Origin of the sequence: Terrimonas rubra (assembly GCF_042686025.1) — a bacterium.
Classification (GTDB): Bacteria; Bacteroidota; Bacteroidia; order Chitinophagales; family Chitinophagaceae; genus Terrimonas; species Terrimonas rubra.
In genome coordinates this window covers 346,029-807,401 of record NZ_JBHUOZ010000001.1, presented here as the reverse complement: position 1 = coordinate 807,401, position 461,373 = coordinate 346,029, and the positions used below count along the sequence as shown (strand labels likewise).

415 protein-coding genes and 2 tRNA genes (2 of these 417 running past the window's edge) are annotated in these 461,373 nt (G+C 43.0%); 221 read left to right on the top strand and 196 right to left on the bottom strand.

The genetic code is table 11. From position 1 onward, the window contains the following. Together ACFS6H_RS03435 and ACFS6H_RS03430 are read left to right on the top strand one after the other, a co-directional pair. On the top strand, positions 1-13 hold the final stretch of the coding sequence (locus ACFS6H_RS03435) for a Crp/Fnr family transcriptional regulator (RefSeq protein ID WP_386095241.1). 563 nt of this gene lie to the left of the window's left edge; 13 of the gene's 576 nt are visible here — the last part of the coding sequence; its start codon lies beyond the left edge, outside the window; the stop codon is at positions 11-13. 70 nt (positions 14-83) lie between these two features. Beyond that, positions 84-524 carry a carboxymuconolactone decarboxylase family protein gene (locus ACFS6H_RS03430; protein WP_386095239.1) on the top strand — a complete coding sequence of 147 codons (441 nt, stop codon included), beginning with the start codon at positions 84-86 and terminating at the stop codon, positions 522-524. A 548-nt stretch (positions 525-1,072) separates the two neighbouring features. Here the strand turns inward: ACFS6H_RS03430 and ACFS6H_RS03425 are convergent. Then, positions 1,073-1,414 carry a single-stranded DNA-binding protein gene (locus ACFS6H_RS03425; protein ID WP_386095237.1) on the bottom strand — a complete coding sequence of 114 codons (342 nt, stop codon included), beginning with the start codon at positions 1,412-1,414 and terminating at the stop codon, positions 1,073-1,075. A 200-nt stretch (positions 1,415-1,614) separates the two neighbouring features. On the opposite strand from ACFS6H_RS03425, the gene ACFS6H_RS03420 reads away from it, so the two are divergent. From ACFS6H_RS03420 to pnuC, 3 genes are all read left to right on the top strand, one after another. Further along, positions 1,615-1,995: a hypothetical protein gene (locus ACFS6H_RS03420; RefSeq protein WP_386095235.1), complete on the top strand. Its 381-nt coding sequence runs from the start codon at positions 1,615-1,617 to the stop codon at positions 1,993-1,995. A gap of 92 nt (positions 1,996-2,087) precedes the next feature. Continuing rightward, positions 2,088-2,708, top strand: a complete 621-nt coding sequence (locus tag ACFS6H_RS03415) for a M23 family metallopeptidase (RefSeq protein WP_386095233.1) — start codon at positions 2,088-2,090, stop codon at positions 2,706-2,708. After that, complete coding sequence (pnuC, locus tag ACFS6H_RS03410) at positions 2,708-3,382, top strand: nicotinamide riboside transporter PnuC (RefSeq protein ID WP_386095231.1); 675 nt, start codon at positions 2,708-2,710, stop codon at positions 3,380-3,382. The genes ACFS6H_RS03415 and pnuC overlap by 1 nt, the downstream gene beginning before the upstream one ends. A 282-nt stretch (positions 3,383-3,664) precedes the next feature. Here the strand turns inward: pnuC and ACFS6H_RS03405 are convergent, their stop codons facing one another. The 6 genes from ACFS6H_RS03405 to ACFS6H_RS03380 all read right to left on the bottom strand — a co-directional run bounded on the left by ACFS6H_RS03405 (position 3,665) and on the right by ACFS6H_RS03380 (position 8,997). Continuing rightward, positions 3,665-4,399 carry a DUF4262 domain-containing protein gene (locus tag ACFS6H_RS03405; protein ID WP_386095229.1) on the bottom strand — a complete coding sequence of 245 codons (735 nt, stop codon included), beginning with the start codon at positions 4,397-4,399 and terminating at the stop codon, positions 3,665-3,667. Between the two features lie 24 nt (positions 4,400-4,423). Continuing rightward, entirely contained in the window at positions 4,424-6,628 is a 2,205-nt protein-coding gene (locus ACFS6H_RS03400) for a DNA/RNA helicase domain-containing protein (RefSeq protein ID WP_386095227.1), read from the bottom strand. After that, positions 6,625-6,954, bottom strand: coding sequence for a nucleotide pyrophosphohydrolase (locus tag ACFS6H_RS03395; protein WP_386095225.1), 330 nt, complete (start codon positions 6,952-6,954; stop codon positions 6,625-6,627). Before ACFS6H_RS03395 ends, ACFS6H_RS03400 begins: the two co-directional genes overlap by 4 nt. 312 nt (positions 6,955-7,266) lie before the next feature. Then, positions 7,267-7,686 (bottom strand): JAB domain-containing protein, encoded by a 420-nt coding sequence (locus tag ACFS6H_RS03390; RefSeq protein ID WP_386095223.1) that lies wholly within the window; start codon positions 7,684-7,686, stop codon positions 7,267-7,269. A gap of 280 nt (positions 7,687-7,966) precedes the next feature. After that, entirely contained in the window at positions 7,967-8,386 is a 420-nt protein-coding gene (locus ACFS6H_RS03385) for a hypothetical protein (protein WP_386095221.1), read from the bottom strand. A 173-nt stretch (positions 8,387-8,559) separates the two neighbouring features. Next, positions 8,560-8,997, bottom strand: coding sequence for a hypothetical protein (locus tag ACFS6H_RS03380; RefSeq protein WP_386095219.1), 438 nt, complete (start codon positions 8,995-8,997; stop codon positions 8,560-8,562). Between the two features lie 265 nt (positions 8,998-9,262). Between ACFS6H_RS03380 and ACFS6H_RS03375 the strand changes: the two genes are divergently transcribed. From ACFS6H_RS03375 to ACFS6H_RS03365, 3 genes are read left to right on the top strand one after another with little or no spacing between them, the layout of a single operon-like run. Next, positions 9,263-9,526 carry an autorepressor SdpR family transcription factor gene (locus ACFS6H_RS03375; protein ID WP_386095217.1) on the top strand — a complete coding sequence of 88 codons (264 nt, stop codon included), beginning with the start codon at positions 9,263-9,265 and terminating at the stop codon, positions 9,524-9,526. Between the two features lies 1 nt (position 9,527). Then, positions 9,528-10,193, top strand: a complete 666-nt coding sequence (locus tag ACFS6H_RS03370; protein WP_386095215.1) for an SdpI family protein — start codon at positions 9,528-9,530, stop codon at positions 10,191-10,193. A 37-nt stretch (positions 10,194-10,230) separates the two neighbouring features. Then, positions 10,231-11,655, top strand: coding sequence for an alpha/beta hydrolase family protein (locus ACFS6H_RS03365; RefSeq protein ID WP_386095214.1), 1,425 nt, complete (start codon positions 10,231-10,233; stop codon positions 11,653-11,655). Positions 11,656-13,007: 1,352 nt separating this feature from the next. Here the strand turns inward: ACFS6H_RS03365 and ACFS6H_RS03360 are convergent. From ACFS6H_RS03360 to ACFS6H_RS03350, 3 genes are all read right to left on the bottom strand, one after another. Continuing rightward, positions 13,008-13,499: a DinB family protein gene (locus tag ACFS6H_RS03360; protein WP_386095212.1), complete on the bottom strand. Its 492-nt coding sequence runs from the start codon at positions 13,497-13,499 to the stop codon at positions 13,008-13,010. An 81-nt stretch (positions 13,500-13,580) separates the two neighbouring features. After that, positions 13,581-14,576, bottom strand: coding sequence for an NAD-dependent epimerase/dehydratase family protein (locus ACFS6H_RS03355; RefSeq protein ID WP_386095210.1), 996 nt, complete (start codon positions 14,574-14,576; stop codon positions 13,581-13,583). 5 nt (positions 14,577-14,581) lie between these two features. Continuing rightward, positions 14,582-15,379: an SDR family NAD(P)-dependent oxidoreductase gene (locus ACFS6H_RS03350; RefSeq protein ID WP_386095208.1), complete on the bottom strand. Its 798-nt coding sequence runs from the start codon at positions 15,377-15,379 to the stop codon at positions 14,582-14,584. A 152-nt stretch (positions 15,380-15,531) separates the two neighbouring features. Here ACFS6H_RS03350 and ACFS6H_RS03345 point away from each other — a divergent pair, with 152 nt between their 5' ends. Together ACFS6H_RS03345 and ACFS6H_RS03340 are read left to right on the top strand one after the other, a co-directional pair. Next, positions 15,532-16,512 (top strand): TerC/Alx family metal homeostasis membrane protein, encoded by a 981-nt coding sequence (locus tag ACFS6H_RS03345; protein WP_386095206.1) that lies wholly within the window; start codon positions 15,532-15,534, stop codon positions 16,510-16,512. A 79-nt stretch (positions 16,513-16,591) separates the two neighbouring features. Beyond that, the gene (locus tag ACFS6H_RS03340; RefSeq protein WP_386095204.1) at positions 16,592-17,404 is read left to right on the top strand and encodes an amidohydrolase; all 813 of its coding nucleotides are present in this window, start codon (positions 16,592-16,594) and stop codon (positions 17,402-17,404) included. Between the two features lie 969 nt (positions 17,405-18,373). Here ACFS6H_RS03340 and ACFS6H_RS03335 read toward each other — a convergent pair. From ACFS6H_RS03335 to thiL, 3 genes are all read right to left on the bottom strand, one after another. Beyond that, positions 18,374-18,778: a DUF5367 domain-containing protein gene (locus tag ACFS6H_RS03335; protein WP_386095202.1), complete on the bottom strand. Its 405-nt coding sequence runs from the start codon at positions 18,776-18,778 to the stop codon at positions 18,374-18,376. Between the two features lie 736 nt (positions 18,779-19,514). After that, positions 19,515-21,035, bottom strand: a complete 1,521-nt coding sequence (locus ACFS6H_RS03330; protein WP_386095200.1) for a S41 family peptidase — start codon at positions 21,033-21,035, stop codon at positions 19,515-19,517. 28 nt (positions 21,036-21,063) lie between these two features. Then, entirely contained in the window at positions 21,064-22,098 is a 1,035-nt protein-coding gene (thiL, locus tag ACFS6H_RS03325; RefSeq protein ID WP_386095198.1) for a thiamine-phosphate kinase, read from the bottom strand. 390 nt (positions 22,099-22,488) lie between these two features. Between thiL and ACFS6H_RS03320 the strand changes: the two genes are divergently transcribed. Continuing rightward, on the top strand, positions 22,489-24,006 hold the full coding sequence (locus ACFS6H_RS03320) for a malate:quinone oxidoreductase (protein ID WP_386095197.1): 1,518 nt from the start codon (positions 22,489-22,491) through the stop codon (positions 24,004-24,006). An 86-nt stretch (positions 24,007-24,092) separates the two neighbouring features. On the opposite strand, the gene ACFS6H_RS03315 is transcribed toward ACFS6H_RS03320, so the two are convergent. The 7 genes from ACFS6H_RS03315 to ACFS6H_RS03285 form a co-directional block, all read right to left on the bottom strand. Continuing rightward, complete coding sequence (locus tag ACFS6H_RS03315) at positions 24,093-24,599, bottom strand: hypothetical protein (RefSeq protein WP_386095195.1); 507 nt, start codon at positions 24,597-24,599, stop codon at positions 24,093-24,095. A gap of 142 nt (positions 24,600-24,741) precedes the next feature. After that, positions 24,742-26,310, bottom strand: coding sequence for a hypothetical protein (locus ACFS6H_RS03310; RefSeq protein WP_386095193.1), 1,569 nt, complete (start codon positions 26,308-26,310; stop codon positions 24,742-24,744). 495 nt (positions 26,311-26,805) lie between these two features. Next, the gene (locus ACFS6H_RS03305; RefSeq protein WP_386095191.1) at positions 26,806-27,354 is read right to left on the bottom strand and encodes a GNAT family N-acetyltransferase; all 549 of its coding nucleotides are present in this window, start codon (positions 27,352-27,354) and stop codon (positions 26,806-26,808) included. Positions 27,355-27,466: 112 nt separating this feature from the next. Next, complete coding sequence (locus ACFS6H_RS03300; protein ID WP_386095189.1) at positions 27,467-28,195, bottom strand: response regulator transcription factor; 729 nt, start codon at positions 28,193-28,195, stop codon at positions 27,467-27,469. A gap of 33 nt (positions 28,196-28,228) precedes the next feature. After that, the gene (locus ACFS6H_RS03295; protein WP_386095187.1) at positions 28,229-29,221 is read right to left on the bottom strand and encodes a sensor histidine kinase; all 993 of its coding nucleotides are present in this window, start codon (positions 29,219-29,221) and stop codon (positions 28,229-28,231) included. A 20-nt stretch (positions 29,222-29,241) separates the two neighbouring features. Continuing rightward, complete coding sequence (locus tag ACFS6H_RS03290; RefSeq protein WP_386095185.1) at positions 29,242-29,718, bottom strand: gliding motility lipoprotein GldH; 477 nt, start codon at positions 29,716-29,718, stop codon at positions 29,242-29,244. A 242-nt stretch (positions 29,719-29,960) separates the two neighbouring features. Continuing rightward, the gene (locus ACFS6H_RS03285) at positions 29,961-30,836 is read right to left on the bottom strand and encodes a YicC/YloC family endoribonuclease (protein WP_386095183.1); all 876 of its coding nucleotides are present in this window, start codon (positions 30,834-30,836) and stop codon (positions 29,961-29,963) included. A 750-nt stretch (positions 30,837-31,586) separates the two neighbouring features. Between ACFS6H_RS03285 and ACFS6H_RS03280 the strand changes: the two genes are divergently transcribed. Beyond that, a complete protein-coding gene (locus tag ACFS6H_RS03280) occupies positions 31,587-32,534 on the top strand; it encodes a UDP-3-O-(3-hydroxymyristoyl)glucosamine N-acyltransferase (RefSeq protein ID WP_386095181.1) in 948 nt (315 codons plus the stop codon). Positions 32,535-32,619: 85 nt separating this feature from the next. Here the strand turns inward: ACFS6H_RS03280 and ACFS6H_RS03275 are convergent, their stop codons facing one another. The 5 genes from ACFS6H_RS03275 to ACFS6H_RS03255 all read right to left on the bottom strand — a co-directional run bounded on the left by ACFS6H_RS03275 (position 32,620) and on the right by ACFS6H_RS03255 (position 36,747). Continuing rightward, a complete protein-coding gene (locus ACFS6H_RS03275) occupies positions 32,620-33,693 on the bottom strand; it encodes a carboxypeptidase-like regulatory domain-containing protein (RefSeq protein WP_386095179.1) in 1,074 nt (357 codons plus the stop codon). Positions 33,694-33,760: 67 nt separating this feature from the next. Continuing rightward, entirely contained in the window at positions 33,761-34,759 is a 999-nt protein-coding gene (locus tag ACFS6H_RS03270; protein ID WP_386095177.1) for an SDR family NAD(P)-dependent oxidoreductase, read from the bottom strand. Positions 34,760-34,831: 72 nt separating this feature from the next. Beyond that, complete coding sequence (locus ACFS6H_RS03265) at positions 34,832-35,677, bottom strand: 3-hydroxyacyl-CoA dehydrogenase NAD-binding domain-containing protein (RefSeq protein ID WP_386095175.1); 846 nt, start codon at positions 35,675-35,677, stop codon at positions 34,832-34,834. 36 nt (positions 35,678-35,713) lie between these two features. Next, positions 35,714-36,172 (bottom strand): DUF6691 family protein, encoded by a 459-nt coding sequence (locus ACFS6H_RS03260; protein ID WP_386095173.1) that lies wholly within the window; start codon positions 36,170-36,172, stop codon positions 35,714-35,716. A gap of 11 nt (positions 36,173-36,183) precedes the next feature. Beyond that, on the bottom strand, positions 36,184-36,747 hold the full coding sequence (locus ACFS6H_RS03255; protein ID WP_386095171.1) for a YeeE/YedE family protein: 564 nt from the start codon (positions 36,745-36,747) through the stop codon (positions 36,184-36,186). A gap of 117 nt (positions 36,748-36,864) precedes the next feature. Here ACFS6H_RS03255 and ACFS6H_RS03250 point away from each other — a divergent pair, with 117 nt between their 5' ends. Next, positions 36,865-38,718 (top strand): endonuclease/exonuclease/phosphatase family protein, encoded by a 1,854-nt coding sequence (locus ACFS6H_RS03250; RefSeq protein WP_386095169.1) that lies wholly within the window; start codon positions 36,865-36,867, stop codon positions 38,716-38,718. 200 nt (positions 38,719-38,918) lie between these two features. After that, positions 38,919-41,765 (top strand): DNA polymerase I, encoded by a 2,847-nt coding sequence (polA, locus tag ACFS6H_RS03245; RefSeq protein ID WP_386095167.1) that lies wholly within the window; start codon positions 38,919-38,921, stop codon positions 41,763-41,765. Between the two features lie 286 nt (positions 41,766-42,051). Here the strand turns inward: polA and ACFS6H_RS03240 are convergent, their stop codons facing one another. Next, the gene (locus ACFS6H_RS03240; RefSeq protein ID WP_386095165.1) at positions 42,052-42,882 is read right to left on the bottom strand and encodes a hypothetical protein; all 831 of its coding nucleotides are present in this window, start codon (positions 42,880-42,882) and stop codon (positions 42,052-42,054) included. A gap of 122 nt (positions 42,883-43,004) precedes the next feature. Here ACFS6H_RS03240 and ACFS6H_RS03235 point away from each other — a divergent pair, with 122 nt between their 5' ends. Then, a complete protein-coding gene (locus ACFS6H_RS03235) occupies positions 43,005-45,548 on the top strand; it encodes a helix-turn-helix domain-containing protein (protein WP_386095163.1) in 2,544 nt (847 codons plus the stop codon). A gap of 51 nt (positions 45,549-45,599) precedes the next feature. Here ACFS6H_RS03235 and ACFS6H_RS03230 read toward each other — a convergent pair whose 3' ends face one another. After that, positions 45,600-46,265: a hypothetical protein gene (locus ACFS6H_RS03230; RefSeq protein WP_386095161.1), complete on the bottom strand. Its 666-nt coding sequence runs from the start codon at positions 46,263-46,265 to the stop codon at positions 45,600-45,602. A 201-nt stretch (positions 46,266-46,466) separates the two neighbouring features. Here ACFS6H_RS03230 and ACFS6H_RS03225 point away from each other — a divergent pair, with 201 nt between their 5' ends. Both ACFS6H_RS03225 and ACFS6H_RS03220 read left to right on the top strand, forming a co-directional pair. Next, positions 46,467-46,877, top strand: coding sequence for a hypothetical protein (locus tag ACFS6H_RS03225; RefSeq protein WP_386095159.1), 411 nt, complete (start codon positions 46,467-46,469; stop codon positions 46,875-46,877). 139 nt (positions 46,878-47,016) lie between these two features. Next, positions 47,017-47,667: a hypothetical protein gene (locus ACFS6H_RS03220; protein WP_386095158.1), complete on the top strand. Its 651-nt coding sequence runs from the start codon at positions 47,017-47,019 to the stop codon at positions 47,665-47,667. A gap of 265 nt (positions 47,668-47,932) precedes the next feature. Here the strand turns inward: ACFS6H_RS03220 and ACFS6H_RS03215 are convergent. Both ACFS6H_RS03215 and recQ read right to left on the bottom strand, forming a co-directional pair. Beyond that, positions 47,933-48,005: transfer RNA gene (locus tag ACFS6H_RS03215), tRNA-Phe, on the bottom strand. 227 nt (positions 48,006-48,232) lie between these two features. Continuing rightward, complete coding sequence (gene recQ / locus ACFS6H_RS03210; protein WP_386095156.1) at positions 48,233-50,503, bottom strand: DNA helicase RecQ; 2,271 nt, start codon at positions 50,501-50,503, stop codon at positions 48,233-48,235. Between the two features lie 518 nt (positions 50,504-51,021). Here recQ and ACFS6H_RS03205 point away from each other — a divergent pair. The 9 genes from ACFS6H_RS03205 to ACFS6H_RS03165 all read left to right on the top strand — a co-directional run bounded on the left by ACFS6H_RS03205 (position 51,022) and on the right by ACFS6H_RS03165 (position 61,728). Then, the gene (locus ACFS6H_RS03205) at positions 51,022-52,152 is read left to right on the top strand and encodes a sensor histidine kinase (protein ID WP_386095154.1); all 1,131 of its coding nucleotides are present in this window, start codon (positions 51,022-51,024) and stop codon (positions 52,150-52,152) included. Position 52,153: 1 nt separating this feature from the next. Then, positions 52,154-52,861 (top strand): LytR/AlgR family response regulator transcription factor, encoded by a 708-nt coding sequence (locus tag ACFS6H_RS03200; RefSeq protein ID WP_386095152.1) that lies wholly within the window; start codon positions 52,154-52,156, stop codon positions 52,859-52,861. A gap of 158 nt (positions 52,862-53,019) precedes the next feature. Continuing rightward, a complete protein-coding gene (locus tag ACFS6H_RS03195; protein ID WP_386095150.1) occupies positions 53,020-53,757 on the top strand; it encodes a dioxygenase family protein in 738 nt (245 codons plus the stop codon). A 134-nt stretch (positions 53,758-53,891) separates the two neighbouring features. Then, positions 53,892-54,410 carry a hypothetical protein gene (locus ACFS6H_RS03190; RefSeq protein ID WP_386095149.1) on the top strand — a complete coding sequence of 173 codons (519 nt, stop codon included), beginning with the start codon at positions 53,892-53,894 and terminating at the stop codon, positions 54,408-54,410. A gap of 1 nt (position 54,411) precedes the next feature. Further along, positions 54,412-55,149 (top strand): hypothetical protein, encoded by a 738-nt coding sequence (locus tag ACFS6H_RS03185; protein ID WP_386095147.1) that lies wholly within the window; start codon positions 54,412-54,414, stop codon positions 55,147-55,149. Positions 55,150-55,224: 75 nt separating this feature from the next. Beyond that, complete coding sequence (locus ACFS6H_RS03180) at positions 55,225-55,695, top strand: ribosome maturation factor RimP (RefSeq protein ID WP_386095145.1); 471 nt, start codon at positions 55,225-55,227, stop codon at positions 55,693-55,695. An 80-nt stretch (positions 55,696-55,775) separates the two neighbouring features. Then, on the top strand, positions 55,776-57,023 hold the full coding sequence (gene nusA, locus ACFS6H_RS03175) for a transcription termination factor NusA (protein ID WP_386095144.1): 1,248 nt from the start codon (positions 55,776-55,778) through the stop codon (positions 57,021-57,023). Between the two features lie 139 nt (positions 57,024-57,162). Continuing rightward, positions 57,163-60,153 (top strand): translation initiation factor IF-2, encoded by a 2,991-nt coding sequence (infB, locus tag ACFS6H_RS03170; protein ID WP_386095142.1) that lies wholly within the window; start codon positions 57,163-57,165, stop codon positions 60,151-60,153. 183 nt (positions 60,154-60,336) lie between these two features. After that, a complete protein-coding gene (locus tag ACFS6H_RS03165) occupies positions 60,337-61,728 on the top strand; it encodes a peptidylprolyl isomerase (protein WP_386095140.1) in 1,392 nt (463 codons plus the stop codon). A 76-nt stretch (positions 61,729-61,804) separates the two neighbouring features. Here the strand turns inward: ACFS6H_RS03165 and ACFS6H_RS03160 are convergent, their stop codons facing one another. Beyond that, positions 61,805-62,275 (bottom strand): Lrp/AsnC ligand binding domain-containing protein, encoded by a 471-nt coding sequence (locus ACFS6H_RS03160; protein ID WP_386095138.1) that lies wholly within the window; start codon positions 62,273-62,275, stop codon positions 61,805-61,807. 530 nt (positions 62,276-62,805) lie between these two features. Between ACFS6H_RS03160 and ACFS6H_RS03155 the strand changes: the two genes are divergently transcribed. Beyond that, positions 62,806-63,735: a DUF3078 domain-containing protein gene (locus ACFS6H_RS03155; protein ID WP_386095136.1), complete on the top strand. Its 930-nt coding sequence runs from the start codon at positions 62,806-62,808 to the stop codon at positions 63,733-63,735. A 260-nt stretch (positions 63,736-63,995) separates the two neighbouring features. On the opposite strand, the gene ACFS6H_RS03150 is transcribed toward ACFS6H_RS03155, so the two are convergent. Next, complete coding sequence (locus ACFS6H_RS03150; RefSeq protein ID WP_386095134.1) at positions 63,996-64,865, bottom strand: flavin reductase family protein; 870 nt, start codon at positions 64,863-64,865, stop codon at positions 63,996-63,998. Between the two features lie 518 nt (positions 64,866-65,383). On the opposite strand from ACFS6H_RS03150, the gene ACFS6H_RS03145 reads away from it, so the two are divergent. From ACFS6H_RS03145 to ACFS6H_RS03095, 11 genes are all read left to right on the top strand, one after another. After that, entirely contained in the window at positions 65,384-68,650 is a 3,267-nt protein-coding gene (locus tag ACFS6H_RS03145) for a SusC/RagA family TonB-linked outer membrane protein (protein WP_386095132.1), read from the top strand. A 17-nt stretch (positions 68,651-68,667) separates the two neighbouring features. Continuing rightward, complete coding sequence (locus ACFS6H_RS03140) at positions 68,668-70,470, top strand: RagB/SusD family nutrient uptake outer membrane protein (RefSeq protein WP_386095130.1); 1,803 nt, start codon at positions 68,668-68,670, stop codon at positions 70,468-70,470. A gap of 74 nt (positions 70,471-70,544) precedes the next feature. Then, on the top strand, positions 70,545-72,104 hold the full coding sequence (locus ACFS6H_RS03135; protein ID WP_386095128.1) for a DUF5123 domain-containing protein: 1,560 nt from the start codon (positions 70,545-70,547) through the stop codon (positions 72,102-72,104). A gap of 105 nt (positions 72,105-72,209) precedes the next feature. Then, entirely contained in the window at positions 72,210-73,673 is a 1,464-nt protein-coding gene (locus ACFS6H_RS03130) for a pectate lyase (protein WP_386095126.1), read from the top strand. A gap of 2 nt (positions 73,674-73,675) precedes the next feature. Then, positions 73,676-75,094, top strand: coding sequence for a pectate lyase family protein (locus ACFS6H_RS03125; protein WP_386095124.1), 1,419 nt, complete (start codon positions 73,676-73,678; stop codon positions 75,092-75,094). A 55-nt stretch (positions 75,095-75,149) separates the two neighbouring features. Beyond that, a complete protein-coding gene (locus ACFS6H_RS03120; RefSeq protein ID WP_386095122.1) occupies positions 75,150-76,478 on the top strand; it encodes a pectate lyase in 1,329 nt (442 codons plus the stop codon). Positions 76,479-76,729: 251 nt separating this feature from the next. Beyond that, the gene (locus ACFS6H_RS03115; protein WP_386095120.1) at positions 76,730-77,164 is read left to right on the top strand and encodes a hypothetical protein; all 435 of its coding nucleotides are present in this window, start codon (positions 76,730-76,732) and stop codon (positions 77,162-77,164) included. Positions 77,165-77,398: 234 nt separating this feature from the next. Next, complete coding sequence (locus tag ACFS6H_RS03110; RefSeq protein ID WP_386095118.1) at positions 77,399-78,490, top strand: efflux RND transporter periplasmic adaptor subunit; 1,092 nt, start codon at positions 77,399-77,401, stop codon at positions 78,488-78,490. A 77-nt stretch (positions 78,491-78,567) separates the two neighbouring features. After that, positions 78,568-81,726, top strand: coding sequence for an efflux RND transporter permease subunit (locus ACFS6H_RS03105; protein WP_386097221.1), 3,159 nt, complete (start codon positions 78,568-78,570; stop codon positions 81,724-81,726). A gap of 157 nt (positions 81,727-81,883) precedes the next feature. Further along, positions 81,884-83,335, top strand: a complete 1,452-nt coding sequence (locus ACFS6H_RS03100) for a TolC family protein (protein WP_386095116.1) — start codon at positions 81,884-81,886, stop codon at positions 83,333-83,335. A gap of 191 nt (positions 83,336-83,526) precedes the next feature. Continuing rightward, the gene (locus ACFS6H_RS03095; protein WP_386095114.1) at positions 83,527-84,321 is read left to right on the top strand and encodes a hypothetical protein; all 795 of its coding nucleotides are present in this window, start codon (positions 83,527-83,529) and stop codon (positions 84,319-84,321) included. A 219-nt stretch (positions 84,322-84,540) separates the two neighbouring features. Here the strand turns inward: ACFS6H_RS03095 and ACFS6H_RS03090 are convergent, their stop codons facing one another. The 7 genes from ACFS6H_RS03090 to ACFS6H_RS03060 all read right to left on the bottom strand — a co-directional run bounded on the left by ACFS6H_RS03090 (position 84,541) and on the right by ACFS6H_RS03060 (position 90,910). Next, a complete protein-coding gene (locus tag ACFS6H_RS03090) occupies positions 84,541-84,981 on the bottom strand; it encodes a DUF6438 domain-containing protein (RefSeq protein ID WP_386095112.1) in 441 nt (146 codons plus the stop codon). A 61-nt stretch (positions 84,982-85,042) separates the two neighbouring features. Next, a complete protein-coding gene (locus tag ACFS6H_RS03085) occupies positions 85,043-86,230 on the bottom strand; it encodes a hypothetical protein (protein ID WP_386095110.1) in 1,188 nt (395 codons plus the stop codon). Positions 86,231-86,283: 53 nt separating this feature from the next. Continuing rightward, a complete protein-coding gene (locus tag ACFS6H_RS03080) occupies positions 86,284-88,158 on the bottom strand; it encodes a hypothetical protein (protein ID WP_386095108.1) in 1,875 nt (624 codons plus the stop codon). A 568-nt stretch (positions 88,159-88,726) separates the two neighbouring features. Continuing rightward, positions 88,727-88,942, bottom strand: coding sequence for a hypothetical protein (locus ACFS6H_RS03075; RefSeq protein ID WP_386095106.1), 216 nt, complete (start codon positions 88,940-88,942; stop codon positions 88,727-88,729). 47 nt (positions 88,943-88,989) lie between these two features. Then, complete coding sequence (locus ACFS6H_RS03070; RefSeq protein ID WP_386095104.1) at positions 88,990-89,637, bottom strand: DUF2911 domain-containing protein; 648 nt, start codon at positions 89,635-89,637, stop codon at positions 88,990-88,992. Positions 89,638-89,646: 9 nt separating this feature from the next. Then, entirely contained in the window at positions 89,647-90,216 is a 570-nt protein-coding gene (locus ACFS6H_RS03065) for a DUF2911 domain-containing protein (protein WP_386095102.1), read from the bottom strand. Positions 90,217-90,316: 100 nt separating this feature from the next. Then, a complete protein-coding gene (locus tag ACFS6H_RS03060) occupies positions 90,317-90,910 on the bottom strand; it encodes an acyl carrier protein phosphodiesterase (protein ID WP_386095100.1) in 594 nt (197 codons plus the stop codon). A gap of 231 nt (positions 90,911-91,141) precedes the next feature. On the opposite strand from ACFS6H_RS03060, the gene ACFS6H_RS03055 reads away from it, so the two are divergent. From ACFS6H_RS03055 to ACFS6H_RS03045, 3 genes are all read left to right on the top strand, one after another. Continuing rightward, on the top strand, positions 91,142-92,680 hold the full coding sequence (locus tag ACFS6H_RS03055; protein ID WP_386095098.1) for an HAL/PAL/TAL family ammonia-lyase: 1,539 nt from the start codon (positions 91,142-91,144) through the stop codon (positions 92,678-92,680). 38 nt (positions 92,681-92,718) lie between these two features. Further along, on the top strand, positions 92,719-93,447 hold the full coding sequence (gene fabG / locus ACFS6H_RS03050) for a 3-oxoacyl-ACP reductase FabG (RefSeq protein ID WP_386095096.1): 729 nt from the start codon (positions 92,719-92,721) through the stop codon (positions 93,445-93,447). 245 nt (positions 93,448-93,692) lie between these two features. Further along, on the top strand, positions 93,693-94,148 hold the full coding sequence (locus ACFS6H_RS03045) for a hypothetical protein (RefSeq protein ID WP_386095094.1): 456 nt from the start codon (positions 93,693-93,695) through the stop codon (positions 94,146-94,148). Between the two features lie 79 nt (positions 94,149-94,227). On the opposite strand, the gene ACFS6H_RS03040 is transcribed toward ACFS6H_RS03045, so the two are convergent. Next, positions 94,228-94,914 (bottom strand): zinc metallopeptidase, encoded by a 687-nt coding sequence (locus ACFS6H_RS03040; RefSeq protein WP_386095092.1) that lies wholly within the window; start codon positions 94,912-94,914, stop codon positions 94,228-94,230. A 513-nt stretch (positions 94,915-95,427) separates the two neighbouring features. Here ACFS6H_RS03040 and radA point away from each other — a divergent pair. From radA to ACFS6H_RS03020, 4 genes are all read left to right on the top strand, one after another. Beyond that, positions 95,428-96,804 carry a DNA repair protein RadA gene (gene radA / locus ACFS6H_RS03035; protein WP_386095090.1) on the top strand — a complete coding sequence of 459 codons (1,377 nt, stop codon included), beginning with the start codon at positions 95,428-95,430 and terminating at the stop codon, positions 96,802-96,804. 63 nt (positions 96,805-96,867) lie between these two features. Further along, on the top strand, positions 96,868-97,569 hold the full coding sequence (locus ACFS6H_RS03030; RefSeq protein WP_386095088.1) for a ComF family protein: 702 nt from the start codon (positions 96,868-96,870) through the stop codon (positions 97,567-97,569). A gap of 113 nt (positions 97,570-97,682) precedes the next feature. Further along, complete coding sequence (locus tag ACFS6H_RS03025) at positions 97,683-99,065, top strand: hypothetical protein (RefSeq protein WP_386095087.1); 1,383 nt, start codon at positions 97,683-97,685, stop codon at positions 99,063-99,065. Positions 99,066-99,148: 83 nt separating this feature from the next. Next, the gene (locus ACFS6H_RS03020; RefSeq protein WP_386095085.1) at positions 99,149-99,667 is read left to right on the top strand and encodes a glutathione peroxidase; all 519 of its coding nucleotides are present in this window, start codon (positions 99,149-99,151) and stop codon (positions 99,665-99,667) included. 44 nt (positions 99,668-99,711) lie between these two features. Here the strand turns inward: ACFS6H_RS03020 and ACFS6H_RS03015 are convergent, their stop codons facing one another. Further along, positions 99,712-100,317 carry an outer membrane beta-barrel protein gene (locus tag ACFS6H_RS03015; protein ID WP_386095084.1) on the bottom strand — a complete coding sequence of 202 codons (606 nt, stop codon included), beginning with the start codon at positions 100,315-100,317 and terminating at the stop codon, positions 99,712-99,714. Positions 100,318-100,898: 581 nt separating this feature from the next. Here ACFS6H_RS03015 and ACFS6H_RS03010 point away from each other — a divergent pair. Beyond that, positions 100,899-101,591: an SIMPL domain-containing protein gene (locus tag ACFS6H_RS03010; protein ID WP_386095082.1), complete on the top strand. Its 693-nt coding sequence runs from the start codon at positions 100,899-100,901 to the stop codon at positions 101,589-101,591. 49 nt (positions 101,592-101,640) lie between these two features. On the opposite strand, the gene ACFS6H_RS03005 is transcribed toward ACFS6H_RS03010, so the two are convergent. The 3 genes from ACFS6H_RS03005 to ACFS6H_RS02995 all read right to left on the bottom strand — a co-directional run bounded on the left by ACFS6H_RS03005 (position 101,641) and on the right by ACFS6H_RS02995 (position 104,855). Next, positions 101,641-102,846, bottom strand: a complete 1,206-nt coding sequence (locus ACFS6H_RS03005) for a multidrug effflux MFS transporter (RefSeq protein WP_386095080.1) — start codon at positions 102,844-102,846, stop codon at positions 101,641-101,643. A 219-nt stretch (positions 102,847-103,065) separates the two neighbouring features. Further along, a complete protein-coding gene (locus tag ACFS6H_RS03000) occupies positions 103,066-103,680 on the bottom strand; it encodes a hypothetical protein (protein WP_386095078.1) in 615 nt (204 codons plus the stop codon). Further along, on the bottom strand, positions 103,680-104,855 hold the full coding sequence (locus ACFS6H_RS02995) for an AAA family ATPase (RefSeq protein WP_386095076.1): 1,176 nt from the start codon (positions 104,853-104,855) through the stop codon (positions 103,680-103,682). The genes ACFS6H_RS03000 and ACFS6H_RS02995 overlap by 1 nt, the downstream gene beginning before the upstream one ends. 708 nt (positions 104,856-105,563) lie before the next feature. Between ACFS6H_RS02995 and ACFS6H_RS02990 the strand changes: the two genes are divergently transcribed. The 7 genes from ACFS6H_RS02990 (at position 105,564) to ACFS6H_RS02960 (ending at position 112,129) form a co-directional block, all read left to right on the top strand. Further along, positions 105,564-106,763 carry a DNA polymerase III subunit gene (locus ACFS6H_RS02990; protein ID WP_386095074.1) on the top strand — a complete coding sequence of 400 codons (1,200 nt, stop codon included), beginning with the start codon at positions 105,564-105,566 and terminating at the stop codon, positions 106,761-106,763. A gap of 77 nt (positions 106,764-106,840) precedes the next feature. Next, positions 106,841-107,254 carry a 3-hydroxyacyl-ACP dehydratase gene (locus ACFS6H_RS02985; protein ID WP_386095072.1) on the top strand — a complete coding sequence of 138 codons (414 nt, stop codon included), beginning with the start codon at positions 106,841-106,843 and terminating at the stop codon, positions 107,252-107,254. Between the two features lie 25 nt (positions 107,255-107,279). Beyond that, positions 107,280-107,924 carry a hypothetical protein gene (locus tag ACFS6H_RS02980; protein ID WP_386095070.1) on the top strand — a complete coding sequence of 215 codons (645 nt, stop codon included), beginning with the start codon at positions 107,280-107,282 and terminating at the stop codon, positions 107,922-107,924. Further along, positions 107,924-108,343 (top strand): acyl-CoA thioesterase, encoded by a 420-nt coding sequence (locus ACFS6H_RS02975; RefSeq protein WP_386095068.1) that lies wholly within the window; start codon positions 107,924-107,926, stop codon positions 108,341-108,343. Before ACFS6H_RS02980 ends, ACFS6H_RS02975 begins: the two co-directional genes overlap by 1 nt. 39 nt (positions 108,344-108,382) lie before the next feature. After that, positions 108,383-109,522 (top strand): beta-ketoacyl synthase N-terminal-like domain-containing protein, encoded by a 1,140-nt coding sequence (locus ACFS6H_RS02970; protein ID WP_386095066.1) that lies wholly within the window; start codon positions 108,383-108,385, stop codon positions 109,520-109,522. Positions 109,523-109,733: 211 nt separating this feature from the next. After that, positions 109,734-110,810 carry a methyltransferase gene (locus ACFS6H_RS02965; protein WP_386095064.1) on the top strand — a complete coding sequence of 359 codons (1,077 nt, stop codon included), beginning with the start codon at positions 109,734-109,736 and terminating at the stop codon, positions 110,808-110,810. A 77-nt stretch (positions 110,811-110,887) separates the two neighbouring features. Beyond that, entirely contained in the window at positions 110,888-112,129 is a 1,242-nt protein-coding gene (locus tag ACFS6H_RS02960; protein WP_386095062.1) for an NAD(P)/FAD-dependent oxidoreductase, read from the top strand. Between the two features lie 69 nt (positions 112,130-112,198). On the opposite strand, the gene ACFS6H_RS02955 is transcribed toward ACFS6H_RS02960, so the two are convergent. Further along, positions 112,199-112,588: an RDD family protein gene (locus ACFS6H_RS02955; protein ID WP_386095060.1), complete on the bottom strand. Its 390-nt coding sequence runs from the start codon at positions 112,586-112,588 to the stop codon at positions 112,199-112,201. Positions 112,589-112,810: 222 nt separating this feature from the next. Between ACFS6H_RS02955 and ACFS6H_RS02950 the strand changes: the two genes are divergently transcribed. From ACFS6H_RS02950 to ACFS6H_RS02900, 11 genes are all read left to right on the top strand, one after another. Continuing rightward, positions 112,811-113,464, top strand: a complete 654-nt coding sequence (locus ACFS6H_RS02950; RefSeq protein ID WP_386095058.1) for a beta-ketoacyl synthase N-terminal-like domain-containing protein — start codon at positions 112,811-112,813, stop codon at positions 113,462-113,464. Between the two features lie 8 nt (positions 113,465-113,472). Further along, positions 113,473-113,739 carry a phosphopantetheine-binding protein gene (locus ACFS6H_RS02945; protein ID WP_386095056.1) on the top strand — a complete coding sequence of 89 codons (267 nt, stop codon included), beginning with the start codon at positions 113,473-113,475 and terminating at the stop codon, positions 113,737-113,739. A gap of 4 nt (positions 113,740-113,743) precedes the next feature. Next, positions 113,744-114,943 carry a beta-ketoacyl-[acyl-carrier-protein] synthase family protein gene (locus ACFS6H_RS02940; RefSeq protein WP_386095054.1) on the top strand — a complete coding sequence of 400 codons (1,200 nt, stop codon included), beginning with the start codon at positions 113,744-113,746 and terminating at the stop codon, positions 114,941-114,943. Between the two features lie 260 nt (positions 114,944-115,203). Beyond that, positions 115,204-116,709: an Ig-like domain-containing domain gene (locus ACFS6H_RS02935; protein WP_386095052.1), complete on the top strand. Its 1,506-nt coding sequence runs from the start codon at positions 115,204-115,206 to the stop codon at positions 116,707-116,709. A 45-nt stretch (positions 116,710-116,754) separates the two neighbouring features. Further along, positions 116,755-117,375 carry a recombination mediator RecR gene (gene recR, locus ACFS6H_RS02930; RefSeq protein ID WP_386095050.1) on the top strand — a complete coding sequence of 207 codons (621 nt, stop codon included), beginning with the start codon at positions 116,755-116,757 and terminating at the stop codon, positions 117,373-117,375. A 368-nt stretch (positions 117,376-117,743) separates the two neighbouring features. Then, entirely contained in the window at positions 117,744-118,766 is a 1,023-nt protein-coding gene (locus ACFS6H_RS02925) for a homocysteine S-methyltransferase family protein (RefSeq protein WP_386095047.1), read from the top strand. A 7-nt stretch (positions 118,767-118,773) separates the two neighbouring features. Continuing rightward, the gene (locus tag ACFS6H_RS02920; protein ID WP_386095045.1) at positions 118,774-119,859 is read left to right on the top strand and encodes a PDDEXK nuclease domain-containing protein; all 1,086 of its coding nucleotides are present in this window, start codon (positions 118,774-118,776) and stop codon (positions 119,857-119,859) included. Positions 119,860-119,874: 15 nt separating this feature from the next. Continuing rightward, a complete protein-coding gene (metH, locus tag ACFS6H_RS02915; RefSeq protein ID WP_386095043.1) occupies positions 119,875-122,565 on the top strand; it encodes a methionine synthase in 2,691 nt (896 codons plus the stop codon). A 270-nt stretch (positions 122,566-122,835) separates the two neighbouring features. Beyond that, positions 122,836-124,143: a DUF937 domain-containing protein gene (locus ACFS6H_RS02910; protein ID WP_386095041.1), complete on the top strand. Its 1,308-nt coding sequence runs from the start codon at positions 122,836-122,838 to the stop codon at positions 124,141-124,143. Between the two features lie 153 nt (positions 124,144-124,296). Further along, positions 124,297-125,184: a GLPGLI family protein gene (locus ACFS6H_RS02905; protein WP_386095039.1), complete on the top strand. Its 888-nt coding sequence runs from the start codon at positions 124,297-124,299 to the stop codon at positions 125,182-125,184. Beyond that, positions 125,181-127,835: a carboxypeptidase-like regulatory domain-containing protein gene (locus ACFS6H_RS02900; protein WP_386095037.1), complete on the top strand. Its 2,655-nt coding sequence runs from the start codon at positions 125,181-125,183 to the stop codon at positions 127,833-127,835. The genes ACFS6H_RS02905 and ACFS6H_RS02900 overlap by 4 nt, the downstream gene beginning before the upstream one ends. Here ACFS6H_RS02900 and ACFS6H_RS02895 read toward each other — a convergent pair. The 5 genes from ACFS6H_RS02895 to ACFS6H_RS02875 all read right to left on the bottom strand — a co-directional run bounded on the left by ACFS6H_RS02895 (position 127,825) and on the right by ACFS6H_RS02875 (position 132,513). Next, on the bottom strand, positions 127,825-129,090 hold the full coding sequence (locus ACFS6H_RS02895) for a M56 family metallopeptidase (RefSeq protein ID WP_386095035.1): 1,266 nt from the start codon (positions 129,088-129,090) through the stop codon (positions 127,825-127,827). The two genes, ACFS6H_RS02900 and ACFS6H_RS02895, sit on opposite strands and share 11 nt — an antisense overlap. Positions 129,091-129,095: 5 nt before the next feature. Next, positions 129,096-129,455, bottom strand: a complete 360-nt coding sequence (locus ACFS6H_RS02890; protein WP_386095033.1) for a BlaI/MecI/CopY family transcriptional regulator — start codon at positions 129,453-129,455, stop codon at positions 129,096-129,098. Between the two features lie 351 nt (positions 129,456-129,806). After that, a complete protein-coding gene (locus ACFS6H_RS02885) occupies positions 129,807-130,109 on the bottom strand; it encodes a hypothetical protein (RefSeq protein WP_386095031.1) in 303 nt (100 codons plus the stop codon). A 32-nt stretch (positions 130,110-130,141) separates the two neighbouring features. Further along, positions 130,142-130,834, bottom strand: a complete 693-nt coding sequence (locus tag ACFS6H_RS02880; protein ID WP_386095029.1) for a response regulator transcription factor — start codon at positions 130,832-130,834, stop codon at positions 130,142-130,144. Further along, positions 130,834-132,513 carry a sensor histidine kinase gene (locus ACFS6H_RS02875; protein ID WP_386095027.1) on the bottom strand — a complete coding sequence of 560 codons (1,680 nt, stop codon included), beginning with the start codon at positions 132,511-132,513 and terminating at the stop codon, positions 130,834-130,836. The genes ACFS6H_RS02880 and ACFS6H_RS02875 overlap by 1 nt, the downstream gene beginning before the upstream one ends. Before the next feature lie 212 nt (positions 132,514-132,725). On the opposite strand from ACFS6H_RS02875, the gene ACFS6H_RS02870 reads away from it, so the two are divergent. Next, entirely contained in the window at positions 132,726-133,517 is a 792-nt protein-coding gene (locus tag ACFS6H_RS02870) for a GLPGLI family protein (RefSeq protein WP_386095025.1), read from the top strand. 65 nt (positions 133,518-133,582) lie between these two features. Here ACFS6H_RS02870 and ACFS6H_RS02865 read toward each other — a convergent pair whose 3' ends face one another. After that, a complete protein-coding gene (locus tag ACFS6H_RS02865; RefSeq protein ID WP_386095023.1) occupies positions 133,583-134,221 on the bottom strand; it encodes a DsbA family protein in 639 nt (212 codons plus the stop codon). Positions 134,222-134,440: 219 nt separating this feature from the next. On the opposite strand from ACFS6H_RS02865, the gene ACFS6H_RS02860 reads away from it, so the two are divergent. The 3 genes from ACFS6H_RS02860 to ACFS6H_RS02850 all read left to right on the top strand — a co-directional run bounded on the left by ACFS6H_RS02860 (position 134,441) and on the right by ACFS6H_RS02850 (position 136,790). Further along, the gene (locus ACFS6H_RS02860) at positions 134,441-135,124 is read left to right on the top strand and encodes a hypothetical protein (RefSeq protein WP_386095021.1); all 684 of its coding nucleotides are present in this window, start codon (positions 134,441-134,443) and stop codon (positions 135,122-135,124) included. A 61-nt stretch (positions 135,125-135,185) separates the two neighbouring features. Further along, complete coding sequence (locus ACFS6H_RS02855) at positions 135,186-135,851, top strand: hypothetical protein (RefSeq protein WP_386095019.1); 666 nt, start codon at positions 135,186-135,188, stop codon at positions 135,849-135,851. A gap of 36 nt (positions 135,852-135,887) precedes the next feature. Further along, positions 135,888-136,790, top strand: coding sequence for a hypothetical protein (locus ACFS6H_RS02850; protein ID WP_386095018.1), 903 nt, complete (start codon positions 135,888-135,890; stop codon positions 136,788-136,790). A 78-nt stretch (positions 136,791-136,868) separates the two neighbouring features. Here ACFS6H_RS02850 and tnpA read toward each other — a convergent pair whose 3' ends face one another. The 5 genes from tnpA to ACFS6H_RS02825 form a co-directional block, all read right to left on the bottom strand. Beyond that, positions 136,869-137,318: an IS200/IS605 family transposase gene (gene tnpA, locus ACFS6H_RS02845; RefSeq protein ID WP_386095016.1), complete on the bottom strand. Its 450-nt coding sequence runs from the start codon at positions 137,316-137,318 to the stop codon at positions 136,869-136,871. A gap of 253 nt (positions 137,319-137,571) precedes the next feature. Further along, positions 137,572-138,462 (bottom strand): LpxL/LpxP family acyltransferase, encoded by an 891-nt coding sequence (locus tag ACFS6H_RS02840; protein ID WP_386095014.1) that lies wholly within the window; start codon positions 138,460-138,462, stop codon positions 137,572-137,574. After that, positions 138,462-138,722 (bottom strand): phosphopantetheine-binding protein, encoded by a 261-nt coding sequence (locus ACFS6H_RS02835; RefSeq protein ID WP_386095012.1) that lies wholly within the window; start codon positions 138,720-138,722, stop codon positions 138,462-138,464. The genes ACFS6H_RS02840 and ACFS6H_RS02835 overlap by 1 nt, the downstream gene beginning before the upstream one ends. 19 nt (positions 138,723-138,741) lie before the next feature. Next, positions 138,742-139,953 carry a beta-ketoacyl-[acyl-carrier-protein] synthase family protein gene (locus ACFS6H_RS02830; RefSeq protein WP_386095010.1) on the bottom strand — a complete coding sequence of 404 codons (1,212 nt, stop codon included), beginning with the start codon at positions 139,951-139,953 and terminating at the stop codon, positions 138,742-138,744. Positions 139,954-140,318: 365 nt separating this feature from the next. Further along, a complete protein-coding gene (locus tag ACFS6H_RS02825; RefSeq protein ID WP_386095008.1) occupies positions 140,319-140,975 on the bottom strand; it encodes a phosphatidylserine decarboxylase family protein in 657 nt (218 codons plus the stop codon). Positions 140,976-141,163: 188 nt separating this feature from the next. Between ACFS6H_RS02825 and ACFS6H_RS02820 the strand changes: the two genes are divergently transcribed. Further along, positions 141,164-142,210: a hypothetical protein gene (locus ACFS6H_RS02820; RefSeq protein ID WP_386095006.1), complete on the top strand. Its 1,047-nt coding sequence runs from the start codon at positions 141,164-141,166 to the stop codon at positions 142,208-142,210. Positions 142,211-142,212: 2 nt separating this feature from the next. On the opposite strand, the gene ACFS6H_RS02815 is transcribed toward ACFS6H_RS02820, so the two are convergent. Continuing rightward, positions 142,213-143,343: a glycosyltransferase gene (locus tag ACFS6H_RS02815; protein WP_386095004.1), complete on the bottom strand. Its 1,131-nt coding sequence runs from the start codon at positions 143,341-143,343 to the stop codon at positions 142,213-142,215. A gap of 92 nt (positions 143,344-143,435) precedes the next feature. Here ACFS6H_RS02815 and ACFS6H_RS02810 point away from each other — a divergent pair, with 92 nt between their 5' ends. After that, positions 143,436-143,570, top strand: coding sequence for a hypothetical protein (locus tag ACFS6H_RS02810; protein WP_386095002.1), 135 nt, complete (start codon positions 143,436-143,438; stop codon positions 143,568-143,570). 81 nt (positions 143,571-143,651) lie between these two features. Further along, the gene (locus ACFS6H_RS02805; RefSeq protein WP_386095000.1) at positions 143,652-143,894 is read left to right on the top strand and encodes a hypothetical protein; all 243 of its coding nucleotides are present in this window, start codon (positions 143,652-143,654) and stop codon (positions 143,892-143,894) included. A gap of 86 nt (positions 143,895-143,980) precedes the next feature. Here the strand turns inward: ACFS6H_RS02805 and ACFS6H_RS02800 are convergent, their stop codons facing one another. Both ACFS6H_RS02800 and ACFS6H_RS02795 read right to left on the bottom strand, forming a co-directional pair. Beyond that, entirely contained in the window at positions 143,981-144,208 is a 228-nt protein-coding gene (locus ACFS6H_RS02800) for a YtxH domain-containing protein (protein ID WP_386094998.1), read from the bottom strand. Between the two features lie 130 nt (positions 144,209-144,338). Next, positions 144,339-144,911, bottom strand: coding sequence for a hypothetical protein (locus tag ACFS6H_RS02795; protein ID WP_386094996.1), 573 nt, complete (start codon positions 144,909-144,911; stop codon positions 144,339-144,341). A gap of 97 nt (positions 144,912-145,008) precedes the next feature. Between ACFS6H_RS02795 and ruvB the strand changes: the two genes are divergently transcribed. Beyond that, the gene (ruvB, locus tag ACFS6H_RS02790; protein WP_386094994.1) at positions 145,009-146,043 is read left to right on the top strand and encodes a Holliday junction branch migration DNA helicase RuvB; all 1,035 of its coding nucleotides are present in this window, start codon (positions 145,009-145,011) and stop codon (positions 146,041-146,043) included. Between the two features lie 205 nt (positions 146,044-146,248). Further along, complete coding sequence (locus tag ACFS6H_RS02785) at positions 146,249-147,028, top strand: enoyl-CoA hydratase/isomerase family protein (protein WP_386094992.1); 780 nt, start codon at positions 146,249-146,251, stop codon at positions 147,026-147,028. A gap of 65 nt (positions 147,029-147,093) precedes the next feature. Here ACFS6H_RS02785 and ACFS6H_RS02780 read toward each other — a convergent pair whose 3' ends face one another. The 16 genes from ACFS6H_RS02780 to rpoN all read right to left on the bottom strand — a co-directional run bounded on the left by ACFS6H_RS02780 (position 147,094) and on the right by rpoN (position 162,233). Beyond that, positions 147,094-147,654: a hypothetical protein gene (locus tag ACFS6H_RS02780; protein ID WP_386094990.1), complete on the bottom strand. Its 561-nt coding sequence runs from the start codon at positions 147,652-147,654 to the stop codon at positions 147,094-147,096. A gap of 11 nt (positions 147,655-147,665) precedes the next feature. Beyond that, on the bottom strand, positions 147,666-148,244 hold the full coding sequence (locus ACFS6H_RS02775) for a M23 family metallopeptidase (RefSeq protein WP_386094988.1): 579 nt from the start codon (positions 148,242-148,244) through the stop codon (positions 147,666-147,668). Between the two features lie 48 nt (positions 148,245-148,292). Beyond that, positions 148,293-148,580: a hypothetical protein gene (locus ACFS6H_RS02770; protein WP_386094986.1), complete on the bottom strand. Its 288-nt coding sequence runs from the start codon at positions 148,578-148,580 to the stop codon at positions 148,293-148,295. A gap of 37 nt (positions 148,581-148,617) precedes the next feature. Continuing rightward, a complete protein-coding gene (locus ACFS6H_RS02765) occupies positions 148,618-148,956 on the bottom strand; it encodes a hypothetical protein (protein ID WP_386094984.1) in 339 nt (112 codons plus the stop codon). Between the two features lie 106 nt (positions 148,957-149,062). Next, entirely contained in the window at positions 149,063-149,722 is a 660-nt protein-coding gene (locus ACFS6H_RS02760; protein WP_386094982.1) for a dioxygenase family protein, read from the bottom strand. A 68-nt stretch (positions 149,723-149,790) separates the two neighbouring features. Continuing rightward, positions 149,791-150,636, bottom strand: coding sequence for a LytTR family DNA-binding domain-containing protein (locus tag ACFS6H_RS02755; protein ID WP_386094980.1), 846 nt, complete (start codon positions 150,634-150,636; stop codon positions 149,791-149,793). A gap of 129 nt (positions 150,637-150,765) precedes the next feature. Further along, positions 150,766-153,204 (bottom strand): TonB-dependent receptor domain-containing protein, encoded by a 2,439-nt coding sequence (locus tag ACFS6H_RS02750; RefSeq protein WP_386094978.1) that lies wholly within the window; start codon positions 153,202-153,204, stop codon positions 150,766-150,768. A gap of 351 nt (positions 153,205-153,555) precedes the next feature. Then, positions 153,556-154,152, bottom strand: a complete 597-nt coding sequence (locus tag ACFS6H_RS02745) for a hypothetical protein (protein ID WP_386094976.1) — start codon at positions 154,150-154,152, stop codon at positions 153,556-153,558. Positions 154,153-154,177: 25 nt separating this feature from the next. Beyond that, positions 154,178-155,626: a S41 family peptidase gene (locus tag ACFS6H_RS02740; RefSeq protein ID WP_386094974.1), complete on the bottom strand. Its 1,449-nt coding sequence runs from the start codon at positions 155,624-155,626 to the stop codon at positions 154,178-154,180. A gap of 227 nt (positions 155,627-155,853) precedes the next feature. Next, positions 155,854-156,363, bottom strand: a complete 510-nt coding sequence (locus ACFS6H_RS02735) for a YdeI/OmpD-associated family protein (protein ID WP_386094972.1) — start codon at positions 156,361-156,363, stop codon at positions 155,854-155,856. Between the two features lie 144 nt (positions 156,364-156,507). Beyond that, the gene (locus ACFS6H_RS02730; RefSeq protein ID WP_386094970.1) at positions 156,508-157,131 is read right to left on the bottom strand and encodes a hypothetical protein; all 624 of its coding nucleotides are present in this window, start codon (positions 157,129-157,131) and stop codon (positions 156,508-156,510) included. 46 nt (positions 157,132-157,177) lie between these two features. Next, positions 157,178-157,633, bottom strand: coding sequence for a hypothetical protein (locus ACFS6H_RS02725; RefSeq protein WP_386094968.1), 456 nt, complete (start codon positions 157,631-157,633; stop codon positions 157,178-157,180). Between the two features lie 242 nt (positions 157,634-157,875). After that, positions 157,876-158,613, bottom strand: a complete 738-nt coding sequence (locus ACFS6H_RS02720; protein ID WP_386094966.1) for an SDR family oxidoreductase — start codon at positions 158,611-158,613, stop codon at positions 157,876-157,878. A 149-nt stretch (positions 158,614-158,762) separates the two neighbouring features. After that, entirely contained in the window at positions 158,763-159,338 is a 576-nt protein-coding gene (locus ACFS6H_RS02715) for a Crp/Fnr family transcriptional regulator (protein ID WP_386094964.1), read from the bottom strand. Between the two features lie 151 nt (positions 159,339-159,489). Continuing rightward, positions 159,490-160,425, bottom strand: a complete 936-nt coding sequence (locus ACFS6H_RS02710; RefSeq protein WP_386094962.1) for a hypothetical protein — start codon at positions 160,423-160,425, stop codon at positions 159,490-159,492. A gap of 323 nt (positions 160,426-160,748) precedes the next feature. Next, entirely contained in the window at positions 160,749-162,233 is a 1,485-nt protein-coding gene (gene rpoN / locus ACFS6H_RS02705; protein ID WP_449343071.1) for an RNA polymerase factor sigma-54, read from the bottom strand. A 419-nt stretch (positions 162,234-162,652) separates the two neighbouring features. Between rpoN and ACFS6H_RS02700 the strand changes: the two genes are divergently transcribed. Both ACFS6H_RS02700 and ACFS6H_RS02695 read left to right on the top strand, forming a co-directional pair. Then, the gene (locus tag ACFS6H_RS02700; RefSeq protein ID WP_386094960.1) at positions 162,653-165,109 is read left to right on the top strand and encodes a bifunctional UDP-N-acetylmuramoyl-tripeptide:D-alanyl-D-alanine ligase/alanine racemase; all 2,457 of its coding nucleotides are present in this window, start codon (positions 162,653-162,655) and stop codon (positions 165,107-165,109) included. Positions 165,110-165,212: 103 nt separating this feature from the next. Beyond that, on the top strand, positions 165,213-165,929 hold the full coding sequence (locus ACFS6H_RS02695) for a hypothetical protein (protein WP_386094958.1): 717 nt from the start codon (positions 165,213-165,215) through the stop codon (positions 165,927-165,929). Between the two features lie 73 nt (positions 165,930-166,002). Here ACFS6H_RS02695 and ACFS6H_RS02690 read toward each other — a convergent pair whose 3' ends face one another. From ACFS6H_RS02690 to ACFS6H_RS02680, 3 genes are all read right to left on the bottom strand, one after another. Then, positions 166,003-166,722, bottom strand: coding sequence for a peptidylprolyl isomerase (locus ACFS6H_RS02690; RefSeq protein WP_386094956.1), 720 nt, complete (start codon positions 166,720-166,722; stop codon positions 166,003-166,005). A 9-nt stretch (positions 166,723-166,731) separates the two neighbouring features. Then, positions 166,732-167,076, bottom strand: coding sequence for a hypothetical protein (locus ACFS6H_RS02685; RefSeq protein WP_386094954.1), 345 nt, complete (start codon positions 167,074-167,076; stop codon positions 166,732-166,734). 157 nt (positions 167,077-167,233) lie between these two features. Further along, on the bottom strand, positions 167,234-167,905 hold the full coding sequence (locus ACFS6H_RS02680; RefSeq protein ID WP_386094952.1) for a DUF2461 domain-containing protein: 672 nt from the start codon (positions 167,903-167,905) through the stop codon (positions 167,234-167,236). Between the two features lie 205 nt (positions 167,906-168,110). On the opposite strand from ACFS6H_RS02680, the gene ACFS6H_RS02675 reads away from it, so the two are divergent. Then, on the top strand, positions 168,111-169,370 hold the full coding sequence (locus ACFS6H_RS02675) for a chromate transporter (RefSeq protein WP_386094950.1): 1,260 nt from the start codon (positions 168,111-168,113) through the stop codon (positions 169,368-169,370). A 222-nt stretch (positions 169,371-169,592) separates the two neighbouring features. Further along, positions 169,593-171,230: a transcription termination factor Rho gene (rho, locus tag ACFS6H_RS02670; RefSeq protein ID WP_386094948.1), complete on the top strand. Its 1,638-nt coding sequence runs from the start codon at positions 169,593-169,595 to the stop codon at positions 171,228-171,230. Positions 171,231-171,413: 183 nt separating this feature from the next. On the opposite strand, the gene ACFS6H_RS02665 is transcribed toward rho, so the two are convergent. Continuing rightward, complete coding sequence (locus ACFS6H_RS02665; protein WP_386094946.1) at positions 171,414-171,632, bottom strand: DUF4287 domain-containing protein; 219 nt, start codon at positions 171,630-171,632, stop codon at positions 171,414-171,416. A gap of 325 nt (positions 171,633-171,957) precedes the next feature. Here ACFS6H_RS02665 and ACFS6H_RS02660 point away from each other — a divergent pair, with 325 nt between their 5' ends. Then, on the top strand, positions 171,958-173,544 hold the full coding sequence (locus ACFS6H_RS02660) for an ABC-F family ATP-binding cassette domain-containing protein (RefSeq protein ID WP_386094944.1): 1,587 nt from the start codon (positions 171,958-171,960) through the stop codon (positions 173,542-173,544). A 71-nt stretch (positions 173,545-173,615) separates the two neighbouring features. Here ACFS6H_RS02660 and ACFS6H_RS02655 read toward each other — a convergent pair whose 3' ends face one another. Next, positions 173,616-174,182 carry a hypothetical protein gene (locus ACFS6H_RS02655; RefSeq protein WP_386094942.1) on the bottom strand — a complete coding sequence of 189 codons (567 nt, stop codon included), beginning with the start codon at positions 174,180-174,182 and terminating at the stop codon, positions 173,616-173,618. 132 nt (positions 174,183-174,314) lie between these two features. After that, entirely contained in the window at positions 174,315-174,560 is a 246-nt protein-coding gene (locus tag ACFS6H_RS02650) for a SymE family type I addiction module toxin (RefSeq protein WP_386094940.1), read from the bottom strand. Positions 174,561-174,703: 143 nt separating this feature from the next. On the opposite strand from ACFS6H_RS02650, the gene ACFS6H_RS02645 reads away from it, so the two are divergent. From ACFS6H_RS02645 to ACFS6H_RS02630, 4 genes are read left to right on the top strand one after another with little or no spacing between them, the layout of a single operon-like run. After that, entirely contained in the window at positions 174,704-175,144 is a 441-nt protein-coding gene (locus ACFS6H_RS02645; RefSeq protein WP_386094939.1) for a helix-turn-helix domain-containing protein, read from the top strand. Positions 175,145-175,166: 22 nt separating this feature from the next. Then, the gene (gapS4a, locus tag ACFS6H_RS02640) at positions 175,167-176,075 is read left to right on the top strand and encodes a GapS4a family protein (RefSeq protein ID WP_386094937.1); all 909 of its coding nucleotides are present in this window, start codon (positions 175,167-175,169) and stop codon (positions 176,073-176,075) included. Continuing rightward, positions 176,075-177,229, top strand: coding sequence for a GapS4b family protein (gene gapS4b, locus ACFS6H_RS02635; protein WP_386094935.1), 1,155 nt, complete (start codon positions 176,075-176,077; stop codon positions 177,227-177,229). Before gapS4a ends, gapS4b begins: the two co-directional genes overlap by 1 nt. Beyond that, a complete protein-coding gene (locus ACFS6H_RS02630; protein WP_386094933.1) occupies positions 177,226-178,272 on the top strand; it encodes a nucleoid-associated protein in 1,047 nt (348 codons plus the stop codon). The genes gapS4b and ACFS6H_RS02630 overlap by 4 nt, the downstream gene beginning before the upstream one ends. Before the next feature lie 152 nt (positions 178,273-178,424). Here the strand turns inward: ACFS6H_RS02630 and ACFS6H_RS02625 are convergent, their stop codons facing one another. The 5 genes from ACFS6H_RS02625 to ACFS6H_RS02605 all read right to left on the bottom strand — a co-directional run bounded on the left by ACFS6H_RS02625 (position 178,425) and on the right by ACFS6H_RS02605 (position 181,525). After that, on the bottom strand, positions 178,425-179,039 hold the full coding sequence (locus ACFS6H_RS02625) for a dual OB domain-containing protein (protein ID WP_386094931.1): 615 nt from the start codon (positions 179,037-179,039) through the stop codon (positions 178,425-178,427). Between the two features lie 9 nt (positions 179,040-179,048). After that, positions 179,049-179,528 carry a DUF488 family protein gene (locus ACFS6H_RS02620; protein WP_386094929.1) on the bottom strand — a complete coding sequence of 160 codons (480 nt, stop codon included), beginning with the start codon at positions 179,526-179,528 and terminating at the stop codon, positions 179,049-179,051. An 8-nt stretch (positions 179,529-179,536) separates the two neighbouring features. After that, positions 179,537-180,091: a DUF488 domain-containing protein gene (locus tag ACFS6H_RS02615; RefSeq protein ID WP_386094928.1), complete on the bottom strand. Its 555-nt coding sequence runs from the start codon at positions 180,089-180,091 to the stop codon at positions 179,537-179,539. 255 nt (positions 180,092-180,346) lie between these two features. Then, complete coding sequence (gene mce, locus ACFS6H_RS02610) at positions 180,347-180,760, bottom strand: methylmalonyl-CoA epimerase (RefSeq protein ID WP_386094926.1); 414 nt, start codon at positions 180,758-180,760, stop codon at positions 180,347-180,349. A gap of 6 nt (positions 180,761-180,766) precedes the next feature. Next, entirely contained in the window at positions 180,767-181,525 is a 759-nt protein-coding gene (locus tag ACFS6H_RS02605; protein WP_386094924.1) for a DUF2314 domain-containing protein, read from the bottom strand. Positions 181,526-181,656: 131 nt separating this feature from the next. Between ACFS6H_RS02605 and ACFS6H_RS02600 the strand changes: the two genes are divergently transcribed. The 6 genes from ACFS6H_RS02600 (at position 181,657) to ACFS6H_RS02575 (ending at position 188,135) form a co-directional block, all read left to right on the top strand. Then, entirely contained in the window at positions 181,657-182,871 is a 1,215-nt protein-coding gene (locus ACFS6H_RS02600; protein ID WP_386094922.1) for a cysteine desulfurase family protein, read from the top strand. 43 nt (positions 182,872-182,914) lie between these two features. Then, entirely contained in the window at positions 182,915-183,271 is a 357-nt protein-coding gene (locus tag ACFS6H_RS02595; protein WP_386094920.1) for a HesB/IscA family protein, read from the top strand. 322 nt (positions 183,272-183,593) lie between these two features. Further along, a complete protein-coding gene (gene mqnC, locus ACFS6H_RS02590) occupies positions 183,594-184,718 on the top strand; it encodes a cyclic dehypoxanthinyl futalosine synthase (protein ID WP_386094919.1) in 1,125 nt (374 codons plus the stop codon). A 33-nt stretch (positions 184,719-184,751) separates the two neighbouring features. After that, the gene (locus ACFS6H_RS02585) at positions 184,752-185,072 is read left to right on the top strand and encodes a DUF3817 domain-containing protein (protein ID WP_386094917.1); all 321 of its coding nucleotides are present in this window, start codon (positions 184,752-184,754) and stop codon (positions 185,070-185,072) included. A gap of 192 nt (positions 185,073-185,264) precedes the next feature. Next, positions 185,265-186,989, top strand: coding sequence for a tetratricopeptide repeat protein (locus ACFS6H_RS02580; RefSeq protein WP_386094915.1), 1,725 nt, complete (start codon positions 185,265-185,267; stop codon positions 186,987-186,989). 180 nt (positions 186,990-187,169) lie between these two features. Beyond that, on the top strand, positions 187,170-188,135 hold the full coding sequence (locus ACFS6H_RS02575) for an alpha/beta hydrolase (RefSeq protein ID WP_386094913.1): 966 nt from the start codon (positions 187,170-187,172) through the stop codon (positions 188,133-188,135). A gap of 38 nt (positions 188,136-188,173) precedes the next feature. Here the strand turns inward: ACFS6H_RS02575 and ACFS6H_RS02570 are convergent, their stop codons facing one another. The 4 genes from ACFS6H_RS02570 to ACFS6H_RS02555 form a co-directional block, all read right to left on the bottom strand. Next, complete coding sequence (locus tag ACFS6H_RS02570) at positions 188,174-188,965, bottom strand: hypothetical protein (protein WP_386094911.1); 792 nt, start codon at positions 188,963-188,965, stop codon at positions 188,174-188,176. Between the two features lie 132 nt (positions 188,966-189,097). Continuing rightward, complete coding sequence (locus ACFS6H_RS02565; protein ID WP_386094909.1) at positions 189,098-190,333, bottom strand: rhomboid family intramembrane serine protease; 1,236 nt, start codon at positions 190,331-190,333, stop codon at positions 189,098-189,100. A gap of 179 nt (positions 190,334-190,512) precedes the next feature. Beyond that, entirely contained in the window at positions 190,513-191,190 is a 678-nt protein-coding gene (locus tag ACFS6H_RS02560; RefSeq protein ID WP_386094908.1) for a hypothetical protein, read from the bottom strand. 19 nt (positions 191,191-191,209) lie between these two features. Further along, on the bottom strand, positions 191,210-192,499 hold the full coding sequence (locus tag ACFS6H_RS02555; protein WP_386094906.1) for a M20 metallopeptidase family protein: 1,290 nt from the start codon (positions 192,497-192,499) through the stop codon (positions 191,210-191,212). Positions 192,500-192,704: 205 nt separating this feature from the next. Here ACFS6H_RS02555 and obgE point away from each other — a divergent pair, with 205 nt between their 5' ends. Further along, positions 192,705-193,712 (top strand): GTPase ObgE, encoded by a 1,008-nt coding sequence (gene obgE / locus ACFS6H_RS02550; RefSeq protein ID WP_386094904.1) that lies wholly within the window; start codon positions 192,705-192,707, stop codon positions 193,710-193,712. Positions 193,713-193,823: 111 nt separating this feature from the next. On the opposite strand, the gene ACFS6H_RS02545 is transcribed toward obgE, so the two are convergent. The 6 genes from ACFS6H_RS02545 to ACFS6H_RS02520 all read right to left on the bottom strand — a co-directional run bounded on the left by ACFS6H_RS02545 (position 193,824) and on the right by ACFS6H_RS02520 (position 197,248). Further along, a complete protein-coding gene (locus ACFS6H_RS02545; protein ID WP_386094903.1) occupies positions 193,824-194,219 on the bottom strand; it encodes a hypothetical protein in 396 nt (131 codons plus the stop codon). Further along, a complete protein-coding gene (locus ACFS6H_RS02540) occupies positions 194,203-194,964 on the bottom strand; it encodes a class I SAM-dependent methyltransferase (RefSeq protein ID WP_386094901.1) in 762 nt (253 codons plus the stop codon). Before ACFS6H_RS02540 ends, ACFS6H_RS02545 begins: the two co-directional genes overlap by 17 nt. Positions 194,965-194,983: 19 nt before the next feature. Then, positions 194,984-195,736 (bottom strand): DUF2071 domain-containing protein, encoded by a 753-nt coding sequence (locus tag ACFS6H_RS02535; protein ID WP_386094899.1) that lies wholly within the window; start codon positions 195,734-195,736, stop codon positions 194,984-194,986. Continuing rightward, positions 195,733-196,128 carry a DoxX-like family protein gene (locus ACFS6H_RS02530; RefSeq protein ID WP_386094898.1) on the bottom strand — a complete coding sequence of 132 codons (396 nt, stop codon included), beginning with the start codon at positions 196,126-196,128 and terminating at the stop codon, positions 195,733-195,735. The genes ACFS6H_RS02535 and ACFS6H_RS02530 overlap by 4 nt, the downstream gene beginning before the upstream one ends. 72 nt (positions 196,129-196,200) lie before the next feature. Further along, a complete protein-coding gene (locus ACFS6H_RS02525) occupies positions 196,201-196,620 on the bottom strand; it encodes a Fur family transcriptional regulator (RefSeq protein ID WP_386094896.1) in 420 nt (139 codons plus the stop codon). A gap of 19 nt (positions 196,621-196,639) precedes the next feature. Beyond that, entirely contained in the window at positions 196,640-197,248 is a 609-nt protein-coding gene (locus tag ACFS6H_RS02520) for an SCO family protein (RefSeq protein WP_386094894.1), read from the bottom strand. 112 nt (positions 197,249-197,360) lie between these two features. Here ACFS6H_RS02520 and ACFS6H_RS02515 point away from each other — a divergent pair, with 112 nt between their 5' ends. After that, positions 197,361-197,753, top strand: coding sequence for a MerC domain-containing protein (locus tag ACFS6H_RS02515; protein ID WP_386094892.1), 393 nt, complete (start codon positions 197,361-197,363; stop codon positions 197,751-197,753). Between the two features lie 116 nt (positions 197,754-197,869). Continuing rightward, the gene (locus ACFS6H_RS02510) at positions 197,870-198,448 is read left to right on the top strand and encodes a hypothetical protein (protein WP_386094890.1); all 579 of its coding nucleotides are present in this window, start codon (positions 197,870-197,872) and stop codon (positions 198,446-198,448) included. 52 nt (positions 198,449-198,500) lie between these two features. On the opposite strand, the gene ACFS6H_RS02505 is transcribed toward ACFS6H_RS02510, so the two are convergent. Beyond that, positions 198,501-199,511, bottom strand: a complete 1,011-nt coding sequence (locus tag ACFS6H_RS02505; protein WP_386094888.1) for a fumarylacetoacetate hydrolase family protein — start codon at positions 199,509-199,511, stop codon at positions 198,501-198,503. A gap of 166 nt (positions 199,512-199,677) precedes the next feature. On the opposite strand from ACFS6H_RS02505, the gene ACFS6H_RS02500 reads away from it, so the two are divergent. The 5 genes from ACFS6H_RS02500 (at position 199,678) to ACFS6H_RS02480 (ending at position 207,062) form a co-directional block, all read left to right on the top strand. Beyond that, a complete protein-coding gene (locus tag ACFS6H_RS02500) occupies positions 199,678-200,433 on the top strand; it encodes an OmpA family protein (RefSeq protein ID WP_386094886.1) in 756 nt (251 codons plus the stop codon). 138 nt (positions 200,434-200,571) lie between these two features. Continuing rightward, positions 200,572-201,828, top strand: a complete 1,257-nt coding sequence (locus ACFS6H_RS02495) for a pyridoxal phosphate-dependent aminotransferase (protein ID WP_386094884.1) — start codon at positions 200,572-200,574, stop codon at positions 201,826-201,828. Between the two features lie 130 nt (positions 201,829-201,958). After that, entirely contained in the window at positions 201,959-202,582 is a 624-nt protein-coding gene (locus ACFS6H_RS02490) for a GyrI-like domain-containing protein (RefSeq protein ID WP_386094882.1), read from the top strand. A 192-nt stretch (positions 202,583-202,774) separates the two neighbouring features. Then, entirely contained in the window at positions 202,775-205,570 is a 2,796-nt protein-coding gene (locus ACFS6H_RS02485) for a TonB-dependent receptor (protein WP_386094880.1), read from the top strand. 28 nt (positions 205,571-205,598) lie between these two features. After that, positions 205,599-207,062 carry a hypothetical protein gene (locus tag ACFS6H_RS02480; protein ID WP_386094878.1) on the top strand — a complete coding sequence of 488 codons (1,464 nt, stop codon included), beginning with the start codon at positions 205,599-205,601 and terminating at the stop codon, positions 207,060-207,062. A gap of 556 nt (positions 207,063-207,618) precedes the next feature. Here ACFS6H_RS02480 and ACFS6H_RS02475 read toward each other — a convergent pair. The 3 genes from ACFS6H_RS02475 to ACFS6H_RS02465 form a co-directional block, all read right to left on the bottom strand. Continuing rightward, the gene (locus ACFS6H_RS02475; protein WP_386094876.1) at positions 207,619-208,275 is read right to left on the bottom strand and encodes a phosphoribosylanthranilate isomerase; all 657 of its coding nucleotides are present in this window, start codon (positions 208,273-208,275) and stop codon (positions 207,619-207,621) included. An 84-nt stretch (positions 208,276-208,359) separates the two neighbouring features. Further along, positions 208,360-209,406, bottom strand: coding sequence for a sensor histidine kinase (locus ACFS6H_RS02470; RefSeq protein ID WP_386094874.1), 1,047 nt, complete (start codon positions 209,404-209,406; stop codon positions 208,360-208,362). A gap of 293 nt (positions 209,407-209,699) precedes the next feature. Further along, positions 209,700-210,377: a response regulator transcription factor gene (locus tag ACFS6H_RS02465; RefSeq protein ID WP_386094872.1), complete on the bottom strand. Its 678-nt coding sequence runs from the start codon at positions 210,375-210,377 to the stop codon at positions 209,700-209,702. A 377-nt stretch (positions 210,378-210,754) separates the two neighbouring features. Between ACFS6H_RS02465 and ACFS6H_RS02460 the strand changes: the two genes are divergently transcribed. Both ACFS6H_RS02460 and ACFS6H_RS02455 read left to right on the top strand, forming a co-directional pair. After that, positions 210,755-212,986, top strand: a complete 2,232-nt coding sequence (locus tag ACFS6H_RS02460) for a hypothetical protein (protein ID WP_386094870.1) — start codon at positions 210,755-210,757, stop codon at positions 212,984-212,986. Positions 212,987-213,071: 85 nt separating this feature from the next. Next, positions 213,072-214,169 (top strand): DUF695 domain-containing protein, encoded by a 1,098-nt coding sequence (locus ACFS6H_RS02455; protein WP_386094868.1) that lies wholly within the window; start codon positions 213,072-213,074, stop codon positions 214,167-214,169. A 105-nt stretch (positions 214,170-214,274) separates the two neighbouring features. Here ACFS6H_RS02455 and ACFS6H_RS02450 read toward each other — a convergent pair whose 3' ends face one another. Then, positions 214,275-215,477 (bottom strand): thiolase family protein, encoded by a 1,203-nt coding sequence (locus ACFS6H_RS02450; RefSeq protein WP_386094866.1) that lies wholly within the window; start codon positions 215,475-215,477, stop codon positions 214,275-214,277. 214 nt (positions 215,478-215,691) lie between these two features. On the opposite strand from ACFS6H_RS02450, the gene rlmN reads away from it, so the two are divergent. Next, entirely contained in the window at positions 215,692-216,735 is a 1,044-nt protein-coding gene (rlmN, locus tag ACFS6H_RS02445) for a 23S rRNA (adenine(2503)-C(2))-methyltransferase RlmN (protein ID WP_386094864.1), read from the top strand. 171 nt (positions 216,736-216,906) lie between these two features. After that, positions 216,907-217,581: a hypothetical protein gene (locus ACFS6H_RS02440; protein WP_386094862.1), complete on the top strand. Its 675-nt coding sequence runs from the start codon at positions 216,907-216,909 to the stop codon at positions 217,579-217,581. A 61-nt stretch (positions 217,582-217,642) separates the two neighbouring features. Here the strand turns inward: ACFS6H_RS02440 and ACFS6H_RS02435 are convergent, their stop codons facing one another. The 4 genes from ACFS6H_RS02435 to ACFS6H_RS02420 all read right to left on the bottom strand — a co-directional run bounded on the left by ACFS6H_RS02435 (position 217,643) and on the right by ACFS6H_RS02420 (position 223,461). Beyond that, positions 217,643-218,308, bottom strand: a complete 666-nt coding sequence (locus tag ACFS6H_RS02435) for a TylF/MycF/NovP-related O-methyltransferase (protein ID WP_386094860.1) — start codon at positions 218,306-218,308, stop codon at positions 217,643-217,645. A 44-nt stretch (positions 218,309-218,352) separates the two neighbouring features. Further along, the gene (ligA, locus tag ACFS6H_RS02430; protein ID WP_386094858.1) at positions 218,353-220,458 is read right to left on the bottom strand and encodes an NAD-dependent DNA ligase LigA; all 2,106 of its coding nucleotides are present in this window, start codon (positions 220,456-220,458) and stop codon (positions 218,353-218,355) included. 100 nt (positions 220,459-220,558) lie between these two features. Further along, positions 220,559-221,311 (bottom strand): Bax inhibitor-1/YccA family protein, encoded by a 753-nt coding sequence (locus ACFS6H_RS02425; RefSeq protein WP_386094856.1) that lies wholly within the window; start codon positions 221,309-221,311, stop codon positions 220,559-220,561. Positions 221,312-221,385: 74 nt separating this feature from the next. Beyond that, complete coding sequence (locus ACFS6H_RS02420) at positions 221,386-223,461, bottom strand: M48 family metalloprotease (protein ID WP_386094854.1); 2,076 nt, start codon at positions 223,459-223,461, stop codon at positions 221,386-221,388. 324 nt (positions 223,462-223,785) lie between these two features. Between ACFS6H_RS02420 and ACFS6H_RS02415 the strand changes: the two genes are divergently transcribed. Then, a complete protein-coding gene (locus tag ACFS6H_RS02415; protein WP_386094852.1) occupies positions 223,786-224,343 on the top strand; it encodes an REP-associated tyrosine transposase in 558 nt (185 codons plus the stop codon). 239 nt (positions 224,344-224,582) lie between these two features. Here ACFS6H_RS02415 and ACFS6H_RS02410 read toward each other — a convergent pair whose 3' ends face one another. Further along, positions 224,583-225,677, bottom strand: coding sequence for an anhydro-N-acetylmuramic acid kinase (locus ACFS6H_RS02410; protein WP_386094850.1), 1,095 nt, complete (start codon positions 225,675-225,677; stop codon positions 224,583-224,585). A 148-nt stretch (positions 225,678-225,825) separates the two neighbouring features. Between ACFS6H_RS02410 and upp the strand changes: the two genes are divergently transcribed. The 4 genes from upp to ACFS6H_RS02390 all read left to right on the top strand — a co-directional run bounded on the left by upp (position 225,826) and on the right by ACFS6H_RS02390 (position 230,354). After that, positions 225,826-226,476 carry a uracil phosphoribosyltransferase gene (upp, locus tag ACFS6H_RS02405; protein ID WP_386094848.1) on the top strand — a complete coding sequence of 217 codons (651 nt, stop codon included), beginning with the start codon at positions 225,826-225,828 and terminating at the stop codon, positions 226,474-226,476. Between the two features lie 265 nt (positions 226,477-226,741). Beyond that, the gene (locus ACFS6H_RS02400; RefSeq protein ID WP_386094847.1) at positions 226,742-227,671 is read left to right on the top strand and encodes a hypothetical protein; all 930 of its coding nucleotides are present in this window, start codon (positions 226,742-226,744) and stop codon (positions 227,669-227,671) included. A 126-nt stretch (positions 227,672-227,797) separates the two neighbouring features. After that, positions 227,798-229,039, top strand: a complete 1,242-nt coding sequence (locus ACFS6H_RS02395; protein WP_386094845.1) for a M16 family metallopeptidase — start codon at positions 227,798-227,800, stop codon at positions 229,037-229,039. A 40-nt stretch (positions 229,040-229,079) separates the two neighbouring features. Further along, on the top strand, positions 229,080-230,354 hold the full coding sequence (locus tag ACFS6H_RS02390) for a M16 family metallopeptidase (RefSeq protein ID WP_386094843.1): 1,275 nt from the start codon (positions 229,080-229,082) through the stop codon (positions 230,352-230,354). Positions 230,355-230,697: 343 nt separating this feature from the next. Here the strand turns inward: ACFS6H_RS02390 and ACFS6H_RS02385 are convergent, their stop codons facing one another. Then, entirely contained in the window at positions 230,698-231,135 is a 438-nt protein-coding gene (locus ACFS6H_RS02385; RefSeq protein WP_386094841.1) for a methylglyoxal synthase, read from the bottom strand. A gap of 176 nt (positions 231,136-231,311) precedes the next feature. Between ACFS6H_RS02385 and ACFS6H_RS02380 the strand changes: the two genes are divergently transcribed. Further along, positions 231,312-232,064 (top strand): helix-turn-helix transcriptional regulator, encoded by a 753-nt coding sequence (locus ACFS6H_RS02380; protein WP_386094839.1) that lies wholly within the window; start codon positions 231,312-231,314, stop codon positions 232,062-232,064. Here the strand turns inward: ACFS6H_RS02380 and ACFS6H_RS02375 are convergent. From ACFS6H_RS02375 to ACFS6H_RS02365, 3 genes are all read right to left on the bottom strand, one after another. Then, a complete protein-coding gene (locus ACFS6H_RS02375; RefSeq protein WP_386094837.1) occupies positions 232,047-233,822 on the bottom strand; it encodes a MutS-related protein in 1,776 nt (591 codons plus the stop codon). The two genes, ACFS6H_RS02380 and ACFS6H_RS02375, sit on opposite strands and share 18 nt — an antisense overlap. A gap of 56 nt (positions 233,823-233,878) precedes the next feature. Then, positions 233,879-234,214, bottom strand: coding sequence for a 2Fe-2S iron-sulfur cluster-binding protein (locus ACFS6H_RS02370; RefSeq protein WP_386094836.1), 336 nt, complete (start codon positions 234,212-234,214; stop codon positions 233,879-233,881). 237 nt (positions 234,215-234,451) lie between these two features. Further along, on the bottom strand, positions 234,452-235,456 hold the full coding sequence (locus tag ACFS6H_RS02365; RefSeq protein ID WP_386094834.1) for an NAD(P)/FAD-dependent oxidoreductase: 1,005 nt from the start codon (positions 235,454-235,456) through the stop codon (positions 234,452-234,454). Between the two features lie 1,017 nt (positions 235,457-236,473). On the opposite strand from ACFS6H_RS02365, the gene ACFS6H_RS02360 reads away from it, so the two are divergent. Beyond that, positions 236,474-237,706 carry a helix-turn-helix transcriptional regulator gene (locus ACFS6H_RS02360; RefSeq protein WP_386094832.1) on the top strand — a complete coding sequence of 411 codons (1,233 nt, stop codon included), beginning with the start codon at positions 236,474-236,476 and terminating at the stop codon, positions 237,704-237,706. Between the two features lie 57 nt (positions 237,707-237,763). After that, positions 237,764-238,282, top strand: a complete 519-nt coding sequence (rimM, locus tag ACFS6H_RS02355; protein ID WP_386094830.1) for a ribosome maturation factor RimM — start codon at positions 237,764-237,766, stop codon at positions 238,280-238,282. 102 nt (positions 238,283-238,384) lie between these two features. Here the strand turns inward: rimM and ACFS6H_RS02350 are convergent, their stop codons facing one another. Next, on the bottom strand, positions 238,385-239,425 hold the full coding sequence (locus ACFS6H_RS02350; protein WP_386094828.1) for an NAD(P)H-dependent glycerol-3-phosphate dehydrogenase: 1,041 nt from the start codon (positions 239,423-239,425) through the stop codon (positions 238,385-238,387). A gap of 107 nt (positions 239,426-239,532) precedes the next feature. Between ACFS6H_RS02350 and ACFS6H_RS02345 the strand changes: the two genes are divergently transcribed. Next, positions 239,533-239,931 (top strand): hypothetical protein, encoded by a 399-nt coding sequence (locus ACFS6H_RS02345; RefSeq protein WP_386094826.1) that lies wholly within the window; start codon positions 239,533-239,535, stop codon positions 239,929-239,931. A 255-nt stretch (positions 239,932-240,186) separates the two neighbouring features. Here ACFS6H_RS02345 and ACFS6H_RS02340 read toward each other — a convergent pair whose 3' ends face one another. Beyond that, positions 240,187-240,633 (bottom strand): hypothetical protein, encoded by a 447-nt coding sequence (locus ACFS6H_RS02340; RefSeq protein ID WP_386094824.1) that lies wholly within the window; start codon positions 240,631-240,633, stop codon positions 240,187-240,189. A 135-nt stretch (positions 240,634-240,768) separates the two neighbouring features. Here ACFS6H_RS02340 and ACFS6H_RS02335 point away from each other — a divergent pair, with 135 nt between their 5' ends. After that, the gene (locus tag ACFS6H_RS02335) at positions 240,769-243,603 is read left to right on the top strand and encodes an alpha-amylase family glycosyl hydrolase (protein WP_386094822.1); all 2,835 of its coding nucleotides are present in this window, start codon (positions 240,769-240,771) and stop codon (positions 243,601-243,603) included. Positions 243,604-243,870: 267 nt separating this feature from the next. On the opposite strand, the gene ACFS6H_RS02330 is transcribed toward ACFS6H_RS02335, so the two are convergent. Further along, the gene (locus ACFS6H_RS02330) at positions 243,871-244,602 is read right to left on the bottom strand and encodes an LOG family protein (RefSeq protein ID WP_386094820.1); all 732 of its coding nucleotides are present in this window, start codon (positions 244,600-244,602) and stop codon (positions 243,871-243,873) included. 201 nt (positions 244,603-244,803) lie between these two features. Here ACFS6H_RS02330 and ACFS6H_RS02325 point away from each other — a divergent pair, with 201 nt between their 5' ends. The 4 genes from ACFS6H_RS02325 (at position 244,804) to ACFS6H_RS02310 (ending at position 246,690) form a co-directional block, all read left to right on the top strand. After that, the gene (locus ACFS6H_RS02325) at positions 244,804-245,568 is read left to right on the top strand and encodes an exodeoxyribonuclease III (RefSeq protein ID WP_386094818.1); all 765 of its coding nucleotides are present in this window, start codon (positions 244,804-244,806) and stop codon (positions 245,566-245,568) included. 27 nt (positions 245,569-245,595) lie between these two features. Then, positions 245,596-245,901: a DUF4286 family protein gene (locus ACFS6H_RS02320; RefSeq protein WP_386094816.1), complete on the top strand. Its 306-nt coding sequence runs from the start codon at positions 245,596-245,598 to the stop codon at positions 245,899-245,901. A 295-nt stretch (positions 245,902-246,196) separates the two neighbouring features. Continuing rightward, complete coding sequence (locus tag ACFS6H_RS02315) at positions 246,197-246,466, top strand: HU family DNA-binding protein (protein ID WP_386094814.1); 270 nt, start codon at positions 246,197-246,199, stop codon at positions 246,464-246,466. A gap of 107 nt (positions 246,467-246,573) precedes the next feature. Beyond that, a complete protein-coding gene (locus ACFS6H_RS02310; protein WP_386094812.1) occupies positions 246,574-246,690 on the top strand; it encodes a 30S ribosomal protein THX in 117 nt (38 codons plus the stop codon). Between the two features lie 196 nt (positions 246,691-246,886). Here the strand turns inward: ACFS6H_RS02310 and ACFS6H_RS02305 are convergent, their stop codons facing one another. From ACFS6H_RS02305 to ACFS6H_RS02295, 3 genes are all read right to left on the bottom strand, one after another. Continuing rightward, positions 246,887-247,402: a hypothetical protein gene (locus tag ACFS6H_RS02305; protein ID WP_386094810.1), complete on the bottom strand. Its 516-nt coding sequence runs from the start codon at positions 247,400-247,402 to the stop codon at positions 246,887-246,889. A 95-nt stretch (positions 247,403-247,497) separates the two neighbouring features. Continuing rightward, the gene (gene pdxH, locus ACFS6H_RS02300; protein WP_386094807.1) at positions 247,498-248,148 is read right to left on the bottom strand and encodes a pyridoxamine 5'-phosphate oxidase; all 651 of its coding nucleotides are present in this window, start codon (positions 248,146-248,148) and stop codon (positions 247,498-247,500) included. 116 nt (positions 248,149-248,264) lie between these two features. Continuing rightward, positions 248,265-249,722 (bottom strand): Gfo/Idh/MocA family oxidoreductase, encoded by a 1,458-nt coding sequence (locus tag ACFS6H_RS02295; protein WP_386094804.1) that lies wholly within the window; start codon positions 249,720-249,722, stop codon positions 248,265-248,267. Between the two features lie 300 nt (positions 249,723-250,022). On the opposite strand from ACFS6H_RS02295, the gene ACFS6H_RS02290 reads away from it, so the two are divergent. The 8 genes from ACFS6H_RS02290 to ACFS6H_RS02255 all read left to right on the top strand — a co-directional run bounded on the left by ACFS6H_RS02290 (position 250,023) and on the right by ACFS6H_RS02255 (position 256,535). Next, complete coding sequence (locus tag ACFS6H_RS02290) at positions 250,023-250,178, top strand: hypothetical protein (protein ID WP_386094801.1); 156 nt, start codon at positions 250,023-250,025, stop codon at positions 250,176-250,178. Between the two features lie 16 nt (positions 250,179-250,194). Continuing rightward, positions 250,195-250,482 (top strand): hypothetical protein, encoded by a 288-nt coding sequence (locus tag ACFS6H_RS02285; protein WP_386094799.1) that lies wholly within the window; start codon positions 250,195-250,197, stop codon positions 250,480-250,482. Between the two features lie 86 nt (positions 250,483-250,568). Next, positions 250,569-251,813: a DUF418 domain-containing protein gene (locus tag ACFS6H_RS02280; protein ID WP_386094796.1), complete on the top strand. Its 1,245-nt coding sequence runs from the start codon at positions 250,569-250,571 to the stop codon at positions 251,811-251,813. A 106-nt stretch (positions 251,814-251,919) separates the two neighbouring features. Continuing rightward, the gene (locus ACFS6H_RS02275) at positions 251,920-252,090 is read left to right on the top strand and encodes a hypothetical protein (protein ID WP_386094793.1); all 171 of its coding nucleotides are present in this window, start codon (positions 251,920-251,922) and stop codon (positions 252,088-252,090) included. 115 nt (positions 252,091-252,205) lie between these two features. Further along, positions 252,206-253,564, top strand: a complete 1,359-nt coding sequence (locus tag ACFS6H_RS02270; RefSeq protein ID WP_386094790.1) for a sensor histidine kinase — start codon at positions 252,206-252,208, stop codon at positions 253,562-253,564. A 3-nt stretch (positions 253,565-253,567) separates the two neighbouring features. Further along, positions 253,568-253,945 (top strand): response regulator, encoded by a 378-nt coding sequence (locus ACFS6H_RS02265; RefSeq protein WP_386094787.1) that lies wholly within the window; start codon positions 253,568-253,570, stop codon positions 253,943-253,945. Further along, complete coding sequence (locus tag ACFS6H_RS02260; RefSeq protein WP_386094784.1) at positions 253,942-254,976, top strand: response regulator; 1,035 nt, start codon at positions 253,942-253,944, stop codon at positions 254,974-254,976. The genes ACFS6H_RS02265 and ACFS6H_RS02260 overlap by 4 nt, the downstream gene beginning before the upstream one ends. 599 nt (positions 254,977-255,575) lie before the next feature. After that, on the top strand, positions 255,576-256,535 hold the full coding sequence (locus ACFS6H_RS02255; protein WP_386094781.1) for a polysaccharide deacetylase family protein: 960 nt from the start codon (positions 255,576-255,578) through the stop codon (positions 256,533-256,535). Positions 256,536-256,617: 82 nt separating this feature from the next. On the opposite strand, the gene ACFS6H_RS02250 is transcribed toward ACFS6H_RS02255, so the two are convergent. From ACFS6H_RS02250 to ACFS6H_RS02240, 3 genes are all read right to left on the bottom strand, one after another. Next, on the bottom strand, positions 256,618-259,743 hold the full coding sequence (locus tag ACFS6H_RS02250; protein ID WP_386094779.1) for a S41 family peptidase: 3,126 nt from the start codon (positions 259,741-259,743) through the stop codon (positions 256,618-256,620). A gap of 300 nt (positions 259,744-260,043) precedes the next feature. Next, positions 260,044-262,086, bottom strand: coding sequence for a PKD domain-containing protein (locus ACFS6H_RS02245; RefSeq protein ID WP_386094776.1), 2,043 nt, complete (start codon positions 262,084-262,086; stop codon positions 260,044-260,046). A gap of 117 nt (positions 262,087-262,203) precedes the next feature. Continuing rightward, on the bottom strand, positions 262,204-264,147 hold the full coding sequence (locus ACFS6H_RS02240) for an OmpA family protein (RefSeq protein WP_386094773.1): 1,944 nt from the start codon (positions 264,145-264,147) through the stop codon (positions 262,204-262,206). Between the two features lie 210 nt (positions 264,148-264,357). Here ACFS6H_RS02240 and ACFS6H_RS02235 point away from each other — a divergent pair, with 210 nt between their 5' ends. Then, the gene (locus ACFS6H_RS02235; RefSeq protein ID WP_386094770.1) at positions 264,358-264,948 is read left to right on the top strand and encodes an RNA polymerase sigma factor; all 591 of its coding nucleotides are present in this window, start codon (positions 264,358-264,360) and stop codon (positions 264,946-264,948) included. Continuing rightward, the gene (locus tag ACFS6H_RS02230) at positions 264,938-265,687 is read left to right on the top strand and encodes a tetratricopeptide repeat protein (RefSeq protein ID WP_386094767.1); all 750 of its coding nucleotides are present in this window, start codon (positions 264,938-264,940) and stop codon (positions 265,685-265,687) included. The genes ACFS6H_RS02235 and ACFS6H_RS02230 overlap by 11 nt, the downstream gene beginning before the upstream one ends. 110 nt (positions 265,688-265,797) lie before the next feature. On the opposite strand, the gene ACFS6H_RS02225 is transcribed toward ACFS6H_RS02230, so the two are convergent. Together ACFS6H_RS02225 and ACFS6H_RS02220 are read right to left on the bottom strand one after the other, a co-directional pair. After that, on the bottom strand, positions 265,798-266,484 hold the full coding sequence (locus tag ACFS6H_RS02225; RefSeq protein ID WP_386094764.1) for a DUF7832 domain-containing protein: 687 nt from the start codon (positions 266,482-266,484) through the stop codon (positions 265,798-265,800). A gap of 109 nt (positions 266,485-266,593) precedes the next feature. After that, the gene (locus tag ACFS6H_RS02220) at positions 266,594-267,148 is read right to left on the bottom strand and encodes a hypothetical protein (protein ID WP_386094761.1); all 555 of its coding nucleotides are present in this window, start codon (positions 267,146-267,148) and stop codon (positions 266,594-266,596) included. Between the two features lie 207 nt (positions 267,149-267,355). On the opposite strand from ACFS6H_RS02220, the gene ACFS6H_RS02215 reads away from it, so the two are divergent. The 4 genes from ACFS6H_RS02215 to ACFS6H_RS02200 all read left to right on the top strand — a co-directional run bounded on the left by ACFS6H_RS02215 (position 267,356) and on the right by ACFS6H_RS02200 (position 276,888). Then, the gene (locus tag ACFS6H_RS02215) at positions 267,356-273,184 is read left to right on the top strand and encodes a DUF3320 domain-containing protein (protein WP_386094759.1); all 5,829 of its coding nucleotides are present in this window, start codon (positions 267,356-267,358) and stop codon (positions 273,182-273,184) included. 442 nt (positions 273,185-273,626) lie between these two features. Continuing rightward, complete coding sequence (locus ACFS6H_RS02210) at positions 273,627-274,151, top strand: PH domain-containing protein (RefSeq protein ID WP_386094756.1); 525 nt, start codon at positions 273,627-273,629, stop codon at positions 274,149-274,151. Beyond that, a complete protein-coding gene (locus tag ACFS6H_RS02205; protein ID WP_386094753.1) occupies positions 274,138-275,613 on the top strand; it encodes a PH domain-containing protein in 1,476 nt (491 codons plus the stop codon). The genes ACFS6H_RS02210 and ACFS6H_RS02205 overlap by 14 nt, the downstream gene beginning before the upstream one ends. Before the next feature lie 156 nt (positions 275,614-275,769). Next, on the top strand, positions 275,770-276,888 hold the full coding sequence (locus tag ACFS6H_RS02200; RefSeq protein WP_386094750.1) for a T9SS type A sorting domain-containing protein: 1,119 nt from the start codon (positions 275,770-275,772) through the stop codon (positions 276,886-276,888). A gap of 218 nt (positions 276,889-277,106) precedes the next feature. Here the strand turns inward: ACFS6H_RS02200 and ACFS6H_RS02195 are convergent, their stop codons facing one another. The 8 genes from ACFS6H_RS02195 to ACFS6H_RS02160 form a co-directional block, all read right to left on the bottom strand. Beyond that, the gene (locus tag ACFS6H_RS02195) at positions 277,107-278,585 is read right to left on the bottom strand and encodes a YitT family protein (RefSeq protein ID WP_386094747.1); all 1,479 of its coding nucleotides are present in this window, start codon (positions 278,583-278,585) and stop codon (positions 277,107-277,109) included. Positions 278,586-278,605: 20 nt separating this feature from the next. Beyond that, complete coding sequence (locus ACFS6H_RS02190; RefSeq protein ID WP_386094744.1) at positions 278,606-280,948, bottom strand: adenylate/guanylate cyclase domain-containing protein; 2,343 nt, start codon at positions 280,946-280,948, stop codon at positions 278,606-278,608. 267 nt (positions 280,949-281,215) lie between these two features. Then, positions 281,216-285,853: a family 10 glycosylhydrolase gene (locus ACFS6H_RS02185; RefSeq protein WP_386094741.1), complete on the bottom strand. Its 4,638-nt coding sequence runs from the start codon at positions 285,851-285,853 to the stop codon at positions 281,216-281,218. Positions 285,854-286,214: 361 nt separating this feature from the next. Beyond that, complete coding sequence (locus tag ACFS6H_RS02180) at positions 286,215-287,168, bottom strand: aldo/keto reductase (protein WP_386094738.1); 954 nt, start codon at positions 287,166-287,168, stop codon at positions 286,215-286,217. Between the two features lie 442 nt (positions 287,169-287,610). Continuing rightward, entirely contained in the window at positions 287,611-288,315 is a 705-nt protein-coding gene (locus ACFS6H_RS02175; RefSeq protein ID WP_386094735.1) for an SAM-dependent methyltransferase, read from the bottom strand. 83 nt (positions 288,316-288,398) lie between these two features. After that, positions 288,399-288,947 carry a hypothetical protein gene (locus ACFS6H_RS02170; RefSeq protein WP_386094732.1) on the bottom strand — a complete coding sequence of 183 codons (549 nt, stop codon included), beginning with the start codon at positions 288,945-288,947 and terminating at the stop codon, positions 288,399-288,401. Between the two features lie 128 nt (positions 288,948-289,075). Next, complete coding sequence (locus tag ACFS6H_RS02165; protein WP_386094729.1) at positions 289,076-289,825, bottom strand: EI24 domain-containing protein; 750 nt, start codon at positions 289,823-289,825, stop codon at positions 289,076-289,078. 160 nt (positions 289,826-289,985) lie between these two features. Then, complete coding sequence (locus ACFS6H_RS02160) at positions 289,986-291,299, bottom strand: cation:dicarboxylate symporter family transporter (protein WP_386094726.1); 1,314 nt, start codon at positions 291,297-291,299, stop codon at positions 289,986-289,988. 156 nt (positions 291,300-291,455) lie between these two features. Here ACFS6H_RS02160 and ACFS6H_RS02155 point away from each other — a divergent pair, with 156 nt between their 5' ends. Both ACFS6H_RS02155 and ACFS6H_RS02150 read left to right on the top strand, forming a co-directional pair. Then, on the top strand, positions 291,456-292,001 hold the full coding sequence (locus ACFS6H_RS02155) for a hypothetical protein (protein ID WP_386094722.1): 546 nt from the start codon (positions 291,456-291,458) through the stop codon (positions 291,999-292,001). A 5-nt stretch (positions 292,002-292,006) separates the two neighbouring features. Then, a complete protein-coding gene (locus ACFS6H_RS02150) occupies positions 292,007-292,771 on the top strand; it encodes a DUF6498-containing protein (protein WP_386094719.1) in 765 nt (254 codons plus the stop codon). Between the two features lie 2 nt (positions 292,772-292,773). Here ACFS6H_RS02150 and dinB read toward each other — a convergent pair whose 3' ends face one another. Next, entirely contained in the window at positions 292,774-293,943 is a 1,170-nt protein-coding gene (gene dinB / locus ACFS6H_RS02145) for a DNA polymerase IV (protein WP_386094716.1), read from the bottom strand. A gap of 730 nt (positions 293,944-294,673) precedes the next feature. Between dinB and ACFS6H_RS02140 the strand changes: the two genes are divergently transcribed. Next, entirely contained in the window at positions 294,674-295,156 is a 483-nt protein-coding gene (locus ACFS6H_RS02140) for a hypothetical protein (RefSeq protein ID WP_386094713.1), read from the top strand. 66 nt (positions 295,157-295,222) lie between these two features. Here the strand turns inward: ACFS6H_RS02140 and ACFS6H_RS02135 are convergent, their stop codons facing one another. After that, positions 295,223-296,305: a hypothetical protein gene (locus ACFS6H_RS02135; protein ID WP_386094711.1), complete on the bottom strand. Its 1,083-nt coding sequence runs from the start codon at positions 296,303-296,305 to the stop codon at positions 295,223-295,225. 572 nt (positions 296,306-296,877) lie between these two features. Between ACFS6H_RS02135 and ACFS6H_RS02130 the strand changes: the two genes are divergently transcribed. Next, complete coding sequence (locus tag ACFS6H_RS02130; protein ID WP_386094708.1) at positions 296,878-298,119, top strand: Shedu immune nuclease family protein; 1,242 nt, start codon at positions 296,878-296,880, stop codon at positions 298,117-298,119. A gap of 103 nt (positions 298,120-298,222) precedes the next feature. Here ACFS6H_RS02130 and ACFS6H_RS02125 read toward each other — a convergent pair whose 3' ends face one another. The 9 genes from ACFS6H_RS02125 to ACFS6H_RS02085 all read right to left on the bottom strand — a co-directional run bounded on the left by ACFS6H_RS02125 (position 298,223) and on the right by ACFS6H_RS02085 (position 307,137). Then, positions 298,223-299,623: a KAP family P-loop NTPase fold protein gene (locus ACFS6H_RS02125; protein ID WP_386094705.1), complete on the bottom strand. Its 1,401-nt coding sequence runs from the start codon at positions 299,621-299,623 to the stop codon at positions 298,223-298,225. 170 nt (positions 299,624-299,793) lie between these two features. Continuing rightward, positions 299,794-300,222, bottom strand: a complete 429-nt coding sequence (locus ACFS6H_RS02120; RefSeq protein WP_386094702.1) for a helix-turn-helix domain-containing protein — start codon at positions 300,220-300,222, stop codon at positions 299,794-299,796. Between the two features lie 208 nt (positions 300,223-300,430). Further along, complete coding sequence (locus tag ACFS6H_RS02115) at positions 300,431-301,000, bottom strand: four helix bundle suffix domain-containing protein (RefSeq protein ID WP_386094699.1); 570 nt, start codon at positions 300,998-301,000, stop codon at positions 300,431-300,433. A gap of 287 nt (positions 301,001-301,287) precedes the next feature. Beyond that, positions 301,288-302,733 carry a hypothetical protein gene (locus ACFS6H_RS02110; RefSeq protein ID WP_386094696.1) on the bottom strand — a complete coding sequence of 482 codons (1,446 nt, stop codon included), beginning with the start codon at positions 302,731-302,733 and terminating at the stop codon, positions 301,288-301,290. A gap of 89 nt (positions 302,734-302,822) precedes the next feature. Beyond that, entirely contained in the window at positions 302,823-303,356 is a 534-nt protein-coding gene (locus tag ACFS6H_RS02105; RefSeq protein ID WP_386094693.1) for a hypothetical protein, read from the bottom strand. Between the two features lie 148 nt (positions 303,357-303,504). Continuing rightward, entirely contained in the window at positions 303,505-304,266 is a 762-nt protein-coding gene (locus ACFS6H_RS02100) for a 3-keto-disaccharide hydrolase (protein ID WP_386094690.1), read from the bottom strand. 51 nt (positions 304,267-304,317) lie between these two features. Continuing rightward, complete coding sequence (locus ACFS6H_RS02095) at positions 304,318-304,713, bottom strand: c-type cytochrome (protein WP_386094687.1); 396 nt, start codon at positions 304,711-304,713, stop codon at positions 304,318-304,320. Between the two features lie 173 nt (positions 304,714-304,886). Further along, positions 304,887-305,939 (bottom strand): sugar phosphate isomerase/epimerase family protein, encoded by a 1,053-nt coding sequence (locus ACFS6H_RS02090; protein WP_386094684.1) that lies wholly within the window; start codon positions 305,937-305,939, stop codon positions 304,887-304,889. Positions 305,940-305,979: 40 nt separating this feature from the next. Continuing rightward, positions 305,980-307,137 (bottom strand): Gfo/Idh/MocA family protein, encoded by a 1,158-nt coding sequence (locus tag ACFS6H_RS02085; protein ID WP_386094681.1) that lies wholly within the window; start codon positions 307,135-307,137, stop codon positions 305,980-305,982. 218 nt (positions 307,138-307,355) lie between these two features. Here ACFS6H_RS02085 and ACFS6H_RS02080 point away from each other — a divergent pair, with 218 nt between their 5' ends. From ACFS6H_RS02080 to ACFS6H_RS02055, 6 genes are all read left to right on the top strand, one after another. After that, positions 307,356-308,591: a nucleoside permease gene (locus ACFS6H_RS02080; protein ID WP_386094678.1), complete on the top strand. Its 1,236-nt coding sequence runs from the start codon at positions 307,356-307,358 to the stop codon at positions 308,589-308,591. A 234-nt stretch (positions 308,592-308,825) separates the two neighbouring features. Then, positions 308,826-309,725, top strand: coding sequence for a hydroxypyruvate isomerase family protein (locus ACFS6H_RS02075; RefSeq protein ID WP_386094675.1), 900 nt, complete (start codon positions 308,826-308,828; stop codon positions 309,723-309,725). Between the two features lie 344 nt (positions 309,726-310,069). Beyond that, entirely contained in the window at positions 310,070-311,746 is a 1,677-nt protein-coding gene (locus ACFS6H_RS02070; RefSeq protein WP_386094672.1) for a GMC oxidoreductase, read from the top strand. A gap of 11 nt (positions 311,747-311,757) precedes the next feature. Further along, positions 311,758-312,378 (top strand): gluconate 2-dehydrogenase subunit 3 family protein, encoded by a 621-nt coding sequence (locus ACFS6H_RS02065; RefSeq protein ID WP_386094669.1) that lies wholly within the window; start codon positions 311,758-311,760, stop codon positions 312,376-312,378. 143 nt (positions 312,379-312,521) lie between these two features. After that, complete coding sequence (locus ACFS6H_RS02060) at positions 312,522-313,394, top strand: sugar phosphate isomerase/epimerase family protein (RefSeq protein ID WP_386094666.1); 873 nt, start codon at positions 312,522-312,524, stop codon at positions 313,392-313,394. Positions 313,395-313,588: 194 nt separating this feature from the next. Beyond that, a complete protein-coding gene (locus tag ACFS6H_RS02055; RefSeq protein ID WP_386094663.1) occupies positions 313,589-314,905 on the top strand; it encodes a serine hydrolase domain-containing protein in 1,317 nt (438 codons plus the stop codon). 16 nt (positions 314,906-314,921) lie between these two features. Here ACFS6H_RS02055 and ACFS6H_RS02050 read toward each other — a convergent pair whose 3' ends face one another. Then, positions 314,922-315,836, bottom strand: coding sequence for a phosphatidate cytidylyltransferase (locus ACFS6H_RS02050; RefSeq protein ID WP_386094660.1), 915 nt, complete (start codon positions 315,834-315,836; stop codon positions 314,922-314,924). Between the two features lie 22 nt (positions 315,837-315,858). After that, entirely contained in the window at positions 315,859-316,785 is a 927-nt protein-coding gene (locus ACFS6H_RS02045) for a CPBP family glutamic-type intramembrane protease (RefSeq protein WP_386094657.1), read from the bottom strand. Positions 316,786-316,890: 105 nt separating this feature from the next. On the opposite strand from ACFS6H_RS02045, the gene dusB reads away from it, so the two are divergent. Then, on the top strand, positions 316,891-317,931 hold the full coding sequence (gene dusB / locus ACFS6H_RS02040) for a tRNA dihydrouridine synthase DusB (RefSeq protein WP_386097217.1): 1,041 nt from the start codon (positions 316,891-316,893) through the stop codon (positions 317,929-317,931). A gap of 144 nt (positions 317,932-318,075) precedes the next feature. On the opposite strand, the gene ACFS6H_RS02035 is transcribed toward dusB, so the two are convergent. From ACFS6H_RS02035 to hemH, 8 genes are all read right to left on the bottom strand, one after another. Further along, positions 318,076-319,155, bottom strand: a complete 1,080-nt coding sequence (locus tag ACFS6H_RS02035; RefSeq protein WP_386094654.1) for a 3-oxoacyl-ACP synthase III family protein — start codon at positions 319,153-319,155, stop codon at positions 318,076-318,078. 20 nt (positions 319,156-319,175) lie between these two features. Further along, on the bottom strand, positions 319,176-319,625 hold the full coding sequence (locus ACFS6H_RS02030) for a cold-shock protein (protein ID WP_386094651.1): 450 nt from the start codon (positions 319,623-319,625) through the stop codon (positions 319,176-319,178). 37 nt (positions 319,626-319,662) lie between these two features. Then, positions 319,663-319,920: a hypothetical protein gene (locus ACFS6H_RS02025; RefSeq protein ID WP_386094648.1), complete on the bottom strand. Its 258-nt coding sequence runs from the start codon at positions 319,918-319,920 to the stop codon at positions 319,663-319,665. Between the two features lie 95 nt (positions 319,921-320,015). Then, a complete protein-coding gene (locus ACFS6H_RS02020) occupies positions 320,016-320,285 on the bottom strand; it encodes an RNA recognition motif domain-containing protein (protein ID WP_386094646.1) in 270 nt (89 codons plus the stop codon). Between the two features lie 344 nt (positions 320,286-320,629). Beyond that, positions 320,630-321,472: a ChaN family lipoprotein gene (locus ACFS6H_RS02015; protein WP_386094643.1), complete on the bottom strand. Its 843-nt coding sequence runs from the start codon at positions 321,470-321,472 to the stop codon at positions 320,630-320,632. Positions 321,473-321,481: 9 nt separating this feature from the next. After that, positions 321,482-322,510 (bottom strand): PDDEXK nuclease domain-containing protein, encoded by a 1,029-nt coding sequence (locus ACFS6H_RS02010; RefSeq protein WP_386094640.1) that lies wholly within the window; start codon positions 322,508-322,510, stop codon positions 321,482-321,484. A gap of 83 nt (positions 322,511-322,593) precedes the next feature. Beyond that, complete coding sequence (locus tag ACFS6H_RS02005; RefSeq protein ID WP_386094637.1) at positions 322,594-323,139, bottom strand: CopD family protein; 546 nt, start codon at positions 323,137-323,139, stop codon at positions 322,594-322,596. 16 nt (positions 323,140-323,155) lie between these two features. Then, positions 323,156-324,205, bottom strand: coding sequence for a ferrochelatase (hemH, locus tag ACFS6H_RS02000; protein ID WP_386094635.1), 1,050 nt, complete (start codon positions 324,203-324,205; stop codon positions 323,156-323,158). 315 nt (positions 324,206-324,520) lie between these two features. Here hemH and hemA point away from each other — a divergent pair, with 315 nt between their 5' ends. The 10 genes from hemA to hemL all read left to right on the top strand — a co-directional run bounded on the left by hemA (position 324,521) and on the right by hemL (position 333,425). Further along, complete coding sequence (gene hemA / locus ACFS6H_RS01995) at positions 324,521-325,741, top strand: glutamyl-tRNA reductase (RefSeq protein ID WP_386094632.1); 1,221 nt, start codon at positions 324,521-324,523, stop codon at positions 325,739-325,741. A 5-nt stretch (positions 325,742-325,746) separates the two neighbouring features. Continuing rightward, positions 325,747-326,682 (top strand): hydroxymethylbilane synthase, encoded by a 936-nt coding sequence (gene hemC / locus ACFS6H_RS01990; RefSeq protein ID WP_386094629.1) that lies wholly within the window; start codon positions 325,747-325,749, stop codon positions 326,680-326,682. Then, entirely contained in the window at positions 326,682-327,383 is a 702-nt protein-coding gene (locus ACFS6H_RS01985; RefSeq protein WP_386094626.1) for a uroporphyrinogen-III synthase, read from the top strand. The genes hemC and ACFS6H_RS01985 overlap by 1 nt, the downstream gene beginning before the upstream one ends. A 61-nt stretch (positions 327,384-327,444) precedes the next feature. Continuing rightward, on the top strand, positions 327,445-328,485 hold the full coding sequence (hemE, locus tag ACFS6H_RS01980; RefSeq protein ID WP_386094623.1) for a uroporphyrinogen decarboxylase: 1,041 nt from the start codon (positions 327,445-327,447) through the stop codon (positions 328,483-328,485). Positions 328,486-328,657: 172 nt separating this feature from the next. Continuing rightward, on the top strand, positions 328,658-329,614 hold the full coding sequence (hemF, locus tag ACFS6H_RS01975; protein WP_386094620.1) for an oxygen-dependent coproporphyrinogen oxidase: 957 nt from the start codon (positions 328,658-328,660) through the stop codon (positions 329,612-329,614). 66 nt (positions 329,615-329,680) lie between these two features. Further along, positions 329,681-330,043, top strand: a complete 363-nt coding sequence (locus ACFS6H_RS01970) for a four helix bundle protein (RefSeq protein WP_386094617.1) — start codon at positions 329,681-329,683, stop codon at positions 330,041-330,043. Positions 330,044-330,078: 35 nt separating this feature from the next. Next, complete coding sequence (gene hemB / locus ACFS6H_RS01965; protein ID WP_386094614.1) at positions 330,079-331,053, top strand: porphobilinogen synthase; 975 nt, start codon at positions 330,079-330,081, stop codon at positions 331,051-331,053. A 130-nt stretch (positions 331,054-331,183) separates the two neighbouring features. Continuing rightward, on the top strand, positions 331,184-331,546 hold the full coding sequence (locus tag ACFS6H_RS01960) for a four helix bundle protein (protein WP_386094612.1): 363 nt from the start codon (positions 331,184-331,186) through the stop codon (positions 331,544-331,546). Positions 331,547-331,577: 31 nt separating this feature from the next. Next, complete coding sequence (locus ACFS6H_RS01955; protein ID WP_386094609.1) at positions 331,578-332,105, top strand: STM3941 family protein; 528 nt, start codon at positions 331,578-331,580, stop codon at positions 332,103-332,105. 30 nt (positions 332,106-332,135) lie between these two features. Continuing rightward, complete coding sequence (gene hemL / locus ACFS6H_RS01950) at positions 332,136-333,425, top strand: glutamate-1-semialdehyde 2,1-aminomutase (RefSeq protein WP_386094606.1); 1,290 nt, start codon at positions 332,136-332,138, stop codon at positions 333,423-333,425. Between the two features lie 129 nt (positions 333,426-333,554). Here hemL and ACFS6H_RS01945 read toward each other — a convergent pair whose 3' ends face one another. The 5 genes from ACFS6H_RS01945 to ACFS6H_RS01925 all read right to left on the bottom strand — a co-directional run bounded on the left by ACFS6H_RS01945 (position 333,555) and on the right by ACFS6H_RS01925 (position 335,645). Next, the gene (locus ACFS6H_RS01945) at positions 333,555-333,788 is read right to left on the bottom strand and encodes a DUF2798 domain-containing protein (RefSeq protein ID WP_386094603.1); all 234 of its coding nucleotides are present in this window, start codon (positions 333,786-333,788) and stop codon (positions 333,555-333,557) included. A 91-nt stretch (positions 333,789-333,879) separates the two neighbouring features. After that, entirely contained in the window at positions 333,880-334,296 is a 417-nt protein-coding gene (locus ACFS6H_RS01940; RefSeq protein ID WP_386094600.1) for a hypothetical protein, read from the bottom strand. Between the two features lie 139 nt (positions 334,297-334,435). Further along, the gene (locus ACFS6H_RS01935; protein ID WP_386094597.1) at positions 334,436-334,771 is read right to left on the bottom strand and encodes a DUF3630 family protein; all 336 of its coding nucleotides are present in this window, start codon (positions 334,769-334,771) and stop codon (positions 334,436-334,438) included. 83 nt (positions 334,772-334,854) lie between these two features. Continuing rightward, the gene (locus ACFS6H_RS01930; protein WP_386094594.1) at positions 334,855-335,046 is read right to left on the bottom strand and encodes a hypothetical protein; all 192 of its coding nucleotides are present in this window, start codon (positions 335,044-335,046) and stop codon (positions 334,855-334,857) included. An 86-nt stretch (positions 335,047-335,132) separates the two neighbouring features. After that, entirely contained in the window at positions 335,133-335,645 is a 513-nt protein-coding gene (locus tag ACFS6H_RS01925; RefSeq protein ID WP_386094591.1) for a gamma carbonic anhydrase family protein, read from the bottom strand. 115 nt (positions 335,646-335,760) lie between these two features. Between ACFS6H_RS01925 and ACFS6H_RS01920 the strand changes: the two genes are divergently transcribed. The 11 genes from ACFS6H_RS01920 to atpA all read left to right on the top strand — a co-directional run bounded on the left by ACFS6H_RS01920 (position 335,761) and on the right by atpA (position 349,202). Next, a complete protein-coding gene (locus ACFS6H_RS01920; RefSeq protein ID WP_386094589.1) occupies positions 335,761-336,939 on the top strand; it encodes an aspartate aminotransferase family protein in 1,179 nt (392 codons plus the stop codon). A 255-nt stretch (positions 336,940-337,194) separates the two neighbouring features. Then, positions 337,195-338,910, top strand: a complete 1,716-nt coding sequence (locus ACFS6H_RS01915; protein ID WP_386094586.1) for a phytoene desaturase family protein — start codon at positions 337,195-337,197, stop codon at positions 338,908-338,910. Positions 338,911-338,999: 89 nt separating this feature from the next. Then, complete coding sequence (locus ACFS6H_RS01910) at positions 339,000-340,778, top strand: ABC transporter ATP-binding protein (protein ID WP_386094583.1); 1,779 nt, start codon at positions 339,000-339,002, stop codon at positions 340,776-340,778. A gap of 94 nt (positions 340,779-340,872) precedes the next feature. Next, positions 340,873-341,100 carry a hypothetical protein gene (locus ACFS6H_RS01905; protein WP_386094580.1) on the top strand — a complete coding sequence of 76 codons (228 nt, stop codon included), beginning with the start codon at positions 340,873-340,875 and terminating at the stop codon, positions 341,098-341,100. Positions 341,101-341,112: 12 nt separating this feature from the next. Beyond that, complete coding sequence (locus ACFS6H_RS01900; RefSeq protein WP_386094577.1) at positions 341,113-341,316, top strand: hypothetical protein; 204 nt, start codon at positions 341,113-341,115, stop codon at positions 341,314-341,316. Positions 341,317-341,520: 204 nt separating this feature from the next. Next, positions 341,521-342,546, top strand: a complete 1,026-nt coding sequence (gene atpB, locus ACFS6H_RS01895) for a F0F1 ATP synthase subunit A (protein ID WP_386094575.1) — start codon at positions 341,521-341,523, stop codon at positions 342,544-342,546. Positions 342,547-342,658: 112 nt separating this feature from the next. Next, positions 342,659-342,910 carry an ATP synthase F0 subunit C gene (locus ACFS6H_RS01890; RefSeq protein ID WP_386094572.1) on the top strand — a complete coding sequence of 84 codons (252 nt, stop codon included), beginning with the start codon at positions 342,659-342,661 and terminating at the stop codon, positions 342,908-342,910. A 97-nt stretch (positions 342,911-343,007) separates the two neighbouring features. Then, positions 343,008-343,502, top strand: a complete 495-nt coding sequence (gene atpF / locus ACFS6H_RS01885) for a F0F1 ATP synthase subunit B (RefSeq protein ID WP_386094569.1) — start codon at positions 343,008-343,010, stop codon at positions 343,500-343,502. Positions 343,503-343,559: 57 nt separating this feature from the next. Further along, positions 343,560-344,123, top strand: coding sequence for an ATP synthase F1 subunit delta (gene atpH, locus ACFS6H_RS01880; RefSeq protein WP_386094566.1), 564 nt, complete (start codon positions 343,560-343,562; stop codon positions 344,121-344,123). Between the two features lie 177 nt (positions 344,124-344,300). Next, positions 344,301-347,399: a M43 family zinc metalloprotease gene (locus tag ACFS6H_RS01875; RefSeq protein ID WP_386094563.1), complete on the top strand. Its 3,099-nt coding sequence runs from the start codon at positions 344,301-344,303 to the stop codon at positions 347,397-347,399. A 225-nt stretch (positions 347,400-347,624) separates the two neighbouring features. Further along, positions 347,625-349,202, top strand: a complete 1,578-nt coding sequence (gene atpA / locus ACFS6H_RS01870; RefSeq protein WP_386094560.1) for a F0F1 ATP synthase subunit alpha — start codon at positions 347,625-347,627, stop codon at positions 349,200-349,202. Between the two features lie 183 nt (positions 349,203-349,385). On the opposite strand, the gene ACFS6H_RS01865 is transcribed toward atpA, so the two are convergent. The 7 genes from ACFS6H_RS01865 to ACFS6H_RS01835 all read right to left on the bottom strand — a co-directional run bounded on the left by ACFS6H_RS01865 (position 349,386) and on the right by ACFS6H_RS01835 (position 356,076). Next, on the bottom strand, positions 349,386-349,970 hold the full coding sequence (locus tag ACFS6H_RS01865) for a hypothetical protein (protein WP_386094557.1): 585 nt from the start codon (positions 349,968-349,970) through the stop codon (positions 349,386-349,388). Positions 349,971-350,024: 54 nt separating this feature from the next. Next, on the bottom strand, positions 350,025-351,053 hold the full coding sequence (locus ACFS6H_RS01860) for a beta-ketoacyl synthase chain length factor (protein WP_386094554.1): 1,029 nt from the start codon (positions 351,051-351,053) through the stop codon (positions 350,025-350,027). A 54-nt stretch (positions 351,054-351,107) separates the two neighbouring features. Then, complete coding sequence (locus ACFS6H_RS01855) at positions 351,108-352,112, bottom strand: bestrophin family protein (protein WP_386094551.1); 1,005 nt, start codon at positions 352,110-352,112, stop codon at positions 351,108-351,110. A 1-nt stretch (position 352,113) separates the two neighbouring features. Next, positions 352,114-353,727 (bottom strand): Na+/H+ antiporter, encoded by a 1,614-nt coding sequence (locus ACFS6H_RS01850; RefSeq protein ID WP_386094548.1) that lies wholly within the window; start codon positions 353,725-353,727, stop codon positions 352,114-352,116. Between the two features lie 115 nt (positions 353,728-353,842). Beyond that, a complete protein-coding gene (locus tag ACFS6H_RS01845) occupies positions 353,843-354,193 on the bottom strand; it encodes a DUF1801 domain-containing protein (protein WP_386094545.1) in 351 nt (116 codons plus the stop codon). 23 nt (positions 354,194-354,216) lie between these two features. After that, positions 354,217-355,293 carry a 1,2-phenylacetyl-CoA epoxidase subunit PaaE gene (paaE, locus tag ACFS6H_RS01840; protein WP_386094542.1) on the bottom strand — a complete coding sequence of 359 codons (1,077 nt, stop codon included), beginning with the start codon at positions 355,291-355,293 and terminating at the stop codon, positions 354,217-354,219. A gap of 183 nt (positions 355,294-355,476) precedes the next feature. Continuing rightward, positions 355,477-356,076 (bottom strand): TetR/AcrR family transcriptional regulator, encoded by a 600-nt coding sequence (locus ACFS6H_RS01835; protein WP_386094539.1) that lies wholly within the window; start codon positions 356,074-356,076, stop codon positions 355,477-355,479. A gap of 213 nt (positions 356,077-356,289) precedes the next feature. Here ACFS6H_RS01835 and ACFS6H_RS01830 point away from each other — a divergent pair, with 213 nt between their 5' ends. The 15 genes from ACFS6H_RS01830 to ACFS6H_RS01760 all read left to right on the top strand — a co-directional run bounded on the left by ACFS6H_RS01830 (position 356,290) and on the right by ACFS6H_RS01760 (position 372,558). Further along, a complete protein-coding gene (locus ACFS6H_RS01830) occupies positions 356,290-357,213 on the top strand; it encodes a PfkB family carbohydrate kinase (protein WP_386094536.1) in 924 nt (307 codons plus the stop codon). A gap of 442 nt (positions 357,214-357,655) precedes the next feature. Continuing rightward, positions 357,656-357,907 carry a DUF4834 family protein gene (locus tag ACFS6H_RS01825; RefSeq protein ID WP_386094533.1) on the top strand — a complete coding sequence of 84 codons (252 nt, stop codon included), beginning with the start codon at positions 357,656-357,658 and terminating at the stop codon, positions 357,905-357,907. A gap of 55 nt (positions 357,908-357,962) precedes the next feature. Further along, positions 357,963-358,036 (top strand) — tRNA-Ile (locus ACFS6H_RS01820). A gap of 176 nt (positions 358,037-358,212) precedes the next feature. After that, positions 358,213-358,935 carry an outer membrane beta-barrel protein gene (locus tag ACFS6H_RS01815; RefSeq protein WP_386094530.1) on the top strand — a complete coding sequence of 241 codons (723 nt, stop codon included), beginning with the start codon at positions 358,213-358,215 and terminating at the stop codon, positions 358,933-358,935. Between the two features lie 286 nt (positions 358,936-359,221). Further along, positions 359,222-359,932, top strand: a complete 711-nt coding sequence (locus ACFS6H_RS01810) for a LytR/AlgR family response regulator transcription factor (protein WP_386094527.1) — start codon at positions 359,222-359,224, stop codon at positions 359,930-359,932. A 21-nt stretch (positions 359,933-359,953) separates the two neighbouring features. After that, complete coding sequence (locus ACFS6H_RS01805) at positions 359,954-362,143, top strand: ATP-binding protein (RefSeq protein WP_386094524.1); 2,190 nt, start codon at positions 359,954-359,956, stop codon at positions 362,141-362,143. A gap of 39 nt (positions 362,144-362,182) precedes the next feature. Beyond that, positions 362,183-362,605, top strand: coding sequence for a hypothetical protein (locus ACFS6H_RS01800; protein WP_386094521.1), 423 nt, complete (start codon positions 362,183-362,185; stop codon positions 362,603-362,605). Between the two features lie 125 nt (positions 362,606-362,730). Then, entirely contained in the window at positions 362,731-363,576 is an 846-nt protein-coding gene (locus tag ACFS6H_RS01795) for a hypothetical protein (RefSeq protein WP_386094519.1), read from the top strand. Positions 363,577-364,233: 657 nt separating this feature from the next. Next, positions 364,234-365,004 (top strand): hypothetical protein, encoded by a 771-nt coding sequence (locus tag ACFS6H_RS01790; protein ID WP_386094516.1) that lies wholly within the window; start codon positions 364,234-364,236, stop codon positions 365,002-365,004. A 237-nt stretch (positions 365,005-365,241) separates the two neighbouring features. Continuing rightward, positions 365,242-367,350 carry a TonB-dependent receptor plug domain-containing protein gene (locus ACFS6H_RS01785; protein WP_386094513.1) on the top strand — a complete coding sequence of 703 codons (2,109 nt, stop codon included), beginning with the start codon at positions 365,242-365,244 and terminating at the stop codon, positions 367,348-367,350. A 32-nt stretch (positions 367,351-367,382) separates the two neighbouring features. Further along, positions 367,383-368,444, top strand: a complete 1,062-nt coding sequence (locus ACFS6H_RS01780; protein WP_386094510.1) for an HmuY family protein — start codon at positions 367,383-367,385, stop codon at positions 368,442-368,444. Between the two features lie 225 nt (positions 368,445-368,669). After that, the gene (locus ACFS6H_RS01775) at positions 368,670-369,545 is read left to right on the top strand and encodes a heme/hemin ABC transporter substrate-binding protein (protein ID WP_386094508.1); all 876 of its coding nucleotides are present in this window, start codon (positions 368,670-368,672) and stop codon (positions 369,543-369,545) included. A 21-nt stretch (positions 369,546-369,566) separates the two neighbouring features. Next, on the top strand, positions 369,567-370,616 hold the full coding sequence (locus ACFS6H_RS01770) for a FecCD family ABC transporter permease (protein ID WP_386094506.1): 1,050 nt from the start codon (positions 369,567-369,569) through the stop codon (positions 370,614-370,616). 100 nt (positions 370,617-370,716) lie between these two features. Next, entirely contained in the window at positions 370,717-371,493 is a 777-nt protein-coding gene (locus ACFS6H_RS01765) for a heme ABC transporter ATP-binding protein (RefSeq protein ID WP_386094503.1), read from the top strand. A gap of 33 nt (positions 371,494-371,526) precedes the next feature. After that, positions 371,527-372,558: a hemin-degrading factor gene (locus tag ACFS6H_RS01760; protein WP_386094500.1), complete on the top strand. Its 1,032-nt coding sequence runs from the start codon at positions 371,527-371,529 to the stop codon at positions 372,556-372,558. Between the two features lie 68 nt (positions 372,559-372,626). On the opposite strand, the gene ACFS6H_RS01755 is transcribed toward ACFS6H_RS01760, so the two are convergent. The 3 genes from ACFS6H_RS01755 to ACFS6H_RS01745 are packed head-to-tail and all read right to left on the bottom strand — an operon-like array spanning position 372,627 to position 376,036. Further along, positions 372,627-374,216, bottom strand: a complete 1,590-nt coding sequence (locus tag ACFS6H_RS01755; protein WP_386094497.1) for a S8 family serine peptidase — start codon at positions 374,214-374,216, stop codon at positions 372,627-372,629. A gap of 42 nt (positions 374,217-374,258) precedes the next feature. Further along, complete coding sequence (locus ACFS6H_RS01750; RefSeq protein ID WP_386094494.1) at positions 374,259-374,867, bottom strand: alpha-ketoglutarate-dependent dioxygenase AlkB family protein; 609 nt, start codon at positions 374,865-374,867, stop codon at positions 374,259-374,261. Between the two features lie 20 nt (positions 374,868-374,887). After that, the gene (locus ACFS6H_RS01745; protein ID WP_386094491.1) at positions 374,888-376,036 is read right to left on the bottom strand and encodes a serine hydrolase domain-containing protein; all 1,149 of its coding nucleotides are present in this window, start codon (positions 376,034-376,036) and stop codon (positions 374,888-374,890) included. Between the two features lie 108 nt (positions 376,037-376,144). Here ACFS6H_RS01745 and ACFS6H_RS01740 point away from each other — a divergent pair, with 108 nt between their 5' ends. Continuing rightward, positions 376,145-376,831 (top strand): TIGR02117 family protein, encoded by a 687-nt coding sequence (locus ACFS6H_RS01740; RefSeq protein ID WP_386094488.1) that lies wholly within the window; start codon positions 376,145-376,147, stop codon positions 376,829-376,831. 7 nt (positions 376,832-376,838) lie between these two features. On the opposite strand, the gene ACFS6H_RS01735 is transcribed toward ACFS6H_RS01740, so the two are convergent. Continuing rightward, positions 376,839-377,207, bottom strand: a complete 369-nt coding sequence (locus ACFS6H_RS01735) for a DMT family protein (protein ID WP_386094485.1) — start codon at positions 377,205-377,207, stop codon at positions 376,839-376,841. Between the two features lie 200 nt (positions 377,208-377,407). Between ACFS6H_RS01735 and ACFS6H_RS01730 the strand changes: the two genes are divergently transcribed. Both ACFS6H_RS01730 and ACFS6H_RS01725 read left to right on the top strand, forming a co-directional pair. After that, entirely contained in the window at positions 377,408-377,800 is a 393-nt protein-coding gene (locus ACFS6H_RS01730) for a group III truncated hemoglobin (protein ID WP_386094482.1), read from the top strand. Between the two features lie 7 nt (positions 377,801-377,807). Then, entirely contained in the window at positions 377,808-378,245 is a 438-nt protein-coding gene (locus ACFS6H_RS01725; RefSeq protein ID WP_386094479.1) for an RrF2 family transcriptional regulator, read from the top strand. Between the two features lies 1 nt (position 378,246). Here the strand turns inward: ACFS6H_RS01725 and ACFS6H_RS01720 are convergent, their stop codons facing one another. The 9 genes from ACFS6H_RS01720 to ACFS6H_RS01680 form a co-directional block, all read right to left on the bottom strand. Next, the gene (locus ACFS6H_RS01720) at positions 378,247-379,389 is read right to left on the bottom strand and encodes a formimidoylglutamase (RefSeq protein ID WP_386094476.1); all 1,143 of its coding nucleotides are present in this window, start codon (positions 379,387-379,389) and stop codon (positions 378,247-378,249) included. 249 nt (positions 379,390-379,638) lie between these two features. Beyond that, the gene (locus tag ACFS6H_RS01715; RefSeq protein ID WP_386094473.1) at positions 379,639-380,274 is read right to left on the bottom strand and encodes a peroxiredoxin; all 636 of its coding nucleotides are present in this window, start codon (positions 380,272-380,274) and stop codon (positions 379,639-379,641) included. 124 nt (positions 380,275-380,398) lie between these two features. After that, complete coding sequence (locus tag ACFS6H_RS01710) at positions 380,399-380,812, bottom strand: RrF2 family transcriptional regulator (RefSeq protein WP_386094470.1); 414 nt, start codon at positions 380,810-380,812, stop codon at positions 380,399-380,401. A 4-nt stretch (positions 380,813-380,816) separates the two neighbouring features. Then, positions 380,817-381,212 (bottom strand): OsmC family protein, encoded by a 396-nt coding sequence (locus ACFS6H_RS01705; protein WP_386094467.1) that lies wholly within the window; start codon positions 381,210-381,212, stop codon positions 380,817-380,819. Between the two features lie 122 nt (positions 381,213-381,334). Continuing rightward, positions 381,335-382,324, bottom strand: coding sequence for a cation diffusion facilitator family transporter (locus ACFS6H_RS01700; protein ID WP_386094464.1), 990 nt, complete (start codon positions 382,322-382,324; stop codon positions 381,335-381,337). Positions 382,325-382,370: 46 nt separating this feature from the next. Further along, on the bottom strand, positions 382,371-383,144 hold the full coding sequence (locus ACFS6H_RS01695; protein WP_386094461.1) for a M949_RS01915 family surface polysaccharide biosynthesis protein: 774 nt from the start codon (positions 383,142-383,144) through the stop codon (positions 382,371-382,373). 104 nt (positions 383,145-383,248) lie between these two features. After that, positions 383,249-384,013 (bottom strand): superoxide dismutase, encoded by a 765-nt coding sequence (locus ACFS6H_RS01690; RefSeq protein ID WP_386094458.1) that lies wholly within the window; start codon positions 384,011-384,013, stop codon positions 383,249-383,251. 141 nt (positions 384,014-384,154) lie between these two features. After that, positions 384,155-385,888 carry an LptF/LptG family permease gene (locus ACFS6H_RS01685; RefSeq protein WP_386094455.1) on the bottom strand — a complete coding sequence of 578 codons (1,734 nt, stop codon included), beginning with the start codon at positions 385,886-385,888 and terminating at the stop codon, positions 384,155-384,157. 220 nt (positions 385,889-386,108) lie between these two features. Then, on the bottom strand, positions 386,109-386,486 hold the full coding sequence (locus ACFS6H_RS01680; protein ID WP_386094452.1) for an START-like domain-containing protein: 378 nt from the start codon (positions 386,484-386,486) through the stop codon (positions 386,109-386,111). A 355-nt stretch (positions 386,487-386,841) separates the two neighbouring features. Here ACFS6H_RS01680 and ACFS6H_RS01675 point away from each other — a divergent pair, with 355 nt between their 5' ends. The 6 genes from ACFS6H_RS01675 to ACFS6H_RS01650 all read left to right on the top strand — a co-directional run bounded on the left by ACFS6H_RS01675 (position 386,842) and on the right by ACFS6H_RS01650 (position 393,697). Next, positions 386,842-387,711, top strand: coding sequence for a sigma-70 family RNA polymerase sigma factor (locus ACFS6H_RS01675; RefSeq protein ID WP_386094449.1), 870 nt, complete (start codon positions 386,842-386,844; stop codon positions 387,709-387,711). Between the two features lie 339 nt (positions 387,712-388,050). Beyond that, positions 388,051-389,016 carry a pseudouridine synthase gene (locus ACFS6H_RS01670; RefSeq protein ID WP_386094447.1) on the top strand — a complete coding sequence of 322 codons (966 nt, stop codon included), beginning with the start codon at positions 388,051-388,053 and terminating at the stop codon, positions 389,014-389,016. A gap of 70 nt (positions 389,017-389,086) precedes the next feature. Next, positions 389,087-389,629 (top strand): CAP domain-containing protein, encoded by a 543-nt coding sequence (locus ACFS6H_RS01665; RefSeq protein ID WP_386094444.1) that lies wholly within the window; start codon positions 389,087-389,089, stop codon positions 389,627-389,629. A 175-nt stretch (positions 389,630-389,804) separates the two neighbouring features. Next, positions 389,805-390,533, top strand: a complete 729-nt coding sequence (locus ACFS6H_RS01660) for an RluA family pseudouridine synthase (RefSeq protein ID WP_386094441.1) — start codon at positions 389,805-389,807, stop codon at positions 390,531-390,533. A 37-nt stretch (positions 390,534-390,570) separates the two neighbouring features. After that, positions 390,571-391,743 carry an OmpA family protein gene (locus ACFS6H_RS01655; protein ID WP_386094438.1) on the top strand — a complete coding sequence of 391 codons (1,173 nt, stop codon included), beginning with the start codon at positions 390,571-390,573 and terminating at the stop codon, positions 391,741-391,743. A gap of 31 nt (positions 391,744-391,774) precedes the next feature. After that, positions 391,775-393,697, top strand: a complete 1,923-nt coding sequence (locus ACFS6H_RS01650; RefSeq protein WP_386094435.1) for a RecQ family ATP-dependent DNA helicase — start codon at positions 391,775-391,777, stop codon at positions 393,695-393,697. A 3-nt stretch (positions 393,698-393,700) separates the two neighbouring features. Here the strand turns inward: ACFS6H_RS01650 and ACFS6H_RS01645 are convergent, their stop codons facing one another. Next, complete coding sequence (locus tag ACFS6H_RS01645; protein WP_386094432.1) at positions 393,701-395,173, bottom strand: D-alanyl-D-alanine carboxypeptidase/D-alanyl-D-alanine-endopeptidase; 1,473 nt, start codon at positions 395,171-395,173, stop codon at positions 393,701-393,703. 10 nt (positions 395,174-395,183) lie between these two features. Next, positions 395,184-396,212 carry a Gfo/Idh/MocA family oxidoreductase gene (locus tag ACFS6H_RS01640; RefSeq protein WP_386094429.1) on the bottom strand — a complete coding sequence of 343 codons (1,029 nt, stop codon included), beginning with the start codon at positions 396,210-396,212 and terminating at the stop codon, positions 395,184-395,186. A 169-nt stretch (positions 396,213-396,381) separates the two neighbouring features. Here ACFS6H_RS01640 and ACFS6H_RS01635 point away from each other — a divergent pair, with 169 nt between their 5' ends. From ACFS6H_RS01635 to ACFS6H_RS01610, 6 genes are all read left to right on the top strand, one after another. Further along, positions 396,382-396,720, top strand: a complete 339-nt coding sequence (locus tag ACFS6H_RS01635; protein WP_386094426.1) for a hypothetical protein — start codon at positions 396,382-396,384, stop codon at positions 396,718-396,720. 74 nt (positions 396,721-396,794) lie between these two features. Further along, complete coding sequence (locus ACFS6H_RS01630; RefSeq protein WP_386094424.1) at positions 396,795-397,124, top strand: heavy-metal-associated domain-containing protein; 330 nt, start codon at positions 396,795-396,797, stop codon at positions 397,122-397,124. A gap of 126 nt (positions 397,125-397,250) precedes the next feature. Next, positions 397,251-399,485: a TonB-dependent receptor gene (locus tag ACFS6H_RS01625; RefSeq protein ID WP_386094421.1), complete on the top strand. Its 2,235-nt coding sequence runs from the start codon at positions 397,251-397,253 to the stop codon at positions 399,483-399,485. A gap of 152 nt (positions 399,486-399,637) precedes the next feature. After that, positions 399,638-399,985 (top strand): bleomycin resistance protein, encoded by a 348-nt coding sequence (locus ACFS6H_RS01620; RefSeq protein WP_386094419.1) that lies wholly within the window; start codon positions 399,638-399,640, stop codon positions 399,983-399,985. A 104-nt stretch (positions 399,986-400,089) separates the two neighbouring features. Further along, positions 400,090-403,497, top strand: a complete 3,408-nt coding sequence (gene ileS / locus ACFS6H_RS01615) for an isoleucine--tRNA ligase (protein ID WP_386094416.1) — start codon at positions 400,090-400,092, stop codon at positions 403,495-403,497. A 5-nt stretch (positions 403,498-403,502) separates the two neighbouring features. Next, a complete protein-coding gene (locus tag ACFS6H_RS01610) occupies positions 403,503-404,471 on the top strand; it encodes a TraR/DksA family transcriptional regulator (protein WP_386094413.1) in 969 nt (322 codons plus the stop codon). A gap of 82 nt (positions 404,472-404,553) precedes the next feature. On the opposite strand, the gene ACFS6H_RS01605 is transcribed toward ACFS6H_RS01610, so the two are convergent. The 3 genes from ACFS6H_RS01605 to ACFS6H_RS01595 form a co-directional block, all read right to left on the bottom strand. Continuing rightward, positions 404,554-405,060 (bottom strand): lipocalin family protein, encoded by a 507-nt coding sequence (locus ACFS6H_RS01605; protein ID WP_386094411.1) that lies wholly within the window; start codon positions 405,058-405,060, stop codon positions 404,554-404,556. A 338-nt stretch (positions 405,061-405,398) separates the two neighbouring features. Beyond that, a complete protein-coding gene (locus ACFS6H_RS01600) occupies positions 405,399-406,484 on the bottom strand; it encodes a YARHG domain-containing protein (protein WP_386094408.1) in 1,086 nt (361 codons plus the stop codon). A gap of 65 nt (positions 406,485-406,549) precedes the next feature. Next, the gene (locus ACFS6H_RS01595; protein WP_386094405.1) at positions 406,550-407,203 is read right to left on the bottom strand and encodes an NAD(P)H-dependent oxidoreductase; all 654 of its coding nucleotides are present in this window, start codon (positions 407,201-407,203) and stop codon (positions 406,550-406,552) included. Between the two features lie 98 nt (positions 407,204-407,301). Here ACFS6H_RS01595 and ACFS6H_RS01590 point away from each other — a divergent pair, with 98 nt between their 5' ends. Next, entirely contained in the window at positions 407,302-407,676 is a 375-nt protein-coding gene (locus tag ACFS6H_RS01590; protein WP_386094403.1) for a winged helix-turn-helix transcriptional regulator, read from the top strand. Between the two features lie 205 nt (positions 407,677-407,881). Here the strand turns inward: ACFS6H_RS01590 and pheS are convergent, their stop codons facing one another. After that, on the bottom strand, positions 407,882-408,913 hold the full coding sequence (gene pheS / locus ACFS6H_RS01585) for a phenylalanine--tRNA ligase subunit alpha (protein WP_386094400.1): 1,032 nt from the start codon (positions 408,911-408,913) through the stop codon (positions 407,882-407,884). A 270-nt stretch (positions 408,914-409,183) separates the two neighbouring features. Here pheS and ACFS6H_RS01580 point away from each other — a divergent pair, with 270 nt between their 5' ends. Next, positions 409,184-410,356 carry a trans-sulfuration enzyme family protein gene (locus ACFS6H_RS01580; protein ID WP_386094397.1) on the top strand — a complete coding sequence of 391 codons (1,173 nt, stop codon included), beginning with the start codon at positions 409,184-409,186 and terminating at the stop codon, positions 410,354-410,356. Between the two features lie 65 nt (positions 410,357-410,421). On the opposite strand, the gene ACFS6H_RS01575 is transcribed toward ACFS6H_RS01580, so the two are convergent. After that, positions 410,422-412,578, bottom strand: coding sequence for a heavy metal translocating P-type ATPase (locus tag ACFS6H_RS01575; RefSeq protein WP_386094395.1), 2,157 nt, complete (start codon positions 412,576-412,578; stop codon positions 410,422-410,424). A gap of 156 nt (positions 412,579-412,734) precedes the next feature. Between ACFS6H_RS01575 and tsaE the strand changes: the two genes are divergently transcribed. The 3 genes from tsaE to ACFS6H_RS01560 all read left to right on the top strand — a co-directional run bounded on the left by tsaE (position 412,735) and on the right by ACFS6H_RS01560 (position 415,530). Beyond that, complete coding sequence (tsaE, locus tag ACFS6H_RS01570) at positions 412,735-413,160, top strand: tRNA (adenosine(37)-N6)-threonylcarbamoyltransferase complex ATPase subunit type 1 TsaE (RefSeq protein ID WP_386094392.1); 426 nt, start codon at positions 412,735-412,737, stop codon at positions 413,158-413,160. A gap of 47 nt (positions 413,161-413,207) precedes the next feature. Next, on the top strand, positions 413,208-414,422 hold the full coding sequence (locus tag ACFS6H_RS01565; protein ID WP_386094389.1) for an alanine dehydrogenase: 1,215 nt from the start codon (positions 413,208-413,210) through the stop codon (positions 414,420-414,422). Positions 414,423-414,897: 475 nt separating this feature from the next. After that, entirely contained in the window at positions 414,898-415,530 is a 633-nt protein-coding gene (locus ACFS6H_RS01560) for a hypothetical protein (protein ID WP_386094386.1), read from the top strand. A 37-nt stretch (positions 415,531-415,567) separates the two neighbouring features. Here ACFS6H_RS01560 and ispF read toward each other — a convergent pair whose 3' ends face one another. Beyond that, entirely contained in the window at positions 415,568-416,047 is a 480-nt protein-coding gene (ispF, locus tag ACFS6H_RS01555) for a 2-C-methyl-D-erythritol 2,4-cyclodiphosphate synthase (protein WP_386094383.1), read from the bottom strand. Positions 416,048-416,203: 156 nt separating this feature from the next. Beyond that, a complete protein-coding gene (gene porV / locus ACFS6H_RS01550; protein WP_386094380.1) occupies positions 416,204-417,355 on the bottom strand; it encodes a type IX secretion system outer membrane channel protein PorV in 1,152 nt (383 codons plus the stop codon). A 423-nt stretch (positions 417,356-417,778) separates the two neighbouring features. Between porV and ACFS6H_RS01545 the strand changes: the two genes are divergently transcribed. The 5 genes from ACFS6H_RS01545 (at position 417,779) to ACFS6H_RS01525 (ending at position 422,869) form a co-directional block, all read left to right on the top strand. Beyond that, positions 417,779-419,326: an SUMF1/EgtB/PvdO family nonheme iron enzyme gene (locus tag ACFS6H_RS01545; protein WP_386094377.1), complete on the top strand. Its 1,548-nt coding sequence runs from the start codon at positions 417,779-417,781 to the stop codon at positions 419,324-419,326. Between the two features lie 242 nt (positions 419,327-419,568). Next, on the top strand, positions 419,569-420,054 hold the full coding sequence (locus ACFS6H_RS01540; protein WP_386094374.1) for an RNA polymerase sigma factor: 486 nt from the start codon (positions 419,569-419,571) through the stop codon (positions 420,052-420,054). 37 nt (positions 420,055-420,091) lie between these two features. After that, positions 420,092-421,246 (top strand): hypothetical protein, encoded by a 1,155-nt coding sequence (locus ACFS6H_RS01535; RefSeq protein WP_386094371.1) that lies wholly within the window; start codon positions 420,092-420,094, stop codon positions 421,244-421,246. A 26-nt stretch (positions 421,247-421,272) separates the two neighbouring features. Beyond that, positions 421,273-422,112, top strand: coding sequence for an outer membrane beta-barrel protein (locus ACFS6H_RS01530; RefSeq protein WP_386094368.1), 840 nt, complete (start codon positions 421,273-421,275; stop codon positions 422,110-422,112). Between the two features lie 178 nt (positions 422,113-422,290). Beyond that, positions 422,291-422,869 carry a L,D-transpeptidase family protein gene (locus tag ACFS6H_RS01525; protein WP_386094365.1) on the top strand — a complete coding sequence of 193 codons (579 nt, stop codon included), beginning with the start codon at positions 422,291-422,293 and terminating at the stop codon, positions 422,867-422,869. Here the strand turns inward: ACFS6H_RS01525 and ACFS6H_RS01520 are convergent, their stop codons facing one another. After that, a complete protein-coding gene (locus tag ACFS6H_RS01520; protein ID WP_386094362.1) occupies positions 422,870-425,182 on the bottom strand; it encodes a WG repeat-containing protein in 2,313 nt (770 codons plus the stop codon). 196 nt (positions 425,183-425,378) lie between these two features. Here ACFS6H_RS01520 and ACFS6H_RS01515 point away from each other — a divergent pair, with 196 nt between their 5' ends. The 6 genes from ACFS6H_RS01515 to ACFS6H_RS01490 all read left to right on the top strand — a co-directional run bounded on the left by ACFS6H_RS01515 (position 425,379) and on the right by ACFS6H_RS01490 (position 432,335). Continuing rightward, positions 425,379-426,743 (top strand): dipeptidase, encoded by a 1,365-nt coding sequence (locus ACFS6H_RS01515; protein WP_386094359.1) that lies wholly within the window; start codon positions 425,379-425,381, stop codon positions 426,741-426,743. A gap of 316 nt (positions 426,744-427,059) precedes the next feature. Beyond that, positions 427,060-427,899: a M57 family metalloprotease gene (locus ACFS6H_RS01510; RefSeq protein ID WP_386094357.1), complete on the top strand. Its 840-nt coding sequence runs from the start codon at positions 427,060-427,062 to the stop codon at positions 427,897-427,899. 83 nt (positions 427,900-427,982) lie between these two features. After that, on the top strand, positions 427,983-430,844 hold the full coding sequence (locus tag ACFS6H_RS01505) for a S8 family peptidase (protein ID WP_386094354.1): 2,862 nt from the start codon (positions 427,983-427,985) through the stop codon (positions 430,842-430,844). Between the two features lie 106 nt (positions 430,845-430,950). Further along, entirely contained in the window at positions 430,951-431,343 is a 393-nt protein-coding gene (locus ACFS6H_RS01500) for an RNA-binding S4 domain-containing protein (RefSeq protein WP_386094351.1), read from the top strand. A gap of 65 nt (positions 431,344-431,408) precedes the next feature. Beyond that, positions 431,409-431,948, top strand: coding sequence for a hypothetical protein (locus ACFS6H_RS01495; RefSeq protein WP_386094348.1), 540 nt, complete (start codon positions 431,409-431,411; stop codon positions 431,946-431,948). A gap of 54 nt (positions 431,949-432,002) precedes the next feature. After that, positions 432,003-432,335 (top strand): zinc-ribbon domain-containing protein, encoded by a 333-nt coding sequence (locus ACFS6H_RS01490; protein ID WP_386094345.1) that lies wholly within the window; start codon positions 432,003-432,005, stop codon positions 432,333-432,335. A 107-nt stretch (positions 432,336-432,442) separates the two neighbouring features. Here the strand turns inward: ACFS6H_RS01490 and ACFS6H_RS01485 are convergent, their stop codons facing one another. After that, the gene (locus ACFS6H_RS01485) at positions 432,443-432,877 is read right to left on the bottom strand and encodes a hypothetical protein (RefSeq protein WP_386094342.1); all 435 of its coding nucleotides are present in this window, start codon (positions 432,875-432,877) and stop codon (positions 432,443-432,445) included. Between the two features lie 305 nt (positions 432,878-433,182). On the opposite strand from ACFS6H_RS01485, the gene ACFS6H_RS01480 reads away from it, so the two are divergent. The 10 genes from ACFS6H_RS01480 (at position 433,183) to argH (ending at position 442,408) form a co-directional block, all read left to right on the top strand. Further along, positions 433,183-433,893, top strand: coding sequence for a GNAT family N-acetyltransferase (locus ACFS6H_RS01480; protein ID WP_386094339.1), 711 nt, complete (start codon positions 433,183-433,185; stop codon positions 433,891-433,893). Positions 433,894-433,908: 15 nt separating this feature from the next. Further along, a complete protein-coding gene (gene argG / locus ACFS6H_RS01475) occupies positions 433,909-435,120 on the top strand; it encodes an argininosuccinate synthase (RefSeq protein WP_386094336.1) in 1,212 nt (403 codons plus the stop codon). 202 nt (positions 435,121-435,322) lie between these two features. Further along, on the top strand, positions 435,323-436,327 hold the full coding sequence (gene argC, locus ACFS6H_RS01470) for an N-acetyl-gamma-glutamyl-phosphate reductase (protein ID WP_386094333.1): 1,005 nt from the start codon (positions 435,323-435,325) through the stop codon (positions 436,325-436,327). Between the two features lie 34 nt (positions 436,328-436,361). Next, positions 436,362-436,718 (top strand): four helix bundle protein, encoded by a 357-nt coding sequence (locus ACFS6H_RS01465; protein WP_386094330.1) that lies wholly within the window; start codon positions 436,362-436,364, stop codon positions 436,716-436,718. Between the two features lie 55 nt (positions 436,719-436,773). Next, complete coding sequence (locus ACFS6H_RS01460; protein ID WP_386094328.1) at positions 436,774-437,916, top strand: aspartate aminotransferase family protein; 1,143 nt, start codon at positions 436,774-436,776, stop codon at positions 437,914-437,916. A gap of 51 nt (positions 437,917-437,967) precedes the next feature. Next, positions 437,968-438,126, top strand: coding sequence for a four helix bundle protein (locus ACFS6H_RS01455; protein ID WP_386097215.1), 159 nt, complete (start codon positions 437,968-437,970; stop codon positions 438,124-438,126). Between the two features lie 83 nt (positions 438,127-438,209). Continuing rightward, positions 438,210-439,181, top strand: a complete 972-nt coding sequence (locus tag ACFS6H_RS01450) for an acetylornithine carbamoyltransferase (RefSeq protein ID WP_386094325.1) — start codon at positions 438,210-438,212, stop codon at positions 439,179-439,181. Positions 439,182-439,188: 7 nt separating this feature from the next. After that, complete coding sequence (gene argB, locus ACFS6H_RS01445; RefSeq protein ID WP_386094322.1) at positions 439,189-439,971, top strand: acetylglutamate kinase; 783 nt, start codon at positions 439,189-439,191, stop codon at positions 439,969-439,971. Next, positions 439,968-441,080, top strand: coding sequence for a M20 family metallo-hydrolase (locus tag ACFS6H_RS01440; protein WP_386094319.1), 1,113 nt, complete (start codon positions 439,968-439,970; stop codon positions 441,078-441,080). The genes argB and ACFS6H_RS01440 overlap by 4 nt, the downstream gene beginning before the upstream one ends. After that, entirely contained in the window at positions 441,077-442,408 is a 1,332-nt protein-coding gene (gene argH / locus ACFS6H_RS01435) for an argininosuccinate lyase (protein ID WP_386094316.1), read from the top strand. The genes ACFS6H_RS01440 and argH overlap by 4 nt, the downstream gene beginning before the upstream one ends. A 183-nt stretch (positions 442,409-442,591) precedes the next feature. Here argH and ACFS6H_RS01430 read toward each other — a convergent pair whose 3' ends face one another. The 10 genes from ACFS6H_RS01430 to ACFS6H_RS01385 all read right to left on the bottom strand — a co-directional run bounded on the left by ACFS6H_RS01430 (position 442,592) and on the right by ACFS6H_RS01385 (position 452,470). Next, complete coding sequence (locus tag ACFS6H_RS01430; protein ID WP_386094313.1) at positions 442,592-443,269, bottom strand: hypothetical protein; 678 nt, start codon at positions 443,267-443,269, stop codon at positions 442,592-442,594. Positions 443,270-443,489: 220 nt separating this feature from the next. Further along, a complete protein-coding gene (locus ACFS6H_RS01425; RefSeq protein WP_386094311.1) occupies positions 443,490-446,735 on the bottom strand; it encodes a S41 family peptidase in 3,246 nt (1,081 codons plus the stop codon). Positions 446,736-447,071: 336 nt separating this feature from the next. Then, the gene (locus ACFS6H_RS01420; RefSeq protein WP_386094308.1) at positions 447,072-447,353 is read right to left on the bottom strand and encodes a hypothetical protein; all 282 of its coding nucleotides are present in this window, start codon (positions 447,351-447,353) and stop codon (positions 447,072-447,074) included. 45 nt (positions 447,354-447,398) lie between these two features. Beyond that, positions 447,399-448,109 carry a DUF1266 domain-containing protein gene (locus tag ACFS6H_RS01415; RefSeq protein WP_386094306.1) on the bottom strand — a complete coding sequence of 237 codons (711 nt, stop codon included), beginning with the start codon at positions 448,107-448,109 and terminating at the stop codon, positions 447,399-447,401. 9 nt (positions 448,110-448,118) lie between these two features. Continuing rightward, on the bottom strand, positions 448,119-448,838 hold the full coding sequence (locus ACFS6H_RS01410) for a hypothetical protein (RefSeq protein WP_386094303.1): 720 nt from the start codon (positions 448,836-448,838) through the stop codon (positions 448,119-448,121). A 77-nt stretch (positions 448,839-448,915) separates the two neighbouring features. Continuing rightward, positions 448,916-449,407 (bottom strand): hypothetical protein, encoded by a 492-nt coding sequence (locus ACFS6H_RS01405; RefSeq protein WP_386094300.1) that lies wholly within the window; start codon positions 449,405-449,407, stop codon positions 448,916-448,918. A gap of 161 nt (positions 449,408-449,568) precedes the next feature. Beyond that, complete coding sequence (locus ACFS6H_RS01400) at positions 449,569-450,198, bottom strand: alpha/beta hydrolase (RefSeq protein WP_386094297.1); 630 nt, start codon at positions 450,196-450,198, stop codon at positions 449,569-449,571. 98 nt (positions 450,199-450,296) lie between these two features. Further along, complete coding sequence (locus tag ACFS6H_RS01395) at positions 450,297-451,238, bottom strand: ring-cleaving dioxygenase (RefSeq protein WP_386094294.1); 942 nt, start codon at positions 451,236-451,238, stop codon at positions 450,297-450,299. 83 nt (positions 451,239-451,321) lie between these two features. After that, complete coding sequence (locus ACFS6H_RS01390; protein ID WP_386094290.1) at positions 451,322-451,879, bottom strand: DinB family protein; 558 nt, start codon at positions 451,877-451,879, stop codon at positions 451,322-451,324. A gap of 54 nt (positions 451,880-451,933) precedes the next feature. Then, positions 451,934-452,470: a Crp/Fnr family transcriptional regulator gene (locus ACFS6H_RS01385; RefSeq protein WP_386094287.1), complete on the bottom strand. Its 537-nt coding sequence runs from the start codon at positions 452,468-452,470 to the stop codon at positions 451,934-451,936. Between the two features lie 145 nt (positions 452,471-452,615). On the opposite strand from ACFS6H_RS01385, the gene ACFS6H_RS01380 reads away from it, so the two are divergent. Next, positions 452,616-455,450, top strand: coding sequence for a CHAT domain-containing protein (locus tag ACFS6H_RS01380; RefSeq protein WP_386094284.1), 2,835 nt, complete (start codon positions 452,616-452,618; stop codon positions 455,448-455,450). On the opposite strand, the gene hemW is transcribed toward ACFS6H_RS01380, so the two are convergent. After that, the gene (gene hemW, locus ACFS6H_RS01375; protein ID WP_386097213.1) at positions 455,428-456,555 is read right to left on the bottom strand and encodes a radical SAM family heme chaperone HemW; all 1,128 of its coding nucleotides are present in this window, start codon (positions 456,553-456,555) and stop codon (positions 455,428-455,430) included. The genes ACFS6H_RS01380 and hemW overlap by 23 nt on opposite strands. Positions 456,556-456,942: 387 nt before the next feature. Here hemW and ACFS6H_RS01370 point away from each other — a divergent pair, with 387 nt between their 5' ends. The 4 genes from ACFS6H_RS01370 to ACFS6H_RS01355 form a co-directional block, all read left to right on the top strand. After that, positions 456,943-458,664: a POTRA domain-containing protein gene (locus ACFS6H_RS01370; protein WP_386094281.1), complete on the top strand. Its 1,722-nt coding sequence runs from the start codon at positions 456,943-456,945 to the stop codon at positions 458,662-458,664. A gap of 68 nt (positions 458,665-458,732) precedes the next feature. Next, a complete protein-coding gene (locus ACFS6H_RS01365) occupies positions 458,733-459,656 on the top strand; it encodes a DUF4271 domain-containing protein (protein WP_386094279.1) in 924 nt (307 codons plus the stop codon). Positions 459,657-459,667: 11 nt separating this feature from the next. Then, complete coding sequence (locus ACFS6H_RS01360; RefSeq protein WP_386094276.1) at positions 459,668-460,489, top strand: uroporphyrinogen-III synthase; 822 nt, start codon at positions 459,668-459,670, stop codon at positions 460,487-460,489. A 407-nt stretch (positions 460,490-460,896) separates the two neighbouring features. After that, a protein-coding gene (locus ACFS6H_RS01355; RefSeq protein ID WP_386094275.1) for a thioredoxin domain-containing protein crosses the window boundary here: on the top strand, positions 460,897-461,373 show its beginning. The gene runs 1,608 nt beyond the window's last position; 477 of the gene's 2,085 nt are visible here — the first part of the coding sequence; the start codon lies at positions 460,897-460,899; the stop codon falls past the right edge of the window.

Sequence of the window (461,373 nt, the reverse complement as noted above, 5' to 3'; positions counted from 1 at the left end):
AAAGCGTTCTTAAACCAGTTTAAGATTTTTATATAGTACTTAACGGAGTTTTGTGTTATTAAAGCAAGTATAAAAATTACAATATGGAAACAAGATTAAACATCCAGGAATTAGAACCACAGGCTTATAAAGCCATGTATGCATTGGAAGCATTTTTAGCCGGCAGCCAGTTAAGCAAAACGCATAAGGAATTATTAAAAATAAGGGCTTCGCAGATCAACGGTTGTGCTTTTTGTATTGATATGCACACTAAAGATGCGCTGAAGCAGGGCGAGACCACCCAGCGTATTTTTTTACTCAATGCCTGGCGCGAAACCGACCTGTTTACCGAAGAGGAAAAAGTGGTACTGGCCATTGCCGAAGAAATAACCCTCATCCACCAGCATGGTTTATCTGACGAAACCTATGCCAAAGCGCAACAATTTTTTAATGCAAACTATATTGCACAACTCATCATGGCGGTAGCCACCATTAATGCCTGGAACCGTATTGCTATCAGCTCACGTACGGCGGTACCCCTGTAAAATGTTGAACTACGGAGTATCACAAGGTTTTTTATTTGAAACGACCCGTCACCCCGACGCAGGAGGGGGCTCCCGGATAAACAGGAAAACTTTGTTTAAAAGGAGTGAGTGGTGCCACAAAGTATCATAGAGTTTTTTCACCAAGTAACACGGAGTTTATCACTTGAAACAACCCATCACCTCAACGCAGCAGGAGTCTCCCGGATAAACAAAAAGCCATGTTTAAAAAGAGGTAGTGTTGTATCACAGTGTAACACAGAGGCTTTTCACAAAGTAACACGGAGTTCATCATTTGAAAGGGTTCGTCACCCCGACGCAGGAGGGGTCTTCCGGATAAACATAAAACTAATGTCTAAAAAGGAGCAGGCTGGTACCACAGAGTATTACCAAGGTTTTTCACAGCGTAACACGGAGTATTGATCTATGTCAAACAAACCCGCCCGTCTCCCTCGCCGCAGGCGAGGTGTACCTAGTCCCATACAACCAGCAATTAAAAAATAAAAAAGCCGCTACACAACCGTGCAGCGGCTTTGGTGTTCATCAGGTGGTTATGCAACTTTCGGCCCTATCAGTAATAACTCATTCACCAGTATTTCCGATATATACTTCTTCGTGCCATCCTTATCTGTGTAACTGCGGTTAAGCAACTTGCCTTCAATGGCTACTTCCTTGCCTTTGTCCAAATACTTCTCTACACGGTCGGCAATTTTGCCCCAGGCCACCAGGCGGTGCCACTGGGTTTCGGTTACTTTCTCACCCTGAGCATTGCGGTAAATTTCGTTGGTGGCCATGCTGAAAGTGGCTACTTTTTTACCGCCGTCGGTATTTTTCACTTCGGGCTTGCCGCCTAAATGTCCGATCAGCTGAACTTTGTTTTTTAAACTGTACATAATGGTTAAAATTGTGTTGCCAGAGCAACGGTTAATATGTATTTCAACCGGCCGGTTCAACCCCGGCCGACAACACAAAGATGTACTGCGCCAATACCCTGAACCGGAGATTAAATGTTTGTATTCGTTTATAGTCGTGTATAAACGGTTACAATCGGGTAACTTTTTGTATCTTTTTGCTAGTTAACCAATCACCACCTATGCTAACACAATCCACCACCGCTTGCCGGCAGTGCGGCAAAACGGTAAAAGGCCGTACCGACAAACGTTTTTGCGACGATTACTGCCGCAGCGCCTTTAACAACCAGTTAAAAACCCGGCTCAGCAAAACCGTAAAAGCGGTCAATGCCGTCCTGCTGAAGAACCGTAAAATACTGGAAGCTTTTCTGCCACCCGGTGGCGATACCATTAAAACCACCCGCGATAAACTGCTGGGCCAGGGTTTTAGCTTTACCTACCATACGCACAGCTACCTTACCAAAACCGGTAAAAACTATGTGTACTGTTACGAGTATGGTTACTTATCGTTGGATAACAACTGGTTACTGCTGGTTCGCCGGCAGGAAGAGGCTGCCGGTTAAGCACTTAGCCGCCATGCCTGGCCCCATAAGCTTTAACCTAAATACCACATTTGTCCCATGGCCTGCTGTAATAATCTTGTTATTTTTATAACATGAAGTGGTTGGCCCTTATACTAAGCCTGTCTGTTATCGCCATATCCTGCAGCGTAAGCACCAGCCCGCAGCGGGCCACATTCCGGCAGTTGCAAAGCGGTAAACTAAAGGAGGATACCAGTTATGTGTACGCCCTGCCTTTTGCGTCCGGCAAAACCTACCGGGTAATACAGGGCTACTACTCGCGCCTTACGCATAAAGAAAGGGCGGCTATCGATTTTAATATGCAGGTAGGTACCCGCGTTTATGCCGCCCGGGGTGGGGTGGTTACCCGGGTAAAAAAGGATGGCAGCCGGGGCGGACTTAAATCCAAATACCGTTCGGAGGGTAACCTTATTATTATCGATCATGAGGATGGTACCCGTGCCGGCTACTGGCACTTGCAATACAACGGGGCTTTTGTTAACGTGGGCGATACCGTAAAACAGGGCCAGCTCATAGGCCTTAGCGGCAATACGGGGTATACGGCCATGCCGCATTTACACTTCTTGGTATGGCAGCGTACGGCGGAGGGGCGCTGGCAGCAAATAGGCACCCGCTTTAAAACTGCGCAGGGTGATGTATATTTAAGGCCGTATAAACGTTACAAAAACCCCTTTATCAACCCCAATCAACCATAGTGAGCGTACTGTTATTCAGCCTTGCCGATTTTTTTTCCAGCTTTGTTGTTAATATAAAAAACGCCACGCTGTTAGAATATATAGCCGTTATTTCGGGCATTGCCAGTGTATGGCTTAACCAGCGCGAAAATGTATGGGTATACCCTACGGGCCTGATAGGTACGGTTATTTATACCTGGCTCAGCTTTACATACCACCTGCCCGGCGAGGCCGCGGTAAACTTTTACTATACGGTTATGAGCATATATGGCTGGTGGCTCTGGCTTAAAAAAGACGACCGGCAGCAAACCGTACTGCATATTACTTTTAGCAACCGCCGCATGTGGCTATACCAGTTGCTGTTCTTTGGCGTTTGTTACACCGCCATCTTCCTTAGTTTACTGTACTTAAAGCCTTTGTTCTTTGAAGGGGCCATTCCCTGGGCCGATGCCCTGGCCTCGGCCAGCGCCTTTACCGGCATGTGGCTCATGACCCAAAAAAAGGTAGAAAGCTGGTACTGGTGGATCCTTACCGACTTTGTATCCATCCCCCTCTACGGCGTAAAAGGCCTGGCCCTCACCGGTGTGTACTATTTTATACTCTTTATCATGGCTATTGCGGGGCTGCGTGCCTGGCAAAAACGTGCCCGCCAGCAACGGTTTACATTGGTAGATGATTTACTTAAAACAAACTAAATATTACTCATTAACAACAGTTGCAATCTAAAAAACGGATCAGGCCCGTTATAACTGTCGACTTATAACTTACTACTTACAACTTCCTAAACCTCATTACCAAATTTCCAAATCACCAAATTATCTAATTAGCTCTGGGGCTTTCGGCTGCAGTACTACTATCATCACCAGTCCGCCGCCCGTCTGCAATACCCCCGGCTTTAAGGCCGCGGGCATTTCCGCCTAAGCGGCGCAGCCTTTGGGCTGTGGAATATAGCCGGGCTTTTAATCCCTGTAGTTTGTTTATTCTTCTTCCGGAGCATCTTCAATTACCCATTCATCATCCTTAGTTTGTCTATAGGCATTTTGTCCATACTCCAGGGTAAACAGTTCGTTCACGCTGGGATCAAGTTTAACGATACTCTCCAGGCTTACGATCATAGTATTGCCCAGGTCGGGGTTAGCGCTGGGATGAAACTGCCAGTCGCCATCTACGTCATGGTATACATATAAAATGGGGTCTCCGTCAAAAGCTTCCCTTGTAGTAAATACAGCCAGGTTGCGCTTTTCGTAAAACTTAAAATCGGTATTACGGTCCAGCAAAGGTTGTTTCAGTTTCCAGTCGGGGTTAAAACCTTCTTCCCAGGGGAAAAGCTGTTGTTTATCGGGCCATACGAGTTGTTGTACGGGGAAATCAAAATTATTGTAATACCAGCTTGCATAGCCAACATAATGGGGGTAATAATCCTTATCTACTGGCAGCAGTTGTATTGTATAACCTTCTAAAAAACCACTATACAGGGTATTGTCTTGCAATGTCTGCCCTTCTTTTATTAAATCACAGGCATGGTTAATCAGACTGTGCGCTACATTGGTAGGTAGGCCAAAGCAAATAATTTCCGGCTGTCCAAACTTTTCATACAGCCCTATACTGTATACAAAACCGGGTAAATAATCTGACTCCTCAATTAAGATGACGTGGCAACCATATTGAGCTATGTTGTTTACAATCAGCTGCCTGCTTTCGGTGTCATTCATGTAAAGAGCATTAATTTTTGTATATTATTCCAGAATCTTTTTAAAAATACCAATCACCTTTAATGAAAGCAATGTATCACTATCCAGTTCAATAGCTTTATAACCACTATTGCTTGACTCTGGTTTTAATGTAATAGATTCATGCTGCCAACCTTCTTCGGTAATCTTTTTAGTGCTTTGGTATTGTTTTACAGTATAGCCCGAGCCAAAATCTTTATCCTGAATATCAGTACTTTCAGCTAACACAATCTGGCCTTCTCTTGTTCCGCCTTCATAGTACTTAAACAGGCAGTAAGAACCATTTGGAATTTTAAGGTTCATCGATTCTCCTTCTACCTTACATACGAAGTACTTTTCTTTATCTTTTAAATCTTCAGTAAGTTCAATCCATTGCAGGTGTTCATGTTGTTGATTCTCGCTGAAGTTACCGGCAGCAGCATAGATATCCATTAAAGGTACGGCCCGGTTATTAGACCTTGCTTCACTTATTGTCAATACTTTAAGCTTGGGAGTAGACTGATAGGCTGGAATATACTGTTTAAGATACTTACGTAACGCAGGATCACATGCATATACAAATGTGCCACGAATGCCACGATGCATCATGTTTTTATAAATGTTGAGAATGTACCGCTTTAGCTTTTCCGGGTTATTAATCCCGTTTTTTCCATTTTTATCATAATAATGTTTAGGATCAATCTCAATTGATTCTGTAACAGGATTATACCTGATTTCGCGACCAAATATAACGCCACTATAATTGAGATCGTAACCCATAGTTGTGTGTACACAACCAATTTCGTTGCTTGCGGTGGGGCTATGTATCCAATCTTCATCCACATTATTCCATTGAAATTGCAAACCCTCTATTTCAATGTCCATAAGGTGTTTTTTATCTTTTTCCTTACTCACCCAGGGCCAGGCAAAGCCCGCTATCATGCGGCATAACTTGTATTCAGACTCACGCACTACTAATAAATCTTTCATGTCCTGCAGGCGATCAAAAACAAGCAACTCATACTCCTTTACAGCATATTTTTCCTGTTTCAATCTTTTTTGATCCAGTACTTCTTCAACAAACCGTATATAATCTTTACCGCCCATTACCCGCATTTGTGAATGTAGTTCCAGGTTAATGGTACCGGGTTTCTTTATCAGTTCAGTAAAACGCTCTTCATCAATATCGGAGGGTCTTACGGATTGATTAGCGTCATAAAAAAAGATTTGATTATGACTATTCGCTAATATCCAATCCAATTCAGTGCCCTCTTCGCCTAATCCCAGTTTTTCATTAGCGGCCATAAAAGCCCCCATCCAGCTGATATTGCGGTATTGTCTTAATCGATGCGCTTCATCTACTATCAGTAAATCGTATTTGCGACCCAAATTAAAAGTCTCCGTTGGCTTTATCACCATTGTACTGCTTAAGCCTGGTATTTTGCTAAAAACATTTTTTAATGTTTTTCTTAACGATTTCATGGCTACTACCAGGCCAATTGTAGCAGTGGGATATTTTTGCTGGAAAGCCTTTATATATCGTACTTCTTCCAAGGTGTCATTATCTACATCCGTATCATCGTCAAATTTCACATTAGACTTTAACAACTTAACCAGGTAAGTTGCTAATATTGTTTTACCGGTACCGGCGCCACCTTGAACAAAAATTTTATTGCTTTGTCCACTTGTGAGTCCCTTCATTATCTCTAATACAGAAAGGTATTGATCTTCATTAAGGGATTTATAAGGAGAGTATTTAAAAACCTGTGAATTGGCAATTTCTTCTAACGATCTGTCAACAATCTTATGCTGTCTTAATTGTGCCCAAATTTCTTTAAAAATATCCTGGTAATGGGTTTTTTCATAATATTGATGGTTTAATAATCCGTAATTACCATTTTGTAACTCAAAACTGCCTTCTGCCGAAACATATTGTATCAAACTGGATTCTATATCCAATGTGGCCGATTTATTAAACCGCTCACTTCCTATGATAGAGATTTCATTTAGATTATTGCTTTTTTCAGGATTGGCTAAATGGCTTTTAATACGGGCCAGAGCATTGGCCGATTCACCAATATAGCCAATTTTCCTACTACCGTTTTGTATAAAATAAACAACTGGCCATTGGTTAGATACCCAGTGGTTCTGTTCCAATTCTTTTAAACCGTCCCTGTTAAAAGGGTATGGAGTGGAAATGTCAATTAATACCTTGCTCTGGGACGTACTCATAGCTCGTTATATTTCTTCGCAGTGCCTTTGGCTTTATCTACCGGGTACTTTTCACCGTTTTTTTTAATTTTATCTAATACAATCTGCTTAACATCAAATCCATATTTATTGGCCAGTAATAAAGCAAATGCCAGTATATCGGCCAGTTCTTCCTTTACCTTATCTACGTTTGCTTCAGTTGCGCTTTTCCATAGGTATAGTTCCAGTAATTCCCCCGCCTCTACATTAATTGCCAGGGCAAGATCCTTAGGGTTGTGAAACTGGTCCCAATCCCGTTCGTTCCGAAACTGTACCAACTCCTGTATTAACGTTTCTATATCGCTCATAATGTACACTGTATTACAGTGCTAAATTTACTACAATTGCTTAATAATATAGGTAAATACATATATAAATGGGTTATAACGGGCTTCAATGAAGTATAAGTATTTAGGCAAAAGGGGTTATAATTTCTCCCTGTTTATAGAAAAGATTATGTAGTATAACTATAAATGTGTTGTTTAAAAATGCAAAAGCCACAACGTACTACAATTGTTGCGGCCTTGCTTGTTATTTAATGTGTGGTTATATTTTTCGAATATCAACCAGCTTCAACCCCGTCACCTGCTTTATCTCAGATTCATCCATACCCTTAGCCTTTAGTTTTTTGCAATAGTCAAAGCCTTTTCATGCTCAATCCTCTTAGCTTCCATCTTCTGCTTCCATTCCTGTACTTCCAGCTGGTCTTTTTCAATAATACGCCAGGTATCCGAGGCGCGTAGCTGGTCCATAATGCCCAGCTGGTCAAAGGAAATATGGTCGTTTTCGGCTATAATAATATGGTCCAGCACCTGTACATTAATAATTTCGCCCACTTTAATAATACGGTCGGTTAAAGCTTTATCGGCAGTGGAGGGCAGCATTTGCCCGCTGGGGTGGTTATGCACCAGCACCAGCTTTAAGGCCAGTTTGTAAATGGCCATGCGAAAAACATCGGGTGGGTTGGCGCTTACCCGGTTCTGGCGGCCCAGGTCTATCAGTTCAATAAACAGTATTTTATTGGCCTGGTTAAGGCCCACTACCCAAAAATGCTACTGGCTGCGGCCCAGGCGGTTTTCCCGTTTTAGTATTTGCTGCATAATGGCGGCAATACTTTCGGCATTCCTGGCTTCCATTTTCTTTTGTGCTTCGGTTAGTTTTACGTTCATAGGTTAAAATTAAGGAGTAAAACCAAATAGTATATAGTATTACGTTATTCCACAATATATCTGTCACACTCTTTCAGTTTCGGCCAGCTCTAAGGAAAAATATAAGTGCTAAGCTAAAAACAGGATGTTCTTCAGGTTTATAAGGAATATTTTAAACTTTTAAGGCACAAGAATAAAAGTCGTCACAGTCCAGTGCTAATAATTGATCATTATTGTAGTACTGTTTTGCTTCAATTACATATACCTCTTTAAGATTAGTCTTTCCGTTTACCCAATTCAGATAGGGTGTTAAGTGTTTTGCAATTGATAGAGCTTTGGTATTTTCTTTTGGCACTACAATAAAAACTAATTTGCCTTTTTTTTCATTTTGTAAAAAATGAGCGGCTTTCATCATTCCTCCTACATAAGTTTTACGACTGGAAGTATTTTCTGACTCTAAAATGATATATTCATTATTTCTTTTTAGCACGTAGTCTGGTTTATATCCGGGCTCAAGCTCCTGACCATTATAAAGCATTTTAAAATCTTGAAAAGAATGCTGCAAACTTTTAAATAATTTATCGGGAATCATGGTAATGGTTTTTTATGCACGTTATTAGTTTAAGATACGATTATCTTGGCTTTTTCAAGAATACCTCTCCCTCTATACACAAAAAAAGCCCCCCGATTAGACAAACGGGGGGGTAAATCACACATGAGAAAATATATAAAACACTAAAATTGCTTATTTTATTGTGGCAATAATTATGCCTTTACTTTTTTGCTGTGTTTGGTCCAGTCTTTACCATTATCCGATTTTAAAACAATTTTGCTGTCTGCATCTTCAATGGTAATATAATAAGCCAGTCCGTCAGCGTTGTTTACTTCAAACAGGTTGCTTACCCAGTAGTTGCCATAATCGTTACGCAGGCTGCTTTGTAATTTAATAGGCAGGTTTAACAGGGTTACATAACGGGTAGTACCCATCAGCTCGCCATTGTTATTGTAAAAAGCGTAGTAAGAAATATCGTTGTAGTTAAATGATACCTTGCTCACATCGTTGGTAATGGTCCACTGTACATTGGTAGCGTGGTTAAAATCGGCTTTAAAAGCTTCCAGCACACGGCTGTTTACATTGGTTTCGCTGGCTTTGGCGCCAAAGGAAATAATGGTCAGGGCTAATACATAAATAATTTTTTTCATGATCGGTAAGTTTTATAATTAATAATTTGTTTGTGTTTGTGAATGTTTAACGATGCAAAACTATTAAAGGTTACAGCCCGTGTCAAGTAAATTTTGACCAACGGACAGCCATGTTAAACAACCTTAACATAGGCTAATAAAGGCTTTCCACTCATCCTGCATAAAGTCCTTTTATACCACTCCTAACTAAAAACGGACAGTTTTATTAGGAAAAACGGACACTTATTTAGATATTTATCTAAATAACTAATTATAAAAAATATCCATGAACAGTGTTTTTAAAGCGCTGAACGATGCTACCCGGAGAGAGATCCTGGAGTTATTGCAAAGGCAGGACCTTTCCGCCGGCGAAATAGTGGAGCATTTTAATTTATCCTGGCCCAGTGTGTCACATCATTTGGATATTTTAAAGCAGGCCGGCCTGGTAACATCAAAGAAAGAAGGGCAATACGTGTATTATTCTTTAAACACCACCGTGGTTGATGAAATACTGAAGTGGTTGTTACAATTTAAAACCAAAAAGAAGTAATATGAACAAACTGGTAAAACTACTTATCTGGCCGGTGTTTATAGCACCCCTGGTTTACCTGGCCTTTGCCTGGAGCAAACTGCCGGCCACTGTTCCCCTGCATTTTAACTTTAACGGCCAGCCCGACCGCTACGGTAGCAAATACGAATTATTATTGCCCGTAGGCATTATGGTAGTGGTAAGCATCGGCGTATATTATTTATTAAACAACCTGCACCGTATTGATCCTAAAAAAAGCTATACCGAGGAGAACCGTGGCCGTATGCAAAGGCTTGCATTGGGTTTAACCCTGTTTATGTCGGCCCTGGGCTGTTATATTGTACAATCATCCGTGGATGGGATGATCAATATGCCCGGTAATTATATAGTAGCCCTCCTGGGTTTACTTTTTGCCTTCCTGGGTAACTATATGTACACCATCAAGCCTAACTATTTTGCTGGTTTTCGCATGCCATGGACGCTGAATGACAATGAAAACTGGCGGCTCACGCATAAACTGGCAGGCGTGCTCTGGTTTGCCGGTGGTTTATTAATAGCCCTGCTGGCCCTGGTATTACCCGCCAGGTTTGCCATGGGCGCTTTTATAACTGTTACCCTGATCATTACGTTAATACCGGCTGTTTATTCCTACCGCCTTTACGCCAATAAAAAGAAACAGGCTTCATAGTCCAACCATATTGTAAACAATTAAACCCTGGTGACACATGAAAAAATTATTATTAACCACTTTCATCATCCTAACCACCCTTGCTGCGGCCCTGGCCCAAAGCCCTTTTACCGGCACCTGGGCGGGCAAACTGGAAGTAGGCGTATCGCTGCGGCTGGTATTTCATGTAAAAGCGGCCGGTGATGGTACTTATACCGGCACTATGGATAGTCCCGACCAGTCGGCCTTTGGCATACCCTGCGATAAAGTAACCGTAACCGGTAATACCATTGCCGCCACCCTGGCCAATGGGGCCATTAATTATACCGGCACCCTGGAGAATGATACTACCATTAAGGGAACATTTACCCAGGGGCAGTCAGTTCCCCTTACCCTGGTAAAACAAACCAGCCCCGGTACAATAAAAAAGCTGAACCGCCCGCAAACACCAAAACCACCTTTTACCTATACCAGCGAGGATATCAGTTATAGCAATAAAGATAAAAGCATCAGTTACGGCGCTACCATTACCATCCCAACAGGTAAAGGCCCTTTTCCGGCCGCCCTTATTATTTCCGGCAGTGGCGCCCAAACCCGCGATTTTGATTTTGCCGACCATAAGTTTTATGCCGTACTGGCCGATGCGTTGACCAGGGCCGGTTATATCGTACTACGGGTAGATGATCGTGGCACTGGCAAAACCACCGGCAGTTTTGCCAACGCTACCACCAAAGATTTTGCGGATGATGCCAGCGCCGGCATTGATTATTTATTAAGCCGTCCCGAAGTAAATAAAAAGAAACTGGGCCTGATAGGCCATAGCGAAGGGGGTATTGTTGCGCCTATGGTCGCCGCCAACCGTAAGGATATTGATTTTGTAATATTACTGGCCGCACCCGGTGTACCCGTACCCGACCTGATGGTACAACAAAACCGGGCTATATTAAGCCAGCAGGGCATGAACGAACAAAACCTGGAAGCCTACCTGCAATTATACAAAGCCCTGTTACTGGATGGTGTAAACAATGCGAAGTTAGAGGATGCACTCACTGCCGGCAAGAAAAGCATGCAGCAGTGGCTGGCCAAAACCGATCCTGCCATTGTAAGCAGCATGGGGTATAACCAGGCCGAGGCACAGGAAAAAATGGTGAGCAGCCTGGTACAAAGTTTTGCCACCTCCTGGGGTAAATATTTTTTCGGTTACAACCCCGTACCCAACCTGGAAAAGTTACACAGTAAAGTACTGGCATTAAACGGCAGTGCCGATATACAGGTAGACGCTACCGCCAACCTGGCCGCCATACAAAAGGCCCTGGCCAAAAGCAAGGCAAAAAATGTATCGGTAAAAACCATCCCGGGTGTAAACCACCTGTTCCAGACCTGTAAAACCTGTACACTGAATGAATATGGCGAACTGGAAGAAACTTTTTCACCGGTTGCATTAAAAGAAATAATTGATTGGTTAAATAAATCGGTGAAATAGTTAAGCGTAATAAATTTGTATTAAATGGCTCGTTTTGTACGGGCCATTTTTTATTTGATCCTCAATAAGATTCAACCAGCTAAAAAATTTAACCTCATTACAAGCTCCGTCACCTCGACCATCGGGAGAGGTCTCCTCGGTTATAGGGCTTTCATACTGTTTCATGAACCATTTTTGTTCCAGCAATAAAACAAACATGCGACCCCGCCGGGGTCGAAAATTGCTTTTCATGGATGAATCTATTAATATGGGATGCCGCTGGCATCCGTTAATGCCAGTGGGACGATGGCTCCTGTCTCACGAACCATATTATTGTGGACATTTTTGGTATTGGCCTTTCATTTCAATGAATGTTTTATGATCATTACAGATTCATCACCTAGACCATCGGGAGAGGTCTCCTGCAAGAATATGATTTTTATACCATGGTTTGTACCTCACAAACTAATTTGCTCAGCTAATGAAATGAACATGCGACCCCGCTGGGGTCGTAAATATATTATCTGGATGTGTCTATAAATATTTGATGCCGCTGGCATCCATTCATGCCAGTAGGGCGATGGTTCCTGTCTCACGAACCATATTATTGTGACATTTTTGTTATTGGCCTTTCATTTCAATGAATGTATTATGATCGTCACAGGTTCCGTCACCTCGACCATCGGGAGAGGTCTCCTGCACGAATGTGATTTTTATACCATGGTTTGTACCTCACAAACTAATTTGCTCAGCTAATGAAATTAACATGCGACCCCGCTGGGGTCGTAAATATATTATCTGGATGTGTCTATAAATATTTGATGCCGCTGGCATCCGTTCATGCCAGTAGGGCGATGGTTCCTGTCTCACGAACCATATTATTGTGGACATTTTTGGTATTGACATTTCATTACAATGAACGTATTATGATCGTCACAGGTTCCGTCACCTCGGCCATCCGGAGAAATACCCAGCATTAAAACGGCTCCCGAACCCTGTCTTATAATCATAAGAATAAGATTTACCGGGTATTATCTAAATAACACACTAACCACAAAAACAAACAACACACAAAACCAATTTCCATTATCCCATAGGGATAACATATTAATAGCATTCAACAGGAAAACAGGAATTACGACCCCGGCGGGGTCGCATATTTATTAATATCCATAAACAGTTAATAAATCACGATTGTCTACATCACAAAAGCCATCATCTATATATAATACCAACCATTTCCAAAACCATATTCATAATCTCACATCACACTATGAACCATTAACCATGAACTATTAACTCGTCAAAAAACACAACAGGTATGACCGACATCATCCTGAAATCAATCATACCTGTTATGTATTACCAAACAATTAACGTTCCCAGAATGGCGGCGGCTCAATGCCTAAACTGCGCAGGTATACATAACCCTGGCCACGATGGTGTATTTCGTTATCAATATTGTAGAATAATAACCAGTAAACAGGACCTTCCCACATACCAAAAGCTACTTCAATATCCTGGAAACGGCTGGCCTCAATTTTAGGCCACAGGTTATTGATATCCCTGGTGTTTTTATCCCATATTTCCAGTAATGCCGCTTTGGTGGTGGGCTGGTTTTCTTTCTTATAAATATCTATCTCCTCCATCTTTTCCCATTTGCGGTTAATAATACCGTTTAAAGAAGGAACACCCATACCTAACAGTTCAATGGCCATCTGGGCAAAGGGACGCATGCCGCCAATGCTGTAGGTAAATAATTTATCGTCGGGAAAAGCTTCAATTACCCTACGGGTAAGCGAACGGTGGCCTTGCCAGTGTTTTAACAGGTCCTCGGGACTGATTACAAATGATGCAGTACTCATAAAAATTGTTTTTGTTTTATTTGATACATCAAAGTAAAAACCGCTTAGTGACCACCCTGTGTCAGGGGTGTCAAAACTTTTTTAAATTAATCCGTTTTCCTGGTACCAGCGGATGGTATCCTGTAATATCCGGCGGGTAGGGGTGTACTGAATACCCAGCTGACGTTCGCTTTTTTTACCGGAATAATAATTATCCAGTTTCATTAAAAAGGTCATGGTGCGGTTAAAGGTCATGGGCCTGCGGAACAGGGTTTGTATAAGCGAGCCTATATTACCGGCAACACTTAGCGCAAAGCCCGGCACGGGGAGTAATAGTTTTTTATGGCCGGCGGTATCGGTTAACAGGCGGAAGAACTCTTTATAGCTCAGGTTATCACCGGCCAGTAAATAACAGCCGCCATGTTGCGGTAAGCTTAAGCTATTAATAACAGCTTTACATACATCCTGTACATGCACAAAACTTTTACCTCCGGGCGGATACAATAATAGCTTTTTACGCAGACCATATAATACCAGTTGTCCCGAGCTGGGTTGCCAGTCATCCGGACCTAAAATAAATGCCGGGTTAATAATAACAGCGGGCAGTTTATTTCTTTCCACCTGCTCCAATATATATTGCTGCGCCAGGTATTTGGTAATAATATAACCCGATCCGGATTGAAACATGGTAAAACCATTGAGCTCGGTACCGGGATCGCTTTTTTTACCAGGGTTAAAAGCACCGGCCGTACTGATAAATACCAGTTTTTGAATGCCATGCTCCAGGCAGGCTTCGGCTACATACCGGGTGGCCGTGATATTGATCTGTTCATATTGTTCGTAAGTAATACCAAACTGCGATGTAATACTGGCCGCATGCACCACATAAGTACAACCCTCCACTGCTTTGCTTACATCACCGGGCTTATCTATTTGTCCGTAAAAAAAATCAACCGCCAGCCCGGCCAGGTTTTTTATATTGGCATTGGGTCGTACCAGTGCACGCACAGTATAACCCTGCTGTAACAGGCTGCGTACGATATGCGAGCCTAAAAAACCATTGGCCCCGGTTACCAATACCTTGTTATTATTACTCATGCCTGTTATAATTGCTGGATTTCTTTTTTTACGGTTTTAGATATGAGGCCGATCTTGGTTTTGGTAGGCAAAAACCTGGTAAGGTAATAATTGAACCGGTTGAACCTGCCCGGTACAATAATGCTTTTACCTGCCAGGGTTTTATTAATGGCCATATTGGCAATATAATCGGTGGATTTTAAACCCAGCGTTGCTTTAAGTCCCTGTTTGATCAAGCGGCCCGAGGTATCGGAATTGGTCATAATAGGCCCGGGGTATACCACACTTACCTGTACACCCAGTTCTGCCAGTTCGTATTGCAAGCCCAGCGAAAAGGAGGCAATAAAAGCCTTTGATGCCGGGTATACCGTTTTATAGGCTATAGGTGTAAAAGCGGCAATGCTGGCTATATTAATGATATAACTTTTACTGTTGACCGTTAAAGACGGCAAGAGTAATTTGGTCATTAAAGTAGTGCAGCGCACATTCAGCAATAATATTTTATCAATAGCTTCCAGTGAGGAGCTTACAAAGGAAGCGGTGCCGCCAATACCCACATTATTTATTAAAAAATCAACGGCATAGTTAGCGGCAATATCCTGTACCTGGTTTTTTAAAGCCGTTTCGTCGGTAAGATCAAATAAATATACCTGTACATCTACCGGGTAAATGGCCATAATATCATCGGCTATGGCCTGTGCAGGTGAACCCGGCAGGGCGATCATGATCACATTATGCCCCCTTTGCGCACAAGCCAGTACAAAAGCTTTGCCCAGGCCCGAGCTGGCGCCGGTAATAACGGTATATTTTTTTTCCTTGTGCATAAGGTTAAACTGCTGTAAATATCCTACTTATTATTTACAGTTTACGGAGCAGGATGTTAAATATGGCCTGGTGCTAATAAACCCAAACAGGGGCTTAAAACGGGTTGCTATCGCGGTTCTGATTATCTTTGTCTTTAATTATTTAAAACCACATGACACCCCAGCAAATTACCTATCTCGTTTTTGGTATCATACTCGTTTTGGCACTGGTACTGGATCTTGGCCTCTTAAGCAAAAAAAACCAGAAGGTAACCATCAAACAGGCACTGTACCAAACCATTTTTTGGGTGGGCCTGGCACTGGCTTTTTGCGTGTTCCTGTGGTTTGAGGATGGCCGTAAGCCCGCACTGGAATACCTGAGCGCCTACCTGATGGAGTGGAGCCTGAGTGTGGATAATATCTTTGTCTTTATCCTTATTTTCTCCGCCTTTGGCGTAAAGGAGCAAAACTATGGACGGGTACTGCTCATCGGTATTTTAATGGCCATTGTATTCCGTATCATCTTTATTACGGTGGGCGTGGCCCTCGTCGAAAAATTCCATTGGTTACTTTATGTATTTGGTGTGTTCCTGGTATATACGGGTTATAAAATGTTCCAGTCAAAAGAGGAGGATGAGTTCGATCCGCAGCAAAGCCCGGTATATAAATTCATTAAACGTATACTGCCGCTGGTGCCGCACGATGGCAATGGTAAGTTCAGTGTAATAGAAAATGGTAAAAAACACTTTACCACTTTATTTGTGGTGGTGATCATGCTGGCAGCTATCGACCTGGTTTTTGCCCTGGACTCTATTCCCGCGGTAATGGGTATTGTTGATACCAAGACCGAAGGCTACCAGGAAACAGCCCGTTTGGTGATCTATACCTCCAATATTTTTGCGGTACTGGGTTTACGTTCGCTATTCTTCCTGTTACGTGGCGCCGTAAACAAATTCGAATACCTGCCCAAGGGCATTGCCATTGTACTGGTATTTATTGGTATAAAAATGCTGACGGAACATTGGTTAAGCATGGTTATGAGTAAAAACCAGCAGGTGTTTTTATCACTGGGTGTGATACTGGCCTGTATTGCGGGTTCTATATTTTACTCTATGAGTAAATCAAAAACCGCTGAAAACGCGGAACAGCACTAGTAAATCTTAGATCTCAGATCTGAGATTTAAGATCTGGCATTACCAAATTTCCAAATCATCTCATTATCTGATTAAAACCATGTCTTCTTTAACCATCACCACCATACAAACCGGCTTACACTGGGAAAATAAAACGGCTAATCTGCAGATGCTGACCGAAAAGATCAACAGCATCAGCAACTACACCGAGGTGGTAGTATTGCCCGAAATGTTCAATACGGGTTTTAGTATGCAGCCCATAAAGCTGGCTGAAACCATGGACGGCCCGGCGGTTGAATGGATGAAAACCACGGCAGCGGCTAAAAAAGTGGTACTCACGGGTAGTTTAATGATAGCAGAAGAAGGTCATTATTATAACCGCCTTATCTGGATGTTACCCAATGGCCAGTATGGTTTTTACAATAAACGCCACCTGTTTGCCTTTGGCCAGGAGGATCAGCATTTTAGTGCCGGTGATAAGCGCCTGATCACCTCGGTAAAAGGCTGGCGTATCAATGTACAGGTTTGTTATGACCTGCGTTTCCCGGTATGGGCACGTCAGCATATTACCCATGACAATAACAACCAGTCTAATCCTGAATACGATCTTTTATTATACGTGGCCAACTGGCCCGAACGCCGCAACCACGCCTGGAAAACCCTGTTACAGGCACGTGCCATCGAGAACCAGAGTTTTGTGGTAGGCGTGAACCGGGTAGGCAATGATGGCAATAATATTTACCATAGCGGGGACAGCATGATCATTGATCCTATGGGCGGTGTGTTATATCACAAGGAGCACACAGAAGATATCTTTACCATAACCCTCAATAAAGACACCCTCACTGAAGCCCGTTCTAAATTCCCTTTCTGGAAAGATGCGGATGAGTTTATGTTGCTGAAGGATCATTAAGGTTACGTCATGCCGAGCTGAGGAGGCATCTCCGGTTGTAAGGTTATACTATGTTTTGACGAGACCGTTCCCTTTGGTCGAGGTGACGGAGCTTGTAATGATCATAAAACATCGTTGAAATTAAATATCCATAACAATATGGTTCGTGAGACACGAACCAAGGCCCCAGACGACAAACATGAACGGATGCCAGCGGCACCCCATATTTATAGACATATCCATGAAAAGTAATTTCCGACCCCAGCGGGGTCGCATATTTGTTTTATTGATGAATAAAATGGTTCATGCGACAAGGTGCGAAAACCATATTGACACAGGAGATCTCTCCCTTTGGTCGAGGTGACGGAGCTTGTAATGATCATAAAACGTGGTTGAAATTAAATATCCATAACAATATGGTTCGTGAAACGCGAACCAAGGCCCCAGACGACAAACATGAACGGATGCCAGCGGCACCCCATATTTATAGACATATCCATGAAAAGTAATTTCCGACCCCAGCGGGGTCGCATATTTGTTTTATTGATCGAATAAAATGGTTCATGCGACAAGGTGCGAAAACCATATTGACACAGGAGATCTCTCCCTTTGGCCGAGGTGACGGAGCTTGTAATGATCATAAAACGTGGTTGAAATTAAATATCCATAACAATATGGTTCGTGAAACGCGAACCAAGGCCCCGGCCCGACAAACATGAGCGGATGCCATCGGCATCCAAGATTTATAGATCCATTCATGTAAATAAATTTTCGACCCCAGCGGGGTCGCATGTTTGTTTTATTGATCGAATAAAATGGTTCATGTGACAGGGCGAGAAACCCATTTTGATACAGGAGACCTCTCCCTTTGGTCGCGGTGATGGTTAACACAAAAGCCGTGGTTCGTTTCTCACGAACCATCCATATTACGTTATTACAGTATCAGGAGGCATCTCCTCCTTTTGAGGTCAGCCTATATTTTTATCATAATCAACTTTTAGCCGCTTCTTTTTTTCTCAAAAGACCGGAGAGTAAAACAACAGCATATGCAAACATTAACCAGGAGGCAAAAGTTTTACTATAGATTTCAGGCATATTGGGAAATGTTTTTTCAAAAAACTGAATACATAGTGTATCCAGTAACATTCCTGGTAAGACCATAATGGCTGCAGATTTTATGCTTTCAAGATTGTTTAACTTAAATTTATTAAAGACCGTGGTGGAAAGAATACCTAACGCGGGTATCAGCAGGATATATAAAAAGACCATTACCAAAGCATTGTCAACAATAAAAAAATATTGCCCCGCCATCCGGAATAATATAGTAGCTGACAACCATACCAAAAAGCCAACAATAAAACTAACCAGCGGGTAATTCTCCTTACGCATTTTCATTATTTATAATAAATCGTTCACTATAATTTACACCTGAGTCCTTGGGCTCAAAGCTACTCATTGCAGGAGATAAAAAGTAAAAAAGCATTTCTTGGTGAGTTGTTTTTTATAAAGGAATGCTTCACGAATCGTAAACCATGAATACGTTAGGTCATAGCGATATTTGAAGACATTTCCTGCCTGTAGAATTATTTTGTGCTTTAATGAGACCTCTCCCTTTGATCGAAGTGACGAAGCACTATTGGGCAATGGGCCGAGCCTTGGTTCGTGTCTCACGAACCATCTTTAAACTTTGGTCAGACACAATCATTGCTAAGAAGTTATGCAACAATATTTGCCGTTTAATATACGACCCCGCTGGGGTCGAAAGATTATGTACGTTAAGTTTATTATTAATCTTAGATGCCTCTGGCATCTGTTTAATTTACCAGGCCAATTCCGGTCTTGATTCCCGGCAAACCTTAACTATTGAACTCCTGGAACATTGAACCTTTTGAACCTCTCCTGTTGGTCGTGTTGACTGACTCCTGTAATAGTGACAAACCCCGGTAACCGCCATGTCTCAACTATTGAACTCCTGGAACATTGAACCTTTGAACCTTTCCTGTTGGTCGGGGTGACTAACTCCTATAATAATGACAAACCCGGTAACCGCCATATCTCAACTTTTGAACTTTTGGAACATTGAACTTTTTGAACTTTCATGACCCATGAACGATCAACTATGAACTACTCCCTACTTCTTCTCCCGCTGATGTATCAGCCTTAACGCCGCTTCCAGCTTATAATCGCTGCCGCGTTTAATGGCTTTGGAGCTGGGGCCAACATACACTTCGGGTTGCACCCCATGGCCGTCATGCGGAATATTTTTATCAATTACCAGGCGGAAGCGGGGTAAACGGAACCGTACTTTGGTATTGGGCAGGGTAACATCGGGTATCAGCCAGGCCGTATTGCCATAGGCTCCGCCGCCTGTTTCTTCGCCAATAATAGTAACGTTATCCTGTGGTTTTACTGTGCCGGCAAATAAGGTGGTGGCGGAGAAGGAATAACCGCCGGTAAGCACATATACCTGGCCATCAAAATGATATTTTTTAATGGGCTTGTTCTTATGTTTTTCAAAATACCGGAAATGGTACTGACCGTTTTTTTTACGGGCATAAAACAACATAAAGACCTTATTGGGAAAATAATTTTCAATATACCGGCCATACTTGTTTTTACGGGTAATGGCGTACAGGGAGTCAGCTATTACAAAAGGTTTATCGGCAATATAACGGGTAAGGGTAGTGGAATTGTTTACATTACCACCGCCATTGGTCCTTACATCAATAATTAAATTAGTAATCCCTTGTTTGTGCAATGTTTTAAATGATCTTTTAAAAAACCTCTTCAGGCCATGACCCTTGCTGAAAGTGTTGACTTCCATCACGGCCGTTTTACTCAGCGTATCTATCTTTAATACCCGCATACGATTCAGGCGTACGGTTTTATCAGGTGCAGGCTTCGGTGCAGGAGTAGCCCTTCGGGTACTGCTGTCGCGGGTTGCAGGCCGGCGCAAGGAAGAGTCTTTACGAGGATAGAACAAGGGTAGCATATACTCCTTGCTGTTGCCCAGGCTGTCAATATACTGTACCTGGTAATAAGGGGCAAAGCCGTACAACATGGTGTACAGGCTGCCAAATGTACCACGGCCACTTAATATCTGGGCTTTATGCGTGGCATTATAACCATCAGTGGATATATAGTTGAAAAGGGTATCGGTAAGCTGTTTTACGCTTTTACCATCGAGTGCTGTAATAACAGTACCTCGTTTCAGTACCGAATCGTTACGGTGCAGGTTCTCAGCCACCACCATACTATCGCCCCATATTTTTACTGCCAGCGGAAAAGTTCTTTCTGCTTTCAGGGTATCTGTATACCGGCTATACTTTTTAGAGGGCCTTACGGTAGTATGACCGCAGTTGATCTTGGCGGTTACATACATCAGTATCTTCCTGAAATCCGCCTCGGTCAATGAGTCATTAATTTGCTGACGGCCTTTGTCAAAATAATAATCCATGCTGTCTTTAGGCGTATACCAGTATAAACTGGGATGCGCTTCTTCCAGGGTTTCGCGGTACACCGCATAATCTTTTTGTAACTGCTCGGGCGAATATTTCTTTTGCGGGTTATAGGAGACTTTATTAACGGCACAGCCTGTTAATGCCCATAGGGCACCCAGGAGTACAGCTATTTTTGTATTTGTATTAAGCACCGGTGGCGTTTACGGCGAAAGATACCTATTATTTTAACGGGTTCCAACCCTGTGCGGTAATAGCATGTTTGCCGCCGCCCTTGGTAATAATATGACTGCCCTGTTCCGGCTCGGTCATGTAACCTATCACGCTGATCTGTTCGTTCAGTACAATTTTATCATAATCCGACTGCGACAGGGTGAACAACAGTTCATAATCCTCGCCACCGCTGAGGGCACAGGCAGTAGGGTCTATTTCAAACTTAAAGGCAGCCGTTTTCATGGCTTCCTCTACCGGCAGTTTATCCTCGTACACCACGCAGCCCAGGTTACTGTTCTTGCAAATATGTAAGATCTCGGAACTGAGTCCGTCGCTGATATCCATCATGCTGGTAGGCAGGATCTCTTTTTCAGTAAAAAAATCAACAATATCCTTTCGTGCTTCAGGTTTTAATAAACGGCCTATTACATAGGTTTCATTCTCCAGGTCGGGCTGTACACCGGGGCTTTCCATGAAAATGCGTTTCTCCCGCTCCAGGAACAAGAGGCCCACATAGGCTGCACCCAGGTCGCCGCTTACGCAAAGCAGGTCGCCTTTTTGGGCGGTACTGCGTTTTACAAATTTATCAGGGCTTACTTCACCTATGGCTGTTACCGATATCACAAAACCTCTTTGCGAAGTAGTGGTATCACCGCCGATCAGGTCCACCTGGTAACGGTTACAAGCCGCATACACACCTTCATAAAACTCATCCAGGGCTTCCAGGCTAAAACGGTTGCTGATGCCCAGGCTCATGGTGATCTGGGTAGGTACCGCATTCATCGCGTAAATATCGCTCAGGTTAACAATCACCGATTTGTAACCCAGGTGTTTCAGCGGGGTATAAGCAAGGTCAAAATGCACGCCTTCCAGCAGCAGATCGGTACTCACCACGGTCTGTTTGCCAAAATGATCTATCACAGCGCCATCATCACCCACACCCAGAATGGTGGAAGCATTATGTATCTCAACGTTCTTGGTCAGGTGGTCAATTAATCCAAACTCGCCCAGGGACGATATTTCCGTTCTTGCTTGTTCGCTCATGGTATAAATTAAGGTGCAAAATTACAGCTTATTTCTTGTTTACCGGCTGTATAGCCCTGATTGATCGTTCTATTTGCGCCTGCCCCGACGAGCTGTGCCGAACTCGGGGACGCTCCGTTCAGCTGCACCAACCCTGTTCGGCAGTAATGGGCTACAGGCAGGTAAAAAACAGTTGCCGGCGGTACAAAAGCCATTATAGATCAACGCCTTTCGATTGCGTAAAAATTAACGTCAGCTTAGTATCATTTTTTACAAAAACTTTTGTTTGCCAACATCCTGTCGTAATTTTGCACTCCATTGAAGGGGCTCCGGGATATCATGTTTCCGGCGTCTTTGGTCCACAGTTTATGCTAACGATTACCTTGCCGGTAACAGATTAAATAATGATGTATGCGTAATGCGGTTAGCAACAGCGCATCTCCTGATGTTGTATTGATTGGCGCCGGAATTATGAGTGCCACTTTGGGAGTGCTGTTAAAAGAATTGAATCCCGACCTGACGATCGAGGTTTTGGAAAGGCTGGACAGCGTGGCTCTGGAAAGCTCCGATGCATGGAACAATGCAGGCACAGGCCACTCGGCTTTTTGTGAGTTGAATTATACCCCCGAAAAAGAAGACGGCACCGTAAACGTACAAAAAGCGATCAAGATCGCTGAACAGTTCGAAGCGTCCAGGGAATTCTGGAGTTACCTGCTGGAGCAGGGGCATATCCGTCATGCAGCCGAATTTATCAGGGCTGTACCGCATATCAGCTTTGTATGGGGCGAAAAAAATGTAGACTATTTATTTAAACGCTACGAAGCCCTGGTACAAAATCACCTGTTCGGGGGTATGCAAATATCCACCGACAAAAATGAGCTGGCCGAATGGATGCCACTGGTAATGGATGGCCGTGATGAGAACGAAAAAGTAGCCGCCACCAATATGGCCATTGGTACCGATGTAAACTTTGGCGCCTTAACCCGCAAATTGTTCCGTTATTTATTTGATAAGCCCGGTATAACTTTTCACCTGGCGCATGAAGTACGTAACCTGGCCAAACAGGACGACGGCAGCTGGACCATCACCGTTAAAAACCTGACCACCGATAAAAAACGTAAGATCAATACCCGTTTTATTTTCATTGGCGCCGGCGGCGGCTCCTTACCCCTGTTGGAAAAATCGGGCATACCCGAAAGCAAAGGCTTTGGTGGTTTCCCGGTAAGCGGCCAGTGGCTGGTTTGTAATAACCCGGAAATAGTAGCGCGGCACGAAGCCAAAGTATACGGCAAAGCATCCGTAGGAGCACCACCCATGAGCGTACCGCATTTGGATACCCGCGTTATTGATGGCAAAAAAGCCCTGTTATTCGGACCGTATGCAGGCTTTTCCACTAAATTTTTAAAAAACGGGTCTTACTGGGACCTGCCTTCTTCCATCAAGCTTAGTAATATTAAGCCCATGGTGATGGCCGGTGTACATAATATTCCGCTCACCAAATACTTAATAGAACAGGTAAGCCAATCAGCAAAGGACAGGCTGGCGGCGCTGCAGGAATATATGCCTCTTGCCCGTTTGGAAGACTGGGACCTTGAAACAGCAGGACAGCGGGTACAGGTAATTAAAAAAGATGAGAAAGAGGGTGGTGTACTGGAGTTTGGTACCGAAGTGGTAAGTGCAGCCGATGGCAGTATCGCCGCTTTACTGGGTGCCTCGCCCGGCGCTTCTACAGCTGTGGCCATTATGCTGGAACTGTTACAACGTTGTTTTCCGCAGGAGTTGAAAACGGCAGCGTGGCAGGAAAAATTAAGCGAAATGATCCCCTCCTATAACCAGTCCCTGTCAAAAGATGCGGAGTTGTGTCACCAATCGCGCCAGCGTACCGCACAGGTATTAGGCCTGGTAAATGAAGAGCTGGCTGCACATTAATGATACAATAGCAATAGCTACTTGTTATAATAGTATAAAAAAAGAGGAACCATGGTTCCTCTTTTTATTTTATGCTGTGCAGTATTTTATTTTACCGCAACAGAACTAAAAAACTTGTCTTTATTGGTAACAGCCACCGGTGTAGGTACGCTGCTGGTCAGTACATACAGTATTTCACCTACGAAAACGGCTTTCATGAACAGCTTATTCTTTTTCTCACCATCTTCGGCTTCAAAAATATAAGTGGTATAATTACCCCAGGGAACTATTTCTGTTTTAGTGAAAGTAAAACCGGCTAACTGGCCTTCAAACTGGCCTTTCAGCATATCATGAAACTCCTGGGTAGGGGCCTGCTCTGCAATTGTCGCCGAATCCATACCAAAAGCACCCAGGTCGGTAAAGGTTACCACGTAAGATACACTGTCGGCGTCTTTATACTTAAAAATATTTACACCCATCATTTCTTCCTGCTGGGGTTTAGCAGGGAAAGCAACAGTAAACTTTTTATCAATATCCTGTTTTACCCATTCTGTTTGTGCAAATGCACTCAAACCAACCAGGGCAACAAATAACGTAACAAAAAACTTTTTCATGCTAATTCTTCTTTTAGGGTGTTAAAATAGGTTATAATGACGCAATAAAAAAATCAGGAACTGCTTATACATTATTCACCGCCCGATAAACCATCAGGCCAGCTACAGGAACACAAACCGTTCCAAAAAAACATATCTGCCCTTACTTAGCTTTTTGATAACGTCTTTTTTTACTTTTCAGGTACTTGGTATGGATGATCTCGCTCATGGGCTTCTGTTGCACTTTGCTTTCCAGCCAGGAAATAATATCCAGGTAGGCAAAAGCACGGGTCTCAAAACGGTTGCCTTCCAGGTGTTTTACTTTCTCCAGGAATTTCTCCAATTCCGGGCGCTGCTGGTGTTTGGTGAACTTAAAGGAGTTGCGGAAAAACTTGAACATCTCTTCTTCTATCATGGTCAGGTTCTCCATTTTGGACATATACCGGTATACCGAGCGGGTCAGGTGGTCCATCAAATCCATATTGCCCAGTTCAAAATGTGCCAGCAGGTGTAATAAACGGGCATAACACTGCAGGTCCGAGCGGAGGCCGGCATGTTCATTAATAATGGTTTGCAGGTAATCGATACAGGTGCTGTAATCGCCGCTGCCAAAATAAAGCGTGGCAATTTTATAATTCACCACCATGATCCGGTGTTTATCCAGGAACAGGCTGTATTCTTCCATTTTTTCGTTAATGCCGGGTACCAGTTTCAGGCCTTCTTTAAAAGTGCCGGTTATATTATGGAAGTTGATCCTGGCACTGGCAATGTACACAAAGGACTGTACCTTAAAGTTTTCGCTTTGCTGTACCCTTTTGGTTTCAGCAAATTTTTCAAAACGTTTCAGGTCAATTTCAAACTTCTCGTAATTGCGCAGGTCAAAATGGGCATTCAACAGGTTATGCAGGCCTTTAATGTAGTGCCCGGTCTCTACCCTTTGCAGATCGGGCTGTTCCAGGTAAAGATCCACCCATTTTTGGGTGTACTTATAATACAATATAAAATCCTGGCGTATAAAGGCCGACCAGGTATAGATCTGGTATAAATAAAGCCTTTCGTAGAAGCCGGTTTCTTTATCGGCTCCTTTGGGCAGGTTATCTTTTAAAAAGTCTTTTACCAGTTGCTCGTCCTTTTCGTTACGGGCATGACCATGCTGGATATAGAACCCATAGATCTGCAGGGCAACATCGGATAACCTGGAGATCATGTCCAGCTTGCGGTTTACCTCGTTGGCTTCCACCGACAATTCAATGGTGCGGCTGCCATAGTTACCCGTAACGTGCAGGGTTTCAATGCGTTTCTCCAGGGCAATGATCTGGGGCAGGAAGAAATACTTCTGGTTGGTATGGGCCAGCTCCTTGGCCTTATCAATTACCCGCAGGCTTTGGATGAATAAGCCTTTTTTATATAAAATATGGGCATTGTCAAAAAGCTCATTTAACTGAAGATCAAGGCTATCGGCACTTTTTAACAGGCGCAGGCTGCTGAGTATTTGTTTGTATAAATGGGTTTTAAGGTTGGCCAGCTGGGGTTTGGTTACCCCGGACAGGCGTTTCATCAATAAACGCTCGTCATAATCTTCCATACGGTCCAGGGCATCAAATACCTGTACGATCTTAAGGTTCTCTTTTGCCGAACTTCTGTTGATATAAAGCTTAAAATGTCGTTTTTCCGCTTTTTCGAGGGAGTGGATTAATTGAAATAATATGTCCGTAGAACGGTTGGGCATCATAAAGAAATTAAAGTGAAATACAGTACCAGCAACGATTTGAGGGCAAATGTAACTGGTTTGCCGTAAATAAAAGAGGTTTAACTTGTTTTTGAAACAGTTAAATCTCATATTACTTTTACATCAGAAACAACGATAGAAGGTTTTCAGATAGCAAGCAATCGTTAAAAGGCAAAGCGTGTTAGAGGTCGAAAGAAGTAAAACCAGTTTGTTTCGCGGATTAAAACCCCGCTATTAAGTTCTACTACGAAGATTTTTCATATGGCAAGCAATCGTTAGAGGTCAGTCCGTTTCTACGGAAGGGCCTTTTTTTATGCCCTAAAGGCTCGCTAAAATAATACTTTTTTTATAATTCGTTAACATTTAGGAAAAAATTATTGCCGATCATACCGATAATCTGCCTAATCTGCTGAAAATCATATAGCATTATTATCCCGCCTGCAGCTATCCTGCTGTAAGCCAACTTTTTAAACAAAACCCCGTAATCGGCGAGCTTTTTTATACGCCTGCCGTTTGTTGCCGGTAAGTATCCTTATCCAGTTCATACCAGTTGTGCAGCACACCATCCAGCATAAAAGTTTCTGTCAACTGCATACCCACTTTAATTAATACCTGGTTGGAGCCTTTATTGGCACAATCGGCCATAGCGGTTATTTTGTCCAGCTGTAACTGGTCAAAGCCATAAGCCAGGCTGCCTCTTGCCGTTTCAGTAGCTACGCCCTTGCCCCAATGCTGTTGCAGCAGCCGGTAACCCAGGTCGTACACATTTACCTGGTTATTATAAGGCGTTTCCAGTTTTTTAAGACCGGCCCAGCCCATAAACTCATCTGTTACCTTATCAATAATGGCCAGGCGGCCCACACCCAGGCGGGCATATTGATCCTGTATGGAACGGATAATGGCATCAACCTCTTCAATTGATTGTATAGGGTTGTTGCCCAGGTATTGGTGTACCTCAGGATCTGAATCGAGCCGGAACATATCGTGACGGTCGCTTAATTCAAGTTGACGGGCAATAAATCGTGGGGTTTCAAAAATGAGGGTCATGGCACATAAAGATAGAAGGTATAGGGCAAAAGGTAAAAGGTAGCGTGTATAGGGGTACGTGTTTACAATCATGCAGACTTATCATTAAAGCTTATACCCGAACCCTACACCTTTACTCCATATACTTATAACCTACGCCACGTACCGAATGAAAGAATTTAGGATTGCGGCTGTCGGCTTCGAAGTATTTGCGGAAGTTTAAAATAAAGTTATCGATGGTGCGGGTAGTAGGATACACATTATAACCCCAAACGGATTGTAATATTTTTTCGCGGGGCACTACTTCATTCTTGTTCTCAATGAGCAGTTTTAAGAGCATGGTCTCCTTTTTACTCAGCTGTATTTTACCGCCGGTAAAAGTAGTGGCTTCCTGGGCTTTAAAATCAACCAGGTTATTGCCAAAAGTATAACTGTTACCCAGGGTTGATTTATCCTGTAGTTTTTTATTCTTATTGATCAGCTTGTTTACACGCAGCAATAACTCCTCCAGGTTAAAGGGTTTGGTGAGGTAATCGTCGGCGCCTTTTTTTAATCCCAGTACTTTATCAGCACTGCTGTTTTTGGCGCTTAGTATCAGTATAGGCACTTCATTATTGCTGATGCGTATGGTTTCGGCCACGGTAATACCATCCACTTCGGGTATCATCACATCCAGTACAATCAGGTCAAAGTATTCTCCCTGCACGGTCTGTAATGCAGCCGATCCGTCGTAAGCAGAGGTAACGTTATAACCTTCCAGTTCCAGGTTTAGTTTTAATGCCTCGTGCAGGTTCTGTTCGTCTTCTACCAGTAAAATAGATGGTTTGTTATCGTCGCTCATGGTACTAAAAGTTCTTTGCAATGAAAGTTTGAAATTATTAACGGGGCTTATGTACTAACCCGGAAAATTAACTACAAAGCTACTCCCGTTTGGACTATGATTTGTCACCGAAATGTCCGCATTATGATATTGTGCGATCCTGGTACAAAGATACAACCCTAAACCCGTGCCCTGCGCTTTGCGGGTGTTTTCGTTGCCGATACGGTAAAACTTTTCAAAAATATTTTGTTTTTCCTCGTCGGGAATGCCGGGCCCTTCATCGCTGATGGTCAATTGCTTTAAACCGCCGTTCTGCTGCAGGCTGGCAGTAATAGCGCCGGTTTTGGGTGAATATTTCACCGCGTTCTCCAGCAGGTTATTAATGAGCAGTTGTAATAACAGGGGGTCACCGATCACATCTATATCATCCTGTACCTGTTGTACCCATTTACGGTCGGGAAAACGCTTTTCAAAACCGGCCAGGCAATCTTTTAACAGGTCCGACAGGTCCAGCTCTTCATTCGCATTTTTATAGCCGTCGCCTTCCAGCTGCGAGGATAACAGGATATTGTTGGTCAGAAAATTTAAACGCGAGGTTTCTTCCAGCGCCGTATTGATGAGTTTTTTTTGTTTCTCGGGGTCCAGCTGATACCTCTGTAGTGTTTCTAAATTAAGGCGGGTAATGGCAATAGGCGTTTTCAGTTCATGGGTTACCGCCATCATAAAATTCTGTTGCTGTATCTGCCATTTGATCTGGCGGCGTACCGAACGAAAGATAAAAATACCCGTAATAACGATAAGCGCTAAGAAAAAAAGTCCTTCGCTCAGGTGCATGGCCGTTTTTTTACGGCGCTCCTGCTGAATGGCTTTCAGTTCATATAAATAAACAATAGGGGCCGAAGTGCTGTCAACTGTGGCGTTTAACTGTTTGTATTTAAAATCGGCCAGGGAGTCGCTCTGTCTTTCCAGTGAAATAAACCACCAAACCAGGGCGGCTACAATATAGGTTAACATCATCCAGTAAATGATGGTAGCCCGTTTTAATTTTCTTTTGCTGTTATCAACCATGTGTTTGCAGCATGCGGGTATTACATGCCAGTTTTTTCAATGCGTATGCCGGCATCTAATACATGCTTCAGCGGGTCTTCACGCATTATTTGTTCCAGCTTAAATTCATAATCGCCGGCTTTCAGTAATATGGGGTCACCCAGTTTTATCATGTGACTGTAAATATCGTCCATACCCTGGCCCAGCCAGCCCTTTTCGTTAGTAGCTAACAACAGATCCTGCTGAATGTTTACGGCGCTATCCTGTTGCGGACCTTTTGCCCAAACATTAACATATATATTGTTGTAATTGTATTGTTGCGTATGGCGTAATACAACATATAACTGGTAGGGAACGGTGGTGTCCTTAATCGTAAACTTAAACGAGGGTATGAAATTGCTTTTCCATTCCTGCTTTGGCATGGTAGCCCACTTTTCGTATAAATCAACAGTTTGACACGATGTTAAACAAACGGCCAGTAATGCCAGTCCTGATAAAACGGGTAAATATTTTTTCAACGTGGTAATTGTTTATTGCAAAAGTATAACGGGCAGTTTAATTGTTTACTTTTTTTACGTCCCGGCCAATAATTTTAATGCCGGCTGCGGTTTTTCATGGCATCCCGGTTGCGCAGCGCCCCGGCAATAATGTTAGGGGCGGAAACCTCTTCACTCCTGAATGCTGTATCAAAATACCCGACAACTTATGGCTAAGTACTTATTGACAGATACTCATACTATAATCACCAGCTAACAGGGTATTACAGTACATTTAATATCTGCTCCTTGGCTTTCTCCAGTTCATCCTTCATCATCACCACCATTTTCTGAATGGCCGAGTCGTAAGCTTTGGAGCCGGTGGTATTTATTTCGCGGCCCACCTCCTGTAATACAAAGGATAACTTTTTGCCTTTGCTGTCGTCGGCTTCCTGCAAAATGGTTTTGAAATAACTGCAATGGTTCAGTAAACGCACCTGCTCTTCGCTGATATCAATTTTTTCAATGTAATAGATCAGTTCCTGCTCCAGCCTGTTTTCGTCGTAGTTCTCTTTACCTACTCTTTCTTCCAGGATCTTTACAATGCCGTCTCTTATTTTCTTTTGACGTAGCGGCTCGAGTTTAATGATCTCCTGCTGCCAGTGTTCAATATTAGTGATACGGGTAAGCAGGTCGTTTTCCAGGGAAGCGCCTTCGTTTAAGCGGTGGTTATTGATATTATCGATAGCGGTACTGATCACGGTTTGTAATTGTGCCCACTCCTCATCGGTAAGGGTTTCGCTGCTGGGGGTAATTACTTCCGGCATTTTGATCAGGGTGCTCAGTATCTGTGATGTGTCCAGGTTGAGGGTGGCAGCCAGGTCGGCCAGCGGCTGATAGTAGGCTTTGGCCAGGCTGGTATTAATGGTAACCGGTTTTGCGGTGCCGGTATCTTTTAAACTGATGGTACAATCTACCGTGCCGCGTAAAAGATTTTCTGATAACAAACGGCGGATGTCAAATTCAAATGGTTTTAAAATGGCCGGCATTTTTAAGGACAGGTCAAATTGTTTTCCGTTTAAAGATTTGATGTCCACTAAAAATGTTTTATCTCCTATGGACTGTTCGTGCCTGCCAAAGCCGGTCATTGATTTTAACATACGTAAGGTAGTTTTTGTAAAGATAATGTATAGCTTGGTTTAGCAATCATATTCTGTTTGTTGTTTGGCGGGCTTTACACAGGTCTTTATACCCAAGCTCCGGCGACGGCCGCCTGGCATATAGTATCATATACAATGATAAGGGTTAGGTTTTATGAAACTATAATACCGGGTTTACTAAAAGAGCATCATCCTGAAAGATGGTGATAAGTATAGAGTTGCCATATTGAAAACATGGAATAGTAATAACAAAAAATCCTCTCAGAAAACTGAGAGGATTATTATATAGATGGGTTAGTAAGTACAGGGAAATAAATTTCCCTACACAATATTAAATATAATTTCTTCTATCTAAAAAATATTTTCAAACTATTTTATTCACATTTTATGGAAAGGTGTGGATAAGGCCGGCCGTAAAAACCGTTAAAAACGCATAGCTTTTATAACCTGCTGTAAACAATGTATAAGCAATAACTATTACAACAGTTATAAACCAATACGCTGAAACATTGATGAAATAAGGGTTGTATGAGATGATGTTTTGTGAAGGCATAGTATGATGTAAGTTTTTTATACCGGTAATTGTATGTCAGGGTTTGTATTTATCCACCTGTCGGGTAGGGTAAAAACAGGCAAAATTTTTTTTTATAAAACCGGGTGTTTTTAACAGCTTCCCGGAAAAATAGATGAATAAAACATGTACATCGACGTTGCTATGCCTATTAACTTTGCCGGATAAATTATAACACTATGCAATTTGATAAACCGGTTTCGCTTGCATTTATAGGAGAGTTGATTGGTGCTACCGTGCACGGTAATACTACCGCATTTGCAAAAGGAATAAATGAAATACATAAAGTAGAAGAAGGTGACCTGGTGTTTGTCGACCATCCCAAATATTATGACACCTGTTTAAAATCGGCTGCCAGTTTTATTATAATTAATAAACAGGTAGATATACCGGAAGGCAAGGCCATATTGGTGGTAGATGAACCCTTTGAAGCGTATTTGAAAATTGTAGAACACTACCGTCCATTTTTACCATCGACCAAACCGGTGAGTGATACGGCTGTAATTGGCGAGGGCACAGTGATCATGCCCAATGCATTTATAGGTAACCATGTGCAGATCGGTACCAACTGTATCATACATCCCGGGGTAACTATTCTGGATTATTGCGTACTGGGTAATGATGTAGTGATACAGGCCGGCACTGTTATTGGCAGCGATGCCTTTTACTACAATAAAAAAACCAACCGCGATATTCACTATAAAAAAATGAAAAGTTGCGGCCGTGTGGTGATTGAGGATGGTGTGGAAATAGGAGCAGGCTGTACCATTGACCGGGGCGTAACTGCCGATACTTTAATAGGTGCCGGCACTAAAATGGATAATATGGTACATATTGGCCATGATACTACTGTAGGTAAAAACTGTTTGTTTGCTGCCCAGGTAGGTATTGCCGGTGCCTGTGTAATTGAGGATGAAGTAATACTGTGGGGACAGGTAGGGGTAAGCAAAACACTTACTATTGGCAAAGGGGCCGTAATTAATGCGCAGAGCGGCGTACCATCTGATGTTGCCGGCGGTAAAGTATATTTTGGCACACCCATTATGGAAGCCAAAGAAAAAATGAAAGAGCTGGTTTGGGTAAAACGTATCCCGGAATTATGGAGTAAAGTGGTGGATAAAAAGTAAACGGCTGCATAAAACAAAAAGCCTTTGTATACTGCACACCTATTGGCCGGCGCAGGATACAAAGGCTTTTTAATAAAAATAAATTTTAAGGCAGGTAGTCGTAAGGCAACTGGTCCGCTATATTCTTCCAGCTCCAATATCCCTGGTTGATCCAGTTTTTTTGTTCGTAATAATACCCGTTCTGTTTAATCAAAAGTGGTTCTAAAATATCTACATAGGAAACCTGCACTCCTACATCCTTCGGTAATTTAAATTGTTCTAAATAACTGTTTTCGGGTACGGCTTTAATATAAGTGATGCTGGCTTTTTGCGGGTAAAATAATTCCACCTCATCCAGCGAATCCACCACCTCGTAATATTTTGTATCCAGGGGTTTCAGCAATAACAAGAACCGGGTTTTATCAGTTTCGTCCAGCAGGCTTACATTAAAGCCCGACTCTTTTAACGTACTGTCGTATACCGACCGCAGAAAGTGCATGCGTGAGCCGAAATAAGCTTTTTCGCGGTTGGCCTTCCAGTTCATAGCCTGGCTCACCGTACCCAATTTCTCCGTATAAAAACAGGTGCCGCGGTAAGAGCTGATATTGGTTTTATAATGGTACACAAATGAATCCAGTTTGTATTGCAGGTCGTAGCCCAGGGCCTCGTTGTTTATAACAAGCGGCTCGGTGGCCAGTACTTTCAGCTTATCGGTACGGCGGTAATAAAAGAAACGTACTACATCCTTGTTCATAATAGTACAGTTAGCTGCAAACGGCGTGGAGCCAATAAACTGGCTGATGAAAAAATCGCCATACTTTTCCCAGCCGTCCATTACTTCGTTACTGCTTTGTATCACCACTTCATCCATGGCTTTATCCTGTTTTAATAAAGCAATTTCCAGGGTAATGTTTTTATTGTCGGTAATAGCAATGGTTTTATGCTCGTAACCGGTGAAAGAAAAGATAAGATCGTAACCGCCGGATTTTAAGGTTAATGAAAATTGTCCTTCTTTGGTAGAGGTGGTGCCGAGCGTTGTGTTTTGTGCAAACACGCTGGCGCCAGGCAGGGGTTCGCGGGTAAGAGAGTCAACAATTTTACCGGTAATGGTAATTTGCGAAAGGGCAGGCGTGGCTATACAACAAGCCGCTAATAAACCTAACAGGAATAGTTTGTTCATAGAAAACGATTAGTGATAAAGATACTATAAATAAAATAACCGGGCAGCGTTGCCAGAGTATGGCGGGTTATACTTTACCGGCTGCCAGCTGCAGGTATTTTTTACCGGCACGGGCAATTGATTCGGCTAAAGGTGTAAAATTAAAACCGGGTAATGCGTTTAAGATTTTACTGTTGGTAAAGCTGGTATTGCTTTGGGCCACACGGGCGCTTTCCCTGGTAAGAAAAGCCTTACCACCGGTAAGTTTTGCCTTTAACCAGGCCATACGCCAGGCCAGGCCGGCAATAAAGGGAGTAGCTTCTTTATGCGGAGGTTTTTTACCAAGGGCTTGTGCAATAGTATCTAACAGCTGCTTAAAAGTCCAGTTATCACCGTTCACAATATAACGTTGTTCAGTAATATCCGATTCCATTAACAGGATAGCAGCTTTGGCTACATCTTCCACATCTACAAAGCCGTTCATGCCTTTGCTGTACCAGGGAAACTCTTTGTATACATTTTTAAAGATGGCGCTGCTGCCGGTATTCCAGTCGCCGAAGCCCAGTATGGTGGATGGGTTTAGAATCACCGCGTCAAGCCCTTCAGCCATGCCGCGCCAAACTTCCATCTCGGCCTTGTTTTTACTTTTGGCGTAGCTGGTGGTGAGTTTATTTTCTTCCCATTTTTTTTCTTCACTTACTGTTTCGCCATGTAATGTGCGGCCCAGTGCTGCTACTGAACTGATATAGACCAGTTTTTTTACATTGCTGTCCAATGCCATATTCACTACATTGGCCGTTCCCTCTACATTGATCTTCATCATACGCTGTTTATCCTTTTTGGCAAAGGATACCACTGCGGCGCTGTGAATGATATAGTCAACCTCCTCCATGGCTTCCTGTAAGGATACCACATCCAGTATATCCCCATCGATCCATTGTACTTTTTCCAGTAAATGCGGTTGAATATGTGTTGGAAGATTGGCTGAGCGGCGCAGTGCTTTAACGGCATACCCCTTCTCCAATAACTGAAGTAAAATATAACCGCCTAAAAAACCGGTCCCGCCTGTTACAAGTACAGTTGCCAAAAATTGAGGGTGTTGATTTATTAAAACTGCCGCGAAGATAGTTCAACTTACCTGTCCCCCCTTGCTAAATTATTAATAGTTGTAATAACCCTTACCGGATTTACGACCCAGCTCCCCTTTTTTCACTTTTTCCTCCTGTATATAGGATGGTTTCAGGCGTTCGGGTTGCTGCAGTTGTTCGTATACCGAGCAGCTTACAGCGTAATTAATATCGTTGCCGATCAGGTCCATTAATGCAAAGGGTCCCATTTTAAAGCCGGTGCTTTCCATCAGTTCATCTATTTGTGCAAAATCGGCCAGCCCTTCTTCGGCCAGTCGTAGGGCCTCGATATAATAGGGGCGGGCCACACGGTTCACAATAAACCCGGGAGAGTCCTTACAAACTACCGGTGTTTTTTGCATGGTGTTTACCAGCGCTTCCATTTGGGTAATGGTTGCTGTCGTATTGAATTCTGTTTTCACTACTTCCACCAGTTTCATTAAAGGAGCTGGGTTGAAAAAATGTAAACCCACTACACGCTCCGGGTGACTTATTTGTGCGGCCAGCCGGGTGATGGATAAGGAGGAAGTGTTGGAAGCGAAAATAGTTTCGGGGGTATTGATACCGGCTAACTGGTTAAAAAGCGATAGTTTCACTTCCATTTTTTCTACGATAGCTTCAATAAATACTTCGGCAATACATTGGTTGATATCTGTTATATACCTTAGCCGGCCGATGGTTTGTTGTTGCTGGTCCGGAGTGATCTTTTCTTTTGACACCAGTTTTTGCAGGCTGCCTTCTATACCAGCTTTTGCCTTTTGCAGCATATCCGCATTTACATCGTACAATAAGGTGGTAAAGCCCGCTGTTGCGGCTACCTGGGCAATGCCGCTACCCATGGTGCCGGCACCGCAAACACAAATAGTCTGTATAGTCATATAGCCTGTATTGCTGCAAATATATTGTACTGCCTGTTAATGGGGCAGGCTGTCTTTAAAACGTCCGTATACCCAGGTACCTGCAATTGCGCTTAACAAAGTAACAATGATAACGGTAGCGCCGGTGCCTATCTGGGCAAACAATGGTCCGGGGCAGGCGCCGGTAATGGCCCAGCCAAAACCAAATAATACCCCGCCATAGATATTTCCTTTGGTGAATTGTTTTTTGGAGAAGGTGACCGGTTCGCCATCTATGGTTTTAATGTTGAACTTTTTGATTAACCATACCGATAACATGCCTACGGCAATGGCGCTGCCGATAATGCCATACATGTGAAAGGATTGCAGGCGGAACATTTCCTGTATACGAAACCAGCTGATGATCTCGGCCTTAACGAAAACAATACCGAATAAAATGCCCACGACCATGTATTTGATCTGCCCGTACCATTTAGTGGATGGTGTGGTTGTATTTTCCTGAATAGAGTGCTGCATGTTCTTGTTTTTTATAAAGCCAGTATATAAGGTAAAATAAGATTGGCCATGATAAAACCTCCGGCCATAAAACAGATCGTAGCCACCAGTGAGGGCCATTGCAAAGTGGATAAACCCATGATGGCATGACCACTGGTACAGCCCCCGGCATAACGAGTGCCAAAGCCCACTAAAAAACCACCCACCACCATCATGATCAATCCCCTGATCGTTAATAGGGCCGGCCAGTTCATAATATCTGCAGGAACCAGGTGTTTGTAATTGGTAATGCCATAACCGGCCAGTTCAGTGGATAGTTTGGGGTTTACCACAACAGGGTCGGGGTTGGCCAGTAAGGTACTGGCAATAATACCCCCTAAAAAAATACCCAATACAAAGAACAGGTTCCAGGCTTCCTTTTTCCAGTCGTAAGTAAAAAAAGGAATTTTTGCCGGTAGGCAGGCCGCACAGATATGGCGCAGGGATGAGCTGATGCCAAAGGATTTATTACCCAGTAATAACAACACCGGCACTGTAAGACCAATAAGCGGACCGGCGATATACCAGGGCCAGGGCTGGTTGATAAATAGTAACATGCTGAAAATTATTTGTGACACAAAATTATGCAATCGTATTTGCAAAATTGTTTAGCAAGTGAACGGCACGGGTTATTTAGGTTTACCTTGAACCCTTATCCAGCCTTCGACTATATTATGATAAAAAAATTGCTTTGCCCTTTATTATTGATCACTTGTTTACTGACAAAAGCCCAGACCGGCCCCGCACCTGCCGCTTATTTTAATTTTAATAAAACACTTGTTGCAACCGGTAAGGAAACGATAAAGCCGGTAATTACCGGGAAGCCGGCGTACGCTAAAAGTTTTGCCGGTAGCAGTTTGCAACTGAATGCGCAAACAGTACAGGCTTTTGAACTGGAAAAAACGGTGTTGCCTTTTACGACAGCGCAGGATTACAGCATCCAGTTCTGGATAAAAACAACAGTGCCGGCCGCTTATACCATGCCGCTGCTGGGCCAGAAAGCCATTACCAACACCGGTTTAGCGGAACAAAAAAAGCCGGGCTGGTTGTTTTATGTTTCGGAGGGTACCTGGGCTTTTAATATAGGCACGGGGAGGCGCAGGATAACCCATGAAAGAGAGAACGGACATATTATGCCGTTGAACGATGGCAAATGGCACCAGCTGACCATGACCTATGACAGTAAAACTGCACAACTAAAACTATTTTACGATGGTGATATAAAGGCGCAATACTTTATTGGCGATTCCGTGGGCTTTCACCTGCAAGACGCCATGCCGCTGGTAATAGGCAGCAAAACGTTTAAGCAACCGGATACGCTTATTCAAAGTGCCATACGGGAAGGTGCGGTTAATTTACAAAGACTAACAGATGCTTTTACGGCATTGGGTGCGGGAATAGCTGCGGATAATGACTATGCTGTATTAGTAAGTGATCCCCAACAGTTGTACAGCGATTATATAAAAAAAGCATCGCCGGAGATGGGTGCAGATGCACTGGCCGCTAAACTGAAAGCGACAGATTTTGAGACTATCAATAAAATAAGATCAGCACTGATGCGTAATCCTTATACTGTGCACCAGGTAATTGATTTTGTAGAGGTAGCGCCGGTGACAAAGTTTTATCGTTTACAAAACGGACACATTGTTATTAATGATACGGCCGTGCAAAAACATATTGTCAACCGCAGGTTGCAGGCGCCTGATTTTGAAATAGATGAACTGAAGATATGGAACAGCGCCATTAGTGAGGCGGACGTACAGGCTGGTTGGGTAAAATATTTTAGCAGCAAAAAAACATCGCTTGCCAATAATGTAAAAACTATTACAGTTGCCAACTGGAATATCTGGCATGGAGGTAAACATGCTACTATAGCCAAAGACGGCTATGATTCCCGCAAACGTATTGTGGAGATGATACAAAAAGAAAATGCGGATGTGGTAATGTTACAGGAAACCTATTCATCAGGAGAGTTTATTGCAGCCGAGCTGGGTTATTATTATGCGGCCAGTGCCGACTGGGATTATTTAAACCAGGGGTCTAATATTTCTGTGTTGAGCCGGTATCCTATCCGTTCGGTACATGTGCCGCCCGGCGCACCTTTTATGAACCTGGGAGCAAGAATAGCGGTTAGTAAAACACAGGAAATATATATCATGTCCAACTGGTATGGTATGAACCAGTTTAACCAGGTGTATGATTTTCACCAGCAGCGTTTTGAAACAAGCGATAGTATACCGGTAATATTTGCTGGTGATTTTAATGCCGTGCCGTTTATGGATGGCGGTAAGGATAATCCCGCGTCGGTGAAACTAACGGGAGCGGGCTTTACCGATGCCTACCGGCAGGTATATCCCGATGTTAAAAAATACCCGGGTTATTCGCATATTATTGGTGAAAGAATTGACCAGTTGTATTATAAAGGCCGGGCATTGCAGTTACAGGATTTTAAACTGATCACCACCTGGCCGGGAGGTTATCCCTCTGACCATGGATTGATGATTGCCCGGTTTGGATGGAACCCATGACGGGAAGTGTGCCGGGCTTTTTGTTACAGCCGAAGGGCTGCCCTGCTTAGGCGGAAATACTGGCGGCCTGATAGCCGGCAGATTGCAGCCGGGCGGGGAACTGCTGCCGGGATTTGTTACCAGGCCGGGAGCCCATCATAAAAAAAGATAATGCGCTAATCGCATTTTGCCAGCCCTGCCAACAAACTTAACTTAGCGGCATGGATAAAAGACTTTTTTTACTGGATGCCTATGCCTTAGTATTCAGGGCTTATTATGCGTTGATCCGCAGCCCGCGATTGACCAGCAAGGGAAAGAATACCAATGCGCAATTTGGTTTTACCAATGCCCTGGTGGAGTTGCTGAACAAACAGAAGCCCTCGCATATGGCCGTGTGTTTTGATACCGCCGCACCCACAGAAAGACATACTGATTTTGCCGATTATAAAGCCAACCGCCAGGAAACCCCTGAGGATATTAAACTGGCTGTTCCGGATATCATCCGCATTATTGAGGGCTTTAATATTCCGGTGATAGCTGTGGATGGTTATGAAGCCGATGACGTGATTGGCGCACTAAGTGTGAAAGCCGAAGCGGAAGGGTATGATGTATATATGGTAACACCGGATAAGGACTATGGCCAGCTGGTAACGGAGAAAGTAAAAATTTATAAACCGGCTTACCAGGGTGGCGATGTAGAGATCATGGGCCCGGCTGAAGTATGTGCTAAATGGAATATTAAAAGAGTATCGCAGGTAATAGATATACTGGGACTGATGGGTGATGCCGTGGATAATATTCCCGGTATTAAAGGCGTAGGTGAAAAAACGGCCGCGAAATTATTAGCAGAATATGATACGCTGGAAAATATACTGGACAATGCGGATAATATAAAAGGATCGATGGGCGAGAAGATCCGTAATGGCAAGGCCGATGCGATCATGTCCAAAAAACTGGCCACCATTATCACCAATGTACCGGTGGAGTTTCATGAAGAGAATTTTTGTGTGAAGGAATGGAATAAAGAAGCATTGAAAGAAGTGTTTGGCGAACTGGAGTTCAGAACCCTGGCCAAAAGATTACTGGGCGAAGAACTGGCAGGCGCTGCACCCGTAACGGGTAAGGCCAATACCGGCGATAAACCCTCTGAAACCAAAGCGCCACAAGCTGTACAGACCGACCTGTTTGGGAATATTGTTGAACAACCTGTGGTGGTAAGCGAAACTATTGAACAGACAGTAAGCAATTTTAAAACCGTTCATACGGTGCCGCACAATTATATAGCGGTAACAACACCCGAAGCCATTGCGGAGATGGTACAACACCTGGAACAGTTTAAGGAAATTTGTTTTGATACGGAAACAACAGGCATTGATGCCAATGAGGCCGAACTGGTGGGCCTGAGTTTTGCGGTTACTCCCGGTGAAGCTTACTATGTACCCTGCAGCGCCAACAGGGAGGAGGTTTTACAATTACTATCGCTGTTACAGCCCTTGTTTGACAACCCCGCCATTACCTGGATAGGACAAAATATTAAATACGACCTGCTGATTTTAAAATGGTACAATGTGGCCATAGCCGGGCAGTTTTTTGATACCATGCTGGCGCATTATGTAATTGACCCCGATGGTAAACGAAGCATGGATGACCTGAGCGAAAAATACCTGCAATACGAACCCATACATATTGAAGAGCTGATTGGTAAAAAAGGAAAAGGCCAGGGTACCATGCGTGATGTGGAGCTGGAAAAAATAAAAGACTATGCAGCCGAAGATGCGGATATTACCCTGCAGTTAAAACATGCCTTTACGCCACTGTTGCTGGAAAATGAAGTGCAGGAAGTGTTTGAAAAAGTGGAGAACCCATTAATGCCGGTATTGACCGATATGGAGTTTGAAGGCATCAGGATTGATGAAGCGTTTTTAAAAGATTACTCCGGTGTGCTGGAAGCCGATGCCAAAGCTGCGGAAGAAAGTGTGTACAAACAGGCCGGCGTACGGTTCAACCTGGCATCGCCCAAACAATTGGGTGAAGTATTATTTGAAAAGCTGCAATTAGATCCCAAGGCTAAAAAAACAAAAACAGGCCAGTATGCCACCGGTGAGGATGTATTGCTGAAGCTGGCGAATAATAACCCGATCGTTAATGATATTCTTACGTTCAGGGAACTGACCAAGTTAAAATCCACCTATGTGGATGCATTGCCTTTGCTGGTAAACAGTAAAACCGGCAGGGTGCATACTACTTACGGACAGGCCGTGGCGGTTACCGGCAGGCTGGCCAGTAATAATCCCAACCTGCAGAACATACCGGTGCGTACCGAGAGAGGCAAGGAAATACGTAAGGCCTTTATTCCCCGCGATGAAAAACATATTTTATTATCGGCCGACTATTCACAGATAGAACTGCGTATTGTAGCTGCCATCAGCGGCGATCCGAATATGTGTGCAGCCTTTAAATCGGGTACCGATATCCATACCGCCACCGCTGCAAAAGTGTACAATGTTGCAGAGGGTGATGTAACCAAGGAAATGCGCTACAAGGCCAAGAGTGTGAATTTTGGTATTATTTATGGCCAGGGCGCTTTTGGCCTTGCCGATAATTTGGGCATCAGCCGTACCGAAGCAAAAGATATCATTGATAACTATAAAAAACAATTTGCCGGCATACAAAAGTATATGGATGATACTATCAACTTTGCCCGCGAATTTGGCTATGTACAAACCTTAATGGGCCGTAAACGCTGGCTGCGTGATATTAACTCCGGCAACTTTACTGTGCGTGGCTTTGCCGAGCGAAACGCCATTAACAGTCCTATACAGGGTACTGCGGCCGATATGATCAAACTGGCTATGATAAAAGTACATGCGGCTATTAAGGAGAATGGCTTTAAAAGCAAGATGATATTACAGGTGCATGACGAGCTGGTATTTGATGTATTACAGGAAGAGCTGGACGATATAAAACCGGTGATCATTAATGCCATGCAGGCGGCCATGATATTGCCTAATGAAGTGCCCATTATTGCCGAAGCCGGTGTGGGTCATAACTGGCTGGAAGCGCACTAAGAAAAATTTCCTGACATTATATTACCGTCCTTTATTGGCCCGCTGGCGTAAAGGACGGTTTTTTATTTATATACCCGGCGGCATTGCAACCGGCATCGTCCCTTGCGTCGCACACTTGTGCACCAGTAACTTTACGCAGCATTACGCAATAATTATTATAAAAAACATGGCTCTATATGCAGCATACACTGTCACAAAAAACTCTCCCCCTAAAATCTAAAATCTAAAATCTAAAATCTAAAATCTAAAATCTAAAATCTAAAATCTAAAATCTAAAATCTAAAATCTAAAATCCCGTCACCAGCAGGTTCCTCGCGGCCTTCACACTGCACTTTTGAAAAGCAGCATAAGCAGCTGCTGCTCTGGATCGGATGCTTTCATTATCCTCTTTATTTATATATCCCGTTAAGGCATCGTGAATGGTATACGCTTCAGGACTCATAAGGCCGGTGGTCCAGACCAGTGGATTTACATGAGCCTCTTTCAGGTGTGGGGTGAAGAAACGTTTGCTATAACAGGCCAGTATCATAACATCTCTCTTGATGCCATCTGTATTTTTATAAGTTTCGTCAAGTGTAAAATCCATTAAGCCATCATGACCAATATACGCTACCAGGCCAGCGTTACTGGCAATGCCGACTGTTTTTGTTCCTATATTGATGGTGTCTTTTGTTTTACCACAGCTATTGTTTAAAAACTGTTGTGTACACTCTTTAATATTCCGGCCATCATAAGCATCTGCTACCAGGTAATACTTTTGGGATACATGTTTAAATACCAGACGTTCGAGAACCGGGCCTTCTTTCTTTTCTGTGCGGATCAATTGCCAGGACCTGCTTTTTTTAAAATAGGTTTTAATACCATAACCACAGCCCCAGTATAAGTTATTGGCAGGGTCCTGGCCATTGCCAATTTTAGCAGGCACCGGCACTATTCCCTGGTACTTGTTATCGCAAAGCGCCACTAATATATGGATGGTCTTAAAACTGGTATCGAACGAAGTTGGTGTAGCATCCGGCGCAGGCTGGTCCGAAGCCTTGACCAACTGTTTATCAGCAGAACGGGCGTTACAACCGGTAAATAGCAGGCTGCAACAGATAAAATACAGTAATCTCATATATCAGTAATGATTATAATCAAGCAGATACATATAACGGGATTTTCCATAAAACAATAGTCGTAAATTATTGTTTTCTTTGTCGTTTATTACACAATCACCACACGGATACTTCAATCATTATGTCAGGATTTACCCCCGATAGTAACAATAAACTTTTTTTCCTGGCTGCACAGATGGTGAACCACAGTGACCGGCATATTTTTTTAACAGGGAAGGCAGGAACGGGCAAGACCACTTTTTTAAAGTACATTAAAAATAATACGCACAAACAAATGGCCATTGTAGCGCCTACGGGTGTGGCAGCCATTAATGCAGGCGGGGTAACCATGCATTCCTTTTTTCAATTGCCGGTAGCGCCCTTTATCCCCGATGATAACCCCTTTGGTATGCGCCAGGATGGTGATAACAGTACCAACCAGCTACAACTGTTGAGTACGTTGAAAATGAACGGCGAAAAGAAAAAGATCATCCGTGAGCTGGAACTGCTGGTGATTGATGAAGTGAGTATGGTACGCTGTGATACCCTGGATGCCATTGATGCCGTGATGCGCCATATACGCCGGAACTATTTACAGGCTTTTGGCGGGGTGCAGGTTTTATTTATCGGCGACCTGTTCCAGTTACCGCCGGTTACGCCTGCACATGACTGGCGTATCCTGAACCAGTTTTATGAAGGCCCCTATTTTTTTAACAGCCGGGTACTGGAGCGCAACAAACCGGTTTGCATCGAACTCATCAAGATATACCGGCAACAGGAAGAAAGATTTATTGAGTTGTTAAACCAGGTGCGTAACAACCGGCTGGATGCAACAGGGCTGGCCTTACTGAATGAACGGTTAGATCCTGATTTTAATCCGCCTAAAGAAGAAGGTTATATACGCCTGGTTACCCGTAATGCCAAAGTAGATACCATTAATGCTGCCGAGCTGGAACAACTGGAAGGACGTACCTACAGTTTCCCGGCCGAGATAAAAGGTGACTTCAGTGATAAAGCCTTTCCTGCCGATGAAACATTAAAACTGAAGATAGGGGCCCAGGTCATGTTCATTAAAAACGACCTGGATATAGCCAAACGGTATTTTAACGGCAAGATAGGCCGGGTGGTAAATGTAAAAAATGATGCGATATACGTACAATGTGATAATGATGCTGATGAAATAGAAGTAAAGACCACCACCTGGGATAATATACGCTACACGCTTGATGCAACAACCAGGCAACTGAAAGAAGAAGTAGTGGGTTCGTTTACCCAATACCCGCTGCGCCTGGCCTGGGCCATTACCGTGCACAAAAGCCAGGGCCTCACGTTTGAAAAAGCCATTATTGACGCCGGTGATGCATTTGAAAAAGGACAGGTGTATGTATCGCTGAGCCGTTGTACCACGCTGGAAGGGTTGAAACTGCATACCATGATCCGCAATCAATCCTTGTTCAGCGATAGCAGGGTGATCGCTTTTTCCGAACAGAACCTGCCACCGGAAAAACTTAGCGTGGTTTTTTCTCAGGCAGAACATGACTATACTTTAAGACAAATACAACAACTTTTTGAATATACAGCGGTACAGGCCCAGGTAAAGGAACTGGGCGCTTATTTACAGGAGCATGCAAGCTCGTTTAATGAAGAAGCTTTCGGATGGCAGCAAAAACTGCAGGAACTTATTGATGCGGTGCAGGATGTGGCAGCGAAATTCCAGGCACAACTGCAACAATTGTTTGTGCAGTTAACCCAGCAGGAGCTGATGGAGAAGATCAATGAAAGGGTAATAGCCGCGATCAGCAAATACTTTGCAGGACATAATGGCCAGTTGCTGCAACAGATCAGGGAAACGCCGGTGGTAACGGACAGCCGGATGAAAGCTGCCGATACCAATGAAATGCTGAAGGAACTGTTCATTGCCATCGATTCCAAACAATATATCATGGAAGGGCTTACTGCCGGCTGGAACAGTGAGTTATACAGCGAACGCAGGAAAAACTATATCGTTACACGCTTTGGCGTAAATGTGTATGCCGCCGGTAACAATGCAGCTAAACTACCGGATAGCCCGCACCCGCAACTCTACAGCCAGTTAAAAACACTGAGGGATAAGATCTGCCGCCAGAAAGATATACCGGTTTACCTGGTAGCCTCATCGGTTACATTAGATGAAATGGCCCGTTACCTGCCATTGACCGAAGACGATTTAATGCGTATTACCGGCTTTGGCCCTAAAAGGGTGGAACAATATGGCGATGAATTTTTGCAGGTGATACAGGCTTATTGTGATGCAAAAGCACTGCATTCACTGGTGGATACTATACCCGCAGCAGGTAAAAAGAAAACCACAAAGTCAGCAGCTAAGCAGGAAAAAGATAAACCCGTTAAAATAAATACCAAACAGGTGAGTTTTGACCTGTTTAAGCAGGGCAAGGATATTATCACTATTGCCCAGGAACGCAATATGGCCATCAGTACTATTGAAGGTCACCTGGCACATTATATACAACTGGGTGATATTGATATACTGGAAGTAATGGACCAAGAAAAATTATCATTGATACAGCCACATCTTGAAAACTACACGGAAACAGCTGCCGGGCCTATCAAAGAAAAACTGGGCAACCAGGTAAGCTTTGGTGAAATAAGGCTGGCAATGGCCTGGAAGAACAGGGAGGTTAATTAGTTGATTTGATAATTTGGTAATGTGCTGATGTAGTGAATATGTGTGATAAGATCATTCTTCATCGGTGGCCTTTACTGGTTGCGAGAATACTAACGATCTGCTTGTAATACTTTTGTTATATGATTGATCTGTCAGGGTGAATGTAACCTCATAATCACCGGCGTTCTTAAAATAAAATGCACCGGAGCACATGCCGTGGCCCACTCTTACCTGTCCGTTTTCAATGGGAAGTACATAGGTCGTTACACTGCCGGAACGGAGGCTCTTTACAGTTGTCCTCACATATAATGTAGAACTATCTAACCCCGAAACATTAAAATACACCCAGGAAGCAGGGCCGCATCCGTATGATACAAGCGTCTTTTTTGTTTCTGTAATCATGTAATTAAAAGCAGACACATCGGTTGTGACATTCCTCTTTACGGTGATAGGACCGCTTATCCAGTTTCTGCTCTTTTCATTTAAAAATTTTGGCGGAAAGGCTTTATTGTTAAGATCTTCTATATATAATCTATACTCTTCTTTTTCTGAAAGGATGGTGTCTGGCCTTAATATAACCTGGGTAAGCTGGTAATCACCGCTTAATACTTCCAGCACCGTCAGCTTTATTGTAGTTTGACCTGATTTTAAACTTACCGGGTGTCGTTTGTTTAACCCCTCTGCTATATATTGATCGGAGCTATAGAACTCAACAATGATGATACCGTCTTTTGCCAATACGGTTTTTGTGTGTAAGCCAATTCCGGAGGCCCCGCATTTGGCGCTGCTTATAAACGGTATGGCGATGAGTATAACGATAAAAAGAAAATGCCGGGTGTTCATTTTATTGATTTTATATGACTACAGGCAGGATGTATAAAACGGGGTAATTACATAAATGTGCAACGGTTTTACAAAACCGTTTGTCAGGCTTAAATTATGCTTAAAAATATATTGTCCATCTTGTTAGTAATCGGGTTAATTACCGGATGCCGTAAGGACTTTGAATATGCAAGAGGTCCCATTGCTAACAGTATTGTGGGAAAATGGGCGTTCACCGAATATTTCATGAGTCCTGGTGATGCCGGAAATTGGTATAAAGCCAAACCCAGAGGGCGGGTTATACATTTTAAAGCGGATGGTTCATTTTCGGCTACAAGGGAGGGCTTTAAACAGTTTACAAAATATGAACTGCTAAATACCGGAAAGATCAGGTTATCCGCAGCTGATTCCGGTAATACCATGTTACTGGTTTTTTCTATTGATACAAATAATGCATGGTTATTTACTTATCCGGGCGAATCTATTTGCATTGAGGGTTGTTCGGATAAGTACAGGCTTGTGAAATAACCGGGTAAGTGAAAGGGTTCTATGTTGGGTAAAAACTTATGGCATTATTTTAGTTATTGCCTATGGTCTCTTCTAATAATAAGCCAGGGATGGTTTAATGTTGTTATGATTTAATTCGGTACTATTAAAACTCAAAAAAATGCGAAAACTTTTGCTGATGGCTTTGGTAAGCCTTACGCTTTTCTCCTGCTCCAAAAACGATAAAACAGATAGTGGCGACAATCCAAGAATAGTGTTGATCCCCGGCTTCGGCAATAGCGGGGGAGAAATACCCGGTACTGCTTTTAGTCTTCCTTCGGGTATCCAGCTCCAGGGGAGTATTACCGGGGAGAGTATGTCGCCTGTTTGTACCACCCTTGGCTTCGGCTCGTTGGTAGATGTATACCTGGAACTTAAGAACACGACAGCGGCAGAGATCAAGGTAACCTTTCCGGCAGGCCTTACACTTTACGCCGCCAGTGCAAGTGACCAAAACGGCTTTGTGGCACAAAACTATGATGTTACTATAGCAGCAGGGGCTGTTTGTATTGTAAAACTAAATGCGTATTGTATTAATTCATCAAGATCAGGTTCCAGCTCCAGCTCCCGTTATACCTGGGGACCAGTTTGTAATGCACCGGCAATCGTATACTTTTTAAAACTCTTAAAGGATAAAGACCTCAGTAAAGATGAGGACAGCCAGGTGCAGCCATCTTTATGGATGATCAGCGATACGGAAACAGACCCGGTGTCATCTAAACAGATCTGGGATATTGTGAGGGAGAATATTGCGGCCATTCCAAACAGGTAAAAACGATACACAATGGGTTCATGGCAGACAAATGGGAGAAGGTAAATATAAAGCACATTATTTACTGAACAGTCATTGATAACTATCCGACCCGTTTGTTTTTATATAACGTATAGACAGATAAGTGAATTATTGAAGCGGCCTGGTATGTGGCCGCTTTAATATTTATATACAAACACTAAAGTTCAGGCTGATTGTTGAGCGTTATTGTATCCAAGAAAAAAGCGGCTACAACTTTTACGTTATAACCGCTTGATTCTGTTTGTGGTGTGGGCCGGGATCGAACCGGCGACACAAGGATTTTCAGTCCTTTGCTCTACCGACTGAGCTACCGCACCTTTTGGTTGTTTTCCCCAGGTTGAAAGACTAGTTTCAAATCAGGGGGGCAAAAATAAAGGTTTTTACCATATAAAAAGCAATTGTTCAGAAGTTTATTTTTTAAAGCGAAAGGCTAAACGCTTAAAGCAAAAAGCCTTAAGCACTAAACGGCTGGTTTATATAAAATAAAAAACCCGGCAAAGCCGGGTCCTGTTTATATTTTTATTTTTTCATTGTTAGTTATCCCTTACATCCCGTACTCGCTCAAAAATTTGATCCGCATGATCTTTAACTGCTCCCAGTTAAAATCGTAATCCGATAACTCCTCCTGGGCTATTTGTAAGGATGATGTTTCGCAACTTTTAAAGTATTCAATGATCTCTGCCTGCTCTTCCTCGTCCAGCATTTCATCAATGGCGTAGGCCAGGTTAAGCTTGGTGCCGCTGGCGGCAATGGTCTCCATCTCTTCCAGCATCTCATCCATACGCCAGCCCTTGTTCTTGGCAATGGTTTCCAGCGATACTTTTTTATCGGTGTTCTGGATAATGTATACTTTATTACCGCTTTTGTTCACCACGCTCTTCATCACAAAATCATCCGGCTTCACAATATTATTATCTTCTACATATTGCGCAATCAGCTCAACAAAGGGCTTTCCATACCGGATGGCCTTACCCTTACTTACGCCCTGGCATTTTTCCAGGTCGGTAACATTGGTCGGGTACATAGTAGCCATATCCTGTAAGGATGTTTCCAGGAAAATAACAAAAGGAGGCAGGTTCTTCTTCTTGGCTTCTTTCTGACGCAATTCCTTCAGCATCTCGAACAACTTTTCATCAGTAGCCGCGCCTTCACCGCCGGTCTCCATCACTTCCTCATCATCGGCATTGGCCTCTTTATATAAGTTGTTTAATACAATGGTAAAGGATTTTGGCTTCTTCAGGTACGCCTCACCTTTCTTGGTGATTTTTAAAACACCATACTCCACAATATCCTTGGCCAGTAAGCCTTCCAGTAACATCTGGCGGATAAGCGAATTCCAGAAATGATTATCCCGGTCGTTACCGCTGGCAAAAGCCTGTATACCCTCGTGGCGGAACATCTGTATCTGCGGCGTAAGTTTTCCGCTGATAATATTGATCACATAATCCGTGGCAAAACGCTGGTCCAGCTCATCGATCGCTTTCAATACGATCAATGTTTCTTTTTCCACTTCCAGTTTTTCCTTAGGGTGTTTACAGTTATCGCACTGGCCGCAGTTCTCCTGCTCATACACTTCGCCAAAATAACTCATCAATACCTTGCGGCGGCAAACACCGGTTTCGGCATAGGAAACGGTTTCGTTGATCAGTTGGGCGCCCACTTCACGTTCGCTCAGCGGCTTGTCACGCATCAGGTGTTCCAGCTTGCTAACATCCTTGTGCGAGTAATATAAAATACATTTTCCTTCCAGTCCGTCACGGCCGGCACGGCCGGTTTCCTGGTAATAGTTCTCAATTGATTTGGGAATATTATAGTGTATTACAAAACGGATATCCGGCTTGTCAATACCCATACCAAAAGCAATAGTGGCACAGATCACTTGTACATCCTCGCTTAAAAACTTATCCTGCCTGTCAGCACGTATCTTACTATCCAGCCCGGCGTGGTAAGCCACCGCCTTAATACCGTTGGCTTCCAGGATAGCAGCCAGTTCTTCGGTGGTTTTGCGGTTCAACGTATAAATAATACCGCTTTTTTTACCCATACTTTTTATGAACCGTACAATATTTTCATCGGTCTGGTTCTTTTTTATCTTGGGTAGTATCTCGTAATATAAATTGGTACGGTTAAACGAGGAGATAAAGATATTAGGAGCATTCAAGCCGAGGTTCTTTACAATATCGCTTTGTACTTTAGGGGTAGCAGTAGCAGTTAGGGCTATCACGGCTACATCGGGGTTGATCTGGGTCATCATCTCCCTTAAACGGCGGTATTCCGGCCTGAAATCATGACCCCATTCCGATATACAGTGCGCTTCGTCTACTGCAAAAAACGATATCTTCAGATCGGCAAAAAACTCCAGGTTCTCCTGTTTGGTCAGGGTTTCCGGCGCTACATATAAAATTTTTGTTTTACCGCTTAACAGGTCGTCATGTACTTCCTTGGTCTCTTTTTTATTAAGGGTACTGTTTAAAAAGTGGGCAATACTGTCATTGCTGCTGTAGCCACGTACCAGGTCTACCTGGTTCTTCATTAATGCGATAAGGGGGGACACTACAATGGCAACGCCTTCACTGATCAGCGCCGGCAACTGGTAACACAAACTCTTACCGCCACCCGTTGGCATGATCACAAAAGTATCCTTACCCGACAATAATGATTCTATCGATTTTTCCTGCGTGCCCTTAAATTTAGTAAACCCAAAGTGTTCCTGTAACGATTGGTGAAGGTCAAACTTCTTAACTTTCGCAGTGGTTTCTTTCTTTACTGTTGCGGTTTTTTTCACCGCCGTTTTTTTTGCTGTAGATGTAGCCATTACTCTAAAATTTCACTCACACCTGAATAAGTGTTAGCATATTAAGGTACTCATTTTTCGTAATATGTTACTAATAAATGGCGCCAAAAATCTGCCGCTTAAAATATTAGTAATTGAAAAACAAATACTTATACCTTTATATACTTTGTAATCGGGTAGAACAAAACCCAAATCCTTCCGAGGGGTCCTTCTTCACGGTTCTTGTGGATATAAAAGTGGATAGCAAATTTAAGCAACCCAAACGGTTAAATAATACTTAAATCGTTAAAATAAAACCAACTTATAAACACTAACGGGGGTTAGCTTTTGGTACTATACATTATTTTCAAAGGTATAGGGCATAAGGTGTAGGATATAAGGTTTGACTGACATTGTACATGCCTGATACCTTAAACCCTATACCTTCAACCTTCCAGCCATGGGAGGGTAGCCGGGCCGGTCTATACAAAAAACAAATTCATCGATAGTTACCGAATCATTAAGTATTCAGTATATTACTTTACAGTAAACTCTATAGAATGCGGGTAAAACTGGTCCAGGTTATCAGTCATATAACAGGCTGGGTTTTCTTTTTTTCACTCATCTTCATCTTCCTGTCCAATACACCGTCAGGCCAGGCCGGCTTTACACAGAGGTTGTTCTCTGCCCCCTTTCTTATTTTCAGTCTTACCTATATTATACTGTTTTACCTGAACAATTACCTGCTGGTACCCCGGCTCTACCTGCCAAAAAAATATCTCTTGTATTCAGGCAGTTTAATAGCCTTATTCTTTATCGTGTATACTATCTCACCATTTGACGGGCTTATGCGGCAAAGGCAGGGTATGCAACAAAACTTTATGCCCGGCATGCCCCTGCCTATGGACCCCGGTCACAAGCCCCCTCCCGGGGAAGGAAATGAAAAATTTCCGCCGCCAGGTGGTAACAGGCCCCCAATGGGTCAGCCCCGCAAAAACACCGATATCAATAGCATTATTCTTTTTATAACGGTTATTGCCATCAGTACAGCTATACCGGTAATAAAACAATGGCGGGTGACCGAAAAAAGAGCCCTGTTGGCCGAGGCACAGAAAGCCACTGCCGAATTATACATGCTAAAATCGCAGGTAAACCCCCATTTCCTGTTCAATACCTTAAACAATATTTACTCGCTGGCCGTTACCCATAGTCCGCATACGGCTTCCAGTATTATGAAGCTGTCCAAAATGATGCGTTACCTCACCGATGAAGTGGGCGAGGATTTTGTAAGCCTGGATGATGAACTGGAATGTATACACGACTTTATTGACCTGCAAAAACTGCGTATCAGTAATACCGATGTTGATTTTACCGTGAATGGCGATACCGCTACCCGGCAAATAGCCCCATTATTGTTAATGACATTTGTAGAAAATGCATTTAAATATGGTATCAGCAGCCATAGCCACTCATTTATCCGTATAGTGCTGACTATAACCGCAGGTAAGCTGGAGTTTTATTGCAGTAATAAAATACACGCAGGCAAAACCAAAACACTGCCCGATCGGGAGGGTACGGGTATTGCCAATGTAAAGCAACGTTTGCAACTATTATACCCCGGTAAACATCAGCTTATGATTAATACGGCCGATAATAATTTTATTGTACAACTAATCATTCAACTATCCTGATATGCCTATAACCTGCATTGCAATTGATGATGAACCACCTGCACTATTGCTGCTGTCACAATATATAGCGCAGTTTAACCAACTGCAACTGGTACATACTTTCAGCGATGCCATATCCGGGAGCGAGTACCTGCGTAATAACCCGGTTGACCTGTTGTTTATTGATATTAATATGCCCGATATCACGGGACTTGACCTGGTAAAATCACTGGAAAAAAAGCCCATGATCGTGTTTACAACGGCCTATAAAAAATTTGCACTGGAAGGTTTTGAGCTTGATGCTATTGATTACCTGTTAAAACCCGTAAGCCCGGAACGTTTTGCCAAAGCCGTGAACAAGGCGGTGGAATACCACCAGTTTAAAAATCAAACAGCACGCCTGTCTTACGAAAATCTCTTTGTTTATTCGGAATATAAGATGGTAAAAATTACTGCCGCCGATATTGTTTACATTGAAAGCCTGGAAGACTATATCCGCATTCATTTAAAAAATGATACCCGGATCATGACATTAATGACCATGAAAAAAGTACTGGATAGCTTACCGCCGGACAAATTCAGCCGTATTCATCGCAGCTATATTGTGGCCAATGAAGCAGTAAAAACAATCCACAATCGCAAAGCCACATTGAGCAACGAAAAAGAATTACCCATCAGCGAATCCTATCTTGATTTTATTGATAACTGGCGCCGGCAAACCCAACGGTAACCGCTTTTCTCTTAACGTTTCTTTAAACAATACCGGCCTGAAACCCTTGCCTGGCAATACATCCGGGCCATTCGTCGGTTCATAAGTATCGTTCGTCCATTATAGTTGCATGAGGCTAAAAACTATGCAACCTTAGGGATAAGAAAAAACGAAAACTTATGGAACAGTCAAGAAAAAAATTCCTGAAAAACTTTTTTATCGGTGCAGCTACGGTGCCTGCCATCCTGGAAGCCTGTAAAAAAGCGGATGTAACCGAAACAAGCAGTACTGGTTCGGGTTCCGGCTCTGGATCCTGCACCGTGTCGCCTACTGAAACAGCAGGTCCTTTTCCGACCATTACCCCCTCATCACTGGCAAGGTCAGATATTCGAGACGACAGGACCGGCGTGGCCATGAGCATTGCTCTTACCATTAAAAACATTAATAACAGCTGTGCAGCGCTGGCAGGCGCTATTGTAGATATCTGGCATTGCGATAAGGATGGCAACTATTCGGAATATGGTGGTACAGGCATGCAAAGCACCAACTATACATCGGTACATTTTCTTCGGGGCCGGCAGGTAACAGACAGTAACGGACTCGTAAGTTTTACCTCTATCTTTCCTGGTTGGTACACAGGTCGCGCCACCCATATACATGTGCATATTTACAATGCGTCAGGCCGCTCCGTGCTTATTACACAAATAGCTTTTCCCGAGGGTAGTGGTACTGCTGTAGCAACGGTTAACGGCAGTGGCGGTGTCAACTATGGCTACACAAAAGGGCTTTCAGGTTATACCTATAATGCCAGTGATAGTGTTTTCAGTGATGACAGAACGGGTGTCGAGATAGCAACAGTTACCGGAAGTTTATCTGCAGGATATGCCCTTACGCATACTATTAATGTATCAGCCTGAAATAATAGCGGAATAATGTCGGTTAGGGTGAAGGTATAAGCTGTAAGGTATAGGGTATAAGGGATAAGGTATAAGGGGTGGCGCTAGGTATAATATTATATGCCCCGGGGAACAGTCCGCAAACAATGCTAAATATGAATGAAACAAAAGGGCCGGCCATCAAACTTTGTTACCGGAAAATAATCACGAATACCAGCCAGGATGACTGGGCAAAACTGGTTTGGGAGAGCACTTATACCGAACTGCAACTGCAAAAACAGTTGTATGATCAGCAGGATAAATATAACCGTTTTGCGGACCTGCTGCATCATTATCCCGCTGCAGAAAAACTGCACTACCTGGTAAGCACGGCGGTAACGGGCTATGTTAAACAGCTGAGCGGCATTGTTCCGGATATAACCGATGTTTTGGGAAAACGGGTGATACCTTTTAGTCAATATCGTTTTGAAATTATTAATTCCAGCAGCATTAACAAAAATGAACACAGTGTGGCCATTAGTTTTTACAGCGAACCCCTGCAATTACACCAGGTCATTGGCGATCACCTGGTAGTATCGCCGGTTGATGGTGTGACAGATGAATACGGTTATCTGGCCGTTTTTACCATCAGGTTACAGCCATTTTTAAGTATTGCTTACCTAAAACCAGCATAATATGATCAGTCAAACACAGGCACAGCTTATTTTAGATGAGCGAAGGATTATTTGTGAAACGACTACCAGTCGTAAACGGATCAGTTTATCTCAAGAAAACAGGCTGCAAACGGGTATAAACGGGTATAACAGCATTACAGGTTTTGAGGAAATAATGCTGGCGGGAGCGGCGGCAGAAATCATACAATTAAACAACCGGTTCACCTACCTGGTATTACCCACAGAAGGCGCTGTAAACTGCATTACTATCGTGGATCAAACAACGGTTACGGCAGGCCAGGCCTGTGTTATCAGTGCAGGAAATACCAGCGAACTGGTGCTGGAGAACCCTTTTAAAGATTACCTGGTAAGCGTTTTGGTTATTACGGTGGTAAACTCCAACCCGGCAGATATGGCTGGTGTATACACCTACAGTGATGTAAATAAGCATATGGATACCCTGGTCCCGGTTTTGCCGGATCCCGGCCAATACAATAAAAACATACTGGCTGTGGCCCTGGGTTTGTTTGCGGGCCGGGGTGAAGCTATTTATGCACCTGTACAAAATATACCAACTGCCACAACCGTTTTTGTACTGCAGGGGGCTTTTGAAGTGGATGGCCGGTTATTACACCAGGGCGATACTTTAGTGGTTTGGGATGCGCTTCATATGGAAATGGAAGCGCTGAGCAACCGGGCCATGCTGCTGTTACTGGAAACACGGCTTACAAAATTCACTGCAACACATTATTTATATTAAAATAATACGTACATTTGCAGCGGAAAAAGATAGTAAGAAGGGAACAGCGGATGTTCCCTTCTTTTATTACCGGATATGAACAACGAAACTATTATAAGCACAGTCACGCAAAAACTGGAAGCGATCATCCAGGATAATCCTACGGTTTTTTTAGTAGACATTAAGATAAAACCCACCAATAATATCAAGGTATTTGTGGATGGTGACAATGGTGTAGGTATAGACCGGCTGGTATCTTATAACAGGCAGTTATACAAGCAGTTAGAGGAAATGGCAATTTTCCCGGAGGGTGATTTTTCCCTGGAAGTATCTTCTCCCGGACTTAGCGAACCCTTAAAACTGCACCGCCAGTATGTGAAAAACACCGGCCGGTTTGTGGAAGTGGTTTTACTGGACGGAACACAGGTGGAAGGTAAATTGCTAACGGTTACCGGGGAAGAAATAACACTGGAAGAGGAAAAAGGCAAAGGGAAAAAGAAGGAAACAGTTCAACATATTATAGCATTTTCAAATATAAAGACAACAAAAATTCAAATTAAATTTTAACCAGCTTGGGCACTGGACGGCAGCACAACTAAAAATAGTGTTACATCGTCAAAAGCCCGTAGCTTGCTAAAGCAAATATTATGGCAAGTATTAACTTAATTGAAGCTTTCCAGGATTTTAAAGACGCGGAAAACATTGACAGACCTACCATGATGAAGGTTGTAGAAGATGTATTTAAAACACTTTTACGCAAAAAATACGGTAGCGATGAAAACTTTGACGTAATCGTAAATGCCGAGAAAGGCGACTTGGAGATCGTACGTCACCGCCTTATTGTAGAGGATGGACAGGTAGAAGACCCCCTGGCGCAGGTTGGTTATAAAGAAGCCATTAAAATTGAACCTGACTTTGAAGTGGGTGAGGAACTTTATGAAGAAATTGACCTTTACGACTTTGGTCGCAGGGCCATTTTAGCAGCCAAACAAACATTTGCCAGCCGTATTGGTGACCTGAAGAAAAATGTACTGGCTAAAAAATACGAAACCCGTATTGGCGAGATCATTAGCGCTGAAGTTTACCAGGTTTGGAAAAAAGAAATATTATTAATAGACGAAGAGGGCAATGAGTTAATTTTGCCCAAGAGCGAGCAAATACCACAGGACTATTTCAAAAAAGGAGAAAATACCCGTGCGGTTGTAAAACGTGTAGACCTGAAGAACAATAACCCCGTGATCATTTTATCCCGTACTGCGCCTGAGTTTTTGGCTAAATTATTGGAGATAGAGGTACCGGAAATATTCGACGGTTTAATTGTTATTAAGAAAATAGTTCGTGATCCGGGTGAAAGGGCAAAAGTGGCGGTAGAGTCTTACGATGACCGTATTGATCCGGTAGGCGCCTGCGTAGGTATGAAAGGTAGCCGTATACATGGTATTGTACGTGAACTGAAGAACGAGAATATTGACGTGATCAACTACACCAGTAATAACCAACTGCTGATACAAAGGGCGTTAACCCCTGCAAAAATCACCAGCATGGATATTAACCAGGAAGCTAAACGTGCAAGCGTTTACCTGAAACCTGACCAGGTATCACTGGCTATCGGCCGCCGTGGTGTGAACATTAAACTGGCCAGCGAACTGACCGGGTATGAACTGGACGTGTTCCGTGACAATGAAGGAGAAGAGGAGGAGTACGACGTTGACCTGGCGGAATTCAGTGATGAGATAGAAACCTGGGTAATTGAAGAGCTGAAACGCATAGGATGCGATACAGCGAAAAGCGTACTGAATCTTACCAATGAAGAACTGGAGCGTCGTACCGACCTTGAGGTTGAGACCATCCAGGAAGTAAGAAGAGTATTACAAGCAGAATTTGATAGCGAGTAAGCCTTACCCCTAAGGGGCTTACACGTCACATAAAACAGTTATTTGCATAAAGACAGGGATGTATGAAATACGTTACCTGTTGTTTGCGGAAAAGCTGAAAAAAACTAAAACCCATAAGGGAATTAGGGATAAAAATTATATGTCAGAAATACCAACATTAAGATTAATGGCTGCGGCCAAAGAGTTCAACATCGGGAAAGAAACGTTGGTGGACTACCTGGTCGACAAGGGCTTTAATAAGGATGACTTAAAGCCAACCTCAAAACTTACCGAGGACATGTACCTTGCTTTGCAGGCAGGCTTTCAGAGTGATAAGGCTGCCAAAGAAAAAAGCGACAGGGTAGACCTGCCCAAAGGTGCCATATCAGCCGAGCCCAAGAAGAAAAAAGAAGAGGCCGAGCTGGTTTTTAAAAAGAAAGAAAAGCCCGCAGCGCCGGTTGTTGAAGAGAAAGCAGCACCCGAACAGCCTGTTGTGGAAGATAAAACCGAGCAACCTAAAGCGGAAACACCTGCACCTGCTGCAGAGGTTACACCTGTGGTGGCCGAGCCTCAGCCCAAAGCGGAGCCGGAGGCAAAAGAAGAAACCGCGCCGGAAGTAACAAAAGTTACGGCACCGGAAATAGCGGTTCCTAAAGTATTGGACAAAATAGATCTTGCGAGCATTGACTCTTCTACAAGACCTAAAAAGCCGATCAAGAAAAAAGATGCTGAGGTAACCGATAAAACGGAACAGCCTGAGCCTGAAGTGGTAAAAGAGAAACCGGCGGTAACGGCTCCTGTACAGGAGAAAGCCCCGGAAGTAACACCTGCCAAAGAAGAGCAACAACCTGTTGCTGAAGACAAAGCAGCACCTGAAGTAATTGAAAATATTAAAGCGGAGAAACTGGAAGGCCCCAAGATCCTGGGTAAAATTGAACTTCCGGTGGATAGTGATACCCGTCCGAAAAAAGACGAGAAGCGTAAGCGTAAACGTATCCCTATCGAGAAAAAAGATGCCGGCCAGGGTGCTAACACGCAAAACCGTGGCGGCCAGGGCGGACAGCAAGGCGGCGGCTTTAACCGCGGCGGTCAGGGCGGTCAGCAGGGTGGCTTTAACCGTGGTGGTCAGCAAGGCGGCTTTAACCGCGGTGGCCAGCAGGGCGGCGGCTTTAACCGTGGCGGACAAGGACAGGGCGGTAACCGTCGTGCACCGCAACGCCGTGAGGATAAACTGATTGACGAAAAAGAAATACAGGATAAGATCCGTGAAACACAGGCCAAGCTTTCGGGCGGCGGTAATAAAGGTGGCCGTGGATTGAAAGCCAAATTACGTCGTGAAAAACGCCAGGAAGCCGAAGCGGCAGAAGGAATGGCAGAAGATGGTAAACTGCAGGTGACCGAGTTTATCAGTGTTAGTGAATTAGCTAACCTGATGGACGTAAACTTTGCCGAGGTAATTGGCAAATGTATGAGCCTGGGTATCATGGTATCCATTAACCAGCGTTTGGATGCGGAAGTAATTGAACTGGTGGCCAGCGAGTTTGGTTTTGATATCGAGTTTATTGATATGGAAAAACAAGCTGAACTGGAAGAGGATGATGAAGATGGCGATGACCAGAACCAATCAGCCCGTTCACCGATCGTTACTATCATGGGTCACGTTGACCACGGTAAAACATCGTTACTGGACTATATCCGTAATGCCAATGTGGTATCGGGTGAGGCCGGTGGTATTACCCAGCACATTGGTGCCTACCAGGTAACGGCTTCCAATGGTAAAAAAATCACTTTCCTGGATACACCGGGTCACGAAGCCTTTACGGCCATGCGTGCCCGTGGTGCCAAGATAACGGATATTGCGGTGATCGTAATTGCTGCGGACGACGCGGTGATGCCCCAGACAAAAGAGGCCATCAGCCACGCACAGGCGGCAGGCGTACCTATGATCTTTGCTATTAACAAAATAGATAAAGAAGGCGCCAACTCACAGAAAATTTACGAACAACTTTCCGGTATGAACATACTGGTAGAGGAGTGGGGTGGTAAATTCCAGAGCCAGGAGATCAGTGCCAAGAAAGGGTTGAATATTGACCTGTTATTGGAGAAGATATTGCTGGAAGCTGAAATTTTAGACCTTAAAGCAAATGCAGATAAATTAGCCAACGGTACCATTATTGAGGCAACCCTGGATAAAGGCCGTGGTTATGTAGCCACTGTACTGGTACAGAATGGTACTTTACAGCAGGGCGACCTGGTGGTGAGCGGACAGTATTTCGGACGTGTGAAAGCGATGTTCAACGAGCGTAACGAAAAAGCTGAAAAAGCAGGTCCTTCGGCACCGGCAGTAGTACTGGGCTTAAACGGTGCGCCACAAGCGGGTGAGAAGTTTAAGGTATATGCGGATGAGGCAGAAGCGAAAGAAGTAGCGTACAAACGCGGCCAGATATTACGTGAGCAGGGTATGCGTACCAAAAAACACATTACGCTTGATGAGATCGGTCGTCGTCTGGCACTGGGTAACTTTAAAGAGCTGAATGTAATTATTAAAGGTGACGTGGACGGATCGGTTGAGGCCCTGAGCGATAGCTTACAGAAATTGAGTACCGAGGAGATCGTTGTAAATGTGATCCTGAAATCGGTAGGTGCCATCAGTGAGAACGACGTAACCTTGGCAAGCGCTTCGGATGCTATTATCATTGCCTTTAACGTAAGGGCCAACCTGCAGGCTTCCCGCCTGGCAGAACAGGAAGGCATCGAGATCAAACAATACTCTATTATCTATAACGCCATTAACGATGTGAAGGCGGCAATGGAAGGTTTATTAGAGCCTAAAATTGAAGAGAAAGAGGTGGCGACCGTTGAGATACGGGAAGTGTACAAGTTTGACAAAGCCACTGTTGCCGGTTGTTATGTACAGGAAGGTAAAATTAAACGCGACGCCAAAATACGTTTGTACCGCGATGGCGTGTTGATTTACCCGCGTACAGAGGGTGGATTTGCCGAACTGGGTAGCCTGAAACGTTATAAAGACGATGTAAAAGAGGTAGCCAATAATACCGAGTGCGGTTTGACCATTAAAAACTTTGCAGACCTGCAGGTAGGTGATACCATTGTTGCGATTGAAGAAGAAGAAGTAAAACGGACGCTGTAAAAGGCTGAGGGCGGAAAGCTAAAAGCCTAAAGCTTAAAGCAAAAAGCCTGAACCGGTGTGATATAGGCGACAATAAATTAATAACAGCGATTGGTAGACCCGGAAGGGCTGCTCATCAAACTTTTGTTAAATACAACTTCCCTTTTGGCTAAAAACTAAAGGGAAGTTTTACATTTGAGAACTATGCAAAGTATAAAAAAACTAGCTTTTGCTTTTGGGTTGCTTACTGCTACTGGTTTTGCAGCACAGGCACAGGGTACGGGCATGAAAGTAATTGCCGATAAAATAATCGCTGTTGTAGGCGATAAAATTATCCTGCGTTCAGATATTTACAACTCCATTGATGATGCAAAACGCCAGGGCCAGGAAGTTCCGCCCAATGCCAGTTGTATGATGATGGAGCAGGCGGTAATACAAAAAGTATTGATGCTGCAGGCCCAGAAAGACTCCTTACCGGTTTCTGATGAGGATGTGGAGGCCGAGCTGAACCAAAGGATACGTTACTATGTAAACCAGTTAGGTAGCGAGCAGGCCCTGGTGGAAATGGCCGGCAAATCCATATACCAGATCAAGGACGATGCCCGTGAGTCGGTAAGAGAAAGAAAGCTGGCCGAAGCCATGCAGCGTAAGATTGTTGAGAACGTGCGCATTACCCCCCAGGAAGTAAATGCATTTTTTGATAAAATTCCGAAAGACAGTTTACCATATTTTGAGAGTGAGTTGGAAATAGGGCAGATCATTTCCTACCCCAAAGCATCCAGCGACCTGGAAGATTATATTGCCTCGGAAATGCAGAACTACAAACGCCAGATTGAAAGCGGGCGTATAACGTTTGAAGCATTGGCGAAGAAAGTATCAGAAGACCCCGGCAGCCGTGACCGTGGCGGTATGTACGAGATTGACCGTAACGATAAGGGTATGTGGGACCCCGTTTTCCTGCAAACCTCCTTCCGCTTAAAAAGTGGTGAAATATCTGCACCGGTAAAAAGTAACCGTTTTGGTTTCTTTTTAATACAGATGGTAGAGCGTAAAGGTGATAAGGCGGTGATCAGGATGATACTGAGAACACCACCCATTACCGATGAAGAAGTACGTTTATCAACCAATAAATTAGATTCGGTACGTAACCTGATCGTGGCCGATAAAATTACCTTTAACGATGCGGCAGCAAAGAACAGTGATGACGAATCTGTAAAATTCAATGGTCCCTTTGTTTTAAGTAACCGTGACGGATCGCCTTATGTGCGCATTGATGAACTGGATAAGGAGATGGTGAACACGATCAGTAAAATGAAAGTGGGTGAAATAACCAAACCTATCGCCTTTACCAATGAGCAAGGTAAAAAAGGGGTACGTCTGGTATACTTAAAATCCCGGTCTAACCCGCATATCATGAACATACAGGACGATTACAGTAAGATATCGACCGAGGCTTTGGAGGAAAAGAAAGGGTTAACCCTGGATAAATGGCTGAAAGCTAAAGTACCTACTTACTATATTATGATAGATAAGGAAACTGCAGGTGAGTGTACCGGTTTACAAAAATTCAACAGTACCGAGAAAGCAGGGTTTTAATGAACCCCTGATAATAAATAAAAAAGGCAATCAATACTGATTGCCTTTTTTATTGCCATGAAGTTAAGCCGGCTGATCAACTGCCTACTACTTTTACATTACGCACAAAACTCTCCTCGAGTGATATAAAAGTTTCGGTACGTTCTATACCTTTAATTTTTTGCAGCTGGTCGTGCAGTACATACCGTAACTGCGAAATATCCTTGCATACAATTTCGGCAAACATGCTATAGTTGCCGGTGGTATAGTTCAGGCGTACGATCTCCGGGATCTTCTGTAGCTCACGGGCCACCGAATCATAGAGGGAGCTTTCTTTTAAATAAATACCAATAAATGCAATGACATCATAACCGAGCATTTTTAGATCGGCATTTAAACGGGTGCCTTTTACAATACCCGCTTCTTCCAGCTTTTTAATGCGTACGTGAATGGTACCGCCCGATACGTAAAGCTTTTTACCCAGGTCGGCATAGGAAACCTCGGCATTCTCCATCATGTGCTGGATGATCTGCAGATCCAGTTTATCTAAATTCAGTTTTACCGCCATTTTATCGTGTTGATTTTATATTTATCTAACTAAATTACAACAAATTTGAATAATTTCTATATTTTATAAAAAAACATTAAATAATTTGGAACGAAAATGCTATTTGTTATATATTTGTGCTGTTGAAGTTCTTTAGCAAACAAATTTTATCAGGGGTTAACAGCAAAATACAATATTATTCCTGTTAACAGCCTGTTTACACTGTGGGGTGATGAAATTTTTTGGCAGACATGCCCTCTTGTCTCGGGGGTGGGGATAACGGAATAAACGTAGCATAGAGCCGTTGAGGTAGCAATACTTTAACGACCAGGGTCGACCACTGAACTTTGTGCTATAGCTAACCGCCTCGTGGAGGTTCGACCCCTCCCCCTACAGCTTTTTTTCTCATGTGACGATTTCTTGCCTGTATGTATCTACGTACAGGTATTTTTTTGCCCCATTCATCGTCTCCAGCGGCAATTTTACCTATTAAATGGCCTCCTTCCGTATAATCGTGCTTACCTTTGGCAGCAAATTAATTATTTGAACCAATGAAGTACCTCTTTTTTTTATTCGCCGCTTGTGCAACCATCACTGTATCGGCGCAGGACCAGACTGTAAAAAACCTAAGATCATCTACAGAACGTAATATTGCCAAAGATGCCAGCGATACCACCGCTAAAAAATGGAAAAAGGGTGGCTTGTATGGTATTAATATCTCGCAGGGCTCATTGAATAACTGGGCTGCGGGCGGTGACGATTTCTCCCTTTCGGTGAACTCTGTATTAAGCCTGTTTGCTTTTTATAAAAACGGTAAACATAACTGGGATAATACCCTGGATTTTAACCTGGGTTATGTAAACACTACCAGCCTGGGCAGCCGTAAAAATGATGACCGTTTTGACATATTATCCAAGTATGGATATGAAATAGCGCCTAAATTAAATATTGCCGGCCTGGTTAACTTCCGCACCCAGTTTTTTGACGGCTTTACTTATGATGGTGATAATAACAAAACATTTTCTTCTACCTTTTTATCGCCCGGTTACCTGTTAACCAGTGTGGGTTTGGATTATAAACCTGTAGAAGGGTTGAGCATTTTTGTTTCGCCTATTACCTCGCGCTGGATATTTGTAATGGATGATACCTTATCGGCCAAAGGCCTGTACGGGGTGGACTCCAGCAAGCACAGTGCCAATGAAATAGGTGCATTTGCGTCTATCAGTTATATTAAGGACATCAATAAAATTTTATCCTACAAAGGCCGCCTGGACCTGTTTTCCAATTATAAGAAAAATCCACAGAATGTGGACCTGACTATGTCGAATGTATTGAATATTAAATTATCAAAAGTATTATCGGCTACTTATAGCCTCGACCTGATTTATGATGATGATGTGCGATTATTTGGTAAGAATAAAACATCGGCCGGACTACAGGTCAAATCATTGATAGGGATAGGATTGTTATTGAAGTTTTAGGCAGGCATGGTTTGTAACGTTAATGGTTAATAGTTATCGGTTAATAGTATTTGTTCTCTCGTTAATCAGGGGCTGTCGGCTATAGTACATCAATCGGCAGCAGTTCCCGTCTTTGGTAGTAGTACGCAACCTGCCCACAGGGCTCAGCGGCAAGCGTAGCTACTACTGTCAGCCGGGCAGCCTTTGAACAATAAAATTATAACTCAACTAACTGCAAAAGGTCCGGCTTAGCCGGACCTTTTGCAGTTTTAAATAGGCCATCAATTAGTGGCCAGCAATATTTGCCAGGCTTCCTGTACTTTATTTTGCTGTAATAATTGCTGTGCATACAGGTGCAGCTCCTTTTCCATTTCATCGGGGCTGATGCTGTAGTACTGTATGATCTGTTTTAAATGATCGTCGTGAAAAGTGGCATCAATAACCGGTATTTCATGCACATTGGCCAGCTGACCCAGGTTGTTGCCTGTAAGAATTTTGCTGTTGCGGATAGCAGGAGGTAATACATCTACTCCTATGCCCAATTGGGTATTGGGTTTGGCTACGGTAAACAGGTTATCGGCACTTACCCGGCAATACCAGTCGCCACCCAGGCGGGCTACATGGTTTATTTTTCTTTGGTCAATTTTCTGGTGTTCATCCAGCAGCTCATCGGCAATATGCATGACCAGTACTTCACAAATGACCAGGTTGCCGGCGCCGCCTTCTTCGCCCAGTGGTTTTATCTCTATCACCTTACACTCCAGTTGTACCTGGCTTTCCTTTACCAGCGGCGGTTTAACGCTGCTAGCAGGTATAGGCGTAAAACCAGATTTGATAAACTCGTTGATGCCTGCAGGGTATTCGCAACTGGCCAGTGACATTTGCTGTACCATGGGATAGGTAACAATATTGATGACCACTTCCGGTACTTCCTGTACATTATGCAGGGTGTGTTTGTTAGTGCCGTTACGCACCCGCCTTGACGGGGAAAAGATGACAATGGGTGGCTGCGAGGAGAACATGTTAAAGAAACTGAACGGACTAAGGTTCACTTCACCCTGTGCGTTGATGGTGCTGGCAAAAGCAATAGGCCGGGGAGCAATAACGTGTTGTAGGTAATACTGTCTTTCAACAGTAGTTAAACTGTTCATGAGTAGCTGCATAGGCCAAAAGTAGCAACAAACTGATGAGTAAAAAAAGTAAAACAGGTGAAGCCGGGTTCAACAGCCGAAGGGCTGCACCGCTTAGGCGGAAATACTGCCACCGTTTTAAACGGGGGCAGATTGCAGCTGGGCGGTGAACGGTAGCTGACCGGAGTTACTGCTGCCGAAAGCCCCAAAAATTAAAATACCCAACACCACAATTGACGGTTCAGGACGGTGCAGGATGACTAACTAATTGGATTACAGGCTCAACGACAACGATGTCGGGAACGTTTGCGTAAATAAAACTATCCTGTACTGTCGGCTTTGTTAGAAAATGTACATAGACTTGTTAAGCCATTTGTTGTTAAAAATTGCTTGTCATGTATTTTAAAAGACATACCTGTTTGCCTGTTTTTATTTGCTCCGGGCATTTTTTACTACTAAATCTGGCTATAGAACTAAGACTGTCGGACTTTGAAATTTGATTTCATTTTTATAACACTACAAAATTTAAAAACTGCTGTATGAAAAAAGTACTGTTAGTGTGTTTTTGGTTGATGTGCAGTAATATGCTGTTGCTTGCCCAGAACAAAACGGTGAGTGGCACAGTGACCGAAGAAGACGGAACACCATTGGCCGGCGTAACTGTTACCCTGGAAGGGGGTACAAAAACATCGGTAACAACAAACAAGGATGGTAAGTTTAGTATTCAGGTACCCACTACAGGTGAACAAAAGCTGGTATTATCCCATGCCGGCTTTGTACCCAAAACCATTAATACCGGTGAAAGCCCGATAACAGTGGCCTTACAAAAAGAGTTACAGTCGCTGGATGATGTGGTAGTAATTGGCTATCAGACCGTAAAACGCAGAGACCTTGTTAACTCTGTATCGTCTATCAGCGCTAAGGACATTAAAGATATTCCGATTAATTCCACAGCTGAAGCATTAACAGGCCGTCTTGCAGGTGTACAGATTACGATGTCAGAAGGATCGCCGGATGCAGAAGCGACTATCCGTGTACGTGGAGGAGGCTCCATTACCCAAGATAATTCGCCTTTATACATTGTGGACGGAATACAGGTTGAGAATGCTTTGAATGTTTTGGCCCCACAGGATATACAAAATATTGACGTGCTAAAAGATGCATCAGCAACAGCGATTTATGGTGCGCGTGGTGCAAATGGCGTAGTTATCATTACAACAAAAGCGGGCCGTAATATGAAGCCGGTAGTAACTTATAATGCGTTAGCCGGTACCAGGCGTTTGGCCAATAAACTGGATGTAATGAAGCCCTATGATTTTGTAATGTATCAATACGAACGTACAAGAAGCAGCCAGGCAGACAGAGATGGCTTTTTGAACACTTATGGTACGTACGATGATATTGAACTGTATAAGGACGCCCCGTTTGTAGACTGGCAGGCGTTAAATCTTGGCCGGAATGCTATGATGCAAACCCATAATGTTAGTTTAACAGGGGGGAGCGCTACTACAAAATATAATGCGAGCCTTACATCTAATAAAGAAGACGGCGTAATGCGTAATTCTGACTTTGACCGTAAACTGGTAAGTCTAAAACTTGACCAAACTATTAATGATAAAGCAAAAGCAGGTGTAGCCGTTCGTTATAATTACACAAATGTTAGGGGTGCTGGAACTTCTAATGCCGGATCATCCAGTTTAAACCAGCTACGGCAGAGTATTAAAAACAGGCCAATTTTAATGAATGATGCCAATGTATTGGATTATGACCCCGATTATGCTGATGCAACTAATGCCAATAGTTTATCATTGGTTAACCCTTTGTTATTGAATGACGCTACTTATAGAAGGAGATTGAATACTACCCTTAACCTGAGTGGTTATGTATCATATGACTTTAATAAGTATGTATCTTTTAAAACCACTTTAGGGGTTGATTTGTATAATACACGCCAGGAGTCATTTGATGATACATTAACGTCTAATGCCCGTTCCAATTTTGAGATGCCAATAGCGGGAATTAAGACGGCGAGTACAACCTCTATCAATAACTCAAATGTACTGACGTTTACCATGAATAAGTCGGGTACTAATTTTAGTAAACGCAACGACCTTGATGTAATACTGGGGCATGAACTTTATCAAACAACCATCAGGGCTAATGAAACAGTAGTAAAGTATTTCCCCGTAGGCGTGACTGCTAAACAGGCTTTAAGTAATATGGGTATGGCGCAAACACCTGTAGGCGGCCTGCAGCCTTTACCTACTTCAAATGAATTACAGGCAAAACTGGTATCATTCTTTGGACGTATTAATTATACGTTTGATAAAAAGTATATGTTAATGCTTACGGTAAGGAGTGATGGTTCTTCCAAATTTGCCGAGCAAAATCGCTGGGGTTATTTTCCCTCTGGCTCATTTGCCTGGCGTTTATCAGAAGAGGATTTTATTAAAAACCTTTCCCCGGCCATTAGTGATCTGAAATTTCGTGTGAGTTACGGGCAGGCGGGCAATAACAGGATCGACGACTTTTTATATTTAACGCAATATGTAAGTAACCCGTCAGTATCTGCTATTAATGCTTTTTATAGCTTGAATAACGGTATAATTCCTCCGTTTTACTCACCGGAACTGGCCAATGAAAATTTAAAATGGGAAACAACCATTTCACAAAACATAGGCTTTGATATCAGTTTATGGCGTAACCGTTTTAGTTTATCGGCCGATTATTATCATAATAAAACTCGTGATTTATTGGTCGATGTTACTGTGCCGTCCTCGTCTGGATATACAACGCAGGTACAAAACGTTGGATCGACTTATAATAGGGGATTCGAGTTCCAGCTTTCCGGTGCTCCTATTTCCAAAAAGGATTTTTCCTGGAACAGCTCATTAAATGTTTCATTTAATAAAAATAAAATTACAAGTCTTGGCGCTTATCAAAACTCTTTCCTGTTTTCATCTGGCTGGGGAGGGGGTAACCAACCATCTGATTTTCTGGTACGGGTAGGTCAACCGGTTGGTGTTATCTGGGGCCTGGTTACAGATGGCTATTATAAAGTAGAAGATTTTGATTACAGTGGTGGTGTATATACTTTAAAACCAGGCATTCCTTCAAACCAGGGTATTACCTCAGTAGCGCCCCGGCCCGGCTCATTAAAGTTTAAAGATATTTCTGGACAGGGCCCTGATGGTAAACCTGATGGGAAACCAGATGGTGTTGTTGACGATTTGGATAGGACTATAATCGGAAATACCCAACCCAAATTTTTTGGCGGATGGAACCATCAGTTAACCTATAAAAATTTTGACCTGAGTGTGTTCCTTAATTTCCAGTTTGGCAACGATGTATATAATGCCAACAAACTGGAATTTACCAGTGGTTATACTCCTAACTCAAACCTACTGGCAATGATGAATGACAGATGGCGAAATGTAGATGCCCAGGGCCAGGTGGTTACCGATCCTACTCAGTTAGAGGCCATGAATGCCAATGCTAAACTATGGAGTCCACTAACAACAGCTAGCTCTTTTTATGTCCATTCCTGGGCGGTGGAGGATGGTTCTTTCCTTAGGGTTAACAATGTAACATTAGGATACACTTTACCACGAAATTGGTTAAACCGGGTAAAAGTAAAAAGCCTTAGGGTTTATGGAACCGTAAATAACTTAGCTATAATTACTAATTATACCGGTTACGATCCGGAAGTAAATACCCGCAGAGGTACTCCGCTTACACCGGGTGTCGATTATTCGGCTTACCCCCGAAGCCGGGCGTTTATAGTTGGCGCAAACCTTAGTTTTTAATTTTTAAAAGTACAGTAATGATAAAGCAATCATATAAGAACAAATTATTAACAACGGTTACGACGGTTATACTGCTGACTGGTTTAGCCGGATGTAAAAAGTACTTAAGTATAGATCCGGTATCCTCTTTTGGTCCTGATTATGTATATGGTTCTGTCAGCAATGCTGAAAGTGCTGTATTAGGTGCTTATGCCTGTTTGGGTGGAGACCAGGGATATGGCATTCGTTTAAGCATGTATTATACTTACGATAATGATGAAATGATGGGGCAGGAAGGTGCTGCGGATAATGAACGCCGTGATATTGCCCACTATAATACACAGCCCAGCAATACCCAGCTGGCGAACCCCTTTAACCAGCTTTACAGGGGTATTGAAAGAGCTAATCAAAGTATTTATTTTATTCCGCAAATGAGTTTGTATTCGTCAGGCACAGCTAATGAGCAGTCCCGGTTGAAAGGGCTGTATGCAGAGGCATTGGTATTAAGGGCCCAGTTTTATTTTGAACTCATCAGGAACTGGGGAGATTTACCGGCACATTTTTTACCCTCAAGCGTTGACAAGGATTTATTTAAAACCCAAACGGACAGGGATACTATTTACAACCGTATATTAAACGATTTGGCCGAAGCATCAGCTTTGCTGCCATGGCGAAAAAGTGCAGGCTATAGTAATGAACGTATAACACAGGGCGCTGCAAGAGCCTTGCGTGCACGTATTGCCCTTTTTCGTGGTGGCTATTCATTAAGGTCTGAAACAAGTAGTTATGGCCCCGTAATGGCCCGACCTGCAGACTATAAGAATTATTACCAGATAGCAAAGGACGAGTGCGCCATTATTATGCAGCAAAGTAGCGAACATAATTTAAATCCAAGTTTTCAATCGGTATTTAAAGACGCTTTAAATAAATATTTAGAAGAACCCAATGGGGAGGTTTTATGGGAAGTGGGCATGGCCGGAGGTTCAACTAATTTTGGGGACAGTAAATTAGGTTATTACAATGGCCCCCGGTATACAGGCACGGCCAGCCAGGGAAATTCAGCGCTTACTGTATTACCCACCTATTTTTACCTGTTTGATTCAACAGATACACGGCGCGATGTAACCTGCACTTATTATAACATTAATGCTTCCCTGCAATTGGTGGCAAGGGTAATGTCGGATATGGTAGATGGTAAATTCAGAAGAGACTGGAATCCTATTACTACATCGGCGGCACAATATTTTGGCGTTAACTGGCCTGTAATCCGTTTTTCAGATGTGTTATTGATGTTTGCAGAAGCCGAGAATGAGCTGAATAGTAGTCCGACTCCGGCAGCCATTGCTGCATTTGAAAAAGTAAGGACCAGGGGGTATGGCGGCGATGCTTCAAAAATAGGTACAACACCTGCTACTTATACTGCATTTTTTGAAGCCATCATGAAAGAAAGATCATTGGAGTTCGGTGGCGAGGGAATTAGAAAGTACGATTTGATCAGATGGAATAAATTAGGAGAAAAACTAAACCTTGTAAAGACCCAGTTAGCTGCGATTGTTGCCAACCAGGCACCTTATGACCAGCTCCCTAAAAATATGTATTACCTTCCTAATCAATCCATGTCTACAGGCATGGTATGGGGTAATTCGTTTTATAAGCCTACACCTGCAACAGCGCCAACCGGTTATTCAACGCTGGCATGGTTAGGCGGTAGTGGCATTACCAATAAGATAATTGGCTCATTTGCCCGGTCGTTTGAACCCAATATGAGAGAGTTGTTTCCTTTTCCTCAGGCAGCAATAGATGCGAATCCTAATTTGAGACAAAACCGTTATAAACCATAAATAAAACTTTTATAATGCGTACACAAATATTTCAGCGAGTTTGGTTAGCAGCAATGCTGATAACAATAATATCCATGACATTTATTGCCTGTAAAAAAGCCGAAGAGCCGGGAATATTTACTCCCTCAAGAGTATTTACGCCTGCAACCATTACTGCTACAGGTGGTGAAACAAGCGCTTCCATTACCTGGAAGGCATCTAACTTTTCAAACGGCCGTAATGTTACCTATACAGTTGAGATAAGTACAACTGCAGACTTCAGCACCCCAGTTCTTTTTACAAAAGTTGTGGCCGATTCAACAAAGCTGATAGTAACAGATAATGATCTGGCGATAAAAACTCCTTTTTATGCACGTGTAAAAGGTAATGCCACGGCGCAATCGGCTGAATCGGCAGGCTGGGCTTACACCAAAGATCCGTTTACCATTACAGGGGAGCAATTGTTTTTACCGGTAGATCCGGCAACAGTATTAGCAACTACAGCTATTCTCTCCTGGAGACATTCTGACGGACTAACCAAAATTACAGTTAGGCCTACTGCGGGCGGCACAACCCTTGAGTTCCCGCTAACACCCGCGGATATTACTGCCGGTAAAAAAGAAGTAACAGGCTTAACCGCAGTTACTGCTTATACGGCCGAGTTGTTCAAGGGTACAGCCAATAAAGGCTCTATTTCCTTTACAACTAATCCGCAAAGGCCCACCGGACCCAATGTAACAGTGGTGGCAAGCGGAACAGATTTAAAAGCATTGCTCGAAACATCAGTGCCGGGTGCCGTGTTTATTTTACAACAAAACGGTGTTTACGATATAAGTGCAGAAGCTGTGCTGCCCAATAATGCAGCATTTACGATATGGGGTGATATTGGACCTAACAGACCGGTATTGGTTGCCAATACTATTAAACTACCCACTAATACAGGTGTCATCCGTTTTGAAAACTTAGATATAACGGGCTATCCGAGTAACGATCCGTTACAAGCAAAAAGGGCGTATATATTTAACCAAAGTACAGCGACAGAAACGGCAGAAATCAGTTTTGAAAATTGCATTATCAGAAACCTGGCAAATACCCCTGTTCGTCTCCAGGGCGCTACTGTAATGAATATTGGAAAAATTGCCGTTAATAATTGTATTGTATACGATATCAGCGCCACTCAAACTTATGCATTTATTAATACAAACGCTACTGTAGCTAGGATCAATAATATTATTATTACTAACAGTACATTTTATAACGTTAGAGTAGGTTTAGTTTTACACAACCAGCTTCCAGGTGTTTCGCTCAATGTAAGTAATTGTACTATTAATGATATTTCTGATGATACAAGAGCATTGATTGATTATAATGCGCAATCAGCAGGAACCTTCATATTTCTTAATAATATTGTGGGGAAGGTTAAAAGTACTGCTAACACTGCCAGGGGTATAAGAATAGGAGGTGTGAGTGTTACCGTGTCTTCCGATAATTACATTACGAGTGATTATACGGTATCAACTAACCCGATAGGGGGTGTTTCTACATACAGCGGTACAAGTACCGCATTATTCGAAAATCCGAGCGGAGGTGTTTTTCGATTTAAAGATGCAAATTTTGCAGGCCGTAGTACTGCCGGCGACCCCCGGTGGAGATAATACCTAATAATGATAACGGCTGGTTGAATAATTAAATTCAGTCAGCCGTTTTTTTATCATGCCATGTCATGCTCCTTTTTTGACATTTAAAAATGTTTATAAACGATGAATACTTTTATCCGTAACCATAGCTTTTTTTTATTTGCCGTAACTATTTTGGCCTGTTCTAAATCCGGTTCTTCCGGTGGTGCAACACCGGACCCTGAGCCAACAGGGCCAACACCGGTACAGGAAACAGCCATTGCTTTTCCGGGAGCAGAAGGCTATGGTAAAATAACTACCGGCGGCCGTGGCGGCAGGGTAATTAAAGTAACCAATCTCAATGATTCAGGTCCCGGTAGTTTAAGAGCAGCCCTTACTGAATCGGGTAAAAGGATCATCGTATTTGAAGTATCAGGTAATATCATATTACAGTCCAGGTTACAGCTCGGGAACGGCGATGTAACCATTGCCGGACAAACAGCTCCCGGTGATGGCATCTGTATACAGAACTATGAACTGAATATTGCCGCCGATAATGTGATCATCCGGTATATGCGTTTTCGTATGGGCGACCTGGCTAAAAACGAACAGGACGCCGTATGGGGCCGGTATAACCAGCAGCTTATACTGGATCATTGTTCCATGAGCTGGTCCATTGATGAATGCGCTTCCTTTTATGCCAACAAGAACTTTACCATGCAATGGTGCATTTTATCGGAGAGTCTTAATAAATCGGTTCATGAAAAAGACGATCATGGTTATGGAGCTATCTGGGGTGGTTCGGCAGCAACTTTCCATCATAATCTTTTGGCTCATCATAATAGCCGTAATCCACGCTTTGACGGCGGTCATCGTTCAGGTACCGGCACCAGTCCTTTTGGTATTGATAAGGTAGACTACCGGAATAATGTGATCTATAACTGGATGGGCAATAGCGCCTATGGTGGTGAGAACGGTGAGTATAATATGGTAAACAACTACTACAAACCCGGACCGGCCACACCGGCCAGCAGGAATAAACGTATTATGCAGGTATCCATAGATGCCAGCACAGTAACGTATGGACCTGGCTACGGAACATTTTATATTGCAGGTAATTATGTACACGGTAATGCGACTGTTACTGCCAATAACTGGTCCGGCGGTGTTGACTACGCCTCCGGTGTAACACAAACCATGGTGCAAAAACATGTGGCTTTTACCAGCGAAGCGCTTACTGCTCACACCGCGCAACAGGCTTATGATGCGGTGTTATTATATGGCGGCGCCAGTTTTAAACGTGATGCAGTGGATACACGTATTTGCAATGAAGTAAAAAACGGGACAGCTACTTATAACGGCTCTAAAACAGGTTTTAAAGGTATTATTGATTCGCAGACAGATGTGGGAAGCTGGCCGGTATTGCAATCCTTAAACGCTTTCAAAGATACTGACGGTGATGGCATGCCGGACGACTGGGAAATAGCGAATAAACTGGACCCCAACAAGGCGAATGCGAATGGCAGGGATTTAAGTACGGGTTATGATAATATAGAAGTGTATATCAACAGCCTGGTAAAACAGATAACGGATAATCAAAACAAATAACATTGTATACAAAAGTGCTTGCCCCCGTATTATTCGCAATATTGATTGTTGCGAATAATGTAAATGCCCAGGCTGTTACAGATGCATTTCCGGGAGCAGAGGGCTTTGGCCGGTATACTACCGGTGGCCGTGGCGGCCGGGTGATAAAAGTGACCAACCTGAACGATGCCGGCGAGGGCAGCCTGCGGGCCGCGGTAGAAGCCAAAGGTGCAAGGATAGTGGTGTTTGAAGTGTCGGGCAATATTGAACTGCGATCCAGGCTTTACTTTTTACATGACAGTATTACGGTGGCCGGGCAAACCGCTCCGGGTGATGGTATTACCGTAACTCATTACCCGGTGCTGGTAAAGGCCAACAATGTTATTATCCGGTTCATGCGCTTTCGTATGGGTGATGCGGCAAAACAAGAAGGCGACCCCATCGGCGGCACACTACAGAAAAACATACTGGTAGATCATTGCTCTGTAAGCTGGAGTACGGATGAATGTTTATCTTTTTACAACAACGACTCTCTCACGGTACAATGGTGTATCATATCGGAGAGCCTGCGGGCTTCGGTACATTTTAAAGGTGCACATGGTTATGGCGCTATCTGGGGTGGAAAATATGCAAGCTTTCACCATAACCTGCTGGCCCATCATGACAGCCGTAATCCGCGCCTGGGTGAAAGAGCGGGCAGTGCTTATGCCCTTACTGACCTCACTGATATGCGCAACAATGTTATTTACAACTGGGGACATAACAGTACTTATGGCGCCGAAGCCATGAATGTGAATATTGTCAATAACTATTATAAGCCCGGTCCTGCTTCTATCAATCGCGACAGGATATTCTCTCCCGATAAAAATAAATTTCCGGATAAGGAAGTGTACAATACCTGGGGTAAGTTTTATATCGATGGTAACGTAGTGGAAGGCAGTGATGCTTCTACAAAGGACAATTGGGGTAATGGTGTATACAAACATTTTCACAGCAGTTATGGTACTGTTACCGACAGTGAAAGAGTGCATATGCGGATGAAAGCCCCGCACAATATCAATAACAATACGGTTACCTACCCGGCAAAAAAAGCTTACGAACAGGTGCTTCAGTATGCAGGGGCCAGCTACCGGAGAGATGTGGTAGACAAACGCATTGTGGAAGAAACACGCACTGGTACTTTTTCAACAAAAGGCTCCAGGGGAAGTAAAAACGGCATCATTGATTCGCACCTGGACGCCGGCGGGTGGCCTGTATTACAATCGGCGCCGGCCTTAAAAGACACGGATGGTGATGGCATGCCGGATGAATGGGAAATAAAAAATAAACTGGATCCTTTTAAAGCCAATGCCAACGGGAGAGACCTGAGCGACGTCTATGATAATATTGAAGTGTATATAAACGGCTTAGTGAAAGAGATAATGGCTAAACAGGTATTATAAATGAACCGCTAATAAGTTGCAGGCTTTAAGTAATAAGTTAACAAGAAACACAAACATGAAAAATATTTTAATAAAAACAGGAGCGGCCTGTTTATTTACCATGATGAATATGACCGGTATAGCGCAGCAAACAGTTGCTTTTCCCGGGGCGGAGGGTTTTGGTAAGTACACCACCGGTGGCCGTGGCGGCAAAGTAATTAAAGTAACCAACTTAAATGATGATGGTCCGGGTAGTCTGCGTGCAGCCATTACAACAAAAGGCCCACGCATTGTTGTTTTTGATGTTTCCGGTACCATTGAACTAAAATCAAGACTGGTGATCAAAAACAACGATATCACCATTGCAGGACAAACCGCTCCGGGTGATGGTATCTGTATCCGTGGTTATAATACCAATATAGGTGCGGATAATGTGATTATCCGTTACCTGCGCTTTCGCCTGGGTGCAGAAAATAAACAGGAGGATGATGCACTGAACGGCACTAATCATAAAGGCATTATCATCGATCATTGTTCCATGACCTGGTCGGTTGACGAATGTGCTTCTTTTTACCGTAACAGGGAGTTTACCTTACAATGGAGCCTGATTGCACAAAGCCTGAATAATTCGGTACATACCAAGGGTAATCATGGTTATGGCGGTATATGGGGTGGGGAAGGCGCCAGCTTTCATCATAATCTTATTGCCAGCAATACCAGTCGTAACCCGCGTTTCAGCGGATCATCCACTACGGTGAACCCGGAAGGAGAGCTGGTGGATTTCAGGAACAATGTCATTTTTAACTGGGCGGGCAACAGTGTGTACGGCGGTGAAAAAGGCAGGTACAATATGGTGAACAACTACTATATACCCGGCCCTGCAACGGTTTCAAAAAATGTAAAAGCACGCATTGTAAATCCCAGCGCACCCTATGGTCAATTTTTTGTTGCCGGTAACTATATGGATGGTTCTGCCGAAGTAACGGCTGATAACTGGAAGGGCGTACACTGCGAACACCCCGATTCGGTAAAAGTAAATAAGGCATTTGAAGTAGTAGCGATCAGTGATCAATCTGCCAAAGAAGCGTATCAGCAGGTATTGGCATCGGCAGGTGCATCACTGCGCCGGGATGCTGTAGACAACGGGATCGTCAATGATGTAAAAAGACGCCGCAGTACTGATGGTGTAAAACAAAATGGTATTATCGATACTCCTGAACAGGTGGGCGGCTGGCCGGTTTTAACATCCTTATCGGCCGAAAAAGATACGGACGGTGATGGCATGCCGGATGCATGGGAAATAAAGCATGGCTTAAACCCTGATGATGCAGGTGATGCTGTAAAATATACTTTACAAAAAGCATATACTAATATTGAAGTGTATATCAACAGTATTGTTAAATAAATGATAATAAATAACAATTGTATTATTATAAAAGGCTGCATTTGCGGCCTTTTATATTATGATACCTGCAATATTGCAGCGCATTAATAAAACACTGGGTTCATTTGAATATATAACAGGGCTTATCACTAACAAGCGTTCCCGGTTTTATCGGCCGTATGCTGTATATTTGCGAAGGTTAAGTTTTATTATTAGTATTTATTGCATGGCGGTTCGGCTGCCGATGCTTTTTCTAAACCAAACTGTATTTGATGTTACTACAAGTTGCTCAAAAGTGTAAAAAAGCAGCTACTGTTTTTTTACTTTTTAGCTTACTGAATATTATAACATTTATACCCGGTAGCCACTTACCGGACGCTGAATTAGTGGAGGCCGGCTCCGTGGCCCATGCTTCGTTCGGAGATGAAGAAGAAGTGGGGCTTTCTACCATTCTTGAATTTATACTGGAAGATATTGTTGGCCTGGAAGACAGTCTACCTGATGCAGAAAAGCCTGAAGTGGTCGATCACTACATCAGCGCCAAGCTAAGAAACACTTCTTCCCCCCTCCCGGTTTTTTTATCCAACAATCAAGAGCCCGAATTCAGGCAGCCTGTTATTGCACACCAGACTTTCAACTTTACCGGTGCAGAAAACCTGCCGCATTTACAACACCACAACTTTGTGTTCCGCCTTACTCCTTTTTGATATCCTGTTTACAGTTACCTACAACTGTTATTCATCTTTTATTTAACCGTTTGATACAGGAACCCGCTGTTCCTGTGTAACAACTATTTGCTGTTCATTACTATGGGTTTTGCTGTTGCATAACCGGTAATGAGCGGTTAAATGGTAAAGGAATTATTTTATCATTAACACATAAGACAAGGGCTTGTGCGGAGAGCTCATTATTTATCACCACCTATTTATAAATTATACATCATGAAAGGATATCTGTACGTTATGTTATGGGCCGTTGCAGCCGGTTGTTCGGCTAAGGGAAGCAGCGAAGAAAAAGTAAAACCGGTAGCGTTACCGGTGATGGAAGTTGTGGTAAAGGATACAACACTCCATTTAGATTATGTAAGCAGTATTGAAGCCGTAAAAAATGTAGAGATCAGGACCCGTGTACAAGGCTTCATAAAAAAAATATTTGTTGATGAAGGGGCCGAGGTAAAAAAAGGGCAACCGCTTTTTCAACTCGATGATAAAGAACTGGCCATTGTTGTAGCCAAAGCAAAAGCCAGTTATAAAAATGCAGTAGCGGAAGCAAAGACCATTGAAGTGGAACTGGAAAGGGTAAAAACTTTACTGGATAAAAAAGTGATCTCGGCCACAGAACTGGATATGACCCAGGCCAAATTAAAAGCGGCACAGGCAAAAATTGAAGTGGCAGCTTCCGAACAACATGATGCCGAAGCAAAACTCTCCTATACTTTTATTCGTTCACCTTTCGATGGTATTATCGACCGCATACCCCTGAAAGCCGGCAGCCTGGTGAGTGAAGGAACCTTGCTCACCACTATCTCGGATAATAAAGATGTGTATGCCTATTTTACGGTGTCTGAAAACGATTACCTTAATTATAAAAAACAATCACCTGACAGTATCAATAACCATGTTAGCTTATTACTCTCCGATGGCAGTGAATATGAACATACAGGAAAAATTGAAACGGTGGATGGGGAGTTTGATGAAATGACCGGCTCTATTGCTTTCAGGGCCCGCTTCCCCAATCCTGCCAGGTTATTACGCCACGGGGCTACCGGTAAAGTGAGGTTAACGGAGCCGGCAAAAGAAGCGCTGATCATTCCTCAAAAATCGGTGTTTGAAGTACAGGACAAAAATTATGTGTTTGTATTGGATGAAGAGAATAATACAAGAATGCAAAATATCATTCCGCAAACCCGCCTCGCCGATTACTATATTATCAAAGGGGGTTTAAAAACCGGCGATAAGATAGTGTACGAAGGCATACAAAATGTAAAAGAGGGTATACGTGTACAACCCTTAATGGTCAACGACAATTTATAAACTTTTATTACCAGGAGCCAAATGGGCTGCATGTGCAAATCATGCGGCAGGTTATTTTATTTTTCAATATTAACGATATGGTTGAAACTTTTATCAGGAGACCGGTATTGTCTCTTGTCATTTCCATTATTATAACATTAGTAGGGGTACTGGCTTTATTCTCCCTGCCGGTTACTCAATTTCCGGATATTGTACCGCCATCAGTAACTGTTACCGCACGTTATACCGGCGCCAATGCACAGGTTTGTACCGATGCTGTTGCTACACCTTTGGAAAGAGCTATCAATGGTGTGCCCGGTATGACTTACATGAACACGGTAACCAGTAATAACGGTACTACGCTTATCTCTATTTCCTTTAAGGTGGGCACTGATCCTGACCAGGCAGCCGTGAACGTACAGAACCGGGTAACCACCGTGCTGGATGAACTTCCGGAAGAAGTGATCAAGGCCGGTGTGGTAACGGAGAAAGAGGTGAACAGTATGTTACTGTACCTCAACATCGTAAGTAAGGATACATCCATGGACGAACAGTTCATCTTCAACTTTGTTGACATCAATGTACTTAAAGAGCTGAAGCGTATTGACGGGGTAGGCTTTGCCGAGATCATGGGAGCTAAAGATTATGCCATGCGGGTATGGTTAAGGCCCGACCGTATGCTGGCCTATAATGTATCGGTAGATGAAGTGATCGCCGCATTACGTAACCAGAATGTAGAAGCCGCTCCCGGTAAAACCGGTGAAAGCTCCGGTAAAGAAAAAAATGTATTGGAATATGTGTTGCGTTACACCGGTAAATTTTCGGAGCCCAAAGAATATGAGAACATTGTATTACGTGCCGATGCCGAAGGCTCCATGTTGCGGCTGAAAGATATTGCTGATGTGGAATTCGGTGCTCTGAGTTACAGCATGGAATCCAAAACCGATGGCCAGCCTTCCGCTTCTATTATGATCAAGCAACGTCCGGGCTCCAATGCAAGAGATGTTATTGCCAATATCAAAGAACGTATGGCAGAGATCAAGGAATCATCCTTTGTTCCCGGTATGGACTACAATTTTGCCTATGATGTTTCCCGGTTTTTAGATGCTTCTATCAGCGAGGTACTGCGTACCTTAATTGAAGCCTTTATCCTGGTGTTCATCGTGGTATTTATTTTCCTGCAGGATTTCCGTTCCACCTTAATTCCCGCCCTGGCCGTACCGGTGGCCCTGGTAGGCACACTGGCTTTTATGATGATGATGGGTTTCTCCATTAACCTGCTTACTTTATTTGCATTAGTACTGGCCATTGGTATAGTAGTGGATAATGCCATTGTGGTAGTAGAGGCCGTGCATGTAAAAATGACGGAGGAAGGATTGAATGCCATGGATGCCACCATTGCAGCCATGAAAGAAATTACCGGGGCCATTATCGCTATTACCCTGGTAATGTCGGCAGTATTTGTACCCGTTGCTTTCTTATCCGGACCGGTAGGTGTATTCTACCGCCAGTTCTCTTTAACACTGGCTATCTCCATTGTTATTTCCGGCGTAAATGCCTTAACGCTTACACCGGCCTTATGTGCCATCATGTTAAAGCATAATCATCCCGGTAAAAAGAAAACTTTATTGCAACGTTTCTTTGGCGGCTTTAATAAAGTGTACGATAAAACACAAAATAAATACCAGGGTTTTATCACCCGTATTGCAGGGCGCAGGGTAGTAACACTGGCCATACTGGCTTTCTTCTTCCTGACAACCTGGGGTATCAGCGCCGTCCTCCCTTCGGGTTTTATTCCTACCGAGGACCAGGGCGTTATTTACGCTAATGTAACTACACCTCCGGGCTCAACAGTAGAACGTACGGGTGAAGTATTGGACGAAATACAGCGTATTGCACAGCAACACAAAGCTGTTGAAAACATTTCCACCTTATCAGGTTATAGTTTAATTACCGAAGTATCCGGCGCCTCTTATGGTATGGGCATGATCAATATGAAACCCTGGGATGAAAGAAAAGAATCGGTAAATGACCTGATAAAAGTATTGGAAGAAAAAACAAAACATATCAAAGATGCGACCATTGAATTTTTACCCCCACCTACTGTTCCGGGATTTGGTAACTCCAGTGGCTTTGAATTACGCCTGCTGGATAAAACCGGCAGCGGTGATCTGCAGCGAACCCAGCAGGTAGCGCAGGAGCTGATAGCCGCTACTTTAAAAACCGGGGTAGTAGGCAGTGCTTTCACCGGCTTTAATCCCAATTTTCCGCAATACATGATCCATGTTGACCAGGAGATGGCGGCTAAAAAAGGCGTAACGGTGGATAATGCCATGAATACCCTGCAAACACTACTGGGCAGTTACTATGCAACCAACTTCATCCGTTTTGGCCAGATGTATAAAGTAATGGTACAGGCATATCCCGAATACCGTGGCAAACCCGAAGATGTATTGAAGCTGTATGTAAAGAACGATAAGGGAGAAATGGTAGCGTATAATACATTCATCCGCATGGAACGGGTGTTTGGCCCCGAACAGCTTACCCGGTATAATATGTACACTTCGGCACTCATCAATGGCGATGCTGCTGCGGGTAAAAGTAGCGGCGATGCTATACAGGCAGTTGAAAAAGCCGCTAAAGAAGTATTACCCCGTGGTTTTGATTATGAGTGGTCGGGTATGACGCGTGAGCAGATACTCTCCGGTAACCAGGCCATGTACATCTTTGCCATCTGTTTGTTATTTGTATACCTGATACTGGCGGCACAATATGAAAGCTTCTTATTGCCCCTGCCGGTTATTCTTTCCTTACCCACCGGTATATTCGGTTCCTTCCTGGCATTAAAACTGGCGGGGCTTGAAAACAATATCTATGCACAGGTAGCCCTGGTAATGCTGATTGGCTTGTTAGGCAAAAATGCAATCCTAATAGTAGAGTTTGCCATACAGCGCCAGAAAGCCGGCATTAGTGTATTAAAGGCCGCCGTAGAGGGAGCGGCTTCCCGGTTACGTCCTATATTAATGACCTCCTTTGCATTCATTGCCGGCTTAATTCCACTATGTATTGCCTCCGGCGCGGGTGCATTGGGCAACCGTTCTATTGGTATGGCTGCGGTAGGTGGCATGCTGCTGGGTACCGTGTTCGGCATTATACTTATACCCGGTTTATATGTACTGTTTGCAGGTATAGAAGAAAGAAAAAAACTAAGGAAGACCAGGAGCAAACTAACCACAGAACAAACATCCACCAATTAAATGTTCGTTAACAGATACTATCGTTTTTATGATACCGGCTGTAGTAACACAGGGCATCGTCCCTTGCGTCGCACACTGCAACTGTATACCATTATGCAGCATACGGGACAGCCATATCCATAAAGTATAACAACAGTGATCAATAATTATTTTTATCATGACATCAAAAAAACATCTTTTACTATACGTCTTTATACCGGCTGCTGCTTTTGTGTTAATACAGGGTTGTATGCCGGCTAAACCGCTGGCCGATTCTAAACCCGTAACTGTTCCGGAAAACTATACCGTTAACAGTGACAGCGCCACCATTGCAACCATACCCTGGCGACAGTTTTTTAAAGACAGGACACTGGTGGGCTTAATTGATACAGCCCTGCGTAACAACCTTAACCTGCAAAACACTTTACATCGTATATCCGTTGCCCGCGCTAACCTGCTGCAGGCAAAAGGACTCAGCCTGCCATCGGTGGAAGGTTTTGTATCAGCCGCGGCGGATAAATATGGCAAATACACCATGACGGGTGTGGGGAATTTTGATACCAATCTTTCGCCTAATGTTAACGACGATCAAAAAGTAACTACCAGTCCTACACAGGACTATTTCCTGGGTATAAAAAGTACCTGGGAAATAGATATATGGGGTAAACTGAAAGCCCGTAAAACCGAAGCGGCCAACCGGCTGCTGGCCACAGAAATGGGCCGGCAATGGGTGGTAACACAACTGGTGGCCGAGGTGGCGGGTCAGTATTATGAACTATTGGCCCTGGATAAAAAACTGGAGATCATTAAACGCAATATCCGTTTGCAGGAACAGGGTGTAGAGATCGTAAAGGCACAAATGGAAGGCGGACGTGCCACTTCACTGGCGGTACAGCAGTTTAATGCCCAGTTATTACAAACAAAGGGCCTGCAGCTGGAAACTGAACTGGATATTATTAAACTGGAAAACCAGGTGAATCTGTTATTGGGAAAATTTCCCGGACAAATTCCAAGAGGGGATTCTATTAACAGGCAGCCGGTACCGGACATCGTTCAGGCCGGCATCCCTTCACAACTGTTAACGCAGCGGCCTGATATCCGCGAAGCTGAACTGCTACTCGAAGCTTCCAAAGCCAATACCACGGCAGTACGCAAGGCCTTCCTGCCTTCACTGGTACTAACGCCTTACCTGGCTTTCAGCGCCTTTAAATTACCCCTGTTATTTGCGGATGGTTCACTTACCTATGGTTTACTGGGCGGATTAACACAACCCATATTTAACCGTAACCAGTTAAAGAGCAATTTTAATATTGCTACGGCTGAACAGCAGATAGCGTTTAACAACTACCAGCAAAATATATTACAGGCTTTCCGGGAAGTGATGAGCAGCTTACAATCTATTGAGCAGTACCGTAAAATTATAACGGTTAACCAGGATGAGGTACAAACCCTATCCGATGCAGTGATAACTTCCAACGACCTGTACAAAAGTGGTTATGCTTCTTACCTGGAAGTGATCACGGCACAGAAGGGTGTACTGGATGCGGAGCTCAACAAAACCTTATCACAAAAAGAAATGCAGCTGTCTTTATTAAACCTGTACCGTTCATTGGGTGGAGGCTGGCAGTAAGGCTGTTGTAAAAGCAGGAAATATATAGTATAAAGAAATTTGTCATAAGGCCGGCTTTAGCCGGCCTTGTCATTATGGTATACACTTACTCCCGGTATTATTGGCATAAATAATGTAAGCAATTAACGAACTTAGCGCTTATAAATACGTAGGCGCCAGCCCATGGATAAAATAATACTAAAACCGGTAAAATGAAAAAGATACTTGCTATAGCTAATACTATTGCGTTATTACTCACTATTGCCATTAACTATATTTCCAATTCCGGTTTATTGAACGGGAATACCATGAAAACTGTTTCCGATAAATATGCCAACTATTTTACGCCGGCGGGTTATGCTTTTTCCATCTGGGGACTTATTTATCTCGGGCTTTTGGGCTTTGTTATTTATACGGCTGCCGGTTTAAATAAAGAACAGCAGGGAGGTCCGGTACTATTGCAGGTTAAATGGTGGTTTGTGGTTTCCTGCCTGGCCAATTCGTTATGGGTAGTAGCATGGTTATACGATCATATCGGCTTGTCGGTGTTTTTAATGGCAGTTATTTTTATTTCTCTTTTTAATATAATCATCCGTACCGGTGCGGTTGTGGAGCGTGCCTCCCTTAAAAAATACCTGCTTGTTTTTGCACCCTTCTCTTTATACTTTGGCTGGATCTCGGTAGCTTTTATCGCTAATATGGCTGCTTATCTTACTGCTACAGGTTGGGACGGCTGGGGCATTTCGCCTATTAACTGGACCGTTATCATGATAGCGGTTGCCGGCCTGGTAAATATTTTTGTTATCTGGACCAGGAACCTCTATTTATTTGGGGCGGTAGGCATCTGGGCGATACTGGCCATAGCAGCTTCCAATGAAGTAAGTTTAATTATAAACACCTGTTATGTGGTTGCGGTAGTATTGGCCATTGTTATCATTATCAGGCTGCTGGCAGCAGGAAATAAAAAGAATAATTCACCCATTATACAAGGGCATAACCGGGTTTAGCTTAAACCATATTTTTCCATTAAAGGCTGACTTTTCTCAAGCTAATAAGTAAGTACCAACTCTTTATCTGATGCTGTTACATGTTTGGCAATGTCCGGGTTGTTAAATGATACAGTACGTTTATTTAATAAGGCAGGATTTATTTTGTGCAGGGATATAAAAATTCAGCAAGGGCTTTTATTACCGGCACATTACCCCATATACTTAAAACCGGTCATTTTATTTCCAGTCCTGTGTTTCCCTCAAAGAAAAAATAAAACCGTACAGTTCTTGTAAAGCCCGGGGGCCAGCAGGACCGTAATCATCAATGGTTTTTGTTGTCCCTCCGGGAAAACTGACTTTTATTTGATAGGAAGGCATATCAGTAGCCTGTGTGGCATAAGTGTCGGGCAAGCTGTTAAGATCGGCTTTGGCAATAAAGTACTTCAGGCTGTCGAACTGTGCAGGTTTAATAACGGTGGTAAAAGTTCCTTCACGGTCATTAAACATACCTGCTACATAGGTTGAGGCGCCGGTTTCATTAATGGTTATACTAAACTGGGGGCAGGTTCCTTCACAAAGGCCGGCTGAAAACTCCACTTCACGAAAATCGCCGGAAGGCATAAAGCAACCACAACCAGATAGCAACAGCAGGTAAAGTATAAAACTATAAAACGTCATAATACTTTTCTTTATAGATACTAAATACTACTTTTTACATAAACAGATCAATAAATAATGATCAGGGTCTGATGATCTGTGTTTCGCCTTTGGTATCTACCAGCTCAACAATAAAATGCTTTCTTTTAAAAACAGCCATGGCGGTGCTAATTAATTCCTGTTCTGTTTTAAACTCCAGTATATCTACCGGTATCACCATATTATTGATATCGGCTTCTGTAAAATAGATTTTGGCTATCAGCGGGTAAGATAACTGTATAATATCCCTGTTAATAAAATAGGGTATTTTATCGTTTTCAAAAACCCATCCCGGCCGGTTATGTATATACTTTGTCGGCGGGGTATATAAAAGCGCATCTACCTTTTTATCATCCAGTTGTTTATTAAAAGGCTCGCCCTTTTTATTTACCAGTATGGCATACTGCCTGCTATCGGCCAGTTTATAATAGGGATGATAGAACTGCGGCGCAGACCGTTCTGTGAGGAGTGTCTGATCAATCGTGTAAGGATCAATACCCGTAAGTTCTTTTAGCTTTGCTGCCATAGGTGTTGCCCAATTGGGTATAGGCGCTTCGCCAATATGCGAAAAACCGCAATACACAATCACTTTGGCAGTAGGAATACTGTCCAGCAGCCTGGCCAGGTTAAGAGCCTGCCCGGTTTCTCTTGTCTGCTGGTTGCCGCCGGATGCATGTTCATAGGGATAAAGCGTATACCCCAGCTGATTGGCCTCCCGCATCAGGTTGCCAAACTGGGGCTCCATGGTATAATAACCGGAGTTAAGATTAGGGTATTTGCTGTTTTCTGTAAAGCCGGCCCGGGTAGAAAAAGTTTCGGCTGCAAAAAAATGATATCCCGCTTCTTTTAGTTCTGCCAACAACGAAGTAACAAAAACCCGGTGACGGGGATTATAGTGCGCTTCGTTAAAAATAAGCACCCGGTGCTCCTTTGCTTTTTTCAGGATGAACTTTTTAGCATCGGTCGCTTTATACTCCTTTACAAAACCGGCGCTGTCTTCCTTGGAAATAGTTTTTTTATACGATCTCGGCTTGTCCCATTCCTGCAATGCTTCTTTATACAGACCAATAAAAGACAGGTCCGATGAAGTAACACCACCCCGCCAGGAGGCAGAATCTGATTTTATTTTTCCATAAATAGTGGAAGAGAATTTATAAGGGAATGGGTCTTTAACCTGTGCGGATAAACCAGATGTAAAAAAAAGAAATGTAATAATGGCTATTGTTCGCATATCAATTTTTTATTAATACTTTTTGTCTTCTTTTGCGAGACTAAATCTAAGATTTATCTTATACATTCTGAACAGTATATATCTCTCAGGTCATCAGATTCGAGCAATTGCATGCTTGCGCCCCCCATGTTGGTAGACTTAAAAAGCGCACAAAATCTTTCTTTATTAAGATTAACTGCATTTAATGTGGCTTTCCAGAATTCATCAGTATCATACATGTCCGGACGGAAAAACAAAAGATTTAAGTAGTAAAATAATAAATCTTCATTAACATTTATATCAGCAATCTTAGGCTCAACAATATCCTGTGCCCATCCTTGCTGGGAATAATAAGAATAGTATTTCGCAAGGGATAAAATATCCTCATCGCTGGCAGATAAATTAGCGTATCTTTTTTTAATTTCATTTAATGACGAATCTTTTCCGGCATAATTGAAGGCCTGCATTTGGTCTTCGCTTTTAAGGATATAATAATTTACCTTCATCCTTTCTGAAAGAACAAAAGAAATGCCTTGATTTTGTAGCTTTTCAATTTCTTTTAATAACACATACTTTGAGGTGGAATCACCCCCGTACTGCCACATAAAAAAACGTAGTGCACAAATATTATAATTTAGCCTGCCATTATCCGGATCAATCTTTTTCAGTTCTATAAAATTTTCAAAAGCTTCATATTCGTCCGTAGCCTTTAACATGTATTTATACACCTCCCGGTCATTTAAAACCGGAGAATATACTTTTGATTTTGGGATTTCAATTGTATTAATATAAGAAAGAGGAAGCTTGTTATCTGAAATTCTATTTGCTATTTCTTTTTGTAAATTTTGCGCTTTCCGGATATCCCGTACTGAAATAGCTTTTTGAAATTCGTTTAAAATACCGGATGAGGGCTCATTATAATAAGGAGACTTTTTTTCTACATATAAAACTGCCGTGACCTTTCTTTGGCTAGCCAGCATAGGTTCGAAGTCTGACAATATCTTTTTATCTAATAACTGCTTTTTAATTTCAAATTTTGAGAGAAATTCAAAATCCTCAAACTTTGTATTCCTTATAGAACGAAAAAAATCTATCCAGTTTTCCGCTGTTATTATACTAATACGATTTAATGTAGGATCGATTTTTTTTAAAGCGGTTACCATACTTTCTGCCCGCTTGGACATTAATGTTTTATTAATAGACTCTGTTCCTTCTACGGAAGAGTAAGCCCTCAATTCAACTTTTTTGATTCTTGAAGAAGTGATTCTTATAGAATCGAAATATTTTTTTAAATAATCCGGGTTAAAGGATGAGCTTCCTTTCGAAAAAGGGATTTCGATCTTTATTTTTTCTGTATAGGTAAAAAAATCTTCTTTGTTGCCTGCAAAGCTTACTGCCTCACTAATAAGAGAATCTGTAAAGAGCCCCATGGGTAAAAGCTGCCACGTGCTTCTGGGGATATCAACAAAGTTGGTGTAAAAACAAATGGACGAGCCATTTAAAATTACCATGTTGCCTTCCAGCTCCTTACCTTTCAAGTGGACTGGTATCGTTCCTATTTTTGAATAAATACCGCCTTCAATTAATCCTTTATTATTCGCCAGTAACGCATTTTTATATATGCCGGAAGTAAATACACCTTTAGGCAGGGTTTGCGGGAGGGATGCGTTTGGCTTACAGATATACCGGTCCTTGGTTACAATATCAACAGCTACGCCATAGGTATTATTCTTAAAAATCTTTTCAAACCAATCTTTATTGTTCATGGAAAAATAAATTTCCCCATCCTCATTAATGTGAATGCCAAACAATATTTCTTTAGGCCTATTACTGATGGTTGATTGACAGGATGCACAGTTGTTATCAGCTCTGCCATCTTTAAAATTTGTTTGTGAAAAAACAAATGTTGCTGCGAAACAAAAAGTAATAATGAGTAAAGTTCTTTTCATTTTAGTGCCAGTGTTTTTCTGTTAAGGTAAAAGCGCCCATATTTAACCGGCAGCCTGGACTTTGGGCCGGGTTTTGATTCTGTTTATATAAAGTTGTATTACGGTTGGCTGGTGTAATATTCAAGGTCCTGTTTTATTTTTCCGGGTCAGCTTACTTATTTGAATGTCCTTGATAATCTTCAGCTACCAGGTTCTTAAATATACAAACGGTTTTAAAAACTTCAGCATATACCGGAAATTAATATAATTGTGTTGAAGAAAGCATCAATGCTCAAAGGCTGCCCGATGCGCAGGGTTTAGTGCGGAGTGCAACGAAGCACCGCAGCGATAGCGGAGCCCGTAGCAGCGGGAACAGTAGCTGATAAGGGTTACCGCAGCTGAAAGCCCCGGAGAAGTAGTTAGCTTTAAGTAATAAGTAATAAGTTATAAGCTGGCTACGCCAATGAGATAATTGGGTAATTTGAAAAATTGGTAATGAGGGTGGCGTTTTTAATTTGTAAGTAGGAAAGTAAAAACATCGGGGATGGACCAGCCACTATGAACCATTAACAATGAACCATGAACTCCTCTACGCTTTCTGGTTCCTGTACCATTTATACGCAATAATGCCAATGATCAGTAAGGGCACAAAAGCCAGGTAAATAATACCGCCGTTCATGCCGCTGGCAGGGCCTTCGCCCAATTGCTGGGCCGTTTTTGTACAAATAGAACACTGCGACCAGCCGTTAACGGAAAAGCCAAGAAATAAACAAAGGGTTGCTACGTATGGTATCCTAATCCTCATGATCGCCGAATTTGGCGCAAAGTTACGAAACTACGGGCAAGGAAAACCTATAATTGTATGGGTAATGTAGCCATATAAGTATCCCAGCTTATCTGCAGCTCGGCATTCTTTTCCACCGGCTCAAACTCCATAGTAAAATACTCCTCGTAAGTATGGTTATCAATTACAGGAACGGTAAACTTATATACATCTTTGGCCCTGTTCTGTTTCAGGCCCCAGGTATCCACATTACTGTTTAATATCAGTTCCCAGTTACCTTGCTCGGGAATACAGTACATAATATAACGGCCGGCCTGTACCTGTTGCCCCAGGATATTTACATTTTTATAAAAAGTGATCTCTGTGGCTTCATTGGCACCTAAACGCCAGGGTTCGTTGTATTTTATCAGGTCTTTGAACAATTTACGTCCGCTTAAATGGGGACGGCTGTAAATAACCCGCATAACGGGGCTGATGGCGCTGTCGGTACTGATCTTTAACACCGGGAAATTAACCGGGAAATAGCTCATATCCATCGGTGAAATATCCACCGGGGAATAATTATTGGGAGCGCCGTTAACCGGCGGGGGATCAGGTTTTTTAAAATAATCAGGTTGCGTAACAGGCGTGTTCGCCTGGTCTTTTTTATGGTTATTACAGGCAACAAGTATGGTAATGGTAAATAATAAACAGCAGTTAACCAGTTGTTTTAGCATAAGGGCATTTTATATTTTAATGGGTAGTTTGGCCATATAATTATCCCAGGCCACCACAAAGTTTATTTGCTGTGCGTTGTTTTCAAAGTACATACTTAACAGCTCTACCGTTTCGCTGGTAGGTATGGCCGGTACCTGCATCCGCACCACATCCTTTTGGGCATCGTATTTAAAAGCTCCCCAGCAATCTGTTTCGGAATTAATGATAAAGGTCCAGTTGTTTTCCTGTACAATGGCATAAACGGTATAACGTCCTTTCGGCACTTTTTTACCATTGATGGTCACATCCTTATAAAACTCTATTTCAGTAGCCTCATTGGCACCCATGCGCCATACTTTACCATACTCCACAATACCGCCATAAATAGTACGCTTTTCTTTCGCCGGGCGGCTGTAGACCACACGGGCTACGGGACCATCTTTGGCCTTGTCCTGTATTTTTAATAAGGGATAAGCGGAAGGGTAATAACTCACATCCAGGGGCGAACGGTCGGGAGCAGGTATGGCCGATTGGCCCATAACGGCGTTAAACACCGGGAAAGCTGCCAGTAGCAGCAAAAAACCACGAATAAAAACCATAGCACAAAAATAAATAAAGGAGGTTCTGGAAATTTATTTATTACATGAACGTTTTTCGGACCATTTTGTTACGTACCGGCCTGTAAATAAGTTATTTATTTCAGGATGCCGGTAATAAGCCCTGTTGTTCCAGCACAAAAGCTTTCACATCGGCCCAAAAAACCTGGTATAAACTCCGTAAAGCCTCATAATTGTTCTGTAATATGACTACCCCCGGGGCACTATCGTTTAAATAGGCCGACCGCCTTACCAGGCCTGCCATACTTTTACTAATGCCCTCAATAGTTCGGTAGTTGTACAGCCAGTTATGGGTACGCATATAAGGTAACATGCCGGCAAACTCCATGGGCAAATACGCATAATGCTTCTGCAGGGTGGTATAGGTTTGCTGAGCAAAACCGGCCAGGGATTCATCAGTGAACTCGTTGGGATCCGCGGCCAGGAAATGATCATACACCACATCAATAAAAGCCCCGCTGTACAAACGGTAAACCGGGCGGAAAAAGGCCTTGGCCTCCCGGGTCACAGGATGTTCATCAGTAAACTGGTCGATCTGGCGGTGCAATACAATGCCCTCGCGGATACCCGGGGGATAATCGTACTGTTGTTTCCCCTTCACAAAATCACTGATCATATTGCCTACCAGTAAACCGGGCTGACCAAAAGATAAATACGCATGGGCCAAAAAATTCATACAGGTATTTGATAAAAATGATGCCGGAACCTGGTTTTTATGCTCATTTCCTGATTTTGACAAAAGAATAGCACCACCTGACCCGGACTAATGGTAAGATACTAATTAATATGCGTAGGTTGCAATGCAAACAATTGTTAGCGCCAGGCATGGCGGGGAGTAATAAATTTTTTAAGATACCCTTATTATTTTGTTCTTTTGCGCCTTGTGTTCTTTAAATAGCAAAAATACATGGTACAGTTAGGTACTGAGCGGGTTACGCTCAATGATTTTATAGCAGCATTGCAGGGCAGTGCAATACAGTTGCCCAAAGCGGCCACTGATAAGGTAGCGGCAAGTCACGATTTTTTGAAAGATTTTGCCGGGCAGAAGCTGATCTACGGTATCAATACCGGCTTTGGCCCCATGGCACAATATAAGATCAACCAGAAAGATATTTTACAATTACAATACAACCTTATTCGCAGCCATAGCAGCGGCAGTGGTAATATTATGACACCACAGCTGGCCAAAGCCGTGATGATCGCCCGTTTGAACAGCCTGTTACAAGGCTATTCAGGGGTGCATCCCGAACTTACACAGTTACTGGCCGATATGATCAACAAGGATGTGATCGCCTGCATATTTGAACACGGCGGGGTAGGGGCCAGCGGCGACCTGGTACAACTGGCGCACCTGGGCCTGGGTTTAATAGGTGAGGGAGAATTATGGTATGAAGGCAGCCTGCAACCGGCAGCGGAAGTGTTTAAAAAAGCCGGCTTAACACCCTTGTCCATTCATATACGTGAAGGACTGGCCATTATTAATGGTACTTCGGCCATGACAGGCATTGGTTTACTGAATATACACCGGGCTAAAAAACTATTGGACTGGTCCCTGATCTTATCAGCACTTACCAATGAATTGATGGAAGCCTATAACGACCATTATTCTGTAGAGCTGAACCAGGTAAAACATCATATTGGCCAGAACAAAATTGCCGCCATGTTCCGCCAGGTGCTGGAGGGCAGTAAACTGATCCGCAGCCGGTCGGAACATTTATACAACCCCGACAATATTAAACACGATGTATTTGAGGATAAGGTACAGGAATACTACTCCCTGCGTTGTGTAACCCAGGTACTGGGGCCGGTATATGATACGCTGGCACATGCGGAAGAAACGGTGATCAACGAGCTGAACTCGGCTAATGATAACCCGATAGTGGATGTGGCCAATAACAATATCTTCCATGGTGGTAACTTTCACGGCGACTATGTATCGCTGGAAATGGATAAGGTAAAAATTGCCATTACCAAACTATCCATGTTAAGCGAAAGGCAACTGAACTACCTGCTGAATAGTAAACTTAACTTAAAATTCCCCCCATTTGTAAACCTGGGCGTGTTTGGTTTAAATTTTGGTATGCAGGGTGTACAGTTCACCGCTACCTCAACCGTTGCGGAGAACCAGACCTTGTCGTTCCCTATGTATGTGCACAGTATACCTAACAATAACGACAACCAGGATATTGTGAGTATGGGCACCAATGCGGCATTAATTACTAAAAAAGTAATTGATAACAGCTTTGAAGTACTGGCCATACAGGCCATGTCCTTAATGCAGGCAGTGGACTATATTAAATACCAGGACAGGCTGGCGCCTGCTACCCGTACGGTGTATGATGCCATCAGGTCTTTTTTCCCCGTGTTTGTAGAGGATACGCCAAAATATAAAGACATACAGGCGGTAAAAAACTACCTGGAACAAAATATGCCTGTTAACTTTTAACGGGCACGACAAACATTAACCGGCAATAAAATTTTTATATGAACGCTGCATTGGTAACAGGAGGATCACGGGGTATTGGCCGTGCTATATGTATTACATTGGCAAAGCAGGGCTATTATGTACTGGTCAACTATAAAGGTAATGAGGAGGCAGCGGCCGAAACCCTGGCCATCATTATGAGTAATGGCGGTGCCGGGCAAACCCTGCAGTTTGATGTAGCCGACAAAGCACAGGTGGAGCAGGTTTTAGGTGGGTGGATGGAAGCCAATGAAGATAAAAAAATTGAAGTGTTGGTGAACAATGCCGGTATTAAGGATGATGTATTATTAATGTGGATGAAGGATGAGCAGTGGGATAATGTAGTGAACACCGGCCTTGGCGGTTTCTTTTATGTTACCCGTTTGGTGGTGAACAGTATGCTGCGCCAGCGTTATGGCCGTATCATCAATGTGGTATCCCTGTCCGGTTTAAAAGGTATGCCCGGGCAAACCAACTATTCCGCAGCCAAGGGTGGTATTATTGCTGCCACAAAAGCGCTGGCACAGGAGGTGGGTAAACGTAACATTACGGTTAACGCGGTGGCCCCCGGTTTTATTAAAACCGATATGACAGCCGATATTGATGAAGGACAATTTAAAGCTTTGATACCCGCTAACCGTTTTGGTACCCCCGAAGAAGTGGCCCATGCCGTAAACTTCCTGGCTGCCAAAGAAGCCGGCTATATTACCGGCCATGTGTTATCGGTTAACGGTGGTTTATACACCTAGTATTACAGACAGCTGCATCTATACCGGGTATAGTATAATTATGTTACAGGCAGCAGTAATGCTATCAGCTTCCGTTGCAATTAAGTAATTGTTCGCAATTCTTTCTTTCACGGAAAGAAAGAATGAGAGCCACACTTCAGCGTCCGGTTCTCTTATCAGCAGGTATAGGTCCTGCTTACCACTTATTAGAAACATTGACCCCCTGGCACTTTTGAACCTTTGAAACCTTCGATCCCTATTCTTTCATGCTTTACCCCATCAATATAAAAAAATACAAAACCCTTTTCATCTTCATCCTGATCGCCAATATAGTGCTGATCACGGTTCCGTTTGTATTGGTAAAAATGGGGTATGTATTTTTTCCCGCTTATAAGGGTAGCAAACTGGTCAGTTATAGTTTAATTGGTTTACTGATTACAGGCACATTATTGCTGCAGGTAAAATACCAGCGGAAGAAGTTAATACAAATAGCCTGGATGCCTTTCTTTGATGCAAGGATAAAACTATATAATAAACTTTTTACTATCCGGATGTACTGGCACTTGGTTTCCTGTATAGTAACGGCAATCATTATTATTGTAACACTGGATACTTATTTTTTTTATTATGGTATCCTGGATGTGGTCATGGCATTTATGTATTACCCACGCCTGGCTTTATTTCAAAGAGAATTAAGAGAGGAGAATATTGTACTGGTATAAAAGAAAAATCCCCCGGTTTGAACTGGTATCATCACCAACAAAACGGGGGATTTATATTCTTTATTACTGTCGCCAAGGGTTAATCCCTCCTCGACATGTATAACATAATATATTGTATCAGGGTAACTACGGCGGCTAATGCAGCAACCACATAAGTAGTAGCAGCCCATTTCAACGCGTCTTTAGCCTGGGGGTATTCTGTACTCGTCGTTACATTGGTGGTATTTAACCAGGCAAGGGCTCTCTTACTGGCATCAAACTCAACTGGTAAGGTAACCAGGGTAAATAAAACGGTTACCGACATTAAAATTATACCGATCAGTAATACGGTGGTATTACCGGACGCAGCCATAATTACACCGGCTAATAATACCCAGTTTACCAGCATAGAACTAAATTGTACCGCCGGTACCAGTTTACTGCGCATCATCAGTGGTCCGTAAGCAGTAGCATGTTGTACGGCGTGGCCACACTCATGCGCAGCTACGGCTGCAGCCGATACGCTGGTACCGCTGTATACTTCAGGGCTCAGGTTCACGGTTTTATTGGCGGGATTATAGTGGTCAGTTAAAAAACCATCTACCGAGGTCACTTTTACATCGTAAATTCCGTTTTCGCGCAGCATTTTTTCTGCTATCTCTTTGCCACTCATACCGTTAGCCAAACGAACTTTACTGTATTTAGTAAACTTACTTTTTAGCACCATCGATACTAACATGCTGATTCCGACAAAAATCAGCGAAACAATCATAATTGCTGGTGTCATGTGATCTTAGTTTTTGTTATTTGTAGTCAATTACTTATATCAAATTTACAACCAAAAACGCAAAATGAATTCGTTGCGCCTTTTTGTCAGTTTGTGTATAAAATATTTTTACACTATGTAAGTGCAAGATACAACTAATTTTTTATATTTTGTTGATTTATAATTATATATATGTTTTTTATATACTGACAAAATTGCCATAATTATACCCTTCCGGTGCTGAAAGTTATTCACAGGAGCAAAAAATTATTTTGAATTGTGGCTTAGAATTGTAACTTAGTGCTAGAATTTAATGGGTTAGTAAGTAAAGGGGTCGGTCGTAAGATGGGCCCCTTTTACTATTCTGTATAAGACAGGATTTGAATCGTTGTTTTACTATACCTGCTCTTCTTCTTTCCTCCTTTTTCAGTTTTTTATTTCACAGACCATTGTGTTTGCAAAAATTGTTACCACACCATTGGTTTTTGTACAGCTGTTTCAATAAGTGATAACAGCAAACATTATCTTTAGCCCATGAGTAAAGTTAAGAAAGCATTCTTTTGTCAGCAGTGCGGTTATGAAAGTGTAAAGTGGGTTGGGCAATGTCCGTCATGCGGACAATGGAACAGCTTTGTGGAAGAACTGGTACAAAAAGATAACGGTAAAACAAAAGCAGACTGGAATAATTACGACGGCGAAAAAAAAGCAAATAAAACGATAGCACTGGACGAAGTAACAACCGGCGAGGAAGTAAGGATCATTACTCCCGATGTGGAACTGAACCGTGTACTGGGCGGGGGCATTGTAGCCGGTAGTATTGTACTGGTAGCGGGTGAACCGGGCATTGGTAAATCAACCCTCTTCTTACAAAACGGGCTACAGTTAAGCAATACACGCGTATTATATGTAAGTGGTGAGGAAAGCGCCCAACAAATAAAAATGCGGGCCGAACGTATCAAAGGCAATAACCCCGACTTTTATTTACTTACCGAAACCTCTACGCAAACCATCTTCCAGGAAATAAAAAAATTAAAGCCACAGCTGGTTATTGTCGATTCTATTCAAACCCTGCAAACTCCTTTTATAGAATCCTCGGCCGGCAGTATTTCACAGATACGGGAGTGTGCCGGCGAGTTTCAGCGCTTTGCCAAAGAAACCAACACACCGGTATTTTTAATTGGTCATATTACCAAGGATGGTAATATAGCTGGTCCCAAAATACTGGAACATATGGTGGATACCGTATTGCAATTTGAAGGTGACCGGCATTACGCGTACCGCATTTTACGCACTTTAAAAAACAGGTTTGGCAGTACAGCCGAATTGGGCATTTACGAAATGAATGCCGATGGCATGCGGCCGGTAACCAACCCCAGCGAAATACTCATTACCCAAAAGGAAGAACAGTTAAGTGGTATTGCCATTGCAGCTACTTTGGAAGGTGTGCGTCCTTTACTGATTGAAGTGCAGGCCCTGGTTACCCAATCGGTATATGGTACGCCGCAGCGTACGGTCAGCGGTTTTGACCTGCGCAGGTTACAACTATTGTTAGCTGTGCTGGAAAAAAGGGGCGGGTTTCATTTTGGTGTAAAAGATGTATTCTTAAATATTGCCGGCGGTTTAAAAATTGAAGACCCGTCTATTGACCTGGCCGTTCTGTGTGCTTTATTATCCTCCTACGAGGATGTACCCCTGCCGCCACAGGTATGTTTTGCGGGCGAAGTGGGATTGAGCGGCGAAATAAGGGCAGTAAACCGTATTGACCAGCGCATTGCCGAAGCAGAAAAACTGGGCTTTGAAAAAATCATTGTATCCAGGTACAACCAAAAATCCATCAGCAAACAAAAATTCAACATCGAGATCATTACCATGGGTCGGGTAGAGGAAGTATACAGTTACCTGTTTAACTGATTATCCGTTTAATACGGCTATATGGAGTAAGTATGTTGTAACTTAATGGTTAAAGCTAACCTTATGTTAGGGCTGACTGCTGTTACGGCTGCTGTAAAACAATTATTCTTCCCGCATGTCTGTGCAGGTTGCGCCGGTGAGCACCTGGGCAATGATTCGCAGATATGCCCGGCTTGCCTGCAGGCATTACACCCGACCCTTTTTTCCCGTTATGCCAACAACCCGGTAGAGAAAAAATTTACCGGCAGGGTGCCGGTGCAAACAGCAACCGCACAATTTTACTTTTCCAAATCATCGGTACTGCAGCAACTGGTATTTAATTTTAAATATGCAGGTAACATGGCACTGGGTATACAACTGGGACGTAGTATGGGGCATGGCCTGCAACAGGCTCAGCGGTTTACCGGCATTGACCTGTTATTACCCGTACCCCTGGCTCCCCGTAAACTGCGAAAAAGAGGGTTCAATCAATCCGCCGTTCTTTGTAACGGCATCAGCGAAATAACCGGCTGGCCGGTAGTGGAAACCGGTGTACAAAGGCTTAGGGCCAATACCACCCAAACCCGCAAGGACAGGGTACAACGCTGGGAAAATGTATCGGGTATATTTGGTGTGTCCAACCAGCAGTTGCTGCAAAACAAACATGTGTTACTGGTGGATGACGTAATTACCACCGGCGCCACCCTGGAAGCCTGTGCCCAAACCCTGCTTGCTGTAAAGGGCCTCCAACTCAGCATTGCCACTTTATGTTATGTACCGGGCTAGCGCGTGAATTCATAATTCATCATTCGTCACTCCCGGGTCGTTGTTCATAGCATTTAGCTTTTTGCTTTCAGCTTTCGGCTTTCGCTTATAGCTTTTCCGTAATTTTGAACCGTATGAAAAAAGCGTTGGGTTTTTGTTTACTGGCCTTTGTATTATTAACTGCCTGCAGTAAAAACTCCTTCATTACCTCACCCGATGCAAAACTTTCCACCTCCGTTGATACCTTAAAATTTGATACCGTATTTACCACCGTAGGCTCGGTAACCAAACTGTTTAAAGTATTCAATGATAATAACCAGAAGCTTCGCCTGAACAGTATTGCGCTGGCGGGAGGTACAGCTTCTCCTTTTAAGATCAATATTAATGGTACTGCCGCTACCCAGGTAAACAATATTGAGCTGGAAGCCAACGACAGCCTGTATGTATTTGTACAGGTAAACATCAATCCCGAAACCGGCAACCTGCCCTTTGTGGTAAGTGACAGTATTGAAATAAATTATAACGGCAATACCCGTAAGGTACAGTTACAGGCCTGGGGACAGAATGCCCACTTTATGAGGGACAGGGAAGTAGCCAGTAACGAAACCTGGAACAATGACCTGCCCTATGTGATACTGGGTTATCTCTATGTACATCCGCAAACACAGCTCACCATTAATAAAGGAACAAGGGTTTATTTTCATGCCGATGCGCCGGCCATTATTGATGGTACTTTGCAGGTGAACGGCGATGTGGATACGGCTGACCGCGTTTATTTCCAGGGCGACCGGTTAGATGAGCCCTATAATATTTATCCGGCTGCATGGCCCGGCATTTACTTTCGCAGCAGCAGTATCAATAACCGGATCACGTACGGCGTAGTTAATAATGCGCACCAGGCACTTGCACTGGAAGGGCCGGCAACAAATGGTAACCCCAAGCTCGTATTACAGCAAACCGTGGTACACAATGCCTACGATGCGGGCATACTGGCGGTTAATTCCAGTGTACAGGCGGTCAACAGTCTTATTACCAATTCGGGACGAAATATTGTATTGTCAGCCGGCGGTAATTACCAGTTCACACATTGTACCGTAGCCAGTTACGGCAACAACTTTGTGCAGCATAATAACCCGGTACTGCAGCTTTCCAATAGCGATGGCGTAAACCATGCGGCCTTACAGGCTGTTTTTACCAACTGTATCTTCTGGGGCGAAGGCGGGGTGATGGAAAACGAGGTTCTGGCCACCAAAAACAATGCGGCGGCTTTCAATGTACAATTCAACAATGTATTGTGGAAGATGAAAACCGTGCCTGCCGAAGTGAGTACAACAGGGAATATTATTACACAGAAACCGGAATTTGATTCCATTAATACCTCCCGCCAGTTCTATAATTTCAGGCTAAAAAATATTTCCCCGGCCATTGGCAGCGGGTCTGCGGGCACAATTATTGATCTGGATGGAAAGACGAGGGGAGGTCTGCAAACAGATTTAGGTTGTTTTGAAAAACAATAATGGCAGTTTGTTGTTATCGGCTGTATAGCCCTGGCATCAAAGACCATCATCATTTTTTATTTAACTTTTTAAACATAAAACAAATGAAAACTTTATTCATTGCGCTGTTTTTAATGGTTGCTGTTGGCAACAAATCCATTTACGATTTTAAGGCCCCCGGACTGAGCGGCGGCGAAATAAACCTGGCCGATTATAAGGGTAAAAAAATATTGATTGTTAACACCGCTTCCAAATGCGGCTTAACGCCCCAGTACGAAGAACTGGAAAAACTATACCAGCAGCATAAGGACAAACTGGTAATTATAGGCTTCCCGGCCAATAACTTCATGGGCCAGGAGCCAAGTAGCAACGAGACCATTGCCGAGTTCTGCAAGAAGAACTACGGGGTAACCTTCCCTATGGCAAAAAAAGTATCGGTTAAAGGAAAAGATATTGACCCCTTATTTAAGTACCTGGTAGAGCAGGCCGAAGCCAAAGGCATTAAAGACCCCATCAGCTGGAATTTTACCAAATTCCTGGTGAATGAAAAAGGGGAACTGGAAACAGTGTTTAGTCCTAAAACAAAACCTTTGAGTGAAGAGGTGCTGAAGTATTTGAATTAATACGATGGCTTACTATAATATACTAATTAAAGCGTTTTAATTTTTTAAAACGCTTTTTTATTGCGTTGTTCAAAAACCTTGTAACGTAAACTTAATTGTACGCTTCTGACAAACAGTTCATGAGCCGGGCCTTGTTTGCCGGACAACAGATCCGTAAAGCCGAATAAATAATCACCGGCTATCTGCCATTTAGGACTAAGGTCTATTCCCGCCGATCCGCTTAACCCCGCATTTACATAATTGAAACTTTTTTGAAAGTTGACCAGTACGTTCATATAAGCTCCTATGGCTCCGTAAAGCCCCATGTTTTTAAACAGGTTACTCCTTAATCCGATATTCGGGGAGAGTTGCAGATATATTGGCCGGCTGTTTTTTTGTCTGCCTGCATCTTCATAAAACCGGTCGTACTTAACCGGCAACATAACCAATTGTGCTGCTCCGCTGAAAAACCCGGGTTTTGTTTTTTGGTACTGCTGGTAATTAATGCCCAGTTGAAACCCCGGATTAAATTCCCTAACATAATTATGTATGCCTGCACCTTCTTTTTTAAAACTGCTGATATTAGCCCCTCCGGAAATATATAATTTTTTTTGAGCTGCAAGATTTGTAACAATGATCATCATGCTTACAGTTAACAATAATTTATTCATAATAATATGGACATTTATTATATACACGCTGCTGCTTTCATTTTTTTTATTTCATATAATATTAATAAACCTGGCACACCTGGCGCAAGTCTTCTGAAAGACGACTTGTGTCAACAATAAATCAACCCTGATTATATCAGGGTATAGCAAAGATTAGCTCCAGCCTGTTCTGATTAACCTGAGCAAGCAAATATTCCGAAGGAAGACTTGTGCCCTAAAAATCTGCCCTGATTATATCAGGGATATAACGAAACTATTACAAACAAAGAATATTATCATACAACTACAAAAACAGTCTAAAGAAAACTGTATTCACTCTTCAATACCAAACAGGAAGATCAAGCGAACGACCCACAACAATACTGTTGGCATAAGCCACAGGTACATCCGGCAACAGGATAGCTTGTGCCAAAATCGTTATTATAGCCTCATTCCCTTTAACAATACTTTATAAATAATCAATGAGTTATGATTGTGTAATAAAAAAAATAAACACATCTATACAGCGAGACCTGATTAGCGCAAGCGTTAACATTGCAGCAGAAAGGGAATATTTTTGAACAGATTAAAATTATTAAAACATGAAAAAGTTATTCAGCCTATTATTATTGTTACCCTTCTTTGCCGTAGCACAAAATTCTGCTCAGTCAGAAGTAGATGGTACACCTCATATTGAAGTAACCGGTACTGCGGAAAAGGAAATAGCACCGGATGAGATTTCTATCCGCATTGTATTACAGGAAACGGCCGAAAAAAACAGGACAACCATCAAAGAGCTGGAAGAAGCGCTGAAAGCGAAACTGAAAGCCAGTGGTATTGAGTTGAATAAACTGGTATTACAGAATGCCAATGCGAGTTATGAAAAAATATCCCGTAAAAACAAAGATGTGATTAACCAGAAAGAATATATCTTAAAAGTGAACAGTGCCGAACAGGCTTATAAGGCCTTTGCCATTTTTGATGAAATACAGATCAAGGATGCCCGTATTGTAGAGCTGAGCCACTCTAAAATTGAGGAGTACAGACAGGAAGTAAAACTAATGGCGGTAAAAGCGGCCAAACAAAAAGCTACTAATATGTTAGCGGCTATTGGTGAAAGTATTGACAAGCCATTAGTGATCCGTGAGATGGATGAGACTTATATGGTATACAGGGCGAACATGGTGTCTAATATTGCGCCAAGTGCTGATTATATAAATGAAGGAGAGGATTTCCTGGAAATAAAACCGATCAAATTACAGTATAAAGTATTTACGCGCTTTAAGATCAAATAAAAAAACGGAGCTTAGCTCCGTTTTTTTATTTATAACAGGCCGTGTTGTATTATTCTGATTTACTAAAATCCAATGCAGGGGCTAACCTTAAAAGAATAACGCACAGAAAAGCCAGCACAAAAATGGTAATGAACAGGGTATTGGGCGTATCACCCTGGAATGCACCGATGGCAGCTGCAACCAAAGCGCCGGCCCCCATACGTAAAGCGCCGCCTAATGCAGAAGCTACTCCCGCATTGTGTTTAAAAGGTGATAGAGATGCAGCCATCACATTCGGATTAATAAAGCCGGTTAAAAAAAGAATAGAAAAGATACCGGCTACCAATACCCGGTAATCAACCGTTGGCATCGTTAATAAAACAGCTAACAATACGGTGATGATAACACATAATACCCGTGTAGCAATAGCAGCGATCTTTAAAAAATAAACCTTTTTGGTTGCCAGTCCGTTTAAAGAACTACCGGTAATAAGCCCGGTCGCATTAATGGCGAATATGACAGAAAAAGTAGCTTTATCCAGCCCGTAGAATGTTTGAAAAACAAAGGACGAAGAAGTGATATAGGCAAACAGGATGGCCATGGACAGGCTGCCGGTAATGGTGTATAATAAAAAAGTACGGTTTTTTAATACGGTCCAATAGTTTTGCCGCACTTCGCTGATACGCAGTTTACCGGTGCTGATAAACCGGTTGGTTTCGGGCAGAAAGAAATAAATGAGTAAACTGACAAGGGTGGCAAATGCCGCCAGGAAAAGAAAAATAAAGGACCAGTCCGCTTTTTCCAGTAACATACTGCCGATACTGGGTGCAATTAAAGGCGCTACCCCCATCACCAGCATGATCAGCGAAAAGGCTTTGGCCATTCTTTCTTTCTCATACACATCACTGATAATGGCATTAGAGGCTACCATACCCACACAGCCGCCCAGGGCCTGTAAAAAACGCATGGCGATCATGCTATCGATGGTTTGCGAAAAAGCGCAACCCAGCGCGGCCAGTATATAAATGAGCAAGCCGGCCAGCAGCGGTTTTTTACGGCCGTATTTATCTACCACCGGCCCATAAATGAGCTGTCCTATGGAAATGCCGATAAAGTAGGAGGTAAGGGTAAAAGCTACCTGGTGTTCATCGGTACCCATGGCTGCCGCGATCTGGCTAAAGCCGGGCAGGTACATATCAATAGAAAAAGGACCGAGAGCCGCCAGTATACCTAAAAGTATGATCAGGAAGGTTTTGTTGATCTGTATTGTTTTCATAATGAGAAAAGCAAAAGTAGGCGTAATCGCCTGCTTTTGCCTGGAAATACTTTAAAGTGAGTTTTGTGCAGGTACAACAGTTTTGAGGGAAATTGGTTGGGGTGGGCTCAATCAAAATTTTATTATTTACTTGATAAGGAACTATATAAGAGATTTGGAGCTTATTGCTGCTAAACTAATACATGATTTTTTTATTTTGTACGATACCTTTGTGCGGAATTACGGATTAAAATTCTTTAAACGTTGAATTGCTTTCCCTAAACTATAAGAATTAGCCGCCGCATTTTGAATATTCCATTTTTTTTCAATGAACGGTAGTAATGCTGTATTATATGCAGGCCCCTTACCAGCACCTTTTTTTGGAGTCAAGTCTTCTTTTAGCCTATCATTTGTCGAATGAGAAGCTATATTCATCATCATATAAAGGCTAGGCTTAAATGGGAAAGTAATTTCTGAAATATCCTTTTTATTATCAAGTACTTTGGGTTCAGGAATAAGATTAATATCAACTGAAAGCCAGTCGGAAAAACCTTTTCGATCTGCCATTAACCATGTTTCAGCCTCTTCCTGTGCTATTCGAAAAAGAAGTTCATTACTTATATTGTCTGACCCGAACCATTTTCTAATCAGTGCAGGCGGACAGGTAAAAGTGTCTAAGTCCGTTAATAAAAATGTGGGACTTCCTAGTTTATTATACTTTGGTGCTAAAGTCTGTATTTGCCCACCTCTTGCAGGTAATCGATTTTTGATAATTATGTCAGTTCTGTACTCTCTTAATAGGCGTTCAATTATAGATTGTGTAACAGGATCTTCGCCAACAATATCAATTTCCATTATGCAGGATCTTTTAATTCCAAAATTTGTTGAATGCTGACAGGAGCAACTTTGGGTATAACGGCTTCCGCTATAGTAAACCCAGCATCTAAATATCTTTTTACATCTTGAATATCCATGGCTCTTCTTATTTGAGTTCCTTCTTTAGTTGGAAGTAGTACTAAAGTTTCTTCACCGCCGATTCCCGCACTACTTAAAATGTCATAGCTATGGGTAGAAATAATAACTTGTCGTACTCGACCTTTTCTTCTCTGAAGATTAAATATAAACTCAGGTAATTGTTTAACAATTGCCGAATGGAGATATAGTTCAGGTTCTTCCAATAAGATTGTTTCTTGTCCATCCAATAGCGCCCACATAAACCCAATTAAGCGGAGTGTTCCATCAGAAAATTGCGATTCTTGTTGTTTTGCTCCCTTTGCCCTCCAATGTTCATAAGTTGCCTCTAAATGAGGCACTCCACTTCTATCTTTTACAAAATCAATATTGGATAGTTGTGGTACAGCCAATTGAAGAACCTCATTTATCCTTCTTAAAAAAGAGTCTCGTGTCCTTTTATTTGTTTTGTCCATTCTGTCTAAAAGATTTCTACCATAAAAGTCTTCTTTATTCACTGCGAGTAAGTATGAATCAGAATCTCTAATCAATTGTGGTACAATATGTAAGTATTGAGTATCTTGAAAAAAATGATAAACCTCTCTAAATGACTGATTTGAATTTGGTTGCTCTAATAAAGTAAATTTTAAAGTCTCAGGATCTTCATCAGAATTTGCAGCCTTACGATGAGCAACAATTTTACCATTTAAATCAGTTACTTTTTCTTCTTCGATTGAGGCTTGTTTCGCAAAAATTCCTCCACCGGAATGTTTAAAAGATAAATAATACTTCCATAATACCTTTTTCGATTTATCATTTTCAGACATGTGAATTTCTATTGCAACATCAGATCGCTTTCTTGCCGCTAGACACCGAATTTTAGAAACTCCACCCCGTTGTTCTACAGCGAACTGCAGTCCACCAGCTTGCTTTACAATGTCTCTCATGAAGCGAATGACATCAAGAAAATTTGATTTTCCAGAAGCATTTGCTCCGACAACAAAAACTCTATCGGTAAGTCCAACATCCACATTTTGAAAATTTTTCCAATTAGTTAATTTTATTTTACTTATTATCATGTTAAATGTTGTGAAAATGTTATTAAAAAGGAGAGCTTAAAACCCCACAAATAACGATTAAATATAAACAAAAAATGAAAATATATTCTATTGTTTATCTATGCTCAGGTAGCTCAATACCTATACATATAGTAATGTGGGTGAGTAGATATTCGTCGCTCTGATTACTCAAAATTGAATTTTGTGTGGGAACATAATTAAATTAATTAAGGTTGTCATCTTCGAAACCCTTTGTAAGGTTTCCGGAAACCGGAATTATTGACATTTTTCTTTATCTGCAGTGTGTAATTCGATAAGATCGTTTACCGCAACTGTCAATTTGCACTTTAATAGTTTCAGTTTAGCTATATAAAAGCTCGTTTTTGAATAATAGTAAGATGTGTTAGTGTTCGGAAAGCTATTGTTGCTAGTATATATGTTGCATATAACATTAACACTATTGTATATAATAATTATATAAGATCAGCGTTTTGGTGATACTCTTTATAATACTGCGATTTATTACATCATAAGCACAAAAGCCCAAAGGCTGCCCGATTGCAGCGGCACCCCGTACGCAGTAACGGGGTATAGCGGAAAGCGGGGACTGCGGCTGATAGTAGTACTATAGCTGACAGCCCCAGGCAAAAAACGGAGTATTGACAGTTTGCCGCCTTCTGTATGTATCCGGCAATAAAATCAGTAAGCACATCCTTATCTTTGCCCTTCATGCAATTTAAAGATATTATTGGCCAGCCGGTATTGAAAAATGAGCTTCCTGAGTTAATGCAGGAGAACAGGCTGGCCCATGCCTTATTGTTTTTAGGAAAGGAGGGCTCGGGCGCTCTGGGTTTGGCCCTGGCACTGGCACAATACGTGGTTTGCGAAAAAGTAAATGGTGTGACGGTGAGTGCCGGCCCGTCCTTATTTGGTGACGAACCAGAACCGGCGGCTGCCGATAAAACGGATAGCTGCGGCACCTGCCCGGCCTGCCTTAAAGCCGCGCAACTGGTACACCCGGATATTCATTTTGCCTACCCGGTGGTTACCAAAAAACCTGGTACACCACCCTTAAGCACCGATTATATTACAGAGTGGCGGGAATTTGTTACAGCCTATCCGTATGGCAATGTATACGACTGGCTGCAGTTTATTGGCGCCGAAAATAAACAGGGTAATATCACTGCCCATGAGTGTAACGAAATTATCCGCAAACTGAGCCTTAAAAGTTTTGAGAGCGAGTATAAAATACTCATTATGTGGATGCCCGAATACCTGGGTAATGAAGGCAATAAATTGCTGAAGCTGATAGAGGAGCCACCACCAAATACACTTTTCATTTTAGTGGCAGAGAATGAAGCAGCCATTTTACAAACCATCCTGAGCCGCTGCCAGCTGGTAAAAGTGCCCATGCTGGAGATGGTGGATATTGAAAATGCCCTGGTAACCCGCCATAAAACCGAGCCCCTGGTCGCCCGCCAGGTAGCCAATATAAGCGAGGGCAATTACCGCGAAGCCCTGCACATGGTACAACATGCCGATGAGGATTGGCAGGACCTGCTGCGGGAATGGCTGAACGCTATACTTAAAAACGGCCCCGTAGCACAGGTAAAATGGGTGGATGAGATCAGCAAGGCTGGCCGTGAAAAGCAAAAACAGTTTTTACGTTATTTTAATCATTTGCTGGAACTGGGCCTGCGCCTGCGGGTATTGGCCGAAGCGGGACAAACCGTAGCAGCCAGCGATAATGAAAGGGATTTTGCCCTGCGCCTGAATAAAATTACCGGCATTGAACAGCAGGAAGCCATTATTGAAGAACTGGATAAAGCCGCTTATTATATTGAACGGAATGCCAATGGTAAAATGCTGTTTCATGCGCTTACCATTAAGTTATACCATATCATTAAAGATAAAGTAGTGATGGAGTAATACCACAAAACGGTAATTTTTTTAAGATAAACAGAACGGCTTAGCAAACTATATAAACCCTTCGTACATTTGTTGCTGTGGCTCTAACCAATAATATATTAAGCATTATTCCGCAGCGGGCGCCTTTTATCATGATCGATGCCCTGGAAACCTGTACACCGGAAAATGCAAGTACCTCTTTTACGGTACGCCCCGATAATATTTTTATTGAGAATGGTATTTTACAGGAAGCGGCGCTGGTGGAAAATATAGCCCAGACCGCCGCGGCACATATGGGTTATACCTGCCAGCAGGAAAACAAGCCCGTGCCCGTTGGGTTTATCGGCGCTGTACAAAACCTGGTTATACATGCCCTGCCGGCCGTAAATGATGAATTACATACCGAAATTGTAATAAAAAACCAGGTATTTAACGCCACTATTATTGCGGGTACCATTGTATTGAACGGCAAACCCATTGCCGGCTGCGAAATGAAAATTTTTATATCATAAACCTAATAATAAAAACTCACCACTTATGAAGCGCATGATAATGCTGGTACTGTTGGCTGCCATTACCGGTTTTGCTGCAAATGCACAGGCCCAGTTAAAAGAGGTATTTGCCAATAAGGAAACGCCCCTGTTCTACTATGGTATTGATTTTACCAATATAAAAGTAATTGACGATGCCGCTATCAATGCCGAAGATGTGGTGAGCCGCCAGTTTAACGGGATTAATGATGTGGTGGTGAACGAACCTAAAAAGTATACTATAGCAGAGGCTTTCCGCAAAAGCCAGGTAGATCATGACCTGAGCTTTGTAAGCGAACGCAACAAAACGGTTGATCCTAAAAAATTAAACAGTACTACTGCCTCCGATTTTGAACGTTTAACGCAAAAGGATATTGAAGCTACCGTGGCCAAATTAAAAACCGGCACTAATACCGGTGTAGGATTAGTACTGGTAGCCGAAGCTTTAAGCAAGGGGAAAAAAGCCATGGCCGTATGGGTTACTTTTATTGACAGTAAAACCAAAAAGGTATTATACACGGAAAGAGTGGAAGCCAAAATGAGCACAGCTTTCAGCCTGCGTAACCAGTGGGCCTCCTGTATCAAGAACCTGATAGATGATATTGATAAGAAGAAATTTAAAGAGTGGAAGAAAAAATTTGCAGCTGAATAATGCCCAAAACACTTACAACACGCACTGAAATACTGATCCGGTTTAACGAGGCTGACCCTTTGGGTATTGTATGGCATGGCCACTATATCCGTTATTTTGAAGATGCCCGCGAAGCTTTTGGTAAAGAGCATAACCTGGGCTATATGCACTTTTTTAAGCAGGGGGTGGTTATTCCTATTGTACATGTGGAATGTAACTATAAAAAATCGGTCAGGTTTGGCGAAACCATCTGGGCCGAAGCCACTTTTATTCCCACCGATGCGGCAAAAATTAAATTTGAATATGTGCTGTACAATGCGGCCAACCAGGTAGTAGCTACCGGCAGTACTGTACAGGTTTTTTTAGATAAGGAAACACAGAGTTTACAACTGGTGAACCCGCCTTTTTTTGAAGCGTGGAAAGCTGGCCTGGGATTATAAAAACAATAAAACAGTACCTTGTACGGGCAATACAACAGCATGCAACCAGTGTATATTACAGGAACGAATATTATTACTCCCATTGCCTCCACAACCGCAGCAAATTTTGACCTGCTGGCGCAAAATGTTTCAGGGGTACAGCAACACCATGATGAAGATTTACTGCCGGTGCCGTTTTATGCTTCCCTGTTCAGTAAAAAACCGGACAGTATTACGCAAGCGGATAAGGTTACCCGGTTTGAGCAATTATTGATAGACTCTGTTGCCGATGCGGTGAAACAGGCGGATATTGATACCACAGCTGCTGACACGGCACTCATCATTAGTACAACCAAAGGCAATATCAGTTTAATAGAAGGGGTGCAAAACCCGGACCCGTCATTACAGCAGCGTGTAGCGTTACACCGTTCTGCTAACATTGTACAACAGCATTTTGGCTTTATACATACACCTGTGGTGGTATCGCATGCCTGTATTTCGGGCCTGGTGGCACTGATCACGGGTATGCGGCTGATACAGGCCGGCAAATACCGGCAGGTGGTGGTAACCGGTGCGGATATTATCACACAATTTGTGTTATCCGGCTTTCATTCCTTCATGGCCATCAGCGATCAGCCCTGTCAACCCTTTGATGCCAACCGTAAAGGTATTAACCTGGGCGAAGGAGCGGCTACTATTATTCTGTCGGCCGGGCCTAAAGCAGAACAAACAGCGGTACAGCTGATGGGCGGTGCGGTAAGTAACGATGCCAATCATATTTCGGGCCCCTCACGTACCGGGGCCGAATTATACCAGGCTATCAGCGAAGCCATGCAACAGGCGGGTGTCAGTGCCGGCGATATTGATTTTATATCGGCCCATGGTACCGCTACCCGTTATAACGACGATATGGAAAGCAAGGCCATTACCCTGGCCAACCTGCAGCAAAAGCCGGTGAACAGCCTGAAAGGTTACTATGGCCATACCCTGGGTGCTGCGGGTTTAATTGAAACAGCAATAACGGTGGACTCCCTGCTGCAAAATAAAATTATTGGTACGAGGGGCTTTGAACAACCCGGGACTGCTGAAAATATTAATGTTTGCAGTACATTGCAGCCCGGATTATACAAAACAGCTTTAAAAACGGCTTCCGGTTTTGGCGGTTGTAACGCGGCAATTGTGATTCAAAAAAGTAATTAATTTTTTTGATACCGGCCGTTGTGCTCCGGTCAGCATTGGTTGCGCCTGCCCCGACGAGGCTTTCAAATGCTTTTGGAAGGCGGAACTCGGGGTCGCACACTTGTACTGCATAACGTTAATGAACAGGCAATAGCTGTACAATAAGCAGGTTTGTATTATATCATTAAACACTCAACATTAAATATCCCCAGGCGGGAACGAGCTATTTAACATGAAATTTTTTACTAAAGACAACCGCAGTGCGTTAGAGGCAAAACATATTGCCCAGTTTATAGCATTTGGTCCCGTGGTATTCCAGGTGGCCAAAGTAATGCGTGATAAAGGCATTTTAAAACTGATTGAAGATAAAACCGCGGGTGGGGGTATCAACTTACAGGATATTGCCAGCCAGACCGGCATACAGGAGTATGGTGTAAGGGTATTGCTGGAATCGTCTTTAGGTATTGGCCTGGTGGTGGTAAGTGAGGATGGTAACTACAGTCTTACCAAAACAGGCTACTTTATCCTGCACGATCCGCTGACCATTGTGAACATGGATTTTATTCATGATGTAAACTATAAAGGCCTGTTTCACCTGGATAAAGCCATTGAAACCGGTAAGCCGGAAGGGTTAAAAGAACTAGGCGACTGGCCTACGGTGTACGAAGGTTTATCCAAACTACCGCCGCATATACAAAAAAGCTGGTTTGCCTTTGACCACTTTTTCTCTGATATCGCTTTTCCTGAAGTATTAAAAAATGTATACAAATACGGTGTAAAAAATATGCTGGAAATTGGTGGTAACACGGGCAAATGGGCCGTTGCCAGCACCAGTTATAACCCCGATGTACATATTACCATTATGGACCTGCCCGGCCAGGCCAGCATGGCTGAAAAAAAGGTAAAAGAACTGGGCCTGGAAAACAGGGTGTCTTTCTTTCCTAACAATGTACTGGATGAAACCAAAGCTTTTCCTAAAGGGTTTGACAGTGTGTGGATGAGCCAGTTCCTGGATTGTTTTTCCGAAGCGGAAATTGTGTCCATCATGAAACGTTGTGGCGAAGCCATTACGGATGATGGCTATATTTTTATCCTGGAAGCCTTCTGGGATACCCAGCGTTTTGAAACAGCCGCTTTCTGTTTACAGCAAACATCCATCTATTTTACTGCGGTAGCCAACGGCAACAGCCAGATGTATGACAGCCGCGTGTTTATCAAAAGCATTAAAGAAGCCGGTTTTGACATAGTAGAGCAGGTGGATGGCATTGGATTAAGTCATACGCTGCTGGTATGCAAAAAAGTTGGTTAACAGGCCTTGGCTTCAGTCACGGCGGAGATGATAAATAAAAACTAAAGGCCCATTTCAGCGGGTTTGGGAGATAAAATATGGAACAGGTAGACGTATTGGTAATTGGCGCCGGTCCTTCAGGAACCGTTGCTGCCTCTATTGTACACCAGGCCGGGTACAAGGTAAAGATTGTGGAAAAACTGCAATTTCCCCGTTTTGTAATTGGCGAAAGCCTGTTGCCGCGTTGCATGGAAGCGCTGGAAGAGGCAAAGTTTTTAGATGCCATTAAAAAGCAGGGCTACCAGGAAAAATATGGTGCCAAGTTTGAAAAAAAAGGTAAAATATGCGATTACGCCTTTGCCAATAAATTTTCAGAGGGTTGGTCATGGACCTGGCAGGTACCCCGTGCCAGCTTTGATAAAGTATTGGCCGATACGGTGGCTGAGATGGGTGTAGAAGTGGTTTACGAAACCACGGTTACCGCCATTACCTTTAACACGGACGGCAGTTCGGTAACCACCATTGAAGATAAAAACGGGGTGGAAAGTAAAATAGCCGCCCGATTTATTATTGATGGCAGCGGTTATGGCCGGGTAATACCCAAGCTGTTTAACCTGGAAAAACAATCCAACCTGCCGCCGCGTAAAGCTTTGTTTGCGCATACCGTTGATAAAAAACGTTCGATGGATGATGAACCCAACCGTATTACCATTGTGGTGCATGAAAAAGGTGTATGGATATGGATCATTCCTTTCTCTGACGGCATTACCTCTTTAGGTTATGTAGGTGATGTGGAATTTTTTGAAAGAACACCCGGCACTACACCGGAAGAGCAGTACCGTAACCTGATAGCATCCCAGCCTTATATTGCCGAACGGATGAAGGATGTGGAGCTGGTATTTGAACCCCGCACCTTACAAGCCTGGTCGGCTACTACCGATAAATTTTATGGTGATGGCTTTGTGTTAACCGGTAATGTGACCGAATTCCTGGATCCTGTATTTTCAAGCGGTGTAACCCTGGCTACGGTGAGCAGCCAGCTGGCCGGTAAATTGGTAGTACGTAAATTAAAAGGTGAAGCTGTTGACTGGAATGCCGAGTACATGGATATTATGACCCGGGGCGTGGATGTGTTCCGCAGTTATGTAATGGCCTGGTACGAAGGCACCCTGGATACAATTTTCTTTGCCGATAACCAGGATCCCCTGGTGAACAGGCAAATATGTTCCGTACTGGCAGGTTATGTATGGGACCTGGAAAACCCTTACGTGAAAAACCACAAGACCATTTTAAAGAAACTGGCAAGAACGATAGAACTGAGAGATATGATAGAAGATTAAAAAAAAGCGGCCTCAGGCCGCTTTTTTTTAATACCAGAATATGATTGAATAAAACGTTAACTGGTAACCTCATAGCTTGATCATTACACTGCCAACAGCCATATCATGTATGGCCCTGCGTTTGGGATTGCCGGTAATGGTTAAAAAAGAAATCCAGCCTAAAGCCACTTTTACTACATAACGTACCAAAGCCTGTAAAAACCCAATTCTTTTAGTACTATTTTCAGTTTGTTTTACCCTGATCCCTTTCATATAATTACCCAGCGTGGCCCCGAGTGTAGTGGCTAAAGGTTCATAAACAAGCCATATACTTACAAACAAAACTATCCTGAGCCAATCAGGCGGATTGTCCATTTTATCTAAGATACCGGCAATAACAAACATTAAACCCACAATGAAGAGGGTGTCAATAAAAGTGGACTGGATCCGGTCCGATAAGGGTGGGTAAGTTTCTGTCATACAATTTTTAGTTATTTAAAATGATGGGTGGTAAAATGGAATAGTTCCGGGAGCTCATCTTCTGTTAAAAAAGACTGTCAAATTAATGAGATTGTTCGCTTGTAACGAAACTGTTACCTGGTGTACAAAACAGGTAGTAAAAGACCGTAATTTCATGATGGTGGCAGTTGGTGGAGGCTACAAGATACATTTTTTCAAGGTTTCTTCGCTATAACTAAACCTTTGCCTACTTTTGACGACTTTATTAAAATAACCCCGATCAGCTCAGGATATTACCATATAAACGCTGCTGTAGTAGTGAACAATAACCGGATTGTAAAAAACGGAGTCCAGGTGCTGGAAACTGATCCCGGTACGGCAGCCTCCTTTTTAGATACGGCCTACCGCGAACTGGCTATGGATTATCCGAAGTTCTTTAAAATGGATAAGCTGAGCAAACTGGGTATGCTGGCTGCCGATGTACTGTTGCGGGATAGCGGACTTCCGGGGAATTATGCTCCTGAAAAAACAGGGATTGTACTGGCCAATGCCAATGCCAGCCTGGATGCGGATGTAAAATATATGGAATCGGTAAGGGCTATTCCCAGTCCGGCGCTTTTTGTGTACACCCTGCCCAATATCGTGATTGGTGAAATAAGCATCCGTTACGGTTTTAAAGGCGAAAATGCTTTTTTTATTCAGCCTGCATTTGATGCCGAATGGTTGTATTTTTACACGCAGGACCTGTTACAGCACAAACACCTGGATGCCTGTATCTGTGGCTGGGCCGACATAATAGGGGAGGAATATAAAGCCGCCTTTTTCCTGGTGGAGAAAAAGGCAGCCGCTGAGGCACAGCCTTTCACCACTGAAACAATTAAACAAGTTTATAGTTAAATAGTATTATGGAACAATTAATGCACACGCTAAAAGAGCAGCTGATCAAACAATTAAACCTGAACGATAAAAAACCGGAGGATATTGGTAACGATGATCCCTTGTTCGTAGAAGGTTTGGGTTTGGATTCTATTGATGCGCTGGAACTGATCGTGTTATTACAACAGGAATATAAAATAAAACTGGCCAGTGCCGAAGAAGGACAAACCGTTTTCCGTTCTATCCGCACCATGGCTCAATACATCACCGATCGCCAGGCCCAGGCCGCATCCTAAATATATGGCGGGTACTGTTTTTATAGCGGGTTTGGGCGTTATTTCGGCCATTGGTAACAATGTGGCTGCTAATATGGCTTCCCTGCTGGCCGGTGAGGCCGGTATGGGTACTATGCGCTACCTGCAATCGGCACATAAGGATAAATTGCCTGTGACCGAAGTAAAACACAGTAACGAAGAACTGGCCAAACTGGCCGGTTTACCTGCACATATCAGCCGCACGGCATTGTTAAGTACCATTGCGGCACAGGAGGCTGTACAAAATGCCGCCATTCCGAAATGGGAACAATGGCGTACCGGCTTTATCAGTGCCAACAGTGTGGGCGGTATGGATAAAACCGAGGATTTTTTCATACAATACCTGCAAAACCCTAAATCGGGCCGTTTACGTGATGTGGTCAACCACGAATGTGGCGCCATTACCGAGATCACTGCCGATAAACTGGGCATTAAACACCATATCAGCACCATCAGCACCGCCTGCTCCTCTTCGGCTAACAGCATTTTTTTAGCAGCCAGGCTTATCCGCCAGGATAAACTGGATATTGTAGTAGCCGGTGGTGTAGACGCACTTACCCGATTTACCCTCAACGGGTTTAATACTTTAATGATACTGGACCAGCAGTTTTGTCAGCCTTTTGATGAAAACCGCCGGGGCTTAAACCTGGGTGAAGGGGCCGGTTATGTAGTTTTGGTATCCGAGAAAGTAGCGGCTACCCTGGCCAAAGTACCCGAAGTGCATTTATCGGGCTGGGCCAATGCCAACGATGCGTATCACCAGACAGCCTCCTCACCCGATGGCGTAGGCTCCTACCTGGCTATGCAAAAAGCCCTTGCCAAAAGTGGCTTGCAGCCGGCAGATATTGACTACATAAATCTTCACGGTACAGGTACACAGAATAATGACAGTGCGGAGGGAACGGCCATCAGTAAACTATTCCAGGCCCCTTACCCCGCCATGAGCTCTACCAAAAGCTTTACTGGTCATACCTTAGGCGCCAGCGGCGCTATTGAAGCTGTATACGCTGTTTTAGCCATACAACATGGCGTTATCTTCCCGAACCTGCGGTTTCAAACACAGATAGTTAACCAGCCTTTTGCACCGGTAACTACCCTGCAACACCAAACAGTGAACCATGTTATGTCCAACTCCTTTGGCTTTGGCGGTAACTGCAGCTCGCTTATCTTCTCAAAAATTCAGTAATTATTTGTGAGCCGGCTGCAGTGCTGCTGGCATCGTTCCTTGCGTCGCACACTTCAGCTGTACCAATACTAATGAACCAAAAGCAGAAAGCGTAAAGCTGAATGCTTCCATAAACATTCAACTTTAAACGCAAAACCTTAAACCCTCCCGGCTGTTTTTGCTAAAATTTATCTAATCCCCGCTTTAAGCTGCGTCATTCCGTCCAAAGGTTATAAGTTTGCAACCTGATGCGTTACCAACGGTTTATTTTCCCGGTTTTAGTGGCTGCAATTCTCATTACCCTGGCAATGGGTGGTGTTGGCTGCGCCAATATTGTTCCGCCCGAAGGCGGGGCAAAAGATACTTTAGCTCCGCGTTTACTGCGGGTTACCCCCGATGATGATACCCGGAACTTTGATGCTAAAAAGATCGTTTTTTCCTTTGACGAATATGTTGACCTGGTAGAGAACGGCCAGAAAATGGAAGTATCACCATTACCCAAATCACCGCCCCGCATTGGCCGTAAATTAAGGACTGTAACCATTAACTTAAGGGACACCCTGGAGGCCAACACTACTTATTCCATTAATTTAAAAGGCGTAGTGAAAGATGTGAATGAGGGCAATGAGATGGAAGACATGATCTATGTTTTTTCCACCGGCGCTACCATTGACAGCATGGAACTTTCGGGTAACGTGATCATGGCCGAAGATGGAAAAGTTGATTCAACCCTTACCGTGATACTGCACAGGAACGGCGAAGACTCCGCTGTAGTAAAGGAAAAACCACGTTATGCTACCCGTGTAGATCGTAACGGGCACTTTCATTTTCAATACCTGCAGCCCGGCACTTACTATATTTATGCTCTAAAAAATGAAGGTTCCAGTTATAGATATACAAGCGTCAAACAGGCTTTTGCTTTTGGCAGCGCACCGGTAGTGTTACAGGGAGCTGCGGAGCCTATACAGTTGTATGCCTACACCACTGTTGAGCCGGAAAGGGCCGGACCTAAAACCGCTCCCAAACGTGCCCCGGCAGACCGGCGTTTAAAATACAAGACCAATGCCGGTGGCTCAGCCAAACAGGATCTGCTCACCCGGTTTAGCTTTACTTTTGAAACACCTTTGAGAAGCTTTGACAGTACCGGCATTAAGTTTTATACCGATACACTGTTTACACCTATTACCAGTGGCTTTAACTGGTCATTGGACAGTACCGGAAAAATATTAAGTTTTAATTATCCATGGGTGCAGGATACCTTGTATCATTTTATCATGGATACCACCTTTGCGGTTGACACTCTTGGTTTTAAACTATTACGCAACGATACCATCAGCTTTAAGACCATGGCTAAGCTGGAATACGGTGAATTAAGCATCCGGTTTAAAAACCTGGAACTCAACGAAAACCCCGTCATATTTTTTGTACAGGGTAACGAAGTAAAATACCGTTTCCCGCTTACTGGCCCGGTTTTTACACAAGCCTTGTTTATTCCCGGTGACTATGAACTGCGGTTGTTAAAGGATAAAAACAAAAACGGCATCTGGGATCCCGGCGATTTCTGGGGCTCAAAAGAGCAGCCGGAGCTGGTAAGGCCGATCGGGAAGAAAGTAATTGTGCGGGCCAACTGGCAAAATGAGACCGAAATTGATATTAATGCCCCTGTGGTGAACGAGAACGATAACAGGAATAATGGCCGTCAGCCGGTGAATAACAATAATAGCCAGCCACCAGCCCGCCAGCCCAAAACAACAGCTACCCAGCAGGAAGCAGTATTGGAAAAATAGTGTTGCAGCGCACTGCAAAACCGTATTCAAACTTATCTTTGCAGGATGCAATTTTCCTCGGTGTTATTAGAAAATGCGGTGAACGAATTTGCCAAACTGCCCGGTATTGGTAAAAAAACTGCCCTGCGTTTAGTGCTGCATTTATTAAAGCAGGATAACGGCTCTGTACTACATTTCAGCGACAGCATTGCCAAAATGCGTAGTGAGATCAAGTTCTGTAACCGTTGTTTCAACGTAGCCGATGGTGATATCTGCAGCATTTGTGCCAACAGTTTACGTAAGCAGGATATTATCTGCGTGGTAGAAAGTATACGCGATGTAATAGCCATCGAAAGTACCCAGCAGTTCAGCGGTACCTATCATGTTTTGGGAGGTATTATTTCACCGCTGGATGGTATTGGCCCCGACCAGTTGCATATTGAAGCCCTGGTAAACCGGGTAGAAAAAGAACAAACGGCCGAACTGATCTTTGCCCTGAACCCCAATATACAGGGCGATACAACCATCTACTATATTCAAAAGAAGCTCCAACCTTATGCGGTTAATATTACTACTATTGCCCGGGGTATTGCTTTTGGCGGTGAACTGGAATATGCCGACGAAATGACCCTGGCCCGCAGCCTGCAGAACCGGCTACCGGTTGAAAAATACGTAAGTCACCGGTAAGATAATGGTATAGGCCTGAAGGTATAAGGTATGAGGTTTGCTATCTGTAAATCCATTAGCTTACTACACTACCGGGCAATCCCTTTGTAAATACAGAAAAAGTGTTAATTTTGCACCTCACAGGCGGATTTGTTTATTGTTCGGCCTTTTCTTAACAGAACTAATAAACGTGCAAAAAGCTTCACAGAAGGTTTCCAAACGTTTATTCCCTACTTTTTTGTTAGTAACGGGCTGTGCGCTATACAAATGTATATGCCGGTGACCCGGAAATTATATCCTGCTGAATAGCCTTGTTGCAGTACAAGTGTGCGACGCAACAACAGCCGGGCCAGCGTACTGCAGCCGGTAACAAAAATAAAATTAGTACTATGAGTATAAGAGATGAACTGCAAAAACGGATACTAATTATTGACGGTGCCATGGGTACCATGATACAACGTTACAAACTAACGGAGGCCGATTACCGTGGCGAGCGCTTTAAGGACTGGCATACCGATGTAAAGGGTAATAATGACCTGCTGAGTATTACACAACCCCAGATCATTACGGCTATTCATAAACAATACCTGGATGCGGGAGCGGATATTATTGAAACCAATACCTTCAGTGCTACCAGCATTGCCATGGCCGATTATGATATGCAGGCACTGGCGTATGAATTAAATGTGGCATCGGTACAATGCGCCAGAGAAGCCATTAAACAATCAGGCAAAACAGCCTGGGTAGCGGGCGCTATCGGGCCTTTAAATAAAACCTTATCTATATCACCGGATGTAAATAACCCTGGTTTTCGCGGGGTAACTTTTGATGAAGTGGTAGCAGCCTATTATGAGCAGATCAGCGGTTTGATAACTGCCGGTGCGGATATACTGCTGATCGAGACCATTTTTGATACCCTGAATGCCAAGGGTGCCATTTTTGCCATTAAAAAATACTTCAGGGATAATGCCAATAACCCAGCTGTACCCAAACTTGGACCGGGTGGTGTGGAGATCATGATCAGTGGTACTATCACCGATGCATCGGGCCGTACCTTAAGCGGACAGACCCTGGAGGCTTTTTATACTTCGGTATCGCATGCCAACCCTTTAAGTGTAGGCCTGAACTGTGCACTGGGTGCAAAGGAAATGCGTCCGTATATCGCTGAGCTGTCACAACTGGCCGGTTGTTATGTATCGGCCTATCCCAATGCCGGTTTACCGAATGCCATGGGTGAGTATGATGAAGACCCTGCCGATACCGGGCACTTTTTGGAAGACTGGGCCAGCGAAGGATTTGTAAATATTGTGGGCGGTTGTTGCGGTACTACACCTGACCATATTAAACATATTGCCGATAAAGTAAAAACAATTGTACCACGCCAAATACCTGTTTTAGAAACAGTATTGTAATTGCCGTATGGGTAAGCTAACCATCATATCGCTGTCAAATAGTATTAAAAATTTAGTGCAACAATCGCAAAGACAGTTGTACCAGGCTATTAATACTACATTGGTGGAAACCTATTTTCATGTAGGGCGTATGATAGTAGAGCATGAACAACAGGGGCATAAAAAAGCAACCTATGCCGCGGGAACATTAAAAAGTTTATCGACCCGTTTAACCAAAGCATTAGGGAAAGGTTTTTCGGTAGATAACCTTGAAAATATGCGCCAGTTTTATATCAGTTATCAGCAACAGTATGAAACGTATTTACATAAACAAACAAAATCCGAGACAGCGTCTCGGAAATTACAGGCCGGCAAAACAAGAAATGTAAAATCCGAGACACTGTCTCGGAAATCTCCTTTTGTTTTAACATGGTCGCATTATTTAGTATTACGCCGTATTGAAGATATTAATGAAAGAAAGTTTTACGAGATTGAAGCATTTAATGAAAACTGGAGTGTAAGGGAGTTACAGCGGCAGTACGATAGTGCCTTATATGAAAGATTGGTATTAAGCAGGAATAAAAAGAAAGTAAAAGAACTCAGTACAAAAGGTCATGTTGTGTTGTCTCCGTCAGATGCTGTAAAAGACCCGTACATACTCGAGTTTTTACAGTTGCAGGAGGAGGAAGCCTATTCGGAAAGTGATTTTGAAAATGCAATTATAAGACAACTGGAAAAATTTTTAAAAGAACTGGGGAAAGGCTTCTTATTTGTTGACCGGCAAAAAAGAATAAAAATAGATGATGAGGATTATAAAGTTGATCTGGTTTTTTATCATCGCCTTTTACGTTGTTTTGTTTTAATTGATTTAAAAATAGGAACGCTGAAACACCAGGATCTGGGACAGTTACAGATGTATGTGAATTATTTTGACCAGGAAATAAAATCGGAAGAGGAAAACAAAACGATCGGTATTATTCTTTGTAAAAACAAAAAAGAAAATATCATTAAATATACATTGGGTAACAACAAACAAATATTTGCGAGTAAGTACAAAATGTTTTTCCCGGAAAAACAAGTGCTTAACTTATTGAATAATTATAAAAATATTTAACGCTTTCATTTATACATGAGCAACATAACACATATTAAACCTTACCTGCGTCTTTCGGGATTGGAGCCACTGGTAATACGCCCCGAAACAAATTTTGTGAACGTGGGCGAGCGGACCAATGTAACCGGGAGTAAAAAGTTTGCCCGGCTGATCCGTGAAAACAAATACGAAGAGGCATTAAGCGTTGCCCGCCAGCAGGTGGAAAGCGGTGCCCAGGTCATTGATATTAACATGGACGATGCCCTGCTGGACGGGGTACAGGCAATGACCACTTTTGTAAACCTGATACAGAGTGAGCCGGATATTGCCAAAGTGCCGCTGATGATTGACTCCTCAAAATTTGAGATCATTGAAGCCGGTTTAAAATGTGTGCAGGGTAAATGTATTGTAAACTCCATTTCCATGAAAGAGGGAGAGGAGAAGTTTATTGAACAGGCTATTATTTGCCAGAGTTACGGAGCAGCTGTTATTGTAATGGCTTTTGACGAAGTAGGCCAGGCTGATACCGAAGACCGTAAAGTAGAGATATGCCACCGGGCTTATAAAATACTGACCGAGAAAGTTGGGTTTAAAGGCCAGGATATCATTTTTGACCCTAATATTTTTGCGGTAGCCACCGGTTTGGAAGAACATAATAATTACGGTGTTGATTTTATTAACGCTACCCGCCGGATAAAAGAATTAATGCCTTTAACCGGCGTAAGCGGGGGGGTAAGTAACCTTTCTTTTTCTTTCCGTGGTAACGAGCCGGTAAGGGAAGCCATGCATTCCGTGTTTTTGTATTATGCTATTAAGGCTGGTATGAACATGGGTATTGTAAATGCCGGGCAGTTGGTGGTATACGATGAAATTGAGCCGCAGTTGCGTGAGTTATGTGAAGATGTGATACTGAATCGTAACAATGAAAATAACGAAGCCACAGAAAAGCTGATCGCCTTTGCCGAAACAGTAAAAGCAAAAGGTAAGGTGGAGGTGAAGAATGAAGTATGGCGTACGAATAGCGTGGAAGAGCGCCTGAAACATGCACTGGTAAATGGTATTACCGATTATATTGATGCGGATACAGAAGAAGCCAGGTTAAAATATGCCAAACCGCTGGAAGTAATAGAAGGTCCGTTGATGGATGGTATGGGTGTAGTGGGTGATTTATTTGGTGCCGGTAAAATGTTTTTACCCCAGGTGGTGAAAAGCGCACGGGTAATGAAAAAATCGGTAGCTTATTTATTCCCTTTTATTGAAGAGGAGAAAAAAAATAACCCGCAATTAGGCAATGGCAATGTAAAACGTATTTTACTGGCAACGGTAAAAGGTGATGTACATGATATTGGAAAGAATATTGTTGGTGTGGTATTAGGTTGTAATGGTTATGATATTATTGACCTGGGGGTAATGGTGCCTACCGATAAGATACTGGATACGGCGCAGAAAGAAGGTGCCGATATTATTGGCCTGAGTGGTCTGATCACTCCATCTTTAGATGAAATGGTGAATGTGGCCCATGAAATGAAGCGAAGGGGTATGACCCAGCCATTACTGATTGGCGGGGCAACTACTTCACGTATGCATACGGCAGTAAAAATTGCACCTCAGTATGGCAACGGGGTAGTGCATGTACTGGATGCCAGCCGTAGTGTGACGGTTGCCGGGTCTTTGTTAAGCAGCCAGAAGGGCGATTTTTTGAGCAAGACACAAACGGAATATGATAAACTGAAGTTTGATTTTGAGAATAAAAAATCGGTAAAGGAATACCTGAGCTTCAGTGATGCACAAAACAATAAAGTAAAAATTGACTGGCAAAATTATACCCCGCCGGCACCTACATTTGAAGGCACCACACAGTTTATTAATTATGACCTGGCGGAGTTAAGGAACTATATTGACTGGAAGCCGTTTTTCATTTCCTGGGAATTACATGGCAACTTTCCGCAGATACTGACCGACGAAGTGGTGGGTACGGAAGCTACCAAGCTGTACAATGATGCCAATAAGTTAATTGATCAGATCATTGCTGAAAAATGGTTAACGGCGCAGGGTGTTATTGGTTTTTGGAAAGCCAATACCATCGATCCGGATACCATAGCGGTAACAACCGATAATGGTAAGGTGCACCTGGAATCATTACGCCAGCAGATAAAGAAAGCCGCCGGTCAGCCTAACTTATCCCTGTCCGACTTTATTGCACCCGTTGAGACCGGCCTGCAGGATTACCTGGGCGCTTTCTCCGTTACCATACATGGTATAGAACCGCATATAAAGAAATTTGAAGCCGCCCTGGATGATTATAACAAGATCATGTTACAGGCCCTGGCCGATCGTTTTGCAGAAGCTTTTGCCGAATGTTTACATGAACGTACGCGGAAAGAATTCTGGGCATATATTAAAGATGAACAGTTAAGTAACGAAGACCTGATAAAAGAAAAATATCAGGGTATTCGCCCGGCGCCGGGCTACCCGGCTTGTCCCGACCATACCGAAAAGTATAAACTGTTTCATTTACTGGGCGGCGAAGAAGCGACAGGTATACACCTGACGGAGTCGCTGGCTATGTTCCCGGCTTCCTCCGTTTGTGGATGGTATTTCAGTCACCCCCAAAGCCAGTACTTTGGTATTGGTAAGGTGCAGCCCGACCAGTTTGAAAATTATGTACAACGGAAGGGTATGAACAAAGAGGAGATGGAAAGGTGGCTGCGTCCTGTATTAGAATAAAACCAGGATTTACTACCCGGCAAAATAATTAAAAAGCTTACCCTAAGGGTAGGCTTTTTTTATGCCTGTTGGGCCGAAAACCGGGAAAAAGGCGTAATTTTTTGGGCGATAAAAAAAGCAGGTTAAGCGCTTAGTTATCATCACTTAACAAAAACCTATTATTAGATAGGCCTTTTCCTGTTTAACTTTGGTAACATTCTTGCTTACAGGTAGTATATAATAGCTGTTGAAAAACTACTGTAAAAACACTTAAAACAAAACCAATTAATTATGTCATTCAATCTGCTTGATGTAGTAAAATCACATCTGACACCTGACCTGGTTACCAAGCTGAGCAATATGCTGGGCGAAAATGAAAATGGTATTAAAAAGGCTATTTCGGCTGTATTGCCATTAATACTGGGTGGTTTATCAACCAAGGCCGCAACAAGTGAACAAAGCGCTGCAGAGGTTTTTAACCTGTCGCGTGAAGCCGGTAACAGCGGCGTTTTAAACAACGTGTCGGACCTGTTGGGTAATTCCGACCTGCTAACCAAGGCCAATAGCTGGTTACAATCTATTTTTGGTGACAAGGCCCATGGGATCATTGAAACCATAGCAGGGTTTGCGGGCATAAAAACTTCATCGGCATCTTCTATATTAAACGTAGCTACGCCTGCTACCTTGGGTGCACTGGGCAATCATATACAGACAAATGGTTTAAACAGCGAAGAATTTGCCGGTTTATTGGCATCGCAAAAGACCAATATTCTGGCAGCTATACCCGGTAACATCAGCAGTTTACTGGGTTTTGCCGGCATCAGTACGCCTGGTGTAAGCATTCCGGCCGCGCCTGTAACTGCACATAGCAGCGGGCATGGCCATGCAACACATGATGTACATGCGGTAAATGAAACAGGAGGGTTAAAATGGCTGTTACCGCTTTTAATTTTAATAGGCCTGGGTTTACTGGCCTGGTATTTTGCCGGTGACGGCTGTGGTAGAAAATCGGCCGATACCCATAGTGATACATTAAGTAATGTAGGAACGGTAAAAGATAATGAAGGCCAGGTAACGGTTATTAAAGGCCAGCTGGATACTTTAGGTAATTATATTTATGATGTAGGCGCTGACAGGACGATTACCTTAAGCGATAGTACCGTTTTACATGTAGGGGAGAACAGTACAGAAGCGAAACTGTTTGAATTTTTAAACAGCAATAACAAAACCGTAGACACAGTAGATAAAACAAAAGAATGGTATACATTGGACAGGGTATATTTTGAAACCGGTAAATCGGTATTGACACCGGCATCGCAGCAACAGATCAAAAATATTGCGGCCATTTTAAAAATGTTCCCCAATGCACAGGTTAAGTTTGGCGGTTATACGGATAATACCGGTGCTGCTGATGTAAACACCCGTATCTCCGGTGAAAGGGCTAAAGTAGCATTACAGGAAACCGTAAAAGCGGGTATAGCAGCTGACAGGCTGGCCTCGGAAGGATATGGTCCTTTACACCCGGTTTGTGCCCCTAACGATACCCCTGAGTGTAAAGCACAGAACAGGAGGGTTGATATACGGGTTACTAAAAAATAATAAGAACACCGTCCAAAACAAAGGAGCTGCACCCCGGTGCGGCTTTTTTGTTGCTCATCAGTAAGGGATAAGGAGCTATATAAATAAATATACAGTATTTCGTATATCTACGAATATTCGTATATTTATGAAATAATCGTAAAAATGAAACGTATGCTCAAACAAATTTTAACCCTTACTGCACTGCTAACCTATGTTATTGTTAAGGCCCAAACACCTGAGCCCCTGGTGGCCAAAGTAGCTTATTCGTTTATACATATTATTGATAAGCAAAAGCCGGACACGCTTCATAAAGAAGAACTGGTATTACGTATAGGTAAAACCAGCACTTATTATGGTACCTATCCTTTTTCGGCCGTAATAGAACCAAGGGAAGCAACGCCCCCGCCACCCTCAGGAGGAGGTGCTACCAGGGTATATACCGGCAGGCCCATGGCTGTTGTAAGCGACTGGGGTGTTACCACGTGGTACCTGGCGCAAAACCCTGCTGAAAAAAAATTAACCCGGTACGAGTCGGTTGGCTTAGCCGGTTATGAAGTGGAAGAAAAGTTTCCCGTGATCAACTGGAAGGTAACAGAAGTGACCAAAACACTGGGTGGTTATACCTGCCAGCAGGCTACAGGCAGCTATGCGGGAAGAAATTATACGGCATGGTTTACCAGCGACCTTCCCTTTTCGGTAGGCCCCTGGAAATTAAACGGCTTACCGGGTGTAATACTGGAAGCTTATGATGACAAACAAGAGGTTTTTTTCCTGTTTAAACAAATTGCCCTGGCCCAGCCCAAAGAGCTTACCTGTAATGAAAGCTCCAAGCCCATGGTAAAAGTAAAAAGTGAAGCTGTTGATAAGGCTAAAAAAGCATTTGATGATAATCCCTCAGGTATTGTGCAGGCGCAGTCAGGTGTAAGCGGCGATGTTTCCGTTCGGTTCAGGGATAACCGTGGTCAGTTTCATTCAGGCGATGCTGTAGCAAAATTACTGGAGGACAAAAAGAAGAAAGAAAAACTGGTATTACAAAACGCCCTGGAATTGTCAAAATGAAAAGACTAGCCGGCCTCTTTATTATATGTTTATATTTTAGTAATGGTATACTGGCACAAACGGTATTACAGGGCACTGTAAAAGATGAGAAGGAATTGCCCGTTAAGGGAGCGAATGTGTTACTTACTACCCCTAAGGGCCTGGTGGTACAGTTTGGCCATACCAATACCAATGGGCAGTATACTATCACTATTCCAGCCAATGCCAAAGATAGCCTTGTAATAACGGTAAAACATATCAGTTATATAACAGAACACCAGCCTGTGGTAAACAACAGGCTGGTGTATGATTTCCTGTTAAAAGAATCGGTTCAGTCGCTGAACGAGGTTACGGTGATGCAAAGACCTGTTACCCAGAAAGGTGATACGATACGTTATAACGTAGCTTTTTTTGCACAGGAGCAGGACAGGACCATACAGGATGTAATGAAACGGATGCCGGGTATTGATATAGCGGAAGATGGTACCATATCGTATAACGGAAAGAAGATCGGTAATTTGTACACGGGTGGTGATGACCTGATGAACGGCCGCTATGGCGCTGCTACCAAAGTGATTACAAAGGAGATGATAGAGACAATAGAGATCATCCTGAATCATCAGCCTATTCAGGTATTAAGGAATAAAAGTACCACGGATAATATAGGCCTGAACCTTGTACTAAAAAACGAGAACAGCTGGAAACTGACCGGCCTGGGAATGGCCGGCGCCGGTTTACCGGCATTGTACACGGCCAATATGAATACGGTGATGCTGAATAAAAAAGTAAAGACACTCAACAGCGTAAAAGTAAATAATACGGGTGAGGATTACCGCAATGAAATAGCCCGGCTGGCATTGCCCCGTAATACGGAAACACCGACCCTGTCAGAAATATTATCATCAGGTACGGCCGGTGACCCCGATCTGCCTCGGCGAAATTATTATATCAACCGGTCGGGCCTGGCCAATATCAACTACCTGATAAAAAATAAAAATGCCATACAGTTCCGGACCAATATACAGGCGTTTATAGATAAACAGGAGGTTAATTATTATAACCAGACACAGTTGTTTACAGCATCTGATACTATCGGGTATTTTGAACGGTTATTGATGACAAGGAAGCCATGGATACTGAACGGAAGTTTTAATATTCAGGCGAACAAAGAGAAGTATTACCTGAACAACCAGACCAGTGCTGAGTTAAGCGCTACCAGGGAGTATAGTTCGCTGGTTACACAGTCCGCAGGCCTGGGCCAGCAATTATCGGGCAGGCAATTTGCCTTTGGTAATGAACTACATTTTATACCGGCATTAAAGACCAACGGTATTATGGAGTTTACCTGGAACCTGAATTATGGCCGGCGTCCGCAAAGGTTATGGATAGATGATGGCTTACATGCAGAACTGTTAAATGAAAACATGCCCTACCAGGCAATGGAACAGGCGGCCGGGATAACCGTTTTACAAAACCATGTACAGGCCGGCTATCTTTTTAATAAAAAAAGGTTCCGGCAGCAATATAAATTGATACTGCTGCAGGAAAACAGGCAACTGGACAGTGACCTGGCTTTACAGCAGGACAATGGTAGCTGGAACAGGTACAAGGGTGATGCAGGAAATAACCTTGTATGGAACAGGTACAGGGGCATTATAAGTACGGATTACAGCTGGGTAAAAGCCAATCAATATGAAATAGGTATCAGTATCCCCGTAACTATACAGTCAATTCGCTATAAGCAGCGGGAATATGCTTTATCAGAAAGCTATAACCGTTTTTGGGTGAACCCTGCCATTAGTTATAAATGGTATATTAATGCACAGGAAACCTTTACTGCATCTTACAGTTATAAAAACAGTTTATCTGACATACATACGGTATACCGCGGTGTTATACTAACCAATTACCGTTCGCTACAGGCAAACAATGCACCCTTACAGGAGCGCTCGGGACACACTGCCGGTATAGGCTATAATTTCCAGCGTACTTTGCAGATGTTGTTTTTAAACGGCGGCCTTTCTTTTACAAAAGAGAACATCAACACCTTGCTGGCAACGGAAATTACCAGTGATATAAAGCGAAATATTTTACTGGCGATACCTAATACCCGTAGCAGCTGGCAATTGTATGCAGGAGGCAGTAAATATTTATATTTTTTAAAAGCCACGCTTTCGCTGAAGAACAATTACAGTATTACCAGGATGCAGCAATATATTAACGAGGAGCTGATCCCGGTAAAATTTCATTCCGTTAACAGTTCGCTTTCGCTGGATAAGAAACTGTTTAACAGGATAAGTATTAACTATGCGGGTAATTATACCTATAGTTTTATGAAGCAGGGTATAAAGAACGGAAACAATAACAATATGCAAAGACTGGATCAGCACCTGAATACCAGCTTTACGGTGATGAAGGGACTATTGTTCCAGTTCCAGCTACGGAATATTTACAGCAGGAGCAGCGATAATACAGCCGTGAATTATTGGTTTGCCGATACAAAACTGCGTTATCCCGTAAAGAAATGGAAAGCAGATTTAGAACTGGACTGTACCAATATTGCCAATATTAACAGTTATGAATTGTTAAGGGTGGATGCCAGTTATTCGTCGCTGAGTCATTATGATATAAGGGGCCGGATGCTGCTGTTAAAATGTACGTTTAATTTTTAGGAGGTATTGGGAAACCCTGCACTACTTTTACCTGGTTATCGGGCTGCTGTTTTCCGTTAGCTGCGCCCTGAACGGGTAATTCAACTCCCTCAACTTTTACAGTACTTACTTTTTTAGGTGAAGCATAACCCGTTACAATAACTTCTGCAGTTTGCATGGAAACGGGTTTTGTATTGTTTTGTATGTTAGCAGTGAGAGAGGAAGCAGCGGGAGCGTGAACATCGACCACCTGACGGTTGCCTGCCTCACCGGCCACCTGTAATGGCTTGAATGTGTAGAGCGTGTTTTTTTTCTTATTACCTGAACCCTGGCTTGTGGCAGTTTCAACAACCGGTTCATTTTCTTTTACTGCATTTTCTTGAGTGGTGGTGGTAATTGTTTCGGGTGTGATGCCCAGAACATCTTCGGCAAAGTCGTGTACAGGTTTATTCAGCAATAATAAGAGTCCGGATAAAACGGGTATTACGGAATAGGACAACAACCTGCTACTGGATGTTTTTTCCGTGTTCATCTGGATGATACGTTTTTTAAGATCGGCAATGGTAAAGCTGTTTTGTACGGTGAAAGCAGGCGTGATACAGGTAGTATTCAGCAAATGGTATTGATATTCTTTAGGCATTACCCCGTTTTTAAGTACCTGGCTGTCCGTAGCATATTCCAGGTTTTCTTTCACGGCTTTTCTCATTAACCAGGCAGCCGGGTTAAACCAGTTGATCAGCAGGAGTATTTCCACTAATAAAATATCCAGGGTGTGTTTGTGTTTAACATGTATCTGCTCGTGCAGCAATACAATATTCAGTTGTTCGTGGCTGTGCAGCTGTGGATTAATATAAATGTAGGGGCCAAAGGAAAAAGGACTGATCTGGTCTTTTACCACACGTATATAACCGGTTTCTTTGGCCGGTACCGACTGGCGATGCAGGTTGTACAGGGAGTAGAACTGGAAGAATAACCGGAGAGCGAAGGCCAGGAGGCCGGTGATCCAGATAAGGGTTACATAATACCAGGGACTCGTACCCGTTGTTTGCGGCTCTACCAATACGCCGGGTATAATATCGGGCAGGGCAGCCAGTTGTACAGGACTAAAAAAACTGATATCGATAAAAGGAAATAATAAAGTAAATATGATGGCGAATAACAGGTATACCCTGTTAATGCGGTAAAAAGTTACTTTACGTAATAACAACCAGTAAAACAATGTAAATACAATGATCGCGAGGTTGGCTTTCAGTAATAGTAGTCCCAGTTTTTCCATGACGGCTATTTTTCTTTTTCAATCAGTTTGATAATATCTTTTAACTCTTCCGCAGATATTTTTTTATCCCTGGCAAAATAAGTTACCAGCTCTTTATAAGAACTTTGAAAGAAATTGCTTACCACGCCTTTCATATACCTTTTGCGGTAGTCGGCCTGTTTGATAATGGGGGAGTAACGGTAGGCATTGGCAAATTTTTCACTTTTAACATAACCCTTTTTCTCCAGGTTTTTTACAACCGATGCCAGGGTGGTATAAGGTATTTCTGTGTTTTCCATGGCCTGCAAAAAATCTTTTACAAAGCCGGGGCCGGTTTTCCAGATGGCAATCATTGCTTCCTCTTCACTTGCCGAGAGTTTCTCCATTTATTATAGGTTTTCGTAAATATACGAAATTTCGGAATATAGAAGATATATTAGCTCACCTGGAACCATAATTATATCCCACAGTGGTAAAGGAATGAATACAGCGCATTAGGCTGTTTTTTCTATAAGTGTAGAATGTTCAACCCCTTCCTGTAACTCTGTGAAAATCCGCTGTGCAATTCTTGGTGGCTGGTCATTATTAGTGCTGAATAACCATAAAAAGCTGAAAGGCTGCCCGATGGCAGCGGCACCCCGCTGAAGGTGTGTGCAGGGCAGGAATGGTGGCGGAGTACAGCGAACAGCGGGAACTGTAGCCGATGAGTGAACGGGACGATGATAGCCCCAAAAACATTAAAGCTTTATAAACCGTGTAAAAAGGCCCACATATTTTTCTGTTTTGCCCGGAACAACAACGGTGGCGGGCTGGCCATCAGCTGTTTGCTGTGGTATTTGCCTGGCCTCGTAATAGGTTACATTGTAAATAGAGTAAAATTTATAATCAACCCTTTGTATGATGGGCGGTGATTTGGGTTCAGCGGTTTTGCTGAAATAGGTTTTAAAACTTTCCATACCTGGATTGGTAACCCAGGCTACCACAACGATTACCAGGATGAAAATGATGAGGGTGCCTTTTGACCGGGTCATTGGTTTCATAAACTGCAGATAACTTTAGGTGAAGGTAGGCACTAAGGCATTACAAACCTATACCCGATTCCTTTAATGGTTATAATTTCCAATGAGTGGTCTTCTTTTAAAAAACTCCGCAGTTTGGTGATGTATACATCGAGGTTACGGCTGTTGAAAAAAGAGTCGTTGCCCCATAAAAGATTTAAAATATCCCTGCGGTCGATAATGGCATCGCGGTGCTGGTACAGTAGTTTTAACAACTCACTTTCGCGATAGGACAGTTTTCTTTCTTCGTTGTTATGGCTTAAAGTTTGTCTTTTAATATTAAACTGGTAACTGCCCAATGATACGGCATCCTGGGGTGGCGCAGCAGGTGTGCCCGTTTTTATTTTCAGTGCATTTTGTATGCGTACGATAAGCTCCTCCATACTGAAGGGTTTGCGGATATAGTCGTTGCCGCCGGCATTAAAACCTTTCAGTACATCCTCGGTTTGCACCTTGGCGGTTAAAAAAATAATGGGAATGTCTTCATTTACGTCCCTGATCTCATCGGCAATGGCAAAGCCGTCCTTGTTAGGTAACATAACATCGAGTACACAGATATCGGGTTGTACTTTTTGAAAGAGTGCAAAGGCTTTGGCGCCATCATCTTCCATATGTACTTCAAAGCCGCGGCTTTCCAGGCTTTCCTTCACAATTTTTCCTAAAAACGTTTCGTCTTCTATGTACAGTACTTTAACTGGCTGTGTCATTACGCTGAAAATTTGGGTAATTGGATACTAAAGGTAGTACCCTCGCCCGGTTTTGAAAAAACTTCTATGGAGCCGCCGTGTTTTTGTACTACCTGCCATACATAACTTAGCCCCAGGCCGTACCCTTTTGCCGTATGCACATCGCCATGCGGTACCCTGAAAAATTTGTCAAAAATCTTACCGGTATATTCGGATGGGATGCCGATACCGTTATCTGTAACCTGGAGACGTACACCCTGCTCGTCGGCCCGGATATTTACATTCACCACCGGTTTGCCGGTACTGTATTTTAAGGCATTGTCCAGTAAGTTGTATACCACGCTTAACAGGTGCATTTTATCGCCTTTCACAATAGCATTTCCGGTAACTTCCAACTGGCATACGGCTTTCTTTTTTTCAATCTGCAGGCGCATGGAACTGATCACTTCCTGTGTTATCTCCCGCAGGTCTACCGGTGATTGCTGCAATTCTATTTCCCGGTTTTCAAACATGGAGAGTTTTAAAACCTTGTCTACCAGCAGGGACAGGCGGCTTAACTCCTGTTTGGAAATATCGATATATTCTTTGGCCCTTTCCGGGTTGTTGAGTGCATTAAAATTGCTCAGGGCTTCCATGGCAACCCCTACGGTGGCAATAGGTGTTTTTAGTTCGTGGGTTATATTGCTGATGAATTCGTTTTTAATATCGGTAAGGCGTTTTTGTTTTTGCCAGTTACGGTATAATAACCAGAATGAAAAAACGGTAACACCTACCAGGAGTATAGAGAATAATATGGGTAGTTTTATATTGTTAAGCAGGTAGCCGGTATTATTGCCCAGTTGTAATTTGTACATGTTTTGATCGGTGGTTCCTGAGAACGGAGTAATTTTTTTTGCCGGCAGGCTATCGGTGCTGTCAGTACGGCTTACGTTGAAATCGACAGGAATTTTTTCCTGAACCAACAGTTTCGTAAATGATTTATGTATTACCGTATCATTCAGCAGGTCCTTAAACAGGGAGTCCAGTGTAAAGGATATCTGCCTGGGTTCTACATAGGTAGTAACGGGAGGCTTATTGTCACTGGTTTTTTTCCAGGTAGTGCTGACACTTATATTGGCTACATCGCCTTTTACAGGAGGTTTTGATTTTGGCTTTTTAGCATTACTATCTTTTCTAAGGGAAAAAAGTTTCAGGGAATCTAAAACGCGGAAAGCCAGTGCCCCGGCGGAGTCCTTTAAACTTTTACGCCTGTCCACCACAATTTTCTGAATTTTATCAGGTGACAGGGAATCAAAAAATGATTTGTCCATTGAGTTGAATGTAATATTATCACTATGGAACGTAATGACAATATTACCTGGTACGGGTACACTGTCCTGTTGTTTGGTCTGGTGCTGTAATGCCGCTGCCACCCGGGCGATCCTGATATCTTTTTCAGCAGGTTGGGGACGGGTCCTGGTCACCTGGTTTACATTGACCTTTTTTTTCTGGGTGGAGTCCTTCACCAATCTGAAAGGTATACGGGCCTGGAGGGCTGAGTCCTGCATGGCGCGGACCATTTCGTTGAAGAGGCCGTTGGTTTTTACGGTAAGAGCCTGCCGTTCCCGGTTATAGGTGTCTTTTAACCAGTAGACCTGGAAGCCTGTCACCAGTGCAAGAGCCAGAGCCACTAATATTTTATACCAATGTGATGCTTTCATTTTTTGAAGGAGTTGCTTTTTATAACCCGTACTTACCTGCTCCCGGTATAAAGCTGACTGAAAATACAATTAATGTTTTATTACCGGGATACAAAAATATGCCGCCCTTACTGCGCTGCAAGTTCTTTTAACCTTTATTAACCTAAAAGCAAGGTGTGTTAACCCAGCAGTTAACCGCTTACTAATAGCTTTGGTGCAAATAATTTATGTATATGATACGACATTTACTGGCAACAGGTGCTGCCACAATTTTAGCTGCCGTGAGCATGGCCCAAACCAAAGCGGGTTTAGTACAATACGAAATGATAACCCAGTTACAGGGGCAAATACAGATACAGGGCCTGCCTGAGGGGGTAGAATTACCCAAAAGCCGGACCAGCTATTTTGAACTGAGGTTTGGCAATAACCAATCGCTATGGCAGGTAGCCGAACAGGCCCCTGAGCCGGAAATGAGTACGGGTAGCGTACAATTCCGTACTGTTAACATGGGTGGCGGCGATGTAGTATTTACCGATTTTAATACCAAATTAAAAACAGAGAAAAGAGAATTGTTTGATAAAACATTCATTGTGGAAGACAGTATCAGGATCATGAACTGGAAAATGACCGGTGAAACCAGGACCATTCTGGGTTATCCTGCTATGAAAGCTACTACATCGCGTATTGCCAAGAGCTTTAAAACAACCATGGTAGATGGTAAAATTGAAAGAGCCGAGAGTGTAGATACTTTACCGATAGTGGCCTGGTTTACCACCGCGATCCCGGTAGCTGCCGGCCCCAACCCTTATGAAGGACAATTGCCCGGCCTGATCCTGGAGCTGGACAATGGCAATGGCCGCATTGTATATAAAGCTACTTCGGTATCTGATAAAGTAAAACTGGATACCATTAAACCCCCAAAAGGCAAGAAAAAACATACGACTGCCGAATATGAGGCGGAAAGGAAGAAAGTGATGGATGAAATGCAGAAGAATGGTGGCCTGCGTTTTGGCAGAACCAGTTAAAAGATAAATGGATTTTAAAAGAGCCCCTTTTGAATAGCAAAAGGGGCTCTTTTTTATAACTGTTATTAAAGTTCCAGAACCTGTTTAAAGCGCTGGTCCATGGTCTCGTAATCGGTATAACCATTGCCCAACATATAAAACTTATTATCGTTTGCCTGTAATAATACAGCGGGAAAGCCCCGTACCTGTAGCTGGCGGCACATTTCAAACTCCTCTTCGGCCAGCTTTTTATATTCAGGGCTTTTTAGTTTAGTATAAAACTCTTCCGGGTGGATGGTATATTTTTCCAGTAAATGACGATAGGCCTCATCATCGTCCAGGTCGCGGCCTTCAAAGTTTAATGCATATTGCAGGTCGGCGGCAAATGCTACCTGGTTATCGGGGTAGTAATCTTTAAACACAGATAAGGCTATGGCCGGTTTAAGCGAGTTGAGGTACCAGTCGCTTTTATCGGGGTTGTTGATATGCCACAAAAAATCTTCACCAAACTTTACACCAGTCCTTTCTTCTACCGTAGGGTATGCCTCTTTAATGTAACTGGCTATGGCGCTGATAGGTTTTACATGCTCTCCTACGATCATGCCGCCGCTTAATACCTCAAAATAAAAATGCTCCTTATAGGTCTCGCTCAGTTTTTTCATTACCCCGCTGAAGCCGTAACACCAGCCGCAATAGGCGTCGTAACAGTAATATATTGTCTTCATGATAGTATTACAATTTTAAAAGGGCAAAGTTCATAAGGTTTGGGGAGATAAACAAGGGGTGGGAAGAAGGCCCAAAGCTTAATGCTGAAAGCTAAAAGCGTACAATGCTCCACTTATTACGTACAACTTAAAGCACCATTGATCATAATTTAACTTTTGGGTTTTAGAATTGGTTTTATATTTAGGTATTAACAGAAACCTTTAATAAACGATCAATAGATGAAACGGTTATTATTTTTTATACCGGTTATTTTCGCCGGTACATTTATACAGTCGCAAACGGGTAAGCTCCAATATACTTTGACAGACACCATACATTTAAAATCGGCGAATGTAGGAATGCAACCGGCATTGTTTAAAGGGAAGAAATCGGTAAAAGTATATGACGCCGCACCAGGCGCCGATACAGAATTAAGAATAGCAAAACTAAGCGATACCGCCTTCCATAACGGCACCATTGAAGTGGAGCTGGCAGGTGAGCCGATGAAGAACAGCGGTGAAGGTGCCAGGGGCTTTGTAGGCATAGCTTTCAGGGTAGATAAAGCAAACGAAAAATTTGAATGTTTTTACCTGCGTCCCACAAACGGCCGGGCCGATGACCAGGTACGCCGCAATCATTCAACCCAATATATTTCCTTCCCCGAATTTCCCTGGTACAAGCTTAGAAAAGAATTTCCGGAGAAATATGAAAGCTATGTTGACCTGGAACCGGGTAAGTGGACAAAAGTAAAAATAGAAGTAGAGGGCAATACGGCAAAATTATTTGTGCATGATGCGGCTCAGCCTGTATTGATCGTTTCGGATCTGAAACATGGTGAAGGTTTACGGGGAAGCATTGGTTTATGGGTAGGGCCGGGAACGGAGGCTCATTTCAGGAATCTTATTGTTAGTAAAAAAGATTAAAACCGCTGTTGCCGCAACTAACTGAGCTATCATAGCACTTTATTGGCTGAACCGGGATATAATGAATAAACTGCTTCTTATTTTAGTCTGCTTTCTTTTTTCATGTGGGAATAATAGCGGGAAACTGCCTGTTAAGAAGCAGGACGCCCTAGGCCAGGCAAAGCTCGATACAAACCGGCAGAGCGCTTTTAACTGGAGTTGGGAGCGGTCCGGCGAAAAAATTATACTACCGCTGTGGGTCACAAGGTATATAAGTAAGGGGCAGGAGCCAATGGATACTTTTTCCGGTGATATCAATATTGATGGTATACAGGATATTGTGTTAGTGACCAGAACAATCGGTGAAGACACTATGCCCTTTTCACGAGAGTATTTACCCAGAGAACTCTTGGTGTTCTCAGGAAAACGAGATGGGTTTCAAAAATTCCTGTTTAAAAATACCAAAGCGCTACCTTGCAGAACCTGTTGCGGCATGTCTGACCCCTATGGCGGTATGACGGCAAAAAAAGGACAGATCATCGTTAATGAATACTGTGGCAGTAACACGAAGCAGGTTTCGGAATACAGGTTCGGATATGATGTAAAAAAGCGTGATTGGCTGTTGGATACAATTGTGACAGAGTCCTATGCTTTTTACTATGAGCAATACCGGCTTGATACAACCACACAAAAAGATTTTGGACTCAAATCGCTGAGAAATTTTTCGTTATATAATGATGAAGAATAAATTAATTTAAACATATTAGGGATATAAAAACTAACAATGTCAACAAGCCTAATCAACAATATTATAACTAAGAAGGGTGAAAATGTTTTCCAGGTCCGTCTGTTAAAAGAAGATGGAGTAGGCCTTTTAACCACTCAAACAGATGAAAACTACCTTATTCTCGACAGCCTGGATTATTGGTACGACCTGATACAAAACGAATATCCTAAAAAGAAAAAATGTTCCTGTAAAAACGAATGGTTCACCGTTCAGTTTGAATATATACCCCGGGAAGGCACCACCGATTTCAGGGAAATAAACATTATTACTACCTGTAGTGATTGTGGCAAAACAACTACCGCCATGACCATCGATATTGATTATTCACCAACGGAAGAACTATTTACCACACCACTGCATTATTGTGAACGGCCTAATATTAAATATAAATACAGTGAATTGACGGGTTTTTGGTCTGGCAATGATTTAAAAGCGGTGTTGTCCTTTTTCTTTCATGACCTGGGCTTAACTGCCTGGTGCTGGTATTTTAAAACGGCGGATAACCGGCGGTATTTCGATAAAGTAACTTACGACAGGGCAATAGAAATAATAACGGCAGGTCATCGCTACCTGAATTTTTATTTTACAAGAAATAATATTAATACTGATGATGTGAAGAAACTGGAAGATGAGCAGGGAATTTATATCCAACAGGGTATCTGGCGGAGAAATGAGATCATACAACTCTCAGCGCCTTATTCGATGAGCGGGGCCGGGTTGTTATATTATATTCACTATTGTAACCAGTGGCTGGATAAGGGTGAGGTAAAGGATAAATCAGAAACCTTTGAAGCAGATACCAAAAAAATGAAAGCCTGGCTTGCTGCAAAATTTATCAGCAAACGCGGCAAAGATTGTTTTGATGGGGAGGCAGCTTATAAGAAATTTAAAAATAATTAATCGGGTGAGGTATTCATAGCCCGCGGTTTAAACCGCGGGCTATGAATTTAATAAATCAAAACAATGGTTTTAACCATTTCAACGTTCAGTATCTTCATCGGGATTAAACCCGTATAGCTTTAAAAAAGCCTGATACTCCTGTGTGAAATTTTTCTCCTGGTGATGGGCTTTCTGATTCTTTATATATTCATACACCCTTTCAACTGAGGATTCAGAAACAGAAAATGATGCATACCCCGTTTGCCAGGCAAATTTCTCCGGTATCAGATCAGCCTGGTTAATAAAATGCGAACTACTCCCTTTAATTTGTTTGATGATATCAGCAATTGATTTTTGAACATTCAATAAAAACAAACAATGAATATGGTCGGGCATGCCATTGATGATTTTTACCAGGCAGCCCAGTTCGGTCAATTGTGTTGATATGAATGAATAAACTTTTTGTTCAACCCGCAGGTTGATCAATGGCATCCTGTTTTTGGTAGCCCAGACAGCATGGATCCAGACTTTGTTAAATGAGTGTGGCATGGTTAGCAGGTTTGGTGGTTAAAAACCATTAAAATGGTTATGGTGAGATTCATTCACCATAGCTCACGGTTTAAACCGTGAGCTATGGTCGTATATAAATTTACATGCTTTAAATGATTTCTCCGGAAAGGAGCAGGACTACATATCTACTTGTTATTGAATATATGTTACCGGAGTACAATAAATAATATAGAGGGAGAAAAAACCTGGCTTATATCCGGACACCATTCAATACCAGTATTAATGCAATATTTTAGGACTTCTCTGTCCAGAATGCGTAATAATTATACCACTGCGCGGGATAGGCTTTTACTTTCTCTTCCATGGCCGAAGCAAAATCGCCTAGCATGGTTTGTACTGATTCGTTTTTCGGAAGGGTATAATAGGTTTGCGGAGGCGTAGCAAAAAAATGATAATGTGTGCCGGTTTCCTTTAAGGCAAATACAAAACTAACCGGTACCTGCAGGCGTGATGAAAGAACAAAGGGGCCTGCGGGGAAAGGGGCTTCAGCACCTAAAAAAGGAATGCTGATACTTTTATTACCGGCTACAAAACGGTCGGCATGCATACAGACAAACTCGTTCTTCTCCAGCGCTTCGTTGATCTGGTAAATATGGGAGAGATCGTTTTTAATTACAATGATCTGTGCATTGCGTTGGCCGGTAACACCGCTCAGATAATCCTTTATCTTTTCATACTCCCCATCATACATCACAATATTAATGGGCGTGTTAATGCGTTTAAGCAGGTGGCCGGCAATTTCCCAGTTGCCCACATGGGCGCTTAATAATAAACCACCCTTACCGGCTGCGGCCATCTGGTGCAGGTGTTCTTCGCCATCAAAATTAAAAGTGAACCGGTTGGGGATGCCGCTCATCATTACAATACGGTCAATAATGGTTTGACCAAACTGGTAATAATTACGGTACAGTAAACGCAATGATTTTAAAAAGGAGAATCCCAGGCGTTGACGCAGGTAATACCAGATATGCCCGGATGATCTCCAGGAAAACAAAAAATAATACCCGGCTACAAAACGTAATAAAAAATAGGCAGGTTGTACACCGGCCTTACGTAAAATGCCTACAAAAATGCGGTAACCAAGGCGGGTGCCTTTAGACTTTCCCTGCCATGTTTGCGACATCAGGCAGGCACTTTTGCATTAACACGTGAGATAATGTAGTTGTAAAAATCCTGGAAGGTGACAATATTGGTAAAGTCCTCCGGTTTTACTTTAAAGGAAAAGTTGTTCTCAATAACAACAACAAGGTCTATATAGTCAAGGCTATCCAGCTCAACCACTTGTTTCAGGTTAGCCTCAGGCTCAATCTGTGCAGGGTCAGTTTCAAACTCCTCAACCAGGAAATCATTGATTATCCCGATAATTTCTTCGTTACTTTTCATAAATAGTTTAAGGCGGCAGTTACCATTTTTTTACAATCAGGCTCGAGTTGGTGCCCCCGAACCCAAAAGAGTTCGACAAAAATACATTTATATTAGCTTCGGTGGTAGCTTTTATGATATTCAATTTTGCACTATCCTCATCCGGGTGCTCAAAATTGATATTGGGGGCAATAAAATTGTGCTGCATCATCAGGCAGCTGTACACAATTTCGCTGGCGCCCGCCATCCAGCATTCGTGTCCGGTCATGGATTTGGTAGAACTGATGGGGGTAGTACCAAATACATTATACAAAGCCTTGGCCTCGCTGGCATCGCCTGCAGGGGTGCTGGTAGCGTGGGCATTAATATAATCAATGGCCGCAGCATCAATATTGGCATCATTCAGGGCCATACGCAGCGATTTTTCAGGCCCGCTGACAGTTGGATTGGAAATATGCTCCCCGTTCGACGAAAACCCATACCCAATAACCTCTGCAATGATATGAGCGCCACGCTGTTGTGCCGATTCCAGGCTTTCCAGTATAACCGTAGCAGCGCCTCCGCTGGGAATCAGGCCGTCCCGGTCCCGGTCAAAGGGGCGTGAGGCTTTCTCCGGCTCGTCTTCCCTAACCGAAAAAGCTCCCAGGGCGTCAAAAGATCCCATGGATAAATGATTGATCTCCTGGGCTCCGCCGGTTATCACACAATCCTGCATCCCCGTTTTAATCAACATATAACCCAGGCCAATAGCATGTGAGCCGCTGGCGCAGGCCGCACTAACTGTCAGGTTAATGCCTTTCAGCTTAAAAATGGTGGCCAGGTTCATGGTAACAGTGGAATTCAGGGTCTGGAAAACCGCTGCCGATCCCAGTAGGGTCGTATCTTTTTTCTCCCGTATCACGTCGGTTGATTCTATAACCGGTTTGGCCGAGCTATCGTTGCCGTATATAATACCAGGTTGTAGTTTTTCTATTAAATCCGCATCAATACCTGCCTGCTGCAGGGCCTCTACTGTGGCTACATAAGCATACTCGCCCTGTTCAGGCAACATAATACGGGCCCGCCTGTCCAGCACACCTTTTAAGGTAGGTCTTTCCACATAACCGGTCAATCCCGATCTGTAGCCAAACTCCTTGCGTACAGGGTCTAAAATGATCCCCGATTTGCCCTGGTACAATGAATCCTTCACCTCTTCAAGGTTTTTACCGATACAAGAATAAATCCCCAAGCCTGTTATAACAACTCTTTTCATCGTGCGGTAGTTCTAAATAATATTTATATCGGTGGCTTGTCTCAGCAGCCGGTTAATTATTTGGTCGAAATTGAAAATAGAATAATTTTTTTAAAAAAGAAAATTACAATTTACCGGTGCAGGGGGAAGTATAAACCTTTGTGAATAGTTTAATAAAAACTTTTGTTAACCGGGTATAATAGCCAGGTAGCGGGAGCTTTACAACAGTGCCGGCAATTTTTTTTGAAACCGGCGTCCCGGCCCTGATGAGGCTTTGGTTGTGTCACTCACTGCATCGTCCGGTAATGCTAATCAACAGTGCCCGGCACCTAAAGTATTAGCCTTCTTACTTAAAACCTATTACTTATAACTTACAACTATCTTAACTACCACTCTGCAATTACCGTAACACCACCTTTGGGTTTATCTCCAATATTTACTTTGATCTTGGCATCCAGGGGCAGGAGCAGGTCAACACGGGAGCCGAATTTAATAAAGCCCATCTCGTCATTCTGGTTTACCTGTTGTCCGGGTTGTACATAATTTACAATACGTTTGGCCAGGGCACCGGCAATCTGTTTGGTCAGTACCTCTTTATTGCCTTTGCGGTATACTACGGTATGGCGTTCATTTTCGGTAGATGATTTAGGGTGCCAGGCTACCAGGTATTTGCCTTTATGGTATTTACTGTGTACCACTTCACCGGTAACCGGGTTACGGTTAACGTGTACATTCAGGGGACTCATAAAAATAGATACCTGTATCCGGCGGTCAGGAAAGTATTCATCGGCCTGTACTTCCTCAATCACCACTACCTTACCATCACAGGGGGCAATAATGGCATTCTCGTTAAAAGTGTACTGCCTTTTGGGTATACGGAAAAATGATATGATAAACAGGAACAATCCTAAAGTAACAATAAAGATAAGGGAGCTGATAACCGGGCTGCTAAAGCTTAAAAAATAAAAAGAGATCAGGTTGGCTACAGCAAAAAAAATGGCTGCAATGGCAATAGAGGCGGTACCTTCTTTGTGTATGGTCATTATTGAATAATTAGGCTGCAAATATAACATTGTCGCTGTTAAAATCAACTATACCTGTGCATTGTACAGCTTATAAAACAGTTTAATGACAGTCCTTCATAAATAATACAGGTGTAACGGGTCAGGCATGAAATAAATAATACCTTTACACCGTTTAAAGGCGTAATAACCAATATCATCTGTTTTTCATGAAAAGCTTCCTGTTAATATTCTTACTTATCGGCACCACCCTGGTTGCAGGCGCCCAGCAGACAGGTTTAAATGGTATCTGGACCGGTACACTCACCAACGACAGCACCACTACCCGGAAAGATCAGTCTTTTGAACTGGCACTTACCCAATATGCAAACAAAGTATATGGCTATGCCCATACCCAGTTTATTGTAAACGATACCCTGTATTATATTATGAAAAGGGTAAAGGGTACTATTAAGGATAGTATTTGCGAGGTAAAGGATGATGAGATATTATCTTACAACTTCAGGGGTAAACTGGACAAAGGCATTGTGACCAGCTATTTTTTTCAACTTAATAAAGCCGACAGCAGCTGGCAGTTAAACGGCACCTGGAAGACCAATAAAACAAAAAAATTCTATGCGATCACTGGCCAGATGAGCCTGACCCCGGCTAAAGACCAGCAGCAGGCAAAAATCACCGCACATCTGGAGGAGTTGAACCTCACCAAGAACCTCCCCTTTTTAACAGCAAACAAACCTGTTACTGCGGCTGGCCCAAAAACGGTGGAGCAAAAAAAATCCGGCCAAGCCCAACCAGCCATGTCGCCTGTTAGCACGGCAAAAAACGAAAAAACGGTACCAGAAACACCGGAAAACAAGATGCCGGGCGGGGCCATAGTACCCGGGTTGTCAACCAAACAAAAAATCGGTCAACGGAGTATTGGCAGCACCCATACTGTTTACTTTTCGGCCGATAGCCTGCAACTGGCTTTATATGACAATGGCGAGATCGATGGCGATACCGTGAGTGTGCAGCTGAACGGGGAAGTGATTTTTGATAAAAGCTGTTTAAAGTCAACAGCCTTACGCAAAACCATCCATATAAGTCCCGGGACAGACGAAACCACGCTGATTTTATTTGCCGAAAACCTGGGTAAATACCCGCCTAATACGGGCTTGCTGGTGGTGTACGAGGGTGATAAACGTACCCAGATCCATTTTAGTGCCGATCTGCAACAGAACGCTGCGGTAATATTTAAACGAACGCCTGGTAAATAAGACTACTCCTTATTACCTGAAAGGGTTTTAACAAAACCGGCTACTATCTCTTTATATAAAGGCACTGCAGGTAATCTTTGATAATTAAAGGTAGCGGCAGCTACCAGTGCCTCTTCCAGGTTAAACTGTTGCTGGGTATAACATAATGCCAGCTGTTTTTTTACAAGGTATTCGGCCAGGTATTCCTGCTCCGTTTGACCTGGTGTAGGTATTAAAATGCTTTTTTGCCCGGCAGCCATAATGTCCATCACGGTACTATAGCCTGTACGGCTGATCACCATACCTGCTGCACAAAGCGCCTGGTTATAAGCTGCAGTATCCAGGTGGTTATGTATAACAATATGCGGGGGTGCCGGTGGCAGTTTCACATTACCGGGAAGACCTCTTACTACTATAGCCATGCCCTGGTAGTTCCCTAGTTGTGTTAAGATACTTTTTTCCAGCAGGCTGCGTTGCGGCTCAGGCCCGGATAAGGAAACAAACAGGTGTCCTGGTGCTTTACCCGTTTCCAGGGGCTTTAACCTGGATAAGATGCCGATATAACTGACAGGTATACGCGGCATTTTTACCGGGTGTGATAAAACACCCGCCAGGTTTATGGTTCCCGGCATATCCGGTACCCAACAAGCAGAAAAGCGGTCAATAAAACGGTAGTTTATCTTTTGAACCAGTTTTTGCGCCCATTTTACCGGTGTTTGAATGGCCAGTTGGTGGGTGATAAAAATACTGGGAATGAACGGATGCCAGAGGCCAAAACGGTTATCACTGATCACGGCATCAAAACCATGCTCTTTTGCCTGTTGCAGCAGCCAGTCATGTTCGTAGCGGATAGTTTTTCTGATCCTCCCCAGCTGTGTAGCCAGTTTCCAGGTAAGCCCGGCCGCTGTTTTGCTGTAACGGATATTATAACCGGCCAGGTACAAAAAAGGGTTGTTGGGAAACTCCTGTTGTAATAATTCTTTTTGCTGCTCATTGCCGGCAAAAAATACGGTTACACCCAATTCTACCAGGCTATGCGCCAGGGGTATACAGCGTGTGGTATGGCCTAAACCCCAGTCCAAAGGAGCGATCAGCACCTTCCATTTGCGGGTATTATCGGGTAAATCCCTGTTATTTGGGGTAATTTTTTCCAATTTTAAGCTGCTGTATAATAAAATGTCAGTAAAATAGTTTTAACTTAGAATAAGCGAAGATAAGTAGCCAATTTTTTGATAAAAGATGTAAAATGAAAATATCCAGAGTAAACTTGTTAATTGTATTATTGGTAGCCATGATTGCCGTTTCATCCTGTAGTAAAAACTACTACTCGGGCAATGGTGGCCGTAAAAGTAAAAATTGCGGTTGTCCCGCTGTAAGATAGAATAACGATTGCAGGTATAAACCAGGTAGTTGACCTGTTTATACTTACTGATAGTATGGTTAAGGATTAAATCGCATTGCTATGAGCTTGCCAAACAGAGAATTGATTGTATTGTTAAACCAGGCACAACTTTCCAGCCAGGCACTGGCACAGGAAGTGGAAGGTTTACATGCCATATTGGCCCATTTGGAGAACAGCCAGGTATTTTATAATGCCCATGAATTAGTGGACAGGGATTATATAACTAACCGAGTGAAGAAAATTAAAAAGGCCGTGCAGTTTGTTGAACTGAAACCCTTCCGGTTTTTAATCAACAAAAATTAACCTATAAAAAATAGTGTTTAACGATAAAAGCCCGTGTTGTACAACACGGGCTTTTTTTAATTGCTGTAAACCATAGTTTGCTACGGTTATCGCATCGTTGCCTTGGCCTTATCTGCAAAATCTTCTGCACCTTCGGCAACATCTTCTACAGCTTCATCAAACTTATGCACTAAGTCATCTACCAAATCGTTAAACTTATCTTTCAGATCACGGCCCTGGTCCGCGATTTTTCTTCTTGTTTCTGATCCTTTGTCAGGCGCAAATAAAATACCTAAAACAACGCCTACTGCCAGTCCGGTAAGTAATTTGTTCATAGTGTAATATTTTGGGGGTTTATAATTCCTCTTTACACTATTAATATAAATAATTATGCCAAATAAAGCAAGCGAAATCTAAAATCCGGGTCTTCAGCGGTTTATAACCAGCTTTTTATGATAAATATCATCAATCGGTCCAGCCCCAGGGCTTATGGTTAAAGGTAACCGGCTTTTCCAGGTTAAAACTTACCGTAAATACCCGGTCGCTGCCGATGCGTCGTAAATTATAGGTGAAGGTTTTATCCTCAATGGTCATCCACCATACATTACCACAGGCATAAGGAATTAAGCTGCAGGTTTGCTGATCGGCCGGAAACACCTGCATACCCGCCGCACCGGTATTACTGGCTGTACCACCATACATGGTAATACTATCCGGGCTACCGTCCTGATGACGGTGATCATGCTTTAAGGTCAGTTTTTCCTGCTGGTGGGTTAATATCCAGGTGCGTGATTTATTTTCACCAACATAAAAAGGTATCTTAATTACACCGGTCTTGCAATCCAATACCTGCATCACCAGCTTTTGGCCGGTAAAGCCATCTCCTTCACGTCCGCCGGCAGTGATAGTGCCTTCGTAACTTTTACCACAAAGTTTTTCCAGCCGGCTCCAGAATTGTTGTACACCTGTGGCAGACTGTGCTGTGAGGCTGTTACCTGCCAGCGTTAATAGCAAACAAAAAAATAAGATACATTTCATGCGCCTGTTATTTTCTTAATATTCAAAAGTTTTATCAACCTCCATGGCAATATACTAAAACATAGGGTAAGCCTTTGTATCTTGCAGTATATACACTATGAGTAATCCTAACTTAAATAACGATAAATCAAAACTCAGTTCAGCCGACTCCGATTTTGAGAACAGCATCCGGCCGGCAGCTATAAAGGAATTTGCCGGACAGCCACAGATCATCGAGAACCTGACCATCTTTATCAAGGCAGCCAAGATACGTGGCGAGGCCCTGGACCATGTATTGTTTCATGGCCCTCCCGGTTTAGGTAAAACCACCTTATCGCGTATTGTGGCCAATGAAATGGGCGTGAACATTAAAGAGACCAGTGGCCCGGTAATAGAAAAACCCGGTGACCTGGCGGGATTGCTGACCAGCCTGGAGCCTAATGATGTGTTGTTTATTGATGAGATACACCGCTTAAGTACCGTAGTGGAAGAGTACCTGTATGCGGCCATGGAGGATTACCGTATTGATATTATGATCGACAGCGGCCCCAATGCACGCAGTGTGCAGCTGGCACTCAGTCCCTTTACCTTAATTGGCGCCACTACCCGTAGCGGATTATTGACTGCACCTTTACTTTCCCGTTTTGCCATCAAATCAAGGCTGGAATATTATTCATTAGATACGTTGCAAAAGATAGTATTACGTGCAGCCGGTATTTTAAATGTTACCATTGATAAAGCTGCCGCCAGGGAAATTGCCGGCCGCAGCCGTGCCACCCCACGTATTGCGAATGGATTGTTACGCCGTGTACGCGATTTTGCACAGGTATTGAATGATGGTATCATAGATGTAGGTATTACGCAGCATGCCTTAAAAGCATTGAATGTGGATGAGTATGGCCTGGATGATATGGATAACCGGATATTAGCATCCATTATTGAAAAGTTCAAAGGCGGGCCGGTGGGGTTAACCACCATTGCCACATCAGTAGGTGAGGAAGCGGGTACTATTGAGGAAGTGTACGAACCTTTTTTAATACAGGAAGGGTTTTTGCAACGTACACCAAGAGGACGTGAAGCCACAGAAAAAGCTTATAAACATTTAGGCAAACAAAAGCCGGGCGCATTACCGGGGCAGGGACAGTTCTGGTAAGCAGATCCATTGAATAATGAATGATGAATGATGAATTGTTGATTGCTAATTGCCCATTGTCACTTGTTCATTAAAGGTTGATAAAGGAACAGAACGATGCAGTGTGCGACGCAACGAAGCTGATAAGCATTACTACAGCCGGGAACAAAAAAATCTGTATACTACTATCTGTATACTAAAATCTATATACTAAATACCTTAAAAGATGTACACTTCATTGCTTGTTACAACAGAAAACAATATTTGTGTTATTACCATTAATCGCCCGGATAAACTGAACGCGTTAAATAAAACGGTGATTGAAGAGTTAAGTGCGGCTATTGATAAAGTAAATACCAACAGCGATATCAAAGCGGCTATTATTACCGGTGCAGGCCCAAAGGCTTTTGTGGCCGGGGCTGATATCAGTGAGTTTGCCAGCCTGGATGCGGCAGGTGGTGAAGCGCTGGCACGCAGGGGCCAGGAGATGGTGTTTTCAAAAATTGAGAACAGCAGTAAACCAATTGTTGCCGCTGTAAATGGCTTTGCGTTGGGAGGAGGTTGCGAACTGGCGATGGCCTGTCATTTCCGTTTGGCGGCTGATAATGCCCGGTTCGGACAGCCAGAAGTAAACCTGGGTTTGTTGCCAGGTTATGGTGGTACCCAGCGCCTGGTACAATTAGTGGGTAAAGGAAGAGCTATCGAGTTACTGATCACCGGCAATATGATCGATGCGGCAACGGCACAGCAATATGGATTAGTGAATCATGTGACCACTGCTGATGAATTATTGAATAAAACCAAAGAAGTACTGACCCTCATCAATACCAAAGCGCCTTTAGCAGTGGCGGGTTGTATTGAGGCGGCCAATGCGGTGTATAATGAAAGTGTAGATGGTTATGAAGTGGAAATAAAAAGCTTTGGTAAACTCATTGCTACTGCCGATGCCAAAGAAGGCGCTGCCGCCTTTTTGGAAAAAAGGAAAGCAGTTTTTACAGGGAAATAATAAACACGATAAAAATAAAAGGCCGGGATAAAACTATCCCGGCCTTTGTTATGAATATAAAACGCTTAATTTATTTTTTGTAAGCTACCATCTTTAAACAGGAAATTCGTAGCCTTTTTGGTGGTGCTACCATCGGCATCGGTGGTGGTTACAATACTCAACCGGTTATCTTTAATGGTTGAGTTTACCTGCATAAAATACTCCACTACATCGGCATAATACACCTGCTCAAACTGTTTAAGGCGATTGTTTTTTACATGAACCAGGTAAGCACTCATCTCGGTTTCGCCATCAAGCGCTACTATAATGATCTGCTCCGTATCTGTATGCCAGAGGGTGTCAATAATTTTAACAGCAGCATCATTGTTACGGTTAATATCTTCAATATCGGTTAATGACAATGATGTTATGGTACTATCTGCCAGTTTTTTAGCCTTTTTTACTTTTTGTTCATAATAGGCTTCATTGATGGTGAGATCTTTTAAACCGGCGATGGTATCTTTTGGTTTTTCCGGAGCAGTGGCGGAATCTTTGGAAGGGTTGTTGTTCACTGTTGGTTGGGGGCTGTTATTATTACAACTCATAATGGTTAAACAGCTAACCGCAATAAAGAATACTTTAAACATAGTTTTTAGTTTTACAGGGCTTTATAAGTTCTGCCGGGCCTGATATATCTTACTCCCTTTTTAGTACGAAACCGGACCAGTATATTTTTATTGTTCTTGTCAAATACCTGGAAATGCAGGTGTGGAAAGGCGCTGTAACCGGTATTGCCGGAAAGGCCGATCACCTGTCCCCGGGTAACCGAATCATTCAGGTTTACAAAAATACTATTGTATTGCAAATGCCAGTAATGTGCGGTGCTGCCGTCCTCATGTTCGATAATGATATAATTGCCGTCGGATAAATTTTCGGGCTTCAGGCCTCCTTTATTGCTGTCACTGCGCAGGGCTGTTACTTTACCACCTCTTGCTGCTGCAATTTTGCTGCCTGTTTTCATTTTAAAATCATAGGATAGTTCTCCCTGGTGACTGAAGGAACTATTGGCGCCCTGTACAAAAAAGTGTTTTGTTTTAGCGGCATAGGGTAAGGCATAAATATAACTGGTATCGTCAGCGATCCGGCCGCTTTTTAAACTCCTTACTTCACTGGTTGACAATTGCGCACTGGCATACAACTGTACAAACAATGTTATGGCAGGGAGTATATACTTCACCGGCTTATTTTAAGTTTAAAGCTACAAAAAATAGCGGAGCAGTAAGCTTTAATCAATACCGGGAATAAGACCACTTAAAAGCATCATGCCGAATAGCGAAAGTATTACCACGATACCTGTAGCAATAGCAAAGCTCAGCAGGAAGATGGCTGTTCGTTTCCGGGGCCTTGGTTGTTTTGGTATGGCACCATTCACATCAGCAGCAATAGTGCTGCCGGTTAAAAATCCATTGATAACAGCGGTAAAAAATAAAATGCCCACAAACAAAGCGAAAGCTATAAAAGGAAATAATAACAGGCTTCCCACTATTGCGGCCTGTAAAAAATGTACGGTCATAGAAAATCATTTTACGGTTTAATCAAAAACAAGGGCATTAATTCCATAATGTGCCATCCAGGCCTAAAACAATACCCAGCCATACACCCACGATGTATACCACTACGCTGATACTGATGGTAAACAGGCGGTTCCAGCCATTACACTTACGGCAGGTATCCATAAAGTGATAAAAAAGACCACCCATGGCACCGGCCAGGGGTACAATAAAGAGCGGCCGGAGCATCCAGTATTTTGACCAGTCCTTATCTATACTGTAGGGCATCATGAGGAATAAGCCAATCACTATAAAAGCCGGTATAGCACCTGCCAAAGCGCGGCGGGTGATTTTTGAAGGGTTTAATAATTCCGCCCAGAAAATGTGCTGTGTTTTCATTCGCCTGATTTTTATAAATAAAAAGTACTTTGAAATACAAAGTAAAATAAAATTAATTAACCCGTAAAATAATTTTTACAGGTTAACCAGGTAAAAGCCGCAGGTCTTATTCTTTCCGGTAATCAGGTATATTCAAGCCCAATACAATATCGCGCCGGCAAACCTGTACGCCATCCTGTAAAACAGTTTGTACCACACCATTGCCTGCACGGTTTTCCTGCGGGTATCTTTTTAAGTAAGGCGCCAGCAGGCTATCGTCCGTAAAATTCAGATCGTCGGAATAATATTCATTGGCCACATCCGGCTCCCTGATGGAATAATGAATATGCGCGGGTAATACATCGTTGGGGTAGGGAGCCGGCCGTATGGTATAAATAGTGTATTCACCTTTTTCATTGGTTTTTACCCAGCCACGCAGGTGACCATGTATTTTTGCTTTTGGGTCCATTCCCGGTTTGGGTGAGTAATACCCGTCATTATCGGTTTGCCAGTAGTAAATGATCACGCCGGGTGCAGGAGTCTTCCCATCCTGCTGAAAAACGGTGCCGTTCACGATCAGCCTTTGTCCTTTTTCAAACCAGCCCTCACTTGTGTCAGTGGCATCTACCTGTTTCGGCATGCCGGTGTACATTAACTCGCAGCCATCGCAACCGCCGCCTACAGGTTTATTTGAACGGGTGGCGGGACTTTGATTTTGGGTGCGGCTGTTACAGCTTATCAACAGGCAAAAGGCCAGTAACAGTTTACATACGATCAATTGCTTCATCTTTTTTTATTTCAAAATTGATGGTGTAACCGCCTGTTTTACAAATAAAATACGCTTACACGATGGTTTTACCCGGTAACCCGTTGAGGCGTATCAAAAATGGCTTTGAATGCAGGTGCATAATGCCGGCTTAACCGCAACTGTATGCCGGTGGAAAGGGTAAGGTCATAATCGCCGTTCAGCCTCGATTTATAAGCCACCACCTCCCGCACATTCACTATACAGGACCGGTGGATGCGTACAAATTGGGTATTGTCCAGTTTTTTCTCCAGTTGTTTCAGGGTGTCGGTATGTACGAATTTTTGCGTGGCCTGGTAAATATGGATATAGGGTGAACTGGCAGTGATGTATATTACTTCATCCGTTTTAACAATTACACGATTGCCTTTGCCGGTAGTAACCGTAAGGGTATGCACAAAATTTTGTGCGGTAGTTAAAACAGGTGCAGGCACGGTAATAACCGGTGTGGTTTGCGATTGCTGTACGAAAAAGCGGTTGATAAAGGGAATAACGGTATATCCCAAAGCCAAAACAATAAAATACTGTGGCAGGCCAAAGCCCAGGGTTTGTATATAGGAGAATGTATGCGGGAAAAAAACAGCGGATAATAACCAAACCAATGCCGGGTACACTAAAAGATGAATAATGATAAATGCCGGTATGGTGAGTATATGCAGGCCCTTATGTTTAAGTAACCTGGTTACACGGAGTTGTACATGCAGCAAGGGTATGAATAATAACCAGAAGGAGCTGAAGAGCAATGATTCAGAAAAATAAAAACCGCTCTGGCGAAACCCTGCTTCCGCATAATCCATGATAATGGTAACGCCGGCCAGCATTACTACAAGGGCGCTCAGGATGCCGGTTGATCTTTTGATTGTTAACGGTAAACGGCCAAAAACTAAATGAGTCATAAGGTTGTGTTTTATGATAGCATTGTTCAATAAAGTTACCATTTATCGAGCTGACAGGCACATGCTCTTAAAAAGAACAGGCGACCGTTACCGGCCGCCTGCTTTGCTACTAAGAATATATTGAATTAGCTATTGGGCATTTACCCTTTGTTTCTCCGTATCTGACCCTCCTGATTTCCTGGCGGCCAGTGATTTACCTTTATTGAAACGGTAGCTGAAAGCAATGCTCAGTACACGGCTGTCGAGGTAACTTAACCAGTTAGCCCTGGAATTGGCAATATTGCGAATATCACCGCCCGGCTGGTTGGTATAAAACATATCGCTCAGGTTGAGTTTAACCGTGCCCTTGCCCTTCCATATCTTTTGGGCTATGCCGGCACGCATTTGCCAAACCGGGATGGTAAGGAACTGGGCAACCAGTACCCTAGTCTGGTACGAACCGCTTAACTCGGCGCTAAGGTTTTTGGTAATAGTAAACTGGTTGGTTGGGCCCACATACCAGTAAAAACGGCTTTCATCCAAAATCTGCCCGTAAATAACCGATTTAAAGCCCAGGCTTTTCAACTCGGTATACAATTGTAAGGTCCACCATTTGGTGATAGGGAAAGTGCCGTTTACACTAATACCATAGGCGATCTGTTTGCCGAAATTACCGGGGCGGCTATAATAAATAGTACCACGCTGCTCATTGGTTTCCTGTATCAGGTTATTGGTAATGCTGTATTCCAGTGAAGTGGTCAGCATGTTTTTATACGTATGGGATAGTTCAAAATTATAGGAGAAGGTAGGCTCCAGGAAAGGGTTACCACCGTAATAAGTATACCGGTCCATGGGATAACTAAAAGGATTCATATCCTGGTAGTTCGGGCGGTCGATCCTGCGGCCAAAAGAAAAACTAAGCTGGTGGGTATTGGTGCTGTCAAAACGGTATAAGGCATAGAGGGTAGGGAACAGGCTGGCATAATTACGGGTAAAGGCCGAATCCTGTTTTTCCGGGTTACCAAACTGGTGCCCTTTAATATCGGTATGTTCAAAACGAAGACCGGCCTGCAAGGATAACTTTGTCCAGTCTTTTGAATAATTAACATAAGCTGCATTGATCAGCTCTTTATACTGGAACCTGTTGGAAAAATCATAATTGGGTGTATGTACATTATTTTCCACATCAAAAAAGTCGGCAATATTATCGGTATTCACATAACTGGCCTTATAACCGGCACCGCCTTTACCACCGCCTTTAAATGGTTTGGTATAATCCAGTTTGGCAGTTTTAATATTCAGATCGGCCGGTAAGGAAGAATACAATATGGTTTTCTCCTGCAATACATGATCGGGTGTAAAGATGGAGTTGGTCAGATTCTGTGTTTGTTTGGCGTTGTATTGTATATAGTCAAAGTTTGCTGATATCTCTTCGCCCTGTTTGTTGATCTTATAGGCATAGTTCAGGTTTACACTACCGTTGGTCCATTTACGTTTGGTGGGGTTACTGGCTTCCACCAGGCTGGTCACATTATCGTTATTGTCCAGCACTTTGGCATTATTGGTAAGCGGGGTAGAAGCGGGGTTGATAAAACCTGATAGTACCACACCCAGGGTTGTTTTATCAGTGAGGTAATAATCCATACCCAGGTTCATGTTCCTGCCTTTGAACTGGCGTTTGATATAGGAGTTCTGTGTAAAGCCGGAATTGTAGGAGCCGTTATTGTTGTAATAATAGCGGTTGATGGTCAGGTCCTGGTAAGTATTGTTTTCGTTGATGCTGATATTGGTGAAGAGGTTTATTTTATTAATACGGTAGTTCAGGTTAAAGCTGTTATTGGTGCGCATATATTTGCCTTGACCGTAACTAAGATTGATGCCGCCGTTGATACCTACGGCTTTATTTTTCTTTAACCTGATATTGATGACACCGGCATTCCCCGCAGCATCATACCTGGCAGGCGGATTGGTCATGATCTCAATAACATCAATAGAGCCAGAAGGCAGGGAACGTAAATAACCGGCCAGGTCGGCAGCAGATAAATAAGTTGGTTTATCATCAACAATCACCAGTACCCCGCTCTTGCCTTTTAAAGAAATATTGCCATCGGCATCCACCAGTATACCCGGTGATTTTTCCAATACCTCCAGGGCATTTGTGCCGGCATTGGTTATGAGGGCATCAGGGTTGATCACGGTGCGGTCGATTTTTCTTTCTACAAAAGGTTTGCGTGATGTTACGCTTACTTCGCCCAAGGCCTGTACATCTTTCTGTAAAATGATCCCGGGCAGTTGTACCTGGGGTTGCTCATTGGTAAGATGGATAACACTGCTGTAATATTTCTGGTAACCTAGCGGCGAAATACTCACCAGGTATGCACCGGTCTTCAACAGTTCAAACTCAAAACGACCGGTAGAGTCAATAAAACTGGTTTTAATAAATGCCGAATCTTTGGCAGCCAGTAAAGTGGCTACAGCGCCATCCAGTTCGGCCCGGGAAAAATTAGAGATGTTGCCGGTTATTTTACCGGTCTGGGCCTGGGTCATAAAGGCCGTGAAAAGAAAGGCAGTCAGGAAAAAGAGTCGCATAAAGTTGGTTTGTGAAAAACAATAATACAGTTTTTATATATTGTAATAATCACACATGTGTGCTATATTGATGAGCGGTAAAAACAAGCCCTGTTTTTGCTGAAACCCTTGCCACCACTGTATCAAAAGCGGACACTATGTTAACGGATTGTGAAAGAACTATGAAAGGAAATAATGGTTATTATGTAGCCAACAGCAGTAATTGAATGCATCGTCCCTTGCGTCGCACACTTGTACAGTATATCCCTGATCGGCATTAGGGCGGTAAGGAATTATAGTAACATGCTTAACATCGCCAAAGGCGATAGAATAAAGATTCGAAACTATAAGTTTCGAATAACGGTGTATGAACTATTTGTTGAAATACTGCTTATCCTTAAGCCTAAGTATATTATTACCTTTTAGTTCTAATAAAATACTATAGTCTTCATAATAATGTAGTCCTACAAGGCCCGTCCCATTATTTGCAATAGTTGTTTCTGTTATAATAAATCCGTTATCAAGTTCTATAAATCCTTTTTCACTCTCATCCTCATACCAAAGAAAATCGACAATTTTTCTGTTTTGAATGTATTTTAATTTATTTTCCTGGTACTCAATTTTGTAAGGGAGGTAATCTTTTATAGTTAATTTTTGCCCTAATAATCTTTTTATTCTTCCTAATAATGATCGCTTCTGTTGCAGATAACCAACGGCGATTGTTTCAATTGATTTATTGTCTTTGTTGACATAGTAAAGGGGAATGTCTGATAAATCTTCGAATAAGCTTTTGGCTGCAGGGGTTAAGCCTTTAATATACACATAGGTACTCTCTCCAAATGGAATGTCGATTACGATTGTATTGTCGAGTTCTATGAAACATTCGCCCTTGTCCAGTCCGCCCTGTTCAAGGTTAATAATGGAGTAAATATTTGTGATGGTCTTACCAACTAATTCTTCTATCCGCATAATATAGATCTTATTCGAATTGATTTTATGGTGTAAACTCCTTATCCTCTAAAACCGAAACCACATATTTCAACCATTGTGCATCCGGAATACTCCTGTCCATAAAATAATCAGGCTGTACGCCGATGCCGTCAATGGCCATACCGGGAATACGGAAGCTTTTGGAGAGGCAGTACCCCAGTTCAAACTTCTGGTCTGGCGATTTTACAAAATGCATATTGGAAATATCCAGCACACCAAAAGTTGATTCGCCGAAGATTTTTACTTTTTTACTTTGTTTGGCAGCCAGCAAAAATTGTTCATCGGTACTGCCATTGTTTTTATTGGCAATAATGGCCACCTGGGCAGGGTTAGGAAATACAGTATCCATTTTTTCAATATCCACATACCTGCCTTTTTTTAAGTGTACAAATTTACCCAGGTTCTCATTCAGCAATTTCAGGATGGCATGAACTTCCTGCCTGTTTTTTTCGGACAGGTTGGGAATTTCCAGGTAGGCTTCCATTCTTTTATTATTCAGCGGGGTAGATAAAAACTCCATATCCACAATACGTATCGGGTTGGTGTACAGCAAGGGAATGATATTATCGAAACTCACATCATCGCCACCGGTACCATTGCGGATATCGATCACCAGGTTTTTCCTGCTTTTGATAAGGGATGAAAATTCCCTGATCACACTATCAATAAAAGGTTTCTGCGCGCCACCAAATGAAGGTATCCTGAATAGCAGGGTTTGATCAGAAAGCTCCTGTATAAAAGGCTTGTCGGCGGTCATGGCCTTTACATACAATTGTATATCCTCATCTTCGGGATAAACGGGATAAACTCTTTGCAGTGTAATAGCGGGGGTCAGTCGGATCATATTTTTGCTTAGCCATTCTACTTTGCTGAAGTTGATGGGTGAAAAATCCCCCATGTAATAAGTACCGGTATTATCATCCTTCATTTCCATTTTCACCTGCTGGTATTTCCAGGATGGATTACCCGATTCAAGGATCACGCCTTTATAACCTTTATTTTGTTTAACAATACCAATGCTATAAGCGCCTGTTTTCCAGATGCCGGTAAATAACCCGCTGGTGTCAGTAACATGCATATTGCGCAATTGCGCTTCCGTTACCGGCAGTACAGGCCATTTGGTGATATTGGCCGACTGTGCGGGACCATTGCCCAGGGCCGAAATACCCAGATGCCCTTTCCTGAAAAACTTGAGCCATTCATTTAATACATCAGCACATTTATACTTGTCTTTGATGGGTTTTACTTTGGCTGTAAAAAGAGTATTGTGTTTGGCATACAGGTCTTTCCCTTTTTGTTCCAGCGCATATTGAAAGCCGGCATCATTTTTTTCAAAAGTTTCCTTTACCCATTTAAAAGTTTCGGTACAGTTACAGTCTGCCTGGGCGTATAAATTGTCAACTGTTTGCAGTAGGGAACCACATAATACCAGACCTGCGAAAAGGGACTTCATAAAGAGGGTGTTTATATTAAATAAAAAAATATATATAAATATTATGGCGGAAATGCCAGGGGTTAAAGATAGGAAGCTAATAAGAAATATGCATATTGTGGAAATGAAATGCTATTAATGAGATGTTTTTGGATTGAGGATGAGACGGGATCGCCACAGGCGATAGCATAAAGATTCGAAACTATAAGTTTCGAATAGCAGCATAGTAGCATAACAGCACAGAATGTTTATTCAGTGCGTTTTGGTAATTGCCGGCCAATAAACCGTTCATTTCCTAACAGGAACTGTATGGCCTGGGTTGTATTTTTCTCCAGGCTTTGCTGCGTTTTTAACATGGCGAGGTAGCGGATAATTTCTTTTTGCAGAGAAGGGGCCAGTGTTTTAAACACCGCATTAGCCTCCTTATTGGCCTTCAATGCTTTTACAAACAGTGGCGGAGGGGTGATATCACGGCTTTCATCATCAAAGGAAATGCTGATGTCTATGATCTCCCCGATCCGTTTAGGAGAATTTTTGAGCATGGTCGTATTAATATAAAGCCGCCATGCATTATCATATCTTACCAGTGTCTGCCGGTAAGCTTTGTTGTTTACCATGCCTTTTACCGGGATGCTCCCTTTCTCTTTGCCAGCCTGTTTGAATATTTTTTCAAGTATTGTATCCGGTACAAATACAAAGGGGTTGATACCTATGATATTTATTTCGGCTTTAAATGGTAATGGTTTGTTTAATTCCATTGCGGTATTATGAACCGAAAATTTACTAAATAAAAATCAGTAATTGCCAAACACGATAGAATAATTATTCAGTACAACAAGTTTCAAATATCAAGTTATCAAATAACAACATGTAGATACTTTTTTTATTGTCCTTATATGCCATTATTGCCAAAACTTCCACCACCTCTTTTTAGTTTTCGTTTTATCAATTATTAATGTAGAATTTGAATCTTTTGTCAAATCTATAGAAATAGAACCTTCTGAATCGACAACCCATAACGTTGAGTGCGCAATATTAATATTGTTTAAATTTAAAAAAGTATCAATTTGTTGATGTAAAAAAGTGCTTTTCGCTTTTTCCCAGTTTTGCTTTATCAGTTCCTCGGTCTCATCCTCAAAATAAAAATCGAATTTAGTTTTATAGTTCTGGGTTTGTGTTTGTTGGTTTAATCTATCGATTAGTTTTTGATCAGACAATGTGCCAAGAAATTGTTGCATAACGTTTTTTGGATCATCTAAAGTAACTCTTGGAACTGGAATTATACTAGGATCATCATTTTCAATCTTTTTCATCCTCTCAACAAGCGTGTTTGTCTGGGTTTTTGAATAATTAGTTGTTACATTGCCGGCAATATTCATTTCTTCGTCAAGCATAAAATAGTCAACGGCCATGATAGAGAAAAACTCTCTATCATGTTTGTCATAGTAAAAAAATTCGGTCAAACTACCAGTCGGCTGCTCAAAGCCAATTACTAACCAGTTTAATATTTCAGTAGAAGGAGTCATTTGTAATTTTATGTGATTTGTAAGGGTTACCTATTGTTGGCTTTGTCTAGTCAGAAGAAGAGCCATAAACGAGCACTATTTTATGATTGCCCGTAAACAAAACGTAACAATAGTCCCAAAAGACGGAATAACCCGGTAGACCATCCAGATATGGGTAAGCAAAATATGTTGTCTGTTTGTTTATTAATTGCCGGATATAGTCTATATAAGCTTGCTGTAGTGTTTTAAGTTTTAGTTCTTTTTTTCGGGTTAGTGTGAGTCCGGCTCCTTTATCACCGCGAAAGTTTAATTTATCAATAATATCATTAAATAACTCCTCTTTATTTAATGGCGATAAGGAATACTGGTCCGGGTTGCTATTTGGGTATTTCGTTTTAAATGAGTGTACGAAATCGCTAGTACCCTCTCCATTAAATATATCAATTCCAAGGCACACCTGAAAGTTGTGGCCATACATTAATTTTTCTATTTGTTTTATTATATTGTAAATACTTGCAGTCACTGGGTATAATAATTGTGTTTAACAGGCCTTCACCACACTGAACACCTTTTATAAGGCCAGTATTTACTTACAAGATAAAGAATGATATTGAAAAGATAGGGTGGTAAATAATGAGGGCTTTAGCTGTTAGAGACTTTGTTCGTCGATGAGTGTGATCGCCAAAGGCAATAGAATAAGCATTCGAAACTAAAAGTTTCGAATAGCGGAGTTCCGGATGGCAAGTTTTGAATAACCGGCTAATCTTACAATCCTTTTTTCATTATTTTTTCAGCGAGTTTAGGTGAAAACCGGTTGATCAGTTTAAGCAGTTTTGTTTTCCCTATATAACTTTCAAATTTATCAGAGCTGAAGTTGCGGAAGAATTCATCGGTTAATTGTTCAGGGGATATTTTAGACTTGCCTCTTCCTGCGGTCATAGGAGTATCAATTAATGCAGGAATGATCTCAAAAACTTTTGTATTGGTATTTTCTAACTGGTAACGAAGTGTTTTAGTAAAACTGTGGAGTGCCGATTTTGTGGCGCAATAGACGGGAGCCGATTTTTTGGGAGCTATAAAAAGCCCGCTGCTTATATTTACAACGGCACTGTTTTTATTTTTTAGCAATAAGGGTAAAAAAAGCCCTGTGAGCTTTAAAGGTGTTACGAGGTTAACCGAAATTTCATAGTCAATTTTATACATAAGGTCCGGTTCATCGGTAAAAGAATAATTGTATTGCACCGCGGCATTATTCACCAGGATATTCAGGCCCGGATGTTTTTGTTCAACAAATGAAACCAGTTGTTCAATTATGTTCTTGTCTGTTAAATCGCCTGCAAAGGTGATCATATCCGGGAATTCATTTTTTATTTGTTCCAGTTTCGTTTGATCTCTCCCGGTAATAATGACCGTGTTTTTATAATATAAAAACCGTTTTGCCAATGCTAGTCCAATGCCCGATGAGCCGCCTGTAATTAAAACGGTGTTACCTGAAGTGGTCATAGTTTTTTGTATTAATAAGTTTGTTACCTGTTTATATGGCGCCAGGTATACAACACGGTTACTACAAACCGGCTTTTACCTGGTAACATGGTAATAAGGCAAAATTGCAAACCGGCTCGCCATTTTCCATTTACATAGGTTGATAAATACTATTTACCGGAAAGCTTTTTCCTGATACGGCTTAATTGCGTAGGGGTTACGCCCAGGTAGGAGGCAATATGGTATTGAGGGATTTGTTGTTCCAGCTGCGGAAAGGTATCTTTAAATATCTGGTAACGTTTATCGGCATCCAGTAATACGATCTCAATTTCCCGCTGTTCTTTCTGAACAAAAAACTGTTCGGCTAAAACCCTTGCTCCACGTTCAATGTCAGGACAAGTGGGGAATAAATTCTGTATATCTGCAAACTTTGCAACCTGTATGGTACAACTGGTAAGTGCCTCTTGAAATATCTGGTTGGGCCTGCCGGTGATAAGTGAAGCGTAGCCACCGATAAAACAGGGGTTAACAAAAAAATGTTTGTTGTATTCAACCGCTTCATTGTTCCTGTAAAACGCCCGCATAATACCCCTTTCCAGGAAGCCGATCTCTTTTGCTATTTGCCCTTCCTTAATAAAATACTCACCTTTTTCCAGCTTTTTGGATGTAAACAAGGCCGAAAAGCGGGACCAGCTTTTGGCTGAAACCGGTGTGAGGGTATTAAAAAAAGCTTTTAAGTCGGTCATTTTATCTTTATGCTAAGTTTATAGCAGAGGTGTTAAAGTTCGGGCATGTTGTCGGGATAATCAATAGGGGTAGAAAAGGGTAGTTAAATAATAATAGGATCGCCATAGGCGATAGAATAAAGATTCGAAACTATAAGTTTCGAATAGCTGATTATATGCATTCGTTTCTCACCCTGATCTTATACGTTTCTAGTTTTTCCTTTAATGCTAACCAGGTGTTATCTCTTAAGGTTCCGGCAGGATAAAGTTTGTTTCTAAAGTCTTTTGTAATTACTCTTAAGCAATTAGGCATTTTCCCCTGCGTTTCAAATACAATTTCTTTTATATCAGTTATGTGATAAGCTTTTTTAGTCCAGAAGAAGTTATGGTTTCTGACTACAAAAAAGCGGTCAGAAACCTGAAAGTAATGCATAAGCCGGTAATGTACTAAAAACCAAAATATTGAAATAATGAATGCCAGGCCAGCTGACCCCGTCCGTTTACTGCTCACCAGCATATATGTGAGGTATCCAATGAAACCCCAAAGGGACAGGCCTCTCAGAGATGTAAAAACAGCTCCTTTGTAAGTTTCAAAGTACTCATAGGATAAAGAGCTTGTATCTGTTGGGCTTACGGCTAACTCAACAAAATTCTTTTTATCTATTACAACTTGTTTAAGAAATGATTTTATTTCCCAGGAATTGGAATACATTTCGTCGAAAATGTATTTTGTTTCTCCATTCTTAAAAGTCAGTGTCGCTGCTTCCATTGGGAATGCAATCAGATATTTAAACGGACGTTTCCCTGTTAACTTAAGATCCTTAATATCATTAAGAGAATAGACCTGGTCATTGAATTTGATAAAATCATTATCTACAGTAATTGTCGGTGCATTTTTAGCATAACGATACAAACTATAACCAGCGAAAGCATAACAGGCCAGGCTGAACAAAGGCATTAAATTTTCTGGAATTTTTAATGTTCCTTTATCAAGTTGATTATAGTAAACAAGAAGCAATAGAGTGGCTATTGCTAAAAAGAATAGTGTTGCTGCAATTATGGAGAAATAGAACTTAACAATATGTCTTTTGGAAATGATGGTGGTCATGAAATTAAAAGCAACACATACATTGTATGTATTATGTGCACTGCAAGATAAAAAATAATATTAACCAATACCCTGATTGTTAATAGTGCTGCGTTTTTCCTCTTGCCGAAAGGCTGCCGGATGCGCAGGGTTTAGTGCGTAACGCAGTGAAGCACCGCAGCCCGCAGCAGCCGGAACTGCAGCTGATAAGGATTACTGTAGCTCACAGCCCCAATTAGTAAGTAGATAGTAGTATATAGATTTTAGTATACAGGGTAAGCCGGTTAACCAATAACAATTAACCATTAACTACCACCGGCTTTTAGCTTTAACCTTTCAGCCTATCACAGCTCCTTCCTCAACCTGGCCACCGGTATATTCAATTGTTCCCGGTATTTAGCCACGGTACGGCGGGCAATATTGTAACCTTTTTCCTGTAGTAATTCGGTCAGGCGTTCGTCGCTCAGGGGGCGTTTTTTGCTTTCGGCTTCTATCAGGTCGCTCAGGATCTTTTTTACCTCGCGGGTAGAAACCTCTTCGCCGCTTTCGGTACTCAGTGATTCACTGAAGAAGAATTTTAACCGGTAGGTGCCAAACTCAGTTTGTACAAACTTACTGCTGGCCACACGGCTTACGGTAGAAATATCCAGGTTGGTTTTTTCGGCAATATCTTTCAGGATCATCGGGCGCAGGTTGGTCTCATCACCGGTAATAAAAAAGTCATGTTGGTGGTCCATGATGGCTTCCATGGTGCTTAACAAAGTATGTTGCCTTTGTTTAATGGCATCAATGAACCATTTGGCGGCATCAATTTTTTGTTTGATGAACAGTACTGCTTCTTTCTGGCGTTTATCTTTTTTGGCGCCACGGTCATACTCCTTCATCATATCGCGGTAGCCTTCACTGATACGTAGCTCCGGTGCATTACGGCCATTAAGGGTCAGCTCCAGGCGGCTGCCGTTGTTCTGTATAAAAAAGTCGGGAACAATATAACTTTCAGCCTTGTTCACCTCGGCCAGGTTGCCACCCGGCTTGGGGTTCAGCTTGATGATCTGTTGCATTACATCTTTCAGCTCCCGTTCTGTAAGGCCCAGGCCCCGTTGGATTTTTTCGTAATGCTTTTTGGTAAACTCGTCAAAGTATTTTTCAATGGCCAGGATAGCGGTATCAACATCTTTGCCTTCGGCTTTCTGGCGGTATAACTGTAATAATAAACATTCCGGCAGATCGCGGGCGGCTACACCCGCGGGGTCAAACTGCTGGATTAAATGTATAATACCTTCTACCTCCTGAACGGTGGCAACGATATTCTGGCGAAAGGCCAGGTCATCTACAATGGCCGATGTTTCGCGGCGCAGGTAACCATCCTCATCCAGGCTGCCGATCAGGTGTTCCGCTATTTTTTTCTGGGTTTCCTCCAGGCTAAGCATGCCTAACTGGAGGTATAAAGATTCGTAAAAGGTGGTCTCTGTTTTAAAAGGGAGTTGTTTGCCGTCATCCTCTTCGGGATAATTATCGTCGCGGGTACGGTAATCGCCTATTTCATCATCGCCTTCATGTACATATTCGCTCACATCCACGCTGTCATAATCTTCCGTGCTGCCATCCGCATCCTCATACTCATCGGCCTGCTCTGCAAACTCATCTCTCATTTCATCACTGTCATCGTGGGCGGCTTCATCCAGTTCCAGGGCGGGGTTTTCTTCCAGTTCCTCTTTAATTCTTTCTTCTAAATTGGCGGTAGGCACCTGCAACAGTTTCATCAGCTGTATCTGCTGCGGCGATAGCTTTTGTAAAAACTTCTGTTGTAATGATTGACTTAATGCCATTATCAGGAAGAGGGGTTTGTTTTAAAACGGTAAAATACAAAAAATTGCTCCTTCTATCAAAAATTAGGCCGTAAAATTACAAATAAAAAAATAAAATGAAATATGAAGCCAATTTTTATCTTTTTTATACTAAAAAGCTTGTTTTTTTCAATTATTTTTATTATGTAAGATATTTATTATCAATAAAATGTTTGAATAATTGTGTATAACCTTTGCAAAAATTTATTTTTTTAAAAATGTTTATAAAAAATGAGGCGAATCAAGCCAACTGGCTGTTTGTAGCATGACAGGCAGGTGTTTATGGGCGCTTATTCATTGACTAAAAGCCAGTTGCGGCACCGCTGTTTTACAGAAGTTTCTATCGCTGGGCTGCCACCACTAAACCATATGCCAATACATTTGCATTAATATTTACCACATTGACTTACTCATTACCCGATATCTGTTCCATTATTGGTGCTACCGCAAGTAGTGTCAGCGCTGCCATTATTACGGAAATAAGCTGGGACAGCCGCCGTATTATTACACCCGCCGGTACTTTGTTTTTTGCCCTGCATGGCGCCAGGCGCGATGGCAGGCAGTTTATTGCACAATTATACCAGCAGGGCGTTCGCAGTTTTGTGACCAGCGAGCCTGGCCTGGACACATTATATTCCGGCGCTGTTTTTTTACGGGTAACGGATCCTTTACAGGCTTTACAACAGTTAGCGGCTTATCACCGCAGCCGCTTTTCTTTACCCGTTATTGGTATTACGGGCAGCAATGGCAAAACCATTGTAAAGGAGTGGTTGTACCAACTGCTGCATTCACGGTATAATATTGTACGCAGTCCCAGGAGTTATAACTCGCAGATAGGCGTGCCGGTGAGCGTATGGCAGATAGAGCCGCAGCACAACCTGGCTATTTTTGAAGCCGGTATTTCGCAGCCCGGTGAAATGGAGAAGCTGCAGGCAATTATACAACCTACTATTGGTGTGCTTACCAATATTGGTGAAGCCCATAGCGCCGGCTTTATTAACCGGCAGCAAAAGCTGGATGAAAAGCTATTGTTATTTAAAGAAGCGGGGATCATTATTTACTGTAACGATAACGATGCGGTTGACCAGGCGGTACGTAAACTGCCCAATGCCCGTTTAAGCTGGGGGCATAATCCGGAAGCGGATATACTGGTGGTACAAAGCACGGCCAGCACCACCCAAACCCATATACAGTTATTGTATAAAGAACAACCTGTTGAGTTCAGTATTTATTTTACCGATGAAGCAGCCATTGAAAATGCCATTACCTGTGCTGCCGTATTGCTGGCCCTGGGTTGTGAGCCGGTTTTTATACAGGAACATATGTTGTTGTTGCAGCCGGTAAATATGCGGCTGGAGCTTAAAAAAGGCATTAACAACTGTGTACTCATCAATGACAGTTACAGCGCCGATATCAATTCCCTGCAAAATGCCCTGCAATTTTTATCGCAGCAAAGCAGTAGCCTGACCAAAACGGCTATACTTTCCGATTTTATCCAGGCTGCCACCGATGATAGTACGTTGTACGGGCAAATATTACAGGCCCTTCAGGAGAACGGGGTGCAGAAGCTTATTGGCATCGGCCCGGCCATTAGCCAGGCTTTACAGCAACGGTCTGCAAACCAGGGAATGGAATTGCAGTTGTATTCTTCTACCGAAAGTTTTATCCACCAGTTCAGGCCCTCGCAGTTCAAGGATGAAGCTATACTGGTCAAGGGGGCACGGATATTTGGTTTTGAACAACTGGTACCCCTGCTGGAACAGAAAGCCCACCAGACCGTACTGGAGATAAACCTGAATGCACTGATCAGCAATGTAAAACAGTACCAGCAACAGTTGCGGCCAGATACTAAAATAATGGCCATGGTAAAAGCCTTTGCCTATGGCAGCGGTGGCGCCGAAATTGCCGGCATCTTACAATTTCATAAAGTGGATTACCTGGGTGTGGCCTATGCCGATGAAGGCGTGGAGCTGCGTAAAGCGGGCATTACCCTGCCTATTATGGTAATGAACCCCGAGCCGGCCGCTTTTGAAAATATTATTACCTATAACCTGGAACCTGATATGTTCTCCCCGGAAATATTCCGGGCCTTCAGCGCTTTTGTAGCGCAGGAGGGGCTACAGCATTACCCGGTACATATAGAAATAGAAACGGGCATGAACCGCCTTGGCTTTTTGCCGGAACAATGGAAGGAACTGGCTATGCAATTAAGCCAAAGCTCCCTGTTAAAAGTTCAATCGGTGTTCTCGCACCTGGCAGCCAGCGAGGATGCGCAGGAAGATGCATACACATTTGCCCAGTTTGAAAAATACAACCAGGCAGTAGGGGTTTTACAGCAATACCTGCACTATCCTTTTATCAAACATATCGCCAATACATCCGCTATTGGCCGCTTACCACAATTACAGCTGGATATGGTGCGCCTGGGCATAGGTATGTACGGTGTGGGTAATATACCAGGCTTACAGCAGGTAGCTACTTTAAAAACAACAGTAGCGCAGGTAAAAACGCTGGAAGCGGGGGAAACAGTGAGCTATAACCGCCGGGGCGTTTTGCAGCGCACTTCCAAAATAGCTACCGTACGTATTGGTTATGCCGATGGCTATAACCGTAAATTAGGCTATGGCAACGCATATGTATTGGTGCATGGACAACAAGCCCCGGTAGTCGGCACAGTATGCATGGATATGACCATGGTAGATGTAACCGGTATTGCCGACGTGAACACCGGCGATGAAGTGGTTATTTTTGGCAAAGACCTGCCTATACAACAACTGGCCACCTGGGCGGGTACTATTCCCTATGAGATCATGACCGGTATATCGCAAAGAGTGAAACGGGTGTATTTTGAAGAATAGAGGTTAATTAGCTAATTTGATAATGTGCTGATATGCTAATGAAGGTATATTCAATTGTTTGTAATATATTTAAGGAGGGAGAGGTGAATTAAATATTTAGCCAATGAATATTTTTCAAAAAGCGTCAAGGTTTATCATCAGGAAAACATTTGCATTTTCGGTTCAATTAATCAGGTTTAGTAACAGCAGCAAAAGGGCTGATCTTAAGTTGGATGAGTTGCGAAACAGCCCTGTCGGAACGCTGGGTTATGATGTGGCAAAGTGTTTAGATAATAACAACCTGAAGTTTGTACCACATTTTGAAAGTCACGATCTCAAACATGTAATACTGGAATACAAAATGACCCCGGCAGATGAAATAAAGCTACAGGCTTTTATGCTGGGTAACGGCAATTATACACTGCCTTGTTTTGCTATTTTAACCTTTGGTATTATTTTATTACCTGATGAGTGGATGACATTTTATAATGAATATAAAAAAGGGAGGAAGGCAATACCTATTTCTTCCTGGACAATAGATGAACTGGCCAATACAAAGACAGATTTTTTACGTAATCAACTGTATATTAATTCAAGGTATATAAACAACAATCAAACATTCAGTATGAAAACTTTTGTAAAGTATTTTACCTTTGCTTCTGTAGTTGCCGGTATATTAGGCATGATCTTTTGCCTACCGTTTTTGTTTTCTGCAGACATTGCTGATCTGGTAGGAGCCGGGTTTCCTTTTATAGGCGGTTCTATATTAACGGTAGGCGGATTACTTGTGTTGTCTAACCTGGTCAGGAAAAATGTAAGTGAAGTAAAAACTGAAGTATAATCTCAATTCATAATTCAGCATTCATCATTCTCAATTCTCAAATCTGAAATCTACACTCCCAAATCTGAATTCTCTACTTCTTCCTCTTCACCAGCTTCGCCCTGATGATCACCACATCCTCCAACGGACGATCCCTGTCCTTGCCTTTACTGGTGGGAGTGGCGGCAATGCTGTCAACAATATCCAGGCCGCTTACTACTTCGCCAAAAACGGTATAAGTGCGGTCTAAGTGAGGGGTACCGCCGATGGTCTTATATACTTCGCGCTGGTCGGCAGGAATTTTAAAGCCTTTCAAGCGGTTGGTTTGTAAAGAATCCAGGCCGCCATCGGTAAACTTTTTACCCTGTACAATATAAAACTGGCTGCCGCTGCTGGCGCGGGCCGGGTTAACATCATCGCCTTCGCGGGCTGCGGCCAGTACACCTTTTTTATGAAAGAGGTTAGGGCGTAGTTCTGCGGGTATAACATAATCAGGACCACCTTCGCCCAGTGCTTTGCCGGCTGGTGCCGCTTTGCTGTCGGGATCGCCGGCCTGTATCATAAAATTATTGATCACCCGGTGAAATAATACCCCGTCATAATAATGCGCTTTTACCAGGCGTAAAAAATTATCGCGGTGTAAAGGCGTTTCGTTGGATAAACGTAATACAATAGTACCCTTGTTGGTTACCAGAGCAATATCACGTTTAAGGTCCTTGCGTTTTAATTTGGTCTTGTTTTGAGCGTTTACTGCCACACTGCAAAAGCATACCAGGCCAAGGAATAAAAATTTCAACAAAAAACGATGGGGCATAAGTAGGGGTTATTCACCATGCTCTGCAAAATAGAGCAGTACATGGTCCTTTAAAAAATTTTCCTGTTCAATGGGGTTCATTACCGGCATGGGCTTTAATTGTTTAAAGTGCGGCCAGCCATCTTTATCGGTTCCTTCCTGTTCGTAATAACCACTGGGGGTAAGCAGTTTACATACCGCCACATGCATCAGGTCCTGCTTTTGTTCTTTGGAGAACTTTTCTTTTATATCACCGAACTCCTGTATACCAATTAAAAATAAAATGGTTTCCATATCGGGCTTTTTACCGAAACGTTCCACCAGTTTGGCTTCCAAAGCCCACCATCTTGTCTGAAGATCATCTTGTACTTGCATGATGCAAAATTAGTAGTTCGTGGTTAAAAGTTCATAGTTAATGGTCCATCGTTAATAGTTAACGCCAAATGCAGAATTATGAATGCTGAATGATGAATGTCACATTCCCTACTACTAATTGCCAATTCTCAATTGTCCCTTGTCCATTGTCAACTGCTTACGCTTCCAGCGCCTCATTCAAAAAATTAATCAGCGGCTGTATGGTCTCAAAAGCCTGTACCGTTTGTTTCAGCAGGCCTTTGTCGGTAAGTTCTTTATCGCTGATATTGGTCATGGTAATAAAACTTTTTAGTTTCAGGTATTCAGCGGCGGGGTTATCCGCTTCATAACCTTTGGGCACCCGGCTCAGCGCAATACCTTCTTCTTCAGACAGGCCACCGTAAATAGTTTTAAAGTTTTTTGCGTTCAGTATTTTCTGAAAATCCTTCAGGTTATAATCGATCTCCTGGCGCACTTTCTGGAGGTCGGCGGGCATAGGCTGCCATACACCACCCCCGATAAAACTATTGTTGCCCGGCTCCAGGTGAAAATAATAACCGGCCAGTACCGATTTTTTACCGCCCTTGTTCAGGCTTACGGCCAGGTTACGTTTGTAGGGTGTTTTATCCTTGGAAAAACGAATATCACGGTTGATCCGGAAGATGCATTCACGGGCAGTCAGGCTGGCAATATTGGCGTCTTTTTTACCAAATACTTTTATTACTTCATCGGTAAACTGAAGGAAATCGGTCTTAGCGGCGTCATAACGATGGCGGTTCTCATCAAACCAGGGTTTGTTATTGTGTTTTTGCAGGTCTTTTAAAAACTGTAATGTGGCAGGTTGTAGCATAATCGGGTATAATAAAAAGAAATAAAATAATTGTTGTTACCAAAAATACAACAGTTATCCGGGCTATAAAGCGGTGCAGAAGACAGATTTTTTTTATTTTGCCCTGCAAATAGTTTTCTTTTACGGAATATTAGCGCAACAGCGCCCCTCAAGCCGCCGTTAACCAGCAGACTGCCGGTTTATTTTTTGTATTTTATTGCATGATATGCCTGATAGTAATTTTAGTTTTTTAAAAAATGTTTTGCTGCATAGCTTAACTGCCTACGGTGGTCCGCAGGCACATTTTGCTATGATGATGAAAACATTTGTAAAGCAAAAAAACTATATTACCGAAAACGAGTTGCTGGAGTATAATGCGCTGTGCCAGTTATTACCCGGTGCTTCCTCTACACAGATCATTGCTTTGGTAGGCTACAAACGTGGCGGCCTGCCACTTGCTATACTCACGTTAATGATATGGGTGCTGCCGGCCAGTATTTTTATGGGGGCTTTATCCTTTCTGTTGCACATGATTGATAAACGGGATATTGAGACCGACCTGTTTAAATTCATTGCACCCATGGCCGTAGGTTTTTTATTATTCTCCTGTTTAAAAACATTCCCGCTGGCTATAAAAAACGGCGTCAGCTGGATCATTATGATACTGGCTTCGGCCATTACTTACTTCTTCTTTCAATCGCCCTTTGTATTCCCGGCTTTAATAGTAGCAGGTGGCATTACCACCAATATCACCAATAAACGTAAGCCTGAGATCATTGCCGAGCGCAGGAAGATACAATGGAATAACCTCTGGTTGTTCATTGCCATTTTTGTGGTGGCGGGTGTGTTGAGTGAAACGGCCAGGCGGCAAAACTGGGAGTATCGCAAACCCATCAACCTGTTTGAAAGTAATTACCGTATGGGCAGCCTGGTATTTGGCGGCGGCCAGGTATTAATGCCCATGATGATGGAGCAATACAGTATACGCCCCGAAGCGGTAAGGCACCGTAACCCCGATGTAATACAGATTGATAAAGCCGATATGTACACCGGCATGGGACTGGTAAGGGCTATGCCCGGCCCTGTTTTCTCCATTGCTTCCTTCACCGGCGGTATGGCTCTGCGTGATATGGGTAACACACCTACGCAGCGGGGTATTATGCAGGCTGTGGGCTGCGCTATTGCTACCGTGGGTATTTTTTTACCCAGCTTTTTGCTGGTGCTTTTCTTCTTCCCCATCTGGAATAATTTAAAAAAATATACAGTCATACACCGCTCGCTGGAGGGCATTAATGCGGCGGTACTGGGCATCATGATCGGTTCTACTTTTTATATGATGAAGGATATATCCATTACCGATGCCAATGTTTTAAGTGTGCTTAACCTGGGGGTGATTGTTGGCACCAGCCTGCTGCTTTTTTTTAGCCGTATACCGGCGCCGGTAATTGTATTGGTTTGCCTGGGCCTGGGTTACTGGTGGATATAAGCCGCTATGGGCAACCGGTTCACTGTCAACCTGTTTTCCAAAATATTTTTTGTTTTTACAAAAAAAGTGTATTCTTGCAGTAGGAAAAGCGGCTGATAACTATTGTTTCCCTCGTTATAGCTCATCAGAAACCTGCCGTTTCCTTCAAAAAATTTCAATCAATTTTATTTTCTCAGATTTATTCCCTTCATTTTGAATTGTTTTTAACTTCAAGACTATTGTATGTATGACATTTCGCAATTGAACGATATGATCGTTCCTGAATTGCTCGACATTGCTGAGCAATTGAAAATCCCTAATCCTAAGAAACTGGACAAACAAGAGCTGGTGTACAAAATTTTAGATAGCCAGGCTGCTTCCGACGCAAAAACTGCGGCCCCGGAAGACAAAGGCAAACGTAAACGAATTGCTAAAGTTTCTACCTCCACCGGTACTACCGAAGAAGCCATTATCGAAAACACAGGCGAAGAAAAACCTGCTGAGAAAAAAACAGCTCCTGCCAAAAGAACACCGATAAAAAAAGCCAGGAAAAAAGCAGAGTCAGCCGAAGAGGAAACAACCCCTGAAAAAGCTACCCCGGAAACGGCACCCGTAACAAGAACACCCCAGGAAATACAGGCCGCATTTATACAGGAAGCATTTGCCGCTGCTGAAGCCCAGGCCGAAGAACAACAGGCACCTGCGGCTCCTACAAGACCAGCATTCCAGAGAAGAGAACAACAACAACCCAGTTTTAATATAGAATTTGACGGTATTATTCTTTCCGAAGGTGTATTAGAAATGATGCCCGACGGATATGGATTTTTACGCTCATCCGATTATAACTACTTATCATCACCCGATGATGTGTATGTATCACCCTCACAAATAAAATTATTCGGTTTAAAAACCGGTGATACGGTGCAGGGTAGCGTACGTCCGCCGAAAGAAGGTGAAAAGTATTTCGCTTTACTGAAAGTGGATTTTATCAATGGTAAAAGCCCTGAAGAAGTAAGGGACCGTGTACCATTTGATTACCTGACCCCGCTTTTCCCTTTCGAAAAATTAAACCTGTTTACCCAGCCCAGCGATTACTCTACCCGTATTATGGACCTGTTTACCCCTATTGGTAAAGGCCAGCGTGGATTGATTGTAGCACAGCCCAAAACTGGTAAAACCATGTTGTTAAAAGCAGTAGCCAACGCTATTGCTACTAACCACCCTGAGTGTTACTTGATGGTAGTACTGGTTGATGAACGCCCGGAAGAGGTGACCGATATGGAACGCAGTGTAAAGGCCGAGGTAATTGCCTCTACCTTTGATGAGCCTGCTGAGAAACACGTGAAAGTATCCACCATTGCTTTGCAAAAAGCAAAACGTTTGGTGGAGTGCGGTCACGATGTAATTATCCTGTTAGACTCTATTACCCGTTTGGCCCGTGCACACAATACTGTAGCGCCTGCATCGGGTAAGGTATTATCGGGTGGTGTGGAAGCCAACGCCATGCAAAAGCCCAAACAATTTTTTGGTGCAGCCCGTAAAATTGAAAATGGCGGATCCTTAACCATTATTGCAACAGCATTAGTAGATACCGGCAGTAAAATGGACGAGGTGATCTTTGAAGAATTTAAAGGTACCGGCAATATGGAGTTACAGCTGGATCGCCGTTTAGCCAATAAACGTATGTATCCTGCTATCGACCTTACTTCATCTTCTACCCGTCGTGACGACCTGTTACTGGACAGGGATGTATTACAGCGTATGAACTTACTGCGTGTTTACTTAACCGATATGAATACGGAAGAAGCCATGCGTGAACTACTGAACCGCATGAAAGGAACCAAGAGCAATGAAGAGTTTTTGGCCAGTATGAACCGGTAAAAAATTAATGATTTATACTATTGAAGCCATCGTGAATACGGTGGCTTTTTTATTGCTGTTGAGTTTTATGAATGGACAATTGACAAGTGACAATGGACAAATGAGAATTGACAGTTGACAATTAGGAATGGGCAATAGAGGATTTGTTATTCATAATTCATCATTCATAACTCATCATTCTTCTCAGGAGGTTTTTCCTTTAAACGTGGCATAAATAGCCATAGCATGCCCGTGTCCCAGTTCAAACTCTTCTTTAAGCCAGTTGGTAACTTCTGTGGCCTTGGTTTTGGGATTCAGTTCGCCTTTAACTATAAATCCTTTTTTCTCGGCCAGCTTTTTAAAATCAGCAGGCGTTTTCCCGGTTTTGGCTTTGATGTTATCAATATAGGCTTGAAACGACATGATAGGGTTGTTTTATAAACAATTTAATAAAAAAATACTATCAATGGACAAGTGGCAAATGACAGTTGACAATTAGCAATGGGCAATTGGCGATAGGCAACGAGCCATTCAAAATTCATAACTCATCATTCAAAATTCTTCACTCCCCACAAATCGTTAACACTAAACTTATAACTTACTACTCACAACTTATTACATAAAATACTACCTTTGCATTCTTCAACAAACAAATAAAAAGAGCATGTAGGATTTAATTTCTTTCTGATGGACATAGTCACCGGCTGATCACAGAGCCGCTATTGTTAACTTCTAAAAGAAATTTGTCATGCTTTTATTGCAGCACATTTCCTATACACATCCTGATAAAGAGTTGTTATTCAGCAACCTGAACTTATCCGTAGCCACAAAAGATAAAATGGCCCTTATTGGTAATAATGGTGCGGGCAAATCGGTTTTACTTAAAATTATGGCGGGTAAACTAATGCCCTCATCCGGCAAGGTAATAACGGAAGCAGCGCCTTATTATATACCCCAGTTGATGGGCCAGTACAATGGTATTACCATTGGCGAAGCGCTGCAGGTGCAGGATAAAATACAGGCTTTGCAGGCTATTATGGCCGGTGATACTAGCGAAGAAAATTTTACCCGCTTAAATGATGGCTGGACCATTGAAGAACGTTGTACCGAAGCACTGGAATACTGGCAGCTACCCGGCATGGCGCTGGATACACCCCTGGCTTTATTAAGCGGCGGGCAAAAAACAAAAGTATTCCTGGCGGGTATCATGATACACCAGCCGGAATTTGTATTGCTGGATGAGCCCAGTAACCACCTGGACGATGCGGCCCGGCAACTGCTGTATAACTTTATACAACACTATACCGGCACTTTGCTGGTGGTGAGCCATGACCGGTATTTATTGAACCTGCTGGATAGTGTGTGCGAATTGAGTAAAAAAGGCCTCACTCTCTATGGCGGTAACTATGCTTTTTACGAGGAGCAGAAACGTATTGGTATGCAGGCTTTGCTGAATGATGTACAGGCCAGCGAAAAAGCCCTGCGTAAGGCAAAGGAGAAGGAGCGGGAAACCATGGAGCGCCAGCAAAAACTTGATGCCCGTGGTAAAAAAAAGCAGGAGAAAGCCGGTGTGCCCACCATTATGATGAACACCCTGCGCAACAGTGCCGAAAAAAGTACGGCTAAAAGCAAACAGGTACATGCCGAAAAAAAGGAGGGCCTGCAAACGCAATTGCAACAGCTGCGCGATGAACTGCCGGAGGCCGATAAAATGAAATTTAATTTTGATAATGCCGCTTTGCACAAGGGTAAGGAACTGCTCACCGCCACTGGCATTAACTACCAATACGGCGAACAATGCGTATGGCCGCAACCATTAAGCATACAATTAATAAGCGGCGACAGGGTAGCCCTAAAAGGTGGTAATGGTTCCGGCAAAACCACCCTTATTAAGCTAATACTGGGGCAGCTGCAAGCGGCCACGGGCAAGCTGGTACAGCATATAAATGGCAGCGTGTATATTGACCAGGACTATTCCCTGCTGCACTACCACCTGTCGGTTTACCAGCAGGCGCAGCAGTTTAACCATACCGGCTTGCAGGAGCATGAAATTAAAATAAGGCTCAACCGGTTTTTATTTGGAAAGGACTTTTGGGACCGGCCCTGCAGCGCTCTTAGCGGGGGCGAGAGGATGCGGTTAACCCTTTGTTGCCTGGCTATACTGAACAAGGCGCCGGACATGATAGTGCTGGATGAGCCTACCAATAACCTGGATCTGCAGAATATTGATATACTCACGCAGGCCATCAGCGATTACCAGGGCACTTTACTGGTGGTATCGCACGATCAGTACTTTTTGGAGCAATTGCAGCTGAACAAGGAGATAAGGCTGTGAGTAAGGATGATATACAACAAGCGGGCCTTACTGTAGTAAAGCCCGCTTGTCATTATGGAGTAGCTAATGTATTAATCGGCTAAAAACTCAAAAGTATCAAAGATAGATCTGGCGGCAGCCCTGTTCTCTTCAAACTTCTTTTCGGCGGCCAGGTAGGTTACCGTGTATACCTTGCCTTTGTAAATGGCTTTAAAGCTATCGGTTAAAAAAACCTCTTTGCCCTGGGTTATCTTGCCTTTGATGATCCACCATTCCACGCCTTTTATTTTTTCAAACTTCGATTCTTCAATGGTAAAAGAAACCTTGTCGGTATTCTGCGATTTGGCCATCTTGGTTTCTACCTCCGATAGTTTTTTAATATCGTGTTTCTCGTAACCCTCGGCCAGTTTGGTAATTTCAATCTTTATCATGGAGGGTTTGAACAGGGATGAGCCGGGGCCGTTGATGCATAACTCGGCCTGTTCCATGCGGTTGATCTTCCACTTGACGGGGTAGGTGATCATAAAAATTTTATCGGAGGAAATATGGGTTTTGGTTTCCTGTGCCAGGGCTTTGCTTAAGGGAGCAAAAAATACGGCGCAGAGAAATACAAAAAGGGGCAGGGTCCTGTTAAAGGACGGGGCGGCAGAAAAGTTCATGTGTTGGTGGATTTGGTAAAATGATTATTAACACAATAAAATTAGCGGGCGGCTGCCATAAAACAAACTTTATTTTTTAATTATATATGAAATTTTTCAAATGGTTACGAGGGCTGCCGCCCCGGCCTGTAGTTACTTGTTTAACCCCGTTTCCTCCCCGGCCGGGCTAATCTCCAGCCGGCCATGGTTACAGGTAATAATAACGGCCTGCCCGGGCCGGAAGCCGTACTGCTGCAGCCATTTGCCGCTAAGCAGCAGGCTGGGGTACACAACATTATACTGGCGGTATACATGGGGGCCGCCACGGGCAAAACTTTTGCCCTGTACGGTAACGCGGCGGGTTTGGGTGGTTAGCCAGGTAGTTTCGGGTATTTGCATACGGTGGTGTTTTTAATAGCCCAAAGCAACGCTGCCGTATTGCTGTAACCTACTTTTTTGGTTTGTTATTTACGTACAGGCTGTTTGTATTTTACCTATCTTTAAGTAGCTGCCATGCCGCACATTAACTAAATTTGCCTCTTATGACAACACTCAACACTATGCCAACAAACAGTAAAATACACGAAGGCCGCAACGTAAAACGTTTCAGGGAAATGCTGGGCATTAAACAGGATGCCCTGGCCTACGAGCTGGGCGAGGACTGGAACCAGCAAAAGATCTCCCTGCTGGAACAAAAAGAAACCATCGATGCTCCCCTGCTGAAACGCGTGGCCGATATTATGAAACTGCCCGTAGATGCTTTTAAAAATATGACGGATGAGCAGGCTGTGAATATTATTTCTAATACCGTTACTAATAATGATAATGCAATAATGCATTCGTTGTATAATCACTATCCAACTTTTAATCCTATTGATAAAGTTGTTCAGCTTTATGATGAAAAGATTGCGTTGTATGAAAGAATGCTGAAGGAAAAAGACGAGATGATGGCCCGACTGGAGAAGTTGATAAAAATAAATTGAAAAACGATAACTGCACGAAAATATGGGAGAATTTTCAAAACGTATAGGTGAAGTTGGAGAAGAAATTGTTGTTGATTTTCTTACTCTAATTGGTTGGCATAACCCAGTTAGAAACTTTGATATTCCAAGTATTGATCCTGAAAAACATGAGAAAAGCACTCATGGTATTGATGCCTATTTTCATTATAAAAGCCCCGTGATATCAAGAACACTTGAAAATATTTTAATTTCAGTTAAATATAGTAAGGATAAATATCCTAATGCACCTGTAGAAAAGTTTAAGTCATATTATCGTGATATAGGAATGGCAGTTGAGTCTTTCAAGAAATCTGAAATAAGAACAAGAAACATCAACAGTCGTTCTAATATTGAAACGACTTTTGATAGAGGTGTGATATTTTGGCTAAATAATGTGAATGATGATTCGGTTGATTTATTAGAAAAATTATCAAAACTAGAAGCCCCTAAAGACTACAACCACGATGGCGTCTTTCTTGTGGATAATAAGAAAATAGAGTTTTTTTTCTCAGCCATAGAGTATGTAAAACGTAAATTCCCCGGGAAGGAAGTCGAATTTACATATTTTAGCACAGGATTAAACAACGATAATGAAACACCAAAAAACGGGAAAATAATGCCAGTGCAGTATTTAGGCTCTAATATTTTACCTATGAGAGTTCAAGACAGCGCTGATAAAAATACTTTAATCCTTGTTTCGAGAGAAAAATTTGAAGAAGAAGAACTGATTAAATTAATCGGCTTAGCCAAAAATATTACTGCAAATTATCAATCTAATACAATAATTGCTTTCCCTGATTATAACCGGGTACAACATGAGCAACTTGTGGATAATGCGAAGCTAATAGTTGAAGAGGCGTCTTTTACAAATACTCTTTCCGTAGAAAACTATAATCCTAATTTTAGAAATTAATGGAAAAGATAAATGAGAACATTAATAGATTTCTTCCTTTTGGAGATTCTTTGAGGGCGATTTTGCAACATGATTCGATAAAAGATAGAGAAAGAAGGCAACTTCTGAGGATGAAAGGTGTCTTTGTTAATAATTGTGATGAGGATAGCTCCTTCCCTATTTTAACTACTTCATTATTAAGCCCTAACGAATTCGAGTTTCTGAAAGAAAGATTCCAGGCAAAAGAAGACAGAGAAAAAACTATCACAAGAACATTAGAGTGGGAAACAGATAAAACTCTGATCGCCGCTGTACCGGATAATTTTAATATTCAGGAAATAATTAAAACGAACTTCCCTAAGTATAAAGTAATAGGAAACCCAAATTTCACAATGGTTGATAATAATCCAAACAAAGTATGTTTGGATTTTAAGTGTGAGACAAATAACTATAGCAAGCCGTGGTTTAGAGGTAAAAGTGAATTCAAAGGAAAAGTCACATTTGAAAAAATTACGTCGATAGACAACAAAGTGCAATTACAAATTATTCATACCTCCCCCGAAACAACTGATATAGCTGAAAAAGTTTCGAAACATTTGGAAAGATATTTTAAAGCAAATAATTATATGAATCCTAAAAAAGAGATTCAACGAATTCTTTACAGAGATTTTACGAATGAGGAAAGGATTCAGTTTTTATTAAGCATGACCGAAGGTAATGATGTTTTTACATATACAAGAGCTACCTTTTTAGATATTGGCCCAGACCCTTCAGAAGCGCTACACGAAGATATCAGATGGCTCGAATTAGCAAAAGTTCGAGAATTAAATATAAATGGGGAAAAGTTGCATGAGCTTCCTTTTCTAAAGGAAAAGGATTTGCATAAGTATATGGAATTGTCCGAAATGGAAATTATTTATGATTTTCAGTTGCCTTCAATCGAAGGTAACTGTACTATTAGATTTGGCTTTTTAGGTTACGATTTTAAAAAGCGAATTGGGAGTATAGAATTTGTTGTAGATATTCCTAAAATTCAACCAAAAGATCAATATTCAGCTGTTCCTTTTTCATCGATTAAAACTCAACTTTTTAGAGAGTTTGAGAAATTCAAAACTGAAAAATACGAATGGTGTAAACTTCAAAATCTAAAAACTCAATATACTCCGACCTCATGACCAGTTTAGACTTCACACAAGTTAAAATTCAGAATTTAATAACTCATCATATTGGAAATAAACTTAGAGATGAGAGTGTTTTACTTTCGAATGAACCCACAGACTTATCAACTGATACAAAAGATTTTTTACTAAAGTACTTTTTATTGCCTATCAAAACCGATGAATTCTTTTGTTTTTCACATCCCGTAAAATTAGAATTGAATGGTGTTTTTTCTGTTGTCGAAGAGATTTTTTCAAGCCCTACAAAATTTATTCAGAACTCACAAGATATTGCTAAACTACTTTATGATCAATCTTTACATCCAAAAATAAAGGAAGGAGAGTTGAATATTGTGTTGTTCTCAAATGTTGTTTTGGACGACCAAATAATTGATGCCATTGGTATTTTTAAATCAGAAACTAATGTTCCTTTTTTGAAGATGAAAAACCGAGAATCGAAATTCATTATTAATCACGAATATGGATTTGATATTAAAGGGATAGATAAGGGTTGTATTATTTTTAACACTGATCCAAAAAAAGGCTATAGAGTATTAATCATTGACAATGCGAGCAAATCGGCAGAGGCACAATATTGGAGAGATGATTTTTTGAAAATAAAACCTATTGCAAATGAATTTCATCAAACTAATCAATTTTTGGGAATCGCCAAGCAATTTGTAACTAAAAAACTTGATGAGGATTTTGAAGTAAGTAAGGCGGATAAAATCGATTTACTTAATCGCTCTGTTGATTATTTTAAAACGCATGATACCTTCGACAAACAAGAGTTTGAGACGGAAGTTTTTCACCACTCAAATATTATTAAATCTTTCAGGCAGTTTGATGAAGCTTACCGGCAAGAAAATGAAGTTGATTTGTCAGACAACTTTGAGATATCCACACAAGCAGTAAAAAAGCAGGCAAGAGTTTTTAAAAATGTGTTGAAGCTTGACAAAAATTTTCATATCTACATACATGGAAGTAGGGAGCTTATTGAACAGGGGGTTGATGAAAGTGGCCGAAAGTATTATAAAATCTATTACGATAATGAAACCTAATTTGTGTTGATAGGTGAGTGATAGCAGCGAATAGCAATGCCGAGGGAATAATTTGAATATTGTTACCTAAAGGAATAATGATTAACTTGACTTGTATTATATAAGATTTTCATGCCTCCTTTTCACGGTTTATCTGCAACGTATAATAATTCTTAACGGTCATACCATCCAGATAATTGAAGCGGACATCTTAATTCTGTTGTCCCCATCTGATCCCACCATCGTGCCAGCGATACGCGTATAAGTGTGCCTGCTGGTATTATTTTAACGGCATCGTCATAACCAATATATGGTATGTTATACCATGTGTCATTTGAGTTACAGCTATATCTTGTTTTTTTATAATAAATGTTTTTTCTTAGAGTCTGGTTGGGGATCCAAAAACCTACACTTTGTGTAGGTATGTCAGCTTTGTTAATATATCCACTTCCATTATCTGTCCATTGTAATTTGCCGTCAAACAACTCTTCAGGACTACCCTCCCAAACAGGAACACCCATATTTCGAATGAAATCTAGCATACGTACTTGTAATGGTTCAACCAAGTCGTATGATTGAACTATTACATCTTCAATATGTGGAGGGTCTATCTTGGATTTTGAAGTAAACTTCATGTTGTAAATAAAGCCAGGACTAAGATCGGTGTTTTCGGGCGGATAGTTGCCATTGTTCATGATAAGGCGTATGCTTTTCCCTTCAAGCGTAAGGCCTCCTACGCAGCATTGACCGTGGTGCATACGGGTTTTGGAAACAATAAGAACATTCATGGTGTGGTTTTATAAATGGTTAATATGGTAGTAGTAGGTATTGTGCAACTTTTCGGCTACAATAGATCGATGGCATGCCTCTGAATGTTCTTCTACACAAAAGAGTGCTATTCTATGCGCACCTTCTCTGTAAAGAGACTCCAAAAAGTTATCAAAGTCGAAGTTTTTCAGAATACGATTTTTATATTCTATTATAAAAACCTTTCCTAATTCTTTCCTTTGCGTTTTAAGCTCACCTTTTTCAAGATCAATTTGTTTTTGAAGTTCGCGAATCGCAGTTGTTGGTGCCAGTGTGTCGATATAACCGTATTTGATATTAAGTTCTTTAAGCCTATGTTGTAGCCGATTACTGTTTACAAACGCATATTGAGACCCCCGTACCCCTCTTCGCTGCCTTATATCCAGAAAGGTATCAATGCGGTTTTGAACCAGCTTATTAAAAAACTCGCTTTCCGAGCAATTGTAAACTCCAATTGTAAAGAATTCCATGGCAAAGGCTATAGGTAGGCCTTCCGTGATTTGCCGCTTATTTGATTACCAAATAGATCAAAATCCGAAAGGCCCTTGTTTAACTCATTAATAATTGTTGCCTGATCTTTTAATCGACCATTTTCATCAATATGTTTGAGCTGAATATGCTGTTTGCTTAATTCTTGTCCAATGAGTTTTGAGCGGTGGCATTCGCAAGGCTTGCTTTCACTACACATGATGACAGTTGCGAGATTTTTACTATACGCCGTTTTTAATCTATTAATGCCTTGTAAAAAGAAGTCCTTAGCTTTTACCTTTGTATAATCAACTTTTCCTTCATCATCGTAACAAGTGGGGTCTTCTGGCCTTCCTCCCAATGAATCACCCATATATACATAGGTAATATTATGGGATTCCAAGAAAAGTTTTAAGTGATTTTGGTTGTATTGTGGATTGTATTTTGAGTATGGTTGCGAACGAACATCAATCAAATATTGGACATTAAATTCCTGTAGCAACAGAAGAAAGTCTTCACTTTTCCTGGCCCCATGCCCAATACTGTATAATGGCTGCTTTTCCACAATTCAAATTTACATATTTATGCAGAAATGTAAAAATTATGAAATTTTGTTTTTGGGCTTATTATGTTAAATGTTTGCGTGAGGGATAGCAGCGGATACCCCGGTGAGGCCATTGTGCGATGGTCCCGAATGCTTTCGGGATTCCGGAGTAACAGCGAATAGCCCGGCCGCGGGTATGGGGCTGTTGTATTTTTACCAAAAGGCATGGTGATTAACCTGCCCCATACCCGGGGGCACGTCATAAATAATTATATATTATTGAGCAGCCGGCTTTTCCATACAAAGCTCAATTAAAACCCCATTAGTGTTTTTAGGGTGTAAAAAACAAACCAGTTTATTATCGGCCCCTTGTTTGGGGGTTTCGTTTAATAAGGTAAAGCCGGCGGCTGCCAGGCGTTTCATTTCGGCATCAATATCCGCTACCGCAAAAGCAATATGGTGTATGCCTTCGCCTTTTTTTTCAATGAATTTGGCAATTACGCCATCGGGGCTTGCGCTTTCCAGCAGTTCAATTTTATTGGGGCCGGCGTTAAAAAAAGCGGTGTTCACATTTTCGGCAGCTACCAGCTCGGTTTTATAACAGGGCGTGTTTAATAATTGCTCGTACAGGGGTATGGCCGCCTCCAGCGATTTTACGGCAATGCCAATATGTTCTATTTTATCCATCATCGGGCTTTAGTTTTGCAGCAAAGGTAACAGGTGTTGCCAGTTTAACTGGCGGGCAAAATCAAGCGCGGTTTTGCCACTGCCGGTGCGGGCATTTTTATCGGCCCCATGTTGCAGTAATAAAGCCACGGAGGTTTTATTGCCGGCAATGGTTTCGTTATGCAACAGGGTATAACCCTGCTCATCGGCATTGCTGATCTCGGCCGGGTGTTGTTGTAAAAATTCAAGAAACTTTTCTTCCATGTTTTTGCTCATGGGGTGCTCCTCCAGGTTTTGGGGTTCGGTTAACTGGTTGCGCACTACATATACGGCCCCGTTATCGGGGAATTGCAGGCCCCAGGCTGTATCATGTTCCTCTCTTTCTTCATCATCCATCTGCGCCCGCATTACCTGCAGGGTATAACCGCCATAGGGCTGGCCTTCGCAGATGATTAACCAGTCGCTTATCTGGTTTAGCGGCACGGCCACTTCATCACCCTCCTCTATATTGGTTAACTCGTTAGGGCTATTGATGAGTACACCGCTGATGGTATCGCCATCAAAGTTGATATCGTTTACCCACATATGCTCTACCAGTGGCTCCTCCTCACCGGGTATTTGTTGCATAAAAGCCACTTTAACCGCGGCCATATCCAGGGCGGGTATAATACGGCGGTATTCCCAGGATAGCTCACGCCAGAAGTATTTAAAATTGTCCTGTGCATCTTTATAAGCGGCCAGCATGGCTGCATCATCGCCGGGGGCAAAAAAGCTTATTGAATCTGTCATAATTAATGGTGTTTAAAGTTTAAAGTTGGGGACGCGTTCAGCATTCAGCATTCAGCATTCAGCTTAAAACTTTAAGTGCCGTAAGGTAAACCTTTTGGTTTAGTTTTGTGTTGCAATTACCTTAACATAACATGGCGCCATTACCGGTTTATATGGATTATAATGCTACCACACCCTGTGATGAAAGGGTGCTGGCTGCTATGTTGCCTTTTTTTACCCAACATTATGGCAATGCGGCCAGTAAACACCACAGTTTTGGCTGGAGTGCCCAGGCCGCGGTAGATATAGCCCGGCAGCAGGTAGCCACTTTAGTAGGTGCTACTGACAAAGAAATAGTATTTACCTCGGGTGCCACAGAAGCCGTTAACCTGGCCATTAAAGGGGTAGCCGAGTTATATGCCATAAAGGGCAACCATATTATTACCACGGCGGTAGAGCATAGTGCGGTACTGGATACCTGCCGCTACCTGGAAAAGAAAGGAATAGAAGTTACCTACTTACCGGTGGATGCCAGCGGGCAGATAAATGTACAGGAGCTGGAAGCGGCCATACGCCCCACTACCATTTTAATTGCCGCCATGTATGCCAATAATGAAACGGGCACCATCTTCCCCGTTAAAACCATCGGCGCTATAGCCAAACAACATAGTGTATTGTTTTTTACCGATGCTACACAGGCCGTGGGCAAATTACCTATTGATGTAGTAGCGGAGGATATTGACCTGCTGGCCCTGTCGGCCCATAAATTATACGGCCCCAAAGGCGTAGGCGCTTTATACATACGCCGCCGCAACCCGCGGGTACAGTTACAGGCCCAGCTACAGGGCGGTGGCCACGAACAGGGCTGGCGCAGCGGCACCCTGAATGTACCGGGTATTGTGGGGTTGGGCAAGGCCTGCAGCCTGGCAGCCGAGAGTATGCAAGCCGAAAACGAAAGGCTGATTTTATTGCGTAACAGGCTGGAACAGGGGCTTTTAGCCCTGCCCGAAACTTATGTGAATGGCGATAAACAAAATCGTTTGTCACATGTTAGTAATATTAGCTTCCGTTATGTGCCGAACCAGGCCCTGATTACGGGTGTAACCAAACATATTGCGGTATCTTCGGGCTCGGCCTGTGCCAGCGCTTCGGGGCAACCCTCGCACGTGTTACTGGCCATGGGGCGGGGTAATCAGATAGCCCGTAGCTCACTACGGTTTAGCCTGGGCCGGTTTACTACCGAAGAAGAGGTAAACACCGTGATAGAGCTGGTAACGGCAACGGTAAATACTATACGAAGCCAGGATATGGTATGGCAGTTGGCACAAAAAGATGAATTGCCGGATGCTGCCGATTGGAAACTTTAAACAAAACGAATGAAACCCGGTATATCCGGATAAATATAGAAACATGACCACTGCAACATTGGATAATGCCATTTATGTAAGCGATAAAGCAAAAGAGCGTGTATTAAGCCTGATGGCCGAAAAGAACCAGACTATTGAAGAAGGTTATTTTTTACGTGTAAGCGTAGTAGGCGGCGGCTGCTCGGGCCTGAGCTATAAAATGGATTTTGATAAGGAGAATAAACCTACCGACCAGGTGTTTGAACACAACGGCATTAAGGTAGTAACCGATTTAAAAAGCTTTTTATACCTGGTAAATACCACCCTGGAGTTTTCGGACGGCCTGAACGGTAAAGGATTTTTCTTTAACAACCCCAATGCCAGCCGTACCTGTGCGTGCGGAGAGAGTTTCGCAGTGTAGGGAAGTTCAAGGGTTTAAAAGTTCAAAGGTTCAAAGGTTGAAGAACGTTTAAGGTTTTATGTTTAAAGTTTAAAGTGGGAGACGGGTTAAGCGTTTAGCTTTCAGCAAACAAAGTTCAAGGGTTCAAAAGTTCAAAGGTTCAAGTGTTGACAACGTCTAAGGTTTTATGTTTAAGGTTTAAAGTGGGGGACGGGTTAAGCGTTTAGCCTTCTGCTTTTGGCTTTCAGCTTTCTGCCTTTATCCTTCCTCCTTCATCCTTTCACCTTTTCCCCTCCACCTTTCCCCTTATAATCGTACCTTTGCACCCATTTTATGCATGCAAATGAATTTAGAAAATTTATATAAAAAAGCTGCTGCCTTTGAGTTTTTAACGGTGGAAGAAGGGGTTTATTTATACCACCATGCCCCGCTTACCGACCTGATGCTGATTGCCGATGAATTGCGCAAGCAACAGGTGCCCCACGGTAAAGTAACCTGGCAGATTGATCGCAATGTAAACACCACCAATGTGTGTATTGCCAACTGCAAGTTTTGTAATTTCTTCCGCATTCCCGGTCATAAGGACGCCTATATCACCGATATGTCGGTGTACCGCAAAAAGATTGAAGAAACATTAAAGTATGGCGGTGACCAGCTGTTATTACAGGGCGGCCACCACCCCGACCTGGGCCTGCAGTTTTATGTGGATACTTTTAAACAGATAAAGGCCGAGTTTCCCGATATACGTTTACATGCTTTGGGCCCGCCCGAAGTAGCGCACATAGTAAAATTAGAGAAGAGTACCCATCATGAAGTGCTGGCTGCCTTACAGGCTGCGGGCATGGATAGTTTACCCGGTGCCGGCGCGGAGATATTGATTGACAGGGTGCGCCGCCTGATATCCAAAGGCAAATGCGGCTCGCAGGAATGGCTGGATATTATGCACGAAGCGCATAAGCTGAATATTACTACTTCGGCCACCATGATGTTTGGCCATGTAGAGACCATTGAAGAACGTTTTGAGCACCTGGTAAAAATAAGAGAGGTACAAAGCCGCAAGCCTGAACATGCCAAAGGCTTTTTGGCCTTTATTGCCTGGACCTTCCAGGATGTTGATACTTTACTTACGCGTATACGTGGTGTACACAACCTGACCACCGCCGATGAATATATACGCATGGTAGCGCTTTGCCGTATCATGTTACCCAATATTAAAAACATACAGGCTTCCTGGTTAACGGTGGGCAAGCAAACGGCACAGATGTGTTTGCATAGCGGCGCTAACGATTTTGGCAGCATTATGATTGAGGAGAATGTGGTAAGCGCTGCCGGTGCACCACACCGCTTTACCTATAAAACCATACAGGATGCCATAAGGGAAGCGGGCTTTGAGCCGCAGCTGCGCAACCAGCAGTACGAGTGGCGCGAGATACCGGAGACTATCCAGGAGCAGGTGGTTGATTATTAAGACTAATTTTTATTTACTACTTATAGTTTTGCAATGAATCCGAACAGTTTATTTGCCTGGTTTAGAAAGATAGCATGGATAGAAGGGGTATCGTATTTATTACTGGTGTTAATAGCCATGCCTTTAAAATACTGGTTCGATCAGCCGCAATGGGTACGCATCATCGGCTCGGCACACGGCGCTTTGTTTGTGGCTTTTATTATACTGGCCCTGCTGGTGATGGTAAAGTATAAACGGAGTATAGTATGGGGTATTAAAGCATTTATATCCTCCTTATTACCCTTTGGTACTTTTTACATGGAAAAATTCTGGAAAAAGGAAGAGGCAGAATTTGTGGCCAAACAGGCGCAATAAATAATAATGAACGAATAAAAGAAAAGGGAGGCATGGCCTCCTTTTTTTGTGAACAGAAACTATCATTACAGTACGGTTACGTTATAAAATATATACATGCAATGACCGTAGCTGGTTATGGGGAGAAATGCTGCTTATAAAAACGTTTAATTAAGCGGCAAGCTTTATTTTTGTTATACACCCGAACTATCTATGCTTCGAAACCCGCCTGTAAAATGGTATACCCCTGCCTTATGCCTGTTGTTTATAATAATGACAAGCCGGTTAAGTGCCCAGTACGATTTCTTTTTACATAAAACCTATCCCGAAAAAGTAGCCATCATCGATACTTTTTATGCCCGGGTAATATGGCTTAGTGATACGGCAAAATCATTGGCAGAAATGCAGGCATTGATTGATTTTGGTAAAAAACATAAAGACCGGGAGCTGGAGCTGGAAGGGGAATTAATGCGGGCTTATTATTATACCAGCCGTAGGTTTCCGGGTGTGACGGAGGACGCCTGTATGGAGCGGCTGAAAACCATTGCTGCCAAAGGGCGGAAAGAAGGCTACCTGCATATTGAAGCCCGGGCGCTGCGGGTAATGGCCGAGTTTTCGTGGCGGTGGATGGGCAATTACGAACAGGCTTTTGATTACTACCTGCAGTTAAATGACCGCATTGCCACCAGCACACCGCAGGAGTTTCCCAATATGGCGGAATATTATTACCTGATAGGAGAGCCTTATTTCTTTTTTAAAGATTATGCCAAAACCATACAGTTTATGCATAAGGCCCTCACCATACCCGAAACTGCTTTTAACTGGAAAGCCCGTTGGTCCGCCTACAATACCCTGGGGCTTTGTTACCAGCGGCTCCAGCAGCTCGACTCTTCCGATTTTTATTTTCATAAAGCATTGAACTCCGGCTTTATTACACCGCAGGCTATACAATATACTATTGCGCAGGGTAATATTGCCCAGAACTATTATACAAAAGGACAATACACTGAAGCCATGCCGCTGGTAAAGGCCGACTTTGATAACGCGGTGCTGCATAAAGATTATCCCCTGGCCGGTAATGCTGCCCTCTTGCTGGCTAATATTGCTATTAAAACAAAGAACAGCCAGGCTGCCCAACAATGGTTGCAGGCAGCCAATATTAATATTAACCTGTGCGAAAGACCTTACGAAATAAAACCATCCTACTACCGCACTACCAGTAACTGGCATACCCTTAATAACGATCCTATATTGGCTAAACTATACCTGGATTCCTCCATTATAGCCAAAGACTCGGTGGATAAAGTATTAAATGCCGTTTTCCTGGCAAGGGCCGAACAAAAAGCCTACCGGCAAAAGCTACAGGCCGAGCAGGAAAAACTCAGCTTACTGAATAAAGTAAAGAACACGCAACTGTTCACGGCCATTGTCATTATCTTTTTTGTATTGATCATAGCCGGGCTGATCTATTACACACAAAAGAAAAAACGCCTGGCACACCAGCTGGTAACGGATGCGTTGTTGCATACCAAAGAGCAGGAACTGGAAAATGCCCGGTTAAAACTGCAAAACTTCACCAATATTATTTCGGAGAAAAACTCGCTGATAGCAACCCTTACTTCCCAGGAGGCAAACAGCCAGATCATTGAACAGTTACAGCAAACGGCCATATTAACGGAGAAGGACTGGTTACAATTTAAGCAGGCATTTGAAAAGGTTTATCCAAAGTATATTCAAACCGTATCGGCCATGATACCGGGTATCACCCCATCTGAAATACGGTTAATGGTACTGAGTAAATTAAAACTATCGCGTGTGGAGATGGCGAATACGCTGGGCATCTCTCCGCAATCCATCAAAGTTACCTGGCACCGCCTGCGTAAAAAGATCAGTTCTGATGAGGATATTCAGCTGGAGGAGTTTGCTAATTCTATATAAAACAGCATAGGTTTTTTGTTTGCCGGCTGTATCACGCTGACCCGGCAGTTGTTGCGTCGCACACTTCAGCGTCCGGTTCGCTGTTCAGCCATTAGGCAATATATCGTTGGTATTCAAATCGTTAATTTCATTTTGTAAATATGGAGTAGTTTTTGTGTAACTACGTACAAAGCTTGCATTATGAAAAATACCATTCAAAAAACGACTGCCCTTTTTATTGTTATCGTTCTGCTGATAACAGCCTGTAAAAAAGATAATAACGATACAACACCCATCAAAGAAGATTACACCATAGCCAAACAGGAACTGGATATATCTTATGGTGCTGACGCCGCACAACGTTATGATGTTTATTTTCCTGAAGGTTATACGGATCAAACACCCGTAGTTTTTGTTATTCATGGCGGCGGCTTTATTGCCGGTAATAAAGAAGGCTTTACCGGTGTTGCCAAATTGTATGCGCAAAGGGGTTATGTTACAGTCAATATCAACCACCGTCTGGTTGATGCCAGCGGCATTGACCAGGTGCCCATTGTACATAAACTTTCGGCCATTAAAGTGCAGGACCAGGTGAATGATATGGCTGCTGTGGTGGAAAGTTATAAACAGAAAAGTTCAGGCTGGGGCAGTGGTACGGCTAAAATGTATATGGCCGGCCATAGTGCAGGTGCAACCTTAGCCATGTTATATGTGCAGGGTACAAAAAATACCAATGGCCAGGTAAGGGCGTCCGGTAATTTTGGCGGCTTAACTACCTTAACCGTGCCCGATACTTTTTATACCAATCCACCGGTACATGAATACTGGCCGGCATTAAAAGAACTGATCTATCGCCTTACAGGCGCTGAGTTAACCAAAGAAAATGCGTTGTATTTGATGGCTATATCACCCGACTGGGTATCTACAGCGAACCCGCCCGGCAGGCCCAATATAACCGTTATGCCAGCTTCGAATGACGATGACCTGAATTTTGCGCCCTTCTTCAGCACGGTGAATGAATCAGAAAAATACCATAACCAGTTAAGAGGACGAAACGTATTAAGTGAACGTATTATGATGAATACCGATCATGGCTTTGGCAACCACCCCGATGACTGGCGTAAAGCTGTGAATTATACGGTAGCGTTTTTCAAAAGGGTAAATTAAACGGCTAACTATTTTATCCGGGAATTTAATACCCGTTACTAATAACAGCTAAAACTGCGTTGTACAATACTGTTGGCGGTTACTTCCATAATACGGGAGTTCCAGTTATCGCAGGTTGGGTACTTGGGGTCACCCATCATATACCCGGGCAGGTCAACAAATAACCTGTCACCTACGGTAAAGGCCGAAATAATATAATTATCTACAAACGAAGGTGTGTACACCACACTGTTACCATTGTACAGGAAAACGGCATTGGGAAACTTTGCCAGTTTTACAGTAAGCTCACCAGCTTTAAAGGAGAAGAGTTTAAAAGATCTGTTCTGTAAAATATCCCTTGTCTCCTGTTCAATCTGGGCTTTATATTCCTGGCTGTTCTTGTCTACTACGGTGGCTTTGAATTTTTTTTCCAGGCTGTTACTGTCAACCAGCATTTGTGCAAAGGCTTCAATTTCGGCTTTATCGGTAATACTGTCTTCGCTTATAAACTGTATATCGGTAGAAACAGGGTTTAAAATAACGGTGTACATACCATACATGGGCGGTGGTGCAGCCTGCAGGGGTGTAATGGTATAAGTGGCAAATTCCTCCCTTACCTGTTTAGTGGTGCCGGTGGTAGAATTGAATATCTTTTTTTCATTATGGTCCAGTATATATACCGGGATATTTGCGGGGTGTTTACCGGCCAGTCCGAATTTGGGTGCAATGGCTTTATTGATAACGGTAAAGCTCATTGCCGGGGCTGACGCACCGGTAGCTGCTTTGGGTTTGGTTTGTGCGAAAGCTGAAATACTGTAAATAAAAAAGAGGACGGGTAAAAAACACTTCATATTCAGATTTTGAATAATTAAGATACATAAAAAAACGGTTGTATGAAATTTTGAAGAGTTATGATTATGTAATACTATTCACAAATAACAAATACCGGTTTTGTTTGTGACTTATTGCGATTTAAATTTTCTTTATGCTGATACTTCCCCCTTCTTTTTGTAAAAAACGAACAAGGTCATCATTACTCCGGCAAAAAAACCAGCAATGAGACCACCAATATGTGCAGCATTATCAGTATTACCCTTAAGGCCAGCTATTAAACTATACCCGATGAAAATAAGAATTGTTACAATCATACTGGCATTAACGTTTTGGTGTTCTTTCTTTACTAAAACCAATAAAGCTAAAAAGAAACCGTAAAGTCCAAATATAGCGCCAGAGGCACCCACGCTTACAACGTTGGTATGCCACCATAAGCTCGTCAGACTCGCACAGATTCCAGTAAAAAGGTATAACAGTAAAAATTTTTTGTGACCAAGTATTGGTTCTACAAACAATGATATTAGTATAAATCCTAGAGCATTCATTAACAAGTGTATTATACCCGCATGTATAAATAGACTGGTAACTAGTCGCCAATATTCGTTTTTGCCGATTGTCAGAAGTCTTATGTTGCCTCCCCAGTTTACCATATCAATTACCTGCGGTTTATAGATACTGACTCCTGAGATTAACATAGCTATGAATATCAATATATTCATATAAAGAATTATTGTCGAAATAAAGTTTTGTTTACCAGGGAGTAAAGTGGCAAATAAACCAGTCCTAGATTTTCTGGCACTTTTCTCTCTATTAAATAAAACAGATCTATAAGAACGATTGACGGAAACAGGAAAAGCAGGAACGGTATTTTGTACCCGTTTAATGATATTATCATTTGCTTTTACGATTCGTATAAGCTGTTTACCTTCTTCGCTGATCTCTATTTTAAGCGGGTCTCCGATCTCAAACCTGTCAAAATCATGACGTGGTAAATAAAGTTTCCTCAAATAACTGTCTCCGAGTTGAAGACGATATTTGTCTTTATGAAAAATCGGATTTTTCTTCTTCGCAATTACCGAGGTTATTATTATTCTTTTTACATCTGTTTGACAGGCTCTAACAGCTTTGTGCAATTTTTTAAAGTAGCTGGTTAACAAGGGGATTAAGAAAATAGTACCAAAAAAAAGCAGCGCTTTTCCATAGGTCATATTTTCAATCAAAGGTTTTTGATTAGACTTTCCGGGAAGAAAAGGGGCCACCAACCAAATTAAAGCAAAAATAATAAGCTCTAACTGGAAGTCTTTTTTTTGATTTTTTAGATTTTGGAATAACCTCTTTTTATCAGTTTCTGTTTGTAAAGAAAGAAGATGGATATCTGTAATCATGAAGACCGAATTCTCAGTATTATTTTTTATTGCAGCTTGTCCGGACTAAATTAATAAAAAATAATTATCCCGTCCTAACCTTGTCCATACTCATGCCTGTTAGTAAATGATAGGCTATAAATTGATAAAAAATAAATGGTAGATTAATGCTGCAGCAGAGGTTGTACAGGCTCTGCTGTCTAAAGACCTGCAATCTGTTTATTGTATGCCGCATTCAATCTTTCAATGGTTTGAAGATACAAAACAGTATTTGAATCTTTTATCCAGTTATAACTGCCCAATATTTCAACCTCCATGGCATGCTGCATCTTTTGTATAAAAAAGTTTGGGATCCAGCAATACAGTTTGGTATTGGTAATATAAAACCAGGTATCAATGGGAGGAATGTCCGACTCATCAATAAAGCCGTTTGATATTGCGCAAGGGGCGCCGTCATGTGTGGTGACATCTATTTCAAATTCGAGTATTTCACCCAGCTGATGCATGTTTTTAAAATAGATAAAGCCATCCTTTTTATACGCTAAGGCATCCTTGAGTAAGGCTGCATAATTGAAAGGTAGGTTAGGTGTTTGTGCAAACTCCGGCGTATCACCTTCATACCGGTAAAATGGCCTTCCTTCATAAACCGGGTTGTTGGAACGAAGTATGGTTGAATAGTTGACCTTTGTTATATCATCAATCCCCGCAATTACTTTTTCTGTCCAGTTAATGGTGCGGACAAGGTTGGCATAAAACTCACTGGAAAAATAATAGTCCCGGTTATATAAACTTGCATAGTCCCCGGACTTGATTTTCGGGGCTGTAACTGGTTTTTTTTCGTTAAAAAGACCTGTTATGTATTGAAAGACACGTTTCATAAAAATAAAAAGAGGGGATTTATTTTTTCTTTAATCTTTCGAATAGTAAGGATGCAAAACTTTTAACGCCTGTTTTAATACAGTCTTCATCTACTTTAAAACCCGGACTATGATTCAATGCATTGATTCCTTTTGCAGCATTAGAGCCTCCGAGGAAGAAATAAACGCCCGGTATTTTTTGCTGGAAATAAGCAAAATCATCATTAAAAAACGGCACCTGGCCATAATCGGCGGCAACGGCATTTTTACCATAAATGTTTTGTAAGGTAGTAATGGCAGCAGCCGTTAATTTTTTATCGTTGATAATGGTTGGGTTTTCCTGTATAAAAGAAACGTCCAGCAACTGGTCTTTATTATTACCGGCTATTATTACCTGTTTCACTGTAGGAATAATACCAGGCAGGTTAGCGGCATTGGTTTCGTACAGGTAAGCTTCCAGGAATAAACTGTCATTCTTTGTATAGGTGGTAAAGGATTCGTCCATGATCAGGTAATCCTTAAAAGTAGTATTAGGATTTGTTAACCCGGTTTTAGGATCACGGATATTTTGTATTTCCCAGGGCCTGCTGCCGGCAGTGGAACGGGAAAGGGTGCTATGAATTTTTTTGGTCAGTGCTTTTGCTTCCTCTTTGGATAATTCATTTTTTAACAGGATGCGTATTCGTTTTTGGTAGGCAAACATCTCACCGGGTTTTACCATTATTTCTCCCACCGGCAGGGCCGTTACATGTAAACCATATATCTCGTCCGGTTTAATGTCGTCAAACAGGCCTTTGACGATCATGTTTTTGGCTCCTTTGAATGTTTCTTCCTCCGGCTGAAAAATAAAATAGACCGTTCCCGGTAATTCTTTTTTGTTTTTGGCCAGCACTTCAGCGATGCCCAGCGCAATGGTCATATGTATATCGTGCCCGCAACCATGCTGCACTCCTTTGATGGTTGATCTAAAGTCCACTTCATCAGGAAAGTCGGTGGGCAGTGCATCCATATCGGCCCGCCAGGCAATTTTTTTACCTTTTTTACCGCCGTGTAAAACGCCCACCACGCTGTGGCCATACAGGTCCGTTTTTACTTCCAGTCCCAGGCCGGTCAAATATTGTATAATCGTTTCCCGGGTTAGTTTTTCCTTGCCCGCCAGTTCGGGCTTTTCATGAAATCCTCTTCGGAGCATCACCAGTTTATCAGTTATTTTATCCGTTTCTGACTGGATGAATGTATGGGTAAGGGGCGTTGTTTGCTTTTGTTGTGCATTTAAAAGGGTATGTTGACTGGAAAAAAGCAGTAATAGGGCCAGTAAAATGACTTGCATTCAAAATCTTTGATGGGTATAACGGTTCATCCCGGCGTTTTGTTACTCACATCACCGAGATAACCTTCCTTTAACAAATAACGATTAACAGAGAGGGTATAAGGGATAAGGTGCAGGGTTTAAGGAATAGGGTATGAGGTATAAGGTGTATACTTAGAGCCGGTTTCCGCCCTAAACCAGCTATATTTGCACTTTATTTCGAGATATGGAAAAAAGCAACTTTGTTGACCAGATACGTATTTTTTGCCGCAGCGGACATGGTGGAGCGGGCAGCCGGCACTTTATGCGCAACAAGTTTACCGCTTTAGGTGGCCCGGATGGGGGCGACGGAGGTCGTGGTGCACATATTATTTTAAAGGGTAACCGCAACCTGTGGACCCTGCTGCACCTGCGTTATTTTAAAAATGTTATTGCCGAAGATGGCGAAGGCGGAAGCGGCAACAATAAAACCGGCCGCTTTGGTAAGGATGTGATCATTGAAGTACCACTGGGTACCATTGCTATAGACGAAGAAACCGGCGTACAGGAAGTGGAGATACTGGAAGATGGCCAGGAAGTGATCTGGATACCGGGTGGTAAGGGTGGTTTGGGCAATGCGCATTTTGCCACACCTACCAACCAGGCGCCCGAATATGCACAACCGGGGCTGCCGGGTATAGAAGCTACTAAAATACTGGAACTAAAAGTGTTGGCCGATGTGGGCCTGGTGGGTTTTCCCAATGCCGGCAAGTCAACCCTGTTATCGGTTATTACCGCCGCTAAACCCAAAATTGCCAACTACGCTTTTACCACCATTACCCCTAACCTGGGTATTGTGGCTTACCGCGATGAGCAAAGCTTTTGTATAGCCGACTTACCCGGTATTATTGAAGGTGCGGCTGAAGGTAAAGGGCTGGGGCATCGTTTTTTACGTCATATTGAACGTAACCCCGTGCTATTGTTTTTAATACCCGCCGATAGTGCCGACCATAAAAAAGAGTTTGCTATTTTAGTGAACGAGTTAGAAAAGTATAATCCTGAATTGTTGCATAAACAGTTTGTGATCGCTGTCAGTAAAAGTGATATGCTGGATGAAGAGTTAATGCAGGCCATTAAACAGGAGTTACCGGCCAATATTCCCCATATTTTCATTTCATCGGTAACCAATAAAGGCTTAACCGAATTAAAAGATTTGTTGTGGAAAGCGCTGAATACAACGGAGACGGAGGGTTAAGGTTGTTGTTTTAGTTTTATAGTACAGGCTGCAGCTCCCTGATAGGACTGAACTTGCGACGCTCCGTTCAACAGCAGTAATGCTATGAATCATAAGGCGCCTTTTTTCCTCTTATAATAAAGCCGTAATAAAAAAAACAGTACTGAGGTACACCCACAGTATCGAGAAAAGGATATGCATGGCGGTTTCGAACTTCTTCCCTTTCCATAATTTACTGGAATAGCCAAAGAACTGGATATACAAACGTATAGCCCAGAAAATACCGAGCCCTAAAGCAATGGTTTTACCCAGTCTGGTATGCACCAGGTCAAAAGAAGAGGTGAAACAAAGCAACCCCATTAAAAATAACATCAGGGCAATAAAGAAGGTATGTATCACCATCATCTGTTTATTTACCAGGCTTAGTGAACTTAGTTCTTCCTTCCATTTAAAATAGCCTGGGAAAACCAGGTGTATACATGCTAACAGCATTAATAAAGGACCAATTATTTTATAATGTATTTCCATGTGCTTGCAATATAAAGGTGGTGATAAATGGCGTTGTCTTTATTTCCTGTTGTACAACCAGACCGGCCCTGGCAAAGGTATTTAACCAGGTTTTTTTAGCATGAAAATGCAGGAAGCCAATAGTATAGGCGAAAAAATTGTACCTGTCCCGTAAGTGTTCGGTAACGTATATATGACCGGATGGAGTTGTAACCCGTTTCAGTTCTTTAAAAAATGCTATTCTTTCGGCCTCGTTCCTTATTTCATGTGCCGATAGTACCGCAACTGTTTTATCAAAATGATTATCTGGAAAGGGCAGGTGGTTTGTGCTAACCGGAATGGTACCAGGGTCGGGCGGATAAGCCTTCCTTGCTCTTTTAATAGATACCTCTGTATGGCGAACCGGGTTATAAAAATCACAAATGGTAATTTGGGCCTTAGGATATTTTGCCGCAATAAGGGCGCTGGTTTCATCAAAGCCGGCATTAACGGTTAAGATACGCGCCCGGTCATTTGTTAGGTCATTATCCAGCCAGCTCAACCTGTATAAACCTGACCGGTCATATATATAAAAGGAGATGGCCAGAGAAATGACGATTGTAAGAACAGCTACCGCTATGGCCCATATCCCAATTTGTTGCAGTAAAAAAGGGAGGTAGGTTTTGATAAGAAAAAAAGCAAGAACTGCAACTATAGCCAGCATATAAAAATGCCAGTTAAAGCGGATAATATTGGTAACACCCTGGTATTTTGTTCTATTGGTCACAGACAATTTTAATAATGGTTTATTTGGTGCCAAAGCGGTGTTGCAGGTCTTCCGGCCGGCCTTTTTTCCAATAATAAGGAATATTCCTGATCTCGAAAGCATTGGCCAATACGGCGCCCTCCAGGTGTAAACTATCCAGGAAGGTAAAGTGAAAATCTTTGATGTTGATAGGCTGGGGCTGCCAGTTTTCACGTACCCCTTCAATGATCAGTATTTTTTTATCTGCCTGGTTATAGGTAAAAGTAAAAGGCAGGGGACCCGCAAAGCGGCGGGCTTCTTTCCAGTCGGCAAAAGGCGAATGTGGCGGTAGCGGAACAGCTTCACCAGGCTCCTCAATTGTAACAGCGAATTGTGACTGCCTGGATTGAATGGTGCGTATACCCTTTGACATACCCTGTTCAATATCAGTAGTAGTATAGTTATAATGAGTAAAAATATTACCGAAAAATTCCATCTTCTTCTTATCGGTCTCCGATTTAATAATATAAAGGCCTCTCAGTCTTTTACCGGCATTAGTAGTATAACGCACAAAAATGCGGTAACCTATCAGGAAAAAATCATTACCCATAAACCGGGGGAATCCCTTAGGCCTCAGCCCCGAGGTTTGTACCATGGCAATGGCAATAAAGGCCCATTTATCCTGGAAGGTATCGAGCTCCAGGCATTCCGGTATAAGGGGTTGCAATTGTTCTTTGGGAACAGCAAATGTCAACACTACAGAGCTCTTAAAAAATGCTTCCACGGCAAAGGGGTGAGATTTTAAAAACTTCATACAGGGTTGTTTGGGGTTATATGCTTTTCAGCAAAAAAATGGTTGTAATACACGACTACGATGAATACAAGTGCAAATAAGATATTTAAACGGCCCCATAAAAGCAGGTCCGGAGCCAGTACAAACTCAATAATATTCATCAGGGCTACCACGGTTATTTGTACAACAGTGTTTAACTTTTGTTTATACCTGCTGATGATCCACAGGGCCATCAGTATTTCGGAGCAACCTATCAGTATGGTTAAAAGGGGAGCGTATTCAGGGCCCAGTATCCTGGCTACGATCTGTTCGTGCCTTGGTACCAGGTGCAAAACTTTACAGAATAAACCGTTGATCAGCCAGACGGCTGCAATCAGGTAAGTAAGATGGGTATGTTTTACAGTAGGTGTCAACGGTTATAAAATGTCCTGTGGTTTATACTTACATGAGGCACTCCTCCACACAAACAATAGCTACATCCCGGCTTATTTCCTGCATTTTTTACAAATGCCTTTTGCTACTACTTCTATATGATTGGTACTGTAACCCTGGGGCAGCTTTAGCTCAGGGGTTACCACATTATCCAGGCAAAAGGTCTGGGCACATTTATCGCAGATAAAATGTACATGGTGATCGTGGTGATGGCCCTGGGAACAATTATCCTTACAGAGGGCATATAACACGGCATTATCAGCGGTGGGAATGGTATGGATAATGCCTTTTTCCGAAAAAGTCTGCAATGTGCGGTATACGGTTACACGGTCAAACTTCTCACCGGCTTTTTTTTCAATATCGCTATGAGATAAAGCGCCATCCTGGTTCAGGAAAAGCGTAAGGATCTTTTCCCGGCTGGCGGTAACACTAAGGCTGTTACGTTTTAATATGGTTGTTATTTCCTCTTTCATAGCTAACCCTATAACAAGTTTAAGGCTTTAAAAGTTTTTTGGCATCGGCTATTAACTTATTCACTTCCGATTTTTTTAAACCGTCGTATATCTTGCGCACATTACCTTCTTTATCAACCAGGGCAAAAAACTGGGAATGAATAAAATCGTCCTCGATGCTGCCCAGTGGATTTTTTCCGTCGTCAATGGTATAACTCAGGCGGGCCATATTGTACAGACTGTCCTTACGGCCGGTTAAAAAGATCCATTTATTGGTGTCAACCTGCATCGAATCGGCATAACGTTTCATGCGGGGTACCGAATCCACCTCGGGCTGGCAGGTATGCGATAAAATTAAAAAATCGGGTTCGTTCTTTAACTCCTCGTATACCAGTTTCATATTGTTATTCATAATGGGGCAGATACCCTGGCAGGTAGTGAAGAAATACTCCACGGCCTGTACTTTACCCTTTACATCGTTATTGGTCACCACTTTACCATCCTGGTTGGTAAAGGCAAAGGGTCTTACGGTACTGATGGGCGGGAACTCCTTGGTATTAAATTCGGGGACCAGGCTTACTACTAAAAAATAAAAGCCCACAGCTAAAGCGGCAAAAAAGCCGAGGTATAACAAACTCTTCTTGGACATACCTGAAATTTGCTGCAAAGGTACGACCCATGCAGTCAATTAGGTAGCAAAAAAAGAATTAAATGGTTAAATTTTGCAACATTGTTGCTTTTATTTACCTTTGCTGTCCTTTATGAATTTTAAGATCAATTGGGACGCGTTGGGGATTACGGCTTCTATAGCCTGTGCGATACATTGTGCATTGCTACCCTTGTTTTTAAGCAGCTTACCACTGTTTGGTATTAACATTATTCACAACTTTTGGTTCGAAGCAGGCATGGTATTGCTGGCCTTTATTATCGGGGCTTATTCGCTGTACCATGGTTACAAAGGCCATCACCATAAAATATTACCGGTAGTATTATTTGTGCTGGGTATGGCAGCTTTATGTGCCAAACTTTTCTTTGCGCATCATGAAAACTGGTTGTTAATTCCGGCCGTTGGGTTTATTGTATCGGCCCACTTTTTAAACTACCGTTTATGCCGTGGCCATAACCATGCGCATGCTGATGACTGTGATCATTAGTTTTTTCTTTATTGTACAGGGTTATATTGTTGTTTATCTGGTAAAACTGTCGTTTGTCGATTGACCATTGATGGGCGTTAGCCTATGTTTTTATTTTGGGTATAAAATAAAAATATATGAAAACGACGACCTGCACCCGGATGTTCACCTTAACCCTGCTAGCCATCGTGCTGGTTGGTTTTGGCAGCTGTAAAAAAGACAAGAAAAGCCGTCCCGAAAATTTTTTAAACTCCTACCTTGAACAGTCAGGGTTTAACCAGAAAGTGACTGACCAGGCAGTACATTCGGAATTCGGCCTGTTTTTTAATGTCCTGAAGGCCGGTGTTATTCAAAAAGTATATGTTAAAATACCTAAGGTACAGAATGATGTTCGCGTTACTATCTGGGAAGTGGCTGCCAATAAGGTTTTGTATAGCCAGGTGGTAAATGTAAGCACGGCTAATGCCGTCTTTAGTTCGGATGTGACAGGCTTGTCCCTGCAGCCGGGTATAGAATATGCCATTACCATTAATACACTTTCCTTTTACCAACGGAGAAAGAATGATAACAGCAATGTCACATACCCGTACACCTGTGGTAATATAAAAATATTGAACTATAAATGGGGAGGAGGCGGATCACGTGTCATACCATCCAACATCGAAAGAGGTTATTATGGTGGTGATATGTCCTTCGATTTCTTACCCAATGATTAGTCAGGATAATGTAAGTTATAAATGAAAAAGGAACCCGATGGTTCCTTTTTTGCTATATTGTTTTCTTCTGTTCCAAAATGCTCCAGCTGGTTTCTTCGGCAATGATCGTATTATTCAGCGTACCCAGGTTATCAATCTCCATCTCTACCACATCATTGGGCTGCAGCCATTGTTCGGGGTAATTGGGATCGTTTAACTTGCCTGTACCGTTTAATTCCAAAAAGCAACCGGTGCCTACGGTGCCGCTGCCAATTACATCGCCCGGGTAAAGGGTTACACCATAAGATGCACGTTCAATAATTTCAGCAAAGGTCCAGTCCATATCACCCACATTACCACGGCTCACTTCCACACCATTTACTTTACAGGTCATGGTCAGGTTCCAGCTGCGGCCGGTATGGTTGGCTTTGGCCGGTATTTCAAACTGCTCCAGCTCGTCCAGTGTTACCAGCCAGGGGCCGATAACGGTGGCAAAATCTTTACCCTTGGCCGGCCCCAGGTTCAATAACATCTCTTCCATCTGTAAACGGCGGGCGCTCATATCGTTCATGATCATCAGGCCGCCGATATATTCATCAGCTTGTTCGGCAGGAATATTACGGCCTTGTTTGCAAATAACAATGGCTGCTTCCAGTTCAAAATCCAGCTTTTCAAAATGATCGGGCATGCACAATATTTCACCCGGTCCCTGTATGGTATGATGGTTGGTAAAATAAAAAATGGGGTACTGGTCAAACTCGGCAATCATGTCAACCTTGCGGTTACGACGCGCAGCAGCCACATGCTGGCGAAAGGCATAACCATCGCGGCAGCTGGTTGGGAAGGGCACGGGGGCCAGTAATTGTAACTCATTTACCGGAACACCGGAGCCTGTACCACGCCTGCCATCCAATATCATCTGTACACCGGCTTTGGCAACGGGGTATACATTGTCCCAGTACATTAAAAACATATTCATGGAATTGGGCATGTCAGGGTGCAGTACATCCATATCATATACCAGGCCATTGACTAGAACACCTAATTGTTCACTTCCTTCTTTTATGTACGAAACTATTTTCATGAAATGAGTATTTTTCTACGGTAATACAATCGGGCTGCAATTTATACCAAATGCTTTAGAATGCCGTCATAAGTTTGTGATATATGCCGGTGAAAGCTGTGCAGGTTTGTGTATTTTTATACGGCAAAAAGGACCTCTTAAATTATTCAGGTAATACCCATATCACATGAAAGCGATCACTTTATTTTTCAGCCTGGCAGCAGCGACGGTAGTACAGGCACAGGCCGATACCACCATCCATGTATATTTTGACAACAATGTTTTTACGCTTACACCGGAACAGCAAACTACCCTGGCAGCTTATAAGGCTCATACCGTTTGTGTGATCAGCTTTAAAGGATATGCCGATACGGTAGGCAGTACGCAGAATAATAAAATACTGGCACAAAGGAGAGTAGCAACAGTGGCCGCTATTTTTGAAGATGTAGCCAACTGCAGTACCGGTAACCAGCTGGCAGCAGGCGAAACAACCGGCTTTGGTACTGCATTAGAGGATAACCGGAAAGTAGAGATCAAACTGCGCCTGCAACCTGCAGATAAAACAAACAGTACTCCCGCCATTATCAAAACCATCAATAATTTTACGATCCGTTTTTTACCTGACAGGGCCGAGATCGACCCGGCTTCGGCACCATACCTGGACCAGTTATTCAATGAGCTGAATACTTTCCCCGATGCCCGCTTTGAAATAGTAGGTCATATTAACCTGCAGGGTAAAAAAATAGTTGGCCCCAACGATAAATTTTACAAACTGTCACAGGCAAGGGCTAAACTGATCGCCGATCTCTTACAGCAAAAAGGTATACCGGCCAGCCGCCTGCAACATAAGGGTGTAGGTAATAGTCAGCCGCTTCATCCAAACCCCGTTAACCAGCAGCAACAAAGAGAGAACATGCGGGTGGAAATTAAAGTGTTACAGTAAAATAAACTGCCGGGTTAAACGGTATAACAAGTTTTTATACGGCAAAGTATTTTGTTTGGGTTATTTTTGCGGGCTGTACACCATACATTTATTCATACTTGCCATTGCATTGTCAATGCATGAAAAACATTTTTGTTCATGAAACTTTCGCATTTATCGGAAACACTGATCGGCTCTGAAATTGTTAAACTGGGTGGAGAAATAAAAGAAAAAATAAGACAGGGGCATAAGATATACAATTTTACTATCGGTGATTTTGATCCGGCCATATTTCCCATACCACAGCAACTGGAAGATGATATTGTAGAAGCTTATCGCCAGCACCTGACCAATTATCCCCTGGCAGAAGGTAACCTGGACCTGCGGGAATCGATCGCAGCCTTTACCCAACAAACAGCGGGATTACAATATGGACTGGATGAGATATTGGTAGCTTCCGGTGGACGTCCCCTGATATATGCCGTGTTCCGTGCTGTTTGCGATGAGGATGATAGTGTTTTATACGCCGTGCCCAGCTGGAATAATAACCACTATACGCATTTTGTAAAAGGAAAACATATTGTGATAGAAGCGGGTGAGGCCAATAACTTTATGCCCACTGCCGAAGATATTGCACCGCATATACAGGAGATCAGCCTGCTGGCCCTGTGTTCTCCGCAAAATCCAACTGGTACTACTTTCCGTAAGGAAGCGTTAGCAGCCATCTGCGACCTGGTAATAGCAGAAAACAACCGCCGTGGTGCAGATGAGAAAAAGTTATACCTGTTATATGACCAGATGTATGGCCAGCTTACTTATGGCGATATACAACACCATGATCCCGTATCCTTAAGGCCGGAGATGAAACCTTACACCATTTATATTGATGCCATCAGTAAAGTATTTGCGGCTACAGGTGTACGGGTGGGCTGGAGCCTGGGACCTGCCCGGGTAATTGCCAAAATGAAAGCCATTCTTACACATATCGGCGCCTGGGCACCTATGGCAGAGCAAAAGGCCACGGCTAAATTTTTAAAGAACCAGCCTGCTATTGATGCATTCCTGCAGCATTTTAAAGCCGAAACAGAATACCGTTTAAGAACGATATATGATGGTTTTATAGCCATGCAGCAAAAAGGATTACCGGTAACGGCCATTGCTCCCGAAGCGGCCATTTATTTAACGGTAAAAATTGACCTGGCCGGTAAAACAACAGCGGAAGGAACCGTTTTACAAACTCAGGCGGATGTAACCAGCTATATTTTAGATGAAGCCAAAATAGCCCTTGTACCTTTTTCTGCCTTTGGAGCGGCTAAAACAAGTGCCTGGTACAGGCTAAGTATTGGTACCTGTAAAAAGGAAGAAATACCGGCCATGCTGCAATCTTTACAATCGGCGGTAGAAAAACTACAATAAGATCAATTATAGTGTATTGACATTAAAACCTGTCCGGGATAAACCCGGGGGCTTGTTATGTCTGTATCAGGTCTGCATACTATTATCTTAATACTATATTCTGTTATCTTCATACTATATACCGCATACCATGGAAAAACTTGACCTGACTAAAAAGTACAAAACCTACTTCACGGCAAAAACAAAACCTGAAATAGTGGAGATAGGACCGGCACAATATCTCAGTATAGCCGGTAACGGTGATCCTTCCGGTGAGGCATTTGCTGCCCGTATTGAAGCGCTTTACTCAACGGCTTATACACTAAAGTTTGCCTGTAAAGCAAAAGGTAATGACTTTGTAGTATCCAAACTGGAAGGGCTCTGGTGGTATGATGAAAACAAATATACCGGTAAAAACATGTCCAATGCTTCAGTCGATATTCCCCGGAGTGAATGGGAATACAGGTTACTGATCCGCCTTCCCGATTTTGTAACAGAAAGCAACCTGGAAACGTCTAAAGAAACAGTGATAGCTAAAAAGAACAACCCGCTGGTGCGTGAAATAGGTTTGTATACCATGAACGAGGGTAAATGTGTACAGATGTTACATATTGGTCCTTTTGCAACCGAGCCGGAAACCTTACAACAGATCATGGCTTTTACAACAGCCAATAAACTGGGCAGGAACGGCCTGCACCACGAAATATATTTATCCGACTTCCGGAAAACGGCACCGGAAAAACTGAAAACGATCTTACGGGAGCCGGTGAAATAGTAAAAGTGACTGCTTCTGTCAGCTTTTTTTAAAATAAATAAGTGCCACCCTCTAAAATATTGCTTCCTAAACTGTTCAATCTTAAACCACTGTCCCTTGTTAACATTGCGGTAACATTGCGGTCATAATTGCTTAACCTGTGGTTAACATTGCAGTAATTTTCTACCAGCAATTTTGCCGCAAATTACTGCTATGCAATTTTGGCTTCGTTCCGCATTTAGCTTCTTACTTATTTTAATGGTTAGTGCCTTAACAGCACAAAACATACGATTAACCGGTAAAGTATTGGGCGATAAAAATGATCCGTTGGTAGGTGTAAACATAAAAGTGGCCGCTGCGGGTAAAACCGTATTAACCAATGTAGAAGGCCGCTATACATTTGAACTGGCTGCCGGTAAAAAATATGAAATTGAGTTTTCAGCTGTTGGTTATGAAACCAAGATCATCTCCGATGTAGAGGTAAAAGCCGGCCAGGTAAATGAGTTAGATGTGGTGATGACCGTACAGTCAAAAGAACTGGAAGGAGTGGTGGTGAGTTCAAAAAGAACAGGCGCCCGTATGGAAACCGTATCCTCTACTATTGCCTTTCAAAAAAACACCAATACCGTTGCTTCGGTAATCTCTTCAGAAAGTATCCGCCGTTCACCGGACAGGAATACCGGTGAGGTGTTGAAACGTACGCCCGGCGCCAGTTTACAGGATGGCAAATTCCTGGTAGTGCGTGGTTTGGCCGACCGTTATAATGCTGCCATGTTAAATGGTATATTATTAACCAGTACAGAGCCTGACAGGAAAGCATTTTCTTTTGATATGATCCCGTCGGCCATGATCGATAATATCATTATCAACAAAGCTTTTGTTCCTGAATATCCGGGTGAATGGGCCGGTGGCCTGATACAGGTAAATACAAAAGACATTCCCACGCAAAACTTTTTAAATGTACAGATAGGTACCGGTTTTAATACCCAAACAACCGGCAAGGATTTTTACAAAGCGAAAGGCGGTAAACTGGATTGGTTAGGATGGGATGACGGAACAAGAGGATTGCCTTCCAGTTATACGACCAAATCAGCGTTTGACCTGCTGACAAGAGCCGAAAAAACACAGATCGGTAAAGACCTGCAGAATGACTGGGCACCAGGACGGGTGAACGGTCAGCCTAACTACTCTTTCCAGGCCAACGGAGGATTTACCGGAAAATTATTCGGCAAAAAAATCGGCGGCTCACTGGGTATTAATTACAACCGTAATAACCGGTTCATAGATATTATTAACAGGTACCAGACAATTGGCGGTGCCGGTTTTGACCTGGAGTATGATTATAAAGATGGCCGGTATAATGAAGAAACAACAGTTGGTGGTTTGGCCAGCCTGTCAATCCAGTTAAACCCCTTAAACAAAATCTCTTTTAAAACCATCGCCAATATCAACACCAACAACTATGTAACTACCAGGGAGGGTGTAAGCATCGCAATGCATGCAGATGTAAAAGATGGTTTGGAAATTACTTTTAAACAAAACACATTCTTTACCTCGCAGCTGATGGGTGAACACTCACTGGCCAAAGCTTTAAAGTTTAAATGGTATGGCGCCTTTAATATTTTAGATGCTTATAGTCCTGATCAGCGCCGTGGCTTGTATACCAGGCCTACCGGAACCAATGATGCTTACCAGTTTTTAATGGGTAATACTTTAACCCAGGAAAGTGGTAGCCGTGTATTCCAGAATTTAAGTGACTATATCTATACAGCCGGTGGTGATTTAAACTACAGCTTTAAAGCTTTCGGGTATAATCAATCGGTTAAAGGTGGTTATATGCTGCAGGTAAAAGACCGCCTGTTCGATGCGCAGTTATTCGCTCATTATCTTCCCCGCGATAATCCGGCATTAAGACAATTACCGATCGATCAGTTATTTGCTCCCGGAAACTTTGGAGATGGTTCAGAAACCAGCAACCTGATCGCCTTTGACGCCATTAAGAACAGGAACTTCCGCTATATGGCAAACACCATTCTGAATGCCGGTTTTTTACAATTTGACAACCAGTTTGCCAAAAACCTGCGTGTGGTTTGGGGTGCAAGAATTGAAAGCTATGATCAGTTGATCGGCAGTGTTAAAAAATGGGATGACAGGCATGCACATTCAAAAGTAATTGATGTATTACCAGGCTTCAACGCTACTTATAAAGTAAACAACCTTACCAATATCCGTTTAACCGGTTCGCAAACAGTGGTTCGTCCCGAGTTCAGGGAGTTGGCTCCGTTAAACCTGTACGACTTTGAAGTGAATGCCGGTGTATCGGGTAACCCCGACCTGGTAAGGACAAAGATCACTAACCTGGATCTGCGGTATGAGTTATATCCAAGAGCAGGTGAGGTATTTACGGCCGGTGTTTTTTACAAATTCTTTGATAAGCCTATTGAACAATACTTACTGGGTATTGGTAGCGCCTACAGCTACAGAAACCCTAAACAGGCAAAAGCTTTTGGTGTGGAAGTGGAGTTCAGGAAAAAACTTGACTTCATCAACGGCCTCTCTAATTTCACTTTCCAGTCTAACGCTGCCTATATCTACAGCCGCGTAAAGGATGAGAACCTGAGAATTGACAGACCCCTGCAAGGTCAGTCTCCCTACTTATTGAACCTCGGTTTATTGTACGATTCAGAAAAACACGGGTTAAATGCAACTTTATTGTTTAACCAGATCGGTAAACGCTTATACCTGGTAGGTGATGTGAACATTGCCAACAGTGGTGTACCCGAAGTATGGGAAGCTCCGCGTCCGGTATTGGATTTCCAGATCGGTAAAAAAGTACTGAACAAGAAAGGCGAGTTAAGGTTTATGGTCAGCGATATTTTAAACCAGCGCCAATACTTCTATCAAAATGCCGACAGCAATACCAGCTTACAGAAAGATAAAGATCAGTACAGGTATGTAAGAAAATTTGGTACCACTTTCAGCTTAACATTTAACTATTCCATTTTATAATAACACAAGCAAAAAACAAAACAAGTATATGAAAAAGTACATCTTTTATCTAACTGCATTAGTAGCAATAAGTACTACAGCCTGTAGGAAAATTGAAACAGATGGCGAACCGATCATTATAGAAATACCCGGCAATGGCAACGGCGGAACAACCGGCAAACGCGTGGAATTAAAAGGTTTTATTGAAAAAGACACAACATTAAAAGCAATTGACAATAATATCATTACCGGAAAAGTGTACATACGCAAGGGCGCTACCTTAACTATTGAAAAAGGTGCTACCGTAAAAGGTACTTATACCGGAAGTGATGTAGCGGCTTTAATCATCAACAGGGGTGCTAAAATTATTGCACAAGGTACAGCCGATGAACCCATTGTATTTACTTCAGCTTCTTCTACACCTATTTCAGGTGACTGGGGTGGTATTGTAATATGCGGTAAAGCGGCTAATAATGGTAATGCCAATGGTGTACAGGGCTTGTACGTACCGGAAGGGGGCATTCATAACTTTACTACCGGCGACGGTGTATCCGGTTCAGGCGATGCTGAAGTGCCAACTCCTGTTAACAATGATAACTCAGGTATTTTAAGCTATGTGCGTATTGAATATGCGGGTTATGCTTTCCAGCCTAACCAGGAGATCAACAGCTTAACCATGGCTTCGGTTGGCAGCGGAACACAAATTGACCATATCCAGGTTACTTACGCTAAAGATGACGCGTTTGAGTGGTTTGGCGGTACAGTTAACTGTAAATACTTAATTGCTTACAAAACACAGGATGATGATTTTGACAGCGATTACGGCTTTAGCGGAAGCGTACAGTTTGGCCTGATCATTCGTGACTCTTCTATTGCTGACGTTTCAAAATCAGAAGCTTTTGAAAGCGATAACAACGCTAACGGTGATAACCTTACTCCTCAAACCAGCGCTGTTTTCTCTAATATCACGGCTTTCGGTCCGCAGGCCACTTTAAACAATGTGGGTAGCTCTAACTATCATGGTGCGGCGGTACAGATCAGGAGAAACTCTTCTATCTCTATCTTTAACTCGGCTTTTGTAGGCTGGGCTACAGGTATCTCTGTTGAAAACGATAAAGGAACTACCGATAAAAATATCCAGGATGGCAAACTGCAGTTAAGCGGTATTGTATTAGCGGGTTGCAAAAAACCTTTAAACCTGGTAACCAGTGCAGCCAGCGTATATACTCAGGCTACATTTGAAGCATGGTTCAACACTGCTGCCAAACAAAACAAGATCCTGACTACGGTTGATGATATCCGTTATACCCGTCCTTTCGATTATTTAAACCCCGATTGGCAGCCTTTTGGTAACTCTGCTTTAGTAATTGCCAGTGCTTCCAACAACTATTTTGATGATCCTATCATCAAGGCCCGTCCTTTCATTACCAAGGTTGATTTCCTGGGTGGTATTGCCCCTTCAGGTGCTGATGCAAACTGGTATAAAGGCTGGACCAAATTCAACAATAACTAATCGTTTCACACATACATACAATGTCAAAGGGCCGGTTTTCCGGCCCTTTTGTTATAATAAATAATATTGCGCTAACAAATAGGTAACAATCGTTGTGCAATTTTACGATAGCTCTTTACTTATTCAGTCGTTCCAACTGTCGGTGGTATCTCTTATCAGCGGCAGTTTTCTCATGCAGTTGGCCATCCCAAAGAAACCTATCCAATCCTTTAGCAAACGCAGTTTTATACTTTGTATAACCTAAGTGTTTGGTACAAGGGCCTGTATTTTTGGGGTGGTTTTTTTTATGTTATCAGTTGTAGCTCCCTGTTCTGCATACTTGCGTCGCACACTTCAGCTGCAGTAATACTATTGAGCTGGTACAGTATTGCCAATATTTTCTGCACCTTTTAAGCATAGTGCCTTTTGATCGCGGGCATTATTTTTAAAGGACTTTCATTTTTACAAAATACGGCGATAAGTTACCGGCCTGGTGGTTAAACTAGGAGCTATTACCAGGTCTTATGCCGAAAGCACAACCTGAATGTAAGCTGGGGTAACTAATATGCCCCGCGTTTTAGCTATTGATAGCTGCAAAGAATGCCTGTAGCTTTTCTTTGTCCAGTTTCCCGCTGGTTCTTACACCACTGCACAGGTCAATGCCAAATGGCTGTACTTTGTCAATAGCCTGCCTTACATTCTCCTTATTCAGGCCGCCGGCAAGGTATAGGGGTATATCAATGGATTCGCGTATAGTACGGCTCAGGTCCCAGTTATGCGTCCGGCCGGTACCACCCAATTCTTTTACCGCCAGGTTGGGATTGCCGCTATCCAGTAAAATGGCATCTACATGTTTTGATACTTCTATAGCTTCGGTAACGGAGCGCTCATCTGTTACATGAATAACCTGCACCAGTTTTACAGCAGGCAGCTCCCGGCGTAATGTATCATATTGCCGTTCGGCCAGCGCATCTACGATCTGGATAACAGAAGCATGTACTTTTTTATAGTGGCTGATAATGGCTGCAGGATCGGTTTCGCTGGTGAGTAAAAAAGTTGCCACGGGCGGCGGTACGGTCTTTACAATAGTGCTGATCAGCTCATCGCTGATAACACCGGGACCGCTGGGCATATGCCCCACCAGGCCCAATGCTGCAGCACCACATTCAACGGCCATCCTGGCTTCTTCCACACTGCTGATACAGCATATTTTTACCCTGGGTATTGTTATCATGCCCCAAATATAAGCCGGTATAAGAACAGTTTTATAATCTGGGGTAAAGTAGTGAGAACATCTTATACGTGATTGTAGTGGCTGCTATGGCCTTACATCCAGGGTAAAACCAATGGTGGTGCCCACACCTTCGCGGCTGCGCACATGGATGGTCTGGCCGTGGGCCTCGATAATATGTTTACAGATAGCCAGTCCTAAACCACTGCCGGTTACATCCATGCTGCGGCCACTATCCGTACGGTAGAAACGTTCAAAGATGCGGGGCAGGTTTTTTTCGGCAATGCCGGTGCCGTCATCACTTATTTCAACGAGTACATGTTTATCATCGGTATTGTACATGCTGGCAGTGATAGTGCCGTTTTCTTTACCATACTTAATGGAGTTTTCAAACAGGTTCAACAGTACCTGCCTGACCTTCTCCTTATCGCCATACACCTGCAGGGGCATTTCGCAGCCTTTTTTAATGCTGTATTTAATGTTTTTTGGTTTGGCCACAATCGCAATGCTGTCAAATGTATCTTTTACCAGGTCCTGGATAATAAAACTTTGTTTTACCAGGGCCAGTTCACCGCGTTCCAGGCGGGATATTTCGTCCAGGTCATTTAACAGGTTGGTTAAACGCGTAACATTGGCTGCCGTTTGTTCCAGGAATTTTTTATTAACGTTGGCATCATTCAAAGCGCCATCAAGTAAAGTGTCCACATAACCCTGTATGGCAAATACCGGGGTTTTAAACTCGTGGGAAAGGTTTTGTAAAAACTCTTTGCGGAATTGTTCGTTAGCCCTTAATAATTCTATCTCCTGTTTGTTGGCATTGGCCCAGGCTTCAACATCGGCCTGTACCTCGCCGATACTTTTTTGGGGCAGGATGTATTTGTAATAGGTCTCCTCTCTTTTGGTGGCCTTGGTCTGGTAAATAAATTTGTAAATGAGCTTTATTTTACGGTAAATAAAACGTTCCAGCACAAAGGATATTAAAAAGTAGCTGCAGATAAATACCGTAAGGAATGACCCGAGTACATAGGCCCAGTTACGTTCAATAACAGCAATAAAAATACTGATAGGGATGGCGAGTATCAAGGCGGTGAATATAGATAGTTGCCGGGGCGATAAATTTTTGATAAAAACCATACCTGCAAGTTAGAGATTGTTTGTGGTAGATAGTGAGATGTCAATAGTGAATAGTGAATGGTCAGTGGTCAATAGTGAATGGTGAATAGTCAATGGTGAGCGAAGTATATCTATACAAATGTATGCAAAATGCTGAATAGCCATACGGGACGATGCAGTGAGTGACCCCGAGTTCCGTTTTACTTGTCGGGGCAGGCACAACTACAGCTGATAGTAGTAATGCGGCCGGTTATATAATAATTACCCCATACTTGTGAGGGGCATGAGGTAATTATAGTTATTTAAAATACGGATTACAGGTCAAATTTATAACCTACCCCTTTTACTGTAGTGATACAGTCAATACCCAGCTTCTGGCGTATTTTGCGGATATGTACATCAATGGTACGGTCGCCTACAATTACCTCGTTACCCCAGATAGCATTGAGTATCTCGTTACGTAAAAACACACGGCCGGGTTTAAGTGCCAGTAAGTACAGCAGCTCAAATTCTTTTTTCGCCAATACTACCTCGGTATCATTGATGAAAACAATAAAACGTTCGGGATCTATTACCATGTCGCCGATCTTCAGCACACGGTTATCGGGCTTGGGTGCCCTGCGGAATAAGGCATTGATGCGGCTGATAAACACTTTAGGGCTCACAGGCTTGCTTACATAATCATCGGCTCCTGTTTCCAGGCCCTTTACCTGGGTGGCTTCATCGCTAAGTGCGGTCAGGAACATGATCGGCGTTTCTTTAAAAGCCTCCTGTGAACGCAGGAGCTCACAAACTTCCACACCGGTTTTGCGGGGCATCATTACATCCAGCACTATCAGGTCAGGCTGGTTTTTCCTGGCTTTTTCCAAAGCATCATCACCGTCCTTTGCGGTAACTACATCGTAACCCTCTTGTACCAGGTTGTATTTTAAAATCTCGATAATATCCGGTTCGTCGTCGGCAATTAATACCTTGCGCCCAAAATTTTCCATGCAGCGAAATTTAGTGCAAACCTACCCCCATTTTGCAGCATAGTGAAATATACTGTGGTCATTAACACAGACTTAATGATAAGTTAATATCAACGCACCTGCGTGAAACCGGTAATTTTTTCACGAACCTGCAGCAACTGCCGTAAACAGGCTTTTATAGTAACAAGTTGAGTATTAATTTATTCTAATATTTGATAGTCAACCGGTTATATATTATTTGGCATAATATTTACTGGAATAAGCTACTATAATTGTCAAACAATACATATGTCTGACTGTTAATGGGTTACCCCCACTATTGGTGTGCAACTGAAAGGGGTGTAATTTTGTCTTTATCAGGCAGTTCAGTTTTTCGCGGCTGCCGTACAAAAAAAACTATGATGCTAACAATTTTTACTAAAAAAACCAAGGCGCTGGGTGTGATGCTGATGGCGGTGGGTGCTGTTTACGGGCAAACATCCTTTAATGATTCTATAGCCAAGGTTCCTATTTTCAGGCAGGGATTTCATGACCGTGTAAACAAACAGCAGGAGATGATCGATCTGCTGGACACCAAGAATGACAAATTTTTAAATGCATCGAAAGACCCTGAAAGGGATTTTTTAATCAGCCGGGCTTTATTCAATGGCGTTAACCAGATTAAAAATTATATTGAAATAACACCGGCACTGCCCAAAGACCAGGACAAAAAAAGAGCGCTGGTGAGCCTGGAGTCCTTACTTAAAAACTATATCAGTTACTATAAAAAACAAACCTTTAATGTTTTTTATACACCCTTACTCGTAGATAATTACAGGCTGGCTTTGGATAAGGTTATCCATGATCAGTCTATTGATTCCATTATACAGGTATCGCCTTATGATGTGGCCAACCTGATCTACAACTCTATTTCCAACGATTATCCTATCGCCAAATCGGCCAAAAACGTATTGATCTTAAAATATTGTAAGCTCAATCCTGACAAAACCTTTTTTACCTTAAGAAATAATCCTGAAGTACCGTTTGCTGATAGCCTGATCAGGGTAGTAGGTAAGAAGTACCCGCAACAATTATATGATTATGCCCAGGCCAATAATACACTGGGTTATAAAATAAGGAATATTGTTGATGATGATTTTATTAAGGCCGTAGTAAAAATGTCGCAAAGCCGGAGCGGCCAGTTATACTTTCCTTTTTTAACCAATATTGTAAACGGCAAGCTGACCATTGATGATGTGGACGCGGCGACCAAAGACTCAGTAAAATATTTCCGTTTACTGGTGAATACCCAGATGGATTATGTATCGCGTATGATACATGAAAAAGATACGGCCCTGGCTTTCCGCGAACTGACGAAGATGCTGGAGAAGAAAGCAAAGGATGTTTTTGTAAATACCATTAATGGTCTGCATAATGAAAACGATAATGTACGTTTCCGCTGTCTGCAAAACCTGACGGCAGAAGAGTTGTACTATGTTGCCGTATTGACCAATGGTTTAATTTATACCTCCAGTTATACCAGCGGCGTTTACCCCTTAATGATGAAGAAGGCGAATAACCGTGGTGATTCTTTACTGGCCCGCCTGAACTTTGACCATTACCGCCGTTTTATCAGTCAGGCAGCTGCCTATAACAAACTGGGAAACTTCCTGGGCTCTTTCCCCAATAAGGACGATTCACATAAACTGATGCAGGCTTTTGTGAATAACCTGGAGAACAGTGATGGCCTGGAAGATGGGGTGGATGTAGCCGACTCTTATGCCAGTATTACGGAAACATTAAAGCCTATTGCCGATGAAATGCTGGTAAATGTAAAAATGAATTACGACCGGAATGTGAGTGCCAATAATAAACGTGGCATGGCTATTTACAATATTTTATACCAGTTATTCCTCTCGGCCGATAGTACCAAAAAGGTTGACCTGACGAAAGAGTTAGGTATACCTCCGGTATATACCATGCCTAACAGTTCGCTGGTAAATGATAAAGGTGAGGTGATCATGCAGGTTTTCTTTTACGGCGACCAGGACGGCAAGAATATCTTTAACGGTTTCCAGAATATGTTTGCCCCTGCTAACTGGTCAATAGACCGCAGCAACAGTCAATGGATCACCATTAAATCAACAAAGGGTAAACCGGTGATCATTTATGCGAACCGGCCACTGCCGGAGGAAACGGGTGAAGATGATAAGGCCCAGCAGGCCCTGAATGAATATTTAGAGACCAATAATATCCGTACTACGGTAACCATACACCGCGGTCACAGCTATTATGCCGAGTCAACCATCGCCTATATGGCTCCTTCATCCCGTATTGTTTTTATGGGATCCTGCGGCGGCTTTAACCTCATCAATAAAATTTTAGATAAATCCCCGGATGCACATATTATTGCCTCTAAACAGATTGGTAAAACCATGATTAATAAACCTTTTTTTGATCTGTTAACCGAGGATGTAAGAGCCGGGAAAAGTATAGACTGGCTGGAATTTTGGAAAAGATTTGAAGCAAGGGCTAAAATTGACGGGTTTGAAGATTATATACCACCTTACAAAAACCTGGGCGCTATTTTTATCAAAGCCTATAAAATATCGATGGGTGAGGATGATGGTGATGAATCACGTGCGTTTTAATGTTCAGGAATTAAGGCAGGAAACTTAAACTATTATATACGCTGTGGCAACACGGCGTATTTTTTTAAACTGATAAGCTGTAACCATGAGTTTTTTAAAAAACATTTTTAAGAAGAAGGAAGAAGTACCTGTTGTTGCCAGCTATGCAACGTTCTGGGCCTGGTTTGAAAAAAATGCCCCCGCATTTTACCAGGCGGTAAAAGGCGGGCGGGAAAGTATTGAAAAAGATTTTTTTGAAAAACTGACACCCAGGCTGGATGAGTTAAGGGAAGAACTGTTTTTTGTTACCGGTATGTACAATGATACAACCGCAGAACTGATCGTTACAGCTGATGGCCGGGCAAAAAATATTGTTTTTGCGGAGGAGCTGATGCAGGCTGCCCCACAATTGCCTAACTGGCGGTTTACGGCCCTGAAGCCTGCCATGCCTATTGAACATGTGAATATCAGCATGAATGGCTATGATTTTACTGCCGAAAATATTTTCTTTTATGCGAATGAGCTGCCGGCTTATCCCGATGAAATAGATATTACGATTGTACATGATGATTATACAGCAGAGAATAAAAATGAGATATCGGGCGGTGTATACCTGTTCCTGGATAATTACCTGGGTGAACTTGATTTTCTCGAGAATATAGACCACCTGGATTTTGCCACCAGGCAGGATGCCAAACAGGAGCTGATCCCTATTGGTAAACTAAAGGACTTTTTAATATGGCGTCAAAAGGAGTTTGTGGAGAAGTATGCGGGCATGCGGCACCAGACACAAAATGATAACTACTCAGTAATGGAAGGCCAGCTGCAAAGCGGCAATAAATTACTGGCGGTCATCAATACCGACCTGTTGAACTGGGATAGTAAGGCCTCGCATCCCTGGATGGCCATCCTGGTCATCAAATACAAAGGGGGAGAGAACGGGTTTCCCAATGCGGATGATTATGAAGAACTGAACGTTATTGAAGACAGGTTGATGCAGCAGCTGGTGGATGCCGACGGCTACCTGAACATCGGGCGTCAAACCGCCAATAACGAAAGAGAGATATTCTTTGCCTGTAAAGACTTCAGAAAACCTGTCCGGTTATTTGATGAAGTGAAACAACAGTATAAAGACCGGTTTGAGGTGGAAATTGAAATATTTAAGGATAAATACTGGCAGTCGGTGGAAAGGTTTAATAATTAACAAATGACAATGGATAGTTTACAATGGACAATTGGCAATAAGCAATATTGAGTGATGAATGAAAACCGGTTTCATTCATCACTCAATATTCATCATTCTTACAATCTACAAGGAAAGATTTTCATAAATAACTGCAGCACCTTGGCCCACACCTACACACATAGTAGCTAAACCATAACGTGCTTTGCGGCGTTGAAGTTCGTATAATAAAGTGGTGGAGATACGTACACCGCTGCAACCCAGAGGGTGACCAATGGCAATGGCGCCACCGTTTACATTTACTTTATCAGGATTGATGTTTAAGTCACGTATACAGGCGATAGACTGGGCGGCAAAAGCTTCGTTCAGTTCAAACAGGTCAATATCCTCTATTTTTAAACCGGCACGCTGTAAGGCTTTTTGTGTAGCCGGTATGGGACCAATACCCATAATGGCAGGATCTACACCGGCAACAGCCATCGCCACTATCCTTGCCATAGGTTTTAACCGGTATTTTTCTACAGCCGATTGACTGGCCAGTAACATGGCGGCAGCACCATCATTAATACCGGCGGCATTACCGGCGGTTACAGTACCGTCTTTTATAAAAGCAGGTTTTAGCGCGGCTAATTTTTCAATAGTTGTCTGACGGGGATGTTCGTCCGTATCCACTACCTGTGTATCACCTTTGGCGCCGGTAATGGTAACGGGGCAAATTTCCTTTGGCCACTTGCCGGCTTTGTGCGCTTCCATATATTTCAGCTGCGAATTATAGGCAAAAATGTCCTGGTCTTCGCGGCTTATATTCCATTGCTTCGCTACATTTTCAGCGGTTTCGCCCATACTGTAAGGATGGTATTGTTCAGCCAGTTTTTTATTAATAAAACGCCAGCCCAGGGTAGTGTCGAATGTTTCCTGTGTGCGTTGAAATGCCTGTGTGGGTTTGGCCGTAACAAAAGGGGCCCGGCTCATGCTTTCTACGCCGGCGGCGATAACCAGTTCGGCATCACCACATTTAACCTGGCGGGCTGCATCCATAATGGCCTGTAAGCCCGATGCGCATAAGCGGTTCACGGTATTACCAGCCACGGTTACGGGCAAACCGGCCAGCAGGGCGGCCATGCGGGCTACATTGCGGTTATCCTCCCCCGATTGGTTGGCGGCACCGGCAATAATATCTTCAATCGCATTTACATCAATACTTTCCTGGCGTTGCACTATTTCCTTTATCACGGTAGCTAACAGGTCATCGGGGCGTACACTGCTTAAAACACCGCCATAACGTCCAATGGCAGTACGGGTACAGTCTACAACAAAAGCATCTTGCATAGTAATCGTTATTTGTAATGTACAAAGATAGGCAGATAGAGAAGGATGTATGATTTGTTGATTTGCGATTTAAGATTTATGATTTGAGGAATGATGAATTATAAATGAGTGAATTGCTCATTATCAATTACTTATTGTCCATTGTTACTTGTCAATTGTCCATTGTTGTTGTTACGGTTCATAATACTCACACCGCTGTTGTATCTTTGCAGTTATGAAAAGCGGGAAGCAAAATATCAGGCATTTTACTTTGCCTGAGCTGGAGGTTTATTTTGAGGAGTTGGGCGAGAAGAAGTTTCGCGCTAAACAGGTGTATGAATGGATATGGACCAAACAGGTGCATAGCATAGAGGAAATGACCAACCTGAGCAAAGAGCTTCGCCAGAAACTGAATGATAATTTTACTTTACCCGCCTTAGTGATCAACAGTACCCAGTATTCGGCTGACGGTACGGTTAAATCGAGCTTTAAGACCTTTGACGGTCACTTGGTGGAAGGGGTGCTGATCCCGACTGAAAACAGGGTAACGGCCTGTGTGTCATCACAGATCGGCTGTTCGCTGAGTTGTAAGTTTTGTGCTACGGGCTATATTGACCGGAAAAGGAACCTTGATTTTGATGAGATCTATGACCAGGTAGTACTGATCAACAGGCAAAGCGAAAAGATATATGGAAAAAAGCTGACCAATATCGTATTCATGGGTATGGGTGAGCCCTTGCTGAATTATAAAAACGTATTGAAGTCTATTGAGCGGATCACAGCCCCGGACGGTTTAGGTATGAGTCCCAGGCGGATCACGGTGTCCACCGCGGGTGTAGCCAAGATGATCCGGCAATTAGGTGATGATAAAGTGAAATTTAAACTGGCTTTGTCCCTGCATGCGGCCAATGATACCAAGCGTCACGATATTATGCCGATCAATGACAGTAATAATATCAAATCGCTGATCGAAGCCCTGAACTATTTTTATAAACAGACCAAGAACGAGATTACTTTCGAGTATATTTTATTTAATAACCTGAATGACAGTATCCAGGATGCGGACGAGCTCACAAAAATATACCGCCAGGTTCCTGCTGACCTGGTAAATATTATAGAGTACAATCCCATTGAGTTTGCCCAGTTTGCCAAGCCTGATGAAGATAAGGTAGCGGTATTTATGAAACACCTGGAAAAGAACCGGGTAAATGCGCACTTACGACGCAGCCGCGGTAAGGATATTGATGCGGCTTGCGGCCAGTTGGCCAATAAAAACTAAATGTTAAGCTTTTTAACTACGGCACCCGCTTATCCGCTGTTTCAGCCTTTAACAATTTGTTGGTAATAGCCGTTAAACCCCGGCTTCCTGTTGCGGTCTTATAACTGTTCATATAATTATAAACAGGGTGTTAAGCCTTTGCTTGCAACAGACACCACAAATAAGTTTACCATGAAGAAATTATCATTCGTAGCAATCATTGCATTGGCTGTATCATTAAGCGCATCAGCACAGGAAGTACCTAACCGTCCCCGTGGCGAATACAGGGCCAAACACCGCACCGGCGCGGCAGCTTATGGCAAAGACCTGAACCTGACTGAAGATCAGAAAGCTAAGTTTAAATCATTAAACGAAGCCCAGCGTAATGAACTGGCGGCTTTACAAAAACAGGACAATATATCCGTAAAGGAAAGCCGTGAAAAGCGCACCGCCATTATGGATTCGTATAAAACTAAACGTGATGCAATTTTAACCAGCGAGCAGAAAGCAATGGTAGAAAAGAAGCAGGCGGAACGTACAGCGGCTCCCCGTAAAAGAGCTGAGCAGGGCGCAGCGAGAATGGAACAGGAGCTGAACCTTACGCCTGAACAAAAAACAAAACTGCAGGAAAGCAGGAAAATGAATGGTGAAAAAGTAAAAGCCATCCGTGATAACCAGGCATTGACTGCAGAGCAAAAGAAAGCGGAGTTGCAAAAAGTAAGAGAAGAACAACAGGCTTCCATGAAGTCTATCCTGACAACCGAGCAGTACAATAAAATGGAATCGCAAAAAGCGCAGTTTAAAAAAGGCGAACACAAAAGAAGTAAAGGGCCAAGAGGCGGGAAAAAAGTGGCGCAGACAGTGTAAGTAGCTAGTGGTGTTTTTTTGAAATAAAAAACGGCCTTCGCTTTGCGGAGGCCGTTTGCTTTTATTTTGTTATAACAACAGTACCCCATTCGTCACTCACCGGCACATAACCGATCTGGTGTTGCGCACAATATTCCCGCACCGCCTGTTTGGCACCGCCATAGTGTTTATTATTATAATCGTGGATAAAAATATAACCGCCTTTGCTTAACCTGGGGTAAAAATAAACCAGTCCCTGGTAAATAGGTTCATAGAGATCGGCATCCAGGGAAACAAAACAAAATTTTTCTTCCAGGCCGTTTAAAGAAGCCGGGAATCGTCCCTGTTTAATGATACAATTATTTTTATTGACCATTTTGCTTAAGACCAGTTCGGTAGAAGTGTTGCTGAAATCCTGGTTGCCTTCTCCAAAGTTCTTGGCCTGTTCAATGGCTGTATCGTTTTTATCAAAGCCCTCAAAAGTATCAAAGAGGTAAAGCTTTCGGTCAGGAAAAGCCTGGTTGATATATTTGGCAAAATCGCCACGGTATACACCCACTTCTGCCGTTTCACCCGGCACTTTATTTTCGATGATCTCACGAACGGCCAGTTCAAACGTGCTGATGCGGATATAATTACCGGTCTGCGGCACGGGCAGTTTACGTTCATCCGTTAAGGCCGCCATTTTATAGTCAACAATCACTTTGCCGTTTAGTAAGGAACGGAGGAATGAAAAATATTTTTTCACTTGGTTGTTTTATGTAGAATAACCTGGTTTAAAAAGGCCCGAAGCTAAACATTTGCGATCAGGGCTAAAAATTCTGCTTCGGAAATTATATTCACCGTATTGATCTTTTTTGCTTTCTCCAGTTTGCTGCCGGCATCTTCACCCACTACCAGGTAATTGAGTTTAGCGCTTACGCCGCTTAATAATTTACCCCCTTTTGCTTCGGCCATAGCTTCTGCGTCGCTACGTTTTAAAGTAGGCAGGGTGCCGGTAAATAAAAATGTTTTACCGCTTAAGCCCCCGCTAACAGGCGCGGAACGCTTATCGTTCACCATGTTTAACCCCAGTGTTTCCAGTTCTTTGAGCATGGCAATATTATCGGCATTGCTGAAAAAATGGACGATGCTACCTGCTACTTTAGGGCCAATATCTTCCAGGGTAAGCAACTGTTCCTGTGTGTACTGTTGCAGGTCCAGCAAATGACTAACCGTATTGGCCAGGGTTTTGGCGGTTGTTTCGCCTACAAAGCGGATGCCCAGGCCAAATATCAGGCGGTGTAAAGGTTGGGATTTAGAAGCCAGGATGGCCTGCTGCATATTTTCAATGGAACGTTTGCCAAACCCTTCCCAGTTGCCGATCACGTTAAAATCAAGGTTATAAATACCGGGAATATCTTTCAGTAAGCCGGCCGCATTGAACTTGCGTACATTGGCCTCACCAAAACCACGGATATCCATAGCATCTTTGCTCACAAAATGTATGATACGTTCCACTACCTGTGCAGGACATTCAATATTTACACAGCGCCACACTGCTTCTTCCTGTTCCTTAAATAATTGTCCGCTGCAAACGGGGCAAAGTTGCGGAAACACTACGGGTGTTTCATTACCGGTACGCACTTCGGCCAGTGATTTTACAATATAGGGAATTACATCACCGGCACGTTCTACCAGCACGCTGTCGCCGATCATCAGGTCTTTTTCACGGATCACTTCTTCATTGAACAGGGAGATGGATGATACGGTTACGCCGCCAATTGGTACGGGTTGTATTTTAGCCACAGGTGTAATAGCCCCTGTACGGCCAACCTGGAAAGTTACTTCCAGCAGTTTACTGGTGGCCTGGCGGGCTTTAAATTTATAGGCAATGGCCCAGCGCGGGTGGTGGGAGGTCATACCCATTTTCTCCTGCAGGGGCACATCATTTACTTTAATCACCATACCGTCTATTTCATAGGGCAGGGTATCTCTTTTTTCTTCAAAAGCATGGCAGTAATCAATAACCTCGTGTATACTGTCAAAAACTTTTTTTTCTTTTTGCGGGCTCCGGAAACCCAGGTCCCACAATAGTTCCAGCGAACCGCTATGCGTGGTTAACTGTGGTGGTACGGTTGCGCCGTCCAGTAAGGTAAAATCGCTGATATGGTATACAAATACTTCCAGGTGACGTTTTTTAATTTCACGGGAATCTTTTACCCGTAAAGTGCCGGAAGCGGCATTACGCGGGTTAGCCAGCGGCGCCAGGCCCTGGGCTACAATTTGCTCGTTGTATTTCTGAAAATTGTTTTTATTGATGAGCGCTTCGCCTCTTATCTCTACCTGCTGCAGGCCATATTGCGAAAATTTTGCGGATAGGGGAATGCTGGGTATCTGCTTCATGTTGGTGGTGATCTCATCACCTTCCACACCGTTGCCACGGGTAGCGCCGCGTACCAGCATATCATTTTCATAGATCAGGGAAATACTGCCGCCGTCAAACTTTGGTTCCACGCAATAACTGATGTTGGCAGCACCACTTAATTCCTTTGCTTTGCGGTCAAAGTCCAGCAGGTCATCGGCATTGTAGGAGTTGTCCAGCGATAACATGGGTACCAGGTGCACGGCCGTAGGAAACTCGTTGGTCAGCCCTTTTGCCACACGTTGCGTAGGCGAAGTGGGGGTAATGCTTTCGGGGTGAGCCAGCTCTAACTGCTCCAGCGTTTTAAATAACTGGTCATATTCAAAATCGGCCAGCAGCGGATCGTTTTCAATATAATACCGGTATTCATGAAAACGTAATACATCCCGCAGGGATTCAATATCGGTAAGGGCAATAGCAGCATGCTGTTGCAGGTGATCCAGTAAGGTTTTGGTGGTATGCTGTAGCTGTAGGGTCTGCTCTTTGGTAAACATAAGTGTTGCGGTTAAAGCTGTAAAGTTAAGGGCGGCCCGGATGAACGCCAATAAAAAAGCCCGTCGTATGACGGGCTTTTTTATTGGAATATTTTAAAAATTAATCTCTTTGCAGTTTGGACAACAAACGTAATATTTCCAGGTATAACCATACAATAGTTACCAGTAAACCGAAGGCACAATACCATTCCATGTATTTAGCGGCTTTTAATTCCACTCCTTTTTCAATGGTATCAAAATTCAGTAACAGGTTAAAGGCTGCCAGACCCACTACTAATATACTGAAGCCAATACCCAGTGGTGTGGCTGCATTGGTGAAAGAACCAATGGGAGAACCCATGGCCAGGAAAGTAATCCACTGAATTAAATAAAAAATAGCGATTGCTGCAGTAGCAATGGTAATAACCATTCTGAAACGACCGGTTACTTTAATAATACGGTAACGGTATATCAGGAACATCACCAGGGTTACTAATAATGTAAGGGCTACAGCCTGCATGGGTAAACCAGGGTAAGCATTATTGTACATGGCCGAAATGGCACCAACAAATAAACCTTCCAATATAGCATAGGCAGGGGCCAGGTAGTTTGACCATTGTTTTTTAAAAGCCATAACGAGTGCCAGACCCAAACCACCAAAAACGCCAACCAGCAGGTAAGGCATCATATCTTCACCACGGTTAGCCTGGCTCCAGCTGAATAAGGTAGATAAGATCATTAAACCCATCAAAATGCCAAATTTATTAAGGGTGCCGTTAACGGTCATCTCGTTACCGGTGGTCATACCTTCAAAAATGGTACCCTGGAAGCTTTTTTCCTGTAAGGTGGGGTTGCTTGATTTTAAAATTGACATAGTGTTTTATTTGGGCTTAAAGATAATGTGCTGACGGTAAAGTTCCAAACCGGCCGTTGTGCTGCAGGTTAATATCAGGCAGGTATATAGGCATTTGTTCTTACCTGGAGTTGCTCCTGGTAGTCCAATAGTTGTTTTTTTAACAAAAAATGTGTTTTTGCGGAAAGATGGGCATAGTCATTAATAGCGGTAAATAATACTTTTAAGTTTTCCTCGTAGTAAACATCCCCGGCAAAATAAACCAGTTGTTTTGAAAGATAGGATTCAAAGTTTTTCCTGACTTCTTCATTGATCTCGGTCTGGATAACCTCTGTTGCTAACAGTGAACTGACCAGTTCTTTAAACTTAAGTTCATCAGCTTCAAGCTGTGAAAAATTAGCCGTTATCTGCTCAACAGGCAAGGAATGACTAATAAACTGCAGGTTTTGGTGAAGTGTTGAACAATGCTGGTAGGACGCTTCAAAAGACTTATCGTATTCAAAAAATTGTGTGTATAACGTGATCAACCGGTTGCTGTTATTGGTACTTTTTTCCAGGTGGTGGAAATAATTAAAAATATGCAGATCGTTTGTTTTTAACTGTTCGTTTACCGCATCAATTTCAGTTTTCAGTTCCTGCTGTAATATTGTTGCATGTTTTTTCTTGTATTTCCTGCCATCATAGTCAAAAGTGGTTATATCTACATTTTTGCCGGCTATTTGCGTAAGCGTGTCAAAGTCGTTTTGCAGCGAAATGGCATCATAAACCATATTTATTTTATCAGGAGAGAATAAATACTCAAATGGCATCGGTGCTTCGGCTATGTTAACTGTTGTGCTGTCAAAATAAACCGGTGATTTATTATCATAGTAACCATTATATATGGCCGAAAAGGTATTGTTTTTGAAGTTTTGGTTAAACTGTTCAATAAAATTTTCGAGTGTATTCGTCTTTACTTCTCCCTGGTAAGTCACCTGGCTGAATATTTTTTGGCTCAGTGTCTGCTGCAGTGTTTCAATATTGGTGAAAAACCGGTTTGCCGGAGTATTATCAACCGGTATATCATTATTGCCGAGCAACTCCAGGCGTTTTACCCGGTCTTCTGTGCTTGGGTGTGAAGCCCATTGATCTTTAATGACCAGTTTGGATTTGTTATACCTGTTTAAGTCTTCAATTGTTACAACAGGCAAATCATTTACAATAGCTACTTTACTGTCTTTTGCAAAAAAATGCATCACGTAGGTTTGCTCTTTATAAATATTGGCGCTTTGCATATTGTTTACTACCTGTTCGTCGTAAAATCTTAATACGGCATTGAAAGCATGGTCGGCAAGCGATAGCCGGAGTAAGGAGCTTTTTAATGGTTGATAACCGGTTACGCCGGCGGCTATCTCGTCGGCATGGAATTCCATTTCCCTGGACAGTCCCATGTATCTTTTATTTACAATCGCGTAAAGTTTTTTTAATATCCATTGAACAAATGCGATGATGCGGACCGCTATTATGGTAAAGATGGAGAAGTAGCCGGTGATGCTGGCCCACTTTTGTACAATTTTACCGTAGGAGTCATTATCGTAAAGCATATTAAAAATAACATGATTTACATTGTAAACATAACTGCCTACTTTCATGGTACGCTGTGAAAAATGGCCAAACTCATGTGCCAGGATGGCTTTTAGTTCAGCACTTGTAACACTGTTTACCATACCAATACCTATTTGCAGGTTTTTTTTAACCGGTAAAATCATACTCCAAAAACTGGAGTCATAAAAAACGGCTGCATTGACATCGGAAGACAGGTATACCTTTTTGGGGAAATGAGTGCCTACTTCTTCCACTATATCATTAATTAACCGGAACAGTGCCGGTTCATCCTCTTGTTTTATTTCGTACAGGTGTAACCGGTCTGTTTTATGGGATGTAAAAATGAATTTAACAAGGAATATCAGTACAAGCACTCCCAGGCTGGCCAAACCCATACCCAGGATAATGGTTAACAGGCCAGGGTTATTAATAATTAATGCAAACCCGCTGTAAACACACAATGCGGTGAGACCTGTGGCCAGGGCCAGTAAAATGAGATAAGTGATAATAAAAATGACAATAGCAGCAATTGCTTTATTAGCCTGTTTTTTAAATGCGGGGCTCAGGGTGGCAACTGGTTTCGGCATGTGGATGATTCGTTGGTGTAAATTATAAAAATAGTTATGGGAACAAGATAGAAAAAATATAGAATAAATATAACAGGGTATTACACTGTTGTATTGGGTGCTTACCACTTATAGCGATATAGTTATTCGAAACTTGTAGTTTCGAATGATTATTCTATTGCCTTTGGCAATCTCGGGCATACGGCAGTTGCAGGTTTAAATTATAGCTATTCAGCTATTCGCAACCTATAGTTTCGAATGCTTATTTTATTGCTTTTGGCAAAAAAAACCTGAAAAACGATGTATATTTAAATAACCTAACCACCATTCAAAACACCATTTACCATGAGCTATGAATTTGCCGACGGATACAGGATCCGGGACCAGGCAGCCACCCATTTTCTCACTTTTACTATCATTAGCTGGATAGATATCTTTAGCAGGCAGGTTTACCGGGATATTATTGTGGATAGTTTCCGGTATTGCCAGCAACATAAAGGATTGCAAATAGGAGCCTGGGTCATGATGAGTAATCATATACATACCATATGGACGGCAAAAAATAATAACCTGAGCGATGTAATAAGGGATTTTAAAACGTTTACCAGTAAAGCCATAACGGCTGCCGTTGAAGCCACAACTGAAAGCAGGAAAGAGTGGCTGCTATACCTTTTTCGCTTTCAGGCAAAACGTACCAATGCCAATGATGAGTTCAAGGTTTGGACAGGTAATAACCACCCGGAAGAAATATACAGCGATCATTTTTTAAGAAGTAAAATCAATTACATTCATGAAAACCCTGTGAGGGCAGGTTTGGTAAAGGACCCCGGACATTACCTGTATAGCAGTGCGATGGATTATGAGGGCAAGAAGGGATTGGTTAAGATTGATTTTTTAATTTAGGAGTTATCGCCGGAGGCGATAGAATAGAGATTCGAAACTACAAGTTTCGAATTGCACTTTTTCAATCTCTCAATTATTTAAGTAGCTATTATGTCCAAAGGCTGCCGGATTGCAGCGGCATACCGACCACCGGGAGGTATACAGCGGAAAGCCGGAACAATAGCCGATCAGGGCACTGCAGCTGACAGCCCCGCCAATACATTATCAAATTACCACATGACCAAATCATCAAATGAGCCTTACTCTTCCTGGCCCATCCAGAAAGCACCGCCAACACTATCCCGTGCGGCACCTGTAACCGATGATAGTACATTACTCTCCTCGCGCCAGCGTAATACACCCATCAGGGCCATTACCAGGGCTTCCTTGTATTGCACCAGCAGGGAGTCAGGCACTACCACTTCAATATGATGCGGGGCCAGGTGCTCCTGTAATAAGCCGGTTAAAAACACATTGAAAGCGCCACCGCCGGTTACCAGCAGTTTTTTGCTTTCCTGCCCGGTTTGCAGGTTTAAGGCAATAATATTTTTAGCTATTTGTATGGCAATATGCTGCGTATAGGTATGGAGGGCATCGGCATTGGCAATGCCGGCTGCTTTTATTAAAGGATATACCGTATCGGTACCAAAACTATTGGCCAGCGATTTAGGATAGGGCTGTGCATAATAATCCAGCTGGTTCAGCTCATCTAAAAGGTTAGCGTTTAACATACCACTGGCTGCTATATTACCCCTGTCATCATACTCATAACCGGCTTCATTGGCCAGCATATTCAATACCCGGTTGGCAGGGCATACATCATAAGCGATCATGCCTGCAGCTTTCTGGCTGATATTGGCAATGCCGCCGATATTTAAAAAATAGGCATAATCGTTAAACAATAATTTTTCACCAATAGGCACTACCGGTGCGCCCTGGCCGCCAAATGCCACATCCAGCGCCCGCAGATCGGTTACCACGGGTAATTGTGTGGCGGCTGCAATAGCGGCGCCATCCCCTAACTGGGCGGTCATGCGTTTGGCAGGAATATGAAAAGTTGTATGCCCGTGCGAAGCTACCAGCCCTACTTTATAGGCCAGTCCTTTTTCGCTGATAAAGCGGTTCACCTGGCTGCCGATATAATGCCCGTACTCGGCATGTAATAACTGGTAATCCAGCGCCGAAAGCGAAACGGCCTGTTGTAATTTATTGGCCCATTCCGTGTTATAGGCATAACATACCGCCTCTTTGATCTCGTAGCTCCATTTGCCGCCGTTTTCGTGTATTTCGGCAAAAACAATATCTAATCCGTCCAGGGAACTGCCACTCATTACACCAATTGCTCTATATAACATACGAAGAATGTTGATTTTTAACTTTTACAGTTTAGATTTGCCAAAAGTAGGCAAGAAAATCAGAGAATCAGCCAGTTCATCAGAAAACCTGGGTTTGGTTAAAAGGTAATTACCGTTCTCTCACCGGCTTCTTTAAAAAATAATACAGATGGTTATTAACTTAAGCGAACAACATAGTTTGGTAAGCAATTGGGTAAGTGAACTGCGTAATGTAGATATACAGGGCGATCGTATGCGCTTTCGCCGTAACCTGGAGCGTATCGGCGAAGTGGCCGCTTATGAAATAAGCAAGGTATTACCCTTTGTTGAGCAGGAAGTACAAACGCCCATGGGTACTTCGCTGAGCAAATTAATTGCCAATCAACCGGTGCTGGCTACTATATTAAGAGCCGGTTTGCCCCTGCACCAGGGTCTGCTGAATTATTTTGACAAGGCAGATAATGCATTTATTTCGGCTTACCGCAAACACAATAAAGACGGCAGCTTTGAAATAAGCCTCGATTATATTTCCTGCCCCGAGCTGGAGAACCGGGTGATCATTGTATCCGACCCCATGCTGGCCACAGGTTCTTCCCTGGTAAAAACTATCAGTTACCTGCGTAACGAAGGCCACCCGAAAGAAATACATATTGTAGCGGCTATTGCCTGCACGGTGGGTATTGAATATGTAAAACGCGAAGAGCCTTCCGTAACCATCTGGTGTGGCGATATTGATGATGAGCTGACTGCCAAGGGTTATATTGTACCCGGGCTGGGCGATGCCGGCGACCTGGCATTTGGCGAAAAAGTACAGATGTAGATCGATCAGATAATTTCCAGGGCGTGTCCCCGGCAACTACTTTCCCAGGCGTATAATACATGCGGGGCCGGGCTGTTATGGGGTCCGCTGCGCTCCCGTGCTGCGGCTATGCCTGCGCACCGCCCCGTTTTGCGGGGCGCCCGCCACATCCCTCACGCAGATCAGTTATTAATGATAAGTTTGGTTTTAAAAATGTTAAACCGGGGTTTTCGTAGGTTGTTCACTACAATTCCTGTTTAAATTACAGGCATAAACTGCCAACTGCATGAAAATTATTTTTAGTTTACTGACTATTATTTTTTGCAGCAACCTGCCTGCACAAAACCTTACCGGTGTATGGATACAGGAGTTTGGAGGGGAGAATGCCCGCCTGGTCATTGCTAAAATTGACGGTCATTATATCGGTTATACCTACGACGAAGGCGGGGGCAGTTTTTGCAAGGCTAATTTTACCGGCAATTTCGATAGCAGCCGGCAAAAGTTAAAAGGTATTAATACCAGTTTTATTGATAAAGGATTTATGCATACACTATCGCGTTATAACCTTAATTACGAAAAAGGACGGGATGGTGCCGAATACCTGAAGGGTAACCTTTTCCCTAAAGGAGTAGGCATGATGGTACTGAGTTTCGGCATGCCTAAGTTTATACGGTATAAAAAATTAACTGATGTTGTAACGGATACCACAGAACTGATGCAGGCCAAAATAACCGCTTTACAAAACGATTCATTAATAACGGCCAATACCTTTCAAAACAGGCCGGTGGCTGTAACAGATACCGCCATTACAGTAAAGACAATAATTGACACCCCGGTTCCGGCTGCTATTATGCAGGCCAAAACCGAGCGCAGGGCAGATACCTTAACCACCATCCGTACTGCTGCAGAAACCATTACCATTAAAATAATGGATAACGGGGTGGTAGATGGCGATACCATCAGCATTTTATACAATGGCAAAATACTGGTGAGCAACCTGGGGGTAAAACTGGAGCCCGCTGTGTTTACACTGGATATTGCAGCGGATAATAGTGTACATGAAATTACCATGATTGCCCATAACCTGGGCTCTATACCGCCTAATACCGCCCTGGTAATAATTGAGGCAGATGATAAAACCTACCGTTTCACAGCTTCTACCGATCTGCAGCGGAACAGTGTTTTACTGGTATTACACGATAAAGACAAACCGTAAATAAAATTTTGCTTTATTGTTGGCCTAAATTCTTCCATCTTTGCAGACCGGCAAAAGCGCAGAACAATTCCTGTCTTTTGTTGTTGATATTTTTTACCATCAATTTTAGTATTTATATATCCAGGCATGATACATTTTGAACGATTTACATTAGATAACGGGTTGAAAGTAATTGTACACGAGGATAACTCCACGCCTATGGCAGTGGTAAACATCATGTACAATGTAGGCGCCCGTGACGAGGACCCGGAAAAAACAGGCTTTGCACATTTATTTGAACATTTAATGTTCGGCGGCTCGGTTAATATTGAAGACTATGACGAGCCCCTGCAAATGGCCGGCGGTGAGAACAACGCCTATACCACCAACGATCTTACCAACTACTATATCCAATTGCCTTCACAAAACCTGGAAACGGCCTTCTGGCTGGAGAGCGACAGGATGTTATCACTGGCTTTCAGCGAAAAAAGCCTGGAAGTACAACGTAAGGTAGTGACCGAAGAGTTTAAGGAGCACTATATCAACAAGCCTTACGGCGATGTATGGGAAAAACTGCGTAACCTGGCTTTTACCACGCACCCCTATAAATGGCAAACCATTGGTAAGGAACTGTCGCATATTGAAAATGCACAGCTACAGGATGTAAAAGACTTTTTTGCCAAATATTATACGCCTGTAAATGCTATTATGGTGGTAGCGGGGAATATTACCGTGCCGCAGGTAAAAGCACTGGCCGAAGAATGGTTTGGCGATATACCTTCAGGCACGCCTTACCATAGAAATTTACCACAGGAGCCCAAACAGACCAGTGCCCGCAGGCTGGAAGTAAAAGCCGATGTACCGGTTAATGCATTTTATAAAGTATGGCATATGCCCGAAAGGCTGGATCCTGCTTATCATGCCATTGACCTGCTGACCGATATTTTAGGCGGTGGTGCATCCAGCCGCCTGCACCAGGCCCTGGTAAAGGAGCAACAGTTGTTTACCAATATTGATTGTTACCATTTTGGACATAGCGATGCCGGCCTGGCCGTTATTAGCGGACGCCTGGTGAACGGTGTAACCTTTGAAGTGGCAGAAGCTGCAGTAGAGCTGATACTGGACAAAGTGCGCACGCAAAAGATTGATGAAAAGGAACTGGAAAAAGTAAAGAATAAAACGGAAAGCCTCATGGCCTTTGAAGATATGAGCGTGATGAGCCGTGCCAATAGCCTGGCCTATTACGAGTTGTTGGGCGATGCCGGTTTAATGAACCAGGAACTGGGTAAATATGCCGCGGTAACCAGCGCCGACCTGTTACAACAGGCACAGACCATTTTTACGCAGGACAACAGCAGTACCCTGTACTATATTGCCGAGCCTAAATAACCACCCCGTTTTTAAAACATACAAGAATAAAATATTTACAATGCCCGATAGAAGTGTTGCCCCGAAGATTGTTGATGCTATTGACTTTGAGCTGCAGTTAAAGCCTTACGAAAAATTAGTTTTAAAAAATGGTGTGGAAGTGTACACCATTAATGCCGGTGCCGAAGATGTGCTGCAACTGGAATGTGTTTTTTATGCCGGCAACTGGATGGAGGAACAGCCTTTAGTGGCCGCTACCGCCAATTATTTATTAAAAAGCGGTACCACCAAACACAATGCCTTCCGCCTGAATGAATATATTGATTATTACGGTGCATTTTTAAACAGGGCCTGTTATAACGAAACGGCTACGCTTACGTTAAGCACGCTGACCAAACACCTGCCCCAGTTATTACCGGTAGTAAAAGACATACTCACCGATGCGCAAATGCCGGATACGGAACTGGACCTGTACAAACAAACCATGAAACAGCGTTTGCAGGTAAACCTTAAAAAGAGCGATTTTGTAGCCGGACGTTTAATAGATACCTATCTTTTTGGTGAGCAGCATCCCTACGGACGTTTTACCCGTGAAGAAAGTTTTGATCAGCTGGACCGGGATACCTTATTAAAATTTTATAAAAAATATTACCAGCAGGGTAAACTGATACTGTTTGTTGCCGGCCGTCTGCCTGCTAACCTGGAGCAGTTGTTAAACGATTGTTTCGGCGACCTGCAGGTGCAGCCTGTAACGGTTTCTCCTATTACCATTCAACCCGCAACAGAAAAAAAATACCGTATCAATAACGATGCAAACAGTGTGCAGGGCTCCGTTCGCCTGGCCAGGCCTTTCCCTAACCGTAAAGATCCTGACTTTACACCGGCACAGGTATTGAACACTGTATTCGGAGGCTTCTTCGGTTCCCGTTTAATGAGCAATATACGCGAGGAAAAAGGGTATACTTATGGCATTGGCAGTTATTTGATGAACCATTTACAGCAAAATGCCTGGATGATCAGTACAGAGGCTGGAAAAGATGTTTGCGAAGCAACAATTACAGAAGTGTATAAGGAAATGCAATTGTTGCGGGAAGAACTGGTGGATGATGAAGAATTATTACTGGTAAAAAATTACCTGCTTGGCTCTATACTCGGCGACCTGGATGGCCCTTTCCAGATCATCGGCCGCTGGAAAAATGTAGTGCTGCATGGCCTGGAGCATGATTACTTTCAAAAATCCATTCAAACCATTAAAAGTATAACACCCGAACAGTTGCGTGAGCTGGCGAATAAATACTTACAACCTAAAGATTTTTATGAACTGGTAGTGGTGTAATGTTAGCCATTACTCATGTTTCAATATTTAGTTATCATGGCTCGTATTTTACGGGCCATGATTGTTTAGTGGCCGATCGTTGGTTCGTGAGACACGAACCATGGCTCAAAGTATAACACCCGAACAGTTGCGTGAGCTGGCGAATAAATACTTACAACCTAAAGATTTTTATGAACTTGTAGTGGTGTAATGTTAGCCATTACTCATATTTCAATATTTAGTTATCATGGCTCGTATTTTACGGGCCATGATTGTTTAGTGGCCGGTCGTTGGTTCGTGAGACACGAACCATGACACTGATTCTATTTCAATTTCCAAATTAACTCATTTCCAAATCATCACATTATTTCAGTCTCCTGTTAATATAACTGCTATAATCGTTCAGCACCGGCTGGTAGCTGGTGTACATCAACGGTGAGGTAAGTAAAAAATCGGCCGATGCGCGGTTGCAGGCGGTAGGTATATTCCAGGTAGCGGCTACCCGTAACAGGGCTTTAATATCCGGGTCGTGTGGCTGGGCTTCCATGGGGTCCCAGAAAAATATCAGTACATCAATACGTCCTTCGGCGATGCCTGCACCGATTTGCTGATCACCACCCAGCGGACCGCTTAAAAAACGGGTAACCGGCTGGTCTAATGCACCTTCCAGTAAGGTACCGGTAGTGCCTGTGGCGTACAGTTCATGTTTGGTGAGTGCAGTTTTATTATATACGGCCCATTGAATCAGTTCATCCTTCATATTATCGTGCGCTACCAGGGCCACACGTTTTTTACTATCCATTGTACGGGCTGTTAACATATAAAAGTTTTGTTGCTAAGATAAGATATTCGAATTGACAATGGACAGTTGACAATTGACAATGCGCTATTCTTTCCGTTGATCATTTATTATCCGGGAACTCCATCATTCGCCATTCATCATTTGGAATTTGTACTTTTGATCTATTACTCTTCGCTATGGAACAAAACGATACCAAACGCCTGTCAAGGTTAACCGCCATATTAACCCTGCTGCAAACAAAAAGCCTGTTGACCTCAACGGAGCTGGCTAAAAAATTCGGGGTAAGTATCCGTACTATTTATCGTGATATCCGGGCGCTGGAAAGTTCCGGTGTGCCCATATTGACCGAAGAAGGTAAAGGCTATTCTTTAATGGAAGGGTATAAAGTGCCGCCGGTGATGTTTACGGAGGCCGAAGCCAATGCCCTGATCACGGCGGAAAAACTGGTGTTGCGTAACAAAGACGAATCTTTTGTAAAAAACTATTCCGATGCCATCAATAAAATAAAATCGGTACTGCGTTATAATACACAGAACAAGGTAAACTTTTTATCGTCGCGTATCTCCTTCTGGCGTGATCCCAACCAGGGCTCCACCAATTATTTATCAACCATACAGGTGGCGCTGACCGATTACCGGTTGGTAAAGATACAATACACCACACCGGATAAAAATGAGTGTACAGAAAGGCTGATTGAGCCTTTTGCCCTGTATAATACCAAGGAGAACTGGGTGTTGATCGCCTGGTGCCGCCTGCGCAAGGATTACCGGGAGTTCAGGCTGGACCGCATATCGCAGTTAATAACCCAGGATGAAACCTTTAAACCCCATGCATTGACCCTAAGCGAGTATTATACGCAGCGTATGGAGGGGCATGAAAAATACAATGAGTGGTTACAACGCACTAACAGCCTAGTCAATAACGCCTAATTTTTTCATGAGGAAGGATGCGCTGAGTTTGGTACAAACACCCTGTTTCAGTTTATAATCGAACAAGAGTTCATCGTTCACAATCTCCGATTCAAAACAATTGTTGCTGATATAACCCGGGTACTCCTGTATCAGGTCGGCCACTACCACATCGTGGGTGGCAATAATACCGCAGGCCTGCATACGCTGCAGTTTGCGTATTAAGCCAATGGTACCGTTGCGTTTGTCGTTACTGTTGGTGCCACGCAATATTTCATCTAACAATATAAAGGTCTTATTACCGGCCTCTAAATGCGCTATGATAGTTTCCAGTCTTTTTAACTCGGCGTAAAAGAAGGATTCGCTGTCCTGCAGGGAGTCGGTAATGCGCATGCTCACATACACATCGTAAGGATAAAATACAAAGCGTGTGGCACATACCATGCTGCCGCTGCGGGCCAGTAACAGGTTAACACCCAGGGTGCGCAAAAAAGTACTCTTGCCTGACATGTTAGATCCGGTCAATATCATAAACTTTTCACCGGCAAAGGAAACGCTGTTGGTCACTCTTTTTTCTTTACGTATCAGCAGGTGGCCCATATTATCGGCACTCAGGGTTTCGGTAGCGCTTAGTTCCGGTGTACAAAAATCAGGGTTGTTATGGGCAAGGTTGGCAAAACTGTTCAGGGCTTCCATATCACCCAGCAATTGCAGCCAGTCAAAAATTTTATTGCCGTTCTGTTCCTTCCATCTTTCCAGTTTGTATAAAACGTGTACATGAAATTGTACAATACCGTTCAATAAAATACTTACCAGTAAGTTCACTACTGTTTCTAAATAATTGAACAGGCTGGCCAGTGTGCCGATAGATTTTGAGGCTGTGCCCTGCTGGGTGGTAATGCGTTGCTGCCAGGCCTGTAATAAAGGCGATTCAAATTTTTCCTGCTCGATCAGCTTTAACTGCCCGGCATATTGCTGCAGCAATTTGTTTACTGAAGTAGACACGGATAAATGCGCTGCTATCTTACGGCCAAAGGCAAAGGAGATGATGAGGTTAACAACAAAGAGTACATAAAACAGGTCGGCGCCCTTATCATTGCCGGTAACAAAATAATATACCAGGCTGCCTACTGTTACCAGGGGGAAAAGCAGGAGGCTGTAATAAAGCGCTTTGTTGGTAAAGCCTACGGGAGATTGTATCCACGCTTTCAGGTCACGCAATTCCTTATCCTTTGTTTCGTGCATGCTGCCGTAGGCCTGCAGGTGTTGCCTGAATTCGATCTTGCCGCTTAACTCGGCAATAGCTTCCTGGCGTTGTTTAATGGCCGTAGTATCGGGGTGTAACAGGTTTTGTGCCAGTGCATCGCGGCCAAAAGCGGTGCTGCAGCGGTTGAGGTAGGCGTAGAGGCCTCGTTCGCCAAAAATATCCAGGTCGTAAGAATAGGGGTGGTGCGGATTGGCATATTCACCACCGCTTGCGTACATGGATGGTTCGCCGGAAAGAAAAGCTATTTCATCTTTATTAATACGCACAAGTGCCTTGTAAAAAGCAGTAATGCCTTCCAGTTTATCGTATAAGCGTACAATGAGCAGGAAGGCAATAAAAAAAACAACGGTGCCTGCAATGAACAGCGTATCGCCCGTTCGCATGCTTTTATACCCGCAATAAATAAAAGCGGCAAATAAAAACAGGCGTACAAAACTAAGTGCTCGTAAACGTTGGTTGAGTGTGCGGGCTTTTGCAGTATAGTTTTCCAGTAAGGACGTGTATGGGCTCAAAACAAAATCTTTTAATAAATAATTACTGCAATATAGTATGCAAACAGCATGCTGCCTTACAGTTCATCATCGCTTTCGTCCATTAAGCGAAAAACAGCCCCGTTCAATTCCTCGCTAATCTTCAGCTGGCAGGCCAGCCTGCTTTCCGGTGTAAGATCGGGCAGGGTGTCCAGCATATCATATTCAGCATCGCCAATGGCGGGGAGGTTATCAAAACCCTGCAATACCTGTACATGGCAGGTGGCACATAAGGCCATGCCGCCGCAGGTAGCCAGTATATTGTATTCGCTGGCCTTTAATGCTTCCATCAGGCTCAGACCCATATCATCGGGTATTTCTATTTCTTTCCGCTCACCATGTTTGTTCTCTACTGTAAAGGCAATGATATTCATGTTCGTGTATGCAGTTTGAAGCTGCAAATTACGCTAAATGAATAATAGTTCATGGTTAATGGCTGATAGTTCATAGGGAGTGAAGAATTATGAATGTTGAATTATGAATGATAAATTGGAGAAGTAATGAGTGTTCAATAGCATTCCTGCAGTTGAAGCGTGCGACGCAACGGCAGCAGATAAGCGTGATGAAGCTGGTAATATAATAAAAAACCCCTCATGATGAGGGGCTGTATGTTAGAATGCGTTTACTCCGTTTACGGTAGTGTATTTAAAGCTTAAGCGCTGATCGGGGAATACATGTTTAAAGGCGCTTTGCATCATAATGGCACCTTCATGAAAGCCGCAAAGTATCAGCTTCAGTTTACCGGTATAGGTATTGATATCTCCAATGGCATAGATACCTTCTACATTAGTGCTGTAGTCGGTGGTATCTACCGCAATCTGTGATTTATCAATTTGTAAGCCCCACTCGGCAATAGGTCCCAGTTTTGGACTTAACCCGAACAGGGGTATCAGGTGATCGGCTGCTACCACGCTGGCTGCGCCTTCGGTGGAGGTAATATGTACTTCTTTCAACTGGCCGTTACCGTCAATTTTGGTGATATTTGATTTCAGTACCAGGTCTATCTTGCCTTCCTTGGCCATTTCAAACACTTTTTCTGCACTATCGGGGGCTCCTCTGAAGGTTTCGCCACGGTGTACCAGGGTAACCCTTTCGGCTACATCGGATAAAAAGATGGTCCAGTCCAGGGCGCTGTCGCCACCGCCGGCCAGTACAATTTTTTTATTACGGAAATGTTCAGGATTTTTTACCATATAGGCTACACCTTTGCCTTCAAACTCCTCCAGTTTTTCAATGGCCGGTTTACGGGGTTCAAAGCTGCCTAAGCCTGCGGCAATAACAATTACCTTACAATGTATTTCGGTTCCCTCGTTGGTGCGCAGGATGAAGGACTTATCCTCCTGGCGGTTTACAGTTTCCACTCTTTCACCCAATGTAAAACTGGGTTTAAAAGGTTCTATCTGTTTCATCAGGTTATCTACCAGTTCCTGTGCGTTGATAGAAGGAAAGCCGGGTATATCGTAAATAGGTTTTTGCGGGTAAATCTCAGAAAGCTGGCCACCGATCTGGGGCAAGGCGTCTACCAGGTGGCAGCGCATTTTTAATAAACCTGCTTCAAATACGGCAAAAAGACCCACAGGGCCTGCTCCGATTATGCAAATATCTGTTTGTATCATAACGTATGAATGGCCGGGGCCATAATTAAAAAAGTAAAAGGTAGTGGCTTATCAATGTTGGTTTACAGTGCGTAGGCCGGTTTAACGATGTTACAGCGGGTGGCAAAACAATTGACCGGCTGTATGGGTTAATTTTTGCGCAAAGAAAATAATTTTTTGCTTCTTATCCGCACTTATGGTAAGAAACCGGCCCGGCAATACATAGATAAAAGGGGTATAAGGGCGGTACAACTAACAAAACGGCGACTTAAACAATTGTTTATTAACCCGATAGGCGGGCACATACCCGAAAAAACTTTTGCAACTGCTAACAAAAGCAAAACCAGGCATGGCCCATTAAGTTTATCGTTTTTAAACAAGCAATGCAAAACTAACAATATACCTAACTGATTGTTGGCCAAAGCGGGAAACATTTTTACGGTTTTGGAAAAGATAACAATGCGTTCATAAATACCATGTGCTGAGTAAAAAAAAGTCGTGTTGTAGAAACAACACGACTTGAATTTTAGAATCCCAATGTTACTGTTCTAAAAGATTGGATGAGCTGAAAATTTTCCACCGGCCTTTACGCCTGTATGGTATAGTGTAATACTAATAAACGTTAGTGTTTGGATTGCGACAGCGATATTTAGCTCCCCTGAGCAATGACAACACAAGTATCCTCCTTTTTTACAGGAAATAACCAAAACTATGGGGTAGTTTATGGGTAGTGGGGGTAAATATATCGGGTAGGTAGCGGGTAGGTAGGCCCGCCTGTATTGGGTTTCATCGAATTTCAGGTTGTTTGGGAGTAGTGCAATTATGTCATTCGCCGCGCAAAAAACAAGCCGTAAAAAGGGTGGAAAATTTAATATTATACATTTGATTTATATATAAATAAAACTAATCGTCGAACAAAAGTCGGTTTTGAGGAGTTTTTTAGCACATATTTTGAAATAGATTATATGATAACGGGACGGGTATTTTAGACGAGAGCGTTATTTTTGTTATCCGAAAAAGCAAAGTCCTCTACATTTTATGATCTATTTTCTGCACAGGTACCTCCTTTTCCTGATCCTTTTTTGTACGGGTACCGGTATGTATGCACAAACTGTTATAGCCCGGCAACTGGAAACGGAGGTGAACGAATTGAATAATGCTTCCAAATACGAGGAGGCCATTAAACTGGTGAACGATTTTATCGATAATCCCAAAAACGACGAATATAACCGCTACTACGCTTATAAGTACAAAGCACATACCTATAAAAGACTATTCAACTACCCAGAAGTATACAATAACCTTGACCTGGCCCTGGAGGCGGGAACCAAAACAAAACATAAGGATTCGGTGATCGCCTCCATTGAGGCCGAAAGAGCTTTTACCTTATTTGAGGAACAGTTGTTTGATGAGGCCCGCAAAAAGATGGATGCGTTGAAAAGCAATGGCTATGCTTACCTGCATGAAAGTGATAAGGCTTATATCATTATCCAGGAAGGATATTTTTTAATGAAAGACAAGCATTTCAGCCAGGCCGAAAACTACTATAATGAGGCGGAGAAATTATTATTTAAGGTATCTCCACGCAATACGCCGGTGGTATATGGTAAGTTTATTGATTTATACGGCATTACCGGGGATACGGTGAAACAGCAGGCTTATTTTAAAAAAGGTATTGCCGCGGCCGATGAACATGGCATATTGAAATATAAATTATACCTGTACGAGATCATGGCACATTATGCCCGTGTGAATGAACGGTATACCTATGCCGCTTTGTTACAGGATTCAATTAATAATATTGCTACCATTTACAATGCAAAACTATATAATGGCCGCCTGAGCCTGCTGGAGAAGGAGATGGACAGGCAAAAGGCCGACCTGGAAAAAGGGTATAATTATAAGCTGATCATTTTTCTCATTATCCTGACGGTTGTATTACTGGCCTTTGTTTTTTTACTCTTCAAATACAACCGCGTAAGCGTGGAAAAGAACCGTTTGTTACAGGCCGAGTATGATAAAATGAATACTGAACTGATCCGCCTGACACAGGAAATGCATAAAAAAGATGATGCGGCGGACAAATGGGAGAAATACAGTTTATCGGATCGCCAAAAAGAAATACTGGCCCTTTTACAGGCGGGTAAAAGCAATAAAGAAATAGCGGCTGAATTGTTCATTTCCGAAAACACGGTGAAGTTCCACATTAAAACCTTGTACGAAAAACTGAATATTGTCCGTCGTACCGATATTGCCAAAATGCATAACTAAGTACTACCTGTACCCGTTTGCGGAAAGCGACTTACCTTTGCGGGGCAAAAAAAGATTATGGCAGGGTATTATAAAATTGGTAAACTGGTGGCCGCACACGGATTAACGGGTGAGCTGGTACTGAAACATGAGCTGGGAAAGAAGAATGCTTTAAAAGGCGTGACCACCATTTTTATTGCAGATAAAAAGGATGGCTTTTTACCCTGGTTTGTAGAAGGCGCTGTGGCTAAAACTGCCGATGAAATATATTTGAAACTGGAAACCATTAACGACCGCGAAACAGCCCGCAAGCTTACACAGAAAGAAGTATGGTTACCGGAGGAGGATTTTAAAAAATCTGCCTCCAGCTCTTCTCCCGCTATGTTACTGGGTTATACCATTATTGATAACGGCAATGCTTTGGGCGAAATACTGGAGGTAATTGAACAGCCGCATCAATTGCTTTGCCGCCTGGAAATAAAGGGCAAGGAAGTATTGATACCCCTGCACCAGGAATCCTTAACACAAATAAATCATAAGAAAAAGCAGGTAATGGTGGAATTGCCCGATGGTCTGCTGGATATTTACCTGGGGTAAAGTAAAGATGTAAAAATAAAAACGGCTTATCGTTGACCGCTCGTTTTTTAATTTTTAATTCCCCTGCTTTAAGCTTTGAGCATTCGGCTTTAAGCTTTATCCCTACACCAACACTTCTTCAATCAGCTTAAAACCTTTTGCTGCCGTGGTTTTTTGCCATACAATTTCATAAATGGTATTGGCAATGGGTATTTCGGCGCCGATGGTCTCATTAATATTGTGGATACATTTACTGGCATGGTATCCTTCGGCCACCATATTCAGTTCCAGCTGAGCGGCCTGCACGGAGTAGCCTTTTCCCAGCATATTACCAAAGGAACGGTTACGGCTGTAGAGTGAATAGCAGGTTACCAGCAGATCACCTAAATAAACGGATGCGGCGTAACTCGGCATTTTGATATGGGTAACAGGATCTTCTTCGGTATGTTCGCCCACCACGATATGCTGGGCACCGAATTTTTTAAGAAAGCCCGCCATTTCATCGGCGCAGTTGGCAATAAATACGCTTAAAAAATTATCGCCGTAATCCAGGCCTTTTGCGATACCGGTACCTAAGGCATAAATGTTCTTTAATACGGCAGCATACTGTACACCCAGTATATCCTGGTTTACCACGGTGCGTATATAATCAACCGAAAAATAACCGGCAATGGTATGGGCGGTTTCCATGTCGTAACCCGATATGGTGAGGTAGGACAGCTTCTCAGCTGCTACTTCCTCCGCATGGCAGGGGCCTAAAATGGCAAAGTAGTTTTGTAAAGGAAAATTATAATAACGGTGTAAATAATCGTTCAGTAAAATATCATGACCGGGCACCAGGCCTTTAATGGCCGAAATGATCTTTTTATTTTCCAGGTCTGCAGGGGTTAATAATTCCAGGCAGCCGGCCACATAAGCCGAAGGAACGCCTAATACCAATACATCGGACTGCTGTACTACGGTTTTAATATCCGAAGACAGGGTTACCTGTTGCATGTTGAAGTTTACCGAGGGCAGGTAGTGTGGGTTATGCCCTTTTTGCTGCATGAGTGCAATGTTCTCCTCGTTACGCATCCACCAGTTAATAGGGTGGCCGCTGTCAGTCAAAATTTTTGCCAATGCAGTAGACCAGCTACCGCTGCCAATAATGCCAAGCTTAATCATTACAACTGGTTTGTTCCGCCGCAAAAATAACCTTTTAACCGTCAATAGAAATTCTTTGTTTACAATTTCTGTTGGCATTGTTATTGAATGGGTGTAGAAAAAAAACTATGAGTAACACAAGTAAAAACATTCATGAAAGTGCAGCAGATGCCGCAGCAAAAATGAACGCGGCCGCCGCGGATGCCAATGAAAAAGCGTCATCGGCCTTTGATAAAATAAAAGATAAAGCCGAGGATATCTGGGATTCGGTGGAAGACAAAGCCGAAGATTTCTGGGAAAAGATCCAGGCCAAAACGGGCTGGACCGATGAGAAGATAGATGCCCTGAAAGCAAAATCGGAAAATGCCTGGAAGGATTTAAAAGCCGAAGTAAGTACCTGGGATGATGAGGCCAAAGAAAAATGGAATGAGTTTAAAGTGAAGGCTTCAGGTTTTTGGGCAAGGATGAAAGATAAGTTTGATGGTGACGATAACGATGATAAAAAAGAGAAACCTGAAACGGCCTAAAAGTATTGATTGATGGTAGCTAAAGCAGTTGTGTTTGTAAAAGACCGGCTGCTTTTTTTTGTACTTTGGTATGCCAAGATTCTTACACATGTATAACAATTTTCAACATAGTGCAACCGGAGCTGTTGTCAGGTTTTGCGTCACCTCGACGCAGGAGAGGTCTCCCCGTCGTTACTAACCTGACTGTAAAAGACACCTCCGGCTGTCGGCATGACATATACATTGTTTAATTTTACTGTTATAAGAAGAATGATACTATACAGATGTTTTATTAGCAGTTGTTGTAACAGGGGGTGCCGGCTTTACACCATATTGTTTTACCAGTACTAAATACAAACCTCCGGCAATACTACCTGCAACACCATACCACGCATCTGTTATGTCCCTTGTGTTAAGTACAGGAATAAATAATTCATAAATGACATTTACTACCATTACTGTTAACGCCAGGAATAACAGGGGTTTGATGCCAACGCCCATTAATATCCATATATAACCCACCACGATTATTAATAACATGCTGATGGAAAAGTTGGATACATGCAAATAAAATTCCGGTAAAAAGTCATTTAAATAATCCAGGCGGATGGAGGTCTTTTTCCGGCCCAGGATCAGGAAGATATTAAGCCCCAGCATCAGTAAATAGGTAAGGGTAGTGATAACCCCGGGGACGTATTTCATTTTATCCTGCATCGTAGTCATACTAAGTATAATGATGCTTAAAGATAAGGGTAAGGTCTTACCGGCATACATTTTTAGCTTAAATGTGTACTTTATACATATTAATTACGTATCTTACTATCCTAACGATTTAATAACCTTCAACATTTCCTTGCTATGAGAAATTTTTTTACCCCTTTACGGGTGTTGCAGGCTTGCCTCCTGTTTATTGTCACCCTCTTATTTATTACGCCGGTATCGGCACAAAAAGTTAAAAAAGTAGTGCTCCAGGCTTTCTGGTGGGATTACTGGAACAGTAATTTCCCGGCATCATGGGCCAATTATCTTACTGAAATGGCGCCCCGTTTGAAAAGTATGGGCATTGATGCCGTATGGATACCCCCCAGTTATAAGAACGGTGGTGTGAACTCGGTGGGTTATTCCCCTTTTGATCATTACGACCTGGGTGATAAATATCAAAAACCCGATAGTTACTGGACCGGCCAGGGCAGGGCCACTACCACCCGTGTAGGTACAAAAGATGAGTTGTTACGTATGATAGCCGTACTACATGCCAACGGTATTGAAGTGATACAGGATATTGTATTGAACCATGTGGACAATGCCGGTTCGGGTACAGGAAACGGCGGCCAGGATACTGAAGGCACTTACTCCATGGCTACCAACAGCGGTTATAAAAATTTCAGGTATGTAAGTTATGCCACACCGGCCGGTGATGAAAGTACCACGGATTACTGGAGCCGCTCCGGCCGCTGGTCAAAGAACTATCAGAATTTTCACCCGCATGTAAACCATAATTCCGTTTCAGATGCTATGACCTCCTCCTACTGGGGGCCGGATATTTGTTTTGGCAGCGATTGCCCGGTAGGTACATCCGGCTCTTACCTGATCAACGGGGCCTGTACCGTAACCGGTGGTTATGGTGTAAGCAGTAATATAACCGGTTACAACCCCACACAGGCTTCCGGTTATATGCGTAATCAATCACGTGACTGGATCATGTGGTTCAAAAAACAAACCGGTGTGGATGGTTTTAGATGGGATGCCGTAAAACATTTTGATATACATACCCAGCAGGACCTGAGTTATAACCTGAAGTATAATTTACCGGCTTTTGCCAAAGGTGGTGATGAAATGATAAATGTAGGTGAGTTTGTAGGTGGTAAAGGAGAGCTGGACCGTTATACCGACCATGTGTACCAGGCCAATAGCGGCAATAATTTTTTAATGGGCACTTTTGATTTTGGATTAAGGGCCTATGATGGCGATGGCGCTATTAAAGCCATGACCGATGGCGGTGGCTTTTATGATATGTGGAAGCTGGCCGGGGCACAACAAAGCTGGCGTTATACCGACCAGGGTGGTAAACGTATACACCGTACCATGCCTTTTGTAAACAACCATGATACTTACCGCCCTACGGTTGATGGCAGCGGTAATATTACCGGCTGGAATACCGGCAGTGAGTTGTCGCCGCATATTGAACCGGGTAATAGCAGGCTGCCTTTATCTTATGCTGTTATTATGAGTGTGGATGGTAACCCGCAGTTGTTTTTTGAAGATGTGTTTAATATTTACAGCACGGGTAAAAGGTTTTCGCATTTACCTACCAGCACTACTGACCTGCCTGTGAATGCTGCCATTAATAAAATTATATGGGCACACCAGGTATTGGGTTTTAAAGAGGGTGATTTTAAAGTACGTTCCGCTGATGCATCGGCTTACTGGCCCAGTGGTAACAGTGCCAACGATTTGTTGATTGTGGAGCGCAGCGGTAAGGCGTTGATTGGTATGAACGACCGGGGCGATAGCGGTGGCTGGCAACAGGCCTGGGTAGACAGTGATTTTCCCGTGGGTACGGTATTGAAAGATTACAGCGGCGCCAACGGTACCAGTACCTATACCGTTCCATCTGATAAAAGAGTGCTGGTAAATACACCGCCGGTAGTGCCGGGCAGTGGCTGGTATGGTTATAGCATATGGGCGCCGGTGGGTTTTGATAATGCGGTGTACACCCCTTCACGCAGTGCGCAAACCACGCAGGAGTGGGAAATGGCCAACGACCTTGGCGATAGCCATTGCTCATCATTAGGATATGGCGGCGCTTTACCAGCCAACAGTACCAACCAGCGTGTGGCCGGTAAAATTTTTGCCGCAGCGGGTCAAACGGTAACCTATAAAATATTCCCGGAAGTAGATGGGGTGAATGTAACCGGTTTATTATCGGACCTGGATGGTATTACATTAGCCACCGGTAATGGCGCTACTACGGCGGCATCGCCATTGACCATTACGTACACACCGGGCGCTGATACCTGGATAGTGGTGAAAGTGCGTCATACCAATAACACACAGGCGGCGCAAAAATTATGGTGTAATGTAAGTTATACAGCGCCGCAGGTCGTGAACACAAGGTTAAGTACCAGTAGTCCCGCATTACGGGTAAGTATCTGGACCGGAAACGGCGGCAACAGTAATATGACGGATTGCCGGAACTGGGAGGAAGGTAAACTGCCGGACAGTTTAACCAGTGTGCGGGTACCGGCTAATGCAGGTGTTATGCCGGTGGCCAATGCGGCCATGGCCTGCAAGGACCTTTGGGTAGAAACGGGAGCCACTTTAACCAGGAACGGCCTCTTATCTGTTGTTGGCAGTGTTAGCGGTGGTGGTACAGTGATCAGTACAGAGGAGATGAACGGGATAGTTATGACGAACAGGGAAGCCGGTTTAAACCGGCAGGAAATAGCGATCACTGCTTTTCCTAATCCCTTTACCGATGACCTTAAGCTGAGCAGTAATATAGCTATTACGGAACCGGTGATCGCACAGGTATACGATGCCCGCGGCAGGGCGGTGGTGAGCTACCGCGGCAGTTTTGCACAGGTGAGTAACAGCATGAGATCGTGGTTTAAAACGCAGGCGCCTGGCATGTACCTGTTACAGTTAAAAACCGGTACATATAACGAGACCATTAAACTGTTGAAGAAATAATATCCAATCCATAATAATAATACGGGGGCAAAGGGGCTCCCGTTTTTTATTTGTAACAACCGGGGAAGGAGAACAGATGAATTATGTACTGCTGCTGAAGGGCTGCCCGACTGGCAGTAGTAGCTGCAATGTTACTGGTTGGAATAGGGAATGGTATGCTGACATTGCACTACTACAGAAGGCGGGAACAATAGCTGACAGCTGTATTGCCGTACAAAGCCCCAAAAAAAACGTCATCTTTTCAAAAGATGACGCTGGTGTATAAGTTTATCTTTTTTCAAAAAACAACAATCTTCTTTTACGCGGTTTAACCTGGTAATTTGTTTTTACATAGTGCCGTATATGGTCCATCGCTTCATCAAAGTCGTCGGTCAGCAATACCAAATTCATATCCTCGGGTGAGATGGTGCCACGTTTAGCCATATCTTCCATGGTATCCCATAGTTGTTTATAAAACTCTTTGCCAAATAAAACAATGGGGAACTGTGTGATGGTTTTTGTTTGCACCAGGGTAAGGGTTTCAAAAAACTCATCCATAGTGCCAAAGCCGCCGGGCATGATAATGAAGGCATAGGAGTATTTAACCAGCAATACCTTACGGACAAAAAAATGTTCGAAGGTGATAGACTTATGAATATAAGGATTGACGTGTTGCTCAAAAGGCAGTAATATATTGCAGCCTACAGACTGGCCGCCGTTTTCAAAAGCACCACGGTTGGCCGCTTCCATAATGCCGGGACCACCGCCGGTTAGGGTAGTAAAACCCATGCCGGCAATGCGTTTGCCAAATTCAACTGCCTGTTTGTAATAAGGGTGATCTTCTTTAAACCTGGCCGAGCCGAATACCGTAATACAGGGGCCGACAAAGTGTAAGGTACGGAACCCTTTTATAAATTGTTTAAACACACGGAATGCAAAACTTAACTCGTAACCTCTGCTTTTGGGCCCATCTAAATACACATGTTCTTTCGCCGGAATGATCCTTTCGTTCTCTTGCATAGTACTATTTTAGTAAACGATAAAAATATAACATTTCAAAAGAAAATAGAGGGTTATACCCAATATTTTCCGTGATAAACAGGCATGATTTACCGGGCTGTGACCCGGGCTGAACGATAACATAACAGCACAACATATTTTAATGAAATTTGGTTTGAAAGCCATGAAATTATCCTGTACTTTTAAGGCCAAACTTTTATTATGCGTATTATAAGTTATAATGTGAACGGTATACGTGCTGCCATTAAAAAAGGTTTTATTGACTGGCTGCAAACCAACCCGGCCGATATTATTTGTATACAGGAAACCAAGGCGGCCCAGCAGGATGTGGATGTAACGGCTATTGCCGAATTAGGTTATGATAGTTACTGGTATAGTGCCCAAAAGAAAGGGTATAGCGGCGTGGCCGTGTTCACCAAAATAAAACCCGATAATATAGTATTTGGTACCGGCCATAAAGTAAGTGATGATGAGGGCAGGGTGATACAACTGGATTTTGGAGATATAAGGGTGGTGAACGCTTATTTCCCCAGTGGTACATCGGGCGATGAACGCCAGACCTTTAAATACGAATGGCTGGCAGAGTTTCATACTTATTTAAAACAGCTGCAGAAGAAACATCCTAAAATTATTTTGTGCGGTGATTATAATATTGCGCATAACGAAATTGATATTCACGACCCCAAGGGAAATAAAAAGTCTTCGGGGTTTCTGCCGGAGGAAAGAGCCTGGATGACGGATTTTTTGGGCGCAGGATGGATAGATACTTTCAGGGTGTTTCACCAGGAGCCGCACCGTTACAGCTGGTGGAGCCAGCGTTTTCCATCGGTACGTTTAAATAATAAAGGCTGGCGTATTGATTATATTACGGCAACGGAACCTTTACGTAACCGCTTAAAGGATGCGGAGATATACCCGGATGTAAAACACTCGGATCACTGCCCGGTTTATTTAGAGTTAAGTTAATTAAGTACAGGACGATAAAAAAGGAATATGATTGTATATAATGTGACCACCAAGGTTGATCATAGTATAGCGGTATTATGGCTTAACTGGATGAAACAGGAGCATATACCCGAGATAATTGCCACGGGTTGTTTTACCCATGCTACTATTTTACACATGATTGAAACGGATGAAACGGACGGGCTTACCTATGCTGTACAATATCATGCGGAGAGTAAGGCCCTATATAACCGGTATATTAAAGATTTTGCTACGGCGCTGAGTAATAAAGCCACATCCAAATGGGGCAATAAATACATTGCTTTCAGATCGGTTTTACAGATTGTGAATTGATTGTGCATAATAATATATTTTATTTTGCTATGTCAAATACAACCTTATATTTCGCTGGAATGCTTGCCAGCAGTACGTTTCAGGTAGGTACAGGCTGTAATGCAGTGTTGGCAAGGGTTTTAATATTCAAGGGGATTTTTACGAAGTAATATTTGAACAGCGGTTTTTTATATAATGCTTGCCTGTTGCGGTTTTGAGCGGTATAAGTGCATAAAATAAAAATGAAATATTTTTTTGTTGCTATTAAAAACCTTCTAAATTTGTTTTTGTTACTAAAACATAAAACAATAATATCATGAACAAAGCTGATTTGATCGCTAAACTTGCTGATGATGCAGGAATTACAAAAACGCAGGCTAACGCAGCATTAGATTCTTTTGTGGAAGCAGTTACAAAAACTTTGAAAGGTGGTGGTAAAGTTACTTTAGTTGGTTTCGGTACTTTCTCTGTATCAAAAAGAGCTGCCCGTAACGGTCGTAATCCTCAAACTGGCGCAGTTATCAAAATCAAAGCACGTAAAGTGGCTAAATTTAAAGCAGGTAAAGAATTGTCTGCAAAAATCTAACTTTTGTCAGTTTTTTCATAAAAGCCCCAATACTCTTGGTATCGGGGCTTTTTTTACGGTAAAAAATGTACCTTTGCGGTATTCTTGATCATTAATTAAAAGTATTTATGGGACGCGGAGATAAAAAAACTGCAAAAGGTAAAAGATTTAAGGGCTCATTTGGTAAGTCACGCCCTGCTAAAGTTGTAAAAGCAAAAGCTGCAACTGCCGAAAAAAAGGCCTAAGTTTTTTATAACTGAACTTTGTGAACCTGCCTGCACCATGGTGCTGCGCAGGTTTTTGGTTTTATTAAAGCGGAAAGCTTAAAGCTGAAGGCCTAAAGCCTAATGCTTTAAGCTTTTAAGTTGCCAGGCGCTCAATCAACCAGCTACCATCGATTTTTGACTGTACCAACTGAGCTCTCCTGTTTCTCTGCTTTTATCAATTTTCCTTCAGTTCGTAGATTATGCTGTTTTGAGGATAACGGGTAGAGTAAATGACAGTTAATGTATCTCCAATTCGGTATTTATTTTCTTTGTCTGTTTCACTGAATGTTGAAAAACTGGTTCCATCAACAATATAGTTGCACCTCAATAACCATTTTGGATTTTTTTTATCGTCATCATACCATTTTTTATAAACGATACCTTTTGTCATTTGTCCATGCAATGCGAGGTCATTTTCCTTTTTAAATTGCTGGAAGAAAACATAAGATAGAAGAAAAATTGCAATAGAAGCAGCAGTGATTCCACGCCTAACAAGTTTTGGATGAACATCACGAACATTAAATGAAAATTGTAATAATAGCAAGTATAAAACAACAGGTTGAGCAAAAACTATGATAACCAATGGGATATAGGCTAAGCTACCCCGGGAATAAACAATTTTATCGGTTGTGCCAACAAAACACAATAAAAGAAATAGTCCTATGTATAGGGAAATGAGAAGTTTTCGCATTAAGATGGTTAATTATGAGTGTAAAGGAATTGGTGCTACCGAACTGAACTCCTCATTTTCAACGTTGCTCACAAAATAAGTTAAAGCTTAAATAATTAAGGGGCCAGGCGTTCAATCAACCAGCTGCCATCAGTTTGCAGGCTGTATTGCAGGCGGTCGTGCAGGCGCGAAGGGCGGCCCTGCCAGAACTCCACGGTAACCGGCTTTACAATATAACCACCCCAATGCTCCGGGCGGGTTACCATAGTGGGGTTGTTTTTCGCACCCTCTTCCATCTGTTGGTAGGCCGTTTCTAAAACCCTGCGGTTGGGAATAACGGTGCTCTGGGCCGAGATATTGGCGCCGATCTGGCTGCCAACAGGCCGTGAATAGAAATATTCATTACTGTCTGCCTCGCTGGTTTTACTTACCAGGCCGGTAATACGCACCTGGCGCTCCAGCTCCTTCCAGAAGAAAACCAGGCAGGCTTTGGGGTTTTCTGCTAATTGCTGTCCTTTAAAACTATTGTAGTTGGTATAAAAGGTAAATCCATCCGGGGTTACATTTTTTAGCAACACTATCCTGGCGGCCGGTACACCATCGGCCGAAGCAGTGGCCAGGGTCATGGCATTTACTTCACTTAACTCTGCCTTGATGGCTTCGTTCCACCATATACCAAACTGTTCAATAGGATTGCTTTTTACATCAGTTTCCAGTAAGGTTTTTTTGCTGTAGTTAAGGCGGATATTGGCAATGGACTCGTTCATAACAGATGATTTGTACAAAGGTAAAATATGCTGTACGAAATACAGACATGATGTTGGTCATAAAAAAAACGCCATAACTGATGTTATGGCGTTAAGAATAATTCATCCTGTTAATATTATTGTCCTAACTGGTTGCTTTTACCTTTTTGAATTTTACGTACCTGTGTAGTACCACCGCCGTCCAGGGTCAGGTTCACCGGCTTATTGGTTTTCCAGGCACCACGGGTAAAGTCGGGAATATCCACTGTTTTGGATCTTTTCTTTACAGAGGTAACGCTTAACGCAAAGATAGAGCTCCAGCTGGCCGCGTCATATACATCCTGGTCAAGTGGTAAGCCATTGCGTAAACAGTCGATCAGGCGCCAGTCCATGATAAAGTCCATACCGCCATGGCCGCCTACTTCCTTGGCTATTTCACCGATATGTTTAACAATAGGTGGTGTATACTTTTTCTCCAGCTCATCAAATTCCTCTTTTTTCAGCCAGCTGTGACCAAATGCTATACGTGCCGGGCCGGGGTATTTTTGTGCCACGCCTTTGGTGCCGCTTAACAGGTGTAAACGGGAGTAAGGACGTATGGTAGACACATCATGTTGTATCATCATGGTTTTACCCAGGTCGGTACGGATGATGGTAGTATTCATATTACCGCGGTATGGCTTGTCGGTATACTCGGCAAAGAAACTATCACTGGCGGCTCTTTCTCTGGCCATATTGTTCAGTACAAAATCGTTGGAGCTCATACTAACCAGGTGGTCCATTTTATCGCCACGGTTAATATTTAAACACTGGGCAATGGGTCCCAGGCCGTGCGTAGGGTAAAGGTTACCGTTACGTTTAAAGTTTTCTTTTAAACGCCACATATCAGCATAGGCGTTTTTATTAAATAACCAGTCCTTGCTCAGATCGTGGATATAAGCGCCTTCGGCATGTACCAGTTCGCCAAACATTCCCTGGCGGGCCATGTTAAGGGTTAATAATTCAAAGAAATCGTAACAGCAGTTCTCCAGCATCATACAATGTTTCCTGGTTTTCTCTGAAGTTTCTACCAGTTCCCAGCACTGATCGATAGTAAGGCCGGCATTCACTTCTACGGCAGCATGTTTATCGTTACGCATGGCCGCTAAACAAATAGGAGTGTGTAACTCCCATGGTGTTACATTATATACCAGGTCAATATCGTTGCTTTCGCATAATGCTTTCCATCCGTCTTCGCCGCTGTATTCTTTTGCTTTGGGACGGCCCAGTCTTTCCAGTGTTTTTTGTGCTTTGGCTACACGGTCAGGGTATTTATCACAAAGAGAAACGATCTCTACCCCGTCAATATAAGCCAGGCGTTCTACTGCGCCGGAACCACGCATACCCAGGCCCACAATCCCTACACGTACCACATTCAGTTTGGGTGCGGCATAACCACACATATTAAAGCGTTGTTTCTTTTTTTGCAGTTCAACACTTCTTTCAAACTCTTCTTCAGTAATAGTAAGGCTGTTGGAAAAGGCAGGAACACCGGTAGCAAGCATACCACCACCAATGGCCAACCCTCTCAAAAATTTTCTGCGATCAGTACCCATAGCGTAGTTTATTTTTTATTTGTCGCAATATCCTTAATAATACCGTAACATATTGTCAAATGCAAAATTTGGACAAACGTTTGAACGCCTGTTTTTTGAAAATAATTAAGATAAATGAAGCTTTTTAAGGAGAAAGAAGAAGTTGAAGCAGCGTGTTTTTACTCACCGGCAAATACGCAAACGTTTTACAAGTGAAAGTGAGTGGTTAATGGTTCAAGGTTAATAGTTCAGGATACCGAACAATATGTGGCGCAGTATTTTGTACACTGCTGACTTTCCAAATTCCGGACTTTCTAACTTATGGCAGGGTTTTTCAGTTACGGCGGATATGGCAGTGACCCTGCCAGCGACCATGTATTTCATTCTACCACCTGTAGGTGGGCGGCTTTTAAAAAACATCCTACTATTAATTACCGGTTGGAATTAAAAGAAAAAAGAAGAACTTTAAAGAATTAAACCTGACCTTCTGCTTATGAAAAGGAAAAGCCCAATGGCTTACATTATTGTATGCTGCCTGTTGCTGTTACGTAGTACAGTACAGGCACAGGTGTCTTATCCCGGCGTATCTGTTGCCCTTACAAAAGATAATAAAGTAATACCTACTAAAGACCATGGTACAGGGTCTGTTGTTACACAATTACTGGTGAATGAACATCCCGGTTTTTGTATCGTATTCCATAATAAAGTTAGTTTTCATGAACCGGAAGAAGTGATCCATCATATCCGGTTTTATGCCCCTCAACCCGTGCAGCCATCGTAACTGTTTTGGATGCTTTTAAACTCATTTTATCGAAATAAATTCACCATAACAATAACCTGTTTAAACAATAACATCAACCCAATACAATGTCGCCATTACAACCAATTGCATCCCGGGAAAGGGAAATATTCATGGATGTCTTAAGAGGCTTTGCTATCCTGGGCATATTCATTGCCAACCTGAATGGCTTTTCATGGTATTTTCCTGAATCCGGGAATACGGGTCCCTGGTTGCTTCCCGAGGCAGACCATGTCATGTCCTTCCTGCATCATGTATTTATTGAGGGAAAGTTTTACACCATTTTTAGCCTGCTTTTTGGCTGGGGTATTGCTTTACAGCTAAAAAGAGCAGCAATGAAAAACGTCAATGCAGTACCGTTAGTAAAAAGAAGATTGACCTGGATGCTGTTGCTGGGTGCTGTACATTTAATAATATGGCCCGGTGATATTGTTTTCTTTTACGCCTTACTGGGATTTATTTTATTGCCCATGCGCAGGTTTTCGGACAAAACATTGGTGATAACTGGTGTAATACTGATTCTTTCACCCATTGCCATTTATGCGGCTAAATCGTACTGGACCATATTAAACGCCCCGGCAGGTCTTATGTTTGAAACGGGCACAAAAGTGATGAAAAATATGAACGGGGTGACTATTCAAACAGATGCGGAAATAGCCGCTTACCTGAAAACTGCCAGTTGGTGGGAGGTATTTAAGGTAAATGTGTCCGGCTTTTTTTACCGTTATGGTTATTTGTTTTTTGTCAGCAGGGTGCCGAAAGTGCTGGGTGTTTTCCTCATCGGGTTTGCTCTTGGCCGCTCCGGCTTTTATAACAATATTAAGCAACATAAAAAGACGCTGTATATTATTATTGCGACGGGCCTGGTGATAGGCCTGCCGGCTAATTATATGCTTGCCCGTTATATGTCTTACTATATGGATGATTACTGGCAATTGAACATAAAAGGGCTTTTTCAAACCATTGCTTATGCGTTAGGGGTGGTACCCCTGGCGTTTACTTATGTCGCCATATTTATGCTCTTATTTCAAAAAAAGAGAGCAGCAGGTATTTTGTCCGTATTGGCGCCGGTGGGAAAAATGGCTTTTAGTAACTACCTCCTGCAAAGCTTTATCGGAAGTTTTGTATTCCTTGACGCCGGACTGGGTTATATAGGCGAGGTAGGTCCGGTGTATTATACCGTTTTTGGTGTGCTGGTATTTATTGGCCAGGTGTTATTAAGCCATTGGTGGCTTACTTACTTTAATTACGGACCGGTTGAATACCTGTGGCGGAGCGCTACCTATAAAAAATGGCAGCCTTTTAAAAAATAACGGCAACAGGCATCACCCCGACAAAACAGTATGAGACGCAGCTTTTTGAATAGTGCAATTAATAACTAAAATGAACCCAACATGATAAACAAATACCTTTTTTGCCATGGTTGCGCTGATGACCGTTATCGCGGGTAGGGCACAAACCTATACTACCAATGTAACGGTAGCCGATGTAGAAAAACAAAAACTGTTAACCGGCCAGGCAGTTATCATCACCAATGATATTATTACCAAAGTTGAACCGGGAAAGGCATTGGTTCTGGCCCGGGCCTGAGTTGCGAAACTGTAAAACGCAGGGAAGAGCGTTAAAAGTGGAAAGTATTGAAAGGGAATTTACACGGTTTATTATTACTTTGCCGGTATAATTCCTTTACCAACAGGCATGTACTATGGTTTTACATACAATACTGGTTATTATTCTATTATTTAACCTCCGAAAACAGACTAAGGGCAAGAGTGAGCTGGAGCAATGGGACCGGCTTATTACCGCCGGTATTGCGCTGAGTGCCGGTTTATTTGTGCTCAGCACCGTATGGCACCGTGCAGAGGGACTGCTGATCGTACTCAGTTATGCTTTAACGGCAACAGTGGTATACACGGTATATACCAATGCACTGTTCTCATCCTGGCGGCCACTCATCAATGCCTTTCTGCCGTTGATAGCGCTGAATTTTGTGGAAGATATGCTGTCGTTAATTGACAGGGAATTTTATAAATCCTGGCGTAATTACCTGGAAGGGGCGGAGTTGCTGGCGCTTATCTGGATGGTGGCCATGCTGATCACTAATAACAAGCAACGCAAAGCCCTGGAGAAAGAACGGCGGATTAATGAAGAAAAAGAAAAGGAATACCGGATATCCGAACAGCTAAAAGCACAATTGGAAGTGCAGGTACAGGAACGTACGGCCGAAATCACCCGCCAGAAAGAAGCATTGCAAAAAACCCTTCATGAACTGGAAGCTACACAAAGCCAGTTGATACATGCCGAAAAAATGGCCAGCCTGGGTGAGCTGACTGCCGGCATTGCGCATGAGATACAAAACCCGCTCAATTTTGTGAACAACTTTTCCGAGATCAATGCAGAACTTTTGGCTGAAATGAAAGTAGCTATTGACAACGGGGATTACGAAGAGGTAAAGGCTCTGGCCAATGACGTGGCGGATAATGAACAGAAAATAAATTTACATGGTAAAAGGGCGGACAGTATTGTAAAAGGTATGTTGCAACATAGCCGTGCCAGCACGGGGCAGAAAGAACTCACGGATATCAATGCCCTTTGCGATGAATGCCTGCGCCTTTCCTACCATGGCCTGCGGGCAAAGGATAAAACCTTTAACGCCGGCTTTGAAACAAAATTTGATGAGCAGTTGCCTAAAATAAATGTATTACCCCAGGAAGTTGGCAGGGTAATATTAAACCTTTGTAATAATGCTTTTTATGCTACCAATGCCAAAAAGCAAACGGCCGGCAGCGATTACAAGCCCGTAGTAACTATTGAAACCAGCTCCCGGCCTGATAAAAGTATTGAGATAAAAGTAAAAGATAACGGTGCCGGCATCCCTGCGTCTGTTATCGATAAAATATTTCAGCCCTTTTTTACCACCAAGCCAACCGGGCAGGGTACGGGCCTGGGACTGAGTATGAGTTACGATATCATTACCAATGCGCATCAGGGTAGTTTACAGGTACAATCACAGGAAAATACAGGTACTACATTCATCATTACCCTGCCAAATACAAATTCTTAAAACATGAACATATTGGTTGTAGACGACGAAAGAGATGTACAGACTTTATTTGAACAAAGGTTTCGTAAAGAGATAAGGAATAAGGAACTTAATTTTGCATTTGCTTTTTCAGGGGAGGAAGCGCTGGATTATCTTAACCGGCACGATCATGAAGCGGTACTTATTTTATCGGATATTAATATGCCCGGTATGAGCGGGCTGGAACTGCTGGACCGTATCAAGAAAAAATATGCTACCCCTCCGCCACGGGTCATGATGATTACCGCTTACGGCGACGCAGAAAGTTTTAATACCGCCAAAGCGCTGGGCGCCGACGATTTTTTGACCAAGCCCGTTGATTTTATTGCCCTGAAGGACAAACTTAAAAATATTGAAGCATGACCAAGATCTTAGTGGCCGACGATGAGGCAGACCTGGAAGTACTGATCAGGCAAAAATTTCGGAAGAAAATAAGAGAACAGCAATACGAGTTTGTATTTGCCAGCAATGGTAATGATGCCCTGGATAAAATTCAGCAGCACCCCGATATTGATATACTGTTAAGTGATATTAATATGCCGGAGATGGATGGGCTGACCCTGCTGAGTAAATTGAATGAATCCAACTCCCTCATCAAATCGGTGATCGTATCGGCTTATGGCGATATGGAGAATATCCGTACAGCCATGAACCGTGGCGCCTTTGACTTTATTACCAAGCCCATCAATTTTGAAGACCTGTCGCTGACCGTGGAAAAGACCCTGGCGCATGTATTACAGGTAAAAGAAACCCTGAAAGCCATTAAGGAAAACAATATCCTTAAAATGTACGTGGATGAAACGGTGCTTAAATTCATGGGCGGCCGGGAATTTGAATCGGCTTTAATGGCTAATGAAACCATTGAGGCAACGGTGGTATTCATTGATATCTGCAGCTTTACGGCCATCAGTGAAACCGAATCACCGGATACAGTGGTAAAGCTGCTGAACAGTTATTTTGATGTAATGGTGAAGGAGATCATTGCCCAGGGTGGTTATATCGATAAATTTATTGGCGATGCGGTAATGGCTGTGTTCCGCGGCGACTATCACCTGGACAGGGCCATTGAAGCCAGCCTGGCCGTAAGGGCCAAAGTATCCGGCTTGCCGGTGTCAGGCACGGCTTTCTCACCCAAGGTTTCCATTGGTATTAACAGCGGCGAAATGATCTCCGGTAATATTGGCTCGGTGAATTTAAAACGGCTTGATTACACGGTTATCGGGGATGTGGTGAATACCGCGCAAAGGCTGCAGGCTACGGCCAAAGAAAACGAGATCATTATTAACGAAACCGCCTACCAAAAGGTAAAGGACTCCTTCAATTGCCAAAAGGCCGGGGAGGTAGCATTAAAAAATAAAACAGGGTTAACCAATATCTATAAGGTAATGGATTAAACCGCTAATTAGTTTTTGGGGTTTGTCGGCAACCGTACATCCCTCATCGTCCCTTGCGTCGCACACTTCGGCTGTATATCGTTAATCAGCACGGTGCCTCGCAAGGGATTTTTGTTTCTTTCAAGCCGGGTCTCCTGCGGGAGACCCGGCGTAAAATGAGCTGCGTTTTCCGTCATGCCGACGCAGGAGGCACCTCCAGCCCATGTAGGTTTGTTATTATTCAGGAGACCTCTCCTTCGTCGGGGTGACGGTGATTATTACCGGGGTAACCTTGTTATCTCCCGGCTGCTTTTGATGCCAGCGGCATCATATATTTATAACACCCTACCGTCAATGAATCCCGACCCCAGCGGGGTCGCATATAAATGTGCTAATAGCTAAAAGAAAAGGACCCATTGCAAGATACCCGGCAGTAAAAAACTGCTGCACAAAGAACCGAACGATGAAGAGTGCGACGCAACTACTGCTGACCGGTGGTACTACAGCCGGCAACAAAAAACTTATGGAACAATGGTAAAGGATTTAAACAATTTTTAACCAAAGCAATTTTAAGGAGCTGTGCCGGCATATTAATTTCACATAAAATTTACCTCCAGCACATGAGCACCAATCACGACGAGCCTCCGGCCGCAAAGTATTACCACTACCTTTGTTTATTAACTTTTGTTGTTTTTGTATCCTGCGATAGTACCCCTAAAACGATCGTGGAGTCCACAACAGGTACATCCAAAACGGACACAGCTGTGGCCACTGCCCCGGCTGCTGAAAAGAAAAAGCCGAAAAAGAAAATTTATCTCACTTTTGATGATGGCCCCAACAAGGGCACGGACAATGTATTGAATATTGTAAAAGAAGAGAACATACCGGTGACCTTCTTCCTGGTAGGAGCGCATGCTTTTGGCAGTAAGGCCCAGCAGGTTACCTGGGATAGTTTACAGGCCAGCAAACTGGTGGAACTTTGTAACCATAGTTTTACCCATGCCTGGTATAACAGTTATAACAAATTTTACAGCTTACCCGATTCGGTGGTAAGCGATTTTCATAAGACCACTAACCGGTTACAATTAAAAAATGGTATTGGCCGTACGCCGGGCCGCAATATATGGCGGGTAGACAGTATACAGTTTACGGACAATGCCAAAACCAAAGCTGCTGCCGACTCCCTGTATAATGCAGGTTATGATATGCTGGGCTGGGACCTTGAATGGCATTTTAATCCCAAAACCATGCGGGCCATTAAATCGGGCGATGACCTGGCCAACCAGATCGACAGCCTGTTGCTGAAAAATAAAACCAAACAACCGGGCAACCTGGTATTACTGGCGCATGACCAGGTGTATAAAAATGCCGAAGACTCCTTACAACTGCACCAGCTGATCAGGCGGTTAAAGGCAAACAGTGAGTATGAATTTGCGGTAGCGAGTAACTATCCCGGGGTAAAGAAAAAATCAATAACGGACAGTATGCTGAGACGGAACATGTCAAAGTCGGATAGTTTAAGAAAGAACAACACTATCAATAAGGATACAAACCGGGTGGTGAAACCGGCTATCGGTTAATAAAACATCATCAGGTTATGATATAAAAAGGATCGGGGTTGGCAAAGCCAACCCCGATCCTTTTTATACATCCATAAAGCAATTACTTCAACTGCTTCAATATCTCTTCTATGGCCCTGTCCAGTTGCGGATCGCGGCCTGTCAGTTTATCCTCAAAACTGTTCAACACTTTTATATCGGGTTCCACACCGGTCATCTCCAGGTCTTTTCCGTCCAGTGTATAGCAACCCCATGAGGGCATTCTTACCGAAGAGCCGTCCACCAGGCCAACGCCACTGGTAAAAATGATCCAGCGGTAAGTACCGTTACCAATGATCTTACCCAGCTTCAGCGCTTTAAATCCCTGCGAGGTCATCTCCGCATCACTCAGTGATTGTTCATTGATCAGTAATATAATGGGCTTATCAGCCGGTGCAAAATTCGATTGGGTGCTCAGTTTACCTTCACGGTATTTCCAGTTCAGGTAATTCTTCTGCGATAAGAATTTCAGTACTTCATCGTGTACATTACCGCCGGTATTATAACGCAGGTCAAATATCAGGGCATCTTTCCCGTTCAGCTCATTGGTCATATCAATAATAAACTGTTCCAGTTCGCCCTGGCCCATGTTTTTCATATACCCGTAAGCAATGCGGTTCTTACTTTTTTCATTTACCCTTTTCTGGTTATTGTCCACCCACTCGTCATACAAATTACCAAACAGGCTTGACTGCGGATGCACTTTTACCACAACCGGTTTGCTTTTGCGGTCAAAGGTCAATTCCAGCTCCTGGTCCTGCGAAGGTTTGGTGAAATAAAAGTTACGGTCGGTGTTTTTATCAACGGTAATATTATTCACTTTCGTCAGCACATCACCGGGCTGTACATCAATCTCCTTTTTATCGGCCGCGGAACGGGCCACTACTCTTTTAACCAGGTAGGGATTATCATTGTCAAACAGGATACCGGTTTCCATGGTGCTGTTGCTGAGTGCAATGGCTTCATCGCTGCCAAAAGTACCAAAGCCCTGGTGCGAGGAGTTTAATTCACCCAGCATATCATTCAGCAATACGCGCAGGTCGGAACGGTTATTCAGGTAAGGAATAAACTGCTGGTAGTACTTTTTGGTTTTGGCCCAGTCCAGCCCGTGAAATTTTTCATCATAATAATTCTCTTCCATCTGTGCCCAGGCTTCTTCAAACATTTGTGCAAACTCGCTGGCCAGGTTTCTGCGGAAGGTAAAATTGATGTTGATAGGGTCTATTTTATTGGCATCCAGGTTCAGTTTATTAACTGCCCCGCCGGATAATGCATATAGTTTATCATTTACATCTACAATGGAACCAACAAAACTGTTATCGGTACCATTTATTTTTTCTGTTTTATTATCCTCAAAAGGCTCAATCACGGTTTTCCACAGGGCTGTTTTGCCTTCGGCATGATTGCTGGCGTATAATACCTGTGTTTTATCGCCTTTCTGGTAAACATAGGTGAGGTTTTGTGCGCCAAACGAGGGGCTTACCTGCTCAATGCGTTCCAATATTTTATCGGTATCAATCGTAATATTCTTTACTGCAACTTCCGGTTTTTTGTCTTTTTTGGCCGTGTCTTTCTTCTCCTCGGCAAACAGGGCATCGTATTTATCTTTACGGTAAGGGGCATCAAATTTTTCCAGCGCTATACGGTAAACTTTGGCATTGGGCATACCAAACGGGTAGGAGGGTTTTAAACGCTGCGAGGTAAAGTAAATATATTTACCATCGGGTGACCAGATGGGTCCGGCTTCAGTTATACCTGTATTGGTCAGGTTGGTGGTTTTATTGTCTTTTATATGGTGAACAAAAATATCCTGCTCAAAATTCCTAAAAGCGGTAAATATAATATACTCATCGTTGGGAGAGAATCCCGGTGTACTTCCCTGGAAACCCCATAGTTCATCTTTAGCAATTGTTTTAACGGCAAAGGTCTTCAGGTCCATCAGTTTTACTTCATCACGACCGGAAAGAAAAACAGCCTGCTCTCTTTTTTTGTTGAAAACTATACCGCGGTTATTCTTCGCATCTTTGGTCAGCTGTTTTAAAGCTGCCGAGCCATCAGCAGTAATAGTAAACCAGTTGGTATAACCGTTAAAGGTCTGGCTAAACAAAAGCGTTTTATTATCGGCCAGCCATTTTACCTGTACCGCTCTTTCTACACTGCCTTTATCTACCTGCTGTACAAACTTGCCTTCAATATCACTTACAAACAATTCGCCGCGGGAAATAAAAGCAATCTTTTTGGCATCGGGCGAAATATCAAAATTGCTGATATTCCTGCCTATGCTATAGTCTTTGTCTTTTGGTAAAGTGTTATTACGGTTAATCACAATATTCAGCTTATTAGCCTTATTACCTGCTACATCATATAGCCACAGCTGGTACTCCTTCTCAAAAACAATTTTACCGCCATTGGCATTAACTACGGGTGTTTTTAATGAGGTGGGAAATTTGGTCAGCCCCTTCTTTTTACCGTTCTCAAAAGTGTAGAGGTTGTACTCCCCGTTTGCCTCATCCGACAAAAAGTAGATATTGCCCTGTTTGTCAATGGTGGTGGCAAAATCCTTTCCTTCCCAGGTAGTATACACTTTATGTTTTTTAGTGGCAAACTGGTAGGATTGTATCTCGGGGTTAAAAGGACCTTTGTATCGTTTACGTTGTGCCTGATTGGCGCTTTCCCAGGTATCACTGAAAAATATTTCGCCATTGGGATGGGCTACCAGGTTATGGTCGTACTGGAAAAAATATTCACCAAAAACGCGTTTGGGTGTGCCGCCTGTGGCTGCTACGGTAAAACCATGGTTCTGTCCCAGGCGGTTGCTGTTAAAATAAACTTCTTTGCTGTCCCAGCTCCAGCCGGTCACTTCATCGTTACCACTGTGGTAAGTAACCTGTTTTATATCACCCCCGTTCACGGGCATAATATACACATCGGCATTACCATACTGCCTGCCGGTGAAAGCTATCCATTTACCATCAGGCGATACCCTGGGGCTGGTTTCATAGCCCTGCATGGCAGTAATGCGGCTGGCCTGTCCATCGGCCACGGCAGCCTTCCACAGGTCGCCCTCAAAACTAAAGATCACGGTTTGCCCGTCCGGGGTAAGGCAGGGGTTAGATAAAAAATAAGTCCCTGTCTGGGCCATGACCGGTACTCCGGCAAGTAAAAGCAAAGCGAAAACTATTTTATTCATACACGGTTTATTTTAAGCTATGAATGTACAAGTAAACCTTGTAAAATGGGAATAAGCAACCGGTAATTTGGATGAATGGAGGAAGGACGGTTTAAAGTTTAAGGTTTAATGTTTAAAGTTAGGGGAGGTTCAAGACGTTCAAAGGTTCAAAAAGTTCAAATGTTCAAGAGGTTCAAAGGTTGGGGTTCGTATTGTTTCGTGATTTACTATTAACGATTAACCTTTAACCAATAACTGGAATACAGATCTCAGATCTGACTTCTGACCTCTCAAATCTCTCTTCCAAATCCTAAATCCGCCCTACAGTTTCCACGTTGCATAAATAAAAAACCTTGAATAAGGCTGCTGCAGGTAATACAGGTAACGAAGGCCTATTGACGGACCTGAACGTACCCTGCCCAGGTAAACACCACCTATAAAAGCGGGTTGTATATTGGCAAAGGACTGTTTTTGCGTGCTGACCAGAGAATCAAAGCGGATATTGGCCGTGCCATTCACTCCTTCCAGCACATAATCATAATGCTGGCGGGTGCTGCCGCTTACCAGGTAGGAAGCCATAATGCCCGTTTCCGCTCCTATATAATTATTGAAGCTGTAGCGCACCAGCCCGGCAATATCATTGTATAAAGCATGCACCTGTACTTCGTTGCGTTGTTCCAGCACCCGGTAATCGCGGCCATTGTACAAAATGTAACTGCTGGTGGGTTTACTTTCGGTACTGGTAAACGATTGTTGCGGTTGGTAACGTAAAAAAAACTCGCCCTGCAAATAAGGTTTATAGGATGAGTACACCGACAGGCTTGCACCCAATACCGCCTGGTGTTTGCCCTGTATTTTTTTTACGTTTTGTGATAATGCTTTATCTGCGCTCAGGTTATTGGTATAATAACCCGCAATAATGCCCGGCGATAAACCTGGTGCAAAGCGGGTACGTGAAACATTGGTAATAATGGGCGGGTTCTTGTCAAATATAATGGCGGTGCGGCCTTCGAATGATTTTTTAGGTACCCGCTGAATAAAGTTAGCTTCAAACTGTACAAAACCCTTGGTGCTGTCAGTATCATTTACACCATCCTGGGTAGTGCCGGGCAGGTAAATATTTTTAAAAATAAAAAAGGCTGTGTCCTTACGGATAATGGTATCCAGGCAACTGCGGCCGGGAGCAGCAACGGCACAGGGCGGGCATTCGGGGTATTGGTTAATCACCCGCAGGGTGGCCGGGTTAATATAAGGCGGTATCTGTGTTTGCAGTTCAATGCGCCTGGCCGGACCTTTACCCGTATTTTGAAAATGAACCGTGTATTTCATTTTCCTGTTCTTACTCACCCAGCGATAGTTCAGCAGGTTGCGGCTGGCCTTCATTTTATTGGGGTCATGCGAGGCAACGATCTGCATCTCCAGGTCGGTGATCTCTGCACCCAGGGTGGGATCGTCTGGAATAAAAACCGCTGTCACTACTACGGTGGCGTTGGTGTCTTTGATCATCTCCGGGGTGGTTTGTAATTGAAAGAACATATTATTGGCTTCTCCTGCCAGGGAAGCTACTTTCCATACTTTAATATTCTTAAACAGGCTGATCTTTTCCTTAAGCAAATTGGTAAAGGTCTCATCACGTTTGTAAGTACCACTCTCCTCCGGTATTTCTCCCGATGGTCCGTGAAAAGCCATCAGTTGCCAGTCCGGTTCATATACCATCCTACTTTCGGCCACTGCTACCAGTTCTTTTTCTTCAGCCGTTTTTTCATTGGCGTACCGGCGCACATCGGTCAGGGCAAAATTGTCCGATTTAAATTCCTTTTCATTGAAAAACAACGCCAGTGTACCTTTGAGTGAGTCAGCTGCGGTAAGGCCGCTGTCAAACTTATAACCCAGTACACAAACCATATCTTCACCGGGTTTGGGGTCGGCATTGTTACGGATGAATAATTGCTGGTTCTCAGTAAAATAATTTTTAGGATTTACCGAGGCAAGGGCTGATTTTTTGGATTTGCTTCCCCGCACCGGCCTTGATTTTACAGGCGGACGTTTACCATCATCATAATGGTTGGTGGCAATCAAACGGACTTCGTATTCAGCATTGTTTAAAAAACTATGTGTCGGCTCTTTCTCAAAGGAAAAACTGCCATCCCCAAATTCCCAGAAATAAGTATAAAAAGGTTCCGGGGCGCCGGCTATTTGTAGTAAGGGGCGGAGAAATGACGAAAACTTTAATCCATCTTCCGTCGGGGTTACAATAATACTGTCAGTAGTGGCTGTGCTGTCAGCAACCGGTTTTTTGGTTTGCGCCGAGGCGGTTAAACCGGTAAATAATAATGCCCAGCCTATGGTAAACAGTTTCGTCATGGTTGTTCAATTTTGGTCCTGCCCTTGCAAACGAGTAGAAAGTTAATCAATGTTTTGTTAATTCAAAAGCCGGTTGCACGCAGGCAACCGGCAAAATGTATCACAGGGTTTATGGTTTTAGTTATTTTTAAGCACTTTGATCTCTGTTCTCCGGTTAATAGCATGCTCTTCTTCGCTGCAATTAGTGCCATCAGCACAACTGTTTAATAACCTGCTTTCACCATAACCTTTGGCTACCAGTCGTTTTTTGGCAATGCCTTTCTTCACCAGGTAGTTAATGGCCGATTGGGCACGTTTTTGCGAAAGGCTTTGGTTATACGCTGCCGAACCACGGCTGTCGGTATGCGATGATAACTCTATTTCCAGCTCCGGGTTATCGTTCATGGTGTTTACCAGGCGGTCCAGTATCAGGGCGGCTTCCGGCGTAATATCAGCTTTGTTCAGCGGGTAAAGAATGTTCTTTAGTTCAAACTGGTTACCGGCCGATAATTCATCAATACCTAATAACAGGGTGGTGTACAGGGTCTTGCTCCTGTCCAGGCCTTTGGTAGTAACGGTTTCACTGTTGCTGAAAAATCCTTTTTCATTGGCTACTACGGTATAATCGGTGCCCTGTTCCAGTTGGTAAATAAACTTGCCGCCGGCATCGGATACCTGGTGTGTTACACCGGCATTGAATACATTGGTGAGGGATGTATTGATGCCCGATAAATTACTTTTATCCTTCTTGTTCACGGTAGTGCCGATCAACGTAAAGCGGGGATCATCGTGTAACAACTCTTTAAAAATGTTTTTTGCTTCCTGTTCAAAATCGGTGGTGGTAATATCAACACTGTTGGTGGCAATATTATTTTTGCTGCCTTTAATGGTGTAATTACCGGGCGATACGGCTGTAATTTTTTCCAGCTGACCGTTCTGATCGGTTAGGCCGGTGGTATAATAGGCACCGTCTTTTAATACCTGTACCTGTACACCACCCAGGGCTAAACCGGTCTGTTTGTCTTTCACTACAATGACCACATCTTTAGCAACGGCTTTAACAACAGGTGCGGGTGTTGGGGCAACGGCCTCCGGTACCGGTTCTTTTACCGGTGCGGGTTTAGGTGTTTTGGTATTTTTATGCAGGAATACTTTAATGCCGGCATTGGCACTAAAATTACTGATGGTGTTGGAGCTGTAGTTATTGGTAAAGCTGTACCTACCCTGGTAAGCCGGGCCGGTGGGCTGGGTCTGGTATACATAACTGCCCTGGTCGCTGCTGAAAGCGGTCATCTCAGGCGAAGGAATATACCAGTAGCTACCACTGATATGTGCGGCAATTGTCGGGGTAATAAAATACTCTACCGAGGCAGTGGCCCTCGCCATAAAATGTATCACCCGTTTATCCGTTATGATACCGGTCACATTACCCGATGCGGTATTAAAGGTCTTGGTTGTACCGCCAAAATTCACATAATCGGCGCTGGCGGTCACATCGTAATTATTGCCCCCGGCATCCTGGTACAATTCGGTTTCCTTTATCATATCGGTTCTGCCGTTAACCACGTAATAACCAAACTGTGTATAGCCCACGCCGGCCTGGGCCTGCAATAAACCTTTCCACCGGCCCTTGCCTAACCAGTACTCAGGGCCTAACAAAAAATAATAGCTGTCCAGGTCCTCGTATTCAAATTGGGCATGCTGCGCTTTTCCAAACTGCAGGTCCTGCGGCTGTACATCAAAACCCGCTGTCAGCGGCGGCACAATACCGGCCGTTACACTATCGTACATCTGGCGGCGGTTCACATAATGGGTTTCAAACTTTTTAGGGTCACGTTGTAATAACAGGTAACCCAGTGAGCCGCCAATGCCCCAGCTATTCTTTTTATAACCAATATTCAGTTCGGCAAAACGGCCGTCCTTTAAATGCCAGGCTTTGTTATCGTTGTTGGCTTTATTTTTAAACAGGTAACCGCCCTGGGCGCCAACATAAAAATTACCTTTTGCATAATCGCTCTGCTGGCCACGGCTAACAATGGCAAATAATAAAAACAAGGCCAATAAACTGTTTACTTTTTTCATAACTCAACGTTTTAGTGTTTAAATAAGGTTACCGGCTGTATTGCTGCTATCAGCACCTGTTGTGTCACTCACTTGTACTGTAGTAATCCTGTTCAGCATCCCGGTAAACCCATCACCCTATGTATATATCATCCCGCTGATTATTTTGTTACCCCCTGCGGACAATATTTTCTCAGTTAATTTGTCAAATCGTTATAACTTCCTGTTTCAATGAGCAATAACCCCCTTACACCGCATATTGATAACCATATCCTGCAAGGTTTGCTGGCACACGACAGTGCCACTATTAATGGTATTTACAGCCGGTTATCCGGAAAAATAAAAGCCTATGTTGTCAATAATAATGGCAGCGAAGAGGAAGCCGGCGATATTTTTCAGGAAACCATCATTGATATTTTTAAACAGGCCCAGGCCGGTAAACTGGTACTCACCTGTCCCTTTGATAGCTTCTTTATACTGGTAGCTAAAAGGAAATGGCTGAATGTGTTAAAAAAAACTTACAAAAAACAGGTAACAAACAGCGAGGACTTGTTATTACATAAGGCAGATGAGAGTTACGAGCTGGCCGAAACGGTAGCCTTACAGGCAGCTAAGGAACAATTATATAAAACACAATTGTTACAGCTTTCCGACCGGTGCCAGGAGATCATTAAGGCAACACTACAGGCAAAACCTCAGGAAGAAGTGGCCACGGCCCTGGGTGTTACCTATAATTATCTGCGTAAGAAAAAATCCGAATGTCTTGACCAGTTAGTAAACAATATTCGCGGGGTATCACATACTTTATATCATGACAATTAACAGCAATACCATCATATTATACCTGAAAGGGGCTTTGGATAATACCGAAAAAGCCGCCTTTGAAACAGCCCTGCAGCAGGATGCAGACCTGCAGGAGCAGGTAGAAGTTTGCCGTAACCTCCTGGCTTTTGAAGAGCAGGAGACTGCCACCGGCGAATCGGTAGCCGCCTTAAAAAATACATTGGCCAATATTCATCCGCAATACTTTAAACAGGCAGCGGATGAAAAAAAGGAGGCTAAGGTAATTGGCATGCAAAGCTGGAAAAAATGGGTCATGAGCGCCGCGGCCGCTGTCATCATCATTGTTGCAGGTTACAGTATTTTTTATACCGGCGACAATTTAATGGATACCTACGGGCATATTGATACGGTAGGACTGGTAGAAAGAGGCAGTGATGCTACTGATGAAACCAGGCTGGTAAAAGCCATCCAGGACCAGGATTATAAAACCGCCTTACCCCTGGCTAAAACATTAACCACTCAACAACCGGACCGGCCTTTATACCAGTTTTATTATGGCGCTGCATTATTACATACTAAAAATTACCAGGAGAGTGTGAGTCCTTTACAGCAGGCAATAGCGGCCAAAGCTTTATTTAGCGATAAAGCAGCTATTTTACTGGCACTGGCTTACCATAAACTGGACGATAAAGCATCGGCTATAGCTTTGTTAAACAATATACCAGAGGGCTCGGAAGAATATGCCAATGCTCAGGAATTGTTGAAAAAAATAAGATAGAGATTAATGAATCATAAAATACGTTAGTATTGTGTAAATGTCGTTTCCCCCAAAATTATAATTACCTCATTATTGACAGATCTTTAACTCTATGTTGCCAATAGATATGTCTACCAGTATTTCCAAAAAGGCCTTTGGATATCCTGGTTTTTCCACTCGGTAAATCTTTTATCTAAGACTGGTTTTAATTTTTCGAAGTTCTCCCAGGTATCCGGTACGTGATACATGGTTGGTAAGTCATTAGATAAAACAGCGTCATAATCATTTAAATATTGTCCTTTCGAAAAGTCAAAATAGTATAAGGCAAACCTATTTCCTAATTCGCTTACATCTTCAAGCAATAAAACTCCGTCGCAATTACGCTCAAAAATCTGTGAGCCTGTTAGCTCTTTCTTAGCAAAAGCTTCTATTTCTTCTTCGTGGACATTGGTAAACTCTTCACTCATAAGACCATTAGCTATAAGCCACCCTATAAACATTCCAGTATGTACATGACCTTGAAAGTAGTTAAGCTCTACCGGAAAATCTCCTCCATAATGCCATTTTGCCTTATCATATACATCAGTTGAATTCTCAAATGTTTCTTTAAATTCAGTAACCTTAAATCCATCTTTTAAATTTTCGGCAATTAATTCATTATATTTTTTAATTGCGGAAGCGTTATCACCGCATCCAATAAAATATTTGCCCATAAAATTGTAAAATATACCTTGGACAATATCAACGCCAAAGCCATCAACGGTTGCTCTGAAATGATGCGTTTGACCTTCTTCTATTTTTGTGAGATATGTTGTCATAAAATTGAGTGCAATATTTAAATATACTGAAATTGAAAACCTTTCTTGTCACTGAGCCCTGGGCCTTTGATCATATCTTATATTTCTGTTATAATGGTAGCTTTATTTTTTAACTGGCAATACCGGCTTTTTTAAGGTGCAACCCTTTAAGCTGGTTGTCTTCAATTATTTTTTTAAAGTGACCGGTGCAATAATAAAAATTGATAATCTTTTTATCACGGAATAAATGATTGCCGGTTATTGCTGCTTTATCAAAATTAATGTTATCACTTTTCAGCATATCCATAGATTGTTTATAATCTAAGCCGGTAAAATTGATTGCTGCTACAATGGTGAGTACATTTATGAATGAAAACTCCTCATCCAGCGAAACAATCTTTACGGGCAGAAATTCAATAGCCAAACCTGCAAAAAGTTTATTGTATTTTGATTTTACGATCAGGATATTTCCATAACAGCGCAGATCAAAATCAGCCAACTTAGATCTGTCACTCTTTTTTTCAGTACTTAGTGTTGCTACATGTTCAAGCAAATCGAATTGGGGCGTGATCCAGGCCTTGCTTAATTCCTGCCCTTTAAAATCATGAAACTGTGTAATGGTTGGCGCATCAATTCCGGTAATATTCTTATAATGATGGTCATTATTGAGTTTGTAGATCTCCATTTCTGTTATTTTAATCAGGTGTTTAGTTTGCCTGGCTCCGGTAAACGGCTAAAGCCATAGTAATCAAATATACATAAGTTTAAATACCGGTTTTATTGGTCAGGCATATCCGGGATACTGTTTAAAAACCAGGGATGTTAAACATTTTCCACCAGGGGCAGGACATCCATTTTTATTGTACATTTAAACATTTTAATCACTGATGTTATGATGCCCGGTGCCGCGTTAGTTATCCATAAACAGGTCTTCCCATTTTTAAATATCTCCCTATATCTTAATAATATTCCGTTAATACGTGAACTCACGCTGGAAAATACTAGCAATCAATTGTTGGGAAACCTGCAGTTGCGTATTGCGGCCAATATCCCCTGTATAGAAAGTTTTACTTACGATATAGCCGGCATCCCTGCGGGTAAGGATATCAAAATCCCTTTGGAACAATTAAAAGTGAACCGCGATTTTTTAAGCCGTTTATCCGAAACGGAAAAAGCGATGATCTCTATAACTGTATGGCAAAACGAAACAAAACTGGCTGCAGAAGATATTACTATTGCTGTGCATCCGCTGGAATACTTTGGCGGCTTCCAGGTATTGCCCGAGCTGATCGCGGCCTATGTGACACCTAATCACTCTTATGTATACGCCATCAAAAATAAAGCGGTCGATATTTTATTAAAACAAAACCTGCAAACGGCTTTTGAAGGCTATCAAAGTAACAGCCCGGAAAGGGTATTACAATTAATGTCGGCTATTTACTCCGCCATTCAAAGCGAAGAGATCGTATACAGTGCCCTGGCACCGGGTTATGAAGAAACCGGGCAGCGGTTAAGACTGCTGGATACTATCCGCAAGGAAAAATTTGCCAACTGTATTGACCTTAGTTTATTGTTTGCGGCCTGCCTGGAAGCGGTGGACCTGAACCCTGTTTTAATTATTGTGCAGGGTCATGCTTTTGTAGGCTGCTGGTTACACAACGATAAATTTACCGAAACAGTGAACGATGATAAAACCGCCATTACCAAACGCCTGAGCAAGGGCATTCATGAAATGGCGGCAATAGAAGCCACCAGTGTCTGCAAAGGCAATAAGACATCTTTTACACAGGCCCTATACAGTGGCGAAGCACAACTGGTGGAAAGTGAAAATTTCCTGTTGTCGGTAGATATTAAAAGAGCCCGCACAGCCCGCATCCGCCCCCTGCCATTATTAACGGATAATACAGCCGGCCTGTCAACCGAAGATATACTGGGTAAGGAAACGCATATATTGCCGGAAACGGATTTTAATATCGGCACCGTGTATACCGATGAGTTATTACAACACAAACAAACCCTCACCAAACAGAAATTATGGGAGCGTAAACTACTCGATCTCTCATTGCGGAATAACCTGCTCAACCTGCGCATGACCCGTAATATGTTACAGTTGGCCGATATTGATATCAGTCACCTGGAAGATACACTCAGTGAAGGGAAGACTTTTACGATCATACCCAACCCCGCAGCAGAACTGTTAAGAAAGTATAACCTGTTCACCCAGCCTTTGCATCATTCATCACCTTTATACCAGCTGGCCAACGAAGAACTGAAAGCGAACTGCCTGCTCACACATTATCATCCGCAGGACCTGGATACAATATTGACCTATATGCACCGTAGTGCCAAACAGGCTATTGAAGAAAATGGTTCCAGTACCTTGTTCCTGGCAGTAGGGCTGTTAAAATGGTACGATATTAAGACACCCGATCAGCCCCGGTTTGCGCCGGTTTTACTGGTGCCGGTGGAGTTGAACCGCCGTTCGGTGAACAGTCGCTTTACGTTGAAAAGCCGGGAAGAGGAAGTGATGATCAATATTACTTTACTGGAGTTCCTGCGGCAGGAATACCAGTTAAACCTGGGCGGACTGGAACAATTACCTTATGATGAAAAAGGTGTGGATGTGGCCAAGGTAATGGGCATGTTACGCCGGGCGGTGATGCAGTTAAAAGGCTGGGATGTAGAGGAACAACTTGTATTAGGCAATTTTTCTTTTAATAAACTTATACTGTGGAAGGACCTGGTGGATCACCAGGATGCATTACTGGAAAGTGATATGGTGCGGAGCCTGGTAGCGGGTAAGCCGGTTTTTGATGTGGGCGATGAAACAATGGCCCATACTGATTTTGATGCCATCGGCGCTGCTTCGCTGACCCTACCTATCGCTACCGATGTATCACAGATGGAGGCGGTACTCACTGCACAAACAGGCCGGAGCTATATTTTACATGGCCCTCCGGGTACCGGTAAATCGCAGACCATCACCAATATGATCGCCGATGCCTTATACCGGGGTAAAAAGGTATTATTTGTTGCGGCTAAAAAAGCGGCCCTGGATGTAGTGCATAAACGGCTGGAACAAATAGGACTGGCGCCTTTTGCCCTGGAACTGCATTCCAATAAATCCAAAAAATCGGATGTGCTGGCACAACTGGCAAAAACCCTGGAAACAGCCAAACTTACCAGTACGGTTGACTTTGAACAGGAAGCCCGGCGGCTGGATGCTGCCAAAAAACAGATCAGCGATTATGTAAATCTGCTGCACCGGCAACAACACTGGGGACGGAGTCTTTATGACAGTATTACGGCTTTGGAACAATACAGGTCGCTGGCTGTTAAACCGCAACCTATACCTACACATGTCATAAAAGCATTGGATAAACAACTGTGGCAACAGTGGGAAGACTGGGTGCCGGTATATCAATCCATTGCCGGCCTGGTCATTCATCCAAAGGAAAACCCGCTGGCCTTCCTGCAGGTAAAACAATATACGGCTACCCTGCAGGAAACAATCGGGGCACAGGTACAACAGTTATTAATAGCACTGCCCGGTTACCAGCAAGCGGTTATGGCGTTGGCAGCAGCGATACATTTTCCTTTTGCATTGCAAACGAAAACAAGCCAGGAACAATTTGTGGCCATGGTACAGGCTTTTAAAAACCTGCCGGATATGCCACTCACCCTGGTACAATATTTAGCAGATAAGGATAATTATGAAGTTTATGAAGACTGGCACCGTCATTTTAAAAATTACCTGCAGGCATTTAAAAATATAACCGCTGATTATAGCCGCGATATTTTATCTGCAGATATCACTACACTCGACAGGCAATGGAAACAGGCAGAACAATCCTGGTTTTTACCCAAATGGTGGAACAAACGCAGTATAAAAAAACAACTTTCCCTGTATAAACATACGCCGGTGAACAATGATGCGGCAGTCTTACAGTTCTTTAGCCTGTACCGGCAACTGCGGGAGGAGCAGGCCACGCTGCAACAGGACCGGTATACTACCGTACAAAGGGCATTAAAAAATTTATATAAGGAAGAGCAGACGGATATAACGGATATTGACCTGAAAGCCACCATGGTGCAGCGCATTGCCGCCATGATGTTACCTTTTGGCCGTCCGGCACTGCAACAATGGATAAACGAACTTCAACAACAACAGTTGTTTTACACCGGTGATGTGAAAGGCTTGCAACCCGCTTTATGGCAAGCGTTGCTGGATAAAGCCCTGCATACCGGCCAGGTACTGCAACAATACCAGGTATTAACAGGCGCAACGATACCTGCAGGTGAAAACTGGCTGCCTGATACAGAAAAATTCCTGGAACAACTGCAACAGCACTTACCCCGCTTAAAGGACTGGATGAATTATGTGCAGCAAACAAATGCAGGTAAAGCTTTACAACTGGACTGGCTGATCCATGCGTTTGAAACGGGAGAATGCACAGCTGCAGCTATTACTGACTGTTACCATTACAGTGTGCACACAGCTACAGCGCAGTATGTGATAGAAGCACATGAATCGCTAAGTCTCTTCAATGCCGGCCTTTTTGAAAGTAAAATTGAACAGTATAAAAAAATAGCCAAAGAGTTCCAGCAACTCACCATTCAGACCCTGCGTATGAAACTGGCGGCACAATTGCCTAATACAACCGTTGATGCCATGCAGAGTTCAGAACCCGGTATTTTACAAAGGGCCATACGTAACCGTGGCCGGGGAATGAGCATCCGCCGTTTGTTTGACCAGTTACCCACCTTATTACCCAGGCTGGCGCCCTGTATGCTCATGAGTCCTATATCAGTAGCACAATACTTTGATGTGAATACCGATCATTTTGACCTGGTTATTTTTGACGAAGCCTCCCAGTTACCCACCTGTGAAGCGGTAAGTGCCCTGGCGCGTGCTAAACAGGCTGTGATCGTGGGCGACCCCAAACAGATGCCGCCTACTTCCTTCTTCAGCACCAATAAAACAGACGAAGAAGATGCGGAGATAGAAGACCTGGAAAGTATACTGGACGATTGTTTATCACTCTCTATTCCCTCTAAATACCTGCTGCGGCATTATCGCAGTAAACACGAAAGTTTAATTGCCTTCAGTAATGCCAGCTACTACGAAAACAAATTACTTACCTTCCCTTCGGCCGATGACCTGAACCGTAAAGTGCAGTACCATCATGTACCCGGGCATTATGATAAAGGAAAAACCCGCACCAATAGTTTTGAAGCCGATGCTATTGTACAATATATAAGGGCGCATTACAGCGATCCGGCAAAACGGGTCTATAGTTTGGGTGTGGTAACTTTCAGCCAAACCCAGCAAAACCTGGTAGAAGATAAATTACTGGCCCTGTATAGTAAGGATGCACAACTGGAACAATGGGCTAATGAAGCTACGGAACCACTCTTTATTAAAAACCTGGAAAATGTGCAAGGTGATGAAAGGGATAATATTCTTTTCTCTGTGGGCTATGCCCCGGACCAGGAAGGTAAAATGACCATGAACTTTGGTCCGCTTAACCGCAATGGTGGCTGGCGCCGTTTAAATGTAGCAGTGACCCGTGCAAGGTATGAAATGCATGTGTTTGCCACACTGGTTGCAGACCAGATAGACCTGAACCGTACAGCAGCCGAAGGTGTTGCAGGGTTAAAAGCATTTTTACAATTTGCCCAAAACGGTCACCTGGCTTTACCGGCACAGGATGTTCAGATAGATAATCACCAGCTGTCACAGGCTATTGGTCAGCGTTTGCAGGAACAGGGTTTGCAGGTACAATGCGATATCGGCACTTCCGGCTTTAAGATCGATATAGGGGTGGTACATCCGCAGAAAGAAAAGCAATATATACTGGGTATTTTAATTGATGGGCCTTACTACTACAATGCCCGTACGGCCAACGACCGGGAAATGGTTATGCCCGGGGTATTAAAAGCATTGGGCTGGAACCTGCACCGTATCTGGACCATGGACTGGTATGAAAACAGCGATAAGATCGTTGACGGCATAGTGAGCAAAGTGCAACAGTTGGTACAGCAACCAGCACTAGTTACAGGGACCGGGATACAGGAACCGGCAGAAGAGGATAGTGCCGGGTTCCCGGCTTTTACGGCAGTAACCGAAGCAGTACCCCTGGTGCCTGTAAAAAAACAAAAACCTTACCTGGCCCATACGCTCAGTAAAATACCTGGTGCCGGTAACGATGCTATCTATGAAGCGCAGTACCGGCAACGCCTCGTGCAGCAGGTACAAATGCTGGTAGCCATGGAAGCGCCGATCAGTAAAAACTGGTTGTACAGGAAAATATTACAGGCATGGAATATCAGTCGTGTAGGAACAAAACTGGAAGCCTACCTGCAGGAGATCATTACCGAAATGGACCTTACAACAACCCGGCACCATCAACCTTTTTACTGGACTGCACCTGTGGCCGAGATGGATCATTATCGCAGTAATGAAACGGAAAAACGTAACATAGAAGATATTGCTCCCGAAGAGATCATCGTAGCGCTGGAAGAAGTAGTGGCTTACAATCTCAGCATTGATGAGGAAGAACTGGTACGGTATCTCTGTCGCAGTTTTGGTTTTAGCAAAGTGGGCAAGCAAATAGACAGTTTGTTGCGCTATGCCATTGATATGGCAGAAAAAGATGGTAAAATTATAAGGGAAGATGGTCGGGTAAAGATCAGTGAAGCATCGCATCATAAAGTTTAAGGGGTAAGGGTAAAGCAAAAAGCTAAAAGCTGAAAGCGGTGAAAGGTGTTTGCGGGATTACGTCATGCCGACGCAGGAGGCGTGACTACTTTGTGTCACTCCGTGCAAACCCTTTGTGAACCTTTGTGATACTAAACTTTCTTGCCAGGAGACCTTTCCTTCGTTCGCCCAGTAACGTCATGCGACGCAGGAGGCATCTCATCCTAATGAATACGCTATGCTGTTGAAGGATACCTCTCCTTCGTCGATGTGACAGCAAGCTTATCAGGTATCCCATCGGGATACCATATTTATAGCTTATGAATAAAAAAGCAACCACGACCCCGGAGGGGTCGAATGTTTATTTAAGCTAATCTATACCACCACCCAACCGCAAATATTCACCAATAACCGTTGCACCAGTATAAACATTTACAAACATGATTAATTAGTATTTTAGCATATGCCATTTTCAAATCTCAGTATCGATGTTAATACATTGCCCCGGCAGGAGGAGCTGGAACTTCAGCCTGTATCGCCAAAATTTAAAGCCGTACAGTGGTGGAACTGGTCTGTTTTATGGATAATTATAGCCGCTTTATTTACCGGCTTTCTTTTTTTGCCTAAAGTAAAACTAAGCGTTACTGCCATTATTATTGTCAGTGGCAGTTTATTGCTGCTGGCTGTAATACATAAAATTGCCCAACTGCTCAGCTTCCGTTTCCGCGCCTTTGCTGTAAGAGAACATGATATTGTTTACCAGCAGGGCTGGCTGATCAGAAAAAAAGAATTCTGCCCCTTTAGCCGGATCCAGCATTGCAGCGTAAACGCCGGCATTTTTGAACGTAAATATGGCTTAGCTACCCTGGAAGTATTTACGGCCGGTAGTAGCGGCGCCGATATAGCCATAAAAGGACTTACCGCAGAACAGGCCACCCTGTTAAAGGAAATGATCATCAAAAACGCAGGGCAGGATGACAACATTTAACTGGGACCAGCCGCAACGCCAGCCCGGCAAGGCGCTGATCTACGTGTTTTATAAAACACTGCTGACCGCTATCAAGATCTTCATTCCTTTTTTACTCACCATCTTATTCAAGGATAGTAAAAAACAGGGCAATGTATGGGAATACACGGCCGTTTTTATTCCTGTACTGGCGCTGGTAGTGGCCGTGATCAGTTATCGGTTTTTCCGTTTTTATATCAATGAGTTGAAACAACTGGTGGTACAAAAAGGCATTTTTACCCGTAAACAGGTGGTATTACCGCTGGAGCGGGTACAGGCTGTAAACGTGCAACAGCAATGGTTACACCGTTTAACCAACCTGGCCGAAGTTACTTTTGATTCACCGGGTACCAGCAGCGAAGAAGTGAAAATAACCCTTACCCTGCAACAGGCCAATGCGTTAAAAGAGTATATCTTCCTGCAAAAAAACAACCCTGAGCAGCCTGTTGTAACGGCAGCAGAAAAGGTAATACCTGAACCGGTAAAAAGCTACCGATTATACGACCTTGATCCTTTGTCATTGATCAGGCTGGGGCTAACGGCCAACCATATTGAAACCTTTCTTATTACACTCACATTCGGCTACTCTTTATTACAGAATATTAAAAGCGCATCGGATGATTATTACAATAAAAGCATGGACCTGGTATCGGGCTATATGGTATACCAATCGGCATTGGGTGTATTTTTAGTGGTATTACTGGTACTGGCTTTATCGGTTATTATTTCGTTTTTCCGTATTGTACTAAAATATGCCAACTTTAATATTGCGGCCGTGGGTAACCGGTTCCAGATACGCACGGGTTTAATTAATACCAAAGAAGTGCTGGTGCCTTTTTCCAAAATACAATACATCAGCTGGCGGGCCAACTGGCTGCGTACCAAAACAAAACTATATGTACTGCAGTTCCATAATATTGGCCAGCTGCAGTTAAAAGAAGCACAAAAGGTTTTGATCCCCTTAACCCGGCTGGAGTTTTTACCACAGCTGCTGGCAAACTATCATCCTTTACTTTCAGCCGATGGCCCTGCTATACGGGTTCATAAAAGTTATATATCGAGGATGTATATCCTGGTACTGTTGCCTTTGCTGGCAGTGGTGCTGGGCATTGCCTGGTTTTACCCGTTCTTTTACTGGGGTTTATTGGTGGTGGTGTATAATGCCGGCAGTATTTACTTGTTTCAGCAAAAATTCCGCATGCGTTTTAATGAAGAGGTGATACATATCCAAAAAGGCAGTTATGGTAGTGAGGACCTGTTATTGTTATGGCATAAAATCCAGACGGTAACGGTACAGCAAAGCCTCTACCAGCGTAAAGCCGGCCTGGCTTCGGTTAAACTGGGAACTGCAGGAGGTTCAGTAACTATTCCATATATCCCGCTGGAAACGGCCAACCAGGTAGCCAATTTTGCTTTATATAAAACGGCAACAGAAAAGTGGTAATAATATATTGTTTTATTATTATGTATATAATTCTTACCCCTTTATAGCACAATTGTGTTTCTACGTGCATTTTTTCCTCTTTTTGTTAGTAAAAATTCCTTTTAGAAAAAGTATTCAAATTTGATTGAATTAAATTTGCAAAAAATTTAATATATAATGAATTTGAAAGTTACTCAGTTACGAAAAACAATCGGTTTAGTTCTTTTATCGGCAGTTAGTTTACAGGCAGGCGCTCAAAATTTAATCGTAAATCCAAGCGCTGAGTCGGCTATCGCCAGCCCCTGGGTAGTGGCAAATGCTATTTCGGCCTGTGCCGGTGGCACCCAGTGGAGAATGGTACAGGGCCAAAGCGGTTACCCTAATGCACAACATGGTTCATACTTTTTTCAGACTGGTTGCGGTGGTACTATCGGCAACAGTTACGAATTATACCAGGATATTAATATGAGCAGCCGGATAACCCCCATTGATGCCAATGCACTCACCGTTAACTTTTCGGGTTATATGCAGTCCTACAACCAGAGCCCGGTTGACGAAACAAGAATGATAGTGGAATTCCGTTCGGCGGGAGGTACAGTTCTCGATTCTTATGATACCGGCGTAAGAAGTGTGGTATCCGTTTGGACCCAGTATGCTAATACCCGTACCGCACCGGTGGGAACCCGTACCATCCGCATCCGCTTAATTGGTATTGCCCGTAACGGTAACGCCTTGGATGCTTATTTTGACAATCTTTCTTTAACCGTATCTACTACCTTACCCGTAACCCTGCAAAACTTTACAGCAACAGCGCAGCAGGAATCGGTAAAACTGGCCTGGACTACCAGCAGCGAAACAAATAACAAAGGCTTTTCCATTGAACGCTCTAACAATGGCCAGAACTGGAATAATATTGGTTTTGTAGCAGCGCAAACAGGTATTGCTGGTGATAAAACATATAGCTTTACTGATAATGCACCTGTAGCCGGTAATAACTATTACCGTTTAAAACAGGAGGATCTGGACGGTGTGTACACTTATTCAGGCATTCAAACGGTACAGTTCTCCGGTAAAGCCAGATCATTCATATTCCCTAACCCCGTGCAGGAAACACTTAATTTCTCCACCGGTATGATCAGCCCTAAAGTAAAAGTGATGAACACCGAAGGTAAAGTGATACTTATACATACCGGCACACAACGCCAGGTAAATGTAAGCCAGCTGGTAACAGGCATCTATTACCTAGTACTGGAAGATGGTACCCGGAAAGAAGTATTAAAGTTCATGAAACAATAATATTGTGTTACAGCCCTCACCAAATGCCCTTCTGTATGGAAGGGCATTTTTATTTTGGCGTTCCCTGCGGGCCGGGCTGTACGCTATATCTTTTGCCCCTGCTGCCAGCCCCCACACTGCAAAAGGATGCCGCTTCCATCCCTAACGCGTTATACAAAATAACCGGGTAATAAAAAAGGTGGCCTGCGCCACCTTGTATAAGTTAGATATGTAAATGATCAGTGTTTTACAATCTCTTTCACTATACCTCCCTGCGGTTCCCTTACGGTCTGGGTAAAAATAAAAGCCTTGGGATCAATGGCATGTACAATATTCTTTAGCTTTCTCACTTCCAGGCGGGTAACAATGGTAAAAATAATATCCACGTCGGCGCTCTGTTCAAAGGATTCTTTCATAAAACCTCTTTCACCTTTATACACGGTAATACCACGGTTTAAAGTAAGTACCAGTTCTCTTTTAATGGCCTCACTATTGCCCGATACAATGGTTACGCCGGTATAAGCTTCAATACCTTCTATCACATACTTGGTCATCTGGCTGGCCACCAGGTAAGTAAGTATGGCGTACAGGGCCGTCTCAATTTTCATAAAAGCCGCTGCAATAATAAAGATCAGGATATTCATTCCCAGGATGATCTCGGTAATACTAAAACTGCTCTTCTTCAGGGTAAGCAGGGCAAATACTTCCATACCATCAAAAGTGCCGCCGCCACGCATGGAAAGGCCAATGCCAATACCCAGGAAAAAACCACCGAACATAGCCACTAACAGCTTATCATGCGTTAACTCGGGAAAAGGTAAAAAATGCATGGTAAAAGCGATCAGTATAATGGTAAGGCTGCTGCGGATGGCAAAATGTTTGCCCACTTTAAAGTATGAAAGTATGATAAAGGGAATATTCAGTAATAATAAAAGCAGGCCCAGGTTCCAGCCTTTTACTTCATATAATAACAGCGATAAACCGGTTACGCCACCATCTAAAAAATGATTGGGTACCAGGAAACTCTTTAAACCAAAACTGGCACAAAGCACACTCAGTATTAAATAAATAACATCCGATACACTGAACATGGGACCTTTATGGGAACTGTGAGTAGCTGACATAGCGGGTTGCTTTCCTTTTTGCAGGTTTAGTTTTACAATAGCCAGGTTTTCCTGTTTCTTTTTACTGCGTTTTTCAATGGCGGTGCGGGTAAAATAACGGTGGTTTTCCAGAAATTTTTCCTGGAATACATTCCAGTCTTCTTCAGAGCCTATCAGTCCCGATGCGGTCATCTCCCTGTACAAACGGTTACCGGTAATAAAAAAATCATCACGGCCCAGGTAATCCAGGTCGGCATCGGCCAGTATTTGTTCCAGTTTATTTTGGGGTGACTGTGGTATCCTGGTGGCCATGATCATGCCTTTGATGGCATCTACCTGCTCCTGTGTGTACTGGTACTGCGGCAAATACTCCTGGGCCAGCTCGCAGGATCTTATTTCATGGTCTTTGGCCCCATATAAAAAACCGGAATCATGGAAAAGGGCGGCTGTCTGCAGCAATACCAGCTCTTCTGCACTTACGTTTTCGGCTTCTCCAATTTCCGTAGCCACGGCTATCACATCATTTACATGCGACAGGTTATGATAAGCAAGATGATCCGGCAGCTCTTTACCGAGCTTATCCAGGATAACCGCTTTAATGGCACTGTATTGCATAATTTATATTGGAGATAAAATTAGTTCTGCTTCGAATGTACAAAATACATTTCCATTTCACCTTTTCCTTTGGTACTGATCTTCCCGCGGGAAGTAAAATGAAACTGTTCTTTTACCAGCTGGTAGGTAGTATCGGAAATATTTACCTTACCTACTTCGCTGTTTTGTTCCATCCTGGCGGCCGTATTTACGGTGTCGCCCCAAATATCGTAAGCAAATTTCTTTACACCTACTATTCCGGCAATAACATTGCCCGAGTTAATACCAATCCTGATATCAAGGGCCGTAGGGCTCACGGCTTTTCTTTTTTCAATAAAGCCGGCAATGTCCAGCGCCGCATTCACTGCATTGGCCGCGTGTTGCGGGTTGGAGCTGGGTAAACCGCTTACCGCCAGGTAAGCATCACCAATGGTCTTTATTTTTTCCAGCCCGTACTGTTCAATAATTTTATCAAAAGCGGTAAAGCAAATATTTAACTCGTTCAGCAGGGCCTGTACGCCAATTTTTTCGGCATTGGCGGTAAAGTTTACAAAGTCGGTAAACAACACGGTCACTTCTTCATGTAAACGGGCGGCGGTTTGGCCGTTGGCTTTCAACTCTTCCGCTACTTCATAAGGCAGTATATTCAGCAACAGGTCATCGGATTTTTGTTTCTCAATGGCAATTCTTTTATTATCCTTCTTCTTTTGCAGGTAGGACCAAATGGCTACGGCAAATAATACCAGGGCCAGTAAGCCGCCTATAATGGACATGTTACGGATATTACGCGTACGGCTCAGTTCGGCTGCAGCCACTGCATCTTTCTTTTCCTGGTTGATCCGCGCAATTTCTTTTTCCTGCTCAAACTTTAAGGTAATGGCCTGTTGCTCCTGTTCATACCGGCTCTCAATATCCCTGCGCTTCAGCTCTTCCTCCAATAGCAGTCTTTTTCTTTCTTCCTCCGATTTGGCTGCCGCCTGTTTTTTTTCAAACTCAAAACGCAGGGCTTTCAGTTCTATTTCTTTTTGCAGTTGCAGTCTTTTGGTTTCCTCTTCCAGCATTACCCGGTTTCTTTCTTTCACCAGTTCCAGCTCCGCTTCCTTATTGGAAAAATCTCTCAGTTTTTCTGTACCGTAAATACTATCCCTGAGTTCAATAGCTTTATTGTAATAGTCGTAAGCCTTATTATAATTGCCCAGTAATTTATTGGCGGTTGCCAGTACCCGGTAATTATGCAGTATCAGGTTGGGGTTTACCAGGTCCTGTTGGGTCAGTACCTTTTCAAAGTTATCGGTTACCTGTTGGGTAATATCTTCCAGGTCCTTTTTGTAATGTGCGGTCTGGTTTGTACTGTCCGCTGTTAAGCGGCTAAGCCGGATGGTCCATAAAAAAGAGGTATGGTACAGGTAGGAGTCGTGTTTGGCATCAATCAGGTCTATCGCGTTTAAAATAAGCTCTTCCGCTTTTTTATAATTTTTTTGTTCAAAGGCAATGGCCGATAAGGGGTTCAGTATATTGGAAATATTTTCTGTATCATTAACCGACCGGTAATATTGCAGCGCTTTTTCCAGGTAGGCTGTGGCCGAATCGGGTTTACCGGCATTTACATAAGCAGTGCCAATGGCCATCTGTGAAATGGCCACATTCGCATCGTCTTTTTTGCGCAGAAAAAATTCCTTACTTTTCTGAAACGCTGCTATACATTTATCGGATTGCCCGGTAATACGGTACAGGTTAGCCATTTGCTGGTAAGCATGGCCTGTAAGATCGGGGTAGTGCTTTTCTACAAAATCAATGTATTCGGTATTAATGTTGAGGGCATTGCCATATTGCTGCCGTACAATATAAGCATGGCTGACACCCTGGTAAGCGGTGGTGATAAAAGCAGGATTTATTTTTTTGCCCTCCTTGCCGTAATTGATATTGCGGGTATAATAGGTAACTGATCTGTCATACTGCTTTTGCCTGTAGGCCAGTGAGCCCAATGCATTGTTTAACTGTGACCTGCCCTCAATATCATCGCTTTGTTCATAAAAGGCGGCGGCCAGTTCCAGCGAATTTTCTGCTGCTGCATAATCACTTATATAAGCATAGAGTGTACCGAGCGATAACCGGACTTTTGCCACCGATTTTTTATCGTTAAGCTGTTCATAAATTGCCAGTGATCTTTTACCATAGTAAATAGAACTATCGGCCACGGTTTTTTTGATAAAATAATTGGCTATATCCCGGTATAATTCAGCTTTGCTCCTGATATCGTTGGTGCCGGCAATAACAGCTCTTAAAGAATCAGGCGTGGAGGGTGATTGTGCCCGGGTAGACGAATGATAACCGCAGATTAATAAAAATAAAAGGACGAACCTTTGTGATAGTTGCATTTTCATGTGAGATGGCGCAAAAATAATACTATTTACAGTTAGCCGGGGCATAGTATTAGCGGGGTAACCAACTGTTAACAGGCAAACGCCTTGTTACTGCAGCCGGGTGGCTGCCCGATGGTAATGAAAAGCCCGCTGAAGGCTGGCGGGCAGGGCTGTGGCGGACTTGTAATGTACAGCGGGGACTGCAGCTGAAGGTTGTTACCACAGCCGACAGCCCATAAAAAAGCCATGCTTATCATAAGCATGGCTTTTACAGTAAAGCGGGCTGGTCTATAATTTAACCACTTTTACCACCGTGGTTTTTTTGTTGGCAAACGTAACTTTTACCTGGTACACGCCCGGTGCCAGTGCCGGTGCTTCAATACGATGCACACTTTGACCGGTAAGCTGTTCCGTTAACATGGTTTGACCGGCCAGGTTAATTACCTGGATGGTGGTTGCATTTTGCAGGTTGTACACGGTAAAGCCCGTGGTGAACGGATTAGGCGCTACCAGCACATTTTCGTAATTGTTGCCATAACGTACCGTTACAATATTGGAATAAGTAATAGTGCCATTGCTGCTCACCATTCTTATACGGTAGTGGTACACACCAATGGTGTTCAGCACATCCACATCCCTGTATTGTAAAGGATCGGTACTGTTGCCTGCCGCGGCTACCGATGTGAGGCGTTTAAAGTTTACACTGTCGGTACTGCGCTCAATAGCAAAATAACTGCTGTTGGTTTCGCTCAGGGTGCTCCAGTCAAGGTTGGATACATTACCGTTCAGTACTACATTCAGTTGTAAACCTACTACCGGTAAGCTATAGGTAACACCATTGCTTACGGCACTTTCGTTATTGTTTTTATCAACCGATGATACTACATAGTAGTTACCCAAACCGCCACCTACCGGTAATGGTATGTGTACTTTGGTGTTGTTGGTAATGGCGTAAATATGTTTGCTGTTATTGGCCTGGCTAAGCGCCTGGGCTGCATTGGCAAAACGGTATACCACGTATTTTTTAGCCAGGTCGCCATCAGCGGCCGCTTCCGGTGCATTCCAGTACAATGTGTCTTTGGCAATGTTTGCACCCGATGGCGGGTTAGGGCAGATGGTCTCTTTCCAGTTCAGTATTGGGTTTAAGGCCTTATACTGGTAATGGTTGTTTTGTAACAGGGTTTTAATGTTTTTAACATTGCCCATCAGTTGTTTGTTGCTGAATAGGATCTGGCCTTTGATCTGCTCACGGCTGGCCGCTTTGTTCAGGCTTATCTGGTTCTCAATTTCTGTACCGGCCCAGTTATTATCATCGGCCATTTTATATAAAGCCAGTCCGGGATAAATAAAGCGGTTGTACAGTACACCCTGGTCGTTCCACCATTGTGATAAGGCGGCATAATCCTGGGCGCCGGTTATTTTCCAGTACAGCTGTGGTGCTATATAATCTACTTTACCGGCCTGCAACCAGGCAATAGGATCGCAGTAGATGGAGCTGAAGGAAGACGTACCGGTAATACCGGCCGGAGTACCGCTTTTCCAGATACCAAAAGGACTAACCCCGAAGATTACGTTACGGGAATTATTGTTGTTGATATACTGTATGGTATCATATACCTGTGCGATCAGGCGGTTGATATTATCGCGGCGCCAGTCGTTGATATTGGTAATATTACCGGGGTTATAAGTGGTATAAGTGGCATCATCCTGCCCGGTCATACCGGCATAAGGATAGAAGTAATCATCAAAATGAATACCATCCACATTATAACGGCCGGCAATATCTGCCACCACATCGGTAATATATTTTCTTACCTGTGGTATGCCGGGGTTCAGCATGGTAATGGTGCCGGAAACAAAGGTCCAGTCGGGGTGCTGACTGGCCACGTGGCCCGATGCTAAAGCAGGTGTGCTTTGTTTGGCACGGAAGGGGTTGATCCAGGCATGTAATTCCATACCACGGGCATGTGCTCCGTCAATGGCAAACTGTAAAGGATCCCACAGCGGGTTAGGAGCCGTGCCCTGTGCATTGGTTAACCAGTATGACCATGGTTCATAATTGGATGCATATAAAGCATCGGCCTCCGGACGTACCTGTAAGAACACGGTATTGATGTTGGTAGCCTGTAAACTATCCAGGATTTTTACCAGCTCGGCCTGTTGCTGTGCGGTGGTAAGGGTCCTGCTCGATGGCCAGTCGATATTGGATACCGAAGATACCCATGAGCCGCGCAGTTCACGCTTAGGACGGTTAGGATCAGGCTCAGCTTCCTGCGAGCCGCAGGTACTGGTAACCGTAATGGTTACGGTAGCAATATTGGATAACTGCCCGTTTTTATTTTTCATTTGGTAGCTGAACTGGTCGGTACCGGTAAAGCCCGCATTGGATACATAAATAATATAACCGTTAGGACTAATGGTAGCCGTACCGCTTAATGGTTCGGTAGTAATAGCAATAGATGCTGTATCAATAGCTACACCATACTTAATATCGTTGTTTAAAATACTGATATGCTGGGCAATGCCTGACTGTGCACCTGCATTATCGTCTATAGCCAATGGTGGTGTAGTGGGATAAGGGGCGGCAAAATAATCCAGCGCTTTATCCATAAAACTGGTGATACTGGTTTGCGCAGCTGTTTCTAAAGTAAAGGACAGGAAGATAACCGTACCGGGAGTAGTGGTTTTAAAAATTCCTTTATAACCCACACCACCGCGACGGTTGGCAATAGCATAGTTTAAAATATTAACGCCGCCATTGGTGGCTTCAATCGCATCGGGGAAATCCTCGGGGTAAGTAATGCCAAAAGGTATATTTAAGCCTTCAAACATAGTACCCGCAATGCCGGTAGCCGGGGTATAGTTGGCAGCACCATCTGCTACATAGGTCGATCTTAAATAGGTAGTGGCAAACTCCGCATCATAGGTGGCCGAGGCAGGGCGGCTTACGTTATAGGCGATCTCCGAGCCGGAGATCAGTATTTTGCCACCATTATCCAAATAGTTTTTAATAGCATTTTTCTCGGCAGTGGAAAATACTTCTTCCACGCTCGATTCGTCACCTACATACCATACCACAATATCATAATCACGCAGGTTCACTGCGCCTGTTTCCACCACTTCATTGGCTACACTGTTTATTTGTAGAGCCTCGTTATCACGCAGGGCCCTGAAATACATGGTGCTGAAAATATGGCTGCCGCCGGTATAGGAACCATTGGGTCTGTCATAACCATCCACTATGAGCACTTTTTGCCCCGTAGTGCCCGAAGAACGGGAGTAAGCATCGGAAGGCGGGCTTTCCATAATGGGGTTAACCTGGTTGTTTACAATAGCCGTAATACGGAAATGATGCACATTACCGGTAGGTGGTACAATAAATTGTGAAGGCTGCAGGGTAACGGATGTAGTATTGGCGGTTAAAGTAGTTTCGTTTGCTGCCAGCGCCCAGGTTGTTGCCGCATCGTTGGTAGCATAATATAAACGGTAACCTACCAGACCAAAATCGTTGCTTTTTAACCAGCTGGCAGTAACCTGTGTACTGTTGGGTTGCGACATTACTGTTTGTAATACCGGCCTGTTTAAAGTAGTAACCGGTGTGGCTGCCGCTATTTTATTTAATAAAACGGTCCATCTTTCGGGTGTTAAATTGGGGCAGTCGGTAGAGCGTATATCGCTGTGACCATAAATACCTTTTTCTCCATCGGTTACACGCCTGGTACGGGGTATGCCCCAGCGGTCACATACATTGGCTGCTAAACGGGCGGCCGAGTTTAACATAGGTTCGCTGTCCCACATAGCTAAATTGGTAGCCAGTACTTCGTGCTCCACACCAATACCTTCCTGGTTGTATAAATTCACACCCTGCGAAAAAGCCCGGCTTGATTCGGCTACCACCTGGCTTACTACGCCATCAGTATTACGTATTACATAGTGAGCACTTACACTGGAACTGCAATCCTTAAACCAGTTAATGGCGCCCTGGTAGGTGCCGGTAGCCACATAATGTATAAAATAAAAATTAACCACGCTGGGGTTGGTACGGGCACCATAGTTACAGGTAGTAAAATTGTAAACGGCTAAAGGGTAATCCAGCCTGAACTCCCTGGAGGCGCTGGGCGGATTGTTTACCGGTGTTTCAGGAGCCGGGAACATAACTGACTGCTCCAGCTGGTAACCGGCCGGGGGTATATTAATAATTTCCTGCCACAGGGTAACGGTTTTGCTGCCATGGGTAATAACATCGTAAATGCGAACGGCCAGTTCGTGCTGTAACTTTTCATCGGTAAGGCCGGTAAGCTTTTTCATGGCATCAAACCAATCGGTAGGGTTGCTGCTGGCCGGCTTCCCCTGCTGGTACTTGGCCAACAGTGCTGCTGCAGCACGTATATTGGTGCGGGCATTGGTTTTAATGGCATCGGCCGTCGTATTCAGTAAGGCCGCTGCCTCGCTTATCTGTTGTACAAACTGGTTCTCTATTATTCCCATCACACCCCATGATCCGTACATGGACGAGGATACCTGGGCCCAGTTACTCTGCACCTGGGCGGTGGCATGCAGCAGGCTTACCGGTACATTAAATTCGGCGGCAGCCTGTGTAAAATATTTTTGTAAGGTGGCCACATTGGGATGGGGTCTGTTTAAAAACTCAATCAACTGGTCGCTGCCATGGTCGTGCCCGTAATCGTCATTAGCGGGGTAATCAGCAGGGTTATGAGATAACTTGGAGCTTAAATACGGCGTCATATCGCGTTGTAAAAAAACATCACCATTGGCATGGGTTATTTTTTTAATAGGGCTCCGTACATACTTTTTTGCTAAGGAATACAGCGAATCGTCGGTCTGGAATCTTGACGGCTGCTGGCTAAAAGCAATTGAACATAAAAACAATAACAAACAGGTTACGAGTGTAAAACGTAATCTCATAGCAAAGTGTTGGGTTTATAAAAGGGAAAAATAACGTGATGAATATACGCCTAAAAGTGCAGATTTGTGAATGTATTTTACGCATATACTTGCATAAACCTGCATTTCGTTGATTTTTTATGCTTGCGTATATCGTTTTTTGGCGGAAAATCAGGCTGTATCTGTCATCAGGTTTGGGGCTTTCGGCTGCAATGCAATACCCGGCTGTAGTCCACCGCCCGGCTGCAATCTGCCCCGCTTGTGGCGGTGCAGGATTTACGCCTAAGCGGTGCAGCCCTTCGGCTATAGTACCATTGGCATCTTTAGACGGACACAAAAAACCGGGCACAGGGCCCGGTTCAGCTATAAAATAGAGGGCTGATTATTTACTTGCTGTATCTAATAACTGCAGGTCCTGCTGATCCAGTTGTAAGCTGGTAGCGGCAATTAAAGTATCGAGTTGTGTTTTGCTGGTGGCGCTGGCAATGGGTGCGCCAATATTCGGCTGGGCCAGTAACCAGGCCAATGCCACCGATGCCGGTGTACTGTTGTGTTTGGCGGCAACCGTATCCAGCGCTTTCAATACGCCTAAACCTTTTTCGTTCAGGTATTTTTTGGCGCCCTGGCCACGTACACTTTTTCCCAGGTCGGCTTCCGAACGGTACTTACCGGTTAAAAAGCCAGCGGCTAATGACCAGTAAGGAAAAACTGTCAGGCCATGTTCGGCTACCACGGGTGCATAATCAGTTTCATAAGCCGTACGCTCTACTAAATTATAATGCGGTTGTAAAGCCTGGTATTTGGGCAAGCCGTTTTGTTCGGCCAGTGCCAGTGATGTCTTCAGTCTTTCCACCGGTACATTGGAGGCGGCTATATACCTTACTTTACCGGCTTTTATCAGTTTATCATAAGCTGCCAGGGTTTCTTCCACGGGCACTGTGCCATCATCAATATGGGTATAGTACAGGTCAATATGATCGGTTTGTAAATTTTTTAAAGACTGTTCGGCCTGTTGGATAATATAATCCGCTTTCAGGCCTTTGCGGCCATCACCATGGTCCCAGCCCACTTTGGTAGCAATAACTACTTTATCACGGTTGCCACGGGCCTTGGTCCATTTGCCAATAATAGTTTCCGATTCGCCGCCTTTATTGCCGGGCACCCAAACCGAATAAGTATCTGCCGTGTCAATAAAATTAAAACCGGCTGCTGTAAATGCGTCCAGTATTTCAAATGATTGTGCTTCGTTCAATGTCCAGCCAAAAACATTGCCGCCTAAATTAACAGGCGCTACAGCCAGGTCGCTGCTGCCAATGTTGATTTTTTGTATTGCCATAATCTTGTAAATAGTGTTGGTGAATAAGATAATGATAACAACGGGAGTTACCGGATTGTTGGCAACAGCCGTTAAATAGGTATGGTTGTGCTAGTTTTTACCCGCAGAGTGCGCAGAGCAAATGCACGCAGATTTTCGCTGAACAGGTTTTGGTCAGCGAAGATTTGTACAGCGAGTACGTTTTATGCTAGCTGATTGCTGGAGGTGTAAAAGAATACAGCTTTTACTATTAAAACCCGCAGAGGATGCAGAGAAAAGGCACGCAGATTTTCGCTGAACAGAGTTTGGTCAGCGAAAATCTGTACAGCAAGTACGTTTTATGATAGCTGATTGCTTTAGTGAAATAGCGCTAAGGGTATAAAAGAATAAATCTTTTAACGATCAAAATTTGATCCCCGTAAATCCGCGGAACAAATCCCCGTAAATCTGCGGGCAAAAAACTTTAACCACCTGCATACAATAAAAAAATAGCCGGCTGTTTATGCATATCCGGTGGCTGCTGTTTCCATTGGGCAATGGTTTTGGTCTTTACCCATTCGTCAGGTCCGGTTAAATTAACCGCCACGCATAACTGTGTGCCGGGCTGTGCCGTTTTAAGAATAGTTTCCAGTAACTGGTTATTGCGGTAAGGGGTTTCAATAAAAATCTGGGTGCAGTTCTTTTTGCGGGAGTATTCTTCCAGCTCTTTCAGCTGTTTCATACGCTGCCCGTTATCAATAGGCAGGTAACCCACAAACTGGAATTGCTGACCGTTCATGCCACTGGCCATTAAAGCGAGTAAGATGGAACTGGGGCCGGTCAAAGGTTTTACGGTGGCCTGTGCCTGCTGGGCCACACCAATCAATATTTGCCCGGGATCGGCCACACCGGGGCAGCCTGCTTCGCTTACAATGCCGATGGTCTTGTTTTGTTTCAGGGCATTTTTAAAATGGCTGATAACCTCGGCTTCTGCCTTGTGGATGGTATGCCATTCATAATTATCAATGACCATGCTGCTCCACAACTGTTTAAAATAACGGCGGGCACTGCGTTCGTTCTCCACAAAAAAAACGTCGCACTGCTGTATGGCCTGTGTTACATAAGCGGGTACGGCCTGCAGGCCTTCTTCATGTAAAAAACAGGGAATTAAATATACGGTTGCTGCCATGCTGTAAAGAAACGAAAAACTATGGTATGTAGCCGGCAAACTACTGCGAATAAAAAAGGCCGCTAAAGCGGCCCTTTTTAAAATTATAATCCTACGTTTAACAGGTAAGTTACCCTTGCCCGGCATTGCAGGGTGGTGGTGGTTTTACGTTTGCCGCTATAGGTAAACTTATAACCGAAGGTATTGCCTTTTAAATAATCTTTCAGGTCCACACCGGCGGTAATGGGTAACTCCACACTGTACGGTTGTGTGGGCGATGTGGTAATAGCCGCATAAGTGGTATAACCGGGTTTGTTATCCGATTCAATGGCCAGCGACAGGTTGTTCAAGGCGGTAAAGTTATCATCAGGCGCACTGGTGGCAGAAGTGGTTATTACACATGATTGCACTTTGGCCGATTTAATATTCTCCACGCCCAGTTCGCTGTTCTCCGCTTTAATAACTGCATCCAGCTCATTGGCTATATTAGCCTGGATATCGGTATAAGTAACAGCTGTTTCGTTGATAGGGTCAATTTCAAAATCAATGTTAACGCTGGTGGTTACATTCACCTTGATCAGGTCTTTTACTTTGTCGCAGCCGGTAAATAAAAGGGTAAGAGCTAATGCACAAGCCGTAAGGATAGGTTTCATGAGTGGTAAGGGTTTAAAAGTTTAGGCCGCAAAGCTATTGCCTGGCGGGTATATTTTATAATAATACAGGGGTAATTATGGGGTAAGAACGAGAATATCCCTGGGATTATTACTGTACAAGAGAAAAATCAATCATTCCTTACCTCGTGTATGGTAAGGGTAGCAGCAACAATGGCATAAGCCGGGGCAAAAATAATGACCAGGTGCATCAGGTAAAAAATAATACCGTTACCTACAGCCAGGCCTTTGTGCAGGCTGATGAATTTATTGCTTTGTTTGCGGGTAAAGCCGTCCTGGCGGGCCATGCTGTAGTCCAGCATGGAAAAACCATAATAGTAGCATTCGATCAGTAAGGCAATTACGGGGGTGATCCAGCCAATAACCGGCACCAGGGCCAGTACCAGCAGTCCCAGTAAATACATCAGCTGGCGGGGTAAATTGCGTAAAGCGGTTCTGATGCCTTTCAAACAATCTGCTTTAAAGGTAGCGGCATTCCACTCGTATGTACGGCCTTTAATAATACTCTCAATTTTTTCGCTGAGTATGGTAAACACCGGCGAGCCAATAATGAGAATAATGTATTTGAAGAGGGCAATACAGAGCAGCATGAGTAAAAGACGTAATACCAAACCGCCCATTACAAATAAAAAGCTTAAAAATGTATTGTGCTCATTTTGTAACCAGGCTTCAATACCCAGTTTATTGCTCAGCAGGGTAATAGCATCATTGGCATAACCCCAGAAAAAATACATGCCGGTAATAACCAGTGCCGCGTACAGGATGCCGGGTATAAGTACCCAGTTCCAAAGCTTATACTGCTTTAAAAACTGGTGCGCCTTACTATAGGCCTGGAACGCTATAATAATTTCTTTTAACAAACGGGGCTACTAAGTGGGTAAAAGTAAGGGTTATCAACTAAAAATAAGAAGTCTTTCGTATAAAAATATTGCCAAATTTTAATGTATACATTCAATAACTGTTCAAACAAAAGCCGGCAACAGCCGCAAATTATATACCGTTGTCACAGTTACCGGTATATTATTGATCCAGGTTATCTTTAATAATATCCTCGGAATCCTGTACATTATTAAATGCCAGTTCCATCTTTTGCCGGTCAAATTCTTTTTCATTATTGGCGAGCCAGATAGTGGCTACGCCATTGCCGATAAAATTGGTGATGGCCCGGGCTTCGGACATAAACCGGTCCACGCCCAGTAATAAGGCCAACCCTTCAATGGGTATTACCTTAATGGCCGTTAAGGTACTGGCCAGCACTACAAAACCGCTGCCGGTAACACCTGCAGCCCCCTTGGAGGTTAACATTAAAATGCCGATGATGCTGGCAATTTGCCCCCAGGTTAAAGTAACATCATATACCTGTGCTAAAAATATCATGCACATGGACAGGTAAATGGTAGTGCCATCCAGGTTAAAGGAATACCCCGTGGGCACTACCAGGCCTACAACCGGCTTGCTGCAACCCATGCGTTCCAGTTTTTCCATCAGGTTGGGCAGGGCAGCTTCGGAGGAGGAAGTGCCCAATACAATCAACAGTTCTTCACGAATGTATTTTAAAAACCGCCAAAGACTGATATTATAGTGTTTCAGGATGAGCCACAGTACCAGGAAAATAAAAATGGCCATGGTGGCATATACTGTCAGCATGAGTTTACCCAATGGTAATAAAGTGGCAATGCCGTATTTGCTGATGGTATAAGCCATGCCACCAAAAGCACCGATGGGGGCCAGTAACATTACGCGGTGCAGGTATTTAAAAACGTATTTGGATATTTTCTGTAGCACGGGTATGATCCTGTCCTTTTTTTGATAACCATTCAACAACACACCACAAACCAATGCGGCCAGTAATACCTGTAACGTAGAATTCTCTTTAAAAAATTGCCACCAGCTGAAAGCTTTTTCCGCATTGGTGTATTGACTGATATCGCCACCGGCTACCGCTGAAGTGTTTACCCCATGCCCGGGCTGTATGAGTAAAGCAACGGCAACACCAATGATTAAAGCAAAAGTGGTCACTACCTCAAAGTACAATAAGGCCTTGGCACCTACCCGGCCCACTTTCTTCAGGTTACCCATACTTACTATGCCCAGGGTAATGGTGAGGAAAATAATGGGATTGATAAAGAGTTTAACAATGCTGATAAAACCACTACCCAGGAATTCGCTGACCGTGTTCTTAATATTCATCTGCTGCCCCAGCAAATGAAAACTATAGCTTTTTTCAAAAATTTTATGTTGTGCCCAATGAGGTGCATAATGTCCTACCAGCACACCGGCGGTAATAGCCACCAGCACCCAAAAGGTAAGATTGGTCAGTATTTTTTTTAGCATGCAATTTTTTGTGACTTCTAATTTAACTGATTAAAACAATTCGTGAAGGTTTATTTATGAACGTAAATACCCGTAACAGGGTATCGGTGGCAGCAAAAGGTTTTGTTTCTTGCAGCAACAGTAATTACGCTAACAATCTTTATTTAAACCAGCAATATGAAAAAGATAACAGTAGTTTTATTCAGCCTCGTATTATTCTCCTGCGGCAGCGGCGATATGAAAGTACCCGATCCGCCAAAAGATATAAATACTGTAAAAACAGCTATTAAAGGCAAGACCTTTACAGCAGATAAAACCGGTTTTTTTGGCGTGCTTACCGTAAATGATAAACAGGAAGTAAGCTGGATCGATCCCGCAAAAGAACCCGAGAAATATGCCAAGGAAGCAGCGGAGGAACTGAACGGTAAATTCAGCTTATCCTTTGTCAATGATACGGCGGTGAATATTGTATCCAAAGAAGTAACCACTACCGGTACTTATGTGGTGGATGATGCGGTAGGTGAATATGATAAAGGCATGGCCGGCATTAAATTAAGGTTGAGTTATGTAGATACCACCATGAGCTTTGGCTTTGGTGATAGTTCACCGATGACCATGACCTACACCTATTTTGTAAAAGGGGCTCATGATAAGGAGCTGTTGTTACAAATGCCCAGGGAGATCAACCGCCGCCCGCTAATTGTATTATTAAAGGCAAAATAATTCTCATGTACAGCGGGCAACAAGCTACAGGCATCAGACAAATGTTATTACCCACAAAAGCCAATGCGTTTTTATGGGTAAACGCCCTGTGCATGTTGTTTGGTTTGTTGTTTTTGCACTGGAGTCCGGCAGCCGTTTTAACGGCTTATTTTTTCGAGACCATCATTATCGGCTTGCTGCATGTGGTAAAAATGCTGGCGGTATTATGGTGGGGTAAGGATCAGCCGGCATTACCGGCGGGTAAAAACAATTCCCGTCCCGGCTTCCTGGTACCCTTTTTCGGGGTACACTATTTCTTCTTTGTATTTGTACAATCGGTATTTATGTTTTTGCTGTTGCAGGGCGAAGTGCCGGGTATTAAAGAGCCTTTCCAGGTACTGCACAATTACCGCGTATTATTACAAAACAGCGATACCCAACAGGCGGTTGCCCTTATAGCTTTTACCAACCTGATACTTGTATTGCGCCAGTTCTTTTTACCCGGTAAATACCGTACGGCTACGGTACAGGCACTTTTTCTGCAGCCCTATGTACGTATTTTTATACAGCAATTAGTGGTCATACTCTCCGGCTTTTTCATATTCCTTCCCGGCGCTGTAATTGCCGCGGTACTATTAATACTCATCAGGCTGGGGATTGACCTGGTATTATTTGCTGTTACTAACCGGAAAGAAAAGCGGGAGGAGTTGGTAAATGCTTTAACCCGTGAACAGGAGGGGGAAGTACAGGCCAAAACCAGGGAAGCACTACGTAATATGCCGGATGAATAAATTTATTTTTCCTTCGGCTTGTTTTTTACGGTCACCGCTTTTTTAACGGCCTTGCTACCAAACTTATCTTTAATATCGTCCACGGCCTTGTACAGGTTTAACTTCTGCGCATTGTTATTAAACAATTCCATCTGTATGGTAAAGGGTATCAGCTGGCTAAGCCTTACACCTAATAAACGGATAGGCCTTCCTTTCTCGTAGGCACGGGTAAAAATATCCTTGGCTTTTTTTATCAGCAGGTCATCCAGCGAGGTATAACTGATGGTTTCCTGGCGGGTGATGGTCTCAAAATCGTTATACCTTATTTTCACAGCAATACAGCCGCTCAGTTTTTCATCGCTGCGCAGGTCGTACGCTACTTTCTCGGTAAGCCTTACCAGCTGGCTGTATAATTCTTCCATATTGGTAAGGTTTTCATGAAAAGTATTTTCGCGGCTCATACTCTTCTGGTCCCAGTCGGTTACAATTTCGGCGCTGCCGATGCCGTTGGCCTTATTCCATAATGATCTGCCCCAGGAGCCTATTTTACTTTCCAGCACTTCTACCGGTGTCAGCGCAATATCCTTCATGGTAAACAGGTTCATCTTCTTTAACGTAATACTGGTTTGGGCGCCTACCCCGTTTATTTTATCAATACTCAGGGGCCATAAAAACTCCTTCTCCTTACCCGGCGGCACCTGTAAAAATCCATTGGGCTTGGCCTCGTTGGTAGCAATTTTGCTGATGAACTTGGCGGTGGACAGACCGCAGGAAATAGGCAGGCCTGTTTCTTTGATAATGGTATTGCGCAGGTCCTGCGTGTATTTGGTAACGCCAAAAAACTTATCCATGCCGGTAAGGTCGCAATAGAACTCATCAATGGAAGCTTTTTCAAACAGCGGTACTTTTTCGGCAATAATATCGGTTACCCAGCGGGAATATTTGCTGTACTCGCTGCCCTGACCACGCAATACAATGGCCTGCGGGCATAACTGCATGGCCTTGCGCATGGGCATAGCGGAATGCACCCCAAACTTACGGGCTTCGTAGCTGCAGGTAGATACCACGCCTCTTTCGGCTGATCCGCCCACGATCACGGGCTTACCTTTCAGGCTGGGATCCAGCAATATTTCCACGGCTACAAAAAACGAATCCAGGTCAAAATGAACAATATGTTTTACCGGTGTTTGCAAGGTGTAAAATTACCTTAATTACAGGAGCAATGTATAAATATGTATAAAAAGGTGGACGTGTAAAACTTGGCCGAACCAGGTGCTTTGCGGTCATATAAAACAACGATTCATATTGTTTACCAAATAGGCTTACCGGCCTGGATAAAATTAACATGCGACCCCGCCGGGGTCGAAAAATTGTTTAATCATTGTGGCTATAAACCTATGATGCCGATGGCATCAGGATGCCCCGTTTTAGTGAATGACAGGAAGTTTTATGGTACCGGTTTTTACTAATGGGTGACGGAACTTTCCCCGGAAAAAAACGTCACCTCGACGCAGGAGAGGTCTCCTGCAATAGTATACCACTTTCATTAGCAGCAGATGTCTCCTTCGTCGGCATGACGTTACGGGGTAAAGCTTTCCGCTTTCAGCCTTCAGCTTTTTGCTCCTTCTACCTTATGCCTTCAACCTTTTATCTTATAAGAGACTTTCCCAGGCAACACATCGTCACCTCGACGCAGGAGAGGTTTCATTCACTGGCATACCACTTTCATCAGCAAGAGATGCCTCCTTCGTCGGCATGACGTTACGGAGTAAAGCTTTCCGCTTTCCAGCCTTCAGCTTTTTGCTCCTTGTACCTTATGCCTTCAACCTTACACCTTATAACGGGACGTTCCCTCGAAAAAAGATTTTCAAAAAGCTTTCCGCTTTCAGCCTTCAGCTTTCCGCTTCCCTAAATAAATTATATTTGATCATGCAATTGGAGTGGATAAAAACCGGCATTGGTCCCATAAAAGACCTGATTACTTTTTTAAACAAGGAGAGTAAGACCAGTGATGTGATTACCCGGCAGCTGATAAGGGAGCTGCGGGATAACCTGAACATTTTTTACAATGCCTATAAAAACAATGTATCGGCCGATATTATTATTGATATGCTCAGCAATAAAGCCTACCAGGATGCCATTGATAAAAACTACAAATTTAAAAAACTGCGGGTGGGCGATATAGAGCCCTACCATGTGCTGGACGAACGCAACCGGCGTTACGTGGGCTGGAATGCCGATAAACTGATGGATAAGATTGATGAAAAAATTGTGGAGCTGAAAAACCTGAAGCAGATGAATGGCAACAGTGTAGCACAGGTTAAAAACAATGTGGCCTTAATGATCAGCAACCTGTTTTACCGTATTAAACTGCTGGTCGATTTTATACGGTCAGATATGAAATAAAAAAAGAAGAGTTGCCAAAAGGCAACTCTTGTCGTGTGTGTATGTGAGCCCCCGTCTAGAAGTAAATTATTTAGTGTTCAGTTGGTTGATCAGGCTTAACAAACCACTCTCTGACACTTCGGTCATATTAAAATCTACCCCGAAGAAATTGGCGCCTGGTGCCGGTGTGCCGATGGTTACATCTTTCATTTCGGCATAAAACTTATCGTTTTTACTGCTGATGGCGAGGAAAGTTCCTTCTTGTCCAACGGGTATACTGTTCTGGTAACTCAGGAAACCATCTTTACCTGGTGCGGCATTCAGTATGCCTACGGTAAAGCGGATAAGCGTATTGGTTGTTTTTGTTTTAAAAAACAGCATGCTGGGTTTCATATAGCTGTTAATATTTTCATTGCTTTCGGAGTTAAAGCCGTCGCCAAAATAGCCAAGTACGGTGGTTTTGGGGCGTGGATCGTTGTACAGGGCATCGCAGTTACGCCATTGGCCCAGTGCATCTATAGGGAAAGTGCTTTGTGTGGGTGTGGCAGCGCCCAGGCCGTTTATCTGCTCCCATTGCAGGGTAGTAGCCATAAACACTTGTTGGGTTACGGTGGTAGGCTGGTTTAAATGGTTATGGCCATTCATTACATACTCCTGTATCTGGTCGGGTTCTACACCGTTCCACATGGGTATTTCTCTTTGCTGGCCGGTAGCGCCGTTGCCTACGGGCATTACTACCATAATGGGTTTATCGTTCAGGGCTAAAACGGTATCGTTAATGGTGGCATCTACCCTTATTTCACCAAAGGATTCCAGCATGGCACCGCCTGTGGTAATGGTAGGTTTATTGCCCAGCAGCATATCGCTGGGTTTAAAAATATCCAGCACTTTTATTTTTACATTACCGCTGGCAACCAGGTTGCCGTTCAGTTTTTTAAAGGCGCCGGCCGGTATGGTTAGCTTGCTACCTTTGCTGGTAGTAATTACACCACCGGTAGCGGCATCTACTGTAAAGGTTTCGGCACTGCGCTGGTATTTTTCAAAAAACTCGGTCAGTTTCTTTCCATCTTTTTGTTTGGGTAAAACGGCATCGGCGCCTTTTTTACAACCGGTAATGCCGGCGGCAATAAATAAGGTTAGGGCGGCGGCAAAAAATACATTCTTTTTCATATTGATTGATTTTGTGTTACAAATGCGTTGCATGTAACTATATCAACCAACTGTTTTTTTTGTTACCCCTGTTGGTGAAATATTTTTTTAGGCGGGCCGCCAAAGAAAAAAAATGAGTGTTACGATACTGAAAATCAATTATTTAATTTTTTTTCTTTGCCGCCGGGCTTTCCGCTATTACTCCGGCCCAGCCCCGTCACACAGACCCTCACCGGGTAGCCGCCGCAATCCCTGCCCGATTTATTCTCCTTGCGGCTGATACAATAAATACTGAATGCAATAATTCCTGGCCGGTATATTTTCATTTGGGGACATACAATGGATATAAGGATACAATAATTCTTGTTGCAAATATTAATTAATTAAAATATCTTAGCTAAGCACAACCACCAATTGTACAACGTAACTCCATTAACGAACTATTAAACTAATACTAATTGCTGCTCATTAGTTAACGTAATTAATTTTTTTATAATTCTATAACAATTACTACTATCTGATTAGTAATAGTTCTTTGTGTGTAGCAATTATACTTTGTTTTAGCGGCGGTTTTTATAAAAACAACATTTTTAATGAAGCATATTCAACCATCTACAGAAAATCAATTTTCGGAAGATCAAGGGAAAGAAGTATTTTATTTCTATGGTGAAGATCGTAATCCTGTTCATAAAGCAAAAGAGATTTATAAGAAAGAAAAAATAATTATAGTTTATCCATATTCATTAAATCGCTCGACAGGGCAAGTGACACCAAAAAAAATCAAAAAAATTGAATTTAGAGGGTGGTCGACTCTTGAGGCAGTACCAAATGATTTCAAAAAAACTTTAGGTTATGGATTCAGAACAAAAAGAATTAAAAGCTTTTTGCAATTAATCTATTCAAGATTTAGAGAAGTAGAGAATATTATTTTTGGCATAAACATACAAAATAGGTTTGCAAAAAAGACTATTACATTGAATTGGGGCGATGTGGAAAAAATATTAAAAAATATTTATAAAGAGTTTTTGATTGTCGATAGTAATAGAAAACTTTTAATTACCAATGAACTTTCAAGACTTACAACTAAGATTGCACCAATAGAAAAGAAACTAACAGCAGGTGAACTTGAACAATATCTAAGTAAATTTGGTTCATTCGAAAAAATTACACCTAGAGATGTAGAAACACTTGCAAAAGTTTTTGAAAAACTTCCATCTGGTAAAATTATTACCACTTCACACTTCATAAAGACCAAAGAAAAACTAGATATAGTTTATTTAGAAGATGTTATTGAGAAGTTCAAAAAGTTACTAACAGTTACAAATGATAATGAAGAGCAATGGCAGATTTTTTTTGAAAAATACTCTTGGGTTCTTACTCATCTGTTCCCATATCAAGTTATCTTAAAAAAAGGAAAAGCATATGTCGGTGGTAAAACTATCGAAAACGCTGAAGGACGCGTAGTGGATTTTCTTTTTGCAAGCAATTTAAGTGATAATTTTGCCCTTTTAGAAATTAAAACACATAATAAGGAACTACTAAAGCCGACTGCATACCGAAAACCAGATGTGTTCGCTTGGGCTGATGAATTATCGGGTGGTTTAAATCAATGTTTAGATCAAAAACATACATTTCTTAAGGACTTTGGAAAAGAAAATCCCTCATACGACCCTAAAGCAATTTTAGTTATTGGATTAAAATCTAAACTTAACAGTAATCAAACAAAATGTTTTGAATTATTGAGGGCAAATCAAAAGAACGTTGATATAGTGACTTTCGATGAATTATTAAAAAAACTAGAAGGATTGCATAAAGTAGTCACTGGTAAAGTATAGTAAGACATTACCGATAATCTGCATTAACTATTAGTCGGCTTTAAAGAATGATATTGTTAGTTTTTGCTGTCACTAAAGACACGGCCTAGACTACTGACGATAATTAATCGAACATATCACCCATTTCAATAAGTTCAAATATTCGGGTTAAGTTATTTTTTTGATTTTCTGATATGCTTTTAATTAACTCCCAACATTGATTGTCCGGCAGTTTACTAATCTTTGAGTTAAAGAGAATTTCAACTTCGTTTAGCTTTTCGTTATATTTAAATAGTTTGTCATTATTAGTTGCCTTGGTAAACTCATGATATGCAACCCCTAATGTGAACTCCAGAAGAGAAAGAGGGTGCTTATATTGACTTCTAGTTCTTGTTTCAAAATTAAATTCAAGAAGAAAGTGTTCCTGATATGATTCAAACGATATTGTCTTATCTCTAAGCCCCTTAAAAAATACCGGATTAAAGAATTTTAAAAAAGTTAGGAATGTAAAGAAATTAGTATTTATTATTTGGTTTGGCTCTAATAAACTTAATGAAATTGTTAAATGAGCAAAGAACCTTTCTTGCTGGCGTAGCGTTAATTTGCCTATGTTATTATGCATTAATATTTCTACTATTAAATGCATTGTTCTATGGGTGTCGTCAGGTCGGTGAAATCCTTTTTGGGAAATTATTTCATAAATTTTATAATGCTCTAATAAGAATTGATAATAAACGTTAAATTCTGGTTCTGGTAAAGAATATTCAATATCAATAAATCTTTTTAAATAATCTTCTGTATCAATATTATCACTACCATAATACCCTTTGATTGCATTACTTAATTGAATCTTATCGATTGACAAAACAAAAATTATATTAGGAATTGTAAAAAGATGTTTGATTTGTTCTAGAACGAGAACTGCATAATCTGGCCTACACCTATCTAGTTCATCGATAAAAATGACTAAAGGTTTTTCATTTGAAAGCTCAGTTACAAACGATGTAAGATCTTCTCTAAATGTGGCTATTGCTTTTTTCCTGTCTAAATAAGCATCAACTTCATTTTTAAAAACGTCGCCAGCTCCTTTAGAAACTGCTTCTGCAATTTCTGAAGTCGTTTTATCGCCAATAAACTTTCCGAATACCCCTTTTATAAGTGCGGGCAGTGCTGATTTTACAATTATAGCAGCACTTTTAATTAGATTATGAATTTTTTTAGAATCTTTCTTGCCGAACAGTTCTATGAACTCTCCTATAAAAATATTTAAAGGGTTGGTTTCGTTATCTTGCTCCCATGCATTAAAATATATAGTTGGAAAGAAATCTAGCTCTAGTTTTCTTTGTAACATTTGAATAAATGTTGTCTTACCTGTACCCCATTTGTTATTTAACGCTAACACAAAACCAGAAGGATAGCTTTCAATTAATTTAACGATAATGTTAGCATATTTTTGTCTGCTAAGCTTGCAATTTAAAAATGGATTATTGTTATCTACATCTATTTTGGGGCTTTTAATATTCATATTTTCTTTTTATATAAAAGATGAAATTTAAGTTTTATTGTAAAGTAATAAATCGTTTTTAATGTAACATTGGGGACTGATTTTATTAAAGTATATGTTGTTTTTGTTGTGATCTGATAAGTACGTTAAAAGGTCGCAAAGCGACCTTTTCTTTAATATTTTGTATCGTACTATTTTCTTTCTATAAATTTCTCCAGTCTAGCCATTATTTCATCCTTTTCCTTCAACATTCTTTCATACAAAGCCATTTTCTGTTCATGGAGCTGCATTAGTTTCTCTACATTGTTATTATTAAAGGTTGGGTTGTAATTAATCAAACCTTGGGTATCGTGAAATGTGTTAGATATAATATTCACCGCCTGGTCATCAGTCATATTCTTAAAGGCATCTACGGGGAGGTTCATAATATCGGCTACACGTTTAAGCAGGGGAGGATCAATAATTTCTTTTTGTTCCAGCAGGGATATCTTTTGTTGATTCCAGTCATCGCCCAGGTCGGCAGCAAGTACTTCCTGTTTTATACCCAGCATTTCGCGGAAACGTTTTATGTTGCGGCCTTCGTGTATATTATTTTTTGGCATGGCGTTTTGTGTTGTCATGGGGCAAATTTAATTGTTTACCGGCAAAAGGTGTTTACCTAAAGATACATAAAATACAAAGATAAGCCCCGCCCGCGGCAACAGGCCGGCGTTAGCCGGGGTAGGGTAAAAACCAATTGCTGTAGGCCGTGTAATACATGTAAATTATAGCTTATAAGTTGGGGTTGCCAGAGTACATGTTCTACACCTGCCGGGTAGTAGTTTGTTGCTATTTATTATTTCTTTTATTCAGCCTGGCCCTGGTCATCCGCTCTCTTAAACCGCCTTCATTAATAAAAGCAATTTCCAGTGCCTTTATTTGTTTGCCCAGTATATAAGAGGTAACGTTAACCAGGCAGCGTAAAAAGTTGGCGCTGATCTCGGGGTTTTCATGCTCTATGGCTTTTTGATAGGTTTGATAAGTGGCATTGGGTACCTGGTTTAATTCATCAAATCTTATGGAGTAGGGATGGGTACGGGACCATTGTTCCAGTTTGTGTATGCGCAGGTAGTCTTCATAATCAATCATCAGTTCTTCCAGGCTGGCACGGGCTACATTGGTGAGTTTAATTTCGGTTTCCTTGGAGGTGGCGGAGGCCATACTGGCTTCGGCAATATTCTGTTTACCTGATCGGGCGGCCTGTACCATCTGATCAATGGTGCGGTCGTACTTGCGGAAAAAACGGTTACAAAAAAACACGGTGCCATCGTAAATAATTTCGGCTTTCTGGTAACTGATCAAACTGCGGTACCCACCATGTTTGGGTATAAAGCCACCGGCTTCGTTGGCGTTGCTCATAAGTATGGGTGTTAAGGTTAACGGTATTGTTACTAAGTTACAAAAAATTAAGGTTCAGGTGTGCGGTGGTTCTGCCGGGTCATACGGTCTCCCGTTTTGTAGACCGGGGGACCCGGCAGACAAGCCACGCTAAAGAAACGACTGCCGCATCATACGATGCTGATTAGCGAACCGAACGATGAACGGAGCGTCGCAACGAGGGATGATTAGTATTACTGCAGCCGGTAAAATAAAAAAGCGCTTACCATACCTGGCAAACGCTTTATGAATAGTCATAGTTGTTGAAATTAATTCAAACGCATCAGCAAAAAATCGCCGCTAACATTATGGGCTTCGCTTGATTTACACTGGCTGTCAAAATCGAGACCATTGTAATACAGGGTGCCGGAGAAACTGCCCTCTACCTCGGTCATGCGGCCGGCGCCAAATTTGGTAAAGCTGGTATTAATGGCTGCACATTTATAGGTGGACGTACAGTTGTTTTGTGCATTACGGCTGCGCACCACATAGTTGTTCTGGTAACCGATGCCATTGCTGGCGGGCATAAACACCATTTCATCGGCCTGGCCGCTGGTATTGTTAAAACAGTTGAGGCTGTAACTGCCGCTGGTTGTTTTTTTAATGTTGATGGTAAAGCTATTGGTAAGGTTGGAGTTGGCATAGTAACCGGCCGCAATCTGCAAAAAGCCTTCATCGGTTACACCACAGTTCACCATCTGGAAATTATTATTATCGGCGGGTAACACACCACCCACACCATATTCGGTATAAAAATATTCGCCGCCATCTACTTTCAGGCGCAGGTAATAAGGACTGCCGATGATGGTTACTTCCGATACCAGCATATAATTGGTATTGGGCAGGTTGCGTTTACGGGCCACCATATTTACACTCAGGCTTACCTTGGCCGGGTTGGGTACTGTGCCGGGCGCCTTGTATACCGCATGCAGGTTGCCGGGTTCAATGCTGCCAAAGCGGCCGCCTGAAGTAGCGCCGTTCACCATCCACTCCTTAATATTAAAACTCAGGAATTGCTGTGTGGCCAACAGTATCTGTTGCTCCTCGGTTACTTTGGTATTGGGGCCAAATTTTACAGGCGATAAAGGCACCAGCAGGTCATCCCTGTTTTCGTCGGTTTCTAAAAAGCCGGTAATGCTCAGGTTGAGCGTTTCATTCACTTTTACCGTGGCGCGGGCCGGTGTTAAGGTAAGATCCATAAAACGGCCGATGGTCCAGTCGCTGAAATGGGTGGTTTCCACCGTAATGGTTTTAGTGGCTTTATCAACCACACTGTTTTTAATGCCTGACCAGGTGCCATCATTGTTCTGGGTATTGATCCATAAAAAATCTTCCACAGCAGTACCAAGATCAGCATCGGTATAATGAAAACGCAGTGTGATAGGTTTAGAGAAGGTAACGCCTTCGGGTAATAAACGGTAACCGGTACTTAACCCTAAGGGTGCCAGGTTGCTGATGGGTTGTATAGATACCGTGGTAGCGCTGCTGAAAGCCCCGGCAGGGATGATAAGGTCCAGCTTGCCATCGGCTGAGGTAATAGTGGTAGCCGATGCATTAACCGGGTAACTGGTGGCGCTGCCCAGTGGTGTGCCTTTTTCGGTAACAACGGGTGTGGCATTTTCAAAGGGGTTGGTATTATCATCGCCCAGGCCCTTTTTGCAGGACGAAAAGATAAGGATGGCGGCCAATACGGTTAATAGTTGTAAGGGTTTCATGTGGTAGAGCGTTTTAATGAAGGCCAAAACTAACTACCTGTGTTACCGCCGGCAATCCTGCAAAAAGGGGATATTTGAGCAATATTATTTTATGGCCTTATACCCAGTAAACTGCACAACTGCTGGTAGGGCATGGCTTTTAATTCCGATTCGGTATAGGTCTGGTTATTAATATCGGCCCGGGCCTCGGCATTGGCTACCCGGCCGTTAATAAGGGTAGAGGCGGGGATAACAAATATTCGGAACTTACGGAAGGTAACGCTGCCGGCATAAGGACCGCCGGCCGGGTTATGTAAAAATACCCTGTAGGTGTAGGTAGTGGGATTTGCCTGGAAAAACAGGCCCCTGGTTACATACGAGTTAGTAGACCCATTGCCTGGAATATTATACCAGGCCGATTCGGCTTCAGCGGATGGATTATAATAGGCCAGCACCACGCTGCTGTCTACCTTGCCTTGGCTGATGGATAATGGGTAGTCGGTAGAGCCGGTAAATGTTTTGGAATCAAAATTATACAAGGTTACATTGGCATTGCCCGCCGGGCCGGTATCGCCTTTTTTAGAACAGCTGGTACTTACAGCGATGGCCGTGAACAGGAGGGCAGCTACAAATAAAGTTTTCATGTGCATTTGTTTTTGTTTACAATGATTGAAGCCAAAGCTACATCACTGTTATGCCTGCTAACATGCACAATCGACCAATAACGTGCTTACTCGACAAACAGCATTGAATATAAAAAAACCGCTGCAGAGCAACGGCTTTTTAAGTTTATTATAATTTCCTGATCTTGATATTACGGTACCAGACCTTATCGCCATGGTCCTGCAGGCTTATCTTACCTTCGCGGTAAGTACCAAACCCCGGCATATCCTTGAACTTGCTGCCGGCAATTAGTTTTCTCCAGTTGTCATCCCATAAATGGGTAGACACTACGTTCACCCCGTTCAGGTAAAAATCAAGCTTGCCCTTTACCGATTTTATTTCGGCATGGTTCCATTCCAGCGCGGGTTTTACGGGCTCGCTGCTGCTGGCAATTAAATCATACAGGTCGCCTGCACGGTGTTTATGTATTTTGGCATCGCTGTGGCGTTCATTATCCAGCACCTGCATCTCCGGGCCGGTCTGCCAGCCCCAGCGGTATTTGGTCGTATCCTCATGAATATAAAAGATAACACCGCTGTTACCGCCTTTATCTACTTTCCAGTCGTATTGTAAATGAAAATCGCCGAAAGCCTGGTCAGTAACAATATCACCGCCGGTGGCAATCTGCCAGTCATCTTTTTTAGCGCCCGCATCCAGGAAAATGCTACTGTCCTTTACGATCCAGGCCGTACCTACGGCACCACCGCCATACTTATGCCAGCCTTTATAGGATTTGCCGTCAAACAACAACAGCCAGCCTTCTTTTTTTTCCTGCTGGCTGAGTGTATTATGGACCGTTTTTTTCATGGTCGATTGCTGGGCTTTGTTTTGGGTACAGGCAGTTAAACAAAATGCTGCCAGTAACCCGATACCTAATTTTTTTGCGAACATGTTTTATAATTAAATAATGAACAATTGAAAATTAAAGCAGTTGAACTGCATTTATTTTTTCAGTAATAAAATATAATCCACAATAGCTTCGGCATTTTCAGTTGTCATGGAACTGTGTTTGGTCATTTGTACCGTGCCCCAGATGCCGGTGCTGCCATTGATGATACGCTGTGCCACGGCCTTTTTTTCTTCTGGCGTAGCATTGGCATATTTGGCGGCTATTTCGCGGTAGCTTGGCCCCATGAATTTATTATCCACCTGGTGACAGGTAACGCAATCGTCCTGTGCCACCAGCGATAAACCTTTCTGGTAAACGGGGTTATCGGATAAAGAAGGTTCACTGGTTTTAGCTGCGGCTTCTTTTTCTTTCGGCTTACTATCGCTGCCACCGCAGGCAATAAGGGCAATGAGGATTACTAAACTACTACCTACAATTAACTTTTTCATGATTTCAATGCAAGGATCTTATTTGATAAAATGTGGGTTTATGAAAGGTTCAAAGGTTCAAAAGTTCAATGTTCAATTGTTCAAAGGTTTTGTTGTTCTGCTATTAACCATGAACCATTAACGATGAACTACTCCCTCAAAGATACTCGGTTTATGTGGATGATACACATCCTTTACAGGCCCAGTATTTTGCGGTTAAAGTTTTCGTCGGTATCTACTGCTGCAAAATCGTCAAAAGCCTTTTCGGTTACACGGATGATATGGTTATTAATAAAGGCTGCACCTTCTCTGGCCCCGTCCTCCGGGTGTTTAATGCAGCATTCCCATTCCATTACGGCCCAGCCATCGTAGCCATACTGCGTTAGCTTACTGAATATTCTTTTAAAATCCACCTGGCCATCACCGGGACTGCGGTACCTGCCAGCACGGTTCAACCAGCTTTGGTAGCCGCCAAAAGTGCCCTGTTTACCGGTAGGGTTAAACTCGGCATCCTTCACATGAAAGGCTTTGATGCGCTCGTGGTAAAAATCAATATACTGTATATAATCTAACTGTTGCAGTACAAAATGTGAGGGGTCGTATAATAAACAGGCACGGGGATGATTGTCTACTTCTTGTAGAAACATCTCGTAGGTTTCGCCGTCAAACAGGTCTTCACCGGGATGTATTTCGTAACAAACATTCACCCCGCACTCGTCAAAATAATTTAAGATGGGCAGCCAGCGGTTGGCCAGTTCTTTAAAGCCCGCCTCTACTAAGCCAGCCGGACGCTGCGGCCAGGGGTGAAAAGTATGCCATAACAATGAGCCGCTGAAAGTGGCATGGGCCGTGAGTCCCAGGTTTTGCGATGCTTTGGCCGCATATTTTAATTGTTGTATGGCCCATTGGGTACGTGCTGCCGGGTTCTTTTTTACTTCTGCTGGTGCAAAAGCATCAAACAGGTCATCATAAGCGGGGTGAACAGCCACCAACTGTCCCTGTAAATGCGTTGACAGTTCGCTGATCTGTAAACCCTGCTCCAGTATCAGGCCTTTAATATCATCGGCATAGGTTTTACTTTCGGCCGCCTGCTGCAGGTTAAAAATATTGGGATCATTGGTAGGTATCTGCACGGCTTTAAAACCAAGATCAGCTGCCCATTTACAAATACCGGTTAAGGTATTAAAAGGGGCTTTATCACCTAAAAACTGTGCTAAAAAAATACCGGGACCTTTTATTGTTTGCATACTGTTGAATTAAAAATGGAGAACTAAAACTTTGTTTGATTTATGGTGCAAAAGGCAGCCATTTAATATCCGACCGGCCGCTTTCAATGACCGTGTCAATAAACTGCATGCCTCTTATACCATCGGTAATGCCGGGGTAATCCAGCCACTCCGGTTGCGGTGTAATGCCCGCCAGGCGTGCCTGTAAGCTCAGGGCAAAATTGCGGTACAGGTTGGCAAATGCTTCTAAGTACCCTTCCGGGTGCCCTGCCGGTACACGGGTATTGTGTTGTGCAAAACTGCTTACATACCCACCACCGGTGCGTAATTTTTGCGCAGGCTGGTCAGGCCATTTTAAAAATAAGGTATTACAGTCTTCCTGCTTCCATTCCAGTCCGCCTTTATCGCCGTATACCTGTATGGTCACATTATTCTCTTCACCGGCTGCTACCTGGGTAGCCAGTAACAGGCCGCTGGCGCCGTTGTTAAACTTTAATAATACAGCGCCATCATCATCCAGTTGCCGGTTAGGCACTACTATATTAATATCGGCACATAATTTAGTTACCTGTAAGCCGCTGATATATTCGGCCAGGTTAAAAGCATGCGAACCTATATCGCCCATGGCACCAGCCTTACCGCTTTTACCAGGGTCGGTACGCCAGGATGCCTGTTTATTATCACCACCTTCCAGGTAATCGGATAACCATCCCTGCGGATAGTATACATGCACTTTGCGAATGGTGCCCAGTTTGCCCTGCAATACCTGCTGGCGTGCTTCCTTTATCATGGGGTAACCGGTATAGGTATGGGTCAAACAAAACAACAGGCCGGTATCCTGTACCAGTAGCTGTAACTTTTTGGCTTCGTCCATATTTAATACCAGGGGTTTATCCATTACCACATGAAAGCCGTTTTCCAGCGCCAGTGCAGCCGGTGCATAATGCATATGGTTAGGTGTAACAATGCTTACAAACTGCATGCGTTCATCAGCGGGTAATGTTTTCTCCGTGTTGATCATTTCTTCAAAACTGCCATACACTCTTTCCGGTGCCAGGCCCAAACTATCGCCCGTTAGTTTCGATTTATCGGCATTGCTGCTGAAGGCGCCGCAAACCAGTTCTATTTCTCCGTCAAGGTTGGCCGCCATGCGGTGTACTGCGCCAATAAAGGATCCCGGCCCGCCGCCTACCATACCCATACGTAACTTTTGCTTCATGATATTTTACAATTTTTATAATGAACCCTGCAATGATAAAGATATTGTGATACAAATTGCGAAAGGAATACTGATAAAAAAGTATTTAAAAAGGTTAAAATAATGGTACCCTTTTTATGCAATCGTTTTTTTAGCAATAAAAATAGGTCATACAATTGTAATGTAAAACCAAAACATTAAATTTAGACTTTCTAACGATTAAGGCCACAAATAAAATTATGAAGTCATCCACTCGTTTCCAGTTATCCTTTATGATGTTTATCGAATTTTTTATTTGGGGTAGCTGGTTTGTTACGTTAGGCCCGTTTTTAGCCTCCAACTTTCCCGATGCCGATGGTGGCGCCGTAGCGAAAGTATTCTCCACACAATCATGGGGGGCTATTCTTGCGCCGTTTATTATTGGTTTAATTGCCGACAGGTATATTAATGCCGAACGTATTTTAGGCATACTGCACTTACTGGGTGCTTTTCTTATGTACCAGATGTATAATGCCGAAAGTATCAGTGTGTTTTATCCTTATGTACTGGGTTATATGATCCTGTTCATGCCTACCATCGCATTGGTTAACTCGGTTTCGTTTAACCAGATGAAGGACCCGGAAAAAGAATTCTCCATCATCCGTATGCTGGGTACTGTGGGCTGGATCGTAGCTGGTTTAATTATCAGTTATGTTTTCTTCTGGGATTCACCGGAGAGCACAGCGGCCGGACAGTTAAAAAATACATTCCTGATGGCGGGTATCGCTTCATTGATACTGGGCCTGTACAGCTTTACCTTGCCTAAAACACCACCGAAACATAAGGACGGAAAATCGGCTTCCATTAAAGAAATATTAGGTCTTGACGCATTGAAATTGCTGGCCAACCGCAACTTTGCCATCTTCTTTGTAGCCTCTATTCTTATCTGTATTCCGCTGGCTTTTTATTACCAGAATGCCAGTGCTTATCTGCTGAATATCGGCGTACCAAAGCCCGCCGGTAAAATGGCGATCGGGCAGATGTCCGAAGTGATATTCCTGATATTATTACCCCTGTTCTTTAAAAAATACGGCTTCAAAAAAACGATCCTGGCGGGCATGCTGGCCTGGTGTTTACGGTACCTGTTATTTGCCTACGGTAATGCCGGTGAACTGAGCTTTATGATCATACTGGGTATTGCCTTACACGGTATCTGTTACGATTTCTTTTTTGTGTCCGGTTATATTTATACCGAAACAAAAGCCGGCGAAAAATACAAAAGCGCTGCACAGGGCCTGGTAACACTGGCCACTTATGGTGTGGGCATGTTAATTGGTTTTGAAGTGGCGGGCTTAATAAGTGATACCTATAAAACGGCTGAAGGCGCATTTGACTGGAAAATGATCTGGATCATTCCTTCCTGTATTGCTTTAGCTGTATTTTTATTGTTCGCTGTTCTGTTTAAAGATGAAAAGAAATTAACAGCGGTGAAATAAGTTTTAGGTGATCAGCTGCAGGGCCCTGAATCATCGTCCCTTGCGTCGCACACTTGTACTGTATATCGCTGGGCAACAGAAGAAAGACAGGAAGACGGAAAGTCAGAAAGACCGAAACTTGGAAGGAAGGAAAGAAACCACTGACGATCTATACGATTAACAAATAACCATTAACCTTTAACGTATAACGGCACCTATGAACCATGAACATTTAAAGAGGAACTATACTAAAATATGAGCAATCATTTAAGCAGGAGAAAAGCTATTCAACAACTATCGGCAGGAGCGCTGGCTGTAGGCCTGGCCCCGGTAGCGCAGGCTATGAGTAATCCGACGAATATGGAAATATCAAACGCGTTAAAAGGTAATATCAATCATTCTGTTTGTTACTGGACCCTCAGCTCCATGCCCCTGGAGGAGCTGTGTATACAATTAAAGAAATGGGGCGTTAAAGCAGTCGATCTTTTAACCCCATCTGAATTTGCCACCGCCAAAAAACATGGCATTGAATGTTCCATGTGTTATACCGCCGGGAAAGTAAGTTTAACCGAGGGCTGGAATAACCCGGCCAACCACGAGTGGCTGATAAAAGATTTTACCGAAGCCATACCCGTAGTAGCTGCGGCAGGTTATAAAAACCTGATCTGTTTCAGTGGTAACCGTAATGGCATGGACGATGTAACCGGTTTAAAAAACTGTGTTACCGGCTTAAAAAAGATCATGCCCCTGGCCGAAAAACATGGCGTGATCATCCAGATGGAGCTGTTCAACAGCCGGGTAGATCATAAAGATTATATGTGCGATAAAAGTGAATGGGGCATAGAGCTTTGTAAACAACTGGGTTCTGATAATTTTAAACTGCTGTTTGATATTTATCATATGCAGATCAATGAAGGCGATATTATCCGTAGCATTAAAAACAATCACCAGTATTTTGGTCACTACCATACCGCCGGTGTGCCCGGCCGTAACGAGATAGATGAAACACAGGAGCTGTATTACCCGGCTATCATGCGTGCCATTGTTGCTACCGGTTATAAGGGTTATGTTGCCCAGGAATTTATTTCCAAAGGCAAGGACAATGCGGCTAAGCTGGATGCTGTCCACAAAGCGATTAAGATATGTGATGTGTGAGGGAGTAATTTGGTAATTTGATGATTTGGAAATTTGGTAATGTTATTCTTCACAGGATGTCATTATAAAAAATGCTTGAAAAATAAATAAGCACAAAGCTTAAAGCAGAAAGCCGAAAGCAATGCTAATTTGGTAGTCAGGTAACTTGGAAGTTTGATAATACATGCTTGAAAAATGATAAGCTTTATGCTTTTAGCATTCAGCGTTTTGCTTGAAATGGCCGGACGTGAATAAGCTTTTCGCTTTCAGCCTTCTGCTTTCAGTCTGTACAAAATATGCTTGAATAGTTTTAAACAATAATTAAAAAAAACTCTCTTCAAAGGGAGCTTTTAAAAACGATCCACATGGCAGATAATCAGTATGATGCAATTGTAATTGGCTCAGGTATCAGCGGTGGCTGGGCCGCCAAAGAGCTTTGTGAAAAAGGCCTGAAGGTAATTATGCTTGAACGCGGCAGGAACATAGAACATAAAAAGGACTATGTAAATGCCAACAAGGAGAACTGGGAGTTTGAGCACCGTAATAACCGTACCCAGGAAATGATCAAAGAACACCCGGTATTAAAACGTGACTATCCTTTAAGTGAGGAAGTGTATGGTATGTGGGCAAACGATAAGGACTGTCCTTATACCGAAACAAAACCTTTCTCCTGGTTCAGGGGGTACCATGTAGGTGGCCGTTCCTTATTATGGGGCCGCCAGAGTTACCGTTTTAATAAATGGGATTTTGAAGCTAACGCCAAAGAAGGCATTGCGATCGACTGGCCCATCCGTTATGATGATATTGCTCCCTGGTATAGCTATGCCGAAAGATTTGCAGGTATACAGGGCAGTAAAGAAGGCCTGGAAGTATTGCCTGATGGTGATTTTATGCCGGCGATGGAGATGAATATTGTAGAGAAAGATCTGGCCGCAAGAATAAAAAAACATTACAACAATACCCGTCACATGTTTATTGGCCGTAGCGCCAATCTTACGCAGCCGCATCACGACCGGGTAAATTGCCAATACCGCAACCGTTGCTGGCGTGGTTGTCCGTTTGGTGCTTATTTCAGCACTCAATCGGCTACTTTACCGGCGGCAATGGCCACGGGTAATCTAACCCTGCGTCCATTCTCTATTGTAACTAAAATTTTATACGATAAGGATACCAAGAAAGCGACCGGTGTGGAAATACTGGATGCAGAGACCAACCAGACCTACGAATACAAATCTAAAATAGTATTCGTGTGTGCTTCCTCCTTCAACTCAACCTGGGTGTTAATGAACTCAGCAACCGATATCTGGCCTGATGGTTTGGGTAGTTCAAGCGGTGAGCTGGGACACAATGTAATGGACCATCATTTCCGTTGTGGTGCCAGCGGCCAGGTAGAAGGTTACGAAGATTTCAGGGTGTATGGCCGCAGACCAACGGGTATTTATATCCCAAGGTTCCGTAATATTTATAACGATAAGCGTGATTACCTGCGTGGTTTTGGTTACCAGGGTGGTGCGGGTCGTGGTCGTGGAGCCGAAGTGGCGGAGATGACCATTGGTGCAGCGTTAAAGGAATCACTGACCGAAATGGGATCATGGACCATGGGTATGACCGCTTTTGGCGAGGTATTACCTTATCATGAAAACATGATCAAGCTGAATAAAGATAAAAAAGACAAATGGGGCTTGCCGGTACTGGACATGAACGTGGAGATAAAAGAGAATGAAAAGAAGATGCGTATCGACATGGTGAATGATGCCAAAGAAATACTGGAGGCCGCCGGGGTTAAAAATGTAGGCACCTGGGATGATAACTATGAGTTTGGTATGGGTATACATGAAATGGGTACGGCACGTATGGGCCGCGATCCAAAAACTTCGGTGTTGAATGGTAACAACCAGGTTTGGGATGCCAAGAATGTATTTGTAACCGACGGGGCCTGTATGACTTCGGCCTCCTGTGTTAATCCCTCTTTAACCTATATGGCATTAACCGCACGTGCTGCTGATTTTGCCGTAAACGAACTGAAAAAAGGTAACTTATAAACTAAACAACAATGAAGCGTAGAGAATTAATAAAATTGGTGGGCTTAATAACCGGTGGCAGCATGATCGGCGGCCAGTTCTTCCTGAGCGGCTGTAATGCCGGTGGAAAAGCAGCTGGTGGCGCTTTTAATGAAGCCAATATGGCTTTGCTGAACGAGATCGGCGAAACCATTATCCCCACTACCAATACTCCCGGCGCTAAGGCGGCCAATGTAGCGGAGTTTATGCGTATACTGGTGACCGATTGTTATACGCAGGCCGAACAGGAAGCATTTATCAAAGGTATTTCCGAGATTGATGTGGTGAGCAATAAAATGCATAAAAATGATTTTATAAAATGTACACCCGAGCAGCGTCACGAAATACTGGTAAGCCTGGAAAAAGAGGCCAAAGAGTATAACCAGAAAGTATGGGAGGCGGATAAGCCGGAGCGTGAAAAATTCAAGGCGGAAAAACGTCCTTACAATTTTGTGCCTTCGCCCAAACATTATTACAGCATGATGCGCCAGATGAGTATAGCCGGCTATTTTAATTCGGAGATCGGCGCCAAACAGGCATTGGAGTACTTACCGGTGCCGGGTAAATACGATGGCGCATATCCGTATAAAAAAGGAGACAAAGCGTTTTATTGATAAAGCCGAACGCAGAAAGCTTAATGCTGAAAGCTTGAGAGACTTTTAAGTAAACGAACTCAGCATTCGGCATTAGGCACTGGGCACTGGGCTTTTCATCATTCATCATTCATCATTCAACATTCATAATTCTTCATTCTCTCATGTCCTATAACAGACGCGATTTTATAAAACTGGGTGTACAATCTGCTGCTGCAGTTGCCCTGCTACAAATGGGGTGCAACAGCGCAGGTAGTGCCACCGGATCGGGAAAACATATTGAACAATTCGGATTGCAACTATACACTTTACGTGATGATATGCCCAAAGACCCTAAAGCTGTTTTAAAACAGGTAGCCGGCTTTGGTTATAAACAGATTGAAAGTTATGAAGGTGGCCAGGGAATGTTCTGGGGTATGGGTCACAAAGGCTTTAAACAATACATGGACGAGTTGGGTATGACAATCGTATCCTCTCACTGTGATATGAACAGGGACTTTGAACGCAAAGCTGCTGAAGCAGCTGAAATAGGTATGAAGTACCTGGTATGTCCCTACCTGGGTAAACAAAAAAGCCTGGACGATTATAAACGGTATGCCGATACCTTTAACCAAAAGGGGGAAATATGCCGTAAGAACGGCATCCGGTTTGCCTATCATAACCACGATTACTCCTTTGAAAAAATGGACGGGCAGTATCCGCAGAAGATTATGATGGATATGACCAATAAGGAGACCGTTGATTACGAGATGGATATTTACTGGGTGGTGGCTGCCGGCGAAGATGTTCAAAGCTGGTTAGGCAACTATAAAAACCGGTTCCGCCTTAGTCATATTAAGGACCGTGCAAAAAATGCCACAGGCGGCGATGCCTCTGTGAATTTGGGTACCGGTAGTATTGACTTCAGTAAAGTACTCAGATCGGCCATTGATAATGGCATGCAATATTTTATTGTAGAACAGGAGAAATACGAAGGCACAACGCCGCTGGAAGCAGTAAAAGCCAATGCTGCTTATATGAAAGGGTTAAAAGTATAACCTGCTCCGTTTAATACTAACCATGAATATAAAATAAAGCGCATCAATACCCATTGATGCGCTTTTGCATTCAGGTAGAAAGCAATGAACTGCACTTGACAGGAAAATAGCGGCAGCAGCTGTAACCGTATACAAATTATCTGCGTCAAAAGATGCAGGTTGTAAAATGTATTACAACCTGTAAAATAATAATGATGATGTACCGGATAGTGTTTGTATTAGGTCTGTTAGTTAGCATGGTTGCCACCGCACAGGTAATAAACGCTCCGCAACTGGACGCCTATTTCAAAGTATTGGCCGAAAACGATAAGTTTATGGGTAATGTGCTGATCAGCGCCAATGGTAAAAATATTTACCAGTACCAGGCAGGCAAGGCTGATATAAGTACTCAAGCCAGGCTAACAGATTCCAGCAGGTTCAGGATAGGGTCAGTGTCTAAAACCTATACCGCTGTTTTAATATTAAAGGCCGTTGAAGAAAAAAAGCTGTCACTGGAACAGCCCATTGATAAATACTTTCCCAACCTGGTTAATGCCCGGAAAATTACTATCCGGCAATTATTAAATCACCATAGCGGTATAAAGAACTTTACCAATGCGGATGACTTTGGCGAATGGACCATGCAGGCCAGGACCGGCGATGAACTCCTGGCAAGAATAGCAGCCGGCGGCAGTGATTTTGAACCGGGTACCAAAGGCGAATACAGTAATTCCAACTATGTATTACTATCCCTGGTTTTACAACAACTGTATCAAAAACCTTATGATGATATTTTAAAGGAAAAGATCATTATGCCCCTCGGTTTAAAAAATACCGGCTACGGACCCGCTGCAGCTGCCGGCACATTCAATGCAAACGGCTATATTTATAAAACTGGCTGGGAATTAAAAAATCTCACCCCGCTATCTATCCCGCTGGGAGCCGGTGCTATTGTAACGACTGCTGCAGACCTGTCGGTTTTTATTCAGGCGCTGTTTAATGGCAGGATCATCAATGCACAATCCCTGGAAGCAATGATGACGGAAACCGGCGGTTATGGCCTGGGATTATTTAAACAAACCATCCACGGCGCAACAGCATATACACATAGTGGTGTTATCGACGGTTTTTATAGCTTCTTCTATTATTTCCCCGAAGCAAAGCTGGTGTATGTATTTACCGCTAATGGCAGAAACTATGACCTGGCGAAAGTAAATGAAACAGTATTCAAGGCTATCTTTCAGCAACCTTTTGACATTCCTTCTTTCAATGCCTATAAGGTAACAAATGCCATGCTGAAGGTTTATGAAGGTGAGTATACCAGCGAACAGGCGCCACTGGTTATTACCATCAGCAGTAAGGATGATCAGTTACTGGCGCACCCGGTAGGGCAGCAGGTATTTACTATGGAGGCTGTGAGTGCACATCATTTTATCCATGAAGCAACCGGTGTAAGCCTGGAGTTTAAACCGGCTGAAAAACAAATGATATTAAAACAGGGCTCGCAGACCTTACTCTTTACCAGGAAATAATAAAACGATACGGGGATTACAAAAATAAGCGGACAAATATCCATACACAGGGCACCGCTATCAGCAATGAATCAAAGCGGTCAAGAAAGCCGCCATGCCCGGGCATCATCGTGCCACTGTCTTTCACCCCGGCCATGCGTTTTAGTTTTGATTCCAGTAAATCACCGCTGGTGCCTGCTACAGCGGCAATGGAAGCAATAGTGATCAGTACAGGATATAAATTATTCAGCTGGTCATTATAAAATAAAGCCGGAAATAATAAACCGATAGTGGCCACGGCCAGTATGGCGCCGCCAATAGTACCTTCCCAGGTTTTTTTAGGCGATATTTTGGAGAAAGGGGTTTTACCAATAAAGGAACCCACAATATAAGCCATGGTATCATTTACCCAGATGCTTAATAAAATGGTAAGGGGGAGAAAGAATGCAGGTGACTGCCAGTAACCTTCTTCGGTAATAACATAAATTGGTTTATACAGGTCTAATAACAATCCTATGTTTACCGATAAATATAATAGTCCCAAAGCTGCAGAAAGATAGGCTTTCAGGTGAATCACTTTTTGTTGAAAAGTGCCCACCATCGTTAATAAAGTGCCGGCTATCAGGAGTATAAAATGTACGTTGACGTAATAACCAAAAAGGCCAAACTTCTTGTAGATAATATGAGTATCTGTAAGCCAACTGCTAAGAATAGGTACATATAACATGATGGCAAACCCCAGAAGAAAGAAGCCCAACTTCAGGTTCAGGTCAATCTCGGTCTTGAATATTTTTTCAATTAAACGCAGGTATTCCCGCCAGCCGCCGACATGTACAATGGTAAATAGTAATAAAAAGCTCCAGTAGCTATATAAAAAACCTGCAGCCATAATGGCGGCAAAACTTAAACCATAAATTGCCCTCGTTGTAAATACCGACCAGTTCATTGCCATGGGAAGAACGTTAAAATAAAATTTAAAAATCTAACAGATCTGATTGCTGTTTCGGCTGTTCGGGCCTGGCTTTTTGTAATAATATAAATAATATCACGATTGCAGGAATAGCCAGTAAGCCCCAATAACTTCCCTCTGTTTCATTTAAAGCGGCAGTAAGATCCTTACCGGAGGTTTTATAATAGTATAAAGCCGTCAGCGCAATGGCATTATTAATAAAGTGGGCCAGTACCGCCAGCCATAAACGACCGGTATAATGGTAAATAGCGCCCAACACAATACCTAAGAACAAACGGGATAAAAAGCCAAAGCCGGACAGGTGCACTACGCTGAAAATAAGACTCACTACAATAATGGCCAGCCAGGGATTACGGGTACTGCGGCTTAAAAAGTTCTGGAATACGCCCCGGAACAGGGCTTCCTCACATAAGGCCGGTAAAAATGCCATCACTACCAGGGAAAATAAATAATCGCTGAAACTATTCAGGCCTATAATGCCGGCAACCTGTTGGTTGTACTTGGTTTCCAGGGTAGTGAAATAATTTGTCCAGCTTGCGGGCAGGGGCAGTTGATGGCTTAAATAGCCCAGGCTACCGGAAACGGCCAGTCCCAGCAGCATAATACCAATTACCAGACCTAGTTGTTTTACAGTGCCTTGCGCCGGTGTAAAGCCCATTAAGCGGGCCGGGTACCGGTTTAACATGGCTGCGGTAGTAAAAGCCGGTAACAGGAAACCTACCACCGCCATAATGCTCTGAATGATCTTGGCGCTGCCGGAATAAGCGGGATTTAACATATCCTCGGCAAAACTGGACATACCCCGGCCGGTAAGCAGGGGCCAGATAGATACAGCCAGCATGCTGGCCAGGAAAGTACCCGCAATGGTGAAACAAATGGCCATAAAAAAGCCTGCCGTATAAGATATTCCTTTGCTGCCGCTATCGTTCATAATGGTATTAAAAAATAAGTGTGTAAATTTGCAGGCACAAAAATAGGGCAATGTACTGTAGGTGCAGGCACAAATACATGTATGGTACAGGCCCGGGATAATTTTATGGTTAAAATTGGCAATATTTCTTTACCGGAATTTCCGTTGTTGTTAGCACCAATGGAAGATGTGAGCGACCCGCCTTTTCGTGCCGTATGTAAGGACAATGGCGCCGACATGATGTATACCGAATTCATTAGCAGTGAAGGACTTATACGTGATGCGATCAAAAGTCGCCGTAAACTGGACATCTTTGAATATGAGCGTCCTGTAGGCATCCAGATCTTTGGCGGCGACGAGGACAGCCTGGCCATGGCTGCTAAAATTGTAGAAGTGACCAATCCGGATCTGCTGGATATCAACTTCGGCTGCCCCGTTAAAAAAGTGGCCTGCCGTGGCGCCGGTGCCGGTGTTTTAAAGGATATTGACCTGATGGTACGTCTCACTTCGGCCGTGGTAAAAAGTACCAGCCTGCCTGTAACGGTAAAAACCCGCCTGGGCTGGGATGATGAAACCAAGAATATTGAAGAAGTGGCCGAACGCCTGCAGGATGTAGGCATTAAGGCCCTGGCTATTCATGGCCGTACCCGTACCCAGATGTACAAGGGCGAAGCCGACTGGACTCTCATCGGTAAAGTAAAAAACAACCCCCGCATACAGATCCCCATTTTTGGTAATGGTGATATTGACAGCCCCGAAAAAGCGGTGGAATATAAAAACCGTTATGGCATTGATGGTATCATGATCGGTCGTGCGGCTATTGGTTATCCCTGGATATTCCGCGAGATCAAACATTTTATGGAAACAGGTGAGCACCATGCGCCACCAACCATTGAAGAACGTATTGCAGTAGTACGTAAACACTTAAAGTTGAGTGTGCAGTGGAAAAACGATGTGGTGGGCATCAACGAAATGCGCCGTCATTATGCCAACTATTTAAAAGGCTTACCTAATATTAAAGAATACCGCAACCGACTGGTAACTATTAAAACCGAAGCGGAGATCAACGACGTGCTGGATGAAATAGCTGTAAAATACCAGGGCTACGAAATTGATAAAACCCCTATTGAACTGATCAACTACCACGAAAAATGCCCGGTGGATTAGGAGATTGTAAGTTTTACGTAATAAGTGATAGGTTTGAAACTTCTGCTATGCCCGCTATGCGAAACTTGTAGTTTCGCATAAATATGCTATCGCCTTTGGCGATAAAAACACAAACAAATTACGGCATATCTGAATGAGCAGTTGTCAATACCGGTAACAAACAGCATTGATATTCATGCCGGCACCTACCGATGCAAAAAGAATGACATCATCTTTTACCAGGTTGTGATCAGGTAAAAGGCCCTTTATCACCAGGTCATATAAAGTAGGTATGGTGGCAACGGAGCTGTTGCCCAGCTTGCCAATACTCAGTGGCATGATATGGGTGGGAGGGGTGCTGATCCCGTATAATTCATAAAAACGTTTAATAATGCCCTCATCCATTTTTTCATTTGCCTGGTGAATAAACACTTTTTTCAATGCAAGAATATCCACCCCGGCTTTATCCAGGCATTCTTTCATAGCCAGCGGGACATGTTGCATGGCGAATTCGTATACTTTCCGCCCTTTCATCTTTAAATACTTATCCTGTTCCTTAAGTTTTGGCGAAAAACTTTTATCCAGATAGATATAGTTTATATCGGACACGCTGTAGCTTTTAGCCGCTACGGCCAGGATACCAGCCGCTGAGTCATTTTCCGCGGGCACACATTCCACCATAGAGGTCCCGGCGCCATCAGCATAAATCATACTGTCGCGGTCGGCGGGATCATACACCCTGGATAGAATTTCGGCTCCTATCACCAGGCCTTTACGGGCCATACCGGCCTGGCAGAATGCCTGCGCTATGATCAAACCCTGTACCCATCCGGGACAGCCAAAAATAATATCAAAGGAAACACAGGAGGGATTGGCAATATGGAGCAGGTGTTTTACCTGGTTAGCCAGTGAGGGCACCATTTCTGTTTGAGCCCCACCGGTTTTTACATTGCCGAAATTATGGGCGACAATTATAAAATCAATTGACTCGGGATCAACTCCGCTGTCGTCAATAGCTTTTTGGGCGGCCATCGCAGCAATATCAGCCGTGTGTAATTCTGGGGAAGCATAACGGCGTTCTGTGATACCCGTTATGTTTTTGAGATTATCAATGATCGCTTCTGGTGTTTTATCAACAAGTTGCTGGTGCTCGTTATAAAAGGTAGCTGACAAAAAATCTTCGTTCGTTTGTATGCGTTCCGGAATATAAGAGCCGGTGCCTGTTATAATAAGTCTTTGCATCATGAATTAGCCATAGTAGCTGATTATTTTATTTTAACAACATTGATAGCGCTTAACCCGCGGGCGCCGCTTTCAACATCAAATTGTACTTTATCCGTTTCGGCTACTTGTTCCGTTAGGTTATTAACATGAAGAAAGATCCTTTCACCGCTTACTGCATCGGTAATAAACCCAAATCCTTTGACAGTATTAAAAAATGTAATAGTACCGGTTCTTACTACATATTCCATCGGTACTTGCTTGGGTGTACTGATGATCATATCTTCACTGTTGATCACCTTACGTTTACGTGGGTCAGGAGGTGTGTTGGTGAAATTTCCGTTTTCATCAATATACACCATCATATCTTCCAGTGTTTTTTCTTTCTTAGGCGCTGCTTTGCGCTGTTCCATCTTTTCAGCCTTAGCTTGTCGTTGTTTTCTTTTCTTTTGTTCTTTTTCTTTTTTGTTAAAGGTTTCTTTGGGTTTAGCCACTATTAATTGTTTTGAATGAATGATTATGCTGACTTTATCATGGTTTTATTACTTCCATCCTGGTAATATCAACACCATTAAATATCCTGGAAAAGTTTTCATCACCGCTTTCCATGTAGGAGGGCAGGTGCAGTTCGCTTACAATACGCCACAGGTTTTTACGTTGTAACTCCTCACTGTCTTTTGTATTTAAAAACAATCCTTTCAGGCTCGGACGTGATCTGAAACTTATCTGGACAAGATCATTTTTAATATTCTTTTTGGCATTAAAGGCTTGAATTTCTTCGCTGGTCATATGATAAATTTAAAATTAGGGGCAAAGGGTTATTGTTTTATAGTAACTATAAAACCTGGAAATCACTTTGGATGGAATAGGAGTGCTGTTTAGAATTACCAATTGTTCCGTGGGTCCCGTTTTGCTTTTTCCCGCGCTACCGATACCGAAATTTGCCTGCCTTGTACTTCTTTGTTATTTAAATTTTCGATGGCATGATTAGCTTCATCATCAATATCCATTTCAACAAAAGCAAAACCACGGCTTTGACCGGTTTGCCTGTCGGTGATGATTTTCAGTGAACTGACTGTTCCGTATTCGGAAAAAAGTTGTTGCAAGTCGTTTTCGCTAGTGTTAAAACTCAGGTTCGACACATACATATTCATATAAGAATAGTTTAAAAATGAAAAATGTTTGTGACGAAAAACTTTTGCAAGGAGCAAAGAAAAGATGAACTTTTACATAGAGAAGAGAAGCGTAAAGATTGATGCTAGTCTGAACTGAATACCGTAAACTCTCCCATCACTGACTAAAGATAGCCTATTATGGGCAGATACCCAAACTTATTTGTGTTTCAACCAGTCAATAAGATGGAGATTGCTCATCAATAAACAGTAAAAATGCAGCCTTTTATTATAGGTATATGAAAGGTTTGCTATATGAAACTTGTAGTTTCAAATGGATATGTTATTGCCTTTGGCGAAGTGTTGTATTGTCAGCAATAGATTCATCATTCTTTTTCTGTGATCACTACAAAGTCTGCAATCGCTGCCAGTGCTTCTTTGGTCATAGCATCGGCAATGGGCTTGGGTACACACGTTACATTTTTGATCACCAGTTTTTTATTGCGGCGTTGTAACTGTTCAATAGTGCCCAATTTATCATCACTGTGAAAGCGTCCGCAAAGATGGTATACCAGGTCTTTCTTATGTTTCTTCCGGTATTGATGAATGCTGTAACTCATGGAAGCATCCCACAGGTTTTGGCTATGGTAAATACTGGGGCGACCATGCCCGGCCATCAGGTCCCAGAACTTTTTGGCATAAGCACCGTCTAAAGTATCATAAGGTAATTGGGGTAACCACTGTTTGGCTTCTTTTGAAAGACTGTCCAGGCTTTGCATGCCCCGGCGGGCTACCAGGTTTACATAACGACGGGGAGCATTGGCGGCTATTACTGCAAGCGATTGCTCCTTGGCGTATTCAACCAAAGGACGGTAATCCTGGTAATTACCCCATGCACGGGCATCTTTGATCATTTGTGCTTCGGTAATAAAACCCTGCAGATAATCGTTCAGGGGTGTCTGGCAATCAGTCTCAAACATTTCCATGCTTAGTGCCAGCTGATTTCCTTTTACCTGGTGTAATGCTTTAAACAATTCGTGTTGTAATACATGTGCCATGCTATCGTTATGTTCTTCACCTACAAAAACCACATGTGCTGTACTTAACTCGGCGGCCATATCTGCTACGCTTACGGGTTGCATGATGCCGGAGCGGTAAGCTGTAAATTTTTGGGCAAACGATAATTGGCTTGCCAGGACGGCTAATACAAGGATGAATATTTTCCGCATGTTGTATGCTTAATTTATTGCTGTTTCTAAAAGTTTGATCAAGGTTTCTTTGCTTGGCAGTACTGTTAAATACTTACTGGCAAAGATTTGCTTATTGTTTTCAGGCAAAGTGAATTCTACCACCGCTTCACTCTTGTTTTGACAAAGTATAATACCGATGGTTTTATTTTCCTCTGCTAATTTTATTTTCCTGTCATAGTAATTTACATACATCTGCATTTGACCGATATCCTGGTGTTTAAGTTCCCCTACTTTTAAATCGATCAGCACAAAGCAACGGAGTATCCTATTATAAAATACCAGATCAATCCTGAAATGTTTGTCGTCAAAACTAATCCTGTCCTGCCTTGCAACAAATGTAAATCCGCTTCCTAATTCAAGTAGGAAGTGCTCCAGCTTATCAATTAACTTCTCCTCCAGGTCGTTTTCCGAAAAGGCCGATAATTCGGGAAGCCCGATAAATTCTAAAATGTAGGGATCTTTAATGGCATCCCGTGGTTCTTCAATAATTTGACCTTCCCTGGCTAGTGTAAGAGTTTCTTTCTTGTTTTTGCCTAACGCAAGCCTTGTGAATAAAGCTGTGTCATATTGACGGTTTAGTTCCCGCAGGCTCCAGTTGTTTTTTAAAGATTCAACTTCATAGAATTGACGTTCATGAATATCGTCGATCCGCATTAATTTCAGGTAATGAGACCAGCTCAATTTGAATTCGTCAGACACTGTCTGACTTTTGTGTAAGTCTGGTAATTGATCCGACTGCTTAGAATAGATAAGGTAAAATTGCCTCATCTGTTTTAGATTGGTTGCGGAAAATCCTTTTCCAAACTTTTTAATCAATTTAACTGAAAGACTGGATAGGAGCTTTGTACCATAACCGGCCCGTTCCTTGCCCATTTGTTCTTCTTCTACGATCATTTTGCCAATTTCAAAGTATGTTAATACCATTGTATGATTTACGGTATGAACAACTTTTTGCCTGGCCGCATTTAATAGAGCAGTAATTCTATCTATTAAGATATTAGTAGAAGAGGTCGACATTATTTTATCATGCTTATTAAGGCTGGCCTACAAATATAAGGCTTATCCTGGTTGACGGTTTATATGACAAAAAGCTATAATAGTTAAGCGCGTTTCTGCCTTACTATCTTATAAATTTTAATAGCGCTCATTAACAATACCACAAAGCCCACCAGACCCAATATGCCCCAGATAGCACTCATGTTTTGTTTGACCGTTACAAGCATAACAATAGCTACAAGAAAAATGGTAGCCACCTCGTTCCAGATGCGTAACTGCTGTGATGTATATTTAAACTCTCCGCGTAGTTGTTGCTTTAAAATAAAATGCAGGGTATGATGGTAAACATATAACAGCAATACAAATAATAATTTGATATGCAGCCAGGTATGCATTTTAAAAGTGCTGGCCCATGGTCCGTAAAACATCACCCATAAACCCATGATTAAAGTAATAATGGCCGAGGGCCAGGTAATGCCGTACCATAGCCGTTTTAACATGACCGAAAATTGCTTGCGTAAGATCTCTCTGGCAGGTGAGGGCTGCTCACCGGCTTCAGTATTATAAATGAGTAAACGGGGCATGTAAAATAACCCGGCAAACCAGGTTACAATAAAAATGATATGTAAGGCTTTTAAATATAAATACATGCTTTCAATTGCTTACTTAACCGGCCTGGATGGCTGCCGGCTTTGTTATTGCGGCTATATTGCCAATGGCATTTACCCAGGTAGGGTTGGTATTCATACAGGGAATAAAAGTATATGACTCACCGCCTGCTGCTATAAAACTTTCTTTACCGCCAATAGCCAGCTCTTCCAGGGTTTCCAGGCAATCGCTTACAAATGCCGGGCTCACGATCAGTAATTTTTTAATGCCTTCACCGGGCATGGCTTCCAGGCGTTTGTCGGTAAATGGTTCCAGCCAGCCCTTACCTAAACGGGACTGGAAAGAAACACTGTACTTATTGGCAGGTATCCTCAGTGCCTCTGTTAACAGCCTGGTCGTTTCATATACCTCGTACCGGTAGCAGTTCTGGTGTTGGGAAACAGGGCAGGATTCGGAACAGGGTTTACCTACACTGTTAGGAATGTTCTCCTGGTCACACTGGTGTAAATGCCTGGCCGGTATGCCATGATAGCTGAATAACAAATGATCATACTCCTGTTGTAAGTAGGGCCTCATGGCATCGGCCATTGCCTGTATATATTCAGGATGATTAAAGAACTGGGGAACCACGGTTAATGTAAACTTATACCTGGACCTGTTTTCCTCGTACTCTTTTTTTACGTATTCCACAGCAGTTTCATAACTGCTCATGGCATAATGCGGGTACAGGGGAAATAAGATTACCTCGTCAAGGTCCGGAGCCTGTTGCAATAATTTTTCAAACGCCACTTTGGGGTGCGGGTTGCCATAACGCATGGTTATTTCAATGGGCATATCATGTAGCTCCTTTAATGCTGCCTGTAATTGTTTGGTCAGCACAATCAATGGGGAGCCTTCTTTGGTCCAGATGGTCTGGTAGGCGTGCGCCGATTTTGGTGCACGGAAAGGTGTAATAATGCCTTTAACCAATAAAAAACGGGCCAGCCAGGGTTTATCGATCACCCTCGGGTCCATTAAAAATTCGTTGAGATAACGGCGAACATCTTTTACGGAAGTAGAATCGGGAGACCCCAGGTTCATTAACAAAAGGGCTTTCTTTTTTTGCATGCTGCAAAAGTAGTTGAAAGTCTTAAAGGTTTGTATGACAAAAGTTCAAAAGTTGACAGAAGAAAATCATATTCACTACTGATTGCGGACGGCTGATCAGGGATATGGGGCTCCGGTGTGCGACGCAAGGAACGATGATAGCAGCACTGTAGCCGGTAACATAAAAACATAAGGCCCAAAGCCTGATTTTGCTCATGTTTTTTTGTATCCCGTGCATGATTATCATACAATTACATAGTGTGTGACAGTATTATGACTTTTGAGAAGTATTTCGGTTTTACATTTGCGGACTTTATGCTTTCGGACCCACATATTATGTCCACGGAAATCCTGAACCGCTTTTGTATTGCCGGTATCAACTACCATGCTGCCGATACAAAAGTGCGTGGTGCTTTTTCTGTTAATAAGGATGTATTTCACCAGATCGCAGCAAAAGCAAAAGAGCAGAACTTACGCAGCGTTTTTGTCCTGTCTACCTGTAACCGCACAGAAATATATGGCTTTGCCGAATCGGTAATGCACCTGGTACGTTTGTTAACGGAGTATACCCGGGGTTCGCAGGATGAGTTCCTGGAACATGCCTACCTGAAATCGGGCAATGATGCGGTGGAACATTTATACAATGTGGCATCGGGTATTGATTCGCAGATTTTGGGCGATTATGAAATACTGGGTCAGCTGAAACTGGCGATCAGTGAATCGGAAAAAATAGGCATGATCGGCCCGATCATGAACCGTACCATCAATTTTGCCATCCAGGCCTCCAAACGCGTAAAAACGGAAACAGCTTTAAGCAGCGGTACCGTATCGGTATCGTATGCAGCTATAGAGTTGCTGAAAGATATTCCAGGTATAGCCGGGAAGAAAGTACTGGTGGTTGGCGCCGGTAAATTTGGCAGCAACGTATGTAAAAACCTGGTGAACTATATACCCGGTATACAGGTAACCATTACCAACCGCACTGCCGAAAATGCACGCCAGCTGGCCGAAACAGCCGGTATACAATATATTGATTACGACCTGCTGCCGGCTACAGTAAACAGCAGCGATGTGGTGATCGTATGTACCAATGCAACACAACCTACCATTGTAAAGGAATATTTTACAACCGGTGGGCAGAAAATGGTACTCGACCTGTCGGTACCGATGAACGTACACAGCGGGGTAAGAACCTTATCCCATGTACATGTTATTGATGTGGATGAAATATCCACCACTATTTTAGATAAAACATTCAGTAAACGCAAGGGCGAAATTCCAAAAGCCAAAGCCATCTTGCAGCAATATAAAGTTGATTTTTACAATTGGCTGAACGACTATCGTTATTCGTTGCATATAAAAAATTGGAAAGATAAATTGCAGGAACTAGCTGAACTGCATCCCGGATTTTGCGAAATGGCCACAGATAACACTTTGCTGTACGATGACAGAAAAGTGCAAAAGGCGGTAAGCCGCTTAGCTGTAAATTTGCGTACAAACCAGGAAAAAGGATGTCAGTTTATCAATGCTATAAACGACTACCTGCAAATGTCTTAACAATAATGACCCAAACAGCAATACGGATAGGAACAAGAGATAGTAAGCTCGCTTTATGGCAGGCCGAAACCGTGAGTAACTTACTACAGCAGGCCGGTTACACTACTCAATTAGTACCGGTAAAAAGTGAAGGCGATATTAACCTCACTACTCCCTTATACGAAATGGGGGTTCAGGGCATTTTTACCCGCAGCCTGGACATAGCCTTATTAAATAACCAGATAGATATAGCCGTACATTCCATGAAGGATGTGCCTACACAACTACCCGGGGGTATTGTACAGGCCGCGGTTTTATCAAGGGGTAATGAAAAAGACCTGCTTGTTTTGCATCCGGGTAAAACCAGTATTACACCGGCATTATTAGCGGAGCCAAATACAGCACTCACCATTACTATTGCTACCAGCTCTATCCGCCGTAAAGCACAATGGCAGCACCGTTATCCTCAAACCACTTTTGAAAACCTCAGGGGTAATGTACATACCCGGATGGAAAAATTAAAGAACAGCAACTGGGATGCCGCCATTTTTGCCGCTGCAGGCCTGGAACGTGTGGGCCTGCGACCAGCCAGTGCTATTGAAATTGACTGGATGTTGCCGGCCCCGGCACAAGGTGCTATTATGATAGTGGGCCGTGAAAATGACAGCCGGGTATTAGAGGCCTGCGCACCTTTAAATGATACTGTTACGGCTTTATGTACCCAATTGGAAAAAGACTTTTTACGTACCCTGATGGGAGGTTGTACTACCCCTATCAGTGCCCTGGCACAAATACAAAACGGGCAACTGCATTTTACCGGTAGTTTACTTTCGGTAGACGGATCACAGAAAATACAGGTGGAAAAACAATTACCCGTTGAACAAGCGATGCAACTGGGTGTTATAGCAGCAAATGAAATATTGCAAAATGGCGGTGAAGCCATTGTTGCGTCAATGAAATAATGGCAAATAACGAAATTAAAATATTATCTACCAGCGCCCTGCCCCAGTCTTTAGTGCAGGAAGCGGCCATGGAAAATATTTCCATTACGGCCCAGGCTTTCATTAATATTGAACCGGTAGACTCTATCGAAGTACAGCAGGAAATTGAAACGGCTTTACTACAATCGGCTTACGTAATATTCACCAGCCAGCATGCGGTAGAAATTATTGCTGCCGAACTGGATGGCCATCAACCTGACTGGCGTATTTACTGTATTGCCAACAAAACGGCTAAACTGGTTGAAAAATACTTTGGTAAAGAAAGTATTGCAGGTACGGCAGCCTATGCCGAAGACCTGGCCGATAAGATCATTGAGGATGGAGAGGCAGAAGAATTGATTTTTTTCACCGGCAACAAACACCTCCCTACCTTAATGGATAAACTGGATGAGGAAGGATTATATGTGCAGGAAATTATCGTGTACCAGAATACGCCGGCCTCTGTTACAGTAGATGGCCGTTTTCATGGTATACTGTTCTTTAGTCCTTCAGCAGCAGAAAGTTTTTTTGCGGCCAATAAAATATCCCGGGCTACTGTACTTTTTGCAACAGGGCAAACCACTGCCAATGCCTTACAGAGAATAAGCACCAATCCCGTTATTATGGCCGAACAAACGGGTAAGGAAGAAATGATACAAACAGTAATGGACTATTACAGATAATATTGAAAAAGATAAATTGTACCGCTCTCTATTTTTTACTTTTTAATTTTTACTTGATACCATGTCAGCTTTAAAGAACGATTTACTATTACGCACCCTGAATAATGAAACAGTTGAACGTCCTCCGGTATGGATGATGCGCCAGGCAGGCAGGTATTTACCCGAATACCGCGCCATTCGTGATAAATATGGTTTTTTTGAACGTTGCCAAACCCCTGAGCTGGCTTGTGAGATCACCCTGCAGCCCGTGGATATCATCGGTGTGGATGCGGCTATCTTATTCTCCGATATTCTGGTAGTCCCCCAGGCTATGGGCCTGGAAGTGCAGCTGATCGAACAGGTGGGTCCTTTATTGCCACAACCTATCAAAAACAGCAATGACCTCGGTCGTGTACAGGTGCCTGATGTAAACGAAACCCTGCAATATGTATTTGATGCCATTGCACTGATAAAAAAAGAATTAAACGGGCGTGTACCGTTGATCGGTTTTGCCGGGGCTCCCTGGACCATTCTTTGCTATATGGTACAAGGCAAAGGCAGTAAAACCTTTGATGAGGCCAAAGCCTTCTGTTACCAGCAACCTGCTGTAGCACAACAATTATTACAAATGATCACCGATACAACCATTGCTTATCTCAAAGGCCAGGTGAAAGCCGGTGCCGATACCCTGCAGTTGTTTGACAGCTGGGGCGGCTTATTAAGCAAAGGCGATTTTGCCCGCTGGTCCTTACCTTATATCAACCAGATTGTGGCAGCTTTAAAGGACGAGGTACCCGTGATTGTATTTGCCAAAGGTGCCTGGCATTCATTGGGCGAAATGGCCGCAACAGGTGCAAAAGGCCTGGGTATTGACTGGTGTATTGATGCGCCAATGGCCCGCAAATTTGCCGGTGATAATATTACCCTGCAGGGCAACTTTGATCCTGCCAAACTATTGTCGCCTGCGGCAGTCATAAAACAGGAAGTAAAAGAAATGTTACAGGCTTTTGGTAAACAAAACTATATCGCTAACCTGGGTCATGGTATATTACCGCATGTGCCGGTTGATAATGCCCGCGCATTTGTAGATACGGTGAAAGAGTTTGACTGGACAGGGATTTAATTTTTTGTTACCGGCTGTAGTAACACGGATCATCGTCCCTTGCGACGCTCCGTTTAACAACATATCGCTGATCAGCATGGTGCGAAAGAATTAGTCAATCTCATTAGTACAACTGATACACATCAGGATTCATGCCTGTAAAACAAAAGAAGTTTGCATAAAACTTTTTTATATGAACGCAACTGTAATCAATATGGAAACCGATACACTTATCAAAGAACAATGGATTAGCTTTATCCACGACCTGCAAAATAAAATTTGCCAGGCACTGGAACAGGCAGATGGCGGCGCCACTTTCCAGGAAGATAAATGGGAACGTGAAGGCGGTGGCGGTGGTAAAACCAGGGTGATAGCCAACGGAAATGTTTTTGAAAAAGGCGGAGTGAATACTTCCGTGGTTTTTGGTAAAGTAACACCGGCCATGCAGGCACAGTTAAAAACACCTGCTACCATTGGTAACGGCTCCTGGTTTGCCTGCGGTTTAAGCCTGGTCATACATCCAAAAAGTCCTTTAGTACCTACTGTACATTGTAACTACCGCATGTTTGAACTGTATCACGAGGACGGCTCTTTAGCGGACAGATGGTTTGGCGGTGGTACCGACTTAACCCCTTATTACCTGGTGGAGGAAGATGCCGTACATTTTCATAAAACCTATAAAAATATCTGCGACGATTATGGCACCGACCTCTTCGTTAATTTCAAAAAAGAATGTGATGATTACTTTGTAAACCATCATCGCAATGGCGAACGTCGTGGTATTGGCGGTATCTTTTACGATCACCAGCGTCCCGATGGAAAAAGAGATGTTGACTTTTGGGTAAATTTTGCCAAAAGCTGTGGCTATGGATTCATTGACGCTTATATTCCCATTGTTGAAAAAAACAAAAACCTGGCTTACACGCCGGAACAAAAATACTGGCAGGAGATCCGTCGCGGCCGTTACGTAGAGTTCAACCTGGTACATGACCGCGGCACCATCTTTGGCCTTAAAACCAATGGCCGCACCGAAAGCATTTTAATGAGCTTACCGGCAACCGTCCGCTTCGATTATAACTACCAGCCACAACCGGGAAGTGAAGAGGATAAATTGTTGCAGGCTTGTTTGAAACCAAAAAACTGGGTTTAATCTGTGATCTCAGATTTTTAGATCTAAGATATAAAATACCGAACTTTGAAGTGTAATCGCTAACCTATGGATAGAATAACACTTCAGGAAAGAACAAAACTGTTTCATATTGGCGTAATTCAATTATGTAACCTGCTTCCAAAAAACGCGGCAGGCTTTGAATTAGCCAAACAATTAATTAGATCAGCAGGCTCGGTGGGCGCTAACTATCGTGCTACAAAACGGGCAAAATCCAACAATGATTTTGTCAATAAGATGAAAATAATTGTAGAGGAAGCTGATGAATCTTTATATTGGTTAGAAATAATCAATGATACGAAGATGATACAAACAGATGAGTTACAGCAACTACTAAAGGAGGCTAATGAGCTTACCGCAATCTTCGTATCATCTTTAAAAACTTTGAGTCAAACTAAACAAAGATCTTAGATCACACTTCTTAGATCTTAGATTAAAACAATTGTATGTTCCTTCAACGTCGCAACCGCATTCTCCGTCAATCCCCGGCCATTCGCAACATGGTAGCTGAAACCGTATTAACCCCGGCTAATTTAATTGCGCCGCTGTTTATTGACGAAGGCGAAAATGTGAAATACGAGATACCCTCCTTGAAAGGCTATTACCGCATGAGTATTGATAACACTTTGCAGGAGGTACAGGAGCTCTGGAGCCTGGGCGTGCAATGTGTACTGTTATTTGTAAAGGCAAAAGATGAAACAAAAGATAATACAGGCCAGGAAGCATGGAATGAGCATGGTTTAATGCAGCGGGCCATTAAAGCTATAAAAGCGGCTATACCTGAAATGGTGGTAATGACTGATGTGGCTTTAGACCCTTATTCCATTTACGGTCATGACGGTATTGTAAAGGATGGCGAAATTGTAAACGATGAAACGGTAGAAGCCCTGGTGAAAATGAGTGTGAGCCATGCCGCTGCCGGCGCCGATTTTGTAGCACCCAGCGATATGATGGATGGCCGTATTGGCGCTATCAGGAAAGCATTGGAGCAAAACAACTATACCAAAGTAGGTATCATGAGCTATAGTGCAAAATACGCCTCCTGTTTCTATGGTCCTTTTCGTGATGCACTGGACAGCGCTCCCGGCTTTGGCGATAAAAAGACCTACCAGATGAACTATGCCAACCGTATTGAGGCCATTAAAGAAACACAGATGGATATTGAAGAAGGGGCGGATATAGTGATGGTAAAACCTGCCATGGTCTACCTGGATATTATACGGGAAATAAAAAATACCGTTACAGTGCCGGTGAGCGCCTATCATGTGAGCGGTGAATATGCCATGATAAAAGCAGCTGCCGCTAATGGCTGGTTAGATGAGGATAAAGCAGTGCTGGAATGTCTGACCTCCATCAAACGTGCGGGAGCTGATTTAATAGCAACTTATTATGCGAAGCATGCGGCGAAGTTGTTAAAGTGAATGGTCGATAGTGAATCGTCAATAGTGAATAGTCAATAACGTTTGTTATTTGAAAGAGCGTTTTGGTAGGTTTATAATAATATTGAAAGTAGCTATTTTCGTGTTTTAAGAACACCTAAATTAACTACCTATGTTTTTAACATTAAAACACCAAAATCTTGAAGTATATAAAGCTTCAAGATTCTTTCTTAACACATGTTATCGCATTTCAGGTTTTTTACCAAACGACGAAAAATTTGCTATGACTTCACAAATCAGGCGAGCAGCTTTGTCAGTGCATTTGAATATTGCGGAGGGTGCTTCAAGAAAATCTGAAAACGAAAGAAAAAGATTTTATGAAATAGCCAGAGGCTCATTAATTGAAGTTGATACAGCACTTGAAGTAGCTGTTGATTTAGAATATTTAAAAAATGTAGATTTGACAGATTTAGAAACCTCAATAATCAATTGCTTCAAATTACTAAGCGGCTTAATTAATTATCGGAAATCATAAATTGACTATTCACTATTCACTATTCACAAAAATGACCCCTGCAACAACCATAGCGCTAAGCAAAACAAAACTGATAAGGAATACCCTGTTTACACTTTTATTCTTTATTGCAGGATTATTGTTTATTATCAAGCCATTCTGGTTTATCAGGAGTGACGATTCTTTGATAATTGTTATTATTGGTTACATTCTTCTTGTTTTGGCAGGCCTGGGATTACTGGTTTACCTTATAAAACTATCCGATAAAAAGCCGGCGCTCATTATTGATGAAGAAGGCATAACAGATAATTCCAGTGGTGTTGCCGCCGGTAAAATACTATGGTCCGATATAAAAAAGATAAGTGTTGAGTGGGTTTCCGGCCAGCAGTTGATTATGGTAGAAGTAAAAAATCCGCAACTATATATCAAAGCCCAGAAAAACCCGTTAAAAAAGAGTATGATGACGCTTAACTACAGCTTATATAAAACACCTATTCATATAACTACCATAGGCATGAATGTGAAATTTGAGGATTTGTATAAAGCGGTGGAAAACGGATTTCAAAATTATAAGCGTTAGTTTGCAACCCATCAATAAAGTTTTAATAGTATGAACACGAGCAACAGCATTGCCTTATTTGAAAGAGCGAATAAAAGTATTCCCGGTGGCGTTAACTCGCCGGTAAGGGCTTTTAAAAGTGTGGGCGGCACACCGTTATTTATTACACACGCCAAAGGCGCCTACCTGTATGATGCCGATGGTAACCAATATATAGACTATATCAATAGCTGGGGGCCTATGATCTTGGGCCATGCGTATGAACCGGTGGTAAAAGCCATACAGGAAAAAGCGGCTTTATCTACCTCCTTTGGGGCACCCACTGAACTGGAAATTGAAATGGCCGAACTGATCAAAAGCATGGCGCCAAATGTCGATCTTATCCGTATGGTAAACAGCGGCACCGAAGCCTGTATGAGCGCTATCCGGCTGGCCCGTGGATATACCGGGCGTAACAAGTTTATAAAATTCGAAGGCTGTTACCATGGCCATGCCGATAGCTTTTTGGTAAAAGCCGGTAGCGGGGTAGCCACTTTTAACATACAAACTGTCCCGGGTGTTACCAGCGGGGTGAGTCACGATACACTAACCTGTGCGTTTAACGATATACAGGCGGTGGAGACACTGGTTCAACAAAATCCTGGTGAAATAGCGGCCATTATTATTGAACCCGTTGCCGGTAATATGGGCTGTATTCCCCCGCAGCCGGGCTTTTTGCAGGCTTTGCGCAGCCTTTGCGATAAAGAAGGTATCGTTTTGATATTTGATGAAGTGATGACCGGCTTCCGCCTGGCTTCGGGAGGTGCACAACAATACCTGGGTGTTGATGCCGACCTGGTAACTTATGGAAAAATTATTGGGGCCGGCATGCCCGTAGGTGCATTTGGCGGAAAAAAAGAGATCATGGAGCATATCGCTCCGTTAGGCAACGTTTACCAGGCAGGTACATTAAGTGGTAATCCCCTGGCCATGATAGCCGGTTATACCTTATTGCAGGAGCTGAAACAATCTCCGGCTATTTACGAAAGCATTGAAAAAAAATCGGCCTACCTGCACCAGGGACTGGAAAAGGTGTTAAAGGCTTCCGGCATTCCCTATATCATCAACCGCGTGGGAAGTATGATCAGTGTACATTTCAGTGAAAAACCGGTCAACAACTTTGCGGATGCGGCAGCGGCTAATAATACCTTATTCAATAAATACTTCCATTACATGTTATCGCAGGGTATTTACCTGCCGCCATCGGCTTTTGAAACATGGTTTATCAGTAATGCAGTTAGTGATGCGGACCTGGATAAAACCATTGCTGCGACGGAGAGCTTTTTAAAACAGGCAGTATAAACGGCAAGCTTGTTTGTGCCCGCAGATAACGCGGATTGGTTACGCAGATTTTCACTGATTAAAACATTATCTGCGAAAATCTGCGTTGTTTTTCCTCTGCGAAGATCTGCGGGACAAATCAAAACATTCCTATTCCTTAGTCGATCGTGAAGCAACCCGTTCTGCCAGTTTCCTGGCCCGGGGAATAATCAGGAAGGCGGCAATATAGGCCACCGGCATCATCACCGTCCAGGCTTTTAAAAACTTGAAAAACCAATCTTCTCCAAAACCATAATTACGGATAAGTCCTACAAAAGCCATGATAAAACTCATGGGCACCACTATAAAAAGGGTATTGATATACTTAAAATACTTGGGGTTCATGTATGCACTTACTTTTTTTAAATCTGTACCCTGTAACAATTAAGCGGCCGGAAAGTTGGGTGGATACAGTTTCGTAAGCCTGTTTATTTTATCACCGGTGCGCAAGCCGTCGGCTCAGTATATCATTAATAATGCCGGGTAGCTGTTCTTCCAGGTCGGCAATGCCGGCATAAATAACCTGGTAATCACTGATGCCGGCTACCGTTGTAGAATGGCTCGCCTGTTGATGCCGTAAATAAATAAGGGGTTTATTTTTCGCTTTTGCATAACCGGCTTCAACACCAATGCCAATACCTTTAACCGAGGTTTCTGCAATTAAAAAATCGCAATGGTCAATTTCCTCCAGGGCAGTCGCCATCATATACTTTTCCTGCTCTGGGGTAAACTTATATTTATCAACAAAAACTAACGGGGTAATTTTAAAACGCTCCAGGCAATTATTAATAACAGTTATTACCTGGGACAGGCTGCTTCTTTTGTCAAAACTTACACTGATATAGGCCTTCATACATAGCTGTTTGCTTTACCAATATACACTTTAATGGGTAACCGGGTATTGCGTTTGTATTAGCAAATAACAATAACCTGTTATAACAACAGGCTATTGTTTAACAAGTTAAAAAAACAATCAAAAAATGCAGGTAATACTATGCCATGGAATTTTGAAGTTGAACCTTCTTGTCGGCTTTGCCCTGTAATTTATGCAACAGGTATTCCACGGTCTTATTATCTTTTTCCGTAGCCTTCTCCATATTGGCCGGAAAAATGGAAATACCATGGTACACATTATATTGCAAACGCAACTGGTGACCTTTATATTTAAAATCCCAGTTAGCGCCGTCAAAATCGTCCTGTTTCTGATGGAACTTAATACTTAAATTTTTGTGTAACAGATGAGCGGCTTGCTGAAAAGCAAGCAAACTGCCGGATTCATGTAGTACGGCTTCGGTGCATCCAAGATCGTAACGTAGGGTGAAATTCATAAAAAAACATTTTAGATGGGGTTAATGGCTTACAATATGTATAGAGTGAAAAAACGGTGCCAAAGCTGCACGATAACAATTAATTAACCTCTGAAACGGGCTTTGCGGGCTTTTTTGGATTCCTTGGCATTCAGGTCGCCGGCGGCTAATCTTTCGGCGCCAATATTACGGCCGTCAGTAGGGCAGCCCTTCCCCTTATTGCGAAAAAGGGAACAGCCTGATAACAATACCAGGCAACAGACAAGGGGTAATATGAAGAAAGCAGATTTTTTCACGGGTACTTGTGCTAAAAGCTTAACGAAGCTACTAAGAATAAATTGTACCTGCAAGTACCCGGGGCTAAAATGGGCTAAAACAACGCTTATTTGAACCAACCGGCATATTTAATGTAATTATCAGCTATGCGGTTGATCTCGCCGTGGATCAGTTCCTGCGAAATATCCTTTACTTTTTTGGCAGGCACACCGGCGTAAATACTGCCGGCCTCACAAACGGTGTTCTCAAGCACCACCGCCCCGGCAGCAATAATGGTATTGCTGTGCACCACTACATTATCCATTACAATGGCGCCCATGCCTATCAATACATTATCATGTACAGTACAACCGTGCACAATGGCATTATGACCAATGGATACATTATTGCCAATGGTAGTACCATACTTCTGGTAGGTACAGTGGATACAAGCGCCATCCTGTACATTTACCTTATTGCCCAGCTTAATAAAATTAACATCACCACGTACTACGGTATTAAACCAGAATGAACATTGGTCACCCGCCACCACATCGCCTACAATGGTAGCATTGGGAGCTATAAAATTATCGGCGCCAAACTGGGGACTCTTATCATTAACAGGCAAAATAACGGGCATACAGCATTTATTTAAACCTGCAAGATAACACAAAGCGGCGGCTTCATTAGCACATCAGCACATTATCAAATTGGTTGCCTTATTTATATTTCCTTCCTTTGCAAAAACAGGAATAGTGAACCAGCGACAGTTATTTTTACAACATGTAGGACAAACATCCCCAGAACCCCTGGCATTGGAAATTACCAAAGCCGAAGGTGCTTTACTTTTTAATGCCGATGGTAAAGAATACATCGACCTTATCGGGGGCATCAGCGTGGCGAATGTTGGGCACCGCCACCCGAAAGTATTGGCGGCCATACAACAACAGCTGGATGCCTATATGCATATTATGGTCTATGGCGAACTGGTGCAAACGCCCCAGGTACAATATGCAAAACTGCTCACCCAATACCTGCCTGCCAGCCTCAATAACGTTTATTTTACCAATTCAGGTGCCGAAGCCATTGAAGGAGCCATGAAGCTGAGTAAGCGCTATACAGGAAGGCCAAAAATTATAGCCTGCAATTTTTCCTATCATGGCTCTACACAGGGAGCTTTAAGTTTACTGGGCGATGAATACTGGCGCAGTGCCTACAGGCCTTTGCTGCCGGGTATTACCCATGTTAACTACAATACACAGGAAGCTATTGATGCTGTTGATACACAAACGGCCTGCATTATAATAGAAACCATACAGGCAGAAGGTGGCGTAAAACCGCCAAAGGCCGAATGGTTACAAGCCCTGCGAAAAAAATGTACCGAAACAGGAACCTTATTGGTATTAGATGAAGTGCAGGCCGGTTTTGGGCGTACCGGTAAATTATGGGGCTTCGAAAATTTTGATATTGTTCCCGATATACTGGTGCTGGGTAAGGCCCTGGGTGGCGGCATGCCATTGGGCGCTTTTGTGGCCGATAAAACTATTATGGATAGCTTCACCCTTAACCCCGTATTAGGTCATATTACAACTTTTGGTGGCCACCCGGTTTGTTGTGCGGCGGGTATGGCCGCTATGCAGGCCTTACTGGAAGAAAACTTAATAGCGCAGGTCCACGAAAAGGCACAGCTCTTTATTTCTTTATTACAACATCCCGGTATAGTAGCGGTACACCAGTACGGTTTGTGGCTGGCTGTTGAGTTTGATAGTTTTACCACCAACAAAAAAATAATTGATGCCTGTATTGAGCAGGGTGTGTTCTCTGACTGGTTTCTATTTGCTGCCAATTGTCTACGTATATCACCACCCCTGGTTATTACCCGGGAGCAAATTAAAAAAGCCTGTGCGGTCATCCTGGAGGCTATTGATAAATAAAAAGGTATAATGGGGTGTCCCCGTTTTTTTCCTGCTGACAATCGGTACGGCTCGCAACTCGCCTTTAACATGCATACGGAAAAAACGGGGCCGGGCTGTCCGCTGTATCTTTTGCCCTGCGCTGCAGGCTATCCTTCGCAAAAGGATGCCGCTTCCATCCCTCACCCGGTCCGTTTATCCGCTGCAGCCATATACCGGCAAAAAATTATGCACGAAAGCTAAAACTCTACCAACTGTTTTGTAATTTACCAGCATATGAAACAACTGGAAGCATCTTACGATGTGGTAATTATTGGTGCAGGTGTGGGCGGCTTAACGGCTGCTGCCCTGTTAAGTAAGGCCGGTCTTTCAGTTTGTGTATTGGAGAAAGAGCCGCATGCCGGCGGTTACCTGGCCGGCTTCCGGCGTAAGGATTTTATTTTTGATACGGCCATTCACTGGTTAAACCAATATGGTCCCACGGGCATTGTTACCAAACTCTTTGATGCTATTGGTACCGACCATCCCACTGCGGTTACCCAGCAATGCATCAGGCGGTATAAGGGCAGGGATTTCAATTATCTGCTCACCAATGATCCCGATCAGTTACGCGACACCCTCATACAGGACTTTCCCCATGATCGCAAAGGGATCATGAAATTTTTTGCCAAAGCAAAAAGGGTGGGCTGGTCGCTTACCCGGCTCAACAGTATTTTTAAAGCCGATGATGTATTGACCTTTAAACAAAAACTATTAAGCAAGATCCAGTTACTGCGTATTATTTTCCCTTTTATCCCCTTGGTAGGTTACAGTGGTGAAAAGGGTGTAAAACGAGGATTAAAACATTACTTCAAAGACGAGCGGCTGCATAAAATGTTCGCCTCCGAAACCGAGATCATTGGTTGTATGGTACCCATTGGCTGGTCCTATGCCCACGACTTTCAAAGTCCGCCCAGGGGTGGCGGCCAGGTAATACCTGAATGGTTGCAATATGTAGTTAACCATTACAATAACCAGGTATTTACCCATTGTGCTGTAAAACAGGTATTGATTGAAGACCAAACGGTAAAAGGAGTAGCTTTTAACCATCGAGGTAAGGACCATATAGTGCATAGCAAATATGTTATTGCCGCCTGCGATATTGAAACTTTATACGAACACATGCTGCCGGTTCATGCCGTATCACAAAAGCTGAAAAACAAATTAAAGAACGCCCAGCTGTATAGTTCCTCCGTAACGATATCCATTGCTTTGGATTGTACGGCGGAATCCCTGGGTTTTGGGGAGGAACTGGTGCATCTGGTAGATGAAAGTATTCCCTTTAATGAACATCATAATGGTAATCCCCATACGTCGGAGATCAGTATACTGGCGCCCTCTGTGCGGGATAAATCCATGGCCCCGCAAGGTTGTGGTACCCTTACCTTATTCATGCCGGCCTATATGAATTATCAAAATGACTGGCTTACCACCCGTGATGAAAACGGGAATATTATCCGCGGTGAGGCTTACAAACAATTAAAACAGGAGATAGCAAAAATTATCATTGAACGGATAGATAAACACCTGACTCCGGGCCTTTGCGAACATATTTTATTTTACGATGTGGCCACGCCGGTTACTCATTGGCGTTATACGGGCAATAAAAACGGCACCATGATGGGGGCCAAACCCGGCAAGCAAAACATGCAGAACAATATTGCGCATTACCAGACCCCGGTTAAAAACCTGTTGCTGGGCGGTCATTGGGCTGAGCTGGGCGGTGGTGTACCTATTGCGGTAAAAGCCGGGTTTAATGCGGCCTTGCTGGTAATGAAAAAAGAAAACCAGGCAGCCTTCAGCAACCTGTGTAAGTATATAGACGGTAAAATATGTATTACCCGTTTGCAGCAGCAACCCTGTTTTAAACCTTATAATAATTCCTGGGTACAAAAACCTACCCCGGCAGAAAAAAAGCAACAGGCGGCAACTGTTATTCCTTCCGGGGTTTAAACAAAAGTTATTTTAAAGTAATGTTGCGGGTTAATTGGGGTATGCCTGCCAAATGCTACGTATATTTGCCGGCTCTAAATAACAACTGATTGTCCGGAGCTAAGAAAAAAACATTTGATATCACTCACCTGAGAAGGGTTTTTGGATATGCCGCGCCATATAAACGCAAGTTCTACACTTCGGTTATTATGGCTATTATGCTGGCCCTCATTACACCTGTTCGTCCTTACCTGATACAGCTTACGGTTGATAAATATATTACCAATGGGGTAGTGAATATGGTGATCTATATTACCATTATTCAGATAGGGCTGTTATTACTGGAAACGGCGATGCGGTTTCTTTTCTCCTTTACCACTGCCTGGCTGGGGCAAGCCGTGGTAAAAGATATACGGGTTGCCACTTACAAAAAAGTATTGAACCTGAACCTGCGTCAGTTTGATACTACGCCCATCGGCACACTCACTACCCGTACCATTAATGATATTGAATCGATCAACGATATTTTTGCTGACGGACTGGTACCTATCATTACCGACCTGTTGTCTATTGTATGTGTGCTGGGTTATATGTTCTGGGTTGACTGGCAACTTACCCTGATAGCGCTGATCCCTTTTCCCATTATCATTATCGGCACCTACTACTTCCGGAAAAGCATTAATAAATCCTTTTTAAAAGTACGTAACGCCGTAGCCGCTTTAAACAGCTTTGTACAGGAACATTTAACGGGTATGCAGGTGGTGCAGGCATTTGCCATAGAAAACACGGAGTTTAAAAAATTTGATACCATTAACAAGGAGCACCGCAATGCCAATATCAAGGGGATCCTGGCCTATTCCATCTTTTTCCCGCTGATAGAAATTGTACTGGCTTTGTCCACGGCCTTACTGGTATGGTGGCTGGCGGGTGAGTCGTTAAGGCTCAATCAAAACCAGCAGGGTACCATGGTGGCTTTTATCCTGTGCTTAAACCTGCTGTTCAGGCCTTTACGTTTTATTGCCGATAAATTCAATGTACTGCAGATGGGCATTATTGCCAGCGAAAGGGTATTTAAAGTACTGGATAACCCGGATGTAACTACCGACGATGAAAATATGGTGACCGATCTGCCGGCAAGACTTACAGGGAGTATAGATTTTAAAAACGTGTCGTTTGAATATGTAGCCGGTAATAAAGTACTGGATAATGTATCTTTTGCCGTTAAGCCCGGCGAAACCGTGGCTATTGTGGGGCATACCGGCAGCGGCAAAACCACTATCATCAGTTTGCTGAACCGCTTATACGCTATCAATGAAGGGGAAATTGCTATTGATGATACCAATATCAACCGTTACCCGCTGCAATACCTGCGCAGGAATATTGCCGTGGTATTGCAGGACGTATTCCTGTTTTCCGGTTCGGTAATGGATAATATTACCCTGCGTGACCCGCAGATTACCAGGGAGCAGGTAATAGAAGCCGCCAAACATATTAATATGCACGATTTTATTATGCAGTTGCCCGGCGGCTACGATTTCGAGGTAAAAGAAAGAGGCAGTACTTTATCATTAGGCCAACGCCAGTTACTGTCTTTTATCCGGGCCATTTTATACAACCCTTCCATATTAATATTAGACGAAGCCACTTCCTCCATCGACACAGAAAGTGAGTTACTGATACAAAACGCCATTGATACATTGGTAAAAGGACGTACTTCTATTGTAATAGCGCACCGCTTATCCACTATCCGTAAGGCCGACAAGATCATTGTATTAGACCGTGGCCAGGTGGTGGAAACGGGTAATCACCGGGAATTATTGCGGGAAAACGGTTTTTATGCCCGCCTGTACGAAACCCAGTTTGAAAAGCAGGAGCAGGAAGTGAATTAGAAGCTAAGTCCTGTGGCTGTATTGTTCTCAAAACAGCCTGCCTCATTAAGAGACTATTTTTCTTTTTCGGTCTAAAAAATCGTAAATTGCAGGTATGAAAAGCTTTTGGACACTTACGGAAGATGAGCAAAAAGAGCTTGAACAAAGTTTTGTTCAGGAGCCTGATGCTTTTTACGAAAAGGCCGAAAATGATCAATTGACAGAAGCTTTAAACCGTTCCTACACCGAAAGATTTCTGGTAATGACCCGCCTGATGAAAATGAACAGGATGTTTGCCAAAGCAAAAATCACCTTCAATAATCAATCCGCTAATAATCATTAATAATGGACATTTTTGACCAGAAGTTGCTGCAACTTTGGCGAAACCTTGCTGCTGGCAATGACCAATATCGCCGAACTGGAAGGCGTTAAAGTTCCTTTTTTACATGTTAACCAACTGATTGCCAATAAGAAAGCAGTTAACCGGCCTAAAGACCAGGTAGATGTATTATACCTGGAACGTATTAAAACGATACTGGATAAACGTGCAGATAAATAATATGTTCCGGCTTCCGGCATCAGGATAACTGTTTAAAGATGTTCCGTACTGCCTGATATCCAATTAACTCCGATTTTTTCCCAAAATCAAAACCTTAAATCATTGTTTTGACGGCTAGGTCCTTATCTTTGCGCCAAATTTCAGGCAGGTATGACAGCAGGACGACTTAAATCCTTTTCTATAGCGGCTTTCAGCTTATTTTGCATGCTAATTTCATTTACGGCAAAAGCTGGCGGCGGCGGCGAAGAGGGCGGAAAATTTGACGCAGGTAAAGCAATGTTAGATCACATTGCCGATGCCCATGAGTTTCATTTCTTTTCTGTAGGCGATTTTCACGCTACTTTACCCTTACCTGTTATTTTATACTCTCCACAACGCGGACTGAGTGTTTTCATGTCTTCCAAATTCCACCATGGTCACGAGGATTACAATGGCTACCGCATGGTAGGTCATGATATTGTGGCGGTAAACGAAGCCGGTGCTATTGATGAAACCGTAACGGTTTTGGATTTTTCTATCACCAAAAACGTAGCCCAGATGTTACTGGCGCTGGTGGTACTGTTCTTCCTGTTAAAAGCGGTTGCGGGTAAATACAAAACCGGCCAGGGTGTAACTTCTGCCCCCAAAGGTTTTCAAAATGCTATTGAGCCGGTGGTTATGTTTGTGCGTGACGATATTGCCAAACCCAACCTGCACCACAAAGCGGGTAAATACTTACCCTATTTATTAACCTTATTCTTCTTCATCCTGATCAATAACATCTTTGGTTTATTACCCGGCGCGGCTAACGTAACCGGTAATATTGCCTTTACCCTGGTATTAGGTTTAATATCACTGGTGGTTATTTTATTCAGCACCAACAAACATTTCTGGGGTCACGTATTCTGGTTCCCCGGCGTACCGGTACCGGTTAAAATATTAATGTTACCGGTGGAGTTAATGGGTGTATTTACCAAGCCTTTTGCCCTCATCGTGCGTCTGTTCGCCAACATGACTGCAGGTCACATTATTATACTGAGTTTCATTAGTTTAATATTCATTTTTGCGGAGATGAGCAAAGGGGCCGGTTTGGGTTTTGCTCCTTTATCTATAGCTTTTGCGGTATTTATTTATGTAATTGAGGTGTTGGTGGCCTTTATCCAGGCTTACATCTTCACCAATCTTACAGCCGTATTTATCAGCCAGGCTATTGGTGATCATCATTACGAAGAGGACGTTGTAGCGCACTAGTAGCGTATCAACCAATTGAACAATAAAATAATTGTATAGTATCTGTATACTATTTCTCGATACTAGATACTGAATATTTAAGCGTTTTTTTATCATAATTAAAATCTGAATCATGGATTTAATGAACATCCTGTTAGAGGTTTCTGGTAGCTGGTCTCACTTCGGTGGAGCTATCGGTGCAGGTTTAGCTGCAATCGGTGCCGGTTTTGGTATTGGCCAAATTGGTAAAGGTGCAACTGATGCTATCTCTCGTCAGCCAGAAGCTGCTAACGACATCCGTGGTGCTATGATCTTAACTGCAGCCTTCGTAGAGGGTGTTGCACTGTTTGCGGTAATTGCCGGTTTACTGGCTGTACTGAAATAATCATAGTACAACAAACTTAGTGCTGTACCCAAGGCACAGGGCGGAGGGTACAGTTCTTTTTACAACAACAAAGCAAAACGATACTAATTTATATTTTATGGGTTTATTAACTCCTTCACTCGGTTATTTTGTTTGGGCATTGGTTGCCTTTATTATTGTATTTCTTTTATTAAAAAAGTTTGCCTGGAAACCCATTCTGAAATCACTGAATGAAAGGGAAACCAATATCAGCAATGCCATTGCATCTGCTGAAAAGGTAAAGGCTGAAATGGCCCAGCTGCAAAACGAAAATGAGGCTTTATTAGCCAAAGCCCGTGAGGAAAGAGGACAGTTACTGAAAGAAGCCCGTGATATGAAAGATAAGATCATTAACGAGGCTAAAGAACAGGCTAAAGTAGAAGCCAATAAGATCATTGCTGAAGCGCAGGCTGCTATACAGGCCCAGAAAATGGCTGCACTGACTGATGTGAAGAACCAGGTAGGTAAACTGGTAATTGAGGTGAGTGAAAAAGTATTAAGAAAACAACTGAGCGGCGAAAGTGCACAGGAAGCACATATTCAAGGCCTGGTTGATACCTTGAAACTGAACTAATGTAAACCTGGGGTTAACCAGGTTAATTACCGCTGTACTTTTAATTTTTACTTTTTTATGCGTAATCCACGCCTTGCTACAAGATATGCCAAATCATTAGTTGACCTTGCTGTTGAACAGGGCCAGCTGGAACAAATTTATACAGATATGCAATGGTTACAAGCTGTTTGCAAAAGCAGCCGTGACTTTGTTAATTTGTTACGTAGCCCCATTATCAAGGCCGACAAAAAAAATAAAATTGTTGATGCCGTTATCGGGCAGAATGTTTCTCCTTTAAGTAAAGCTTTCATTACTTTATTAATTAATAAAGGCCGTGAGAAAAACTTACAGGAAGTAGCCGGTGCTGTTATTACACAATACAAAGCGAAAAAAGGCATTCAAACGGTTACCCTTACCACTGCTATCCCTGTAAGCGAAGCTACCAAACAGGCTATAGTGAGTAAAATGCAAGCGTCCGGCGATTACAAACAGGTTGACCTGGAATCAGTGGTTGACGATTCTATTATCGGAGGTTTTGTATTAAAAGCAGGCGATAAATTAATTGACGCCAGCATTGCTTATGACTTAAAAGCAATTGCCCGCCAGTTTGAGAATAACGACTTTATTTATAAAGTGAAATAAGCAAGATATACAGTATTTAAACGGCCTTGTGTGATAAACACAAGGCCGTTTTGTTTTTATGACTTTTATCATAAAACAGTTTTTGAAACAGACAAAAACTGATCTGTCAAACCATATTTTACATTTTTTTAACATAATATTGGTAAAAATTACCAACCTCAACCAACTTACTTCAACATGAGAACACTTCTAAAACCGGCCATTTTTATACTGGTCAATTTTTGTTGTTTTTCTTCTTCCCTATGGGCGCAGCAGCTCACATCGTTGCCCTTACAGGAAAACGTTGTAAAATGTTATACCGTTGAAAACCTGGCAAGCGAAAGGGCAGGTAAGCCGGGAGCAGAAACAGACGCCCAGTTTGAAGCCTGGTTAAACCGGGCCATTAGTGAACGGAAAAGATTAAACCAGGGCAGCAGGGTAATGGCCGATTACACCATACCGGTTGTTTTTCATATTATACACAATGGTGAAGCAGTAGGTACCAACCCTAACGTAAGTAATGCATCCATTATACAACAGCTTTACCAGATTAATAAAGATTTTGCCAATGCAGCAGGCAGTACGTATAGTGTAGCGCAAAATACCGGGATACAATTTAAACTGGCCGAGAAAGACCCGTCAGGAGTTATGCTCACCGAACCGGGCGTAGACAGGATTAACAGGAATACGCCTCCGGGTGGAGGGGCCGCATGGACTGATTATACAACAGCAAACTCCGGCGCTGGCTGGTTAAATACCTATATTAATTCCACGGTAAAACCTGCCAGTATCTGGGATCCTGAACGGTATATGAATATCTGGGTTATCCCACGCATAACTGCCAGTGGTGTAACCGGTATATTGTTAGGCTATGCTACTTTTCCCAATGCCACGGCTTCGGGATTAAGCGGACTGGATAATGCGGAAACAAATAATACTGCGGGAGTAGTAATATATACGCCTACTGTTGGCAGTATGATACAGCCTTATGGTGCATGCGGCTCCACTGTATCATATGGAAGAGGCCGGACACTTACACATGAAATAGGCCATTTTTTGGGCTTACGTCATATATGGGGCGATAGCAATTGTGGTACTGACTATTGCGATGATACCCCTGTACACCGTACCGATAATGCCGGCAAGCCAACGCATCCTAAACCTAATACTTGCGGAACAGCCGATGAAATGTTTGAAAACTACATGGATTATGTGGATGATGATGTGATGAACACTTTTACACAGAACCAGACCGACAGGATACAAGCCGTAATGGCAAACTGCCCCCGGAGAAAAGATTTAAGCGGTTCAACAGCCGGTGTGGTAGAACCGGTTGCGGCCAACAGGTTATATTTTGCAAACTGCGCACCGGCATTAACCATTACAGAAACGGCCAATGCCGGTACCTATCCCAGGTACAAGGAAATTAAACTGCGTGTTGAAGCGGAGTATAAAGCAACAGGCGCCGCTACCGTTAACTTTAATGTGGGAGGCACCGCTACCAATAACTATCACTACCAGGTAATGCCCGCATCTGTAAATTTTGCTGCCGGAGATATTTATAAAGATATTACCGTAAGAATATTGGATAATGCTGCGGTAGAAGCTAACCGCACCATCGTATTAACTTACGCAATAACCGGTTCCGGCATTACTGCCGGGGCAACAGCGCAAACACAACAAATCACTATCCAGGATGATGACCTGGCAAATTTGAGTAATAACCGGATTACTTTAATAGATCAGAATTTTGATGTGAATTTGGCAGGATGGAATATCTTGTCCTCGGGAGGCATGCCTAATCAGTGGACGGTTGGTAGTAACGGTGATGCGGGAGGTACTGGTAATGCAGCTTTTGTTTCTAACTCCACTGGATCTCCCTACTTAAATCAATACACTAAAACTACTACCGGTATAGCAGTATTAAGGTCACCGCTTATTACACCTACAGGTTATAGCGATATCAGGGTTAGCTTTAAGTACAGGGTATGGGGTGAAGTAGTAGGTACTACCGCATACGATTATGGTGCACTGAATTATGCCACTGCCGCTGCTGCCACAACATTCTATACTGTGCCGGGCACAGGCGCATATGGCGGAACAACGGGTGTTGTATCGGGCACACCGGATGTGCTATTGTCCAATACAGCGGTGGTTAATACCCCTTTTCATTTAGGTTTTTTATGGCGCAACGATAATGCGGATGGTAATGACCCCGCCCTTAATGTAGATGATGTACTGGTAACCGCCCTGGGAACCCAGGTAGAAACAGTTGTATCGGCCTCACATGCTTATGATGTCCGTACCGGCATGGTTAATCACCTGAGAAATAGTGCGGATAATAAAATTATTGCCAGCATTGAAAACCTGTCGCAAAATGTAAATGCTGTCACGGCCTCCATTACCCAGGCCGGCAATGGTACTACCAGCCTGGTTACTAGCGGTGGCAGTTACCTGCGCAGCAATAAAGTAGTACAATTGTCGCCTTCCAGTGCCAATACCAGTGCTACTTATAAAACAACTTTATATTATACTACCGCCGAACTGGCTGGCTGGGGTAGTATTACTAATCTTAAAATATTAAAAGTTAAAGACGGTGTAAACCTGGCCGGAGTAATTACTGCGGCCGATGCGCAACTGGTAACAGCTGTTGTCACCGACTCAAGGGCTGATAAAGGCTATGCCTCATTTGCCGGCGACTTTACCGGTGGTTTCTCCCAGTTTATGCTTGTATCGGCCAATACTGTTTTGCCAGTAAACCTGCTGACATTTACTGCCACTGCTCAAAAAAGTGTAATTGCGCTTAAATGGACTACCCAGGAAGAGGTGAACAATAAAGGCTTTGCCATAGAACGCAGTAAAGACGGTATTACATACGAAAATATTGGCTGGTTAGCGGGCAACGGAAACAGTAACGCCACACACCATTACGATTTTACTGATAATTATATACAGCCGGGTATTGTATACCATTACCGTTTGCGCCAGACCGATTTTGACAACCGGGAAAAATTATCGGTGGTAAGAAGTGCCAAACTGGAAACGAGCCCAGTAAAACTGTTGCTGGCGCCTAACCCCGTAACAAATGGCAAAATATCACTGTTTATTTCCGGTATACAGAATAATGTTACCGTAAAAATGTACAATACACAGGGCCAGCTGGTAAAAACCTGGAACAATGTGAACGCTTTTGACCGCCAGGCAAGTTTAAGCCTGCAGGGGGTGAATGCTGGTACCTACCTGATTTCCATACAATTGGATGACAAAATATGGACTGAAAAGTTACTGGTTCAGTAATTACTGCCCCTAAAAAATAATTTGTTATAAAGACCCCGATATTTAGGGGTCTTTTTTTGTTTTACCGTCACCGATATACTACTTTTGCACCCGAAAAAACAACGTCGGTTTTGGAGGTTTGCTGAACAGCATTACCGGACGATGGACGGAGCGTCGCAACTGCAGTTTCCTCAGGGCACTACAGCCGGTCTCCTAAAAATTAAACATCAATTAAATTTTAACTATATGCCAGAAATAAAGCCAGATGAAATATCGGCCATACTGCGCCAGCAATTGAGCAATTTTAACGCCAATGCCGACCTGGAAGAGGTTGGTACCGTTTTACAGATAGGTGACGGTATTGCCCGTGTTTATGGATTGAACAACGTAAGTTATGGTGAGCTGGTGGAGTTTGAAAATGGTGTACGTGCCATTGCTTTGAACCTTGAGGAAGACAATGTAGGTGTGGTATTGATGGGTGAGAGCAAAGGTGTAAAAGAAGGTGCCCAAGTGCGCCGTACCAACCAGATCGCCTCTATTAAAGTAGGTGAAGGTATGGTGGGTCGTGTGGTAAACACATTGGGTGAGCCTATTGATGGTAAAGGCCCTATCACCGGTGAGCGTTACGAAATGCCCCTGGAGCGTAAAGCACCCGGTGTAATTTTCCGTGAGCCTGTAAAAGAGCCGTTACAAACCGGTATCAAAGCGATTGATGCCATGATCCCTATCGGCCGCGGCCAGCGTGAGCTGATCATTGGTGACCGCCAGACCGGTAAAACGGCTATTGCGGTAGATACCATCATTAACCAGAAAGAATTTTTCAAAGCAGGTCAGCCTGTTTACTGTATATATGTAGCGATCGGACAAAAAGCATCTACCATTGCCGGTGTAATGAAAACACTGGAAGACAATGGCGCTATGGAGTACACTACTATTGTAGCGGCTTCAGCTTCTGACCCTGCTCCTTTACAGTTCTATGCACCATTTGCCGGTGCGGCCATCGGTGAGTTCTTCCGTGATACCGGCCGTCCCGCTTTAATTATTTATGATGACCTTTCCAAACAAGCCGTGGCTTACCGTGAGGTGTCATTATTATTAAAACGTCCTCCGGGCCGTGAAGCTTACCCTGGTGACGTATTCTACTTACACAGCCGTTTACTGGAGCGTGCCGCTAAAGTGATCAACAATGACGAGATTGTTAAGAACATGAACGACTTACCAGAGTCTATCAAACACCTGGTAAAAGGTGGTGGTTCTTTAACAGCCTTACCAATTATTGAAACACAGGCGGGTGACGTATCTGCATACATTCCTACCAACGTAATCTCTATTACCGACGGACAGATCTTCCTGGAGTCTAACTTATTCTTATCAGGTATCCGTCCTGCGATCAACGTAGGTATCTCTGTAAGCCGTGTGGGTGGTAATGCACAGATCAAATCGATGAAGAAAGTAGCTGGTACCTTAAAACTTGACCAGGCTTTATACCGCGAGTTAGAGGCTTTCTCTAAATTTGGTGGTGACCTGGATGCGGCTACTAAAAACGTAATTGATAAAGGTGCCCGTAACGTGGAATTATTAAAACAACCACAATACTCACCATTCAGCGTAGAAAAACAGGTGGCTGTTATTTACCTGGGTACAAATGGTTTAATTAAAGAAGTTGCGGTAAGTAAAGTAAAACAGTTTGAAGAGCATTTCTTAATGGAAATGGAAAATCAACTGCCTGATGTATTAGCGCAATTTAAAAAAGGTGATCTGCCTGAAGCTGGTCTTAAGAAAATGGTTGACCTGGCTAAAAGCATCATCCCCCAGTACAAATAATCACAAGCTTATTGTATACAAAGTCCCTGCTTATTGCGGGGACTTTTTTTATGGCACCGGCTGTAGTTCCCTGATGGGGCTGCGGTTGCGACGCTCCGTTCAGCTGTATATCCCTGAGGGCTGGGCCGCAGGAATAAAAAAAGAGAGCTGTTTGCTCTCTTTTTAAAAATACATCTGAGGGGTTTATTTTACTTTTTTACCAATCTCTTTCCCTGCTTTAGCGTAAGCTTCGGCAATACGTACACCGGTATCAAAATCATAACCACCGAATTGTGCGCCAGGCGATTTGGTAATAGTTAACTTGGCCAATACTTTGCCGGGATTTGCTGTTTCAACGATGGTTACTTCCCCGTTGATCTCGGCATTTTTACGCATAACACCAATGTTAAACCCCGGCTCAATAAAAGTTGTGTGAAAGATCAAAGTGTATTTGGCTTTGTCAGAAACAGTAGCCTTGCTGTACTCAGTGAAAAGTTCGGTGAATTTTGGCTCAAATCTTCCTTCCCTGTCTGAAATCCATGATTCAGCCCATTTATCACCTTTACCGGCTTCTTTTTTATTATACTCTTCTTTTTTCTTGGCAATATATTCTGCCTCATCTTTAAACTTGCCTACAGCAAGATCGTTATAGGTGAATTCAAGTTTGTATTCTGTAACGCCTTTTACTGCATCGAGACTCCCCTCTGTTACTTTAATTTTTTGAGCGTTGGCAGTGAAAGCAAAAGCTCCGGACAGGAGCAGCAATCCCAGTGACTTTACTAGTTTCATGGTTTAGTTTTTAAGGTTTAATTTTTGGGTGACTTTAATTTTTATGAAAAGTAATCATTTTTTTGAAATCCAGATAATACTATGCTGCTCTCCTTTATAACAATTGTAAAGAATAATATTTTCGTAACCCTTTTGGGTTACAGGGGCTGTGAGCAAGTGTGAAGGAGCAGGGTGATTAAGCAACTCTATGGCCAGCCAAAGCCCGAAGGCGGAGGCGCTGGGATATTCTCCGCTTAAATGTTTAAAGCGGGCAACGGGGGTGCCGGGAGGCATCAGGTTGCGGGCAGTATGGTAAAAGGGGAGCAAACGGCTGTCACCGTTCTCGCCGGTAATAATCAGATCGGGTTGAATAGCATTGGTGTTAAGAAAACCGACTATAAAATCAGTAACGGCAGTATTGCTGCTGCTGTGCAACATGTTCACCGCCTTTATACGGCCCAGCGCATTTGCAGGCTGCTGGTTTACCAGGAACATGGCCGTGCCCTCGCCGGCTATACTGCCGGGTGTGCGGCTTTCATATAACGCGGTATTGGCTACGGTTTCTTTTTTGTACCAGCCAGCCAGGAAATCAATATTGAAATTATAATCCGAAATTTCGTCCACCCCGCCGAGTAGGTACGACTCCGAAGCATTTTCACCACATAATAACAAAGCATCCAGCAGGGCATTTTCAAAAGCCAGACCGCGGTGTACATGGGTAATATTGTAACACCTGTTCCGGCTCATCAGGCCTAAATGGCCGGCAATGGCATTGGGTGTGCTTTGTACAAAATTGCCTGGGGCCAGTATACCCTCTTCATAATCTATGATCTGGTTCAGGAATTTAATACAATCTTCCATACCGCCATTGGCTGTACCCAGTATAATACCGGCCAGCTGCGGATGTTTTTGTATAATAGGCAGCGCAGCACCGATACCCATGCGTACGGCTTTACCCATACGGCGTAAAAGACCCGGTGGAATACCGGTATATGCCGGCTCAATGGCGTGTAGTTGATTATTAACGCTTGGCTGCAGGTTGCCCGATAACAGGTCATCAAAACCAGGCTGCGGCGAAATACAAATATGTTCGTGTATGTACAATATTAATTTTTACAGGGGTACTTGCTCACAGAGCAAAAGCCATACCCTTTTGGTTTACATTAAAATATTGTTGGAGGCCACAATGGGCGCCGGTATATTTTCCTCATCCAACATTTCCCTCAGGTCTATCTCGATGGTCCGGCTCATGGAAGTAATGGGTATATCGTTAGCGCTGCCTTCAAAAGGATTTTCGGTGCTTTCGCCCACCTGCTCCAGGGAGGTAAAAACCCAACCTACTATTACGGTAAACGGCACGGTTAACCATACTCCGTATTGGCCCAGTTTAGCAAATTCGTTTAACAAGCCAAAGGGCAACAAAATTACCAATAATAAAATAAAGAAAATATTAATACTGGCGAATTGCCTGGGGTAGGGATAGTTTTTTATTCTTTCGCTGCGGCCCTGGTGATCATACATTTCCTTTAACAGGTTTTCCATTTCCACATAACGCAATGTATCCAGCTGGCCGTTTTCATTTAAGGTGCGTAATTGTTTTGATTGTAAGGCGATCAGCTGTGTGGCCCTGTTCTTTTTGCTCATAATATAGGCGAGTTCACCGGCGGATAACAGGGGTTCCATTGATTTGTCCAGTTGGCTCACCCATTCATCCACCGTATAATAAGCCAGGTATTCGCGGTTATACTTTTTGGTCTTTACATTTTCCCAGCTCCGGCTTTCTCTTAACTGGAAACGTAAAGCCGTTAACCAGGCTATATGCCGGTATACCAGTTCGCGGTGCAGTTTTTTTTCCTCCGTAGTATCATCATGTCTCACAAAATCCTTCACCATCATGCCCCAGGCCCTGCTGCTGTTTACAATGCCGCCCCAGATGGTGCGGGCCTCCCAGGTACGGTTATAGGATTGGGTGTTTTTAAAGCCGGCAATAAAGGCGGCTGCGGTACCAATGAAAGCAATGGTTACCCATGGTATAGCTATCCAGTGCCAGTTGGCAAACTCGTATAACAGTACCGGTATAGTGGCCATAACGGCTAACCAGTATATTTTATGCCTGGTCCATAATATAAAATGTTTAAGGCTGTAACGGGCACCTGTGTTCATACTAATGTGTTTTTAAATGGTTAGTGGTCAGTTCTTCCAGGTCCAATAAATACTCCTGCCGGCGTATTTCCTCGTCGCTGAAATGTTTTTCTTTCCGCAGCTTGTATAATTCATCCCTTTTTACCAGGATAATATCATGCATAATGGCCTGCAGTTTTTGTTGCTCTTCCGGGGCAATCTCATCATAATTCAGTTCCTCTAACTGTTGTTCCAGGCGGGAAATATCATTGTTTACATCCTGCATCAGTTGCTGGGCAATAGTAACATAGGCTTCGTCCCTGCTGTATTTTTCTTCCAGCTTTTTTAAAGTAGCCTGTTTTAAGCGCAGCTGAATGCCGGCATATTCTTCGCCTTCTTTACCGGTTTTTTCAAAGTCTTTGATGTTTAACCATTTTACCAGGAAGGGCAGGGTAATACCCTGGAATACCAGGGTAACAAAAATGACAATAAAGGTGATCAGTAAAATAAGGTTACGGTGGGGGAAGGCCTCGCCGCTATCCATTAATAAAGGAATAGATAGGGCTGTTGCCAGCGATACTACGCCCCGCATGCCGGCCCAACCCACTAACAAGGGGCCTTTCCAAGTAGGGTTAACATTATCCATCCGGTTCTTTTGTCCCAGCCATTTGGGTATATAAGCCACCGGTAATATCCATAATATACGTATGGCAATGACAACTGCACTGATAATAAGACCATATTGTATAGCATCAATAATGGCATATTCGCCCAGGCCTGAAATAATATCGGGTAATTCCAGTCCTATTAAAATAAACACCAGCACGTTTAATACAAAAACCAGGGTGGTCCAAACGCCTAACATATTCATACGCGTGGCGCCGTTGTCAAATATTTTATGTGAGCGATAGGAGATAAATAACCCACCGCTTACAACAGCCAGTACACCGGAAAAATGAAACTCCTCCGCCACCAGGTACATGATGTAGGGGGTCATTACGGTTAAAGTGGCATCAACGGCCGGTATGCTGGGTAGCATACGGTGCAGTCTAAAAATGGCGATGGCTATAATTACACCAGTAACAATACCCATACCTGCTACAATAAAAAAATCACCTACGGCTTCGCCCACCGAAAAACTGCCGGTAACCACGGCAGCCAGGGCAAAACGGAAAACGATGAGTGAAGAAGCGTCGTTAATTAAGCTTTCACCTTCCAGGATAGTAGAGATAGCTTTGGGCACTTTCAGGTTTTTTAAAACCGTATTGGCTGCCACCGCATCGGGCGGGGAAATAATACCGCCTAATAAAAAGCCCATGGCCAGGGTAAAGCCGGGAATAAGCGCCTGTGAAACAAAAGCCACTACCAGTGATGTGATCAATACTAAACCAAAAGCCAGCATGGAGATGACACGACGCCATTTCCAGAAATCGTTCCAGGAAGTGTACCAGGCCGCTTCATATAAAAGCGGCGGTAAAAACACTAAAAAAATAAGCTCGGGGTTTAAATGTACCTTGGGTAGACCGGGGATAAAACTGATGATAAGACCGGCCACCACCAGGAAAATAGGGTAGGCTATTTTGATTTTTTGTGCCAATACGGCCAGCATTAACGATGAAAACAACAACGTTAACACAATAATAAGTGCGTGGTGCATTTCTTGTGCTGGTTTACTTTATAGCAATTTGAGCAAAGAAAACGAGAAAATAAACAATTGCGTAAAAATGTTTATGCGTTTATAGGGAAAGGTATAGTCCTGTGATGAAAAACCACTACAGTTTATAAAAGGCAATGGCCTCATTTAAAAGTTGTTTTACAGTGGTAAGGGGAATATCAGCCAGCGGATCCATTAAGAATATTTTTGCACGGACCCTTTTTTCCTGCAGTAAGGCCGGGTGCTGCATACGATGGCCATCCATAAAGCTGATATAGGGCTGGTGGTTGAACTTTTTATGGGTCCAGAAATAACAAAAAAGCCTGCCATTTATAGTAAAAAATGGCAGGCCGTATTTAATGCTTAATTGTAATTGCGGAATATGTTGCTGAACAATATGTTTTAATGCTAACAAAAAGCTTTTATTAGGCTCGGTTAAATCATTAAAAAAATCGTCAACCTGTTTCACATGCAGTGTGGTTGTGTCAGTAATTATTTAACATCAAAATCAACCACTACACGTGGTGTGGTGGGGTAGCTCTGGCAGGTAAGCACAAAGCCTTTTTCTACATCATCATCTTCCAGGCCCCAGTTCTCATCCATATTCACTTCTCCTTCTCTCACCAGGGCTTTACAGGAGCAGCATACGCCACCGCGACAGCCATAAGGCAGGTCAAGTCCCTTATCCAGGGCGGCATCTAAAATAGTTTCGTCGTAAGGCAGTTCAAAATCAAAACTACGGCCATCCAGTTTAATGGTCACCAGGCTGGCATTGCTGTTTACCGGCGCGACCACTACTTTTTTATCCTCGCCCGATTTGTTGGAAACAGGGGTGGTAAATAATTCTAAATGTATTTTATGGTGATCGATACCCTGGCCTTCCAGGTAGCTTTTAGCACCAAAGGTCAGGCCTTCAGGGCCGCAAAGGAAAATTTCATCCATCCCCGCATAGTTTACCAGGCGGTTCAGCGCTTCCATTTTTTCGGTATCAATACGGCCATTGTGAATGGGGGTGTCCACCGTTTCACGGCTTAGTACATGTATAATACTTAGACGGTTGATGTATTTGTTCTTCAGTGCCTCCAGCTCGTCAAAAAACATGATGGAGTTACGGGTACGGTTACCATATACCAGGGTAAAATGGCTTTCGGGCTCTACCTGTAAGGTTGTTTTAATAATAGAAAGTATGGGGGTAATACCACTGCCCGCACAAATGGCCAGGTATTTCTTTTTTTGACTGTTGCTGAGTTCAGTATAAAATTTACCGGCGGGAGACAGCACTTCCAGTACATCACCCACCTGTAAGTCGTTATTGGCGTATTGTGAGAACAGGCCACCCTCAATTTGTTTAACAGCTACACGCCATTCATTGTCCAGCGGACTGGTGCATAAGGAATAGGTACGGCGCAGCTCCTGCCCGTTAATGGTTTTTTTTATAGTGAGGTTTTGCCCTTGTATAAACTTAAAATCGGTTACTAATTGTTCAGGTACTTCAAAAACAATGGTTACACATTCCGGGGTTTCTTTGCGTAACTCTTTAACTTTTAACGGATGAAAATGAATGGACATTTTTTGTATTCGTAATGTTTACTTTTAAAAAATAGCAGGTAGTTAAGGAGGTATTAATTAGTAATTTAAAATTAGGAATTAATAATTCAATTGCGAACGCTTGCCAGATGCCGATCATTGTTCATGCAGCACAAGTGTGCGACGCAACGAACGATGATAAGGATTACTGCAGCCGGTTACACCTTATTTATTATCGCTGTTACGAAGGCCGTCAATTAACAAACGGATCATATTGTTCTCCAGCTCCTCGGCCGAAATTTTAGCCTTACTGCGATGCCAGCTTTCAATACCACTGATAGCGTGTAACATGATGAGCACGGAGGTGGAAGCATCGATATTGGCAATTTGTTTTTTATTGATGCCGTCCTGGATAATGGCAGCAATACGTTTGCGGTAATTGCGGCGTTGTGCCTGCATATTAGACAGGTAAGGCTCTTCCAGGTGACGCCACTCACGGTCGGCCACATGCACCTCTTCAAAATTCTCAATCATCTGTTTAATATGAAAACGTAAAAGGGTCTCTACTTTTTTGATGGCGTGATCGTGGTTACTATCGATCTCTTCAATATGCGTATGGAAACGGTTGGCAACATCGAAGCAGATGGTTTCCAGTATTTCGTTCTTGGAACGAATATGGTTATACAGGCTGGCAGCTTCAATACCTACAGCTTCGGCAAGGTCACGCATAGACGTGGCAGCAAATCCTTTCTCACGAAACATGGCAGCAGCCTTTAAAAGAATCAGGTCTTTTTTTCCGGCTTTTTTACGTTGAGGCTTATTCATAGGCCAAAGATAAATGAATTTGACAGTTTGAAAATCCTGAATTTTAAGGGCCTGGGCCCGGTTTCAGGGCTTATAATGCCCGGGTTACTATACAAATCATCAAATTTTTTGTAGGTTTGCACGCCGCAATCAAAACAGGTGTTTACAGCCCTTATTACTATTGCTGCACCTTTTGGTATTCTCAAATCAATTTAAGTACATAAACAACAACACATGTCAGTTATTTCTGTAGGCACCATGGCCTTTGATGCTATTGAAACTCCTTTTGGTAAAACCGATCAGATCGTGGGAGGTTCGGCCACTTATGTAGCCTATGCAGCCAGCAATTTTGTAAAACCGGTACAACAGGTATCCATTGTAGGTTTCGACTTTCCGAAAGAGGAGATGGAAGAATTGAAAAGCCGTGGGGTTTTACTGGATGGTGTGGAAGTAATTGAAGATAAAAAATCGTTTTTCTGGAGCGGCCGTTACCACGAGGATATGAACAGCCGTGACACCCTGGTAACCGACCTGAACGTACTGGCCGATTTTAACCCTGTTATCCCTGAATCATACCAGGGAGCGGAGTTTTTAATGCTGGGCAACCTGGTGCCTGCGGTACAGTTAAGCGTGATTAAACAGCTGACTACCCGCCCCAAACTGATTGTAATGGACACCATGAACTTCTGGATGGAAGTGGCTATGCCTGACCTGGAAGAGACCCTGAAACATGTTGACCTGTTAATGGTAAATGATGCCGAAGCCCGCCAGCTGACCGGCCAGTTTTCGCTGGTTAAAGCGGCCAAAAGCATCTTGAAAATGGGGCCTAAGTACCTGATCATTAAAAAAGGTGAGCACGGCGCCCTGTTGTTTAACGAGAATGAAGTGTTTTATGCGCCGGCCCTGCCGCTGGAGGACGTGTTTGACCCTACTGGCGCAGGCGATACTTTTGCCGGTGGTTTTATAGGTCACCTGGCTAAAACAGGCGATATTTCCTTTGAAAACATGAAACGTGCCATCATTGTTGGTTCTGCAATGGCCAGCTTTTGCGTAGAGAAATTTGGTCCTACCCGTTTAAAAGAAGTGACCAAGGCCGATATTGACAGGCGTATCCAGCAGTTCAAGGAACTGATCAATTTTGAAATAGAATTAGTATAGTAGTATAAGCTAAATGTGTAAAGCTGAATGCTTAAGGCCTCTGGAGGTTTTAAGTGTTCAGCTTTTTTATTGGATGATAGTTAATAGTTATTCGTTAATTGTTATTAGTTAATGGTAAGAGAGGGGGAGTACTGTCTCCCACCTTTTTAACATTCCAGCCTTTGTGTTATTGGTTAATGGTTATTCGTTAATTGTAGGAACAAGGAAAATGACACCCTAACATTGAACCTCTTGAACTTTTGAACTTATTGAACTCCTGCCCCCAACCTTAAACCTTAGACCTTAAACTTTAAACTCCCTCCCACTTATTAAAGCTTTATTAAAATCCGTCACTGCCGAACAATTAAATGATAAATGGCGTTATAAACCCTTATAACTATTGTATTTTTGACCTGTATTTGATATTAAGTCTGATACCTTATACTTAAATACTTTACCTGTTATGCTGAAAGTTATACTATACGCCTTACTTGCCTGGTTTTTATATAACCTGATATTTAAATTTATCATACCCATTTATCGTGCTTCCCGCACCATGAAAAAACAGTTTGCGCAGATGCAGCAGCAGTTTCAGCAACAACAGCAAACGCATGAAAGCATGAACCAGGGCCGTTTTACCCAAACCAAACAGGCTCAAAACCCTCCTCCCCAGAAACATTCTGACGATTATATAGAATTTGAGGAGATTAAATAAGGCTATTTAATCCAGATTATATATTTTTGCGGCCGCACAGCGCAGTTGCACTGTAGGACCCTTAGCTCAGACGGTTAGAGCATCTGACTCATAATCAGAGGGTCGCTGGTTCGATCCCAGCAGGGTCCACTACAAAAACGCCCCGGAAAACGGGGCTTTTTTATAACGCTAAATAGTTTAATAGGGGCTGATTTCCTGTCTTTTACATGCATTTGACGCCTGATGGTATAGATTTTAGCATAAAAAGACGGGTTTAACCTTTTATTAACCGCATTGAAAATACATTTGCCCATTACTACACATTTATGAAAAAAATATTCTTAATTGCTCTCAGTGCCTTCTTTTTTACAGCTGTATCGGCACAGGACTCAACTACTGCAAGAGAAGGGGTTTTAAAAAAGGCCGGTAAAGCCAATGATCATTTAATGCTGCAGTTCGGTTATACCGGTTGGTCAGGTATTCCTGATACCATTAGTACCAAAGGTTTCCCCCGTACCTTCAACGCCTATTTTATGCTGGATTTTCCTTTTAAATCAGCAAAAAAATTCAGTGCAGCCATTGGTGCAGGTGTAGCGTATGATAATATGTATTTTGATAAAACTTTTGTGGATATAAAAGGTACAACTGAAAACCTGCGTTTTATTAACCAGGCAGATACCAATAATTTTAAAAAACATAAGGTAGGTACTATTTACCTGGAAGCTCCTATTGAACTGCGTTTTGTAGCGGATCCAGATAACAGTGACCGCAGCTGGAAAGGCGCCATCGGTATTAAAGCCGGATGGTTGGCCAAAGCATTTACCCGCAGCCGTACTTTACAAACAAGGGCCGGAGGCGTTATTAATGACTATACCGTAAAAGAAATGCAGAAACGTTACTTCAATACTACCCGTATTTCGGCAACGGCCCGGGTAGGATGGGGACATTTTTCTTTATTCGGCTCTTTCCAGTTGACCAACCTCTTCAAGGATGGTGTGGCGCCTGAGATCCGACCTTACACTGTTGGTTTGACCTTAAGCGGCTTATAACGTATTAATCACTGTATTATATAGAATGGAAACCCGCATACCATGCGGGTTTTTTTTATACCTGGTATGGTGTGTTCATCGCCGGCATACCTATAATAATTGGCGATGAGGCAGTAAGTTTCACATACGATGAATCGTTTTTTAACTGAAATGACATATAAAAAGGATAAAAGAGGTTGACATTGGTCAATAATTTATTACTTTCATTCTTATACAAATAACACCAGGAAAAGTATGATGACCTGTAATACAAATTGCAGGATCTGCTTTTTTGAAAATGACGACTATGAAAGAAAACAGTTTACCATCCTGCATAATAGTTGATGATAACAAAATAGCCCGGCTGATGCTGCGGCAATTACTGGAAAAATCGGGTTCACTGAATATTGTTGGTGAATACGAGGACGCCATCAGTGCCAAAAAAGGTTTGGAGACCATAACCACCGATATCCTGTTTTTAGATGTGGAGATGCCGGGTATGACAGGATTGGAATTACTTAAATTATTACCGGTAAAGCCCTTAACCATTCTTACCACTGCCAAACAGGGTTATGCTGTGGAAGCGTTTGAAATGAATGTGGTGGATTACCTGGTAAAACCTTTTACCATGGGCCGCTTGCTCCTGGCCGTGGAACGGGCACTGGAGCTGCTGAAAAGCCAGGATACACAATTGGGCCAGGTTTCTACCGATTTTATGTTCATCAAGGAAAGTAAGGTGATACGCAAGCTGAACCTGAATGATATTATGTGGATGGAGGCCAAGGGAGATTATGTGAAAGTGCATGTATTAGGCAAGAACCATATTATTCATTCCAGTTTACGGGCCCTGGAAGACCGGCTGCCGGCACAACAGTTTATCAGGGTGCATCGCAGTTATATTATTGCCTTTAATAAAATAGATTATATAGAGGATATGGTGGTCCATATTCATGATGCCGCCATACCGGTATCAGATAGTTACAGGGAGCAGTTACTGACCAAGCTAAACCTTTTATAAAAGGTTGTACTTTTAATATTCATGAAACGGTTTTTTAAACTTTTCTTTCCTATAGTAATACTGGCGTTGGCACTGATGGTGCTGATATTTATTACCCAGTTGTTTACCAACCAGGCCAACCGTGCTTTACGCTACGGTAATCTGAAAGCGGTGGAGACTTTCCGTATCAATAACCGTATTACAGAGCTGGCCAACCTGGCTTTTGACCTGGAAAAGAAGCTCAGTTCGCATAACCTTACGATTGACAGTGCCCGGTTTAACAAACTGAATGATTCGCTCACCATACTGGGTTATAACAGTAGTGCATTGGCTAAGGCGGCTGCCACACCTGAAACCAAGGTGTTCCTGAACAATATGAACAGTTTTATTGACAGGCAGGTGGAACTTTCCCTTTCTATCCTAACACAAAGCCTGCAGGCTTCCCGGTTAAACAGCAGGCGTTCACTGATAGACTCGCTGCGTAAAATGCAGCTGAGCGATGAAATTTATGTTAACTGCCTGGAAGTACAGAAAAGGCTGGACAGTGAGCTGGAGAATACTTTGCGTGACAATAATGCCCAGGCCAGTAACCTGTCCTTATTTAACAGGCTGCTGGCCATTGCGGCCATTATTGCCATACTGGTAATGACAACCATTATTATTCGACGGCATTCGAAACAGCTGCAGCTTATCAGTGATTTTAAGGCGGCACAAAGGGCGGCATTACGGTCTACAGAAGTGAAGGACCAGTTCCTGGCCAATATGAGCCATGAGTTACGCACCCCTTTAAACGCGTTGATAGGCTTTGGCCGTTTGTTATCGCAAACACCTTTGAATGAAACCCAGAAACAATATGCAAATGTGATCAGTTCGTCCAGTAACAACCTGTTGAATATAGTAAACGATGTACTGGACTTTTCAAAAATAGAGGCCGGCAAACTGCGTATAGAAAAAAGAGTATTCAACATTAAACAGTTGCTGCAGGATGTGGCCCTGATGTTCTCCGCTTCTTTTAAGGAAAAAGGAATTGTATACCAGAGTAACGTGGATGAAAAGATCCCCGAGTTTATAAAAACCGATGCCGAACGTTTAAAACAGATATTGATCAACCTGATAGGCAATGCCTTAAAATTTACAGATAAGGGTACGGTAACCCTGGGCGTATCTGTTGTATGGGATAATGATACGGAGCGGCTAATGAAACTTGGTTTTAGTGTAAGTGATACCGGAAGCGGTATACCGGTGGATAAAACGGAATCTATCTTTAAACGTTTTGAGCAGCTGGAACATGCTACCACGCGCCAGCACGGAGGTACCGGCCTGGGGTTAACCATTGTAAAAAGCCTGGTAAGCCTGCTGGGTGGTAATGTATCGGTTTACAGTGAAATGGGTAAGGGCTCCGTTTTCTCTTTTTCTATCCTGGCAGATAAACTGACGCCGGAGGAACACGAGCACGTAAACCTGAATGAAGGAAACGAATATACTCAAGCACTGGCTGATCTGTCGGGTTATAAACTGCTGGCAGTAGAAGATAATAAGACCAACCAGTTGTTACTGAGCCATATATTAAAGAAATACAAAGCAAATGTGCAATATGCCGAAAATGGTGAACAGGCCCTGCAGGTATTACAACAACAGTCATTTGACCTGGTGTTAATGGATATCCAGATGCCGGTGATGGACGGCTACGTAGCCATAGGTCATGTGCGTAATGATATGTTATTGGACGTGCCGGTAATTGCCATGACCGCCTATGTTTCCGCCGACGAAAAGAACAAATGCCTGCAAAACGGCTTTAACGGCTACCTGGCTAAACCGTTGGAAGAGTATACATTAATAACCGAGATACAGAAATTCCTGGAGCCGGAAAATAAGGACCTGGCTGCCGGAACAACAAATGAGGAGGAAGAGGATTATTTTCTTAACCTGGTAGGCGGGGATATGGAAACCGCCAAAACTTTTATCAATGAAATGCTCACCCAGTGGGAAGTAGATAAGAAGACCATGGAAATGATCTACAAAGAGAAAGAGTTTCATTTATTAAAGCCTGTTTTACACAGCCTGAGATCAACCTTTTCTCCCCTGGGCGCATCTCATCCTATATATAATACTATTTCACAGATAGATAAGCATTTTGCCAGTGGCAATTTAAACGGCGGAGAGCTAAAAACATTTATAAGAACCATTGAAGGGTACAACAAAGACTTAATAAAAACGTATCTTCGTGATTGATTAGTAAAGCTGGCGTATAAACGGCAGTGATTTCAGACTATGAGTAAAAAAGGCACTAAAACATTATTCCCCGATAAGTCCGCAGGAGATTACCCTGCACTTATTCTTTTGTGGGCGGGTGCTTTTGTTATTTTTCTTATCATGATCGCTTTATGGTATAAAGAAGGCGACGATGCTATTTCCCTGAATGTAAAACACCGCAATACGGAAACCCGTAACAACACTGCCGAAGATGGCATATTTGTGGACGAGTTGTTACTGTCTGCGAATGACCTGAGCATTTCGGGGCGAAAGGAGTTGATCAATACATTATTAACCAATAATAATGAATACGATACGGTAAGCTCAAATACTTTTGCGGGCAGGGATAAATTATATAAAAAATTATACGAACAGCAGGTAAAAAATACCAGCCAAAGCCGCAGGGGCGGAGGGGGTATTGATATCCGTCCTGTTCCCTGATAGAGTCATATTCCGACTGAAAAGCCACATCAAAATCTAAACCATTTTAAAAAGAAGATATGACTAAATGCATATGGTCACTTATCTGTCTGTTTGTGTTGGTATCATGTGGAACCCAAAAGCGAATGGCAGCGGCAAAAAGATCTCTGGATACGTATAATCAAAGTAAGGCAGCAGAATTAAGCCGTTTAGACAGTTTAAAACAACTGGTTAACCAGAAAGAGCAAAGAGGCCACCTGGAAGATACATTAAGTGATCAGTCGGAAATATTGATTAAACGTTTACAGGAAACAATTGAAGCAGAAGCAAAAGGGGCTGAGTATATTGCTCAAACCCTTACGGATAAAAAGACTTTCAGAAAAGCGTATAAAAGTGAAATAAGGGCCAGGCTTATTGAGCTGGACACTTTTAATAACCGCTCAGGCAAACGGGAGCAGGTATACCAGATGCTGACCGATGCCATTAATATTACCAGCTATAACCTCTTTAGCCTGGCCGCTTTTTTTGATCCGGGGGTATATCGTGTGGCGCCCGAAAATACGGACAAGGTAGAAAAGCTGTTTAGCCCGGTAATTGATTCCATTGCCAGGTTTTCCAATAAGTACAAAAATATTCCCCATAAAGCCGTCATTGTTTTACTTGGCTATGCCGATGAACAGGCTATTCCGGAGGGAACCGGTTTACACAAAACATTGGTGGAAATATTAAAGGATCCGGCGGCGAGTCAACAACTGTTAAATAAGCAGTTATCGGAGTTCAGGGCTAAGGAGCTGCTTAGAAATCTCAAGTTTTTAATGACCCGTAATGCAGGCCGGTTTACCAATTACAACAATTTAAAGATCGGGTATGTAGCCAACGGTCGGGGTGAGGAATATCCCTTTGCCCATATTACCGATTACCGGCCCGATGATGACCGCCGCCGGATCGTATTGTGTTACTGGCTGATCCTGCCGGATATCAAAGAGAATTAATCACTCAACGTTAAAAAGGTGCAATTAGGCGAAACATATTCATTAACCGGCGAAATATAAAAAAACGGTCCTGTTTCTTTATTTTCTTTGTGTCGGTTTAGAGGGCTTAAAGTCTGGGCTAAGAAACTTTTCTAAGTATCCTGGCCCATTCTTTTTTTATATATCTGCCATCATTACCTCCCTTCCTCAAATTACCTTACAACTTTCAGGCTTTATTAAATAATCCGGGTATTGTTCCCGTGTTTTTGCAGCGTTTTTATATCCTGTTTTTTAACAGAAAGAACGAACGGCACTTTTCAGCGAATAAAAAAGCAAATTGGGCGAAATAAGAAAACAGGGGTTAAAATACTTGCTTTCTTTGTGTCGGTTTAGAGGGCTTAAAGTCTGGGCTAAGAAACTTTTCTAAGTATCATAGCCCATTCTTTTTTATGACAGGCTTGCCTCTGCTCTTAAGCGTATTACAACTATTGTTATAGTTAATGCTGAAGATAACCTGTCATATAAAAGATAATAATTATTCTGAGTGATCCGGCGAACAAAAAAGCCGGTTTATCGAAAATGCAACCTTAGTCAGCTTTAACAGGCGTTACTTTGTTTATGTTTTTAAGGCAGGAGTTGAGAAGGACAAGGAGCTTTTTAACTAATTAAAAGAAAACAATGATTACGACATCAACATTATCCGAACTTGAGTATCACGATAAGGTTGATATACATTTAATCATTCAGCATCAATCGTTCTTTGTAAATGCGGCGGCGGATCTGTTCCAGGAAGAGCCAAAAGCTGTTCAGTTGCTGATCAGTACAGTTGAAAGCTTATTTATCTCCGGTCTGAACTATTATCATACTATCCATACCGGCAAAACGGATGTATTTATCATGGCCAAAAATTTTGGCAGGGTAAAAATATCGCCTAACATGGTGGAGAACATGGAAAATGGTTATTTGCTGATGAAGGGTGGGGGTGCTTTAACGGAAATTTTCGGCAATAAATTAGGGCAGGCCTTAAACTACCTGGTAAAAAGATCAGGTGTAAAAGCGTCCACGGCCTATACCTATACCTGCCTGTATGCAACGGTGGTATTAAAATCGCTGGGCGAGCAGGCAACTGTTTCCGGGATGTCGGCAGGAGTCTTTATTAATTACCTGGCTACTTCAAAACTGGGGGTGAGCCCGCAGGAGATGAGCACCTTACTGGAGGATAATACTGGGGCTGTAATGCCTGAAATAGAAAGAGAGCTGTATATGTCCGGCGAAACCGGTAAAGAGACAAACAGTAATGAGTTCGTAAGAACTGTGTTCTCTTTTGTATTGCTTATTGTATTGGCTATATCACTGTATTTTATATATAAGAACAGAAATTTTGAACCTAAGACCAGTTTACCAAGTAGTATACAGCAGGTAAAACTAATTGGTATTTCAGCTACTTAAGTTCGTTACCCGTTGATTACCCGTTTCTAATTCGTACCGTTCTATAAATATTACACCTATCAATAACGTCTTAATTCTGGTCGTTGCTAACCTGGGCCGTATCTGTACGATACGGCCTTTTTCTTTTACTCCACTTTGTCACGCTATTGTCATGTTCCCGAATGCGTAAATGCATTTCCTAATTGCGATAATTTGCCGGTTATTAATGTGTGACTTTTGCAGCCAGATAAAGTCACTATGAGCAAGTTTACCAGGGAAAATATTGTAAGTAAATGGTTTGTAATAAATTATAATAAACCCAGCCGGTCAAAGGCATTGTTGTTTGCCTTAACCGTTTTTGCGATATCAGGAATCAATGCGCAGGAAGATACTACGGGTAAAAAACTGGAAGAAGTGGTGGTGACGGGGCAGTATAGGCCACAGTCGTTAAAGAATTCGGTATACAACGTAAAAGTGATACCGCAGGAACGTATCCGCTTAAGAAATGCGAATAATGTACAACAAATATTAAGTACAGAACTTGGATTCAGGCTGGTTAATGATAATACATTAGGCACCACTGATGTGCAGATGATGGGCATGTCGGGCAGGAGCATTAAAATATTACTGGACGGGGTTCCCATTGTTGATAGAAATGATGTAAGAGAGAGCCTGGGTCAGATTGATGTAAATACTATTGAAAAAATTGAAATTGTTGAAGGGCCTATGTCTGTATCGTATGGTACAGATGCGCTGGCGGGTGTAATTAATATTATTACTAAAAAAGGAAAAGGGGATAACCTGAGCGTTACTGCAAAGGTACATGAGGAGACTGCGGCTGATGAATATTATCCTTTTAGTTACCAGGGCCTGCACCAGCAAAACCTGGGCGTAAACTGGCAGAAAAAAGCCTGGAATGTCAGCGCTGGTTTAACACATATTGACTTTAATGGTTATGGTGGCGATGATTTCGGACGTGCTAAAAGCTGGAAACCCAAAGAGCAATACCTGGGCCATATAAGATTAGGGTATCGTACAGAAAAACTGAATGTATATTATCGTATAGACGGATTAGATGAAACCATTACCAGCCGTGGGGCAATCAGCCAGGCTTACACAGTTTTTGATCAGCGATACTTCAGCAAACGCTTGATGCATCAGTTACAGGGTGAGTGGTTTGCCAATGACCGCCTGCAGATCAACAGTATTTTATCTTATACGGATTACAGCAGGAGGACCCGGAGCACAAAAAGCGATTTTATAGCTGGTACTACCGTATTGACGACTGAAGACGGTCACCAGGATACCGCCAAATTTAATACAGGCGTTTTCAGAACTACTGTTCAATACAGAATTTCTGATAAAGTGAGCCTGCAACCCGGCATAGATATTAACCGGGATGAAGCCAGCGGGCAAAGAATTTTAGGTAATCCTGTGATTATGGATTATGCTTTCTTTGTTTCTTCCGAAATAAAACCAACAGCTGCTATTAATATAAGACCAGGATTACGGTTCATCAAAAACTCAAAATATGATGCGCCGCCTGTAATTCCTTCATTAAACGGAAGATGGGCTATCACTGATGATTTGAATGTAAGAGTTGGGTATGCTTATGGTTTCCGCTCACCTGCGTTAAGAGAACTATACTTCAATTTTATTGATGCCAACCACAGTATTATCGGGAACCCCAATTTAAAAGCCGAGACTTCCAATAGTATGAACGCCTCATTTAACTGGTCAGCAGTTAAAAAACGTGACTTTACTTATACCGCGGTGTTGGGCGGATTCTATAATCAATTTAAAAACCTGATCGATTATGGGTTTGATGCCAATAACCCCACTGTTACCACATTAATTAATGTGACTGAACATAAAACAACGGGAGTGACCCTGGAAAATACTTTTACCTACCAGCATCTTCGTGCTACATTAGGTGCTTCTTACATCGGACGTTATAATTTATATTCTGATGATCCCACCTACAAACAGGAGAACATGCCCAGTTTTGTATGGACACCGGAGGTGAACAGTAATATCACCTACACCTGGGAAAAGATAAACACACAATTTGCCTTGTTCTATAAATTCACTGGTAAACGTCCGGCCTATCAATTAGCCACTATAAATGGACAGACAAATGCAGTGTTGACAGAGATCGGTGCTTTTCATTTAGCAGATTTTACGGTGAGTAAAAATCTATTTAAACTCTTTACACTGGGAGCAGGAGTTAAAAATATTTTTGACGTTACCACCTTAACCAATACCTCTACAGATTCGGGTGGGGGACATAGTACAGGTGGACCGGTGCCGATGAGCTACGGACGTTCCTATTTTGTTTCACTTGCTTTTCAATGGAATAAGAAATAAACTTTTTAAAAAATAAACTAAAAAAGACCATTATGTTGCGTTTTCAAAAATTGTCAGCTATCCTTTGTTTAGCTGCTTTATTTACAGCATGTAAAAAAGATAAAGATCCTGTTATTGTAATTCCTCCATCCAGTGGGTCACAATTACAATTAAATGGTGGAGCCGGCGGTGCGAGTGCAAAAAATTCGGTTTTTGTTGATTTTAGTGCAGATAAACAAGATTCTGTTGCAAGGGCTAGTTGGGATTTAGGTTTTTATGGTGGCAGTGAGTTTCGTGTAAAAATTAATAATACAACAAGCGCAGCTGTTAAGGTATTAGAAAAAACGGATTTAGGCGCAGTAGTGGCAGCCGATACTGCGGGTTTAACATTGGCCATTAGCCAATCTTCGCCTTCCGCATCACATTACAATAGCATTGATGCTTTAAATGGTTCGTTAACCGGTACTGTAATACCAGAAGTTTCTGCAACCGCATCAAACAATAAAGTAATTATTATTAACAGGGGCACTGGCGGCGGAATAGCTGCACGTGCATGGATCAAGGCTAAAATAACAAGGAATGGAAATGGTTATACTTTACAGTATGGTGAGTTAAATGCTACCACTTTTCAAACTGTGAATATCACAAAAAATTCAGACTATTCGTTTCAGTTAGTATCTTTTGATAATGGTGTGATAGCTACTGGTGAACCAGAAAAAAGCAAATGGGACTTTGTATGGACCTACTCTGTGTATGAAACAAATTTTGGCGGAACAATAGTACCGTACAATTTTTCTGATTTAATATTTATTAATAAGCTTGGTGGCGTTACTGCAGCGCTTGTATTAAACTCAACTGTGAGCTACGATGCTTATTCAGCCAGTAACATAGCTACTACAACTTTTTCCAGTGACTATAATGTAATTGGACATAAGTGGAGAGTAACTTCACCTTCTGCTGAATTTCCAGGTGCACCGGTAGGTGTTTTAACTGACAGGTTTTTTGTTATTAAAGATGCAGCAGGTAATGTGTACAAATTAAAATTCTTAAACTTCCACGCCAGTGATGGTGGAGAAAGAGGAAAGCCAAGAATTGAGTATAAACTGGTTAAATAATCGACACTTTATTGGAAAAACCGCCCTGGAGGCGGTTTTTCCTTTTTGCGTAAATCCCTTTTCCCTTTCCGTAACCCCTTTTACCATAATTGTCATTGCTTTGTCATGGCAGGCAGAGGGCCTCTGGGTTTATACTTCCATAATGCTGAATAGCGGGCAGAACGATGCAGTGAGTGACACAACTAAAGCTAATAGTAGTAATACGGCCCATAACAAAAAACTAAAATGAAAAATAATAAATACCTCTTCTTTATATTGATGATCGTGATGGCTGTTACGGCCTGTAATACGGCTGATAAGCAATCATCCATCAATACGGAAAAAATCGTTTCACTGGACGGGACCTTAACCGAAATTTTATGTGAGCTGGGCTATGAAAAGAATATTGTAGGGGTGGATGTAACCAGCAGCTACCCCGAATCAATGAACAAACTGCCCAAAGCCGGGCATAACCGGAATGTAAATGCCGAAGCGGTGATCGCCATGCAGCCAACCGTGGTAATTGCCCTGGAGCAGGGTATGAAACCCGAAGTGGCCGAACAGTTTAAAACAGCCGGCATACCCGTTGTATTATTACACCGCGAGTATAGCTTACAAGGCACCAGGGACCTGGTAAAAGCCCTGGCGGACACCTTGGGTAAACCGGAAGAAGCGGCAAGAATAACCCAACAGATCGATACCGACCTGGCAGCATTGCCCAAGTATGATACCGTGAACAAGCCCAAAGTATTATTTATTTATGCCCGCGGGGCCGGCACCATGAGTGTTGCGGGTACGGCTACTGCACCCAATACAATGATTAACCTGGCCGGGGGTATTAATGCAGCCGCCGAAGTGGACGGCTTTAAACCTTTTACTGCGGAAGCCGTTGTGCGGGAGAACCCTGATGTGATCCTGTTTTTTGATAGTGGCCTGGAAAGCCTGGGTGGAGCCGAAGGATTGTTAACAGTACCCGGTATTGCGAGTACCAATGCCGGTAAAAATAAAAAGTTCATTACCATGGATGGCCAGTACCTGGCGGGCTTAAGCCCGCGTATGGGAAAAGCGGTGGTTGACCTGGCAGCACTGATTCATGATAAACCGGCAACCGGAACCAAATAAATTTTGTTGTAGTTATTTATTATGCGTCCACCGGTTTTAATTACCATATTAACAGTGCTGTTACTGGTTGCCATTGTTCTGGCATCGGGTATTGGCGCTTTGGGCATACCTCCCGGTAAAGTATTGTCCATTATCCTGCACCAGTTAGGTATGGCAGGCGATGCAAACTTTACACAACAACAGGAGGCCGTGATCATGGCCATACGTTTGCCCAGGGTGTTCTTTGCCATATTAATCGGGGCTACCTTATCGGTATGCGGAGCAGCTATGCAGGGCTTATTCCGTAATCCGCTGGCCGACCCGGGACTGGTAGGCATCAGCAGCGGGGCCGCTATGGCAGCAGTTATTGCCATTGTATTAAGCACAACCTTGTTTGCCGGCTTACAAAGCCAGCTGGGATTATATGCATTGAGCATTTTTACTTTTGGTGGTGCTTTTATAACCGCGATGGCCGTATACCGTTTATCGCAGGCCGGCGGTAAAACCATTGTAAGTACCATGTTACTGGCAGGTATTGCCATTAGTGCCTTAACCAGCTCGGTAACGGGTTTTATTACCTTAAGTGCCAGTGATGCACAATTGCGCACCATCACGTTCTGGACATTGGGTAGCCTGGGTGGCGCTAACTGGACAAATTTATTAGCCATACTGCCTTTCTCGCTACTGTGTATTGTGTGTTTACCACTGATGTCAAAATCATTGAATGCCTTTACATTGGGAGAGACCAGCGCCCTGCATTTAGGCATACGGGTAGAACGATTAAAACTGAAAGTAATACTGTTAACGGCTTTAGGCGTAGGAGCCTGTGTAAGTGTGAGCGGGGTGATAGGATTTGTAGGCTTAGTGATACCACATATTGTAAGAAAGCTGATAGGCCCCGAACATAAAAACCTGTTCATTGCATCGGCTTTACTGGGTGCTTTGTTATTGCTGGTAGCCGACCTTTTATGTCGTACCATCATAGCACCGGTAGAAATACCCATTGGCATTGTGACAGCATTTATCGGCGCACCGTTCTTTTTGTATTTATTATTAAAGGAGCGTAATAAGGCGTTTATGTTAGATAAGTAGGAGGGAAGGGTTCAATAGTTCCAAAGATTCAAATGTTCAACGTTGGGTTATTGTTCTTTCGGTCTTTTATCACTAACAAATAACAAGTAACAAATAACTTTTGCTAAAAGTAAACAACATATCAGTAATCCATAATAAACGGCATTTGTTGCAGGATGTTTCTTTTCATGCAAATGCAGGCGAGTTATTGGTGGTGCTGGGCTCCAACGGGGCAGGCAAGAGCAGTTTGTTGAAATGTATCAGTAAGGAGTGGACACCACAGCAGGGCGATGTGAGCTGGAATAATATTTCGTTATCCAAATGGACAGATAAATCGCTGGCCAAAGTAAGGGCGGTGTTAACGCAGAATTACCAGATAAGTTTGCCCTTTGGTGTAGAGGAGATTGTAATGATGGGACGTTACCCGCATTTTAAAAACAGCCCGAGCGAGCTGGACAGGCATACCGTGCAGCAATGTTTACGTTATACCGGCATTGAGCATTTACAGGGCAGGAACTACCTCACACTGAGCGGCGGTGAGCAGCAAAGGGTGCAGATAGCCCGTATACTGGCACAGTTGTGGGATGGAGATGCCAATAATAAACTGATGTTACTGGACGAGCCCGTGAGTGCATTAGACATACAGTACCAGCACAGTGTAATGCAACTGGCCAAGAAGCTGACCTTGCGGGGCTTTACCGTGGTGGCGGTATTACATGACCTGAACCTGGCTTTACAATATGCCGATAAAGTGCTGATGTTAAAACAGGGGAAACAAATTGCATTTGGCGACCTGAGTGTGTTGAACGAACATCATATCAGGGAAGTGTACGAGGTGGATACGGAAATTATCCAGCATCCCGATTCCAGGCGCAAACTGGTGGTGGTAAAAATGTAGACGCTTAAAATATAAAAAGTCAAAATTGAAAATATGGAAACAACTTTAAGTTCCTTAAAGGAGAAATACGAAGCAGCCAGGGTAGAGAACCCCAAGGCCCGTATCAGGGATATTGCCCGCCTGTTAGGCAGCAGCGAAGCACAGTTGCTGGCCACCGGCATTGGTGAAACTGTTACGTTGCTGGAAGGCGATTTCCGCGAGTTTTTAAAAGAAGTAAATACCATGGGGCGTGTAATGGCGCTTACCCGCAATGATGATTGTGTACACGAACGTAAAGGGGTGTACAACAATGTATCTTTTGATAGCCCGCATGTTGGCCTGGTATTAGACCCGGATATTGACCTGCGTTTATTTATGATGGGTTGGAAGTATGGCTTTGCGGTGAATGAGAACGACCGTTTCAGTTTCCAGTTTTTTGATAAAAGCGGTGAGGCGGTACATAAAATTTATTTAACTGACGACAGCAATAAAGAAGCTTACGAAGCTTTAAAAGCAAAATATACAGCTGCTGACCAGCAACTGGAAATTACCACGGAAGCTTATCCTCCCACACCTGCCGAAAAACCTGACAGTGAAATTGATGTGGCCGGTTTCCAGGAAGGCTGGAGGAATATTACCGACACGCACCAGTTTTTTGGTATACTGAAAAAATTTGGTGTAAGCCGTACACAGGGTTTACGCCTGGCGCCCGAAGGCTTTGTACAGGAAGTAAGTAACGAAGCGGTAGAAACGGTGTTACAGAAAGCATCGGAGACAAAAGCGCCGATCATGATATTTGTAGGCAACCGTGGTTGTATCCAGATTCACACCGGTGAAGTGAACAGGCTGGTAAGAACAGGCCCATGGTTCAATGTGTTAGATCCTGATCTGAATGTACACTTACGTACCGAAGCAATTGCTAAGACCTACGTGGTTAAAAAGCCGAGCGAAGCCGGTATTGTTACCGCTCTGGAAGTATTTGATAAAAACGGTGAATTAATTATTCAGTTATTTGGTAAGCGTAAACCCGGTATTCCTGAACTGGAAAGCTGGAGAGAAGTAGTGAAAACAGTAGCTGATTTTTAATTAGCTGATGTATAAAATAAAAAGGGAGTGTTTTGATTAACACTCCCTTTTTATTGTCCTTTTTTGTTTTATTTATACTCCATGGCCAGTTTAACTGCCGCAGCGGCATTCACTACTTTACCACTCTCGCATAATTCACTTAAACTTATTTTTTCGGTTTTACTACCAGGCTTGTTTACTTTCTCCGGTATGGATTGCCCGGACTTTTTAAGAATATCGGCTATTTCAGCGGCTGTAAGTTTTGGGAAATAGGAACGCAGTAAGGCCGCTACACCGGCTACCACCGGGCTGGCCAGGCTGGTGCCATCAGCTGTTTGGGTGCCATCGCCGGCAATAGCACAATGGATGTATACGCCGGGAGCAAAGAGGTCAACTGTTTTTTTTCCATAATTGCTGAAATCAGCTACCCAGTTGCCCGTGCTGGGATCGGCACTGGCCCCTACATTTAAAAAATTAGGGAACCGGGTATTATTAATGGCAAAAGCGCTTGGGTAATTCATATCATTATCCGTATTGGTGGTATCATTACCGGAGCCATGTACCAACAGCACATCCTTTGACAAGGCATAGGCAATGGCTTCATCTGTCCAGCGTTTATCCGGGGAAATATATTTGCCAAAGCTCATATTGATCACTTTGGCGCCATGATCAACTGCGTAGCGTATGGATAACGCCACATCTTTGTCAAACTCATCCTTGCCCAATATACCCCGTATCATCATGATCTGTACATTATCGGCAATGCCATCAATGCCTTTACCATTATTACGTACAGCCCCGATAACACTGCTTACACTGGTACCATGGTAACCGCTATGGGTAGTAAGATTATGATTGCCATAATGTGTTTTGGTTATATCGTAACCATTGTCATTTAATAAGCTATCACGAAAAGGAGTGGGTGGTACTGTTTTCTTGTTCAGGTCGTCTTCCGTTTCCTGTTTAAACTGCCCGTAGTCTTTTATAAAAGCGGCATTGGAGAAATCCTGGTTATTAAAAATATTGCGCCAAAGGGCTATAAGCTGTTGATTGTTCTTGTCTATTTTAAGGCTATCAAGGTCGGTCCGGTTAAAAATATCTTTCTTCAGCAGCCATTTTAATTCGTCATTGGTTTTACTGATAATATCCCAGTTGGCCCTGATAATATCAATATTCTTTGCCGCTTCTTTATAAGCGTCCTCTATTTTTTTAGTGGCCCGTTGCCATTCGCTGAACTGCCATTGCAGGCTATCGGGGATATTCTTTTTTGTTTTGTTCTCAAATTGTTGTTTAAAGCGGTGATAGGTGCGGTAAATATCGCTTACACTAACGGCCAGGTTTTCGCCATTGGCAGCGCCCAGGTAATTCCAGCCATAATAGTCGTCTACAAGGCCATTGCCATCATCATCAATACCATTATTCGGTATTTCTTTAGGATTCTTCCATAATACGGGTAACAGGTCGGGCTGCAGGGTATCAATGCCGCTGTCAATTACCGCAACAATTACCGGTTCGCTTTTTTTACCTTTTAATAATTCATAAGCCTGGTTCAGGCTAATGCCCATATAGCCATCTTTTTTATAATCCAGGTAATGCCAGTCCTTTATTTGGGGTTTTACCGTTTGGGCAGTGCTAAAAAGAGGAGCGAATAAAAAAAGTCCGAGCCAGTATTTCAACATAGTTATCATGTTTGCTACAGGTATAAAAATAGGGAATAGCGGTTATTGTATAATAGTGCGGAACGTTAAATTAATACGTGCAGTACCTATGCGGGTACTGGGCGGTAAGCGGTGCAGCCAGTGGGTTTGGGTGCGGCCCTTCATTACCAGCAGGCTGCCATGTTCCAGTAATACGGAAACGGTTTCACCGCTTTGTTTGTGTTTAAATGCAAATTTTCTTTCGGCGCCAAAACTTAAAGAGCCGATGGCGCCATCCTTCTTCAGATCCTTTTCCCCATCGCTATGCCAGGCCATGCCTTCACTTCCGTTATGGTACAGGTTCAATAAACAGGAATTGTATTGTTCGCCGGAATGCTGTTCGGCGGCCTGTTTCAGCGCCAATAAAGTATCAGTCCAGGGTAATGCCTGTTTGGTTATTTTGGAGTAGGTATAGGAAAAAGGTTTATCGCCATACCAGGCTACCTTACGTTTGGTGATAATTTTTTTACCGAAGATAATGGCTTCATCGGGCTGCCAGTCAATGCCTGTTAAAAGAGCATTATAATAAGCCTGTGCTGCCGCTGCGTCAAAAATTTTACCGTAATAATTTACAATGCCATCATGTGGTAAAAGGTTAAGCCCGGCATCATATTCAGCTGGAAAAAGTGTCATTGGCTTTATTGAAAATCAGTTTATGGATTAAGTATAAAATAACGATATAAGGCTTGTAAGCTTTCTTTTAACAACCCGTTCATACCATCGGTATCTTCCAGCTTGCAGCCATTGGTAATGACCACAAATCCATATTTCTTTTTGGGGTTAAAAAACATGGCACTGTACAAACCATAGGCAGAACCGGTATGCCCGGTAAGTGTTACACCCGGTACTACTTTACTGGTATTTACCTCTAAAGCCAACCCGTAACTGTTATCGGCTGCAAAGGGTGTTTGCATTTGCCCGGAACTTTTTTTACTGATGATACGTTGTTTACCCAGCTTGCCCCTGTTCATATGCATCATCATATACCGGGCCAGGTCATGTGCAGAGATCTTTACCCCGCCTGTGGGTGAAAATACAGGCGTACTGTAGCCCATAATATATTTAGCCAGCTCTTCCCGGCGGGGATGATAAGCGTTTTCAGCTGCCACAAAAATATTACTGTCCTTATTGTATTCGTATAAGGTGGCAAAGCGGCGGTTGTCCAGCGAATCATTACAATAACCGCCGTATAACCCTAGGGGGTTAAAAATATGTTGTACAATATAATTGTCAAATCTTTGGCCCGAAACTCTTTCAATGATGGTGCCGGCCAGGTTAAAGTTGAGGTTACAATATTGATAGGTACTGCCCGGTTCATAATCATTAAAGCTTTTTGCCCATTCAGGATTTTTATCCGCCTGTAAAATATCGAGTGTAAAATATCCTTGTTTATCGTTCAGGCTGCTGCGGTGGGCCAGTAACATTTTAAGGGTGATCACCTTATCCGGGAATTTGGGATTGCGTACAGTAAAGCCTAACAGTTCACTGATATCCTGCTGTAAGGAAAGTTTGCCGGCTTCCACCAGTTGCATGATACCGGTAGCCGTGAATGATTTGGAGATAGAGGCAATACGGAAAATGTGATCAGTGGTCAACGGTGTTTTGTTTTGCAGGTTGCTATAGCCGAACGAATGGTTATAGACCAGTTTATTATTTTTGACAACAGCAACCGATATACCTACCGCCTGGAACCGTTGCATGATGCTGTCGATGGATTTTTCTACCGGGTGCTGCGCAGATAATGATTTACTGTTCGTAAATACAATTGTAACCAGCAGCAATAGTGTATACCATACTTTCATTATAAGCTTATTTGGATTGTTAAATTTACCTACTTTATCTACATCCCGCCATCACAGGGGTTACTTTTGATGAAATAAAGTATTCATATAGGAACATTAACCTTTATTATGCTAAAGAAAATTATCCGTATTACGTTAAAGACCCTGGGCATCATCATCGGCATATTAGCATTATATGCATTGGCCGCCTGGCTGATCCCCTATATTCCGGTTAATAAAAAAGCAAGGCTGGAAGGGCCGGACGAAGTAACTATTTATATTAAAAGCAACGGGGTACATACGGATATTGTGGTGCCGGTTAAAACAGCTCAATTTGACTGGACAAAGTACATTAAATATGAGCATACGGATGATAAAGACAGCACCATGGCTTATGTAGGCATTGGCTGGGGTGATAAAGGGTTTTACCTGCAAACGCCCCAGTGGTCTGATTTAAAATTCAGTACGGCTTTTAAAGCCATGTTTTATTTAAGCACTTCGGCCTTACATGCCACTTTTTACCCGCAGATAAATGAAGGTGAAAATTGTAAAGCTATACAGATAAGTTACCAGCAATATGAAGCCCTGAATAAATTTTTAGTGAACAGTTTTGACCTGGATGCCGGTGGCAATACCGTTCATATACCCAGTGTAAATGATGGCTATGGCAGCACCGATGCTTTTTACGAAGCTAAAGGACGTTATAGTTTGTTTTACAGTTGTAATACCTGGGCCAATAATGCTTTAAAGGCTGCAGAACAGAAAGCCTGTTTATGGACAGTGACGGATAAGGGGATTTTTTATCAGTATAAATAACTGCAACTCATTTTTTGAACATAAAATAAACGGCCGCTACCAGTAATACAAAAGCAATGATATGGTTTACCCGGAAAGTCTCTGTTTTAAAGAAGAGCAGGGTAAACACGGCAAATACCACCAGGGTAATAACTTCCTGTATCACTTTTAGTTGTAAGAGGGAAAACGGCCCCCCGTTACCATTATAGCCCATCTTATTGGCCGGCACCTGGAAGATATACTCAAAAAGGGCAATTCCCCAGCTAATGAGGATAATGGCAAACAGTCCCAGTTTGCTGAACCATTTCCATTCGGCAAATTTTAAGTGGCCATACCAGGCCAGGGTCATAAAAGTGTTGGAAAGAATTAATAATGCGATGGTGTAAAAGCCTTTCATACGTGTATAATTGTAATACAATATTACTGCATCGGCATTTGTTATTACAAAAATATTCTATAATCCTTCTTACTGTTTTTACCAGGGTTCCTTGTGTGTGCGGCTGGCTAAATGTTGGCAGTGATGAGTCTAAAATAATAAAGGATAAAAATATCCTTTATTATTTTGTTGTGTATCTTTGTATGGTAAAAGCAGGGATTATGGCAGTAAAGACAGATATCACCAACATTCACCATATCAAGATACTGGTAGACAGTTTTTACCAACAGGTGCAGCAGGATGAATTATTAGGCCCCATTTTTTTGGGTGCCATAAAAGACTGGCCCCATCACCTGGATAAGATGTACCGGTTCTGGCAAACGGTACTGCTGGATGAGCATACTTATGCAGGTAGTCCCTTTCCGCCGCATGCCAACATGCCTATTAACGAAACACATTTTAACCGCTGGCTGCAGCTCTTTCATGCCGCGGTGGATGAATTATTTACAGGTAAAACGGCGGATGAAGCCAAATGGCGGTCCGGAAAAATGGCAGCCATGTTCCAACATAAAATTGCTTTTTACCGGGGCACAAATATGTATCCTCTACAATAGTATCCTTATGGGCCTATTTTCCAAAACATGCGAGTATGGTATACGTGCGGTATTTTACATTGCACAACGTTCACATGCCGGGTATAAATGCGGGATAAAAGAAATTGCTGAACAGGTTAACTCACCGGAAGCATTTTTAGCCAAGATATTGCAACAACTCAGCAAAGCTGGTTTAATACTATCGGCCAAAGGGCCAAATGGTGGTTTTTATTTCGATGAAAAGGGATTGCAACAACCCCTGTCAGCTATTGTAAACGCTATTGACGGTAATGATATTTTTACAGGTTGTGCCATGGGCCTGCAACAATGTTCGGGGCATAATCCCTGCCCTTTACATAACGAGTTTAAAAAAATACGTACACAGATCACCAGTATGATGCATACAACCACCATTGGTAAGTTTAATGCTCAATTACTAAAAGGGCAGCTGCGTTTAGATAAATAGTTTATCCTTCCCGCTCCTGGGCTCTTAACCAGCGCTCGGGTATTTCGTTACTGCTGGCCAGTAAATAATCTTTGTAACTGCAGGCAATGAATTGTTTATTGGGGAGTTGTACCCACCAGCGGCCGGTGCGTTTGCTTTGTAAAAATATAGTCTCCACTTCGGCAAACACCGTATGAAATTCGTTAAAGGATTCCCTCTCTTCCAGTACTGCTTCCCGTTTTGCCCTGGTACGTCCATCAATATAATACCATAACATATGGGCAATTTGTTTGGCGGTTAATTCATTATTATCCAGGCGCGGGTTGTAACCGTAAATACCAATAGAGTTAACCGAGGGGCTCATACCTGCATATTGCATCAGTATACAGCTTTCCTCTCCGGTAAAACCATTGGGGGTAATAATATTGGCCGGGGCATAGGCATTGGCAATGGCCGATACATCAAAGGAGAATAAATGACTGTTCCGTATTACGGGCTCCATTTCATCAATTGCCTCTTTTACATGTCCTACGCGGAAGCAGTCAAAACGGAGCTTATCCATGGTTTCCAGCATACGCGGGTGAACATAATAACTCTGGAAGCCTATATGGTTATAGTGACGTAAAAAATTAGGTTCGCCGGTCAGCATGCGCATCAGGAAATTATCATGCGGGTAGGCCGATTCCATATCCAGGTCAATCAGGGCATCCACGCAGGCGGCTTCTACCAGTTGCTGGTTCTGTACATAGGCCTGGTATTGTGCCAGGGTAAGATCGTGTGAGCCACCCAGTATAATTACTCTTTTACCATCGTTGATGAGTGCGTTCACCACTGTTTTTAAAGCGGCATAAGTATCGGTAATAGATGATCCGGGTTTTATATCCCCCACATCGGCCAGGTGAATATCGGGGTGCCAGTAAAATAACTGGTAAAACTGTTTACGTATCAATTCCGGAGCGTTGCTCGGGGCACCCATTACGCCGGCTCCGCGTTGTTCACCACAACCTACAATTACCAGCTGGGGATCGTCCAGGTCAGGAAAATTATCTTCCTCGTAGGCAACAACCAGTTTACCCAATTGTCCCTCACGGTATCCTTCATCGTTGGTGATCTGCTGCAGGTTCACCGGCACTAAAAAATCGGCAATATGTAGATGGTCAGACATGCCGGCAAAGATAGGAAGGGGAGTGTTAATTTGGGAATTAGTTAATTTGGAAATTTGGTAATGGGGTTATAAAACAGGATGGTGCATCAGGGCACAAAAAGAAGAATTGTACTGGACAACAGATAGTAACAGTAACATTAACTATATGTGTCCAGGTATGAGAAGAAGGCATGAAAAAAGAGACACAACTAATGAAGGGGAACAAAGATCTTAGATCCCAGATCTGGGATCTAAGATCTTTGTAATGTTTTACAGATCGGGTTGCGGTGTATAACGCAGGTATGGTTTTACCACTTTCACTCCTTTCGGGAATTTCTGGATCGCATCTTCAGTGCTTACAGCAGGTACAACGATCACATCTTCACCATGTTTCCAGTCAGCAGGTGTAGCTACACTGTGATTGGCGGTTAACTGTAAAGAATCAATTACACGTAATACCTCTACAAAATTACGACCGGTAGAAGCGGGGTAAGTGATGATCAGTTTAACTGCTTTATCAGGCCCGATGATAAATAAGGAGCGCACGGTAGCTGTAGCCGATGCATTCGGGTGTATCATATCATACAGGGTGGCCACATTACGGTCGGCATCTGCTATAATGGGGAAATTAACGGTAGTATTCTGTGTTTCGTTAATATCATTTACCCAGCCCTGGTGTTTATCCAGTGGGTCAACACTAACGGCCAGTACTTTTACATTACGTTTGGCAAACTCTTCACCTAATTGTGCGGTGCGTCCCAGCTCGGTGGTACATACCGGTGTATAATCGGCAGGGTGCGAAAATAATACACCCCAGCTATTGCCTAAATATTCATGAAAATCAACTTCACCAATGGTGGTCTGGGCTTTAAAATTGGGAGCCGTATCCCCTAAGCGTAGCGACATAGTTTAACTTTTTTAGATAGACAAATCTAACCCTTTTATAATACCCTACCAAAAAAGTAGACTAAAAAGGCGAACTTTAACTATAACGGTTGTTTGTATAAAAAAATAAAGGGGGGATCGGGAATTACTCGTGTTCGCTCAGGTCCTTCAGCGTACGGTTCTCTACAATCTGCAGGGTGGCATCACGCACTTCCACCATCATATCGTGTAAGTAACAGTGTTTTTCGTTGCAGTTTTTACAACGCTCATAAAAGTACAGGCTAACGCAGGGTAACATGGCAATAGGGCCGTTCACCAGCCTGATGATGGTGGCTACTTTTATTTTTTCGGGTCTTTGTTTTAAAAAATAACCGCCGCCTTTACCTTTTTTACTATCCAGGATATCAGCTTTCTTCAATTCCAGTAAAATATTCTCTAAAAACTTCAGGGGAATTTTTTTCTTTTTGGCAATATCCGATATCAATACCGGGCCGTCGTTAAACTTCTCGGTTAAATAGGCCAGTGCCTTAAAAGCGTATTGCGATTTTTTTGATAGCATGTTGTTACGGTAATAACACTAATGTATAACGAATTGTTGAATTTTTCTGCAGCATAGCCGCTACGCCGCAATATTTATTTAACGATAACTCAATGGCTTTACGCACTTTATCTTCATTTTCGGCAGCGGTATGCAGTCGGTACTCCACCTCAATATCTTTAAAAACCTTAGGATGCTCCTCGGTTTGCTCGGTATTTACTTTAATACTGAGGCCTGAAAAAGGCACCCGCATTTTCTCTAAAATATCCACCACATCAATACCCGAACAGCCGGCCAGTCCTGATAATAACAGGGATTTAGGCCCGGGCCCTTCCTTTTTATCACCGTCAATCCTGAACGTATTTCCTTCAAACGTACTGTCAAAAACATGGTTATTGATCCAAACTGTTTCCGTTGTCATCCTTTTTATTTTAAACGATATTTTATAGTCTTCAGCATTCAGCAATCAGCATTCAGCATTCAGACTTTAGCTTTTCGCTTTCCGCTTCCACCTCCTCCAAATACAATAATACGTTTTATTCATTAGCCCGGCAAACGGTGTTTTTTGTTCACCAGTATATTATCCACGGTCCATTCAATACGCCTGACGAAGGGTTGCTGCCTTACGTTGCAATCGGCTTTCTGACAAAGCTGGCATTGAAAGGGCAGGCAGGCGTCGGAATGAATGAATAATTCCACTGAATCGCCGAAACGCTGGCGTACAATGGCAGAGAGTATATCAATTTCCTCGTGTGCTTCGTTCAGGTTGTAATACCAGGGCAGGGTTACATGACAGTCAATATGTAAAATACTGCCGTACTTAATTACCCTTAAATTATGGAGGTCTACCCAGTTATCCGATCTTTTTTCGTTCAGTAAGGTTACCATTTTTTCCAGTAACTGTTCATCCGCTTCATCCATAATGCCGGCAATGGATTTGCGTAAAATGGAATAGCCGGTAAATAAGATCCAGCTACCAAAAATCATGGCTACTACACTATCTATCCAGGTATAACCGGTAAAGTATAACAGTATAAGTCCCACAATGATGCCGATGGTTGAAACGGTATCACTTTGCAGGTGTTTACCGCTGGCGATCAGTGCCAGGGAGTTATTGCGTTTACCGGTTTTAATACAATACCAGCCCATAGCAAAATTAATGATGGCGGTAAGGCTGATAAGCCAGATACCGGTATCCAGCCTGCTGAGCGGTACGGGGTAAAGTAACTGGTGAACAGACTGGTATAAAATAACCATCCCGGCAACGCCTATTAAAGTGCCTTCAAAAGCGGCCGATAAAAACTCGGCCTTGCCATGCCCGTAAGGGTGATCCTTATCACGGGGTTTGGCGGCCACATATAAACTGTATAGCCCTATAAAGCCTGCAGCCACATTCACAATACTTTCCATGGCATCCGTAAGCACGGCTACCGACCTGGTGAGGTACCAGGCAATAAATTTTGTTACCAGTAATACAACCGATACTACAGCAACCAACTGCTGAACCCTGATATTTTCTTTTGAGGCTTGCAATGGACGGCAATTTATAATAAAACTTTCTTTTATACTGTAAAGAGTGTTATTCCCCTTCACCAAAAGTTTCAATAGCTTTTTTTAACCATAAATCCCTGGCAAATACCAGGAATGCCGGCGGGGCGGCTCTAAAATCCTTTTCGTTTTCATAACGGCCATCCAGTTGCAGCAGCCTTCCGTATTCACTGTCAGCTTTTGGCAAAGTTTCCAGGTTTACGTTGGCAGGTGTAACTGTAAAGCTATCTTCGGTATTCAGCTTTACCCACATATTGCCGCGCAGGGCATACTTTACACTATCCTGGTGCATGATCAGTTTCATATAGGCCGGCGACACATCACCGCGGCAGGCAACTTTATACAGTAAACTGGTTTCGGCAATGCCATTCCCATCCAGGTCGGTAATATGTACGCTGTCAATATAATTACAGGCAACATCCACAGGGCAATCCTCCACACTGTCGTGCATTTGCCAGCGCAACTGGTAGCCTGCCGGTTGTTTTACATAATGAAAAGCGTGTAAGGATGCCGATGCACCCTCTTCCTCACCGGCTTTAGTGCTATAGGCAGGTGCAACCTGTGAAGTGATCAGTAAATGCTCACCCAGTGAGTCCTGCCATTGCCAGGCCTGGTATAATTTACCTTTAAACTTAATAGCAGGGGGCAGGCTTGCGGAGTCTACCGGTTGAATATGAAAACGGGCAACAGGGTCGGTTTCGGCATTCAGCGGGTCTGCATTGCCAGCTTGTTGATCGGCTGCATTATTACAGGCAAATAACCCGGTTATTACTGCGCTCAACAGGTACAGGTAAACTGTTTTCATGTAAAATGTTTAGTATCGTACGAAACGAAAATCATAACCCACGGCCAGCCGTGGGTTATGAAGTATAAAAATTAAATTGTTATTTGTAAGAACCTGTCAGCGAACTACCCTAATACAGCCTGGTAACGTTCGGCCACATAATCCCAGTTTACTACCGACCACCAGGCATCAATATAATCGGGACGTTTATTCTGGTAACGTAAATAATAAGCATGTTCCCATACATCCAGTCCCAGCAGGGGTACGCCTTTTATTTCACTTGCATCCATTAAAGGATTATCCTGGTTGGGTGTCGATCCTATTTTCAGTTCCTTGCTGCCATCTACATATAACCATGCCCAGCCGCTGCCGAACCTGTTTTTACCGGCATCGGTCAGCTGGTTTTTAAAAGCATCAAAAGAATTGAACTGCTGTTCAATCGCGGTTAATAATTTACCACCTGCTTTGCCGCTACCCGTAGGGGATAAGGATTTCCAGAAAAGCTCATGGTTATAATGTCCGCCTGCGTTATTACGCATTTTGGTGGAGTATTTTGACACTTTTGAAAGAACCGTTTCCAGGCTTGTTTTGGCATCCACACCTTCACTGGCTACAGCTTCTCCCAATGCTTTTGCATATGCTGCGGCGTGTTTGGTATAGTGAATTTCCATGGTGGCGCTATCAATGGCTTTTTCCAAAGCATTGTAAGCATAAGGGAGTGGTGTTTGTGTAAAGCCTGTTGTAAGAATGGCGGCATTATTGCCGGCTGTATTGTTGTTACATGAACTTAGAAAAGAGCCAAGGGCTGCCGAACCTACCGATAATGCTACTCCTGCCTTTAATGATGTATTGATAAAATTTCTGCGTGTGTGAAGGGGGTTATTTTCCATCTTTCGGTTTTTAAAACGTTAAGGATTCAATATATATGATGTGGAAAGAACTGATTACCTGCTATATTTCAAAGGTAAGCATATTCACAAAGTATGCCAGTTTATATATTCATTGTTTCGCACAAAAGAACCACTGAAATTTTACTTCCTGCTCATGGCCGCCCTCAATTTCCTGGAAAGGCGCTGGTAAAACTCTTTATTGAATAACTGGGAGTCGTGCAGGGCCTTATAGGTTAAAAATATACCTATGGGTACCAGTACAAATGTAGCCAGCCAAACACCTAAGAAGGGTGTTAATGAGCCTTCTTTGGCCAGTTTTTCGCCCATACTGTTGGTAAAGAAAAATATCATGAAGAAAATGATGGCAATCACCAGCGGTGTTCCTAAGCCACCCTTACGGATGATGGAACCCAGCGGCGCCCCGATCAGGAATAGTACCAGGCAGGATAATGACAGGGTGATCTTTTTATGCCACTCAATTTTATGACGGCGTAATATTCTTTCCTTGTCTTTATAATTGGCCAGCGATGATTCCAGGTTTGTCCTTAATGAATTTACCTGGCTGAGTGCCCGGTTGTTGGAGTTTATTTTGGCTGAGTCAGGTAATAGTTTATAAAAAGCGGAAAGCTTTGCTTCCTCAGCCGCAGCGGTGGAATCCGCTATTCTTTTCGCTGCCAGGGCCAGGCTATCCTGTTTTAACTGGTTGCTGTCTTTTGTAGTAACATTCGCCGGGGGATCCATCGGTTTTTGTTTACCGGCAGTATCTGCTTTTTGTGCAACCGTTTTTTTCTTTATGGTATCCGCTTTTGCCTTCTGTTTATCAATACTGTCCTTTTTATGTATACTGTCTGTTCTATGCAGGCTGTCTTTCCTGTGTAAGCTATCTTTTATGGCCAGGCTGTCCCGTTTAAAAAAGCCAAAATCGGTGCTGTCCTTAAAGTTATAGTTGGCTTTGCTGTGCATACTGTCCAGGTAAATGGCCAGTGGCAGGTACCGGTAAGTTTCGCGGGTTAAATTCTCTTTCAGGCCGCTGTTCTCTTTTTTTATGGAGTCTATGGCCACATTTAACTGCCGCATGGTGAACATCTTTTCATTCCCCTTATTTGTACTGTCGGAAGAAAGGCTTAAGATGAAAGTGCTCAGGTCAAATATCTTTTTATACTCCTTAAAGCCCATACGGATATACTCCGTTTCCGCTTTGGCGCCATAGCGGTCGCCTCTTTCTTCGTAACGGATACCATTTTTTAAATTGAACTCCAGCAGGCGGCTGTTCTCGCTGTTGGTCTTCATCACACCGCTTTCGGCTACAATAAAATTATCCTGTAAAGAGTTGGAGCTTTCGTAAATAATAATATCCTGTATAATACTGTCGTTAGCTTCTTTTTTACCTACTTTAATAGCAAAGCCGGGAATTTTATCGTAAAAAACGCCTTCTTTCAGGTTAAAGGCGGGCTTGGCATGCACAATATCCGATAAAAGGGTTCTTGATTTTAATGTGGCAACCGGTATTACATTATTGGAAAAAGCGAAGGCCAGTATACTGATCAGTACGGTAACAATAAACAGGGGCTGCATAAAGCGCAACAGCGAAATACCGGCCGATTTAATCGCTACCAGCTCAAATGTTTCACCCAGGTTACCAAATGTCATGAGGGAGGATAACAGGATGGCCAGCGGCAGGGCCAGGGGAACCAGTACGGCGCATTGGTACCAGATAAACTTAAAGATAATAGTGGCATCCAGGCCTTTACCTACAAAATCGTCGATCCACAGCCAGAAAAACTGCATCACCAATACCAGCACCGTAATAAAGAAAGTGGCGATAAAGGGGCCGATGAAGGCTTTTACAATAAGTTTATCTAGTTTTTTAAACACCGCGTAGATTAGTTAATGGATGCAAAATTAAGGCTTTACAGAACGGCGTTACCTGTTGAGGGGCGACAGATATGATATTTTAACACAAAAACCCGAAAAGCATGACCGGCAGGGAAGTATTTGCAGCAATTTTCTAAAAAATCACCCTGTTAACACTAACAGGGTGATCCGGGGGTAAAGAGCCATTATAGCCGCAGGGCTAAGGGCCTTACCTGATATTTTAATTGCCTAAGCGGTGGAACAGGTCTTTTACCTGGTAGTCCCACAACTGGCTTTGGTCTTTGATCTCTCTTTTCTCGGCAAAATCCTTCACTACCAGTATCGTCTGGTTGGTGATCTCAGATTTATCTATGCTGAATTCAAAATATTCATCTTCCGGGCCATCCAGCCAGCGAAAACGGATAAATTTATCCTGTTCGCTTTCCAGTACTTCAGCCTGCTGGAAGGTACCATTCCAGCCAAAGTAAAAAATATGGTCACGTTCGTCAACTTTATCGGCAAACCACTCGCCTAAACCGGCGGGGGTTGATAAAAACTCATACAAAATGGCAGGTGAGCATCTAACCGGGAACTCTAAAGTATATAATTGCTTACTCATTTTTATTTAACCTGAACTTGCTATTCAAGGCCTGCAATAATAAATAAATTAAACTTGTTTCAAAATATTTTTTTACTATTTCTCGCTTTTTTAAAAAAAATAATTTCCGGCCGGATATACTATAATTATAATTTAAACGTTTACCTGTTGTAGTTTTTTTGGTTTTTATTAACAAATACCTTAAATTGCTATGTACTTCAACGTTTTACGAATCAAATTTTAAAACCAGAAGCGCTTTAACCTTAACCGATTGACTAACTCCACGCTGTAACGCTACCTGTTATTTACATCCAAAACAAGCTGAATATCCTTTATTTAATACCATTGTAAAACCAATATCTATTCACCTATGAGTATGCGACAGCTGAAGATCACGAAGTCGATAACGAACCGTGAATCTCAAAGTTTAGAAAAGTATCTTCAGGAGATAGGCAAAGTTGAGCTTATCAGTCCCGAAGAGGAAGTACGTTTAGCCGTACTGATCAAGCAAGGCGACCAGCGTTCCCTTGACCGTTTAACCAAAGCCAATCTCCGCTTTGTGGTTTCAGTAGCCAAACAATACCAGAACCAGGGACTTTCCTTACCCGACCTCATTAATGAGGGTAACCTGGGTTTAATTAAGGCTGCCCAGCGTTTTGATGAAACCCGTGGTTTCAAGTTTATTTCCTACGCCGTTTGGTGGATCAGGCAGAGTATTTTACAGGCACTGGCCGAACAGGCCCGTATTGTACGTTTACCTTTAAACAAAGTAGGGCTGACCAACCGTATTCAAAAGGCTTTTTCCACCCTGGAGCAGCAGTTTGAAAGAGAGCCATCAGCTGAGGAACTGGCCGAGTTACTGGAGATGGACCTGGAAGAAGTAACTTCTACCCTGGGTATCAATGCCCGCCATGTTAGTATGGATACTCCTATCGCTGATGGTGAGGACGGTACTTTGCTGGACCTGCTGGAAAATCCTAATGCCGAACGTACCGATGAGGACCTGGCACATAACCAGTCTTTAAAAACAGAGATCGACCGTAGCCTGAAAACCTTGACCGACAGGCAGAAAGAAGTGATCTGTTACTTTTTCGGTATTGGCGTAGATCACCCGATGACGCTGGAAGATATCGGCGAAAAATTTAACCTTACCCGCGAACGTGTAAGACAAATTAAAGACAAAGCAATCACCAAATTACGTACAACCGAAAGGTGCAACGTGTTACGAACTTATTTAGGCGCATGATATAATTTATACTCTACATTTTTTAAGTCTGTTATAACTAAGCGGTTCCGGGGCAACCTGGGCCGCTTCTTTTTTTTAGTTCAAAAGGTTTAAGGTTTAAAGTTTAAGGTTGTCATGTATATCGGAGAGTCTGTTTTCTATTCGCTCATCAACAGGTGCGGAAAGCTTAAAGCAAAAAGCTGAAGCAAAAACCGGATGCTTAACGCTGAAAGCGTCACGTAATGTAACATTAAACCTCAAACCTTAAACTTTAAACTCTTTGAAACCCTTGAACCTTTTGAACTTTAAGTCCTATCTTTGCACTTCATCTACTGTTGCAAAACAGCAAACTACTACAACATGAAAAAGAGTACAGCAGGGCAATTTGCAAAATTTGCCAAAAAGAAAAGTAATGCCGCTATAAAAGAGGGCTTTAAACAGGAAAAAAGAGCCTACAAAAAAGAAAGGGCCGCTTTCTTTGAACAGCAAAAAGCCGAGCAACGTGCGAAAACGGGGCAACCGATTGTTTCAAAAACAGGAAAAGGAAAAGCCAAAGAGACTGTAATTACCAATCCGGTAAATATTGAACGTGCCATTACCGATGATAAAATGCCTTTGAACAAATTCATTGCGCATGCCGGTGTATGCGGTCGCCGCGAAGCTGCCGAAATGGTTAAGCAGGGACTGGTAAAAGTGAATAAAACCGTTATCAATGAGCCGGGGTTTAAAGTATCGCATGCCGATGAAGTGAGTGTGAACGGCAAAAGGGTGTACCTGGCTAAAAACCTGGTATATATCCTGCTGAACAAACCTAAAGATTATATTACCACCACCAGCGATCCGCAAAAACGTAAAACCGTTTTGGATATTATCGGTAAAGCTACCCCGGAAAGAGTGTATCCTGTTGGCAGACTGGACAGGAATACCAGTGGGGTATTATTGTTGACCAATGATGGGGAGCTGTCGCAAAAGCTTACACACCCCAGCAACCAGATAAAAAAGGTATACCATGTAACCTTGAATAAGCCCCTGGAGAAAGGACATTTTGAGCAGATACTGAAAGGGGTGGTGCTGGAAGACGGCCCGGCAAATGTAGACGTACTGGCTTATGCCGATATAAAAGATAAAACCCAGATAGGGGTGGAGATACATAGCGGCCGTAACCGTATTGTGCGCCGTATTTTTGAATCATTGGGCTACGATGTAAAAAACCTGGACAGGGTAGTATTTGCAGGGCTTACCAAGAAAAATGTGGAAAGAGGTAAGTACCGGTTTTTAACGGAAAAAGAAGTACGCGACCTGAAGTATTTTAAAAAAGGTAAATAATCATTCAGCATATAATGACCACCGTATGAAGGGTATTCGTAATTTCCTTTTTTTGCTTGTAAGCTTTTTTGTGACAAGTTCGTTTTGCTTTAAAAGTGATATTGTCATTGATAAAAATGAGGCCAAAAATGCTTACCAGTTCTTACAGGAAATCAGGGCTAATCCTGCCAGGTTTCATAAAGAACTGCAATTAGAAAAAGATATAAAAGTGTCACCCGTTAAACTGGTGTGGAATGATACGCTGGCCCGTGTTGCAGCCGAAAAAGCTTATGATATGGCAAAACGTGATTATTTCGATCATGTAGATCCGGAGGGCTTTGGTATTAACTATCACATCAACAAAAGCGGTTATACCCTGAATCCTGATTGGGTAAAAAACAAGGCGGATAACGCTTTTGAATCCATTACATCAAATTATTTTACAGGAAAAGAAGCTATCAAAGCCCTTATCATCGATGAAGGTGTACCCTCTTTAGGTCACAGAAATCATTTGCTTGGGTTAAACGCATGGAATGCCTCCCTGAAAGATATAGGTATCGGTTTTGTTAAACGGGAGTCAGGTAGTAAATACCAGACTTATGTATGTGTTATCATTGCCAAACATAACTGGTAATACATTGGTTCAATGCCAGGTTCCTGTCTCACGAACCCGCTTTGTTTACAACTGGTAACGGCCGTGATCATGTATGTAATTGCTGAACAGCGTTACTACAGTACAAGTGTGCGACGCAACAGCAGTTGATGGTTGCTATGCAGCCCGCTAAATAATTATTTATTATTGTTTTAGAATGAAGTTAAGTCAACATATAATTTTTGAGAACGATGACCTGGTAGTGATCAATAAACCTTCGGGTCTTTTGTCCATACCGGACAGGGAAGGGAAAGAACAATCGCTGAAAGCCTTATTACAGCAGGCTTACGGACAGATTTTTACGGTACACCGTTTGGATAAGGACACCAGCGGCGTGATCATATTTGCGAAAAATGAAGCAGCGCATAAATTCTTATCGCAGCAGTTTGAGGACCGTCAAACAGAAAAGCTGTATAACGGAATAGTGATTGGCGAACCGGCACCGGAAGAAGGTTCGGTAGATGCACCCATTGCCCCGCACCCTGTAAAGTTGGGCATGATGACCATACACCGCAGCGGTAAAGCTGCTTTAACCGATTATAAAGTGCTGGATAGTTTCGGTACTTATTCCTGGATGGAGTTCAGGATACATACCGGCCGCACCCACCAGATACGTATTCATATGAAAGAGATCGGTTACCCGCTGGTGGCCGATGAGTTATATGGCGACGGGAAACCGATCCTGCTGTCGGCTTTAAAACCCAAGTTTAAATTATCGAAATATGCCGAGGAGCAGCCTATACTGGGTCGCCTGGCCTTACATGCAGCCAGTCTGAGTATTATACTACCGGGCAATATAAAGCAGACATTTGTTGCCGAAGCGCCCAAGGATATGCGTGCTACGCTGCAGCAGCTGGAAAAAATAAAACAGAAGAAAAAACGTTAAGGAATATCAGCCTCTTTTTGTTGTTTAATTTTTTACCTTGTATCCTATTAAAACTTCTTACAAATATTATTGCTGCCTTTTCATTAGCTGGTTAAGTGTAAGTATCGGCTATGCCCAGACCAACCTGTTATTGAACGGGGGCTTTGAGGATATTAATACCTGTACGGAGTATGAGTCTGAGTGTGGTGTGGAAGGCTGGTTTTACCTGCGGGATGTAAAAGCCCAGATGTATTCGCAGGAAGAAGGAACGCTTAACCTGGGGAGCAACTCCTACGCTATTTTTTATGACTGGATAGATCATACCGGCTTTTCGCCTATTATAGGCACCATGCTTCCCTGTAATTTAAAAAAAGGAAATAAGTATACTTTCAGTGGTTTGCTGAGTGCCAAATTAAATCCTAAACTGGTATTTGTACCGGGCGTGGTAACCGGTGAATATTACTATGTACCCAACAGGCCTTTTGCTAAAACCATGAAACCGGATTCTATTTTACAATTGACACCGGTGCCGGACTCCCGCTTTTACAAATTTGAATACAGTTTTATTGCTACAGGCAATGAGGCTTATTTAACCTTTGGTGCTTTTGTGCGGGAAGATGCGATAACCGGTAAGCGGATGGTGAATAAGAAGGAGACGATAGAAATGGTGATGGATAATTTTGCATTAACCCCTGCTGATCCTGCCGAAGGCGTTTGTACCGCTTTTGCGCAACAGAAAAAAGCGATCTACAGTTACAATTACCGGCATAAACTACTGGATAATACCTTGTATGCAAAAGGCAAACTACCCGTTGTATTCAGCGGAGAGGCTGCAGAACTGACGGCTACTGCCATTATTCCGGAGACTGTACCGCTTACCGATACGTTGCGCCTGGGCGATGTATTGTTTGACTTTAACAAGGCTGTTTTAAAGCCCGAAGCTGAAACCGTATTAGCTGAGTTTTTTACCAAAACAGATATTGAAAATATTGACAGTATATTAGTACAAGGGCATACAGATTCGGTAGGAACGGAAGAAAGGAACAATGAATTAAGCCTGCAGCGAAGTACGGCTGTAATCCGTTGGTTACAACAACTGAATATTGTGGGGGCCAATAGCATAAAAGCCCAGGCATTTGGTAAATCCCGGCCGGTAGCCACTAATACCACTACGGAAGGCAGGGCGGCAAACCGCCGAGTGGAAATAATAATTTTCCGTCGCGGGTTATAACAATTTGTCGTATCATGCGACAGGTTTACACATGATCTCACCAACAACAATACTACAGCAATATTGGGGCTTTGGCCAGTTCAGGCCTATGCAGCAGGATATTATTGAAGCCGTACTGGCCAATAAAGATACCCTGGCTTTAATGCCTACAGGTGGTGGCAAATCTTTGTGTTACCAGGTGCCTGCATTGTGCCGGCCGGGCGTTTGCCTGGTCATATCGCCCCTGATCGCTTTGATGAAAGACCAGGTGGAGAACCTGCGTAAAAAAAACATTACCGCTTTTGCCATACATACGGGTATGAACCGCCGGGAGGTGGAGAAGGTTTTACAAACTGCCGGTAACAGCAATTGTAAATTTTTATATGTATCGCCGGAAAGGCTGGAAACAAGGCTGTTCCTGGAATACCTGCCCGCCCTGGCTGTTAACCTGATAGCGGTTGATGAAGCGCATTGTATATCACAATGGGGTTATGATTTCAGGCCTCCTTATTTACGTATTGCCAAACTGCGGGAAGAACTGCCGAATGTGCCGGTACTGGCTTTAACGGCCTCGGCTACACCGGATGTTCAACAGGATATTTGTGACAGCTTACAATGGGCAGACGTTAAACCTGCATCGTGGGCGGTGTTTAAACAATCCTTTGAGAGGGCCAACTTATCCTACAGTGTTTTTGATGAATCGGTGTTTATTCCCAGGATCGCTGATATATTGAGTAAAGTGCCCGGTACGGCGATTGTATATTGCCGTACCCGTAAACAGACCCGTGATATAGCCGAACAACTGCGTTTATTACAGGTGCCTGCCGATTATTACCATGCCGGGTTAACACAGGAACAAAGACATGCCCGGCAGGAAGCCTGGATCAATAATAAGGTAAAAGTAATTGTTTGTACCAATGCCTTTGGTATGGGCATTGATAAGCCCGATGTAAGACTGGTAATACATGCCGGGGTACCTGATTGCCTGGAAAATTATTACCAGGAAGCAGGTCGTGCCGGGCGTGATGGTAAAAAATCCTATGCCGTATTGCTGACGAATAATAAGGAAACAGACCAGTTGCTGGCTATGCCCGATATCCGTTACCCGTTATGGCAGGATATTCAGCAGGTATACCAAAGCCTGGTGAATTACTTACAGGTGCCTTCGGGTGGCGGTAAGGATGAGAGCTATGATTTTAATATCGGGGAGTTTACCAAAAAATTCAACCTGCATCCGCACAATACTTTTTATGCTTTGCAGGCCATACAAAGTGATGGCTGGTTCATGTTAAGTGAGTCGGTATTTAAACCTTCCACTGTCGCTTTTAATTGTACCAAACAATACCTGTATGCATTTGAAGAAAAATACCCGCAGCTGGAGCCGGTGATCAAAGCTTTATTGCGGGCCTATGAGGGCATTTTTGATAAGCCGGTGAATATTGCAGAAAAAACAATTGCCTACTTGTTACGCAGCACGCCGGAAGCCGTTAAAGAGCAGCTTTTGCAATTACAGGCACATAAAATAATACAGTACGAACCGCAGAAAGAAGAGCCACAGGTGTATTGGCTGCGCAACCGGGTGCCTGTAGCAGAATTTAAAATGGATATGCAGGCCTATGATAAACGAAAAAAAGTATTTACCGCACGTATTGAACAGATGATTGCTTTTGTACAGAGCACCACTGTTTGCCGGGCAAAAATGATCGGTAATTACTTTGGCGATAATAAGATAAACGATTGCGGTATTTGTGATGTTTGCCTGGCTAAAAAACAAACACCGCTGGATGGTGTTCTTTTCCGGGAGATCGAAAAAGCCATCCTGGAAATACTTGCTACGGAAGCCATAAGCCCGGAAGCACTGGTACAGCAATTAAGGAACAGGAATAAAACACATGTTAACGAAGTGTTGCGTTTCCTGCTTTCCGAAAACATGATCAGCCAGGATAAGGATGGTAAACTGGCCAGGGAAAAATAATATTTAGTACTGTTCCCTGATATTCTTTAAAAATGCTTCCACACTGCGGCGAACATGCACAGCTGAGGTCTGGTGGTTATTGACCAGCACCGAGAATACCAGTTCCTTACCACTTTTAGTATAAATAAAACCACTCAGGGCCACCACACCGGATAAAGTACCCGTTTTAGCATAGAGGTAGGGCGTTGCCGCATCATTATAATAACTGCTCAAAGTACCTTTTCCGCCAGCGGGGAAAATAGTTTTGATGCGTTCCATACCAAACTCCTCTTTCATCTTGGACAGGATATGAACAAAATCCTGTGGCGTAAAAAGATTATATCTACTTAGGCCCGAACCATCGGCCCAGGCGGGTTTATGGGGCAGGTTTTTAAAATCGGTCTTTAAAATAGTGTCAATTATTTTACGCGAATCCATTTTGTCCAATAAGGCAAAGCTGGTCATGAGCAAGGTTTGTTCGGCATAAAAATTATCACTGCGGTACATCATGCGTTGCAGCAGGCTGTCGGTAGGTTGTGAGTGGATGGGTTGCCACTTCTTTATAGTCACGTGACTTATATCTGCATCTTTTGAATCAAGTTCATAGTAGTCTTTTCTTTCAGTCGAAAAGAGAAAATGAGCAAAAGGGATTGACAAGGTATCTTCCAAAAAACTATTTACTGTTCCCCAATAATCAGTGCTAAAAGGCATCTCGGCGCCACTAAATGGCTTTTCACTACTTCTTGTTTGGAAAATATTATCATTAATTTTTCGGGTAAGGGATAGTTTGGGTAAAGTGTCTGTTTGCCAATTTTTAAACGTAGGAAGATTATTATTTAATATTTTATTAAAAAAGTTACTTCCCGTTTCAAATAAAACCAATTTAGGTTGATAAGGGTAGTTGCTATCAACAATTACCCTTTTACCAACAGGAACCAGTTTTATGTTCAATACATTTCCAAAAACCGGGAATACATTTCTCTCGGCCATATAGTACTCCTGGTAATCATTCCAGCTCCAGCCATTCCCCCAGCGTTCTACATTCGAGCCATCAAAATAAAATGTGGCAGGTTTTTTTTGTTGCACAGTAAAAGTATTCCTTAAAAAATCGAATACAGGCTGTTGTTTAAAATCAGGATGTAAAAATGTAGGGTCACCGGTTGGCCGGATGGCTACAAATCTATCCTTATATCCCTTTTCTTCCGGTATGCCATATAATAGTCCGGTAAGGCTATCGCCTAAATACTTCATACCCAGATAACAGGTAGGTATCTTGGTATTACTGGCAGGAACAAAATACTTATCGCCCTGGTAATTATACAGGTACTGTCTGGTAGCAGGATCATAAATGCTGATGCCGATATGTGCCGTAGCTAAAGCACTGTCCTGTAACAGACGGTTACCGGTGTGCCCGCTGACCTTTTTTTGTGTGGAACAGGCTTGTAATAAAAAAAGACCAAGCACTATGCCGGCGAGTAATATTTTGTTGCTTACCATTCCTGTTATTTTATAGTACGATCCTTTTACCTGTTCTGTCGCTCTCCAGTGCCGCATCAATAATGGTCATGCTTTTAATAGCATCGGCAGCGGGCACAGGATTAGGGGCTACACCGGTTAATGCGGCATATACATCGTTATAAAAATTCATGTAGTTGCCTGATTTACTGGTAAAGCTTTGTTCACCGTTTGCGGCAGTATATAAAAAACCATCGGACTGTTGAGGCGATGCGCACCAGTCCTCCTGCGTGGGTATGGCTCCCGCTGCTAATGCTTCTTCCTGCATATCGGTGCGTTGCTGGTAATACGAACCGGTTGAACCATGTAATATATAAGCCGGTGTGGCTTTATAGGTGAGCATGCTGGATTTGATACGCACAACAAAGCCGTCATAATAACACAATACCTCAAAATAATCATTGGCCACTACGCCGCTGCGGATGGTGCGCACATCTGCATAAACGGCGCTGGGCATATTAAACAATTGAATAGCCTGGTCAATCAGGTGGGCACCCAGGTCGTGTAATGTACCCGCACCTAAAAAGCCCCCTTCTTTGTGTAATTTGCCGGCGGGCTCGGGGCGGTAGCGGTCAAACTTTAATTCCACTTCTTTCATATCACCAATGACACCATTGGTTACTATTGCTTTTACTGCGGCATAATCGCCATCATAGCGGCGGTTCTGGTAAACGGTCAGTAATAGTCCTTTTTCCTGGGCCAGCTTGTCCAGTTGTTTTGCTTCAGCGGCATCAATCGTAAAAGGTTTTTCCACTACTACATGTTTACCTGCGTTCAATGCTTTTTGTGCATACTCAAAATGTGTTTGCACGGGTGTGTTTACCACTACCAGTTCAATGGCTGTATTGGCCAGCATTTCCTCAAACGAGCGGTACAAAATGCTATCCGGGTACCTTTCCCGCGAATCGTTTTTATGCCGTTCTACTATCCCGGTGAGTTCAAAAGAAGGATGCTCCTGTATAAAGGGGGCGTGAAAAATTTTCCCGCTCATGCCAAATGAGGCAATACCTGTTTTTATCATGATAATATTTTAAATAATAGTTGGTCAAAGTCCTAAAGTTATTTGAAAAAAACGGGTTATGATGGGGTAGATGGTAAGTAAGTGACGATAGTCCTGTTTTAGTACAGCAAATTCCGGTTACGGGTAGTGATTGGAAATCTTACTTAAATGGTTATTTTTACAACCGGTAATGAAATTGATCGTTTTCATAGCAGCCTTTTTTATGTTATTCCTGGTCCTGAAGCCCGGTATAACCGCTATGGCAGCCACATCTGCACCAAGTTGTTGCGGTGGTGTTTGTATGCCCGGTGAAGAAAATGAAGAACGGGAGTTGCCGGGAAAAGAAAACAGGCAAAATACCTGTAACCCCTTTCAGGCCTGCTGCGCTTTTGTTTCGCTTTGCGAGAACAGGCAGTTCGACCTGCCCGCCCGGCCTGAACCGGCGGCTGCACAAACCTTCAGTACTTATCAGGCTTCTTTTATATTCAGGTATAGTTCGGACTTCTGGCAACCTCCACGCGTAGTTTAATATACATCTCCGTCTTGTTATCAATATAAACTTGATAACCTCCTTCTATTTATTAAACTATAAAATCATTTCAAATGAAACCGGTTAAACTATTAGCGTTGGCAGTAGCCTTATTCTTTATTTCCCATACAGCATTCTCGCAAACTACCGATACAAAACAATTGAAATCAGCCACCATCAAAGTAAAAGGTGTTACCTGTTCCGGAGATCTTAAAACCATTGCCGGTAACGTGGAAAAACTGGAAGGCGTGGCCAGCTGTGTGGCCGAAAAGCCAGGTGCTACTACAAAATTTGAGGTAAAGTTTAACCCCGCGCTGGTAACCGAAAAGCAGATATATGCTGCTATTGAAGGTACAGAAGGTTGCAAAGACCCTAAAGACAGGCCTTACAAGGTTAAACCCTAAACTTTATTACAAAGGCAGGTAATACTGCCTGGTTACAGCATCGTATAACCGTTCCGGCTTTGCCATGAACGGCTATGACCGCTGTGCAAACAGCAGGGACGGTTGTACGGGCTATAAATTTTTTCAATGAAACGAATTGTATGCATTGCCGGTTTCTTGTGGCCTGTATTGTTACAGGCACAAATAATATCCGGCAAAGTAACCAACGATAAACATGAGCCACTGGCCGGAGCCAATATATATTGGTTAGGTAATACCCATAACAGTGTTACCAACGAGGAAGGTATGTTCGGCATTACCTTGCCCGCCACGGGCGCCAATCACAGGTTGGTGGCCAGTTATGCAGGGTATGAGCCGGATACTATTACAATCTCCGCTCAAAGTTTTGTAGTGTTTGAGCTGAAAGAAAAACAAAAATTAAAGGAGGTAGTGGTCAATGCCGGTAAGGAAGGGATCTTAATGTCCAACCGTAGTGCTGTTAAAACTGAACAGATCACACAGGTGGAACTGCGAAAATCCGCCTGCTGCGACCTGGCAGGATGTTTTGAAACCCAGTTAACGGTTCAGCCGCAAACCACCAATATTATCACCAACTCCAAAGAGTTAAGAATACTGGGTTTGTCCGGCGTATATAACCAGGTACTGATAGACGGCCTGCCCATGATACAGGGGCTATCCTATACCTATGGCATCAGCAGTATACCCGGTACTTTGGTGGAGAATATTTATGTGGCCAAGGGCGCCAACAGCGTGATGCAGGGTTATGAAAGTATCAGCGGACAGATTAATGTTGAAACAAAAAAGCCGGATAATACTGATAAGCTGTTACTGAATGTATACATGAACAGCTTTATGGAAAAACACCTCAATGTGAACTATATGTTCCGGGTGGGTAAATGGAGTAACCTGACGGTTTTTCAAACTGTTCAGCCGGCTAACCGTACAGATGGTGATAAGGACGGGTTCCTGGACCTGCCCCTGTTAACACGTTATATGTTATCCACTAAATGGAAATATGGTAACGAGAAGGAGTGGGGCTGGCACAGCACTATCGGTCTGCGTTATTTGCAGGAGCAGCGTATCGGCGGGCAAACCGGTTTTAATGCCGGTCGTGATAAAGGCAGTAACACGGTTTACGGGCAGGCTGTACAGATCAATCAACCGGAAATAACCTTCAAAGCCGGTTATCGTTTTGATGATAAGCAGCATATCGTTTTACAGGTGTCCTCTTTCCACCATGACCAGGATACTTATTTTGGCACCCTGGGGTATAAAGCCCGCCAGACCAATGTATATACCAATATACAGCATGAGTTGAACTATGGTAACCACGATGTAAAATCAGGAATCAGTTACCGGCACCTGGCACTGAGAGAGGATATCCGTTTTACGGAAACGGTGCCGGGCAGAACTTATGCCGGTTTGTATAAACGAACAGAAAACATACCCTGCCTGTTCAGTGAGAATACCATGCGCTTTTTCAATAATAAACTTACCTGGATCGCCGGTGTAAGAGGTGATTTTCATAACAGTGCGGGCTTCATGTTTACGCCCCGCACCCTGGTTAAATATGATTTTAGTCCCAATACCGTAGTACGTGCCAATATAGGCACGGGCTGGCGAACAGTGAATCTTTTCAGCGAAAATATCAATCTCCTGGCCAGTTCCAGGGATATTATTTTTACCGAGCCTTTAAACCCCGAAAAAGCCCTGAATACGGGTATCAACTTTACACAGAAGTTCAAAACCCTGCAGGATAATTTTTCGGGTACCCTGAGTATAGACTTTTATCATACCCGTTTTCAAAACCAGGTTTTTCCTGATTATGATACGGATCCGACAAAAGCATATATCGGCAACTTTACGGGAAAGAGCATCAGCAATGGTTTCCAGGCCGAGTTATTGTTGAACATCTGGCAACGTTTTGCTCTTAAAACGGGTTATACTTACCTCGATGTATTCCAGGAGCATAACGGGATGAAAAAGCCCCTGCCTTTTAACCCCAGGCACAAAGTGTTAAGTACCATCAGTTACAATACGCTGAACAATAAGTTTCATGCCGACGTAAATGTACACTGGTATGGTGAACAGCGTTTACCGGATACAGAAGCCAATCCACCGCAGTACCGGCGTCCGGCTTATTCAAAGCCCTATACCACCATTAATGCCCAGGTGACTTATAACTTTAAGAAAGTGGAAGTATATGCCGGCTGTGAAAATATTTTCAACTACCGGCAACACCAGCCCATTATCAGTTGGCAGGATCCTTTCGGTCCTTATTTTGATACTTCCTCGGTATGGGGGCCTACCAGGGGCAGGGAAGGGTATATTGGGGTGCGGTTTATTATTCCTAAAAAGTAAAACCGTTTTTATAGAAGTTACGACCCCTGACCGGGGTCGTATTTTTTATATCCCTCAGTAGTATCGCTGCTGCTGCGAAGTACTGACATTCATCATACCATTAACGATGAACCATTAACCAGTAACAACAATTATCTTTATCAATAAAAAACATGCATGAAATCCTGGCCATCGTGCCCCAGCTCCCTTCTGTTGATTTTGAGGCCACCAAGGCTTTTTACACCCAAAACCTGGGGTTTACGCTGGAAAATGAATACCCCGACCTGCTCATTTTTACCATCAACGGCCAGGAACTTCATTTTTGGAAATGTAATGAACGGCATATTGCAGAAAACAGCAGTGTGTATATCCGGGTACAGGATATTGATGCCCTGCATGAACGGTACAAAGCCTGGGTACACCCCCATGCCGGCCTGGCCGATAAACCCTGGGGTATGCGGGAGTTTTATGTGCTGGACGATAGCGGCAACCTGCTGCGGTTTGGCTGCCCGATAGGCTGAAAAACACCCCTGTACAGGCCCCGTAAACGACCCGTTTTACGATTTTAAAATTGCCTGATAAAATTGTACCTTTGCACACCTTAAAACAAGGCTGGAAAAGGACTATGGCAAATAAATACAAAGAATATTCGGTACTGAACTTACCTGCTATGGAGCAGGAACAGTTGGCTACATGGACGGAAGACAAAAGTTTTGAAAAAAGTGTGACTGTCAGAGAAGGCGCTATTCCCTTTGTGTTTTACGAAGGGCCGCCCAGTGCGAACGGTATGCCCGGTATTCACCACGTTATTTCCCGTACTTTAAAGGACCTGGTTTGCCGGTATAAAACCATGCAGGGCTTCCAGGTAAAACGTAAAGGCGGCTGGGATACGCATGGTCTGCCTATTGAATTAGGCGTGGAGAAAGAACTGGGTATAACCAAAGAGGATATCGGTAAAAAAATCACGGTAGAAGAATACAACCAGAAATGCCGCGAAGCGGTGTTGCGTTATAAAGACAAATGGGATGATATTACCCGTAAAATGGGTTATTGGGTGGACCTGAACGATCCCTATATCACTTTCAAGAACGAATACATTGAAACCCTTTGGTGGTTGCTGAGCGAACTGTATAAAAAAGGATTGTTATACGAAAGTGTAAGCATACAGCCCTATTCTCCTGCTGCCGGTACCGGCCTTAGCTCACATGAGTTAAACCAGCCCGGCACTTACAAGGATGTTAAGGATACCAGTGCCGTGGCCATGTTTAAGGCGGTACAGGATAATAAATCGCAGTTTTTATTTAATGCGGCTAACGGAGAGGAACTGTTCTTCATGGCCTGGACCACCACGCCCTGGACCTTACCCAGTAACCTGGGTTTAACGGTTGGGCCTAATATTGAGTATGTACTGGTTAAAACATTTAACCCGTACCTGCATAATTCCGTGAACGTGGTATTGGCTAAGCCTTTGTTAGGCAGATTCTTTAAACCGGAAGGTGAGAACGGTGATTTTGACAGCTATACTGCCGAAACAAAATTATTGCCCTGGAAAATATTAGCTGAGTTCAAAGGCAGTGACCTGGAAGGCCTGCATTATGAGCAGTTATTACCCTACGAGGCTAACTCTTTAGCAGCCATACATGAAATTACCCCGGGAGCGGAGCCATTCCGCATTATGGCGGATAGTTTTGTAACCACTGAAGATGGTACCGGCATCGTACATACCGCACCTGCTTTTGGTGCAGATGACTATAAAGTGGGTAAGAAATACAATATTGGTATTTTAACCCTGGTAGATAAACAAGGTAAGTTCCTGGAAGGCCTGGGTGAGTTCAGCAGCCGTTATGTGAAAAATTACAAGGACGATGCGAATTATGTTGACGTGAATGTGGACATAGCCGTAAAACTGAAGAAAGAGAACCGCGCCTTTAAAGTAGAAAAATACGAGCACAACTACCCGCATTGCTGGCGTACAGATAAACCCATCCTGTATTACCCGCTGGAAGCCTGGTTTATTAAAACAACCGCTATCCGCGAAAGAATGGTGGAGCTGAACAAAACCATTAACTGGAAACCCAAAAGTACCGGCGAAGGCCGTTTTGGTAACTGGCTGGAGAATATGGTAGACTGGAACCTGAGCCGCAGCCGTTTCTGGGGTACGCCTTTACCTATCTGGAAATCGGTAGATGAGAACGGTGCCTATATTGACGAGAAAGACGGCGGTGAACAAATATGTATTGCTACCATTGCCCAGTTGAACGAAGAGATCAAAAAAGCAAGTGATATACTGGGTGGTGATGTGAACAAAAACTATTTACACGAGGGCATACTGGACCTGCACAAACCTTATGTGGATGATATAGTACTGGTAAGCCCAACAGGCAAACCCATGAAACGCGTGCCCGACCTGATTGACGTATGGTTTGACAGCGGCGCTATGCCTTATGCACAATGGGGACTGGATTACGAGAAACTGAAAGCCGGTGATCCCAAGCCTTTCAATAATAATTTTGACGGGGCTTTTCCTGCCGACTTTATTTGCGAAGGGGTTGACCAGACCCGCGGCTGGTTTTATACCCTGCATGCCATAGCTTCCCTGGTATTTGACTCGGTTGCCTTTAAAAATGTGGTGAGTAACGGCCTGGTGCTGGATAAGAACGGCAACAAGATGAGTAAACGCCTGGGTAACGTGGTAGATCCCTTTGCCACCATTGAAAAATATGGCGCAGACGCTACCCGCTGGTACCTCATCACCAATGCATCGCCCTGGGATAACCTGAAATTTGATATTGAGGGTATAAAGGAAGTGCAGCGTAAATTCTTTGGTACCTTATATAATACCTACCAGTTTTTTGCCCTGTATGCCAATGTAGACGGCTTTTCTTTTAAAGAAGCCTATGTGCCGGTAAAAGAACGCCCCGAAATTGACCAATGGATATTATCGAGCCTGAATACCCTGGTAAAAAGGGTAACTACGGCCATGGACGATTTTGAGCCTACGCAGGCCGGCCGTTTCATCGAGGACTTTGTGGATGAACATTTAAGCAACTGGTATGTTAGATTATGCAGAAGACGTTTCTGGAAAGGGGAGTATGAGCATGATAAAATATGTGCCTACCAGACTTTATATGAGTGTTTAGAAACCATTGTACGTTTGATCGCCCCTACGGCACCATTCTTCAGTGATACTATTTTCCGCAACTTAAACGCTGTTACACAACGCTTTAGCGAGCAATCGGTACACCATGTGCTGTACCCGGTCGCCGATGAAGCGGTTATTGACGCCGGCCTCGAGGAGAGAATGCAGCTGGCACAGGATGCATCTTCACTGATACTGTCCTTACGGAAAAAGGTGAACATTAAAGTAAGACAACCTTTGCAAAAAGTGCTGATCCCGGTGTTGAGCAGCCAGATGAAACAGCACTTGCAGCAGGTGGAGGATATTATTAAATCGGAAGTGAATGTGAAGGAAGTGGAATACCTGAGCGATACTGATGGCTTCATCAGTAAAAAAATAAAGCCAAACTTTGTGGCCCTGGGTAAAAAACTGGGTGCCAAAATGAAGGCAGTATCCACAGCTTTATCACAATTTGGGCAACAGGAGATCACCCAATTTGAAAAAGAAGGAAAATATAGTTTGTTAATTGATAACGAACCCGTAATATTACAGATAAACGAAGTTGAAATAAGCAGTGAGGATATTCCGGGCTGGACAGTAGCCAATAAAGGAAGCCTGACCGTGGCATTGGACATTAACATTACACCGGAATTAGAACAGGAAGGGAACGCAAGGGAATTTGTCAACCGCATTCAGAAAATAAGGAAAGACAGCAATTTTGATCTTACCGACAGGATAGTGGTAAAAGTAAGTGGTGCCGATGAGCTGAAAACTTCACTAACATTGTTTAAAGAGTATATTTGCGCCGAAGTTTTGGCCGATGAGCTGGAATTTGTGGCTGAAATAAACGAGGGTATCGATATTGAGGTGAATGATACCACATTCAAAACGATTGTTTTAAAAAAAGAAGGCTAATTTGTATGGCAACTAAGAAAAAACCTGCAGTAAAAAAACCGGCCGCAAAACCTGTGGCCAAAAAGGCCGCAAAGCCTGCTCCCAAAAAAGCAGCAAAACCGGTAGCTAAACCAGCCCCCAAAAAGGCAGCGGCAAAACCCGCTCCTAAAAAAGCGGCGCCTGCAAAGCCTGCTCCTAAAAAAGCGGCGAAACCGGTAGCTAAACCAGCCCCTAAAAAGGCAGCGGCCAAACCCGCTCCTAAAAAAGCGGCACCTGCAAAGCCTGCTCCTAAAAAAGTAGCGGCCAAACCAGCGCCCAAGCCTGCTGTAAAAGCAGCACCTGCACCAAAAGTTGCTGAAAAGCCAGCGCCTAAACCGGTAGCAAAACCGGCTGAGCCAGTAGCAAAAAAAGCAGCAGCGCCGGCAAAAAAAGAAGCCCCCAAACAACCCGAACACGAATTCCAGTCTTTGGTTTCGGTAAAACCACAGCCAAAGCAGGTGCTTAAAAAAGCACCCCCTAAACCCGCCAAAGTTGTGATCCCGAAAATTGCAACAAAAAGTGCGGTTAAATATGAACCCGAATTTACAAAATCAGTATTAGACCCCATGCAGGAACAATCAGGACTTATTATTCGTTACTCGGACGCGGATTTAGCCGAGTTTAAAGAAATTATCATGCGTAAGTTAGATGCCGCTAAAAAAGAGCTGGCATACCTCCAGGGCCTGATTACCCGTCGTGATGAAGGTGGTGATATGGACGAGGCCCGTTATATGACCATGGAAGACGGCAGTGTGAGTATGGAACGTGAGCAGCTTAGCCAGATGGCCAGCCGCCAGATCACTTTCATTGATCACCTGGAAAAAGCCCTGATGCGTATTGAAAACAAAACCTATGGTATTTGCCGTGTAACCGGTAAGTTAATTGACAAAGCCCGTCTACGTGCGGTGCCGCATGCTACTTTAAGCATTGAGGCCAAACAGGGCATGAACAAGTAATGAACTTATTACCCTATAGTCAAAAGCGTTTAACCCCGGGTTAAACGCTTTTGTTTTTAGTATATGTTTCTTACATATCACTTTACTGATCATGCACCACCCATAATAACCGGTTAATATCAAAGCCATTGGCCGTTGCTATTTTCAGGTACCTGTCCCTGATAGCCTCGTACATATTGGGCTGGCGGCACAGGAGCCACAAATAATCGTGGTTGCGGCCGCAGACAAGGGCATGGGTATAGGCATCGTCAATGGCTAAAACATTATAGCCGTCGTAGAAAGGCCCGAAGAAAGATACCTTCAGCATGCCTGTGTTTTTCTCTTTTACAAACACGGCCTTCCCTTCCGATTTTTTATAGGTATTGGTTTTATAATTATAGCCCCTGTTCACCACTTTTATACTGCCATCTTTATTCAGGGAATAGGTAGCGGTGGTATTGTTCAGGTTTTTTTCATACTTAAAATCAATGCGGGCCACTTCGTACCAGGTACCCAGGTATTTTTTTACATTAAAATTTTCAACGGCTTTTACCCCAGCGGGGATAGTTTGTTTCTTAAACAGGGAGGTAAGGGTACTGATAATTGACATAAGAGGGCTTTTTACATGATACAATGATAGCGCTTGCGCTTCTATACCATAACCAAAAACAATACCGTAAAAAAAATGGCACTTACACGAAGGGAAGTTGTTGCTAAGCAGTTGTAAAAGAGGTTTGTATATAACAATATCAGGATCGCCAGCGTTCGGTTCCCTGATTGGGCTTTAGTTGCGACGCTCCGTTCAGCGGTAGGAATGCTATTGGGCCTTTTGAAGTGTACTGAACATACATAATATTTGCAGAAACAGGTTGGATTTTTTATCAGGAAATTCTTCAGGATCAGCAATATGGATTGTTTGATAAAAGTATTTTTAATAAGCCCTGTTTTTTATTTCCATTTTTCTATCCATTTCTTTTCACCATCTGTAAGAATTTCTATGTTGGGCTCATAGTTGGGATTGGGGATATACCAATCCATGTTTTTATAAAAAGCATTCAGCTCCTGGTTTTGAAAAACATAACCCCGCCTGGCAAAGGGCAGGTTTTTTAAAACCTTTCTTTGAAGATCATTTTGAGGAGCATGTATATTGTCTTCCTGGTAGTAAGAGAAAGGGAGGTATGCCAGGTCCTCAAATCCTAAAACATTTTGCGCATACAAAAACAGGTCACCATTGATCTTGAAATTCTTTTTTTGAAAGACCAGGTTGCCTTTTTGCAGGTGAAACTTTAACGCATCCTGTTCAATGAATGAATTTTTACTGCCTTTAATGTCTTCGGTTTTCCCGATGCCGTTAATCAGCCATTCATTGGCTGTTTTAAAGAAGGACTTATTAATGGAGAAGGTTTCAAATTCCCCAACATCAACGATCAGCGTAAAATCGTCTATTTGTTTATTGGCCCAGCGATTGGCAGCCGTTAAAACATATTCAAAATTATAATTGTAATCAATAGAGCCTGACAGGTCATAGTTATACGTGTGTTTAATGATATTGATGCCTTTTTTGAAATTGGCTTCAAAATGGTACACATAGTAAAAGTCGACATTATTGCCACTTTTGCTCCCTTCAAATTTGGCCAGGTCTAAGGATTTTATTTTTCCGTTTTTATTATACATGGAGTCTGCAACATAGGCCACATTATATTTCAGGATGGCGTTATTCAATTCCACCGTAAAATCCCTCATATACGGGTGGTGCCCGTTTTTCGGTGCACCATCTACATCTCCTTCCGGTGAAAAAGCCTCAAACCCAACCGTCACTTTTTTTGCTTCCTTTGGATTAAAGAACTCATAATAAACGGTTACCTCTATAAACTGGTTCCTGATCTTTTTTAGGGTTAGTATTTCTTTTTTAACGCTGATATCCGTTTCGGTAATAGGGATGAGCTGGTTGCCTTTTGCAAAGAAAGCGCCATCATTGGCGAAGATGGAATAGTTTATGAGGATAAGGAATAGTATAAATAGGGGTCTTGTCATTTGTATCGGTTTCATAAAATATCTGCTAATGTTGATGAGTACCGGGGTTATTAGCTGGGATGCTTTTAATTCAGTATTTTTTCTTTATCAATATTTTTCAATCTTTGCGCCCAATTGTCCAGGACTGTTTTCCGTTGTTCCTGCGATAAACGCTCAACCGAATATACTACTTCTGGTTTCAAAACCGAAAATCCCAGGAATTCAAATATCCCACGGCTTATGGGGAACAGTATTGAATGAATGTCTCCATACTTGTCATGTACATAATTTTTTTCAGGCCCGCCAGTTGTTATAGCAAGCATTGCTTTTTTGCCGACTGAATAGCCAGTATTAAAAATTTTTCCATTGTCATAAAATTTGCCCATAGAAAAAATCTTATCTGTCCATCCTTTTAAGATAGCGGGAACAGAAAACCAGTATAACGGGAATTGCCAGATCATCACGTCACACCATTCTACTTTTTCTTGCTCAGCTGAAATTTCAACTGAAAATGTGTTGTCCAGTGAAGCATAAAGCTCTTCTTCCTGCTGTTTAAAATATTCCGGATTTTTTAATATCGTGAAGTTCTCTTTTCCGCTGACCGCATCAAAATTCATTTTGTATAAGTCGGAAATTTTCACTTCGTGGCCTTCTTTTGCTAAAGTTTTTATTGCTGTTTGAAACATGGCTGCATTGAAACTCTTTTCTTCCGGATGTGCGAATACAATAAGTATTTTCATAATTGTTATTTTATACTATAATAATTTTAGCTACAAAACTATTTTTAGTATATTTCATATACAATAACTATCAGGTTTGATAGGTTAAAAAGAGTAAAATGAAAATAGAATGTTTAAGTGATTATGTTGCCTTTAAGGATAAGAAATATCCTTGTACAGTCAGCCTGACAATGGATTTAATAGGAGGGAAATGGAAGGCCGTAATTCTTTATCATTTGAGGAGTGGAGCAAAACGATATAATGAATTACACAAAGAAAACCCTGCTATAACAGAAATGACATTGAGTTTACAATTGAAACAATTAGAAAAAGATGGATTAGTTTCAAGAAGGGTTTTTGGGAAAAAACCGCCTGTTAAGGTTGTTTATAACCTGACTGATTTTGGAAGATCATTCATCCCTCTTTTGGAAGTAATTACAGCGTTGGGTAATAAAATAGCTATGGAGAAGGGTAAGTTTATACATCTTAGATAAACAGGTTATCTAAAATATAATTTTTGTAAAGCTCAAGGGCTGCCCGATTGGAGCGAAAAGCCCGCAGGCCCGACGCAGGGGGGCGAGGACTTGCAGCGAAAAGCGGGAACTACGGCTGATAAGAGAACAGAACGATGAGAGCCCCCAATAAAAAAGGATGACCGAAGCCATCCTTTGTAAAAATATAGTTGATCCGTTAGCGTCGTCAGATAGCGCTGCTGAACTGCTGTAAAAAGCGCAGGTCATTCTCGCTGAACAAACGGATATCGTTGATACCATACTTGAGCATAGCCGGCCTTTCAATACCCATACCAAAAGCAAAGCCGGTGTATTTATTAGGATCTATTTTACAGTTGAGCAATACATTGGGGTGTACCATGCCGCAACCTAAAATTTCTACCCAGCCGGTTTTTTTACAGATATTACAGCCTTCGCCGCCGCAGATAAAACAGCTTACATCCATTTCGGCGCTGGGCTCGGTAAAGGGGAAGTAAGAAGGGCGGAAACGCACTTTTACATCCTTACCATACATTTCTTTTACAAAGAAGTACAGGGTCTGTTTCAGGTCGGCAAAGGAAACATTCTCATCGATATACAAACCTTCCACCTGGTGAAAGAAACAATGGCTGCGGGCGCTCACGGTTTCATTACGGTACACACGGCCCGGCATTAACATACGGATAGGCAGTTTGCCTTTTTCCATCTCGCGTATCTGTACACTGCTGGTATGGGTACGCAATACCCAGTCGGGGTTTTGCTGAATGTAAAAAGTATCCTGCATATCACGGGCAGGGTGGTGGGCCGGCAGGTTGAGTGCGCCAAAGTTATGCCAGTCATCTTCAATCTCTGGTCCTTCCGCTACGGCAAAGCCCAGGCGCTGGAAGATAGATACAATGCGGTTACGCATCAGGGTAATGGGGTGACGGCCGCCCATGGGTACAGGGTCGCCGGGCAGGCTGAGATCGATACCCGCAGCCGCGCCGGTTGTTGCCGGGGTGATGGCCTGTTGCAGGGTTTCGAAAGTGGCTTCGGCAAATTGTTTAAACTCGTTTAACAATAAGCCGGCTTCCTTTTTCTGTTCGGCCGGAACGTTTTTCATTTCGCCCATGATGGCCTTTACAATACCCTTGGTACCCAGGTATTTAATACGGAAATCCTCTAGCTCCTGCGCCGTGGTGGCCGCATAAGCGGTCATTTCCTGTTTATAAGCGTCAATTTGTTGTAACAGTTGCTGCATAAGGGCGCAAAGATAAGTTTTAAAAGCAAAGAGGCAAGGTTGAAAAGTTTAAAGGTTCAAAAGTTCAAAGGTTCAAATAGTTTAAAGTTTAAGGTTTTAGGTTTAATGTTAAGTTACATGCCGCTTTCAGCTTTCAGCTTTCAGCTTTCAGCCTTCAGCCTTCAGCCTTCAGCCTTCAGCTCATCCAAAGTTTAATTCTCAAATTAACTAATTTTCAAATTGTTCCCCCTGCTTATCTTTGCACTCCTTTATTTAAAGCCTTTTATTATCATGGCACAACATCCCCGCACGCAGGCCATACGCCTGCAGACTGAACGTACCGCACAGAAAGAACATGCGACGCCCTTGTTTTTAACCAGCAGTTTTGTATACGACAAGGCCGAAGACATGGCCGCCGCTTTTGAAGATGATACCCTGGATGTAAATATTTACAGTCGTTTTAAAAACCCGACCGTAGATGAGTTTGTGAATAAAATTGTACAACTGGAAGGAGCCGAGGATGGCGTGGCCACCGCTACGGGTATGGCTGCCGTATTTGCCTCCTTTATGACCTTTTTAAGCGCCGGCGATCATGTGATCTCCGCATCGGCGGTATTTGGCAGTACACACTCCATATTGACAAAGTACTTACCTAAATGGGGTATTACACACAGCTATTTCGACATGACCAAACCCGAAGAAATAGAAGCGCTGATCACCCCCCGGACCAAAATGTTATACCTGGAAACGCCCAGCAACCCGGGCCTGGACATTATTGACCTGCAACTGGTAGGTGATATCTGCCGCAAGCATAATATACTGTTTGTGGTGGACAATTGTTTTGCCACCCCGGCCGTGCAGCAGCCGATTAAATATGGTGCGCACCTGGTATTACATTCTGCCACCAAGTTTATTGACGGCCAGGGACGTGTACTGGGCGGTGTGATCGTTGGTCCCAAAGACCTGGTATACCAGCTGTATTTATTCATCCGCAATACCGGGCCGTCCTTAAGCGCCTTTAACGCCTGGACCTTATCGAAAAGTTTAGAGACCTTATTTATACGCATGGATGCCCATGCTGCCAATGCCCTGGCCCTGGCCAGACACCTGGAAGGACATGAAAAAGTAAGCCGGGTAAAATACCCCTTCCTGCCTTCACATCCGCAGCATGCCATTGCTGTAAAACAAATGAGTAATGGTGGTGGTATTGTAAGTTTTGAACTAAAAGGTGGTATTGACAGCGGCCGTAAGTTTTTAAATGCCTTACAAATGCTGAGCATGACCAATAACCTGGGCGACAGCCGCAGTATTGCCTCGCACCCGGCCAGCACCACGCATTCCAAATTAAGTGAAGCAGAGAGACAGTCCGTAGGTATTACACCCGGCCTGATCCGTATATCGGTAGGCCTGGAGCATATTGATGATATTATTGCGGATATTGAGCAGGCTTTGCAACAGTCGTAATAACAAATGAACAGCATAAAAAAAACGGTTAGCATCAGCTAACCGTTTTTTTATTTAAAAGAATATTACTTCACTTTTTTTACAAATAACCGGGCGCTGTTAATAGCCAGCACCACATCGCTGAGGGCCATGATCAAAGCCCCGTAGGTTGGACCATACACACCCAGTAAGCCAAAAGCCGCAACCGGGATGGCTACAATATTGTAGGAGAAAGCCCAGAACAGGTTCTCTTTGATAGTGATATAGGTATGCCTGCCAAGTCCCAATGCCATGGGCAGGTTTTTTAAACCATTGTTCATTAATACCACCGAGGCAGTCTGCAAGGCTACCTGCGAAGAGTCGCTCATGGAAACCCCGATAGTGGCTTTGGCCAGGGCCGGTGCATCGTTAATGCCATCACCCACCATTACGGTAGGCGTATGGGCGCTTTGCTCGGTGATATAGGCCAGTTTTTGTTCCGGTGTCTGTTCGGCAATAACGGTATCAATACCTACCTGCCCGGCCAGTTCACCGGCTTTCTGTTGCCTGTCGCCGCTCAGTAAAATGGTTTTAATGCCCTTGCCTTGTAAATAACTGACCACTTCTTTGGCTTCGGGTCGCAGTTCGTCTCTTACATCTATCCAGCCCAGTAATTCATTATTCTTTATAATGTAAACATTATGGCTGTCATCAGTTGTAAGTTTCGCTGCCGCCTTCCAGGAGCCGGCCATATAGGTATTACCTTCCATATCCTGTGCCTGCATGCCCAGGCCTTTTATCTCCTCTATCTTTTGCCAGCGGATGGGTGTACCTGCCTTCCATTCACGGGCAATGGTTTTGGCAATGGGGTGGTTGGAATATTTTTCAATGGAGAAGGCAATGTTTTTAAACATTTCTTCGGTTATATTACCGGTTACCTGCCAGCCGGATAAAGCAAAATCGCCGGTGGTAAGCGTACCTGTTTTATCAAACACTACCTGTTTAATATTTTTAAACAGCTCCAGGCTTTTGGCATTGCGGAACAATATACCATTACGGGTGCCGCGTCCCAGGCCCACAGCAATGGCGGCCGGTGTGGCCAGGCCCATGGCACAGGGGCAGGCAATGACCAGTACGGCAATGGCATTCATTAAAGCCGGGGCCAGTTCTTTTAAATAGATCCAGTTCCCAATAAAAGTAAGGGCGGCTATACCTAATACAGTGGGTACAAAAATGGCGCTGATACGGTCGGCCATTTGCTGAACCGGCGGTTTTTCGCCCTGTGCCTGTTTTACCAGGTTAAGTATATTGGATAAAACTGTTTCGTTGCCAGCGGCTGTTACCTGTGCCCTTACGGTGCCTTCCAGCACCAGGCTGCCGCCTACCAGTATATCTTTTGCTTTTTTATGAATGGGTTCGCTTTCGCCGGTCAGCAGGGCTTCGCTTACCTGTACATCACCCCAGAGTATCTTACAGTCTGCGGGAACCTGTTCGCCGTTTTTTATCAGTACAAGGTCGCCTACCCGCAGGCTATCACTGTCTACCGGGAATATTTGCTCCTCGTATTTATCGTCAAAAGCGATCATATTCGCCGTTACTTTCTGCGATTTTACCAGGGCGTTCAGTGATCTCTGGGTAGATTGTACCGTGTTATCTTCCATATAATTACCCAGGAATACCAGGGTAATGATGGTAGCGGCCGTTTCGTAATACATATAACCGGCGCCCAGGTTAAATAAAGTACCTGCCAGGCTGTACACAAAGGCTGCGGTAGCGCCAATGGCGATCAGTACATTCATATTGGGAATGCCGTTGCGGATACTTTTCCAGGCGCTGGGGCCATAAAAACTCATACCGATAATGAATACCGGTAAACAAAGCGCCAGCTGTACCCAGGGGTTCATTAAAAAATGAATATGTACACCGGGTATCATGTGTAACATAAGCACCAGGGTAAAAGGCAGGCAGATCCAGAAGCGGCGTAAATGGGTCCATTTGCTTTTGGGATGGTCATGACCCGCATGCGGATCGCCGGTGCCGGATAAAACGGTATAACCCAGGCCGTGGAGGTCCTTTGTTAACTGCTGTTCATCCATATTACCGGCTGCGTCAAATATCACATCGCCGGTAGCATAATTTACTTTTACGTTCTTATGCCCTTTTTTTTCCAAGTACTTATTAATGGTGAGGGCACAGTTGGCGCAATCCATTCCTTCTACCTTCCATTCTATTTTTTTGTTATGTGCTGTTGCTGTATCTGGCATAATATTGATTCGTTATGGTATAACAATAGGCGGCTTGTATTGGTTTACGGTATCAATACCGTTTGATAGTACAAAGTTACTTCAATTAAAAACGGCTTATTTACCATGCAGGGAATAATAAAGCAACAACGTTGCTATTAAAGCTATTTTTGCAGTATGATTTTTGAATTTACGTTGCAAAACATTCAACAGGCGGCAGCGCAATTCTGGAGCCTGGCCGGCGATGCCAAAATATTTGCTTTTCATGCACCCATGGGCACGGGTAAAACCACTTTTATACAACAACTGTGTATAGCCAAGGGAGTACAGTCGGTGGTAAGCAGTCCCACCTTTTCTATTATTAACGAATATGTGTACGATTGTAACGGCACCAAAAGGGCCATTTTTCATATGGACCTGTACCGTTTGCGTGATGAAGCCGAAGCCATACAGGCCGGGGTAGAAGATACCCTGTACAGCGGTTATATCTGCCTGGTGGAGTGGCCCGAAAAAGCGCCGGCATTATTTCCGCCCGGTACGGTACATGTTCATCTTGAACGTATAAATGCGGATACCTGCCGGTGCAGCATAACGCAGAATTAAGTAATTTTGGTGAGCAATGCTAATGGTTGCTATTGTTAAACTACTACATGAGTCAGCACAAACCGCTAATAAGCACTTCGTTTAGTTACGAAACCCTGGAAGAAACTTTAGATATTAAGCCTAAAGCCGAAGGCATGATGATAGGCATTCCCAAAGAAATAGCCTTCCAGGAAAACCGCATAGCCTTAACCCCCGATGCGGTAAGTGTACTGGTGAGCAACGGCCACCAGGTAATGATAGAGCATAATGCAGGTGATGCCTCCCATTTCAGGGATAAGGATTACAGTGAAGCAGGCGCCAAAATTGTATACGACCGTGCCGAAGTATTTAAAGCGCCCATACTGGTAAAAAGCGCCCCGGTTATTGAAGATGACCTGCCGCTTTTACAATACAACCAGGTAATTATTTCCCCTATTCATTTATCCGTTTTAAAGACCGAGATACTGGCCAGTATGATGGAAAAACGCATCACGGCCATTTCTTTTGAAAACCTGATGGATGAAACAGAGTCTTACCCCATTGTACGCAGCATGAGTGAGATAGCCGGCAGTGCGGTAATGCTCATCGCGGCGCAATACCTTAGCTCGGCCAACCATGGCAAGGGTGTTTTACTGGGTGGTATATCCGGCATTGCCCCTACAAAGGTTATTATCATTGGCGCCGGTACCGTAGGTGAATATGCCGCCCGTGCGGCCCTGGCATTGGGCGCTTCGGTAAAAGTGTTTGACAATAGTGTATCCCGTTTAAAACGTTTACAAAACAATATAGGCCAGCGTATGTGGACTTCTGTAATAGAACCACGCCTGCTGGCCAAACAATTAAAAACCTGTGAAGTGGCGGTGGGCGCTTTGGGTTCGCATACAGGCCGTACGCCCATGGTGGTTACCGAGGAGATGGTGAGCAATATGCGTCCCGGCTCAGTGATACTGGATGTAAGCATTGACCGCGGCGGTTGTTTTGAAACTTCGGAGATCACGAGTCACGAACACCCTATTTTTATGAAATACGGGGTAATACATTATTGTGTGCCCAATATTCCCTCCGGCTTTGCCCGTACTGCTTCGCAGGCCATCAGTAATGTACTGATGCCTTTGATACTGGAAGCAGGGGAAGAAGGCGGCTTTGAAAAACTGGTCTGGCATAAACTGCATTTGCGCAGCGGCATCTATTTATTCAAAGGGGCATTGACCAATTTTTATTTAAGCCAGCGTTTCGATTTAAAATACACCGACCTCAACCTGCTCATTGCCAGCAGGCGGTAAATTGCAGTAATATCTGGGGCTGTCAGCAACAGTAATTGCATCAGCAGCAGTTCGCCGCCCGGCTGCAATACTTTATGTCCGGCTGCTATGGCTATGCTGCACATAAAGTATTTCCGCCTAAGCGGCGCAGCCTTTCAGCTGTAATACTACATTCAAACTTTTTATTACTTTGATAAATTACAGCTATCTTTAAAATAACCAATAAGTAATGACCGTTTTATATTATAATTTAAATGTAATTGTATAAAAGGCATTATTGTATTTTTAGGATTTTTCATAATTTTACAAACAAATTATAATTTATGAGTAACAATCAAAAACGTCTTTTATCTGACTTGGCAAAGCAGATTAAAGCTGAACCCAAAAAAAGGTCTCAGGTTGTTATCTCTTTGAAGTCGGCTAAAATCTTGACAAAGAACGAAAATCTCACCAGCCATTATTCCAACTTAAGCAAAGTTGTTTCCGCTTCTAAATAATGTACAACAGTAGACCAAATCTAATTATTGGTTTTCATGGATGTGATGAATCAATACGTAATCACCTTGTGCAAAACCCAAATTCAGTTAAAAAAAGCCAGGAAACATTTGACTGGCTGGGTCATGGTTTTTATGTTTGGGAGAATAACTATGAAAGGGCATTGAAATGGGCGAAGGATAAAAAGAAAAGAGGAGGGTTGACTAAACCGGCAGTATTGGGTGTAGTTTTGCAATTAAATCATTGTCTTGACTTTACTGATTCAGCATTCATTGATATTATTTCAGCATACTATGCTTTAATGAAGGATGATTTTGCCTTCTTGCAAAAAGAATTGCCTCAAAATAAGAATCTAGCCAATGACAAACATCATGATCTGATTTTACGCGAGTTAGACTGTGCTGTAATCGAATATATGCATCAAAAAATGGCAGAAAAAATTCAGAATGATATTGATGCTCATGGAAATAGTGCATTACAATATTTTGATACGACAAGAGGAATTTTTACTGAAGGAGGACCGGCGTTTGAAGGCGCAGGCATTCAATCCAAAAATCATATTCAGATATGTATTCGTAATCTAAATTGTATCAAAGGTTTTTTTATCCCCCGGGATGAAGTAAAATTTCCATAATTAACTTAATCTATACTAACCTCAGGAAACAGAACTATTATACTTTCTCCAGTAATACCGTAGCATAGGCCACCAAACCTTCTTCACGGCCCACAAAACCCATTTTTTCGGTAGTAGTGGCTTTAATGGATACATCTTTAATCGTTACACCGGCAATACCGGCAATGGTTTCCTGCATGGCCGGCACATGGGGTTTAATTTTGGGTGCTTCCAGGCATAGGGATGAATCAATGTTCACTACTTTATAACCTTCTGCATGTATCAGTTCAATTGTTTTACGCAGTAATATTTTGCTGTCAATATCTTTAAACTCGTTGCTGGTATCGGGGAAATGCACACCAATATCACCCAGGGCCAGTGCGCCTAATAAAGCATCGCAGATGGCATGTAATAACACGTCTGCATCACTGTGTCCCAGTGCGCCTTTATGATGGGGGATTTTTACCCCACCGATCCACAGATCGCGGCCTGCTACTAACTGGTGAAAATCGATACCTGAACCTATACGAAATGACATAGTGCTTACTATTTTATAATGGAAATATTTATGCTGTTATCTGATGCGGGAGCCTGTTGCGCAAATATACAGCCCGGTGACGGTTATATATTTTAAACTGCCTGTAAATAAAAAAGCCCCTTTGCAGGGGCTTTACTTGTATAAGAACTTTACAAATTAATCTGCATTGTTGCCAAAATCAAACGCTACCGATAAACGGATCGTGTTTGACAGCGGGATCCTGGTGACACCGCTTCCTGTTGGAGCCAGGTAAGAGAAGTTGATACCGAAGATATTGTATTTTAAACCCAGGCCGGCAGTGAAATAGCGACGGTTACCTTTGGTTTTATCTTCGTAGAAATAACCGGCACGTAAGGCAAACTGGTTGTTATACCAGTATTCGGCACCGGCAGAAAGCTGGAACTCTCTCATTTCTTCGCCAAAACCACCCGGGGCATCACCAAATGAACTGAACCAGCTGCCTACAACCGCTTTGCTTCTGTAATCGTTTAAAGCGTTAGGGTCGCTCAGGTTTTCGGGAGGAGTAGGTACTAATAATTTATTAGCGTCTATACCGAAAGTGATCTTGTTTTTATCGTCGAAGTTTTTAGTATAAGTAGCACCCAGGCCCAAGTTGGCAGGGATATAGTCTCTTGCATCGGCATTGTCGGTATAGGCTATTTTGGTACCCAGGTTGCTTAACTGTGCGCCAAAGGCAAAACCATTACCGGCTTCGTTCTTGTTATCGTAAAATAAGCCGATATCACCCGCAATAGCGCTACCTACTTTATAGGTATAACCGCCTGAGCCTACACCGGCAGCCAGGTCGGAGTTAATATAACGTAAGCTAACACCCAGGCCTAATTTAGAAGATAAACGACGGGAGTAGCCCAGATCGATACCAAACTCACGGGGACGGCCGCTGCCAATATTATTGGAGTTATCATCCGTGAACTGGATATCACCTAAATTAAAGTAACGGAAGCCCAGATTCAGTGCCGAGTTTTCATCAATTTTATAAAAACCGGAAAGAGATGCCAGGTAAACATCGTTTACAATATCTTTTAACCAGGGAGAATAAGTGGCCACCAGGCCGCCTTTTGACTCGTTAAAGGCTACTTTACCAATATTCCAGAAACCTGCAGATGCATCGGGGGAAGTGGCAAGGCCAATATCACCCATACCGCTGGAGCGGGCATCAGGGGCCACACGTAAAAACGGAACAGCAGTGGTCACTACATTGATCCGGTTGTTTTGCGCGTAAGCTGACAGGGAAAAAGCAGAAGCAAAGAATAGAGCAGCAGTTAGTTTTAAGGATCTTGATCTCATTAGCTAGTATTTAAATGATTGGTTGCAAATATAAATATATATAAAAATGCTTTATAACAAGAATAGTATTAAAATAAAAACTTTTAAAACAAGTTGGCCAAACCGCCAAGGGTTTACTGCAAAAAATGGCAACGGCAATTAATTGTTTTATTGCCCTAAGGAACGCCTGTTGATACTATTTATTGTTTACCTGATGAATAAAATTGATTTTTTTTATCCCCGCCACTAACACATTGCAGGTTAATGCGTAAGAAACAGGTAAATAGTATAAAAACAGCTAAAAAAAAGTAGTTTTCCGCTTAGTAGTTTTTGACAAAGTGTATATATTCGCAGGCCGTCCGGTGAATATTTTGGCGGCTAACGCAATAATTATGTTTAACTGAGCGTTAACTTTATCCAATTCGTAGGCTTATGCAATACATTATGAACGTGAAAAACTTAGTAATCCTTTTATCCTTCAGCGTGCTCGCTGTTTCCTGTAACAGGAACAAAAGCGGCAAATCCAGCGTAACCGGCTGGAACTACAACGACAAAAACATGGGCGGTTTCCAGGTAGCCAAAGCTACTGACCAGAAAACCGGTCCCGGATTAGTATTCGTAGAAGGCGGTACCTTTACCATGGGTCAGACAGAAGAAGATGTAATGGGCGACTGGAATAATATTCCCCGTCGTGTATCTGTTCCTTCTTTTTATATTGACCGTACAGAGGTGGCCAACGTACACTACCGCGAATACCTATACTGGTTAAACAAAGTATTTGACCCTACCGACCCGCAAAACCTGCCCATTGTAGAAGGTGCTTTACCCGATACATTGTCCTGGAGAAGCGAGTTGAGTTATAACGAGCCGATGGTAGAATACTACCTGCGTCACCCGGGCTTTAACTACTACCCTGTAGTGGGTGTAAGCTGGAAACAGGCCAATGATTTCTGTTTATGGCGCAGTGACCGTGTGAACGAAGGTATTTTATTACAAAAAGGCTTTGTTAACAAACAATCTTTAAATGGTCAGCAGGGCGCTGATAACTTTACCACCAAATCTTACTTATTAGGCGTAGGCTACCAGCCACCGCCAGGTAAAGGCGCTACTTCTAAAAAGAACCCTTTAAAAACCCCTCAGGGTCAGCCACGTACCAATGTTACCATGGAAGACGGTTTATTATTACCTGATTACCGTTTACCTTTTGAAGCGGAGTGGGAATATGCCGCTTACGGCCTGATAGATCAGAATCCCCGCACCAGCACTAAGAAAAAACGTGGTGAGGAACTGGTACAGAACAGGCAGGTTTACCCCTGGTCGCAAAACCCCAATGGTTTGCGTGATGTAAGACATGGCAGCTGGCAAGGTCAGTTTTTAGCCAACTTTAAACGTGGATCGGGTGATAATGCGGGTGTTGCCGGTGGTTTAAATGACAATGCCTTTTATACTGCTGATGTAAAATCATTCTATCCCAATGCTTTTGGTCTGTATAATATGGCCGGTAATGTGAACGAATGGGTACATGATGTATTCCGTCCTTTATCAACACTTGATTTTGACGATATGCCTGCACCTACCCGTGGTAACAAATTCCAGACTATTGTAAAAGACCCAAGCACCGGCGAAGCAATGGTGAACGATACAACCGGTCGTGTGGTAATGCGTGATGTAACAGATGAGGAAAGCAAAAACCGCCGTAACTACCAGCGTGGTAACGTAATTAACTACCTGGATGGTGATACTGCTTCACAGGCCTCCTATGGTTATGGTACTACAACCCTGGTAAGCGACCACTCCCGTGTGTACAAAGGTGGTAGCTGGAACGACCGTGCTTACTGGCTGTCGCCCGGAACACGCCGTTTCCTGGAAGAAGACCAGGCCCTGAGCACACTTGGTTTCCGTTGTGCCATGAACAGCATGGGCGGAGCCGCTAACGGTAAAGGAACCCGTAAAACCGGTAACCAGTTCCCTACCAAACGCTCTAAAAGATAATTGAACTGTTTTTATATAAAGCCCCTCACCACGAGGGGCTTTTTTATTACCGGGACCTGGAGTGGCGGCAAAAGCAAAAAGGTTATATTTTTATTGAAAATCAAATAGTTATATTTGATGGGTTAAAAAAGGGACTTAAAAAGTAAAAAAACTGCTTCCCGGTGTAACAAAAAAGTTCCACTGTACGTAATACTTTTAAATAACAATTGATGGGTAAATTTGCCCGGTATTAGTAACAGCTTATGACAGAGAAGGACTATAACGAATGTGTAACACAATATGCCGACAACGTGTACAGGTTTATTTTAAAGAACCTGCGCCACGAAGAGGATGCAAAAGATGTGGTACAGACAGCGTTTGAGAAATTATGGATACACAGGGAGGAGATAGATGCTGCCAAGAGTAAATCGTATTTATTTACCGTGGCCTACCACCAGATGATCGATCATATAAGGAAAGTAAAGCGGGTATCATTACAGGAAGAATTTAAAGAAAATGCCATGGTACAGCAGGGAACACAGAACAACCTTAAAAAAGTACTGGAGCAGGCCTTAAGCAAACTAAGTGAAACCCAAAGGTCTTTGATCTTATTAAAAGACTACGAAGGATATAGTTACGAAGAGATCGGGAAGATTACCGGATTAAGTGACAGCCAGGTGAAGGTTTACCTGCACAGGGCCAGGGTACAGATGAAAGAATACCTGGTAAAAGTGGAAAACCTGATATAGCTAAACCCAAACAAAACACAATTAAGTAAAACGCCTCATGAACAATATAAACCGAAATAATTACGAAGAATTTTTTATCCTGCACCTGGATAATGAGCTTAACGCTGAGCAGCAGCAGGCGTTGACGCTTTTTCTTCAACAAAACCCGGACCTGCAGGCCGAACTGGATCTTTTGTCCGGTACCAAGCTGAGTGTAGATGAAACAGTGGTGTTCCCGGATAAAGCATTATTATTTGCAGGTAGTTTATTGCAGCAAACAGCAGAAGGACAGGTATCGGCACAGGACAGCGAAATAATTATGTACCTGGATGCAGAGCTGACGGAGAACGATAAAAAAGCTTTTGAACAAAAACTTGCCGGGGATACCGTATTCCAGCAGCAGGTAGCTTTGTTTGCCAAAACCAAATTACAGGCCTCAGCAGCTGAAGTGTTTCCTGATAAAACATTGTTATATAAAGAAGAAGAGAACAAACGCAGGATTGTACCGATGTACTGGTTGCGTATGGGTGTGGCAGCAGCTGTATTACTTACCCTGGGTGTAGGAGGCTTTAAATGGCTGAATAACCCGGTGAAAAAAACAGAGAATGGTGGCATGGCAGTTACTACAATAACTGATACCAAAGCTACCACCCCGGTAACGCTGGTAGTAACCGAAGAAACGAACCAGGCAGACAATAAAGGCGATGAGCAGGAACCGGCAGAAACACCTGTTAAAGAAAACAGCGTAATACAACAGTCGCAACTACCTGCCAATACCGTTGGTTATGCCGCTCATAAAAATACAGGTAATAGCAATGTAGCTGTAACTAATCAGCCTGCAGCTACGTTATTACAAACAGTAGTAACAAACAGTAACGGAAGTAATAACCTGCCATCAGGGGATAAAAATCCCAATATAAACGGGATGAACAATGCCGCTGTTGAAAATGGTATAGCAGAAATTAAACCCATCAATACTACTGGTAATAATACAATAGCGCCCCAGGTTAAAAATAATAACCAGCCGGCGTTCGCTTCCAACAGCCAGCACGTATTTGATGAGGTGGTAGAAATAGAAGAGCCGGAGAATAAGAAAAACAAACTTCGTGGCTTTTTACGCAAAGTAACCCGCAATTTTCAAAAGCAAACCAGTATTGACATGACAAATGGTGACGATCAGTTGTTGGTGGCCGGTTTTGCCTTCAAAATGTAATCCATAAAATTTCAAACAACTTAACGATGAAAAGAATATTATTATTATGTGCAACTGTATGCACATTACTAAGCAGTTATGCCCAAACCGATACCTTACCTAAAAAAGATCTTCCGCTGGGTGGTGAGAACGATACCCTGATCGTAGGCGGCATGGTGATCATCCGTGGTAATGATGCCGAAGCAAAAATGTTACGTAAAAAAATGTACAAACCTAAAAACATCACTACTAACTGGTTTGTACTGGACCTTGGTTTTTCCAACTTTGTTGACAATACACAATACGGCGTAGGTACCGCAGCCAATGCCTATGCACCCGGCAGTAATGAAGACTGGTTTAAAACAAAATTCGGTAACTCCATTAATGTAAACATCTGGCTGGCCATGCAAAAAGTAAACCTGGTTAAGCACTATGTAAACTTAAAATATGCAGCAGGCCTTGAATTAAATAATTACCGGTTTAAATCACCCATTGTTTATAAAAAAATCACCGGTACCAATACAGGCAGTCCGGTGGTAGAACTGGATGATGTAAGAAACTTTAAGAAAAGCAGGCTTTCGGCTGATTATATTACCGTGCCTTTGATGTTGAACTTCAACTTTACCCCGCATAACGAACGTGAATTTGGCTTTAGTGCAGGTGTGAGCGCCAGTGTATTATACAACTCCCGCCACGTGATCAAAACTTCTGAAGACGGTAAACAAAAAGTAAAGGATGATTTTGACCTGAACCGCTGGAAGCTGTCTTATGTAGGCGAATTATCACTGGGCTTTATCAAATTTTACGGATCATACGCCTTTAAAAGCATGTACAACAAAGGCCTGGATATGACCCCTTATACACTGGGTGTAAGGTTCAGTTACTAAACGCTTGATCTCACGCAATAATGTTATTAAATAGTCATCCCGCCGGAGTTTTCCGGCGGGATTTTTCATGTTGAAAAAGAGCGGGAAATAATATCTTGCAAATACATCGTTAAAAAAATATTAATAGATACTACCCGTATCTTTCCTGACGTTAGTGATGACGCTGATAGATTATAACATGAAGAGTTTAGCCCTTTTATTTACCACATTTATTGGAGCCAGTGTTTGTGTTACTACCTCGGGTACGCACAAATATACCAGTGCAGAACGAACAGTGAAAAGGTATGCAAGCTCCCTGCCTGCCGCGGGACCTACCGGGGCCATTAATATTGTGATTGACAAGTCGGATTATGAACTGACCGTGTATGATGAAAAAGGCTGGTATGCTACTTACCCGGTAGTGTTTGGCAACAATAGCCTGGCCGATAAAAAAATGGAAGGGGATAAAAATACACCCGAAGGAACTTTTACGATCAATGCAAAAAGGGTGCACGAAAAATGGTGCAGGTTTTTAGCCATTGATTATCCTACGGCAGAGAGCTACGAAAAATTTAAACAAAGAAAAGCCAGCGGGCAAATACCCGCCGATGCCAAAATTGGCGGCAGCATTGGTATTCATGGCGTATGGCCCAGGGAGGATTTTGTTATTGATAAGTATAAAAACTGGACCCTGGGCTGTATTTCCATGAAAAACGCCGAAGTAACAGAGTTATATAATTTTACCAAGGTTGGTACCAGGGTGGTTATCCGTAAATAATTATTTTAAAGCATATACCCGGGAACCTGCGGCCTTAACACCCAGCATCATGTTTTTATAAACATTGCTCAGGGATTCAAACTCAAAAGGTAATAACAGCTTACCTGCCTTGTTCACCACTCCCCATTTTTTATCAGATGCTACGTGTGCATAACCGTCTTTAAAGGGCTGTACATTATCGTACCGGAAAGCAATCACCGTTTTATTCTGGAGATCCACGGCGCCTATTTTTTTTTCTTTTTCTACCCAGGACAAACCTTCTGAGGGTAAATAAGTATAGGTATACTCCAAAGGAATAATCACTTTTCCACTATAATCAATAATCCCCATTTTATCTCCTTTTTTAACCTGTGCGTACCCGTTCTGAGGTGCGCCGGCTTCTGTATAGGTATTGTTGTCAACCCGTTCTCCCTTTTTATTAATCAGGTAAAAATCATTGCCGTTTGCCACCATGCAAATGCCTTGGGAGAAAGAAGAAATATTAGTGTATTGGGCCGGGATGATCATTTCCCCTGATTTATTAATTACGCCCCATTTACCACCGGTTTTTACGCAGCCCAAACCATCACTGAAATTTCTTGCCTCTTCATAATACTGCTGGTTAATGGCTTTGCCTCCGGTGTCAATGAACATGTAACGTCCTGCATTATTTTTGATCCAGATGATTCCTTCTGTGCAATCACCCGCATCTGCAGCCGGTACCTGGAAAACCTCTATGCCTTTTTTATTAATAAAAGCCAAGTTGGCTGTGCCGGCTACCTGTACCCTGGCCAGGCCTTCGGAGTACAGGCCTTTTAAATTTTTGAATGAAGCCGATTTTTTAATCACGTTGAACTGCTTATCTACCAAACTGGCTTCTGTATCATACATGGATGCCTGCACAATGGCAAGCCCGGCCGAAAACTGGCTTAATGTGTAGTAATTTTTACTGCTTAATCTTTTACCGGTATAATCGTAATAATCATAATAACCATTTTTTTTACCGATAAAGGTACCGTCATCCGTAAAATTATACATTTCATCCAGGTCCAGCGGTATGGTTTTGTCATTGACAAGGTTATAAAGGGCAATAGATTTGTTGTAACTGATCTTAATGGAGTCTTCTGCCAGGTGCAACGTGGTATAGGCATCTTGTATATTGGGCTGGGCAATAGTTTGTAACAATTTTTTGTTGTAATCAAACACTTCTACCTCATTTGCATGCACCAGTATGACCCGTTTTTTCCCCATGATCACTTTATTGGCCAGGAAGGAAGGGAAAATAACCTGTCCTTTTGGATTGATGATAGTATTGTTAACGCCTTTTTTAACGTGAAAAAAACCATCCCTGGAAGCGTTGATGAATTGTTTTTCCGGCTTTATCAGCCACTGGCCTTTAAGAGTGAGTACCCCGCTGGCGGTATCGTTGCTGAAGATGATATTGTCTTTGGTATAGGTAGGATAATGGGTTGCCAGAAAGCTGGTAAACTCCTTACCTGTGCTGTCAACAATACCGTATTTACTGTTTTTGGTATACACAAATGTCCCCCCGGCATTCCGGGTGGTAATATAGTCATAGCGTGCCGGTACGACCATTACGCCCTTTGTATTGACCACGCCATACATATTGCGGTTATACAGGCCGTTCTTTTGTGTTACGGTGGCATAACCCTTTGTAAACTTCTGTGCCTGCTGGAAGGCCGGCTTTATGGCCCATTCATTTTTTTTATTAATATAACCATACAGTGTATCCGTGCTTAATTTGACAAACGCAAGGCCGTTACTGAAAACGCCGGCATATTGATAGGTGGGAGGTATCACTACTTCGTTTTTTGTATTGATAAAACCCACGTTGCCGCCCTTTGAAAAGGCCATAAGACCTTCTCCGCATTGTCCTAAACTGCGATATTCAACAGGTATTACCAATTTGCCCGAAGCATTTATGGCGCCGTATAGTTTTACAGTATAGGAAGAATCCTTACTCACCACGGCCAGGCCTTCGGAGAAGAAGGAGATGCTTTTATAATCAGGTTCCGTAACCGGTTGCCGGGTGGCGGCATTATACAAACTCATCCTGTTCACCGAGTTTTCGGTTACAAACAATTTATCCTGCCCGCTGTAGGTAATAGCTAAATAGGAGACCGGCAAAATGATATTACCGGTTTTTTCCTCTTTTAAGCCATAGTAGGAAATGGTTCTTCCGGCACCGGTGCTGCGACTTTCATAAATAATGGTATACCCGTTGTCATACTTTACACCCGTCATTACCTGGCTCCTGGCCAGCTGGCAGGTTTGTGCTGCAACACCAATAAGCAAAAGAAGAAGCTGTTTCATACCCATATCGTTTACTGTAATTATGCGGCTAAAGTAGCCGATTTACATACGGCAGGGTATCAGTGCCAGCGGGTATATTAGGCTGTGACCGGCCCAGGCATGGTAAGCAAAATGCTACAATTAACGTTCGGTAGTAACTGTAAAAACGCTGTATCTTCGCAGCCTATCTTTTTACATTTTCAAACCAGTAAATACTATGTCACAAGATTGGAAACAATACCAGGAAGCAAATAAGGAACGTTTTTTAAATGAAATGCTGGACCTGTTACGCATTCCCTCCATCAGTGCAAAATCGGAGTATAAAAACGATATGCAGCGTTGTGCTGATGCGGTTAAAGACAGCCTGCTGGCTGCCGGAGCCGATAAGGCGGAGGTAATGGCTACAGATGGGCACCCGGTGGTATATGGCGAAAAAATAATTGACCCGGCAAAACCAACCGTACTGGTATACGGTCACTATGATGTACAACCCGTAGAGCCGCTGGAACTATGGCATAACGATCCCTTTGATCCGACCATTAAAGATGGTAAAGTATTTGCCCGCGGCAGCGCCGATGACAAAGGCCAGTTTTATATGCATGTAAAAGCCCTGGAAACCCTGGTAAAGACCAATACCATGACCACGAATATTAAGTTTTTAATTGAGGGGGAAGAGGAAGTGGGCTCGCCTAACCTGGGCAAATTTGTAGCGGCCAATAAAGAATTACTGAAAGCCGATGTGATCCTGATCAGCGACAGTTCCCTCTTAAGCATGGAGAACCCTTCACTTGACACCGGTGTACGTGGTTTAAGTTATATAGAGATTGAGGTGACCGGCGCTAACCGTGACCTGCACAGTGGTACCTATGGCGGTGCGGTAGCCAACCCTATTACCATCCTGGCCAAAATGATCGCCAGCTGTCATGACGAAAACAACCATATTACCATTCCCGGTTTTTATGATGATGTAGTAGTGGCCAGTGAGGAAGAGAGGGCCCTGATCAATAAGGCGCCTTATGATGAGCAGGAATACAAAGATGAATTGGGTGTAAAAGAATTGTGGGGTGAAAAAGGCTATTCTACTTATGAGCGTACCGGCATCCGTCCTACACTGGAAGTAAACGGCATCTGGGGTGGGTATACCGGCGAAGGGGCCAAAACAGTATTGCCTTCTAAAGCTTATGCCAAGGTTTCGGCCAGGTTAGTGCCTAATCAAAGCTCTGAAAAGATCACAGAAAAACTATTAAACTATTTCCGCACTATTGCTCCGGCCAGTGTGGAGGTAAAGGCTGAATTACACCACGGTGGTGAGCCTTATATGACACCCATTGACAGCAAGGGCTACCAGGCTGCTTCCAAAGCGCTGGAAACCACCTTTGGTAAAACGCCGATACCGGTGCGTGGCGGCGGCAGTATTCCAATCTGTTCTTTATTGGAGAAAGAACTGGGCATCAAGATCGTTTTCATGGGCTTTGGTTTAGATAATGACAACCTGCACAGTCCTAATGAAAAGTATAATATTGAGAACTATTATAAAGGCATAGAAACCATTCCTTATTTCCATAAGTTCTTTGCTGAATAAGCATATTTACTGCTTCTTCAGAAAACCCTGAACATTTCCTGCTGCTTACCAAGAGTTGTAGCGAAAGCTGTTCAGGGTTTTGTTTTATAACCCTGGGAGTAAAGACATCCTTCAGCCTGTCTCGTTCATGTGATAAAAGTCAATAGGGATAAGGTTTTCGTAAAATTACCAAACTAACAATCGTAAGTATTACTTTACGGACAAAGTACAAATAACAAATTTTAACAAAAAATTATAATACCGAAAAAGTTTACAATTTTTTCATACTAGGTTTAATGTGCTAATAATTCACTCTTCATTAAAAACACATGAGATCATGAAAAAAACTGTTTTCCTTTCTGTATCCTGTTGCTTACTCACCGTAGCAATGATGAGTTGTAAAAAATCCGTAAAAAACGCTTTAGACTCCCATGAGTTAAGCCCCGATGAGACCGCCCTGGTGGTGTCGGCAGGCTTTAACGGTAACTGGGCTGAGAAAACTGCGGATGGAAATTATTTAATTGAAGGAGATATCTTATTGACGTCTTCGCAATTAAAAGAAATGGCCGGTGCAGGCTCATCGCACGAGGTGATTGTTGCCAACGAGGAGCATTACCGTACTACCAACGTGGTGAGTACCCCCAGTTCAGGCCAAAGGACCATTACTGTCCGTTTAGGCTCAGGCTTCCCTACCTATTTTTCTACAGGTCTTGACCAGGCATTAGCCCGGTACAATAACCTTAACTTAAAGATCAGGTTTGTAAGGGTAACCAGTGGTGGTAATATTGTTATTACCAGTGCCAACCTGGGTACCACATCCACCGGTGGTTGTATACTGGGCCAGGCTTCAGGTTTTCCATCAGGGGGTAACCCGGCCAGCGGCTTTACTTTAAGCAACAGCAGCTGTGCTTTGGCTTATTTAAATACGGCTAACAGGGCCGATGAGGTAATTGCCCATGAAATTGGCCATTGCATCGGTTTCCGCCATACCGATTACATGAACCGTTCCAGCTGCGGACAAAATCAGAATGAGGGCTCAGCCGGTATAGGTGCAGTGCATATACCCGGTACCCCAACTACTGTAACAGGCAGCTATAACTCATGGATGATGGCATGTACCAATAATAACCCCGCCTTCAGTTCCAGCGATGCTACTGCTTTGAATTATGTTTATTAAACGATAATTTCATAAGAGGTTGTCTCATTATTGGAGACAACCTCTTGTTATTTGAAAAACCGTATAAAAGCGGTAAATAGTATATGGTTAGGATAAATACCATACTTAAGTTTTGTTCCATTATACCTGCTGTGTTTGTAAGCTTTTGTGCTTTTGGTCAACACGCGGGCAAACCTGACCTGTTTGAAAACTATGCTAATAAAAAGCTGACCGGGTACAATCCATCTAATCCTTATTACATCATCTCCACCAAAGAAAAAAAATTAGAACCTGCACATATCGTACGATGGCTGGATGAGCAGACGGCTATCGTAAAAATTGACCAGGCAGACGAGTATCACCGGCTGGAAAAGAACGGGCAGATCAAAACGGCCAATAATGACTGGAAACTATCGCCCGGATTAACCATACCTGATAATAATGTACAGTTGGTGTATAATATCGGTACTTATAATATGCCTGAACTTTTGTCCGCATTAGAAGCGTACAAACCACGGCTAAAGATCATGAGTATGGATAAAGCTTCTGCATCTGTTCGTATAACCCATGTAACGGGTGCTGTTTTAAAAGAGGTATTGGCTTTACCGGAAGTGGTATTTGTTGACCGCCAGGAAAAGCCGGCGACTGAGATCGCTATTATCGGCTATAACAGGGGTGTTAATGTGCTCAGCACACTCGATTACGATATTCCCTGTGCAAACGGCAGGGGTATAACGGTAGGGGTGAAGGAACAGGCAATGGAAGAAGCTGATCTTGACCTGTATAAAAGGGTATTGCCTTCACCCATTGCCGCCAGTACAAAAACAAACCATGCTACCGTCATCGCTTCTATCATAGGTGGCGCAGGAAACAGCTTTTATGACGGAAGAGGTATTGCCCATGCCTGTACTTTTTTTCCGAGTTCCTTTGATGCTCTTTTTCCTGATGACCCCGCCATACTTCAATCGCAGAAAGTAAATATTCAAAATCATTCCTACGGTACAATTATACAACCGTTTTACGGTGCAGAAGCCCTGAGTTATGATGCGCAAACCTGGGATAACAAGAACATGCTGCATGTTTTTTCATCCGGGAATAAGGGACGTGAATCTGCCGCCAACGGACCTTACGCCGGTATTACCGGTTTTGGCAACCTTACCGGGAATTTTAAGATGGCTAAAAATATTATTACGGTAGGCGCCATTGATAATATGGGAAATATTATTGCCGAAAGTTCGGCCGGCCCGGCTTATGATGGCAGGCTGCTACCGCAGTTAGTAGCGCTTGGCCCTAACGGTACTTCAGATGCGGCCGCTATGGTGAGTGGCACTGCAGCAGTAATGCAACAGGTTTATGCCGATAGTAATGATAATGCAATAGCCCCTGCTGCATTAATTAAAGCAATTTTATACAATACAGCAACGGATCTGCATCATACGGGAATTGATTTTAAAACCGGCTACGGTTCATTAAATGCCTATAAAGCGGTAAGGGCGATGCAGCAAAAAAAATATGATGGCGGTGTTATTTCGCAGGGCCAGGTATGGACCAGGCCCATTACTATACCTGCGGCAACAGCACAGGCGAAAATTACACTGGCCTGGACCGATACCGCAACAATGCTAAATAATAACGGGAAAGCACTCATGAATGACCTGGACCTTGAACTGGTGGAAGTGACCAGTGGCACCGTGTATAAGCCCTGGGTGCTGAATGTGGCGGCACATGCCGATTCATTGAACAAGCCTGCCGCTAGAAAAAGAGACTCCCTCAATACGGCAGAACAAATAAGCATAGCGTTACCTAGCGCCGGTAATTACCTGTTAAAGGTTTATGGAACAACTGTTGTTAACGGAAACATAGCTTTTAGCCTGGCCATTAATACGGATACGCTTAATAGCTTTGCCTTTACAAGCCCGCAACATAGTTCGGAGGTTAACCGGTATGAAACGCCCGATATTTTTATCCGCTGGAAAACATTTGTTGCCGATGCAAATGAAAAGGGCAACCTGTATATCAGTTATAATAACGGCATGGCCTGGCAGCTGATAGGGGCAGACCTGTCGCTTGATAGTTACCAATACCAATGGACCATCAAGGATACCAATAGCCGGGCTGTTTTAAAGATGGAAACGGCTTTCGGGCATTTCCTGTCAAAAGAGTTTGTTGTTACAAAAACCCTTCAGCCATTCCCCGATTTTATTTGTGAGGACTCCCTAAGGCTTAGCTGGAATAAACATATTTATGCCGAAGCGTATAAAATATTTGCTTTAACAGATGGCCCCTATCTGCAACATCTGTTTACAACGAGTGATAGCTTTATCGTTATTAACCGCTTGCAATATCCGTTTAAAGTATTTGCCGTGGAGCCGGTGTTAAGCAACGGTATCCCGGCATCGAGAAGTATTGCTTTTGATATTGATTTCCAGGGGGTGAAATGTTTTTATCAAAACCTGTATCATGAATTGCAGGATGAGAACATTGTGAAGCTGCATCTTAATATCAGCTCACCCGCTTATACCGATAGTGTTTTTTTTGAACAGGTGGATAAACAAGGGGCCTTGGTGAAAACACTCCCCGGTCAAAAGGCCACCGCTGGTTTTTCGTATCACCAGGTAGTTGAAAAACCAGGGGGAGGGGAGAGTTACTGGCGTGCAAAATTAAAAATGAAAGCCGGCGGTTATGTGTATACAGAAGTGATTACCATATCTACTTCCGGTACACAGCATATTTTATTTTATCCTAACCCGGTAAACCGGTCCGGCACTTTAAAATATTTATTGAAACAAGGTGCACCTTTTGATAGTTATTTATACCTGTATGATATTACCGGGAGGCTTGTGAAACAATACCGTCCCATCCCTTCATCCATTAACCCGGCTGACCTGGCTTCGGGATTGCTGATGTATAAACTGTTTAACCGTTCCGGCCAATTACTGGATAGCGGTAAGCTGCTGGTACAATAAGGGAGAGCATATAAAACCCTACAGGTATCGGCGCTGGGTTGTGTAGTTGTTTATGCCATTATAAATGTACAAGTTTGGTTAACTTTGTACTGTTTATTTACAGCATATGGCAGAGAAAGAAAAACTACGGTTAGATAAATATTTGTGGAGTATCCGGTTGTTTAAAACCCGTTCGGCGGCGGCAGCAGCCTGCGATGCCAATAAGGTAAAGTTTAATGATGCTCCCGCAAAAGCGGCACGTACCGTGCAGGTGGGTGATGAATACGAGGTGAAGACCGAAGCCAAGCGCTGGCGCATTAAAGTAACCGGCTTATTGCATACCCGCCAGGCTTACAGTGAGGCGATCAAATACTACGAAGATATTACCCCGCCTGAGGAGCTGGAGCGCATCCAGTTCCAGGCTGCCAGTTTCCATACCGGCAAACGCTTAAGCAAAATTGGCCGCCCTACTAAAAAAGAAAGAAGGGACCTGGATGATTTTATGGGTGATGATGAGTAAGGTGATTTCCTTCCGAATATATCCAGATCAATAAAACACCATACCTGATATTAAACTGCTAATCATTGAAAACAAACCTGCAGCTCATTCAAGCGTTTGAAATACTATTTAAACCATATGAGCAGGAAAAAGTAAATATAGATTCCCTGCAACAACGCATTAGTATAAAAAACGAAGATGCAAGCTGGAAAATGCTGGGCATAGTAGCTGCCTTTAGCTTTTGTATGATGTTGTTAGCTGCATGGGGGCGAGGGATGCAGTTATCCTGGGGTTTTGTAATCTATGCTTTTGTCCCGGGCATCTTAATCATTCTTTTGGTAAAATACTGGAATACACAATTACAAACCATCGACCTGTTTAACCAATGTGTTATTCAGCATAACCGGCTCTTATTATTTTTTAACAGGAAAGTCATTCGTTTTTCCGATGTACGGGAAGTAGTAGTGGAAAAACAATATTTAAATGGCTTGTTTACCACTTATGCCATTGTATTAAAAACAAAGCAGGGCATGATAGACCGGCAGATTTTTATAACCGGGAAAAACGAAGCCTTTACACAGGAGTTGGCGCAATGGTGCAGGGAGGCAATATTTACTACTGCGTAATGGATAAATGATAGTTGAAAGATAAGGCGTAAATTGGACTAATTTTTATTCAGGATGTTATTATTAAACGGCACAGCAACCATTAATTTAGGCACTGATACTATTTTAAACAGATGTCCTGCCTGCGAAGCAGATAAGGAAGTGGATATATTAGTAACCAGTAATTATTTTCATGTTTATTATATCCCGTTTTGGCCTAAGTCCAAAGAGGTAACCTTGATTTGTAAGAGTTGCGGGCTGAAACGTATTGACCTGCCTTTTTCAGACCGGTATGTCAGGAATTACCATGAAATAAAAGACAATTACAAACATCCGGCGTACCTGTATCTTGGTGCCATTATCCTGACAATACTTATTGTATCGCTGGTTATTTCCATTATAAAATAAACCGGTATACTTACCTGTTCACCGGTGTTACTACAGCTGAAGTGTGCGACGCAACAAAAGTCCTTTCAGGGGAGGAACGATGGTAACCCAATAAACATCACCATCCATTAAGGCAAACTGCCCCTTTCAATATCACGCATACCAATAATACTGTCCACGATATAACGGGTATTGCCACGCCAGGGCAGCACGCCGTTATACTCTTTGTAATGCAGGTCAAAATACTTACCGCTGTTCATCTTCAGTATCTCAAACACTTTAGGGTCTTTAATGGAAAACTCAAACTCGTTACTTTGAATAGCACCGGCCGTTTTACTGCGAATACCCTCCTGGATCAGCTTGCCTTCATAGGTCTTAAAAATCTGCCCTTTCTTTACGGCAAAGTTCAGGTAGCCCGATTTTACCCCGTCGCTGGTATAAGGGTAATAGAACTTCCAGTAGATATAACCGGACAGTACCAGTACTAAAAAAATAACAAACGTTAGCAGTATTTTCTTGAATCCGCTCATCCTTGATTTGCCGGTTGTTGGTATGCTTTCCATGGTAAAATATTTATAACAAAAAATTTATCGCAATTACTCAATTTTGTTTATACATTTGTACCCGAAATTACAGTTTGTTTAAAACATAATGAGCAATATTCTTACACATACCAAACAAGTTGCGTTTCACGCAGCCATCACAACGGGAGTTTATGCCGTTGGGTATGATGTATTTATGTATTGTCGTCCCCAATGCCGACGCATTTCCTGACAGGACGAACCATTTACCCAGGTCCCTGTCAGTGAAAAATCTCCGAAAACTTATCAGGACTGGTAATCCCTACTATCTTTAATTCTTTTTCACAGTGGATAATCAAGCAATCGTTGTTCGGGTTGCTAACCCCGATGACAAAATATTTGCTACCATCATCACCGATGAAATGGCTTCCTCTGCCGCAGCCCGTGGTACAGGCATAGCCAAACGTTCGCCGGAATATGTTGCTACCAAGATGGACGAAGGCAAGGCCGTAATTGCTTTTACCGATAAAGGCGATTGGGTGGGCTTTTGTTATATTGAAACCTGGAGCCATGAGCAATATGTGGCTAACTCGGGTTTGATTGTAGCGCCACAGTACCGTAAAACGGGTGTAGCCAAGCGTATCAAAGAAAAAATATTTGAGCTAAGCCGTAAAAAATACCCCAATGCTAAGATATTCGGGTTAACTACGGGGCTGGCAGTGATGAAGATCAACAGCGACCTGGGTTACGAGCCGGTTACCTATTCGGAACTGACACAGGACGAAGCTTTCTGGGCCGGTTGTAAAAGCTGTGTGAACTACCAGATACTGATGAGCAAGGAACGGAAGAACTGTATGTGCACCGCTATGCTGTACGATCCTAAAGATCATTACGAGCCGGAAGAAACAAAAGCTTATTTCGAGGAAAACAAAAAGATCTTCGAACGCCTGCTGCGCTTTAAACAATGGAAATTGTTAAAGCCTTTCCGTAAAAAAGAAAACAAGCCGGGTACCGGCAGTAAACTAAAATCATTATTACATTTCGTTTTCAATTTTTAATTTTCTTAATCTGACATGAGCAAAAAAATTGTTTTAGGGTTTAGTGGTGGTTTAGATACGTCTTACTGTGTTAAATATTTTACAGAGGAATTAGGTTACGAGGTACATAGCATCATTGTAAACACCGGTGGTTTTTCGGCCGAAGAGTTACAGCAGATTGAAAAACATGCCTATCGCCTGGGTGTAAAAACCCATAAAACGGTAGATGCCGTTAAAAGTTATTACGACAGCATTATTAAGTTCCTTATTTACGGGAACGTGCTGAAAAACAATACTTACCCTTTAAGTGTATCGGCCGAGCGTTTGAGCCAGGCCCTGCATATTGCTTCCTATGCCGAGGAAATAGGCGCTGATGCGGTGGCTCATGGCAGTACCGGCGCGGGTAACGACCAGGTTCGTTTTGATATGGTCTTCCATATTATGATCCCCGGTGTAGAGATCATTACACCGATCCGCGACCTGAAACTGAGCCGTGAGGAAGAGATCGCCTACCTGCAAAGCAAGGGCGTGGATATGAATTTTGAAAAAGCCGCATACTCCATCAACAAAGGTTTATGGGGCACCAGCGTGGGTGGCAGGGAAACCCTTTCTTCAAAAGGTATTTTACCTGAGGAAGCCTGGCCTACCCAGGTAACCAAAACTGAAGCGGAGGAAGTAAAACTTAATTTTGAAAAAGGCGAGCTGGTAGGCGTGAACAACAAACCTTTCGATCATCCCTCCAAAGCCATTCAATACCTGCAAACACTGGCCGGTCCCTTTGGTATTGGCCGCGACATACATATCGGCGATACCATCATTGGTATCAAAGGCCGTGTAGGCTTTGAAGCCGCTGCCCCCATGGTTATTTTAAAAGCACACCATGCACTGGAAAAACATGTGCTTACCAAATGGCAGCTTAACTGGAAAGACCAGCTGGCGCAGTTTTACGGCAACTGGTTACACGAAGGCCAGATACTGGACCCTATTATGCGTGATATTGAAAACTTCCTGGAAAGCAGCCAGCGTAATGTAACGGGCGCGGTATATGTGCAGTTACTGCCTTACCGTTTCCAGGTAATTGGTATTGAAAGTCCGTACGACCTCATGAACAGCAAATTTGGTAAATACGGTGAAATGAATACCGGCTTTACCGGTGATGATGTAAAAGGCTTCAGCCGCATTTTTGGTAATCAAACCATGATGTATCATCTTGTAAAAGAGGAAAACGATAAAAAAGAACGACGATAGTTTTGGTTTGTCGGCAGCATAGCCCTGATCGGGCCGCTGTTGCGACGCTCCGTTCATCGTTCCGTTCGCTTTTCAACATAAAGCTAAAAGCCTAAGGCAAAAAGCTGAAAGCAGGGAACATAACGGCTTTCAGCTTTTTGCTTTTTTATTACAAATAGCTTTCAGCTTTGAGCTTTATGCTCTCAGCTTTAAAAAATAAATCATGAGTACAAAAAATATACAGGTAGGCATCATCGGTGGCGCTGGCTATACCGGCGGCGAACTGATCAGGCTGCTGATCCATCATCCGCAGGTAACCGTAAATTTTATCCATAGCCGCAGCCAGGCCGGTAAGCCCGTGGCCAATACCCACCAGGATCTTTTAGGCGATACCGACCTGCAGTTCACCGATGACCTGTCGGCATTGACCAACGGTTCTATTGACGTATTGTTCCTTTGCCTGGGGCACGGTGAATCCAAAAAGTTTGTTGCCGAAAATACTATTCACGATAATATTAAAATCATTGACCTGGCCAATGATTTTCGTTTACAGGCCAATGCCGTTGCCGGTAACCGTACCTTTGTATATGGATTACCCGAACTGAATAAAGCGGCTATACAACAGGCGCAGAACATAGCTAATCCCGGTTGTTTTGCCACGGCCATACAGGTGGGCTTACTGCCTTTAGCACAAGCGGGCTTATTGGGCGAAGTATATACAACTGGTATTACCGGCTCTACCGGGGCTGGCCAAAGCTTATCGGCTACTTCACATTTCAGCTGGCGCGCCAATAATATACAGGCCTATAAAACATTAACGCACCAGCATCTGGGAGAAATTGTACAATCTATCAGCCAGTTAAATGGTGCAGCAGAAACCAGGGGCGGTATCAACTTTGTTCCCTGGCGCGGCGATTTTACCCGTGGTATCTTCATTAGCTCGCAACTAAACAGCGACCTGAGTTTACCGGAACTGCAAACCTTGTACAAAGAGTTTTATGCGGATGCTGCCTTCACACATATCTCTGACGAACCTATTTTCTTAAAACAGGTGGTCAATACCAATAAAGCCATCATCCAGTTAGAAAAAGTAGGCACCAAACTGGTGGTCCACTCCGCCATTGATAATTTACTCAAAGGCGCCAGTGGCCAGGCAGTGCAGAATATGAATTTGATGTTTGGTGTGGAAGAGAGAACGGGGCTGGGGTTGAAGCCGGGAGGATTTTAGGAAGTAATAAGTTGTAAGTTATAAGTATTAAGTTATGCAAAACTATAAAGATTTAAAAGTTTGGGTAAAGGCTCATGAGTTTGCACTTAGTGTTTATACTGTTACACAAAACTTTCCTAAAGAAGAGGTATATGGTTTAACGAGTCAATTGCGAAGAGCAGCTGTAGCTATTGCAGCAAATATTGCAGAAGGGTGTGGTAAAAAAACACAATCTGATTTCGCCAATTTTTTAAATATCTCTTTGGGTTCTGCCAATGAATCCGATTATTACATCTTACTGGCTAAAGACCTTTCTTATATAAAACCAGACAACTTTTTAAGTTTATCCGCACATATTAATGAAATAAAAGCAATGCTAATCAACTTGATTACCAAAGTCCGACAAGGTTAATCAGTTTAAACGGATTTAAAACTTATTACTTAAAACTTATTACTTATTACATATCATGAATCTATTCGACGTTTACCCCATCAACGACATCGCCATAACCAAAGCTTCCGGCTCAAGAGTATGGGATGATAAAGGACAGGAGTATTTAGATCTTTACGGCGGGCATGCTGTTATCAGTATCGGGCATACGCACCCGCATTGGGTAAAAAGAATTGAAGAGCAACTGGAAAAAATTGCTTTTTACTCTAACTCGGTACGTATTCCCTTGCAAACTGAATTGGCAGAGAAACTTGGGAAAATATCCGGTAAGGATGATTACCAGCTGTTTCTTTGTAACAGTGGTGCTGAGGCTAATGAAAATGCCCTGAAACTGGCCTCTTTTCATAATGGACGTAAAAAAGTAGTAGCCTTCAATAAAGCTTTTCATGGCCGTACCTCACTGGCGGTGGCGGTAACGGATAATAAAAACTATGTGGCCCCGGTGAACGAAACGGATAATGTGACCTTCCTGCCTTTTAATGATGAAGCGGCGCTGGAAGCACATTTTGCTGCGAATGGTAATGAAATATCATCGGTGATCATTGAGGGTATCCAGGGTGTAGGCGGTATCAATGTAGCCACGGAAAGTTTTTTACAAAAGATCAGGAGTTTATGTGATCAGTACGGTGCTGTATATATTGCGGATAGTGTACAATGTGGTTATGGCCGTACGGGTAAATTCTTCAGTCACGATTATGCGGGGGTAAATGCCGATATCTACAGCATGGCCAAAGGTATTGGTAATGGTTTTCCGCTGGCGGCAATCATTGTGGCGCCGCATATTAAACCTAAACACTTCCAGTTAGGCACTACATTTGGGGGCAACCATGTTGCCTGCGCTGCGGCACTGGCAGTATTGGAGGTAATGGAAAAAGAACAATTAATTAATAATGCCCATGAAACAGGCGACTACCTTGCAGGGGAGTTAAAAAAGATTGGTGATATTGAGAATGTGCGTGGCCGGGGTCTGATGATAGGTTTTGATGTACCTGATGCGATAAAGGACCTGAAGAAAAACTTACTGTGGAAGCATAAGATATTCACCGGCGAGGCCAAACCTAATGCTATCCGTTTATTGCCTTCATTAGCATTGACCAAAGCTGATGCTGATATATTTTTGGAAGCAGTAAAACAGGAAATTACGGCTTTAAAAGGGTGATAGATGATGAATAATGCACAAGGCCAAATGCTGAATGCTTAAGGCAGGTTCCTGGACATAGCATTAGGATCTGTTCACGAATTAGAGTATGCTTGTTTGCTGGCCTTAGATTTGGATTTTATAACAAAAGAGAGGGAAGCTAAATTAGATATTCACTTAAATGAAGTAAAAGCAAAACTTATAAACCTGATAAAAAGTATCAGACGATAATTATGGTATAACATATAATGCGAAATTTAATGGTTAAGGGTTCTTAGCATTAAGCATTCCGCATTATGCATTAAGCAAAAAGAATGAAAAATTTTATTTCTGTTCATGATGTAAACAATATTGATGCCCTGGTGCAGCAGGCATTGGCTTACAAAGCAAATCCCTTTATTGATAAGGCACTGGGCCAGGGTAAACGTATTGGCTGTTTGTTTTTAAACCCAAGTATGCGTACCCGTTTAAGTACACAGATCGCTGCGCAGAACCTGGGCATGGAAGCCATTGTATTTAATGTAGGCAGTGAGGGCTGGGCTTTGGAGTTTGAAGAAGAGGCCATCATGAGCGGGAATACCGTAGAACACGTGAAAGATGCGGCCCCTATATTCGGTAAATACTTTGATATACTGGCCATACGGACCTTCCCTTCCTTAAAAAACAGGGAGGATGATTACAGTGAGTTGTATATTAAACAGTTCATCAAATATGCCGGTATACCGGTAGTGAGCCTGGAGAGCGCCACGCTGCATCCGTTGCAAAGCTTAACGGATATTATCACAATCCAGGAACAGTTAAAACAAACACCGATTACGGGCCGCAAACCCAAAATTGTATTGAGCTGGGCGCCGCATGTAAAGCCCTTACCGCAATGCGTGGCCAATAGTTTTGCCCAATGGGTAAACGCCTGGGGACAGGCCGATTTTGTGATCACTCACCCCGAAGATTATGAGCTGAGTGAAGAATTTACCAAAGGCGCTACCATTACAACCAACCAGGATGAAGCGCTGGCCGGTGCCGATTTTGTGTATGTAAAAAACTGGAGCACGTTTAAGGATTATGGTAAAATATACGAGAGTGACCCTAAATGGATGCTGGTAAATGATAAACTGAAACATACCAATAATGCCAAAGTAATGCATTGTCTGCCTGTGCGCAGAAATGTAGAACTGAGCGATGAAATACTGGATGGTCCTAACAGCCTGGTAACACAGGAAGCATCCAACAGGGTTTGGGCAGCACAAGCCGTATTAAATGAATTGCTGAGGGCCAACACTAAGTAAGATTGATATGGATAAATTAACAATTGTTAAAATAGGTGGCAATATCATTGATGATGAGCAAAAGCTGAAAGATTTTATTAAAAGCTTTTCCGGGATCAGTGGTAAAAAGATATTGATCCATGGTGGTGGTAAACTGGCCACCCGGCTGGCTGAAACCATGGGTGTAGAACAACAAATGGTTGATGGCAGGAGGATCACGGATGCCGAAACCCTGAAGATCGTTACCATGGTGTATGCCGGTTATATTAATAAAAATATTGTAGCAGCATTACAGGCCAATGGATGTAATGCTATAGGTTTATCAGGCGCTGATGGTAACGCCATTGCAGCGCATAAACGTACACATGCCAGTATTGATTATGGTTTTGTAGGCGATGTGGATGCGGTGAATGTTACCCTGGTTCATGCGTTACTGCAACAGGAACTGGCGATTGTTTTTGCACCCATTACCCATGATAATAACGGCTTGCTGTTAAATACCAATGCCGATACTATTGCCCAGGAAATAGCCAAAGGCATGAGCGGTACTTATGATGTATCACTGATATACAGCTTTGAAAAGGCCGGGGTGTTACTGGATGCCAATGATGATAGTACCGTTATCAATGAAATTAACCCGGCTTATTATTCCGAATTAAAAACAACGGGAAAGATATTTGCCGGCATGCTGCCGAAGCTGGACAATGCCTTTGCAGCTATTAACAGCGGGGTAAAAAAAGTGATCATCGGTAAGGCGGAACAATTACCTTTATTAACGGAAGGTAAGGCCGGAACAACCATTATTGCATGATGCAGGATATAAACATATTACAACAGGAAGCAATTGCATTATTGCAGCAATTGATCGCTACACCGTCTTTCAGCAGGGAAGAGGATAAAACGGCGGATATTATTTTTAATTACCTGCAACAGAAAGGTATAGCCGCGCAACGCATCAATAATAATGTTTTTGCGGTTAACCAATATTTTGACGCGTCAAAGCCTGTAGTATTGTTGAACTCACACCATGATACTGTAAAACCCAATCCCCAATACACCAAAGATCCTTTTGCTCCCATTATTGATGAGGGTAAATTATATGGTTTAGGCAGTAATGACGCCGGCGGTTGCCTGGTGTCATTAATCGCCGCCTTCTGTTTTTTCTATGGACAGCAAGGTCTGGCTTATAATATAGTATTGGCTGCCACGGCTGAGGAAGAAATATCCGGCACGGGTGGTGTGGAGTTGTTATTGCAGCACCCGGATTTTTTAAGTGCAACGGGGCAGGCAGCAGAAAATGCTTATCATAACTGGACGGCCATTGTTGGCGAACCTACTTTGCTGCAGATGGCAGTAGCGGAAAGGGGATTAATGGTGCTGGACTGTACCAGTCATGGTAAAGCCGGGCATGCGGCCAGGGGTGAGGGGGAGAATGCCATTTATAAAGCGATAAAAGATATTCAGTGGTTTAACGGCTTTACTTTTGATAAAGTGTCTGATCTGCTGGGTCCTTCCCGCATGAATGTTACGGTTATTGAAACGGAAAACAAGCAGCACAATGTAGTACCTGCTGTTTGTAAGTTTGTGGTAGATACCCGCATTAATGAACTGTATAGTTTTGAAGAAGCACTGGCCATTATCAGGGCCAATGTGGATTGCGAGATAAAACCCCGCAGTACCCGCTTACGGTCTACCAGTATTGCGCTGGACCATCCGCTGGTAAAAGCAGGATTGGAGATGAATAAAACCTATTATGGTTCACCCACCACTTCTGATAAAGCCTTAATGTCTTTCCAGGCATTGAAAATGGGCCCCGGCGATTCGGCCAGGAGCCATACCGCCGATGAATTTATTTTTATTGAAGAGATACACCAGGGTGTGCGTGATTATATCACCATCCTACAAAAAATATGTAAATGAAACTCTGGCAAAAAGATACTGCCTCGTTAAAGGAAGTAGAAAACTTTACCGTTGGCCTTGACCGTGAAATGGATATGTACCTGGCTGCTTTTGATGTACAGGGCTCACTGGCACATACGGCCATGCTGGAAACAATCGGCCTGCTGACAAAAGAAGAACTGGGGCAAATACATGCGGCTTTGAAAGATATTTACCAGACCATTATTGACGGTAAGTTTCAATTACAGGATGATGTGGAGGATATTCATTCGCAGGTTGAGTTATTACTGACACAAAAATTAGGCGATGCGGGTAAAAAAATCCATAGCGCCCGCAGCCGTAACGACCAGGTACTGGTAGATGTAAAACTGTTTTTACGCAGCGAACTGGAAAGTCTTGTAAAAGCTGTACAGGAATTCTTTATACTGTTACAAACACAGAGCGAAAAATACAAGGACCATTTGCTACCGGGTTATACCCATTTACAAATTGCCATGCCATCCTCCTTTGGGTTATGGTTTGGCGCTTATGCCGAAGGGCTGGTAGATGATGTGCATACGATCAAAGCTGCTTACGAAGTGGTAAATAAAAACCCTTTGGGTTCTGCCGCAGGGTATGGTTCTTCATTCCCCATTAACCGTACACTGACAACACAATTACTGGGCTTTGCCGACCTGAATTATAACGTGGTATATGCGCAAATGGGCCGTGGCAAGGCTGAGCGTATTGTAGCACAGGCTATGGCCAATGTGGCTGATACTTTATCCAGGTTAAGCATGGACATGTGTTTGTACCTGAACCAGAACTTTGATTTCATCAGCTTTCCGCCGGAGCTGACAACGGGTAGCAGTATTATGCCGCATAAAAAAAATCCCGATGTTTTTGAACTGATTCGCAGTCATTGTAACCGTATCAAGGCCTTGCCCAATGAAATAAGCATGATGACCACCAACCTGCCTTCAGGTTATCACCGTGATCTGCAGTTGTTGAAAGAACATTTATTCCCCGCTTTTGCTACGTTGAAAAACTGCCTGCAGATGGCCGGGCTAATGCTGAACAATATTTCCATCAAAGACAATATACTTACCGACGAAAAATACAGGTACCTGTTCAGTGTGGAGGAAGTGAACAAGCTGGTATTACAGGGCCTGCCTTTCCGTGATGCCTATAAAAAAGTGGGGCTGGATATTGAGGCCGGTAAATTTACCTACGATACCCATGTACAGCATACCCATGAAGGCAGTATTGGTAATTTAGGCACGGCTGCTGTAAAAGAACAGATGGATAAGGTGGTTAACAGTTTTCCTTTTGAAGAAGTGAATGCAGCTATCGCCTTGTTGTTAAAATAATTTTGGTTGGGGCTACAGCGCTACTTTAAAAAGTCTTTAGTGGAGAAGTGAGGGATACATATAACATAACGGGTAAAGATGTTGTCGAGCTGATTAATGTTTAATGAGCTGTCGGAATCAACAAAACGAGGTAGCGTTGCCACTAGGTATTAAAAATGGTAATATATTTTTGTTTCGTGGTGATTAATTATTAGCCAGGGTAATCAGGCGAAATATAAACCACAAAATTGACAGTATACTTACAGCAATGATGATCATGCCATTTTTCCTGGTGTTTGGATTATAATAAGAAATCCTTGTTCCGTTTTTTAATGTTTTACTGGCACCATACAAAAACAAACCAACAATAAGCCCCCCAATTGAAAAATAAGGATAGGGTCGTATAAAAGATACAGCTAGTATGATATAGACTAAAAGCAGGTAAAAAGGTTTTGCCGGCTGTGGTACAATGGCCGCCGCTTCCTCCTCTAATACATTGGTTAATTGTTTATCATAAGGAATGCCCCGTTTAACTAATATTTCTAAAGCAACATAATAATTCAGATCGCCCCATTCGCTTTTATGGTTAACCACATCAAGTACCTGCTCATCCGAAAAATCATATAAATAATAATCTTTTCCAACGGTAGCGGCAATATTTTTATACAATGACTCTACTATTTCATTTGCCCGGGTAAAATCCGAGGGCAGGAGCTTTATGTAATGTTCCGGCATCGGTTGTTCACCAATAAAATTCCTGTCCAGTAATTGTGGCGGGCTTTCTATTTCATAAGCAATATGATGTAGGGCCAGTTCTTCGCCTATCTTTTCCGCTTCTTCAATGTTGCTTAAGCTTTTAAATACAATGGGCTTGTCGGACATATGGCTGGTACGTTTTAACTGGTTTTGATTGTGTAGGTAAGATACACTCTTTTACATAAAAAAAGCACTCAACAACGTGAGTGCTTTTTAATGAACCTGGTATGTAATGTACCGCTTGTATAAAACGGGTACTTGTCATGTGCTGAATAGTATTACCGGACGATGCAGTGTGCGACGCAACGGCTGTAAAATAGTAGTACTATAGCCTGGCTCATACTATTTATCTTTTTTCCGCAGCGGGCCTGGCCGGAATAGTATAGGCATTTGTTTTCAGGAGTTTTTTAATCTCTTCTATCGCCCTGTTCAGCTGAACATCCACTCCTTTGGACATAGCACCCAGGTCTTCCACCACTTCAATATCCGGCTCCACACCATGGCCTTCCCTGAACCAGGTACCATCGGGGTTATACATACGGAATGTTGGTACGGTAACACTGCCACCATCTACAAATGAAGGCGTACCGCTGATGCCGATCAAACCTCCCCAGGTCCTGGTACCGATCAACGGCCCAAGGCCTCTTTTCTTAAAGTAATCGGGGAATGCATCACCGCCCGAACCGCTCCAGCCATTCACCAGCATTACTTTAGGACCGAAATGTCCTGCAGGCGGCCAGTTCCAGGCTTCACCGTCACGGGTAGCCCAGAATGCCAGTGGTTTGCGCTCCAGCATTTCAATAAACCGGTCGGGTATCTGGCCACCGTCATTAAAACGTTCATCAATGATCAGGGCTTTTTTATCCATCTGCGCATTGAACATACGCATCAGTTCGTTCTGGCCATCAACACCGGTGCTGGGTACATATACATAACCTACTTCACCATTGGTAGCTTTGTCAACATACGCACGCATAGATTCTATCCAGGCAAGGTTACGTAAACGGTACTCACTGGAAAGTGTTTTAACCGTGGCTGTTTTTGCACCGGTAAAGCTTGGCGTGGTATTGTAAGTCAGCTCAATGGTGCGGTTGGCTAAACCGGAAAATGCTTCGTAAGGTTCTGTTGCCGTGGTTAAGGGAACGCCATTCACCGCTAAAATATAATTGCCTTCTTCAATACCGATACCGGATTGACTTAAAGACGATTTTACTTCATTATCCCAGCCGGCGCCTTTGATAATTTTACTGATCTTATAATAATTGCCATCGGCAGCCCAGTCAACACCTAAATAACCTACCGATCGGTTGTTACCTCTTTCTTCAGGTCCTTCATTGTTATAGGTATGAGAGGCATTCAGTTCGCCGATCAGCTCACCTAACAGGAAGCTCAGGTCTTCACGGCTTACCGCATCTTCCAGTAATTTATTGTACTTCACTTTTACTTTATTCCAGTCAACACCATGAAGGTTTTTGTCGTAGAAATAATCTCTTTCAAAACGCCAGGCATCATCCATTATTTGTTTCCATTCCTTCCTGGGATCAATAGTAGCTGATAATTCACTGGTGCGTAATGGATCTTCCATTTTAGCACCTTCGCCGGGGTTAATAATACCAAACTCACCCATTTTATTTACCAGTAATTTTTTACCGTTGGCGCTCAGTTCATAAAAGAAAATACCGGGAGCAATGGTCTTTTCGGTTTTGCTCTCAATATCATAGAATTTTAAACTGGTCATGCCACCGCTTTCACCCCTGTTAGGACTGCGTAAAAACAGTATTTTACCTTCAACGGAAGCCAGGCGGCCAATATTACCCGGTGCAGGTGATAATAATTCTAACCTGCTTTCAAAATTATCGAAGTCGATACCACTGGCAGGTTTGGTTTCTTTTTTCGCAGTGGCCGTATCTTTTTTCTCTGCTTTTTTAGCTTCTTCCGCAGTAACAGCAACGGTATCATTGGAGGGTTTTAACAGGGCCGGTACATCTTTTCTAAGGGCAATAGCCGCCAGTTTGGTAGAGTTGTTATATACAAAGGTATTATCAAAATCACCATAAGTGGGGCTGAACACCTGGTTGGTGGTCAGGAATAAGTATTTACCTTTTACATCAAAAACCGGGTTGGCACAACTATAAAAACCGCTGGTTACCTGTTTGGTTGTTTTACCCTCCACATCGTAAATAAATACGGCGGTATGGGTATTGGGTATATCGCGGCTATAGGCCATCCATTTGCTGTCGGGTGACCAGCTTGCCCTGAAGTTCTCACAGGTACCATAGTTGATAAAGCGGTACAACTGGTCAACTTTATTTACCGAACTTTTTTCCACATCGGCAACATATATCTTACCATCATTATCAATAAAGCTTATTTTTTTACTGTCGGGCGACCAGTATAAATTATGTTTATACCCGGGCCCCAGGTTGGTGATCTTTTTAGCAGCAGCGTCGGATGTCATGTCTTTTACATACAGTTCGTATTCACCTGTAGCATCGGACCAGTAAGCAATGGAGCGGCCATTAGGCGCCCAGGCCGGGTAACGCTCAGCCACACCTGAAGTAGCGGTAAGTGTTTTAATAAAACCATCTTTGGCAGGAACGGAGAACAGGTCACCCCGGGCTTCTACCAATACCCTGTTACCATCGGGACTGATGCTCAGGTTCTCTAAAAAATTTGCCACAGACTCCGTTCGGGGTTTTAGGCCAGACAGGTCGGTAACAATATTTATTTTAACGGTTTTATCGGTTTTGCTGTTGATATCGTAAATATGCAGGTCAGCGCCTTTCTGGAATACGATCTCGCCATCGCCTAAAGAAGGAAAGCTGATATCTTCATCTTTATAATTGGTCAGTTGGGTTACTTTACCCGAAGCTACATGGTAGCTCCACAGGTTCATCTTTTCCTCTTTACCATGATTGGCTACATAATAAATGTTTTCGCCGTACCACATGGGGAATTCCTGGCCATTATATTTATCTGCAGCGATCTTTTTCGATTGGTTATTCTTCAGGTCGTAAATATGAATGCCGCTCTGCATACCACCCTGGTATCTTTTCCAGGTACGGGTGGCTTGTGATAAAAATACAACCGCCATCTGGTTACCATCGTTATTAAATGATCCATATTCGGCATATTCGAAAGGCATTTTGGTAACCGGGCCACCGGTTGCTTTTACCTGGTAAAACTGGCTGAACCTGGCTTTACCGCTGTTACGACCCGAAGCAAATACAACTGATTTACCGTCGGTGGTCCAGTCAATAACCCGGTCAGAGGCACCATGCGATGTTAACCGTACCGGTATTCCGCCTGATACAGGCATTACATATACATCAATATTACCATCATAATTGCCGGAAAAAGCAATGCTTTTGCCATCGGGCGAAAACTTGGCATAACGCTCTTCACCTTTAGGTGTGGTTAAACGGGTAGCCGTACCACCGGTTTTGGGTACTATCCAGATATCATTGGCATAGGTAAACACTATGCTGGTTTTAGAAACATCGGGATAGCGTAACAAATTGGCATTGATCTGTGCCATAGCAGTGCCGCTGGAAAAAAGGAGGCAGGCGGCAATGATTCTTTTGATTCGCATATTATTGGTTTGATTTTAAAATTTTATGGTCGCAAGTTTAGAGTTAAAAACGGATAATGAATGGTAGCGAAATGTTAATTTACGAAAATGTTCGTAAATAATTGGATTCACAGGACGATGATAAGTACGTAAAGGTGGTGAAAAATTAATTATGGCAAATGTTTTATACGATATATCCATAAGTTATTATGACGAACGGTAAAACGCATAGAAACACAATTAAGTTACAATATCTTATAAATAAGTGGTCCAATAAATGGTACCAGGGGCAACAAAAAAACACTTACGGGGTAAGTGTTTTAAGCTATTCAGCCGTATATACGGTGTAGGGTTTACTTATTTAATACATTTTTTTACGGCTTCCTGCATAATGGCTTTTACCTCATCCTGCTGCATGCGGGAGGCCTCTTTGTAATTATACCGTTCTTCAATTATTTCACCAGAGCAGCGGCAAAGTGTGGTGATAAGAGAGGAGTCGGGCTGTACACCACGTTCCGTCATTGTTTTCCGGGCCGACGTAATACAGTCACGCATATACTCCACCCTTTCCTTTTGCGACCAGTTGGTTTTTCCCTGTTTGTTATTTTTACTGCCACAGGCAACCAACAGTATAACCATTAAAACAATGCAGCACTTAATCGTTTTCAGCAGCATAATATCTGTTTAAAGCGGGTGATGTATCCAGGGGCTTTTTTTATCGGTTAAAAGGCTATGGGCAATGCCGGTCATGCCTGAATTATCCTGTCCGCCCCACATGGCACGGCCAATGATATAGCCTTTGGAAAAATCTTCCCAGTTGCGATAGGCTCGTTTGGTGCCTTCCAGTCCCTCGCGTAAGAACTGCTTCATTACGTGTTCAGGTATCAGGTTGTGCTCGTAACAAAGCCGGGTCATAAAAGCCAGCCGGCCATAATCCCAGCCATATACTTTATATACCTGCAGGTCCTCAATTTTGCTGATCACTTTATCACTGATCAGGGTATCGATATTGGAACGCAGGCCCCTGAAAAGATTGACGGCTTTATCCAGTTCTTCCGGTGGAAAAGCCGATTGCAGGTAAGCAGCATAATTATCTTTCTCGCTGGTAAGCGCTTTATAAATTGGTTCAAAATAATAGCTATGGCCCTGCCGTAACAGATACAATAAAGTGTCTTCCGCATCAGCTTTATTGTAAATGCCCCAGTATTCCTGCAGGATCTTTTTAGCATCTGCCGCCGCAATACCCGTTTCATAACTGTTCAGGTAGGCGGATTGTTGTTCGGCATACATGGCACTCACCAGTACCTGCTTTAAAGCATCGCCTGATAACGGGTTAGTTTTATTTTGCCTTAAATTATTAAAGAGCGCATTAAAGAGTTTGGATACAATGCCCATACAAATATTTTAAGCTGGTAAATAGGTTTGTACTTTCAGGTTAGGTGCTTTTTCACCTAATTTATTCAGGAAATAATTGCCCAGTACAAATTCTTTCACCTGCTTTTCTACATTATTGGATAAAAAGGAAGTGGCGGAACCCTGTGCTACCATAGCCTGTACAATGCCGTTGGGAATAACCAGTTTTACTTCTTTTCCATCTGTCTGTAAGGATACTTTATAGTTTTTGAGGCTGTAATCGCCATAGCTGGCACGCATCATCGCCATTTTAGCCGGTGGCATTTCTTCGATGGTGGAGTTTTGTAAACGGAAACTATCAAATATCAGATGCTTATCTATATCACCATCTGTATTGGTATCCAGTAAATGCAGGTCGCTGCCGCTTAATACCAGGTACTTGGGTGTTTGTACCGTATTGTATTTTACCGTGCCCAGTGTGGCCAGGCTTTTTAAAGTATCCTTGGCAACATCTTTGGCCATATCGCCTTTGCCATAATCCAGGGTGGCAATAGTAAAAGCGTCAATGGGGTTGTCCTTAATATGTTTTTTCAGGAAAGCAAAATCGCCGGATAAAAACTCGGCTTTATAATTTTCGGCCTTTGCAGCTTCCTGTTGCATATTTAATTTACTGAAAGCGTCGGCGCTTTGCTGTTTCTTGCGGCGGTACCAGATAAAGATACCGGCATAAATGGCAATAAAGGCTATGATAATAAAAATGTAAGTGCCCATAACAATCGGGTTGTAGGTTAGATAATAGTATTAAAAATATGAGAAAGTAAGCATCAAGGCAGTGCTCTGCAAAAAGATTATACGGTTTGAGGTTTTACATCTTCCGCTTTTTTCTTAGAAGGGATTAGTCCCCAGATGATGAAAGCAATAATGGCCAGTGCTACCAGTTTACCACCGTAACGGGTATAAAAGCCTAGTTTCTCCAGCTTTTTCCTGTCCAGTTTATTTTCGGCTAAAATCTGGTTAAGTTCGGCATCGGGAATATCGTAATACAGGTCTTTGACTTTATTGTAACCAACAAGTCGGGGCTCTTTATTGACCCAGAGCGGCAATAACCAGGCGATGTTAAATTCTTCATGAATGGTGGCCAGGTCTATGTATTCGTCGGGGCGGTTGGTCAGTTTAGAGCCTTTTTCAATTAAATATTCTTCGGTGTCGGGAAGGTCGGCAACCTGGGTGAGTACTTCACGGTTACCAAAGGGGATTTTTGCTTTGGCATCAGCCTGGTAAGAACTTAATACGAGGACGGTGCTCAGCGCTACACTGCTGAGGAATGTTTTTAATAGCATTTACAAGGGTTTTGGTGTAATAAATAAAATTAGTAGAACAAGTTGCCACACTATAAATCAAGCCGGTTTTAACCGGCCTGATCTTATACGTGAGCAATTCTTGTTATACCAAATTTAATACCAGTATTTACACAAACCAAAACCAGTATAAGAATTTTACATTATTTGTACAAGGAATTCAACCATTTTATTGATGTTGCAACATCTTCCTGTGTCAGTTGATGCCCGGTTGCTATTTCGTGAGCCGTTACAGCAAAGCCTGCACGTTGCAATGCATCGCTGTACTGTTGCGTATGTAGCGGGTTAATGGTATTATCCATTTTGCCATTACTTAAAAAGACAGGGGCCTGACGATCTGTTTTCCAGTCGTCCGGTAATTGTTTAAAGGGCTGCATGGGCCTGTATAAAATTGCAGCTTTCAGCAGGTTGGGATACATCACCAACATGCTACCGGCAATATTAGCGCCATTCGAATAACCCAGTGCGATTAACTTATCTATATCAAAACCTTCTTTTATGGCCAGTTCTTTTACAAAATTCACAAGTTCATCGGTCCTGAAACGGAGATCAGCTTCATCAAAAATACCCATGCCTAAGCGTTTAAAAAAACGGGGCATACCATGTTCGCTCACATTTCCCCGCAGGCTCAGGATATTGAATGCTTCGCCAAACTGTTTTGCCAGGGGGATTAAGTCTGTTTCATCGCCGCCGGTGCCATGTAATAATAATAAGGTAGAAGCACCAGGGGTAGCTGCCGCTTTATATATATAGGTTAAAGGAGTATAGTTCATATAGTAAATTTTTATAGAAAGAAGATGTCATTTATAATTCATCACTCATAATTAAAAATGATGAATGATGAGTGATGAATGTAGAATGGGTAATGCTGTTAATCCTCCAGCTTTACCAAATGTTTCTCTATCTGGCTGCGTTGTGCTTCGTATTGGGCAGGTAATTTTAAATTGGTGCCTAACTCAGCCAAAGGCTCGTCAACGGTAAAGCCGGGATTATCGGTAGCTATTTCAAACAATACGCCACCTGGTTCGCGGAAATACAGCGAGTGGAAATAATTACGATCGATCTGTGGGGTAATATGTAAACCGGCATCCACAATTTTTTTCCGTAATTCCATCTGTGCGGCATCATCACTTACCCTGAAAGCTACGTGGTGTATTGTACCATTGGCATTAATAGCCCTTTCTTCTTTAGGTAATAACACCAGGTCTATTATATTAGCGGTATCAATGTTGTCGTTAATATAACGGTAGCGGTTTACTTCGTTACCTATTAATTTGTAACCTAATAAAGAGGTAATTACTTCTTCTGTAGGTTTAATATCATTTAAGGTAAGCGTTACCTGGTGAAAACCACGGGTGGCCACATCGGCGCCGATTTCAGACGTTACAAATGGCTTGCGGTTATCGGATTTGCCGCTAACGCTCAACTCCATTTTTAAACCATCAGGGTCTAACAAGGTAATATACTTTTCGCCAAATTTTTCGGCCGTTTTATTATAGATCACATTTTTCTCCTGTAAACGGTTCAGCCAGAAATCAAGGCTGCCCTCAGGTACACTGTAGCCAAACTCGGTGGTTAAACCGGCGCCACGGCGGCCTTGTTTTACGGCATTGCCCCAGGGGAAGAAGGTCAATATGGTTCCGGGTGTGCCCTGTTCATCGCCATAATAAAAATGGTAGGTATGGGGGTCATCGAAGTTTACGGTTTTCTTTACAAAACGCTGACCCAGGGTTTGTGTATAGAATTTAAAATTTCTTTTTGCGTCGCCGGCAATAGCGGTGATATGATGTATGCCTTTTACTGTATTGTTCATAACGATTAATTTAATACAGCAAAGTAAAACTAATGTACCGGACCACCGGTTGATGTATGATAAGAAACAAATAAGGCTAAAGATCAGGCTTTTTGCGCCGCCAGTGCTTTTTTAGCCTGAACCATGTGGCGGTATACATGGTTTACTACAAAGCGGAAAGTGTCGCCCAGCTTTAACCGTAATAATTTGGTAATACTGATGCCGGTTTTAGTTTTATTGATATCTACCTTTTGGGCCGCCTGTACCAGTTGTAATAACTGCCGGTGCAAAGCAATAAAACGGTCAATGGTATGATAACCCAGCTGAGAGCCTAAAGGGTTTTTATCTTTAAAGGTCTTCATTTTATTCAGCTTTTCTTTGGGCAACATGCTCTTGGCAAAATAATTACCCAGCCAGCCGGCAGTAAATACTGCAGCGGGTTGACGATGAGTAGTGTTGGCGATGCTTTTTTTTATTTCCGGCACATAAAAATCGGCATACAGGCTTAAGTGTTCCAGGCATTCAAGTACACTCCAGGCCGTTTCGGTTGCACGCCAGTTAAGGTGGGTAAGGGGTAATGCTTTCAGGGCTTCCGCTTCGGCAATATATTGTTCCAATTGATGGGTAATATCATCCAGTAAAAGATTCGACGAAATTTTCATTGTACTATTTTATGCAAATTTCCTGCTTTGTTTACCCGTAAATACTGATTGAGATCAAGACTTTTTTAAACGGGAGAGTGTTTCAGGCGTCATGCGCAGGTAAGAGGCAATGTATTTATGGGGTATTTCCTGGAATAACTGCGGGCTGCGGGTAAACACGCGGTTATAGCGCTCAAGGGGAGAGGTGATCAGGATATCTACTTCCCTTTCCAGTTGCTGGTACACCAGGGCCTGTAATATTTGTTGCCAGAGCAGGGTATGGGCAAGGTCTTGTTGCAATAATTTTTCCAATGCCAGTTTGCTTACCGTTTTTACACGGCACTGTTTAATAGCCTGCATATAAAACATAGTGGGCTTATTACTTATATAGGAGTCGAGTGCAACAATAAACGAATCTTTATAGCCAAAGCGGATCATTTTTTCTTCCTCTTCGTCATGAATAAAAACACGACAGCTACCGGCGGTAATAAAAAAGACCTGCGTATTAACAGTGCCTTTGGTAACCAGGTAACTATTACGGGCGTAAGTTTTTTCTTCTTCCCACAAATGATGCGTATTAAGCAATTGTTCCAGTTGCTGAATGGGGTTCATGATAAGTAAATATTTGATAGGTCATTGCCGGTAACAAGATACAATTATTTTGAAAGTTGACTGCCCTTGTCATCTTATGGTATAAATTATGAATTACTGCTGCTCATTCTCAGGTCTTCTCTGCAATAAAAGGTAAATTTGAAACATGGCCACATTTGTAAAAGAAAAGTTATGGACTGTTGGAGTATTATTATTGATCATATCTGGCACTTTATATATGATGGCCCAGGTAGTAAAGCCTGCCGCTACTTTGTCCCTGCCTGTTGATAGTATTTATATTTATATGAAAGATTCGACCGGCCAGGCTGCCGATTATGCGGCATGGCTGGATGAAAGACGGGCTTTTATAGGCGATTCTCCTGTTGCCCGTTATGCTTATTATGAAGCCGTAGCTGCCGGGTTACAGCGTAAACCGCGAAAAAATAATGGTGATGAAGCATCTGCCTATTTCTCTTATTTAATACAATATGCCTATGATGCCTTAAAGGTAAAAGGCTGGGTGCCGGAGAGTATGGATCTGTATGAACAGGCATTACAATATTATGAACAAAACAAGGCTGCGGTAGATTATGATGAGGATTTTATAGCCGGTTATCTGTTAACGCCGCTGGGTAATATCTATACCCGTTTGGGCGATTTCAATAGTGCTGTATTGACCCATCGTAAGATCAATGAGTATGCAGCCCGTAATAAGGATTCGGTACTACTGGCTTCTTCATATGGTAACCTGGCAGTGGCTTACCGGTGGAGCGATAGCCTGCAACTGGCTTATAGTGCAGTAGAAAAAGGACTTTTACTGGCACCCGATAGCCTGGCTTATACCCATACCTACTTAACTGGTGTAAAAGCAGAGTTGCAGCAATTATTACAAGAGCCTGGCGCTGCTGTTACAAATGATAAAGCTATTACCAGTTATACCCGGTTATTGCAACAGGCAGGTGATGCTGAAAAAAGCCGTTTGGCGGAAGGATTGTCAGCTTGTTACCGGATAAAAGCCAAATTACAGGAAGGGGCAGGTGAATGGAACAAGGCTGGCCAGGCTTACCAGCAGGCATTGCAGATATTACAACAATATTTTCCGGGGTCATTACGCCGGGAAAAAGGAATGGCACAGGCCAATATCGGGCATAATTTACTCCAGCAAAAAAAATATAATGAGGCGATTGTTTATTATGACAGGGCTTTGCTGCAATTGATACCTGCTTATAAAAGCGGTAATTATTATCCCGATATGTCAGATGCAGTGGTAGACAATGTGATTATAGAAACAATATCGGGTAAGGCGGAGTGTGCTTTGGTTAACAATAATGTGGGCCTTGCACTGGAAGGCATGTTACAGGCTTCGGCCCTGGAACAGCAATTGCGCCGCAAATTTTTAGCCGTTCAGTCCAAATACAACCAGAATGTTTTTTCGCGACAGCGTACAGAGAAAATATTGGCCCTGGCTGTTGCACAATGGCAAAAAACAAAAGAACCTAAGCTGGCCATGGCCATTGTAGAACAGATTGAACGCAGCAAGGCCCAGGTTTTATACGAAGCACGTGAAAAAAATAACGCGGTGTACAATCAGCCCGATGATTCTATTACGCTGACGAGGAAAAGGCTGGCCAATAATATACAATACTATCGTCAGTGGCTGGCAGAGAATACAAACGACAGTGCCGATATTACCCGGACAAAACAAAAGATAGCTGAGCTGGAATATTCGCTGGCGTTGTTTGATAACCAGCTAAAGGCCGGGCATAAATTTTCCGCTACCGCCTTAGCGGTAACTGATAGTGCGCAACAATGGTTACGTTTAATTGGTGATCAGCAACTGGTGTTAAACTACTTTGTTGGTAATAATGATATTTATATAACCGCACTGGCAAAAGATACGGTAAAGGATGTGTTTGTTTTAAAAAATGCGGCAGCTATCAAAGATAGTGTCATCAGTTATCTGGAAAAGTTTTATTACAACGGTCCTGCCGCCATGCAGGAAACATCGGCCTTATTTTGCGAACAATCGCATAGCCTGTATACTACATTATTACCGGCATTAAACTGGAATAGCTACCGGTCGGTGATTATTTTGCCGGATGAATATTTATACCAGTTGCCTTTTGAGGCTTTGCAGACAAAAGCAACTGCCGTTACCAATCCGGGCGCCTGGCCTTACTGGTTACACCAAACGGTGGTAGGTTATGCCTTTTCACTCTCACTCTGGCAGCAACAGGTAATGAGTGATACGGCTAAAAAAGTTGATGCAAAAGTGTATGGTTATTTTGTATCGGAGTTTAATGGTACTTACCCTGATCTGCCACAGATAAAAAATGAATACCGCGAGCTGGATAAAAAAACATTATCAAAAGCCTATGTAAACAATAAAGCCACCAGGCACAACTTTGAAAAACAACTGGCCGGTAATAATATCCTGCATGTAAGTACCCATAACCAGCAACTGCCCAATGGCGATGTGGCCCTGGTATTTGCCGATAGTTTATTATACCAGTGGCATGTACAGTTTTTGCAGGTAAGATCGCCGCTCATTGTATTGAATGCCTGTAAAGGTGCAACGGGACTGTTACGGCAGGGGGAAGGGCTGATGAGTATGGGCCGTTTTTTTACGGCATCAGGTGCAAAAGCTGTTATTGCGTCTTTATGGAATGTAAATGATGAAACGGGTGCTGCTTTTGTGCCTGAGTTTTATAACAATATGGTGCGTTTGCATAACCCCGTAACCGCTTTACAAACCACCAAAATAAACTGGTTACAAAACACGGCCAACCGCCCGGTGGCTAAACTACCTTATTATTGGGCGGGATTATCTTATATCGGCGCCTGGCAGCAGCTGGATATTGTAACGCAAACCACTCCATGGTACCAGTTTGTAATTGCCATTGCATCTGTCATTCTGGTTTTAACAGGTTTGTTCTGGTTTAAAAACCGGCGGGCTAAAAAAATATTGAATAAGGCTGCTACAAAAACAGGTCAGCTGTAATGCCGTCGGCCAGTAATTTTCCTTGGTTGGTTAACTGTAAATAATGATTGAGGTGTACCATATGCCCTTGTTGTATATGGGGTTGGGCAGCAGTTAATATTACTGCTGCCGGATTAACCGCAATATCATCTGCCATGAGCACCGGCCACTTCTCCTCAATAACCCTGAGTGATAATCCCTCCATGGTACGCAGTGCGATCATGGTAAATTCGTTCACCTGTTGTACAGGGGTTAATGTTTCTATCTCGTAAGTGGGTTGGTGTTGTGTAATGGCCTGTATATATTTTGTATTGTTAGCTATATTCCACCAGCGGCGGCTGCCATTGAAGGAGTGTGCCGAAGGTCCAAAGCCCCAGTAGTTCTTCCCCTGCCAGTAGGAGGAGTTGTGTTTGCTGCGGTAGCCGGGTTTGGCAAAGTTGGATATTTCGTAATGTTCATAACCCGCTTCCTTGGCCCATTGCATCAGTAATAAAAATTGTTCGGACTGGAAACCGGGGTCTACATTGTTTTTCTGGTGCAGGCGGATCTGTTTATCCAGCGGGGTCTGAGGTTCTACGGTTAAGGCATAACAGGATAAATGCGGTATGCCCAATGTGATGGCCCTGGCTACATTTTGCTGCCATTTTTCGTGGGTGAGCCCCGGCGTGCCGTATATAAGGTCCATGGTTATATTATCAAAACGACTAACCGCAAGGGCTAAGCCGGTTATGGCCTGTTCGGCATTATGCGCACGGTTCATCCATAACAGGTCTTCTTCAAAAAAACTTTGTACCCCTATGCTTAAACGGTTAATGCCGATGCGTTGCCACATATCCAGTTGCGGCAGACTGATATCATCGGGGTTGGTCTCAAAAGTTATTTCTGCATCCGGCGCAACGGTATAATTTTTATAGATGGCCGACAGCATGCTGTCTAATTCAGCTTCCGTACATAAACTGGGTGTGCCGCCGCCGAAATAAATTGTTTCTATAGTTTCCTGCCGGTCTGCCAGGGCAGCAGGGTGTTGCAGTTCCTGCACAATGGCTGCTACCAGGGGCTGTTTATACCGCAAAGAAGTAGAAAAATGAAAATTGCAGTAATTACAGGCTTGTTTGCAAAAAGGAATATGAATATATATGCCGGCCAGGGTAGTTGTTTTAAAAGTGAAACAGCAAAGGTACTGGAATAAGGTGGAAGGGAGAAGGCAGAGGGGGAAGGTGTAGGGTTTAAGGCTGTACCGCTTTTAGCATTCAGCTTTAAGCTTTCTGCACTCAGCATTCGGCCTTCAGCTTTATTAAATTATACTAACTTCTTTTACACTGCGATAATATTTTTTCATGCCTTATGAACAGACTTACAGGACAGCAGATTTTACCCTACACCTTAAAGCTTAACCCTTATACCTTAATTTAGCGGTATTATTGCTACATCATTCATGACAAGAGCTCCTTACCTGTTTACTATGCTGCTCATTTTTATACATTGTTCCCTGCTGAGGGCACAAAATAATTATGTGTTACACATACAGCCCGTGGATAAGGATGCTGCTTTTATTGCCTCACTGGGTTTGCAACAGCAATTTACCGACCAGTTAGCCTGCCGGAGTTATGCCGATTCTATACCCGTTATTTTAAAAGCCAGGGGATATATCACCGCGTCGGTGGATTCTTTTTTTGCTGATTCCGCATCAGCACGGGTAGTATTGTTTGTAGGAAATATATACAAATGGGCACAGTTAAATACCTCCGGAGTGCCGCTGGAATTATTACAGGCTGTAGGCTGGCGAAGCACCGCTTACCGCGGCCAGCCGGTTGACCTGCTGCAGGTGGCCGATATGCAAAAACGTATGCTCACCTACCTGGAAAATACGGGTTATCCCTTTGCAAAAATTTACCTGGATAGCCTGGTGATGCAGGGCGATGAGGTGACCGCCCGCTTAAAAGTAAACCAGGGGCCACTGTATACCATTGACAGCATAAGGGTAATAGGCAATGCCAAAGTTTCTAACGATTACCTGCAACGTTTTCTCGATATCCGGCACGGATCGGTATATAACAAAGAAAAATTACAAAGAATAACCGGGCGGATACGTGAACTGACCTATGTAGAGGAAGAATATCCCCCTAAAGTGGTGTGGCGCTCCTCGGGTGCGGTACTGGACCTGTATTTAAAACAAAAGAAAAGCAGCCAGGCCAGTTTGATTGTAGGGTTTCTGCCTAATAACGACCAGCTATCCTCTAAAAAAATGCTGGTGACAGGTGAGGGCAACCTGAATTTAAAAAATGCATTAGGTGCGGGCGAAACCATTGGTATAAACTGGCAGCAATTGCAGGTAAGCTCGCAGCGGTTAAATGTTATTTACCAGCATCCTTACTTATTTCAATCGCCATTTGGGCTGGACTTTGCCTTTGACATGTTCCGTAAGGACAGTACTTTTTTAAACGTGGACATACAATTGGGCGCTATTTACCAGCACAGTACCAAACAATCGGCCAAGGTGTTTGTACAATGGTTTCAAACCATATTGAACGGTATTGACCAGGACAGGGTGATACAAACCAGGACATTACCGAATGCGGCTGATATACGTACTACCAACCTGGGATTGCAATACGACTTTAATAATACCAATTATCGCTTTAACCCCGTAAGAGGTAATGATATACAGTTTATTGCCAAAGCGGGTAACCGGCAAATAAAAAAGAATAATACCATCCTCGAACTGAAAGATCCCAACGACCAGGGGTTTGATTTTGGATCACTTTACGATACGGTTAAGTTAAAGAACTACCAGTTCCAGGCAAAACTGGCTGCGGCAAAATATTTTCCTGTGGGCAGCAAAGGCCTGAGCACGGTTAAAACGGCATTACATGGCGGCTTTATACAAAGTGCCAATATTTTCCGGAACGAACTTTTCCAGGTGGGCGGGTATAAACTACTGAGAGGTTTTGATGAGGAAAGCCAATACCTGTCGCAATACGCTATTGCCACGCTGGAATACCGTTACCTGATAGGGCAAAACTCTTTCTTTTATGCTTTTGGTGATGGTGGCTGGGGCCGCAATAAAAGTAATTATGCCAATGTGAACTACACCTATATCAGCGGTGGCCTGGGTATAGCATTTGAAACCAAGGTGGGTATTTTTAACCTGGCCTGGGCCCTGGGAAAACGGAATGATACGGAGTTTAACCTGCGTCAATCTAAAATACATTTTGGCTTTGTCAGCTATTTTTAATCACATAAAAGGTATTCTGTTTCATAGCTTCGGCGTGTTCGCTTATTTTTGACAAACAATTATTTTTTTTGAAACGAATAGCCGGTCTACTTTCTTTTTTATTGTTCATACTGCAGGGTTTGCTGGCGCAACCTGTTACCGACTCCTTAGCTAAAAGAGGGAAGGATTCACTGGCAGTTAATACGACTGTTGATACGGTGACGGTTAAAAAACCGTTGATACGGGTAGCGGCCTGGCAAACACGCCCGGGTATTCCCCTGCATGTACAGGTGCTGGAACATATGCCTTTTTTTAGTTTTGGAAAACATCCGCTTGTAGCGGGCGGGCAGCTTAAAAAACGCACCGATAAGGATATGCTGTTCTATGGGCTGATCGGTTTATTACTCTGCTTTGCGGTATTGCGCCTGTTGTTCCCTAAATACCTGGCCGACCTGTGGCGTTTATTTTTCCGTACTACTTTAAAGCAGCGCCAGTTAACGGAACAGCTGAGCCAGACGCCTCTGCCATCTTTACTGTTTAATTTATTATTTGTGATAGCCGGAGGTTTATATGCTGCCTTCCTGTTTTATTATACGGAAAACCGGGTGCCGGTGTCTAATTTCTGGTTATTTGTGCTGTACTGTTGTGCAGGCCTGGCCGGTGTTTACCTGGTTAAATTTGTAACCCTTAAAGCCACGGGCTGGATATTTAATGTGCGTGCCCTTACCGATACCTACATATTTATTGTCTTCATTATTAATAAGGTACTGGGCATTTTTTTATTACCGGTGCTGTTCATTGTTGCTTTCAGCCCTGCCGGGCTGGCCGGGGCGGCCTGGGTTTTATCGTGGACTGTTATTGGCGGCCTGCTTTTATACCGCTATATCCTGGCGCTTTCGGCGGTACGTACCTATGTACAAGTGAGTGTTTTTCATTTCTTTTTATACTTCTGTGCCTTTGAAGTGGCCCCGGTGTTACTACTTTATAAATTGGTAATGACAATTTTTAAATAAAACACGTACCTTTGCGCCCAACTTTAGCGGAAATTCACATGGTAAAAAACGGAGTTACAACTACTGGAAAAAAAACCAATGGGGTCCAAAGCATCTTGATCACACAGCCAAGACCCGAGAGCGAAAAGTCGCCATACTTCGAATTAGAACGGAAGTATGGTGTAAATCTTCACTTCCAGTCATTCATCAGGTTGGAAGGAATTCCGGCTAAAGAATTCAGGCGTCAGAAAATTGATATTGCCTCCTACACAGGGATCATCTTCACCAGCCGTAATGCTATCGATCATTTTTTTCGCATTTGCGAGGAAATGAAAGTAAGCGTATCACAGGATACCAAATACTTCTGTATCACCGAAGCGGTTGCCTTATACCTGCAAAAATTTATCCTGTACCGTAAACGTAAAGTGTTTTATGGTGCCGATGGCTCCAACAAAAGCATGTTTGATGTGATCAACAAACACAAGGGCAACGAAAAGTTCCTCTATGTTTGTTCCGAGAACCAGCAGGATAATGATATTGTAAACTGGCTTAAATCCAACAACTGCGAGTTTGCCATGGGCTTTTTGTACCGTACACAAAGCAATGATGTAAAAGAAATGCTGACCAAGAACGATTACGATGTCATTTGTTTCTTTACGCCCAGCGGTATAAAAAGTTTATTCGATAACCAGCCCGAGTACAAACAAAATGGTACGGTAATAGGCACTTTTGGCAGCAATACCACCAAGGCCGCCGAAGAAGCGGGCCTGGCTCCCGGTATTATAGCCCCGCAGCCCAAGGCGCCCAGTATGATATCGGCCCTGGACCATTTTTTAGCCGCACAAAAAAAATAAACAAATTTCCCTTTACAATTTTTCAGGGGCTGTCAGCTATAGCATGGCTATTGGGCTGTAGTTCCCGCTGTACGCTGTATTCCGCCGCTCCCTGCGCCTCACAGCCCTTCGGCGGAATGCCGCTGCCATCGGGCAGCCCCTCGTCTGTTTAACAAAGCCCGGCTTTGTACTGCCGCTGCTGATAGCCCCGATTGACGCGGACAGCCCACCTTTAGGAGAAAAATTAAACAGGAATATTTTTTACGCCAATGTATATACGTTGTATTTTATGAACCGGTGAGGTGGCTGGCAGCAAAAGCGGGAAACTATCGTTGAGCAGCGTTACTGCAGCTGCTGCTGCAAAAAAACAAAAGCGCTGATCTGTCCATAAATATTTTTATACGGCAGTATTCACCGACATTTACGGTATGGCAACACATACCAACCACTTAATTCACGAAACAAGCCCTTATTTATTACAGCATGCCCATAACCCGGTACAGTGGTACCCATGGGGCGAAGAAGCATTGGCAAAAGCCAGACAGGAGGATAAGCCTATACTGGTGAGCATTGGCTATGCGGCCTGTCACTGGTGCCATGTAATGGAGCGGGAAAGCTTTGAAGATGAAGCCGTGGCAGCGATAATGAATGAACATTTTGTGAATATTAAAATTGACCGGGAGGAAAGGCCCGACCTCGATCATATTTATATGGATGCGGTGCAGGCCATGACCGGGCAGGGGGGCTGGCCGCTGAATGTGTTTTTAACGCCGGATAAAAAGCCTTTTTACGGCGGCACTTATTTCCCGCCGAGGAGTTTATACGGGCGCCAGTCCTGGAAAGAGGTACTGACCGGTATTACCAATGCCTATAAAGAACGGAGGGCTGAAATTGAAGAACAGGGG

Excerpts from the sequence above, each read along its gene's own strand:
- ACFS6H_RS03430 (WP_386095239.1), top strand. The coding sequence starts at position 84 with ATGGAAACAAGATTAAACATCCAGGAATTAGAACCACAGGCTTATAAA.
- ACFS6H_RS03425 (WP_386095237.1), bottom strand. The coding sequence starts at position 1,414 with ATGTACAGTTTAAAAAACAAAGTTCAGCTGATCGGACATTTAGGCGGC.
- ACFS6H_RS03420 (WP_386095235.1), top strand. The coding sequence starts at position 1,615 with ATGCTAACACAATCCACCACCGCTTGCCGGCAGTGCGGCAAAACGGTA.
- ACFS6H_RS03415 (WP_386095233.1), top strand. The coding sequence starts at position 2,088 with ATGAAGTGGTTGGCCCTTATACTAAGCCTGTCTGTTATCGCCATATCC.
- ACFS6H_RS03405 (WP_386095229.1), bottom strand. The coding sequence starts at position 4,399 with ATGAATGACACCGAAAGCAGGCAGCTGATTGTAAACAACATAGCTCAA.
- ACFS6H_RS03400 (WP_386095227.1), bottom strand. The coding sequence starts at position 6,628 with ATGAGTACGTCCCAGAGCAAGGTATTAATTGACATTTCCACTCCATAC.
- ACFS6H_RS03395 (WP_386095225.1), bottom strand. The coding sequence starts at position 6,954 with ATGAGCGATATAGAAACGTTAATACAGGAGTTGGTACAGTTTCGGAAC.
- ACFS6H_RS03385 (WP_386095221.1), bottom strand. The coding sequence starts at position 8,386 with ATGATTCCCGATAAATTATTTAAAAGTTTGCAGCATTCTTTTCAAGAT.
- ACFS6H_RS03380 (WP_386095219.1), bottom strand. The coding sequence starts at position 8,997 with ATGAAAAAAATTATTTATGTATTAGCCCTGACCATTATTTCCTTTGGC.
- ACFS6H_RS03375 (WP_386095217.1), top strand. The coding sequence starts at position 9,263 with ATGAACAGTGTTTTTAAAGCGCTGAACGATGCTACCCGGAGAGAGATC.
- ACFS6H_RS03370 (WP_386095215.1), top strand. The coding sequence starts at position 9,528 with ATGAACAAACTGGTAAAACTACTTATCTGGCCGGTGTTTATAGCACCC.
- ACFS6H_RS03365 (WP_386095214.1), top strand. The coding sequence starts at position 10,231 with ATGAAAAAATTATTATTAACCACTTTCATCATCCTAACCACCCTTGCT.
- ACFS6H_RS03360 (WP_386095212.1), bottom strand. The coding sequence starts at position 13,499 with ATGAGTACTGCATCATTTGTAATCAGTCCCGAGGACCTGTTAAAACAC.
- ACFS6H_RS03355 (WP_386095210.1), bottom strand. The coding sequence starts at position 14,576 with ATGAGTAATAATAACAAGGTATTGGTAACCGGGGCCAATGGTTTTTTA.
- ACFS6H_RS03350 (WP_386095208.1), bottom strand. The coding sequence starts at position 15,379 with ATGCACAAGGAAAAAAAATATACCGTTATTACCGGCGCCAGCTCGGGC.
- ACFS6H_RS03345 (WP_386095206.1), top strand. The coding sequence starts at position 15,532 with ATGACACCCCAGCAAATTACCTATCTCGTTTTTGGTATCATACTCGTT.
- ACFS6H_RS03340 (WP_386095204.1), top strand. The coding sequence starts at position 16,592 with ATGTCTTCTTTAACCATCACCACCATACAAACCGGCTTACACTGGGAA.
- ACFS6H_RS03335 (WP_386095202.1), bottom strand. The coding sequence starts at position 18,778 with ATGAAAATGCGTAAGGAGAATTACCCGCTGGTTAGTTTTATTGTTGGC.
- thiL (WP_386095198.1), bottom strand. The coding sequence starts at position 22,098 with ATGAGCGAACAAGCAAGAACGGAAATATCGTCCCTGGGCGAGTTTGGA.
- ACFS6H_RS03320 (WP_386095197.1), top strand. The coding sequence starts at position 22,489 with ATGCGTAATGCGGTTAGCAACAGCGCATCTCCTGATGTTGTATTGATT.
- ACFS6H_RS03315 (WP_386095195.1), bottom strand. The coding sequence starts at position 24,599 with ATGAAAAAGTTTTTTGTTACGTTATTTGTTGCCCTGGTTGGTTTGAGT.
- ACFS6H_RS03310 (WP_386095193.1), bottom strand. The coding sequence starts at position 26,310 with ATGATGCCCAACCGTTCTACGGACATATTATTTCAATTAATCCACTCC.
- ACFS6H_RS03305 (WP_386095191.1), bottom strand. The coding sequence starts at position 27,354 with ATGACCCTCATTTTTGAAACCCCACGATTTATTGCCCGTCAACTTGAA.
- ACFS6H_RS03295 (WP_386095187.1), bottom strand. The coding sequence starts at position 29,221 with ATGGTTGATAACAGCAAAAGAAAATTAAAACGGGCTACCATCATTTAC.
- ACFS6H_RS03285 (WP_386095183.1), bottom strand. The coding sequence starts at position 30,836 with ATGTTAAAATCAATGACCGGCTTTGGCAGGCACGAACAGTCCATAGGA.
- ACFS6H_RS03280 (WP_386095181.1), top strand. The coding sequence starts at position 31,587 with ATGCAATTTGATAAACCGGTTTCGCTTGCATTTATAGGAGAGTTGATT.
- ACFS6H_RS03275 (WP_386095179.1), bottom strand. The coding sequence starts at position 33,693 with ATGAACAAACTATTCCTGTTAGGTTTATTAGCGGCTTGTTGTATAGCC.
- ACFS6H_RS03265 (WP_386095175.1), bottom strand. The coding sequence starts at position 35,677 with ATGACTATACAGACTATTTGTGTTTGCGGTGCCGGCACCATGGGTAGC.
- ACFS6H_RS03260 (WP_386095173.1), bottom strand. The coding sequence starts at position 36,172 with ATGCAGCACTCTATTCAGGAAAATACAACCACACCATCCACTAAATGG.
- ACFS6H_RS03255 (WP_386095171.1), bottom strand. The coding sequence starts at position 36,747 with ATGTTACTATTTATCAACCAGCCCTGGCCCTGGTATATCGCCGGTCCG.
- ACFS6H_RS03250 (WP_386095169.1), top strand. The coding sequence starts at position 36,865 with ATGATAAAAAAATTGCTTTGCCCTTTATTATTGATCACTTGTTTACTG.
- polA (WP_386095167.1), top strand. The coding sequence starts at position 38,919 with ATGGATAAAAGACTTTTTTTACTGGATGCCTATGCCTTAGTATTCAGG.
- ACFS6H_RS03240 (WP_386095165.1), bottom strand. The coding sequence starts at position 42,882 with ATGAGATTACTGTATTTTATCTGTTGCAGCCTGCTATTTACCGGTTGT.
- ACFS6H_RS03235 (WP_386095163.1), top strand. The coding sequence starts at position 43,005 with ATGTCAGGATTTACCCCCGATAGTAACAATAAACTTTTTTTCCTGGCT.
- ACFS6H_RS03225 (WP_386095159.1), top strand. The coding sequence starts at position 46,467 with ATGCTTAAAAATATATTGTCCATCTTGTTAGTAATCGGGTTAATTACC.
- ACFS6H_RS03220 (WP_386095158.1), top strand. The coding sequence starts at position 47,017 with ATGCGAAAACTTTTGCTGATGGCTTTGGTAAGCCTTACGCTTTTCTCC.
- recQ (WP_386095156.1), bottom strand. The coding sequence starts at position 50,503 with ATGGCTACATCTACAGCAAAAAAAACGGCGGTGAAAAAAACCGCAACA.
- ACFS6H_RS03205 (WP_386095154.1), top strand. The coding sequence starts at position 51,022 with ATGCGGGTAAAACTGGTCCAGGTTATCAGTCATATAACAGGCTGGGTT.
- ACFS6H_RS03200 (WP_386095152.1), top strand. The coding sequence starts at position 52,154 with ATGCCTATAACCTGCATTGCAATTGATGATGAACCACCTGCACTATTG.
- ACFS6H_RS03195 (WP_386095150.1), top strand. The coding sequence starts at position 53,020 with ATGGAACAGTCAAGAAAAAAATTCCTGAAAAACTTTTTTATCGGTGCA.
- ACFS6H_RS03190 (WP_386095149.1), top strand. The coding sequence starts at position 53,892 with ATGAATGAAACAAAAGGGCCGGCCATCAAACTTTGTTACCGGAAAATA.
- ACFS6H_RS03185 (WP_386095147.1), top strand. The coding sequence starts at position 54,412 with ATGATCAGTCAAACACAGGCACAGCTTATTTTAGATGAGCGAAGGATT.
- ACFS6H_RS03180 (WP_386095145.1), top strand. The coding sequence starts at position 55,225 with ATGAACAACGAAACTATTATAAGCACAGTCACGCAAAAACTGGAAGCG.
- nusA (WP_386095144.1), top strand. The coding sequence starts at position 55,776 with ATGGCAAGTATTAACTTAATTGAAGCTTTCCAGGATTTTAAAGACGCG.
- infB (WP_386095142.1), top strand. The coding sequence starts at position 57,163 with ATGTCAGAAATACCAACATTAAGATTAATGGCTGCGGCCAAAGAGTTC.
- ACFS6H_RS03165 (WP_386095140.1), top strand. The coding sequence starts at position 60,337 with ATGCAAAGTATAAAAAAACTAGCTTTTGCTTTTGGGTTGCTTACTGCT.
- ACFS6H_RS03160 (WP_386095138.1), bottom strand. The coding sequence starts at position 62,275 with ATGGCGGTAAAACTGAATTTAGATAAACTGGATCTGCAGATCATCCAG.
- ACFS6H_RS03155 (WP_386095136.1), top strand. The coding sequence starts at position 62,806 with ATGAAGTACCTCTTTTTTTTATTCGCCGCTTGTGCAACCATCACTGTA.
- ACFS6H_RS03150 (WP_386095134.1), bottom strand. The coding sequence starts at position 64,865 with ATGAACAGTTTAACTACTGTTGAAAGACAGTATTACCTACAACACGTT.
- ACFS6H_RS03145 (WP_386095132.1), top strand. The coding sequence starts at position 65,384 with ATGAAAAAAGTACTGTTAGTGTGTTTTTGGTTGATGTGCAGTAATATG.
- ACFS6H_RS03140 (WP_386095130.1), top strand. The coding sequence starts at position 68,668 with ATGATAAAGCAATCATATAAGAACAAATTATTAACAACGGTTACGACG.
- ACFS6H_RS03135 (WP_386095128.1), top strand. The coding sequence starts at position 70,545 with ATGACATTTATTGCCTGTAAAAAAGCCGAAGAGCCGGGAATATTTACT.
- ACFS6H_RS03130 (WP_386095126.1), top strand. The coding sequence starts at position 72,210 with ATGAATACTTTTATCCGTAACCATAGCTTTTTTTTATTTGCCGTAACT.
- ACFS6H_RS03120 (WP_386095122.1), top strand. The coding sequence starts at position 75,150 with ATGAAAAATATTTTAATAAAAACAGGAGCGGCCTGTTTATTTACCATG.
- ACFS6H_RS03115 (WP_386095120.1), top strand. The coding sequence starts at position 76,730 with ATGTTACTACAAGTTGCTCAAAAGTGTAAAAAAGCAGCTACTGTTTTT.
- ACFS6H_RS03110 (WP_386095118.1), top strand. The coding sequence starts at position 77,399 with ATGAAAGGATATCTGTACGTTATGTTATGGGCCGTTGCAGCCGGTTGT.
- ACFS6H_RS03105 (WP_386097221.1), top strand. The coding sequence starts at position 78,568 with ATGGTTGAAACTTTTATCAGGAGACCGGTATTGTCTCTTGTCATTTCC.
- ACFS6H_RS03100 (WP_386095116.1), top strand. The coding sequence starts at position 81,884 with ATGACATCAAAAAAACATCTTTTACTATACGTCTTTATACCGGCTGCT.
- ACFS6H_RS03095 (WP_386095114.1), top strand. The coding sequence starts at position 83,527 with ATGAAAAAGATACTTGCTATAGCTAATACTATTGCGTTATTACTCACT.
- ACFS6H_RS03090 (WP_386095112.1), bottom strand. The coding sequence starts at position 84,981 with ATGACGTTTTATAGTTTTATACTTTACCTGCTGTTGCTATCTGGTTGT.
- ACFS6H_RS03085 (WP_386095110.1), bottom strand. The coding sequence starts at position 86,230 with ATGCGAACAATAGCCATTATTACATTTCTTTTTTTTACATCTGGTTTA.
- ACFS6H_RS03080 (WP_386095108.1), bottom strand. The coding sequence starts at position 88,158 with ATGAAAAGAACTTTACTCATTATTACTTTTTGTTTCGCAGCAACATTT.
- ACFS6H_RS03075 (WP_386095106.1), bottom strand. The coding sequence starts at position 88,942 with ATGAGGATTAGGATACCATACGTAGCAACCCTTTGTTTATTTCTTGGC.
- ACFS6H_RS03070 (WP_386095104.1), bottom strand. The coding sequence starts at position 89,637 with ATGCTAAAACAACTGGTTAACTGCTGTTTATTATTTACCATTACCATA.
- ACFS6H_RS03065 (WP_386095102.1), bottom strand. The coding sequence starts at position 90,216 with ATGGTTTTTATTCGTGGTTTTTTGCTGCTACTGGCAGCTTTCCCGGTG.
- ACFS6H_RS03060 (WP_386095100.1), bottom strand. The coding sequence starts at position 90,910 with ATGAATTTTTTGGCCCATGCGTATTTATCTTTTGGTCAGCCCGGTTTA.
- ACFS6H_RS03055 (WP_386095098.1), top strand. The coding sequence starts at position 91,142 with ATGGTACAGTTAGGTACTGAGCGGGTTACGCTCAATGATTTTATAGCA.
- fabG (WP_386095096.1), top strand. The coding sequence starts at position 92,719 with ATGAACGCTGCATTGGTAACAGGAGGATCACGGGGTATTGGCCGTGCT.
- ACFS6H_RS03045 (WP_386095094.1), top strand. The coding sequence starts at position 93,693 with ATGCTTTACCCCATCAATATAAAAAAATACAAAACCCTTTTCATCTTC.
- ACFS6H_RS03040 (WP_386095092.1), bottom strand. The coding sequence starts at position 94,914 with ATGACACCAGCAATTATGATTGTTTCGCTGATTTTTGTCGGAATCAGC.
- radA (WP_386095090.1), top strand. The coding sequence starts at position 95,428 with ATGAGTAAAGTTAAGAAAGCATTCTTTTGTCAGCAGTGCGGTTATGAA.
- ACFS6H_RS03030 (WP_386095088.1), top strand. The coding sequence starts at position 96,868 with ATGTTAGGGCTGACTGCTGTTACGGCTGCTGTAAAACAATTATTCTTC.
- ACFS6H_RS03025 (WP_386095087.1), top strand. The coding sequence starts at position 97,683 with ATGAAAAAAGCGTTGGGTTTTTGTTTACTGGCCTTTGTATTATTAACT.
- ACFS6H_RS03020 (WP_386095085.1), top strand. The coding sequence starts at position 99,149 with ATGAAAACTTTATTCATTGCGCTGTTTTTAATGGTTGCTGTTGGCAAC.
- ACFS6H_RS03015 (WP_386095084.1), bottom strand. The coding sequence starts at position 100,317 with ATGAATAAATTATTGTTAACTGTAAGCATGATGATCATTGTTACAAAT.
- ACFS6H_RS03010 (WP_386095082.1), top strand. The coding sequence starts at position 100,899 with ATGAAAAAGTTATTCAGCCTATTATTATTGTTACCCTTCTTTGCCGTA.
- ACFS6H_RS03005 (WP_386095080.1), bottom strand. The coding sequence starts at position 102,846 with ATGAAAACAATACAGATCAACAAAACCTTCCTGATCATACTTTTAGGT.
- ACFS6H_RS03000 (WP_386095078.1), bottom strand. The coding sequence starts at position 103,680 with ATGGAAATTGATATTGTTGGCGAAGATCCTGTTACACAATCTATAATT.
- ACFS6H_RS02995 (WP_386095076.1), bottom strand. The coding sequence starts at position 104,855 with ATGATAATAAGTAAAATAAAATTAACTAATTGGAAAAATTTTCAAAAT.
- ACFS6H_RS02990 (WP_386095074.1), top strand. The coding sequence starts at position 105,564 with ATGCAATTTAAAGATATTATTGGCCAGCCGGTATTGAAAAATGAGCTT.
- ACFS6H_RS02980 (WP_386095070.1), top strand. The coding sequence starts at position 107,280 with ATGAAGCGCATGATAATGCTGGTACTGTTGGCTGCCATTACCGGTTTT.
- ACFS6H_RS02975 (WP_386095068.1), top strand. The coding sequence starts at position 107,924 with ATGCCCAAAACACTTACAACACGCACTGAAATACTGATCCGGTTTAAC.
- ACFS6H_RS02970 (WP_386095066.1), top strand. The coding sequence starts at position 108,383 with ATGCAACCAGTGTATATTACAGGAACGAATATTATTACTCCCATTGCC.
- ACFS6H_RS02965 (WP_386095064.1), top strand. The coding sequence starts at position 109,734 with ATGAAATTTTTTACTAAAGACAACCGCAGTGCGTTAGAGGCAAAACAT.
- ACFS6H_RS02960 (WP_386095062.1), top strand. The coding sequence starts at position 110,888 with ATGGAACAGGTAGACGTATTGGTAATTGGCGCCGGTCCTTCAGGAACC.
- ACFS6H_RS02955 (WP_386095060.1), bottom strand. The coding sequence starts at position 112,588 with ATGACAGAAACTTACCCACCCTTATCGGACCGGATCCAGTCCACTTTT.
- ACFS6H_RS02945 (WP_386095056.1), top strand. The coding sequence starts at position 113,473 with ATGGAACAATTAATGCACACGCTAAAAGAGCAGCTGATCAAACAATTA.
- ACFS6H_RS02940 (WP_386095054.1), top strand. The coding sequence starts at position 113,744 with ATGGCGGGTACTGTTTTTATAGCGGGTTTGGGCGTTATTTCGGCCATT.
- recR (WP_386095050.1), top strand. The coding sequence starts at position 116,755 with ATGCAATTTTCCTCGGTGTTATTAGAAAATGCGGTGAACGAATTTGCC.
- ACFS6H_RS02925 (WP_386095047.1), top strand. The coding sequence starts at position 117,744 with ATGAGTATAAGAGATGAACTGCAAAAACGGATACTAATTATTGACGGT.
- ACFS6H_RS02920 (WP_386095045.1), top strand. The coding sequence starts at position 118,774 with ATGGGTAAGCTAACCATCATATCGCTGTCAAATAGTATTAAAAATTTA.
- metH (WP_386095043.1), top strand. The coding sequence starts at position 119,875 with ATGAGCAACATAACACATATTAAACCTTACCTGCGTCTTTCGGGATTG.
- ACFS6H_RS02910 (WP_386095041.1), top strand. The coding sequence starts at position 122,836 with ATGTCATTCAATCTGCTTGATGTAGTAAAATCACATCTGACACCTGAC.
- ACFS6H_RS02905 (WP_386095039.1), top strand. The coding sequence starts at position 124,297 with ATGCTCAAACAAATTTTAACCCTTACTGCACTGCTAACCTATGTTATT.
- ACFS6H_RS02900 (WP_386095037.1), top strand. The coding sequence starts at position 125,181 with ATGAAAAGACTAGCCGGCCTCTTTATTATATGTTTATATTTTAGTAAT.
- ACFS6H_RS02895 (WP_386095035.1), bottom strand. The coding sequence starts at position 129,090 with ATGGAAAAACTGGGACTACTATTACTGAAAGCCAACCTCGCGATCATT.
- ACFS6H_RS02890 (WP_386095033.1), bottom strand. The coding sequence starts at position 129,455 with ATGGAGAAACTCTCGGCAAGTGAAGAGGAAGCAATGATTGCCATCTGG.
- ACFS6H_RS02885 (WP_386095031.1), bottom strand. The coding sequence starts at position 130,109 with ATGAAACCAATGACCCGGTCAAAAGGCACCCTCATCATTTTCATCCTG.
- ACFS6H_RS02880 (WP_386095029.1), bottom strand. The coding sequence starts at position 130,834 with ATGACACAGCCAGTTAAAGTACTGTACATAGAAGACGAAACGTTTTTA.
- ACFS6H_RS02875 (WP_386095027.1), bottom strand. The coding sequence starts at position 132,513 with ATGAAAGCATCACATTGGTATAAAATATTAGTGGCTCTGGCTCTTGCA.
- ACFS6H_RS02870 (WP_386095025.1), top strand. The coding sequence starts at position 132,726 with ATGATACGACATTTACTGGCAACAGGTGCTGCCACAATTTTAGCTGCC.
- ACFS6H_RS02865 (WP_386095023.1), bottom strand. The coding sequence starts at position 134,221 with ATGAAGACAATATATTACTGTTACGACGCCTATTGCGGCTGGTGTTAC.
- ACFS6H_RS02860 (WP_386095021.1), top strand. The coding sequence starts at position 134,441 with ATGAAACGGTTATTATTTTTTATACCGGTTATTTTCGCCGGTACATTT.
- ACFS6H_RS02855 (WP_386095019.1), top strand. The coding sequence starts at position 135,186 with ATGAATAAACTGCTTCTTATTTTAGTCTGCTTTCTTTTTTCATGTGGG.
- ACFS6H_RS02850 (WP_386095018.1), top strand. The coding sequence starts at position 135,888 with ATGTCAACAAGCCTAATCAACAATATTATAACTAAGAAGGGTGAAAAT.
- tnpA (WP_386095016.1), bottom strand. The coding sequence starts at position 137,318 with ATGCCACACTCATTTAACAAAGTCTGGATCCATGCTGTCTGGGCTACC.
- ACFS6H_RS02840 (WP_386095014.1), bottom strand. The coding sequence starts at position 138,462 with ATGTCGCAAACATGGCAGGGAAAGTCTAAAGGCACCCGCCTTGGTTAC.
- ACFS6H_RS02835 (WP_386095012.1), bottom strand. The coding sequence starts at position 138,722 with ATGAAAAGTAACGAAGAAATTATCGGGATAATCAATGATTTCCTGGTT.
- ACFS6H_RS02830 (WP_386095010.1), bottom strand. The coding sequence starts at position 139,953 with ATGAAAAGAGTTGTTATAACAGGCTTGGGGATTTATTCTTGTATCGGT.
- ACFS6H_RS02825 (WP_386095008.1), bottom strand. The coding sequence starts at position 140,975 with ATGACCATACACAAAGAAGGTACCGCCTCTATTGCCATTGCAGCCATT.
- ACFS6H_RS02820 (WP_386095006.1), top strand. The coding sequence starts at position 141,164 with ATGAAAAGCTTCCTGTTAATATTCTTACTTATCGGCACCACCCTGGTT.
- ACFS6H_RS02810 (WP_386095002.1), top strand. The coding sequence starts at position 143,436 with ATGAAAATATCCAGAGTAAACTTGTTAATTGTATTATTGGTAGCCATG.
- ACFS6H_RS02805 (WP_386095000.1), top strand. The coding sequence starts at position 143,652 with ATGAGCTTGCCAAACAGAGAATTGATTGTATTGTTAAACCAGGCACAA.
- ACFS6H_RS02800 (WP_386094998.1), bottom strand. The coding sequence starts at position 144,208 with ATGAACAAATTACTTACCGGACTGGCAGTAGGCGTTGTTTTAGGTATT.
- ACFS6H_RS02795 (WP_386094996.1), bottom strand. The coding sequence starts at position 144,911 with ATGAAATGTATCTTATTTTTTTGTTTGCTATTAACGCTGGCAGGTAAC.
- ruvB (WP_386094994.1), top strand. The coding sequence starts at position 145,009 with ATGAGTAATCCTAACTTAAATAACGATAAATCAAAACTCAGTTCAGCC.
- ACFS6H_RS02785 (WP_386094992.1), top strand. The coding sequence starts at position 146,249 with ATGTACACTTCATTGCTTGTTACAACAGAAAACAATATTTGTGTTATT.
- ACFS6H_RS02780 (WP_386094990.1), bottom strand. The coding sequence starts at position 147,654 with ATGTTTAAAGTATTCTTTATTGCGGTTAGCTGTTTAACCATTATGAGT.
- ACFS6H_RS02770 (WP_386094986.1), bottom strand. The coding sequence starts at position 148,580 with ATGACCGTACATTTTTTACAGGCCGCAATAGTGGGAAGCCTGTTATTA.
- ACFS6H_RS02765 (WP_386094984.1), bottom strand. The coding sequence starts at position 148,956 with ATGAAAACACAGCACATTTTCTGGGCGGAATTATTAAACCCTTCAAAA.
- ACFS6H_RS02760 (WP_386094982.1), bottom strand. The coding sequence starts at position 149,722 with ATGAAGCAATTGATCGTATGTAAACTGTTACTGGCCTTTTGCCTGTTG.
- ACFS6H_RS02755 (WP_386094980.1), bottom strand. The coding sequence starts at position 150,636 with ATGACTCATTTAGTTTTTGGCCGTTTACCGTTAACAATCAAAAGATCA.
- ACFS6H_RS02750 (WP_386094978.1), bottom strand. The coding sequence starts at position 153,204 with ATGCGACTCTTTTTCCTGACTGCCTTTCTTTTCACGGCCTTTATGACC.
- ACFS6H_RS02745 (WP_386094976.1), bottom strand. The coding sequence starts at position 154,152 with ATGCGGATAGAAGAATTAGTTGGTAAGACCATCACAAATATTTACTCC.
- ACFS6H_RS02740 (WP_386094974.1), bottom strand. The coding sequence starts at position 155,626 with ATGAAGTCCCTTTTCGCAGGTCTGGTATTATGTGGTTCCCTACTGCAA.
- ACFS6H_RS02735 (WP_386094972.1), bottom strand. The coding sequence starts at position 156,363 with ATGGAATTAAACAAACCATTACCATTTAAAGCCGAAATAAATATCATA.
- ACFS6H_RS02730 (WP_386094970.1), bottom strand. The coding sequence starts at position 157,131 with ATGACTCCTTCTACTGAAATATTAAACTGGTTAGTAATTGGCTTTGAG.
- ACFS6H_RS02720 (WP_386094966.1), bottom strand. The coding sequence starts at position 158,613 with ATGACCACTTCAGGTAACACCGTTTTAATTACAGGCGGCTCATCGGGC.
- ACFS6H_RS02715 (WP_386094964.1), bottom strand. The coding sequence starts at position 159,338 with ATGACCGACTTAAAAGCTTTTTTTAATACCCTCACACCGGTTTCAGCC.
- ACFS6H_RS02710 (WP_386094962.1), bottom strand. The coding sequence starts at position 160,425 with ATGACCACCATCATTTCCAAAAGACATATTGTTAAGTTCTATTTCTCC.
- rpoN (WP_449343071.1), bottom strand. The coding sequence starts at position 162,233 with ATGGCATTAAGTCAATCATTACAACAGAAGTTTTTACAAAAGCTATCG.
- ACFS6H_RS02695 (WP_386094958.1), top strand. The coding sequence starts at position 165,213 with ATGAATATTTTTCAAAAAGCGTCAAGGTTTATCATCAGGAAAACATTT.
- ACFS6H_RS02690 (WP_386094956.1), bottom strand. The coding sequence starts at position 166,722 with ATGCCCCATCGTTTTTTGTTGAAATTTTTATTCCTTGGCCTGGTATGC.
- ACFS6H_RS02685 (WP_386094954.1), bottom strand. The coding sequence starts at position 167,076 with ATGCAAGTACAAGATGATCTTCAGACAAGATGGTGGGCTTTGGAAGCC.
- ACFS6H_RS02680 (WP_386094952.1), bottom strand. The coding sequence starts at position 167,905 with ATGCTACAACCTGCCACATTACAGTTTTTAAAAGACCTGCAAAAACAC.
- ACFS6H_RS02675 (WP_386094950.1), top strand. The coding sequence starts at position 168,111 with ATGCCTGATAGTAATTTTAGTTTTTTAAAAAATGTTTTGCTGCATAGC.
- rho (WP_386094948.1), top strand. The coding sequence starts at position 169,593 with ATGTATGACATTTCGCAATTGAACGATATGATCGTTCCTGAATTGCTC.
- ACFS6H_RS02665 (WP_386094946.1), bottom strand. The coding sequence starts at position 171,632 with ATGTCGTTTCAAGCCTATATTGATAACATCAAAGCCAAAACCGGGAAA.
- ACFS6H_RS02660 (WP_386094944.1), top strand. The coding sequence starts at position 171,958 with ATGCTTTTATTGCAGCACATTTCCTATACACATCCTGATAAAGAGTTG.
- ACFS6H_RS02655 (WP_386094942.1), bottom strand. The coding sequence starts at position 174,182 with ATGAACTTTTCTGCCGCCCCGTCCTTTAACAGGACCCTGCCCCTTTTT.
- ACFS6H_RS02650 (WP_386094940.1), bottom strand. The coding sequence starts at position 174,560 with ATGCAAATACCCGAAACTACCTGGCTAACCACCCAAACCCGCCGCGTT.
- ACFS6H_RS02645 (WP_386094939.1), top strand. The coding sequence starts at position 174,704 with ATGACAACACTCAACACTATGCCAACAAACAGTAAAATACACGAAGGC.
- gapS4a (WP_386094937.1), top strand. The coding sequence starts at position 175,167 with ATGGGAGAATTTTCAAAACGTATAGGTGAAGTTGGAGAAGAAATTGTT.
- gapS4b (WP_386094935.1), top strand. The coding sequence starts at position 176,075 with ATGGAAAAGATAAATGAGAACATTAATAGATTTCTTCCTTTTGGAGAT.
- ACFS6H_RS02630 (WP_386094933.1), top strand. The coding sequence starts at position 177,226 with ATGACCAGTTTAGACTTCACACAAGTTAAAATTCAGAATTTAATAACT.
- ACFS6H_RS02625 (WP_386094931.1), bottom strand. The coding sequence starts at position 179,039 with ATGAATGTTCTTATTGTTTCCAAAACCCGTATGCACCACGGTCAATGC.
- ACFS6H_RS02620 (WP_386094929.1), bottom strand. The coding sequence starts at position 179,528 with ATGGAATTCTTTACAATTGGAGTTTACAATTGCTCGGAAAGCGAGTTT.
- mce (WP_386094926.1), bottom strand. The coding sequence starts at position 180,760 with ATGATGGATAAAATAGAACATATTGGCATTGCCGTAAAATCGCTGGAG.
- ACFS6H_RS02605 (WP_386094924.1), bottom strand. The coding sequence starts at position 181,525 with ATGACAGATTCAATAAGCTTTTTTGCCCCCGGCGATGATGCAGCCATG.
- ACFS6H_RS02600 (WP_386094922.1), top strand. The coding sequence starts at position 181,657 with ATGGCGCCATTACCGGTTTATATGGATTATAATGCTACCACACCCTGT.
- ACFS6H_RS02595 (WP_386094920.1), top strand. The coding sequence starts at position 182,915 with ATGACCACTGCAACATTGGATAATGCCATTTATGTAAGCGATAAAGCA.
- mqnC (WP_386094919.1), top strand. The coding sequence starts at position 183,594 with ATGAATTTAGAAAATTTATATAAAAAAGCTGCTGCCTTTGAGTTTTTA.
- ACFS6H_RS02585 (WP_386094917.1), top strand. The coding sequence starts at position 184,752 with ATGAATCCGAACAGTTTATTTGCCTGGTTTAGAAAGATAGCATGGATA.
- ACFS6H_RS02580 (WP_386094915.1), top strand. The coding sequence starts at position 185,265 with ATGCTTCGAAACCCGCCTGTAAAATGGTATACCCCTGCCTTATGCCTG.
- ACFS6H_RS02575 (WP_386094913.1), top strand. The coding sequence starts at position 187,170 with ATGAAAAATACCATTCAAAAAACGACTGCCCTTTTTATTGTTATCGTT.
- ACFS6H_RS02570 (WP_386094911.1), bottom strand. The coding sequence starts at position 188,965 with ATGAAGTGTTTTTTACCCGTCCTCTTTTTTATTTACAGTATTTCAGCT.
- ACFS6H_RS02565 (WP_386094909.1), bottom strand. The coding sequence starts at position 190,333 with ATGATTACAGATATCCATCTTCTTTCTTTACAAACAGAAACTGATAAA.
- ACFS6H_RS02560 (WP_386094908.1), bottom strand. The coding sequence starts at position 191,190 with ATGAAACGTGTCTTTCAATACATAACAGGTCTTTTTAACGAAAAAAAA.
- ACFS6H_RS02555 (WP_386094906.1), bottom strand. The coding sequence starts at position 192,499 with ATGCAAGTCATTTTACTGGCCCTATTACTGCTTTTTTCCAGTCAACAT.
- obgE (WP_386094904.1), top strand. The coding sequence starts at position 192,705 with ATGGAAAAAAGCAACTTTGTTGACCAGATACGTATTTTTTGCCGCAGC.
- ACFS6H_RS02545 (WP_386094903.1), bottom strand. The coding sequence starts at position 194,219 with ATGGAAATACATTATAAAATAATTGGTCCTTTATTAATGCTGTTAGCA.
- ACFS6H_RS02535 (WP_386094899.1), bottom strand. The coding sequence starts at position 195,736 with ATGAAGTTTTTAAAATCTCACCCCTTTGCCGTGGAAGCATTTTTTAAG.
- ACFS6H_RS02525 (WP_386094896.1), bottom strand. The coding sequence starts at position 196,620 with ATGAAAGAGGAAATAACAACCATATTAAAACGTAACAGCCTTAGTGTT.
- ACFS6H_RS02520 (WP_386094894.1), bottom strand. The coding sequence starts at position 197,248 with ATGTCCAAGAAGAGTTTGTTATACCTCGGCTTTTTTGCCGCTTTAGCT.
- ACFS6H_RS02515 (WP_386094892.1), top strand. The coding sequence starts at position 197,361 with ATGAATTTTAAGATCAATTGGGACGCGTTGGGGATTACGGCTTCTATA.
- ACFS6H_RS02510 (WP_386094890.1), top strand. The coding sequence starts at position 197,870 with ATGAAAACGACGACCTGCACCCGGATGTTCACCTTAACCCTGCTAGCC.
- ACFS6H_RS02505 (WP_386094888.1), bottom strand. The coding sequence starts at position 199,511 with ATGAAAATAGTTTCGTACATAAAAGAAGGAAGTGAACAATTAGGTGTT.
- ACFS6H_RS02500 (WP_386094886.1), top strand. The coding sequence starts at position 199,678 with ATGAAAGCGATCACTTTATTTTTCAGCCTGGCAGCAGCGACGGTAGTA.
- ACFS6H_RS02495 (WP_386094884.1), top strand. The coding sequence starts at position 200,572 with ATGAAACTTTCGCATTTATCGGAAACACTGATCGGCTCTGAAATTGTT.
- ACFS6H_RS02490 (WP_386094882.1), top strand. The coding sequence starts at position 201,959 with ATGGAAAAACTTGACCTGACTAAAAAGTACAAAACCTACTTCACGGCA.
- ACFS6H_RS02485 (WP_386094880.1), top strand. The coding sequence starts at position 202,775 with ATGCAATTTTGGCTTCGTTCCGCATTTAGCTTCTTACTTATTTTAATG.
- ACFS6H_RS02480 (WP_386094878.1), top strand. The coding sequence starts at position 205,599 with ATGAAAAAGTACATCTTTTATCTAACTGCATTAGTAGCAATAAGTACT.
- ACFS6H_RS02475 (WP_386094876.1), bottom strand. The coding sequence starts at position 208,275 with ATGATAACAATACCCAGGGTAAAAATATGCTGTATCAGCAGTGTGGAA.
- ACFS6H_RS02470 (WP_386094874.1), bottom strand. The coding sequence starts at position 209,406 with ATGGTTTTTATCAAAAATTTATCGCCCCGGCAACTATCTATATTCACC.
- ACFS6H_RS02465 (WP_386094872.1), bottom strand. The coding sequence starts at position 210,377 with ATGGAAAATTTTGGGCGCAAGGTATTAATTGCCGACGACGAACCGGAT.
- ACFS6H_RS02460 (WP_386094870.1), top strand. The coding sequence starts at position 210,755 with ATGATGCTAACAATTTTTACTAAAAAAACCAAGGCGCTGGGTGTGATG.
- ACFS6H_RS02455 (WP_386094868.1), top strand. The coding sequence starts at position 213,072 with ATGAGTTTTTTAAAAAACATTTTTAAGAAGAAGGAAGAAGTACCTGTT.
- ACFS6H_RS02450 (WP_386094866.1), bottom strand. The coding sequence starts at position 215,477 with ATGCAAGATGCTTTTGTTGTAGACTGTACCCGTACTGCCATTGGACGT.
- rlmN (WP_386094864.1), top strand. The coding sequence starts at position 215,692 with ATGAAAAGCGGGAAGCAAAATATCAGGCATTTTACTTTGCCTGAGCTG.
- ACFS6H_RS02440 (WP_386094862.1), top strand. The coding sequence starts at position 216,907 with ATGAAGAAATTATCATTCGTAGCAATCATTGCATTGGCTGTATCATTA.
- ligA (WP_386094858.1), bottom strand. The coding sequence starts at position 220,458 with ATGTTTACCAAAGAGCAGACCCTACAGCTACAGCATACCACCAAAACC.
- ACFS6H_RS02425 (WP_386094856.1), bottom strand. The coding sequence starts at position 221,311 with ATGTCAATTTTAAAATCAAGCAACCCCACCTTACAGGAAAAAAGCTTC.
- ACFS6H_RS02420 (WP_386094854.1), bottom strand. The coding sequence starts at position 223,461 with ATGCCGAAACCAGTTGCCACCCTGAGCCCCGCATTTAAAAAACAGGCT.
- ACFS6H_RS02415 (WP_386094852.1), top strand. The coding sequence starts at position 223,786 with ATGAGCTATGAATTTGCCGACGGATACAGGATCCGGGACCAGGCAGCC.
- ACFS6H_RS02410 (WP_386094850.1), bottom strand. The coding sequence starts at position 225,677 with ATGTTATATAGAGCAATTGGTGTAATGAGTGGCAGTTCCCTGGACGGA.
- upp (WP_386094848.1), top strand. The coding sequence starts at position 225,826 with ATGGTTATTAACTTAAGCGAACAACATAGTTTGGTAAGCAATTGGGTA.
- ACFS6H_RS02400 (WP_386094847.1), top strand. The coding sequence starts at position 226,742 with ATGAAAATTATTTTTAGTTTACTGACTATTATTTTTTGCAGCAACCTG.
- ACFS6H_RS02395 (WP_386094845.1), top strand. The coding sequence starts at position 227,798 with ATGATACATTTTGAACGATTTACATTAGATAACGGGTTGAAAGTAATT.
- ACFS6H_RS02390 (WP_386094843.1), top strand. The coding sequence starts at position 229,080 with ATGCCCGATAGAAGTGTTGCCCCGAAGATTGTTGATGCTATTGACTTT.
- ACFS6H_RS02385 (WP_386094841.1), bottom strand. The coding sequence starts at position 231,135 with ATGGATAGTAAAAAACGTGTGGCCCTGGTAGCGCACGATAATATGAAG.
- ACFS6H_RS02380 (WP_386094839.1), top strand. The coding sequence starts at position 231,312 with ATGGAACAAAACGATACCAAACGCCTGTCAAGGTTAACCGCCATATTA.
- ACFS6H_RS02370 (WP_386094836.1), bottom strand. The coding sequence starts at position 234,214 with ATGAATATCATTGCCTTTACAGTAGAGAACAAACATGGTGAGCGGAAA.
- ACFS6H_RS02365 (WP_386094834.1), bottom strand. The coding sequence starts at position 235,456 with ATGATACAAACAGATATTTGCATAATCGGAGCAGGCCCTGTGGGTCTT.
- ACFS6H_RS02360 (WP_386094832.1), top strand. The coding sequence starts at position 236,474 with ATGATCTATTTTCTGCACAGGTACCTCCTTTTCCTGATCCTTTTTTGT.
- rimM (WP_386094830.1), top strand. The coding sequence starts at position 237,764 with ATGGCAGGGTATTATAAAATTGGTAAACTGGTGGCCGCACACGGATTA.
- ACFS6H_RS02350 (WP_386094828.1), bottom strand. The coding sequence starts at position 239,425 with ATGATTAAGCTTGGCATTATTGGCAGCGGTAGCTGGTCTACTGCATTG.
- ACFS6H_RS02345 (WP_386094826.1), top strand. The coding sequence starts at position 239,533 with ATGAGTAACACAAGTAAAAACATTCATGAAAGTGCAGCAGATGCCGCA.
- ACFS6H_RS02340 (WP_386094824.1), bottom strand. The coding sequence starts at position 240,633 with ATGACTACGATGCAGGATAAAATGAAATACGTCCCCGGGGTTATCACT.
- ACFS6H_RS02335 (WP_386094822.1), top strand. The coding sequence starts at position 240,769 with ATGAGAAATTTTTTTACCCCTTTACGGGTGTTGCAGGCTTGCCTCCTG.
- ACFS6H_RS02330 (WP_386094820.1), bottom strand. The coding sequence starts at position 244,602 with ATGCAAGAGAACGAAAGGATCATTCCGGCGAAAGAACATGTGTATTTA.
- ACFS6H_RS02325 (WP_386094818.1), top strand. The coding sequence starts at position 244,804 with ATGCGTATTATAAGTTATAATGTGAACGGTATACGTGCTGCCATTAAA.
- ACFS6H_RS02320 (WP_386094816.1), top strand. The coding sequence starts at position 245,596 with ATGATTGTATATAATGTGACCACCAAGGTTGATCATAGTATAGCGGTA.
- ACFS6H_RS02315 (WP_386094814.1), top strand. The coding sequence starts at position 246,197 with ATGAACAAAGCTGATTTGATCGCTAAACTTGCTGATGATGCAGGAATT.
- ACFS6H_RS02310 (WP_386094812.1), top strand. The coding sequence starts at position 246,574 with ATGGGACGCGGAGATAAAAAAACTGCAAAAGGTAAAAGATTTAAGGGC.
- ACFS6H_RS02305 (WP_386094810.1), bottom strand. The coding sequence starts at position 247,402 with ATGCGAAAACTTCTCATTTCCCTATACATAGGACTATTTCTTTTATTG.
- pdxH (WP_386094807.1), bottom strand. The coding sequence starts at position 248,148 with ATGAACGAGTCCATTGCCAATATCCGCCTTAACTACAGCAAAAAAACC.
- ACFS6H_RS02295 (WP_386094804.1), bottom strand. The coding sequence starts at position 249,722 with ATGGGTACTGATCGCAGAAAATTTTTGAGAGGGTTGGCCATTGGTGGT.
- ACFS6H_RS02290 (WP_386094801.1), top strand. The coding sequence starts at position 250,023 with ATGGCAGGGTTTTTCAGTTACGGCGGATATGGCAGTGACCCTGCCAGC.
- ACFS6H_RS02285 (WP_386094799.1), top strand. The coding sequence starts at position 250,195 with ATGAAAAGGAAAAGCCCAATGGCTTACATTATTGTATGCTGCCTGTTG.
- ACFS6H_RS02280 (WP_386094796.1), top strand. The coding sequence starts at position 250,569 with ATGTCGCCATTACAACCAATTGCATCCCGGGAAAGGGAAATATTCATG.
- ACFS6H_RS02275 (WP_386094793.1), top strand. The coding sequence starts at position 251,920 with ATGGTTGCGCTGATGACCGTTATCGCGGGTAGGGCACAAACCTATACT.
- ACFS6H_RS02270 (WP_386094790.1), top strand. The coding sequence starts at position 252,206 with ATGGTTTTACATACAATACTGGTTATTATTCTATTATTTAACCTCCGA.
- ACFS6H_RS02265 (WP_386094787.1), top strand. The coding sequence starts at position 253,568 with ATGAACATATTGGTTGTAGACGACGAAAGAGATGTACAGACTTTATTT.
- ACFS6H_RS02260 (WP_386094784.1), top strand. The coding sequence starts at position 253,942 with ATGACCAAGATCTTAGTGGCCGACGATGAGGCAGACCTGGAAGTACTG.
- ACFS6H_RS02255 (WP_386094781.1), top strand. The coding sequence starts at position 255,576 with ATGAGCACCAATCACGACGAGCCTCCGGCCGCAAAGTATTACCACTAC.
- ACFS6H_RS02250 (WP_386094779.1), bottom strand. The coding sequence starts at position 259,743 with ATGAATAAAATAGTTTTCGCTTTGCTTTTACTTGCCGGAGTACCGGTC.
- ACFS6H_RS02245 (WP_386094776.1), bottom strand. The coding sequence starts at position 262,086 with ATGACGAAACTGTTTACCATAGGCTGGGCATTATTATTTACCGGTTTA.
- ACFS6H_RS02240 (WP_386094773.1), bottom strand. The coding sequence starts at position 264,147 with ATGAAAAAAGTAAACAGTTTATTGGCCTTGTTTTTATTATTTGCCATT.
- ACFS6H_RS02235 (WP_386094770.1), top strand. The coding sequence starts at position 264,358 with ATGAGCAATAACCCCCTTACACCGCATATTGATAACCATATCCTGCAA.
- ACFS6H_RS02230 (WP_386094767.1), top strand. The coding sequence starts at position 264,938 with ATGACAATTAACAGCAATACCATCATATTATACCTGAAAGGGGCTTTG.
- ACFS6H_RS02225 (WP_386094764.1), bottom strand. The coding sequence starts at position 266,484 with ATGACAACATATCTCACAAAAATAGAAGAAGGTCAAACGCATCATTTC.
- ACFS6H_RS02220 (WP_386094761.1), bottom strand. The coding sequence starts at position 267,148 with ATGGAGATCTACAAACTCAATAATGACCATCATTATAAGAATATTACC.
- ACFS6H_RS02215 (WP_386094759.1), top strand. The coding sequence starts at position 267,356 with ATGATGCCCGGTGCCGCGTTAGTTATCCATAAACAGGTCTTCCCATTT.
- ACFS6H_RS02210 (WP_386094756.1), top strand. The coding sequence starts at position 273,627 with ATGCCATTTTCAAATCTCAGTATCGATGTTAATACATTGCCCCGGCAG.
- ACFS6H_RS02205 (WP_386094753.1), top strand. The coding sequence starts at position 274,138 with ATGACAACATTTAACTGGGACCAGCCGCAACGCCAGCCCGGCAAGGCG.
- ACFS6H_RS02200 (WP_386094750.1), top strand. The coding sequence starts at position 275,770 with ATGAATTTGAAAGTTACTCAGTTACGAAAAACAATCGGTTTAGTTCTT.
- ACFS6H_RS02195 (WP_386094747.1), bottom strand. The coding sequence starts at position 278,585 with ATGCAATACAGTGCCATTAAAGCGGTTATCCTGGATAAGCTCGGTAAA.
- ACFS6H_RS02190 (WP_386094744.1), bottom strand. The coding sequence starts at position 280,948 with ATGAAAATGCAACTATCACAAAGGTTCGTCCTTTTATTTTTATTAATC.
- ACFS6H_RS02185 (WP_386094741.1), bottom strand. The coding sequence starts at position 285,853 with ATGAGATTACGTTTTACACTCGTAACCTGTTTGTTATTGTTTTTATGT.
- ACFS6H_RS02180 (WP_386094738.1), bottom strand. The coding sequence starts at position 287,168 with ATGGCAATACAAAAAATCAACATTGGCAGCAGCGACCTGGCTGTAGCG.
- ACFS6H_RS02175 (WP_386094735.1), bottom strand. The coding sequence starts at position 288,315 with ATGGCAGCAACCGTATATTTAATTCCCTGTTTTTTACATGAAGAAGGC.
- ACFS6H_RS02170 (WP_386094732.1), bottom strand. The coding sequence starts at position 288,947 with ATGAAACCTATCCTTACGGCTTGTGCATTAGCTCTTACCCTTTTATTT.
- ACFS6H_RS02160 (WP_386094726.1), bottom strand. The coding sequence starts at position 291,299 with ATGCTAAAAAAAATACTGACCAATCTTACCTTTTGGGTGCTGGTGGCT.
- ACFS6H_RS02155 (WP_386094722.1), top strand. The coding sequence starts at position 291,456 with ATGAAAAAGATAACAGTAGTTTTATTCAGCCTCGTATTATTCTCCTGC.
- ACFS6H_RS02150 (WP_386094719.1), top strand. The coding sequence starts at position 292,007 with ATGTACAGCGGGCAACAAGCTACAGGCATCAGACAAATGTTATTACCC.
- ACFS6H_RS02135 (WP_386094711.1), bottom strand. The coding sequence starts at position 296,305 with ATGAAAAAGAATGTATTTTTTGCCGCCGCCCTAACCTTATTTATTGCC.
- ACFS6H_RS02130 (WP_386094708.1), top strand. The coding sequence starts at position 296,878 with ATGAAGCATATTCAACCATCTACAGAAAATCAATTTTCGGAAGATCAA.
- ACFS6H_RS02125 (WP_386094705.1), bottom strand. The coding sequence starts at position 299,623 with ATGAATATTAAAAGCCCCAAAATAGATGTAGATAACAATAATCCATTT.
- ACFS6H_RS02120 (WP_386094702.1), bottom strand. The coding sequence starts at position 300,222 with ATGACAACACAAAACGCCATGCCAAAAAATAATATACACGAAGGCCGC.
- ACFS6H_RS02115 (WP_386094699.1), bottom strand. The coding sequence starts at position 301,000 with ATGAGCAACGCCAACGAAGCCGGTGGCTTTATACCCAAACATGGTGGG.
- ACFS6H_RS02110 (WP_386094696.1), bottom strand. The coding sequence starts at position 302,733 with ATGAAACCCTTACAACTATTAACCGTATTGGCCGCCATCCTTATCTTT.
- ACFS6H_RS02105 (WP_386094693.1), bottom strand. The coding sequence starts at position 303,356 with ATGAAAACTTTATTTGTAGCTGCCCTCCTGTTCACGGCCATCGCTGTA.
- ACFS6H_RS02100 (WP_386094690.1), bottom strand. The coding sequence starts at position 304,266 with ATGTTCGCAAAAAAATTAGGTATCGGGTTACTGGCAGCATTTTGTTTA.
- ACFS6H_RS02095 (WP_386094687.1), bottom strand. The coding sequence starts at position 304,713 with ATGAAAAAGTTAATTGTAGGTAGTAGTTTAGTAATCCTCATTGCCCTT.
- ACFS6H_RS02090 (WP_386094684.1), bottom strand. The coding sequence starts at position 305,939 with ATGCAAACAATAAAAGGTCCCGGTATTTTTTTAGCACAGTTTTTAGGT.
- ACFS6H_RS02085 (WP_386094681.1), bottom strand. The coding sequence starts at position 307,137 with ATGAAGCAAAAGTTACGTATGGGTATGGTAGGCGGCGGGCCGGGATCC.
- ACFS6H_RS02080 (WP_386094678.1), top strand. The coding sequence starts at position 307,356 with ATGAAGTCATCCACTCGTTTCCAGTTATCCTTTATGATGTTTATCGAA.
- ACFS6H_RS02075 (WP_386094675.1), top strand. The coding sequence starts at position 308,826 with ATGAGCAATCATTTAAGCAGGAGAAAAGCTATTCAACAACTATCGGCA.
- ACFS6H_RS02070 (WP_386094672.1), top strand. The coding sequence starts at position 310,070 with ATGGCAGATAATCAGTATGATGCAATTGTAATTGGCTCAGGTATCAGC.
- ACFS6H_RS02065 (WP_386094669.1), top strand. The coding sequence starts at position 311,758 with ATGAAGCGTAGAGAATTAATAAAATTGGTGGGCTTAATAACCGGTGGC.
- ACFS6H_RS02060 (WP_386094666.1), top strand. The coding sequence starts at position 312,522 with ATGTCCTATAACAGACGCGATTTTATAAAACTGGGTGTACAATCTGCT.
- ACFS6H_RS02055 (WP_386094663.1), top strand. The coding sequence starts at position 313,589 with ATGATGTACCGGATAGTGTTTGTATTAGGTCTGTTAGTTAGCATGGTT.
- ACFS6H_RS02050 (WP_386094660.1), bottom strand. The coding sequence starts at position 315,836 with ATGGCAATGAACTGGTCGGTATTTACAACGAGGGCAATTTATGGTTTA.
- ACFS6H_RS02045 (WP_386094657.1), bottom strand. The coding sequence starts at position 316,785 with ATGAACGATAGCGGCAGCAAAGGAATATCTTATACGGCAGGCTTTTTT.
- dusB (WP_386097217.1), top strand. The coding sequence starts at position 316,891 with ATGGTTAAAATTGGCAATATTTCTTTACCGGAATTTCCGTTGTTGTTA.
- ACFS6H_RS02035 (WP_386094654.1), bottom strand. The coding sequence starts at position 319,155 with ATGATGCAAAGACTTATTATAACAGGCACCGGCTCTTATATTCCGGAA.
- ACFS6H_RS02025 (WP_386094648.1), bottom strand. The coding sequence starts at position 319,920 with ATGACCAGCGAAGAAATTCAAGCCTTTAATGCCAAAAAGAATATTAAA.
- ACFS6H_RS02020 (WP_386094646.1), bottom strand. The coding sequence starts at position 320,285 with ATGAATATGTATGTGTCGAACCTGAGTTTTAACACTAGCGAAAACGAC.
- ACFS6H_RS02015 (WP_386094643.1), bottom strand. The coding sequence starts at position 321,472 with ATGCGGAAAATATTCATCCTTGTATTAGCCGTCCTGGCAAGCCAATTA.
- ACFS6H_RS02010 (WP_386094640.1), bottom strand. The coding sequence starts at position 322,510 with ATGTCGACCTCTTCTACTAATATCTTAATAGATAGAATTACTGCTCTA.
- ACFS6H_RS02005 (WP_386094637.1), bottom strand. The coding sequence starts at position 323,139 with ATGTATTTATATTTAAAAGCCTTACATATCATTTTTATTGTAACCTGG.
- hemH (WP_386094635.1), bottom strand. The coding sequence starts at position 324,205 with ATGCAAAAAAAGAAAGCCCTTTTGTTAATGAACCTGGGGTCTCCCGAT.
- hemA (WP_386094632.1), top strand. The coding sequence starts at position 324,521 with ATGTCCACGGAAATCCTGAACCGCTTTTGTATTGCCGGTATCAACTAC.
- hemC (WP_386094629.1), top strand. The coding sequence starts at position 325,747 with ATGACCCAAACAGCAATACGGATAGGAACAAGAGATAGTAAGCTCGCT.
- ACFS6H_RS01985 (WP_386094626.1), top strand. The coding sequence starts at position 326,682 with ATGGCAAATAACGAAATTAAAATATTATCTACCAGCGCCCTGCCCCAG.
- hemE (WP_386094623.1), top strand. The coding sequence starts at position 327,445 with ATGTCAGCTTTAAAGAACGATTTACTATTACGCACCCTGAATAATGAA.
- hemF (WP_386094620.1), top strand. The coding sequence starts at position 328,658 with ATGAACGCAACTGTAATCAATATGGAAACCGATACACTTATCAAAGAA.
- ACFS6H_RS01970 (WP_386094617.1), top strand. The coding sequence starts at position 329,681 with ATGGATAGAATAACACTTCAGGAAAGAACAAAACTGTTTCATATTGGC.
- hemB (WP_386094614.1), top strand. The coding sequence starts at position 330,079 with ATGTTCCTTCAACGTCGCAACCGCATTCTCCGTCAATCCCCGGCCATT.
- ACFS6H_RS01960 (WP_386094612.1), top strand. The coding sequence starts at position 331,184 with ATGTTTTTAACATTAAAACACCAAAATCTTGAAGTATATAAAGCTTCA.
- ACFS6H_RS01955 (WP_386094609.1), top strand. The coding sequence starts at position 331,578 with ATGACCCCTGCAACAACCATAGCGCTAAGCAAAACAAAACTGATAAGG.
- hemL (WP_386094606.1), top strand. The coding sequence starts at position 332,136 with ATGAACACGAGCAACAGCATTGCCTTATTTGAAAGAGCGAATAAAAGT.
- ACFS6H_RS01945 (WP_386094603.1), bottom strand. The coding sequence starts at position 333,788 with ATGAACCCCAAGTATTTTAAGTATATCAATACCCTTTTTATAGTGGTG.
- ACFS6H_RS01940 (WP_386094600.1), bottom strand. The coding sequence starts at position 334,296 with ATGAAGGCCTATATCAGTGTAAGTTTTGACAAAAGAAGCAGCCTGTCC.
- ACFS6H_RS01935 (WP_386094597.1), bottom strand. The coding sequence starts at position 334,771 with ATGAATTTCACCCTACGTTACGATCTTGGATGCACCGAAGCCGTACTA.
- ACFS6H_RS01925 (WP_386094591.1), bottom strand. The coding sequence starts at position 335,645 with ATGCCCGTTATTTTGCCTGTTAATGATAAGAGTCCCCAGTTTGGCGCC.
- ACFS6H_RS01915 (WP_386094586.1), top strand. The coding sequence starts at position 337,195 with ATGAAACAACTGGAAGCATCTTACGATGTGGTAATTATTGGTGCAGGT.
- ACFS6H_RS01905 (WP_386094580.1), top strand. The coding sequence starts at position 340,873 with ATGAAAAGCTTTTGGACACTTACGGAAGATGAGCAAAAAGAGCTTGAA.
- atpB (WP_386094575.1), top strand. The coding sequence starts at position 341,521 with ATGCTAATTTCATTTACGGCAAAAGCTGGCGGCGGCGGCGAAGAGGGC.
- ACFS6H_RS01890 (WP_386094572.1), top strand. The coding sequence starts at position 342,659 with ATGGATTTAATGAACATCCTGTTAGAGGTTTCTGGTAGCTGGTCTCAC.
- atpF (WP_386094569.1), top strand. The coding sequence starts at position 343,008 with ATGGGTTTATTAACTCCTTCACTCGGTTATTTTGTTTGGGCATTGGTT.
- atpH (WP_386094566.1), top strand. The coding sequence starts at position 343,560 with ATGCGTAATCCACGCCTTGCTACAAGATATGCCAAATCATTAGTTGAC.
- ACFS6H_RS01875 (WP_386094563.1), top strand. The coding sequence starts at position 344,301 with ATGAGAACACTTCTAAAACCGGCCATTTTTATACTGGTCAATTTTTGT.
- atpA (WP_386094560.1), top strand. The coding sequence starts at position 347,625 with ATGCCAGAAATAAAGCCAGATGAAATATCGGCCATACTGCGCCAGCAA.
- ACFS6H_RS01865 (WP_386094557.1), bottom strand. The coding sequence starts at position 349,970 with ATGAAACTAGTAAAGTCACTGGGATTGCTGCTCCTGTCCGGAGCTTTT.
- ACFS6H_RS01855 (WP_386094551.1), bottom strand. The coding sequence starts at position 352,112 with ATGAACACAGGTGCCCGTTACAGCCTTAAACATTTTATATTATGGACC.
- ACFS6H_RS01850 (WP_386094548.1), bottom strand. The coding sequence starts at position 353,727 with ATGCACCACGCACTTATTATTGTGTTAACGTTGTTGTTTTCATCGTTA.
- paaE (WP_386094542.1), bottom strand. The coding sequence starts at position 355,293 with ATGTCCATTCATTTTCATCCGTTAAAAGTTAAAGAGTTACGCAAAGAA.
- ACFS6H_RS01835 (WP_386094539.1), bottom strand. The coding sequence starts at position 356,076 with ATGAATAAGCCTCAACGTAAAAAAGCCGGAAAAAAAGACCTGATTCTT.
- ACFS6H_RS01830 (WP_386094536.1), top strand. The coding sequence starts at position 356,290 with ATGTCAGTTATTTCTGTAGGCACCATGGCCTTTGATGCTATTGAAACT.
- ACFS6H_RS01825 (WP_386094533.1), top strand. The coding sequence starts at position 357,656 with ATGCTGAAAGTTATACTATACGCCTTACTTGCCTGGTTTTTATATAAC.
- ACFS6H_RS01815 (WP_386094530.1), top strand. The coding sequence starts at position 358,213 with ATGAAAAAAATATTCTTAATTGCTCTCAGTGCCTTCTTTTTTACAGCT.
- ACFS6H_RS01810 (WP_386094527.1), top strand. The coding sequence starts at position 359,222 with ATGAAAGAAAACAGTTTACCATCCTGCATAATAGTTGATGATAACAAA.
- ACFS6H_RS01805 (WP_386094524.1), top strand. The coding sequence starts at position 359,954 with ATGAAACGGTTTTTTAAACTTTTCTTTCCTATAGTAATACTGGCGTTG.
- ACFS6H_RS01800 (WP_386094521.1), top strand. The coding sequence starts at position 362,183 with ATGAGTAAAAAAGGCACTAAAACATTATTCCCCGATAAGTCCGCAGGA.
- ACFS6H_RS01795 (WP_386094519.1), top strand. The coding sequence starts at position 362,731 with ATGGCAGCGGCAAAAAGATCTCTGGATACGTATAATCAAAGTAAGGCA.
- ACFS6H_RS01790 (WP_386094516.1), top strand. The coding sequence starts at position 364,234 with ATGATTACGACATCAACATTATCCGAACTTGAGTATCACGATAAGGTT.
- ACFS6H_RS01785 (WP_386094513.1), top strand. The coding sequence starts at position 365,242 with ATGAGCAAGTTTACCAGGGAAAATATTGTAAGTAAATGGTTTGTAATA.
- ACFS6H_RS01780 (WP_386094510.1), top strand. The coding sequence starts at position 367,383 with ATGTTGCGTTTTCAAAAATTGTCAGCTATCCTTTGTTTAGCTGCTTTA.
- ACFS6H_RS01775 (WP_386094508.1), top strand. The coding sequence starts at position 368,670 with ATGAAAAATAATAAATACCTCTTCTTTATATTGATGATCGTGATGGCT.
- ACFS6H_RS01770 (WP_386094506.1), top strand. The coding sequence starts at position 369,567 with ATGCGTCCACCGGTTTTAATTACCATATTAACAGTGCTGTTACTGGTT.
- ACFS6H_RS01760 (WP_386094500.1), top strand. The coding sequence starts at position 371,527 with ATGGAAACAACTTTAAGTTCCTTAAAGGAGAAATACGAAGCAGCCAGG.
- ACFS6H_RS01755 (WP_386094497.1), bottom strand. The coding sequence starts at position 374,216 with ATGTTGAAATACTGGCTCGGACTTTTTTTATTCGCTCCTCTTTTTAGC.
- ACFS6H_RS01750 (WP_386094494.1), bottom strand. The coding sequence starts at position 374,867 with ATGACACTTTTTCCAGCTGAATATGATGCCGGGCTTAACCTTTTACCA.
- ACFS6H_RS01745 (WP_386094491.1), bottom strand. The coding sequence starts at position 376,036 with ATGAAAGTATGGTATACACTATTGCTGCTGGTTACAATTGTATTTACG.
- ACFS6H_RS01740 (WP_386094488.1), top strand. The coding sequence starts at position 376,145 with ATGCTAAAGAAAATTATCCGTATTACGTTAAAGACCCTGGGCATCATC.
- ACFS6H_RS01735 (WP_386094485.1), bottom strand. The coding sequence starts at position 377,207 with ATGAAAGGCTTTTACACCATCGCATTATTAATTCTTTCCAACACTTTT.
- ACFS6H_RS01730 (WP_386094482.1), top strand. The coding sequence starts at position 377,408 with ATGGCAGTAAAGACAGATATCACCAACATTCACCATATCAAGATACTG.
- ACFS6H_RS01725 (WP_386094479.1), top strand. The coding sequence starts at position 377,808 with ATGGGCCTATTTTCCAAAACATGCGAGTATGGTATACGTGCGGTATTT.
- ACFS6H_RS01720 (WP_386094476.1), bottom strand. The coding sequence starts at position 379,389 with ATGTCTGACCATCTACATATTGCCGATTTTTTAGTGCCGGTGAACCTG.
- ACFS6H_RS01715 (WP_386094473.1), bottom strand. The coding sequence starts at position 380,274 with ATGTCGCTACGCTTAGGGGATACGGCTCCCAATTTTAAAGCCCAGACC.
- ACFS6H_RS01710 (WP_386094470.1), bottom strand. The coding sequence starts at position 380,812 with ATGCTATCAAAAAAATCGCAATACGCTTTTAAGGCACTGGCCTATTTA.
- ACFS6H_RS01705 (WP_386094467.1), bottom strand. The coding sequence starts at position 381,212 with ATGACAACGGAAACAGTTTGGATCAATAACCATGTTTTTGACAGTACG.
- ACFS6H_RS01695 (WP_386094461.1), bottom strand. The coding sequence starts at position 383,144 with ATGAAAACAGTTTACCTGTACCTGTTGAGCGCAGTAATAACCGGGTTA.
- ACFS6H_RS01690 (WP_386094458.1), bottom strand. The coding sequence starts at position 384,013 with ATGGAAAATAACCCCCTTCACACACGCAGAAATTTTATCAATACATCA.
- ACFS6H_RS01680 (WP_386094452.1), bottom strand. The coding sequence starts at position 386,486 with ATGAGTAAGCAATTATATACTTTAGAGTTCCCGGTTAGATGCTCACCT.
- ACFS6H_RS01675 (WP_386094449.1), top strand. The coding sequence starts at position 386,842 with ATGCGACAGCTGAAGATCACGAAGTCGATAACGAACCGTGAATCTCAA.
- ACFS6H_RS01670 (WP_386094447.1), top strand. The coding sequence starts at position 388,051 with ATGAAAAAGAGTACAGCAGGGCAATTTGCAAAATTTGCCAAAAAGAAA.
- ACFS6H_RS01660 (WP_386094441.1), top strand. The coding sequence starts at position 389,805 with ATGAAGTTAAGTCAACATATAATTTTTGAGAACGATGACCTGGTAGTG.
- ACFS6H_RS01650 (WP_386094435.1), top strand. The coding sequence starts at position 391,775 with ATGATCTCACCAACAACAATACTACAGCAATATTGGGGCTTTGGCCAG.
- ACFS6H_RS01645 (WP_386094432.1), bottom strand. The coding sequence starts at position 395,173 with ATGGTAAGCAACAAAATATTACTCGCCGGCATAGTGCTTGGTCTTTTT.
- ACFS6H_RS01640 (WP_386094429.1), bottom strand. The coding sequence starts at position 396,212 with ATGATAAAAACAGGTATTGCCTCATTTGGCATGAGCGGGAAAATTTTT.
- ACFS6H_RS01635 (WP_386094426.1), top strand. The coding sequence starts at position 396,382 with ATGAAATTGATCGTTTTCATAGCAGCCTTTTTTATGTTATTCCTGGTC.
- ACFS6H_RS01630 (WP_386094424.1), top strand. The coding sequence starts at position 396,795 with ATGAAACCGGTTAAACTATTAGCGTTGGCAGTAGCCTTATTCTTTATT.
- ACFS6H_RS01625 (WP_386094421.1), top strand. The coding sequence starts at position 397,251 with ATGAAACGAATTGTATGCATTGCCGGTTTCTTGTGGCCTGTATTGTTA.
- ACFS6H_RS01620 (WP_386094419.1), top strand. The coding sequence starts at position 399,638 with ATGCATGAAATCCTGGCCATCGTGCCCCAGCTCCCTTCTGTTGATTTT.
- ileS (WP_386094416.1), top strand. The coding sequence starts at position 400,090 with ATGGCAAATAAATACAAAGAATATTCGGTACTGAACTTACCTGCTATG.
- ACFS6H_RS01610 (WP_386094413.1), top strand. The coding sequence starts at position 403,503 with ATGGCAACTAAGAAAAAACCTGCAGTAAAAAAACCGGCCGCAAAACCT.
- ACFS6H_RS01605 (WP_386094411.1), bottom strand. The coding sequence starts at position 405,060 with ATGTCAATTATCAGTACCCTTACCTCCCTGTTTAAGAAACAAACTATC.
- ACFS6H_RS01600 (WP_386094408.1), bottom strand. The coding sequence starts at position 406,484 with ATGACAAGACCCCTATTTATACTATTCCTTATCCTCATAAACTATTCC.
- ACFS6H_RS01595 (WP_386094405.1), bottom strand. The coding sequence starts at position 407,203 with ATGAAAATACTTATTGTATTCGCACATCCGGAAGAAAAGAGTTTCAAT.
- ACFS6H_RS01590 (WP_386094403.1), top strand. The coding sequence starts at position 407,302 with ATGAAAATAGAATGTTTAAGTGATTATGTTGCCTTTAAGGATAAGAAA.
- pheS (WP_386094400.1), bottom strand. The coding sequence starts at position 408,913 with ATGCAGCAACTGTTACAACAAATTGACGCTTATAAACAGGAAATGACC.
- ACFS6H_RS01580 (WP_386094397.1), top strand. The coding sequence starts at position 409,184 with ATGGCACAACATCCCCGCACGCAGGCCATACGCCTGCAGACTGAACGT.
- ACFS6H_RS01575 (WP_386094395.1), bottom strand. The coding sequence starts at position 412,578 with ATGCCAGATACAGCAACAGCACATAACAAAAAAATAGAATGGAAGGTA.
- tsaE (WP_386094392.1), top strand. The coding sequence starts at position 412,735 with ATGATTTTTGAATTTACGTTGCAAAACATTCAACAGGCGGCAGCGCAA.
- ACFS6H_RS01565 (WP_386094389.1), top strand. The coding sequence starts at position 413,208 with ATGAGTCAGCACAAACCGCTAATAAGCACTTCGTTTAGTTACGAAACC.
- ACFS6H_RS01560 (WP_386094386.1), top strand. The coding sequence starts at position 414,898 with ATGTACAACAGTAGACCAAATCTAATTATTGGTTTTCATGGATGTGAT.
- ispF (WP_386094383.1), bottom strand. The coding sequence starts at position 416,047 with ATGTCATTTCGTATAGGTTCAGGTATCGATTTTCACCAGTTAGTAGCA.
- porV (WP_386094380.1), bottom strand. The coding sequence starts at position 417,355 with ATGAGATCAAGATCCTTAAAACTAACTGCTGCTCTATTCTTTGCTTCT.
- ACFS6H_RS01545 (WP_386094377.1), top strand. The coding sequence starts at position 417,779 with ATGAACGTGAAAAACTTAGTAATCCTTTTATCCTTCAGCGTGCTCGCT.
- ACFS6H_RS01540 (WP_386094374.1), top strand. The coding sequence starts at position 419,569 with ATGACAGAGAAGGACTATAACGAATGTGTAACACAATATGCCGACAAC.
- ACFS6H_RS01535 (WP_386094371.1), top strand. The coding sequence starts at position 420,092 with ATGAACAATATAAACCGAAATAATTACGAAGAATTTTTTATCCTGCAC.
- ACFS6H_RS01530 (WP_386094368.1), top strand. The coding sequence starts at position 421,273 with ATGAAAAGAATATTATTATTATGTGCAACTGTATGCACATTACTAAGC.
- ACFS6H_RS01525 (WP_386094365.1), top strand. The coding sequence starts at position 422,291 with ATGAAGAGTTTAGCCCTTTTATTTACCACATTTATTGGAGCCAGTGTT.
- ACFS6H_RS01520 (WP_386094362.1), bottom strand. The coding sequence starts at position 425,182 with ATGAAACAGCTTCTTCTTTTGCTTATTGGTGTTGCAGCACAAACCTGC.
- ACFS6H_RS01515 (WP_386094359.1), top strand. The coding sequence starts at position 425,379 with ATGTCACAAGATTGGAAACAATACCAGGAAGCAAATAAGGAACGTTTT.
- ACFS6H_RS01510 (WP_386094357.1), top strand. The coding sequence starts at position 427,060 with ATGAAAAAAACTGTTTTCCTTTCTGTATCCTGTTGCTTACTCACCGTA.
- ACFS6H_RS01505 (WP_386094354.1), top strand. The coding sequence starts at position 427,983 with ATGGTTAGGATAAATACCATACTTAAGTTTTGTTCCATTATACCTGCT.
- ACFS6H_RS01500 (WP_386094351.1), top strand. The coding sequence starts at position 430,951 with ATGGCAGAGAAAGAAAAACTACGGTTAGATAAATATTTGTGGAGTATC.
- ACFS6H_RS01490 (WP_386094345.1), top strand. The coding sequence starts at position 432,003 with ATGTTATTATTAAACGGCACAGCAACCATTAATTTAGGCACTGATACT.
- ACFS6H_RS01485 (WP_386094342.1), bottom strand. The coding sequence starts at position 432,877 with ATGGAAAGCATACCAACAACCGGCAAATCAAGGATGAGCGGATTCAAG.
- argG (WP_386094336.1), top strand. The coding sequence starts at position 433,909 with ATGAGCAAAAAAATTGTTTTAGGGTTTAGTGGTGGTTTAGATACGTCT.
- argC (WP_386094333.1), top strand. The coding sequence starts at position 435,323 with ATGAGTACAAAAAATATACAGGTAGGCATCATCGGTGGCGCTGGCTAT.
- ACFS6H_RS01465 (WP_386094330.1), top strand. The coding sequence starts at position 436,362 with ATGCAAAACTATAAAGATTTAAAAGTTTGGGTAAAGGCTCATGAGTTT.
- ACFS6H_RS01460 (WP_386094328.1), top strand. The coding sequence starts at position 436,774 with ATGAATCTATTCGACGTTTACCCCATCAACGACATCGCCATAACCAAA.
- ACFS6H_RS01450 (WP_386094325.1), top strand. The coding sequence starts at position 438,210 with ATGAAAAATTTTATTTCTGTTCATGATGTAAACAATATTGATGCCCTG.
- argB (WP_386094322.1), top strand. The coding sequence starts at position 439,189 with ATGGATAAATTAACAATTGTTAAAATAGGTGGCAATATCATTGATGAT.
- ACFS6H_RS01440 (WP_386094319.1), top strand. The coding sequence starts at position 439,968 with ATGATGCAGGATATAAACATATTACAACAGGAAGCAATTGCATTATTG.
- argH (WP_386094316.1), top strand. The coding sequence starts at position 441,077 with ATGAAACTCTGGCAAAAAGATACTGCCTCGTTAAAGGAAGTAGAAAAC.
- ACFS6H_RS01430 (WP_386094313.1), bottom strand. The coding sequence starts at position 443,269 with ATGTCCGACAAGCCCATTGTATTTAAAAGCTTAAGCAACATTGAAGAA.
- ACFS6H_RS01425 (WP_386094311.1), bottom strand. The coding sequence starts at position 446,735 with ATGCGAATCAAAAGAATCATTGCCGCCTGCCTCCTTTTTTCCAGCGGC.
- ACFS6H_RS01420 (WP_386094308.1), bottom strand. The coding sequence starts at position 447,353 with ATGGTTATACTGTTGGTTGCCTGTGGCAGTAAAAATAACAAACAGGGA.
- ACFS6H_RS01415 (WP_386094306.1), bottom strand. The coding sequence starts at position 448,109 with ATGGGCATTGTATCCAAACTCTTTAATGCGCTCTTTAATAATTTAAGG.
- ACFS6H_RS01410 (WP_386094303.1), bottom strand. The coding sequence starts at position 448,838 with ATGGGCACTTACATTTTTATTATCATAGCCTTTATTGCCATTTATGCC.
- ACFS6H_RS01405 (WP_386094300.1), bottom strand. The coding sequence starts at position 449,407 with ATGCTATTAAAAACATTCCTCAGCAGTGTAGCGCTGAGCACCGTCCTC.
- ACFS6H_RS01400 (WP_386094297.1), bottom strand. The coding sequence starts at position 450,198 with ATGAACTATACTCCTTTAACCTATATATATAAAGCGGCAGCTACCCCT.
- ACFS6H_RS01395 (WP_386094294.1), bottom strand. The coding sequence starts at position 451,238 with ATGAACAATACAGTAAAAGGCATACATCATATCACCGCTATTGCCGGC.
- ACFS6H_RS01390 (WP_386094290.1), bottom strand. The coding sequence starts at position 451,879 with ATGAAAATTTCGTCGAATCTTTTACTGGATGATATTACCCATCAATTG.
- ACFS6H_RS01385 (WP_386094287.1), bottom strand. The coding sequence starts at position 452,470 with ATGAACCCCATTCAGCAACTGGAACAATTGCTTAATACGCATCATTTG.
- ACFS6H_RS01380 (WP_386094284.1), top strand. The coding sequence starts at position 452,616 with ATGGCCACATTTGTAAAAGAAAAGTTATGGACTGTTGGAGTATTATTA.